This is a genomic window from Streptomyces sp. NPDC049915 (genome assembly GCF_040656475.1).
Lineage (GTDB): Bacteria > Actinomycetota > Actinomycetes > Streptomycetales > Streptomycetaceae > Streptomyces.
In genome coordinates, this window is sequence record NZ_JBFAMH010000007.1 from 1 (window position 1) to 357,878 (window position 357,878).

The window sequence follows — 357,878 nt, forward strand, 5'->3', positions numbered from 1 at the left end:
GCCACCCCGCCACCCGTACCCAGGCCCTCGGCTCCACCACCGGCTGGCAGTCCCCGACCCCGGCCACCGTCGAGGACACCACCGGCTGGCAGTGAGCGAAGCGCGGGCAACGACGCCCCGCGTGCGGCTCCCCGCTCACCGCTCACCGACAGCGGCCACATCGCCGGGTCCGCACAGTGCGTGCGCTCGCCTGCCGCGCATCCCGCGCCCCGTCCGCCGTAGTTTCCGCGCCCCACACCGCGCCATCCCTGTTCACACACGATTCACACCAGTGGGGGTTTTCCCATGTCCGAGATCGACACCGCGGCCGTCCTCAACGAATACGAGAAGAACGGCTTCGCGATCCTCCGCAATGTCCTCGACCAGGACCTCATCGCCGAAGCGCGCGAGCATGTCGAATGGCTCGGCCGCCGCTACCCGCACCTCCGGCCGGAGGAGTACCACCACCCCCTGATGCGCAACGACGCCTTCTGGGTCCGCTTGGTCACCGACGAGCGCCTGGTGGACATCGCGGAGTCGGTCCTCGGGCCCGACCTCGCGTGTTTCACCTCCCACTACGTCTGCAAGCCGCCGCGCGACGGCCGGCCCGTGCTGTGGCACCAGGACGGCGCCTACTGGAAGCTGCGGCCCATGGAGGCGCTGACCGTGTGGGCGGCCATCGACGAATCCACCACCGAGAACGGCTGCCTCCGGATCATCCCCGGCAGCCATGAACTGCCCATCCACGCCCCGTCGGTGCGCACCGACGTCGCCAACATGCTCTACTCCGAGACCCGCGAGGAGATCGTCCGCGACTGGGCGGAGAAGGCCGGCGTCGTCGACATCGAACTGCAGCCGGGCGACGTCTCGATCCACCACCCGAACATCCTGCACTGTTCCGAGGCGAACACCTCCGAGAAGCGGCGCTGCGGCCTGGACATCGGTTACATCGCCACATCCACGCTCGTCGCGAACGAGGGCCTCTACCTCGACCCGGTCCTGGTCCGCGGCAAGAGGGGCGCGGCGGGCAACCAGTACCGCAAGTGGCCGGCCTACTCGCCCGAGGAGTCGATCGCCTTCCGCGGTCACGAGGAGTGGAACGCCAGGGTCTCCGAGATCAACGAGCGAGGCGGGTTCACCGAGCCGTCCCTCGCCGAGACCCCGCTCGAGACGACACGCCGCATGGTGCAGCGCCTGGAAGAGGGCACCGTCAGCCGCTGAACCAGAACGGCCGAGGCCGTCTTCAGCGAGTACCACGCGTCTTGTGAACGAAAGGGCGGAGGTCGTCGGACCGATGCACGACCCCAAAATGCAACTCCTGCTCGCGGTGACCGCGGCTCTGTGCGTCATCATGCTGGCCGCCCGGATATTCGGACGCCTCGCCACCAGGATCGGTCAGCCGGCCGTGGTGGGTGAAATGGTCTCCGGCATCGTCCTGGGCCCCACCGTGCTCGGCGCCCTGGCGCCGGACTTCAGCGGTTATGTCTTCTCCACCACGGTCAAGCCGACGTTGTACGTGCTCGCCATGCTCGGACTGTGCCTGTACATGTTCCTGGTCGGGCTCGAGCACGAGTACCACCCGGGCAGCCGGAGGGAGAAGGCGCTGCCGGTGGTGCTCGCCACCGCGGGCATCGTGGTCCCGCTCCTCGTCGGCGCGGGCACCGCCTGGTACATCGCGGACGACTACCGGCCCTCCGGTGTCAGCCTGTCGCTGTTCATGCTCTTCGTCGGCGGAGCGCTCTCCCTGACGGCTTTCCCGATGCTCGCCCGGGCGCTCCAGGAACGAGACATGATGCACACCGCCTTCGGTGGTGTCGCGGTCCGTGCGGCGGCGATCGACGACGCGGCAGCCTGGTGCATCCTCGCGGTGGTGAGCGCGCTGTTCGTCCACGGCAGCATCCTTGCCTCCTGGGCGACCATCGTTCCTGCCGTCCTGTTCATGGGTGCCGCTTTCCTCCTGCTGCCGAGGCTGTTCCGCGCGCCCATGGAAAAGGCGGTGCGTGAGGGCCGGATAGGCGACCAACTCTTCGTGGCCCTGCTCGGGACGGTCCTCGCGGCGGGGTGGTTCAGCGACTACATCGGCATCTACTCGGTGTTCGGCGGCTTCGTCTGCGGCGTCGCCCTGCCGCGCGTCCCGGGCTTCGCGCCCCTGCTGAACCTACGGCTGATGCAGGTGGTGAGGTGCGTGTTCCTGCCGGTGTTCTTCGCCTTCTCCGGCCTCAACACCGACCTCACGGGCGCCTTGAACGGCACCTACCTCTGGACCCTCGGCGTGCTGTTCGTGGCCGGCTTCGCCTCGAAGTTCCTCTCCTCGCTGACCGTCCTGCGCTCCTTCCGATGGGGCCGGGGGGAGTCGGTCGCGATGGGCGGGCTGATGAACGCCCGGGGGCTGATGATCCTGATCTTCATCAACATCGGGCTCTCCCTCGGCCTCATCGACAAGGAGCTGTTCTCCATCCTGGTCATGATCGCCGTCCTGACTACCGCGCTGGCGATGCCGCTCTACCGGCTGCACTTCACACCGGGCCGCGAGGAGGACGCACGGCGCGCATGGACGGCGAAGCGCCTGCCGTCCGCGCCGCAGCCGGCCACGGCGTCGGCCGGTCCTGCCCCTGCGTCCGGTGTTCGCAGCCCGGCAGAGGACCTGACCGGTGCACGCAGCGCTGCTTGAGCACCGGCCGGGCCCCCGGCGCTGTCGCGACGTTCACCCCGGGCGTCCCGACAGCGCCGTGGCTGCGAAGGCACAGATCCGTTCTCCGATCAAGGAAGTCCGTCCATGAGCCGATCAGCGGACGCTCCACTCGTCCACGTCAGCATCGACCACATCGTCGAAGAGGGAAGGGACGTCAAGACCTTCGTCCTCGAGCCCGCCCCGGGCTCGGCTGCCGGGCTCCTCACCTATCGCGCCGGACAATTCCTCACCCTGAGGCTGCCCGCCCGCGCCGACCGGCCCGTCATGCGCTCGTACTCCATCTCCACCTGCCCTGTCTCCGATCCCGGTCTCGCGGTCACGGTCAAGGACAGCCCCGGCGGAGCCGGCTCCAACTGGCTGTACGAGAAGGCCGTGCCGGGCATGACGCTGGAGGCTCTGCCGCCGGCCGGCGGGTTCACCCTCGACGAGTCCGACAGCGACATCCTCCTTTTCGCCGCCGGGGTGGGCATCGCGCCGCTCTACTCACTGTGCAAATACGCTCTGGCCTCCTCCCGCCGGAAAGTCCGTCTGCACTACTCGGGCCGTCACCGTGACACCACCCCGTTCATCGCCGCACTGGAGCAGCTGGAGCACGCGTACCCGGATCGCATGCGCCTCGATCTGCGCCTGACCGGATCGGAAGGCAGGCTGGACGCCGTCGCGGTCCGGGACGTCGTCACGGAGGTGGACACGCCCACCACCTACGTCTGCGGACCGCCCGCCTACCAGACCATGGTGATCGACGCCCTGCTGTCCGCCGGACGACCACCGGCTTCCATCAGGACCGAGTCAGGCCGCCCTTCCCGTACGCGATGAACGGCGACGAGATCACGGTGGAGTCCCTGCGCGATGCGGGGCACTTGAAATGGACGGTCTCCGGCCCCGGACTCCTCGGGGCCTGTGCCGCCGAGATGGACTACGGCACAGCACCACCGGTCACCGCCGCACTGACCGAAGCGCTCCGCAAAGATCTCCTCGGCTACCTTCCCCCCGGACTCGCGAGCGGACTGAGCGAGGCGTGTGCCGACTGGCAGCGCCACGCCTACGGGTGGAACGTGGCGCCGGACGACGTACGGCTGCTGCCCGACGTCATCCGCGCCTTCCATGTGGCCGTCGAGCACTTCTCCCGGCCCGGCTCACCCGTCATCGTCCCCGTTCCGACCTTCACCCCGTTCCTCACCGTCCCCGGCCTGCTGGGCCGCAGGGTCATCCAGGTGGAGCTGGTGAGGTCGGGCAACAGATACGTCTACGACCTCGACGCCCTCGACCGGGCCTACCGCGAGGGCGGAGACCTGCTGGTGCTGTGCAACCCGCACAACCCCCTGGGCAGGGTGCTGGACACCGGGGAGTTGAGGGCCATCAGCCACGTGGTCGACCGGCACGGCGGGAGGGTCTTCTCCGATGAGGTGCACGCCCCGCTCGTGTACGCGGACCACCGTCACGTGCCGTACGCGTCGACGTCGTCCACCGCGGCGCACCACACCCTCACTGCCGTGTCCGCCTCCAAGGCATGGAACATCGCCGGCTTGAAGTGTGCCCAGATGGTGCTCACCAATGACGCCGACCGTGCGCGCTGGGAGGGACTCGGCCGACTGGCCACCGACGGTACGTCGGTCCTGGGCGTGGTGGCCGGCACGGCGGCCTACCGCGAAGGCCGGCCGTGGCTGGACGGTGTACGCGCCCGCCTGGACCGTAACCGGCACCTTCTGCGGGAGCTGCTGCACGAGCACCTGCCCGGCGTTCGCTACCTGCCGCCCGAGGGCACGTACCTGGGCTGGCTGGACTGCCGGGAGCTGGCCCTGCCCGGCCCCGACCTGGCCGGCTTCTTCGTCTCCGAGGCGGGCGTGACGACCGTGGACGGCGGCACCTGCGGTGCACCGGGCCGGGGCTTCGTACGCCTCAACTTCGCCACCACCGAACCGATCCTCGACCGGATCGTCCGGCAGATGGCCGACGCGGTGCACCGGCGCATGCCGCAGGCGCCGACGCCGGGACCGAGAGATCGCGCACCACTGACCACGTGAGGAGAACCGTGAGCGAGCAAGACCGCACAGCAGTCGGCTTCCAGGCCGGCCTGGAAGCCGACGCACAGTGGCTCAACGACCTGAAGCGACGCCGTAATCCCGGCCCGCGCTCCGTCCACCACCGGGCCGTCGATCCTTCGCTCGGGGCGGCGACCGTCGCCGTCCACGGCGGAACGTACGAGGACCCGGTCACCGGCGCTGTGGGCACCCCCGTCTTCCAGACGAGTACCTTCCTTCTCGACGAGCTGAGTTACTCGGCCTTCGAGCGAGGCGCCACCCGTGACGTACCCATCTACACGCGGTACGGCAACCCCTCGCAGTGGTCGGTGCAGGAGAAGATGGCCGCCCTCGAGGGCGCCGAGAGCGCCGTGGTCACTTCGTCCGGCATGAGCGCCATCGCCAGCACGATCTACGCGCTCACCAACAGCGGCAGCCACATCATCACGGCGTACGACGTGTATGGCGGCACCTACAACCTGATGCGTGAGGACATGCCCTCGGCGGGCCGCGAAGTGACCTTCGTCGACTCGACCGACCTGGCCGCCATCGAGGCCGCCATCCGGCCCGAGACCCAGCTCCTTTTCTTCGAGAGCCTGACCAATCCGCTGCTCAAGGCGCCCCGGCTGCGCGCGATCGCCGGGATCGCCAAGAGGCACAACGCCCTCCTCGTCGTCGACAACACCTTCCTCTCGCCCGTCAACCTCCGGCCGTTGGACCTCGGCGCGGACATCGTGGTGCACAGCGCCACGAAGTACCTCAACGGACACAGCGACGTGACGGCCGGAGTGGTGGCCGGAAGCAGGAAGTTCGTCGACCGGATCTGGGCTCAAGCGCTCCGGTTCGGCGGAACGATGGAACCGCTTGCCTGCTATCTCCTGGAACGCGGTCTGAAGACGCTCGCACTGCGCATGCAGGCGCACAACGCCAACGCCGGCGAGCTGGCCGCCTTCCTCGACGGACACGAGAAGGTCCTGGCCGTCCACCACCCGTCGCTGGAGCACTACCCCCACCAGCACCTCGGAGCCGATGTCCGCGGATACGGCGGGATGGTCGCCTTCGAGGTGGCGGGCGGGGACACCGGCGCCCTGAAGTTCTGCGCCGCCCTGGAGATCCCCTACGTGGCCACCAGCCTCGGCGGCGTCGAGTCACTGGTCAGCCTGCCCTTCAACACCTCTCACTGCTCGCTGACGACCGCGCAACGTGCGTCCATCGGGATTCGACCGGGGCTGGTCCGCTACTCGGCGGGCGTGGAGCGCGCCGAAGACCTCGTCGCGGACATCGCCCGGGCCCTCGAATCGATCTAGGACAGACATGCGCAACGGTTTCAACGTCTCCAGCTCCGGCGAATTCGTGAACGAGATCCGCGAAGACGCCCAGGAAGCACAGTTCCGCTATCACGCCACCGCACGCTTCAGGCCGGGGCGGGGGCTGCGCGCGTGGACGCGTCCGGCCCTTCTCGGGCGGGTCAAGTCCGCGCGCCGGTTCGAGCTGGATCTCGCCGACGGGTGGCAGGATCACCAGGCCGGCCCCCAGGTACAGGAACACACGCCTCTCGATCTCGCGCTCGCCGCCGTAGGGGTGTGCTCGCTCAAGACGGCCATCGCGGGCGGCACTGCCCGGGGCATCACCTTCGACACCATCGAGATGGTGATCTCCGCGGATGTGCTGCCGGGGGACGAGGTCTCCCTGTCCACCGCCCGGGTGCGCCGGCTCGCCTACGACATCAGCACGCGCTCCGACGCCGACGCCGGCCTGATCGAGGAAGTGACCCGGCAGATCCTGGACCGCAGCCCCAACCACCGCACGGTCAAGGACGACACCGAGCTGCACTTCCACAACGCTGAGCAGGAACTCACCTGGCACCTCGAGGAGGCCCCGGCCGGTGCACCCGGTGCGCGGACGGTCCGCCGCCATGTGAAGTGGATCAGTGGCACGCAGTTCGAGTCCGCGGGCCTCGACCTCGACGGGTGCCGGCTGCCCCTCCGCGTCGACGAGGCGAAGCAGTTCGCCGGTGTGGACTGGGCTCCGAATCCGCAGGAGTACGTCGTGATCGCTCTCGCCGCCGAGCTGGCAGCGCTGGCGGCGCGAAAGCAGGCGGCCGCCACCGGAAGCGCCGGGGAGTGGACGGTGAACGCACAGGGACGACTGGACCTGCGCGGACTGATGCTGATCGATCCCTCCGCCGCGGTCGGTTTCCAAACGATCAGCTGCACCGTCGAGGGACCGGCCGGCATCACGTCCGCGGAGACCGAAGAGTACTTCCGCGCCGCGGTGGAGGCTTCGGCCCTCGTCGAGCTGCTCGCGTTGCCGCACCCCGTCGAGGTACGGCTGTCCAGCGGCGAGCAGGACACCGCGGCCTGAGGCACGCCGTAGAGATACGTGACCGGGAACTCGTCGACATGCAGAGGAAGCTGAGGTGCGCGCGGTGAGTGGCGTGCTGTGCCAAGTGATCGGATGCGGCCCGGCCGCCCTGGGCCTCGCCCTCGCGGCAGACCGCAGGGGCGAGCTGCCGCGGCTCGTGTCCGAGGGGCTCGCGTTCCTCGACCGTGCACCGACGCCCGCGGCCCTGAGCGGCCTCCGCTTCCCCTTCCTGATCGACGCCAACTCCGTCGGCAAGGACTTCCTCGCAGGCGTTCGCCCTGACGGGATCTTCGCCACGGCGTTGCACGGCCGGGCGGGCGAGCTTCTGCGGGAGCGACATGACCGTCAGGTTCCGCTGGCCCTGGTCGGTGAGTTCATGAACGATCTCTCGCGGGCGGTCGAGGCCGTCCTTCCGGACGGGTTCACCTACGGGGCGGATGTCAGGGAGATCCGCCGCAACCGCGACGGCTCCTGGACGAGCGTGGACAGCGCCGGGTCCGCACTCGTCACCTCAGGGCTGGTCGTGCTCGCGACCGGCGGCTACGAGGACACCCAGCAGGTGTCCCACCGGTACGGCATACCGCCGGGCCGGCTGATCGGCTCGGCACAGCTGATGTCCGGGCGCCTCGACGAGGCCGCTCGGGTGCTCCGGGCAGGTGGCAGGATCGCCGTCCTCGGCGGCTCGCACAGCGGTTTCGCAGCCGCCGAACTCCTCCTCGACCGCTTCGGTGACGGGATACCCGAAGGTGGCCTGGTCCTCGTCCACCGCAGCATCTCGCTCGCCTACGCCGATCGGGCCGAGGCCGACTCCGTGCCACCGGCCCTTGCAGGCCGGCTGGAGACCTGTCCGGAGTCCGGCGTGATCAATCGCTTCCACGGACTGCGTTCCGGACCGCGTGAGCTGTGCCTGCGGGCGCTCCAGGGCCGCGAGCCGCGGCTCACCCTGTGCCACACCGGCTCCGACGCCGCACGAGGGGTGCTCGCCGAGGCGGGCCTGGTCGTCCACGCCCTGGGATACCGCACGCGGGCGGTGCCTGTGTTCGACCAGTGGGGCGAGCGGATACCGATGGCCGACGGAGCAGTCCAGGTCGACGACGAGTGCCGCATCGTGGATGCGGGTCACCACACCGTGCCGGGGGTGTTCGGCATCGGACTCGGGTACGCGCGCTGCGATGCCTGGGGCCGACGACGGGTCGGCATCAACACCTTCCACGGCGAGGACGGCGAGCGGATCGTGGCGGCGATGCCGGCACCGGCCGAGGTGTGAAGAGCAGCGCCCGCCCGGTTGGGTGCCGGACGGGCGCTGAGAACCGCGGGGCTCAGATCTTCCTCGCGATGACGAGGCAGTGGCTGCTGGCGCCTCGCTGCGAGGGCTGCGAGCAGGTCGTGAGGTGGTACGCCCGGTAGTCCAGGAACCGGCGCTCGTCGAGACCTTCCAAGGTCTCCGGGAAGAAGCCGCAGGCTCCGTCCGTGCCGGCGTGCTCCACGATCTCGAAGCCGGCGCCCCGCAGTTCGGCTTCGACCGCCTCCTGCGTGGAGAAGTGCGTGACGTTGAAGAACTCGTCCGGGTAGTCGACGCGCTCGTCATCAGGGTCGGTCAGCGATGCGTACTGGTCGGCCGTGAGCGGTGTGCCGTTCTTGAGCAAGTAGTTCACGGCGAAGACACGGTTGATGTAGGAGACGGCGACGATGCCGCTGTCACGCACCACTCGCCTGCATTCGAGCAGGCAGCGGCGGCGCAGTGCACGCGTCCGCAGGTGATAGAAGGGGCCGAGGCACAGCACGGAGTCGTACACACCGTCGCTGATGCCTTCGAGGCTCGTCGCGTCGGCCTGGCGGATGTCGACCGAGTCGAGGCCCTCTTCCTTCGCCAGGGCGAGCATCGCTTCGACGTTGACGCCGACGAGGTCCGTCGCGGTGACATGGTGGCCCTGCCGTGCGAAGCGGAAGGAATAGGCCCCGTGACCCGCACCGAGCTCCAGGATGGCCGATCGGGGCGCGAGGTGTCTGTCCAGCACGTGGAGGGTCGTGTCGTGTTCGAGACGGCGGACTCGCGATTTCCGCAGCCGCGGCCCTTCGCTGAAGGACTCGTAGTGCCGGGAGACGAGGGAGTGGTCGATCATGATGCCTCTTCGTTGAGCGGACCTGACGACGCCCGCCGCCGTACGGACGGCGACGGGCGGGGCGAAGAACCGGTCAGCGGATGCCGCCGTCCTTCCACGGCACCCGCAGGCCCAGCAGAAGGGCGAGATGACCGTCATAACCGAACATGCTCCCCGGCCGGCCCGCGCCGTCCGTGAGCAGCACGGGGCCGGTCTCCTGGTAGAGCTTCACGTACTCCTCCAGACCGCCCAGCGGGGTCTCACGGGTCGCCATCTCCCAGAAGGGCGTGCTCAGACGGTTGTTGAAGCGGTAGTGCAGGGCAAGGAAGTCGCGGATGTCCTCCCACTGCAACTGGACCGCCTCGTTGTAGTCCTCCGCGAGGTGGGGGTCGTCGAGGCCGCCGGCGTTGATGGCCTTGGCGAGCCGTTCCGCGTGCATGCAGATGACCTGGATGTTCGTCGCTTCCAGCGGCTCGACGAAGCCACACGCGTTGCCGATGGCCGCAACGTTCTTCACCCACGGCCGACGGACGTGACGTGCCTCGAACGGCACCACCCGCAGGCTGCTCCCGTCGATCTTCGGGTTCTTGCGCACCAGTTCGTCGGCCGCCTGGTCGGCGCTGATGTGCGCGCTGCTGTAGACGTATCCGCGGTTGATGACGTTCTCGTGGTCGATGCGCCAACACCAGCCGGCGTCCATGGTGTCCATCGTCGTGTACGGCTGGATGGGCTCGTCCTGCCTCGTCCAGCCGCCCACCACCGCCTTGTCGCAGAACAGGTGGTCGCGCATGCTGACGAACGGCTCACCGAGGCCCTTGTGGATCAGTTCGGCCCGGAAGCCCGAAGCGTCGACGAAGAAGTCCGCCGTGTACCGCTCCCCCGAATCGAGGACCAGGCCCTCGACACCGGCCTCGCCGGTCTCGACCGCCGCCACCTTGGCATCGAGGAGCTTCCCGCCGAGCTTCGTGAAGTGCTGCTCCAGGTACTCAACGAACGGCTGGTTCTCGATGTGGTAGCCGAAGTTCTTCGCAGGCGCCTTGCCCGTGACAGCGGCCGGGAGCGAGCCGCCTTCGTACTCGTCCAGGTGGTAGTAACCCCAGGACTTGTGCTGAGAGGGCAGAATCTGGTTGTCGAACTGCTCGTTGAAGGGGTAGTCGAAGTACGGCCTCCGGCCCCAGCTGAACCGCACACCGAGCTTCCAGACGGGGTTGACCTTGGCGTGGAAGTCGTCCTCCGGGATGCCGAGGACGCCATGCAGATAGCTGGGCGTGTTCGCGAAGGTGCCCTCGCCGACCATGATGTTGCCCAGAGCGGTGGAACGGATGACGGTGACGTCTGCGTCCGGACACGAACGAGTAAGGGTGATGGCGGCGATCAGACCTGCCGTGCCACCGCCGACGACGATGATTTCGCGCTTCACGCTTGAGCCCCTCCGATGGTGGGTCGTTCCCGTGACCAGCAGGTTCTCCCACCACCGGAGGCCGTGTCAGCGATCTCGGCTGGCCTGATCCGGACCTGGCATAAGGAGTCCACAGGACCGGCCCCGTCGTCGCTGCCGCCTCCGCCCCCATGCGTCGATCGCCTGCCGGGCCCGGGCCTCCTCGGCGTTCCCGCCCGCCGGTTCGTCGAGCGTCCGGATCCGCGCCAGGGCGCCGGTCTGCTTCTGCCCGGCTCGCTCCTCGGCCGGCCGCTGTCCGCGCTTCACGCGTCCGAGTCGGGTTTCGTGCGGGCCGCCGCGTACGCCTGGGCCGGTGTCATCGGCACCCGTTCAGCTCGACCGTCTCGTAGGGACTGACCTTGACGCACGTCTTGGCCTCGTCGGCCGTCTGGGCGTGGGCGTCGGCCGTGGCCGCCTTGGTGCCGGCCGGGGCCGGTGCGGGGGCGGTGCCCGGGTAGCTGGTGCCGGACGGCCAGTCGCTGCCGATCACCGGGGTCAGGCCCGCCCCGGTGCCTTCCTTCAGGTGGGAGGCGGGCAGGTTCAGCGCCTTCGCCAGCGTCTCGGCCTGCGCCTTCTGCCCCGCGCCGTAGCTGAGGGTCGTCGCCGCGGTGCGGCTCGGGGCGTTCGTGGTGCCGGCGGTGCAGCTTGGCCCACACCCACATGAGATGGCTTGTAACAGCCAAGGTGACTGCCCCCCTCAGGGGCGCGGGGCTGTATTCCTCTGCGGCTCCGCCGCGTGGGCACGACCAGCCACGGACCACCCGCACCCGCCGACGATCAGAAACCCCGCAGACGAGACCGCGCCCCGGGGTAGGAAGGACTCGCAGCCCCCGATCGAAGGAGCCCCCGTGCCCTCCCTCTTCCCCGCCCTCACCGACCACCCGGGCGAGCAGGAAGCCCTCCGCTTCGGTGACCGTCGGATGACGTACGCGCAACTCGCCACCGCGGCCGGTGCCGTCGGGGAGCGGGTGCGCGGCCGTGGCCGGATCGCCGTCTGGGCAACCCCCGCGCCGGAAACCGCCGTCGGTGTCATCGGCGTACTCCTCGCCGGTGCCGCCGCCGTCCCGCTCAACCCGAATTCGGGCGAGAAGGAGCTGCGGCACCTCCTCACCGACAGCGCGCCCGCCCTCGTACTGGCCGCCCCCGGTGACGATCTCCCGGCGGCCCTGGACGGGTACGAGCGCGTCGACGTCGACGTACGCGCCGCCGGACCCGTCCCCGACGACCGGAACACCGACGCGGGCGAGCCCGCGCTGGTCGTCTACACCTCAGGCACCACCGGCCCGCCCAAGGGCGCCGTCATCCCGCGCCGGGCGATCGCCGCGACCCTGGACGCGCTCGCCGACGCCTGGCAGTGGACCGGCGCGGACGTGCTGGTGCACGGGTTGCCGCTGTTCCATGTGCACGGGCTGGTGCTGGGCGTGCTCGGCCCGCTGCGCCGCGGCGGCTCGGTGCGCCATCTCGGCAAATTCAGCACCGAGGGTGTGGCGAGGGAGCTGGGCGCGGGCGCCACCATGCTCTTCGGCGTGCCGACCATGTACCACCGCATCGCCGAGTCACTGCCCGCCGACCCCGAGCTGGCGAAGGCGCTGGCCGGGGCGCGGCTGCTGGTGTCGGGGTCGGCCGCGCTGCCGGTGCACGACCACGAGCGGATCGCGGCGGCGACCGGGCGGCGGGTCATCGAGCGGTACGGCATGACGGAGACGCTGATGAACACCAGTGTCCGCGCCGACGGCGAGCCCCGGGCGGGGACGGTCGGCGTGCCGCTGCCGGGCGTGGAGCTGCGGCTCGTGCGGGAGGACGGCTCCCCGGTCGCCGCGTACGACGGGGAGACCATCGGTGAGATCCAGGTGCGCGGCCCGAACCTGTTCACCGGGTACCTGAACCGGCCCGACGCCACCGCCGCCGCGTTCACCGGCGACGGCTGGTTCCGCACCGGGGACATGGCGGTGCGCGAGGCGGACGGATATGTGCGGATCGTCGGACGCAAGGCCACCGACCTCATCAAGAGCGGCGGCTACAAGATCGGCGCCGGGGAGGTCGAGAACGCGCTCCTGGAGCACCCGGGCGTGCGGGAGGCGGCCGTCACCGGGGAGCCCGACGCGGACCTGGGCGAGCGGGTGGTGGCGTGGATCGTCCCGGCGGACCCCGATGCGCCGCCGTCCGCCGAGGAGCTGGCCGGCCATGTCGCAGACCGGCTCGCCCCGCACAAGCGTCCCCGCGCGGTCCGCTATCTCGACGCGCTCCCCCGCAACGACATGGGCAAGATCATGAAGCGGGCGCTGGCCCATGACTGAGCGCCCGTCCGCCCGGGCGGCCCTCGCCCTGGTCACCGACGACTTCACCGAACTGCCCGCCCCCGAGCGGCGGTCGCGACCCGACGGCCCGCTCGGCTGGCAGGGCTACGACGACGCCCGCGCCCGCGCCGCCGAGCGCACCGGCGAGCAGGAGTCCGTCGTCTGCGGCACGGGCACCGTCGAGGGCACCCGGGCGGTGCTGATCTCCTTCGAGTTCGGCTTCCTCGGCGGCTCCCTCGGCGAGCGCACCGGCGACCGGCTGGAGCAGGCGTACACCCATGCCCGCGCCCACCGGCTGCCCGTCGTGCCGCTGGTCGCCACCGGCGGCAGCCGGATGCAGGAGGGCATGCTCGCGCTCACCCAACTGCAGCGGGTGGCGCGGCAGTCGGCGCTGACCCGGGAGGCGGGTCTGGCGCAGATCGCCGTCCTGCGGGATCCGACGACCGGTGGCGGCTGGGCGACACTCGGCGCGGGCGCCGACGTGGTCCTCGCACTGCCCGGCGCCCAGGTCGGCTTCGCGGGCTCCCGGGTACGGCCGCCGGACGCCGACCCGGCCGCGTACACGGCCGAGGCGCAGGTGGCGACGGGGTCGGCGGACGCGGTGGTGGAGCCGGGGGAACTGCGGGCGGTGCTGGGGCGCTGGCTGCGGCTGCTGACGCGCCCGTCCGAGGCGCCCGCGCCGGTGCCGGCCGCGCTCGGGGCGCGCGAGCTGCCGGTCTCGGGCTGGGACGCGGTCAGGCGGGCCCGGGACCCGCGACGCCCGCGTGCCCACGCGTACCTGGACGCCTACTTCACCGAGCGCGTGGCGGTGTCCGGTGACCGCTGCGGCGGCACCGATCCCGACGGGATGCTCTGCGGCTTCGGTGAGCACGAGGGGCGGACGGTCGCGTACGCCGCCCAGACCGGCACGGCGACCCGGCCGGCCGGTTACCGCACCGCTGCCCGGCTGATCCGGCTCGCGGACCGGCTCGGCATCCCGGTGCTGACGCTGGTGGACACGCCGGGCGCGGCCAACGACGCCGAGGCCGAACGGCAGGGCGCGGGCCCGGCCATCGCGGACGTGTTCGCGGCGGTCGCGTCGGCACGGACCCCGGTGACGACGCTGGTGATCGGCGAGGGCGGCTCCGGCGGCGCGCTGGCGCTCGCGGCACCCGGCACCACGTGGGCCACCCCGGACAGCTACTTCTCCGTCATCGCGCCGGAGCTCGCCGCGGCCATCCTCAAGCGCCCGCCGCAGGAGACCGAGGCGACGGCGGGCCAACTCCGCATCCGTCCGCAGGACTTGGCGGAACTCGGCGTGATCCGAACAGGCGAGCAAATGTTCCCTGGAACAGGTGATCGTCACTCCTGAGAGCGACTGCGACGGGCGAGACCAGCGATACTTACGGTGTGCGAGCGACCGGCTGCAGAACGTAGTTGACGCACACGTCCCACACGATGCACCACCGCAAGGAGAAGCACGATCATGAACCTGCTCACCAACGTCCTCGCCTGCCTCGTCCACTTCATCGGCCGGCTGGTCTGAGGGCGCAGGCGCAGGCCCGAGGCAGCAAACAGCGGCGCCGTCTCCCCGTCCCAGGGAGGCGGCGCCGCCGTCCGTGTATCCGTACCGGGCTACTTCACACCCACCGCCCGGAGGATCTCCTGGCGCACCGAGCCGCCGCGGTCGTCACGGGCAAAGGCCCGCAGCGAGAGGGACGCGGCGCCGCGCGGCACGGTGAGCGTGCCGCGCCAGGACGCGCCGGAGCCGTCGAGGCGCACCTGACTCCAGGTCTTCCCGTCGTCGTACGACACCTCGAGCCGGCCGCCGCCGAGCGTGCCGGTACCGGGCGCGCCCTCGACGTAGGAGGCGCTGAGACCCACCGGGACGCGGCCGCCGCCCCGGACGTCGCCGGCGAGGTCGGTGTCGACGTCGTAGAAGAGGTTGATCAGGGGAAGGAAGGTCTGCCGGTCCCCGGGGGGCGCGGCCGAGCGGAAGGTCCACTCGGAGCGGCCCCGCGTGCCCCTGCCCCAGCGGTCGGCGTCGAGGGCCGTCTCGGTGACGACGGTGTACTCGTGCTCGTCGGCGGGGGCGTCCCACACGTAGGCGGCGGAGCTGCGGCCCTGGTCGACCAGCGTCCCGTCGAGGTACACGGAGGTGGTCTGGCTCATGCCGCTGTCCTCGCTCCACACGTCGCCGAAGCCGGTGTGGTCGGGCCCGGAGTCGCCCCAGCCGGGCGTGTTGAACTGCAGTTGGTTGCCGGTGCGCTGCTGCCCCCAGCCGAGCCCGGTGCCGAGCCAGGGGTGCCACACCGGCCGGAACCAGTTCAGCTCGGGCCGGGTGCCGCCCCGGTAGGCGACGAGCCCGCTGCGCTCCTCCAGCGCCCCGTCGGCGGCCGTCACCGACTCGTGCCACAGCTGACCGGGGCCGGTGGAGACGTAGTCGGTGCGCTCGGCCGGGAAGTCGGCGCGCTCCTGGAAACCGATGCCGACGGGGAACGTGCCGGTGATCGAGTACCGGAACTCACCGCCGGAGACCGGCTTCGCCGCGTGGAACCTCACCCCGACCGAGGCGAGTTGCCGCGTCTCGGGCGCGAAGGTGAGGTCCCGGTCCGGGATCGCGCCTGGGTGCCCCTCGGACAGGTCGTACACATACGGCGTGTCGCGTGTGACGGTGAGGTCGACGCGTCCCGCCTGACGCAGCCGCCGCGCGTCGGCGGTGTTCAGCGTGGCGATCGGGAAGGGCCGGTCGCCGCCGTCGTCGGCGCCCCACCAGGCGTTCAGGCGGCCGGGCGCGGCGTCCGTGACGAACAGCGCCTTGGCGTCCGCGTCCTGCGCGGCCTGCGCGAGGGCCGCCGGGTCGGTGCCGTCGGTGAGACGGACGAGGACCGCCTTGCCCGCGACGCCGGTCAGCGGGCCGTCGCCGACGTCGGCCAGCGGCAGCCGCAGCCGTCCGTCGGTGAGCGCCCCGCCGGGCTGCGCGAGGGCCTCCCCGATCCCGCGGACCTCCATGAGCGGCTTACCGAGCCGCCACACGGTCCGGTACTCGAAGGTGCCCTGTGTGACCTTCCGGGTGGGCGCCACGAACACGCTGTCGTAGGTCACCGGCACCTGGACCGCGCCGAACAGGTCGGAGCCGCCCGCGGCACGGTCGTACTCCATGAGCAGCTGCCGGGTCTCGGTGTGCCGTCCGGCCTCCGCCCGCACCTCCCGCAAGGTGCGCCCGTCGAGGGTGACCTCGCGGTCCCGGTCGAGGGTGACCTCGGGGGCGGCGAGGAAGCCGAGGCCGAGGGAGTCGGCGCCATGGCTGCCGCGTACGTCGAGGAAGGAGGTCAGGCTGTACGACCCCGGCTTCAGCCGCAGCTTCAGGGTGCCGGAGTCGCCGACCCGGGCGGGGAACGGGTCGGTGCCGGCGGTGAGTTGCTGCACGGTGAGGTCGGCGGCCGTGGGTGCCCCGTCGCGGTCCTTGACGTGCACCGTGAGCGTGTATCGCTCCTCCTCCTTGACCAGCCCGAACGCGGTGTGCGCGACGGGCGTGCCGGACGCGTCGGCGGCCACGATCTGCCCGCTGGTGGTGCCGACGGGGGCCTTGGCGCCGTCACCCGTGACGGTGGTGGAGGCGGTGCCGTGCGCGGGGACGGTCAGGGTGGTGTCGGCGAGGGTGGCGACACCGACCGGCGCGCCGGTCACGGAGAGCTTCAACTCGACCGACTGATCACCCGAGTTGGTGTAGGTGAGCGTACGGGTCACGGGCCTGTTCGCGTCGTACGGCCAGCTGTAGTAGCCGAGGTCGGCGCTGCCGGTGGCGGTGACGGTCGCGTCGATCGCACCGGGCACACTGACCCGTCCGCTGCCCAACGCATAGGCCGACGCGTCCAGTTGCCTGGACGTGGACATCAGCGCGTCCTTGAGCTGAGCGCCGGTCCAGTCCGGATGCCGCTGCGCGAGCAGCGCGGCCACGCCCGCGACGTGCGGGGTCGCCATCGACGTCCCGCTCATCGAGGTGTACGGCCCGCTGCCCGCGGTGAGCCGGGAGCGGGCGGCGAGGATGTCGACGCCGGGCGCGGAGATGTCGGGCTTGAGGGCGTTGTCGCCCAAGCGGGGCCCGGCACTGGTGAAGTACGCGGCCTCATCGGCGGATTCGACGGCGCCGACGGTGAGCGCGTCGTCGGCGGCGCCGGGCGAGCCGATGGAGGAGGGCGCGCCGGTGTTGCCGGCGGCGATCACGAACAGGGCGCCGGTCTCGCGGGTGAGCGTGTTCACGGCCTGGGCCATGGGATCGGTGCCGTCGCTCGGCTCGGTGGAGCCCAGGCTCATGGAGACGATCTTGGCGTGGACGTCCTTCGCGGCCCACTCCATGCCGGCGATGATCTGCGACTCGCTGCCCGAACCCTGGTCGCCGAGCACCTTGCCGACCGCGAGCGCGGCGTCGGGTGCGACACCCTTCTCCCGGCCGTCGGAGGCGGCGCCGCTGCCGCCGACCGTGGAGGTGACGTGGGTGCCGTGGCCGTTGCGGTCGGCGACCTCCTGCCCCTCGATGAAGCTCCTCGTCGCGGTGACCCGGCCCGCGAGGTCGGGGTGGGTGAGGTCGACGCCGGTGTCGAGGACGGCGACGGTGACGCCCTTGCCGGTCAGCCCGGCCTCCCACGCCTTCGGTGTGCCGATCTGTGCGTTGCTTTCGGCCATGTCGGCCGTGACCCGCGCGTCGAGCCACACCTTCTCCACGCCGCCCTGCCGGGTGACCGCCTGCCAGAAGGCGCGCCCCTTGGGCGCCCGGACGGCGTCGCCCCGCACGCTGGGCAGCGCCCGCACCCGTTCGGCGCCCCGTGGCAGTGCCGCGCGTACCTGCTTGCCGTAGGTGACGATCAGCGGCAGCGCGCCCGCCGTGTCGTCGGTGAGCCCCTGCCGGATCAGCGCGCCGACGTCGAACAGCCGCCGGTCGAGGGTGCCCGCCCGCAGATACGGCAGCGCCTCGTCCGGTACGACACTGATCTCGCCGTTCGCGCTCTGGGTGCGCACGGCACCGCTCGCGCCCCGGGGCCGCTGCACGGTGACCGTCCGCTTGCCGCCGCCGAGGTCGGTGACGGTCACCCGGTCGCCGGTGACGAGGGTGACGGTACGGGCGGCGTCCGCGGTACGGGCGGCGCTCGCGGCGGGTGCGATGGTGGCCGTCCCCCCGCCGGCCGCCGCGCCCGCACCCGCGGGCAGCAGGGCGATCACGAGCCCGGCCGACAGGAGACTCGCCCCGCGTCTGACTGGTCCTCTGCTCATCCACGCCTCATTTCGTCGTGTGTCCGACGAGTGTCACGGGGCTTGTGAGGACGGGGAGTTGACGGGAGGCGGCGGAAAGGCGCCCTGGCGGGTTTCCGCCAGGCACCCGGCGACCGGCGGCGGAACCGGGTACACCGCACCGGCACCGTCCGCAACAATGAGTGCAGGCAAGGTCACCACAGCACGGGGGAGTTGGCGCGCGATGGAACAACTGGTGGAGTTCACGACCACGGACGGTGCCCATGTCATGGTGGAGGGCGTCGACGACGAGGCCGGTGCGCGGCTCGTCTCCCGCGGCGGGACGGCCCGGGCCACGCGTACCTTCGAGGACTCCCTGACGGGCGTGCGCACGGCGGCCGAGTCCGCGCTGCGGGTGCTGCGCGGCGGCGCGCTCAGACCGGACGCGGTGGAGCTGGAGTTCGGCGTGAAGATGAGCGCGGAGGCGGGAGCCGTCATCGCCAAGGGCGCGGCGGAGGCCCACCTGGTGGTCAAGCTGAGCTGGTCGCCGGGCGGGGAACGGCCGGTGCCCGGGCAGGCGGACGCCCAACGGGCCGACGCTCAGCCGGAAGACGTTCACCGGCCCGACCCGCGGCGGCCTGATCCGGAGCAGATCTCGTCATGAGCGGCACCGCCTGGCATGCGCGCGTCGCGTGCGGCGCCGAGGTCGGCGCCGGGTTCCTGATCTCCGCGCGCCATGTCCTCACCTGCGCGCACGTCGTGCGGTACGCCGGCACGGACCCGGTCGGCGTGACCTTCCCCAACTGGCGCCGGCTGGGCGAGTTACCGGCCACCGTGGCCGTGCGCGGCGGCTGGCGGGGCGGCGCCGCCGACCCCGGCGACCTCGCGGTGCTGGAGCTGTCCGAGGACGTGCCCCTCGCCCCGGCCCGGTTCGCGCCGCCCGGCGCCGAGCGCGGCGGCCGGCAGCTCGTCGCCTACGGCTTCCCGCGCGGCTACGACGAGGGCATGCTCGCCTCCTACCGGGCGCTGCCCGGCCCCCGGATCTCCGACGAGTGGGTGCAGCTGGAGGCGCTGACCGGGCACGGGCAGCCGCTGGCGGCCGGGTTCAGCGGGGCCGCGGTGACGCTGGAGGACGGTTCGGTCGTCGGCATGGTCACGGCGGTCGCGGGCGGCCGGGACGTACGGGTGGGCCGGATGCTGCCCACCGAGGTCATGGCCCGCTACTGGCCGGGCCTCGGCGAGCTGGTGCCGACCGGCCACCGGCCCGAGACGCTGCGCCGGCTGTACGCGCTGGTGCGGCGGGCCGAGGCGCGGGGCGAGGCGTGCGACGCGAACCGGCTGTACGGGGACGCGGTGGGCGCGTTCGGGCCGCCGCTGCCCCCGGGCGGCTTCGCCTCGCTGTCCGCGACGGCGGCGTACGTGCAGTGGGAGGTGCCCGAGCCGGAGGCCGCGACCCGGCTGGCCGACCGGCTGGAGGAACTCCTCGACGGGGCGCTGCCCACGCAGCCGGCCGCCGTCTGGTCGCCGGTCGTGGTGGAGATCGACCACAGCGGCGAAGGGCCCGACCAGGTCACCGTCGAGGTGTCGGCGTACCGCGACGGGCGGCGGCGGCCCGTGGCGGTACGCCGGCTGCCCAGGAGCGCGGTGCGCGCCTACGTGCAGCAGAGCCTCGACGAGGCCGCCGACCAGCTCGCGCCGGACGCCGAGGAGCTGGTGACGTTCGTCCTGCCGCGCGAGTGGCTGAACGAGCCGGTGGCGCAGTGGGAGTGCAGCGCGGACGACAGTACGCCGTTGGGCTGCGCCTATCCGCTGGTGGTGACCGACCGGGCGCGGCACCGCAGCGGCCGGCTGCGTCACCAGCTGCGCAAGAAGTGGCAGAAGCTGGACGCCTCGCCGGGCGCCACCGTGCACCGCGTGGAGTGCGGCATCCGGGAGCGCCCCGGCGGGCTGCGCAAACGGCTGTGGGACCAGGACGCGCACCTGGCGGGCTTCGCCGCGCCGCCCACGGCGGCGGCCGAGCACTTCGCGGTCTCGCTCACCGTCCCGGTGCCGGTCCTGCTGTGGCGGCGCACCGGCTGCCCCGTCGCCGGGCACGACGGGCCGTGCGCGGGCACGGTGTTCCTCGACGAGCTGACGGCGTCCCTCACCGGCGTACCCCCCACCGAACTGCCCCGGTATGTGCAGAAGTTGCGGCTGACCGCGGACGCCGAGGACCCGGACGGGCACTGGGCGCGCGAGCTGCAGCTGCTGTGGGACGACCCGCGCTGCTTCCCGGAGCCCGCCGCGAGCCTGCACACCCCGGTCGCCTGAGAAACCCCTGGAGCCAAGGAACCCATGCCTTTGTGGCCCGTCTACACCGGCACCGGCCAGCCGCACGACGGCGTCGACCGGCTGCCGCCGCCCCCGCCCTGGCGCGCCTTCGACGGCGGCCCGGTGCTGCCGGTGCCGGACGAGCGCGCGGACGCCGCCGCCGTCTCCCCCGACCGCGCCCACCGCGCCGCCACCTACCAGGCCACCGGGGAGACCGTCCAGCTGGTCAACGCGGCCCTCTATCTGCGCCGCCCGCTGCTGGTCACCGGCCCGCCCGGCACCGGCAAGTCGTCGCTGGCGTACGCGGTGGCGCGGGAGCTGCGGCTGGGCCCGGTACTGCGCTGGAACATCACCAGCCGCTCGACCCTGCACGACGGCCTCTACCAGTACGACCCGCTGTCGCGGCTGTACGCGGCACGGCAGGGGCCGCAGGCCGCGGACGCCGGGATCGAGCACCATCTGCGCCTCGGCCCGCTCGGCACCGCCCTGCTGCCGTACGCGCGCCCCCGCGCCCTGCTCATCGACGAGATCGACAAGAGCGACCTGGACCTGCCCAACGACCTGCTGAACGTGCTGGAGGAGGGCCAGTACGAGATCCCCGAACTGGTGCGCTCCGCCCGGCACTCGCCCGAGGGCCGCGCCCAGGTGATGATCGACGGCACCGACGAGCGGGTGCCGGTGGAGCGGGGCCGAGTGCGCTGCCGGGCCTTTCCGTTCGTGGTGCTGACGAGCAACGGTGAGCGCGAGTTCCCGCCCGCGTTCCTGCGCCGCTGCGTCACCCTGCGGCTGCGCCAGCCCGACGACGGGCATCTCGCCGAGATCGTACGGGCGCACCTGGGTGAGCCGGACGAGCGGGCGCGGCGGCTGATCGACCGGTTCCTGTCCCGGGCGGGCGCCGGCGACCTGGCCACCGACCAGCTGCTGAACGCGATCTACCTGGCCCGTTCCGCCGATCTGGACGCCACGTCCCTGGACGAGCTGGCGGAGCGGCTGATGCCGTACCTGGGCCAGGGCGCGCAGGCCGATGTCTTCTGAGTCCTCCCCCGCCCCGCCGGCCCTGCCGGCGGCCCTGGGCCACCTGGCGGACGTGCTGGCCGAGGCGGCGGGCGGCCCCCGGCCGACCGCGCTGGAACTGGCCGAACTGCTATGGCTGGCCAGGCAGATGGAGGACGGCGGCGAGGAAGAGCCGCTGACGGAAGAACCCTCGGCGGCCGACCCCCGGCCGCTGCCCGCACCGGACGACCGGCCGCGCCCGGCGCCCGCGCCCCGGACGGAGCCCGCTCCCACCCCACCCCGCGCCCCACTGCACCTGCCCGTCGCCGGACCGGCGCCCGGCACGCCGGCCGCACCGCACGCCTCGCTGCTGGCGCCCGCGCCCCCGATGCTGCCCCGCCCGCTGGCCCTGCAGCGCGCCCTGCGCCCGCTGGGCCGCCGCGTCGACGCCCCCACCGGCCGTGAACTCGACGAGCGGGCGACCGCCGAGCGCATCGCCCGGCTGGGCGCGGACCCGCAGTGGTGGCTGCCAGTGCTGCGCCCGAGCCGCGAGCGCTGGCTGCGCCTGCACCTGGTGCACGACGCCGGGCCGACGATGCCGGTGTGGCGGCCCCTGGTGCGCGAACTGCACACCACGCTGGCCCAGTCGGGTCTGTTCCGCACCGTCACCCTGTACCGCGCGGACCCCGACGGCACGGTGCGCGTCCCGGCCACGCCCGCCGACGGCCGTACGGTGCTGCTGCTGGTCAGCGACTGCATGGGCCCGCAGTGGCGGGAGGGGCCCGCGGGCAGCCGCTGGTACGCCACCCTGCGCCGCTGGGCCGGCCGGATGCCGGTGGCGGTCGTCCAGCCGCTGCCGGAACACCTGTGGCGGGACACGGCCCTGCCCGCGGTCCCGGGCCGGCTGTCGGCCCCGCACCCGGCGGCCCCGGCGGCCGCCCTCACCTTCACACCGTACGAGCCGCCCGACCCGTACGAGGCGGACGCGTCCTTGGTGCTGCCGGTGCTGGAGCCGGGGCCGCGCTGGCTGGCGAACTGGGCCGCGCTGCTCGCCGGGCCCGGCCGCACCGGGGTCCCGGCGGCCGGGGCCGCCCTGCGCCGGCCGCTGCCCGCCGACGCGGGCGACCGCACCGACGTCTCCCGGCTGTCCGCCGAGGAGCTGGTGCTGCGCTTTCGCGAGACGGCGTCGCCGGAGGCCTTCCGGCTGGCGGGGCATCTCGCGGTCGGCCGGCCGGACCTGCCGGTGATGCGGCTGGTGCAGCGGGCCGTGGAGGCCGAGCCGCGGCCGCAGCACCTGGCCGAGGTCATCCTCAGCGGCATGCTCACCGCGCTGCCCGGCCCGGCGGGCTCCTACGCCTTCCGGCCCGGCGTACGGGAGCTGCTGCTGCGCGGCCTGCCCCGCTCGGCGCACGGCCGCACGGCCGAACTCCTGGAGCAGGTCGGTGCTCTGATCGACACGGCGGCGGGCCGGGCACCGGGCGAATTCCGCGCCTCGACCCCGGCCGCGTCGGGCCGCCCGACGGGAGTGGACGCCGAACCGTTCGCCCACGTGAGCCGGGACAGCGTACGGCGGCTGGCGGAGGGCGGCGGCGAGGGGGAGCTGTTCGCGGGGCGGTACCGGCTCCTGCGGCGGCTCGGTGTCGCGGGCGCGAGCCGGCTCGCCGAGGACACCCAGGACGGCGACGCGAGGGTGGTGGTGCGCCGGCACAGCCCGCTGATGTGGCCGGGCAGCACCTTCGCCGACGTGGCCCGGCGGCTCGCTGCGGTCCACCACCCGGGGATCGCCGCGATCCGCGACCACGGGACGGCCGGCGGATTCACCTACCTCGTCCGGGAGTACGTCGACGGGCGGCCGCTGCCGGAGCTGCTGGAGCACCGGCAGCACGGCCTCACGGCCGAGGAGCTGGTCGAGGTGGTCCCGCCGCTCGTGGAGGCGGTGAACGCCCTGCACGCGCACGGCCGTCCGCACGGCCGGCTGGACCCGGCATACGTCCTGATCACGCCGGGCGGGCCGGTGCTGACCTGCCTCGACGGCCTCGGCGTCGGCACCGGGAGCCGGGCGGAGGACCTGCGGGCGCTGGGCGGCATCGTGTCCGCGTCGTACCGGGCGGAGCAGTTGCCCCCGCCCCTGGCGGCTGAACTGGCCGAGGCCGTGACGGACCTCGTCTCCGACCGCGCCGACGCGCAGGAGCGCGGCGCCGAACGGCTGCGCCGTCTGGTGCTGCCACAGGAGCGGCTGCACTACGCGCTGCTGGGCCCGGTGCGGGTCGCACGGGCCGGACGGGAGGTCCCGGCCGGCGGGCCCTCGGCGAGCGCCGTGCTGAGCATGCTGCTCCTGGGCGGCGGCAGCGTCACCCGCGGCGAGCTGGCCGCCGGACTGGGCGGCCGCGTCGACGCCGACCGGCGGGTCAGGGAGCTGCGGGCCGCGCTGCGCCCGGAGGCCGAGATCAGCGTCGACGGTGACAGCGTCCGGCTGCGCCCCTTTCCCGCGGAGGAGGAGCTCGACGTCCTGCTCGCCCGCCGGCTCGCCGCCGAGGCCGAGGCGTCCCGGGCCGCCGGGGACACGGCGCGCTGCGATCACCTGGCGGCCGGAGCACTGGCGCTGTGGCGCGGTGCCGTCCTGGACGGCGTTCCGGGTCCGGCCGCCGCCGCCGCCCGCGCCGAACTCGACTCCCTGCACGGCAGGCTCACCGCTCTGCTGGACCCCGCGCCGCCGCGGCCGGCGGTCTCCTTCCTCACCGACGATCTCACCGGCAGCCCCGAGGCCCGCATCACCCTCGAAGCGGCCGTGCACGAGGTGCTCTCCCGCTCCCTCGCCCCACAGCGGTACGAGGTGTCCGTCCGCGACAACGGCTACCTGGTGCACACCGCCCCCGGCACCTACCTGCTCCCCGTCCTGGTCTCGGTGGTGCGCACGTTCCCCGGCGTCCTCTCCGGCCGGCCCCACCTGAGGGTGACGTTCGCGCCGGACCTCCCGCCGGGGGAACTGCCCGCCGGCCGCGGTGTCGTCGTACCGCCCGCCCTGTACGCCGAGTTCGCCGCCAGCTCCGCCGCGGCGCGCTCGCCCCGTTTCCGGCCGCTGCTCGGGGCGCGGCCCGATGCCCCGCCCCTCGCCTGGTACTGCGCCCTGTCGCCGCCCGCGGAGGAGGAGCGACGGGACCTGGTCCGCGGACCGTTCATCGCCGGCGACGTACGCGAGCTCGGCATCCCGGCCCCGGGGCGCACGGCGATCGTGCACCTGGACGCCGACGGCCCCCTCACCCTCCTCGACCCGGCCGGTACCCGCGTCGGCCGGGCCACGACGTACTACGAGGTCGACCTCACCCCCCGGCAGACCCGGCACGAGATGGCCCTGCCCAGCTCCGGCAAGGGTGTCTTCACCGCAACCGTCGAGCTGTCCTGGCGGGTCGAGGATCCCGTGGCCTTCGTGCACGCGCAGGTCGCGGACGTCACGGCACGGCTGCTGGCGCATGTGCGGCGGGAGGCGGGGCGGATCACCGCGCGGCACACGCTGCGCCGGGCCACCGGGGCGGAACGTGCCGTGAAGAACGAGCTGCGCGGCGGGCCGGTGCCGGGGCTCGCGGTGAGCTGCTCGGTGCGGCTGGCACCGGAAGGGACGAGCGCTCCGGCGCCGCTCCCGCCCGGCGCCGTCTCACCGCCGGAGGTGCTCGCGCGGGCCGAGACCGTGCTCGTCGGCTTCGACGGGCCCGTCGCGCGCCTGTTCTCGGCGGCGGCGGCCCGCGCGGCCGCGCTCGACCTGCTCGCCGTGGTCGGCGAGCACCGCGATCCCGAGGACGCGCTGACGGGGCGTCCGCTGGCCGTGGAGGCGGTGCGGGAGGCGTCGGTGCACCCGCTGGACGTGCTGCGCACCTTCGCCCGCGACCGGCTCGGGCCGCTGCTGCGGGGCCGCCTGGACGAGCTGGAACTGGCGGCGGTGCCGGACGCACCGACGACCCACCACTGCGCCGCGCTGATCCGCGCCCTGCACGGCTCCGGGCGCCGGGTCCGCGTGGTCACGGACGTGTCCGAGCGCGCCGTACACCGGTATCTGGAGCCGTACCGGCTGCCGCTGGACGGCGTCCACGGCCGCGGCGACGACCTCACCCGGCTGATGCCCGACCCGGACTGTCTGCTGCGGGCGCTGGACGGCGCTGCGGCCGTGGACGCGGTGCTGATCGGGTCCTCGCCCGCGGAACTGGCGGCGGCGCGGCGGCTGGGGCTGCCCTTCGTGGGCCTGGCCCGCACCGCGACCCTCCAGCGGCAGTTGCGGGAGGCGGGCTGCGAGATCACCGTCCGGTCGCTGGATCCGCTGCTGGAGGCGGCCCGCGCCCTGCCGCCCCGCTGACGTTCCGTCTGCTCCGGTGCGGGTGACGGGTGTCAGGGGATCACGGAAACACCCGTTCAGCGGCACCCCACCCGGCCCCCTTCAGCAAGCGGCGTCCACGTCCCACCCGCAGGATGCGAAACAGGCCCGCCACCTACGGGAGGAACCGCCAGCCATGACCGCCAGTCTGGAGCAGCTGCGCCGCTGCCACTTCGCCGTCGACCTGGGGGCGGCCCGTACCCGCGTCTACGTCAAGGGCGCGGGGCTCGTCGTCGACCAGCCGTCCGTCGCCGCCGTCAACACCCGCACCGGCGCGCTGATCGCGGTCGGCGAGTTCGCCGAGAAGATGACGGGACGCACCCCGCACTACATCCGGGTCGTGCGCCCGGTGTCGGGTGGCACGGTCGTCGACATCGAGATGGCACAGCGCATGCTGCGGCACCTGCTGGGCGACAAGATCCGCCGCCAGCTGCGCCGCAAGCCCCGGCTGCGGGCCGCCGCCTGCACCCCGCACGACGCGGACCCGCTCGCCCAGCGCGCCGCGATCGAGACGCTGGTCGGGCTCGGCGCGCGGCGCGTGGAACTGGTCGACACGCTCATCGCGGCGGCGGTCGGCTGCGGGCTGCCGGTGGAGCGTCCCGAGGCCACCATGATCATGGTGTGCGGGGCGGCGGCCACCCAGGTGGCGGTGCTCTCCCTCGGCTCCATCGTCACCGCCGCACGCATCCCGGTCGGCGGCGAGGCCGTGGACCACGCGATCGTGCAGCATCTGCGCCACGAGCACGAGCTGATGCTGCCGAGCCAGTCCGTACGGCCGCTGCAGCTCGCCCTGTCCGGCAACGGGCTCACCCCGCACGGCCCGGCGTCCACCGAGATCCACGGCCGGGACGTGGCCACCGGGCTCGCCCGCAGCGTCCGGATCGACACCGCCGCCGTACGGGACGCCATCCAGACGCCGCTGACCGCGGTGCTCGACGGCATCGGCAAGGTGCTGCGGGACTGCCCGCCCGACCTGGTGGCCGACCTCGCCGACCGCGGGATCATGATGGTCGGCGGCTCCGCCCTGCTCCCCGGCTTCGACCAGATGCTGCGTCAGGCCACCGGGATGCCGGTGCACATCGCCGACCGGCCGGACATCTGCGCCGCACAGGGCCTGGGCGCCATGCTGGAGGGCCGTATCGAACCGCTGCAGCTGGACCCGCTGGCGCCCTGAGCGGCGTGTCCCGGCAGGCGGCCGCCGGGGTCTCACCCCCCGGCGGCGTCGCCCTCTAGCCCAGATAGGCGCGGACGGTGGTGCCGTCCTGCGCGGTGTGCATCCGCACCAGGTCGCTGACCAGGTTCACCAGCAGCAGGCCGCGGCCGCCGCGCTGGTCGCGCGGGACGGGCCGGCGGCCGGCCAGCGGATCGGCGAGCAGCCCGCCGTCGCGCACCTCGCACACCACGTGCCCGCCCTCGGCCCACACCCGCAGGGTGCCGCTCCCGCCTCCGTGCACCACGCTGTTCGTGGTCAGCTCGGCTGCGACGAGAGCGAGGTCGTCCAGCCGTACGCCCTCCAGCCCGAGCCGCGCTCCCTCGCCGACCGCGTGGTGCCGGGCCGCCGAGAGGGTGGTCTTGTCGAAGGCGCACTCCGCGACGTCCGGGGCGGACGGCAGCGGCTCGTTGTAGCGGGCGACGACCTCGGCGGGTGCGTAGGCGTGGCTGAGGCGTTCGTCGGCGGCCCCGGTCGGGATCACCGTGGGGTGGGTGGCGTAGGCGTCGGCGACCATGCGCTCCGGCAGCCGGACGACGTCGTACGGGCACAGGATGGTCGCCTCGCGGCCCTGGAACGCGGCGTTGATCAGCGCCTCGTGCTGCACGCAGGCCGGGTATTCGACGGCGCTGCGCCCGGCCCAGATCGGCTCGCCGATGATCCGCACCCGGCGCCCGGCGGGCTGGGCGTCGGCGAAGGCGCGCAGCACTCCGGGGATGATCCGGCCCGGGTTGCGTCCGGCCTCGCGCATGTCCAGGAGCCGCACCCGGCGGGCGTCGTCGCCGAGCTCGGCGCGGATCAGTTCCAGGTTGTCGCCGGGGACGGCGACGGCGACGGGCTCATCGGCGTCGAGTCCGGCGCGCACGAAGGGGACGGTGCCGTCGATGTACTCCTGCGTGTCGCGGTAGAAGAGGGCGGGGTGGACGAACGGGTCGGCGGGGGCCGGAGCCTCGCTGGTACTCATGACATCGACACCTCGATCGCCGCCGTCCCGGGCCAGAACATTTCCAGCACCCTGCTCACCACGGCCGGCGGCCGGTGCAGCACGATGCGGCGGCCGTCGGGCAGCCGCTGGGCCGCGTCCGCGAGCGCACCGACCCCGGCGACATCGGCGAAGGTCACGGCGGACAGCTCCAGGTAGTACACATCATCGTCCTCGCACAGCACATCTCGCAGGGCTCGTTCCCACTCCCCGCGCGTCCCCAGGCTGATCTCGCCCGCGGCCCGCAGGCCGGTCCGTCCGGACAGCGGGGCCAGCGTCAGTGCCGGCATCGGGTCGACGGGCGCGGCCGGCACCTCGTCCAGGTCGCCCATACCCATCACCCCCCTCGACGATCTCCGTCTACCCGCCCGGCACCCGGCCATGCTGCCCGGCGCCGCCCCGTCCCGTGCGGGAGCACGTGTGTAGGAGACAGTACTCCGGGCAGGCGCCGCGGTGACGGCGAGGTACCCAGGGCCTCGCGGGCGCGCGGGAGACCGCGAGCAGTACACCGAACCGAAAGGCACAGGGGGCACGCGACGCCGTGACGACCGTCGGAGACCACTGGAACGCAGACCGTACGGCCACGACCCGGCCGCCGCTGGCCGGGCAGCTGGACACGCTGGTCGTCGAGGTCCGCGTGAGCGGGGGGCGGGCCGAGCTGCGACCACGCGGTGAGCTGGTCCACGGCTGCGCCCGGACCCTGGCGGACACACTCGGGGAGCTGCCGGACGGGGTGCGGGAGATCGAGCTGGACATGTCCGGGGTGCACTTCATGGATACGGCCGGGCTGGGCTTCCTGGACCTGCTCGACGACCACCGCCACCGGCACGGGGTCCCGGTGCGGACCGCGCACTGGCAGGGCCAGCCGCGCCGCATCCTGGAGCTGGCCGGCCTGGACACCGAGGAGCCGCTGCGCAGCGCCGCCCACGGCGGTGCGGGACCGGCCGGCCCGCCGCCGCGCACCACCTCGGCGGTGGCGCTGGAGCGGGCGGAGCGGCTGCGGATGCTCCGGGAGGAGATCGCGCAGCTGCGCCAGGCGATCGCCTCCCGGCCGGTGATCGACCAGGCGCGCGGCATGCTGATGGCCGCGCACGGCTGCACCTCCCAGGAGGCGTGGACGATCCTCCGCGAGACCTCCCAGCTGTCCAACACCAAGCTGCGCACGGTGGCCGCGATGGTCACGGCCGGGGCCGGCAGCGAGGGCACTCCCCTGCCGGACGACATCCGCTCGGCGCTGCGCACGGCCCTGTTCCACCACCGGTCCTGACACCGGTGTGGGCGGGTGACCCCCCGGGGTACCCGGACGGCGACCGACGGACCCGGGAGGAAACCATGACCACCGAACCCACCCCGTCCCAGGCCGAGGGCGAGCGGCCGGCCGTCGACGACACCTCCGACCCGACCGACGAGCCGACGAACCCGCAGACGACACCGTCCCAGGCGGAGGGCGAACGCGACGACGACACCGTGGTGACGGCGACGGACGACACCACGCGGTGACCGGCATGCGCTGAACGAAGGAAAGAGGGCCGCCCCTCACGCGGGGCGGCCCTCACTTCATTGGCTGCGCGGGTAGAAACGCTTTTGCCTCTACCGAGCCCGGTGGGGCGGGCCCCTGCCCCTGTCGTTCTCCCATCGCCGATGAGGCCCTCTGCCGGAGCCCATTCACAGCCCGTGCCGGTCAAGGATGCTCATTAGCTTCCGCCTGCGTTTCAGTTCTGTGCGCAGGCCGGCGAGATACACGGTGAACGCGTCCTCGGTCCCCAGCGCGCGATGGCAGTCACGGGCCGCCAGGAGCAACCCGGCCAGGTGCGCGTAAGCACGGTCCCCCGTCGGCTCCTTCGACCGCTCGACCAGCCGCAGGTACACGCCGAGCGCCTCGGCCGGACGTATCTCGCGCGACAGGGCGGCGAGTCGCTCCCACTGCCGGTCGTCCGCGCGGTCGTCCGCCTCGCGCCAGGCGGCGTCCAGGTCGCCGTCGTCGAGCAGCACGTCGATCAGCACGGGGCCGCCGTACCGGCCGCCGCACTCACGACGGGCGTCCTCCCTCAAGATGGCCAGCGCCGCCGCGCGCTCGACCTCCCAGCAGTCTGCCGCCCAAGCGGCGGAGCGCAGCTGCCGGTAGGCGGCGAGGGACCGCTCGACACGGAACCGGTCCCGGCGCACCGCGAACGCGTCCGCCACCCGCCCCGTCTTCGCGTACCGGACGCATACATGCTCGACCAGACGGCTGTCGATGTGCGTCTCGGCGGCACAGTCCCGCAGTCCCCGCTCTGCCCAGGCGAGTGCCTCTTCCGCGCGGCCCTCCGTTTCCAGTTCCTCGGCGATGAGCAGATGGGTGGCACCGGACGGATCGAGGTCCTGCGCATACAGGGCGACCAGTGCGTCGACGTCGCCCTCCGCCTTGACCAGGCGCTCCATCAGGTACCGCTCCGCCCAGCCGGACGGCCTGCGCCTGAGCGCATCGGCCGCCAGCTGTCGCATGCGGGCCAGTCCGCTCGGCCCCAGCACGTCGGCATAGTCGAGCGGATCCAGGTCCGTCACATCGCTGTCGTCGGCGAGCAGACGTCCTACCAGCCACTCCGCCAGCCGCTCCGGATCGGGGCGTGCGACCCCGCAGGCCTCCAGATGGACCTCCGCCACTGCGGCGGCGGCCTCCCCGACCACGCCGTCCGAGTCGTCGATCTCCCCGTACGTCTCTCCCAGCACCCGGAGCGCCTCCTCGGCCAGAGCGACCGCCTGCGCGGCCTCCCCGTCGGCGGTCAAGGCGCTCAGGGCACTCGCCGCCTCGGCGACCTGTCGTCCATACCCGGAGGCATCCGCGTACTCGATGTACCCGTACCGGGCGAACGGCCGCGGATCGATCAGCGCGATGATCCGATCCCGGACCGTACCGAGGTCAGAACGAGCAGCGGCTGCCCGCAGCTCCAAACGTCGGCGCAGTTCCCGGTCCTCGGCGACCTGCTCCCGCACCAGCACCAGGAGTTGCTCGCGTGACAGCCCTGAAAGCCACGCTTCCAAGCCGGAAGACCGTGCCGGCGCCCCGGCCCGCTGCTGCGGAATCGTTTTCGCCCGCCGCAGCACGGTCAACCCGACCGCCACACAGTGCTTGCAGAAGTTGCCCTCCTGCCCGTACGGGCAATCGCACCATCCCGAGATCCCGTCATCCCCGCCGAGGGTGAGCTCCACCTCGTAGACATCCGTACCGTGCACCACGGCGCTGACCGAGCCCTCCCCCACCTCCATCCCGCTCACCGCGTCCAGACACCCCAGCCCCTGCTCGAAGGACCGAGCCCCGGCCAGCGCCCTCAGATCGTCCTCGCCGAGTCCCACCACTTTCCGTGCCACACCGGCATTCAACCGCGGATCGGCAGCTCTTGTGTGGCCGCATGCGACGACTGAGCCCCCCATCGAGCAGCGGGACTTACGGCGCATCAGCGATGATGGGCGGCTCCGAGCGAGGGGATGGTGAACGCCGGACTCACATGATCGTCCGCACACCAGGGCCACATGGACACGACCTGGATGTGACTCCCCGGCAGCGGACGCTGCCCGGTGAATGTCGTCGGCTACCCGATCGACCCGTCGGTCCGCCCGCCCCTTGATGCGTCGGGCGCCAGCGCCGTAGCGGGCATCCCATGGACCGCGGTCTCACCCACACCGCCGCTTTCGCCTATCTCACGGGGGTGGATGTGCCTGGCGTTGGTGGGGTTGCTTCCTCAGCGCGCACCACTGAGGCACGGCGATGACAAAGAAAACCGCGTGCCACGCCACAACTCCCGTCACTCGGTGGGCAGCCAGCGGCTGAGGCAGGCGCACTTGCCAACAGCCAAACGTCCGGCCCCGTCACAACCTACGTACACGAACACCGGGGAGGTCGTCGAAGCGCGCTCGCTTGTCGTAGGTGACTACTGTGCGTGCGGTGGTCAGGGCGGTTGCCGCGATGATCAGATCGTGGGCTCCTCTGGGCTGGCCGGCCCTGCGGACGTGGGCGAGCAGTCGCGCATGAGCCCGCGCGATGTCCACGGTGTACTCCTCGGCCGGAACCGTGGCGAGGATGGCGTCGACGAATGACTGGCGGGCAAGCCGGTTGGTGTCGTCGGCCAGTTCGACGCCCTGGAGCAACTCCGCGGCCGTGATGGCGGCGATCACCGGGTCGTCATCGTCCGCGAGTACATGGTCGAGGACGACTTTCCGGCGCTCGACCGCGATCAATACGCCGGTGTCCAGGATCAGTCGTTCCACGGATCGTCCAGGGTCAGCAGATCACGGGTGGCCATCACATCGCCCGCGAAGGCGTCGTCGAGGGTGTCGACGTAGGGCAGGAGAGCATCTTTCACCGCACGGCCCGTGGCTTTGGGCGCCGGGCCGAGCACGGCCAGGCGTTTGCCCCCGCGGGTGATCACGATGGTTTCGCCGCGTTCCGCCCTGTCCAGCACGGAGGCGAAGTTCCGTGATGCTTCGGTAGCGGTCATCGTCTTCATGACCTCATGCTCTCAGAGAATCTGATACCCGACAAGGCGGAGGCCGAGCCTCCGACGACCTTCCCCTGCTTGATGTTCGACATCTCAAGCCGAACTGCGGCCGGAGAGCGGTGCCCGGCAGGCTGGGGCGAGGTGGACAGCGACGGCGCCGACGCTCAGGCCGCCCGGCTTCCTGAGGGTCCGCTCCATTTCCGCACGTCCCCGCGCGTCCCCTGGATCTTGCTTTCAGCTTCGCTGCGTAACCCCCAGCAGCCGAGCTTGTTTCTATATCGCCACGGGTCAGAGTCTTGACAAGGGTGTCCAGACACCCGCCGTGACACCTCAGGCAGTACTTGTGAGCAGCGGATTCTCTCCGTTGGGGCCGAGTAGGCGACTCAGAGGCGCTGAAAGACGTTTCCGCAGGTCAGAGCACGTTACTGGTGGGGCGGGTGGGACTCGAACCCACGGCCGACGGATTATGAGTCCGCTGCTCTAACCGGCTGAGCTACCGCCCCATAGCGGCGTGTCGCGTACATGTGTACGCGCCGTGTGCCGCAGCATAGCCGCTCATACGATCTCCTGCTTCGCAGGGGCGACCTCGCATGCCACGTCACGTCCATGAGGACCGCGACGCCGCGCGGGCGGTTCCCGTCCCGATGAAATCCGATGAACCCCAGTGAAACCAAGGGACCAATGAAAAAGGACCCCGCCGGGGTCCTCGTTCAGCATGCTCCCCCGACTGGACTCGAACCAGTAACCTGCCGGTTAACAGCCGGCTGCTCTGCCAATTGAGCTACGGAGGACCGAGCTCCCCCGACTGGACTCGAACCAGTAACCTGCCGGTTAACAGCCGGCTGCTCTGCCAATTGAGCTACGGAGGAATGCCTCGTTCGCATCGAACGGACCTCCTGGGGTATTCGCCAGGGGGCGTTCGCTCGCTGCGACACATACATTAGCGCAAGCAGGGGGGTGCTCCGCCAATCGGTACCCCCCGGCGCCGACGCCGCACCGCAGGACCGACACGAGGAAGGGTGGCCGCCATGCGCTACCGGCTCACGTTCGTCGCCGGACTCGCCCTGGGTTACGTACTGGGCACGAAGGCCGGGCGCGAACGCTACGAGCAACTGAAGAAGTCCGCCCGCCAGGTCACGCAGAACCCGGCCGTGCGCAACACCGCCGAGACGGCGGCCCAGCAGGGCCGCCAGTTCGCGGGCAAGGCGTACCACGTGGTCAGCGACAAGGTCGGCGACCGCGTGCACGTCCCCGACACGGTGGCCCAGCGGGTCAAGGCCATCCGCGAGCGCAGCGCCCACAACGGAGGCGCAAGCGACGACTGGGGCACGAGCAACACGTAAGGGGTGCATCTCGGGCACGGGACCACCGCACCCGCCCGCACCCCCGCCGATAACGCGCCCCCCGCCCGAGCCGGCGCAGCGCTACGGCACAATCGGTGGTCATGGGGATAGTCGCCGGCTTGGACAGCTCACCGGACTTCACGCGCATCGTGGTCTGCGACACGGACACCGGTGCCGTGCTGCGCCAGGGATATGCCCCGCATCCCCTGGAGGGACGCCCGAGCGACGTGGATCCGCAGGCGTGGCTGCTGTCCCTCGGTGAGGCGGCCGGCGGCGGTCTGCTGGAGGGCGTGCAGGCCATCGGCGTGTCGGCGCAGCAGAACGCGCTGATCGTGCTGGACGCGCAGGGCGCCACCGTGCGCCCTGCGCTGGCCGGCGGCGACAAGCGGGCGCAGGTCGCGGCGGCCGATCTCGTCGACGCGCTCGGCGGGCGCGAGGCGTGGGCGCAGGCGGTGGGATGCGTGCCGCAGGCCGCGCAGCCGGTGACCAAGCTGCGCTGGCTGGCCCGCAGCGAGCCCGACAACGCGCGCCGCGCGGCGATGCTGATGCAGGCCCACGACTGGCTGGTGTGGCAGTTGCTGGGCTGGCCGGTGCGCCGGACCACCGACCGCGGCGGCGCCTCCGGCACCGGCTACTGGTCGGCGGCCACCGGCGCCTACCGGCCCGACCTGGTCGAGCTGGCGCTCGGCCACCAGGCGATGCTGCCGGAGGTCATCGGCCCCTCCGAGGCGGCCGGTACCACCCCGGAGGGCCTGCTGATCTCGGCCGGGACCGGCGAGACCATGGCCGCCGCGTTCGGGCTCGGGATCGGGCTCGGGGACGCCGTCGTCTCGCTCGGCGCGTCGGGGTCCGTGATGGCCGTTCATCCCGAGGCGCTGGTCGACAGCACCGGAATGATCACCTCGCTGGCCGACGCGACCGGTATGCACCTGCCCGTCGTCACCACCCTCAACGCCGTACGTGCCCTGCGCGGTGCCGCCGAACTCCTCGGCGTGCCGGACCTGGAGGGCCTGTCCGAGCTGGCGATGAAGTCGACGCCGGGCGCGCACGGGCTGGTGATGCTGCCCTACCTGGAAGGTGAGCGGACGCCCCATCTGCCGCACACCGCGGGCACGCTCGCCGGGCTGCGGCGGGAGTCGATGAAGCCCGAGCACCTCGCGCGGGCCGCGTTCGAGGGGATGCTGTGCGGCCTCGCGGACGCGCTCGACGTGCTGCGCGGCCGGGGCGTGGAGGTGCGGCGGATCTTCCTGCTGGGCGCGGCGGCCGAGCTGCCGGCGGTGCAGGCGGCGGCTCCGGCACTGTTCGGCGTGCAGGTCGTCGTACCGCAGCCCGCGGACTACGCGGCGATCGGCGCGGCGCGGCAGGCCGCGTGGGCGCTCGGGGTGTCGCAGGGCACCCTCGATCCGCGCAACCCCCCGGCGTGGCACGGCGCGGCGGCGCAGGTGCTGGAGCCGGGCGAGGAACTGGCGGTGGGTCAGGCGGTGCGCCAGCAGTATGTGTCGGTGCGCGAGCAGACCCATCCGGGGGCGATGCGGCCGTAAGGGGTGTCCCGTCGGCCAGGGCCCGCCGGTTCGGGTTAATCGGTTGAGGTAACGCGGGTGGAGTGTTCGACGATAGGGGCCACGGGCAACCGAAACGCCCCCGTCGCCGACTCCGAGAGAACCCAGCGTGCTCATACGACTCCTGCGTACCTATCTCAGGCCCTACAAGAAACCGATCGCCCTGCTGGTGGGGCTGCAGTTCCTGCAGACCTGCGCCACCTTGTACCTGCCCACCCTGAACGCGGGCATCATCGACAACGGTGTCGTCAACGGCGACACCGGCTACATCCTCGGCCACGGCGGCCTGATGATCGGCATCTCGCTGGCCCAGGTCGTGTGCAACATCGGCGCCGTGTACTTCGGCGCGCGTACCGCCTCCTCGCTCGGCCGGGACGTGCGCGGTGCCGTCTTCGACCGGGTGCAGTCCTTCTCGGCGCGTGAGGTCGGTCACTTCGGCGCGCCCTCGCTCATCACCCGTACGACGAACGATGTGCAGCAGGTCCAGATGCTGGCCCTGATGACGTTCACCCTGATGGTGTCGGCGCCCATCATGTGTGTGGGCGGCATCGTGCTGGCGCTCGGTCTGGACGTGCCGCTGTCCGGGGTGCTGGTCGCGGTGGTCCCGGTGCTGGCGATCTGCGTCACGCTGATCGTGCGCCGGCTGCGGCCGCTGTTCCGCGCCATGCAGGTCCGGCTGGACACGGTGAACCGGGTGCTGCGCGAGCAGATCACCGGCAACCGCGTCATCCGCGCCTTCGTGCGCGACGACTACGAGCAGGGGCGCTTCCGCAAGGCCAACACCGATCTCACCGAGATGGCGCTGGGCACCGGCAACCTGCTCGCGCTGATGTTCCCGATCGTCATGACGGTGGTGAACCTGTCGTCCATCGCGGTGGTGTGGTTCGGTGCGCACCGCATCGACAGCGGTGGGATGCAGATCGGTGATCTGACGGCGTTCCTCGCCTATCTGATGCAGATCGTCATGTCCGTGATGATGGCCACCTTCATGTTCATGATGGTGCCGCGCGCGGAGGTGTGCGCGGAGCGCATCGAGGAGGTGCTGGACACCGAGTCCAGCGTCGTGCCGCCGTCCGCGCCGGTCACCGAGTTGCGCCGGCACGGGCATCTGGAGATCCGCGGCGCCGGCTTCCGCTTCCCGGGTGCCGAGGAGCCGGTGCTGAAGGCGATCGACCTGGTCGCCCGGCCAGGTGAGGTGACCGCGGTGATCGGCTCCACCGGCAGCGGCAAGTCGACGCTGCTCGGTCTGGTCCCGCGGCTGTTCGACGCCACCGACGGAGAGGTGCTCGTCGACGGCGTGGACGTCAGCGAGATCGAGCCGCAGCTGCTGGCCCGCACGGTCGGCATGGTGCCGCAGAAGCCGTACCTGTTCGCCGGCACGGTCGCCTCCAATCTGCGCTACGGCAATCCGGACGCCACCGACGAGGAGCTGTGGCACGCGCTGGAGGTGGCGCAGGCCAAGGACTTCGTCACCAAGCTGGAGGGCGGGCTCGAGGCGCCCATCGCGCAGGGCGGCACCAATGTCTCCGGCGGTCAGCGCCAGCGCCTGGCGATCGCACGGACGCTGGTGCAGCGGCCGGAGATCTACCTCTTCGACGACTCCTTCTCCGCGCTCGACTACGCCACCGACGCCGCCCTGCGCGCCGCGCTGGGCCAGGAGACCGCGGAGGCGACCGTGGTGATCGTCGCCCAGCGGGTGGCGACCATCCGCGACGCCGACCGGATCGTCGTCCTCGACGAGGGCCGGGTCGTCGGCAGCGGCACCCACCACGAACTGATGGCGGACAACGAGACCTACCGGGAGATCGTGCTCTCCCAGCTGACGGAAGCGGAGGCTGCCTGATGGCGGGGCCCATGGGGCGGATGATGGCCGGGGGCGGCCCCGACAGCCGGTCGCTGGACTTCAAGAACTCGGGCAAACGGCTCATCTCCCACTTCCGGCCGGAACGCGTCACCATCTACGCGCTGCTGGCGTGCGTGGTGGTCAGCGTCGGACTGAACGTGGTCGGCCCGAAGATCCTCGGCAAGGCCACCGACCTGGTCTTCGCCGGGATCATCGGCCGGCGCATGCCGGCCGGGGCGACCAAGGAGCAGGTCCTCGACTCCATGCGGGCGCGCGGGCAGGGCTCGGTCGCCGACATGCTGAGCGGCACCGACTTCACGCCCGGCAAGGGCATCGACTTCGGCGCGGTCGGCGACGTCCTGCTGCTCGCACTCGGCACCTTCCTCATCGCCGGTCTGCTGATGGCGGTGGCGACGCGGCTGGTCAACCGGGCCGTGAACCGGACCATGTTCCGGCTGCGCGAGGACGTGCAGACGAAGCTGTCGCGGCTTCCGCTGTCGTACTTCGACAAGCGGCAGCGCGGCGAGGTGCTGTCCCGGGCGACCAACGACATCGACAACATCGGGCAGACGCTCCAGCAGTCGATGGGCCAGCTCATCAACTCGCTGCTGACGATCATCGGCGTGCTGGCGATGATGTTCTACGTCTCCTGGATCCTGGCGCTGGTCGCGCTGGTGACCGTGCCGCTGTCGTTCGTGGTCGCCACGCGCGTCGGCAAGCGCTCGCAGCCGCACTTCGTGCAGCAGTGGCGCACCACGGGCAAGCTGAACGCGCACATCGAGGAGATGTACACCGGGCACGCCCTGGTGAAGGTGTTCGGCCGGCAGCAGGAGTCGGCGCGGCAGTTCGCCGAGCAGAACGAGGCGCTGTACGAGGCCGGGTTCAAGGCTCAGTTCAACAGCGGGATCATGCAGCCGCTGATGATGTGCGTGTCGAACCTGAACTATGTGCTGGTCGCTGTGGTCGGCGGTCTGCGGGTCGCGTCGGGCGCGCTGTCGATCGGTGACGTGCAGGCGTTCATCCAGTACTCCCGCCAGTTCTCCATGCCGCTGACGCAGGTCGCGTCGATGGCGAACCTGGTGCAGTCGGGCGTGGCCTCGGCGGAGCGCATCTTCGAGCTGCTGGACGCGGAGGAACAGCAGAGCGACCCGGTGCCGGCCGAGACCCCCGCCGAGCTGCGCGGGCGGGTGGAGCTGGAGCATGTGCAGTTCCGCTACGACCCCGACAAGCCGCTCATCGAGGACCTGTCGCTGAAGGTGGAGCCCGGCCAGACGGTCGCCATCGTCGGCCCGACCGGCGCGGGCAAGACCACGCTGGTCAACCTGCTGATGCGGTTCTACGAGGTGACCGGTGGGCGCATCACCCTCGACGGTGTCGACATCGCGCGGATGTCCCGGGACGAGCTGCGCGCCGGGATCGGCATGGTGCTGCAGGACACGTGGCTGTTCGGCGGCACGATCGCGGAGAACATCGCCTACGGCGCGGCCCGCGAGGTCACCCGCGGGGAGATCGAGGAGGCGGCGCGGGCCGCGCACGCCGACCGGTTCGTGCGCACCCTGCCCGACGGCTACGACACCGTCATCGACGACGAGGGCACGGGCGTGAGCGCCGGTGAGAAGCAGCTGATCACCATCGCGCGGGCGTTCCTGTCCGACCCGGTGATCCTGGTCCTCGACGAGGCGACCAGCTCCGTCGACACCCGCACCGAGGTGCTGATCCAGAAGGCGATGGCCAAGCTCCAGCACGGCCGGACGTCCTTCGTGATCGCGCACCGGCTCTCCACGATCCGGGACGCGGACACGATCCTCGTGATGGAGAACGGCTCGATCGTGGAGCAGGGCACGCACGGGGAACTGCTCGCGGCGGGCGGGGCGTACGCACAGCTGTACCAGGCGCAGTTCGCGCAGGCGGTGGCGGAGGTCGACTGACCGCCCGGCGGGTCGCCCGGTGCCGGGCGACCCGCCGTTCAGTCCAGATAGCCCCTCAACTGGTCGGCGAAGGCGTGGTCGCGCAGCTTGCCGAGGGTCTTGGACTCGATCTGCCGTATCCGCTCGCGGGTCACGCCGAAGAGGCGGCCGATCTCCTCCAGGGTGCGCGGGCGGCCGTCGATGAGCCCGTACCGCAGCTGGACGACCTTGCGCTCGCGCTCCCCGAGCGTCGACAGCACCGCCTCCAGGTGCTCCCTGAGCAGCAGGAACGCGGCCGACTCCACGGGGGAGGCCGCGTCGCCGTCCTCGATGAGGTCGCCGAGCGCGACGTCCTCCTCCTCACCCACCGGCGCGTGCAGCGACACCGGTTCCTGCGCGAGGCGCAGCACCTCGCCGACCCGCTCCGGCGCCAGCTCCAGCTGGGCGGCGACCTCCTCGGGGGTGGGCTCGTAGCCGCGCTCCTGCAGCATGCGGCGCTGCACCCGCACGACCCGGTTGATGAGTTCGACGACGTGGACGGGCACGCGGATGGTGCGGGCCTGGTCGGCGAGCGCCCGGGACATGGCCTGGCGGATCCACCAGGTGGCGTAGGTGGAGAACTTGTAGCCGCGCGCGTAGTCGAACTTCTCCACGGCCCGGATCAGCCCGACGTTGCCCTCCTGCACGAGATCGAGCATGGTCAGCCCGCGGCCGATGTAGCGTTTGGCGACCGACACGACGAGGCGCAGGTTGGCCTCGATGAGCCGCCGTTTGGCGAGGCGGCCCTGGACGACGAGCCGGTCCAGGTCGTGGGCCAGCCGGCTGTCCAGGTCGGGGGTGTTCGTGAGCTTCTCCTCGGCGAACAGGCCGGCCTCCACGCGCCGGGCGAGGTCGACCTCCTCGGCGGCGGTGAGCAGCGGGATGCGGCCGATCTCCCGCAGGTACTGGCGGAACAGGTCGGCGGAGGGCCCGCTGGTCTCGGCGCGGGCGGGCGCCGCCTCGACGGGCTCGGGCTCCGTCGCGGCCTCGTACCCGGCCTCCGTTTCGGCTTCCGTTTCGGCTTCGGCTGCCGCTTCCGCGAGGGCTTCGGCCGGCGGCTCGGTGGGCTCGGGCATGGCCTCGGGGTGGTGCGCGGCGGGGCTCTGCGGCGGGACGGCGGCCAGGAGGTCCGCCTCCGCGTCCGCTTCCGCGCCGTCGGTACTGTCGCTCTGGACGAGGGTCTGGGTCTGCACGGGGGCGACCTCCAGGGGTGATCGCTGCTGAGGTGAGCGGACCGCGCGGGTGTGGGACCAGTGGGACGGATCGGCCGCGCTCCGGGGACTCAGGCACCGCACCCAGTGTGGAGTACGACACATCGCGGAAACGAGGGGCGTGCGATGACTTTTTGCGTCCGGTCCGTGACGGGCTGGTGATCCCGCGGGGCAGGCCGGGTCAGAGCGCCGCGGCCCCGTGCGCCCGAAGTGCCTGGTCGTACTGCTGGAGGACCCACAGCTCGTTCTGTACGGCGGCCAGGGCGGCCGGGTCGCCGGCGGCGCCGAGGCGGGTCAGCTGGGACTGGATCTCGGTGATCCGGCGTTCCACGGCCCGGCGGCGGACGGTGACCAGGACCGTGCCGGCGTAGGTCTCGTCGACCGTGCGGCGCAGGATCGCCTCGACGGCCAGCTCGGTCACCATGGCGCGCACCCGGTCGTCGGGGGCGGCCTCGCGGACGCGGACCAGGTACTCCTGGCCGTCCGCGACGCCCTGCTCGGCGCCGCCCGCGTCCAGGACCGCCTGGCGTACGGCGGCGTACGGCGGCGCGGTGAACTCGTCGATGCCGTACGCGTCGAAGGCCGGGGAGACCAGTTCGGGGCGTTGCAGGGCGAGCTTGAGCAGTTCGCGTTCGGTGGCGTAGACGGGGTTGCGCAGGGTGAGGGCCGGGCCGGAGAACGCGGGTCCCGCGGTGGCCGCCCACTGCTGCCGGTCCGACTGCGCGGCCGGCGCGGGGCCCTTGCCGCCGCGGTCGCGGGCCCAGCGGGCCAGCTGGGCGACCCGCTTGACGACGAACTGTGTGTCGAGGATGCCGAGCATCCCGGCGAGCTGCACGGCGACCTCGTGCTGGGCGCCGCTGTTCTTGATGCGGGCGACGACCGGGGCCGCCTCGTCGAGGGCTGCGGCGCGGCCGGCCGGGGTGTCCAGGTCGTAGCGGGCGACCATCTGGCGCAGCGCGAACTCGAACAGCGGGGTGCGCGGTTCGACCAGGTCGGCGACCGCCTCGTCGCCCTTGACGATGCGCAGCTCGCACGGGTCCATGCCGTCGGGCGCGATCGCGATGTAGGTCTCGGCGGCGAACTTCTGGTCGTCCTCGAAGGCGCGCAGGGCCGCCTTCTGACCGGCCGCGTCGCCGTCGAAGGTGAAGATCACGCGGGCCGAGCCGTTGTCCATCAGCAGGCGGCGCAGGATCTTGATGTGGTCGGTGCCGAAGGCCGTGCCGCAGGTCGCGATGGCGGTGGTGACACCGGCGAGATGGCAGGCCATGACGTCGGTGTAGCCCTCGACGACGACCGCGCGGGAGGACTTCGCGATGTCCTTCTTCGCCAGGTCGATGCCGTACAGCACCTGGCTCTTGCGGTAGATCGCCGTGTCGGGCGTGTTGAGGTACTTCGGGCCGTTGTCCGCCTCGTACAGCTTGCGGGCGCCGAAGCCGACGACGTCGCCGCCGATGTCCCGGATCGGCCACATCAGGCGGCCGCGGAAGCGGTCGATGGGGCCGCGGCGGCCTTCCTGGGCGAGGCCGGAGAGCAGCAGTTCCTTGTCGCTGAAGCCCTTGCCGCGCAAGTAGCGCACGAGGTGGTCCCAGCCCTGGGGGCTGTAGCCCACGCCGAAGTGCAGGGCGGCGTTCTGGTCGAAGCCGCGCTCGGCGAGGAAGATCCGGCCGGCGTCGGCCTCGGCGCTGGTGGCGAGCTGTTCGGCGTACCATTCGGCGGCGACCTTGTGGGCCTCGACCAGGCGGATGCGTTCGCCGCGCTGGTGGGCGGGGTTGTAGCCGCCCTCCTCGTAGCGCAGGGTGATGCCGGCCTGGCCGGCGAGGCGCTCGACGGCCTCGGAGAAGGTCAGGTGGTCGACCTTCATCACGAAGGCGATGGTGTCGCCGCCCTCCTGGCAGCCGAAGCAGTGGAAGAGTCCCTTGCTCGGGCTGACCTGGAAGGACGGCGTCTTCTCGTCGTGGAAGGGGCACAGGCCCTTGAGGTTGCCGCCGCCCGCGTTGCGCAGCTGGAGGTACTCGGAGACGACGGCGTCGATCGGGACAGCGTCCCGAACCGCCTTCACGTCCTCGTCTCTGATCCGTCCTGCCACGTGGAGATTCTACGGGGCCGGAGTGACACTCCCGATGCTCAGGAGGCCAGGCCGTCGAGCGGGACGTGCGGATCGGACAGGGCCTCCAGGTCCACCGGTGTGCGGGAGCTGATCAGTCTCTGGATGGGCTCTGTGACATCCCACACGTTCACGTTCATTCCGGCCAGCACGCGCCCCTGCTTCACCCAGAACGCGATGAACTCCCGCTTCCCGGCGTCCCCGCGGATCACCACCTCGTCGTACGTCCCCGGGGGCGCCCATCCGCTGTACTCCATGCCCAGGTCGTACTGGTCGGTGAAGAAGTAGGGCACCCGGTCGTAGACGAGCTCCTTGCCGAGCATGGCGCGGGCGGCCGCGGGGCCGCCGTTCAGGGCGTTCGCCCAGTGCTCCACCCGCAGCCGGGTGCCGAACAGGGCGAGCGGGAAGGAGGCGACGTCACCGGCCGCGTGGATGTCGGGGTCGGACGTGCGCAGCCGCTCGTCCACCACGACGCCGCCGCCGTGCGCCCGGTCGGCGATCTCCAGGCCGGCCGCCTCCGCGAGGCTGGTGCGGGGCGCCGCCCCGATCGCCGCCAGCACGGCGTGCGCCGGATGCTCCTCGCCGTCGTCGGTGCGGGCGGCGAGGACCACGCCGTCCTGGCCGACGATCTCGGTGAGCCGCGCTCCGAAGTGGAAGCGGACGCCGTGCTCGCGGTGCAGTTGCGCGAAGACGTTGCCCAGTTCGGGTCCGAGGACGCCGTGCAGCGGGGTCGGTGACGGCTCGATCACCGTGACCTCGGCGCCGTACCCGCGGGCCGCCGCGGCGACCTCCAGGCCGATCCAGCCGCCGCCGGCGATCACGAGGTGGCCGTTGTCCCGGCCGAGCGTGCTCAGCACGCCCTTGAGCCGCTCGGCGTGCGCGAGGCGGCGCAGGTGGTGCACGCCGGCCAGGTCGGTGCCCGGGATGTCCAGCCGGCGCGGCTCGGCGCCGGTCGTCAGCAGCAGCTTGTCGTAGCGGACGAGGGTGCCGTCGTCCCCGAAGCGGACCGTCTTGGCGGCGCGGTCGATGGCGTCCACGGTCTGGCCGAGGTGCAGCTCGATGTCGTTCTGCGCGTACCAGGCGGGTTCGTGCACGAAGACGCTGTCGCGCTCGTCCTTGCCGAGGAGGTAGCCCTTGGACAGGGGCGGGCGCTCGTAGGGGTGGTCGCGCTCGTCGCTGATCAGTATCACGCGCCCGTTGAAGCCCTCCGCCCGGAGCGTCTCGGCCGCCTTGGCGCCGGCCAGGCCGCCTCCGACGATGACGAATGTCTGGTCCGCGTCGACCACTTGATGCCTCCTCGTAAGGGTGCCGCCACAAGGGAGCGTCCCGCACGGAGCGTGATGGGGGAAGAGGGTGTGGCCCGATCAGGCCACGGAGGGTCACATTGGGTTGCGTCCGGATGCGTGTTCAGGGCACATGCGTCTCCAGTGTCACGCCTGTCTTGTCAGCCTGGCGTGAAGGGAACGAGCCGAGGCGTCGGTGAGCGAGGCGATCTGGTCGACGATCACCCGTTTGCGTGACCGGTCGTCGCCGGCCTTGTCGAACAGGGCGCGGAACTGCGGGTCCAGGCCTTCGGGGGCGCGGGCGGTGAGTGCGGCGGCCAGTTCCAGGACGACGACGCGCTGGTCGGCGCGCAGCCGCTCCTGCTCGTCGCGCTGCATGACGTACCGGTCGGCGACCGCCTTCAGCACCGCGCACTCCAGCCGGGTCTCCCACGGGACGACCAGCTCGGCGGCGTACCGGGTGATCCGTCCGCCGCCGTACGCCTCCCGGGTGGCGGCCTCGGCGGCCAGGCAGAACCGGCCGATGAGCTGGCTGGTGGCGTCCTTCAGCCGGGCCTGCGCGACGGCCGAGCCGTCGTAGCCGTGCGGCCACCACTCCTCGTCCAGAAGCCGGTCCAGGGCGGCCGCCAGTTCCCCGGGGTCGGTGTGCGCGGGCACGTACCGGCCGATCGCGACCTGGAAGACGTCCCGCCGCTCGGGCTCGGCGTGCAGGCAGACGGGGTCGATGTGGCCGGCGTGCAGTCCGTCCTCCACGTCGTGCACCGAGTAGGCGACGTCGTCGGACCAGTCCATGACCTGCGCCTCGAAGCACGCGCGCGTGCCGGGGGCCTCCTTGCGGACCCAGTCGAAGACCGGGCGGTCGTCCTCGTACACGCCGAACTTCCCCGACGACGGGTCGGTGGGGTGGGCGCCGCGCGGCCAGGGGTACTTGGTGGCGGCGTCCAGGGCGGCGCGGGTGAGGTTGAGGCCGACGGAGCCCTCCTCGGTGAACCGCTTGGGCTCGATGCGGGTGAGGAGCCTGAGGGACTGAGCGTTGCCCTCGAAGCCGCCGCAGTCCTGCGCGAACTCGTTCAGCGCCTGTTCGCCGTTGTGGCCGAAGGGCGGGTGGCCGAGGTCGTGCGAGAGGCAGGCCGCCTCCACGAGGTCCGGGTCGCAGCCGAGGGCCGCGCCGAGCTCTCGGCCCACCTGGGCGCACTCCAGGGAGTGGGTGAGGCGGGTGCGGGGGCTGGCGTCCCAGGCGGACGCGCTGCGCTCGCCCGGCGTGACGACCTGGGTTTTGCCGGCGAGCCTGCGCAGTGCCGAGCTGTGCAGGACTCGGGCCCGGTCGCGTTGGAACGCCGTGCGGCCGGGGCGTTTTTCGGGTTCGGGAGCCCATCGTTCGGTGTCCTGCGCGTCGTACGGCATGGTTCGACAGTAAGCGGGGGGTGTGACAAACGTGCGCCTACGCGTCTGCCGAGTTCTGTTTTCGTGCGGGTGCGGGTTGTCCGTGGCCGGTCGCGCAGTTCCCCGCGCCCCTCAGGCTGCTGTGCTCACCCGCGTTGCCAGTGCCTGGTCGTATCTGCTGAGGATCAGGCGGGCCATCGCCGGGTGGGCTCCCAAGGGCTTTGTCGCCATCCACGGCGTGGCCTTCGCGCACTGGGTCGCGAAGCGGCCGGGGGCCGTGAAGCAGGAGGCGACCGCTATGCGGTGGCGGCCTCTTGCCGTGAGTGCCCGGATCGCCGTCTCCACCGTCGGGGTCGCCGCCGAGGCGTAAGCCGGGACGACAGGAACGCCCAGGCGGTCGGCGAGGAGGTGGGCCGTGCGGCGGGTGTCCGCTGCGGAGTCGGGGTCGCGGGAGCCGGCGGCGGCCAGGACCACGGCGCTCGCGCGGCGCTCGGAATCCGTCATCCGCACCGGCCAGCCGGCCTCGGTGAGGCGGGCGTACAGGGTTTCCACCAGGAGCGGGTGGGGGCCCAGTGGTGCGGCCACGCGTGCGCGTACCCGGGAGGCGGCCACCAGGTCGGGGATGTCGCGCTTGACGTGGTAGCCGCGGCTGAGCAGCAGCGGGACCAGGACCGCCTCGGTGTCGCCCAGGGCGGTGAGGGTGTCGGAGAGCAGGGGGGCGTTGAGCTCGATGTGGCCGAGGTGCACGGGCAGCGCGGGGCGCAGTTCGCGGACGCGCTCCAGGAGGGTGCGGACGGTGCTCAGGGCGCGCGGGTCGCGGCTGCCGTGGGCCACGAGGACCAGGGCGGGTGCGGCGGGACGGCGTCGGCCGTCGGGGCGGACCAGGCGGAGCCGGCCGGTCAGCTCGGTGCTGATCGCGCTCATCAGGTGCTGCGCGGTGCTGTCGAGGTGGGCTTCGTCGCGGGAAGGGTTCGACGCCGTCATGGAAGGATCCTGGCGTCGTGAGGTTGCGTCGCCGTTGCGTGACCGTGACGGCTGTCTTTTCCTGGGGCTCACCGCGGGCCCGTGCGCGGTGTGAGCGAACCGGACCGGGTGGCGGCGCGTCCTGATGCATCGGGACCGATCAGGAGGGGGCACAAGAAGCGATGCGCCGTTGGAGACTGCCACGCACGCGTACCGGACAGCGCCGGCTGGTGCAGGCGGTGATGGCCCTGTGCGTGCTGGCGCTGTCCCCCGCGACCTGGATGTACGCCGTCACCGGCGACCGGCTGCGCGGTGCGGCCGACGTGCCGCACACCGAGGTCGCCGTCGTCTTCGGCGCGGGTCTGTGGGACGGGGAGCCGTCGCCGTATCTGGCGCACCGGCTGGACGCGGCGGCCGCCCTGTACCGGGCGGGGCGCATCGAGGTCGTGCTGGTGACCGGGGACAACAGCCGCGCCGACTACGACGAGCCGGACGCCATGCGGACGTATCTGCGCAAGCACGGTGTGCCGACCGAGCGGATCGTCAGCGACTACGCGGGGTTCGACACCTGGGACTCCTGCGTGCGGGCCAGGAAGATCTTCGGGGTGGACCGGGCCGTGCTGATCAGCCAGGGCTTCCACATCCGGCGTGCGGTGGCACTGTGCGAGGCGGCGGGGGTGACGTCGTACGGCGTCGGCGTGGACGAGTGGCACGACGTGACCTGGTACTACGGCGGGACCCGGGAGGTCTTGGCGGCCGGCAAGGCGGCGCTGGACGCCCTCTTCCGGCCCGATCCGCGCTTCCTCGGCCCCAAGGAGCCCGGCGTGGCGCGGGCGCTGGCGAGCAGGCGCTGACCCTCGCCTCACCGTGCCCCGCCGGCCGCGGGGAGGTCGCCGTCCCGGCCGTGTAACACCATGCCGTGCGGACCCGTAACACGGCCGACGCAGGCTGAGGGGCATGCAGAACACCGCGACGCCCACGCACTGCCCGTACTGCGCGCTGCAGTGCGGGATGAATCTGACGCCCACCCCGCAGGGGACGGTGGAGGTGACGGAGCGCGCGGACTTCCCGGTGAACCGGGGCGCGCTGTGCGGCAAGGGACGTACCGCGCCGGCCGTGCTGGCGTCGAGCGTCCGCCTGACCTCGCCGCTGGTGCGCTCCGCCGAGGGCACGCTGGTGCCGGCGTCCTGGGAGGAGGCGCTGGACCGGATCGCCGGGGGGCTGCGCCACGCGCGCGTGCAGAGCGGTCCGGACGCGGTGGGCGTGTTCGGCGGGGGCGGCCTGACGAACGAGAAGGCGTACACCCTGGGCAAGTTCGCGCGGGTGGTGCTCGGGACGTCCCAGATCGACTACAACGGGCGTTTTTGCATGTCGTCGGCCGCGGCTGCGGGCATGAAGGCGTTCGGTCTGGACCGGGGGCTGCCGTTCCCGCTGGAGGACATCCCGAAGACCGGCTGTGTGATCCTGGTCGGCTCCAATCTCGCCGAGACCATGCCACCGGCGCTGCGCTACTTCCAGGAACTGCGGGAGAACGGCGGCACGCTGATCGTCGTCGACCCGCGGCGGACGCGGACGGCCGAGCAGGCCGACCTGCATCTGGCGCCCCGGCCGGGCACCGACCTGGCGCTGGCGCTGGGCCTGCTGCACCTGGTCGTCGCCGAGGGCCGCGTCGACGAGGCGTACGTCCGGGAGCGCACCTCGGGCTGGGAGGAGGCGCGGGCGGGGGCGATGGCGCACTGGCCGGAGTACGTGGAGCGGATCACGGGGGTGTCCGTTCCGGAGCTGCGCGAGGCGGTGCGGATGTTCTGCGAGCCCGAGGCGGCGATGGTGCTCACCGCGCGCGGCCCGGAGCAGCAGTCCAAGGGGACGGACACGGTGGGCGCGTGGATCAACCTGTGCCTGGCGACGGGGCGGGCGGGGCGGCCGCTGTCCGGGTACGGGTGTCTGACCGGGCAGGGCAACGGGCAGGGCGGGCGCGAACACGGCCAGAAAGCCGACCAGTTGCCCGGCTACCGCAAGCTGGACGATCCGGCGGCCCGGCGGCACGTGGCCGCGGTGTGGGGCGTGGATCCGGACACGCTGCCGGGGCCGGGGCGCAGCGCCTATGAGCTGCTGGACGCGCTCGGCACCGACATTCGCGCCCTGCTGCTGATGGGCTCCAACCCGGTGGTGTCGGCGCCGCGTGCCGCGCACATCGAGGAGCGGCTGCGGTCGCTGGACTTCCTCGCCGTGTGCGACGTCGTGCTGTCGGAGACGGCGGCCCTCGCGGACGTCGTGCTGCCGGTGACGCAGTGGGCCGAGGAGACCGGGACGACGACGAACCTGGAGGGCAGGGTGCTGCTGCGCCGGCAGGCGCTCACACCGCCCGAGGGGGTGCGCAGCGACCTGGAGGTGTTGCACGAACTGGCCGTGCGCTTCGGGGTGGAGAAGGGTTTCCCGGCCGACCCGGAGGAGGTCTTCGAGGAGCTGCGCAGGGCGAGCGCGGGCGGGCCCGCCGACTATGCGGGGATCACCTACCGGCGGCTGGCCGAGGGCGACGGCGTGTTCTGGCCGTGTCCGGCGCCGGGCGGGGACGGACCGGACCCTCAGGACGGTGAGGACGCCGTTCTCGACGCGCCCCTTCAGGACGACGACCCGGCCCGCGAGGCGCCCGGCCCGCATCCGGGCACGCCGCGGCTGTTCCTCGACCGGTTCGCGACGCCCGACGGCCGGGCCCGGTTCGTGCCGGTGTCGCACCGGCCGGCGGCGGAGGAGCCGGACGAGGAGTACCCGGTGCTGCTCACCACGGGCCGGGTGGTCTCGCAGTACCAGTCGGGCGCGCAGACCCGCCGGGTGGAGGAGCTGAACCGGGCGGCACCGGGGCCCTTCGTGGAGCTGCATCCGCGGCTCGCGGCCCGGCTGGGTGCGGCGGAGGGCGACCCGGTGACCGTGGTGTCGCGGCGCGGGCGGGCGGTGGCGCCGGCCCGGATCACGACGGCGATCCGCCCGGACACGGTGTTCATGCCGTTCCACTGGCCGGGCGAGGGCCGCGCCAACACGCTGACCAACCCGGCCCTGGACCCGACGTCGCGGATGCCCGAGTTCAAGGTGTGCGCGGTACGGCTGGAGGCGGCCGGGGCCGCGCAGGTCACCTCCGGGTGAGCCAGTCGCCGCTCTCGATCGGCGTCCCCCGCGCCCGCAGTCGTGCCGCGACGGCGGGCGCGGCGACGTACACCCACGCGCGGACCGGGGTGCCGTCGCTGTCCCGGACGGCCGGCCGTGCGACGCGGTCGTACAGGCTGCACGGGTCGCCCGGGACGCAGTTCTCCAACTGATCGAGCGCGAGAAGCAGTTCGCCGTAGGCCTGCGGCCGTGCCGTCACCAGTTCGCCGCTCACCGCTCCCCCGCTCTCCTCGACGGCGTAGGGGTAGCCGGGTCCGTCGTAGAGCTTCAGGCCGGACATCCGCGCCGGTTCCTCACGCGCCGTGCGACCGCGCAGGAACAGGTCGTGGTTGGGCTCGCCCGGGCGCAGGGTGCCGTAGACGAAGAACGGGAGGTGCGGCGGGGGCGGGAGGGTCACAGAAACGATTCTCTCTCCTCACACACCTCCCCGTACGCGCTATGGACATGACATGTCGGGGGCCTCTTAAATCTGGGTCAGCATCTGCGCCGCCCCCACGCGCCCCAAGGCGCCTTTCCGAGGAGACCGATGAGTCGGATACGGCAGCACGACCCGGAGTCCCGCACCCACCGCAGCTCCCGCAGATCCCGTCTCGCCGCCGCCGGCGTGGCCGCCACCACCGCGGCCCTGCTGGCCGCCGCCCTCTCCCCCACCGCGCAGGCGGCCGACCGGCCGACCCGGGCCACCGCGATCGCCCACGCCACGGACGTGCTGCGCTCCCACGCGACCGCGCTCGGCCTGACCGGCGCCGTCAAGACCACGGTCCGCGACGTGATCGTGGACAAGGACGGCACCCAGCACGTGCGGTACGACCGCACCTACCACGGACTGCCCGTACTGGGCGGGGACTTCGTGGTCCACCTCGCCCCCGACGGCAGCTACCGCGGCGCCTCGCGGGCGACGAAGTCCACCGTCTCCCTGTCGGGCGTCACCCCGAAGATCGCCGGTCCCAAGGCCGCCGACCTGGCCGCGAACGCGCTGCGCGCGGTGAACCTCGGCGAGACCCTGCGCCGGCTGACCGCCAAGCCCGAGCTGGTCGTCGACGCCCTGCACGGCGCACCGAAGCTGGCCTGGCGCACCAACGCCGTCGCGCAGGACGCCCAGGGCAACCCGGTGGCCCGCACGGTCCTCACCGACGCCACCAGCGGCACCCAGATCGACGCCTGGGACAGCCTGGAGCACGTCAGCGGCGACGGCAAGTCGCTCTACAGCGGCACGGTCGCGCTGGAGACGACCCAGTCGGGCTCGTCGTACCAGCTCAAGGACCCCACCCGCGGCAACACCTACACCGGTGACGCGGCGAACAAGACCGACCTGTGCTTCCTCAACATCTGCTTCAGCCGGGCGCCCTCGACGGTCTTCACGGACGCCGACAACCACTGGGGCACCGGCGCCACCGCCGACCGCGCCTCGGCCGCCGTCGACGCCCAGTACGGCACCGACGAGACCTGGGACTACTACAAGAACGTGCACGGCCGTAACGGCATCGGCGGCGACGGCAAGGGCTCCTACAACCGCGTCCACTACGGCAACGCCTACAACAACGCCTTCTGGGACGACAGCTGCTTCTGCATGACGTACGGCGACGGCGACGGCACCACGTTCGGCCCGCTGGTCGCCCTCGACGTCGCCGGGCACGAGATGACCCACGGCGTCACCTCCAAGACGGCCGCGCTGACCTACTCCGGCGAGTCCGGCGGGCTCAACGAGGCCACCTCCGACATCCTCGGCACGATGGTGGAGTGGTACGCGAACAACTCCTCCGACACCGGTGACTACCTCATCGGCGAGAAGATCGTGAAGTCCGGCTTCGGCAAGGCCGCCCTGCGCTTCATGGACAAGCCGTCCAAGGACGGCAACTCCGCGGACTACTGGAGCAGCACGGTCGGCAACCTCGACGTGCACTACTCCTCGGGCGTCGCCAACCACTTCGCGTACCTGCTCGCCGAGGGCAGCGGCGCGAAGACCATCAACGGCGTGAGCTACGACTCGCCGACGTACAACGGCTCGAGCGTCACCGGGATCGGGCGGGACAAGGTCGGCAAGATCTGGTACCGCGCGCTGACGGTCTACATGACGTCGTCGACGAACTACGCGGGTGCGCGCACGGCGACCCTGAACGCGGCGAAGGACCTCTACGGCGCGGGCAGCGCGGAGTACAACGCGGTGGCGGCGGCGTGGAGTGCCGTCAACGTCAACTGACCTGTGCGAGAGCCGCCGTACCGGCGAGGGGGCTGCCCTCACCGGTACGGCGTTCGCCTGTCCTCTCCGCTTCAGGAGACGGTCGTCGCGTAGGAGCGGAGCAGGTCGAAGTTCTGCACGTACGCGTCGTGCGGGGCGGCGCCCTCCAGCCGCAGCAGTGCCTCGTCGTTGTCCCGCAGGGAGGACTCGTCGAGGTTGTGCGAGCCGGTGAAGGTCCACTTGGTGTCGGGGTGGCCGGCGTAGTTGCCCTCGATGGTGAGGTACTTGGAGTGCACCAGGTAGCCGTCGGTGGTGTTCAGCTTCTTCAGCGAGAGGTTGGCGTGGCCCTTGAGGGCGGCCTCGTCGTTGCTGTTGGCGTACACGATCTGCACCGAGCAGCCCTGTCCGGCCAGGCCGACCAGCGCCTGGACGACCGCGTCACGGTGCAGGGCGAAGGCGGCCACGCGCACGATGGACTTGTGCGTGGCGGTGCCGACGGTGGTGTTGCCGGTACAGGAGACGTTGTCGAGGACGTCGGCCACGACGTCCCCGGTGGACTGCGGGAAGAAGTAGTACTTCTCGGTGCCGACCTTGGCGGTCGTGTAGTAGTTGTTCGTGCGCTTCTCCGCCGCGAGGTCGTTGAAGTAGTTCACGTACGCGGTGTACAGGTCGGTGTTGCCGACCACCGTGTAGGCGTTGTTGAAGTACTTGTCGACGTTCACCGAGGTCTGGTTGGCGGAGGCCTGGATGACCACGTCCTCGGCCACGCCCGCGTCGCCGACGCGGGAGAACGTGAAGAACTTGTTGTGGTTGATCGGGTTGGTGCCGCCCGTCGCGATGCAGGCGCCCTGGCTGCCGCACACGTGCACCCAGGAGGTCGCCGACATGCTGGTGCCCAGCTCGGCCTTCAGGCTCGCGACGGCGGTGGAGTCGGCGTACGCCGCGTCCAGCACGACGCGGATGTCGACACCGCGCTGGTGGGCGCGGATCAGGGCGTCGGCGTAGTCCTGGTCCTTCAGCGCGTACAGGCTCGCGCGGATCAGGCGGCCCGGCTGGGTGTTGTCGATCGCCTTGATGATGTGGTCCTTGACGGCGTTCTGCTCGGCCGTCGTGCCCTTGGGGTTGTTGAACACCGCTCCCGTGACGATGGGGGCGTCGGCCGCGCTCGAGACACCGGTGCTCGGCAGGAACATGGTGGTGGCCAGAAGGGCGGTCACGAGAAGGTGCTTGCGCACGCGGGGGCTCCCGAAGATCGTCTTGGATGCGGGCACCAGATGAGACCACACATCTCCACGGTTTCGCCATGCCCATGACCGAGAGGGTCCGGCCCTGTACCGGCGCCCCCGGTCGGCGGTCGTGTCGACCCCGTCGTGACACCCGGAGTGCGAGGCACCACCCGTTCACACCGGTGGGTCACGCCTATCGGGTGCACTTCTCCATGCCCCTGCCCGGCGCGTCTGACCTGCTGAAACGGCGTCGGGAACGGCTCGTTTCGGCCGGCCGGGGCACCCGTTCGCCGCACATGTGACGGGGTTTCGAGGAGCGGGCGCGGCGTGCGGGGCCTTACCTCGGAAGGGCAGGGGCAACCGACCGCTCGAAGGAGCACCGATGCGACGCACCGTCCGCGTGCTGACCGCTGCCGCGCTCGCCGCCACCGCACTGGGCGCACTCGCCGCGCCCGGGTACGCGGCGGACACCGGCGGCCTCGAGGTGTACCCGACCACCGTGGTACCCGGCGCCGACGTCACGGTGAACACCGCGGCGTGCGGCGACGGCGGCGCGGCGTCGGGTGACGCCGGCGCGGTCGGCGCCGGCCGGTTCACGCTGGCGCCGAGCACCCACGAGGGCGACGCGATCGGGCAGTTCCGGGTGCCGCCGAGCGCGCAGCCGGGGACGTACGAGATCGTCGCCACGTGCGCGGAGGGCGGCCGCGTGGTCCGGGGCGACCTGCTGGTGGCGCTGACTCCCGAGCGCGGGCAGCTGCAGCCGCACGGAAGTGTCAAGACGGGGGTCGGCGGCGCTCTGGGCCCCGACCCCGTACAGACCGCGGCAGGCGTGGCGGCTCTCGCCGTCGCCGCCGCGGGCGGTACCTGGCTCCTGCATCGCCGGGCGAGAGGCGACGGGATCTGACGGACACCCTCCGCTGTCCGTCCGCCGGTACCGCAGGTCCCCTCCCCCTCCGGGTCCGACGCCCCTCGCGGCCCGGAGGGGGGCACGGGGCGGCGGTCCCTCCGGGAGGCCGTGACCTGTCCCGCCGTAGTCCACCCGGTCGTGGTTCGGCCGGTCCGTTCCACGGCCGTCGAGCGTTCCGAGGCCGTTTCGTCGAGAGGGGTTCCCATGCGTCGGGTCGGCAACACCGCGATAGCGGCGGTCACCGCCGCCGCCCTGTGCGCCGGTGCCTGGCTGCTGCACAGCGGCACCGCCGGGCACGCCCCGCCGCAGCCGTCGGCCGCCGAGGCGTCCGCCGACCCGGGCTCCGAGGGCTCCGCCGCCCCCGCGCTGCCGCCGTCCCCGCCCGACCGGATCCGCATACCCTCGATCCGCGTGAACGCCCCGCTGATGGGCCTGTCCCTGACCCCGGCCGGCAGCCTGGACGTCCCGCCCGCCGGCCGCAAGAACCTGGCCGGCTGGTACGAGGCCGGCACCACCCCCGGCGAGCGCGGCACCGCGATCGTCGCCGGCCACGTCGACAACGCCGACGGCCCCGCCGTCTTCTACGACCTCGGCGCGCTGAAGAAGGGCGCCGCCATCGAGGTGGACCGGCGCGACGGCGGCACCGCGGTGTTCACCGTGGACGCCGTCGACGTCTACCGGGCCGAGAACTTCCCCGACGAGAAGGTCTACGGCGCCGCCCACCGCCCCGAGCTGCGCGTGATCACCTGCGGCGGCGGCTACTCCCGCACGACCGGATACCAGGGCAACGTGGTCGTCTTCGCCCACCTGAGCGGCAGCCGGCGCTGACTGCGGCGCGTGTCCGGGGTGGGATCAGCCGGCGTCCTCCAGGTAGCGCAGCACGGCCGGCACCCGGCGGTGGCCCGCCTCGGAGGGCGGCAGGTCGAGCTTGCCGAAGATGTTCGCGACATGCTTCTCCACCGCCCGCTCGGAGACGGTGAAGGCCGTGGCGATGCCGTGGTTGGTGCGGCCCTCGGCCATCAGCGCCAGCACCTCCCGCTCGCGCGGGGTGAGCGCGTCCAGCGCGCTGCGGCGCCGGCTCGCGCCGAACAGCTGCGCCACCACCTCCGGGTCGAGCGCGGTGCCGCCCGCCGCGACCCGCTCCAGCGCGCCGACGAACTCGCCGATGTCGACGACCCGTTCCTTCAGCAGATAGCCCGACGCCGGACGGGTCGCCCAGCAGCCGCGCCGCGTGCGCCGTCTCGACGTACTGCGAGAACAGCAGCACCCCGGTGCCGCGGTGCTCCTCGCGCAGCCGTACGGCGGCCCGCACCCCCTCGTCGGTCTGGGTGGGCGGCAGCCGGATGTCGACGACGGCGACGTCCGGGCCGTGCGCGGCGACCGCCGCGAGCAGCGCGTCCGCGTCGGCGACCGCGGCGGCCACCTCGACGCCGCGCAGCTGGAGCAGCTGCCCAATCCAGCCGAGCAGCGCGGCGGCAGACGGCGCTGCATCGCCGTCAGCCCGCGCACGAGCCACGGCGTCAGCAGCAGGAAGCCGATCCCGCCGACGACCGCGTGGAAGGCCCACGCCCCGGCGAAGGTGGGCCCGCCCCAGGCGCTCGCGTAGTCGTCACCGGCGCGCAGCGGCCAGAGCAGGTTCATCGGCACGAGGGAGAAGCCGTAGAAGGTGACGGCGGCGGCGAGCAGGTTGAGCGGGGGGGGACAGCAGGGCGTGCGCCAGGCCCGTGCGGGAGCCCGCGGGCAGGTCGGCGCCGAGCAGGCGGCGCAGCAGTTCCCGCTGCCGGCGTCCGGTGGGCGCGCCCAGCAGGGCGAGCGGCACACAGACCAGGCCGACGGGCAGGGCGAGCACGGCGTAGGCGGTGCGCCGCCAGGACGCGGCCGTGAACGGTTCACGGACGATGCGCCACACGTGGGCGGCGGCGGAGTCGGCGGAGTGGGAGCGGTGCGCGAGAGCCATGACGGATGCCTCCGGACGGGCTGCTGGATGCGGTGCGTCCAGCAGCCCGTCCGGAGGCGTCCCGAACGAGGGTGCTGCCACGGAAGCCGGGGGTTCGGTTTACCCCACCCCCTGCGGAAGACCGCGGGGCCGTGCGTCAGCGGGCGCGGACCTCGTAGGCCCTCACCCGGACCGTCTCGTCGTCCAGGCACTCCCCCGTCGCCAGGTCGAAACGCTGCTTGAGCAGCGGGGAGGCGACGAACGGGCGGCCCTGGTCGGTGCCGGTCAGGCCGCGGGAGAGGACCGCCGCGCCGGTGAACGGGTCGCGGTTGTCCAGGGCGTACAGCGAGCCCGAGCGGTCCTGGAAGACGGCCACCTGCCGGCCGTCGGGCAGCAGCGCCGCCACCCCGCGCCCCGGGATCAAGGCGCTCAGGTCGCACACCGTGAACCAGTCGTCGGCGAGCTGGAGCTGGACCTTCAGGTCGGTGGTCTCGAGTGCCAGGGTCATCGCTGGGCGCTTCCTTCCAGGACGTCTGCCGGGTCTGCGGTGGGCCGCATGCCGATGGACAGCAGCGGCAGGTCGGGCTTGATCTGGTCGCGTTCGGGGACGAAGGCGACCACCGGGTCGGGGGTGTCCGGGGCGTTCACGAAGGACACGAACCGGGCGAGCTTCTCGGGGTCGTTGACGGTCTCCGCCCACTCGTCGCGGTAGTTCGCGACGTGTGCCCGCATCAGCGCCTCCAGCTCGTCGCAGATGCCGAGCGAGTCGTGCACGACGACGTCCCGTACGTGATCGAGGCCGCCCGGGATCCGCTCCAGCCAGGTGCTCGTGCGCTCCAGGCGGTCGGCGGTGCGGATGTAGAACATCAGGAACCGGTCGATCAGGCGCACCAGTTCGGCGTCGGACAGGTCCTGCGCGAGCAGGTCGGCGTGGCGCGGGGTCGCACCGCCGTTGCCGCCGACGTACAGGTTCCAGCCGTTGGCCGTGGCGATGACGCCGAAGTCCTTCGACTGGGCCTCGGCGCACTCGCGCTGGCAGCCGGAGACGGCCGACTTCAGCTTGTGCGGGGAGCGCAGGCCCCGGTAGCGCAGCTCCAGGTCGATCGCCATGCGGACGGAGTCCTGCACGCCGTAGCGGCACCAGGTCGAGCCCACGCAGGACTTCACGGTGCGCAGCGCCTTGCCGTAGGCGTGCCCGGACTCGAAGCCGGCGTCCACCAGGCGGGCCCAGATCAGCGGGAGTTGCTCGACGCGGGCGCCGAACATGTCGATCCGCTGCCCGCCGGTGATCTTCGTGTAGAGCCCGAAGTCCCGGGCGATCTCACCGATCACGATGAGCTTCTCCGGGGTGATCTCACCGCCGGGGATGCGGGGTACGACGGAGTACGAGCCGTTCTTCTGGAGGTTGGCGAGGAAGTGGTCGTTGCTGTCCTGCAGCGCGGCCTGTTCGCCGTCGAGGACGTACACGCTCGCGCCGATCGCCGGGGCGAGGGAGGCGATGATCGAGCCGACGGCCGGCTTGCAGACCTCGCAGCCGTCGCCGCCCCTGGCGCCGTCACGGCCGTGGCGGTCGAGGAGCTCCTGGTACGAGGCGATGCGCAGCGCGCGGACGATCTCGTACAGCTCCTCACGGGTCTGGGAGAAGCAGCCGCACAGGCCCTTGTCGACCTCGACGCCCGACGCCTCCAGCTCCGAGGTGACCAGCTGCCCGAGCACCTTGACGCAACTTCCGCAGCCGGTACCGGCCTTGGTGCACTTCTTCACCTCCGGCACGGTGGTGCACCGGTGCTCGGTGACCGCACCACGGATGGCGCCCTTGGTGACGTTGTGGCAGGAGCAGATGATCGCGTCGTCGGGCAGCGCGGAGGGCCCGAGCTGGGCGCCCGAGTCGGCGCCGGCGGGCAGGACGAGGGACTCCGGCGCGATGGGCGGGACGGAGCCGGTCAGCGCCCGCAGGGTGCCGTACGCCTCCGCGTCGCCGACCAGGATGCCGCCCAGCAGGGTGCCGTCGCGGCCGATGACCAGCTTCTTGTACAGGCCGGCGCGGGAGTCGGAGTAGACGACGTCCAGGCAGTCCTCGCTGGTGCCGTGCGCGTCGCCGAAGGACGCCACGTCGACGCCGAGCAGCTTGAGCTTGGTGGACAGGTCGGCGCCGGTGAAGGCGGCCTCGTCGTCGGCGATGGTCGCGGCCGCGGTCTGGGCCTGCTCGTAGCCCGGCGCGACCAGCCCGTACACCCGGCCGTCCACCGCCTGCGCGCACTCGCCGATCGCGAAGACGTGCGGGTCGGTGACGGTACGGCACTGCGCGTCGACGGTGATGCCGCCGCGCTCCCCGACGGTCAGGCCGCAGTCGCGGGCGAGCTGGTCGCGGGGCCGGACACCGGCGGAGAAGATCACCATGTCGGTGGCGATCTCGCGCCCGTCGGACAGCTTCATGCCGGTGACCGCGCCGTCGTCACCGGCGAGGATCTCCTGCGTGCCCACGCCGGTGTGCACGGACAGTCCCATGTCCTCGATGGTGCGCAGCAGGGCCGCGCCACCGCCGTCGTCGACCTGCACCGGCATCAGCCGCGGCGCGAACTCCACGATGTGCGTGTCGACGCCGAGGCCCTTGAGCGCTCCGGCGGCCTCCAGGCCGAGCAGCCCGCCGCCGACGACGGCGCCCGTGGACGCCTTGCCGCCCGCGTACTCCTCGATGGCGAGCAGGTCCTCGATGGTGCGGTAGACGAAACAGCCGGTGGCGTCCTTGCCGGGGACGGGCGGGACGAAGGGGTAGGAGCCGGTGGCGAGGACCAGGGTGTCGTAGGTGAAGACCTGACCGGACTTCGCCGTGACCTTCCTGGCCGTGCGGTCGATGCTCTCGGCGGGATCCCCGATGTACAGCTCGATCCCGTGGTCCTTGATGAACTCCATGTCCGTCATGGACAGGTCCTCGGGCGTCCTGCCCGAGAAGTACGAGGTGAGGGCGACACGGTCGTAGGCGGGGCGCGGCTCCTCGCACAGCACCACCACGCGGTGGGTGGCGGTCAGCCCGCGCTCGGCGAGCGCTTCGAGGAAGCGCTGGCCGACCATCCCGTGGCCGACGAGCACGATCGTGGGGGTGTCCGTGGCGACCGTGGGGGTGGCCGGGGTGTCCGGGGTGGTGTCCGAGGACATCAGGAGCCTCCGTCATGGGTGAGCAGGTGGAGCAGCGGGCCGCCGTTCGTCGGGAGCGGCTCTGCTCCCTCCCAGGCGCGGGCGAGCGCGCCGACGGTGCCGAGTTCGCCGACGAGGACCCCGCCGACCAGGCGGTCGTCGCGGACGACGACCTTGCGATAGGTGCCGCGGGTGGCGTCGGCGAGCTGCACGACGTCGTCGCCGGGCAGCGCGACGGTCTCGCCGAACGCGGCGAGGTCGAGACCGGCGAGGGTCAGACGGGTCAGGGAACGGGTGCCGGTGTAGCGGGCGGCGCCGTTCCCGGCGATCACCTCCGCGAGGACGTCGGCCTGTTCGAGAGCGGGAGCGGCAAGACCGTAAAGGTTGCCGTCGTGCTGCGCGCAGTCCCCGAGGGCGTGGACGCGGGGATCGGACGTGCGCAGTCGGTCGTCGACGAGGACGCCCTTGTGCACGGCGATCCCGGCGTCCTTGGCGAGCCCGACGCGCGGGTGCACGCCGCAGGCGAGGACGACGAGTTCGGCGTCGAGGGCGAACCCGTCGGCCATCTCCACGGAGCGCACCGCGCCGCCGACGCAGCGCACGTCACGCACCCGGCACTCGGTGTGCACCTCGACACCGAGTCCGGTCAGATGCCGGTGGACCAGCGCCGACGCGTTCGGGTCGAGCTGGCGCTCCATGAGCCGTTCTGCCTGCTGGGCGAGCACGACCTGCGCGCCGCGGACGGCGAGCGCGCGGGCGGCGGACACGCCGAGGAGCCCGCCCCCGATGACGACGGCCTTCACACCGGGCCGTACGGCCTTGGACAGCCCGAGGCAGTCGTCCAGGGTGCGGAAGGCGTGCACGCCGTCGGGAAGTTCGTGATCCGGGGTGAACAGCCCCCGCAGCGGCGGCAGCACGGAGTTGGAGCCGGTGGCCAGCACCAGCGTGTCGTAGACGATCTCGGTGCCGTCGGCGCAGCGCACGGTGCGCTCGGCCCGGTCGATGCCGGTGACACGGGCGCGGACCAGGCCGGCGGTCGCCGGGAGGGCGATCACGTCGGGGCTGTAGCGCCCGGCCAGCACCTCGGCGAGCAGCACCCGGTTGTAGGGCCGGTGCTCCTCCTCGCCGACCAGCGTGGCGGCCACGCCCAGCTCACCGAGCCGCTGGGCGAGACGTACGCCCGCGAGCCCGGCGCCGATCACCACCACACGCGTTTTCGAGGTCATGCCATTGAGCGTGCGGCGCGGGTGTTTCCCGGTGGGTTCACCTCTGTTTCCCGCGCGGAACGCTGCCCTCAGCGGGGGTGGGGGGTGCCTGTGAGGGATCCGAGGGGCTTTTCGGGGCCGGTGTGAGGACGCGCCCCGGGACGCCCCCGCCCGCCCCCCATCACAAAACGGCCACAACGCCTTCACAAGCGAGGGTGCTGCATTAGGTTCGTCAAACGATCAACTGTCACATCGGAGAGCGACCGCATGACGAACCCGTACACCACGCCGTCCCCGACCCGCCCGCGCTGGGCGCGCAAGCGCTACGCCGTCCCGGCCCTGCTGCTGACCCTGTTCCTCGGCGTCGGCATCGGCGCGAGCGGCGAGCAGGACGGCACGACGCCGGACGCCAAACCGGTGGCGGCGAGCCCCGCCCCGACGACCACGGTGACCGCCACGGCGACGGTTACGGCGACGCCGACGCCGACGGCCTCTGCGAAACCCCAGCCGGCGGTGACGGTCACGGAGACGGTGAAGGTGACGGCGACGAAGACGGTCACGGCGGAGCCGGCGGAAGACGTGGCTTCCGGCGGGGACTCGGGATCCGGCTCGGGCGGGGGGAGCGCGTACTACGCCAACTGCAGCGAGGCCCGGGCGGCCGGCGCGGCCCCGCTGTACGCGGGCGACCCCGGCTACTCCTCGCGCCTCGACCGGGACGGCGACGGGGTCGCGTGCGAGTGACGCGGGTGCCGGGTCTCAGTCCCGCCGGATCAACTCGGGGTCGATCCGCCGCCCGATGAGGGGCAAGGATCCGAGCGCGGCGACGAGGACGGCCCCGAGGGCACACCCGATCAGCAGGGGCACCCCGTCCCCGTCCCAGAAGATGTCCCCACCCCCCGTGACGAGATAGCTCGACTCGGCGGCCTTCCCGGCCACGACAGCGAACACCAGCCCGACAGCCAACGGCACGACGACCTGCGCGACCTGGACACCCCTCAGCGTCCAGGGCCTCGCCCCGAGGAGCGCCAAGGCGGTGACCTGAGAACGCCGCTCGACGGCCCGGTCGGCGGAGGCGACGAGGTAGGCGGCTACGCCGATGACGAGGCCCAGGACCATGCCGGCGCCAAGGAGCGTCTTGACGATGATCAGCTGCTCCAGCGATTCGACGTTGATGCCGTCCGCCATGACTTCCGCGGTGGGATCGATGCCGCCGATTCCGTCGAGAACAGAGCGGACTGTGTCGGGACCGGAGCCACTGGCGAGGATCAGCGTCGCGCCTTCGGGGCGGAAGGCGGACGGCAGAAGGGACGGGGGAAGGAGAACGTCGCCACTGTTGACCGATGAGACACCTGGGGTGTCGTGGAAGCGAATCCTCTGCGCGGGCACCCTCAGCGGCATCACCCTCAGTGCCCCTTTGCCGTTCCTCAGGTGGAAGGTGAAGGTCTTTCCCGGCTTGCTGTCCTCCCAGATCGGCTGACGCGGGTTGTCCAACAGCGTCGGTCGACCGTCCACACAGCCTTCGACCGCGAAGACGATGTGGCGCAACTGACCGCACGTCGCAATCACCACGTTGATGGACGGCGGCATTTCGGCCTTCGGGTCCTCCCAGGACTGGGCCAGAACCGCATGTCCCCTGACCCCGGGCACACGCTCAAGAGCGTGCTGCTGCTCCACACCGACCTCGTCCATGGACAGCCGGTACGTCTGGATGTCCGAGACGTTCTTCGTGACTTGATCGAATTCGATCAGCACTCCTTGGACGAGGGACGCACTGAACACCAGCAGCACCAGCCCTGTGACCACACGCAGGGCGCCACCATGTTCCGTTTCGTTGCGGCGCATGGCGAGCCCCAACGAGACCGAGCTGGTCGAGCGAGCAATACATTGCGCCAGGACCCGGGACAGCAACGGCAGGCTGAGCACCAGCCCCGTCCCGACGAGTACGACGGCGAGCGGCATCAAGAGCGACGAGATCTTGGTGTCGTTGGGGGCGTGCCCGGTGGCTCCCGCCACGCAATATCCGGCGACGATACCCAGGCCGGGGATGAGCGGCAGGAGTCCCCATTTACGCGGGGGCTTCGCAACAGCGCCGCGTCGGACCCCGAGCGGATCGGCCGCTGCCCGCCGGGCACCCATCCGTCCCACACACCAGGCCAGCGCCGGACAACCCACGAGGCAGACGAACAGTGTCGTGCCGGGCAACGCCCCATCGGAAGGGAACCACTTGAATCCGGGCAGCCCGATACGGGAGACGAGTTGGTTGACGACCCAGTACACCCCCAGACCGAAAACAGCACCGGCCAGGGCCGCGACGACCGTCTCGGCCGCATTGACGCGCTGGACTCCCTTGCTGCTCATTCCAAGAAGCCGGAGAGCGGCCAGTCGGCGGGCTCGTGACGCGGCCGAGAGGCGGGCACAGACAGCGAGGAATACGCCGAGCGGAAGCAGGACGACTCCGGCCATCGCGAAACGGACAATGTTCAGTGCTGACGACTCCACCGTGGGAAACCAGGCATACGACGTGCCGAAGCCCGTCATAGGGGAGCCGGCCCTGAGATCGTCCCGTGCGACACCGACGTACGCGTAGAGCTCGTCAGGCCGGGCAAGCCCCGCAGGCGTAATGCGCGCACGCTCCTTGCCTGGGAGCAGCTGTGACAGGCCGGGCTCCTGGCGGAGCAGGTCGTGCAACCGTGGAGAGACGAAGACCTCACCCGGCGCCGGGAACGTGCGCAATCCCGGTGGCGGCGGCACAGGATCGGTCCCCGTGGCGAGAAAGACACGTGTGAATCGGTGGGAACCGTACGGATCCGTTCTCATGAGTTCCAGAGCCGTCTTGTCGCCCGAGTTGCACAGGCTCTTGCCCACGCAGTTCGGTTGGCGGGCTGCCTGCCGGGCGTCCTGCGCTTTGAGGATTCCCGGAATCGCGAGAACGAAAGCCAGGCAGCAGACCGCGACCGCACCACCCGCGACCATGAGGAGAAAACGCACTCTGTTTCCACGCCCGCTGCCCAGCAGCAGTCGGAGCCCCAGGGCCAGTTCTTTCATGAGGCTTCCCGCTCGTAGGGGGCGAGCATGCCGTCCCGCATCCGATAGTGGGTATCCGCGCGGGCCGCCACCTCCGGGTCGTGGGTCACCAGTACCACCGCGGTGCCCTGAGATTTGGCCAGTGCGAGGAACTCGTCCAGAACGGCTGTGGCGTTGGCGCTGTCAAGTGAACCCGTGGGCTCATCGGCGAACACGACAGCCGGCTGATGCACCAAAGCCCGTGCCACCGCGACGCGTTGTCCCTGGCCGCCGGACACCTGCGACGGGCGGCGCTGCTTCAGCTCAGCCAGCCCCAGCCGCGACAGTACGGCCCCCGCGGCAGCCAACGCTTCGCCCTTGCGTTGTCCGGCAAGGCGCAACGGCAGTGCCGTGTTCTCCTCCACCGTCAGTTCGGGGAGAAGCTCTCCGTACTGGAACACGAAACCGAACCGTTCGCGACGCAAAGCGCTGAGTTCCTCGTCGCCCAGTTCTCCGAGCACACGCCCTTCGAATCGGACTTCGCCGCGGGCCACCGGAAGCACCCCGGCAAGGCAGTACAGGAGCGAGGACTTGCCGGAGCCGCTCTGCCCCGTGATCGCCACGACCTCACCGGGGCGGAGCGAGATGTCCGCGTCCCGAACGGCTACCGTGGCGCCGTAATGGAGTTCGACACCCCTGGCGGAAAGCACTTCTGACGTGTTGATGATGTTCCCCTATGCCGAGCAGGGAGCCCAGACGCAGGCGTCTGGGCTCGGTAGTTCGATCGGGCCCTAGCGGGCGTCCTTGTTCTCGAAGTGCACGGTCGGGGAACAGTTGTCGGGCTGAAGGCTGCCCTTGTCGCGGCACGCACGCATGTAGGCGTGGTGGGTGTAGAGCTGGGCTCCGTCCCAGTTGGAGTTGTGCAGCGAGACCGTCTTGTTCTGCTTGCCGTTGTAGCGGATCCAGCCGTGGCCCTCGACGCGAACGAGCATGTAGACGTTGTGGCCGTCTTGCTTGTCCGCGTCCTCCAGCTTGCCCTGCCACTCAAAGGCACCATGGTTCTGGAGAGGACGATTGAAGCGGTACTCCCCGTCGATGAAGCGAACTCCCGCGCCCTTGATCAGGGGCAGCTTGTGCCACCCCGGCGTAGCCGCCGCGGTGCCGGCTCCCAGGAGAAACACACCCGCCGCCAAGACGCCGGCCATTGCCTTCTTCATTGCTTGCCTCTCAGTAAGCCGAGGGACCACGGTGGACCCCGGCGATGACTGAAGGTAATGGGTCGGTAACGTGCTGAATCCTTCACTCGTCGGACGACCACCACATCAGGTGATCCAGGACGTAGCGTCGACGACGAAGCAGAGTGCGCCGAGCCATGCACCGCCAGGGCGATGACACTTGGGGAGGCAGCCGGAGTCTCGCTTCCGACAGCGCCGCAGGGCATCCCCGGCCACTGACCGACGGTGAGTGACCAGGAGAGCGTGGACGGCGCGGTCACGGAGACCGTTCCACTGGGGTGCGCCTCGCTGAGCCGCAGTTCGTTGTACACGGTGCTGAGTTCCCGCGGCACGCACGCGAGAGGGAAGCTGAGACCCATGGGCTCCACCTTGACCGTCAGCGTGCCCTTGCCCTGGCAGCTCACCGACACCGCCAGGCCACCCGCGTGGATCCTTCCGAGGTCGATCCGACGGTTCCCCCTCGCCGCGGCCACCTGGGCCAGAGGTTCGCCGGACGGAAGCTTCGGCGCGGCAGTGACTGCTTCAGCCTCGATGTGTTCAGCCCGCTCGCCAGTCGATACGTCGGCGGCAGGCGGCGTTCCCGTGTTGCCGCTCGCGAACGGATGGCCGGCTTCGGCGGATCCCGTGCAGGCGGTCAGCCCCAGGCAGCACAGTGCGACGGCTGCCGGAACGACAGCGGCGCCGGAACGGATTCTCACAGGTAGCCCCCTGTCGAAACCGCCCCGAGTAGGCGGTCGAACACGGGCAGGCTATGTCCCCGGCAGCGCCCTCTTGGAGCGAAGAGTCAATCTCTGAGCAGCAGTTGAGGTCAGGTGTCGATCGCGCCTGGAACCCACGAGGCGGCGGGGGCGGGCACCGCCATGCGGTTCACAAGTCTCACCGTGGGCCTTGCGGCTCGCGGTCGTGGGCGCTGCGGTGGCTCACCCACTGTCGGCGCGACCACGGCCCGCACCTGCCCCCACGCCCCACACACACCCCGAAAGGGCGGCACCCCCGCACAAGGGTGCCGCCCTCTCTTCGTGGGCCGGAGCCGTCGCCGATCGGTGAGGGTCGGGTGACAAGCGGCGGCTCCGGGGCTTTCCCGGCCCTGGTGGGCCGGTTCCCGGGTTCACCCGGCCTTCGTGGGCCGGGGTCCCGGGCCTCGGCCGGCCTTTGCAGGCCGGGCGGCGTGGACCCCGCATGGTCCACGCCGCCCGCAGGGATCAGCGGTGGTCGCTGCCCTCCGACTGGGTCGCCGCGCGGCCGGCCTCCAGGCGGGCCACCGGGATGCGGAACGGGGAGCAGGAGACGTAGTCCAGGCCGACCTCGTGGAAGAAGTGGACCGACTCCGGGTCACCGCCGTGCTCGCCGCAGACGCCGAGCTTCAGGTCGGGGCGGGTCTGGCGGCCCGCTTCGGCCGCCAGCTTGACCAGGGAGCCGACGCCGTCCTTGTCGATCGTCTCGAAGGGGCTGACGCCGAAGATGCCCTTCTCCAGGTACGCGGTGAAGAAGCTCGCCTCCACGTCGTCGCGGCTGAAGCCCCACACCGTCTGGGTCAGGTCGTTCGTGCCGAAGGAGAAGAACTCCGCCGCCTCCGCGATCTGGCCCGCGGTGAGCGCGGCGCGCGGCAGCTCGATCATCGTGCCGATCGCCAGGTTCAGGTCCGTGCCCGTCGCCGCCTGGACCTCCGCGATGACCCGGTCGGCCTCCTCGCGGACGATCTCCAGCTCCTGGACCGTGCCCACGAGCGGGATCATGATCTCGGCGCGCGGGTCGCCCTTGGCGTTCTTGCGCTCCGCCGCCGCCTCGGCGATCGCGCGGACCTGCATCGTGAACAGGCCGGGGATCACGAGGCCGAGGCGTACGCCGCGCAGGCCCAGCATCGGGTTCTGCTCGTGCAGGCGGTGCACGGCCTGCAGCAGGCGCAGGTCGTTCTCGTGCGGCTCCTGGCGGGACTCGGCCAGGGCCACGCGGACCGACAGCTCCGTGATGTCGGGCAGGAACTCGTGCAGCGGCGGGTCCAGGAGGCGGACCGTGACCGGGAGACCGTCCATCGCCTCGAAGAGTTCGACGAAGTCCTTCTTCTGGAGCGGGAGGAGGGCCTTCAGCGACGCCTCGCGCTCTTCCTCCGTGTCCGCCAGGATCAGGCGCTCGACCAGCTCGCGGCGGTCGCCGAGGAACATGTGCTCGGTGCGGCACAGGCCGATGCCCTGAGCGCCGAACCTCCTCGCCCGCAGCGCGTCTTCCGCGTTGTCGGCGTTGGCGCGCACCCGCAGGCGGCGCTTGCGGTCGGCGAACGCCATGATGCGGTGCACGGCCTCGACCAGCTCGTCGGCGTCGTCGGCGCCCGCGTGCATACGGCCCTCGAAGTACTCCACCACGGGAGAGGGGACGACCGGTACCTCACCGAGGTACACCTTGCCGCTGGAGCCGTCGATGGAGATCAGGTCGCCTTCCTCGACGACGTGGCCGCCCGGCACCGTCATCCGGCGGCGCTTGGTGTCGACCTCCAGCTCCTCAGCGCCGCAGACACAGGTCTTGCCCATGCCGCGGGCGACGACGGCGGCGTGGGAGGTCTTGCCGCCGCGGCTGGTCAGGATGCCCTCGGCGGCGATCATGCCGTCCAGGTCGTCGGGGTTGGTCTCGCGGCGGACCAGGATGACCTTCTCGCCCGAGCGGGACCACTTCACCGCGGTGTAGGAGTCGAAGACGGCCTTGCCGACCGCGGCGCCGGGCGAGGCCGCGATGCCGCGGCCGACCTGCTGGACCTTGGCCTTCTCGTCGAAGCGCGGGAACATCAGCTGCGCGAGCTGGGCGCCGTTGACGCGCTGGAGGGCCTCCGCCTCGTCGATCAGGCCCTGGTCGACCAGCTGCGTGGCGATGCGGAAGGCCGCTGCCGCGGTGCGCTTGCCGACGCGGGTCTGCAGCATCCACAGCTTGCCGCGCTCGATGGTGAACTCGATGTCGCAGAGATCCTTGTAGTGGTTCTCAAGGGTCTCCATGATCTGCATCAGCTCGTCGTACGACTTCTTGTCGAGCTTCTCCAGGTCCGCGAGCGGCACCGTGTTGCGGATGCCGGCGACGACGTCCTCGCCCTGCGCGTTCTGCAGGTAGTCGCCGTAGACGCCCTGGTGGCCGGAGGCGGGGTCGCGGGTGAAGGCGACGCCGGTGCCGGAGTCGGGGCCGAGGTTGCCGAAGACCATCGAGCAGACGTTGACCGCGGTGCCCAGGTCGCCGGGGATGCGCTCCTGGCGGCGGTAGAGCTTGGCGCGGTCGCCGTTCCAGGAGTCGAAGACGGCGCGGATGGCGAGGTCCATCTGCTCGCGCGGGTCCTGCGGGAAGTCCCGGCCGGTCTCCTTCTTCACGATCTTCTTGAAGGTGGTGACCAGCTTCTTCAGGTCGGCGGCCTCCAGCTCGGTGTCGACCGCGACCTTCTTGGCCTCCTTGGCCTTCTCCAGTGCGTCCTCGAAGAGCTCGCCGTCGACGCCGAGGACGGTCTTGCCGAACATCTGGATGAGGCGCCGGTAGGAGTCCCACGCGAAGCGCTCGTCGCCGGCCTGCTCGGCGAGGCCCTTCACGGACTTGTCCGAGAGGCCGATGTTGAGGACCGTGTCCATCATGCCCGGCATGGAGAACTTCGCGCCGGAGCGTACGGAGACCAGGAGCGGGTTGTCGGCCTGACCGAGCTTCTTGCCCATCCGGCTCTCCAGCGCGTCGAGGTGTGCGCTCACCTCGTCACGCAGTGCCGCCGGCTCCTCGCCGCTGTCCAGGTAGACCTTGCATGCCTCCGTGGTGATGGTGAAACCGGGCGGGACCGGAAGGCCCAGGTTCGTCATCTCGGCGAGGTTGGCACCCTTGCCGCCGAGGAGGTCCTTGAGGTCCTTGTTGCCCTCGGTGAAGTCGTAAACGAACTTCACGCCCTCAACGCTGTTGCCCGACGCGGGTCGCTGCTGATCTTTGTTTTCCGACACGGGTCTCGACTCCTCGAGGACGCGGTGGCTGCCCTGACGTCGAGGAACATACCCAGATCGAAGGCACCTGGGTACGTCCACTTGCACGTCATGCGCCTGTAACCAGTCGTCCGCCAGCGGATCGAAAGTCAAGGCTTGGCAAGCAACCGAGGCTTTTTGTTTTCACTTCTTGAACGCATCAACACCCGTAGACCGCTCGCATCGCTCATATGAGCGGCTTTCGGCACGTCTGATTTTCTCCGATGAACGATCAAGTCGTGGCACTGAGTGCCACCCTTTGATGAAGTGCAATCGCTCTTGATTTGCTCATCTGAGCGCCACCCTTATCAGGGGTGGCGAGAATCACGCTCCCACAGGGGACGGGATTTCACCATGCGGACGAGTATCCGGACGGTCGAGCCCTCACACGCCCGGACGGGGCCGAGCCCTCACACCGCACCTCTCGCAGCACCAGGCCGTGCTGCGGTGCGCGGGGTGGTCCTGCCGGCCAGGTGACTCGATCTTGGAAGCAGCCGACGGTGCCCCCCAGCGGTCCCTGCCGTTCACCGGCTCCGTGCCGTTCACACGCCCAGCGCCCGCAACCGCTCCTCCACCCGCTCCGGCGCGTACAGGTGCTCCACCACCAGCGCACCCGCGCCCACCAGCGCCGCACGCTCCCCCAGCCGCGAGGTCACCACCTCCAGATGAGCGGTGGAGCGCGGCAGCGCCCGCTGGTACAGCAGCTCCCGTACGCCGGTGACGAACGCGGTGCCCGCCAGGTCACCCGCGATCATCAGCACGCCCGGGTTGAGCAGCGTCACCACCGTCGCCAGCACCTCGCCGACCCGGCGCCCCGCCTCCCGCGCCAGCCCCACCGCCTCCGGATGCCCGGCCGCCAGCAGCTCCCGCACATCCGAGCCGGACGCCGCCGCGACCCCCGCCTCCGCCAGCCGCCGCGCCACGGCGCCGCCGCTCGCGACGGCCGCGAGGCAGCCGTAGGAACCGCACCGGCACAGCGCCCGCTCACCGTCCGGCACCCGGATGTGCCCGATGTCGCCGGCGCCGCCGTCGACGCCCCGGTAGACGCAGCCGTCCACCACCATGCCCGCGCCGATGCCCGTGGACACCTTGACCAGCGCGAACGCCGAGCAGTCGGGGTAGGACGTGCGCTGTTCGCCGTACGCCATCAGGTTCGCGTCGTTGTCGACCAGGACCGGGACCGGTGGCAGGCCCGTGTGGTCGGTGAAGGCTCTGGCGAGGCGGCCCGTTATGTCGTAGCCGTCCCAGCCCGGCATGATCGGCGGCTGCACCACCCGGCCCGACTCGCTGTCCACCGGGCCCGGCACGGCCAGCCCGATGCCGCACACCTGTGCCGCGGGCCGTCCCGCGGCGGCCGGCAGGCCGGCGAACCAGCGGCCCAGTTCGCCGAGAACGGCCTCCGGTCCGTCCTCGATGACCAGGGTTCCGGAGCGCTCGGCGAGGATCTCGCCGGTCAGGGTCAGCAGCGCCGCCCGGGCGTGCCGCGTGTCCAGGTCGGCCGCGAGGACGAGCGCGTGCTCGTCGTCGAACTCGAGGGTGATGGAGGGGCGGCCGCCCAGCGGTGAGTCGACCGGTCCGCCGGCGCCCTCGCGCAGCCAGCCCGCCCGGAACAGCCGGTCCAGGCGCTGGCCGACGGTCGCCCGGGACAGCCCGGTCGCCTGCTGCAGCGCCCCGCGCGTGGTCGCGCGGCCGCTGCGCACCAGCTCGAGCAGGTCCCCGGCGCCGGTCTGCGGCGCGCCGCGCCCGGCCCTGCCGGGCCGTGCGGCCTCTCCGGTCCGCCCGGTCCGCCCGGCTTCTCCGGTCCGTCCGTTCATGCCCGCACCCCCTTGCGTTTCCCCATCCTGCATTACACAGTGGGTTCTGCGTGTTAAATAGACGTAACTCAAGGTGGTCCCGGCCGGTCCGCTCGGCCGCACGTCTTTCGGGGAGTCCCGAGTGGATCGCACGGCCCAGCTCAGCGTCCGCGGCACCGAGCCGATCACCGCCCGCCGCACCGGGCGGGACACCGCCCACGATCCCCCAGCCGTACCCGCCGGACTGCACGGCAGGGCCGCGGCCGTACTGAACGCCAACTGGACCGGCACCTCCACCGTGCCCTCCCGCACCCTGTATCCCCACCAGTGGTCGTGGGACTCGGCGTTCACCGCGATCGGGCTCAGGCACCTCTCCCCGTTACGGGCGCAGACGGAGCTGGAGACGCTGCTGGCCGCGCAGTGGGGTGACGGGCGTGTGCCGCACATCGTCTTCAATCCCGCCGTCCCCCTCGACGCCTACTTCCCCAGCCCCGACTTCTGGCGCTCCGCCGGCGTCGGCCGCGCCGCCGGCGCCCCGCGCACCGTACAGACCTCGGGCATCGTGCAGCCACCGGTACACGCGCTGGCCGCCTGGCTGGTGCACCGGGCCGACCCGGAGCTGTCCGGGGCGCGCGGTTTCCTCGCCGGGCTGTATCCCAAGCTGGCCGCCTGGCACCGGTATCTGCTGCACCGGCGGGACCTGGGCGGCGGCGGGCTGGTGTCCGTGGTGCACCCCTGGGAGCAGGGCATGGACAACAGCCCCTGCTGGGACGCCCCGCTCGCCCGCGTCACCCCCGCCCCGGCCCGCTCCTTCCGCCGCGCCGACCTCGACCACGGCGCGGCTCAGGACCGGCCCACGGACCTGGACTACGGCCGCTACGTAAGCCTCGCGGCCGACTACCGGGACCGCGGATACGCCGACGGGAAGGGCGACTTCGCCGTCGAGGACCCCGCCTTCAACGCCCTGCTCATCGCCTCCGAGCACGCCCTGGCGCGGATCGCGCACGAGCTGGGCGCGCCCGGCGCGGCCCGCCACGCGCGCGCCGAGCGGCTGACCGGGGTGCTCGTGGCGCGGCTGTGGGACCCGGCGCGGTCCATGTTCTTCGGCCGGGACGTCGTCGGCGGCGGCCTGATCGGCGAGCGCGGGGTGTCCGGGCTGATCCCGCTGCTGCTGCCGGCGCTGCCGCGCGAGCAGGCCGCGGCCCTGGTCACCACGCTCACCGGGCCGCACTTCGGGCTGGGCACCACCACCCGCCTGGTGCCCAGCTACGACCTGCTCGGCGAGTCCTTCGACCCGCACCGCTACTGGCGGGGCCCGGCCTGGTTCAACACCGGCTGGCTGATCGAACGCGGGCTGCGGACCCACGGTGAGCGGGAGCGGGCCGACGGGCTCGCGCGGGCGCTGCTGACCTGCGCGGACACCTCCGGTTTCGCCGAGTACGTCGACCCGTACACCGGCGAGCCGTGCGGGACGCGGGACTTCGGCTGGACGGCGGCGCTGACGCTCGACCTGTGGCACGGCCCGGCAGGGCGGTCCCTCGGCGCGGGCGTGTCCCCGGGGGCCGGCGAGACGTTCGGAAAGAGCAGCGACAGGGACTCAAGGGGAGGGGACGGGGGATGACCGATCGGCATCATCTGCTGGTGTACGGGGGGACGTTCGCCGCGGTGGACGACGGCGGCGACATCACCGGGGTGCGCGGCGGGCACGTGCCCGACGGGCTGTTCGTGCGGGACGGGCGGCATCTGAGCCGCTGGCAGCTGACCGTCGACGGCGCGGTGCCCGAGACGCTGACGCCGGTCGCGGGCGGGGACACCGCGCGCTGTGTGCTGGTGCCGCGCGGCGGCCGCGACGAGCCGCCCGCGTACACGCTGTTCCGGGAACAGGCCGTCGGGGACGGTTCGTTCGTCGAGGTGCTGCGGGTGGTCGGCAACCGGCCGGTGCCGACGACGGTACGGCTCGCCCTGACCGTCGACGCCGACTTCGCCGACCAGTTCGAGCTGCGCTCCGACCACCGCACCTACGCCAAGCTCGGCGTCGTACGCTCCCGCCGGATCCTGGACGACGGGGTGGAGTTCACCTACCGGCGCAGCGAGTGGCGCTCGTGCACGACGGTCGGCGCGGACCCGGCCCCGGACGCCGTCGAGGAGACCGGCACGGGCGCGCGGCGAATGGTGTGGACCCTGGACCTGCCGGCGCACGGCACGGCCGAACTGACCCTGCGGGTGATGGCCCGCCCGCACGGGGAGAAGCGTGCGCTGCGCGTGCCGCGCTCCCCGCGGTCGGTCGCCGAGCGGCTGCGGGCCGACGAGGAGCGGTTCCTCGAGGGCGTGGCCTTCCCCACCGGCTGGCCGGAGCTGGCCGCGGCCTGTGCGCGCGGCCTCGCCGACCTCGCCGCGCTCCAGGTGCCGGCGCGGGGACCGGACGGCGAGGAGCTGCGGGTGCCCGCGGCGGGCGCGCCCTGGTACCTGACGCTGCTCGGCCGGGACGCCCTGCTCACCTCGCTGTTCACCCTGCCCTACCGGCCCCGGCCGGCCGCCGACACGCTCCTCGCGCTCGCCGCGACCCAGGCGCGCGAGGACGGGGCCGCGCCGGTCGCCCAGCCCGGCAAGATCGTGCACGAGGTCCGCCACGGTGAGCTGGCCCACTTCGGGCAGGTGCCGTACGGGCGGTACTACGGCTCGGTCGACGCGACCCCGCTCTTCCTCGTCCTGCTCGGCGCGTACGTCGAGCAGACCGGCGACGGCGAACTGGGCCGCCGGCTCCAGCCGCACGCCCGCGCGGCCGTGGACTGGATGCTGGACCACGGGGGGCTCACCTCCCGCGGCTACCTGGTCTACCGCGCCGACCGCGGCGGCCTCGCCAACCAGAACTGGAAGGACTCCCCCGGCGCGATCTGCTCCGCCGACGGCACCCGGCCCGGCGGCCCGGTGATGGCGGCGGGCGCCCAGGGCTACGCCTACGACGCGCTGCGCCGCACGGCGTGGCTGGCGCGCACGGTGTGGCGGGACGAGGCGTACGCGGCGCTGCTGGAACAGGCCGCCACCGATCTGCGTGACCGCTTCCAGCGGGACTTCTGGATGCCGGAGCACGACTTCCCGGCGCTGGCCCTGGACGGGACGGGCCGCCGGGTCGACGCGCTGGCCTCGGACGCCGGGCATCTGCTGTGGTCGGGGCTGCTGGACAAGGAGTACGGCGAGCAGGTGGGCCGGCGCCTGCTGGAGCCGGACTTCTTCTCGGGCTGGGGCGTGCGCACGCTGGCGGCCGGGCAGCCGGCGTACCACCCGCTGTCGTACCACCGCGGTTCGGTGTGGCCGCACGACAACGCGGTCGTCGCGCTCGGGCTGGCGCGCTACGGGTTGCACGACGAGGCCCGGGTGGTCGCACGGGGGCTGGTCGACGCGGCGGCGGTGAGCGGGCACCGCCTGCCGGAGGTCATGGCGGGGTATGGGCGCGGAGCTCATGCGGAGCCGGTGCCGTATCCGCATGCATGTGTGCGGGAAGCCAGGTCTGCGGCGGCTCCTCTTGCGCTTCTTGCGGCTGTGGGCGGCGCATAGGGGGCCGGAGGGTGTCGCAGGGGTTCCGTCGTCTGCGGGGTGCGGGTCCGCTGTGGCTTGTCGCGCAGTTCCCCGCGCCCCTTGCCGGCATTGCCCTGCCCGGCCCTTCCCGGAACCGTTTGCCGGGTGTTTGCCGAGGCTCGTGAACAGGGGTCCGCGGGCCGTCGTACGGGAGGACGTCGTGGCCCACCGTTGGAAGGACCCCGGGTTGTCTCAGGACACCAGTACGCGTGAGCGGGAAGAGGGCGCCGCGGCGCCCCTCGCCGCCGAGCCCTCCGGCGCCCGCCGCTTCTTCCGCGCCCCGCACGTGCGTGCCCGGCTCGCCGGGTGGCGGGCCCGGCATCCCTCCGCCGCCCGGTGGTTGTCACTCGCCGTCACCGTGCTCGCCGCTCTTCTCGTCCAGGTGGCCCTTCAGATGCCGAACACGCAGGCCGGGCTGCGGCCCTCCGCGTTCGTGCGGCTACCGGCCGAGGCGATCATCGGGGCGGTCGTGCTGCTGTACCTGCCGCGGCGTTCGCGGATCGTCGCGGCGGCCCTCGCCGGGGCGCTGGTGGGCTGGCTGGCCGTGCTGGACATGCTGGACATCGGCTTCACGGAGTATCTGGGCCGGCCGTTCAACATGATCCTGGACTGGGGGCTGTTCGACGACGCCCGCTCCTACGTCGCGGACTCCCTCGGCTCCACGGCGGCGCTCGGTCTCACGGTGGGCGCGATCGCCCTCGTCGTGGCTGTGGTCGTCCTCGTCGCGCTGTCCGCCGTGCGCCTCGGCTCGGTGCTCGCCCGGCACCGGGTGCGCGCGGCCCGGGGTGCGCTGATCGCCGGGACGGTGTGGATCGCGTGCACGGCGTTCGGTGTGCAGCTCGCGGGCGCCCCGCTGGCCTCGCGGCACGCCGCGGCCGTCGCGAAGGCGCAGGCCCGTACCGTGCGGGACACCGTGCGCGACGAGGCCGCGTTCGGCAAGGAGGCCCGGGCCGACGCCTTCGGGAACACCCCGCCGGCCCAGCTCGTGCCGGATCTGAGGGGCAAGGACGTGATCTTCACGTTCATCGAGAGTTACGGCCGCAGCGCGATCGAGGACCCGGTCATGGCGCCGGGCGTGGACGGCACCCTCGCCGCGCGCACCCAGGCGCTCGCCAAGGCGGGCTTCCACGCCAAGAGCGGCTGGCTGACGTCGGCGACGTACGGCGGCGGCAGCTGGCTCGGCCACTCCACCTTCATGTCCGGCCTGTGGATCAGCAACCAGCAGCGCTACCGCACGGTCATGGCCAGCGATCACCTGAGTCTGACGAAGGTGTTCGCCAAGACCGGCGCGTGGGACACCGTCGGGGTGATGCCGGGCGTGGTGAAGGCCTGGCCGGAGCAGAAGTACTACGGCCTGGACAAGGTGTACAACGCCTTCCAACTGGGCTACCACGGCCCGAAGTTCAGCTGGTCGACGATGCCCGACCAGTTCGCGCTGCAGCAGTTCCAGCAGCGCGAGCACGGCCGTGAGCGCGGCAAGCCGCTGATGTCGGAGATCATCCTGACCTCCAGCCACCAGCCCTGGGCGCCGGTCCCGCACATGGTCGGCTGGGACCAGCTGGGCGACGGCAGGATCTACGGCCCGATCGAGAAGGCGGGCAAGAAGTCCGCGGACGTCATCGCCGACTCCACGGCCTCCCGCGAGGAGTACGGCAAGTCGATCCAGTACTCGGTGACCGCGCTCACCCAGTGGCTTCAGCGCTACGGCACCGACGACACCGTGCTGGTCTTCCTCGGCGACCACCAGCCGATCGCCCGGGTCAGCGGCAACCACGCCAGCCGGGACGTCCCGGTGTCGATCGTCGCCAAGGACCCGAAGGTGCTGCAGAAGATCGCCGGGTGGGGCTGGACCGACGGGCTGCGGCCCGCGCACACCGCGCCGGTGTGGAAGATGAGCGCCTTCCGCGACCGCTTCCTGACGGCGTACGGCTCCGTCCCCCACCCTTCCGGGAAGTGACCGTCCGCCGCCCCTCCGGGAAGTGACCGGCCCCCGCCTCTCCGCGAGCTGACCGGCCCCCGCCGCCCGGTGGCCGGTCAGCCGCCGGAGGTGTCCAGCTCGGCGTCCTCGGTGACGCCCGCGCAGTCGTAGGGGTCCTTCAGCCAGCCGTCGGGCAGGACCACACGGTTGTTGCCGGAGGTGCGGCCGCGCGGGCCGTCGGCGCCGGCCGGCCAGGGCTGGTCGAGGTCCAGCTCGTCGAGGCCGGAGCGCAGATCCTCGAGGGTGGAGGTGATCGCGAGGCGCTTGCGCATCTCGGAGCCGACGGCGAAGCCCTTGAGGTACCAGGCGACGTGCTTGCGGAAGTCGATCACGCCCCGCGACTCGTCGCCGAGCCACTCGCCGAGCAGGGTGGCGTGCCGGACCATGACGTCGGCGACCTCGCGCAGGGTGGGCCGTACGCGGTGTTCGTCAGTGCCTCCGGCACGGGCCGCGGTGCGCCCCTCGAAGGCGGCCACCAGGTCGGCGAACAGCCACGGCCGGCCGAGGCAGCCGCGGCCCACGACGACGCCGTCGCAGCCGGTCTCGCGGACCATGCGCAGCGCGTCCTCGGCGCACCAGATGTCGCCGTTGCCGAGGACGGGGATCTCCGGCACGTGCTCCTTGAGCCGGGCGATGGCGTCCCAGTCGGCGGTGCCGCCGTAGTGCTGGGCGGTGGTGCGGCCGTGCAGCGCGATGGCGGTGACGCCCTCCTCGACGGCGATGCGGCCGGCGTCGAGGTAGGTGAGGTGGTCGTCGTCGATGCCCTTGCGCATCTTCATCGTCACCGGCAGGTCCCCGGCGCCGCTGACGGCCTCGCGCAGGATGGCCCGCAGCAGGTTCCGCTTGTACGGCAGCGCGGAGCCGCCGCCCTTGCGGGTCACCTTCGGGACCGGGCAGCCGAAGTTCAGGTCGATGTGGTCGGCGAGGTCCTCCTCGACGATCATGCGGACGGCCTTGCCGACGGTGGCCGGGTCGACGCCGTACAGCTGGATGGAGCGGGGACGCTCGCTCTCGTCGAAGCGGATCAGCTGCATGGTCTTGTCGTTGCGCTCGACCAGCGCCCTGGTGGTGATCATCTCGCTGACGAACAGCCCCTTGCCACCACTGAACTCCCTGCACAGGGTGCGGAAGGGCGCGTTCGTGATACCCGCCATGGGAGCGAGTACCACCGGCGGTGCGACGAGGTGCGGACCGATTCGCAGCGTGGAGTTCACATCAGTCGTGGGCGTGGGCATGGCCCCATTGTCGCGTACGCCCGCCCTCACGAACCAAAGTAATTAGTTAGTCACACTAGTGATGAGGGGTATTGTGGTCCCATGCCTGAGCTGAGCCCTCGCCGCAGACTGCTCGTGCTCGCGATCTGCTGCATGAGCCTGCTGATCGTGAGCCTCGACGTCACCGCTCTGAACGTCGCCCTGCCCGCCATGCAGCGCGATCTGCACGCGTCGACCTCCGGGCTGCAATGGACGATCGACGCCTACACGCTGGTCCTGGCCTCCCTGCTGATGCTGGCCGGCTCCACCGCCGACCGCGTCGGCCGCAAGCGGGTCTTCATGGCGGGCCTGGTGGTCTTCACAGCCGGATCGGCGCTGTGCTCCCTCGCGCCCAGCCTCGACGCGCTGGTGGCGTTCCGCATGGTCCAGGCCGTCGGCGGCTCGATGCTCAACCCGGTGGCGATGTCGATCATCACCAACACCTTCACCGACCCACGCGAGCGGGCCCGGGCCATCGGCGTGTGGGGTGCGGTCGTCGGCATCTCCATGGCAGCGGGCCCGATGGTCGCCGGGGTGCTGGTAGAGACGGTCGGCTGGCGGTCGATCTTCTGGCTCAACCTGCCGGTCGGCCTCGCGGCCCTGCTGCTCACCCTGCGCTACGTCCCCGAGTCCCGCGCCCCCAAGGCCCGCCGCCCCGACCCCGTCGGCCAGCTGCTGGTCATCGCCCTGTTCGGCGCCCTGACCTACGCGATCATCGAGGCCCCGGCCGCCGGCCTCGCCTCCGTGCTGCCCTTCGCCGCGATCGCCCTCGCCGCCCTGCTCGGCCTGCTCTGGTACGAGCCGCGGCGCGACGAACCCCTCATCGACCTGCGCTTCTTCCACTCGGCACCGTTCAGCGGGGCCACCGTGATAGCGATCAGCGCGTTCGCGGCGCTCGGCGGCTTCCTGTTCCTGTCCACGCTGTACCTGCAGAACGTGCGCGGTCTGAGCGCCCTGCACGCCGGCCTGTGGATGCTGCCGATGGCCGTGCCGACGTTCCTGTGCGCCCCGCTGTCCGGGCGGCTGGTCGGCTCCCGCGGTCCTCGGCTGCCGCTGCTGATCGCGGGCGTGGCGATGACCACGAGCGCGGTGCTGTTCGCCGGGTTCGAGGCGGAGACGTCCGGCGTGACGCTGTTCCTCGGATACGTGCTCTTCGGCATCGGCTTCGGCTTCGTCAACGCGCCGATCACCAACACGGCGGTGTCGGGCATGCCGCGGGCCCAGGCCGGGGTGGCCGCCGCGGTCGCCTCGACGAGCCGGCAGCTGGGGCAGACCCTGGGCGTTGCGGTGGTCGGGGCGCTCCTTGCCTCCGGCGTGACGGGGTCGTCGTACCGGGAGGCGTTCGTCTCCGCGGCGAAGCCGGGCTGGTGGGTGCTGGTCTTTTGTGGCGCGGCGGTACTGGTGCTCGGGGTCGTGAGCAGTGGGCGTTGGGCGCGGATGACTGCGTCGCGTACGGCCGAGAGGCTTCAGTCGGACGAGGTGCGGCAGGTCGTGGGGGCCTCCGAGCGCGCCTAGCCGCGGGTGGTTTGCCGTTGCTCGCGCCCACGTGGCGGAGCCGCATGGTGTCCCGCCCCGCGCCCCGTCACGGCGTATTCGTGCAGCTTCTCCAGACGTGCCCTCGTCTCCTCGTCCGCCGGGACGTAGGTGACCATGCGGGCGCCGACCTCGGGGTTGAGCCACAGGTCCGTGTGGTCCAGCACCAGGCGGCCCACGTACTTGTTGAGGAACTCCTTGCGCTTGGTGCGGTGGGCCACGACCTCGTGGCGGTCCCAGGCCTCGCGGAAGTCGGGAGACTGGTCGCGCAGCCGCTTGAGGAGCATCTTCCAGGCCGGTTCTCCCAGGTGGCCGGCCATGGCGGCGCGGAAGCGGGCGGCCATCAGCCGCTGGGCCTCCTGAAGGTTCACGATCGAGGACTGCCAGTCCGGGTGGGTGTAGGACAGGACCAGGCAGTTGCGGTCCTCGGGCGGTACCGCGTCCAGGTCGCACATCAGCAGGCCGTAGGTGCGGTTGTAGGCGACGATGTCGTACCGGTCGTTCTGGATGGCCGCCGGGACCGGCTCCAGTTGCTCCAGCAGGGCCCGCACCGCGGGCGTCACCGAGGGGCAGCTCTGTGCCGGGCTCGGGTCGACGGCGCCGGCCAGCTGGAAGAGGTGGGCGCGTTCGGTGCCGTCGAGCCGGAGCGCGCGGGCGAGGGAGTCCAGTACCTGCACGGAGACCTGGATGTCGCGGGCCTGCTCCAGCCACGTGTACCAGGTGACGCCGACCGCGGAGAGCTGGGCGACCTCCTCGCGGCGCAGGCCGGGGGTGCGGCGCCGGCGGCCGCGGGGCAGGCCGACCTGCTCGGGAGTCAGGCGCTCACGGCGGCTACGCAGAAAGGCGGCCAGCTCGTGGCGGCGGATCTCGGTGCCGTGCGGGGCGGCGGGGCCGGGCTGCGTCTCCTGGGCCAGCATGGTCATGCTCCCAGGGTGCCGCCTCGCGGGTCCTGTTTCCAGGTAGTGCTTGTACCAGGATAAGGACACTCTGGTACCAGCCTCCGGCCCGGCGCAGGCTCGGTGGCGTGACCGAGACCATCACTTCACGCCCTGTCCGATCCGACCCTGCCACACCGCCCGCGCTGAGCGGGCCCGGGTTGTTCGCGGTGCTGCTCGCGGCGGCACTGCCGCTGATCGACTTCTTCATCGTCAACGTCGCCCTGCCCACCATCGGCCGCGATCTGCACGCCGGCGAGTCCGTGCTGGAGCTGGTCGTCGCCGGGTACGGCGTCGCCTACGCCGTCCTGCTCGTGCTCGGCGGCCGGCTCGGCGACCTGTTCGGCCGGCGGCGCCTGTTCCTCGCCGGGATGGCCGCCTTCGGGCTGACCTCGCTGGCGTGCGGGCTCGCCCCGGACGCCTGGACCCTGGTCGCCGCCCGGGTCGCCCAGGGCGCCGCGTCCGCCGCGATGCTGCCGCAGGTGCTGGCCACCATCCAGGCGGCCACGTCCGGCGCGCGCCGCGCCCGCGCGATGGGCCTGTACGGCGCGACGGCCGGCCTGTCCATGGTCGCGGGCCAGATCCTGGGCGGCCTGCTGGTCGCCGCCGACCTGTGGGGCACCGGCTGGCGCTCGGTGTTCCTGGTCAATGTGCCGGTCGTGGTCGTGGGTCTGCTGCTGGCTGCGCGTACGGTCCCCGAGACGCGCTCACAGCGTCCCGAGCCGGTCGACGGCCCCGGCACGGTCCTGCTCGCGGTCGCCCTGCTCACCCTGCTGGCTCCGCTCACCGAGGGGCGGGCGGCGGGCTGGCCGCTGTGGACGTGGCTGTCGCTGGCCGCGTTCCCCGTCGCGGCGGCCGCCTTCTTCACCGTGGAACGCCGGGCGGACCGGGCCGGCCGGACGCCGCTGGTGCCGCCGAGCCTGTTCGCGCTGGCGTCGCTGCGCCGGGGGCTGGTGCTGATCCTGCCGTTCTCGATCGGGTTCAGCGGGTTCATGTTCGTCGTGGCCGTCGCCCTCCAGCGGGGTGCGGGCCTCGGCCCGGTGGCGGCCGGGCTGGCGCTGGCCCCGCTGGCCGTGACGTTCTTCTTCACCTCCCTGGCCGGTCCGCGCCTGGTGGCCCGGTTCGGCACCCGGGTGGTCACGGCGGGCGCGGTGCTGCAGGGCGCAGGCCTGGCGCTGATCGTCCTGGCGGCCTGGCGGTCCTGGCCGCACCTGGGCGTCCTGGAACTGCTGCCGGGCGGGGCGGTCGCCGGGGTCGGCCAGGCCCTGCAACTGCCCGTGATCTACCGGGTGGTCCTCTCCGAGGTGCCGCCCGCGCGGGCCGGCGTCGGCAGCGGCGTGATGACGACGACCCAGCAGGCGTCCCTGGCGCTGGGGGTGGCCACGCTGGGCACCCTCTTCCTGTCCCTGACCCCCGGGATCGGCATGCGGGACGCCCTGATCACGGCCCTGCTGGTCCAGCTGGCCGGGGTGGCGCTGACGGGCCTGCTGAGTCTGCGGCTGCCGCGGACCGTGGGCTGAGCGATGAGTTCCGGTGCCGCGGCCGGTCGTAACCACGTCATCACGCGCCCGCACCGGAAGGCCCGAGGAATGAGCAGCACGCTGTACGACACACTGCGCCGACGGGTCGACGACGGCACCGTCCCCGGGGCGGTCGCCCTCGTCGCACGAGGCGATGACGTCGAGGTGGTCGCCGTCGGCTCGGCGGACGCCGGCGGCAGCGTCCCGATGAGCCGGGAGTCGATCTTCCGGATCGCCTCGATCACCAAGCCGGTCACCGCAGCCGCGGTGCTGATGCTGGTCGACGAGGGCCGCGTCGCACTGGACGACCCGATCCCCGAGTGGCTGCCGGAGCTGGCGGAGCCGCGCGTGATGCGCACGCCCGCGGGCCCCGTCGAGGACGTGGTCCCGGCGACGCGGCCGATCACGGTGGAGGACCTGCTCAGTTCCCGCCCCGGCTGGGGCTTCCCGTCGGACTTCTCGCTGCCCGCCGTCCAGAGCCTGTTCCAGGTGCAGAAGGACGGCCGCTCCCTGCAGAGCTGGCCCGGCCCGGACACCTGGCTCGCCCGGCTCGCCGAGGTGCCGATGCTGCGCCAGCCGGGCGAGGCATGGCTGTACGGCACGGCGTCCGACCTTCAGGGGCTGCTGATCGCCCGGGTGACGGGCCGTACGCTGCCGGAGTTCCTGGCGGAGCGGATCTTCGAGCCGCTGGGGATGAAGGACACCGCGTTCGAGGTCCCGGCGGCCAAGCGGGACCGGTTCACCTGGGCGTACAACCCTTCCGAGAGCGGCGACCTGGAGCTCGCGGACACTCCGGACGGCGAGTTCGGCAGCATTCCGCGCTTCACCTCGGGAGGCGGCGGGCTGGTCTCGACCGCCGACGACTGGCTGGCCTTCGCCCGCATGCTGCTGTCCGGGGGCGGGGACCTGCTGTCCCCCGCCTCGGTGAGCCGGATGACCGGCAACCATCTCACCGCGGAACAGCGTGAGAGCGCGGCGCTCTTCCTGGAGGGGCAGGGCTGGGGCTACGGCGGCCAGGTCGACATGGTCCCGCGCGACCCGTGGAACGTCCCCGGCCGCTACGGCTGGGTCGGCGGCACCGGCACGACGGCCCATCTGATCCCGGCGACGGACACGGTCACGATCCTGCTGACCCAGGTGGCCATGCGGAACCCGACACCGACCCCGCTGATGCGGGAGTTCTGGCGGGCGTGCGCCCGGACCGGGTCCTGACCGATCGCCGTTCTCCCGAGGAGAGTTCCGATGCGCAGCGTGACCTACTCGATGAGCGTCTCACTCGACGGCTACATCGTCGGGCCGGACGGCACCTTCGACTGGACGGTGCCCGACGAGGAGACCTTTCGTTTCTGGACCGACGAGATCCGGCAGGTCGGCGTCCACCTGCTGGGACGACGGCTGTACGAGACGATGCTGTACTGGGAGACCGCCGACCGGGATCCGTCGCTGGACGACTCCCAGCGCGAGTGGACCGCGCTCTGGAAGGCGCTCCCGAAGGTGGTGTTCTCCACCACGCTGTCGACGGTGCAGGGCGGTGCCCGCCTGGCCTCCGGCGGCCTGACCGAGGAGATCGAGCGGTTGCGGGCCGAGCCGGGGCAGGGCGAGATCGCGATCGGCGGCGCGAGACTCGCCGCCGAGGCGGCCGCGTCGGGTCTGATCGACGAGTACCGGGCCATGGTCTACCCGGTGCTGGTCGGCGGTGGCATCCCGTTCTTCCCCCAGCACGAGCGCCGGGTGGATCTCGAACTCGCCGAGACCCGCACCTTCGGCTCAAGAGTGGTCTACCTCCGCTACCTCGTGGCGCGCTAGGTGTATTGATCACGAGCGCGACGTGCCGGGAGGGCGGCGTGCCGGGCGGGCCGTCTCTAGCGGTCCGTCAGTCCCCGTATCACCAGGTCCGCCACCGCCGAGAAGTCCGTCTCGATCGCCGGGTCCGTCCACTCGGCGGCGTGGCACGGGTCGTGGAAGCGGGCGGTGGCCTGGAAGACGGCGCGGGCCGCGACGGCCGGGTCGGCCGCGGTGAAGGCGCCCGAGGCGACGCCGTCCTCGACGATCCGGGTCAGCTGGGCGGTCAGGTCGGCGATGTGCTCGCCGACCGTGGTGCCGTTCTCGTCGGTCAGCACCGTGTAGGTGGCGAACAGCTCGGGGTCGCCGCCCGCCTTCTGCCGCTTGGCCTCGAACAGGGTCGCGAGCCAGGTCCGCAGCCGCTCCTTCGGGTCGTCCCCGGCCGCGGCGATCGCGGCGAGCCGTTCCGAGGTGCGGTCCAGCCACCGCTTGGTCACGGCCTCGCGCAGCGCCGCCTTGGTGCGGAAATGCCGGTAGACGCTGCCGTGACTGACGCCGAGCGCGCGGGCCACGTCGACCACGGTCGCCTTGGCCGGTCCGTGGCGGCGCAGCACCTCCTCGGTGGCTTCGAGGATGCGCTCGGTGGTCAGGGTCTCGCTGGTCGGAGGCATGTCTAGACGGTACCTGGCACCGGGATCAGCGTTCGCTGTCGAGCATGGCCATCTGTGCGGGGGCGTACCGGTCGCCGGCCACCGCGTCCGCCGGCACGGCGGCCTCGATGGCGGCGAGGTCGGACGCGTCCAGGGTCACGTCCAGCGCGCCCACGGCCTCGCCGAGCCTGTCCCGGGTGCGGGCGCCGACCAGCGGGACGATGTCCTCACCGCGGGAGAGCACCCAGGCGATGGCGATCTGGGCGACCGTGGCGCCCTTGGCCTCGGCGATCTTGCGCAGCGACTCGACCAGCGCGAGGTTGTGCCGCAGGTTGTCGCCCTGGAAGCGGGGCGAGTGGGCGCGGAAGTCGTGCGCGGCCAGCTGCCGGTCGCCGGAGAAGTGGCCGGAGATCAGGCCGCGGGAGAGCACTCCGTACGCGGTGACGGCGATGCCCAGTTCGCGCAGCGTGGGCAGGATCTCCCGCTCGGGGCCACGGGAGATGAGCGCGTACTCGATCTGGAGGTCGGCGATCGGGGCGGTCGCGGCGGCCCGGCGGATGGTGTCGGCGCCGACCTCGCTCAGGCCGATGTGCCGGACGTACCCCTTCTCGACCAGTTCGGCGATCGCGCCGACCGTCTCCTCGATCGGCACGTCGGGGTCGAGCCGGGCGGGCCGGTAGACGTCGATGTGGTCGACGCCGAGGCGCTGGAGGGAGTACGCGGCGAAGGTCTTCACGGCGGCCGGGCGGCCGTCGAAGCCGGCCCAGTCGCCTGCCGGGTCGCGCAGGGCGCCGAACTTGACGCTGAGCAGTGCGTTCTCGCGCAGGGCGGGCGGCGCGGTGCGCAGCGCCTCGCCGATCAGCAGCTCGTTGTGGCCCATGCCGTAGAAGTCGCCGGTGTCGAGCAGGGTGACGCCGGCCTCCAGGGCGGCGTGGATGGTGGCGAGGGACTCGGCGCGGTCCGCCTCGCCGTACATGCCGGACATGCCCATGCAGCCGAGGCCGAGGGCGGAGACCTGGGGGCCGGTGGTTCCGAGGGTGCGGGTTCGCGTCGTCATGGCTCCAGCCTGACATGACAGCTGACAGATTTCAATATCTGTCAGCTGTCATTCCAATGTCGCTGACACGGCCGCCTCCCGCACCCCCCGTCAGGGCCCTGCCGGACCCCCGTCACCCCCTGTCGCGTCGGCCCGCGGTTCGACCAGGGCCCGGACGGCCGGCCGGAGCAGGGCGGCGACGCGGTCGGCCGGGGCGTCGGACAGCGGGGGCAGACCCAGGAGCTGATGGCCGATGGTGATGCCCAGCAAGGCGGTGACGACGAGCGCGGCACGCAGCTCGGCATCCTCGGCCTCGGGCAGCGCGCCGCCGATGCCGGCGACCTGCCGGCCGAGGGCGTCCCGGACGTACTCCGCCGCCGCGGGGTCGGTGAGCATAGACCGCATCATCGCCAGCGCACCCCCGGGAAGACCGCCCAGCTTGAGGCCGAGCGTGCCCAGCAGCCGGTCGACGAGCGCGTCGGAGCCGGCGTCCGCCGGTGGCGCGGGGAGCGTCTGGACGGCCTGCGTGAACAGCTCGCGCTTCGAGCCGAAGTACTGCATCACCAGGGCGGGATCGACGCCCGCCGCCGTCGCCACGGCCCGGATGGTGGTGCGGTCGAACCCCCTCTCGGCGAACAGCTCCCGCGCACGGTCGAGGATCCGTGCCTCGGTGGCTCGTCGGCGGTCGGCTCGGGACTGGGGCGAGGTCGGCACGCGTTCACTCTACAGCCGTTGACCGAACGCCCGGCCGACACCTATCGTCGTTCACTCAACGCGTGTTGAGCGAATGGAGTGGTCCCATGCAGGAACACGACCAGCACGAACCCGCCGCCCGGACACCTCGCGAGGTGCTGGCCCGCTACCGCCGGGCGATGCTCGACAAGTCCGCCGACGACCTCGCCGATCTGTATGCCGAGGACGCGGTGCACGAGTTCCCGTTCACCGCTCCCGGCTTCCCGCCGCGCTTCGAGGGCCGCGAGGCCGTGCGCGCGGGGTACCGGGCGGCCTGGGGTGCGAGCCCCGCCCGGGTGGAGGCGATCGAGGAGTTCGCCGTCCACGACACCGGCGACCCGGAGGTGATCGTCGCCGAGCAGGTCGTACGGGCGTCCCTGCCGGGCGGCCCCGCCTTCACGGTGCCCGGCCTTCTGGTCCTGCGCGTCCGCGACGGACTGCTCACCCGGGTCCGCGACTACCTGGACGCCTCGGGCGTCGCCGCAGCCGGAAGGTGAGGAGAGCGCACGAAAAAGCCCGCCCGCCGGCCCGGATGAACCGGGCGGCGGGCGGGCGCGAGGCCGAGAGGCGTCAGCAGCCGACGAGACGCTGAGCCAGGTAGCCCTCGATCTGGTCCAGGGAGACCCGCTCCTGCTTCATCGAGTCACGCTCACGGACGGTCACCGCGTTGTCGTCCAGCGTGTCGAAGTCGACCGTGACGCAGAACGGCGTACCGATCTCGTCCTGGCGGCGGTAGCGGCGGCCGATCGCACCGGCGTCGTCGAACTCGATGTTCCAGTGCTGGCGCAGCGCCTGGGCGAGGCCCTTGGCCTTCGGGGACAGCTCGGGGTTGCGGGACAGCGGCAGCACCGCGGCCTTCACCGGCGCCAGACGGTGGTCCAGGCGCAGCACGGTCCGCTTCTCCATCTTGCCCTTGGCGTTCGGCGCCTCGTCCTCGACGTAGGCGTCGAGGAGGAAGGCCAGCATGGTGCGGCCGACACCGGCCGCGGGCTCGATGACGTACGGCGTCCAGCGCTCGCCGGCCTCCTGGTCGTAGTAGGCCAGGTCCTGGCCGGAGGCCTTGGAGTGCGCGCTCAGGTCGTAGTCGGTGCGGTTCGCGACGCCCTCAAGCTCGCCCCACTCGCTGCCGCCGAACTGGAAGCGGTACTCGATGTCGGCGGTGCGCTTGGAGTAGTGGGAGAGCTTCTCCTTCGGGTGCTCGTACCAGCGCATGTTCTCCTCACGGAGACCCAGGCCGGTGTACCAGCTCCAGCGCTGCTCCATCCAGTATTCCTGCCACTGCTCGTCCTCGCCGGGCTTGACGAAGAACTCCATCTCCATCTGCTCGAACTCGCGGGTGCGGAAGATGAAGTTGCCCGGCGTGATCTCGTTGCGGAACGACTTGCCCATCTGGGCGATACCGAACGGCGGCTTGCGGCGCGACGTGGTCTGCACCTGGGCGAAGTTGGTGAAGATGCCCTGGGCGGTCTCGGGGCGCAGGTAGGCGACGGAGCCGGAGTCCTGGGTCGGGCCGAGGTGCGTCGACAGCAGACCGGAGAACTGCTTGGGCTCGGTGAACTGGCCCTTGTTGCCGCAGTTCGGGCAGTTGATGTCGGCGAGGCCGTTCTCGGGGGCGCGCCCCTTCTTCTCCTCGTAGGCCTCCTCCAGGTGGTCCGCGCGGAACCGCTTGTGGCAGGAGGTGCACTCGGTGAGCGGGTCGGTGAACGTGGCGACGTGGCCGGAGGCGACCCAGACCTCGGGGGCCAGGATCACGGACGAGTCGAGACCGACCACGTCCTCGCGCGACGTCACCATGTAGCGCCACCACTGGCGCTTGATGTTCTCCTTGAGCTCGACACCCAGCGGTCCGTAGTCCCAGGCGGCACGCTGTCCGCCGTAGATCTCACTGCACGGGAAAACGAAGCCACGGCGCTTGCTCAGGCTGACGATGGTGTCGATCTTGTCGGCGGCCACGGTGCTCTCTTCATTACGACGACGGGCGACGAAGCGAGATGCTTCCAGCGAATGCTTCAGCGTACCGGCGCGGGCTCCCCCTCAACCAAATCGGGGGCCCGGCCGGACGGGCAAAACGGGGCCGGTCCGGCGCTCTCAGCAGGCTTGTTGACAACGGTTTCCATGTTTGTTGAAAATGACTGTCATGAACGTACGACGTCGCCTCATATCCGCCGCCGCGGCCACCGCCGTCGCCGGCCTCGGGATCGGCACCCTGACCGCCTGCGGCGGTGACAGCGCGGCCGCCGGCAACACGGACAAGTTCGACGTCGTCGCGTCCTTCTACCCGATGGCCTATCTCGCCGAGCGGATCGGCGGCAGCCATGTGAACGTCACCAGCCTCACCGCGCCCGGCCAGGAGCCGCACGACCTGGAGATCAGCGCCCGGCAGCGGGGGCGGGTCGAGCAGTCCGACGCGGTGCTCTACCTCAAGGGCCTGCAGCCCGCCGTCGACGAGGCCGTCGGCCAGTCGGAGGCCCGCACGAAGATCGACGCTGCCTCCCTGACCACTCTGGAGAAGCACGGCAACGAGGTCGGCGGGCACGCCGCCGAGCACGACCACGAGCACGGCGAGGAGGGCGGCGGCCAGGACCCGCACATCTGGCTGGACCCGGTGCGCTACGCCGAGGTCGCCCGCGGTGTCGGCGCCGCCTTCGCCAAGGCCGACCCGCTCCACGCCGCGGACTACCGCAAGAACACGGCCGCGCTGGTCGGCGAACTCGACGCCCTGGACGCCGAGTTCGCCGCCGGGCTGAAGAACACCAAGACCAAGGTGTTCCTCACCACCCACGCCGCCTTCGGCTACCTCGCCGAGCGCTACGGCCTGACCGAGGAGGCCATCAACGGCCTCGACCCCGAGTCGGAGCCGAGCGCCGCCCGCGTCAGGGAGCTGGAGAAGATGGCGAAGGCGGACCATGTCTCCACCGTCTTCTACGAGACCCTCGTCAGCGACAAGACCGCCAGGACCGTCGCCCGGGACGCGGGTCTGCGCACCGACGTCCTCGACCCGATCGAGGGCATCACGAAGAAGTCCCGCGGCCAGGACTACCTCCAGGTCATGCGGGCCAACCTCAAGTCCCTGCAGACCGCTCTGGGGACCAAGTGAGAGACCGATCGGAGGGCGGCATGCCCGAGCCCGTCATATCGCTGCGCGGCGTGCGCGCCGAACTGGGCGCGCGGCCCGTGCTGCGCGGCATCGACCTGAGCGTGCACCGCGGCGAGGTCGTCGCGCTGCTCGGCGCCAACGGCTCCGGCAAGTCCACGGCCGTGCGCAGCGTCATCGGCCAGGTGCCGGTCAGCGCCGGTGAGATCGAGCTGTTCGGCACCCCGCGCCGCCGGTTCCGGCAGTGGTCCCGGGTCGGGTACGTCCCGCAGCGCACCACCGCCGCGGGCGGTGTCCCGGCGACCGTGACGGAGATCGTCTCCTCGGGCCGGCTCTCCCGCACCCGCTTCGGCGTCTTCCGCAAGGCCGACCGGGAGGCCGTACGGCACGCCCTGGAGCTGGTCGGGATGGCCGACCGGGCGGGGGACTCGGTGAACGCCCTGTCCGGCGGGCAGCACCAGCGGGTGCTGATCGCACGGGCGCTCGCCGCCGCACCCGAGCTGCTGATCATGGACGAGCCGATGGCGGGCGTCGACCTGGCCAGCCAGGAGGTGCTCGCGCACACGCTCAAGGGCCAGGTGGAGGCCGGTGCGACCGTCCTGCTGGTGCTGCACGAACTCGGGCCCCTGGAGCCCCTCATCGACCGCGCGGTGGTGCTGCGCGACGGCTGCGTGCTGCACGACGGCCCGCCGCCCAAGGCCGTCGGCCAGCACGCCCTGCCCGGCCACGACCACGTCCACCCGCACGCACCTGCGGGCACCGAACCGATCCGCACGGGACTGCTGAGCTGATGGAAATCCTCGACTACGCCTTCATGCAGCGGGCGCTGCTCGCCGCCGTCCTGGTCGGCATCACCGCGCCCGCGGTCGGCATCTACCTGGTGCAGCGCCGCCAGGCCCTGATGGGCGACGGCATCGGCCACGTGGCGATGACGGGTGTCGGCCTGGGCTTCCTGCTGTCGGCGTCCCCGGTGTGGATGGCCACGCTGACGTCCGTGCTGGGCGCGGTGCTGATGGAGCTGATCCGCTGGTACGGCAGGACCCGCGGCGACATCGCCCTCGCGATGCTCTTCTACGGCGGTATGGCCGGCGGCGTGATGTTCATCAACCTCGCCCCCACCGGTTCCAACGCGAACCTCACGTCGTACCTCTTCGGCTCCCTGTCCACGGTGTCTCAGTCGGACGTCGTCGCGATCTGCCTGCTCGCCGCGTTCGTGGTGCTGGTGACGCTGGGGCTGCGCCGGCAGCTGTTCGCCGTCAGCCAGGACGAGGAGTTCGCGCGGGTGACCGGGCTGCCGGTGCGGGCGCTGAACCTGCTCACGGCCGTCACGGCCGCCGTCACCGTCACCGTCGCGATGCGCGTGGTCGGACTGCTGCTCGTGAGCGCGCTGATGGTGGTGCCCGTCGCGGCCGCCCAGCAGCTCACCCGCAGCTTCGCGGCGACGTTCGCGATCGCCGTCGCGATCGGCGTGAGCGTGACCATCGGCGGCACCGTCACCTCGTACTACCAGGACGTGCCGCCCGGCGCGACGATCGTGCTGCTGACCATCGCGGCGTTCATCGCGCTCACCGCGGTGGCCGCCCCGCTGGCCCGGCGCCGCGCCCGGGCTCTGTCCGCCGCGCAGCCCGCAGGAGATCCGGCGGAGTGCACCATCCCGGCCGGCCGGGAAGCTCCGAACGAGATCGGCGTCTGACCGGCTCCTGTCCGGGCTGGCACAATGGCCCGGCAGGGGCAGACGCCGTCGAAGGAGGCAACCGGTGACGACCGCTGGACCGCCCGTGAAGGGCCGCGCCACCCGGCAGCGTGCCGCCGTGGCGGCGGCGCTCGACGAGGTGGACGAGTTCCGCAGCGCGCAGGAGCTCCACGACATGCTCAAGCACAAGGGCGACTCCGTCGGGCTCACCACGGTCTACCGCACCCTGCAGTCCCTCGCCGAGGCCGGCGAGGTCGACGTCCTGCGCACCTCCGACGGCGAGTCCGTCTACCGCCGCTGCTCCACCGGTGACCACCACCATCATCTGGTCTGCCGGTCCTGCGGCAAGGCCGTCGAGGTGGAGGGGCCGGCCGTCGAGAAGTGGGCGGAGGCGATCGCTTCCGAGCACGGGTTCGTGAACGTGGCGCACACGGTGGAGATCTTCGGGACCTGTGCGGAGTGCGCCGCCGGTTGAGCCGGTTCGCCTGATCGCCGTTGCGGGTTCCGTCGCAGGGCGGGTGCGGGTTCGTTGTGGCCGGTCGCGCCCACTCGGCGGAGCCGCACGTCGAAAACAGCCCCGCGCCCCTTGCGGAGCTTCAGCCCCGTCGGTTCACACGCGCCGTAGGTGTGCGTCCAGGATCTGGCGGAGGCGGTCCACGTCCTGCGGGGTCCGGGCGCCGCGTTTGGCGAGGATGTTGGCGCAGCGGCCCGCGCGGTCGGGGCTGCGGAGGATGAAGACGTGGTCGGACTCGGCGTAGCTGCCGTAGTTGGCCCAGCCGGTGCGGACGTCCGCGTGGGCACTGACCAGGCGTACGCCCGCCGCGCCGACGGTGACCCGGACCTGGCCGTGGTGCTCGTGCGCCTTGCGCAGCTGGGCGGCCGACAGACGCGGTACCCAGAGCATCAGCACGCCCCACACGATCAGCGCGATGCCGATCCCGAGGTTGTCCAAGGGCCTGATGACGAGCAGCACCACCCCGATCAGGGCGACCGTCGCCGCCAGCGCAGGGTGGTACAGCAGCCCGAACACCCCTTTTCGCTTGCGCATGAGCAGCCGGACCGCGTCCGTCATGTCCTGCTGCTCGTGGGTGTACTCCAGCTCGACCGCGTCGTCCTGAACGACGTCCCGCCCCATGTCCATGACCATGAGGCGGGATCGTACGGCAACGGCGATCAGCTCTCCTGGCGGCCCTCCATCGCCAGCAGCTCCTCGTTCGGGATGGCGCCGCCGAAGCGGCGGTCGCGGGAGGCGTACTCCAGGCAGGCCCGCCACAGGTCGCGGCGGTCGAAGTCGGGCCACAGCACGTCCTGGAAGACCATCTCGGCGTAGGCGGACTGCCACAGCAGGTAGTTGGAGGTGCGCTGCTCTCCGCTGGGCCGCAGGAACAGGTCGACGTCCGGCATGTCCGGGTAGTACATGTACTTCTGCAGGGTCTTCTCGTTGACCTTCGACGGGTCCAGGCGACCCGCCTTCACGTCCTCGGCGAGGGCCTGCGCGGCGTCGGCGATCTCGGCGCGGCCGCCGTAGTTCATGCAGAAGTACAGGGTGAGCCGGTCGTTGTCCTTGGTCTGCTCCTGGGCGATCTGGAGCTCCTTGGCGACGGACTTCCACAGCTTGGGCATCCGGCCCACCCAGCGCACCCGCACCCCGAGTTCGTCGAGGGTGTCGCGGGTCTTGCGGATGAAGTCGCGGTTGAAGTTCATCAGGAAGCGGACCTCGTCGGGCGAGCGCTTCCAGTTCTCGGTGGAGAACGCGTACAGCGAGATGCTGCCCACACCCATCTCGATGGCGCCCTGCAGGACGTCAAGGACGCGCTCGGCGCCGACCTTGTGGCCCTCGGTGCGGGGCAGCCCGCGCTCCTTGGCCCAGCGGCCGTTGCCGTCCATGACGATCGCCACGTGGCCGGGGACCAGTTCCCCGGGGAACTTCGGGGGCCGCGCGCCGGACGGGTGCGGCTCCGGCGTCCTGTACTCACGGCGCTGGCGCCCCAGGAACCCGCGTACGGCCATGTGCTTCTCGTCTCCTTCGGGTGTCTCTACTGTTCGACGTACCGCAGGGAGCGCAGGCCGCGCTCCAGATGCCAGTGCAGGTAGGCGGAGACCAGTCCGCTGCCCTCCCGGACGTACCGCGGCTCGCAGGCGTCCGCGCTCTCCCAGTCTCCCGTAAGCAGTGCGCCGAGCAGCGCCAGGGTCTGCGGGGAGGGCACCACGCAGCCGGGCACCCGGCAGTCCACGCACAGGGAACCGCCGGAGGCGACGGAGAAGAACCGGTTCGGGCCGGGCATGCCGCACTTCGCGCAGTCTCCGAAGCTCGGGGCGTAGCCGTTGACGGCGAGCGAGCGCAGCAGGAAGGCGTCGAGGACCAGGTTCGGCGCGTGCTCGCCGCGGGCGAGCGTGCGCAGCGCGCCCACCAGCAGCAGGTACTGCTGGACGGCCGGCTCGCCCTCGTGGTCGGTGAAGCGCTCGGCGGTCTCCAGCATGGCCGTCCCGGCGGTGTACCGGGCGTAGTCGGTGACGATCCCGCCGCCGTACGGCGCGATGGTCTCACTCTGCGTGCACAGCGGCAGACCCCGGCCCACCAGCTCGCTCCCGCGCGCGAAGAACTGCACGTCGACATGGGAGAAGGGCTCCAGCCGCGCCCCGAACTTCGACTTGGTCCGCCGCACCCCCCGGGCCACGGCCCGCACCCGCCCGTGTCCACGGGTGAGCAAGGTGATGATCCGGTCAGCCTCACCCAGCTTCTGGGTGCGCAGCACGATGCCGTCGTCGCGGAACAGGCTCACAGCCCACCTCCGGCGGACACCGACCGGGGGTACGGGGGTTGTCCCCCGGGCGAGCACAGCATGATCCGGTCCGCCTCACCCAGCCTCTGGGTGCGCAGCACGATGCCGTCGTCGCGGAACAGACTCATGGATCCATTGTGCCCTTACGAGCGGACCGGCAGGACCGGTCACGGGCTGTACAAGGGCGTGTACGCAGCTGCTCCCTGTGCTGCGGCACCGGGGCGAGCCCGGGGGGAAACCCCCGTACCTACAGGGCTGTTGGCCGGATGGGGCCGCGGGCCGTGATCCGCGAGGCTCGTCGGCATGACCTCGATGAAGCGCCACGGCGCGCTCGCCGCCGCCTGCGCCGCCCTGCTGTCCCTCGCCGCGCCGCTCACGGCGACCGCCGCGCCCGCCGGGCGCACGGCCCTCGCCTGGGGCCCGTGCCCCGGGGCCGCGCCCGCCTCCCGGCAGGAGTGCGCGACCCTCGCCGTCCCCCTGGACCACAGCCGCCCCGGCGGGCCGGTGATCGACCTCGCCGTCTCACGGGTGCGCAGCGAGAGGCCCGGGGCGCGGCGCGGTGTGCTGCTGATGATCCCCGGCGGGCCGGGCGGCTCCAGCCTGGACGATCCCTCCGGCAAGGGGCAGAAGCTGCCGAAGGAGGTCCGCGACGCCTACGACCTCGTCGGGTTCGCGCCGCGCGGCATGGCCCCCTCCACGGCCGTCGACTGCGGACTCGACCACGCCGACCTGGCCGTTTCCCGGCTGCGGCCCTGGCCGGCCCCGGACGGCTCCATCGAAGGGAACCTGGCCACCGCCCGCCGCATGGCCGACGCCTGCGCCCGCAACGGAGGCGAGCTGCTGCGGCACCTCGGCACCGTCGACGAGGCCCGCGACATCGACCGCATCCGGGCCGCGCTGGGCGAGCGGCGCGTCTCGGCGTGGGGTGTGTCGTACGGCACGTACGTCGGGGCCGTCTACAGCCAGTTGTTCCCGCAGCGCACCGACCGGATCGTGCTCGACAGCAACGACGACCCCGATCCCGCCCGGGTCTCGCGGGCCTGGCTGGCCGGACACGAGCAGGGTGTGGAGGACGTGTTCCCGGTGTTCGCCCAGCGGGTGTCGGCGCCCGGTCACCCCTACCGGGTCGCGGACACGCCGGACGGGGTCCGCCGGGAGTTCCTGCGGCTGGCCGCCGAGCTGGACCGCCGGCCGATCCCCTGGCCCGGCGCCAACCCCCCGGAGCTGAACGGCAACGTACTGCGCCAGACCATGCTGGACAGCCTGTACGACCCCGACCGGTTCGACGACCTCGCGCGGCTGATGACCGGCGCCCGCGAGGGCACGCTGCCGCCGGCGCCGGCCGGCCCGCCGGAGCCGGTGCTGCAGAACGTGGCCGCGGTGGGCGCCGCGACGCTGTGCAACGACGTGGCGTGGCCGACGGACCCGGCGGTCTACCGCAAGGACGTCGAGCTGAGCCGCAAGGCGTATCCGCTGACCGCGGGCATGCCGCGCAACGCGATGGTGTGCGCGGCGTGGCCCTACCCGCCGCGGCAGGCGCCGGTGCGGATCACCGGCCGGGGGCCGTCGAACATCCTGCTGGTGCAGAACGAACGGGACGTGGCCACCCCGCTCGCCGGGGCCCGAAGGCTCCGCGCGGCGCTGGGCCGGCGCGCGGTCATGGTCACCGTGAACTCCACCGGCCACGACGCCTACCTCGCCAACGGCAATCCGTGCGGCGACGACACGGTCTCCCGCTTCCTGGCCACGGGCGAGCGACCGGACGGCGACGTGTACTGCCGCTGAGTATCTTTCCGGCCCCGGGCAACCGAATCGGCGCGATCGGTGGTCTGGAGGGCGAGGAGGGTGCTTGATGAAGGCCGAACTGGAGGACCGGTTCCATGACTTCGTCTCCGCCAGGTGGTCGCACCTGGTGCGGACCGCGTATCTGCTCACCGGCGACGCACACCACGCCGAGGATCTGACGCAGACCGCACTGGCGAAGGCGTACCGGTCATGGCGGCGCGTGGCGCGCAGCGACAACCCGGAGGCATACGTCCGCCGGATGCTCGTCAGCTGCAACAGCGACCGCTTCCGCAAACGGCGGGTGGCCGAGTCGCTGACGTCGGCGCCGCCGGAGACGGCGGGGCGGGACGAGGTGGGGTCGTCCGACGAGCGGGGTGCGCTGATGACGGCGCTGGCCGAACTGCCGCCCCGGCAGCGGGCGGTGGTCGTCATGCGGTACTGGGAGGACCTGCCGGAGGCGGAGGTAGCCGAGGTGCTCGGCTGCTCGCCGGGCACGGTCAAGAGCCAGGCGTCCAAGGGACTGGCGAAGTTGCGTACGTATCCGGGGCTGATGGAGTTCGCCGGTGGGGCCGGCGGGCGAGGAGGCGGCAGGTGAGCGGGGAACGGCACGAGCGGGACGGCGCGTTCGAGGAGCGGCTGCGGCAGCTGCTGTCGCAGGACGCCTACGAGATCCGTCCGGCGCCGGCGCCGTATCCGCGGATCCGGCGACAGGGCGCGCTGGAGCGGCGGCGCCGGGTGGCGGCGGCCGGAGCGGCGCTGGTGGTGCTGACGGCGCTGCCGGTGGGGGCGTACGCGCTCGGCGGCGACGGTGAGGGGAAGGCGGACACGGCGGCGCCGCGTCCCTCGGCCACCGCCCCGGCGAGCCCGGTGCCGGCCCTGCCGCCGACGCCGTCGGGTCCGGCGAAGCCCGCCGACCCCGGCCGGCAGCTGCTGGACGGGATCACGTTCGCGCAGGCGGCGGACGGGCTGGAGCAGTGCATCGCCTATGACGACGCGAACAACACGACGCTGCCCGCTCGGGAGCGCGATCCGGGACTGGGGAAGGCCGCCGACTACCGGATCATCCTGGCCATGCGTTCCACGGGCGACTCCAACGCTCGCGGTGACGGCATGTTCGTCGTCGCGGTCAAAAAGGGGTCCCAGCCGACCCGGGTGATCTGCAACATCAGGGACGGCGAGGCGCAGGGCCTGAACGTCGGCGGCGCCGGCGCAGGCGCGGAGGATGCCGCGCCCGTCTCGGCGGACATCAACGGCGGCAAGCTGTACCAGCAGTCCTTCCTCGACAAGGGCCACTGGAAGCTTCCGTTCCGCTGGGGCTTCATCGGGACGGTGAAACCGTCGGTGGCCCGGGTGACGGTGTCGTACGGCGGTGGCACGGGCGAGGCCGTGCTGGACCACGGCTGGTTCGTGGCCTCGGGCACGCTGAACCGTCAGGTCACCACGGCCCCGCACGTCCAGGGCTACGACAACGCCGGCAAGCTCGTCTACGACTCGGACCGCGACCCGATGTACGAGAAGACGCTGCCGTAGTCCCGCCCAGTACGGTCGGGCGGGAGGGGCGAGGTCGCGGGCCGCGGTCTCGTCCGCCGCAGCGTCCCAGGGAGCCGCAGATGACCGTGCCCGCCCCGCTGACCGGTGTGATCCCGCCCGTCTGCACGCCGCTGACCCCTCAGCGGGAGGTGGACGTGGGCTCGCTGCTGCGGCTGGTCGACCATCTGGTGGCGGGCGGGGTGGACGCACTGTTCGTGCTCGGCTCGACGTCGGAGGCCGCGTATCTGACGGACCGGCAGCGGCGGCTGGTCGTGCAGAGCGTCGTGGGGCACGTGGGCGGGCAACTGCCGGTGCTGGCCGGGGCGATCGACATGACGACGGCGAGGGTGCTGGACCAGGTGGGTGCGGTGGTGGCGGCGGGCGCGGACGCGGTCGTGGTCACCGCCCCGTTCTACGCCCGCACCCACCCGGCCGAGATCGAGCGCCACTACCGGGCCGTCGCCGCGGGCAGCCCGGTCCCGGTCCTGGCGTACGACATCCCGGTGTCCGTGCCCGCCCGGCCGCCCGCCGACGTCGTCCTCAGGCTGGCCGCCGACGGGGTGCTGGCCGGGCTGAAGGACTCCAGCGGCGACCTGGCCGGCTTCCGGGAGATCGCGATCGGCGCCCGGGCCCACCCCGGGTTCAGCGTGCTCACCGGCTCCGAGCTGATCGTCGACGCCGCGCTGGCCCTGGGCGCGCACGGCGCGGTCCCGGGTCTGGCCAACGTCGACCCGCACGGCTATGTCCGCCTGGACCGGCTGTGCCGGGCCGGCGACCGGGAGCGGGCCCGGCTGGAACAGGAGCGCCTCGCCGCCCTGTTCGGGCTGGTCCGCGCCGGCGACCCGGCCCGGATGGGCGCCGGCTCCTCGGCCCTGGGCGCCTTCAAGGCGGCCCTGCATCTGCGCGGCGTGATCGCCTGCCCGCTGACGGCGGAACCTCAGATTCCGCTCTCCCCGCGGGAGGTGCGGACGGTGGAACGGCACCTGGTCGCGGCGGGGCTGCTCTGACCTCTGCCCCCGGGCGGGTCAGGACGGTGTGCGCGCCGCCTCCAGCAGGCGGGTGACGTCCTCCGTGCACAGGGTCAGCGCGGCGCCCACCGTCGCGAGCGTCTCGCGCTCGGCCGGGATGTAGGGGCCGTCGGCCAGCGCGATACGGGCACCGGTCAGCAGGATCGACTCGCGGCCGACGCGGGCCAGGTGCGGGGCGAGCGGATCGAGGGCCTCGTGCAGCTCTATGCCGAGCCCTGCGGTGCGGGACCGGTCGGGGTGGACCCGGCCGGTGTCCTCCTCGACCGCCTCGACGAGCGCGGCGAGCTGCTCCTCGCCGCAGTCGGGGAAACCCGCGGCGCGCACGGCGACCGCGGCGGTCTCCAACGCCGTACGGGAGGAGGTGCCGCCCGCGCAGAGCACGGCGACGGCGACGGTGTGGACGGCGTCGCGCAGCATCGCGGAGAACCGGGTGGTGGTGGGGTGGTCGAGGACGTCCGTGCCGAAGTGGCGGTGGCAGGCGGCGCACTCGACGACCGGTCCGGACGCGCCGCGCGGCAGGACGGGCAGACCGAGCAGGGTGAGCCGCCGCCGGCCGGTCAGGCGCTGGTAGTTGCGGTCGCCGCCGCAGCCGGGGCAGAAGAACTCGCCGTCGCCGACGGGCGTCCAGGCGATGCGGGTGCCCAGGATGCGCGTCAAAGCGCCGGCATGGCCGTTGTGTCCCCGGACTGGCAGCACGTCGCACCTCCGTAACCCCACGGCAACATCGCCGAGCGCTTGCGTGATGTTAGCCACATCCATGAGGCGGAGTCAGCACCCAGGACGAGACCTTTCCGTGACCTGTGGGCGGGTTGGCGCGAAAACGACGGGGCCCCGGCCGCCGTTCCCGGCGGTCGGGGCCCGAAAACTCCCGGTGAGGAGGGTCAGCGGGCGGCGCGGTTGACGGCGGATACGACCGCCTTCAGTGACGCACGCGTCGTGTTCGCGTCGATGCCGATCCCCCACAGGACCTTGTCACCGATCGCGCATTCGATGTAGGAGGCGGCCTGCGCGGAGGCGCCCTCGCTCATCGTGTGCTCCTGGTAGTCCAGCAGGCGTACGTCCAGGCCCAGGCCCTCCAGGGCGTTGAAGAACGCCGAGATCGGGCCGTTGCCGGAGCCGGTCAGGACGGTGTCGGCGCCGTCGACCGTCGCCTCGACCGTGAGCGTGTCCACGCCGTCGGTGTCGGTCGTCGACTGGCCGGTCCTGACCTGGATACGGCCCCAGGGGTTCTCCGGGTTGGGCAGGTACTCGTCCTGGAAGACGGCCCAGATCTCCTTCGGCGTGATCTCGCCGCCCTCGGCGTCCGTCTTCGCCTGGATGATCCTGGAGAACTCGATCTGCATCCGGCGCGGCAGGTCCAGCTTGTGGTCGTTCTTCAGGACGTAGGAGATACCGCCCTTGCCGGACTGCGAGTTGACCCGGATGACCGCCTCGTAGGAACGGCCCACGTCCTTGGGGTCGATGGGCAGGTACGGCACGGCCCACTCGATGTCGTCGACGGTGACACCCTTGGCCTCGGCGTCGGCCTCCATGGTGTCGAAGCCCTTCTTGATGGCGTCCTGGTGGGAGCCGGAGAAGGACGTGTAGACCAGGTCGCCCACGTACGGGTGGCGCGGGTGGACCTCCATCTGGTTGCAGTACTCCCACGTACGACGGATCTCGTCGATGTCGGAGAAGTCGATCTGCGGGTCGACGCCCTGGGAGAACAGGTTCATGCCCAGGGTGACCAGGTCGACGTTGCCGGTGCGCTCGCCCTGTCCGAACAGGCAGCCCTCGACGCGGTCGGCGCCGGCCATCACGGCCAGCTCGGCCGCCGCCACGGCCGTGCCGCGGTCGTTGTGCGGGTGGACGGACAGGCAGACGTACTCGCGGCGCGACAGGTTGCGGTGCATCCACTCGAAGCGGTCCGCATGCGTGGACGGCGTCGAACGCTCCACGGTGGCGGGCAGGTTGAGGATGATCTCGCGGCCCGGGCCCGGCTGGTAGACGTCCATGACCGCCTCGCAGACCTCCAGGGCGAAGTCCAGCTCGGTGTCGGTGAAGATCTCGGGGCTGTACTGGTAGCCGAACTCGGTCTCCGGGCCCAGCAGTTTCTCGGCGTACTCCATCACCAGGCGGGTGCCGTCGACGGCGATCTGCTTGATGTCGTCCTTGGAGCCGCGGAACACCACCCGGCGGAACACGGGAGCCGTCGCGTTGTACAGGTGGACGGTCGCGCGCTTGGCGCCCTTCAGCGACTCCACGGTCCGCTCGATCAGGTCCTCACGGGCCTGGGTCAGCACGGAGATCGTGACGTCGTCCGGGATCACGCCCTCTTCCTCGATGATCGAGCGCACGAAGTCGAAGTCGGTCTGGCCGGAGGCGGGGAAGCCGACCTCGATCTCCTTGTAGCCCATCTTGACCAGCTGGTCGAACATCCGGCGCTTGCGCTCGGGCGACATGGGGTCGATCAGGGACTGGTTGCCGTCGCGCAGATCGGTGGACAGCCACCGGGGCGCTGCGGTGATCCGCTTCTCGGGCCAGGTGCGGTCGGGGATGTCGACCTGCTCGTAACCGCGGTACTTGTGGATCGGCATCGGGCTGGGCTGCTGGCGGTTCGCCATGATCGCGTGGGCTCCTCGAGTGTGCGGGAAAGTCCCGGTGTCCGGAAGGACGGCCGACGACGCAACACCAAGCTCCGCGGGGAGGGAGTCGGCCTCGACTACAGGCCCTCGCCGCGGCAGCTAAGAAGAAGCAGCCCGAAACGCATGATGCTCCGCATGCTAACCCGAGCCGCCCCGGGGGTGAGGGACTGTCCCAGTATGCGGGACCGGCGTCACATACAGGACAAAAAGTGCGCCGTCCCACACACCGGCCGCGAGGGGTCACACCGCCGCGCCACGGCGTCACGCTCGGTCGTCAACCACATCCCGGTATTTCATCAATCATGGTTGCAGGTAGTGACATCACCGTCACGCAGTGCAAGGGTTCCGGACATGACCACTCACGGGGGCCATCGCCCCGTCTTCTGCACGATCGTCCCGCCGCACCTCCTCGACAAGCTCGCCCGCGCCGAGGACCCCGCCCTGGCCGGCCCGGCCCGCCGCTCGCTGGAGCACGACGCCTTCCAGCGCACCAGGCGCCGCATGACCACGGTGATCGGCGCCCCCTCCGTCGCCCCGCCCTCCGGTGCCCCCGCCGACCAGCCGTACCGCACCATCTACGACACCGCGCACAGCCAGGACCTGCCCGGCACCAAGGTGTGCGAAGAGGGCGCCGAGCCCGGACGGGACGAGACGGTCAAGCGCGCCTACGACGGCCTCGGCGCCACCTTCGACCTGTATCTGAAGGTGTACGGCCGGCACTCCATCGACGACAACGGGCTGCCGCTCGACGCCACCGTGCACTTCGGCGAGGACTACGACAACGCCTTTTGGAACGGCGAGCAGATGGTCTTCGGCGACGGCGACGGCGAGGTCTTCCTCGACTTCACCATCGCGGTCGACGTCATCGGCCACGAGCTGACCCACGGTGTCACCCAGCACACCGCGAACCTGGACTACTTCGGCCAGTCCGGCGCCCTGAACGAGTCGGTCTCCGACGTCTTCGGCTCCCTGATCAAGCAGTACGCGCTCGGCCAGACCGCCGCCGAGGCCGACTGGCTGATCGGCGCGGGCCTGCTGGCCCCGCGTGTCACGGGGGTCGCCCTGCGCTCGATGAAGGCCCCGGGCACGGCGTACGACGACGACATGCTCGGCAAGGACCCGCAGCCGGCGACGATGGACGACTATGTCCGCACCGGCCGCGACAACGGCGGCGTGCACCTCAACTCCGGCATCCCCAACCACGCCTTCTACCTGGTCGCCTCCGCCCTCGGCGGCTACGCCTGGGAGAAGGCCGGCCGGATCTGGTACGACGTGCTCACCGGCGGGGAGCTGAGGGAGGACGCCCTGTTCTCCGACTTCGCGACGCTCACCGTGAAGGCGGCCCGCGAGCGCTACGGCGCCGGGGACGAACTCCAGGCCGTGCAGAAGGCCTGGGAGCGGGTGGGGGTGCGGGCGGTGTAGTTCCGTACTAGACAGTCCCCATGCGGATTCGAGTACGGCGCACGGGCGGTTTCGCGGGCATCGAGCGGCACGCCGAGGTGGACACCGGGGGCCTCCCCGACGCGACGGAATGGCACACCCTGGCCGAACGGGCGATGGCCACCTGCCGCCCCACCCCACCGGCCGGGGTACCCGACGGCTTCGGCTACCAGATCACCGTGAACGACAAAACGGCCTACACAGCGGACCCCCACCTCACGGAGGCCCAGCGAACGCTGATCTCCCGGGTACTGAAGGAGGGGGCGTAGGGCCTGCGGAGTGCGGGGCCCTCCGGGGGTGGGCCTATAAGGTGCGGCGCCCTCTGGGGTGCGGGGGCGAAGCTGCGCCGTGGGTCCGGGGCGGAGCCCCGAGGCGTGCAGGGGCCCCCGGCCGGAGCTTGGGGCGAGGCCCCGCGGGGGTCCGGGGCGCAGCCCCGTGCCGGTTTTCCTCTTGGCCGACCGAGGCCGGTGAGCGAGTGGGAAACACCCCGGGGTACAGGGGGCGAAGCCCCGCCGGGGCCCGGGGCGCAGCCCCCCGTGGCGGCACCTCCTGGCCCACCGAGACCAGTGGGCGGGCGGGAAACACCCCCGGGATGCAGGGGCGAAGCCCCGCCAGGGCCCGGGGCGGAGCCCCGCGACTGTTCTTCCTGGCCCACCGAGACCGGTGGACGGGTAGGAAACACCCCGCGGTCCAGGGGCGCAGTCCCGCCGGGGTCCGGGGCGGAGCCCCGTGGCGGTTCCTCTTGGCCAACCGAGACGGGTGGGCGGGCGGGAAACACCCCCGGGGGTACAGGGGGCGAAGCCCCCGCCGAGCCGGGACGGGGGCGGTGCCTCCTGGCCGGCCGGGACGGGATGCCGTACGACCGGCGGAGCCGAACGTCAGAAGCCCAGCTTGCGCAGCTGCTTGGGATCCCGCTGCCAGTCCTTCGCGACCTTCACATGCAGGTCGAGGAAGACCGGCGTGCCCAGCAGCGCCTCGATCTGGCGCCGGGACTTGATCCCGACCTCCTTCAGCCGCTTGCCCTTGGGGCCGATGATGATCCCCTTCTGGCTGGGCCGCTCGATGTAGACGTTGGCGTGGATGTCCAGCAGCGGCTTGTCCGCGGGGCGGTCCTCGCGCGGGAGCATCTCCTCCACGACCACCGCGATGGAGTGCGGCAGCTCGTCGCGGACGCCCTCCAGGGCCGCCTCGCGGATCAGCTCGGCCACCATCACCTGCTCGGGCTCGTCCGTCAGGTCGCCCTCGGGGTAGAGCGCCGGGCCTTCCGGCATCAGTGGGATCAGCAGGTCGGCCAGCAGGTCCACCTGCTTCCCCGCGGTCGCCGAGACCGGGACGATCTCCGCCCACTCGATCCCCAGCTCCTGGCCCAGCTGGTCGATCGCGATCAGCTGCTCGGCGAGGGCCTTGGAGTCGACCAGATCGGTCTTGGTGACGATCGCGACCTTGGGGGACTTCTTGATCCCCGCCAGCTCCTTGGCGATGAACCGGTCACCGGGACCGATCTTCTCGTTCGCCGGCAGGCAGAAACCGATCACGTCGACCTCGGCCCACGTCGTGCGGACGACGTCGTTGAGCCGCTCGCCGAGCAGGGTGCGCGGTTTGTGCAGTCCCGGCGTGTCGACGAGGATCAGCTGGGCGTCGGGGCGGTGCACGATGCCCCGTACCGTGTGCCGCGTCGTCTGGGGCTGGTTCGCGGTGATCGCCACCTTCTGCCCCACCAGAGCGTTCGTGAGGGTGGACTTGCCGGCATTGGGGCGGCCCACGAAGCAGGCGAAGCCGGCGCGGTGGACGGTCTCGCCCGGCTGGTCGGATGACTGGGTGCGAACGCTCATGGCGTTCATTGTCCCTGATCCACGAGCCCCCGCCGCACCGTGAGGGTTCGGTAACCGTCAGGCAATGAAACGTCACGGAAACACACCCGTACACGAGCGGAAACGCACCCGGGTCACCCTCTGACGCAGCCCCCACCCCCGTTGGAGACTCCCGTGACCCTCGCCGCCGCCCACGTGAACACCGGCGACACCGCGTGGCTGCTCGCCGCGACCGCCCTCGTCCTGCTGATGACCCCGGGCCTGGCCCTGTTCTACGGCGGCATGGTCCGCGCGAAGAGCGTCCTCAACATGCTGATGATGAGCTTCGTGTCGATCGCCCTGGTCACGGTGGTCTGGCTGGCGGCCGGCTACTCGCTGGCCTTCGGCGACGACGCCTTCGGCGGGCTCATCGGCGGGCTCGGGCAGGCCGGCATGCGCGGTCTCGGCCCGGACAGCGTCCACGGCTCCGTCCCCACCGTCCTGTTCGCCACCTTCCAGCTCACCTTCGCGATCATCACGGCCGCGCTGATCAGCGGCGCGGTCGCGGACCGGGCGAAGTTCAGCGCCTGGCTGGTCTTCGTGCCCGTGTGGGCGCTGCTCGTATACGTTCCGGTCACCCACTGGGTGTGGGGCCCGGGCGGCTGGATCGGACACGAGCTCGGCGCCCTCGACTTCGCCGGCGGCCTCCCCGTGGAGATCACCTCCGGCGCCTCCGGCCTCGCCCTGTGCCTGGTCCTGGGCCCGCGCCTGGGCTTCAAGAAGGACGCGATGCGGCCGCACAACCTGCCCATGGTGATGCTCGGCGCCGGCTTGCTGTGGTTCGGCTGGTTCGGCTTCAACGCAGGCAGCGCGCTCGGCGCGAACGGCCTGGCGGCCGAGGCGTTCCTCAACACCCTCGCCGCCGGCTGCACCGGCCTGCTCGGCTGGCTCGTCGTCGAGCAGCGGCGCGACGGCCACCCGACCACGCTGGGCGCCGCCTCCGGCGCGGTCGCCGGCCTGGTCGCGATCACCCCGTCCTGCGGCACGGTCTCCCTGCTCGGCGCCCTCGTCGTGGGCCTCGCCGCCGGGGTGGTCTGCAGTTACGCGGTGAGCTGGAAGTTCAAGCTGAACTACGACGACTCCCTGGACGTCGTCGGCGTCCACCTGGTCGGCGGGATCATCGGCACACTGCTGATCGGCCTGTTCGCCGAGAAGGTGATGACCGGCGGCGCCGAGGGCCTGTTCTACGGCGGCGGACTCGCCCCGCTCGGCAAGCAGCTGGTCGCCGTGGCCGTCGTGGCGGGATACGCCTTCGCGGTGACGTACGGTCTGGGCAGGGCGCTCGACAAGGTCATGGGCTTTCGCGCGAGCGAGGAACAGGAACACACCGGCCTGGACCTTACGGTGCACGCGGAGACGGCATACGATCACGGCGTCCTGGGCCACGGCGCCCCGGTCGCCCACTCGCTCGTCTCCACCGCCCAGAAGGTCACCCCCCAGGCATGAAGCTCATCACCGCGATCGTCAAGCCGTACCGCCTCGACGAGGTCAAGACCGCGCTCCAGGAGCTCGGCATCCAGGGCCTGACGGTGAGCGAGGCCAGCGGCTACGGCCGCCAGCGCGGGCACACCGAGGTGTACCGGGGCGCCGAGTACCAGATCGACCTGGTGCCCAAGGTCCGCATCGAGGTCGTCGTCGAGGACGCGCTGGCCGAGGACGCCATCGACGCGATCGTGAAGGCCGCGCAGACCGGCAAGATCGGCGACGGCAAGGTGTGGGCGCTGCCCGTCGACACGGTCGTCCGGGTCCGCACGGGCGAGCGCGGACCGGACGCCCTGTAGGCCTGCCTCAGCCCGCGGAGACGGTCTGCCGCACCTCGCCGTCCGGCCCCGCCAGCAGCACCGGCGTCCCGGCCCCGCCGAGGTCGCGCACGGCGGCCAGGTCCTCCGCCGCCGCGGACTCCGCCTGAGTCACCACCGCCGCCGCCTCCAGCGACCTGGCACCGGACGCCACGGCCATGGCCACGGCCGTGCGCAGCGCGCTCAGCTTCAGCGAGTCCAGCGCGACGGTCCCGGCGACATACGTACGGCCGGTGTCGTCGCGGACGGCGGCACCCTCGGGCACACCGTTGCGGGCCCGGGCCGAACGGGCCAGGGTGACGATCTTGCGGTCCTCGGGGTCGAGCGCGTTGCTGTCGGTCATGCCCCGAGCATACGAACAGGCCCGCCCGTCATCCGGCCACGGGGTACATCGCCCCGCGCCGGCCCTCCGGGGAGGCCAGCCACTCCAGCTTGGCGGCGGTGTTCGCCTCGTCCAGCGGGGTGTGCAGCACGATCATCAGGTCGGGGCGGGCGGGCACCTTCAGCGCCGTCGCCTCCACGACCAGCAGCCCGACCAGCGGATGGTCCAGCTCCTTGCGGATCTGCCCGGCGTCCTCGATGTCCCGCTGCTCCCACAGAGCGGTGAAGTCCTCGCTGGCGGCGCTCACTTCGGCGAGGACCGCCTGGAAGCCCTCGTCGTCGGGGCGGGCGCTGGACGCGGCCCGGAACTGGGCGACGACCTTGCGGGCGTTCTCCTCCCAGTTCGTCACCCGGGAGCGGAAGAGCGGTTCGGTGAAGAACTCCACCAGGCAGTTCTGCTGGGCCTCGGGCCGCATGCCGAGCACCACGGCGGCGGCGTCGTTGTACAGCACGCAGTTGTAGTAGGCGTCCATGATGTGCGCCGGATACGGCATCCAGGCGTCGATCAGCCGGCGCAGCCCGTCGCACATGTCCCGCTCGGCGGAGGCGACTTCGGGCACCGGCGGGTTGAGGCCGGCCAGCAGGTACAGATGGCGCCGCTCGGTGCCGTTCATCCGCAGCACCCGCGCCACCGCGTCCAGCACCTGCGGGGAGACGGAGATGTCACGGCCCTGCTCCAGCCACTGGTACCAGGACACGCCGACCCCGGCGAGCACGGCGACCTCTTCGCGCCGCAGGCCGGGCGTACGGCGCCGGGGCCCGCCCGCGGGCAGCCCCGCCTCGGCCGGGGTCACCCGGGCGCGCCGGCTCATCAGGAACTCGCGCAGTTCGCGCCGCCGTTGGGACTTCAGTACGTTTGTGGGCACGGACAGATCCCCCTCGCGCTGTCTGGTGGTGCCACCACCACCATAAGCGGTGACTCCCCAGCGAAGTTCCGCAGGCGACAGGCTCGTTGTCATGGCGATCGACACCACCACCACTCAACCCTCCGCCCCTGTGGGCGAACCGCTCGGCACCCCACGGCTGTCGACGCGTGACAAGCTCGTCCTGTTCGTCCTGTGCGCGGCCCAGTTCATGGTCGCGCTGGACTTCTCCGTCCTGAACGTCGCCCTGCCCGTGCTGGGCGCCGACCTCGGCATGAGCCCGTCGGCGCTGCAGTGGGCGATCACGGCGTTCGCGCTGCCGTCGGGCGGCTTCCTGCTCCTGTTCGGCCGCATGGGCGACCTGTACGGCCGCCGTAAGCTGTTCCTGGCCGGTCTCGCCGTGTTCGGCGCGGCCTCGCTGCTCGCCACCCTCGCCTGGGACCCGGCGTCCTTCCTGGCCGGCCGGGCGCTGCAGGGTCTGGCAGCGGCCGCGATCGTCCCGACCGGCATGTCCCTGCTGACCACGACGTTCCCGGAGGGCCCGGCCCGCGACCGCGCCCTCGGCATCTCCGGAACGCTGCTGTCGCTCGGCTTCACCATCGGCATGGTGGCCGGCGGTGTCCTCACCGACGTCCTCGGCTGGCGCTCCACGATGGGCCTCCTCGCGGTGTTCGCGGTGCTGGTGCTGCCGCTGGCGCCGGGACTGCTGCCGGAGTCGCGCACTCCGCAGCGGCCGCGCCTGGACGTGCCGGGCGCGGTGACCGTCACCGGCGGTCTGCTGTCGCTGATCTACTCCCTGTCCACCGCCGCCGACCACGGCTTCGGCCGCGTCGACGTTCTCGTCACCCTCGCCGCCGGTGTGCTGCTGCTCGTCGCCTTCGCAGTGGTGGAGTCCCGCTCGGCGGCGCCGCTGGTGTCGCTGCCGATGCTGCGCCGGCGCACGGTGGCGTGGGGCAACCTGGGCGGTCTGGTCACTTTCTCGATGATGTCGACCGTGATCTTCGTGCTGACGCTGTACCTGCAGGAGGTACTGCACCTGTCGGCCTTCGAGACCGGTCTGGTCTTCGGCGTGCAGGGCGCGCTGTCGGTCGTCGCGGGCTCCCTCGCCGCGAAGGTCATCGGCCGGTTCGGTGCCCGCCGCACGCTGGTCGCCTCGCTCGCCGGGCAGGGTGTGCTGATCGCGGCTCTGCTGGGCCTCGGCGAGGGCGGCTGGTCGGTGTGGCTGGCGACCGCGGCGGTCTCCCTGGCCAGCATGTGCCACCTGGGCGCGATCATCTCCTACGGCCTGACGGTCACCTCGGGCGTCCCGGACGAGGAGCAGGGCCTGGCGACCGGCCTGGTCACCTCCACCCAGCAGGTCGGCATCACCGTGGGCATCCCTCTCCTCGGCGTCCTCGCCACGACCGCCGACGACCTGCTGACGGGCGCCCGCACGGTGATCGCCCTCGACGCGGCGATCGTGCTGACGGCGGCGGTGCTGGTGGCGGTGGGACTGCGCGGCCGCCGGGCGAGCGCCTGACCGCGCAGCGCAACGCGGAAGCCGGGCCGACGACGGGGCGGCCCGGCTTCCGCGCGCTTCCACGTTCCTAGGAACGGTCCAGGCGAAGTCGTTCCGCTTTCGGCAGGCCGGCGACCACCAGGTCGTAGGAGTCCTCGACGAGTTCACGGATCAGAGGATCCGGGAGGTCGCCGTCGACCGTGACCGTGTTCCAGTGGCGCTTGTTCATGTGCCAGCCGGGCACGATCAGCCCCTCGTGCTCGCGGCGCAGCCGGATCGCGTCCTCCGGGTCGCACTTGAGGTTGATCGTCAGGGGCCGCGCGTCCAGCTGGGTCAGCGCGAACATCTTGCCCAGCACCTTGAACACCGAGATCTCGGGGCGGAACGGGAAGTCCTCCTCGGCCGCGTTGAACGACAGGCAGAGGGCGCGCAGCTCCTTGGGGGTCACTCCGGCTTCTCCTCTTCGCCGTCGGGCTCGTCCGCCGGGGCGACCGGCTCGGCCAGCACCGTGACGATCTTGTTGCGCCGCCCGGCCGCGGACTCGGCCGTCAGCCGCAGCTTCCGCCCGTCGGGCAGTTCGACGACGCTGGAGGCGCCGGCGATGGGCACCCGGCCGAGGGCCTTGGCGAGCAGACCGCCGACGGTCTCCACGTCCTCGTCGTCGTAGGCCTCCAGGCCGTACAGCTCGCCGAGGTCGCCGATGTCGAGGCGGGCGGTGACCCGGAAGCGGTCGGCGCCCAGCTCCTCGACGGGCGGCAGCTCCCGGTCGTACTCGTCGGTGATCTCGCCGACGATCTCCTCGAGGATGTCCTCGATGGTGACGATGCCGGCCGTGCCGCCGTACTCGTCGATGACGACGGCGACGTGGTTGCGCTCCTTCTGCATCTCGCGCAGCAGATCGCCGGCGTTCTTGGTGTCCGGGACGAACACGGCGGGGCGCATGGCCGTGGAGACCAGCTCGCTCTCGGCGTCCCGGTTGATGTGCGTCTTGCGGGTCAGGTCCTTGAGGTAGACGATCCCGACGATGTCGTCCTCGTTCTCGCCGGTGACCGGGATGCGGGAGAACCCGGAGCGCAGGGCGAGGGTGAGGGCCTGCCGGATCGTCTTGTACCGCTCGATGGTGACCAGGTCGGTGCGCGGCACCATGACCTCGCGCACGAGCGTGTCGCCCAGCTCGAACACCGAGTGCACCATGCGCCGCTCGTCGGCCTCGATCAGCGACTCGGCCTCGGCGAGGTCGACCAGCGCGCGCAGTTCCGCCTCGGAGGCGAACGGCCCGCGGCGGAAGCCCTTGCCGGGGGTGAGCGCGTTGCCGATGAGGATCAGCAGCGACGGGATCGGGCCCATGACCCGGGCGAGCGGCAGCAGCACGTACGCCGCCGCCGTCGCGGTGTTCAGCGGGTGCTGGCGGCCGATGGTGCGCGGGGAGACCCCGACGGCGACGTACGACACGAGCACCATCACGGCGATGGCGACGAGCAGGGCCGCGGCGGTGCCCTCGAACTCCTGGAGGCAGGCGTAGGTGACCAGCGCGGCGGCGGCCATCTCGCAGGCGACGCGGACCAGCAGCGCCACATTGAGGTAGCGGGTGGGGTCGGCGGCGATCTGGGCGAGCTTGGCGCTGCCGCGGCGGCCGGACTTGGCGGCTTCCTCGGCGCGGAAGCTGGAGACGCGCGCCAGGCCCGCCTCCGCGCAGGCGGCGAGCCAGGCGACGACGACCAGGGCGATCGCGCCGAGGACGAGTTGCGGACTCATGGGCCTACGACACGGTGGGCGCCGGGGAGGGGCCGGTCAGGCCCCGCTCGGCGCGCCAGCCGTCCACGATGGCCGCCTGCAGGCCGAACATCTCCGCCTTCTCGTCCGGCTCCTCGTGGTCGTAGCCCAGCAGGTGCAGCACCCCGTGGACGGTGAGCAGCTGGAGCTCCTCGTCCATGGAGTGCCGCGTCGGCGCGTCGGCGCCCTGCTTGGCGGCGACCTCCGGGCACAGCACGATGTCGCCGAGCAGGCCCTGCGGGGGCTCGTCGTCGTCCTTGGACGGCGGCCTCAGCTCGTCCATCGGGAAGGACATGACATCGGTGGGTCCGGGCAGGTCCATCCACTGCACATGGAGCTGCTCCATGGCGTCGGCGTCCACGACGATCACCGAGAGCTCGGAGAGCGGGTGGATGCGCATCCGTGCGAGCGCGTAGCGGGCGATGTCGAGGATCGCCTGCTCGTCGACCTCGGTTCCGGACTCGTTGTTGACGTCGATCGACATGGTGCTGTGTGTGTCTACTTCCCCTTGTGCGCGGACTTGCCCCGGCCGGCCCTGGAGCCGCCGTTCTCGGTGCCGTGCGTGCTGTCGTACTTCTCGTACGCGTCGACGATACGGCCGACCAGCTTGTGCCGGACGACATCCTGCGACGACAGCCGTGAGAAGTGGACGTCCTCGACGCCCTCCAGGATGTCCTGGACCTGGCGCAGACCGGACTTCTGCCCGCCCGGCAGGTCGACCTGCGTCACATCACCCGTGATCACGATCTTGGAGTCGAAGCCGAGGCGGGTGAGGAACATCTTCATCTGCTCGGGGGAGGTGTTCTGGGCCTCGTCCAGGATGATGAAGGCGTCGTTGAGTGTGCGTCCGCGCATGTACGCCAGCGGGGCGACCTCGATCGTCCCGGCGGCCATCAGCCGCGGGATGGAGTCGGGGTCGAGCATGTCGTGCAGCGCGTCGTACAGCGGGCGCAGGTAGGGGTCGATCTTCTCGTAGAGCGTGCCCGGCAGGAAGCCCAGCCGCTCGCCGGCCTCGACGGCGGGCCGGGTGAGGATGATCCGGTTGACCTGCTTGGACTGCAGGGCCTGCACGGCCTTGGCCATGGCGAGGTACGTCTTGCCCGTACCGGCGGGGCCGATGCCGAAGACGATCGTGTGCTTGTCGATCGCGTCGACGTACCGCTTCTGGTTGAGGGTCTTGGGGCGGATGGTGCGGCCCCGCGAGGACAGGATGTTCTGCGTGAGGACCTGCGCCGGGGTCTCCGGGCCGTCGCTCGTGCCGGCGTCGCTGGCCTTGAGCATGGCGATCGAGCGTTCCACGGCGTCCTCCGTCATCGGCTGCCCGGTGCGGAGCACCAGCAACATCTCTTCCAGCACACGCGAGATGAGGGCGACGTCCACGGGGTCGCCGGCGGCGCTGATCTCATTGCCCCGGACGTGGATGTCGGCCGCCGGGAAGGCCTTCTCGATCACACGCAGCAGGGAGTCGCCTGAACCCAGAACGGTCACCATGGGGTGCTGGGCGGGGACGGTGAACTGTGCCTTCGCCTGCCCCTGCGCGGGGGTGTGAGCTGTCGGTGTCTCAGTCATGGGCCGGCGCGGCGCGCCTTGCGGTTCCTCCTCGTCACGGCCGCGCATGGCTTCGAGCGGCCTCGCGACTCCAAGGGTACGACGCGGGGCTGACATCACCGAAGAGCTTTTCGGGGGTGGGGGTGCTTCGGGGGCGGGACTGGGGCCGGTCCAGGGGCGCGGGGCCGTATGCGCCGGGCGCGGCCCACCGTCAGGCCGGGTTGCGGAAGCCGATCGTGGGGACGGCCCGGCGCAGGGGCCAGCACGCGGACCGGGCGTCGGGGACCAGGCCGTCGAGGAAGGCGTAGCGGCGCAGGGCCGTCGGGTTCTGGCCGTCGACCGAGCGGACCTCGCGCCACCAGGCGCCGATCTCGGCCCAGCCGGGCGCCGAGAGCGAGCCGCCGAACTCCTGCACCGACAGCGCGGCGGTGAGCCCCGCGAAGGCGAGCCGGTCGGCCAGCGGCCAGCCGGCGAGCGTGCCGGTGACGAAGCCCGCGACGAAGACGTCCCCGGCGCCGGTCGGGTCCAGGGCCTCCACGGCGATCGCCGGGACCTCCGCGGACTCCCCCGTGCGCCGGTCCACGGCGTACGCCCCCTCCGCGCCGAGCGTGACGACCGCGACCGGCACATGACGCGTGAGGGCGTGGGCCGCCGCCCTCGGGCAGTCCGCGCCGGTGTAGCGCATCGCCTCGTCGGCGTTCGGCAGGAAGGCCTCGCAGTGCTCCAGGTCGGCGAGGCCCGCCAGGTCCCACGCCCCGGTGTCGTCCCAGCCGACGTCGGCGAAGATGCGGGTGCCGCGGCTCGCGGCCTTGGCGATCCAGGGGGCGCGCCGGCCGGGCGTGAGGGAGGCGACGGCGGCACGGGCGTGGGGCGGATGGTCCGGGGCGGGCTCCTCCGGCGGCGGTTCGTGGCCGTGGGAGACCATCGTGCGCTCCCCCTCGTACGCCATCGACACGGTGACCGGGGAGTGCCAGCCGGGCACGGTCCGCGACGGCGTGAGGTCGATGCCCTCGCCCTGCTCCAGCGCGTCCCAGCAGTACTCGCCGTAGTGGTCGTCGCCGAAGGCCGCGGCCAGGGAGGTCCGCAGCCCGAGCCGGGCGAGCGCGGTGGCCATGTTGGCGACGCCGCCGGGGCTGGAACCCATCCCCCGCGCCCAGGACTCCGTCCCGCGGACCGGGGCGGAGTCGAGGCCGGTGAAGACGATGTCGAGGAAGACGGTGCCGGTCAGGAAGACGTCCCAGGGCGGATCGCCTGCCGTGCGCAGGGCGGCGAGCGGGTCGATCTGCGGCCGGCGGTCGCGGTCCTCTCCCATGGATCCCATCGGTCCCATGGCTCCGGTGGACGGGGTCACGGTGCGCTCCCTGACGTGGTGCGGATCTGGCCAGTTTGCACCACGGCACCGGCGAAGCGCCGCTTCCGTCGGGCAACGCACCGCGCCCGCGGCCCGAACCGGTGTCAGAGCCGGGGCGGGGCCGCCCCGCCCTCCCCCGGCCCCGACCGGCGTCAGGCCGGTGCCGCCCCCGGCCGCCCCGCCGCCCCCGGCTCTCCCGCCACCCGTGCCGCACCCGGACTCGTCCCGGGTGCCGCCGGTGTCACGGCGGGCCGCGCTTTCACGCGGCGCCGGTCGTTGCGGCCGCCGCCCCGCACGCACAGCACGCTCAGCGCGGCGAGGAAACCGACGAGGGTGAGGCCGACCAGCCCCGCCTTCGTCGAGCCCGTCGCGTCCTCGATGAGCCCGAAGGCGGTCGGCGCGACGAACCCGCCCAGGTTTCCGATGGAGTTGATCAGGGCGATGCCGGGCGCGGCGGCCCGCGCGTCGAGGTAGCTCTGCGGGATCGTCCAGAAGACGGGGGACGCCGGCTTGAAGCCCATGGCGGCCAGGCAGAGCGCGCCCAGTCCCAGCCACGGCGAGACGAACACCGCCAGCAGGGTCCCGGCGCCGCCCAGGAGCAGCAGCGCCACCAGCACCGGGCGCCGCCGCCCGAGCCGGTCCGAGATCCGCCCGCTGACGTACACCGCGGCGATCGCGCACAGCCACGGCACCGCCGTCAGCAGCCCCACCTGGAACTCGCTCAGGTCGCCGATGTCGGCCACGATCGACGGCAGCCAGAACGTCACCGCGTACAGGGCCACGTTGATCGCGAAGTAGATCCACAGGAACACCAGCATCTGCGGATCGGCGAGCAGCTTCCAGCGGGACATCTGCGCGCGGGCGCTGTCCCGTCCGTCCTGCTCGGCGTCGATGACGGCCACCAGCTCCGTCTTCTCCTGCTCGGTCAGCCAGTCGGCCGTGTCGATGCCGGAGTCGAGGAAGCGGTAGACGACCAAGCCGAGGACCACGGAGAAGACGCCCTCGATGAAGAACATCCACTGCCAGCCTGCGTGCCCCCACACGCCGTGCATCTCCAGCAGCGCCCCGGAGAGCGGGCCGACGACGACGGTCGCCGTGCCCGAGCCCATCAGGAAGATGCCGGTGGCCCGTCCGCGGTGGGAGTCGGGCAGCCAGCGGCTGAAGTAGTAGATGACGGCCGGGAAGAAGCCCGCTTCCGCGACGCCGAGCAGGAAGCGCAGGGCGTAGAACAGGGCGGCACTGTCGACGAAGGCCATCGCCGTCGCCACGACACCCCAGCTGATCATGATCCGGGTGAGCCAGACCTTGGCGCCGAAGCGCTCCATCAGCATGTTGGAGGGGATCTCGAAGATCGCGTACGCGATGAAGAAGATGCCGGCGCCGAGGCCGAAGGCGGCGGCCGACAGCCCGACGTCGGCGCGGAGCTGGTCCTGGGCGAAGCCGAGGTTGACGCGGTCCATGTAGTTCGCCACGAACATCACGAAGAACAGCGGGACCACACGGCGGAAGATCTTGCGGACGGCGGACTGTACCGCCGGCGGGTGTACCTCGGGCACTGCTGCTGACACGAGCGGCTCCGATCGTGGGCAGGGAAAGGGGAGTTACGAGCGGGGGGAGAAGGCGGCGGCGTGCGTCACCAGCGCGGGACCGACGGCGTGACCCACCCGGGGTCCACGGCCCGCATCGCGGCCGCGTCGTCGCGGTCGCGCAGCCGGCCGTCGTCGTCGAGCCAGCGCCGGTGCAGGGAGGCGAGCTTGCCGGGGTCGAGCTCGACGCCCAGGCCCGGTGCGTCCGATACGGCCACACGTCCGCCCTCGAACGTCAGCCGCTCGGTGAGGACGTCCTCCGACTGCCAGGGGTAGTGGGAGTCGCAGGCGTGGTGCAGGTCCGGCACGGTGGCCGCGACATGGGTCATGGCGGCCAGCGAGATGCCGAGGTGGGTGTTGGAGTGCATGGACACCCCGACCCCGAAGGTGCGGCACAGCGCGGCGAGCTGCTGGGTGTTGCGCAGCCCGCCCCAGTAGTGGTGGTCGGAGAGGACGACCTGGACGGCGTCGCGGGCGAACGCCTCCTTGATCTCCGCGAACGTCGTCACGCACATGTTGGTGGCGAGCGGCACGTCGGTGTGGCGGGCGACCTCGGCCATGGCCGGGGTGCCGAGCGCGGGGTCCTCCAGGTACTCCAGGACGTCCGCGAGTTCCCGGGCGACCTTCAGCGAGGTCTCCACGGACCAGGCACCGTTGGGGTCGAGGCGCAGCGGGCGGCCGGGGAAGGCGCCGGCGAGCGCGCGGATCGCCGCGACCTCCTGCTCGGGCGGGAAGACGCCGCCCTTGAGCTTGTAGGAGGTGAACCCGTACCGCTCGGTGAACAGCCGGGCCTGCGCGACGACCCCGGCCGGGTCCAGGGCCGCCCCCCAGTCGTCCTTCTCCGCGGGCACGCCCTCGGGGTGCTCGGCCCACTTGTAGAACAGGTAGGCGCTGTACTCGACGGCGTCGCGCACCTTGCCGCCGAGCAGGGCGTGCACGGGCAGCCCGAGCGCCTTGCCGAGGGCGTCGAGGCAGGCGACCTCGAAGCCGGAGACGACGGACAGCCGCAGCTTGTCGGCCGTCTGCACACCGCGCAGCCCGCCGACGTCGACCTGGCCAAAGACCCGGGAGGCGTCCACGGCGAGCTCGTCGGCCACGGTGAACAGGCCGTTCAGGTCGCTGACCTGGCGGCCGACCAGACGCTCGGCGAACGGCCGGGCCAGCTCCAGGTACTTGGTGTCGCCGTAGGTCTCGCCGACGCCCGTGATCCCGTCGGCGGTGACCACCTCCACGATCAGCCGCGGGGTGTACGGCTGGTGGACGCCCTGGGTGTTCAGCAGCGGCGGGTCGGCGACGAGGATCGGCGTGAGGCGGACGTCGGCGATGGTGAGGTTCACAGGGCGGCTCCTACGAGGTCGAGTCCGGCGGCGAGCAGGGTCCTCAGGTCGGCCAGGTCGGCGGCCGAGGGGTCGGTGAGCGGGGCGCGTACGGGCCCGACGGGGGCGCCGCGCAGCCGGGCGGCCGCCTTGACCAGGGACACGGCGTATCCGGGGACACGGTCGCGCAGTTCGACGAGGGGGACGTAGAAGCCGCGCAGCAGCTTGTCGACGGCGCCGTCGTCACCGGCGCGCAGGCCGCTGAGGAAGGCGTGCGCGATCTCGGGGGCGAAGGCGTGGACGGCGGAGGAGTAGGCGGGCACGCCGACGGTGGCGTAGGCGCGGGCCTGGATCTCGGCGGTGGCGGCGCCGTTGAAGAACAGGAAGCCCTCGGGTGCGGCGAGGGTGAGGCGCTGGAGGCGGTCGAGGTCGCTGTGGCCGTCCTTGAGGCCGATCACGCCGGGGATCCCGGCGATGCGCCGCAGGGCGGCGGCGCTGTAGGCGACCTGGCCGCGCTGGTAGGCGATCAGGGGCAGCCGGGTGCGGGCGGCGAGCTGCTCGAGGTGGGCGACGAGCCCGTCCTGCGGGACGTCGACCAGGTAGTGCGGCAGGACCAGGAGGGCGTCGGCGCCGGCTTCCTCGGCGATCCGCGCGAAGCGGGCGGCCTGGGCCCAGCCGTACCCGGTGCCGGCGACGACGGGCACGCGGCCGGCCGCTTCGGTGACGGCGGCGGTGACGACCTGCCGGTACTCGTCCTCGTCGAGGGAGAAGAACTCGCCGGTGCCGCAGGCGGGGAAGAGCGCGCCGGGTCCGGCGGCGAGCTGAGCGGCCACATGGGCCCGGCAGCCGTCCGGATCGAGGGTGCCGTCGTCATGGAAGGCGGTGAGCGGGAAGGAGAGCACGCCGCCCGCCATCCCGTCCCGCAGCCTGCGCGCCACGTCGGTGCGCCGGTCGTCGACCACTGATCTCATCTCCCCATGTAGATACTATCCACGTATGGAGACAGAGATTAAGGAGCTGAACAGACAGCGTCAATGGGTCGGCGACCGACGCTTACGATCGGCACATGGCGGAGACAGGCGGCGGCGTCCGCGAGGTGAAGTCGGCGGCGCGCACGGTGGAACTGCTGGAGCTGCTGGCCGCGCGCGGCGACCGCCCGGCCCGCCTCCAGGAACTGGCGGACGCCCTTCAGGTGCCGCGCAGTTCGATGTACGCCCTGCTGCAGACCCTGATCTCCCGCGGCTGGGTGCGCACCGACGTCACGGGCTCGCTCTACGGCATCGGCATCCACGCCCTGCTGACCGGCACCAGCTATCTGGACTCCGACCCCCGGGTGCGTCTCGTACGCCCCTACCTCGACGAGGCGTCGGACGCGCTCGGCGAGACGATCCACCTGGGCCGGCTGGACGGCCACAGCGTGGCCTACCTGGCGACCCGCGAATCACACGAATACCTGCGCACGATCAGCCGTGTCGGCCGCCGTCTCCCGGCGCACGCCGGTGCCCTGGGCAAGGCCCTGCTGGCCGAACACCCCGACGACGACCTCCCGGAAGGCCCCTACGAGGCGCTGACCCCGCACTCGCACACCACCCGCGTCTCCCTGCTCGCCGATCTGGCCGCGATCCGTGAGCGCGGCTACGCGATCGACCGCGAGGAGGGCGTGCCCGGCATCGTCGGCTTCGGCTTCGCGCTGCGCTACGACACCCCGGCACAGGACGCGGTCAGCTGCTCGGTGCCGGTGGCCCGGCTGACGGCGGGGCACGAGGAGCGGATCGTCGCGGTGATGCGGGAGATCCGGACGAAGATCGAGGCCACGGCACCCGGCACGGGCGGCGCCCCCCACTGGCGATAGCGCGCTCGTTTACCCCGTCTCAGGCACACCAAACCGCGACGTGCGCCAGATCACACCCCCCGCTCTTCTTCCCGCCCGCCGCGCTTGATACAAATTCTGCGCGCGTTCCTGTCCGTCGACGGTCGTCGCCCATCCCCCTTCTGTGCCGCTCCTTTCGCATGCCCTGGGAACGCCCGTGTCCGCCCCCCGCACCACACCCTGGCCCCTCGTCGCCCTCTTCACGGCCGGGTATCTCGCCCCCTACCTGCTGCCGACCACCGTCGGCCGCCTCGACTCCGGTCTGCCGCTGACGGCCACTCAGGCCGGCGCGGTCGGCAGCGCGCTGCTGCTCGGCTCGGCCACCGCCGGCTTCCTCCTGGCCTCCCGGGTGGAGCGGCTCGGCGCCCGCCTGGTGGCCCGCCTCGGCCTCACCCTCGCGCTGCTCGGCTACGGCGGTGCCGCGCTCACCGCCGCCGTACCGGCCGTCGTGGCGGGTGCGGTGATCGGCGGGTTCGGCTCGGGCACGATCACGGCGGTCGCCGCCACCGGGATCGCCGCCCAGAGGGACCCGCACCGCACGACCACGGTGGGGCTGCTCGGCGTCTCGGCCCTGGCCGCCGCCCTGTGCCTGACGATCCCGCATCTCGGCCCGGGCCACGCCCAGCCGCTGGCGGCGATCGCCCTCGCCGCCCTCGCCGTCTGGCCCCTGACGAGCCGTCTGCCCGCCCGCACCGCCACCTCCCCGCACACGCGGCGTGCCCCGGCCACCCGCCTCCCCCATCTGCGGGCCGGCCTGCTCCTCGCGGCGGCGATGCCGTGCTGGTCCCTCGCGCAGAACGCGCTGTGGGGGGTGAGCGGCCGCATCGGCCTCGCGCAGGCCCACCTGTCGGAGTCGGCGGTCGGCGCGGTGTTCGCCGTGGCGCTGGGCGCGGGCCTGCTGGGCGTGACGGGCGCGGGCGCGCTCGGCCCGCGCTTCGGCCGCGTCGCGCCGATCGGCGTGGGCACGGTGCTGATCGCGGCCTGCATCGCGCTGAGCGCGTCCGCGACCGGCCCGGCGTCCTTCGCGGCCGGCGAGATCGCGTGGAACACGCTCTACCCGATCGTGCTGTCGTACCTCATCGGCCTGGCCGCCTCCCTCGACCCGCAGGGCCGCTGGGCGGTCCTGGTCGGCTCGGCCTCGTCCCTCGGCACGGCGGCGGGCCCGCTCACCGGCAGTCTGCTGGCCGCCCAGGCCGGCTTCCCGGTGATGGGCACGGTCCTGGCGGCCGGCGTGCTGGTGGTCGCCGTACCGATGACGGTGGTCGCGCGGGCGGCGGGCCGGCGCCCGCTGCCGGTGGTCGAGTTCCCCGTGGAGACCCCGGCCGTGGTCGAGATCCCCGTGGCGAGCACGACACCCCTGGCCCGCGAGACGACGCCGGCCGCCTGACCGGCGTACGTCCTCAGAAGACGTACGCCTCCACCTCGGCGAGATACCGTGCCCGCCGCTCCTCGTCGTCGTCCAGGAAGGAGGCGAGGAAGGAGTTGCGGGCCAGCTCGCGCAGCCGGTCCTCGCTCAGGTGCAGGTCACGCCGTACGGCGTCGAAGTTGTCGCCGGCGTAACCGCCGAAGTAGGCGGGATCGTCGGAGTTGACCGTGCACAGCAGCCCGGCGTCGAGCATGGCGGGCAGCGGGTGCTCGGCGAGGACGTCCACGGCTCGCAGCCGCACGTTGGACAGCGGGCACAGCGTCAGCGGCACCCGCTCGCGCACCAGCCGCTCGACCAGCGCCGGATCCTCCATGCAGCGCAGCCCGTGGTCGACGCGCTCGACGCCGAGGACGTCCAGGGCCTCGGTGATGTACTCCGGCGGCCCCTCCTCCCCGGCGTGCGCGACGCGGCGCAGCCCGAGCGCGGCGGCGGCCTCGTACACCTCGCGGAACTTCACCGGCGGGTGCCCGACCTCGGCGGAGTCGAGCCCGATCCCGGTGATCCGGTCCAGGTAGGGCTTGGCAGCGTCCAGGGTCTCCATGGCCGACCCGGCGGACTCGTCGCGCAGGAAGCACATGATCAGCCGGGTGGAGACGCCGTGCCGCGCCTCGCTGTTCCCGAGCGCCCGCCACAGCCCCTCGACGACCGTGCCCATCGACACACCCCGTGCCAGGTGGGCCTGCGGATCGAAGAAGATCTCCGCATGCCGCACGCCCTGAGCGGCGGCGCGCGCGAGATAGGCGTCGGCGAGATCCTCGAAGTCCTGCTCGGTGAGCAGCACGGCCATCAGGGCGTAGTACAGGTCGAGGAAGGACTGCAGATCCTCGAACCGGTACGCCTCGCGCAGGGCGTCCTCGTCGGCGTAGGGCAGCTGGACCCCGTTGCGCCCGGCCAGCGCGAAGGCCAGCTCGGGCTCCAGGGTGCCTTCGATGTGAAGGTGCAGTTCGGCTTTGGGTAGCGGCATCAAAACATGTTACGGCGATGTCACCGACGCTTCGGAACCGGCACCCGGAGCAGATCATGGGCCACGGTCAGCTCCCCCTCGAAGCCGGCGGCCCGCGCCTGCCGCTCGAACTCCTCCGGCTCCGAGTAGCGCTGGCTGAAGTGGGTGAGCACCAGGTGCCGCACTCCGGCGTCCCGGGCCACCCGAGCCGCCTGACCGGCCGTCAGGTGCCCGTGGTCGGCGGCGAGGCGGGCGTCCTCGTCGAGGAAGGTGGACTCGATGACGAGCAGATCGCACCCCTCGGCCAGGGCGTGCACGCCGTCGCACAACCGGGTGTCCATGACGAAGGCGAACCGCTGCCCGCGGCGCACCTCGCTGACGTCCTCCAGCCGCACCCCGCCGAGCGCGCCCTCACGCTGGATGCGTCCGACGTCGGGCCCCTTGATCCCGTGCGCGGCGAGCCTGTCGGGCAGGATGCGCCGCCCGTCGGGCTCGACGACGCGGTACCCGAAGGACTCCACGGGGTGGGACAGGCGGCGCGCCTCGAGCGTGTAGCCCTCGGTCCGCGCGATCACCCCGTCCCCGGCCACCGGCGCCTCGGTGATCGGCACGGTCTCCCGGTAGGCCGTGGCGTACCGCAGCCGGTCGAAGAACCGCTGCCCGGAGCGCGGGTAGTGGGCGGTGACGTCGTGCGGGACCTGGTCGAGGTTGATCCGCTGGATCACCCCGGCCAGTCCCAGCGAGTGGTCCCCGTGGAAGTGCGTGACGCACAGCCGGTTCAGGTCGTGGGCGGCGACCCCGGCGCGCAGCATCTGGCGCTGCGTGCCCTCGCCGGGGTCGAAGAGGATGCCCTCGCCGTCCCAGCGCAGCAGATAGCCGTTGTGGTTGCGGTGCCGGGTCGGGACCTGGCTGGCGGTGCCGAGGACGACCAGTTCGCGGACGGACACGGCGGCTACCCGGGCGGCCAGTTCAGCCCGCGCCCGCCGAGGACGTGGGCGTGCGCGTGCCAGACGGTCTGCCCCGCGCCGCTGCCGGTGTTGAACACGATCCGGTAGCTGTCCAGCTTCTCCTGATCGGCCACCGCCTGCGTCTCGCGCAGCACGTCCGCGGCCAGCTCGGGCGCCTCGGCGGCGAGCGCGGCGGCGTCCCTGTGGTGGGCCTTGGGGATCACCAGGACGTGGGTGGGCGCCTGGGGGTTGATGTCACGGAAGGCGATGGTCGTCTCCGTCTCACGGACGAGCGTCGCCGGGACGCTGCCCGCGACGATCTTGCAGAACAAGCAGTCGTCCTGCGGCTCCCCTGCCATGCGTGTGCCTCCTCGCGCCGGGATGATCGCGTACGGAGGCATCGTAGCGAGTGGCTACGACAGTGCCGGCGCCGTCACTTGCCCTGCACGGGCCAGCACGTCGGATCGCCCTGGCACCAGATGGTCCGCGTGACGGTCACGGTGACCGTCGGCCGCGCCGGCCCGGGGCCGTTCCCCGGCGGCCTGACGGGTGACGGGGTGGCGTTGCAGTTGCCCAGCCCGCTCACATGGAACACCTGCTTCCCGCCGACCTTGGCGGTCAGATCCCCGCGCACACAGGCCCCGTCGACAGCCCGGGTCACCTTCCCGGTGACGGCGATGTCCCTGCCGTCCTTGGTCTGTCCCCGGCAGTCGACGGTGGCGACGGTGTCCGCGGTGGCGGAGGGCGTGGCCCCCCGGTCGCCGTAACCGGCCGTGCAGGTCAGCCAGCGCACGTCCACGTGCTGCCGCTGAAGCTCCTTGGTCGCGGTCTGGTCGGTGGTGTAGGCGACGGCGGCCGAACCGAGCCCACCGGGATCACAGGCCGCGACTCCACCGACGACCACGACGAGAAGGCCGACAGCGGAGGAAAGACGCCTCGAACCGCGCATGCTCAGCAGCGTCCCACCACCGCCCGCCGGACGGAAGACCGCATACGGCCACCGGGCGGGTCAACCGCGCAGCAGCAGCCACTCCTGCAACTCCACCAAGTTCCCCTCGGGGTCCTTCAGACGGGCGACGCGCATCCGGTCCGTCATCGGGGCCGGGCCGTGCAGCAGCACGGCCCCGCGTGCGGTGATCTCCTCGCAGTACGCGTCCAGGCCGTCCACCCGCAGCACCACCAGCGACCGGTGTCCCGCCGCCGTCTCCCCCAACTCGCCCAGCACGGACACCATCATCGCCCGGTCCTGCAAGGCGATCCCCGCGGACCCCACGGTGGGGCTGAACTTCTCGTACGGCCCCGAAGCCGCCCCCGACTGCGGCTTCAGCCCCAGCACGTCGGCGTAGAAGCGGTAACACGCGGAGAAGTCGGTGACCAGCAGCCGCACTTGAGCCAGTTCCACGAGGCAACCCCCCAGGTCAGGACCACCGCCCGGTACGGCCGAGCAGCAGCGCCGCGGCCGCCGTCCCGGCGGTCGACGTACGCAACACCGTAGGCCCCAGGACGTACGGCGTGGCACCCGCCTGACCGAACAGCGCCAACTCGTCCCCGGCCACGCCCCCTTCGGGGCCGACGACCAGCACGATCTCCCCGGATGCGGGCAGCTCGGCCGTCGCCAGCGGCTCACTGTCGACGTCGAAGTCGGAGTGCAGGACCCCGGCGAAGTCCGCCGTGGCCAAAAGTGCCGCGACCTGCTTGGTCGTCGCCGTGTCCGCGACCTCCGGGAACCGCACCCGCCGGGACTGCTTGCCCGCCTCCCGTGCGGTGTTGCGCCACTTGCCGAGCGCCTTCAGCCCCCGCTCGCCCTTCCACTGCGTGATGCACCGCGCCGCCTGCCACGGCACGATCGCGTCCACCCCGACCTCGGTCATGGTCTCCACGGCCAGCTCGCCCCGGTCGCCCTTGGGCAGGGCCTGCACCACGGTGATCCGCGGCGCCGGCGCGGGCTCCTCCTCGACCGACGGGACGTCGACGATCAGCCGGTCCTTGCCCTCCGCCCCGGTCACCGTGCACAGCGCGTACCGCCCGGCGCCGTCCGTGAGGACGACCTCCTCGCCCACCTGCAGCCGCTTGACCGAGACGGCGTGCCGCCCCTCGGGCCCGTCGAGGACGAACCGGCCCCGGTCCGTCCCGAACGACTCGACGACGAAGACGGGCGCCGTCATCGCACCTCACCCCCGTGGCTCCCGGCCGACAACGCTGTCCGCGCCGCCCGGACTTCGCCGACCAGCAGCTCCACCAGCCGCCCGGCCGGCAGGGCCCGGGCCAGCCGGTGCCCCTGTCCCGCCCAGAGCGCCATGCCCTGCGCGTCGCCCGCCTTCGCGGCGGCCTTGCGCAGCGGCGCGGTCAGATGGTGGATCTCCGGGTAGGCGGCCGGTGCGTACGGGCCGTGTTCGCGCAGGAACCGGTTGACCAGCCCGCGCGCCGGTCTGCCGGAGAACGCCCGGGTCAGCTCGGTCCGCACGAACAGCGGGTTGGTCAACGCGTCCTTGTGCACGGCGTGCGCCCCGGACTCCTCCGTCGCGAGGAACGCCGTGCCGAGCTGGGCGGCGCTCGCCCCCGCCGCGAGCGCCGCGGCGATCTGGCTGCCCCGCATCAGTCCGCCCGCGGCGACCACCGGGATCGACACGGCCTCCCGCACCTGCGCCAGCAACGCCAGCAGTCCGATCCCCGAGCCGTCGTTCTCCGGTACGTCCCGGTGCGTGCCCTGATGGCCGCCGGCCTCCACACCCTGTGCGATCACCGCGTCGGCGCCGGAGTGCTGCACGGCGACCGCCTCGTCCGCGGTCGTGGCGGTGACCATCACGAAGGTGCCGACCCGGTGGAGGGAGTCGACGACGTCACGGCTCGGCACGCCGAAGTGGAAGGAGACCACCGGCACCGGGTCGTCCCGCAGCACGGCGAGCTTCGCCTCGTAGCCGTCGTCCCGCCCGCTGTCGGGGTCGCCCAGCTCGGTCTCGTACCAGGTGGCCTCCCCGGCCAGCTGGTGCGCGTAGACGTCGACGGCACCGGATTCGGCGTACTGCGGCTGCGGCATGAAGACGTTGACCCCGAAGGAGCGGTTCGTCAGGCTCCGCAACTGCTTGATCTCCTGGTACATCCCGTCGGCGGTCTTGTACCCGGCGGCGAGGAAGCCCAGCCCGCCCGCCTCGCAGACGGCGGCGGCGAGCGGCGGGACGGAGACGCCGCCCGCCATGGGAGCCTGCACGATCGGATGGGGGAAGAGATCGGTCAGGGAGGACATGACGGCATGGTGTCACGTCCCCCGAACAAGTCCGAACCCACCCGTCCTCTTGGCATAGGCCACAGGAACGGGCCGGTGGCCGGGCGGAGAACCACCCGGCCACCGCAGTCGGTCACCGCCCGTTGAACGCGTCCTTCAACCGCGAGAACAGCCCCTGCTGCCCGGGCTGGAACTGGCCCGTGGGCCGTTCCTCGCCGCGGAGCTTGGCCAGCTCGCGCAGCAGGCGCTCCTGCTCGGGGTCGAGCTTGGTCGGCGTCTGGACCTCGACGTGCACGATCAGATCGCCGCGGCCGCCGCCCCGCAGATGCGTGACACCGCGGTCGTGCAGCGGGATCGACTGGCCGGACTGGGTGCCGGGCCGGATGTCGACCTCCTCCATGCCGTCCAGCGTCTCCAGCGGCACCTTCGTGCCGAGCGCCGCTGCCGTCATCGGGATCGTCACCGTGCAGTGCAGATCGTCGCCGCGCCGCTGGAAGGTCTGGTGCGGCAGCTCGTGGATCTCGACGTAGAGGTCACCGGCGGGACCGCCGCCGGGCCCGACCTCGCCCTCGCCGGCGAGCTGGATGCGGGTGCCGTTGTCGACACCGGCCGGGATCTTCACCGTCAGCGTCCGCCGCGAGCGCACCCGGCCGTCACCGGCGCACTCCGGGCACGGGTTCGGCACGATCGTGCCGAAGCCCTGGCACTGCGGACACGGCCGCGAGGTCATGACCTGGCCCAGGAAGGACCGGGTGACCTGCGAGACCTCACCGCGGCCGCGGCACATGTCACACGTCTGCGCGGAGGTGCCCGGCGCGGCGCCCTCACCCGAGCAGGTGGAACACACGATCGCGGTCTCGACCTGGATGTCCTTGGTCGTGCCGAAGGCCGCCTCGTCCAGCTCGACCTCGACCCGGATCATCGCGTCCTGGCCCCGGCGGGTGCGCGAGCGCGGCCCGCGCTGCGACGCCGTACCGAAGAACGCGTCCATGATGTCCGAGAAGTTCCCGAAGCCGCCCGCGCCGAAGCCGCCCGCGCCGGCGCCACCGGCCTGCGAGAGCGGGTCGCCGCCGAGGTCGTAGACCTGCTTCTTCTGCGGGTCCGACAGCACCTCGTAGGCGGCGTTGATCTCCTTGAACCGCTCCTGCGTCTTCGGATCGGGGTTGACGTCCGGGTGCAGCTCGCGAGCGAGCCGCCTGAACGCCTTCTTGATCTCATCCTGCGACGCGTCGCGGCGCACGCCGAGTACGGCGTAGTAGTCCGTGGCCACCTACGACTCCGCCAGGATCTGTCCGACGTACCGTGCCACTGCGCGTACCGCTCCCATCGTTCCCGGGTAGTCCATGCGGGTCGGTCCGACCACGCCGAGCTTGGCGACAGCCTCGCCGCCCGAACCGTAGCCGACCGACACGACGGACGTGGAGTTGAGTCCTACGTGGGCGTTCTCATGACCGATACGGACGGTCACGCCCGGATCCTTCGCCTCGCCGAGCAGCTTCAGGAGGACGACCTGCTCCTCCAGCGCCTCCAGCACCGGCCGGATCGTGAGGGGGAAGTCGTGCGAGAACCGCGTCAGATTGGCGGTGCCGCCGATCATCAGCCGTTCCTCGTTCTCCTCGACGAGCGTCTCCAGCAGCGTGGACAGCACCATCGAGACCGTGCCGCGGTCCTCCATTTCGAAGGCCTCCGGCAGATCCTCCACCAGCTTCGGCACATCCGTGAAACGGCGGCCCGCGACCCGGCTGTTCAGCCGGGCCCTGAGGTCCGCCAGCGAGGCCTCGCCGAACGGTGCCGGGCAGTCCACCATGCGCTGCTCGACCCGGCCGGTGTCGGTGATCAGCACCAGCATCACCCGCGCGGGCGCGAGCGACAGCAGTTCCACGTGCCGCACGGTCGAGCGGGTCAGCGACGGGTACTGCACGACGGCGACCTGCCGGGTGAGCTGCGCCAGCAGCCGCACCGTACGGGCCACCACGTCGTCGAGATCGACGGCGCCCTCGAGGAAGTTCTGGATCGCGCGCCGCTCCGGTCCGGTCATCGGCTTCACACCGGCCAGCTTGTCGACGAACAGCCGGTAGCCCTTGTCGGTGGGGATGCGCCCCGCGCTGGTGTGCGGCTGCGCGATGTAGCCCTCGTCCTCCAGGGCCGCCATGTCGTTGCGGACCGTCGCCGGGGAGACGCCCAGGTTGTGCCGCTCCGTCAGTGCCTTCGAGCCGACCGGCTCCTCGGTGCCGACGTAGTCCTGGACGATGGCGCGCAGCACCTGAAGCCTTCGCTCACTCAGCATCGCGCACACCTCCAGAAGTCTTCCCTCGGCATCTTCCCTGACATCTCCCTGGCACTCTGCGCGTCCGAGTGCCAGACGTCCCCGGGCCAGTGTACGGCGGTGGGGTACGCCCCCGGCAAGGCTGGTCATACTGCACGGCCGGTTGGGGCTAGCGTCGCGGGTATGACGGTGACTTGGGAAGAGCTGGGGTGGGAACGGCTGGCGGCAGGGGTCGGACGGTGCCGGCTGCCGGGCTGGGACTGCACGGCGGGGCTGGTCGTCGGCGCCGGCACGGCGCTCATGGTCGACGCCGGATCCAGCCTCGCGGAAGGGGCCCGGCTGCGCACTCAGGCCGAGCGGCTCGCCGGTCACGGTGTGACCCATCTCGCGCTCACCCATCCCCACTTCGACCACGTCTTCGGTGCGGCGGCGTTCGAGGGCGCGGAGGTCTTCGGTGCCGTCGGGATCGAGTCGGTGCTCACCCCGCGCGGCCGCGAGGAGCTGCGCGCGGACGCGGTGACCAACGGCCTGGACGCGCGGGACGCCCAGAAGGCCGCGGCGGCCCTCGCACCGGCCCGGCACCACGTCAGCGGCGAGTGGACCCTCGACCTCGGCGACGGCCGCCAGGTGCTGCTCGCCAACGTGGGTCCCGGGCACACCGCCCACGATCTCGCCGTCCTGGTCCCGGGCGAGCGGGAGGTGGTGTTCTGCGGTGACCTCGTCGAGGAGTCCGGCGAGCCGCAGGCGGGCCCCGACGCCGTACCGTCGCACTGGCCGGACGCGCTGGACCGGCTGCTGTCGCTCGGCGGCGAGGACGCGCTGTACGTGCCCGGTCACGGAGCGGTGGTGGACGCGGCGTTCGTGCGGGCGCAGCGGGACGTGCTGGTGGCCCGCTTCGGCGTGTCGCGCTGATCCGCGCCCCTGCGGGCCCGGAGTTCTCCTATCGTCATCCGAATGCGGCAGTACTCCCCCGACCTGACCCCGCCCTGGAAGAAGAAGCCCCAGGCCGCCCCCGAGGTCCCGGCCGAGCCGGGCCTGGTGGTGGAGGAGCCCGGCAGCGGCTTCTGCGGCGCGGTGATCCGCTGCGAGGCAGGCACGGTCACCCTGGAGGACCGCTTCGGCAAGCACCGGGTGTTCCCGCTCCAGCCGCGCGGTTTCCTGCTGGAGGGCCGGGTGGTGACGCTGGTCAGGCCCGCCCCGGCGGCTCCGGTGCGGCCCGGTCGTACCGCTTCCGGTTCGGTCGCCGTGCCCGGCGCCCGCGCGCGAGTGGCCCGCGCCGGCCGGATCTACGTCGAGGGACGGCACGACGCGGAGCTGGTGGAGAAGGTCTGGGGTGACGACCTGCGCATCGAAGGCGTCGTCGTGGAGTACCTGGAGGGCGTCGACGACCTGCCGGCGATCGTGGAGTCCTTCGCCCCGGATGCGGACGCGCGTCTCGGCGTCCTGGTGGACCATCTGGTGCCGGGCACGAAGGAATGGCGGATCACCGAGGCGGTGACCAGTGAGCACGCGCTGGTGGTGGGCCACCCCTACGTGGACATCTGGCAGGCGGTGAAGCCGTCGGCGCTGGGCATCCAGGCGTGGCCGGTGATCCCGCGCGGCCAGGACTGGAAGACCGGCGTGTGCCGGGCCCTGGGCTGGCCGGAGAACACGGGCGCGGCCTGGCAGGCGATCCTCGGCCGGGTGCGGTCGTACAAGGACCTGGAGCCGGAGCTGCTCGGCAAAGTGGAGCAGCTGATCGATTTCGTCAGCGAACCCGGTTAGGTCAGTCCGCCAGACTCGTGCAGGTCAGTCCACCAGGTCCCGCACCACCGCGTCCGCCAGCAGGCGCCCGCGCAGGGTCAGCACCGCGTGGCCCTCGGCGTACGGCTGTGCCTGGAGCAGTCCGTCGGACAGGGCGCGGTCGGCGGCCCGGCGGCCGTCGGTCTTCAGCAGGTCCAGCGGTACGCCCTCGCGCAGTCGCAGCTCCAGCAGGATGCGCTCGACGCGCAGGTCCTCCTCGCTCAGGATCTCGCGCCCGGCGCCCGGGGAGCGGCCCGCGGCCAGCGCCGCCGCGTAGGCGCCCGGGTGCTTGACGTTCCACCAGCGCACCCCGCCGACGTGGCTGTGGGCGCCCGGGCCCGCGCCCCACCAGTCGGCGCCGCGCCAGTACAGCTCGTTGTGCAGGCAGCGGCCCGCCTCGGAGGTGGCCCAGTTGGACACCTCGTACCAGTCGAAGCCCGCCGCGGAGAGGGTCTCCTCGGCGATGAGGTAGCGGTCGGCGTGCACGTCGTCGTCGGTCATCGGGACCTCGCCGCGCCGGATGCGCCGGGCGAGCTGCGTGCCCTCCTCGACGATGAGCGCGTACGCGCTGACGTGGTCGGGACCGGCGCCGATCGCGGCGTCCAGCGAGGCCCGCCAGTCGTCGTCGGACTCCCCGGGCGTGCCGTAGATCAGGTCGAGGTTGACGTGCTCGAAGCCCGCCGCGCGCGCCTCGGCCACGCACGCCTCCGGGCGGCCGGGGGTGTGGGTGCGGTCGAGGATCTTCAGCACGTGCTGCCGGGCGCTCTGCATGCCGAAGGAGATCCGGTTGAAGCCGCCCTCACGGAGGGTGGCGAGATAGGCCGGGTCGACGGACTCGGGGTTCGCCTCCGTCGTGATCTCCGCGTCCGGCGCGAGGCCGAACTCGTCACGGATCGCCGCCAGCATCCGCACCAGGTCGCCGGCGGCCAGCAGGGTGGGCGTACCGCCGCCGACGAACACCGTGCGCACGGGGCGCGGGTCGTCGCCGAGCACCTTGCGGGCGAGGCGGATCTCGTCGGTGAGGGTGTCGGCGTAGTTGTCGCGGGAGGCCAGCACTCCGCCCGTGCCGCGCAGCTCGGTCGCCGTGTAGGTGTTGAAGTCGCAGTAGCCGCAGCGGGTCGCGCAGTAGGGCACATGCAGATAGAACCCGAGGGGCCGCTCGGCGGCGCCGGCGAGCGCGGACGCGGGCAGCGCGCCGTCGTCGGGGACGGGCTCGCCGTCGGGGAGTGCGGAAGGCATGTCTCCCATTGTCCAGGACGGCGGAAGGTTACTCCGCCTGGAGGACCAGCAGTGCCAGGTCGTCCTCCGGCGGCTGCCCGCCGAACTCGTGCACCAGCCGGCTGATCCGCTCGGCGACGAGGTCCGCGTCGAGGCCGGTGCAGCCGGCGAGCGCGCGGGCCAGCCCGTCGCCGTCGTCGAACTGGTCGGGGCCGTTGCGCCGCTCGGTCACCCCGTCGGTGACGCACAGCAGGGTGTCGCCGGGCCGCAGCTCGATCGTCTCGCTGGTGTACGTCTCGTCCTCGACGACGCCGAGCAGGGTCTGCGGGCGCGCGGCGGTACGGACGTCGCCGCCGGGGCCGAGGACCAGCGGCAGCGGGTGCCCCGCGGAGGCCAGGGTGCAGCGGACGCCGCCCTCGTACGGCAGCAGCTCGCCGTAGAGCAGGGACAGGAAACGGGTCTGCGGGCCGTCCCCGGGGGCGACGGGACCGGCGAAGGCGCGGGCGGCGGCGTCGGCGGCCTCGGTGGCGTCGTCGAGGAGGAGCTGGTTGAGGCGGTCGAGGACGTCGGCGACGCCGTAGCCCTCGCGGGCCAGCAGCCGCAGCCAGGGCCGGGCCAGTCCGATCACGACGGCGGCCTCGGGGCCCTTGCCCTGGACGTCGCCGACGGCGAAGCACCAGCGGCCGTGCCCGGCCGGGAAGACGTCGTAGAAGTCGCCGCTGGGGCCGCCCTTGTCGCAGGGCTCGTAGACGAGCGCGGTGCGCACTCCGGGGATCTCGGCGACGGCGCCGGGCAGCAGGCCGCGCTGGAGGACGGCGCTGATGGTGGCCTGCCGGGCGTACTGGCGGGCGGCGCCGATGGCGAGCGCGACACGGCGGCTGAGGTCCTCGACGAGTCCGGTGACCTCGTCGGGGAAGCGCAGCAGTCCGGTGCGGCCGATGACGAGGGTGCCGAGCGGGCGGCCGCCGGCGACGAGACGGTAGGCGAGGGCGGCGCCGTGCGGGCCGAGCGCGGCCCCCGGCCAGGGGTAGGGCAGCGGACCGGGGGAGGCGGGGCCGGGCGGGCGGGGCGGTTCCTTCTCCAGGGCCTGGCACAGCTCCTCGACGAGGTGCTCGCTGCTGTGCCACACCCGGGCCGGCCGTACGCCGGGTCCGCCGCCGTCGGCCCAGCCGCGCCCGGTGACCTCGTCCTCCAGCCACACCGCGCACCAGTCGGCGAGGCGGGGCACGACGAGCTGGCCGGTGAGGGAGGCGACGAGGTCCTCGTCGAGCTGTCCGGCGAGCAGGTCGGAGGCCTCGGCGAGGAAGGACAGGGCGCCGCGGCCGAGCCAGTCCCGGTCGCTGTCGGCGCCGCGCGGGTCGGGGGCGAGGACCCCGGCGAGCCGGAGGGCGTCGCCGAGGGCGTGGTCGCCGGAGTCGCCGCGGTGCGGGCGGTCGTCGGGGTGGGCGCGGTCCTCGGACTCCGGGGTGAGCCGGGCCCACACCGTCTTGGCGGTACGGCGGTAGGTGACGCCCCAGGACTCGGCGAGCGCGGCGACCAGGTGCAGTCCGCGCCCGTACTCCGGCTCCGGTGTCCCGTCGTCGGCCGCGGTGTCGCGCGGGGCGCGGGCGGGGTGCCGGTCGGTCACCTCGACGACGACGGCACCGGCCGGCTCCAGCCGGCAGTGCAGTTCGACGTCGGTGCCCGCGTGCACGACGGCGTTGGTGACGAGCTCGCTGACGAGGAGGGCGGCGTCCTGCGCGAGCCGCTCGGTGAGCCGGTCGGCGCCGGGCAGGGCGAGGCCGGTCCACTCGGCCAGCGCCGCGCGGACCATGCCGCGGGCGGTGCCGGGCGCGAGTTCGCTGCCGGGCAGGAGGGCGTGCGCCCGCGCGCGGCTGTCGGTGTGCGCGGGCGCGGCACCGGTCAGGACCTCGGTCTCGCGCTGCGTCGGTACGACCCCCATCGACAACTCCCCGAACGGTCCGGCTGGATATCTGTCGGTCGATGGCGACAGGGTGACAGACCGGACCGGCGCATAAGCGTGGAGTTACCGAACTGGGTCGCGATGCGTGTGAACCAGGGCGCGCGCATGCCCGGATCCGGACAGAAAGAGTCCGGATCCGGGCATCCCGCGTTCACAAGGCGTCCGCCGCTGGACTATGCCAAACATGTCCCCGGCGTCACCGGTCTACGCCTCGCGCGTCCCGGCGTACATCTCGTCCAGCAGGTGCTTGTACTCGCGTTCCACGACCGGCCGCTTCAGCTTCAGGCTCGGGGTGATCTCGCCGTGCTCGACGTCGAGGTCGCGGGGCAGGAGGCGGAACTTCTTGATGGTCTGCCAGCGCTGGAGGCCCTCGTTGAGCTGCTTGACGTAGCCGTCGATCAGCTCGACGGTCTGCGGCGCGGCGACCACCTCGGCGTACGCCTTGCCCGGAAGGCCGTTGTCCTTCGCCCAGTCGAGGATGGCCGGCTCGTCGAGGGCGATGAGGGCGGTGCAGAAGTTCCGGTCGGCGCCGTGGACGAGGATGTTGGAGACGTAGGGGCAGATCGCCTTGAACTGGCCCTCGGCCTCGGCCGGCGCGATGTACTTGCCGCCGGATGTCTTGATCAGGTCCTTCTTGCGGTCGGTGATGCGCAGATAGCCGTCGGGCGACAGCTCGCCGATGTCGCCGGTGTGGAACCAGCCGTCGCTCTCCAGCACCTCGGCGGTCTTGTCGGGCAGCTTGTGGTAGCCCTGCATGATGCCGGGGCCGCGCAGCAGGATCTCGCCGTCGTCGGCGATCCGGACCTCGGTGCCGGGCAGCGGCTTGCCGACGGTGCCGGTGCGGTAGGCCTCGCCGGGGTTGACGAAGGAGGCCGCGGAGGACTCGGTGAGGCCGTAGCCCTCCAGGATGTGGATGCCGGCGCCGGCGAAGAAGTAGCCGATCTCGGGGGCGAGCGCGGCGGAGCCGGAGACACAGGCGCGCAGCCGGCCGCCGAACGCCTCACGGATCTTGCTGTAGACGAGCGTGTCGGCGACCTTGTGCCTGGCGCCGAGGCCGAAGGGCACGGTGCGGTTGCCGGTGCGCCGGAAATTGTCCTGGGAGACCTTGGCGTACTCGCGGGCGACCTCGGAGGCCCACTGGAAGATCTTGTACTTGGCGGCGCCGCCGGCCTTCGCCTTGGCGGCGACCCCGTTGTAGACCTTCTCGAAGATGCGCGGTACGGCGGCCATGTACGTCGGCTGCACGACCGGCAGATTGTCGATGATCTTGTCCACGCGGCCGTCGACGGCGGTGACGTGGCCGACCTCGATCTGGCCGGAGGTGAGCACCTTGCCGAAGACGTGCGCCAAGGGCAGCCACAGGTACTGCACGTCGTCCGCTCCGACCAGCCCGGTCGCGGCGATCGCCTTGGCCATGTACGACCAGTTGTCGTGCGGCAGGCGCACGCCCTTGGGGCGGCCGGTGGTGCCGGAGGTGTAGATGAGGGTGGCGAGCTGGTCGCGGGTGATCTTGCCGACCCGCTCCTTGACCAGCTCGGGCTCCTGCGCGAGACGGGCGGCGCCGCGCTGCTCCAGTTCGGCGAGGGTGAGCACCCAGTCACCGCTCTCGACGCCGGCCGGGTCGATCACCACGACATGGGTGAGGTCGGGCAGCTCGGCACGCCGCTCGACCGCCTTGGCGAGCTGGGCGGCGTTCTCCGCGATGAGGATCTTGCTCTCGGAGTCGGAGAGGATGAACGCCGACTCCTCGGCGTTGGTCTGCGGGTAGATCGTGGTGGTGGCCGCACCCGCGCACATGATGCCGAGGTCGGCGAGGATCCACTCCAGGCGCGTGGAGGAGGCGAGCGCGACGCGCTGCTCCGGCTGGACACCCAGCTCGATCAGCCCGGCCGCGATCGCGTGGACCCGCTCGGCCGCCTGTGACCAGCTGAGGGACTTCCAGGCGTCCGGGCCCTCACCGGAGGCGGCGGGTACCGGATAGCGGTAGGCCTCGGCGTCCGGCGTGGCCGCCACGCGCTCCAGGAAGAGGCCCGCCACGGACGGCGGACGGTTCTCGATCAGGGTAGTTGCGTCGCTCACGACATCCTCCGGGGCCCGCGACAGTGCGGCTGGCGCGACAGTGCGGCTGGTTCCTACCCACGAGACGTTGTTTAACTCGCGAGTAACTATCGGGCAGGGACAGAGTAGAGCCCGACCGCCGCCTGCGTAAGAGCTGACGCCCGGTCGTTTCCCCAGGGGATGGCCCAGGAGAACCCCCAGGGGCCCGGCGCACTTTCGTACGACGGACCCCTGTGTGACCGAATTTGCCGGGGTGGCGAGGCGCTACCGCCGGTTACTTCTTGCCCTTGGCCGATGCCCCGCTGTCATCGCTGGACAGGACGGCGATGAAGGCCTCCTGCGGAACCTCCACAGAACCGACCATCTTCATCCGCTTCTTGCCTTCCTTCTGCTTCTCCAGCAGCTTCCGCTTACGGGAGATGTCACCGCCGTAGCACTTGGCGAGGACGTCCTTGCGGATGGCGCGGATGGTCTCGCGGGCGATCACCCTCGAGCCGATGGCGGCCTGCACCGGCACCTCGAAGGCCTGCCGCGGGATCAGCTCCTTGAGCTTGGCGACGAGCCGCACACCGTACGCGTACGCCTGGTCCCTGTGGGTGATCGCCGAGAAGGCGTCCACCTTGTCGCCGTGCAGCAGGATGTCGACCTTGACCAGGGAGCTGGTCTGCTCGCCGGTGGGCTCGTAGTCGAGGGAGGCGTAGCCGCGGGTCTTGGACTTCAGCTGGTCGAAGAAGTCGAAGACGATCTCGGCGAGCGGCAGCGTGTAGCGGATCTCGACGCGGTCCTCGGAGAGGTAGTCCATGCCGAGCAGGGTGCCGCGCCGGGTCTGGCACAGCTCCATGATCGAGCCGATGAACTCGGTGGGCGCGAGGATGGTGGCCCGCACGACCGGCTCGTACACCTCGCTGATCTTGCCCTCGGGGAACTCGCTCGGGTTGGTGACCGTGTACTCGCTGCCGTCCTCCATGACCACGCGGTAGACCACGTTGGGGGCGGTGGCGATCAGGTCGAGGCCGAACTCGCGCTCCAGGCGCTCGCGGATCACGTCCAGGTGCAGCAGGCCGAGGAAGCCGACGCGGAAGCCGAAGCCGAGCGCGGCGGAGGTCTCCGGCTCGTAGACCAGGGCGGCGTCGTTGAGCTGCAGCTTGTCCAGCGCCTCGCGCAGCTCGGGGTAGTCCGAGCCGTCCAGCGGATACAGACCCGAGAAGACCATCGGCTTGGGGTCCTTGTAACCGCCGAGCGCCTCGGTGGCACCCTTGGACTGGCTCGTGACGGTGTCACCGACCTTGGACTGGCGGACGTCCTTCACACCGGTGATCAGGTAGCCGACCTCGCCGACGCCGAGGCCGTCGGCCGGGAGCATCTCGGGCGAGTTGGTGCCGATCTCCAGCAGCTCGTGGGTGGCGCCCGTCGACATCATCTTGATGCGCTCGCGCTTGCTGAGCTGCCCGTCGATGACACGGACGTACGTCACGACACCGCGGTAGGAGTCGTAGACCGAGTCGAAGATCATGGCGCGCGCGGGGGCGTCCTTGACGCCGACCGGGGCGGGGATCTCGGCGACGACCTTGTCCAGCAGCGTCTCCACACCGAGACCGGTCTTGGCGGAGACCTTCAGCACATCGCCCGGCTCGCAGCCGACGAGGTTCGCGAGCTCCTCGGCGAACTTCTCGGGCTGCGCGGCCGGCAGATCGATCTTGTTCAGCACCGGGATGATCGTGAGGTCGTTCTCCATCGCCAGGTAGAGGTTGGCGAGGGTCTGCGCCTCGATGCCCTGGGCGGCGTCGACGAGGAGGATGGTCCCCTCGCAGGCGGCGAGCGACCGCGAGACCTCGTAGGTGAAGTCGACGTGCCCCGGGGTGTCGATCATGTTGAGGATGTGCGTGTTGCTCTTGTCGTGGGTGGGGGCCCACGGCAGCCGCACCGCCTGGGACTTGATCGTGATGCCGCGCTCGCGCTCGATGTCCATCCGGTCGAGGTACTGAGCACGCATCTGCCGCTGCTCGACGACGCCGGTCAGCTGGAGCATCCGGTCGGCGAGCGTGGACTTGCCGTGGTCGATGTGCGCGATGATGCAGAAATTGCGGATCAGAGCCGGGTCGGTACGGCTCGGCTCGGGCACATGGGAAGGGGTCGCGGGCACGCAGGGTCCTGTCTCTTGAGGCGCCTTATGCCTCGGGTCGGATCGATACGTAGCTTCCATGGTCCCACGGGTGCGGCGCGGTGACCGGTTTGGGCCACTCGAAGGGCCGCTGGTAGTGTAGGTGGCTGTGTCTCTTGCCCTCTCAGCGCGAGGCACATCCCAAGAAATCACCTGGCACGGGACCCGGGGTTCTGTTGTGGAATCCTCCTGGCCCCGCGCCTGAACCTGAAAAGGCTCATTCGTGGCGAACATCAAGTCCCAGATCAAGCGGATCAAGACCAACGAGAAGGCCCGGCTGCGCAACAAGGCCGTCAAGTCCTCCCTGAAGACCGCGATCCGCAAGGCCCGCGAGGCCGCTGCCGCGGGTGACGTCGAGAAGGCCACCGAGCTGCAGCGCGCCGCGGCGCGTGCGCTGGACAAGGCCGTCTCGAAGGGCGTCATCCACAAGAACCAGGCCGCCAACAAGAAGTCGGCGCTGGCTTCCAAGGTCACGTCCCTCCAGGGCTGAGCACCTCTTTTGATCTGACGGGTCCCCGGTAGGGGCCCACTTCGCCGGAGGGGCTCAGAGCGGGCCCTCTCTCATCCGCTCCCGTCCGGCACCCCGAGCCTGTTCGCGGCCTGCGTTCGCCACGCGGGAACGGGCTCATCCGCTTCATCCGACGGCCCCGCCGCCACGCCCTTCCCCAGGGCGGGCGACGGGGCCGTTCGGCATGCGCGCCTCACGTCCAGAACTCGTTGCCCTTGTCGATGTCCGCGACGCACTCGTCGAGATCCGTCATCTTGTCTCCGACGATGCGGAAGACGATGCCTCCGCCGTCCTCGAGGTGCTTGTCCCCCCGGTCCGCGGTGACGCGGTGCACCGACACGGCGTGCCCGCGGCCGTCGACGAACACGTCCTGCAGCTCGACCCGGAAGGATCCGCCCGTCTCCTCGTACAGGCGCCGGTAGTACCCGTCGAGGATCGAGTCGACCCCCTTGTGGTCCCCCGAGAGGGGATGGGAGCCGGGCACGTGGTGCGTACAGTCCCCGGTCATCATGCCGCGCAGGGTGTCCATGTCCCCGCTCTGGAACGCCTCGTAGCCCCTGCGGACCAACGCCGCGTGCGGGTGTTCAGCCATGGCGATCGCCACCTTTCCGTCGTAGGCGATGTGGCTGATACGGCCGATTCTCCTCCGCCGAACGGAGGTGCGCGCCTTTGGGCGCTGGGTCTTACGGGGAGCCCGGCCCCGGGCGCGGTTGCGCGTGGCCTAGCGGCGGCCGACCCGAGGGGCAGTCGGGCGGCCGGGGGGAGCAGTTGGGCGCGTGGTCCCTGGGAGGTGGCCTGCGCGGCTCTTCGTGCCGTCCGCCCAGGAGGAAGAAGCCTGCGTGGCTATCGGAGCCCCCGCCGGGGGGAGCGTGCGTGGCTGACGAAGCCCTCCGACGGAGGGGCGGCCCCGCGCGGCTAGCCGCGGCCTCGGGAGCGGGCCGCTCTGGCGATGGTCACCACGGCCTTCTCCAGGGCGTACTCGGGGTCGTCGCCGCCGCCCTTGACGCCCGCGTCCGCCTCGGCCACCGCGCGCAGCGCCACGGCCACCCCGTCCGGAGTCCAGCCCCGCATCTGCTGGCGCACCCGGTCGATCTTCCACGGCGGCATGCCCAGCTCACGGGCCAGGTCGGCGGGGCGTCCGCCGCGCGCGGAGGACAGCTTGCCGATCGCCCGCACCCCCTGCGCCAGCGCACTGGTGATCATCACCGGCGCGACACCCGTGGCCAGCGACCACCGCAGCGCCTCCAGCGCCTCGGCCGCCCGTCCCTCGACGGCCCGGTCGGCGACGGTGAAGCTGGAGGCCTCGGCCCGGCCGGTGTAGTACCGGCCGACGACGGCCTCGTCGATCGTCCCCTCCACGTCGGCCACCAGCTGCGAGACGGCGGACGCCAGCTCCCGCAGGTCGCTGCCGATCGCGTCGACGAGCGCCTGGCACGCCTCGGGCGTGGCCGAGCGCCCCACGGCCCGGAACTCCTGCCGCACGAAGGCCAGCCGGTCGGCCGGCTTCGTCATCTTCGGGCAGGCGACCTCCCGCGCCCCCACCTTGCGCGCGGCGTCCAGCAGCCCCTTGCCCTTGGCACCGCCGGCGTGCAGCAGCACCAGCGTGATCTCCTCGGCGGGCGCCGACAGATACGCCTTGACGTCCTTGACGGTGTCGGCCGACAGATCCTGCGCGTTGCGTACGACCACGACCTTGCGCTCGGCGAAGAGCGAGGGGGAGGTCAGCTCGGCGAGCGTGCCCGGCTGCACCTGGTCCGGGCTCAGGTCCCGCACGTCCGTGTCGGCGTCGGAGGCCTTGGCGGCGGCCACCACCTCCTGCACGGCACGGTCGAGCAGGAGGTCCTCCTGGCCCACGGCGAGCGTCACGGGGGCGAGAGGGTCGTCATTCGCAGTCTTCCTGGCCATCGCGACAAGCATGGCACGGCGCACTGACAACGCGGGTCACGGCCGTTCCATGACGGCGGCGGCGATCAGCCGGCCGCCTGACGGCTCACGGCTCCTCCCGCCACCCGTCCCACTCCCCCGCGAACGCGTCCAGCTCCCCGGGGTCGAGCCGCTCGTGCTCGTCGCGCAGCACCACCAGCCACTGCGCGTCCTCCGCGTCGTCCTCCCCCGCCAGCGCGTCCCGGACGAGCCGCGGCTCCTCGTCGATCCCGAACCGCTCCCCGAGCGCCTCCGCCGCCTCCTGGGCCGCGTCACGGTCGGGCAGCACCAGCACATGTCTCACATCACTCACGTGCCCATTTTCCGGCAGCCGGGCGGAAGCCGGACGGCGGGGCCGCGGCGACGGACCCCCATACAGATGGGACACCCTCGGGATGCACCCGGACGGTTTCTTCGGGATGCACCCGGACGGTTTCCTCGGGATGCACCCCCGACGGTTTCCTCCGGATTCAGCGATCACCCTTCCCCTCCCGCACCACCGGCACGACGCCCAACTCGATCCCGAACAGCTCCCGATACGCCCCCAGCACCTCGGCATCCCCCTTCAGTTCCCGCTCCCGCCGCGCTCCGTCGGCCGCCGTCGTGGTCAGCCGCCGCCCGCTGAGCGTCACGCGCCCGCCGTCGTCGGTGAGCCGGGAGCACACCAGCGACTGCACGAAGTGCGACCGCGGGGAGGTGCTGTGCCACCAGGCCCCGGTCACGAAGTCACCGAGCACCCGGGGCCGCGCCTCCAGCCGGTACTGCGGGCGGCCGTCCCGCAGCACGTCCAGGTCGGCCGACCCGCCCGGCCCCTCGGCGCCTCCACGCACCCCGGCCGCGTCGGGCCCCGCCTCCGCGATCCGGAACACCCCGCCGGGATCCGGCTGCTCGCCCCGCTCGCCGAACCGCAGCGGAAGGTGACTGTGCGCCCCGAACCCGACGTCGGCCAGCCAGTCGCCGCCGTCCGCCGTGCGCACCCGCAGCGCCAGATGGTCGTAGGGGATGCCGGTCCGCTCGCCGTCCCCGTACACCCGCGCCGCGAGCAGCGTCACCTCGAACCCGAGCGCCGCCAGCAACGCCCCGAAAGCACCGTTGAGTTCGTAACAGAAGCCTCCCCTCTTCGCCCCCACGACCTTGTCCACCAGCCGCTTCTCCTCCAGCACGATCTCCTCCCCGAGGTGGATCGAGAGGTTCTCGAAGGGCACGGTGCGCAGATGCCGCAGGTGCAGTTCCCTCAGGGCGTCGTCGGTGGGCCGGGCCGGGCGCCGGGCGCCCAGTCGGCGGAGATAGGCATCGGCCGGTGCGGAGTCCATGCCCTCAGTCTGGCGCCACCCGCAGGCCTCCGTCCGCCCCCGAGCCACCCGGACCCGCGGACCCGAGCACGGCCAGCGACCCGTCCCGGTCGGTCCGCAGCACCGTCGCTCCCCGCGCCCGCAGCGCGTGGACGGTCACGGGAGCGGGATGCCCGTACGGGTTGTCCGCACCCACGGACACCAGCGCCAGCCGCGGAGCGGCCATCCGTATCAGCCCCGGAACCTGGTACGCGGAGCCGTGGTGGGCCACCTTCAGCACGTCCACATCCCGCAGCGACGCGGCGGCCGGCGACCGTGCCAGCGCCTGCTGCGCGGGCGGTTCGAGATCGCCCAGCATCAGCACCCGCAGTCCCGCCGTCCGCACGAGCAGGGTGACGCTGGCGTCGTTCGGACCGTCCACCGCCGGTGCCGGAGCGGGCCGCGGCCACAACACCTGCCAGGACAGCCCGCCGACCCGTCGCTCCTCCCCCGCCGCGGCCCGGGTGAGGGGAATGTGCCGCGCGGACGCCTCCCTCCTGACGAACCGCACCTGGTCCGCGGGCTGTTCCAGAGCGGTCGTCTCGATCGCCCCCACCGCCCGGCCACGCAGCACTCCGGGCAGCCCGGCGACATGGTCGGCGTGGAAGTGCGTGAGTACGACGAGCGGAATCCGGGTGATGCCCAGGGTGCGCAGGCACCGGTCCACACGGCGCGGCTCGGGTCCGGCGTCCACGACCACCGCACGGCCCTCGCCCGCCGCGAACACCGTCGCGTCGCCCTGCCCCACATCGCACATCACCAGCCGCCAGCCCGGTGGCGGCCAGCCCGTGACGAGCCGGGTCAGCGGCGCCGGCTGCACCACGAACAGCAGGAGGAGCACCCCGCACGCCCCGCACAGCCAGGGGTGACGCAGCAGCCTCCGCCCGGCGAGCACCGCGAGCACGATGACCAGCGCGAGCAGCAGCGCCCCCGTCCAGTTGCCCGGCCAGTCCACGCCCCCGCCGGGCAGGGCCGCTCCCGTCCGCGCCACACCGGCGATCCACTCGGCCGGCCAACTCGCGCACCACGCAAGCGCCTTGGCCAGCGGCATCGCGATCGGGGCGGTCGCCAACGCGGCGAAACCCAAGACCGTCGCCGGTGCGACCGCGACCTCCGCGAGCAGGTTGCAGACCACCCCGACCAGGCTCACCCGCGCGGACAGCACCGCCACGACCGGCGCGCACAGCGCCTGGGCGGCACCCGCGGTCGCCAGTGCCTCGGCCACCCGCGGCGGCACCCGGCGCCGCCGCAGCGCGGCACTCCACCGGGGCGCGATGGTGAGCAAGGCACCGGTGGCCAGCACGGAGAGCAGGAAGCCGTAACTGCGGGCGAGCCACGGGTCGTACAGGACGAGCAGCAGTACCGCCGTCGCCAGCGCCGGGATCAGCGTTCTGCGGCGTCCGGTCGCCAGCGCGAGCAGCCCGACGGATCCACAGGCCGCCGCCCGCAGCACGCTCGGGTCGGGCCGGCACACCACCACGAAGGCGAGAGTCACTCCCGCGCCCAGCAGGGCCGTCGCCCGCAGGGGAAGTCCGAGGCGGGGCGCAAGGCCCCGGCGTTCGGCCCGCTGGGCCAGGCCGGGTGGGCCGAGGAGCAGCGCGAGGAGGATGGTGAAGTTCGCACCGGACACGGCCAGGGTGTGGGTGAGGTCGGTCTCCTTGAACGCCTCGTCCAGGTCCGGCGTGATCCGTGAGGTGTCCCCCACGACCAGCCCGGGGAGCAGGGCCCGCGCGTCGGCCGGCAGGCCGTCGGTCGCCTTGCGCAGCCCGGTCCGCAACCGCCCCGCCAGCCGCTGCGGCCCCGACGGCTCCCCGACCACCCGCGGTTTCCCGGGGTCCCGCACCCGCAGCACGGCCGCGACCCGGTCCCCGCCGAGGAGGGACGGAGCGAGCCGGCCGCTCACCCGGAGCGTGGTGCTCGGCAGCAGTTCCAGCCACGGGGAGTTGGCGGGGCGGGGCCCGCCCCTGCTCCCCGCGTCCACGATCAGCAGTACGGGCGCCCGAGTCCCCACCCGCCGCCCGCCGCTCTTCTCCACCGCCCGCACCTCCGCCTCGATCACCACGGAGGGCGAGGTGACATGGTCGCCCCGCACCCGGGGCCGGGTGAGGCGCGCGTCGGAGGTGATCTCCACGTCGGCGGTCACCGCCGCGTACTGCCGGGCCAGCACCGGCACCGGTCCTCTGCGCAGATCCGCGCCGTGCAGCCCGGCGGAGGCCGCGGCGGCCGCGGCGCACAGGAGGACGGCGGCGAGGGGCACACCGATCCCCGCGCGCCCCTTGGGCCACGGCACCGGCCCCCGCTGCCGTGGGACGCTCGGCGCACCGCCCCCGCCTCGCCCGACCGCCAGCAGGGCGACGCCGATGGCCAGGCAGGCGGCCGTCACGCCCACGACCACCCACGGCGGTGCGTCCAGCGTCACGGCTGCCGTCGCCCATGCCGCCAGCGCCGACGGCACCAGCCGGAGGTCCACCGGCCCCTCCTGCCGGGGATGGGCGTCCCCGAGCCGGTTCCCGGACGCGGCGTGCACCGGGTTACGGAGGGTCTCGGCGGGACCTTCGTCAGCCGTCCGGCGCTCCCCGGCGGCACCTTTCTCAGCCGTCCGCCGCTCCTCGGCGGGACTCTCCTCCACCGCCCTGCGCATCTCGGCGGACCCTTCCTCCGCCGCCCTGCGCTGCCCCTCGTGCCGAACACGCGGCCCGGCGCTCATGGCCGCACCAGTTCCCGCAGGTCGGCGAAGCGGCGGTCGCCGATGCCGTTGACCTCGCGCAGTTCGTCCACCGACCGGAAACCGCCGTGCCGGGTGCGGTAGTCGATGATGTGCTGCGCCAGGACGGGACCCACCCCCGGCAGGGCGTCGAGCTGGTCCACCGTGGCGGTGGTGAGCGAGACGGGCGCCGCGGGGGCACCCCCGGCCATGGCTCCCGCCGAGCCACCACCCCCACCGGCCCCGCTGCCCGCGCTGCCCCCGCCACTCGCGCCGGTCCCGGCGGCGGGCGGGGGCCCGCCGACGACCACCTGTTCCCCGTCGATCAGGAAGCGGGCGCGGTTGAGGCCCTGGGTGTCGGTCCCGGGTCGCACCCCGCCGGCCGCGCGGAGCGCGTCGACGACCCGGGAACCGGCCGGCAGGCGGTGGATGCCGGGTTTGCGGACCTTGCCGCTGACATCGACCACGATCTCGGGCCCGGCGGTCACGGCGGGACGGGGCGGGTCCGCGCGGACGTCTGTCGTGGCCGGCTCCACGGCCTGGGGGGCCGCCGCACGCACCACTTCGGGCGCCCTCACGGTCTCGGTGCGGCCCGTCCAGAAGTGCTGCGCCGCGAGGACGGCCGCCACGAGGAGCAGCACGCCGAGCGCGAGCACACTGCGGCGTTCCAGACCGCACCGGGTCTGCACCCACACCGGCATCCGCTCGCGCAGCGCCGGCCCGACCCCCGTCCACCGACGAGCACCCCGCTGCTCCGGCGCCGGCGGCTCGGCCCGGACCGGGTCCGCGTCCGCGTCCGGCGCCCTCGCCACACCGGGCGTGGGTGGCGCCGCGCCCGACTCCGGCCCGGCGCCGGTGTGTTGGGCGAAGAGGATCTGTGCACGCCGGCGCAGTTCGTCCGCCGACACGTGCCGCTTGTGGTGGCGGACGCGGCCGGCCGGGCGCCGTTCACGCAGGCGGCCGTCGGAGGCCGGGCCCCGGCCGGGACCGCTGGTCGCATGAGCTGGACGTGTGCGTTCTCGAAGTGCCATGCGACGAGCATCGGCCAGACCGCCGATCCGCGATGATCTTGCTCGAATTCCGTGGACAGCCGCCGAGTTGTGGATATCCGGGCCACTCACACGGGTGAGAGTCACGGCGGCAAGACGGGTGATCCACCGCGGCAAGACGGGTAATTCGCCGCGGCAAAACGGGTGGTTCACCGCGGCGAGACCACGACCCCCAGCAGGCCCGGCCCCGTGTGCGCGCCGATGACCGCGCCGACTTCGCTCACATGAAGGTCGGCCAGCCCGGGCACCCGCGCCCGCAGCCGCTCCGCGAGCGCCGACGCCCGGTCGGCGGCGGCGAGATGGTGGACGGCGACATCGACCGGCGCGCCGCCCGCCCGCTCGGCGACGATCTCCTCCAGACGCGCGATCGCCTTGGACGCCGTGCGCACCTTCTCCAGCGGCTCGATCCGGCCGCCTTCCAGTTGCAGCAGCGGCTTCACCGCGAGCGCGGAGCCCAGCAGGGCCTGCGCGGTCCCGATCCGCCCGCCCCGGCGCAGGTAGTCGAGGGTGTCGACGTAGAAGTAGGCGGCCGTGCCCGCGGCCCGCTTCTCAGCGGCCGTGACGGCCTCGTCCACGGTGCCGCCGCTCTCCGCCGTCTCGGCGGCGGTGACCGCGCAGAAACCGAGTGCCATCGCGACCATGCCGGTGTCCACGACCCGCACCGGCACGGGGGCCTCACGCGCGGCGCAGACGGCCGCGTCGTAGGTGCCGGACAGTTCGCCGGACAGGTGCAGGGAGACGATGCCGGTGGCGCCCGACGCGGCGACCTTGCGGTAGGTCTCGGCGAACAGCTGGGGGCTGGGGCGCGAGGTGGTGACGGACCGTCGCTTCTGCAGGGCCTGGACGAGCGAGCGGGTCGAGATCTCGGTGCCCTCGTCGAGGGCCCGGCCGCCGAGCACCACCGTCAGCGGCACCGAGGTGATGCCGTGCCGCTCCCTCATCCGGGGCGGCAGGTAGGCCGTGGAATCGGTGACGATCGCGACATGGCGGGACATGAGCTGGAGGTTACCTGCCGTGGCGCGCGGGCGGCAGTCCGGGCCCTTGCACCTGGGAATGCCTTGACCGAATCAGGTCGTGCTCTCCGGGCGCGGCCTCTTCTGCCAGGGGTAGGACGGGCGCGCGGCCGGCGGGGTGATGGCGGGCCGCGCCGGCTCCTCGGAGGTGCGGGCCTCGGGGGTCTCGGGCCAGGTCTGCCGGTGATCCGTGCCGGCGGCGGGGGTCTCGGGCCAGGAGGCAGGCGGCGGGGTCGTCGGCTCGGTCGTCGTCCAGTGCCGCAGGGCGCCCGTCTCCACGTCGATCTGGGCGGTGAGCGCGTCGAGGTCGTCGTCGGCGAGGTGGCCGGCGCGGTCGCGGACCGCCCAGCGCAGGGAGTCCGCGGAGTGCACGATGCGCTCGGTGCGCTCGCGCAGCCGGGGCAGCCGCTCGGCGAGGGTGGCCCGGTCCGGCTCGGACTCCAGGCGCCTGAGGTCGTCGTCCAGCTCGCGCCCGTGCACGCTGAGCCGTTCGAACAGGCCCAGGGACTCCTTCAGCGACTCGTCCTCGGCCACGCCTGCGTGCAGCGCGTCCTGCGTGGCGCGCATCGAGGTGCGCAGCTTCAGCCTGAGCTCGGCGATCTCACCGGCGGGGCCCGGCCGGCCGAAGGACTTGGCCCGCAGGGTGTGGTCCTCGACCGTGCGGCGGGCCTGGGTGATCGTGCGGTCCACGCCCCGCTTGGCGGCACCGATCGCCTTCGTGGCGGCGTAGGCGCCGAGGGCCACGAAGAGCACGAAAAGCAGGGCGAAGACTGCGATCACTGCTTCCACGACGCTCCTCCTCCAGCCCGCTGCGGCACGCTGCGCGCCACTCCTCCACGGTAAACGCACCGGGCAGGCCCGGAGTTCCGGAAGAACCCCGAACCTGCCCGCAGACAACCCCGCCGAACCCTTAGGGGTCCAGTCCGGGTGCGTCACGCCGGGACGATGTTCACCAGCTTCGGCGCGCGCACGATCACCTTGCGGATGCCGGCGCCGTCCAGCGCCGCGACGACCTTCTCGTCGGCCAGCGCCACCTTCTCCAGCTCCTCCTCGGAGATGGCCGGCGGCACCTCCAGGCGGGCCTTGACCTTGCCCTTGATCTGGACGACGCAGGTCACGGTCTCGTCCACGACGTACGCCGGGTCGGCGACCGGGAAGTCCCGGTGGACGACGGAGCCGGTGTGGCCCAGCCGGCGCCACAGCTCCTCGGCGATGTGCGGGGCCAGCGGCGCGATCAGCAGCACCAGCGCCTCGGCGACGCTCCGCGGCACCGGCCGGCCCGCCTTGGTCAGGTGGTTGTTCAGCTCGGTGACCTTGGCGATGGCGGTGTTGAACCGCATCCCCTCGAAGTCCTGGCGCACGCCGTCGATCGCCTTGTGCAGGGCGCGCAGCGTCTCCTCGTCGGGCTCGGCGTCGACGACGGTGACCTCACCGGTGGTCTCGTCGACGATGTTGCGCCACAGCCGCTGCAGCAGACGGAACTGGCCGACCACCGCGCGCGTGTCCCACGGCCGCGAGACGTCCAGCGGGCCCATCGCCATCTCGTACAGGCGCAGCGTGTCCGCGCCGTACTCGGCGCAGATCTCGTCCGGCGTCACCGCGTTCTTCAGGGACTTGCCCATCTTGCCCAGCAGGCGGCTGACCTTCTCGCCCTGGTAGTAGTAGGCGCCGTCGCGCTCCTCCACCTCGGCGGCGGGCACCGCGATGCCACGGCTGTCGCGGTAGACGTAGGCCTGGATCATGCCCTGGTTGAACAGCTTGTGGAACGGCTCGCGCGACGAGACGTGACCCAGGTCGTACAGCACCTTCGACCAGAAGCGCGCGTACAGCAGGTGCAGCACCGCGTGCTCGGCGCCGCCGACGTACAGGTCGACACCGCCGTGCGGCTTTCCCTCGCGCGGGCCCATCCAGTACTGCTCGATCTCCGGGTCGACCAGCCGCTCGCTGTTGTGCGGGTCCAGGTAGCGCAGCTCGTACCAGCAGGAACCGGCCCAGTTGGGCATGGTGTTGGTCTCGCGGCGGTACTTCTTCGGCCCGTCGCCCAGGTCCAGGGTGACGTTGACCCAGTCCTCGTTGCGCGACAGCGGCGTCTCGGGCTGGGTGTCGGCGTCGTCCGGGTCGAAGGTGCGCGGGCTGTAGTCCTCGACCTCGGGCAGCTCCAGCGGCAGCATCGACTCGGGCAGCGCGTGCGCGATGCCGTCCTCGTCGTAGACGATCGGGAAGGGCTCGCCCCAGTAGCGCTGTCGGCTGAACAGCCAGTCGCGCAGGCGGAAGTTGACGGTGCCCTCGCCGATGCCGCGGGACTGCAGCCACTCGGTGATGCGCGCCTTGGCCTCGGCGACGCCCAGGCCGTCCAGCGTCACGCCCTCACCGGCGGAGTTGACGATCTTCGCGTCGTACGACACGAAGGCGTCGTCCCACGCGGCGGTGTCCTCGCCCCGGCCGTCCGTCGGCGCGACGACGCAGCGGATCGGCAGCTCGAAGGCGCGCGCGAAGGCGAAGTCACGGCTGTCGTGTGCCGGGACGGCCATGATGGCGCCGGTGCCGTAGCCCATCAGGACGTAGTCGGCGATGAAGACGGGGACCTGCTCGCCGTTGACCGGGTTGGTGGCGTAGGCGCCGATGAAGACGCCGGTCTTGTCCTTGGCCTCGGCCTGCCGCTCGACGTCGGACTTGGCGGCGGCCTGCGCGCGGTAGGCGGCGACGGCCTCGGCGGGCGTGGCGTGACCGCCCGTCCACACGTCGTGGGTGCCCTCGGGCCAGGCGTCCGGGGTGAACTTCTCCACCAGCGGGTGCTCGGGCGCCAGCACCATGTAGGTGGCGCCGAACAGGGTGTCGGGGCGGGTGGTGAAGACGGTGATCTTCTCGCCGTCGATGGGGAACTCGACGCGGGCGCCCTCGGAGCGGCCGATCCAGTTGCGCTGCTGCAGCTTGATCGCCTCGGGCCAGTCCAGCGCGTCCAGGTCCTCCAGCAGCCGGTCGGCGTAGGCGGTGATGCGCATGTTCCACTGGCGCAGCTTGGCCTTGAAGACGGGGAAGTTGCCGCGCTCGGAGCGGCCCTCGGCGGTGACCTCCTCGTTGGCCAGGACAGTGCCCAGGCCGGGGCACCAGTTCACCGGCGCGTCGGAGGCGTAGGCCAGCCGGAACTCGCCCAGGACGTCGGCCTTCTCGGCGGCGCTCAGTTCGCTCCACGCGCGCGTGTGGCCCGGGACGGGGCGCTCACCGGACTCGAACTGCGCGACCAGCTCGGAGATCGGGCGGGCCTTCTTCGCCTCCTGGTCGTACCAGGAGTTGAAGATCTGCAGGAAGATCCACTGGGTCCACTTGTAGTAGTCCGGGTCGATCGTGGCGAACGACCGGCGCTTGTCGTGGCCCAGACCCAGCCGGCGCAGCTGGGCCTTCATGTTCTCCATGTTGGCCTCGGTGGACACGCGCGGGTGCGTGCCGGTCTGCACGGCGTACTGCTCGGCGGGCAGGCCGAAGGCGTCGAAGCCCAGGGTGTGCAGGACGTTGTGGCCGGTCATCCGCTGGAAGCGGGCGAAGACGTCGGTGGCGATGTAGCCGAGCGGGTGGCCGACGTGCAGACCCGCACCGGAGGGGTACGGGAACATGTCCATGATGAACTTCTCGGGCCGGGCGGCGGTCTGCGCGTCTCCCGCCAGGTCGCCCTTGGGGTTGGCCGCGGCGTAGGTGCCGTCCGCGTCCCAGAAGTCCTGCCAGCGTGCCTCGATCTCGGCGGCCATCGCGGCCGTGTAGCGGTGCGGCGCGGCCGCCTCCGAAGAGGCGGCGGGGTTCGTCTCGCTCATGATCCTCAAAGCTCCATCGATCGTCTCTGCCAGCGGCTTCCTCATCCGGAAACGAAAAATCCCCTCACACAGGAGGGGACGCCGCGCCGATTCCGACCCCGTTCTCACCGGCGGTCGGGACTGATCAGCGCGGCTCGCTAAGCAGAAGGCGTACGGCACGCATGGCGCCAGGGTACCGCACCCCTTGAGCAAGCTGCGACGCGCTTCCGTACGACTGGGAGAACAACGACACACACGGATCGAAGGCCAAGGATTACCCGGCGTAACAGCAACTAAGGGACATCACCACAAGCTCATTGTCATTTGATAACAGCGCAATAACTCAAACCTCGTACTCGCCGGTATGGCGCCACCTAGAGTGCGGCAACGGGACCGCTTTCCCGAACTGCTCGGAGTTGCCCCCATGAACCGTCGTCGTAGTACCCCCTCGCTCCCCCGGCCGGGCCGCTCGGCCTACGGGGTCGCGTCGGCCGTCGTCCTGCTCCTCATACCCGTGTTCGTGCTGGTGGGAGGTGACCGGGTCCGCGACTTCCTCAACTTCGGCGCGGGCGTGCTCTCGCTCGTCTCGCTCAGCTGCTCGGTGATCTGGGGCCTGGTCGCCCAGGACCGGATCCTCCTCAACACCCGCCAGCGGATCGTCGGACAGGCCGTGCACCGCACCACCGCGGTCGCCTCGATCGCGTTCCTGCTGCTGCACATCACGACCAAGCTCGCCCTGGACCACACGGTGCTGATCGCCGCGGTGATCCCGTTCTCGCTGGGCGTCACCGGCAGCGCCGGACTGATCGGGCTCGGCTCCGCGGCCGGGCTGCTGATGATCTTCGTGGGCGTCACCGGGGCGCTGCGCAGCAGGTTCGCCTCGCCCGCGCCCGTCGCGGCGCGCTGGCGGGCCATGCACATGCTGGCCTACCCGGCCTGGTGCGCCGCCCTGGTCCACGGCCTCTACGCGGGTCGATCCGCCAAGCCGCTCTTCGTCTTCCTGTACGGCCTGGCCCTGGTCGCCGTCATCGCCGCCCTGGCGCTGCGTGCGGCGCCGCGCCCGGTCAAGCGCCGCTTCGCCGACACGGTCGCCTCCCTCCTGGGCACGGAAGAACGCGCCGGCCGCGAGGAACCGGAGGCGGGCCGGGCCCGGGTGACAGAACAGGAAGGCGGTGCGCCGGCGGCGCCGGACGCCTCCGCGCTGTCCGGTTACGGCATCCCCCGGCAGCGCACCGGCACACCGGCCGCGGCGGCCTACGACGCCCCGAAGCCGGAGCCGGCCGGCGGCTTCGCGGCGGCCTACCGTGCCGTCTCCGCACGCGCGCGTGCGGCGCAGCCGTTCACCGCCGACCAGCCCTACGCGACCGGTCAGAGCCTGGCCGCGGACCAGCCCTACGCGACCGGCCAGCCCTTCGCCGCAGATCAGGCGTACACGACCGGTCAGACCCCCGCCGCCGACCACGCCTTCGCCACCGACCAGACCTTCGCAACCGGGGCGTCCTACGCCGGCGACCGGACCGCGCGGACGGACGGCCCCCGGTACGCGCGCGTGGATACGCCGCTGGACATGCAGCCCACCCAGGCGATGCCCCGCACGGACGGCGGCGGCGGCCCCGCCGGCGGCTGGCCGATCCCGTCCCCGCCGCCGGTCGGCGAGGCGCCCCCCTCGGCGTACGACCCGCTGAGCGACACCGGCTACACCGTCCCGGCCTACGGTGGCGCGGACAGTTCCGGCCACGGGGGACGTGACCTGTACGACACCGGTGAGACGAACCCCCTGTCCGGCGCGTACCAGTCGAACGACACGTACACCAGCGGTCCCGCCACGGAAACCCTGCCCGGCGCCTCCTTCGACGCTCCGGGTTCCGGCGAGCCCTGGAACACGCCTTCCGGAGGCTACAGGTGAACGAGGCCCTACCCGACGTCCCCGAGGTCCGCGTGGTCGGACTTCCGCAACTCACGTCGGGTTTCGACCTTGTCGAGCGACTCGATCTGCCGATGCACCTGAAGGTGCACGGGCCGCTCGAACCGATGGGCGGCGAGCAGCTCGCCCAGCTCGCCGAGCGCATCAACCTCAGGGGCCGCGGCGGCGCGGGCTTCCCCTTCCACAAGAAGCTGCGCTCGGTCGCCGAGTCGGCGATCCGCCGCGGGGTGCGGCCGGTCGTCGTCGTCAACGGCAGCGAGGACGAACCGGCCTGCCGCAAGGACACGGTCCTCATCAACCGGGCCCCGCACCTCATCCTGGACGGCGCTCTGCTGTGCGCCGAGGCCCTCGGTGCCCGCACGCTCGTGGTGGGGGTCACCCGGGAGTCCACGCAGCGCTCCATGGAGGCCGCGCTCGCCGAACGCGGCCTGAGCAACGGCCGTAGATCCGCGCTCCGCGCGCGCGTGCAGCGCAACCCGGTGCGCATGGTCACCGGCGCGGCCGCCTCCCTGATCCGCTCGGTCGACGGCGGCCCGGCGATCCCGCCCGGCCGCAAGATCAGCGCCTCGCAGAGCGGCGTGGGCGGCGCACCGACCCTGCTGTCCAACGCCGAGACGTTCGCGCAGATCGCGATCGCCGCCCGCATCGGCTCGGAGCGCTACGGCAACACCGGCCTGTACGACGAGCCGGGCACCGTCATGCTGACGGTGTCCGGCGCGGTCGCGCGCCCCATGGTGATCGAGGTCCCCACAGGCGTGCCGCTGCGCTACGTGCTGCAGCTGGCGGGCGCGCCGCCGGTGCCGCAGGGCGTGCTGACCGGTGGCTACCACGGCAAGTGGATCGACGCGGCGACCGTGAACGAGGCGATCGTCTCGCGCAACTCGCTGGACGCGGTGGGCGGTTCGCTGGGTGCCGGGGCGATCCTGCCGATCAGTCAGGAGACCTGCCCGCTGGGCGAGTCGCTGCGGGTGGCGCAGTGGCTGGCCGAGGAGAGCGCCGGCCAGTGCGGCCCTTGCTACCTCGGCCTGCCGGCCGCCGCGCGCGGTCTCGCGGACATCCTGAACGGGGGCGGTCCGGCCGCCCTCGAGGCGGTGAAGCAGGTCGCCAAGAACGTCAAGCGGCGCGGGGCGTGTTCGCACCCGGACGGCTCGGCGATGTTCCTGGAGTCGACCATCAAGGCGTTCACCGACGACCTCGCCGCGCATGTCCTCGGCAACGGCTGCGGGCGGCCCGTACAGGGCGTGCTGCCGCTCTTCGAGGGGGGCAGGGGGCCGACGGGCCTGCCGGGCGGCGCGGCCGCCGAGGACACCGGGCCGAGCCGGCAGAAGATCTACGTCGACTGGACGCTGTGCCGGGGCCACGGCCTGTGCGCGGACATCCTGCCGGAGGTGTTCGAGCTCGGCGCCGACGGCTTCCCGACGGTCGCGCAGGCGTCGGTGCCGCGCTACGCGGAGGCGAAGGCGCTGCGCGCGGTACGCCGTTGCCCGGCGCTGGCGCTGCGCATCGAGGAGGACACGCGCGCGGAGCCCGCCCGCGCCAACCTGCCGGTGCTCTCACAGGGCCGGGGCCGGAGGGCGCTCGGCCGCTGACGCGAGGAGAGGCGTGCCCCTCGGGGCCGCCTCTCCTGATGCCGGTGTGACGCACCGAACACGTCGAGGGCGGGCCATCCTCTCGGATGACCCGCCCTCGATTGCTGTGGAGCTAAGGAGAATTGAACTCCTGACCTCCTGCATGCCATGCAGGCGCTCTACCAACTGAGCTATAGCCCCTTGTTCCGCTTCGCCGCCCGGTTTCCCTCTCGGTTCCCCCGGCGACGACGTAAACATTACAGGGCCTGCGGGTGCACCACCAAATCCATTCCCCCGGCACCCCACTTAGGGGCAAATGTCCGCTTCACTAGGCCGTGACGAAGGAGTAGAACCGCTTGAGCGTGCAGTGCTCCTCGAGCAGCCGGCCGTAGATCGGCTCGCCCTCAAGCTCCCGGTACGTCTCGATGGGGTCGCCTTTTATGATCAGCGCCCGCGCGCATTCCTCGCACCAGTACTGGTAGTCCGGGTTGACCGGCTCCATGTCACGGACGATCGGCGTACCGCTGCCGCACCAGTCGCACTTCCGCCTGTGGGCACCCATGGGTCAGCTCCAGCTGTGGCCGCAGGCCGTACACACGTACGAGACTCCGCCGTTGTCGCCGAGGACTTGGGCCACATGCGCGGAACCGCAGGAAGGGCAGCTGAGCCGGGCCACCGTGCCCCGGGCACCGCCGGCGTCGAAGAGGTCACCGACCTCTTCGAGGATGCTCGCAGGCATCACTACTCCCTCCCGTCGGGCCGCGCCCCCTTCCGGCCGTTTGATTCTGCCACGACCGGGCCAATACGGTCAGCGACGCCGTCGTACCGGTCCGGACAGGGCACCCACCAGGGCCGACGCGGCGAGCGCGCGCATGCGTGTGAGAAGCGCGTCCGCAGAGCTATACGCCCCCGGGCGCCGAGTGACTCAAGCGGAGGAGAGGAAGCGGGCCCCGACCCTGCCGGGTGGAGCCCGGACATGAAAAATCCCGCCCCTGAGGGACGGGATCATCATCTACCGATCGTTGACATCTCCAAGGAGTGTCGATCAGTGGAGCTAAGGAGAATTGAACTCCTGACCTCCTGCATGCCATGCAGGCGCTCTACCAACTGAGCTATAGCCCCGGGCTTTGTTCTTCCCGCTCGGGCGGGGCGAACAAGAAGAACTTTAGCCTGCGACCTGCCGGAAAGTGAAATCCGGGTCCCGGGCGCCGCCGGCGGGGCGCCCGATCCGGCGGTCAGTCGTCGTCGCCGAGGACGGGTTCCGGCAGGGTGCCGGCGTTGTGCTCCAGCAGCCGCCAGCCGCGGGCGCCCTCGCCGAGCACCGACCAGCAGCAGTTGGACAGCCCACCCAGGCTCTCCCAGTGCTGGGCCTCCAGGCCGAGCAGGCGGCCGATGGTGGTGCGGATGGTGCCGCCGTGGCTGACGACGACGAGCGTGCCGTCCTCGGGCAGCTTCTCGGTGTACCGGAGCACGACCGGGGCGGCGCGGTCGGCGACCTCGGTCTCCAGCTCGCCGCCGCCGCGGCGGACCGGCTCACCGCGCTTCCACGCGGTGTACTCGTCCCCGTGGCGGGCGACGATCTCGTCGTGGGTCAGGCCCTGCCACACCCCGGCGTAGGTCTCGCGCAGGCCCTCGTCGTGGGTGACCTCAAGGCCGGTGAGCGCGGCCAGCTCGGCGGCGGTGCGCGCGGCCCGCTCGAGGTCGGAGGAGACGATCGCGTCGGGCCGCAGCGAGGCCAGCAGCCGGGCGGCGCGGCGGGCCTGGGACACACCGGTCTCGGTGAGGGGGACGTCCGTGGAGCCCTGGAAGCGGCGCTCCACGTTCCAGGACGTCTGGCCGTGCCGCCACAGGATGACGCGGCGGCCCCGGCGCGGCTCGCCGCCGCCCCGGGAACCGGTGCCGGTGCCGGTGCCGGTAGCGGGTGCGGTCATCGCCAGTCACCGTCCGGTTCGACGGCCTCCTCGGCTGCCTGCTGCTTGGCGTGCTCCTCGGCCTTGCCGCGGGTGGCCCGGGCGTCCTCGGGCAGGTCGAGCTCGGGGCAGTCCTTCCACAGCCGCTCCAGCGCGTAGAAGACACGCTCCTCGCTGTGCTGTACATGGACGACGATGTCGACGTAGTCGAGCAGGACCCAGCGGGCCTCGCGGTCGCCCTCGCGGCGCACGGGCTTGGCGCCGAGTTCCTTCTGCAGGCGCTCCTCGATCTCGTCGACGATCGCCTTGACCTGGCGGTCGTTGGGTGCGGAGGCCAGCAGGAAGGCGTCCGTGATGGACAGGACGTCGCTCACGTCGTAGGCGATGACGTCGTGGGCGAGCTTGTCCGCGGCCGCCTGGGCGGCGGTGTTGATCAGTTGGACAGAGCGGTCGGTTGCGGTCACTACAGAGCTTTCCCTCGGCGGTCGGTTTGCCTTCAAGGGTCTCATGACCGCCGACGGCGCCCCGGGTGATTAAAGGATCACCCGGGGCGGGGCCCCGCACGGCTACGAGGCGGAGGGCTTGTAGTCGCGGCCGACGATCACGGTGACGTCCGCGTTGCCCGACGCCGTGCCCTTGGTCACGGAGCCGGCGGGCAGGCCGAGGGTCTTGGCGACCTCGGCGGCGTCGTCCTTGTGCGCGGGGTCGGCGTACACGACCTGCGAGGTCTCGCGGGTCGAGGCGGTGCCGCCCTCGAGGAAGGTGAAGCCGCCGTTGAGGAGGACCACGCGGACCTTGCCGGTGTTGTCCTTCTCACCGCTGGCGTTCTGCACGGAGACCCGGACCGCTGAACCCTGCTCGGGGCTCTTGGCGGTGCCGCCGAGGATGTCCTTGACCACGCTGTTCGCCGCCTGGGCGCTCAGGGTGCCGTCGCCCTGCACCGGCAGCAGCGCCGTGTTGTAGTCGCCGCCCTTGGCCAGGTCGGCGAGCTTGGCCAGGAAGGTGCCGAGGTCCTTGTCGGTCAGGGAGGGGTCGAGGATCTGCTGGAGCGTCTGCACGGTGACCGTGGCGGCCTGCGGGTCGGACGACAGCTTGCGCAGCACGCCCTGCATGACCTGGCCGAACCGCTGCAGCTGGGCGTTGGGCGCCTCGCCCGCGGCCCGGTAGGTGGCGTAGGCGACGGCCATCTTGCCGCTGAGGGTCTGGGCGGTGCCCTTGTGGACGAGGGGCGGGCCGCCCTTCTTCTTGGCGTCGGGGTCGGGGACGTCGGTGTCGGTGTCGACCTCGACGGCGCCGACGACGTCGACCAGGTTCTGCAGGTAGGGGGTGTCCAGGCGCCAGGTGCCCTCGATGTCGGTGCCGAGGACGGTGTCGAGGGCGTCGCGGGTGCCGGAGGAGCCGTCGGCGTCGACGGACTTGGCGAGGGTGGTGGCGGTGCCGTCGTCGTCGGTCAGGGCGAGGTTGTTGGGCAGCAGGACGGTGGTGCCCTGCCGGGTGGTGCTGTTGTCGACGAGCAGCGCCGTGGCGGTGCCGCCCTTCTTGGTGTCGTGCAGGTGGACGACGATCACGTCGCGTTTCTGCGCGGCCACGGCGGTGGCGGAGCCGCCGGACTTCGTGTCCGAGGAGGACAGGCCCGGCAGCTTCCCGGCGTACCAGAGCCAGCCGACGCCACCGGCGGCGACGAGGGCGAGGACGACGACCACGGCGATGAGGCGGCTGCGGGCGCGGCGGCGGGCCTCCTCGCGGCGCTCGGTGCGGTTCTCGGTGAACTTCAGCCAGTCGATGACGTCCTCGGAGTCGCCGTCCGGCTCCTCGACGAAGGCGAACTGCTCGGTGCGGTAGTCCCGCTCCTGCCGCTGCCAGGCGCCGGTGTCGTCGTCGGCGGGCCCGGCCTGATGCGGGATGTGGGCGGTCTGCTCGGCGACCCGGGGCTGCTGCCCGCTGGTCGCCGCCTGCCCGTAGGGGTCGTAAGCCGAAGGGTCGTACGCCGGGCTGTGCGCACCCGTGCCGTACGTGCCGTAAGGGTCGGCGGCCGGCTGGTTGCCGGTGTCCTGCGCGGGGGCGGCGTACTGCTGGTGACCGTAGGGGTCCTGGGCGGGCGCCTGGGGCTGGTGTCCGGTCGGGTACGCGTCGTAGCCGTACCCTTGCGCGGCGTACGGGTCGTAGGGCGCCTGCGCGCTCGGCTGCTGCGCCTGGACCTGCTGGTAGACCGGCCGGCCGTACTCGTCGTAGCCGACGATTTCGTACTGGTCGCCGCCGTGGCTGCCGTGCCCCGCGTCGTATCGGTCGTTCACCGGTGCCCCTCTCGGTTCACTCGCCGCGGTACAGCTCGCGCTTGTCGATGTAGCGCACGACTCCGTCGGGCACCAGATACCAGATGGGGTCTCCCTTGGCGACCCTCGCCCGGCAGTCGGTGGAGGAGATGGCGAGCGCGGGGACCTCGACGAGGGAGACGCCGCCCTCGGGCAGCCCCGGGTCGTCCAGGTGGTGGCCGGGGCGGGTGACGCCGACGAAGTGGGCGAGGGAGAACAGTTCCTCGATGTTGCGCCAGGTGAGGATCGCGGAGAGGGCGTCGGCGCCGGTGATGAAGAACAGGTCCGTGTCGGGGTTGAGGGCCCGCAGGTCGCGCAGGGTGTCGACGGTGTAGGTCGGCCCGCCGCGGTCGATGTCGATGCGGCTGACGGAGAACTGCGGGTTCTCGGCGGTCGCGATGACCGTCATCAGGTAGCGGTCCTCGGCCGGGGAGACCGTGCGGTGGCTCTTCTGCCACGGCTCACCGGTCGGGACGAAGACGACCTCGTCGAGGTGGAACTGCGCGGCGACCTCGCTGGCGGCCACCAGGTGGCCGTGGTGGATCGGGTCGAAGGTGCCGCCCATGACGCCGAGACGGCGCTTGCCCGCGCCGGCCGGGCCGTGGCCCGGGGCGTTCGGGGGCGCGAGGCGCGGCCCCTCGTCGTGCGTGCCGTGCGGGCCGCCGGCCGTGTCGTGCGCCGGACCGGTAGGCATGTCCTGCTCTCCCATGCGTGCAGACCCTACCGGCCCGGCCTGAGGGCTCCGTTGCGGCCGCCGGTTCCCCGGGCGGCCCGGGGCGGCCGGGGCCGTCTCGCGGTGGGCCTTGGTCAGCGGTCGCGGTTGAACCGGGTGGTGATCCACAGCAGGAGCAGCAGGATCCCGAGGGCGCAGCCACCGGTGATCGCGGGGTTGAGGCTGTTGTGGTTGCCGCCGTGCTCTTCGCCCTCGGCGGCAAGGGTGACCAAGTGGGCGGCGGCGAGATGGATGCTCATCTTCGGCAGGACCTATCGCGTGTGGGCGGGATAAAGACGTCGGCTCATCGTAAGCGGGCGCCTTCCCGGCGATCACGCCGACTCCGCCGTTGGGGAACCTTCGCAGGTCCTCAGTCGTCCTTCCGCTTGTAGCCCCGCAGCAGGAACCATCCCGTCAGCGCACACCCCACGATCATCACTATCAGTACGACCCGGAGCAGATTCCCCGGCCCTTGCTGCTGGGCGGCGCTCGCGGCCTCGGTGAGCCACGCGGCTCGGGGGGTGTGCTCCATGGCGCGGAACTCCTTCGCTGTAGTGCCCGTCCACGGTAACTCCGCCTAGGCTGGGCTCTGCTTCGGGGGCGCACAGGGCCGCAGGGCGGCCACACAGACGCACATGGGGGATCACATGTCCGACGACGGCCACGAGCAGACCGGGCACGGGGGCGTGCCCAGCAGGCAGCGCAGGCGGTTCCCGGGGATCTCCTCGCGGGCGTACGAGCATCCGGCCGACCGTTCCGCCCTGGTCGCGCTGCGCAAGCTGAGCGGCTTCGACACGGTGTTCAAGGCGCTCAGCGCGCTGCTGCCCGAGCGGAGCCTGAGGCTGCTGTTCCTGTCCGACTCGGTGCGGGTGTCGGAGCAGCAGTTCGCGCACCTCAACGTCATGCTGCTGGACGCCTGCTACATCCTGGACCTGGAGAAGGTCCCGCCGATGTACGTGAACCAGGACCCGCAGCCGAACGCGATGTGCATCGGCCTGGACGAGCCGGTCATCGTGGTGACCACCGGTCTCGTCGAGCTGCTCGACGAGGAGGAGATGCGGGCGGTCGTCGGCCACGAGGTGGGGCACGCCCTGTCCGGGCACGCCGTGTACCGCACGATCCTGCTGTTCCTGACCAGTCTGGCGGTCCGGGTCGCCTGGATCCCGCTGGGCAACCTCGCGATCATGGCGATCGTGACGGCGCTGCGCGAGTGGTTCCGCAAGTCGGAGCTGTCCGCGGACCGGGCGGGCCTGCTGGTCGGGCAGGACGTACAGGCCTCGATGCGCGGCCTGATGAAGATCGCCGGCGGCAACCATCTGCACGAGATGAACGTGGACGCGTTCCTGCAGCAGGCCGAGGAGTACGAGTCCTCGGGCGATCTGCGCGACTCGGTGCTGAAGATCCTGAACGTGCTGCCGCGCTCGCACCCGTTCACCACCGTGCGGGCGGCCGAGCTGAAGAAGTGGTCGCAGTCCCGGGACTTCCAGCGGCTCATGGACGGCCACTACCCGCGGCGCAGCGAGGACAAGGACACCTCGGTGTCGGACTCGTTCCGGGAGTCGGCGTCGCACTACGCCAACCATGTGAAGACATCCAAGGACCCGCTGATGAAGCTGGTCAGCGACCTCGCGGACGGTGCGGGTGACCTGGGCAGCCGGATGCGGCGCGGCTTCGGCGGGTTCGCCGGCCCGCCGCCGTCCGAGGGCGGCTCACCGAAGGACACCCCGCCGCGCGAGGAGGACTGACGGCGCCGGGCGGCCCCTCGCGCCCAGCCTCCGGTTCACGGCCTCCGGCTCACACCTTCGGCTGGGCGCTCGTGGCCAGGGTGCCGCACAGGGCCGTCGCGCTGCCGGTGGCGTAGGGGTCGGTGCCGGCCGGGCCGCCGGATTTCGCGGTCCGTCCGGCGAGCAGCGGGTGCAGGTGGTCGGTGGCGTCGTCGGCGCAGGACAGCGGGCCCGCCTGGACGTAGGAGGCGATCAGCTGGGCCTGGTGCAGCCGCAGGTCGTCCCGGTTGAAGCGGAACTGCAGCTCCCGGCGGACGGTGAACAGGGATGCCGTGGCGTGCTCACCGGAGCCGGTCGGGCGCAGGGCGTAGACGAAGGTGTGGTCGGCGGTGACCTCGAGGGTCGCGGCGTCGGTCTCGGCGGCCGCGAGGGTGCCCTGGACGCGGATCTTGTCGTCGGCCAGCTGGGCCTGGGAAGGGTCGAAGCGGACCATCCAGCCGGTGGGCGCGTGCCGTCCGTCGGCGGAGGGCCGGCGGAAGCTCTGGTCGAACTGGTCGAGCTGGTCCTGGTCGAGCAGGACGCGCACGGGCCGCACCTGCTGCCCGGTGAGCACCTCGGGGTAGAGCGAGGAGCGCACGATGTAGTCCTTGGCGGTGGTGAGGGCGGTCACCACCTGGCTGTCGGAGAAGTGCGCGGTGCTCTGGGAGGCCGGCAGCGGGATGCCCTCGGCCCCGATCCGGTACTGCGCGGCGGGGCTGTGCGCGTACAGATACTCGGCGTCGGCGACGCCGGGCACCTTGCCCTGCGGGGCGAGCGGGATGACGGTCATCCGCGCCGGGTCGGCGGGTCGGCGGGCCACCTCGGAGCTGTAGGGGTGCCGTACACCCATGTACACGGCGGTGCCGAAGGCGACCGCGATGAGCAGGACCAGGATCAGCGCCTGCCGGGACAGCCCCCGGTTGAGGGGCGGGCGGCGGCGCACGGCGGGGGTGTGCTCGGCCATGCGCTCCTCGGCGGAGTACTCCTGGAGGCGGGCAGCGCGGACGAACGACTCGTCGAACACGACGGATCGGTATTCGTCCTCTCCACCACCGGGGGCGCCTTGGGGTGTCCCCTCAGGTGGCTCTCCGGGCCCGGCCATATATTCAGAGTATGTCTCCGGGAGGTCCGGTAAACGCCCTGGTACACCACAACTTCTGATAGCGACTCACCTGCCGGGGACGGCCGCTGCGGGCCTGTTCGGCCCGCCGGTCAGGGTGTACGCGGATGGGCCGGGACGGCGGGACGGGAGTAGTCCGCGGAGGCCGAGGGAGCCTCTGGAGGGCTCTGTTCCAGGCCGGTGGTCGCGGGCGGCGGGGCCTGCTCCCGGTTGCCGCCGGAGCCGCCGCGGTAGACCGCGGCGAAGGCCAGCGCGACCATGCCGATGCCCATCACCAGGGCGAGCATCCAGGCGACGGGCCGATGCCAGCGGACCTGTTTGGCGTACGCCCAGGGGGCGCGGTGGCGGCTGTCGAAGAGGTAGGGGTCGTCGAGGTCGTCGAGGTCGCCTTCATGGCCGTAAGCGCCGCGCTCTCCCCGGCCGTAGTCGTCGTAGCTCTCGCCCGGGTGGTGGGCGCGGCGGGCCGCCTCGGCCTCGGAGGCCTCGGCGCGGGCCTGGGCGGCGGCCAGGAGACGTTCGACGGCGGTCGGCTCGTGGACCGCGGCCGCCCGTACGAAGGCCTCGTCGAACACCACGGAGGCGAACTCTTCGTCCGACACCCCGCGGTCCTGGTCGTCGTCGGGCTCCCAGCCGTCAGAAAACGGCGAACCCCCCACGTCCTCCGGCACGGATCCAGAGTAGACCTGGGGGGTCAATTTGGGCAGACGGTAGGGAAATTCATCCAAGGGACGGGACGGCTTCAGGCCATCTCCTGAAAGGGCGGCGGGCATACGTCATTCGCATATGCCCGCCGTCGAAGAGTGAGACCCTCAGCGCCGCACGTGCCCGTCGCCGGTGACGATGTACTTGGTGCTGGTCAGCTCCGGCAGACCCATCGGGCCGCGCGCGTGCAGCTTCTGCGTGGAGATGCCGATCTCGGCGCCGAAGCCGAACTGGCCGCCGTCGGTGAACCGGGTGGAGGCGTTCACGGCGACCGTGGTGGAGTCCACCAACTGGGTGAAACGGCGGGCCGCCTGCTGGGAGGTGGTCACGATGGCCTCGGTGTGGCCGGACGTCCACAGCCGGATGTGCTCGACGGCGCTGTCGAGGGAGTCCACGACGGCCGCGGCGATGTCGTACGACAGGTACTCGGTCTCCCAGTCCTCGGCGGTGGCCGGCACCACGGCGGCCCGGGACTCCTTGGCGTACGCCTGCACCCGCTCGTCGGCGTGCACGGTCACCCCGGCGTCGGCGAGGGCGTCCAGGGCGCGGGGCAGGAACTCGGCGGCGATGTCCTGGTGGACCAGCAGCGTCTCGGCGGCGTTGCAGACGCCGACCCGGTGCGTCTTGGAGTTGATCAGGATCTCCACGGCCATGTCGAGGTCGGCCTGAGCGTCGACGTAGACGTGGCAGTTGCCGGTGCCGGTCTCGATCACCGGGACGGTGGACTCCTGCACCACGGTGTTGATCAGCGAGGCGCCGCCGCGCGGGATGAGCACGTCGACCAGGCCGCGGGCGCGCATCAGCTCGCGCACGCTGTCCCGGCTCTCCCCCGGCACCAGCTGGACGGCGTCGGCGGGCAGCCCGGCCCCGCCGACGGCGTCGCGCAGTACGCGCACCAGGGCGGTGTTCGACTGGTAGGCCGAGGAGGAGCCGCGCAGCAGGACGGCGTTGCCGGACTTCAGGCACAGGGCGGCGGCGTCCACGGTGACGTTCGGGCGGCCCTCGTAGATGATTCCGACGACGCCGAGGGGGACGCGGACCTGACGCAGATCGATGCCGTTGGGCAGCGTGGAGCCGCGCACGACCTCGCCGACCGGGTCGGGCAGCGCGGCCACGTCGCGCACGTCGGCGGCAATGGCGCGCACCCGCTCGGGGGTGAGCGTCAGCCGGTCGATCATGCCCTCGCTCGTGCCGCTCTCGCGGGCCTTGGCCACGTCCAGGGCGTTGGCCTCGACGATCTCGCTCGTGCGGACCTCCAGCGCGTCCGCGATGGCGAGCAGCGCGTCGTCCTTCTCGGCCCGCGGCAGCGGCGCGAGGGTGGCGGCGGCGGCCTTGGCGCGGTAGGCGGCCTGGGTGACCGGGGACATCGAGTCGTACGGCGAGAGCGTGGTCATGAGGGAAGCGTAGTGCGGCCGGCCGGAGCTCTCATCGCCTGTTCCACACCCCGAGACGGCATCAAACGCCCTCAGACATCATCAAAAGGGATGAACACCCACACGTGAGGCGGGCGGCGGGCCGTAGCCCTCGGCGACGCGCTGGTGGTAGGTCTCGCGGTCGATGACCTCCAGGCCGACGATCTCCCAGGCCGGCAGCCCGGCGGTGCGGCGGTGCTCACCCCACAGCCGCAGGGCGACGGCGGCCGCGTCGTGCAGATCGCGGGCCTCCTCCCAGTACCGGATCTCGGCGTGGTCGGGGGCGTATCTGCTGGTCAGCAGGAAGGGGTGGTCGTGGGCGAGCTGTTCGAGGGCGCGGCGCAGCTCCGGCAGCGGGGCCGGGTCGCCGGACACGCTGAGGGTGACGTGCCACAGCCGGGGCAGGTCCTGCGGTTCCGTCTCCTGCCGGTCGCCGGCCGCGACGGACGTCAGGGCGCGCTCCTCACCGGCCGCCCGGGGTCCGCGGCCGCCCGCGGCACCGCCGCCCGTGCCGCCACGGGATGCCGCCGCCCCGGGGCGCACTCGTCTCACGACGGCCACGACGGCCTCCTTCGCCCAGTGTTCGTGCGGATGTGTCCCTGAGACAGGAATGGTGTGCCTCGGACAAAGTCCAGCAGGCCGCACGGCTCCGCGGGGTGGTTTTACGGAACGTCGTCCGCGGAAGCGGACGTTTCGACCCCGCATCCGGGCACGTTCGACCCCGTTCAGGGGTGCAGCAGGACCAGATCGTCCCTGTGTACGACCTCGCGTTCGTAGGCCGGGCCCAGCTCGCGGGCCAGTTCGCGGGTGGAGCGGCCGATCAGCCGGGGGATCTCCCTGGCGTCGAAGTTGACCAGGCCGCGGGCGACGGCGTTGCCCTGCCGGTCGCGCAGCTCGACCGGGTCGCCGGCGCTGAAGTCGCCCTCGACCGCTGCGATGCCGGCCGGCAGCAGCGACGTGCGCCGGTCCACGACCGCGCGCACCGCGCCGTCGTCCAGCAGCAGGGCGCCCTGCGGGGTGGAGGCGTGCTGCAGCCACAGCAGCCGGTCGGCGGAGCGGCGGCCGGTGGGGTTGAAGTAGGTGCCGGTGTCGCCGCCGGCGAGGGCCTCCGCTGCGTGAACGGCGCTGGTCAGCACGACCGGGATGCCGGCGGCGGCCGCGATCCGGGCGGCCTCGACCTTGGTGACCATGCCGCCGGTGCCGACGCCGGCCTTGCCCGCGCTGCCGATCTCGACGTGCGCGAGGTCCTGCGGGCCCTTCACCTCGGCTATCCGGGACGTGCCGGGCTTGCTGGGGTCGCCGTCGTAGACACCGTCGACGTCGGACAGCAGGACCAGCAGGTCGGCGTGGACGAGGTGGGCGACGAGGGCGGCGAGGCGGTCGTTGTCGCCGAAGCGGATCTCGTCCGTGGCGACGGTGTCGTTCTCGTTGACGATCGGGAAGGCGCCCATCGCCAGCAGCTTGTCCAGGGTGCGCGAGGCGTTGCGGTGGTGGGTGCGGCGACTCATGTCGTCGCTGGTCAGCAGCACCTGGCCGACGCGGACGCCGTAACGGGCGAAGGAGGCGGTGTAGCGGGCGACGAGCAGGCCCTGGCCGACGCTGGCGGCGGCCTGCTGGCGGGCGAGGTCCTTGGGGCGGCGGCGCAGGCCCAGCGGGGCGAGGCCGGCGGCGATGGCGCCGGAGGAGACCAGGACGATCTCCTTCTCACCACCACTGCGGTGCTTGGCCAGCACGTCCACGAGGGCGTCGACGCGGTCGGCGTCCAGGCCTCCGGTGGCCGTGGTCAGCGAGGAGGAACCCACCTTGACGACGATCCTGCGGGCGTCCCCCACGTCCTGCCTTGCCACTGCCACCTGCGCCGTCCTCACTCGGTCCCTCGCACCGCGCGCCAGATGGCGCGGTCTGCCGGGAAGGAAAATCTACGCGAGCGGGCCGGATCGCCGCGCGCCCGTTTCGCACCGTGGACCTGCCGGTGGCGTGGCGGTGAGCGCGGTGGGTCTGCCGGACGGGTGTCTCCGGGGGCCGGGGGCTCGTGGCCGCCGCGGGGGTCACGGCCCGGCGCTGCGACCGCCCGGCTCAGGTGTGGCCGCCGTTCGGTGCGCGGCCCGGCGCTGCGGGGTGCCCGGCGCCGGTGTGGCCGCCGTGGGGTGCGTGGCCCGGCGTTTCCCTGCGCCCGCGCTGGTGTGGCCGCCGCGGGGGTCGCGGCCCGGCGCTGCGGCTGCCCGGCGCCGATGTGGCCGCCGTGAGGGTCGCGGCCCGGCGTTTCCTCGCGCCCGGCACCGGCGTAGCCGCCGTGGGGTGCGCGTCCCCGCGCCGGTGAAGCCGCCGCAGGTTGCGCAGCCACGCGCTGCGGGGTGCCTCCCCGCCGCGTCTACCCGCGTGACGCGCGCCGTGCCTCCCACGCCGACGCGATCATCGCGTGGACGTCGTGGCGGGCCTTCCAGCCGAGGTCCGTCGCGAGACGGTCGGCGGAGGCGACCACCTTCGCCGGGTCGCCGGGGCGGCGGTCGGTGACCTCGGGGGCGATCTCGTGGCCGGTGATCTCGGCGATGAGGCGGATCATCTCCCGTACCGAGACGCCCTCGCCCCGGCCGATGTTGTAGACGAGATCGCCGGCCCCCCGGGCCGAGGCGAGCCGGCGCGCGACGGCGAGATGGGCGTCGGCGATGTCGGCGACGTGGATGTAGTCACGCACGCACGTGCCGTCGGCCGTCGGATAGTCGTCGCCGAAGATCAGCGGGGGCAGCCCGGCGTCGAGCCGCTCGAAGACCATCGGGACGAGATTGAACACACCGGTGTCGGCGAGCGCCGGCTCGGCGGTGCCCGCGACGTTGAAGTAGCGCAGACAGGCGGTGGCCATGCCGTGGGCGCGGCCGGTGGCGCGGACCATCCACTCGCCGGCGGTCTTGGTCTCGCCGTACGGGCTGAGCGGCGCGAGCGGGGTGTCCTCGGTGACGACCTCGGTGGGGGGCGTGCCGTACACGGAGGCGGAGGAGGAGAACAGGAAGCTGCTCACCCCCGCCGACACCGCGGCGTCCAGCAGGACCTGAAGACCCGTCACGTTCTCGCGGTAGTAGAGGAGGGGCTTCTCGACGCTCTCGCCGACGGCCTTCTTCGCGGCGAGATGGACGATCCCCTCGACCGCGTGCTCACGCAGCACACGGTCGAGGAAGGGCCGGTCGAGGACGGTGCCGCGCTCCAGCGGGACCTGCCCCGGCAGCCGGCGCGGATCACCGCCGGAGAGGTCGTCCGCGACGACCACCGGCTCACCCGCCTCGGCCATGCTCTTCACGACATGCGAACCGATGTAGCCGGCACCGCCGGTGATCAGCCAGGTCATCCGCGCAGCCTAACAGTCCGGTGTATGCACTCTGTAAGGGTTCAGTCGCGCTGCGCGAGCGACGCACGGAACGCGAGGCACTCCTCGTACACCGGCAGGATGCCCGCCTCGCGCGCCTGCTGAAGCGTCGGGCCCTGGGCGTCCTTCGCGGACAGCTCGGGCTCACCGCCGACCGGCCACTCGACACCGATCGCCGGGTCGAGCGGGTGGACGGTCCGTTCGCGCTGCGGGGCGTAGCCCTCGGAGCACAGGTAGGTGACGGTCGCGTCGTCGGTCAGCGCGCAGAAGCCGTGGCCGAGACCCTCGGAGAGGTAGACGGCCTTGCGGTCCTTCTCGTCGAGGCGTACCGCCTCCCACTGCCCGAAGGTGGGCGAGCCGACCCGCACGTCGACGATCACGTCGAGCACGGCGCCGCGCACGCAGGTGACGTACTTGGCCTGGCCGGGCGGCACATCGGCGAAGTGGATGCCGCGCACCACACCGGCGGCGGACACGGAGAGGTTGCCCTGCTTCAGGTCGAGCGGGTGGCCGACGGCCTCGGCCATGGGCTCGGCCTTGTACCACTCCAGGAACAGGCCGCGGGCGTCACCGTGCTGCTGCGGGACGAACTCCCACGCGCCTTCGATGCCAAGGGGGTTGACCTTCATGAAACAGCCGTTTCCTCTCTCAGGCCCGCTCGGACTCGTGAGCCAGCAGATCCAGCAGGTAGTCGCCGTAGCCGCTCTTGGTCAGCGGCTCGGCGAGCTCACGCAGCCGGGCGTCGTCGATGAACCCGGCGCGCCAGGCGGCCTCCTCGAGGCAGCCGATCTTCATGCCCTGCCGCTCCTCGACCACGCGCACGTACTCGGAGGCCTGGACGAGGGACTGGAAGGTGCCGGTGTCCAGCCAGACCGTGCCGCGGTCGAGCACCGACACCTGCAGCTCGCCGCGCTCCAGGTAGTAGCCGTTGACGTCGGTGATCTCCAGCTCGCCGCGGGCGCTGGGCTTGAGGCCCTTGGCGATCTCGACGACCCGGCTGTCGTAGAAGTACAGACCGGGCACCGCGTAGCGGGACTTGGGGTTCTGCGGCTTCTCCTCGATGGAGCGGGCGCGGCCGTCCTCGTCGAAGTCGACGACGCCGTAGGCGGTCGGGTCGGAGACGGCGTGCGCGAAGACGACACCGCCCTCGGGCTCGCGGTACTTGGCGAGCTGCCGGCCGAGGCCGACGCCGTGGAAGATGTTGTCGCCGAGGATCAGCGCGACGGGCTCGTCGCCGATGAAGTCCTCGCCGATGACGAAGGCCTCGGCGATGCCGTTGGGGTGCTCCTGCGTGGCGAACTCGATGTTCAGGCCCCAGTCGGAGCCGTCGCCGAGCAGCCGCTCGAACTGGGGCCGCTCGTCGGGGCCGGTGATGACGAGGATGTCCCGCAGACCGGCCATGACCAGGGTGGACAGCGGGTAGTAGATCATCGGCTTGTCGAAGACCGGCATCAGCTGCTTCGACACCGCACGGGTGATCGGCCACAGACGGGAGCCGGTACCACCGGCGAGCACAATTCCACGCATGGGCACGCAGCCTACGGCAGGCGGATGACCGCCCCGGACATCCACTGGGTGAGACGGAGGTGAGAACCGCCACGGAAACGGCGGCCGAACCGGGACCCAACCGGCACCGAACGGGGGGCTGCGCCGCTGCGCCTAGGATAGTGGGCCTTATGAAGATTCTCGTCACCGGCGGCGCCGGCTTCATCGGTTCACAGTTCGTGCGCGCCCTGCTTCTCGGAGAGCTGCCCTCCGGTGAGGGTGCCCAGGTCACCGTGCTGGACAACCTGACCTATTCCGGGAACGAGGCGAACCTCGCCCCGGTGGCCGACAAGCCCGGCTACACGTTCGTGCGCGGCGACATCCGCGACGACGCAGTCGTCGACGACGCGATGCGCGGCCAGGACGCGGTGGTGCACTTCGCCGCCGAGTCGCACGTGGACCGCTCGATCATGGACTCCTCGCCGTTCGTCACCACGAACGTGCTGGGCACCCAGGTGCTGCTGGACGCCGCGAAGCGCCACGGCGTGGGCCGGTTCGTGCACGTCTCCACGGACGAGGTGTACGGCTCGATCGCCGAGGGCTCGTGGACCGAGGACTGGCCGCTGGCGCCGAACTCCCCGTACTCGGCCTCGAAGGCCGGCTCGGACCTGCTGGCGCTGTCGTACCACCGTACGCACGGCATGGACGTGGTGGTGACCCGCTGCTCCAACAACTACGGGCCGTACCACTTCCCCGAGAAGATGATCCCGCTGTTCACCACGAACCTGCTGGACGGCAAGAAGGTCCCGCTGTACGGCGAGGGCCTGAACGTGCGCGACTGGCTGTACGTGTCCGACCACTGCCGGGGCATCGAGATGGTGCTGCGCGGCGGCCGCGCCGGTGAGGTCTACCACATCGGCGGCGGCACCGAGGTGACCAACAAGGAGCTGACCGGCCTGCTGCTGGACGCCTGCGGCGCCGGCTGGGACATGGTCGAGCACGTCGAGGACCGCAAGGGCCACGACCTGCGCTACTCCCTGTCGATCGCCAAGATCCAGGAGGAGCTCGGCTACAAGCCGCAGGTCACCTTCGAGCAGGGCCTGGCCGACACCGTCCAGTGGTACCGCGACAACCGCGCCTGGTGGGAGCCGCTCAAGGCGAAGGCGGCGCTTCCGGCATGACGCGTGTACTGATCACCGGCGCGGCCGGCATGCTCGGCCGTGACCTGGCCGAGGTCCTCGGCGGGCGCGGGCTGTACGTGAACGCGGTGACCCGCCACGGGCTGGACATCACCGACGCCGCCGCGGTGCGCGCGGCGCTCGCCGGGCACGACGTCGTGGTGAACGCCGCCGCGTGGACCGACGTGGACGGCGCCGAGGCCGAGGAGGCCGCGGCCACCCGGATCAACGGCGAGGGCCCGCGGGTGCTCGCCGAGGCGTGCGCCGAGAGCGGCGCCGTACTGATCCACGTCTCCACCGACTACGTCTTCCCGGGCGACGCCGACGAGCCGTACCGGCACGACGCCCCGACCGCACCCGTCAACGCCTACGGCCGCAGCAAGCTGGCCGGCGAGCAGGCGGTGACCGAGCTGCTGCCCGAGCGCGGCTATGTGGTGCGCACGGCGTGGCTGTACGGCGCGCACGGGCGCAACTTCGTCGCGACGATGCTGAACCTGGCCGCGCAGCGGGACACCGTGGACGTGGTCGACGATCAGCGCGGCCAGCCCACCTGGACCGTCGCGCTCGCCCGGCAGATCGCGGACCTGGCCGAGGCGGCCCTGGCCGGGCGGGCCCCGGCGGGCGTCTACCACGGCACCGCGTCCGGTACCGGGACCTGGTTCGACCTGGCCCGGGCCGCGTACGAGCTGACCGGCCTGGACCCTGAGCGGGTGCGCCCGACGACGTCGGAGAGGTTCGTCCGGCCGGCCCGCCGCCCCTCCTACAGCGTGCTGGCCCACGAGCGGTGGGCCGAGGCGGGCGTGGCGGTGCAGCCGCACTGGCGCGAGCAGCTGGCCGAGGCGCTGAAGGTGATCGCCTCCGAGGAGCGGACGCGCGCGTGAGCCTCCTCGACCGCATCACCACGGCGCTGCCGCAGGGCACCGCGTTCGTCGGCGCCGGCACCGCGGTGCTCGGGGTGGCCAGTTACGTCCATCTCGCGGCGGCGGGCCACGCGCTCGCCGTCGACGACATGGCGAGCTTCTCGGTGCTGTGGACGGTGGTGTTCTCCATCGGCCTCGGGCTGTTCTTCCCGGTCGAGCAGGAGATCACCCGGATCGTCGCCGCCCGGGTGGTGCACGGCGACGGGGTGCTGCCGGTGCTGCGGCGCGGCGCGGCGCTCTCCGCGAGCCTGCTGGCGCTGGTGCTGGTGCCGCTCGTGGCGTTCGCCGGGTGGATCGCCGATCTGTTCTTCCACGGCGACACCAGCCTCGTGTACTCGCTCGCCGGTGCCTTCGCGGCGCTGGCCGTGGCGTATGTGACGCGTGGCATCCTCGCCGGTCTCGGCCGGTTCCAGGCGTACGGCATGCAGCTGGGCCTGGACGGCGTGCTGCGGATCGTGCTGTCGGCCGCGCTGGCGGTGTCCGGCGTGACCTCGCCGTTCGCGTTCGCGGCCGTGCTGACGGTGGCCCCGCTGCTGGCCGTACTGGCGACGATCAAGCCGGTGTTCCAGGGAGCGCGGCCGGGGTCGCAGGCACACTGGCGGGAGCTGATCGAGCACCTCGGGCTGCTGGTCGGCTCGACGCTGCTCGCACAGCTGCTCGTCAACATCGCGGTGATCAGCACCAAGTTGATCTCGACGAACGACGACGCGCTGGTCGCGGCGCTGCTGTCGGCGCTGGTGCTGGCCCGGGTGCCGCTGTTCGTCTTCGGCGCCTTCCAGGTGTCGCTGCTGGCGGGGCTGTCGTCGGCGGCGGCCGAGGGGGACACACAGGGTTACCGTCGGCTGCTGCTGCGGGCCGCGTCGGTCACGGCCGGGCTGGGCCTCGCCGGCGGGCTGGGCGCGGTGGCGCTCGGACCTGCGATCCTGCCGACGGTGTTCGGCGCCCCGGATGTGCTGAGCGCCACGGACTTCGCCTGGCTGTCGGCCGGTACGACCCTGTACATGCTGGCCATGGTGCTGGGTCAGGCGCTGCTCACCAGTAACGGTGCGCGACTTCAGCTGTTGTCCTGGGTGGTGGGCACGTTGGTGCTGATCGCAATCACGCTGAGCCCGCTGGACCTGCGCACGAGGGTCGAAGTGGCGTACACAGCAGGGTCACTGACGGTGGCCACCTGTATGTCACTCGCCATTCGCGCTCGTGTAAGCTACCGCCCGGTGCGCTCATAGGGTGACCGCCATTTCATCACTCTTCGTAACCGTCCCTCCGCGTGCAGTCGGGGTCCGGTCGGGTGGGTCCCTCAGCAGCCGCTCCCCCTGGTACACACCCCTGGAAGAGTAGACAGGCCCTTTCCATGAGTCGTCCGATACACCGGAGTGCGGTATGCAGTTGTGGATGCTGACTTCGGTCACCGGAGTCGTCCTCGTCGCGTGCATCGTCGAGCTCCTGCGCCGTCGCAAGCTCAAGGAGAAGTACGCCTTCCTCTGGGTGATCACCGGCCTTGTGATCATCCCGCTCGGGTTCTTCCCGCGAGGTGTGGACGCGGTGTCCGAGGTCCTCGGAGTCCGTTCCGGCGTCAGCCTGGTGCTGTTCATGGGCGTCGCCTTCCTCTTCGTCGTCTCGCTCCAGCTGAGCTGGGAAGTGGGACATCTGGAGGAGGAGGGCCGCACCCTCTCCGAAGAGGTGGCGCTGCTCCGCATCGACGTCCAGGACCTGCGGGCCCGGCTCGCCGAGCTGGAGACCCCCGCCGCATCTGCAGAACAGGGGGAGGGTAAGTGATCGACGGCAAGCGTGTGCTGATCATCATGCCGGCGTGGAACGAGGCGGCCGGCGTCGCCGACGTCATCAAGGAGGTCCACACCACCCTTCCGGGTGCGGACGTCCTCGTGGTGGACGACGGCTCCGCCGACGAGACCGCCGCGGTCGCCCGCGCCGCCGGCGCGACGGTGATGAAGCTGCCGTACAACCTCGGGGTGGGCGGCGCGATGCGCGCCGGATACAAGTACGCCCACGACCGTGACTACGACATCGCCATCCAGGTCGACGCCGACGGCCAGCACGACCCGCGCAACGTGCCGGAGCTGCTCGCCCGGCTGGAGAGCGGCGCCGACCTCGTCATGGGCGCCCGGTTCGCCGGCACCGGCGAGTACGAGGCCCGCGGCCCGCGCCGGTGGGCGATGCTGGTGCTGGCGTTCTGGCTGTCGCGCATGGCGCGCACCCGGCTCACCGACGTCACCTCCGGCTTCCGCGCCTGCGGCCGCGACCTCATCGACGTGTTCGCCCGCTGGTACCCCGTGGAGTACCTGGGCGACACCGTGGAGTCCACGATCGCCGTGATCCGGGCCGGGTACCGCGTCGAGCAGGTCCCCGTCGCGATGCGCCCGCGCACGACCGGCACCCCCAGCCAGTCGCCCCTGAAGGCCACCCTGTATCTCGGCCGCATCGGCATGATCCTGCTGCTCGCGTTCAGCCGCCGCTCGGTGCTGCGGCCCGCCAGGAACGGGAAGTGACGCGCGTGCAGACCCTCGACATCATGCTGCCGCACTACGGCGACACCGCCCTGATGCAGGCAGCCGTGCAGAGCGTGCTGGACCAGACCGACAAGGACTGGCGGCTCACCGTCGTCGACGACGGCCGTGAGCCGGGCGTGCCGGAGTGGTTCGCCTCCCTCGGCGACGAGCGGGTGCGCTATCTGCGCAACGAGAAGAACCTCGGCATCACCCGCAACTTCCGCAAGTGCGTGGAGCTGGTGGAGTCGACGCACTTCACCATGCTCGGCAGTGACGACCTGCTGCTCCCGACCTACGTCGAGACGCTGCGGGCCGCAATCGAGGCCGTGCCGGACGCGGCGATCTACCAGCCCGGCGTCGAGGTCATCGACGAGCACGGCGACCCCTCGACCTCGCTCGGCGACGAGGTCAAGCGGCGCCTGTACGCGCCGAAACACAACGGCCGGCGCCTGGTGCTGTCCGGTGAGCCGCTGGCCGCCAACCTGCTCGGCGGGAACTGGCTGTACTTCCCGTCGATCTGCTGGCGCGCCGACGCGGTCAAGGCGATCAACTTCCGCGAGGACCTCTCCGTCATCCAGGACCTGGCCCTGATCATCGAGCTGATCCAGCGCGGCGAGAAGCTGGTCGTGGAGCCGGCCCCCGTCTTCCGCTACCGGCGCCACTCCGGCAGCCTGTCCTCGGCGGAGGCCCTCACCGGCGCCCGTTTCGGGGAGGCCGTACGGTTCTTCAACGAGGTGGCCGACGACCTGGACCGCCACGGCTGGCCCAAGGCCGCCCGGTCCGCGCGGCGGCACCTGTCGATGCGGCTGCACGCCCTGACCCTGCTGCCCGGTGCCCTGCGCCACCGCCAGTCCGACGCCACGCGCCGTCTGCTCAGGTACGCCCTGACCCGATCCGAGTGACAGCCCGCAGGGGCGGGCCGGTTGCGTCCCCCACCCCCGCCCCTCGGAACCGCGCCCCGCTTCCCCCCTCCGAAAGCGCAAAGCCGACATGATTCCCACGCAAGCCCAAGAGAGCGCCACACCCCGGTTCAGCATCATCGTTCCGGCGTACGGGGTCGAGGCGTATCTGCGCGACTGTCTCGACTCGGTGCTCGGCCAGTCCTTCACGGACTTCGAGGTCATCGCGGTCAACGACGCCTCACCCGACGCGTGCGGCGAGATCATGGACGAGTACGCGGGGCTCGACCCGCGTGTGGTGGCGGTGCAGCTCGAGCAGAACGTGGGGCTCGGCCGGGCGCGCAACGTGGGCATGGCCCGTGCCCGGGGCGCCTACCTGATCTTCCTGGACAGCGACGACACGCTGCTGCCGGGTTCCCTGCAGGCCATCGCGCGCCGCCTGGAGGAGACCGGCGATCCCGAGCTGCTGGTCTTCGACTACGAGCGCACCTACTGGGACGGCCGCGTCTCCGCGAACGCCAAGCGGTCGCTGCTCACCGACGGCCCGCGCGGCGCATTCCGGCTGGACGACCACCCCGACCTCCTGCTGCTGCTGCAGGTCGCCTGGAACAAGGCCTACCGCCGCGACTTCGTGGAGCGCTGGGGCTTCGAGTACCCCGCGGGCTACTACGAGGACACCCCGTGGACCTATCCGGTGATGGTGGCCGCCGAGACCATCGCCCTGCTGGACCGGGTCTGCGTGCACTACCGCCAGCGGCGCCAGGGCTCCATCCTGTCCTCCTCCAGCCGTAAGCACTTCGACGTCTTCGACCAGTACGACCTGGTGTTCGCCTTCCTCGACCAGCACCCGCAGTTCGACCACTGGCGCGGCCCGCTGTACGAGCGCATGACCTTCCACCTGGGCGTCATCGAGCGGATGCCGGGCCGGCTGCCCGCCGACGCGCGTGCCGAGTTCCGGGCCCGCCGGCTCCAGGCCGAGCAGGCCCGCCGCCCGGCCGGCCACCAGGCGCCCAAGGCGACGGGATCCTCCCGGTCGGGCGTGCGCCGCGTCGCCGAGCGACTCCCGGTCCGGCTGCGCCCCGTCGCGCGCCGCGCCTACCGGGCCGCGCGCCGGCTGAAGAAGCCGGTGCGCTCGGTGGTGCTGCGGGCGTACTACCGGGGCCAGCGGATGCTGCCGGTGCGCAAGGACACCGCGGTCTTCGCCGCGTACTGGAACGCCGACTACGCCTGCAACCCGGCGGCCATCCACCAAAAGCTGCTGGAGCTGGCCCCGCATGTGAAGACGACCTGGGTGCTCAAGCCGGACGCGCGCAACAAGCCGCCGGCCGGCACCACCGTGGTGCGTCCGGGCTCGTGGGGCTTCTGGAAGGCGATGGCCCGCAGCAAATACTTGGTCAACAACGTCAATTTTCCGACCCTGGTGGTCAAGCGCCCGGGTCAGGTCTTCGTGCAGACCCACCACGGCACGCCGCTCAAGCGGATGGGCGTCGACCTCGTCGAGTACCCGATCGGGCAGGCCGACCTCGACATGGAGACGCTGATCGAGCGGATAGACCGCTGGGACTACAGCATCTCCGCCAACAGCTTCACCACCGCGATCTGGAACCGGGCCTACCCGGCCGAGTACACCTCCCTCGACTACGGCTATCCGCGCAACGACGTGCTGGTCAACGCCACCGACGAGGACCGGGCGCGGGCCCGCGAGAAGCTCGGTCTCGCCCCGGACAAGAAGGTCGTGCTGTACGCGCCGACCCACCGCGACTACCAGGCGGTGCCCCGGCCGCTGCTCGACCTGGAGCACTTCGCCGAGCGGCTCGGTGACGGCTTCACGGTGCTCTCGCGCGTCCACTACTTCAACCTCGGCACGGGCCCGGGCTCCACGGACGGCTCCCCGGTCGTCGACGTGAGCGGGCACCCGTCGGTGGAGGAGCTGTACCTCGCGGCGGATTGTCTGCTGACGGACTACTCGTCGTTGATGTTCGACTACGCGCTGCTGGACCGGCCGATCGTCGTCTTTGCCAACGATTGGGACGTGTACCGGGCCACTCGGGGCACCTACTTCGACATTCACGTAGAGTCGCCCGGCCACGTGGTGGCAACCGAAGGGGACCTCCTGGACGTCTTCCTCTCGGGGCGCTGGTGCGACGACACCTCCGCCAAGGCGCGCACGGAGTTCCGCAGGCGGTTCTGCGAGTTCGACGACGGCCGGGCGGCGGAGCGTGTGGTACGCAGGGTCTTCCTGAACCAGGAGGATGTGCCGCCGGTGACACTTCCGGCGGAGCGTCCGAGCCGTCTCACGCGGGGCTAGAGCTACCGTGTCCGGCGGGTCCGGTCACCACCGGACACATACGTAACCTGAGAAAGGCGCAGTACCGCAGATGCCTCCCCGTCTGTCACTAGTCGTTCCCGTGTACAACGTGGAACTCTTCCTCGACGAGTGCCTGCAGTCGATCGCGGACCAGACGTTCACCGACTGGGAGGCAATCGTCGTCGACGACGGCTCCACGGACGGCAGCCTCGCGATCGCCGAGAGATGGGCGGCCAAGGACGACCGGATCCGCGTCGTCCCCCAGGAGAACCAGGGACTCGGCCCCGCCCGCAACACCGGTGTGGCCCACCTCACCGAGGGCACCGAGTTCCTCGCGTTCGTGGACAGCGACGACATCGTGCTGCCCGACGCCTACGAGCGCTGCATCGCCAGCCTGGAGGCGTCCGGCTCGGACTTCGTCAGCGGCAATGTCAACCTGCTCAAGGCCGGCGAGATCCTCATCTCCCCGCTGCACGAGAAGCGGCTGCGCACCGACCGCACGCGGACCCACATCAGCCGCGACAAGAACCTCGTCTACGACCGCACGGCCTGGAACAAGGTCTTCCGCCGCTCGTTCTGGGACAAGCACGCCTTCGAGTTCCCCGGGATCCTCTACGAGGACGCCCCGGTCACGCTGCCCGCGCACTTCCTGGCCTCCGCCGTCGACGTGCTCGGCGAGCCGATCTACCTGTGGCGCCAGCGCACCGGCGGCGCCCCGTCGATCACCCAGCGCCGCACCGAGCCGGTCAACGTCCGCGACCGCATCCGCTCCTGCGACCGGGTCAGCCGCTTCCTCGCCTCCCAGCCCGGCGAGGAGTACGTCGCCCACAAGCACTGGTACGACGAGATCTTCATCACCGACGAGCTGCCGCTGTTCATGGGCGTGCTCGACGAGGCCGGCGACGAGTTCCGCGAACTGTTCATGAGCGGCGCCGCCGACTTCCTCGGCCGCGTCGACGAGTCGGTCATGCCCCGCCTGCCGGTCGCGCTGCGGCTGAAGTGCCATCTGATCCTCGAGGGCCGCCTGACGGAGCTGATGGAGCTGCTCGCCTACGAGCGGGAGACCGGGCGGGCCGTCCCCGTGGTCCGCCAGGGGCTGCGCCACGTCGCCGACTACCCGGTCCTCGACCAGGGCAAGCGGCCCGTGCCGCGCTCGGTGCTGCGCGTCGACAACGACTTCTCCGCCCGCGCCCGCGCCGAGGCGCTGATCTGGCGCGACGGCCGGCTGCGCCTCGAGGGCCACGCCTACATCCGCAACCTGGCCGCCGAGCGGCCGCAGCGCACCGCCCTGCGCGTGCTGATGCTGCGCGAGGTCGGCAGCCGCCGCACCGTCCTGGTGCGGCCGAACCAGGCGCGCGCGCTGCGCGCCACGCAGACCTCCGGCCAGTCGCTGCACAACTACGACTGGTCCGGCTTCACCGCCGAACTGAACCCGGCCAAGCTCAAGGCGCGCGGCGGCTGGCGCGACGGCGTGTGGCGGCTCACCGTCACCACCGTCCAGCAGGGCATCGTGCGCCGGACCCGGCTGAAGGCCGGCGAGACCGGCAGCGCGCAGAGCCCGTCGCCGTTCTGGGTCGACAAGGACGTCCGGGTCGTGCCGTACGTCGCCGACGAGCACCTGTACGTGCGGGTGGAGCGGGTGCGGGCCCGGCTGACCGGGCACCGGGCAGTCGACGGTGTGCTGGAGCTGACCGGCACGCTCGGCCACGACGCCGCCACCGGCGACGCGCCGCTCACCCTGCGCCTGACCCACGGGTCCACCGAGGCCGAGCTCGACCTGCCGGTGGAGCGAGGCAGCGGCGGCACGTTCTCGGTGCGGGTGCCGCTGGCCGACCTGGACGTCGAGGGCCGTGACAGCCACAACCTGCACGTCTCCGACAAGTGGACGGCCGAGCTGGGCGTCGGCGCCAAGCGCCGCTTCCCCGTCGCCGTGGACGCCGCCGAGGGAGACCTCGGCCGGCAGATCTCCGTGGACGGCGGGCCCACCGCCGCCTGGGGCGGCCGTGTCATCGCCGTCACCAGCGACGGCTCCGGCCGCCTGGTGCTGCGCACCCAGCCCGTGCAGCCCATGACCGGCGAGCTGTCGGTCAGCGCGGAGGGCCGCATCGCCCTCACCGCCGCCCTGCCCGCGCAGGTCGAGGAGCCGGTCGAGATCGTCGTACGGCACAGCCGGCACGCCGAGGAGCACACCTACCCGGCGACCGTCGCCGACGGTGTGCTGAGCGCCGAGTTCCTGCCGGTGCCGGACAGCATCGCCAAGGTGCCGCTGCGTCAGGGCCGCTGGTACCTGTTCGCCCGCACCGCCGACTCCCGCGTGGAGGTGCCGGTGCGTGCCGTGCCGTCCGCGCTGGATGCCCTGCCGGTCGACTTCAGCGTGCGTGGCCGGGACTACACGCTCACCCACCGCTTCTTCGACCGGCTGCTCATCGAGGCCGCCTCCGACCTCGGTCCCGCCGAGGTCGGCTGGTACCGCCAGCGCGAGCTGCGCACCAAGGTGTACGCGCAGGCCCGTACCGCGCCGCTGAAGGACACCGTCCTGTACGCCTCGTTCTCCGGCCGCCAGTTCTCCGACTCGCCGCGTGCCGTCTACGAGCAGCTGGTGCGCCAGGGCGCCGAGCTGGAGCACGTGTGGGTGGTGGAGGACCTGCGCGCGGAGATCCCCGAGGGCGTGAAGGTCATCCGCCGCTGGAGCCGCGAGTGGTACGAGGCGCTCGGCCGCAGCCGGTACATCGTCACCAACACGCACCTGCCGCACTGGATCCGCCGCCGCGAGGGCCAGGTCATCGTGCAGACGTGGCACGGCACGCCGCTCAAGCGGATCGGCCACGACATCGACAGCGTCCAGTTCGCCGACCGCAAGTACCTGCAGAAGGTCGCCGAGGAGACGCCGAGCTGGTCCTTCCTGGTCTCCCCCAACCGCTTCTCCACGCCGATCATGCGGCGGGCGTTCCAGTTCGAGGGCGAGATCCTGGAGTCCGGCTACCCGCGCAACGACGTGCTGCTCTCCGAGGAGACTCAGGAGCTGGCCAAGAGCGTGCGCGAGCGGATCGGCCTGCCGGCCGGCAAGAAGGTCGTGCTGTACGCGCCGACCTGGCGCGACGACCAGTTCTACCGGGCCGGCAACTACAAGTTCGACATGCGGCTGGACGTGAAGAAGGCCGCCGAGCGCCTCGGCGACGACCACGTCCTGCTCGTGCGCAAGCACTCGAACATCGTCGACGCCGTGCCCGGCGCCGGTGACGGCTTCGTCTTCGACGTCTCCAGCTACCCGGACATCGCCGAGCTGTTCCTGATCACCGACGTGCTGGTCACGGACTACTCGTCGCTCATGTTCGACTTCGCGAACACGGGCCGCCCGATGCTGTTCTTCACGTACGACCTGGAGTACTACCGCGACCAGCTGCGGGGCTTCTACTTCGACTTCGAGGACAAGGCCCCCGGTCCGCTGCTGCAGACCTCGGACGAACTGATCGACGCGCTCGCCGACATCGACCGGATCAGCGCCTCCTACACGGAGACCTACCGGGAGTTCAAGGACGTCTTCTGCGACCTCGACGATGGCCAGGCCGGCGAACGAGTGATCAACCGGATGCTGGAACTCGCGCACCCCGACCCATCGTCCACCGAGCCCGCGGAGCGTTGAGCGTGCCCACGATCCCCAGAGCCGTCAGGCAGCGCCTGGAACGCATCCCGGCCCGGCGCCGGATGCCCCTGGCCGTCTACGCCGTCACCCAGGTCATCTTCCTGCTGTGGTGGGCGGCCTTCTACCCCGGCGGGATGAGCTACGACTCGATCTCCTACGTCTGGCACGTCACCACCGGCCACTGGATGTCCAACCACTCGGTGGCCTACGACGGACTGGTCTGGCTCTCCCTGCAGATCACCGGTGACCTGGCCCTGCTGACGTTCGTGCAGGGTGTCGCCATGGCCGCGGCGCTGGCCTATGTGGCGATGACGCTGCGCCAGTTCGGCGTGCCGGGCAAGTGGAGCGCGACGGCCGCGATCGCGGTGGCGGCGCTGCCGTCGATCGGCTCGTTCACCATCTTCGTGTGGAAGGACGTGCCGTTCGTCATCGGCGCGGTCGTGGCCTTCGGCGCGGCCGGACGGCTCGTGGTGCGCCGGATGCGCGGCAGGCAGGCGGTGCGCGACAAGGCGTTCCGCAACGACGTCGCGATGCTGTTCATCGGCTTCCTGGCGATGGGCCTGTTCCGCAACAACGGTCTGCTCGTCGCCGTTCTCGCCGCGCCGGTGCTGCTGTTCGTCCTGCCGAAGATGCGCAGGGCGATGCTGGTCGCGACGGTGATCCCGGCGGTGATCGCGGGCGTGCTGCAGGTGGTGATCTACCCCGCGCTGGGCGTGATCACCCCGACCAAGGACCAGGTGTACGCGATGAACTACGCGGACATCGCGGTCGTCTACGGCAAGGCGCCGTGGACCTTCACCTCGTCGGACAAGGCCCTGATGGCCAAGGTGGCGCCGCTGTCCCACTGGGGCGGCCGGGCGGCCAACTGCTACAACGCCGACTGGGCGATGCAGAAGCCGATGAACCGCAAGAAGGCCGCCGAGTACAACGACCAGCTGATGGACCTGTGGATGCGGGTCCTGCAGCGCACCCCGGACCAGATGATCGGGGCGCGGCTGTGCCGCTCGCACATCGCCTGGTCGCCGTTCCCGGGCCCCGCCGACAAGATGGGCCAGACGCTGATCAGCCCGCCGTCGGTGCCGAAGAACCTGTTCGGCTGGGCCGACTGGAACCAGGACATCAAGCACAGCGAGTACCGGCCGGTCCTGAAGATCCGTCCGCTCAGCGACACGCTGCACAAGCTGGCGTTCTTCTCGTGGAAGGCCAGCAAGACGCCGCAGCTGCAGTGGCTGCTGTGGCGGGGCGCGACCTGGTGCTACGTGGCGTTCGCGATCTTCCTGTCGTTCGCGCGCCGGCAGCGCTCCTGGGCGCCGCTGGCCATGATGTCGATCCCGCTGGCGCTCCAGCTGACGGTGGTGGCGGCCAACCCGGCGCCGCTCGCCCGGTACATGTTCGCGCCGCTGTTCCTCGGCATCCTGACGCTGCCGCTGCTCGCCGCGAAGCCGCGGTTCGGCCGGCAGGGCGGGGAGAGCCCGGGGTCTTCGGGGCCGTCCGAGGAGGCGGAGGAGCCGTCGCCGGCGGACCGGGATCCTGAGCCGGTGGCCTGACGTTTCGCATGGGGCCCGCTCGTATCTCCCTTCCGGGAGGTGCGGGCGGGCCCTTCGCCATGTGTACAACCGATCACCCGGGCCGTGGATCTCAGTCTCGTACCCCACTGTCGACGGAAGGACGAGCATGCCGGCTCATCGCAGGGCCCTGGGCGTGGGAGCCGCGGCCGCGCTGCTGCTGGGCGGCGCAGGCCCCGCGGCGGCACGGCCGGCCGCCGACCGGCCCGCTTACGAGGTCGAGGTGGCGCCGGACTACCTCACCGCAGACGTGGGCGGGACCGTGACGATACGTCCCCAGATCTACGCGAGCCGGCCGGACGGCTCCCAGGAGCACCTGGCGGAGGGAGAGCCGGTCGGCCGGCGTATGACGCTGGAGTACGCCCTGCCCGGCAACACCACGCCGGTCGGGGTCGGCAAGGGCTGCCGGAAGCTGGTGACCGGATGGGCTCGGCATGTCACCTGCACGTCGGTGCGTCCGTTGACCGTGCGAATCGACAGGGCGCTCGTCGCCGAGGAGACCACCGTGACCGTCCGCCGGGCGGGATGGGCGGCGGACTCCGGCGGTGACCGCCTCCTTCTCACGGCTCCGGTCCCACAGGAGGAGGGCGAGAGCCGGGGCAGCCGGGAGGGGCGGCAGAAGGCCGGGGCCGTCCTCCTCGGCGTGGCCGGCGGTTTCGCGCTGCTCGCGCTGTTCCTGGGCCGTACCCGCACGCGCCGGGCCGTGTGGGTGTCGTGCGCCGTGGTGGGCCTGTTGTGCGCCGGGCCGGGTGTCTGGAGCATGACGCGGGAACCGCTGATCGGCGCGAAGAGCTATGTCCGCTATCGGTCCGGACCGCCGGTGCTGAAGATCCCCGACACGCTCTGGGACGACGGCTGGATCCGGAGCGAGAGCCGGCCGGACGGCGTCCCCCGCATCACCACGGCACCGGACCGGGGCCATGAGGACGTAACGGAGGTGTCCGGCTTCTTCGCGCCGTACGTCGACGAGCCGACGGGGACCCCCGGCCAGTGGCTCACCGTCGACGGCGCCTACGGCCGGATCGAGGACCCCCGGCGGGCCCGCGACCACATGCTGCGGACGGCCGCCGGGGCACCCGGCGCGACGGTGGCGGAGAAGCCCCGGCTGTTCCTCCTGAAGAGCGAGGAAGGCATCGCCAAGGGTCCCGTGCTGTTCAAGTGCCAGGTGATCGTCGTCCGGGAACAGCATGTCCACCAGTGCGCCTGGGCCGACAGGGGCGTTCGCGCCCTGCTGTCCACGTCCGGTGGTCCCGCGTTCAGCGACTCCGGCGACCCGCTGCTGGGGACGGCCCACGACGCCCTGAGCGTGCGGGAGTACGTACAGCTGGGCGGCGGCTTCTGACCGCCGCCCGGCTCGCGGCCTAGAACGGGTCGAAGTCGTCGAACTCCCGGTCGGCCTCGTCCCGTTCGGCCTGGCGGTCGCGGCGGCGCTGCGCCGCGGGTCGCGGGGCGTCGAAGCGGTGGTCCTCGCCACGCCGGCCGAGCATCTCGGCGCCCGCCATGGCGGTCGGCTCCCAGTCGAAGACGACCGCGTTGTCCTCGGGGCCGATGGCGACGCCGTCGCCGGTACGGGCGCCCGCCTTCATCAACTCCTCTTCGACACCGAGGCGGTTGAGGCGGTCCGCGAGGTAGCCGACGGCCTCGTCGTTGTTGAAGTCGGTCTGCCGCACCCAGCGTTCGGGCTTCTCGCCGCGCACCCGGAACAGCGGCTCGCCGCCGGCGTCCTCACGGGTCACGGTGAACCCGGCGTCGTCGACCGCCTTGGGCCGGATGACGATACGGGTCGCCTCTTCCTTGGGCTTGGCGGCCCGCGCCTTGCCCACCAGGTCGGCCAGCGCGAACGACAGCTCCTTCAACCCCATGTGGGCGACCGCGGACACCTCGAAGACGCGGTAGCCGCGCGCCTCGAGGTCCGGGCGGACCATCTCGGCGAGGTCCTTGCCGTCGGGCACGTCGATCTTGTTCAGGACGACGATGCGCGGACGGTTGTCGAGACCGCCGTACTGGCGCAGCTCCTCCTCGATGATGTCGAGGTCGGAGACGGGGTCGCGGTCGGACTCCAGGGTCGCGGTGTCCAGCACGTGCACGAGCACGCTGCACCGCTCCACGTGGCGCAGGAACTCCAGGCCCAGGCCCTTGCCCTGGCTGGCGCCGGGGATGAGGCCCGGCACGTCGGCGATGGTGTAGACGGTCGAGCCGGCGGTGACGACACCGAGGTTCGGCACGAGCGTGGTGAACGGGTAGTCCGCGATCTTCGGCTTGGCCGCGGACAGCACCGAGATCAGCGACGACTTGCCCGCGCTCGGGTAGCCGACCAGCGCCACGTCGGCGACGGTCTTCAGCTCCAGCACGATGTCGCTCAGGTCGCCGGGCTCGCCCAGCAGCGCGAAGCCGGGCGCCTTGCGGCGGGCGGAGGCCAGCGCCGCGTTGCCGAGGCCGCCGCGGCCGCCCTGGGCGGCGACGAAGGAGGTGCCGTGGCCGACGAGGTCGGCCAGGACGTTGCCGGCCTTGTCCAGCACGACGGTGCCGTCCGGGACCGGCAGGATCAGGTCCTGGCCGTCCTTGCCGGAGCGGTTGCCGCCCTCACCGGGCTTGCCGTTGGTGGCCTTGCGGTGCGGGGAGTGGTGGTATTCCAGCAGCGTGGTCACGGACTGGTCGACGGTGAGGATGACGTCGCCGCCGCGCCCGCCGTTGCCGCCGTCCGGGCCGCCGAGCGGCTTGAACTTCTCACGGTGAACGGAGGCACAGCCGTGACCTCCGCTACCCGCGGCGACATGCAGTTCGACGCGGTCCACGAAGGTGGTCATGGTGGGGTGCCTCCAGAAACGTACGAGAGATTCTCTTGGTACGAGATGTCTTCGGTGTAACACGCGAAAGGCGGACCCGCCTTCCCGACCGGGAAGTGAGGTCCGCCTCGCGAAAGCTTCCGATCAGCGCGACTCAGGCGACCGGAACGATGTTCACGACCTTGCGGCCACGGAAGGTGCCGAACTGCACCGAGCCGGCCTGCAGCGCGAACAGCGTGTCGTCGCCGCCACGGCCGACGCCCGCACCCGGGTGGAAGTGGGTGCCGCGCTGGCGGACCAGGATCTCACCCGCGCTGACGACCTGACCGCCGAAGCGCTTCACGCCGAGCCGCTGGGCATTGGAGTCGCGACCGTTCCGAGTGGACGATGCGCCCTTCTTGTGTGCCATTTCTCCTCAGTCCCTTACTTCGCGGCCGTGGGGATCGACGTGACCTTGATCGCCGTGTACTGCTGGCGGTGGCCCTGACGACGGCGGTAGCCGGTCTTGTTCTTGTAGCGCAGAATGTCGATCTTCTGGCCCTTGTGGTGGTCCACGACCTCGGCCTGGACCTTGATGCCGGCCAGCACCCACGGGTCGCTGGTCACGGCGTCGCCGTCGACAACGAGCAGGGTCGAGAGCTCGACCGTGTCGCCAACCTTGGCAGTGGAAATCTTGTCAACCTCAACGATGTCGCCGACAGCAACCTTGTGCTGGCGACCACCGCTGCGCACGATGGCGTACACGCGGATCTCACTCTCTCGCTCGGGGAACGGCACCCCCGCAGGCCAGCCACCCGGCAGACGCGGACGACCTCTCCCGGCCAGCCGTGTGCCCGGGAGGAAGAGGTTTACGGGGATGTGGCATGCACATTGGACACGCCGACGGTCTAGGTTACGGGGCCCGGCCCGGAAGGGTCAAACCGGGCCCCGTGTGACCTGATCGGTCAGGACTCGTCCGCGGAGGCCGAGACGGACGGGGCCGTCTGCTGCGCCGCCGAGGTCTTCTTGGCGGCCGTCTTCTTGGCCGCCGCCTTCTTGGTCGTCGCCTTCTTGGCCGCCGTCTTCTTCGCGGCCGCCTTCTTGGCCGTCGTCTTCGTGGTGGCGGCCTTCTTCGCCGTGGCCTTCTTGGCCGCCTTGCGGGCGGTCTTCTTGGCCGGTGCGGCCTCGGACTCCTCCGCGACCTCGGTCGCTTCCGTCGCCTCGGCCGGGGCCTGAGCCGCGCTCTCCGCGGCCGGCACGACCACGACGGCCGCCTCCACCGGTGCGGTCGGCGCGGTGGCCTTGCGCACGGCCCGGCGCCGCGGACGGGCCGGAGCGGCGGGCTCGGCGGGAGCCTCGGCGGCCTCGGCAGCCGGGGCCTGCACCTCGGCGGGAGCCTCGGCCTGCGGGGCCGCGGCGGGCGCGGTCTCCGGGACCGTCACCACGGCCGCCTCCGCCCCGGCGGGCGAACCGGCCGGCGCGGACACCCGGCGGGTGGCCCGGCGGCGGGTACGGCCCTGGGGCGCGGCCGGCTCGGCGGCGGGGGCCTCGGTCGCCGCGACGACGGCGTCCTCGACGGCCACGGGCTCGGCCAGCGCCTCGGCGGCCGGCTCCGGCTGCACGGGGCGCTCGGCCTCCTCCTCGGCGGTCACCGTCTGCGCGGTGGGCGCCTGGGCCTCGGCCTGCGCGGCCTTGCGCCGCCTGCCCTTGGGCTGCTCCGGCTTCGTGGCCTCGGCCTCGGGGGCCTCCGCCTTCGCCGGCTCGGCCTTGGGGGCGCCCGCCGGGGCGGATGCCCGCCGGCTCGCCCGGCGCCGGCCGCGGCCACCGCGGGACGCGGCCGCCTCGGCCTCGGCGATGCTGCTGTACAGCTCCTCGTCGGGGGCGAAGACCGGCTCGGGCAGCGCGAGCGGCTCGGCGGCCTCGGCGGCCACCTCGGCCTCGCTCTCGGCCTCCTCCTCGGCGGTCGGCGCGGTCAGCACCGCCGCCTCGGCGACGGCCTCGTGCTCGTGCTCGTGCGGCTGCTCGGCCGCACCGGCCCGCGCCCGCTTCTTGCGCTTGCCGCCACCGCCGGTGGAGCCCGGCTGGTCGAGGTGGACGATGACACCGCGGCCGTTGCAGTGCACGCAGGTCTCGGAGAAGGACTCCAGCAGACCCTGGCCGACCCGCTTGCGGGTCATCTGCACCAGGCCCAGCGAGGTCACCTCGGCCACCTGGTGCTTGGTGCGGTCGCGGCCCAGGCACTCCAGCAGGCGGCGCAGCACCAGGTCCCGGTTCTGCTCCAGCACCATGTCGATGAAGTCGATGACGATGATGCCGCCGAGGTCGCGCAGCCGCAGCTGGCGCACGATCTCCTCGGCCGCCTCCAGGTTGTTCCTGGTGACCGTCTCCTCGAGGTTGCCGCCCTGACCGGTGAACTTGCCGGTGTTGACGTCGACGACGACCATCGCCTCGGTCCGGTCGATGACCAGCGAACCGCCACTGGGCAGCCAGACCTTGCGGTCCAGGGCCTTGGCGAGCTGCTCGTCGATCCGGTAGGTGGCGAAGACGTCGACCTCGCTGGTCCACCGCTGCAGCCTGTCGGCGAGGTCCGGGGCGACGTGCGCGACGTACCCGTGGATGGTCTGCCACGCCTCGTCGCCGCTGACGATGACCTTGGAGAAGTCCTCGTTGAAGATGTCGCGCACGACCCGGACGGTCATGTCCGGCTCGCCGTACAGCAGCGTCGGAGCGTTGCCGCCGTTCTTGGACTTCTTCTGGATCTCCTCCCACTGCGCCTGCAGCCGCTCGACGTCCCGGCGCAGCTCGTCCTCGCTCGCGCCCTCGGCGGCGGTGCGCACGATGACGCCCGCGTCCTCGGGGACGATCTTCTTGAGGATGGTCTTCAGCCGGGCCCGCTCGGTGTCGGGCAGCTTGCGGCTGATGCCGGTCATCGAGCCCTCGGGCACGTACACGAGGTAGCGGCCGGGCAGGGAGACCTGGCTGGTCAGTCGGGCGCCCTTGTGGCCGATCGGGTCCTTGGTGACCTGGACCAGGACCGACTGGCCGGACTTGAGCGCGGACTCGATACGGCGCGGCCCGTTGGCCATGCCGAGCGCCTCGAAGTTGACCTCGCCGGCGTACAGCACGGCGTTGCGGCCCTTGCCGATGTCGATGAAGGCGGCCTCCATCGACGGCAGGACGTTCTGCACCTTGCCGAGGTAGACGTTGCCGACGTAGGAGACCGCCTGCTCCTTGTTGACGTAGTGCTCGACGAGCACGTCGTCCTCCAGGACGCCGATCTGCGTGCGGTCGCCGTGCTGGCGGACGACCATGACGCGCTCGACGGCCTCGCGGCGGGCCAGGAACTCCGCCTCGGTGATGATCGGCACGCGGCGGCGGCCCTGCTCGCGGCCCTCGCGGCGGCGCTGCTTCTTGGCCTCCAGACGCGTGGAGCCCTTGATGGACTGCACCTCGTCGGACGGCTCGCTCTTCTCACGCGCCGGGCGCGGCTCGCGCACCTTGACGACGGTGCGCTCCGGGTCGTCGGTGGACGGCTCGTTGTCCCCCGAGGCGTCACCGGCGCGACGGCGGCGGCGACGGCGGCGACGGCTGCCCGCGGTGGACCCGCCGGCCTGGTCGTCGGCGTCGTCCTCGGCCGACGTGGCGTCCCCGCCGTCCGCGCCTTCCTCGTCGTCTTCCTCGACCTGCTCGGCGGTGTCCTCGGCGTCCTGCGCGGCCTGCTCGGCGGCGAGTTCCTCGCTGTCGCCCTCGGCGTCACCGGACTCACCGCGGCGACGGCGGCGGCCGCCACGACGGCGGCGGCGACGGGAACCCGTCTCCTCGTTCTCCTCGCCCTCGGCGGCGTCCTCGGCCTGGTCGTCGTCGTCCTCCGTCTCCTCGACGGTGGCGACGGGGCTCTCGGCCTCGGCGGCGCTGTCGGCGAACCGCTCCGGCTCCTCGGCCGCGCCCCGGCGCCGGCGGCGGCGCCGCGAACCGGCCTGCTCCTCCACCGGCTCCTCGGCCTCCACGGCCTGGGCGGGGCGGTCCTCTGCGGGGTGGTCCTCGGCGGCAGCCTCGGCGGCGGCGCGCTCCGGGGTCTGGAACTTCGGCTCGGTGAACACGGGCGCCTGGAAGACGGCGACCGCGGGGCGCGCGGGCCGGCGCGGCGACTCGGACTCGTCGTCGTCGGCGGCGGCGGCAGCGGCAGCGGCAGCGGCAGCGGCGGACTGTGCGGGCGCGGCGAAGCCGGTCGCCGCACGCCGCTCCGCGCGGCGGCGGCCACGGCGCGGGGCGCCGTCCTCGGCCTGCTCGGAGGTCTTCCCGGCGGGGGCCTGCTCAGCGGCCGCCGCCTGCGCCTCGGCGGTGGGCTCGCCCACGCCGGCCACGGCGGCGGTCTCGGTGTCGACACCGGCGGCGACGGGGGTCTCGGCGGTCACGGGCGTCCCGGCGGGCGCGGAGGCACGGCGGGCGACCCGGCGGCGGCCACGGCCCTTGGGCGCGGGCTCCTCGTCGGAGGCCTCTACGGCAGGGGTCTGGGCGGCGACGGTCTCGGCGGCCGCTTCGGTGACCTCGGCCTCGGCAGCCTCAGCGGCGCCGGCGGCCACGACGGTCTCAGGGGCCTCGGAGGACGCGGCGGCACCGGTAGGTGCGGTGACGCGGCGGGTCACTCGGCGCCGCGTGCGGCGGGCGGGAGCGGCCTCTTCCTCGACGGCCTGGGCGGCGGGCGCCTCGGCGGTCTCGGCGGACTCGCTCTCGCCGCTGTCGGCGGCGGCAGCGGGCGTCCCGGCGGGCACGACGGTCTCCGCGGCCTCCGCGGCCTCGGCGGCCTCGGCGGAGGCCGGGGATCCGGCGGGCGCGGAGGCGCGGCGCGTGGCGCGACGGCGGCCACGGCCCGTGGGCGCGGGCTCCTCGTCGGAGGCCTCTACAGCAGGGGTCTGGGCGACGACGGTCTCGGCGCCCGCTTCGGTGGCCTTGGCCTCGGCAGCCTCACCGGCACCGGAAGCCACGACCGTCTCAGTGCCCTCGGCGGATGCGGGAGCACCGGCGGGCGCGGAAGCCCGGCGGGTCGCACGGCGCCGCGCACGGCGGGCCGGCGCGGCCTCTTCCTCGTCGGCCTGGGCGGCCGGCGCGGCGGCGACGGCGGCCTCCTCCTCGGTCTCGGTGTTCACCGCGGCGGCGATGGCCTCGGCCGCCTCGTCGTCCGCTTCGGCGGTCGCGGCGGCCGGTATGGCCGGCTCGACCGTCTCGGCAGGAGCGTCGGAGGTGGTGTGGGCCGGCGGACCGGCCGGGCGGGAAGCGGCACGGCGCCGACGACGCGGCGGCAGTGTGTCGCTGGGAGTGTTCTGATCTTCGGAACCCTGGGTGGGTTCGGTCGGCTCGAGCATGCGGGCGTATCTCCCGTCAGGCTCCCGGGCGCCGCGCCTGGTCCGGGGGCCGATCACGAAGATCGGCCACCGTTGACGTCCGCGGCTCGCGCTGTGCGCGGTGCCGCCGTCCGGGGCGCGGGCGCCACACGGGAGCTTTCTGTGTCCTGTCTCGCCGGTTCCGTACACCTTGTCGCGTACGGCCTGGCGAAAGTCTTCTGGTCGGGTGCGCTGCCCGACCCAGGTGGCTCCCGAGTACGAGGGCGGCGCTTACGACGTCCGTCCCTACGCGGAACCTTCCGGCACCGGCGCCGTCGCGGCGGCAGCCGGAGCGGCCGTTTCGAGGGCCACCGCTGCCTCGCGGTCGGGCGCGAGCGGGTCGGTCACCGTGCCGGTCTCTTCATCGAACAGCCCCTGCGCCAGCCTGGTCACCGCTGCGGGGACCGGCGGCGCCAGGTCGGCCACGGCGCGGAGACCGGACAGGACGTCGTCGGGTCGTACGGCAGGCGTCACGTGCCGAACAACCAGCCGCAGTATCGCACAGGGCTGGTCGCTGGGCCTATCAGCCGGCGAACTGTGCGTTTGAGTTGTCTCCAGGCTCACGACGGCCGGACGGGCGTCGAAGGTGCGCATGCCGTTCTTGGTCAGGCGCTGAACCTCCACCGCCTCGGCCGTGTTGAAGGCCTGCACCGCGCGCCGCGCGTCGGCCGGGTCGACGCCGTCCAGTCGCAGCTCCCAGACGGAAGCCGTGAGCCGGTCGGCGAGCCCGGACGTGTGCGCCTCGACCGCCTCGATCACGTCGAGCCCGGTGGGCAGCGACTCGTCGAGGAGGACGCGCAGCTGCTCCGGGTCCCGCCGCGCGGTGAGCGCGATCTCCAGGTACTCCGCCTCGCTGCCCGTGCCGGTGGGTGCGGCATTGGCGTACGACACCTTCGGGTGCGGCGTGAACCCCGCCGAGTACGCCATGGGTACGTCGGCGCGGCGCAGCGCGCGCTCGAAGGCGCGCTGGAAGTCGCGGTGGCTGGTGAACCTCAGGCGGCCGCGCTTGGTGTAGCGCAGTCGGATGCGCTGCACCGCGGGTGCGGGCGGCGGGCCTTCGGGCTGTCGCTTGCCCAGTGTCCTAGTCCTTTGTGAGAGCGGTCGTACTCCTATCAAGAGTACGTGTGTCGTGGCCGTCAGGTTCCCGCCGGGCCACCGCCTCACTCTCCCCGGGGTCGCCGAACAGCATCCGCCGGAAGTCCGCCCGCGCCTGCCGCGCCGACTCCCGCGCCGAGGCGAGCGCCTCCCGTACGGCCCGCCCGACCCCGCGTGCGGCCTTGGCGGCGGGCCTGAGGACGGCGTCGCGCACAAGGTGCCCGACCGGGGTGAGCACACCGCGGTAGACCCACCGCAGCGGCTCGACGACGATCCAGCGCAGGACGGTGCCGAGGAACCGCCCCACGGCGAGGGAGATCCGCCCGGCGACCCGCCAGGCGTGCCCGAGCGCCGCCCCCACCTCCCGGGCGACGACGGCGAGGAAGCGTCCGACGGGCACCAGCACCCATCGCCACAGGGCGAGCGCGGGCAGCACGAACAGCACCCGGGCGATCCGGTACAGGACGAGACCGATGCCGGTGACGGCCATGCTGAGCACCCGCACCACACCCCGGACGCACCAGGCGACGGCCCGGCCCACCGGTGCGAGCACCCAGGTCCACAGCCATACGGCCGGCACCACGACCAGGTGGCGCACGAGCCAGGCGACCACCGCGTACACCCCGGCGCCCAGCGCCCCGAGGACCATGGCGATGCCGCGCACCACCCACACCAGGCCGTGTCCGAGCGGCGTCAGCACGCGCGCGTACAGCAACGCGAGGCCCGCGCCGATACCCAGCACCAGCCAGGCGATCCCGGCGCCGATCCCCCGCGCAGCCCACGCCAGCGCGTGCCCGACGGGGGTCAGCACCCACCGGTACAGCCACACCGCCGGCACGACGAGCAGGACCCGGCCGAGCAGGCCGAGCGCCGTGCCGAGGGGGACGAGGAGGTACCGCCACAGCGCCACGAGCGGCCATACGAACAAGGCCCGTCCCAGCCACAGCAGTGCCCGCCCGACGGGCCGCAGCACCGTGTCCCGCAGCACCCGCCCGGCGACCACCCCCGCGTCCCACAGCATCCGCACCGGCACGACGAGGACCAGCACGACGATCCGCACGGGCAGGCGAACGGCGACGACGAGGCAGCCTTCCGACTGCCGGGGCCGGGGCGGAGGCTTCTGCGGTTCCATGTCTGACAGGACGCGGCGGCCGTCGCCGCGGATTCACCGTAGGGATTGCGATGCCGTCACGGCTGCCGGCGGTCCCCTCCGGCCGGCCGTTCCTCCCCGCTGCGGGAGCGGGCCCCGCGGCCCCGGGCGACGAGGCACGCCGCCACCGCCACGGCGGCACCGATGTACAGCAGCCCCTGGTAGTCCAGGGCGTGCACGACGGGCCCGCCGAGGGCGCCGGCCAGGGAAAGGCCCACGAACAGGGCGCTGTTGTTCCACGACAGCACGGCGGTCGCCCGCTCGGGGAACAGATCGACCAGATGGCGCTGCTGGGCGGGGAAGAAGGCGTAGGCGGCCAGGGCGAACAGGCCGAGCCCGCAGGCGAGCGTCCAGGTGACCGGGAACAGCAGGGCCACGACGGCTTCCAGCACCGCCGTCAGCGCCAGCGCCGACCGGGTGATCCGTACCGCGTCGCCCCGGTCCGCCAGCCGGCCGCCCAGCTGCCCGCCGGCGACGGCGCCGATGCCGTAGACGACCAGCAGCCAGGTGACGGCGGTGGCCCTGCCGTCGGCGTGCAGCGCGATGGCCAGGAACGTGTACAGGGTGTACACGGCGAAGGCCCACAGCGTCGTGACCGCGACGGCGGACAGCGCGACGCCCGCACCGGACCACCCGGCCGGCGGGGGCGCCCCGGTCGCGGGGACGGGTGCCGGGGCGGGCCGGGCGCGCCAGACGACGGCGTGCGGGAAGGCCAGCAGGAGCGTGCCCGCGGCGAGGATGACGAAGGTGACCTGCCAGCCCACGTACCGCCCCAGCAAGGAGCCGGCCGGCGCGCCGACCCACAGCGCGGTCAGCAGGCCCGATCCCACCACGGCCAGCACCTGCGCCCGGGCCTGTGGCCGCGCACGGGTGCTGACCAGGGCGTACACGGTGGGCCCGGTCGCGGCGGCCGCGATGCCGGCGACCACCCGGGCGACGAGCAGCAGACCGAAGCCGGGCGCCAGCGCGGTGCCGACGTTGGCCGCGGAGAACACCACCAGCGCCACCACCAGGACCGTGGCGCGGTCCCGGCGGTCGGAGATCCAGCCGGCGAAGGGCGAGGCCACCACGTACGCGACCGAGAAGGCCGTGACCAGCAGACCGGTGCTCTCCGCCGAGATGTCGAACGACGTGGCGATACGCGGCAGCAGCGGGGCCACCACGAAGAGATCGGTTCCGACCAGGAACTGCGTCATCCAGGCAAGGACGACCGGCCCGGCGGACAGGCCGGCAACCGCCGTGTCCACCACCGGCTCGCCGCGGGGCGGGTGCATGATCCGACGCTAGATCCGGTGCCGGGGACCGGCCAGCGGGGGCGGGAGACGGGGACAGCGACGAGCCCCCTGCCACGGGAGATGCCCGTGGCAGGGGGCTCGACACAGCTCGGCAGGCCGTCGGTCAGTGGGTGTGTCCGCTCTCCGCGGGCGCCGGAGCGGCGTTCTTGACCGTCAGCGGCAGCAACTTCTTGCCGGTCGGGCCGATCTGGATCTGGGTGTCCATGGCGGGGCACACGCCGCAGTCGAAGCACGGGGTCCAGCGGCAGTCCTCGACCTCCGTCTCGTCGAGGGCGTCCTGCCAGTCCTCCCACAGCCAGTCCTTGTCGAGGCCGGAGTCGAGGTGGTCCCAGGGCAGGACCTCCTCGTAGGTCCGCTCGCGGGTGGTGTACCAGTCGACGTCGACGCCGAAGGGGGCCAGCGCCTTGTCCGCGCAGGCCATCCAGCGGTCGTAGGAGAAGTGCTCGCGCCAGCCGTCGAAGCGGCCGCCGTCCTCGTAGACCGCGCGGATGACGGCGCCGATACGGCGGTCGCCGCGGGAGAGCAGGCCCTCGACGATGCCGGGCTTGCCGTCGTGGTAGCGGAAGCCGATCGAGCGGCCGTACTTCTTGTCGCCGCGGATCTTGTCGCGCAGCTTCTCCAGGCGGGCGTCGGTCTCCTCGGCGGAGAGCTGCGGCGCCCACTGGAAGGGGGTGTGGGGCTTGGGGACGAAGCCGCCGATGGACACGGTGCAGCGGATGTCGTTGGAGCGCGACACCTCGCGGCCCTTGGCGATGACGCGCGTCGCCATGTCGGCGATCTGCAGGACGTCCTCGTCGGTCTCCGTGGGCAGGCCGCACATGAAGTACAGCTTCACCTGACGCCAGCCGTTGCCGTAGGCGGTGGCGACCGTGCGGATCAGGTCCTCCTCCGAAACCATCTTGTTGATGACCTTGCGCATGCGCTCGGAGCCGCCCTCGGGGGCGAAGGTCAGACCGGAGCGGCGGCCGTTGCGGGTCAGCTCGTTCGCCAGGTCGACGTTGAAGGCGTCGACCCGGGTGGACGGCAGCGACAGACCGATCTTGTCGTCCTCGTAGCGATCCGCGAGGCCCTTGGCGATGTCGCCGATCTCGCTGTGGTCGGCGGAGGACAGGGACAGCAGACCGACCTCTTCGAAGCCGGTCGCCTTCAGGCCCTTCTCGACCATGTCGCCGATGCCGGTGATGGAACGCTCGCGCACCGGGCGGGTGATCATGCCGGCCTGGCAGAAGCGGCAGCCGCGGGTGCAGCCGCGGAAGATCTCCACCGACATCCGCTCGTGGACCGTCTCGGCCAGCGGCACCAGCGGCTGCTTCGGATACGGCCACTCGTCCAGGTCCATGACGGTGTGCTTGGAGACCCGCCACGGCACGCCGGAGCGGTTCGGCACGACACGGGCGATCCGGCCGTCCGGCAGGTACTCGACGTCGTAGAACTGCGGGATGTACACCCCGCCCGTCTTCGCCAGGCGCAGCAGCAGTTCCTCACGGCCGCCGGGGCGGCCCTGCGCCTTCCACTCCTTGACGATCCGCGTGATGTCGAGGACGGCCTGCTCGCCGTCGCCGATGACGGCCGCGTCGATGAAATCGGCGATCGGCTCCGGGTTGAACGCGGCGTGTCCGCCGGCCACGACGACCGGGTCGTCCAGGCCGCGGTCCTTCGCCTCCAGCGGGATGCCGGCGAGGTCCAGCGCGGTGAGCATGTTGGTGTAGCCCAGCTCCGTGGAGAAGCTGAGGCCGAACACGTCGAACGCCTTCACCGGGCGGTGGCTGTCCACCGTGAACTGCGGGACGCCGCGCTCACGCATCAGCGCCTCCAGGTCCGGCCACACGCTGTAGGTGCGCTCTGCGAGGACGCCTTCCTGCTCGTTGAGGACCTCGTAGAGGATCATGACGCCCTGGTTGGGCAGGCCGACCTCGTACGCGTCCGGGTACATCAAGGCCCAGCGGACGTCGCAGCTGTCCCAGGGCTTGACGGTGGAGTTCAGTTCGCCGCCCACGTACTGGATCGGCTTCTGCACATGCGGGAGCAGGGCTTCGAGCTGCGGGAACACCGACTCGACGGACATCGGGGGAACCTTTGTGAGCTGACAGGGGTGACCATTCAGCGTAACCCGGTCGGCGGCCCTCCCCGAACGCTCACAGGCGCGCCCCCGCTTCGGCCTCCTTCCACAGGCGGGGAAGCTCCCTCTCCGCGGCCGCGGCGCGTGCCTCCTCCCGGCCGTGGAGCAGCCCGTAGGTGAAGGCGCTCTCTCCCGCCGCGTGGGCCACCGCGGACAGTTCGCGCAGGGTGTGGCGGGCCATGACGCTGTCCTGATGGTCGCCGAGCAGGCTGGTGAGGGACTTCATCGACTTGGCCAGCGAGCGGGCGGGGCGGCCCAGGGCGGGCGTTGCGGCCTCGGCGGCGTACCGGGTGCGCTTGGCCTTCTTGCGGGCCTCGTGCAGGGCGACGTCGCGGTCGTGGCCCGGGGGCGTCTCGAGCGCCCGCGCGACCAGGCGGGAGACCTTGGCGAGGTCCTTGTGCACGGCGGCGGCGAGCACCGCGTCCGGTTTCTTCGCGGCCTTCTTGCGCAGCGGGGGGTCGGCGAGCACGGCGTCGAGGCTGTCGAGCAGGGCGAGCGCGCGGGCGGAGTCCAGTACGGCGACCAGGTGGCCGCGGGTGTGGCCGTGCCGGGCGCTCGCCCACGCGGTGAGCCGCTCGCGGACGGGGCCGTGGACCAGGGCGGGCGGGACGTCGTCGAGGGCGGCCGTCAGGCGGGCGGCCAGGACCTCCTGGTCGCGGTCGGCGCCCAGCTCGCCGGCCAGCCACTTCAGCTCGGCGGCGACCGGGTCGGTGACGGCGCGGTCCAGGACGCTGCCGAAGACGCGGAAGGTGCTGCGCATGCGGCGGGTCGCCACCCGCATCTGGTGGACGGAGTCCGGGAGGTCCCGGCGCACAGCCGGGTCGCCCGCCACGATGGCGTCGCGCTGGGCGCGCAGGTAGGCGAGGAGGTGGTCGCCCGCGGTCACGGGCTTGGCGGAGGCGGCCGTCCGGGTCCGGGTGCCGCCGGTCTCCTCCAGTGCTCGGGCCAGCTTGGAGGGAGACGCCGACGGCCGGACGCCCGCCTTGCGCAGGTGCTTGTCGGCCTTGGCGAGGAAGGCGGGGTCTGCGCCGTCGGCCAGTTCGACCTCGATCTCGGTCCACCGGGCGGTTCCGCCCGCCCGGTTGAGCCGTTCGGCGCGCACCTCGTCCACGCTCGCCTCGGCCAGCAGTGTGCCGTCGGCGTCGAGGAGGTGACACACGTCCCGGGAGCTGCGCAGTCGCACCACGGGCACCAGCTCGGCGTGCCGGATGCGGGAGCGGACCAGCGCGGCGATCTCGCCGGGCACGGTGTCGGACAGCGGCGCACGGACCTCGTCGCGCACCCCCGGCTCGACGGGGAGCTTGAGGTGCCAGCCGGCGTCCGAACCGCCGGTGCGGCGGCGCAGGGTGACGGCGGACGCGGCGAGACGTTCGTCGGCGGTGTCGTAGTACGTGGCGTCCAGCTCGGCCACGCCCTGGTCGAGGACCGACGCGACCCCGGCGACGCCGGTCAGGTCCGGCAGCCCGCTGTCGTCGGATTCGTACTTACGCTCGATCTCGCGTTTCGTCTCCGCCATGACCTGAATCTAGTCGCAGTCGGGGCAGGAGGGCAGGGCGCCTTTGCCCGCGTCCCGCGTCGACGGCCGGCTCGCGCCCGGTGCGGGCGACCGTCTCACGCCCGGCCGCCGAAGAAGACCTGCACCTCCCGGATGAGCCCGTCCCGCACGGTGATCGCCTCCGTGTTGCGGTACCGCTCGCCGGTGGCCAGCTCGTACTCGTAGAGCACGAAGACGAGTTCCTCGTCGGCGGGGGTCACCCACAGGAGCCGGTGCCGGCGGAAGCGATCGGCGGTCGGGAAGCACCGCTCGAAGAAGGCCGCCTTGTCGATGTGGTCGTCCTGCGGGCTGGTGAAGGTGAAGTCGTCGGCGTAGAGCGCGACGGCCGCGTCCCGGTCCTGGGCCCGGTAGAGCCGGAACGCCGCCTCGACGACCTCGGTCGCTGTGCCGCTCATCGCATCTCCGCCCTCATGCCGACAGCGGTCGTTGGACCTTGATCGACTGCAGTAGCCCCACGGCCAGCCAGACCGCGAACATCGACGAGCCGCCGTAGGAGACGAACGGCAGGGGCAGGCCGGTGACCGGCATGATGCCGAGGGTCATGCCGATGTTCTCGAACGCCTGGAAGGCGAACCAGGCGACGATCCCGGCAGCGACGATCGTGCTGTACAGCTCCGTGGTCTCGCGGGCGATGCGGCAGGCCCGCCACAGCACCACGCCGAGCAGGACGATGATGAGCCCGGCGCCGACGAAGCCCAGTTCCTCACCGGCGACGGTGAACACGAAGTCGGTCTGCTGCTCCGGCACGAACTGCCCGGTGGTCTGCGAGCCGTGGAAGAGGCCGGCGCCCATCAGACCGCCGGAACCGATCGCGATGCGGGCCTGGTTGGTGTTGTAGCCGACGCCCGCAGGGTCCAGGTCGGGGTTCGCGAACGCCGCGAAGCGGTTGATCTGGTACTCGTCCAGGATGTGCAGCTGCCAGATGGCGATGCAGCCGATCGCCCCGGCGATGAGCAGGCCGAAGACCCAGCGGTTGGAGGCGCCGGAGGCGAGCAGCACCCCGAGGATGATGGCCACCATCGCCAGCATCGAACCGAGGTCGGGCATCAGCAGCAGGATCAGGCAAGGTACCGCCGCCAGCCCCAGGGCCTGGGCCACGGTCCGGTGGTCGGGGTAGAGCTTGTCGCCCGCGTCCACCCGCGCGGCCAGCAGCATCGCCATGCCCAGGATGATCGTGACCTTGAGGAATTCGGCGGGCTGGATCGAGAAGCCGCCGATGACGAGCCAGTTGCGCTGGCCGTTGATCGTCGCGCCGAGCGGGGTGAGGACCACCAGGGCCAGCAGCACGGACAGGCCGTACAGGACCGGCACGACGTTGCGCAGGGCGCGGTGGCCGAGCCAGAGCGTGCCGATCATCAGGGCGAGCCCGATGCCCAGGTTCATCAGGTGCCGCAGGAGGAAGAAGTACGGGTCGCCCTGGTTCAGCTCGGTGCGGTTGCGGGTCGCCGAGTACACCAGCAGCGAGCCCATCAGGGACAGCGCCAGGGCGGCGAGCAGGATCGGCCAGTCGAGCCTTCGGGTGAGCGAGTCGCGGGCGAAGATCCTGGTCCAGCCGGCCCGCTCGGGGCCGTACCCGGACACGGAGAAGCTGTTCACGCCGGTCATCGGGGCATCCTCCGGCTTCCCCGCCTGCGCGGCCGTCTGCGGGTGTTGCGGTTGCCGCCGGTGGCCGGTGAGGCCGTGGCGGCGGGCTGCTGGTCGTCGCCGTTGGTCGGGTTGTTCTTCTGGGCGTTCTCGGCGTCCTTGGCCGGGTCGCCGCTGACCTTCGGGGCGGTGATCGTGCCGTCCGTGCGGACCTTGGGCAGGCCCTTCTGCGGCTCGGGCAGCAGCGCCTTCTTCTGGTCGACGGAGCCGTCGCCCTGGACGCCGTAGAGCGCGCTGTAGATGTTGCGCACGGCCTCACCGGAGGCGCCCGAACCCGTACCGGCCTGGGCGATCGTCATGATCACCGTGTAGTCCTTGGAGTAGGTGGCCAGCCAGGACGTGGTCTGCTTGCCGTAGACCTCCGCGGTACCGGTCTTGCCGCGCAGCGGGATCTTGTCCTGCGGCCAGCCGCCGAACTTCCAGGCGGCCGTACCGCGGGTGATGACGCCCGCGAAGGCGTCGTCCATGCCCTTGATGGTGGCCTGGCTGACCGGCAGGCGGCCGCGCACCGTCGGCTTGATCGCCCGCACGCTCTTGCCGTCCGGGCTGATGATCGCCTTGCCGATGGTGGGCTGGTACATGGTGCCGCCGTTGGCGACGGCGCCGTAGATCACGGCCTCCTGGATCGGCGTGACGAGTGTGTCGCCCTGGCCGATGGAGTAGTTGATCTCGTCGCCCTCGCGCATCTTGTTGCCTTCGAGGCAGTTCTCGTACGAGATCCTCTGGACGTAGTCGCCGTCCTTCTTGCCGGTCCGGCACCAGGCGTCCTTGTTGGCCTTCCAGTAGTCCAGCTTCCACTGGCGGTCCGGGACGCGGCCGGTGACCTCGTTGGGAAGGTCGACGCCGGTCTCCTTGCCGAGGCCGAACTGGTGGGCGGTCTTGAAGAACCAGTCCTTCGGCTGCCCCTTCTTGGGGTTGATGCCGCCGTCCTTCTTCCACTCCCGGTCCGCCAGGCCGTAGAAGACGGTGTCGCAGGAGACCTCCAGGGCACGGCCGAGGGAGATGGGGCCGAAGCTCTCACCCTCGAAGTTCTTGAAGACCTGGCCGCCCACCGAGTACGCGCTGGTGCAGGGATAGCCGCCGTCCCACTCGTAACCGGCCTGCACGGCGGCGGCGGTGGAGACCACCTTGAACGTGGAGCCGGGCGCCGCCTGACCCTGTATGGCGCGGTTCAGCAGCGGATAGTCGGAGTTCTTGCCGGTGAGGGCCTTGTAGTCCTTGCCGGAGATGCCGCCCACCCACACATTGGGGTCGTAGGTCGGCGCGGAGGCCATGGCGACGATCCGGCCGGTCTTGGCCTCCATCACCACCACGGCACCGGAGTCGGCCTTGTAGTTCTCACCGGTGATCTTGTCGAACTGCTGGCGGGCGGTCTTCATCGCCTTGTCCAGCTCGTACTCGGCGACGCGCTGGACCCGGGAGTCGATGCTGGTGACGAGGTTGGCGCCGGGCTCGGCGTTGTCGGACTCGGCCTTGCCGATGACCCGGCCGAGGTTGTCCACCTCGTAGCGGGTGACGCCGGCCTTGCCGCGCAGCGCCTTGTCGTACTGGCGCTCCAGGCCGGAGCGGCCGACCTGGTCGGAGCGCAGGAAGGGCGAGTCGGTGTCCTTGGCCTTCTGGATCTCCTCGTCGGTGACCGGGGAGAGGTAGCCGAGGACCTGGGCGGTGTTGGCCTTGCCGGGGGCCGGGTAGCGGCGCATGGCCTCGGGCTCGGCGCTGATGCCGGGGAAGTCCTCGGCGCGCTCGCGGATCTGCAGCGCCTGCTTGGGGGTGGCCTCGTCGGTGATGGGGATCGGCTGGTACGGCGAGCCGTTCCAGCACGGCTGGGGCGTCTTGGCGTCGCACAGCCGGACCTTCAGCATGACCTCCTTGGGGTCCATGCCGAGGACACCGGCGAGCTTGGTGAGCACCGCCTTGCCGTCGTCCTTCTGCTTCAGCAGGTCCGTACGGGACGCGGAGACGACCAGCCGGGTCTCGTTGTCGGCGAGGGGCACCCCGCGCGCGTCCAGGATCGAGCCGCGCACGGCGGGCTCGACGACCTGCTGGACGTGGTTGCCGGACGCCTCCTTCTGGTACTCCGCGCCCTCGCGGATCTGCAGGTACCACAGGCGGCCGCCGAGCGTGCCGAGGAGGGAGAGGACGAGGATCTGGATGACGACGAGCCGGATCTGGACGCGGGGCGTCCGGCCGGTCTCCGGGATGTTGGTCACTGCGGCTGTCTCCCCCTCTCAGGACGCCTGCGGCGGGGCGCATACGGGCGGTTGCTGGGTGCGTACGACTGGTGAACGATCGGCCCTGGAACGCCGGTTCCGCAGACGTTCACCCGTACCGGTGAACTTGAACTCCGCGCCGTTCACAGCCGCTTGACCCCCTTGATGCGTCCCGCGCGGGCCACCCGGGCCCGCGCCGCCTTCGCCCGCAGCCCGCCCCGCTGACCGCCGATCTTCAGTCCGGTGCCGCCCGCGACCCAGCCGGAGGAGATGTCGGTGGCCTTCATGGCGGAGCCGGTCTCGGCGAGCGGGTCGTTGTCCGCGCGGCGGGCCAGCGCCATCACGCCGGGGACGACGAACGGCGCCAGCAGCAGGTCGTACAGGGCCGCCGTGAACAGCAGGCTCGGCAGGCCGACATGGCGGGCGGCGGTGTCGCCGACGAGGGCGCCCACGCCTGCGTACAGCAGGGTCGAGCCGATCGCGGCCGCGACCACCGTGACCATCGGGCCGGTCGCCGACTTCAGGCGGCCGCTCTCGGGTTTCATCAGCCCGGCGGCGTAGCCGGTCACGCACAGCACCAACGCGTAGCGGCCGGCCGCGTGGTCGGCGGGCGGGGCGAGGTCGGCGAGGAGGCCGGCGCCGAAGCCGATGAGGGCGCCGCCGACATGGCCGTAGACCAGGGCGAGGCCGAGGACGGTCAGCAGCAGCAGGTCGGGGACGGCGCCCGGCAGGTGCAGCCGGGCGAGGACGCTCACCTGGACGACCAGGGCGACGACGATCAGCGCCGTGGAGAGCAGGATCCGGTTGACGCGCATGGAATGTCAGCTCCTACTGCAGCTCTTGCTGGCCGTCTTGGGTCTGTCCGCCGTCCGACGGTGGTCCGGTCTGGACGTCGGTGGCCGGCTGCTCACTCAGCTGCGGCTGCGGCTGCTGCCCGTTCTGCTGCTGCCCGTTCTGCTGCTGTCCGTTCTGCTGCTGCCCGTCGCCCGGCGCGGTCGCGCCCGGGGTGACCGTGACGGTGACCGTCGGCGTGGGGACCGGCTTCGGCTTGGCCGGCAGCACGGTGTCGCGCGGGTCCTTCTTCGGCGCCTCGACGACCACGCCGACGATGTCGAGCTTGGTGAAGCCGACGAACGGCGTCACGTACAGCGTCCGGGTCAGGCCGCCGCCGGAGGGGTCGACGCGGGAGACGACGCCGACCGGCACGCCGGGCACGAACGGCTTGTCGGCCTGCGAGCCGAAGGTGACCAGCCGGTCGCCCTTCTTCACCTCGGCCTTGCCGTTCAGCAGCTCCACGCGCAGCGGCCGGTCGCCCTGGCCGGAGGCGAAGCCCAGCTCGTCGCTGCCCTCCATCCGGGTGCCGACGGTGAAGTCGGGGTCGTTGGCGAGCAGCACGGTGGAGGTGTTCGGGCCGACCGTGGTGACCCGGCCGACCAGGCCCTCGCCGTTGAGCACGGTCATGTCCCGCCGGATGCCGTCGTTGGCGCCGACGTCGATGGTGATGGTCCAGGAGAAGCCCTGCGCCGCCCCGATGGCGATGACCTCGGCGCCCTTGATGCCGTACTGCCCGGCGCCGGCGACCTTCAGCATCTTGTCCAGCTGTCCCAGCCGGCTGCGGTTGCGGTCGTCGCTGCCCAGCTTGGCCTTGAGGGCCGCGTTCTCCTTCTCCAGCGCGGCGAGCCGGTCGTGCCGCTCCCCGGAGTCGCGGACCGCCTCGACGGCGTTGCCGACCGGGTTCACCGCCGACGCCACGCCGTTCTCGATCGGACCGAAGGCCGCGGCCGCGGCCTGCCGGGCACCGTCGACCGGGGAGTCCTCCCCGCCGCGGATGTCCACCGTGATCAGTGCGAACGCGATGGCGATCAGCAGCACCAGGAGAAGCCGGCTCTCTCGTGTGTCCCTCACGTGCGGCGGCCGTGCCCTTCCTCATCGGAATGTGTGCAGGGGTCGGAAGCGGGTGTTCAGCTGTGTGGAGGCGTAGGGCGGAGCCTATGCCTCCATATCAACGATCCGCCGTACGAGAGGAGATCATCTCGTACGGCGGAATCGAAGCGTTACGTCATCGGCGCGGCGCGGCGTCCAGGACCTGCTGGAGCGCCTCGAACTCCTCGACGCACTTGCCGGAGCCCAGCGCCACGCTGTCCAGCGGGTCCTCGGCGATGTGGATCGGCATGCCGGTCTCCCGGCGCAGCCGCTCGTCCAGGCCGCGCAGCAGGGCGCCGCCACCGGTCAGCACGATGCCGCGGTCCATGATGTCGCCGCTCAGCTCCGGCGGGCACTTGTCCAGGGTCGTCTTGACCGCGTCGACGATCGCGTTGACGGGCTCCTCGATCGCCTTGCGTACTTCGGCGGCGGAGATGACGACGGTCTTGGGCAGCCCGGAGACGAGGTCCCGGCCGCGGATTTCGGTGTGCTCGTCGGTGTCGAGGTCGTACGCCGAACCGATCGTGATCTTGATCTGCTCGGCCGTCCGCTCACCCAGCAGAAGGCTGTACTCCTTCTTCACGTGCTGGATGATCGCGTTGTCCAGCTCGTCGCCCGCGACGCGGATGGACTGTGCGGTGACGATGCCTCCGAGCGAGATGACCGCGACCTCCGTGGTGCCGCCGCCGATGTCCACCACCATGTTGCCCGTGGCCTCGTGGACCGGCAGGCCGGAGCCGATGGCCGCGGCCATGGGCTCCTCGATGATGTGCACCTGGCGGGCGCCGGCCTGGGTCGACGCCTCGATGACCGCGCGGCGCTCGACGCCGGTGATGCCCGAGGGCACACAGACGACGACCCGCGGCCGAGCCAGATACCGCCGCTTGTGGATCTTCAGAATGAAGTAGCGGAGCATCCGCTCGGTGATCTCGAAGTCGGCGATCACGCCGTCCTTGAGCGGACGGACGGCAACGATGTTGCCGGGCGTGCGCCCGATCATCTTCTTCGCTTCGGCGCCGACCGCGAGGATGCCACCGGTGTTGGTGTTGATCGCGACGACGGACGGCTCGTTGAGTACGATCCCACGACCCCTGACGTACACCAGCGTGTTGGCGGTCCCGAGGTCGACAGCCATGTCACGGCCGATGAACGACATTGAGTTCCCCATGAGGATTCGTCTGGCCTTCCCACGAGCTTGTGAGGGCTTTTCAGGTAGGCGAGGTGGGTGCTGTGACGTGAAGGCTTCCATCGTAAACGCGCCTGCACGAACACGGCGTGAGGGTCTTCGCCATTGTCATCAGAAGCGACGGCGCCGCGCTTGGTGAGACGTGCCATCGGGGGCATCCGTTCCCCCGATCGGCGCGGCATATGCCAAAGGACGGCCGAAATCGTCCGGCCGCCCCAGGTCGGCTACGAGGAGTGAACTGACGGCGTGTCAGAAAAATCCCCGGAACATTCTCGCGGGCGTCTCAGGCACGGCCCGGGAAGAAGATCTTCACCTCGCGCTCGGCGGACTCCTCGGAGTCGGACGCGTGGATCAGGTTCTCCCGCACGATCACACCGAAGTCACCCCGGATGGAGCCCGGCGCGGCCGCGATCGGGTCGGTCGGACCCGCCAGCTGCCGCACGCCCTCGATCACCCGCTCACCCTCGACGATCATCGCCACGACCGGACCGGACGCCATGAACTGAACCAGCGGCTCGTAGAACGGCTTGCCCTTGTGCTCGCCGTAGTGCTGCTCCAGCGTCTCGCTGTCCAGCGTGCGCAGCTCCAGCGCGGTGATCTGCCAGCCGGCCTTGCGCTCGATACGGCTGATGATCTCGCCGGTCAGGCCGCGACGGACGGCGTCGGGCTTGAGGAGGACGAGGGTGCGCTGGGTCACGGGGGGACTCCTTCTTCCTGCCAGGTGTGCGGTGGGACGAGATTACAGGGCGTGTCGTGGCGCCCGTCACGCAGCGTCAGCTGTGGACGAACCGCCCTGCGCTCCCTGCGCCGCAAATCTCGCCTTCGCCTCGTCCACCTTGCGCCCGAAGTGCACCGACGCCCACCACAGCGCCGCGAACACCGCGCCCATGAAGAACATCAGCGGCACCACGAAACCGGCCGCGACCAGCGCGATCTGCAGCGCCCACCCGAGGGCGACGCCCCCGGGCCGGGTCACCATGCCGCACAGCAGCACGCAGAGCAGCATCGCGATGCCGCACACCGTCCACACCGTGCCCGTGGTGAGGTCCGGGCCCTTCATCGCGACCAGACCGGCGAACCCGATGATGAAGAACTCACCGATCAGCGTCGAGGAACACAGCGTCCGCATGACTCACGCACTCTTCCCGAGAAGCAGCCGGGCCTCGCCGACCGTGATGACGGAACCGGTCACGAGCACGCCACCGCCCGCGAACTCGCCCTCCTCCTCGGCGAGCGTGATCGCGGCCTCCAGCGCGTCCGGCAGCCGCGGCTCGACCTGCACCCGCTCCTCGCCGAACACCTCCACCGCGATTCCCGCCAGCTCGTCGGCGTCCATCGCCCGGTGGCTGGAGTTCTGCGTGACCACGACCTCCGCGAAGACCGGCTCGAACGCCTCCAGCAGCCCGCGCACGTTCTTGTCGCCGCTCGCGCCGACGACCCCGATCAGCCGGCTGAACTGGAACGCCTCCCCGATCGCCTCCGCCGTCACCCGCGCGCCCGCCGGGTTGTGCGCGGCGTCCAGCACCACGGTCGGCGAGCGGCGTACGACCTCCATGCGGCCCGGCGAGGCCACGGCCGCGAACGCCTTGCGCACCGTGTCGGCGTCCAGCTGCTCCTGACGCTGCGCGCCCACGCCGAAGAACGCCTCCACGGCGGCCAGCGCCACCGCGGCGTTGTGCGCCTGGTGCGCGCCGTGCAGCGGGAGGTAGATGTCGGTGTACTCGCCGCCCAGGCCGCGCAGCGTCATCAGCTGCCCGCCGACGGCCACCTGCCGGGCGACGACGCCGAACTCCAGGCCCTCGCGGGCCACGGTCGCGTCGACCTCCACGGACTTCTTGAGCAGCACCTGCGCCGCGTCCACCGGCTGCTGCGCCAGGATCACGGTCGCGCCCTGCTTGATGATCCCGGACTTCTCACCCGCGATCGCGCCCGGCGTCTCGCCAAGCCGGTCGGTGTGGTCCAGGTCGATCGGGGTGACGACGGCGACGTCACCGTCGATCACGTTCGTCGCGTCCCAGGAGCCGCCCATGCCGACCTCGACGACCGCCACGTCCACGGGCGCGTCGGCGAAGGCGGCGTACGCCATGCCGGTGAGCACCTCGAAGAAGGACAACCGGTACTCCTGCTGCCCGTCCACCATCTCGATGTACGGCTTGATGTCCTCGTACGTCTCGACGAACCGCTCGGCGGAGATCGGTGCGCCGTCCAGGCTGATGCGCTCGGTGATCGACTGCACGTGCGGGCTGGTGTAGCGGCCGGTGCGCAGCTCGAAGGCGCCGAGCAGGGCCTCGATCATCCGGGCGGTGGAGGTCTTGCCGTTGGTCCCCGTGATGTGGATCGAGGGGTACGAGCGCTGGGGCTCGCCCAGGACGTCCATCAGGGCGGAGATGCGGGCGACCGACGGCTCCAGCTTGGTCTCGCCCCAGCGGGTGGCCAGCTCGGCCTCGACCTCGCGCAGCGCCTTGTCGACCTCGGGGTCCTCGGGGCGGGCCGGGACGCCGGCCTCCGGCGGGCCTCCCTGGGTGCGCAGGGTACGGCTGCCGGCCTCGATGACGGCGAGATCCGGGTCGCGGGTCGTTTCGGCTTCGATGATCTCGTCGAAGCCGTCGAGGGGGTCGGGCTGGTCGTTGCCGGGGATTTCGCTCACGGGGTCAGTTTACGGAGCGGTGGTGACAAAGCGTGCGGTGGCTTGGTGCACCTGTCCAGGGGGGCGGCTGGTCTTGCGTGCGGGTGCGGGCGCGTCGTGGTTGATCGCGCCCACGCGGCGGAGCCGCACATCGATACAGCCCCGCGCCCCTTGGGGTCGGCGAAGGCCCCGGTGCTGTTCAGCACCGGGGCCTTCGTCGCCGTAGAGGCTGCTACGCCTGCGGCAGGCGGTCCAGCTGGGCGGCGATGCGGGCGATGTCCTCCTCCGCCTTGGCCAGGCGGGTGCGGATCTTGTCCACCACGTTGTCCGGGGCCTTCGCCAGGAACGCCTCGTTGCCGAGCTTGGCCGTGGCCTGGGCCTTCTCCTTCTCCGCGGCGGCGAGGTCCTTCGCCAGGCGCTTGCGCTCGGCCGACACGTCGATCGTGCCGGAGAGGTCGAGGGCGACCTCGGCGCCCGCGACCGGCAGGGTGGCCGTGGCCGCGAAGGAGTCGCCCTCCGGCTGCAGACGCAGCAGCTGGCGGATGGCGGGCTCGTGCGGCGCGAGGGCCGTACCGTCCAGGGTCAGGCGGGCCGGGACGCGCTGGCCGGGCTGCAGGCCCTGGTCGGCGCGGAAGCGGCGGACCTCGGTGATGACCTGCTGGAGGGTCTCGATCTCCCGCTCGGCGTCGGCGTCGCGGAAGCCGCCCGGTGCGTCAGCACCAGGAACGAACACAGCCTTGGGCCACTCGGCGATGACCACGGACTCACCGCCGGTCAGCGTGGTCCACAGGGTCTCCGTGACGAACGGGACCACCGGGTGCAGGAGCCTGAGGGTGACGTCGAGGACCTCGCCCAGGACGCGCTTGCTGACCTCGGCCGCCTCACCGCCCGCCTGGAACGTCGTCTTGGACAGCTCGACGTACCAGTCGAAGACCTCGTCCCACGCGAAGTGGAAGAGGGCGTCGGACAGCTTCGCGAACTGGTAGTCGTCGTAGTAGGCGTCCACCTCGGCGACGACCGAGTTCAGGCGGGAGAGGATCCAGCGGTCGGTCGGCGACATCTTCGACGCGTCCGGCAGCGGGCCGTCCACCGTCGCGCCGTTCATCAGCGCGAAGCGGGTCGCGTTCCAGATCTTGTTGGCGAAGTTGCGCGAGCCCTGGACCCAGTCCTCACCGATCGGCACGTCGACGCCGGGGTTGGCGCCGCGCGCGAGGGTGAAGCGCAGGGCGTCGGAGCCGTACTTGTCCATCCAGTCCAGCGGGTTGACCGCGTTGCCGAAGGACTTCGACATCTTCTTGCCGAACTGGTCGCGGACCATGCCGTGCAGGGCGATGGTGTGGAACGGCGGGGTGCCGTCCATCGCGTACAGGCCGAACATCATCATCCGGGCGACCCAGAAGAAGAGGATGTCGTAGCCGGTGACCAGGACGGAGTTCGGGTAGAACTTCGCGAGCGACTCGGTCTGCTCGGGCCAGCCGAGCGTGGAGAACGGCCACAGGCCGGAGGAGAACCAGGTGTCGAGGACATCGGTCTCCTGGTGCCAGCCCTCACCGGACGGCGGCTGCTCGTCGGGGCCGACGCAGACGACCTCGCCGTCGGGGCCGTACCAGACCGGGATGCGGTGGCCCCACCACAGCTGGCGGGAGATGCACCAGTCGTGGAGGTTGTCGACCCAGTCGAAGTACCGCTTCTCCATCTCCTGCGGGTGGATCGTGACCTTGCCCTCGCGGACCGCGTCACCGGCGGCCTTGGCGAGCGGGCCGACCTTGACCCACCACTGCATGGACAGACGCGGCTCGATGGTGGTCTTGCAGCGCGAGCAGTGGCCGACGGAGTGGACGTAGGGGCGCTTCTCGGCGACGATCCGGCCGTCGGCGCGCAGCGCGGCGACGATCGCGGAGCGGGCCTCGAGGCGGTCCAGGCCCTGGAAGGGGCCGTGGGCGGTGATCACGGCGTGCTCGTCCATGATCGCGATCGCCGGGAGGTCGTGACGCTGGCCGATCTCGAAGTCGTTCGGGTCGTGCGCCGGGGTGACCTTGACGGCGCCGGTGCCGAACTCCGGGTCGACGTGCTCGTCGGCGACGACCGGGATGGAGCGGCCGGTGAGCGGCAGCTTGACCAGTGTGCCGACCAGGTGCTTGTAGCGCTCGTCGTCGGGGTGGACGGCGACGGCGGTGTCGCCGAGCATCGTCTCGGCGCGGGTGGTGGCGACCACGAGGGAGTTCTCGCCCTCGCCGTAGCGGATGGAGACCAGCTCGCCGTCGTCGTCCTGGTACTCGACCTCGATGTCGGAGATCGCGGTCAGGCAGCGCGGGCACCAGTTGATGATGCGCTCGGCGCGGTAGATCAGCTCGTCGTCGTAGAGCTTCTTGAAGATCGTCTGGACGGCCTGGGAGAGACCCTCGTCCATGGTGAAGCGCTCGCGGGACCAGGCGACGCCGTCACCGAGGCGGCGCATCTGGCCGCTGATCTGGCCGCCGGACTCGCCCTTCCACTGCCAGACGCGCTCGGCGAAGGCCTCACGGCCCAGGTCGTGGCGCGACTTGCCCTCCTTGGCGAGCTCGCGCTCGACGACGTTCTGGGTGGCGATGCCGGCGTGGTCCATGCCGGGCTGCCACAGCGTCTCGTAGCCCTGCATCCGCTTGCGGCGGGTGAGGGCGTCGATGAGCGTGTGCTCGAAGGCGTGGCCCAGGTGCAGGCTGCCGGTGACGTTCGGCGGCGGGATGACGATCGTGTACGGCGGCTTGTCGCTCGCCGCGTCCGCCTCGAAGTAACCGCGCTCTACCCAGCGCTCGTACAGCGGCCCCTCTACATCGGCCGGCGCGTACTGGGTCGGCAGTTCGGTGGTGGGCGCTGGTGGCTGCTGCTGAGCGTTGTCGGTCACGGCGCTCAGTTTAGAGGCGTCACGGCCCTGTCCCGAAACGCGATTCTTCTGTAACGGTCCGTACCCCGGTGGGCTGCCGTGCAGGGGGCTCGGCCAGGATGTCGGATACGCATAAGCATCTGGAGGGGAACCCCGTCATGAGCTACAACCAGCCGGGCCCGTACGGCGGGCAGCCGCAGCAGCCCGGGCCGTACGGTCAGCCGGGTCCCTACGGCCAGAGCGGCCCCTACGGCCAGCAGCCGCAGGCTCCCCAGCCCGGCTACGGCTACCCCCAGCAGCCGCCGGCCCCGCAGCCGGGCTACGGCTACCCGCAGCAGGGCGTGCCGCCCCAGCCGGCCCCGTACGGCCAGCCCAACCCCTACGGTCAGCAGGCGCCTTACGGCCAGCAGCCGTACGGCACCATGCCGCAGCCCCCGGCGGCCGGCGGCGGCAAGAAGAAGACGGGCCTGATCATCGGCGCGGTGGCGGTCGTCGCGGCACTCGCGGTCGGCGGCTACTTCGTCCTCGCGGGCGGCGGAGGCGGCGGCCTGACCGACGACGGCCCGCACAAGCTGGTCACACCGGACACGGTGCTCGGCAACTACAAGCGCATGGGTGAGAACCAGGAGCCCGAGGACGCCTCGTCGAGCGACGCCAAGGACCTGGCGAAGAGCGGTGTCACCGACGCCAAGGCCGTCCACGCGCTGTTCTCGACGATCGACATCTCGAACCCCGACATCCTCAAGGACCCGACCGCCATCGCCACGTCCAAGGCCGTGACGTTCGTCGGCCTCTACGGCAAGGTCAAGGATCCGGAGACGGCGATCGACACTGCCTTCTCCGGCATGAAGAACGACCCCGACAGCAAGCTGACCTTCGTCGGTGGCACCGAGTCCGTGAAACCGGACGGGCTCGACGGTGCCGTCATGAAGTGCCAGAAAGCGCAAGGCAAGAACGGCGCCACGGGCTCCACCGACACCCAGTACATCTGCATGTGGGCCGACTACAGCACGATCGGTATGGCCGTGCCCGCCGCCGGCGGCAAGGGCGTCGACCTCGGCACTTCGGCCAAGGTGACTGCCGACCTGCGCAAGGATGTCCGCGTAAAGGCCTGAGTGAGCGCGGTTGCCGCTGGGGGCAGCTTCGTATGGCTGCCCCCTTGATCGAGCTTCGGCCTGAATTGGCCGCAATATGGCGCAACTTGCATTGAACGGTACATAGTTCACTTTATAGCCTGAACACGCCAATTGATCAGGAAGGTGTGTTCTATGCGCAAACTGCACTCCCTGCTCATCGCAGGTTCCGTTGCAGGTCTCGCAGTACCCCTCGCGGCAAGCCCGGCCGCGGCGGCCGAGGCAGCCAGCAGCTGCTACGTGCAAGCAGGAAGCATCGGCACCAATCCGAACGCCGGCCGAGCCGTCGGCAGCTGGAACTGGAGTTCCGGTAACTCGTTGACCAGCGTGCACCTGGAAGCCTCGGATCTGAGAGCCGACGGCTACACGCCTGCGGTCCGCCTCGTCACCAAGCAGCGTGACGGCGACGTCCACTACTGGGCCCTGCACAAGGCCACGGGAGGGGCGGGAACCACCCTGTCCTGGAACACGTCGGCAACGGACACCCAGGGCATCGCCTCCGCATGGGTCCAGGGAGAGCTCCTCAGCGGGAACTCTCTGGTCGGGCTCTGCTACGGGGACACGAAGGTGAATCCCGACTGAGGTCATCCGGAAGCGCCTGCAGACGCGGAGGGGGCCGACGATCTCTCGTCGGCCCCCTCCGCATCTGTATGCCTGTGCGCTCCTGCTACGCCGACTTCTGCTCGCCCGGGCCGCGGCCGCGGGCGTCCCTCGGGATGAGGGTCGGGTTGACGTTGGAGCGGACGACGTCGGCGGTGATGACGACGCGGGCCACGTCCTTGCGGGACGGTACCTCGTACATCACCGACATCAGGACCTCTTCCATGATGGCGCGCAGGCCGCGGGCGCCGGTCTGGCGGAGGATGGCCTGGTCGGCGATGGCCTCCAGGGCCTCGCGCTCGAAGTCCAGCTCCACGCCGTCGAGTTCGAAGAGGCGCTCGTACTGCTTCACCAGCGCGTTGCGCGGCTCGACCAGGATCTTCAGCAGCGCTTCGCGGTCGAGGTTGTGGACCGAGGTGATCACCGGCAGCCGGCCGATGAACTCCGGGATCATGCCGAACTTGACCAGGTCCTCCGGCATGACGTCCTCGAACTGGTCCTTGGACTCCAGCTCCCGCTTGGAGCGGATCGTCGCGCCGAAGCCGATGCCCTTGGCGCCGGCCCGGGACTCGATGATCTTCTCCAGGCCCGAGAAGGCGCCGCCCACGATGAACAGGACGTTCGTCGTGTCGATCTGGATGAACTCCTGGTGCGGGTGCTTGCGGCCGCCCTGCGGCGGCACCGAGGCCGTGGTGCCTTCGAGGATCTTGAGCAGGGCCTGCTGCACGCCCTCACCCGAGACGTCCCGCGTGATCGACGGGTTTTCGCTCTTCCGCGCAACCTTGTCGATCTCGTCGATGTAGATGATCCCGGTCTCGGCCTTCTTGACGTCGTAGTCCGCCGCCTGGATCAGCTTCAGCAGGATGTTCTCGACGTCCTCGCCGACATACCCCGCCTCCGTCAGCGCGGTCGCGTCGGCGATCGCGAACGGGACGTTCAGCATGCGGGCCAGGGTCTGCGCCAGCAGCGTCTTGCCCGAGCCCGTGGGGCCCAGCAGCAGGATGTTGGACTTGGCCAGCTCGATCGCGTCCTCGCGGCTGCTGCCGCCGCCGTTCTCGCCGGCCTGGACCCGCTTGTAGTGGTTGTACACCGCGACGGAGAGGGCCTTCTTCGCCGCCTCCTGGCCGACCACGTACCCCTCGAGGAACTCGTAGATCTCGCGGGGCTTGGGGAGCTCCTCCCAGCGCACCTCGCTGGTCTCCGCGAGCTCCTCCTCGATGATCTCGTTGCAGAGATCGATGCACTCGTCGCAGATGTAAACACCGGGGCCTGCGATGAGCTTCTTGACCTGCTTCTGGCTCTTGCCGCAGAACGAGCACTTGAGCAGATCGCCGCCGTCACCGATGCGTGCCACGGTGTGCTTCCCCTTCGCCTGGGAGTCGCCTGAACGTCACCGTCCAGTGGCTCCTGGTGCTGCCTTATGTCCGACGGTACCTTGCCCGGCCCCCCGTTCGGGCCCCCCTTGGCACGGTTCACTTCCACGGAAACCGTGCGCGTGCCGTGCCAAGGGGCGGCAGACGATACAGGTCCGGTGACCCGTGCGGGTCAGCGGACCGCCGCGTTGTTCATCTTCCGGGTGGAGATGATCTGGTCGATCAGGCCGTACGACAGCGCGTCCTCGGCCGTGAGGATCTTGTCGCGCTCGATGTCCTCGCGGATCTTCTCGATCGGCGTGGTGGAGTGCTTGGCCAGCATCTCCTCCAGCTGCGAACGCATCCGCAGGATCTCGTTCGCGGCGATCTCCAGGTCGGAGACCTGGCCGCGGCCGGTCTCGCTGTAGGGCTGGTGGATCAGCACGCGCGCGTTCGGCAGCGCCATGCGCTTGCCCGGCGTACCGGCGGCCAGCAGGATGGCCGCGGCGGAGGCCGCCTGGCCCATGCAGACCGTCTGGATGTCGGGCTTCACGAACTGCATCGTGTCGTAGATCGCGGTGAGCGCCGTGAAGGAGCCGCCGGGGCTGTTGATGTAGACCGAGATGTCCCGGTCGGGGTCCATCGACTCCAGGCACAGCAGCTGCGCCATGACGTCGTTGGCGGAGGCGTCGTCGATCTGGACGCCCAGGAAGATCACGCGCTCCTCGAAGAGCTTCGCGTACGGGTCGTACTCGCGGATGCCCTGGGAGGTGCGCTCGACGAAGCGCGGGATGACATAACGGGACTCGGCCGTGGGGCCGGTGTACTCGGCGCGCGCACGGTCGTGGATGCCGCTGCCGGGGAAGTCGTTCACGGTGTCTCCTGAAAAGGGCTGGGGCGGTGGCTGAGGCGGACGTGGGGGCCGGTGGGCCCTGGGGGGCCACCCGGCGCCGTACGGGCGTTGTGCGGGCCCGTGGGGCCCGTTACGCCGCCCCGGTACCGCCGCCGCCCGGCATGCCGGCGGCCGTGGGGATCACGTCGTCGATGAGGCCGTACTCCTTGGCCTCGTAGGCGTCGAACCAGCGGTCACGGTCCGAGTCACGGGTGATCTGCTCGACCGACTGGCCGGTGTGCAGCGAGGTGAGCTCGGCCATCCGCTTCTTGGTGTGCAGCAGCCGCTCGGCGTGGATCTTGATGTCCGAGGCGGAGCCGGCCAGGCCCGCCGAGGGCTGGTGGATCAGGATCTCGGCGTTCGGCAGCGCGAAGCGCTTGCCGGGCGTACCGGCGCTGAGCAGGAACTGGCCCATCGAGGCCGCGAGGCCCATGGCGATGGTCACCACGTCGTTCTTGATGAACTGCATGGTGTCGTAGATCGCCATGCCGGCCGTGATCGAACCGCCGGGGCTGTTGATGTACAGGTAGATGTCCTTGTCCGGGTCGGCGGCAAGGAGCAGCAGCTGTGCGGTGATCTTGTTCGCGATGTCGTCGTCGACCGGCTGGCCGAGGAAGATGATCCGCTCGTTGAGCAGCCGGTTGTAGACCTGGTCGCCGAGGCCACCACCGATGGAAGGCTCGCCGGCGGCTGAGGGCATCAGATTCGTCACGTATCCACCTGCTCGTCTTACGACGGCGCCGGGCCGTCTCACGTTTCCCTGCGGGGCTTGGAGCCGTTCGGGGACTCCACTGCCCTCGTATTCATGGACCCTAACGCGCGGGTCCCTTCGGGGAATCCCGGGAATGGGGGTGTTCGCCGGGGGCGTAGCGCTCCGCTGATCACCGGGTCCGGATTCGTGGTGGCCGGCTGGGGTCGTCGCCGGGCCGCGGGTGGTGTGCGGCCGGCCGCGCGGCTCCCCGCGCGCCTTGGCGTGGCCACCGTGCCCGGGATGCGGAACGGGCCCCTGGGAAAGTCCCCAGGGGCCCGTTCTACGTGCGTCAGAGGTGGCGCGGGGCTGATCAGCCCTCGGTCTTCTCCTCGGCGGCGGACTCGGCGGCGGACTCGGTGGTCTCGGCCTCCGTGGCCTCGTCCTCCTCGTCGTCCAGGTCGATGACCTCGCCGTTGGTGTCCTTCACCGTGGCGGCCTCGACGACCAGGGCCAGGGCCTTGCCGCGGGCGACCTCGCCGACCAGCAGCGGAACCTGGCCGCCCTCGACGACGGCCTGGGCGAACTGGTCGGGCGACATGCCGGAGGAGGCGGCGCGGCGCATGAGGTGCTCGGTGAGCTCCTCCTGGTTGACGTTGAGCTTCTCCCGCTTGACGAGCTCGTCCAGCACGAACTGGGTCTTGATGCCCTTGACCGCGGCCTCGCGGGTCTCGGTCTCGAACTCCTCGGCGGTCTTGCCCTGGATCTCCAGGTACTTGTCGAGGTTCAGGCCCATCTGGCCGAGCTGGTGGTGCTCGAGGTTGTGCTTACGGGTGTTGACCTCGTCCTCGAGGAGCTTCTCGGGGACCGGCACCTCGACGAGCTCCAGCAGCTTGTCCAGGACGCGCTCCTGGGCCTGCGTGGCCTGGTCGAACTGCTTCATGTCGGCGAGGCGCTTGCGGCTGTCCGCCTTCAGCTCCTCCAGGGTGTCGAACTCGGAGGCGAGCTGCGCGAAGTCGTCGTCCAGCTCGGGCAGTTCGCGCTTGGCGACCTGGGTGACCTTGACGGTGACCTCGGCCTCCTTGCCGGCCGCGGAGCCGCCCTTCAGCTCGGAGGTGAAGGTGGCCTCCTCGCCCGCGGACAGGCCCTTGACGGCGTCGTCGATGCCGTCGAGCAGCTCGCCGGAGCCGATGGTGTAGGACACGCCGTTCGCGACGCCGTCCTCGAGGACCTCGCCCTCGACCTTGGCCTCCAGGTCGACGGTCACGACGTCGCCGTCCTCGGCGGCGCGCTCCACCGGGGTGGTGGAGGCGAAGCGCTCACGCAGCTGCTCCACGGACTTCTCGACGTCCTCGTCGGTCACCTCGACGGCGTCGACCTCGACCTCGATGGACGAGAAGTCCTCGGGGAGCTCCAGGGCGGGACGGATGTCGACCTCGGCGGTGAAGTTCAGCGTCTCGCCGTCCTTCAGCTCCGTGATGTCGACCTCCGGCTGGCCCAGCACGGAGAGCTCGGCCTCGTTGACCGCCTCCGTGTAGAACTTGGGAAGCGCGTCGTTGACGGCTTCCTCCAGCACGGCGCCGCGACCGAACCGCTGGTCGATGACCCGGGCCGGGATCTTGCCCTTACGGAAGCCCTTCACCGTGACCTGCTGGTTGATCTTCTTGTACGCCGCGTCGAGGCTGTCCTTGAGCTCCTCGAAGGGCACCTCGACAGTGAGCCGAACCCGAGTCGGGTTCAGGGTCTCCACGGCGCTCTTCACGGTTCGGTCTCCTTGTGGCTGACTTCTCGGTTTCTGCCGGGGCCAGAACGGCTCCGGCGGATTTCGCCGCCCGGAGGACTGCAGTGTGAGACACACGGGCGACCAGCTTGCATAGTAACCGCAGCCGCTGAACGGCCCAAAAGGCGATCACCCGCGTCGTCCCCCGGGTGATCGGCAGATTCCCGGGCGGCCGATCGGAACGGATGATCGTCCCGGGGTCCTGCTGGTGGTCGGGGTGGCGGGATTTGAACCCACGGCCTTCCGCTCCCAAAGCGGACGCGCTACCAAGCTGCGCCACACCCCGTCTGGTGCGACACGTAGGGTACATGCCCGCAGGCGGTACGGCCGCCGCAATGAGGGGGGCGTGCGCGGGCGCCGGGAGCGCGGCGCCGCGCCGGGAGGCCGCACGCGCCGCGGGGGGTGTGCGACGAGGGGGGCCGACCCGCTACGATGCCTTGCAGTGCCGCGGCCCGACCGGTCTGCGGCGCGCGTGTGCGGGCGTAGCTCAATGGTAGAGCCCCAGTCTTCCAAACTGGCTACGCGGGTTCGATTCCCGTCGCCCGCTCTTGTTACGACGCAGGCCCAGGTGAGGCGGGGTTTTCCGCTCCCTGGGCCTGCGTCGTCCGCGCAGGTCAGTCCGCGTAGCCGTGCTGGGCGAGGATCTCGTCGATGCGGGTGCGCTGACCCTCCTGCCAGGCGTCGAGGGACTGGGCGGCCTCCTCGGCCGGCCGGGCCCGGGCGGCCCGTAGCACCTCCTCCCGGCGCGCGCCGGGGACGACCACGACGCCCTCCTCGTCGGCGACCACGATGTCACCGGGGTGCACCTCGACACCGCCGCAGCGCACCGGCACGTTCAGCGGCTCGACGGCCTACTTGGTGCCGGGGATGGGGATGACGCCGCGGGCGAAGACGGGGAAGCCCAGCTGCCGCGCCTCGGCGACGTCGCGGATGACGCCGTCGAGGACGAAGCCGGCGATGCCCCGGCGCCGGGCGACCGCGCAGACGTTGCCGCCGGCCGGGGCGTGGTCGACGTCGCCGGACTCGACGACGACGACCGAGCCGGGCGCGGCGCGGTGGATCGCGGCGTGCAGCATGAGGTTGTCGCCGGGTCGGCACCGCACGGTGAACGCCGGACCGGCCAGGCGCGGCATCGGGTCCCACAGGGGCCGTACGCCGATGTCCATGACCTGTTCCCGTCCGACGAGGCCGGCGAGGGTGGTCGGGGGGATGTCCGGGAAGCCGGTGGCGGTGTCGGTCATCCGGTCAGGCTGCCCAGGAAGTATCTCGACGCCAAGACGGTTTCCCGGGCTTGCGCACCGGCCCCTCAGAAGCTGATCGAGTTGATCGTTTCCGCTATCGAGTTCAGGAAGCGGTTGATCGAGGGGGCCATCCCGGTGGAGGCCAGGAAGAACCCGAAGAGGATGGCGACGATGGCGGGCCCGGCCTTGATCGAGCCTCCGCGGATCAGCACCACCAGGATCACCGCCAACAGCAGCACCACAGACAGTGAAATGGCCACAACAGATCACACCCTCGGTCGGTCCGCTCTCCCGGCCCGGGGGTGCTACCCCGTAGACCCCCGTCGGGAACCATCGTGCCACCAACCGCACGGTCCGGTGCGGTGCGTGACACACCGTCGGCCGGACCGGCGAGTGGGCGAACAGCCGTGCGCAGCCTGCCCATATGGGGCAGTTTGAGAGTAATTATCCAGGACATTTCTGGCTGTTGGTGTGACGCTGCAAGCCGGTTAGGGTGCCTCGAATGGTCAAGCAGCGCGACGCCTTCTTCGACAACGCCAAATACCTGGCCATCGTGCTCGTCGCGATCGGGCACACCTGGGCGCAGATGATGGACGACAGCCGCGCGGTGGAGAGCGCGTACCGGGTCGTGTACACGTTCCACATGCCGGCGTTCGTCGTCATCTCCGGCTACTTCTCGCGGAGTTTCGATCTGCGCCCGGACCGGCTGCGCCGGCTGGTCACCGGTGTCCTCGTGCCGTATGTCGTCTTCGAGACCGCGTACGAGCTGTTCAAGGACGTCGCGGACCGCCCGGACCCCGAGATCAGCCTGCTGGACCCCAGCTATCTGATGTGGTTCCTCGCCGCCCTGTTCATCTGGCGGCTCACCACGCCCCTGTGGAAGGTGCTGCGCAGTCCGCTGCCGGCGGCCGTCGCCGTCGCCATGCTGGCGAGCGTCAGCCCCAGCATAGGCACGGACTTCGACCTCCAGCGCGTTCTGCAGTTCCTGCCGTACTTCGTGCTCGGCCTGTGTCTGAGGCCCGAGCACTTCCTCGCGGTGCGCCGCCGCTCGGTGCGGATCGCGGCGGTGCCGGTCGGCGCGGCGGCGTTCGCCGTCGCCTGGTGGTCGGTGCCGCGGATGAACGGCGGCTGGTTCTACCGCCAGTCGGCCGCGCAGGACCTCGGGGCCCCCTGGTGGTGCGGGCCGGTGATGACGCTGGCGTCGATCGGCTGCGCGCTGGTGCTGACGGCCTGCTTCTTCGCCTGGGTGCCGGGCCGCCGGCTGTGGTGCACGGCCCTCGGCGCGGGCACCATCACCGGCTATCTGCTGCACGGCTTCCTGGTGAAGTTCGCCGAGTACCGCGGCTGGTTCGACGCGCCCTGGGTGCACAGCCCGCTCGGCGCGGTCGCGGTGACCGTCCTCGCGGCCGCCGCCGTCACCCTGCTGTGCACCCCGCCGGTGCGGCGGGCCCTGCGGTGCGTGACCGAGCCGAGGATGGCGTGGGCGTTCCGGCCGGACCCCGCCGCCGAGGCCCGGGCGCGCGAGCAGGCGCAGGCAGCGCGCGAGCCGGTGCACGCCCAGGCCGGCCACGGCAGCCCGAACGCAGTGAACGTCCAGGCCGGGTCCGGCAGTCCGGGCAGCGTGAACGCCTAGGCCGGCTTCTGCAGTCCGAGCAGGGCGCGCATGCGGGCGTACTTCTCCCTCAGGCGGGTGCGGGTCGCCGGGTCCAGGACGGCGAGGCGGGCCGGGTCGGCGTTGTGCGCCAGGTCCGCCTCCTTCACCAGCAGCGCGCCGTCGGTGGCGAGGATGCGCCCGGCGTACTCCTGCGGGGACTCCCCCGGCCGTTTGGTCAGGGCGCGCACGATGTCCTTCGTACGGTCGCTCAGCGCGGCGCCGGCCAGCCACCGTGCGGAGAGCGCGTCGTCCTCGACGGCGTCGTGCAGCCAGGCCGCCGCGATCTGCTCCGGGTCACCGCCACGCGCCCGCACGCCCTCGGCGACGGCGTGCAGGTGCTCGGCGTAGGGCCGGCCCGCCTTGTCTCGCTGACCGGCGTGGGCGGCGCGGGCGAGGGCTTCGACTTCCGGCAGGGTCAGCAACGAATCCTCCGGTGCGGTGGGTGACGTCAGGGCGCAGCGGGCATCGACGACGCCGTCGGGCCCTCGCGGCAGATCAGCAGCAGGGCCCGGTCGTCGTTGACGTCCTTGGCGACCGCCTCGATCAGATGCCAGGCGGCGCCCTGGAAGCCGGCGGCGACATAGCGGTCGGCCTCGCCGGTGAGCCGGTCGATGCCCTCGACGATGTCCCGGTCGGAGGTCTCCACCAGGCCGTCGGTGAACAGCATCAGCACGTCGCCGGGGCGCAGCGAGCCCTTCACCGGGTCGAACTGGGCGCCGTCGTACACGCCCAGCAGCGGGCCCTCGGCGGCCTTCTCCTCCCAGCGGCCGCTGCCCGCGCTGAGCTGGAGGCCCGGCGGGTGGCCCGCGGAGTACAGCTCGTAGTCGCCGGAGTCCAGGTCGAGGACGAGGTGGATGGAGGTGGCGAAGCCCTCGTCCCAGTCCTGGCGCAGCAGATAGCCGTTGGCGGCCGGGAGGAAGGCGTGCGGGGGCAGGGAGCCCAGCAGCCCGCCGAACGCGCCCGACAGCAGCAGGGCGCGCGAGCCGGCGTCCATGCCCTTGCCGGAGACGTCGGTGAGGACGACTTCCAGGGTGCGGCCGCCGTTGGTGCGTGCCGCGACCACGAAGTCACCGGAGAAGGACTGGCCGCCGGCCGGGCGCAGCGCCATCTCCTGGTGCCAGCCGCGCGGCAGGGAGGGCAGTTTGCTCTGCACCCGGATGCGTTCGCGCAGGTCGAACAGCATGGTGCCGCCGCGCCGCCAGGGCACGCCGACCCGGCTGCGGAACTGGGCGATCAGCAGCCCGACGAACCCGCACGCGGCGACCACCAGCACCACACCGGGGGTGACCCGGCTCGGGCCCTCGGTGTACGGGCCGAGCCACACGGACTCCACGATCAGGGCGGTGGCCGCGGCCGCGTACAGGCCGAGCAGGCTCGCCGGGCGCAGCAGCAGGCCGCCCACGACGATCGGCAGGACCAGCGCGGCCGGGGAGAACCAGACGGAGTTGGCGAGGGTGAGTGCGGCGATGAGCGGGATGGTGAGGAAGAGGCCGGCCAGCGCGACCCAGTCCGAGCCGTCCCCGCGGAAGTAGTCGACGGCGGCCCGGCGCACGCCGACACGGACCCGGTGCCACTGCATCTTCCACCGGGCCGTGAACGTCTCGGCCGCCGTGCGCCGCTGTCGTCGTACTGCCATTGGTTGGGGACCCTATCCATCGGGCCGGGCGCTTGGCACGGGAGGTCCCGCTTGTCCCCCGTCCGAGGCCCCTTTTCTCAGGGGGTTCTCAGTGAACGGCACACGGGCGGCGCGTGTGACGCAGAGGGAGAAATTCCCTCGCTGGTCCTGCTGTGGCCCTGATAGGCATGATTCATGGTGACTGTGGCGAGCGAGACGACGGGCCCCGCGAGCGAGCTGCGGGTGCTGCGCCCTGACGAGTGGGAGCAGTGGTACGACACCCTGCTGCGCGCCTTCGGCGGGGTGCCGGAGCCGGACGAGGAGCGGGCGCTGTGGCACGAGCTCACCGAGTACGACCGCTTCCTCGGCGCCTGGGACGGGGACGCGGTGGTGGGGACGGCGGGGGCGTTCTCCTTCCGGCTGACCGTGCCGGGCGGTACCGCGGTGCCCGCGGCCGGCGTCACGGCGGTCGGCGTGGCCGCCACGCACCGGCGGCGCGGGGTATTGACGTCGATGATGCGGCGGCAGCTGGACGACGTACGGCAGTGGGGGGAGCCGCTGGCGGTGCTCACCGCGTCCGAGCCCGGGATCTACGGCCGGTTCGGGTACGGCGCCGCGAGCTACCAGCTGGCCGCCGATATCGACACCGCTCGGGTGTCGCTGTCCGTGCCGGACGGCACGGACGACGTGCGGCTGCGGTACGCCGAGCCGGGTGACGTGGTGCGCGAGTGCGAGGCGGTGTACGCCCGGCTGGTGCCCGAACGGCCCGGGATGCTGGCGCGGCACCGGCCGGCCTGGGAGCGGGTCGGACTGCTGGACCCGGAGAGCGGGCGGGACGGGGCGTCACCGCTGCAGTGCGTGCTCGCCGAACGCGGCGGTGAGGTCGTGGGGTTCGCACGCTACCGGGTCAAGCTGGGCTGGGGGCCGAGCGGGCACGACGGCACGGTGATCCTGAAGGAGCTGTACGGACTGGATCCGGCGGCGCAGGCCGCGCTGTGGCGGTTCCTGTACGACATCGACCTGACGTCGACGCTGGTGGTGCGGGGGCGGCCGGTGGACGAGGCGTGGCTGTACCAGGTGTCGGACATCCGGCGCTGTCTGCTGAGCAAGCGGGACCAGTACTACGTGCGGCTGGTGGACGTCGGGGCGGCGCTGGCCGCTCGGACCTATCAGGCGCCGGTCGACGTCGTGCTGGAGGTGTCGGACGGCTTCTGCCCCTGGAACGCGGGGCGTTGGCGGCTGAGCGGGGACGCCAAGGGCGCGTCCTGCGAGCGGACCACGGACCCGGCCGACCTCGCCCTGTCGGTGCGGGAGCTGGGAGCGGCGTACCTCGGGGGCGTGCCGCTCACGGCGCTGGCGGCGGCCGGCCGGGTGCGGGAGCTGCGGGGCGGGGCGCTGACGGAGGCGTCGGTGGCGTTCGGGTCGGCGGTGGCGCCGTGGCTGCCGCACGGGTTCTAGGACAGCACACCCAGGGCGCCTCAGGGCTTTTGGCAGGTGGGGCACCAGAAGAGGTTGCGGGCGGCGAGGTCGGCGGTGCGGATCTGCGTGCCGCAGAGGTGGCAGGGCTGCGGCGCGCGGCGGTAGACGTAGACCTCTCCGCCGTGGTCGTCCACGCGGGGCGGGCGGCCCATCGCCTCCGGGGTGTGCTCGGGGCGGACCGTGTCGATGCGGTTGTGGCGGACGCCCTCGCGCATCAGCGCGACGAGGTCGGCCCAGATCGCCTGCCACTGGGCGGGGGTGATGTCCCGGCCCGGACGGTACGGGTCGATGCCGTGCCGGAACAGGACCTCGGCGCGGTAGACGTTGCCGACGCCCGCGATGACCTTCTGGTCCATGAGCAGCGCGGCGACGGTGGTGCGGCTGCGGGAGATCTTCCGGTACGCAGCGTCCGGGTCGGCGTCGTCGCGCAGCGGGTCGGGGCCGAGGCGGGCGTGTATGGCCTGTTTCTCGGTGTCCGTGATCAGGGCGCAGGTGGTGGGGCCGCGCAGGTCGACGTACGCGGTGTCGTTCGTCAGGCGCAGGCGGACGGTGTCGGTGGGCGGGGGCGCGGGGGCGTCACCGAAGGTCACCTTGCCGAAGAGGCCGAGGTGGATGTGCACGTGGTCGCTGTCGCGGAAGCGCAGGAAGAGGTGCTTGCCGTGGGCCTCGGTGGCGGTGAGGACGGAGCCGGTGAGGAGGTCGGCGGCGTCGGAGAACTTGCCCTGGGGGCTGGTGACGCGGGGCGCCGTGCCCAGGAAGCGGGCGGCGTAGTCCTGCGCCAGCCGGTGGATCGTGTGCCCCTCTGGCACGGCTGCCGTCTCCTCTCGTGACCGTCCCGGGGCTCCGCCCAGGACCCCGTGGGTCCGGGGCGGGGCCCCTCGGCCCGGCTACTGCTGCGGGTGGTGGGCCGGGATCGGCGGCAGGTCGCCCGTCGTCTCGTAGGACGACAGCATGCCGATGCGGCGGATGTGGCGCTCGTCGCCGGAGAACGGGGTGTTCAGGAAGATCTCGACGAACTTCGTCGCCTCTTCCTGCGTGTGCATGCGGGCGCCGACCGCGACGACGTTGGCGTCGTTGTGCTGACGGCCGAGCGCCGCCGTCTCCTCGCTCCAGGCGAGGGCCGCACGCACGCCCTCGACCTTGTTCGCGGCGATCTGCTCGCCGTTGCCGGAGCCGCCGATCACGATGCCGAGGGAGCCGGTGTCCGCCGCGGTGCGCTCGGCGGCGCGCAGGCAGAAGGGCGGGTAGTCGTCCTGGGCGTCGTAGATGTGCGGGCCGCAGTCGACGGGGTCGTGACCCGCCGCCTTCAGCCATTCGACGAGGTGGTTCTTGAGTTCGAAGCCGGCATGGTCCGAGCCGAGATACACGCGCATGGGACGAGTGTGACATGCGCGGGCGCGGGCAGCAGGGCGGGGTGGAGGCCCGGGAGGGGGTGCACCGAGCGTAGGGACGAGACTACAGAACCTCAGGAAAACCTCAAGTAACAATCCGGATTCAAAGGTTCCCGAATTCCGTCACCTCGGATTCACTGGTCCGACTCGTACACCGCTCCGTACGGGAGATGGATCACAACAAGATCACGCGGCGCAAAGGAATTCCGTCCCAATGACCTCGCAGCCGTCCATGACGCAGGCCGGACACGGCCAGAAAAGCCCCGGTGCCCCCGGCGATCCCGGATCGGGGCTCCAGGCAGGACTCAAGAACCGTCATCTTTCGATGATCGCCATCGGCGGTGTCATCGGCGCCGGGCTCTTCGTGGGCTCCAGCACCGGTATCGCCACCGCCGGACCCGGCATCCTCCTCTCCTACGCGCTCGTCGGCACGCTCGTGGTGCTGGTGATGCGCATGCTGGGTGAGATGTCGGCCGCCAATCCGACCTCCGGGTCGTTCTCGGCCCACGCCGACCGCGCGCTCGGCCCCTGGGCCGGGTTCTCCATCGGCTGGCTCTACTGGTTCTTCTGGGTCGTGGTGCTCGCGGTCGAGGCGACCGCCGGTGCCAAGATCCTCGAAGGCTGGATCCCGGCCGTGCCCCAGTGGGGCTGGGCCCTGATCGTGATGGTGGTGCTCACCGCCACCAACCTCGTCTCCGTCGGCTCCTACGGCGAGTTCGAGTTCTGGTTCGCCGGCATCAAGGTCGTCGCGATCGGCGCGTTCATCGTGATCGGCGGACTCGCCGTCTTCGGTGTGCTGCCCGGCGCGCACAGCGACCAGGCGGGCCTGTCCAACCTGACCGCGCACGGCGGCTTCCTGCCCAACGGGCCCGGCGCGATCCTCACCGGTGTGCTGCTCGTCGTCTTCTCCTTCATGGGCAGCGAGATCGCCACCCTCGCGGCCGGTGAGTCGGAGGACCCGCAGCGGGCCGTCACCAAGTCGACGAACAGCATCATCTGGCGCATCGGCGTCTTCTACCTCGGGTCGATCCTCGTCGTCGTCTGTCTGCTGCCCTGGGACAGCAAGGCGATCGCCGAGAAGGGCTCGTACGTCGCCGCGCTGGACTCGCTCGGCATCGCGCACGCCGGTCAGATCATGAACTTCATCGTGCTGACCTCGGTGCTGTCCTGTCTCAACTCCGGCCTGTACACCGCCTCCCGCATGGCCTTCTCGCTCGGTCGGCGCGGCGACGCCCCGAAGGGCTTCGCCCGGACCACCCCGCGGGGCGTGCCGCAGACGGCGATCCTGGTGTCGGTGGCGTTCGGCTTCGTCGCGGTGTTCTTCAACTACAAGTTCCCGGACACCGTCTTCCTCTTCCTGCTGAACTCCTCCGGTGCGGTCGCGCTGTTCGTGTGGCTCGCCATCTGCTTCTCGCAGCTGCGCATGCGGAAGATCATCCAGGCGGAGGCGCCGGAGAAGCTCGTCGTGAAGATGTGGCTGTACCCGTATCTGACCTGGGCGTCGGCCGCGCTGATCGTCTTCGTGCTGGGCTACATGCTCACCGACACCGAGCACGACGGTCGCGAGACCGTGCTGCTGTCGCTGGGCGTCGCGGCGGTAGTCCTCGTCATCGCCTTCGTCAAGCAGAAGGTGGCGGGCGACCGGCGGGCCGCCGTGGCCGCGCAGGCCACGTCCGGGGCGGCCGAGCCGGTCTCCTCCGACACGCGCGGATAATCTGACGGCAGCTGTCAGGTTATGCGGCCAGCATCGGCCGTATGGACTTCACGGACCTCGGCGCCGATCCGGCGCAGCTGCCCTTCCTCGGGCCCGGCGACCCCGCCTATGACGCGGAGGTCGCCGGGTTCCAGACCGGATTCACCCAACGGCCGGACCTGATCGTCGCCGCCTCGAGCGCCGACGACGTGGTCGCGGCCGTTCGGCATGCCGCCGCCCGGGATCTTCCCGTGCGGGCGCAGGCCACCGGACACGGGCTGCCCGGCGCCGTGGAGGGCGGGGTGCTCGTCACCACCTCGCGCATGGACCGGGTGGAGGTCGACACGGCGGCCCGCAGCGTGCGGGTGCAGGCGGGGGTGCGGTGGGGGCAGGTCGTGGCGGCCGCCGCCCCGTACGGGCTGGCGCCGCTCAACGGCTCGGCACCGTCCGTCGGTGTCGTCGGGTACGTCCTGGGCGGCGGACTGGGCATCCTGGCCCGGCAGTTCGGATACGCCGCCGACCACGTGCGCTCCCTCGACGTCGTCACCGGCGACGGCGCCCTGCGCCATGTCACGCCCGGGGACGAGCTGTACTGGGGTCTGCTCGGCGGCGGGCACGGCCTGGGCGTCGTCACCGGGCTGGAGATCGGCCTCGTGCCCGTGCGCACCCTGTACGGCGGCGCGCTCGCCTTCGACGGGCGCCAGGTGGACCCGGCGGCGGCACTGCGCGCGTACGAGGCGTGGACGCGGACCGTGCCGCCCACGCTGACCTCGTCCTTCGCCGCCGTACCGTATCCGGATCTGCCCGCGCTGCCGCCGCGGTTGCGGGGGCGGTACGTGGTGTCGGTGCGGGTGGCCTACACCGGGGAGGACGGCGAACGGCTCGTCGCGCCGCTGCGGGAGATCGGGCCGGCGCTGTCCGACTCGCTGCGCGTGATGCCGTACGCCGACAGTCACACCATCCACAGCGACCCGGATTTTCCGCACGCCTACTACGGGGACAGCGCGGTGCTGCGCGAGCTGGACGTCGCCGCGGCCGCGGAGGTGCTGGCGCGTACCGGTCCGGACGCCGGAGGACCCATGTGTGTCGTGCAGATCAACCAGCTCGGCGGCGCGCTCGCCACGCCCGCGCCGAACGCCGTCCCGTGGCGCGAAGGGCGCTTCCTGGTACGGCTGTTGTCCGTCGGCGAGCGTCAGGCCGCCCGCGCGGTGCTCGACCCGGCCTTCGCTCTGCTCGCACCGCACACCCTCGGCCGCTCGGCGAGCTTCGCCTTCGGCGCCGGCGACCGCACACAGGGCCTGCACGACGCCGGGACGACGAAGAGGCTCGCCGAGCTGCGGTCGACGTACGACCCGGCGAGCCTCTTGCGCAACTGATCGGCGCGGCGGTCAGTCCCGGTTGGCGAACTTCCAGGCCGTGGGCAGGACGCCCATCGCCAGGGCCGCCTTCAGGGCGTCGCCGAGCAGGAACGGAGTGAGACCCGCCGCGATCGCCTGGGACAGGGACAGGTGGGCGGCCAGGGCCAGGTAGGGCACGCCGACGGCGTAGATGACCGCCTCGCCCAGCAGCATCGTGCCGGCCGTGCGCCACACGCCCCGGTCGGCACCGCGGCGGGCCAGCGCGCCGACCACGGTGGAGGCGAGCAGCATGCCGAGGACGTACCCGAAGGACGGCATGCTCGCACCCGACGCGCCCTGGGCGAACCACGGAACGCCCGCCATGCCGGCCAGCGCGTACAGCGCGAGCGCGAGGAAGCCGCGGCCGGCGCCGAGGGAGGTGCCGACGAGCAGGGCGGCGAAGGTCTGGCCGGTGACCGGGACCGGGGAGCCGGGCACCGGGAGGGAGATCTGGGCCGCGAGGCCGGTGAGCGCGGCGCCGCCGAGCACGAGGGCCGCGTCGCGGACGCGGGAGGCCGGCAGCAGGTCGGCGAGGACCTGCCCGGGACGGGCGGGAGTGGCGGCAGCGGTGCTCATGTGGACTCCGCGGAGGTCGGGGCGGCGTGGGACACCGTGACGCTATCCCAGCGCGCTCGAGCCGATCACCATCAGCGCTCGACAAAGGCCGGGACGGCCTCTTGGTGGGCTTCGGACAACACGCGGTGACGCCATGGCTGCTGACGTGACACCGGTCACGCAGGCCGTGACGTCTTCCTCACCCAGACCCGGCCGGGCGGTCCTGTGGGATCCCGCCAAACGCCTTCGGGTGCCCTGGCCCGATCGCGCGGTCAGGGCCTACCCTTCCAGCCATGGTTGCCCAGGCCCGGTACTTCTCGTCGCGTCGCCATGTCGACCTGCGGCGCGTGGGCGCGGCCATGTGTCACCGCGCGGTGTGAGGCGGCGGGAGCGGCGGCTCCGGCGCGCCTCCTGACGAGGACACCCGACGGCCCCCTCCCCCGAGGAAGCGCATCGCCATGCCCCGTACCGCGGCACCTCCCTCCGCCCTGTCCACCTCCCCGGTTCCCCGGGTCGCCGACCGCGACCGGCGCCGCACGAGCGCCAGCGTCGTCCTGCGGTCCGTGCTGGAGCACGGGCCGGTCGCGCGCAGCACCATCGCCCGGCTGACCGGGCTGTCCCCCGCGTCGGTGACGGACCACTGCGCCCGGCTGGCCGGGGCGGGCCTGGTCCGGGAGGCGGCCGTGCCCCGGCGCTCCGGCGGGGTCGGGCGCCCTCATCTGCCGGTCGACCTGGACACCGGGCACGTGGTGGCAGGGGTGCACATCGCCGTGCCGTACACGACGGTGGCGCTGCTGGATCTGCGCGGGCGGGTGGTGGTGCGGCGGGAGCTGAAGCACGAGGGGACCGATCCGCGCCGGGTGCTGGCGCGGGCCGCCGAGGGGCTCGCGGCGCTGTGCGCGGCCGTGCCGGGGCGGCGTCCGCTGGGGGTGGGGGTGGCGGTCGGCGGCTGGGTGGACCGGGAGACGGGCACCGTCGTCGAGCACGAGCTGCTGGGCTGGCGGGAGGTCGCGGTGCGGGAGCTGCTCGGCGCCCGGACGGGCCTGCCGGTCCATGTGGACTCCCACGCCCGGGCGTTGGTGAACGGCGAGCGGCTGTTCGGGCGGGCCCGGGGCGCCGGCAGCGTGCTGCATCTGTTCGTGGGCAACGTGGTCGACGCGGCGTTCGCCTCCCACGACGAGGTGCTGCACGGTCCGCGCTCGGCGGCCGGGGCGATCGCGCATCTGCCGGTGCCGGGCGGCGGCGAGCCGTGCGGATGCGGCCGTACCGGCTGCCTGCAGGCCGAGTTGAGCGAGCGGACGCTGTGCCGGCGGGCGCGGGCGGCCGGGGTGACCGGCTCGACGAACCCGATGCATGTGGTGGCCGCGGCGGCGGGCGGGGACGCGGTGGCCCGGCGGCTGCTGGTGGAGCGGGCGCGGGCCACCGGGCGGGCGGCCGCGCTGCTGCTGGACGTGCTGAACCCGGAGACGGTGGTGGTGACCGAGGTGGGTGTCGTCCACTTCGAGGACTGCCTCGCCGCGCTGCGGGAGGCGGCCGGCAAGGAACGTACGACGCAGATCCTCCCGACGAGTTTCCCGGCGGATTCCGTGCTGGCGGTGGCGGGCGGATCGGTGGTGCTGGACGCGTTGTTCCGGGACCCTTTGGGTGCCTGGCCTGAGGTTATTTAATTCAGAAACTCCGAATGTTGACAGGGCTCACTCATGGCCGGGAACATCCTGGTCATGAGCCCTCTCACCAGCTGTCGCACCGTCTGTTGCTGACATATTGCCGCGCATGAAGCGCGTGTTTCCCGCTGTGTGAGTTTTCCTTCCCGGGGCCTACTTCCCCGGCCTTCTTCCGGGGCCCGCCGTCCGGTTTCCCGGATTTCTCTTTCCGTCTTTTCGTTCTGGGAGTCCTCCCGTGCACCGTCGTGCCTTTCTCACCTCCGTGCTGGGCGCGTCCGCCGCCGTGACCGGCCTCAGCGGCTGCGCGAACGGCCGAGCCGCCGCCGACACCGCGGGGGCCGCCACCCGGCCACTCGCCCACCGGGTCCCGGCCGGGACCAGCCTGAAGATCGCCTCCTATCTGGGCCAGCAGCAGCTGCAGTTCAAGCTGGCGAAGCTGCCGGCGCTGCCGTTCACCGTCTCCGGCTGGCTGAACATCGGTGCGGGCCCCGATGTCATCAACGCCTTCCGCGCCAAGTCCCTCGACCTCGCCAACAACGCGGGCATCCCGCCGATCCAGGCCCACTACCAGGGGTTCGCCGCGAAGATCGTGGCGATCGACGTCACCCGCAAGCCGAACTACCTCTTCGCCACCAAGCCCGGCAGCGACATCCGCACGGTGGCGGACTTCAAGGGCAGACAGCTCGCCTTCTCCCAGGGCCAGGCCCAGGGCGTTGTCCTGCTGCGGGCGCTGAAGAAGGCGGGCCTGTCCTACGACGACGTGAAGCTGGTGCCGCTGACCAGCAACCAGTTCCTGACCGCGCTGCAGTCCGGGCAGGTCGACATCGCCCCGCTCGGCATCAGCCAGGCGCCCGCCTATCTCAAGCAGTACGCGGCCAAGGGCGCCCGCACCATCGCCACCGACGTCGTCGACCTGCTCAACCTGCTGTGGGCGCCGCAGTCCGTGCTGAACGACCCGGCCAAGGCCGCCGCGATCGCCGCCTACATCCCGCACTGGGCCAAGGGCCAGGTCTGGGCGTACGAGCACCCGGACGTCTGGAACGAGGAGTTCTACGTCCGGACGCAGAACCTGAGCCTGGAGCAGGCGAGGTCCATCACCGCGCTCGCCAACAAGCCGTTGTTCCCGCCGAGCTGGGGCGAGGCGATCCGGTGGGAGCAGGAGACCGCCGACCTGCTCGCCGAGGGCGGCTTCGTGAAGAGGTTCGACGTCTCCTCCCTCTTCGACCATCGCTTCGAGCCGATCGCCGCCCAGGCCGTACCCGAGGAGTACCGCACATGACCACCCTCACGACGAGCGCCGTCGCCGCGCCGGAGGCCGGGGCGCTCCCCCAGGTCCGCAGGCGCCGCCGCCTCTCGCCCGGCCGCCGGCTGCCCGCCGCCCGGCTCATCGGCCCGCTGACCGTGCTCGTGCTGTGGACGGCCGCCTCGGCCGCCGGAGCCCTCGACCCCGGCGCGATCCCCGCACCCTGGACGGTGCTGCGCACCGCCGGGCGTCTGTGGACCGACGGCACCCTGCCCACGGACGTCCTGACCTCCCTGAAGCGGGCCGGCTCCGGCTTCGCGATCGGCCTGACGGCCGGGGTGCTGCTCGCGCTCGCCGCCGGGCTCAGCCGGGCCGGGGAGGCGCTGATCGACGGGACGGTGCAGCTCAACCGGGCGATCCCGACCCTCGGCCTGATCCCGCTGTTCATCCTCTGGCTGGGCATCGGCGAGACCTTCAAGGTCGCCATCATCGCGATCGTCGTCTACGTCCCGATCTATCTGAACACCCACGCCGCGCTGTCCGGCATCGACAGCCGCTTCGTCGAACTCGCCGAGGTGCAGGGCCTGTCACGGATCGCCTTCGTCCGCCAGGTGGTGATCCCCGGCGCGCTGCCGGGCTTCTTCGTGGGCCTGCGGCTCGGCGTCACCGGTTCCTGGCTGGGTCTGGTGGTGCTGGAGCAGATCAACGCCACGTCCGGCCTCGGCTATCTGATGTTCCAGGCGCAGAACTACGGCCAGAGCGACGTCATCCTGGTCGGCCTGCTCATCTACGGCGTCTTCGGCCTGGTCTCCGACAGCGTGGTCCGGCTCGTCGAACGGAGGGTGCTGTCATGGCGCCGCACACTGAGCAACTGACCCGGCCGGCCGTGCGGCTGCGCGGCCTGAGCCGGTCCTTCGCGGGCCGTACGGTCCTCGACGGCATCGATCTCGATCTGCCCGCCGGGCAGTTCACGGCCCTGCTCGGACACAGCGGCTCGGGCAAGTCGACGCTGCTGCGGGCGATCGCGGGCCTGGACCACGGGGTGACCGGCGGCGGGCAGCTGACCGCCCCGGAGCGGGTGTCGGTCGTCTTCCAGGACTCCCGGCTGCTGCCCTGGCGGCGGGTGCTGGAGAACGTCCTGCTCGGCCTGGACGGCAAGGAGGCGACGGCACGCGCCCGGGCCGCGCTGGCCGAGGTGGGACTGACCCACCGCGAGCGGGCCTGGCCGGGCGAGCTGTCCGGCGGCGAGGCGCAGCGCGCCGCGCTCGCCCGCTCCCTGGTCCGCGAGCCCGAACTGCTGCTGGCCGACGAGCCGTTCGGGGCGCTGGACGCGCTGACCCGGATCAGGATGCACGCGCTGCTGCGCGACCTGTGGCAGCGCCACCGCCCGTCCGTGCTGCTGGTCACCCATGACGTGGACGAGGCGATCGTGCTCGCCGACCGGGTCCTCGTCCTCGACCAGGGCCGCATCGGCCTCGACCTGACCATCGACCAGCCCCATCCGCGCTCCTACCGCGAGCCGGTCCTGGGCGAGTACCGCGAGCGGCTGCTGGCCGCGCTGGGCGTCACGGAGGACCACGCGTGACCCGACCGGCCCGCCCGGCTCCCCGGGGCACCCGTCGCCGGCCCGGCCAGGCGGCGCGCACCCGGCGTCCCGCGCCGCCGGCCGCCTCGGGCGCCGCCGAGGCGCTCGTGGCCGCCGACGGGGCCTTCGCCCCCGGCCGGACCTTCGCCTCCGACCGCGGCCGCACCGGTCCCGGCACCGCGACCGACCACCCCCATTCCCGCCCGCACTCCCCCTGCGCGCCGCTGCCGGCCGCGCCGGGCGTCACGGAGGATCACCAGTGACAGGCAGAGAACTCCACCTCAACGCGTTCTTGATGAACACCGGGCACCACGAGGCCTCGTGGCGGCTGCCCGAGAGCGACCCGTACGCGCACGTCGACGTCCGGCACTACGTGCGGCTCGCCCGGGCCGCCGAGCGCGGCACCTTCGACTCGCTCTTCCTCGCCGACGGCCCCCAGCTGTGGAGCAATCTGGCCCAGCGCCCGGCCGGCGCCCTGGAGCCGCTCACCCTGCTGACCGCGCTGGCGACCGCGACCGAGCACATCGGCCTGATCGCCACCGCGTCCACGTCCTACAACTCGCCCTACAACCTGGCCCGCAAGCTGGCCTCCCTGGACATCGTCAGCGGCGGCCGGGCCGGCTGGAACATCGTCACCACGGCGGGCGCCGAGGCCGCCCGCAACTTCGGCCTGGACGCCGAACCCGCGCACGCGGAGCGGTACGCCCGCGCCGCCGAGTTCCTGGACGTGGCGCTGAAGCTGTGGGACAGCTGGGAGGACGACGCGGTCGTCGCCGACAAGGCGGCCGGGGTGTGGGGCGACGACGGCAAGATCCATCCGCCCCGCCACCAGGGGACGTACTTCAGCGTGGCGGGAGCCCTGAACGTGCCGCGCACCCCGCAGGGCTACCCGCTGCTGGTGCAGGCGGGCTCCAGCGAGGACGGCAAGGCCTTCGCCGCCCGGTACGCGGAAGCGGTGTTCACCGCCCAGCAGACCCTCGCCGACGCGCAGTCCTTCTACGCCGACCTCAAGTCCCGCACCGCGCGGGCGGGACGGGATCCCGAGCAGCTGAAGGTGCTGCCCGGCATCGTCCCCGTCCTCGGCTCGACCGAGGCCGAGGCGCGGGCGGCGGAGCGGCTGCTGGAGGACCACATCGTGCACGACCACGGGGTGGCCCGCCTGGAGAGCCTGCTGCATCTGGCGCCCGGCACGCTGGAGCTGGACGCCCCGCTGCCCGCGGACCTGCCGCCGGAGGCGGCTATCGAGGGAGCGAAGAGCCGCTACACGCTCGTGGTGGAGCTGGCCCGGCGCGAGTCCCTGACCGTCCGGCAGCTGATCGGCCGGCTCGGCGGCGGGCGCGGGCACTTCACCGTCGCCGGTACGCCCGAGCAGATCGCCGATGTGATCGAGACGTGGTTCACGCGGGGCGCCGCCGACGGCTTCAACGTCATGCCGCCCGTCCTGCCCTCCGGCCTGCACGCCTTCGTCGACCACGTGGTGCCCCTCCTGCGCGCCCGCGGCCTGTTCCGCACGGAGTACGGCCCGCGCCGCACTCTGCGGGAGCGCTACAGCCTGCCCCGCCCCGCCAACCAGTACCTGACCCCCGCGCCCGCCCTCGCCTGAAAGGACCCCGTCATGTCCCTGCAGATCACCAAGGTCACCGCCCGTATCGGCGCCCGTGTCACCGGCGTCGACCTCACCGTGCCGCTCGCCCCGGAGGAGGTCGCCGCGCTCCGGGAGGCGCTCAACGTCCACAAGGCGCTCGTGTTCGACGCGGGCGGCCTGGACGACGCGGGCCAGCAGGCCTTCCTCCGCCACTTCGGCGACCTGACCACCGCCCACCCGACGGTCGGCGCCGTCGAGGACGCCCCGAACGTGCTGCCCGTGGACAGCGAGCGGGGCCGGGCCAACCACTGGCACACGGACGTCACCTTCGTGCTGAACCCGCCGCAGATCACCAGCCTGCGCTCGCTCACCGTCCCGCCGTACGGCGGGGAGACGCTGATCGCCAACGCGGCCGCCGCCTACCGCGACCTGCCCGAGCCGCTGCGCCGCCTCGCCGACGGCCTGTGGGCCGAGCACACCAACGACTACGACTACGCCGTACCGCGGGAGGAGCTCGACGAGGAGAAGGCCGCCCAGCGGGCCCAGTTCACCTCGATCGCGTACCGGACCGCGCACCCGGTGGTCCGCGTGCATCGGCTGACCGGCGAGCGCGGGCTGTTCATCGGCGGCTTCGCGCAGCGGATCGTGGGCCTGTCGGCCGGCGAGTCGCGCAAGGTGCTGGAACTGCTCCAGGCCTATGTCACGCGCCCGGAGAACGTCCTGCGCCACCGGTGGACGGAGGGGGAGCTGGTGCTGTTCGACAACCGGATCACCCAGCACTACGCCATCGACAACTACGACGGGCTGCCGCGCCGGCTGCACCGGGTGACCGTCGCCGGGGACGTGCCGGTCGGCACCGAGGGCAAGGAGAGCTGGTCGATCGAGGGCGATGCCGCGCACTACACCCCCGTGGCGGCGTAACCGGAGGATCACCCTGCGCACTGACGGTGTCCGGATACTGGGCGGTCCCTTCGCGTGAGCGGACGGGCCGCCCAGACTGGCGGGGTTTTTGCCCGCCCCTTGCCTCGTGGAGAGCCGCGCCCCATGCCCAGCCGCACGACCACGGACACCCCGCCGCAGCAACAGGACGGACCCTCCCTCTCCCACGGCCTCAAGCAGCGCCATCTGTCGATGATCGCCCTCGGTGGCGTGATCGGCGCCGGGCTGTTCGTCGGCTCCGGCGCGGGCATCGCCGCCGCCGGTCCGTCGATCGTGATCGCGTACACGGTCTCCGGCCTGCTGGTGATGCTGGTGATGCGGATGCTCGGCGAGATGTCCGCCGCCTACCCCTCGTCCGGCTCCTTCTCGGCGCACGCCGAGCGGGCGATCGGCCCCTGGGCCGGCTTCACGGCCGGCTGGTCGTTCTGGGTGCTGCTGTGCACGGCGGTCGGCCTGGAGGGCATGGGCGCCGCGAACATCGCCCAGGGCTGGTTCCCCGGCACCCCGCAGTGGATGTGGGTCGCCCTGTTCATGGTGGTGTTCTGCGGGGCGAACCTGCTCGCCGTGAGCAACTTCGGCGAGTTCGAGTTCTGGTTCGCCACGCTGAAGGTCGTCGCCATCGGCCTCTTCCTGATCCTCGGCGTGCTGGCCATCGCTGGTGTCCTGCCGAACACGGACGCGCCCGGCACCTCCAACCTGACCGACTTCATGCCCCACGGCAGCGAGGGCCTGCTGGTCGGCCTGCTCGCCTCGGTGTTCGCCTACGGCGGCCTGGAGACGGTCACCATCGCGGCGGCCGAGTCCCAGGACCCGGTCCGGGGTGTCGCGTCCGCCGTCCGCACGGCGATGTGGCGCATCGCCCTGTTCTACATCGGCTCGATGGCCATCGCCGTCACCCTGGTCCCGTGGGACTCCAAGGAGGTCGTCGACAAGGGCCCGTACGTCGCCACGCTCGACCACCTGGGCATCCCCGGCGCGGGCCAGGTGATGAACGTCGTGGTCTTCGTGGCCCTGCTGTCCGCGATGAACGCCAACATCTACGGCTCCTCGCGCATCGCCTACTCGCTGGTCCAGCGCGGTCAGGGCCCCAAGGCGCTGGCCCGGCTGTCCGGCGGGGTCCCCCGGGTCGCGGTCCTCACCTCGTGCGTCATCGGCTTCGTCTGCGTGCTGCTCAACTACTGGCGCCCGGACGACATCTTCAAGTGGCTGCTGAACATGATCGGCGCGGTCATCCTGGTCGTCTGGATCTTCATCGCGGTCTCCCAGCTGATGCTGCGCCGCCGGATCGAGCGCGAGGCTCCGGAGAAGCTGGTCGTGCGCATGTGGGCCTTCCCGTGGCTGACCTGGATCGCGCTGGCCGGCATGGCCGCGATCTTCGTGCTGATGGCCCGTGACCCGGCCAACCGCGTGCAGCTGTACTCGACCGGCGCGATGACCCTGGTCCTGGCCGCCCTCGGATACGCCTGGCAGAGGGCGCGGGCCGCCCGCGGCTGACGGCACGCCCGGGCCCGATCGCTCCCCGCCCGCAGACAGCCCCCGTGTGATCCGCACGGGGGCTTTTTGCTGTTAACTTGTTGTTGCGACTTACTTGCAATAAGAGCTCGGAGGGGACCTGAGCATGCCCGTCTACACGCTGCCCGACCTGCCGTACGACTACTCCGCACTCGCCCCCGTGATCAGCCCGGAGATCATCGAGCTGCACCACGACAAGCACCACGCCGCCTATGTGAAGGGCGCCAACGACACGCTGGAGCAGCTGGCCGAGGCGCGCGACAAGGAGACCTGGGGCTCGGTCAACGGCCTGGAGAAGAACCTGGCCTTCCACCTGTCCGGGCACATCCTGCACTCGATCTACTGGCAGAACATGACCGGCCCGAAGGAGGGCGGCGGCGAGCCGCTGGCCGCCGACGCAGTGGGCGAACTGGCGGAGGCGATCACGGAGTCCTTCGGATCCTTCGCCGGCTTCAAGGCGCAGCTGTCCAAGGCCGCCGCGACCACCCAGGGCTCCGGCTGGGGCGTACTGGCGTACGAGCCGCTCAGCGGCCGGCTGATCGTCGAGCAGGTCTACGACCACCAGGGCAACGTCGGCCAGGGCGCGACGCCGATCCTGGTCTTCGACGCCTGGGAGCACGCCTTCTACCTGCAGTACCGCAACCAGAAGGCGGACTTCGTCGAGGCGATGTGGCAGGTGGTCAACTGGCAGGACGTGGCCCGCCGGTACGCCGCCGCCAAGGCCCGCACGGACGTGCTGCTGCTCGCGCCGTGACGTGAGCCCGCAAGCTCCTGCCTCGTGATCGTCTTCTCACCCTTCACCTGGCAGGCGGAAGAAGGGAGGCCCTTGCGAGGACGGGACTCGCAAGGGCCTCCTTCATGCCCGCCGCAGGGCCGTGCGCCGCGCCCGCCCCGGTGGGTCGTATGCGCATGGTGCTGCGGATGTGGCGGGAACAGGGCACATTGGGAGACTGCGGCGGACGCGTCCGCCTGTCTTGAGGAGACGCTCATGGCGAACGTGCGATGCCCCAGCCCCACCTGCAAGGACCGGATCCAGCACTTCCGCGACCTGCGCGGGCAGGAGGTCGCGGCGGCCGGGCCGGCGCTGGCCGCGAAGCTGGACGGGGAGATGTTCGTCGCCCGGGCCTTCCACCGCTGCACGGCCGCGGGCTGCCGGCGAGTGCAGGCCAAGACGCGATGGTGGGTGGGCGGCTATCTGCCGGAGGAGTTCCAGCACCCGTCCGGCAGCGGCCCGGCCGGAACTACAGGTTGCTGAAGTCCGGGCCCTTCGTACGGGTGCGCTTGATCTCGTAGAAGCCGGGCACCGAGGCCACGGCGAGGGTGCCGTCCCACAGCTTGACGGCCTCCTCGCCCTTCGGGGCGGGGGTGACGACCGGGCCGAAGAAGGCGATCTGCTCGCCGTCGGCGCCCGGCACGGCGATCACGGGGGTGCCGACCTCCTGGCCGACCTTGTCGATGCCCTCCTTGTGGGAGGCGCGCAGCTCGGCGTCGAACTCGAAGTCCTCCTGCTCGGCGTACTCGATCAGGTCGGCCGGCAGCCCGGCGTCGGCCAGGGCGCCGGCGATCGCCTCGAGGGTCGCGCCCTCGCCCTTGTTGTGGAAGCGGGTGCCGAGCGCGGTGTAGAGCGGGCCGAGGACCTGCTGCCCGTGCTTCTGCCAGGCGGCGGTCACCACGCGCACCGGCTGCCACGCCTTGGTGGCGAGCATGTCGCGGTACTCCTCGGGCAGCTCGTCCAGCTTGTCCTCGTTGAGGACGGCGAGGCTCATCACATGCCAGCGGACCTCGATGTCCCGGAGCTTCTCCACCTCCAGCACCCAGCGCGAGGTCATCCACGCCCAGGGGCACAGCGGATCGAACCAGAAGTCGACAGGGGTCTTCTGCGACATGTCTCTCCTCAAGCGGACGTCTTTCCCCGGACAACGCCGTCGCGCGCCCCGGCCATTCCCGGCGGCGACGCGTCAGGTGCGCATGGCAGGATCGGTCCTGTCCTGCCGTAGTCACGACACACGAGGGAGTGCCGCCCGTGCCCGGTGAGAATCTGTCCCGCGACGAGGCCCGGGAGCGGGCCGCGCTGCTGTCCGTCGACGGGTACGAGGTGTCCCTCGACGTCCGCTCGGCGGTCGGTGAGCAGACCGGGGAGGGTGCGCGCACCTTCCGCTCGGTCACCACGATCCGCTTCCGCTGCAGCGAGCCCGGCGCCTCCAGCTTCGCCGACCTGATCGCGCCGAGCGTGACGGCTCTCTCCCTCAACGGCCGCGACCTCGACCCGAGCGAGGTCTTCGACGGCTCCCGCATCCTGCTGGAGGACCTGGCGGAGGAGAACGAACTGGTCGTGGACGCGCAGTGCGCCTACTCCCGCACGGGTGAGGGCCTGCACCGCTTCGTCGACCCCGAGGACGGCGAGGTCTACCTCTACACGCAGTACGAACCGGCCGACTCCCGCCGCGTCTTCGCGGGCTTCGAGCAGCCCGACCTCAAGGCGCCGTTCCGCTTCGAGGTGCGGGCGCCCGAGGGGTGGACGGTGTGGAGCAACGGCGCCGGTGAGCGGACCGAAGGCGTGTGGCGGTTCGCGGAGACCAGGCCGATCTCGACGTACATCACCTGCGTCGTGGCCGGCCCGTACCACTACGTCACCGACTCCTACGAGCGCACCCTCGCCGACGGCAGCACGCTGCGCATCCCGCTGGGTGCGCTGTGCCGCAAGGGGCTGGCGAAGCACTTCGACGCCGACGACGTGTTCCTGGTGACCAAGCAGGGCCTGGACTTCTTCCACGAGCACTTCGACTACCCGTACCCGTTCGGCAAGTACGACCAGGCGTTCGTGCCGGAGTACAACCTCGGCGCGATGGAGAACCCGGGGCTGGTGACCTTCCGCGAGGAGTACATCTTCCGCGGCAAGGTGACGCAGGCGTCGTACGAGGCGCGGGCCAACGTCATCCTGCACGAGATGGCGCACATGTGGTTCGGCGACCTGGTCACCATGGTGTGGTGGGACGACCTGTGGCTGAAAGAGTCCTTCGCGGACTTCATGGGCACCTTCGCGAACGTGGGCGCGACCCGCTTCGAGAACGCCTGGATCACCTTCGCCAACCGCCGCAAGGCATGGGCCTACCGCGCGGACCAGCTGCCCTCCACGCACCCGATCACCGCGGACATCCGCGACCTGCAGGACGCCAAGCTCAACTTCGACGGCATCACCTACGCCAAGGGCGCCTCGGTGCTCAAGCAGCTGGTGGCGTACGTCGGCCAGGACGCGTTCCTGGAGGGCGCGCGGCGCTACTTCAAGCGGCACGCGTACGGCAACACGCGCCTCGGCGACCTGCTGTCGGTACTGGAGGAGACCTCGGGCCGGGACATGACCGCGTGGGCACGCTCCTGGCTGCAGACCGCCGGCGTGAACGCGCTGACCCCGCAGGTCCTGCTGGACGCCGAGGGGCGCGTCCAAGAGCTCGCGGTACTCCAGGAGGCCGCCGAGTCACACCCCGAGCTGCGGCCGCACCGGGTCGCGGTGGGCCTGTACCGACGCCAGGGCGACGCCCTCGTCCGCTACGCCCGCGCCGAGACGGACGTCGAGGGCGCGCGCACGATCGTCGCGGAGCTGGCCGGGGCGGAGGCGCCGGAGCTGGTACTGGTCAACGACGACGACCTGACCTACTGCAAGATCCGCTTCGACACCACCTCGCTGGAGACCCTCAAGGGCCACCTCGGCGCGATCACCGACCCCCTCGCGCGCGCCCTGTGCTGGTCGGCGCTGTGGAACATGACCCGGGACGCACTGCTGCCGGCACGGGAGTTCACGGACCTGGTGCTGCGGTTCGCGGGCAGCGAGTCGGAGATCGGCGTGCTGCAGATGCTGCACGCCTGGACCGGCTCGGCGCTGGTGCACTACGCGGCGCCCGCCTGGCGCGAGACCGGGGCCGCGCTGCTCGCCGACGGCGCCCTGCGCGAGCTGCGCGCGGCCGGGCCGGGCAGCGAGCACCAGCTGGCGTGGGCGCGGTTCTTCGCGACGGTCGCCTCCCGGGACGCCGATCTCCAGCTGCTGAAGGCGCTGCTGGACGGCACCGAGAAGATCGACGGGCTGGAGGTGGACCAGGAGCTGCGCTGGGCGTTCCTCGAGCCGCTGGCCGCGCACGGGGTGGCCGACGAGGACGTGCTGGCCGCCGAACTGGCCCGGGACGACACCGCCTCCGGCAAGCGGCACCAGGTGCGCTGCCTCGCCTCCCGGCCATCGGCCGCGGTCAAGGCGCAGACCTGGGCGCAGGTCGTGGAGTCGGACGCGCTGTCCAACGCGCTGACCGAGGCGACCATCGCGGGCTTCGGCCGGCCGTCGCACCGGGAGCTGCTCGCGCCGTACGCGGACAAGTACTTCGCGGCGATCGAGCGGGTGTGGGCCGAGCGGTCGATCCAGATCGGGATGCACGTGGTGTCGGGCCTGTTCCCGATGCTCCAGGACTCCGAGCAGACCCTGCACGCGGCCGACGCGTGGCTGACCGCGCACGAGCAGGCCGCGCCGGCGCTGCGCCGCCTGGTCCAGGAGGCCCGCGACGACCTGGCCCGGTCCCTGCGCGCCCAGACCTGCGACGCGGCCGCCGCGAGCTGAGAGGGCCCCCGCTCCGCCGTCGAAGGCGCGCCACGGCGTTGGTGCAGTCGCCGACGACGGGAAGGGGACGGGGTGGGGGGTGTCCGCCCGCAGCGGCCGGCACCGGCACACGGTGAGGCCGTCGGAAACGGGCGGCCGGACCGAGGACGGACACCCCCCACCCCGGCCCCGACCCACAACGAACCGCAGGCGCTACCGCAACCGGCCACCGGACAGCAACGGGCCGCCGCAGGCATCAAAGGGGCGCGGGGCTGTATTCGACATGCGGCTCCGCCGCGTGGGCGCGAGCAACCACAACGAACCCCGCAGACAAGCGACAACCCACCCAACCTTTGGCCGACGCCCAGCGCCCCGTAGCCGTTACGGAATTCAGGCAATCGGAACCGTAACCCCTGACCCCCAACCGATCGGACCAGGGGTTTTCCGCCCCTACTCGGCATCCGAACACCCGTCCTTTAGTGCAGGGTTGTCCGGATTTGCCGACGGGTGTGTAACAGCGGTTAAGGGATGGATCAGGCGCGGGAATCTCGGGGACATGAACCACAACACCCCGCTCCCCCCGGCCACCCCCCGCCCCCTGCGTCACCTGCGCCACCTGCCCGACACCCACCGCCGGGTGCTGACGGTCGCCCAGCTGCGCGCCCACGGCGTGACCACCGCCGACATGACCGAGCAGTGCCGCTCCGGCGGTTCCTGGCAGCAACTGCTGCCCGGCGTGATCCTGCTGCACCCCGGCCCGCCGACCGCCGACGAGCGGCTGCACGCGGTGCTGACGTACGCGGCCCGGGAGTCGGGGCCGGCCACCTCCGGCGTGCCGGTGCAGCCCGGCGCGGGGGACGCGCACCGCCCGCCGGCCTACCGGGAGGCGATGATCACCGGTCTCGCGGCCCTCACCCTGCACGGCTTCGCCATCACTCCCCCGCTGCTGTCCCTGGACAAGATCGACGTGCTGGTCCCGCGGCTGCGCCGGCTGCGCTCCACCGGCTGCGCCCGGATCGTGCGCACCGCCGTCCTGCCCGACCCGGAGCAGGTCACCGGGGTCCCGGTCGCCCCGGTGCCGCGCGCCCTGGCCGACGCGGTGGCCGGGCTGTCGGACGCGGGCGTGGTGCGCCGGCTGCTCACCGAGGCGGTGCGCGCCGGGCACTGCGATCCGGCCCCCCTCGTGCGCGAGCTACAGGACGCGCGGCTGCTGACCCGCCCGCACGTGGTGGACGCCATCGACCTGCTGCTGGCCGAGGGCCGCGCGATCGCCGAGGACCGCCTCTACACGATGGTCCGCGACCACGCCCTGCCCGACCCGGTGTGGAACGTCGACCTCCGGCTGCCGGGCGGCCCGCACCTCGGCGGTGTCGACGCCTACTGGCCCGAGCAGGCGGTGGCGGTGGAGCTGGACACCCGGGCGCCCCGGCAGGACGACGACGCGCTGTGGTCGGAGTACGCCCGCAAGCGCGAGACGCTGGAGCGGCTCGGCATCACGGTCGTCCATGTGACGCCGAAGAAGCTGCGGGAGTCGGCGGAGCAGCAGGCGACGGTGATCCGTACGGCGCTGATGGCGTCCGCGGACCGTGATCCGGCCGCCTATGTGGTGGTGCTGCCACGGTAGTTGGGAACCCGGACAGTGCGTCAGGAGGGGACGGGAGGGGCCGCCGGCGGGGAGTCGGCGGCCCCTCTCGCTGGGTGGCGTCAGCCGCAGAACTCGGCCTCGACCACCGCGTCGGTGTCGCCGGTCCAGTCGCCGTTGAGGTTGAGCGCCAGCGAGTGGCGGCCGTCGGCGGTGGTGACGGCCACCGAGGAGGAACCGTGGATGCCGCCGTCGTGACCCCAGACGTGGACGCCGCAACTCAGCTTGCGGTCGATCAGGCCGAGGCCGTAGCCCGCGTCGGGGATGTCCCCCGCCTTCACCGTCGTCTTCATCTCCTTCAGCTGCTGCGGCGGGAGCAGGGCGCCGCCGAGCAGGGCCCGGTAGAAGCGGTTCAGGTCGGCGGAGTCGGAGACCATCTCGCCCGAGCCGTAGGCCAGTGACGGGTTCAGCTCGGTGACGTCGTAGGTCGGGCCGGTGGTCTCCCGGGCGAGCTTGCCGTAGGCGCGGCTGCTGGGCTGCGGCAGGGCGGGGCGGGTGCCGGGCACCGAGGTGCCGGTCAGGTGCAGGGGGGCGATGACGCGGCGGCGGATCTCCTCGCCGTAGGGGCGGCCGGTGACCTTCTCGACGATCTGCGCGGCCAGCAGGTAGTTGGTGTTGGAGTAGTTCCAGGACGTGCCCGGCGCGAAGTTCGGCCGGTGGGCCAGGGCGATCGCGAGGAGCTGCCCTGGGGTCATGCGGTCGAAGCGGTGCGCGTAGAAGCCGTCCTTGGTGAAGTACGTCCGGATGACGGTGTCGTCCGCGGTGTAGTTGAAGACGCCGCTGGTGTGGTTGAGCAGCATCCGCACGGTGATCTTCGAACCGTCGTAGCCGTTCGTGTCGAGCACGCCCGGCAGCCACTTCTCCACGCTGTCGTCGAGCGACAGCCGGCCCTCCGCCTCCAACTGCAGCAGCACGGTGGCGACGAACGTCTTGGTGATGCTGCCGACGCGGTAGCGGTCGGCCGTCGAGCGCGGCGCGCCGGTGCGCAGATCGCCGACGCCCGCCGTGTCCTTCCAGGTGTGCCGTCCGTCCTGGGCCGTGACGGTGACGCCCGGGACGCCTGCCGCCACCTGGGCCCGGACGGCCGCGCGGGTGGCGTCGTGCCGGTGGTCGCCGCCGGTGGTCGCCGCCATCGCGGGCGCGGCGAGCGCCAGGGACAGCAGGGCGGCGGCGGTACCCGCCAGCGCGGAACGTGCTCTCATGTCTTCCCCCTTCGTGGTGGCCGGGTCACCCCCGTGATGACCCGGTCGGGGGGAGGGACCGGCCGCCGCGCCCCCGGGTTGAGCGGCCCTGGGACGGTTGACCGTTTTTCAGCCGTTGTCGTCGGCGGGCACGAACACCCTCCCCGTGGCGGGCCGTTCGCGCCACAGCCGCAGACCGACCGCGACCATCCGGGCCCGGGGCAGGCCGGGCACCGCGTCGAGGTCGTGCCAGGCGGCCATGTCGGTGGAACCGTTCGCCTCGAACCGCAGCTCGCCACCGGTCACCCGGGCCTCGTAGACCAGGCGCAGCCCGTGGTGGTCGACGGGGCGGCGCAGGCCGCGGCGGGGAAAGAGGCGGTGGGAGGAGTGCACGCCGAGCAGGGCGCTCACCTCGACGTCGTAACCGGTCTCCTCGGCGAGTTCGCGCACCACGGCGTCCGCCGGGTCCTCGCCGTGCTCCACCCCGCCGCCGGGCAGCACCCACTCGGGGCTGCCGTCCAGGCCGGGTGAACGGGCCAGCAGCAGCTGTCCGTCCCGCACGCACACGGCGTACGCCGCCACCCTCGATTTCCGCCGCACGTCTGCCCCTCCATAGCGGGTTTTCCCCATACATCCATTTCGATTCGGTCAACTCTCCCCAAACAATCGGACCTTGCGTAAAGCTGTCCGCTCATCCGGGATCGCTCTCCGGACGCTCCCCGACCTGGACCGATCGGTCCCGGTCGGTCCTCGCACGCTCCTTTACCGACAAGGGATGCCGATGACCCTCATCCCCCAGCGCGACCCCATACCGGGCGCCAGACGCCTGGCGCGCATCGCCGTGGCCGCCGGTGTGGTGGCCGCCCTCTGCGCCGCCGGGCCGATACCCCTGGCGCTCGCCGCGGACGGCGCCGCCACCAGCGTCCCCACCGCCGACCCGGGCGTGAAGCCCGCGCACGACAAGCTCGGCGCCGACGACGCCGACCGGCTCGCCGAGGCCAAGGCCGACGGCGACAAGACGGTCACGATGATGATCGCGACCGCGCCGGGCCAGACCGAGCAGGTCGCCGAGAAGCTGGACGACCAGGGCGGTCTCGTCGGCCGTACCTACGACAAGCTGGGCTACGTCCGCGCCACCGTCCCGACCGGCAAGGCGGACGCGGCCATCGCCGCCGCCGCGAAGCTGTCGTCGGTGCACGCGATCGACCTGAAGCAGGAGATCCCGCTCGACGACCCGGCGCCCAACGCACAGGCCGCCAAGTCCTCCGCGGGCACGGCGAAGTACCCGGGACCCGGCAAGGACACTCCCGCCGAGAACCCGTACAACCCGTCCTTCGAGACCGGTGCCGTCGACTTCGTCGAGGACCACCCGAAGGCGGACGGCCGCGGCGTCACCATCGGCATCCTCGACTCCGGCGTGGACCTCGGCCACCCGGCGCTGCAGAAGACCACCACCGGTGAGCGCAAGATCGTCGACTGGGTCACCGCGACCGACCCGGTCGTGGACGGCGACGCCACCTGGCGGCGGATGAGCACCAAGGTCGACGGCCCCACCTTCACGGCGGCCGGCCAGACCTGGACCGCGCCCGCCGGGAACTACGGCTTCAACCTGTTCAGCGAGGCCGCCACCACCGGCGGCGACGCCAAGGGCGACGCCAACCGCGACGGCGACACCACCGACACGTGGGGTCTGCTGTACGACGCGGCGGCCGGCACGGTCCGCGTCGACCTGAACAACAACCACGACTTCACCGACGACACCCCGATGAAGCCGTACAAGGACGGCTTCCAGGTCGGGTACTTCGGCACCGACGACCCGGCGACGGACGTCGTCGAGCGGCAGCCGTTCGTCGTCGAGGTCCGCAAGGACGTCGTCTACAACTCCTCCGGCGCCAAGGCCGACTACGTCAACATCGGCGTCATCGAGTCCGAGCACGGCACCCACGTGGCCGGCATCACCGCCGCCAACGGCCTGTTCGGCGGGAAGATGAACGGCGCCGCCCCCGGCGCCAAGATCGTCTCCTCGCGCGCCTGCACCTGGAGCGGCGGCTGCACCAACGTCGCGCTCACCGAGGGCATGATCGACCTCGTCACCAACCGCGGCGTCGACATCGTCAACATGTCGATCGGCGGTCTGCCCGCGCTCAACGACGGCAACAACGCGCGCGCCGAGCTGTACACCCGCCTCATCGACACCTACGGCGTGCAGCTGGTGATCTCCGCGGGCAACTCCGGCCCCGGCGCGAACACGATCGGCGACCCCGGTCTGGCCGACAAGGTCATCTCGGTCGGCGCGTCCATCTCCAAGGAGACCTGGGCCGCCAACTACGGCTCGGTCGTGGAGAAGAAGTACGCGATGATGCCGTTCTCCTCGCGCGGCCCGCGTGAGGACGGCGGGTTCACGCCGACGCTGACCGCGCCCGGCGCCGCCATCAACTCCACCCAGACCTGGCTGCCGGGCTCCCCGGTCGCCGAGGCGGGCTACCCGCTGCCGGCCGGCTACTCCATGCTGCAGGGCACCTCGATGGCCTCCCCGCAGGCCACGGGTGCGAGCGCGCTGCTGCTGAGCGCGGCGAAGCAGAAGGGCATCGACCTCACCCCGGCGACCCTGCGCACGGCGCTCACCTCGACCGCCGACCACATCCAGGGCACGCAGGCGTACGAGGAGGGCGCGGGCCTGATCAACATCGTGGACGCCTGGGACGCCATCAAGGACGGCGCCACCGCCCACGACTACACGGTCAAGGCCCCGGTCGACACCGCGCTCGACTCCGCCCTGAAGACCCCGGGCTTCGGAACCGGCCTGTACGACCGCGAGGGCGGTCTGAAGGCCAGCCAGAAGAAGACGTACGACATCACCATCACCCGTACGTCCGGCCCGGACAAGGCACTCCGGCACGAGCTGCACTTCGAGAACAACGCCGGCGGGACCTTCCGCATCGTCGGCGACGACGAGGTGAAGCTGCCGCTGAACCAGCCGGTGACCGTGCGGGTGCAGGCCGCCCCGAAGTCGGCCGGCATCAAGAGCGCGATCCTCGAGGTCGACGACCCGAGGACGGAGGGCGTCGACCAGCAGATCCTGTCGACGGTCGTCGTCTCCACGCCGGTCGCCTACACCGTCACCAAGTCCTCCTCGGTGCAGCGCAACAGCACCCAGTCGTACTTCGTGACCGTGCCCGAGGGCGCCAAGTCGCTGGAGGTGGCGATCGGCGGACTGAAGGACAAGAGCCAGACCCGCTTCATCGCCATCCACCCCTACGGCACGCCGGTGGACAACACCTCCACGCCGTACTGCTACAACAACTACCTCGACGGCAACGGCTGCAAGCCGGACGTGCGTTCCTACGCCGACCCGCAGCCGGGCGTGTGGGAGATCGAGGTCGAAGCGCGCCGCACCTCGCCGCTGCTGGACAACCCCTACACCCTGGACGTCGCCGTCCTCGGCGCCGCGTTCGACCCGGAGACGGTGACGGTCGCCGAGGCCAAGGTCGGCACGCCGGTCGCCGCGTCCTGGACGGTGACCAACAAGTTCGCCGCGCTGGAGGGCAAGCTGGTCGGCGGTCCGCTCGGCTCCGCCAAGAGCGCCCGCCCCTCGATCAAGCAGGGCGAGACGCAGACCTCCACGGTCGTGGTCCCCGAGGGCGCCAAGTCCCTGGACGTCGCCATCGGCTCGGTCTCCGACGCGTCGGCCGACCTGGACCTGACGGTCAAGGACGCCTCCGGCAAGGTCGTCGGCCAGTCCGCCGACGGCGACTCGGAGGAGGCGGTCTCCCTCGCCTCGCCGGCCGCCGGTACCTACACGATCGAGGTCGCGGGCTACTCGGTGCCGGCCGGCACCACCGCCTACGACTACCGTGACGTGTTCTTCGCCGCCTCCCTCGGCACCGTCTCGGTGGACGGGGCGGCGCCGGTGAAGCTCGGCACGGGCCAGAGCGCGTCGGTGACCGCCACGGTCACCGCCGCGTCGGCCGCGCCGGAGGGCCGCGAGTTCTTCGGCCAGGTCCAGCTGGTCGACGCGCGCGGCACGGCCGCGGGCACCGGCAGCGTGAAGATCGAGAAGGTCACGTCGTAGTCGTTCGTACGACGGTGGGGCGGGCGTCCGGCAACGGGCGCCCGCCCTTCGTCGTACCGTCCGCGGTGGCGTCACGGGCAGGCCGTGGCGGTGGCCGCGGGCAGTCCTCCGCCGAGCCAGTCCCGCTCCTGGACCAGTTCCTGCGGGTCGACGACCCAGGTGTCGGGCACGTCGGCGTTGCGCGGGATGCCGACGAGCGCGTGCCGGCCCTTGACGGGCCGTGGGTCGAGGAACTCCTCCCAGGTGAAGGTGATGTCGGCGGGCGCCTTGGCGGGCTTGTAGGAGCGGGTGACGTGCAGCGTGACCCGCTGCTGCCCGGCCCTGGGGCCCGGCCGTACGGCGGTGACCGTGCCCTCGACGACCAGCCGGGCGCAGGCCAGGTAGGCGGCGGCACTCTGCCCGGCCGCCCCCGCATCGGCGTCCGCCTTGGACGAGGCTCCGTCCGCGGTGGCGTTCCCGCCGGGCGAGTGGGTGACCAGCCAGCCCGTGCCCAGAGCTCCCGTGACGACGACGGCCGTGACCAGCGTGCCGAGGGAGAGAGCGCGCACACGGGACCGCCGGCGCGAACGCCCGGGACCACCGGGGCCCGAGTGAGCGGCGGGGCCGGTGGGACCTGCGGCGCGTGGCGCGGGCTCGGGGGCCGGGGCCGGGGGCGGGGGTGGGAGCGGGGCCGGCACGGCGTCGGCCAGTGTGTCGCCGAGCAGCGTCAGCTGGTCGCGCAGCAGGGTCACGTCGGCCTCGGCGGCGCGGTACGCGGCCAGGCGGGCGGGATCGGCTCGGGCCTCCTCGGGCAGCGGTTCGCCGGTGAGCACCGCCATCAGGGGGTCCGGGCCGTCGTGTCCGGCCGGCATGTGTTCGGCGGGCATCTCACACCACCTCGTCCTCGTGCAGACGCTCTCGCAGCGCCCGTACCGCCGTGTGCAGGCGGCTCTTGACGGTGCCCTCCGGGATGCCGAGCTGTTCGGCGATGGTGCGCACCGGCAGGTCGCCGTAGAAGCGCAGGACGAGGATCTGCCGTTGGGCGGCGGGCAGCTCGTCCAGGCCCCGGGCGACGGCGAGGGAGAGCACACGGGACTCCTCGCCGCTCGCGGCGGGCTCCCGCAGCGCGGCCAGGCGTTCGCCGAGGCGTTCCTGGCGGCGGCGGGCGCGGTGCCAGTCCATGGCCAGGTTCGAGGCGACGACCGCCGCCCACGCGGAGACGTCCCGCGGGCTCTCCTCGCCCTTGGCGGCGCGTTCCAGCAGCCGCAGGCGTACCTGCTGTACCCCGTCCGGCAGGTCCGCCTGCGGCACTCCCCCGAGCGCGAGCACCGCCCGCACCCGGCGTTCCTGAGCCGCGTCCAGCGGGTCGTCCTCGGCGTACGTCCCCCGGCCGCGCCGGGCCCTTCTGCGCAGCACCAGCCACCCCCTCACCCTGTCGCTCCTACGACGCCGCGGCGGTACGGAACGTTCGGCCCGCCCGCCGGGGCGTCGGCGAGGCGTACGTCACACTCCGTGTGGGCGAGGGCGCGATGGGCAGGGGAGCTTGCGGTGCGGGAAGCCCGCGGAATGAATTTCTCCAGCTCAGCCGGGGTGGACGCCGAATGTCCGGAACCGCTTGCGGGCCCGGGGCGTCCCATTCCGCGGGCACACCGCGCAAAGAATTGGACAGGCGGACCGGGGTCGGCCGCATGATGGAAAGGCCTCGGCCACATGAGCCTCGGCCAAGTGTGAGAGACAGGGAGTCGCCGTGAGGGTCGGAATCGTCGGAGCCACCGGACAGGTCGGCACGGTCATGCGCAGGATCCTCAAGGAGCGGAACTTCCCGACGGACGAGCTCCGCCTGTTCGCCTCGGCCCGCTCGGCCGGGTCGGTCGTCGACGGCATCACGGTCGAGGACGCCTCCACCGCCGACTACTCCGGCCTGGACATCGTGCTGTTCTCGGCGGGCGGCGCCACCTCCAAGGCGCTGGCCGAGAAGGTCGCCTCCCAGGGCGCCGTCGTGATCGACAACTCCTCCGCCTGGCGCAAGGACCCCGAGGTCCCGCTGGTCGTGTCCGAGGTGAATCCGCACGCGATCGCGAACCGCCCCAAGGGCATCATCGCCAACCCGAACTGCACCACCATGGCCGCCATGCCGGTGCTGCGTCCGCTGCACGCGGAAGCCGGTCTCGAGGCGCTGGTCGTCGCCACCTACCAGGCGGTGTCCGGCTCCGGCCTCGCGGGCGTGGCCGAGCTGCACGGCCAGGCGCAGAAGGTGATCGCCGACGCCGACCAGCTCACCCACGACGGCGAGGCCGTCGACTTCCCCGAGCCGGGTGTCTACAAGCGCCCCATCGCCTTCAACGTGCTGCCCTTCGCCGGCAACCTCGTCGACGACGGTCTGAACGAGACGGACGAGGAGCAGAAGCTGCGCAACGAGTCCCGCAAGATCCTGGAGATCCCCGGGCTGAAGGTCTCCGGCACCTGCGTGCGCGTCCCCGTCTTCTCCGGCCACTCCCTGCAGGTCAACGCCCGCTTCGCCCGGCCGATCAGCCCGCAGCGCGCGGTCGAGTTGCTCAAGGACGCCCCCGGCGTGGAGCTGTCCGACATCCCCACCCCGCTGCAGGCGGCCGGCAAGGACCCCTCCTACGTGGGCCGCATCCGCCAGGACGAGACCGTCGACAACGGCCTCGCCCTGTTCATCTCCAACGACAACCTGCGCAAGGGCGCCGCGCTGAACGCGGTCCAGATCGCGGAGCTGGTGGCCGAGGAGCTGCGCGGCCAGGCGTAAAGCTAGGGCCTGCGGACCTCGTAGAAGAAGCAGCCGTACTCGACGGCCCGGACGTGGACCAGTGCCACGGACGGGTCGTCGAACACTTTCTCGAGGTCCTGCTCGCCGAAGCCCTCCTCGACCAGCTCTCCGCCCATGATGTGCCCCTCGGCCGAGTAGCGGCGCACGACACGGTGGGCGTTCGTGAACGCCAGGCCGTCGCCCCGCGGGCCCGCGCACTCCTCGGCGTGGATGAACACCGGGCCCTGCTCGTCGTACGGTCCCGGCTTTGCGCCGGTCTCGGACGCCCAGCGGCGCAGGGGCGCGTACGAGACCAGGGCGATCCGCTCCCCCGGCTCGCTGTGGCGCAGGCAGCAGCGCAGCGGGGCCCCGCCCTCGTCGTCGGTGATCGCGGACGGGGCGCGGCCCGCGTCGTCGGTGGTGCGCAGGTCCTTCAGGACCTCGGGTGCGATGGGTCGTGCGGTGTACGTGGTCATGTCCTCAGCCTCGCGCACGCGGGCACGCGGCACCGGCGGAATTCGGACCTCGTGCCACCCGCGCCGGATCAGCGCCGAAGCCGGAGCTGACGTGGAAGGATGGCGCAACCGACACATCACGAGGAGATGACCGCGTGCCTGGCACAAACCTGACTCGCGAAGAGGCGCAGCAGCGGGCAGAGCTGCTCACCGTTGACTCGTACGAGATCGATCTCGACCTCTCCGGCGCGCAGGAGGGCGGCACCTACCGGTCCGTGACCACGGTGCGCTTCGACGTCGCAGCGAGCGGCGCCACGTCCTTCATCGACCTGGTGGCGCCCACCGTCCACGAGGTGACCCTCAATGGGGACGCGCTGGACCCGGCGGAGCTCTTCGAGGACTCCCGGATCGCGCTGCCCGGGCTGCTCGAGGGCCGCAACATCCTGCGCGTCGTCGCCGACTGCGCCTACACCAACACCGGCGAGGGCCTGCACCGGTTCGTCGACCCGGTCGACCAGCAGGCCTATCTGTACACGCAGTTCGAGGTGCCGGACGCGCGGCGCGTGTTCGCGTCCTTCGAGCAGCCGGACCTGAAGGCGACCTTCCAGTTCACCGTGAAGGCGCCCGAGGGCTGGACCGTCGTGTCGAACTCGCCGACGCCGGAGCCCAAGGACAACGTCTGGGCCTTCGAGCCGACCCCGCGTATCTCCAGCTACATCACCGCGCTGATCGTCGGCCCGTACCACGCGGTGCACAGCGTGTACGAGCAGGACGGGCAGTCCGTACCGCTCGGCATCTACTGCCGGCCCTCGCTCGCCGAGTACCTCGACGCGGACGCGATCTTCGACGTCACCCGGCAGGGCTTCGACTGGTTCCAGGAGAAGTTCGACTACGCCTACCCGTTCGCCAAGTACGACCAGCTCTTCGTGCCCGAGTTCAACGCGGGCGCGATGGAGAACGCCGGTGCGGTCACCATCCGCGACCAGTACGTCTTCCGGTCCAAGGTGACCGACGCGGCGTACGAGGTGCGTGCGGAGACGATCCTGCACGAGCTGGCCCACATGTGGTTCGGCGACCTGGTCACCATGGAGTGGTGGAACGACCTGTGGCTGAACGAGTCGTTCGCCACGTACACGTCGATCGCCTGCCAGGCGGCCGCGCCGGGCTCGCGGTGGCCGCACTCGTGGACCACGTTCGCCAACTCCATGAAGACCTGGGCCTACCGGCAGGACCAGCTGCCGTCCACCCACCCGATCATGGCGGACATCCGCGACCTGGACGACGTGCTCGTCAACTTCGACGGCATCACCTACGCCAAGGGCGCGTCGGTGCTGAAGCAGCTCGTCGCGTACGTCGGTGAGGACGAGTTCTTCCGGGGCGTGCAGGCGTACTTCAAGCGGCACGCGTTCGGCAACACGCGGCTGTCGGACCTGCTGGGCGCGCTGGAGGAGACCTCCGGGCGGGACCTGAAGACCTGGTCGCAGAAGTGGCTGCAGACGGCCGGCATCAATGTGCTGCGGCCCGAGATCGAGACGGACGGCGAGGGTGCCGTCACGTCGTTCGCCATCCGGCAGGAGGCGCCCGCGCTGCCCGCCGGCGCCAAGGGCGAGCCCGTGCTGCGGCCGCACCGGATCGCCGTCGGGTTCTACGACCTCGACGAGGCGGGCAAGCTGGTGCGGGTGGAGCGCGTCGAGCTGGACGTCGACGGGGAGCTGACCGCCGTACCGCAGCTGGTCGGCAAGCGGCGTCCGGCGGTCGTGCTGCTGAACGACGACGACCTGTCGTACGCGAAGGTCCGGCTGGACGAGCAGTCGCTGGCGTTCGTCACCGAGCACCTCGGGGACTTCACGGAGTCCCTGCCGCGTGCGCTGTGCTGGGCGTCCGCGTGGGACATGACGCGGGACGCGGAGCTGGCGACCCGGGACTATCTGGAGCTGGTGCTGTCCGGCATCGGCAAGGAGTCCGACATCGGTGTGGTGCAGTCGCTGCACCGTCAGGTGAAGCTCGCGATCGACCTGTACGCCGACCCGGCCGCGCGGGACGCGCTGCTGAGCCGCTGGACCGACGCCACGCTGGCCCACCTGCGGTCCGCCGCGCCGGGCAGCGACCACCAGCTGGCCTGGGCGCGGGCGTTCGCGGCGACGGCCCGTACGCCGGAGCAGCTGGACCTGCTGGAGGCGCTGCTGGACGGCTCGCAGTCGGTCGAGGGGCTCGTCGTGGACACCGAGCTGCGGTGGGCGTTCGTGGAGCGGCTCGCCGCGGTGGGGCGCTTCGACGAGGCGGAGATCGCGGGCGAGTACGAGCGGGACAGGACCGCGGCCGGTGAGCGGCACGCGGCGACCGCGCGGGCGGCGCGGCCCACCCCGGAGGCGAAGGCGGAGGCCTGGGCGTCGGTCGTGGAGTCCGACAAGCTGCCGAACGCCGTGCAGGAGGCGGTGATCGCGGGATTCGTGCAGACGGATCAGCGGGAGCTTCTCGCGCCGTACACCGAGAAGTACTTCGCCGCGGTCAAGGGCGTGTGGGAGTCGCGGTCGCACGAGATGGCGCAGCAGATCGCGGTGGGGCTGTATCCGTCGGTGCAGGTGTCGCAGGAGACGCTGCGGGTCACGGACGAGTGGCTGTCTTCCGCGTCGCCGAACGCGGCTCTGCGGCGGTTGGTGTCGGAGTCGCGGTCGGGGGTTGAGCGGGCGCTGCGGGCTCGGGGGGCGGACGCGGGTCGCTGACGCCTTGCGCTGACGCGGTCTGAGCGGTTGGGGGCCGTCGTTTGGCTGCGGGTGTGTGGGGGCTGGTCGCGCAGTTCCCCGCGCCCCTTTTGTGCCAGCGGCGGCCCCTTGCTGTCCGGTGGGGGGCTGGTGCTCGCCTGCTGTGCGTTGTGGGTCGGGGCCGGGGTGGGTCACTGGGACCCCACCTCGAGCCCCCGAAGTGGCCGGTGCGGGAGGCCACTCGGGCGGGGAAAACGCAACTTCGACATGGCCCGCGGAGATCGCTACCTTCACCTGGTCTTCGGCGATCGCCCACGGTCGCACGGGAGTTCCTTCAGGCTGAGCCACTCAGTTGGTCACGCCCCACGAAGCCTCGCCCCCAGGCGTAATGCCACCGAACCGGGTCCGCACCAGGCACCCTCGACCAGGGAGAGACGCATGCCCCATCTTGCGCTCTACACATTCGGCGTCCTGAAGTCACCTCTCGCCGATCCCGCACCTCTCACGCGCGAGTTCTACGACATCGGTGAGGTCGTCTACCGGGAGATCAGTCAGCAACCCGGGTATCTCGCGCGTGCTGAAGCGGCAGACGGTGACCAGGGCGTGCTCTTCGAGGCGGACTGGGGTGCATGGGGAGAGTTCGCCGTACCGGGTTGGTACGGCAAGGGCCGTACGGCGGAAACCACCGCCCTGGCCGCGACCCTCTCGCTCTGGACCGACCTGCGCCCCGCCTTCGACGCCGTCTACACCGGTCTGCACCGTGAGGCGCTGAACAGGCGTTACGACTGGTTCGAGAGGACAGGGCACCCGAATTACGTGATCTGGTGGGTCCCCGACGGCGTGATACCCACCTGGCAGGACGGGGTTTCCAGGCTGGAACACCTCCACGACCACGTCTCCGCGCCGCACGCCTTCACCTTCCACCACTCGTTCACCCCGGACGGAACTCCGACCGGGATCAAAGGCATCGGGCCGAAGAGCGAGCAGGTTCGCTGACAAACACCCCGCCGGCGCCGGGGCCGCTACCCGTTGGACGCCTCGCGTAGGGCCTGGAGCAATCGGGCCACCGCCGGCGCTTCCGTTGTTCCTCGGCGGGTCGCTGCCAGGACGTGGCGGACCGGGCTGTCCTCGGAGAGGCGGCGCATGGCCACGCCCGTTCGCGGGACCGCCGCCATGCGGGGGACCAGGGCCACCCCCATGCCCGCCTCCACCATCGCCAGGATCGCCGTCCAGCCGGACGCCGCGTGGCCCTGGGCGGGGCTGAAGCCGGCCGCCTCGCAGGCGGCCCGGGTGATGTCCGACCAGGGGCCGCTGCCGCCGAAGATCCACGGCTCGGCCGCCAGGTCGGCCAGGCGGAGCGTCGGGGAGGAAGCCAGCGGGTGGTCCCGGGGCAGGGCCACGTCGAGGGGGTCGGCCAGCAGCGGCACCAGGTGGAATCGGGTGTCATGCGCGGTGGGCGCGTGGGCCGCAAGGGAGAGGGCGAGGTCGACGTCGCCGGCCGCGAGGAGGTCGTACGCCTCCGCCGCCTCCGCCTCGCGCACGCGGACGGTCACCCCCGGCGCCGACGTCTTCAGGCTGCGGACGGCCGGTACGACCAGCGCCGGTACGGCCGTGGAGAACGCGCCCACTCTCACCTCACCGGCCTCACCCTGGACGTAGGCCGTCAGTTCGCTCTCGGCGCGCCGGAGTTGTTCGAAGACGGCTTCCGTGTGCTGCAGTACCAGCCGGGCCGCCGCCGTCAGCCGCACCCGGCGCCCGTGGGCCTCCAGCAGGGGCACGCCGAGCTGCCGGGCGAGGTTGGTGAGCTGCTGGGAGACGGCCGACGGGGTCATCCGCAGGGCCTCGGCGGTCGCGGTGACCGTGCCCTCCTCCCGCAGGGTGCGCAGGATCTGCAGTTTCCGGATGTCCCAGTCGACCATGGACGGCAACCTATCCGGCCGGGTGAGGGGGGCCGCGGTCAGCGGCGGGACGCGGCGCCCAGCATGACGCCGCCGAGGATCAGTGCCATGCACAGCACCTGCCAGGGGCCGATCGCCTCGCCGAGCAGCGCCCAGGACAGCAGGGCCACGCACACCGGCTGAAGGTAGTAGACGACTCCGGCGCGGCTCGGGCCGACCAGCGAGACCGCCTTGTTCCAGGCGAAGAAGGCGACGGCGGAGGACGCCACGCCGACGTAGAGGAGCGGCAGGACGGTGCCGGAGGTCAGGGGGAAGCCGCCCTGCACGGCCACGCTCGCCGCCTGTGCGGGGAGCAGCATCACCGTGCCGAGGAGGAAGGTGGTGAACAGGAACGTGGCACCGTCGATGCCGGCGGGGCGGCGGCGCAGCAGGGCGCTGTAGGAGCCGAAGCAGCAGGCGGCGACGATCATCCACAGGTCGCCGCTGGAGAAGCGGGCCGTGCCGCCGCGGCCGACGAGCAGCAGGACGCCCGCGCAGGCCAGGAGCAGTCCGGCGATGCGGCGCCCTCCGAGCCGTACGCCGCCCGCCCGTTCGTAGACCGCCATCAGGACCGGTGATGCGGCCATGATCATGCCCATGTTGGCGGCCGGGGTGGTCACGCCCGCCTGGTTGACGAGGGTGTTGTAGACGGTGATGCCGAGGAGCGAGGAGAGCAGGATGCAGCCGAGGTGACGGCGGATCAGGTGCCGTTGCCGCCAGGCGTCGCGGGCGCCGAAGGGGGCCACCGCCGCGAGAGCGATCACCCAGCGCCAGAACGCGTGCTGCACGGGCGGCACGGTCTCGCCCAGGGCGCGTGAGGCGACGAAGCTGCCGGACCAGATGAGGGTGGCGACGACGGCGAGGGCGATCCCCAGGGTGGCGGCCCTGGGGATCGTGGTGGTGGTGCGGGGTGAGTCGGTGCGGGTGACGGCGACGGTCACGAAGCTCCTTCCTGGGGTGGTGCCTCTACCGTCGCAGGGTGGCGCTTGTCAGGTCCATCGAAAGTTTCTGAGCGTTTTGTTCAGGTGAGCTGAATGGTTGGGGAGCGCGGTGTCCCAGCTGGCCCGCGAGGGTCGCGGTGAACGCCAGCGCCATGCCCGCCAGTTGCAGGGGCGTGAGGCTCTGGCCGAGCGCGGCCCATCCGACGATCGCCGCGGTCAGCGGGGAGAGCGGGCCGAGGAAGGTGACCTGGGTGGCGCTGAGGCGGCCGATGCCGCGGAACCACAGCCAGTAGCCGACGGCCGTGTTGGCGAGCGCCAGGTAGAGGTAGCCGCCGACCGCCGGGGCGTCCAGGTCGGGCGGTGCGCCCTCGACGAGGAAGGCGAGCGGGGCGATCAGCAGTCCGCCGGCCGTCAGCTGCCAGCCGGTCAGCGCCAGCGGCCCGACGCCTTCGGGGCGGCCCCACTTCTTCGTCAGGACGGTGCCGGCCGACATCGACGCGGTGGAGGCGAGCGCGGCGAGCACGCCGACGGTGTCGAGCGCGCCGGCCGCCTTCAGGACGACCAGGCTCACCCCGAACGCGGCGGCGGCCCCCGTGGCGACGGACCGGACCGTGGGCCGCTGCCCGAGCAGCAGCGCGGACAGGCCGACCACGAACAGCGGGCCGATCGAGCCGACGACTGCGGCCATTCCGCCGGGCAGCCGGTAGGCGGACAGGAACAGCAGCGGGAAGAAGGCGCCGATGTTCAGCGCGCCGAGCACGGCCGCCTTGCCCCACCAGGTGCCGCGCGGCAGCACCCGGGTGAGGGCGAGCAGCAGCAGACCGGCGGGCAGGGCCCGCATCAGGCCGGTGAACAGTGGACGGTCGGGCGGCAGGAACTCGCTGGTGACGGCGTAGGTGGTGCCCCAGGACACCGGGGCGAGAGCGGTGAGCAGGACGGTGGTGGCGCGGGACATGGCTGTGTCTCCCGGGGGTTACGCCGCGGCCGGCGCGGTGGCGGTGGCGGTGCCGTGGGCGACGGTTGCGGGGCGGGGCCGTACGGCCTCGGCGGGCAGGTGGCGCTCCACACGGATCAGCAGGGCGGCGGCGACGGCCGAGGTGGCGATCAGGACCACCCAGGGCAGCCGGCCGTCCGCCGCGAACAGGGTGGTGAACAAGGAGGGCGCGACGGCCTTCGCCAGCGACCAGGAGATCTGGTAGGCGGCCATGTAGCGGCCGCGCGCCTCCTCGGGCGCCGCCGACACGGCGAGCACCTCGGCGGCGCGACTGTGGATCAGCTCGCCGAGCGTGTAGACGACGATCACGGCGGTGAGGGCGGTGCCCAGCACCGGGCCGGAGGCGGGCCGCAGGGTGCCGAGCACGATCTGCGCGGCGAACGCGGCCGAGAACAGGGTGCCGCCGAGGGCCGCGGCCCGGGTGCGCCGGGCACCGGCCCGCCGTACGCGGCTGCCGACGTACACGCCGGCCAGCGCGCACAGCACGGTGTTGACCGTGAACGCGGAGCCGGTGAGCGCGGCGGGCGCGTGCAGCCACTCCAGCAGGAACAGCGGGAAGAGGATGGACAGGGCCGAGTAGCTGAGCGCGTTGAGGAAGTTGGCGCCGGTCACGACGAGGAACGGCCGGTCGGCGAGGACCATCCGGTACCCGGCGCGACGCCGGGTGGTGGCGGACCGTAGCGGCTTCAGCGGGCGCAGCAGCAGCGCGGCCAGCGCGAAGGACAGGGCGTTGCCCCAGGCGGTGTAGGTGTAGCCGGTGGGACCCGCGAAGGCGATGACCAGCGAGGCGAGGAGCGCGCCGGCGCCGTTGCCGCCGTTCTGCAGGGCGCGGGTGGCCGCCTGCAGCCGGTCGCGGTCCGCGCCGCGGGCCACCTCGCCGACCAGGGCCTGCTGTGCGGCGGGGAAGGCACGGTCGGCCGCCGCGGTGACCAGGGCGACGGCGGCGAACGCGGGCAGGGCGTGGGCGAAGGGGTACAGCGCGAACCCGGCGACCCGCACGCCGTACAGCACGTACTGCACGCGCTTGGCGCCGTACCGGTCGACGGCCGCCCCGGCGAGCGGGAGCGATCCGAGGCCGATGAGCCCGGTGACGGTGAGGACGGCGCCGACGACGGTGAAGGACAGTCCGGTCACGCTGTGGAAGAACACCAGCGTGAAGGGCACGTACAGACCGGTACCGACACCGTTGACGGCGGCGGCGACGGGCAGGGCCCACTGGCCCGGTTGACGATCCGGCTTCTTCACGGCGGTATCCCCCTCATGGCTTGCTCGGCAGAAAATAGCTTAGCCGTAAGCTACTTATAGTCAAGCTACTTAGAGCGGAGCTACTTTCTTGCAACCCATCGGTGTGATGCGGATACTTCGGCCCATGACTGCGAAGCCTCAGCCGGGCTCCCCGCCGCCGGCCCCCCGGGACCCGGTCGACACGATCATCGAGCAGTGGGCCGCCGTGCGGCCCGACCTCGACACCCGCGCGATGGAGGTCTTCGGGCGCATCTACCGGCTCGCACGGACCATGGGCGACCGCATGGAGAAGGCGTACACCCGGTTCGGGATCTCCCGCGGCGAGTTCGACGTGCTGGCCACGCTGCGCCGCGCGGGCGAGCCGTACACCCTCTCACCGCGCCAGCTCTCGGCGACGCTGATGCTCACCACCGGCGGCATGACCGGCCGCCTCGACAAGCTGGAGCGCGCCGGCCTGCTGCGCCGCTCCCCCGACCCGCACGACCGCCGCGGGCTCCAGGTGACACTGACCGACGAGGGCCTGCGCCTGATCGACGAAGCCGTCGGCGCGGGCCTCGCCGTCCAGACGGAGGCCGTGTCGGCGGCCCTCGACGAGGAACAGGCCGGCCACCTGGCCGACCTGTTGCGGGAGTTGCTGGCGGGGACGCAGCGGTCGGGGAGCTGACCGGCGCGCTCAGCCCACGTGGGCCGCGAGCGCGGCTTCGGTCGCCGTCGGGGACGGCTCGTCCGAGGCCCAGGCCGCATAGCCGTCGGGGCGGACCAGGAGGGCGGTGCGCCGGGCGCTCGCCCACCGGGTGACCGTCAGACGGTCCTTGCGGGGGGCGCCGGGGTCATGGGCGTCCGGGGTGATCAGGACGAAACGGCCGTCGCGCAGGGCCTCGTTCAGGCGGCCGCCGCCGGCGAGGGCGACATCGGGTACGCGCGTGCCGGTCAGGGGGTGGGCGCCGCGCGGCGCGGGGTAGCGGTAGCCGATGCCGGTGATCTGGCCGACGGCGCGGCGGCGGGCGGGCGCGGTGTGGTCGAGCAGGACGGTCAGCGCGGCGCGCAGGGCGAGGGTCCAGGGGCGCTTGGCCATCGCCAGACGGACGATGCCGCCGCTGCTGCGCAGCACGGACCTGCCGACCGGGTGGCGTTCGCTCTGGTAGGTGTCCAGCAGGGCGTCCGGGGCGTGGCCGTGCAGCACCTGGGCGAGCTTCCAGCCGAGGTTGGCCGCGTCCTGCAGTCCGGTGTTCATGCCCTGGCCACCGGCCGGGGTGTGCACGTGCGCGGCGTCCCCGGCGAGGAAGACCCGGCCCACGCGGTAGGCGGGCGCCTGGCGTTCGTCGCTGTGGAAGCGGGACATCCAGCGTGCGCCGTGCATCCCGTAGTCCCGGCCGAGGGCGAGCCGGGTGATCTCCTTGACCTCCGCCAGGTCGAGGGGCGCGTCGTCGGGGACGTTGCGGCCCCGGTGCCAGCCGATGACCCGGTGGTAGCCGTCGCCGAACGGCGCGAGGAAGGCGAACGCGTCGCCGACGGCGTTGACCGTCAGCACGTTCGCCGGCTCCTCGGCCAGTCGTACGTCCGCCAGCACGACCGAGCGGATCGCACTGCGGCCGGGGAAGGGCAGGCCGAGGGCCGCGCGTACGGCACTGCGCATACCGTCGGCGCCGACGACGTACGCCGCCCGGAGTTCCTCGGTGGCACCGGTAGCGGTGCGGACCTCGGCCGTCACCCCGTCCGCGTCCTGGGTGAGGCCGGTCAGCTCCGTCTCGTACCGGAAGTCCACGCCCGCCGCCACGGCCCGCTCCTGAAGGGCCTTCTCCACCTCGTACTGCGGGATGACCAGCAGGTGGTTGAAGCGGGAGGGGAGGCCGGCGAGGTCGACGGTGAGGCGGCCGAAGAGGCGGAGACGGTCCAGGGGGCGGCCGACGGCTTCCAGGCCGTCGGCGAGTCCACGGGCGTCGAGCTGCTCCAGGGTGCGGGCGTGCAGGACGAAGGCGCGGGAGAGGTTGCTGATCTTGCGCGGGCGCTTCTCGACGAGGGTGACGGGGACTCCGGCGGCGGCCAGGTCACCGGCCAGGAGCAGGCCGGTGGGGCCGGAGCCGACGACGACGATCTTTCCCGTGGTGCCGTTCATGGGGGCCTCCTGGGCGCCTACGCTCACTCACCAACGCTTGTTGGCCAACACCTGTTGACCAACGCTCGTTGACCAACGTAGGGGCGGGTTACGGCGCTGTCAACGCTTGTTGGCCAACGAGTGTTGGCCTACGCTCGTGACATGCAAGCAAGCACCTCCGGCACGCCCCGCCCCGGCACCCCGCGCTCCGACGCCACCCGGGCCGCCATCCTCGCCGCCGCCCGCGAGCGGTTCGCCGCCGACGGATACGAGCGGGCCACCATCCGGGCCATCGCCAAGGACGCCCGCATCGATCCGTCGATGGTGATGCGCTACTTCGGCAGCAAGGACGGCCTGTTCGCGGCGGCCGTGGCGATCGATCTGCGGCTGCCCGACGTGTCCCGGCTGCCGCGCGGTGAGGTCGGGCAGGCGCTGGTGCGCCACTTCCTCGGCCTGTGGGAGGAGAACGAGGAGCTGACCGCCATGCTGCGGGTGGGCGTCACCAACCCCGCGGGCGCCGAGCGGATGCAGGGCATCTTCCGCAACCAGTTCCTCCCCGTCGCCCGCCGGATCTGCCCCGATCCCGAGCAGACCCCGGCCCGTGCGGCGCTGGTCGCCACCCAGATGCTCGGCCTCGCGCTCACCCGCTTCGTCCTGCGGCTGGAGCCGGCCGTGGCGCTGGCCCGCGAGGAGGTCGTGGCCTGGCTGGCGCCGACCGTGCAGCGGTACCTGACCGCGCCGCACCCGTGACCCGCTGCGACCCGTGTGATGCCAGCAAGGGGCACGTTGACCCGTATGCCCGGGTCTGTGGCGTATACATAGGCGTAGGCATAGGCGGGGAAACCGTCGATCTCGGCGTCCTTCGTACCGGGGACGTCTGCCGTCGCGCCCGCTGGGTAGGGCTGCGGTAACCCGTTCCGACGCCGCACCCGGCGCACGCGACAAGGAGACCCCTGTGGCCGCATCGGCACACCTTCTGCTCTCGGCCCTGTCCAAACCCGGGCCGGAGGCGGCACTGCCCCGCCAGGCTCCGCCCCCGGACATCGAGTACGACACCGCTCTGGCCTGCGTCTTCAGCGCCGAGAGCGCCTGCGTCGAGGCCCCGCTGACCAGCGAACCTCCCCTGCCCGACGCCGAGCCCCTGACCAGTGAGCCGCCCCTGTCCGACGCGGCGCCGCTCACCAGCGAGTCCGACGCGTCCCTGGACCCCGGCACCACGAGGCCGTAGATGACCGCACCCGCGCCGCACGCCCCAGCCCCGGACCCCGACCTGGCGCGCCTCGCCGAACTGCATGGCGTGGCGCCCTCCTACCAGCCCGCCCCGGACCGCACGGTGGCCGCGTCGCCGGCCGCGCTCGTCCGCGTGCTCGGCGCCCTCGGGGTGGACGCGAGCAGTCCCGCGGCCGTGGCCGCCGCGCTCGCCGCGCGGGAGCGGGAGCTGGCCGAACAGCTGCTGCCGCCGACACTGGTGAGCTGGGACGGCGCTGTCCCCGAGACCCTGGCCGCATTGCCGCCGGGCACTCAGGTCGAGCTGTTCACCGAGCAGGGCGAGACGCGTCCCGACCTGCACGTGCTGCCGCACGGTGTGCACCGGCTGACCGCCACCGCGCCCGACGGCCGCCGGGCGAGCGCGCACCTCGTCGTGGCGCCGCCCCGGCTGCCCACGCCCACCGCCCGCTCGTACGGACTGCTGGTGCAGCTGTACTCGCTGCTGTCCCGGCACTCATGGGGCATGGGCGACCTCGGTGACCTCGGCGAACTGGCGGCCTGGGCCGGGCGGGCGCTGGGCGCCGGGTTCGTGCAGGTCAACCCGTTGCATGCGGCCGTACCGGGCTCGCCGACCGACCCCTCGCCGTACCGGCCGTCGTCCCGCCGCTTCCCCGACCCGGTGCATCTGCGGGTGGAGGACGTCCCGGAGTACGCCTACGCCGACGACCACGGCGCCCTGCACGGTCTGCTCCAGCGGGCGGCGGGGCTGCGCGAGGCGGTGCTGTACAAGGGCGCGCTGATCGACCGGGACGCGGTGTGGGACCTGAAGCGCGCCGCCCTGGAGACGGTGCGGCAGGTGCCGCTCGGTCCGGGCCGGCGGGCCGCCTACGCCGACTTCCTCGCCGAGCAGGGGCAGGCCCTGGAGGACCACGCGACGTGGTGCGCGCTGGCGGAGGTGCACGGCTCGGACTGGAGCCACTGGCCCGAGGGGCTGCGCGATCCCCGGTCGGCCGAGACGGCACACGCGCGTGCGGAGCTGAGGGACCGGGTGGACTTCCACAGCCATCTCGCCTGGCTGACCGACGCCCAGCTGCGGGCCGCGCAGCGGGCGGCGCGGGACGCCGGGATGGACGTGGGCGTGGTGCACGACCTGGCGGTCGGGGTGCATCCGCAGGGCGCGGACGCGTGGGCGCAGCAGGAGTTCTTCGCCGCGGGGATGTCGGTGGGGGCGCCGCCGGACGCGTTCAACGCGCGCGGGCAGGACTGGGGGCTGCCGCCGTGGCGGCCGGACCGGCTGGCCGCGTCGGGGTACGCGCCCTACCGGGATCTGCTGCGGTCGCTGTTCCGGTACGCGGGAGCGCTGCGCATCGACCATGTGATGGGGCTGTTCCGGCTGTGGTGGGTGCCGCAGGGCGAGGCGCCGACGGAAGGCGCGTACGTCCGCTACGACGCCGAGGCGATGCTGGCGGTGCTGGTGCTGGAGGCGTCCCGGGCCGGCGCGGTGGTGGTCGGCGAGGACCTCGGCACGGTGGAGCCCGGGGTGCGCGAGGCGCTGCGTGAGCGCGGGGTGCTGGGCACGTCGGTGCTGTGGTTCGAGCGGGACTGGACGGGCGACGGGCGTCCGCTGCCGCCGGAGCGCTGGCGCGCGGACTGTCTGGCGACCGCGACGACGCACGATCTGCCGCCGACCGCGGCCCGGCTCACCGGTGAGCACGTGGACCTGCGGGAGCGGCTGGGGCTGCTGACGCGTCCGCTGGAGGTGGAGCGGGAGGAGGCGGCGGCGGACACCGGTGAGTGGCTGGCGCTGCTGGCCCGGCTGGGGATGCTGCGCGGGGCGGGCGGTACCGACGTGTCGTCGGAGGAGGCGGAGATCCAGGCGGTGCACCGGTTCCTGCGGCGCACGCCGGCCCGGCTGGTCGGGGTGTGGCTGCCGGACGGCGTCGGGGACCGGCGCCCGCAGAACCTGCCGGGCACCTGGGACCAGTACCCCAACTGGCGGCTGCCGATCGCGGACGCGACGGGCCGGCCGGTGACACTGGAGGAACTGGCCGCCTCACCGCGGCTGCACGCGCTGATCGAGGCGGTGCGGGCCGAGCCGTGAGCCCCGTACGGCACCCCGGGCGCGCGGCCCTCGGAGGCGTTCGCTACTTTGGCACCGTGGACAAGAAGAACGCCCTGCGCGCCGGCGCCCTGGCCGCCGGTACGACGCTGATGATGCTGCTCATGTCGTCTCCCGCGCTCGCGCTGACGCGCGACGACGGTGACGACCCCGGCAAGGGCCTCAGTGTCGGTGAGACGCTGGGCCTGTACGTGTTCACCCCGCTGGTGATCTTCGCGGTGATCACGGGCCTGGTGATGGTCCTGGACCGCTCCAAGATCCGCGTGTCGAAGCCGAAGGCGCGCGTCTGACGAACGCCCCGTGAAGACCCGGCCGCACTCACGCGGCCGGGTTTTCGCGTGGCGTTTTTTTCGCTCCACTATTCACTCAGTACATATAGCGAGTACATACTGATCTCCATGAGCACCCGCCACGTCCTGCTGGGGCTGCTCGCTTCCGGGCCGGGCCATGGCTACGACCTCAAGCGACGCCACGACGAGCGCTTTCCGCAGGCCCGCCCCCTCGCCTACGGGCAGGTCTACACGACCCTGCAACGCCTCGTCCGCGACGGTCTCGCGGCCGTGGAGGGCACCGACTCCGACGGCGGCCCCGAGCGCACGACGTACCGGGCGACCCCGGACGGCGAGGCCGAGCTGGCCCGCTGGGCGGCCGAGGTCGCGCCGCCGGCGCCGTTCGTCGCGAACGAGATCTTCGCCAAGGTGGTCGTGGCGATCCTGTCCGGCGGCGACCCGGCGGCCTATCTGCGGGCGCAGCGCGCCGCGCACATGGCCCGGATGCGGGAGCTGACGGCCGTGAAGACCGCGCCGGGCGCCGACCTGGCGAGCGTGCTCTCGGCGGACTACGCCCTCAACCACCTCGACGCCGACCTCCGCTGGATGACCACCACCGCGGACCGGCTCACCCATCTGACCGCGGAGGTCGACACGGCATGAACACCAAGGGGGAGGACACGGCGGCGCTCCTAGTGGCCCGTGACCTGGTCAAGTCGTACGGCAGGACACCGGCCCTGCGTGGCGCCGGTCTCGAGCTGCACGCCGGGGAGATCCTCGCGGTGACCGGGGCGAGTGGCAGCGGCAAGTCCACGCTGCTGCACTGCCTGGCCGGGATCGTCCGGCCCGACGCGGGGTCGGTGGTCTACGACGGCGACCATCTGGAGCGGCAGCGGGAGCGTCGGCTCGGTGAGCTGCGGCGGACGGAGTTCGGGGTGGTGTTCCAGTTCGGGCAGCTGATCCCGGAGCTGACGGTGCTGGACAACGTGGCGCTGCCCCTGCTGCTGGGGGGCCTCGCGCGGACGGCGGCCCGGGAGCGAGCGGGCGCGTGGCTGGAGGGGTTCGGGGTGTGCGCACAGGGCGAGCTGCGCCCCGGTGAGCTGAGTGGCGGTCAGGCGCAGCGGGCGGCGCTGGCGCGGGCGCTGGTGACGGGACCGCGGATCGTGTTCGCGGACGAGCCGACGGGGGCGCTGGACTCGCTGGCGAGTGAGCAGGTGATGACGGCACTGGTGCACACCGCACGGGAGACGGGCGCGGCGGTGCTGCTGATCACGCACGACGCGCAGACGGCGGCCTACGCGGACCGTGAGGTCCGGCTGAGCGACGGCGCCGTCTCGGGGCTGGGGGTGAGCGCGTGGGCGACCACGGGGGTACGGCGGGGCTGGGCACGGATCCGCGGCGGGATCCCGGGGGCGCGCCCGGGTTCGGGAGCGATTTGCGGCTGGCCTGGGCGCTGACGCGGGGGTCGGACCGGCGGGAGTGGTGGCGGGTGGGCCTGACCGCGTTGGGGGCGGTGCCGGCGACGGCGTTCGCGCTGGCGGCGGCCGTCCTCGGCGGACTGCGCGGCGGGCATGACGTGCCCATGGGCGGGGGCCTGCTGAACCAGCCGGGCACCCGCTCGGGGGTGATCGTCGCTCTGCTCCTGCTGCTGGTGCCGGTGCTGGGTTTCCTCGGACAGTGCGCCCGGATCGGCGCCGTGCACCGCGACCGGCGGCTGGCGGGGCTGCGGCTGGCCGGGGCGACTGCGGGGCAGGTGCGCCGGATCGCGGCGCTGGAGACGGGTCTGGCCTGTCTGCTGGGCTCGGTGCTCGTGACGGCCGTCGCCGTGCCGGTGCTGGCGGCGGGCTGGACGGACGCGCCCGCCCGGGCCTGGGCCGCGGTCGCCGTGGTGGCGGTCGGGGTGCCGGTGCTGGGAGCGGGGGCGGGAGCCCTGGCGCTGCGCCGGGTGGTGGCCTCGCCGCTGGGCTGGGTGCGGCGGGTGCGGCAGCGCACGGGGCGCGGTCCGGCCCTGGCGTTCCTGGCGGGGCCGGCGCTGGTGGCGCTGATGGCCGTCGCGGCCGTGACGGGCACGGGCGGCACATCGCCGTGGCGGGCGTACGCCGAGGGGCCGCTGCTGGTGTCCGGGCTGCTTCTCGCGGTGGGTGCGGGAGCGGTGTGGCTGAGCGGTGCCACGGCCCGGCTGACGGGGCGGCTGCTCGCCCCGCGTGCGCGGTCGGCGGCGGCGCTGATCGCGGCGGAGCGGCTGCGGGACGACCCGTGGGCGGCGGCGCGGACCCATGCCGCGGTGCTGCTGGTGACGGTGGCCGGCACCGGCTTCGTCGGCGTGCGGCAGGCGCTGCTGGCCGTGCTGCGCCGGATGAGCCGGGAGGGCAGCCTCGGATCGGACATCGGGTACTACACCGGCGGCCTGAACCTCACCGCCGCCGCGCTCGCCGTCGCCCTGGTGATCACCCTGTCCGGCCTGGCCGTCGGCACCGCCGAGTCGGTGGCCACCCGGCGCCGGGGCCTGGCCGCGCAGACGGCGGCCGGTGTGCCGCGAGCGGTGCTCGGACGCGCGCTGTTGCTGGAGACGGCGCTGCCGCTCGCTCCGGCGGTGCTCCTGGCGGGCGCGGGCGGCATGACGGTCGGCACCTGGTACGCCGCGCTCACCACCGGCCCGGGTGCCCCGACGGTGCCGTACGCGGCGCTGCTGGTGCCGGTGGCCGTCTACGCCGTATGCCTGCTGGCGGCGGCCACGGCTCTACCGCTGCTGCGACGCATGGCCGACCCGGCTCAGTTGCGCTACGTGTGACGGCCGGGCAGCGCGCGGCCGGCCGGTACGCGTGATCGCGGGGGCAGGGCACGGCCCGGCGGCGCGCTGGGTCGCCGCCGTGCGGATGGGCCGCCCGAGCGGCCGTCCCGGGGGCGCAGGGGACTCCCGGGGCGGCCCGGCCCGGACGCCGGCCCCCCCGGCGGCGTTCGACCCCGCCGGAGGGGTCGGCACCGCCAGGACGGTCGGTGCCGCCGGGTGGCGGCTTGCGGCCGGTGGACGGGCGAGGCCCGGATCGGGGTCAGGCGGAGATGCCGTCGATCCGGGCCAGGGCGTCGTCCGCGCCGAACGGCTGCAGGTAGGGCAGCCAGCGTGGATCCCTGTGGCCCGTGCCGATGATGCGCCAGGCCAGCCCGGTCGGCGGCGCCGGTTTGTGGCGCAGCCGCCAGCCCAGTTCGATCAGGTGGCGGTCGGCCTTGACGTGGTTGCAGCGGCGGCAGGAGGCCACCACGTTGTCCCAGACGTGCTTGCCACCGCGCGAGCGCGGGATGACGTGGTCGACGCTGGTTGCGACGCCACCGCAGTACATGCACCGGCCCCCGTCCCGGGCGAACAGCGCCCGGCGGGTCAGAGGAACGGGCCCCCGGTAGGGAACCCGCACGAATCGCTTGAGCCGGACCACGCTGGGTGCGGGGACGGTGACGGTTGCGCTGTGCAGAAAGGCGCCGGACTCCTCGAGGCAGACTGCCTTGTTCTCGAGGACGAGGACGAGCGCGCGGCGGAGCGGTACGACGCCGAGCGGCTCGTACGACGCGTTGAGGACCAGGACATGCGGCACGGATGCCTCCTTGTACGCCGGCGGCGCGTGGCTCGCGCCGGGACGATCCGTAGTCAGTCTCCCCTCATGCCTGGTGGCGGCGCCACCATGTCCCGGTAACGGGCTGGGAGTGTTTTCGACCACATCTGGTTCATCCCCCGGGCCGCGACCGGTTCAAGCCCAGGTGAGCACGGTCTCTCCTTGCCGCATCCGGCAGATGCACCCACCATGCCCCGTTAGTGTGGTGCTCCTGCCCTCCGGTGACCTTTCCGTGACCTTGACGACCGGGACCACCGTCCCGTGCCCGGGGGCAGACCGCTGCACCTGGAGGTATCCGCCGTGTCCTTGCCCGCCGTCCTACTGGCCGCCGGTCCCTCGCCGTCGCCGTCCGGTTCCCAGACGCCGCCGGTGACCGTACCCACGCTCCAGGACGCGCAGGAGAGCGCGACGAACGCGGCGAGCTGGATCGAGCAGAACTGGTCGACGTGGCTCGCGATCGGCCTGCGCGTGCTGCTGATCCTGGTGATCGCGACGGTGCTGCGGGTGGCGGTGCGGCGGGCGATCACCAAGCTCATCGACCGGATGACCCGTACGGTCCAGGCGGTGGACGGCACCGCGCTCGGCGGCCTGCTGGTGAACGCCGAGCGCCGCCGCCAGCGCTCGCAGGCGATCGGCTCGGTGCTGAGGTCGGTGGCGTCGTTCCTGATCCTCGGCACCGCCGCGCTGATGGTGCTGGCCACTTTCGACATCAACCTCGCCCCGCTGCTGGCCTCCGCCGGTGTCGCGGGCGTGGCGATCGGTTTCGGCGCGCGCAACCTGGTCACGGACTTCCTGTCCGGCGTGTTCATGATCCTTGAGGACCAGTACGGGGTCGGCGACACGATCGACGCGGGTGTCGCGTCGGGCGAGGTGATCGAGGTCGGCCTGCGCGTGACGAAGCTGCGCGGCGACAGCGGCGAGATCTGGTACGTCCGCAACGGCGAGGTCAAGCGCATCGGCAATCTCTCGCAGGGCTGGGCGACGGCCGGGGTGGACGTCACCGTCAAGACGTCGGAGGACCTGGACCGGGTGAAGGCCACCCTCGACGAGGTCGCCGAGACGATGGGCAAGGAAGAGCCCTGGAACGAGTTGCTGTGGAGCCCGATCCAGGTGCTCGGCCTGGACAGCGTGCTGATCGACTCCATGGTCGTCCGGGTCTCCGCCCGGACCATGCCGGGCAAGTCCCTCGCGGTGGAGCGGGAGCTGCGCTGGCGTATCAAGCGCGCCTTCGACGCCGCCGACATCCGCATCGTCGGCGGTGCGACGGCTCCCGCGGAGGATGCGGTTCCGGACCCGTCGGCCTCGGTCGCCGCCCCGTCCGCGTTCGCCAACTCCACCTCCACGCAGGCCCAGGCGACCACGCCGCTCGTCCCGCCGCCGAGCGCTTCGAAGTAACCGCCCACGGCTCGTCGCCGACGCCGCGCAATGCGTCGCCGACGCCCCGCTCGGCTCTTCCCCGACGCCCCACTCGGCCCTTCCCCGGCGCGCCCGCGGCTCTTCCCCGACGCCCCCGCAGGTAACGACTCCGTTGCCGCGGGGGTGTCGTGTCTTGACGGCCGCTTCACGGCGGGCTTACGTTCCTGACCGGCGATAGGAAACTTTCCTAACAGTGTCGGAGCCGGGTGGACAGCCCTCCCCGCGCACTGGAAGGCTGTCCCGCTGGAAAGGCAGGTGCGCACCCCATGGCAGGAACCGCCGGTACGCCGGGCACCCCGCGCGTGCTGCGCGCCATGAACGACCGTGCCGCCCTGGACCTGCTCCTGGAGCACGGCCCGCTCTCGCGTACCCGCATCGGCAAGCTCACCGGCCTGTCGAAGCCGACCGCCTCCCAGTTGCTGGCGCGTCTCGAGGCGGCCGGGCTGGTGCTGGCCACCGGCAGGGCCGAGGGCCGCCCCGGCCCCAACGCCCAGCTGTACGAGGTCAACCCCAGCGCCGCCCACGCCGCCGGCCTCGACGTCACCCCGGGCCGCATCCGGGCCGCCGTCGCCGACATCACCGGGCGCACCGTCGGCCGCTACGAGCTGGCCACGCCCGGCCGGCGCCCCGCGCAGCCCGTCACCCAGCAGGTCACCGACGCCCTCGACGGTGCCGTCAAGGCCGCCGGGCTGGCCCGCTCCGACGTCCACCGGCTCGTCATCGGCACCCCCGGCGCCTTCGACCCGGGCACCGGCCGGCTGCGCTACGCCTCGCACCTGCCCGGCTGGCACTCCCCCACCCTGCTCGACGAACTCGCGGCCGCGCTGCCGATGCCGGTGGAGTACGAGAACGACGTCAACCTCGTCGCGCTCGCCGAGCAGCGTCTGGGCGCCGCCCGCGGGCGCGAGGACTTCGTGCTGCTGTGGAACCAGGAGGGCCTGGGCGCCGCACTGGTCCTCGGCGGCCGGCTGCACCGCGGCTTCACCGGCGGCGCGGGAGAGGTGGGTTTCCTTCCGGTCCCCGGCACCCCGCTGGTGCGCGGGGTGAGGAAAGCCAACAGTGGTGGCTACCAGGAACTGGCCGGCTCGCAGGCCGTCCCCCAGCTCGCCCGCGAACTCGGCATGAGCGACGTCCCGTCCGGGCCGCACGAGGAGGCCGCGGCGGCGCTGGTGGCCCGGGCCGCCGCCGAGGAGACCGTGCTGGGCCGGCTGCTGCTGCAGACGTACGCCACCCGGCTGGCCACCGGTCTCGCCTCGCTGGTCTCCGTGCTCGACCCCGAGCTGGTCGTGCTCTCCGGCGCCTCGCTCACCAGCGGCGGCGAGGTGCTGCGCGCCCTGATCGAGGACGAGCTGCAGGAGCTGGCCGCCTCCCGGCCCCGGCTCGTGGTCGGTGAGGTCACCGACCAGCCCGTCCTGCGCGGCGCACTGGAGCGCGCGCTGACCGTCACCCGCGACGAGGTCTTCGACACCTCGCGCTAGCCCCTCGGAGCACCTCCTCCTTCCCGACCCCGCCCCCTCAGAGCACCTCCTCCTTTCCCGACCCCGCCCCCTGGGAGGCCTCGCCATGCCCGAAGTCATACCGTCACTCGCCCGAAAGACGGCTTTCGCCCTGACCGCGTCGCTGGCCCTGCTGGCCACCGCCTGCACCGGCCAGTCCGGCGCCGGCGTAAGCGACGACCCGTCGAAGGACACGACGATCACCTTCTGGCACGCCTGGAGCGCGCCGAACGAGGTCAAGGCCGTCAAGGAGCTGGTCGCCGGCTTCGAGAAGGCGCACCCGAACATCCACGTCGACGTCGTCGGCAACATGACCGACGACAAGATCAACCAGGCGCTGCGCGCGGGCGGCACCAAGGCGCCCGACGTGATCTCCTCCTTCACCACGAACAACGTGGGCAAGTTCTGCTCCTCCGGCGCGCTGGTCGATCTGAACCCCTTCTTCAGGAAGGCGAAGATCGACCCGCAGCAGACCTTCCCGAGGGCGATGAACGAGTACACGCAGTTCGAGGGCAACCGCTGCGCGGTCCCGCTGCTCGGCGACGCCTACGGCCTGTACTACAACAAGACGGCGTTCGCGAAGGCAGGCATCACCTCCCCGCCGAAGACCTGGTCGCAGTTCGAGGCCGACGCCAAGAAGCTGACCGTCCCTCAGGGCGACTCCTTCCGGCAGCTCGGCTTCATGCCGGACTACCACGGCTGGGAGTCGACCACCGAGCACTACCTCGGCCAGTTCTCCCCGACGTACTTCGACCGGGACGGCAAGTCGAACATCGCCGGGGACCCGGCGTTCGAGAAGGGCTTCACACTGCAGAAGCGGCTCGTCGACGCACTCGGCGGCTTTCAGAAGCTGGAGCGCTACCGGGCGAAGCTGGGCGACGAGTGGGGCCCCAAGCACCCCTTCCACACCGGCCAGGTCGCCATGCAGCTCGACGGCGAGTGGCGGCTCGGCATGGCCCTGGACGCCAGGCCCGGCTTCGACATCGGCGTGGCCCCGCTCCCGGTCCCCGACGACCAGGCCGACCAGTACGGCAAGGGCTACATCACCGGCACCATCGCCGGCATCGCCGCCACCAGCACGAAGCAGAACGCCGCGTGGGAACTGGTGAAGTACATGACCACCGACACCGACGCGGTGGCGGGCTTCTCCAACGCGATCCACAACGTTCCCTCCGCCCTGGCCGCCCTGAAGTCGCCGAAGCTCCACTACGACCCGCGCTTCAAAACGTTCCTGGACATCGCCGCGAACCCGCACTCCACGAGCACGCCCGCATCCGTCAACGGCGGGCAGTACCTGGTGACGATCCAGCAGCTCGGCTACGACTACGAGAGCGGCAAGGTCACCGATATCAAGGCCGGTCTGAAGCAGGCGGCCGCGCAGATCGACACGGACATCGCGCAGGCGAAGTAGCGATGAGCGCGATCACCCTGGCGTCCAAGCGCCGCCGCGCGGCGCTGCGCAACCTCGCCTTCCTGTCGCCCTGGCTGATCGGGTTCGCGGTCTTCTTCGCCTACCCGCTCCTGTCCACGGTCTACTTCTCGTTCATGCACTACGACGGCTTCCGGCCGCCGACGTGGAGCGGGACGAAGAACTGGTCCTACGTCTTCGCGCACTACCCGCTGTTCTGGCCCGCCCTGCGCAACACGCTGTGGCTGGTGCTCGTCATGGTGACCCTGCGGGTGGTCTTCGGACTGGGCGTCGGGCTGCTCATCACGAAGATCAAGACCGGTACGGGCGTCTTCCGCACGCTCTTCTACCTGCCCTACCTGGCCCCGCCCGTGGCCGCCACCATGGCCTTCGCGTTCCTGCTCAACCCCGGCACCGGGCCGGTGAACTCGATCCTGGAGAAGGTGGGCGTGCCGGCGCCCGGCTGGTTCAACGACCCCTCCTGGTCCAAGCCGGCGCTCACCCTGCTCGCGCTGTGGGGCATCGGCGACCTGATGGTGATCTTCATGGCGGCGCTGCTCGACGTGCCCACCGAGCAGTACGAGGCGGCGGAGCTGGACGGGGCGTCGGCCTGGCAGCGGTTCCGGTTCGTCACGCTGCCGAACATCTCCCCCATCGTGATGTTCGCCGTGGTCACCGGCGTGATCCAGACGATGCAGTACTACACACAGCCGCTGATCGCCGGGAAGGTCGCCTCCGGTGTGATCCAGGGCGCGGGCACCCAGTTCGAGCCCGGCTACCCGGACAAGTCCACGCTCACCCTCCCGCAACTCGTCTACAACCTCGGCTTCCAGCGCTTCGACTACGGCTCCGCCTGTGTCGTCGCCCTGGTGCTGTTCGCCCTGTCGATGGTGTTCACCGCGTTCCTGATGCGGCGCCGCGGCGGTCTGATCCAGGCAGGTGACTGACCCATGACCCAGGTTCTGGACCAGCCGGTGCAGGTCACCGTGCGACCCGCGGCCGAGCGCACCGCCCGCCGCCGGGCCCTGCTGGAGTGGATCGCGGTGCACTCCCTCGGTGTCGCCGCCGCGCTGTTCTTCGTCCTGCCGTTCGTGTTCGTGTTCCTCACCTCCCTGATGAGCGACAGCCAGGCCCTCAGCCGGGACCTCGTCCCGCACACCTGGGAATGGGGCAACTACCGGAAGGTCTTCGACACCCCCGGTTTCCTCACCTGGTGGAAGAACACCCTGCTCTACGCGGGACTGGGAACCATCCTTACGGTCGTCTCCTCGATCCCCGTGGCGTACGCGCTCGCCAAGTTCCGCTTCCGCGGCCGCAATCTGGCGCTGATGCTGGTGATCTCGATGATGATGCTGCCGCCGCAGGTCGTCGTCATCCCGATGTACCTGTTCTGGGCCAAGCAGCTGGACCTGTCCGGCTCACTGTGGCCGCTGATCGTCCCCATGGCGTTCGGCGACGCGTTCTCCATCTTCCTGCTGCGGCAGTTCCTGACGACCATCCCGAACGAGTACCTGGACGCGGCGAGGGTCGACGGCTGCGGCGACCTGAGAACCCTGCTGCGGGTCGTCCTGCCGATGGCGAAGCCCGGCATCGCCGCCGTCGCCCTGTTCCAGTTCTTCTACGCCTGGAACGACTACTTCGGCCCGCAGATCTACGCCTCCGAGAACCCCGGCGCCTGGACGCTGAGTTACGGCCTGGAGTCCTTCAAGGGCGCGCACCACACCGACTGGAACCTCACCATGGCCGCCACCGTGCTGGTCATGGCCCCCGTGATCCTCGTGTTCTTCTTCGCGCAGAAGGCGTTCGTCGAGGGCGTCACGCTCACCGGAGTGAAGGGTTAACCGCATATGAAACTCACCGTGGTAGGGGGCGGCTCGACCTACACCCCCGAACTCGTCGACGGCTTCGCACGCCTGCGGGACACCCTCCCCGTCGAGGAACTGGTCCTCGTCGACCCGGCCGCAGAGCGGCTCGATCTGGTGGGCGGCCTGGCCCGCCGCATCCTCGCCAAGCAGGGCCACCCGGGCCGCGTCGTCATCACCGCCGACCTCCACGCCGCTGTGGACGGCGCGGACGCGGTGCTGCTGCAGCTGCGGGTGGGCGGGCAGGCGGCCCGCGAGCAGGACGAGACATGGCCGCTGGAGTGCGGCTGCGTCGGCCAGGAGACCACCGGCGCGGGCGGCCTCGCCAAGGCGCTGCGCACCGTGCCCGTGGTCCTCGACATCGCCGAGCGGGTCCGCCGCGCCAGCCCGCACGCCTGGATCATCGACTTCACCAACCCGGTCGGCATCGTCACCCGCGCCCTGCTCCAGGCCGGCCACAAGGCGGTCGGGCTGTGCAACGTGGCGATCGGGCTGCAGCGCAAGTTCGCCGCCCACCTCGGCGTCTCCCCCGCCGAGGTGTACCTGGACCACGTCGGCCTGAACCACCTCACCTGGGAGACCGGGGTGCGCCTGGGCGGCCCCGAGGGCGAGGAGGTGCTGCCCCGCCTGCTCGCCGAGCACGGCGACGCCATCGCCGCCGACCTGCGCCTGCCCCGCCCGCTGCTGGACCGCCTCGGTGTCGTCCCGTCGTACTATCTGCGCTACTACTACGCCCACGACGAGGTCGTCGGCGAACTGCGCACCAAGCCGTCGCGGGCGGCCGAGGTCGCCGCGATGGAGAAACAACTGCTCGAGATGTACGGCGATCCGGCGCTGGACGAGAAGCCGGAGCTGCTGGCCAAGCGGGGCGGGGCCTACTACTCGGAGGCCGCCGTCGACCTCGCGGCGGCGCTGCTGGGCGGCGCGGGCAGCCCCTACCAGGTGGTGAACACCCTGAACAACGGCACGCTGCCCTTCCTGCCCGACGACGCGGTGGTCGAGGTGCAGGCCGCGGTCGGCGCCAAGGGCGCCGCGCCGCTGCCCGTGCCGCGCCTGGACCCCCTGTACGCGGGCCTGATCGCGAACGTCACCGCGTACGAGGACCTGGCCCTGCAGGCGGCCCTGAAGGGCGGCCGCGACCGCGTCTTCCGCGCGCTGCTCGCCCACCCGCTGATCGGCCAGTACGCCTACGCCGACACCCTCACCGACCGGCTGATCGCGCACAACCGGGAGCACCTTCCGTGGGCCTGACGGGGAGCGTCCTCGCCATCGACGCCGGCAACAGCAAGACCGACGTGGCGGTCGTGGCCGCGGACGGCACCGTCCTCGCCACGGCCCGCGGCGGCGAGTTCCGGCCACCCACGGTCGGCGTTCGGGCGGCGGTGGACACGCTCGCGCGGGCGGTCGCGGAGGCGTACGCGCGTGCCGGGGTGACCGCCGTCGGGCATGTCTCCGCCTGTCTGGCCAACGCCGATCTGCCGGTGGAGGAGGAGCAGTTGGCGGCGGCCCTGCACGCGCGTGCGTGGGGCTCGTCCGTCGAGGTGCGCAACGACACCTTCGCGATCCTGCGGGCCGGCGTCGCCGAGCCGCGTGGGGTGGCCGTGGTGTGCGGCGCCGGGATCAACTGCGTCGGCATGCGCCCCGGCGGCCGTACCGCTCGCTTCCCGGCGATCGGCCGCATCTCCGGGGACTGGGGCGGCGGCTGGTTCCTGGCCGAGGAGGCGCTGTGGCACGCGGCGCGCGCGGAGGACGGGCGCGGCGGCCCCACCGAGCTGGCCCGCACCCTGCCCGCGCACTTCGGCCTGGACTCCATGTACGCGCTGATCGAGGCCCTGCACCTGGGACACGTGGAGCACGCCCGCCGGCACGAGCTGACGCCGGTGCTGTTCGCCACCGCGGCCGCCGGCGACCCGGTGGCCCGCCGGATCGTCGACCGGCTCGCCGAGGAGATCACCACCATGGCGGTGGTCGCGCTGACCCGCCTGGACCTGCTGTCGGAGGAGACCCCGGTGCTGCTCGGCGGCGGGGTCCTCGCCGCCGGCCACGCCCAGCTCGACGACGCGGTACGGCAGCTGCTGGCCGAACGCGCGCCCAAGGCCGTACCGCGGGTGGTTCGGGAGCGGCCCGTGCTGGGGGCGGCGCTGCTGGGCATGGACCGGCTGGGAGCGGCGGCCGCGGCGCAGGAACGGCTGCGGGCACACTTCGCGCATGACGCGAGCTGAGCGGTACGGCGACGTACGCGATGGGGTGACCGTCCGTCACCCGTGAGTGACGTCGGGGGAACCGATCCGGTTCCCCCGACGTATTCATGGGCAGGGCAGTTTCAGGACGGGCAGGCACGGGACATCCGGCGCCGGGCCGCGCACCACGCTGCGATCGGATCAAGATCGGGTGACGGCCGGTGCGGATACGGGCCCCGGCAGCGATACTTGCGGCGACGGATGACCATGGGGGAGGTCAGCAGTGACACACCCGCAGCGAAGCAGTGCGGCGCCACCGCCGGGCCCCGGCACGCCCACGATGCCGGCGATCCCCCCGCAGCCCGCCGTCCGTCCCCCCGCGCCCGCGGCGACCACGGGCCCCGTCTCCCCCGCACCGGGCCGCCCCGCGCGCCGTACGGCGTTCGCGGAGGGCGTGGAGCGGCTGCGCACCGCCGCCGTCACGGAACCGGGCCGGCTGCGCACCATCGGAGCCGTCCTCGCGCTGCTCGTCGTCGCGTTCGGCGCGGTCACCGCCTGGCAGGTCACCGAGCGGGCGGCCGCCGCCGACGACGTCCTGCACAAGAGCCGGCCGCTGAGCGCCGCCGCGGCCGACATCTACCGCTCGCTCGCCGACGCCAACACCGCTGCCTCCAGCGGCTTCCTGGCCGGCGGCCAGGAGACCAAGGCATCCCGCGACCGCTACGAGCGGGACATCCGCACGGCGGCCACCGGCCTGGTCACCGCCGCCGGCAGTTCCGACCCCGGCTCCCCGGCCGCCGCCACCATCACGAAGCTCAACCGGCTGCTGCCCGAGTACAAGGGCCTGGTGGAGCGCGCCCGCACCTACAACCGGCAGGGCTTCCCGGTCGGCGGCGCCTACCTGAGGTACGCCAACGAGAAGATGCAGCAGCAGATGCTCCCGGCGGCCGAGGACCTGTACACCAAGGAGAACGAGCGCCTGAGCGCCGACTACGCGGACGCCACGCCCTACCCTTGGGCGGCGATCGGGCTCGGAGTGCTGGCGCTGGCCGCGCTGGGCTGGGCCCAGCACCGGCACTACCGGCGCACCCACCGCGTCCTCAACCAGGGCCTGGTCGCCGCCACCACGGCGGCCGCGGTGGTGCTGTTGTGGCTGGTCGTCGGCCACAGCGTCGCCCGCGCTGACCTGAACGACTCCCGCGAGAGGGGCGTGCGCTCGCTCAACGTCCTGCAGGACGCCCGTATCGCCTCCCTGAAGGCCCGCAGCAACGAGAACCTCACCCTGGTGGCGCGCGGCGCGGAGACGACCAAGGACGGCAAGGACCGATACGACGCCTCCTTCCGGACGGACATGGCCGCCCTGGACAAGAGCCTGGCCGCGGCCCGCCGGCTCGCCGACGACACCGCCGGCGCGAAGCCGGTCACCGCGGCCGTCGGCAACATGGCGGAGTGGAACCGGCGCCATGACGCGGCCCGCGGCCAGGACGAGTCCGGCGAGTACGAGAAGGCGCTGAACGGCGTGATCGGCGCCAAGGGCGCCACCGGTGAGTGCTTCGACAGCGTCGACGCCAACCTGGCCGCGGCGCTGGCGCACGAGGAGACGGAGTTCCGGCAGGCGGCCGGCGACGGCCTGGACGCGATGGCCGGCCTGGCGTGGGGCGCCGCCGCCCTCGCCGTGCTGGGCGCGGCCGGCGCGGTCCTCGGCATCGGCCGCAGGCTGTCGGAGTACCGATGAGGGACGCACGGGTGGAAGGGGGCGTGACGATGAGGCTGCGACACCTGCGGGCCGAACTCAGGGGCTGGGGCGGGGTCGGCGCGATGGCGGTCGTGTGCGCCCTGGCGCTGGCGTGCGCGCTGCTGCTGCCCCTGACCCAGCGCGGCGGCGGGAGCGCTCCGGCGAGGGACGACGCCTCCGGGGTCGCCGTCGGCACCCAGGCGCGCGCCGGGACGTGCGCGGCCCCCGAGAAGCAGACGCCGGCGCCCTCGGCGGCCGACGGGCCCACCATCGCCCGGATCAAGGCCAAGGGGAAGCTGGTCGTCGGCGTCGACCAGAACAGCTACCGCTGGGGCTACCGCGACCCGAACAAGAAGGGCGCGCAGCTGGAGGGCTTCGACATCGACCTGGTGCACGCCATCGCCCGGGACCTGCTCGGCGACCCCGACGCGGTGCAGTTCAAGGCCATCCCGACCAACCAGCGCATCCAGGCGATCCAGAGCGGCGTCGTCGACATGGTCGTCCGCACGATGACGATCACCTGCAAGCGCCTGCAGGACGTCGCCTTCTCCGCCCCGTACTTCCGCACCGGCCAGCAGGTCCTCGCGCCCAAGGACTCGCCGATCACGGGCTACGACGACACGCTCGCCGGCAAGAAGATCTGCACGGCGGCCGGTTCGACGGCGTACACGACGCTCGCGGACGACCGGAAGGCGGGCCGGCTGCCCGCCTCCGCGGACATCTCCACCACCGTCCCGAACCAGCTGGACTGCCTGGTCCGCCTGCAGCTCGGCGAGGTCGACGCGGTGGTCACCGACGGCGCGCTCGCCGCGAGCCAGGCCGCCCAGGACCCGACGGTCGAACTGAAGGGAAGTGCCTTCACCACCGAGTACTACGGCGTGGCGATGAAGAAGGACGCGGACGATCTGGTACGCCGGGTCAATCGCATCCTGGTCGCCTACAGCGCGAGCGGCTGGCAGACGTCGTACGGCACCTGGCTGTCGGCGACACTGGGGAGCGACGCGGCGACGTCCAGACCGCCCGCGCCGCAGTACCTGCGCACGAGCTGAGCGAAGCGCGGACACGAGCACCGCAACGACCCACACAGCAGCGAGAGGTGATCGATGGGCGTCACGGACCCCGCCGGGCCGGTGATGGACCGGGACGAGGTGGACCGTGCGCTGGCGCGGCTCGGCCAGGAGCACGAGGCGATCGAGACGTCGCTGCTGGCCCTGCAGGACCACGCGGGCCGCAGGCTGCTGGAGGGCGCCGAACTGACCGGCGTCACCCGTGAGCGCTGGATCGCCACGGAGGCGTCGATCATGCTGCTGTGGACGTACTTCGACGCCTACACGGCCGCGCTGCGCACCGCCCGCGAGATCCGCTCGCGGCGCCGCTGGTCCAGCCGCGAGGACCTGGTGGAGCTGACCGAGCTGCTGCGCGGCGACTGTGTGACCGTCGCCGACGCCCCCGCCGGGCAGGGTGGTTCGGGCAAACTGAGCGAGCGGTACTCGCTGGCGGAGCTGGTCGACCGGATGAACGAGCTGTACGCCGCCGGCCTGGACATGGTCGTCGCCGCCGACGCGGTGTGGTCGGCGCTGCCGGCCCGTATCGATTTACTCGCCGCCGAACTCCAGCGCACCCGGCAGCTCGCCCACTCCGTCGGAGTGCGCCCCGGCGAGCATCCGGCCGGTGACGACCTGGAGCGCATCACGCGCACGCTGACGAAGCTGCGCGAGGAGGTGGTCAGTGACCCGCTGGCGTACTGGCTGCCCGCGCAGGGCAGTTCGGCGCCCGGCGGCGGCCGCCCGGACACCGCGGTCTACGACCGTGAGGCGCGGGCCCTGGACGAGGTGCGCCGGGAGATCGAGGCCGTGCTCACCGTCCGGCAGGACGCCGAGAAGCGGCTGGTGCGGCTGCGGGACGTGCTCTCCCGCGCCGACCGCACCCTCGCCGAGGCCCGCACCGCGCGCGGTGAGGTGCTGGCGAAGATCGCGGCGACCGAGGTGCCGGTGGTCAGCGGCCCGCCGACCGCGCTGCACGAGCAACTGGCCGCGGCCGCCGAGTACCGCCGGCAGGCCCAGTGGCACCGGCTGTCGCCGCTGCTGGAGTCGCTGGAGCAGCGGGCGGAGGACGAACTGCTGCGGGCTCGCGAGTCGTTGACCGCGGTCACCGCGCCGCTCGCGGTCCGCGCCGAGCTGCGCGGCCGCCTGGACGCCTACAAGGCGAAGGTGGCCCGGCACGGGCTGGCGGAGGACCCGCTGCTGATCGAGCGGTACGAGAAGGCGCGCCGCATGCTGTGGAGCGCGCCGTGCGATCTGCGCGTCGCCGGACAGGCCGTGCTGCGCTACCAGCAGGCGGCCGCCGAGGCGCTCGCCGCGCCGCGGGTGCCGGAGCAGCAGAGCCGGTCGGAGGACGTCAGGGGGGAGCCGTCATGAGCCGTGCGGGACAGAGCTGTCAGCGGCCGGGCTGCGACGGGGCGTACGAGGACGTCGGCGGCGGCGAACTGTACTGCGACACCTGCGGGCTCGCGCCGGTCGTCTCCCCGACCGGCATGGTCGGCTCGGTGCCGACCGGCCTCACCGCGGGCGGCCGGGGCTCCAAGGGCTCCTCCAGCACGAGCGCGCGCAGCTCCCGTACGTCCTCGCAGTCGTCGAAGTCGCGGCGCTCGGTGTCCGGGCGGCTGTCGCGCTCGCTGTCGGGGAAGTCGACGGGCCGCTCGGTGTCGGTGCGCAGCTCGGGCTCGGGCGCGGCCTCCTCGGGCCGTTCCCGGCTCGGCGCGGGCCTGGTGCAGGTGCCGCCGATCCCGCGGCCCGACCCGCGCGCCATGGTGCTGGACGACGCGGAGGTGCCCGAGCGCAAGCGGTTCTGCTCCCGCTCGGACTGCGGGGCGCCGGTCGGCCGCGCGCGCGGGGACCGGCCGGGCCGCACCGAGGGGTTCTGCACCAAGTGCGGGCACCCGTACTCGTTCGTGCCGAAGCTGAAGGCCGGGGACGTGGTGCGCGGCCAGTACGAGGTCGTGGGCTGCCTGGCGCACGGCGGCCTCGGCTGGATCTACCTCGCCGTGGACCGGGCCGTCGCGGACCGGTGGGTGGTGCTCAAGGGCCTGCTGGACACCGGTGACCAGGACGCGATGGCCGCCGCGATCTCCGAGCGGCGCTTCCTCGCGGAGATCGAGCACGCCAACATCGTGCGGATCTACAACTTCGTCGAGCACCTCGACCAGCGCACCGGCTCCCTCGACGGTTACATCGTCATGGAGTACGTCGGCGGCAAGTCCCTCAAGGAGATCGCCAACGCCCGCCGCACGCCCGACGGCCACCGCGACCCGCTGCCCGTGGAACAGGCCTGCGCGTACGGCATCGAGGCGCTGGAGGCCCTCGGCCATCTGCACAGCCGCAACCTGCTGTACTGCGACTTCAAGGTCGACAACGCCATCCAGACCGAGGACGAGCTGAAGCTGATCGACATGGGCGCCGTGCGCCGCATGGACGACGACGAGTCCGCGATCTACGGCACGGTCGGCTACCAGGCGCCCGAGGTCGCCGACGTCGGCCCGTCGGTGGCGAGCGACCTGTACACGGTCGGCCGGACGCTGGCCGTCCTCACCTTCGACTTCCAGGGCTACACCACCGTCTACGCCGACTCGCTGCCCGACCCCGACACCATCGAGGTCTTCCGCCGGTACGAGTCCTTCTACCGCCTGCTGGTGCGCGCCACCGACCCGGACCCGGCCCGCCGGTTCGCCTCCGCGCAGGAGATGGCCGAGCAGCTCACCGGGGTGCTGCGCGAGGTGGTGTCGCTGCAGTCGGGGCGGGCGCGGCCGGCGCTGTCGACGCTGTTCGGACCGGAAGTGAAGGTCACGGACACGGAGTTGTTCCCGCGGCTGGAGGGCGAGGTGTCCCGGCTGGGGGCGCGGGCGGTGCGCGGGCGGCGGGGTGCGGGAGGCGCAGCGGCGGCGGGTGCTGCCGGAACGAACGGTGCCGGTGCCTCCGGTGTTTCCGGGATCCCCGCGTCGCTGGTGCGGCCGGTGGACATCCGTGCGGCCGCGCTCGCCCTGCCCGTGCCGCACGTCGACTCCGGGGACCCCAACGCCGGTTTCCTGATGGGCCTGATGACCTCCGCGCCCGCCGAGCTGCTCAACGCGCTCGCCGCCGCGCCGGCGCCGTCGGTGGAGACCCGGCTGCGGCAGGCGCGCGCCTGGCTGGAGCACGGCGACTTCGACGCGGCGCGCATGGCGCTGGCCAAGCTGGACGACGAACGTCCGGACGACTGGCGGGTGGTCTGGTACCGGGGCGTGGCCGCGCTGGTGACGGGCGACCACGAGGACGCCGCGCTCGCCTTCGACGCGGTCTACGACGCCTTCCCCGGCGAGATCGCGCCCAAGCTGGCGCTCGGCCTGTGCGCGGAGGTGCTGGGCCAGCTGGACAACGCCGCCGAGTACTACCGGCTGGTGTGGGCGAGCGACCCGAGCCATGTCAGCGCCGCGTTCGGCCTGGCCCGGGTGCGCCTCGCCTCGGGTGACCGCGCGGGTGCCGTCCACACACTGGAGTCGGTGCCGGAGGCGTCCATCCACTACACGGCCGCCCGCGTGGCGGCGGTGCGGGCCCGGCTGCGCCGGCGCACGGCGGACGGTGCGTTCCTGGACGACCTGACGGCCGCCGCCGCACAGGTCGAGGCGCTTCAGGCGTACGGTCTGGACCAGGGGCGGCGCGAGCAGTTGGCCACGGAAGTGCTCGGGTGCGCCCTGGACTGGATACTCTCCGGGGGCCAGGGCGGCACGCCGGCCGCCCGGCGAGTGCTGCTCGGCAGCGAACTGGACGAACGCGGGCTGCGCTTCGGACTCGAGCGCTCGTACCGCACGCTGGCCCGGCTCGCGCCCGGCGGCGAGGAAAGGATCGACCTGGTGGAACGTGCCAACCGTTACCGCCCCCGGACGTGGGTGTAGTTGATGTCGCAGATGCCCCAGCAGGCAGCCCTGTCGAACTGCCCGAGCTGTGCGGAGCCGCTCGAGTCGGGTGACCGTTTCTGCGGCGCGTGCGGATACGACCTGTCCGCCGTGCCGGCACCGCCGCGGGACCATCCGCCGGTCGCGAGGAACGGCTCGGCGTCACAGCCGGACCCGGGCACGGCAGCGCAGCCCGGCCCCGGCACGGCGGGCCCGTGGCCGCAGGCGGCCGAGCCGGGCGGCTCGCACACCCCGCCCTCGGTGCATCTGCCGACGGATCTGCCGGGCACCGACTCGGGCGGCGGCGCACTCCCGGGCCCGGCACCGCAGATGCCGCCCACGGCCGCGCCCGCTCCCCCGGTGGTGCCCCCGCAGGCCCCGTCCGCGGCCGCCGCGGGCCCCGCCGTACCGCCGCAGGCACCGGCCGCCGTACCCCCGCAGGCTCCCGCCGCTCCCGCCGCCGGCGTCCGCTTCGACCGGCCGGACGAGCCCGACGAGTACGCGTTGCAGGCGCCCGACCCGCGCGCGGCAGCGGAGGCCGCCGCGGCCGCGCCGGAGACCTCGGTGTGCGTGGCGTGCCGGGCGGGCCGGGTGGACAGCGACGGCTACTGCGAGAACTGCGGGCACGCCCAGCCCCGCGAACGCGACCACATGGAGCAGGAGTCCGGTCCGGTGGCCGCCGTCAGCGACCGCGGGCTGCGCCACCACCGCAACGAGGACGCGTTCGCCCTCGCCACCACCGCGCTGCCCGACGGCTCCCCGGTGTCCGTGGCGATCGTCTGCGACGGCGTGTCCTCCGCGACCCGCCCCGACGACGCCTCCCTGGCCGCGTCCCGCGCGGCCGGCGACGCGCTGCTGACCGCCCTGCCGCGCGGCACGCACCCGCAGCAGGCGATGCACGACGCGATCGTCGCCGCCTCGCAGGCCGTCAACGCCCTGGCCGACGAGCCGGAGACGGCCCGCGAGCACGCCCCGCACCAGAACGCACCGGCGTGCACCCTGGTCGGCGCGGTGGTGACGAACGGCCTGCTGGTCGTCGGCTGGGTCGGCGACAGCCGCGTCTACTGGGTGCCGGCCGACCGCAGCGCACCCCCGGCCCGGCTTACCGAGGACGACTCCTGGGCCGCGCAGATGGTCGCCGCCGGGCTGATGAGCGAGGCGGAGGCGTACGCCGACGAGCGCGCCCACGCGATCACCGGCTGGCTCGGCGCGGACGCCTACGAACTGGAACCGCACACCGCCAGCTACAAGCCGGACCGGCCCGGCGTGGTCGTCGTCTGCACCGACGGGCTGTGGAACTACGCGGAGGGGGCGGAGGAGATGGCCGAGGTGGTTCCCCTGGACGCCGCCGTGCGTCCGCTGCACAGCGCGCGGGTCCTGGTCGGCCACGCCCTGGACGGCGGGGGCCACGACAACGTAACAGTGGCGGTCGTGCCGTTCCCCGGGCCGCCGCAGGGGGCAGGATCGGCCTGAGGCCCGCGCGCGGGACCACCCCGGGCCGGCCTCGCACGGGGAAGCCAGCGGGCCGGAGGGGACCGGTCCGCGCCGGGTCCACACCCATGCGTGTGGTTGAGGGGGAAGCGAACAGGCATGGCCAATTTCTCGAAATCCACGGTGCCGCAGTTCTCGGTGGACGTGTACCAGAACGAGTACCTGCCGGAGGGCGGCCGCGAGGTCAACGCCATCGTCACGGTCACGGCGACCGGCGGCGGCACGATCGGCAGCGCGGTGAGCGCGCCGCACCTGTTCGCCGCCGGGCAGGGTCCGTCCGCGGCGGTGGCGATCATGGTGGACTGCTCCGGGTCGATGGACTACCCGCCGACGAAGATGCGCAACGCCCGGGACGCGACGGCCGCCGCGATCGACACCCTGCGCGACGGGGTCCACTTCGCGGTGGTCGGCGGCACGCACGTCGCCACCGAGGTCTACCCGGGCGGCGGGCGGCTCGCGGTCGCCGACGCCACCACCCGCGAGCAGGCAAAGCAGGCGCTGCGCCGGCTGAGCGCCGGCGGCGGCACGGCGATCGGCACCTGGCTGCGGCTCGCCGAGACGCTGCTGTCCTCGGCGGACGTCGCCATCCGGCACGGCATCCTGCTCACCGACGGCCGCAACGAGCACGAGTCGCCCGCCGACCTGAAGGCCGCCCTCGAGCACTGCGCGGGACGGTTCACCTGTGACGCGCGGGGCGTGGGCACCGACTGGGAAGTGAAAGAAGTCACAGGGATCGCCTCGGCGCTGCTCGGCACGGCCGACATCGTCGCCGATCCCGCGGCCCTGGCCGCCGACTTCACGCAGATGATGGAGACGGCGATGGGCAAGGAGGTCGCCGACGTCGCCCTGCGGGTGTGGACGCCGGTGGGCACGACCATCAAGTTCGTCAAGCAAGTCGCGCCGACGGTCGAGGAGTTGACCGGTCGCCGCAGCGAGGCGGGGCCGCGCGCCGGGGACTATCCGACGGGCTCCTGGGGTGACGAGTCCCGCGACTACCACCTGTGCGTCGAGGTCCCGGTCGCGCACGTCGGCCAGGAGATGCTGGCCGCCCGCGTCTCGCTGGTCGTGCCACAAGGGGACGGCGGTGCGCAGAACCTGGGCGCGCAGGGTCTGGTGCGGGCCGTGTGGACCGACGACATGGTCGTCTCCACCTCCCTCAACCCGCAGGTCGCCCACTACACCGGGCAGGCCGAACTGGCACAGGTCATCCAACAGGGGATGGATCTGCGCAAAGCAGGTGATATGGATGGAGCAACGGCCAAACTGGGCCGGGCCGTTCAGCTCGCGAGTGCCTCCGGGAACGCGGATACTGCGAAACTGCTCGCGAAGGTGGTGGACGTGGTCGACGCGGCGAGCGGTACTGTGCGACTGAAGGCGAAGGTCACGGAGGCCGACGAGATGACGCTCGAAACCCGGTCGACAAAGACTGTTCGTGTAAAGAAGTGACGCGCTGAAGACCACTGAAGCCCACCGACGACCACTGAAGAAGTGACCTAGCAGGAACGAAGGGACGCACCGACATGCCGACCTGCCCGAACGGACACCAGTCGGGTTCCGACGACTGGTGCGAGGTCTGCGGTCACCGCATGGCCGGTGCCGTACCTCCGCCGCCTCCCCCGCCGCCTCCCGGCGGTGGCTACGGCTTCCCGCCGCCCCCGCCGGGCGCGCAGCCCGGTGGCCAGCCGGGCGGACGTCATCTGTCCGCCGTGCCGGAGCCCGAGCCGGAGCTGTGCCCGCAGTGCCGTACACCGCGCGAGGGCGGGGCGCCGTTCTGCGAGGAGTGCCGGTGGAACTTCCTGACCAACACGGCGACCACGTACACCCCGGCCGCGCCGCCGCGCCCCTCGGCACCGGGCCCCTCGGCGCCGGGCGCGCTGCGCTTCCCGCAGGGTCCCGGGCCGTCCTTCGGCGGCAGTGACTCCTTCGACTACCAGAGCTCCCGTCCCTCCCAGGTGAACCGGCCCGCCGAGCCGATCCCGCCGAGCCCGTTCGGCGGCGAGCCGTCGGGTCCGGGCGGGGGCGGTGCCTCCGGCGGTCCGGGCGGTCCGTTCGGCGGCGGTGGGCCTTCGGGCCCGGGTGGTTCCGGGGGTCCGTTCGGCGCCGTTGGGCCCGGTGGGCCTTCGCGTCCGGGTGGCCCGGGCGGTCCGTTCGGCGCGGGTGGTCCCGGTGACCAGGGTGGTCCCGGAGGTCACGGTGCCCCTTCGGGTCCCGGTGGCCAGGGCGGGCCCGGTGCTCCCGGTGGCCCCGGCGGTCCCTTCGGCACGGGTGGCCCCGGTGCTCCGGCAGGTCCCGGCGGCCCGGTCACACACGGCGGTCCCGGTGGCCCGAACGGCCCCGGCGGTCCGGGTGCGCCCGGCGGTCCGAACGGCCCCGGCGCCCCCTTCCCCTTCGGCAGCGACCCGTCGCGTCCGGTGCCCCCGCCCCCCGGCCCCACGCCGCCCGCCGGTCCCGGCACGGCACCGGGTGGCCCCGGCGGTCCGGGTGCTCCGGCAGGTCCCGGCGGCCCGCAGGGCTTCCAGCCCCCCGCGTTCCCGCAGGGCCGGGGCCCCTCGGCGCCGCCGGCTCCCCCCGCCCCGTCCGGGCCGTCGTTCGGCGGCGGTGGCGGTGGCGACGACTGGGTGATCTCCCCGCCGTCGGGCCCCGCCACCGGCCCCGGCGGCCCCGCCCCGTCCGGCCCGAACGGCCCGAACGGTCCCGGCGGCCACGGCGGTTACGGCTACCCGCAGGCCGGCGCCACCCAGGCACCCCCCGCGCAGACGGGCCCGAACGGCCCGGGCGGTGGCCGGCCCGGCGGCTACGGCTACCCACAGCCCGGCGCCACCCAGACACCCCCCGCGCCCTCGGGTCCGAACGGCCCGGGCGGTGCGCAGCCCGGCGGCTACGGCTACCCACAGCCCGGCGCCACCCAGGCACCCCCGGCCCCCGGGTTCCCGCAGCAGCCGCAGGGCCCGGCCACCTGGACGGCGACCATCGGTCCGGACCGCGAGTACTTCATGGCGATGATGCAGCGTTCCGGCCCGGAGGCCGCGGGGCTCAACCTGCCCGCGTACTCGCCGGAGCAGCAGCGCACCCTCACCGGCAACCAGGTCAGCATCGGCCGTCGCCGCCATTCCACCGGCGAGACGCCCGACATCGACCTGTCCGTGCCGCCGGAGGACCCGGGCGTCTCGCATCAGCACGCGGTGCTGGTGCAGCAGCCCGACGGCGGCTGGGCCGTCGTCGACCAGAACTCGACGAACGGTACGACGGTCAACGGCTCGGACGAGCCGATCCAGCCGTTCGTGCCGGTCCCGCTCCGGGACGGCGACCGGGTGCACGTGGGCGCCTGGACGACGATCACGGTCCGCCGGGGCTAGGCCCGCTCGTTTGGATCATCCCGGCGTCGCGGGGTCTGGCAAGCACTCCCCCGAGCTCTTCGAGCAGGGGGGACCCCCAGCCGCGTTGTCGTCGGTTGCCAACTCCCCCAAGCTCTTCGAGCAGGGGGGACCCCCACCGCGTTGGCGCCCTCCTCCGCCTTGCAGCTGCACGCACCAGACCCCGCTCGGGTCGGCCGAAAGGCACCGCACCTCACAGCCGGCCTGATCCAAACGACAGGGCCTAACCCGGCTCCGGGAGGGGCCACACGTACGGCCCCTCCGGATCGTCCAGCCACGCCCACTCGCGTTCGCCGCGGACCGTGAGGCCGTAGCGCTCGCGGGTCGGCATGCCCTCGCGCTCCCACAGGGCGTAGGCCTCCTCCGCCTCGAGGGTGCCGCGGGTGAGGGCGAGCAGGAAGCGGAACAGGTCGCTCTCGCGGGCCCGGCGCGGCAGTCCCGTCGGCCGCGGCGGCAGGGCGGCGGGCCGGGCCGTACCGCGCAGGGGCACGAAATAGGCGGGCGTCGCCAGGAACCGGCCCTCGGCGTGCCCGGCGCCGTGCACGTCCAGCGCGGCCACCCCGGTGGCGAACGGCGTCACGATCCGGCCGCCGGGGCGGCACTGGGCGAGCCAGGCGCGCGGGATCACCGGCAGCCCGCAGGTGGCGATGATCCGGTCGTACGGCGCGTGCCCGGGCACCCCGCGCGCGCCGTCGCCGGTGACGACGAGCGGGTGGTACCCGGCGGCGTCGAGGTGCCGGCGCGCGGACTCGGTGATGTCCGGGTCGAGGTCGATCGTGACGACGTTCTCCTCGCCCAGCCGGTACGACAGCAGCGCCGCGTTGTAGCCGCTGCCGGCGCCGATCTCCAGCACCCGGTCGCCGTCCGCCGGGCGCAGCGCCACCAGCATCGTCGCCATGAGGGACGGCTGGCTGCTGGAGGAGAGCAGTTCCCCGTCGCGCAGGCGGGTGGCGAGGGGGGTGTCGTCGTAGGCGCCGCGCAGCCAGCGTTCCCGGGCGTGGGGGTCGGGGTGCTCGCCCCAGCGGCGCTCGTAGCCCCCGGGCACGCCGACGTAGTAGGACGGCACGAAGAGGTGGCGCGGCACCGCCGCGAACGCCTCCCGCCAGCCGCGGTCCCCGGCGAAGGCCCCGCTCGCCGCGATCTCCCGCACGAGTGCGCCCCGCGCCACGTCGGCGACCTCCTGCGACCCCCGCGCACGGGCATGGACAGCCATACCTCCACTGTCCTGCGTGCCACGCCCCCGGGCGAGCGCCGCGGCCGGGTCCGCGGGGGCCGGTCCTACGTCTTCCGGCCTCGGTCCGCGCGTCTGAGAGCATGGGAGGCGTGACAGAGATTCGGCGCGGCACGCTTCAGGAGCAGACGTTCTACGAGCAGGTCGGCGGGGAGGAGACCTTCCGCCGGCTGGTGCACCGTTTCTACCAGGGGGTGGCGGAGGACCCGCTGCTGCGGCCGATGTACCCGGAGGAGGACCTCGGTCCGGCCGAGGAGCGGCTGGCGCTGTTCCTCATGCAGTACTGGGGCGGCCCCACCACGTACAGCGAGAACCGCGGGCACCCGCGGCTGCGGATGCGGCACGTCCCGTTCACCGTGGACAAGGCGGCGCACGACGCGTGGCTGAAGCACATGCGGGTCGCCGTCGAGGAGCTCGCCCTGTCCGAGGAGCACGAGCGCACGCTGTGGAACTACCTCACGTACGCCGCCGCCTCGATGATCAACACCCCCGGCTGAGCCGAGCCGTCGAGCGATCGCACCCCGAGTCCATCCCGGCCCTCCGGGCCCGATGAACTCCGCATTCCGGTCGTAGTACGCCGGATTCCGGTCACAATCCGGTCAAGCTGCGTCCACAACCGCTTACCCGTGCCCACCCCCTCTGACAACATCGCCGACAGGTCTGGACAAGACGAACGGCGGGGGGCCGGGGGTGGCGGGGTTCGGGGGGCTTGCGGGTTTCGTGCTGCTGCGCGCCCGGGCGCACCGACTCCTCCTCGCGGCCACGCTGCTCACCGTCCTGCTCACCACCTCCGTCCTGGCCGGCCTGACCGCCTACGCCGGCGCGATCGGCGACGCCGCCCTGCGCCACGCCCTGGCCCGGCCCGTCGACGCCGCCGACGCCGCCCTGGTCGTCAAGGCCGACGTACCCGCCGACCGCCGTGGCGCCGCCGACACCGCTGTACGCCAGGCAGCGCGCACCGCGTTCGACGGGCTGCCGGTGACCGTGCGGACGCTGGTGCGGTCCGGCCCGTACGCGCTGCCCCGCTCCGTGCAGCCGCCGGCCGAACGCTCAGGCGACCCCGATCTGACGCACTTCGCGGCCCTGGACCCCTCCCAGGTGCGGCTCAGCGAGGGCCGTACGCCCCGCGCGGGCACCGGGGACGTCGAGGCCGCGCTGCCGCAGGCGGCCGCGCGGCGCCTGGGCCTGAAGCCCGGCGCCCGGCTCACCCTCACCGACCGCTTCGGCGGCAAGGCGGTGACCGTGCGGATCACCGGGGTGTACCGGCCAGCCGACGCCGCCGCGCCGTACTGGCGGCTGGACGACGTCGGCGGGCGCGGCGTGAAGAAGACCGGCTTCACCACATACGGCCCCCTGCTCGCCGACCCGCGCGTGCTGACCGGCGCGACCGTGAGCGCGGGTCCGTCGGCGTGGGTGGTGAGCGCCGACTTCTCCACGCTGACGACCACCCGTATCGACGCGCTGCGTTCCTCGGCGGCTCGCGCCGGTGCCGCCGTGCGCTCCGCCCCGGCCCTCGCCGGGTCGACGACCGCGGTCACCTCCCTGCCCGGCGTGCTGGACGGCATCGAGCGCTCGCTGCTGGTCTCCCGCTCCACGCTGCTGATCGTCGCCCTCCTGCTCGCCCTGCTCGCGGCCTGCGCGCTGCTGCTGGTGGCCCGGCTGCTGAGCGCCGAACGCGCGGCCGAGACCCGGCTGCTGCTGGCCCGCGGCGCCTCCCGCGCCCGCCTGGCGGGCCTGGCCGCGCTGGAGGCGCTGCTGCCGGCCGTGCCGGCGGCGCTGTGCGCGCCGCTGCTCGCCGGGCCGCTGACCCGGCTGCTGGCCGGGCAGGGGCCGCTGGCGCGGATCGGACTGCGGCTGGACGTGCCCGCCGCCGGCCGGCCGCAGGTGTGGCTGGTGGCCGCGGGCGTCGCCCTCGGCTGCGCGCTCGCCGTCACCGTGCCCGCGCTGTCCGCGAGCGGTGGGCGCGCGGGCCGGGCGCGGGCGCTGCCCGGTGCGCTGCGGGCCGGCGCCGATCTGGGGCTGCTGGCGATCGCGGGGCTCGCGTACTGGCAGCTCGCCACCCGCGCCGCCGTCAGCGGTGACCGCACCGGCGCCCTCGGCATCGACCCGCTGCTGGTCGCCGCGCCCGCGCTGGCCCTGCTCGCCGGGACCGTGCTCACCCTGCGGCTGCTGCCGCCGGTGGCCCGGCTCGCCGAGCGCCGCGCGACCGGCGGACGGGGGCTCGCGACCGCGCTGGCCGGCTGGCAGTTCAGCCGCCGCCCCATGCGCGGCGCCGGGCCGATGCTGCTGCTGGTGCTCGCCGTCGCGCTGGGCATGCTGGCCATCGGGCAGGGCGCCTCCTGGAACCGCTCGCAGCAGGACCAGGCCGACTTCCGGGCGGGTGCGCCGGTACGCGTGACGGCCGCCGGGGACGCCGGTCCCGCCCGCACCGAACAGCTCGCAGCACTGCACGACGTCACCTCGGCCGCCCCCGCCGTACGCACCGCGCTGCCGCTGTCGGACAACCGCACCGCGACCGTCCTCGCCCTGGACACCGCGCACGCCGCCGACACCCTGCTGCTCCGCCACGACCTGGCGGACCGGCCCGTACGACCGCTGTCCGCCGGCCTCGCCCCGGCACATCCGTCGGCGGGCGTGGCCGTTCCCGCCGGCACCGCCCGGCTGCGGCTGACCGCGACCCTGCACGGCTCCGACCCCGAAGGGGGCGCCGACGTGACGCTCACCCTTCAGGACCGCTGGGGCGTGCCGTACCAGCTGCCGTCCGGGCGGCTGCCCGCCGACGGCCGCCCGCACCCGCTCAGCCCGGACCTCGGCGGCGCCCGCGGCCCGCTCGCCCTGACCGGCGTGCAGCTCGTCATCGCCCAGCCCGCCGGCCGCGCCGAACAGCACCGGCTGACGCTGGACGCGCTGACCGCCACGGCCGCCGACGGCACCGGCCGGCGGCTGCCCCTGCCCACCGCGTGGACCGCCGTCTCCCGCGCCGACGGCACCGTCGCAGGACCCGACGACAGCTCCATCCCGTCCCGGCCGCGCCTGACGTCCACCGCGCCGCCCGCCTTCGCCTACTCCACCGGTCACCTGCCGGCCGGCGACCGCTGGCTGTCCGCCGCGGTCACGGTCCGGCTGCGGGTCGCGCAGCCGCCCGCGCCCGAGGTCACGGGCGTGGCCACCGACCGCTTCCTCGCCGCCACCGGCGCGCGGACCGGGCAGCGGGTGGACGCCGTCTTCGGCGGTCAGAGCGTGCCGGTGCGGATCGTGCGCACGGTACGGGAGCTGCCGACGACCGGTGACGCCGAGGGCGGCGGCGCCCTCCTGGTGGACCTGCGCACCGTCGACCAGGTGCTGCAGACCCGCTACGGCGCGAGCGTCACGCCGACCGAGTGGTGGCTGGCCACGAAGGCCCCGGCCGAGGTGGCCGCCGCCGTCCGCGCCTGGCCCGACATCGATCCCTCGCAGGTCGTGGTGCGCGCGGAGATCGCCGAGGAGCTGCGGGACGACCCGTTCGGCGCCGGGCCCGAGGCCGCGTTCGCCGCGGCGGCCGCGGTCGCCGCCGCGCTGGCCGCGGTCGGTTTCGCGGTCAGCGCGGCCGGGGCGCTCAGGGAACGCGACGCGGAGTTCGCGGTGCTGCGTGCGCTGGGCACCCCGCGCCGCCGCCTGGCCCGCATGATCGCCGCCGAGCACGGGGTGCTGGTGGTGCTGGCGCTGGCCGTCGGCGCGGCGCTCGGCGCGGTGCTGACCCGCGCGGTGATCCCGCTGATCCTGCTCACCGCCCGGGCCACCCGCCCGCTGCCCGAGGTCCTCGTCCAGCTGCCGGCCGGGCAGGTCGCCGTCCTGCTCGCGGCCGTCGCCGTCGTCCCGCTGGCCGTCTCCCTGCTCCTGTCGCTGCGCCGCGCGGACCCCGCGTCGGCGCTGCGGGAACAGGGAGGTGAGTGAGATGCCGGCGCTGCGTTCGACGCCCCGCGTGCCCGCCGTACCCGCGCCCTGGATCCGCACCCGGCTGCGGGCCGCACCGGCGGCCGCCTGCGCGCTGGCGCTGCTGGTGGCGCTGACGGCCGCTCTGGCCGCCGCGTTCCCGCGCGCCGTCGACCGTTACGAGGACGCCGGTCTCGCCCACGCCGTCGAACGGGCCACCCCCGGCCGCACCACCCTGTGGGTGGCCGCCCCGGCGCCCGACGGCGCGTCCTCCGTGCAGGAACTCGAACAGTCCCTGCGTCGGGACGCGTTGGGCGCCCGGAACCGCAAGATCCTGGCCGCGGTCCGCGCGCCCCTGTCCGTCGACCCCGCCCAGTCGACGTACGGGGTGCGCACGTTCGAGGAACTGGAGGCGCCGGACGCCTGGCTGCCGCGCCCCTACGGACTGCCCGCGCGCGTGTTCCTCGCCACCCAGGCCCGCCTCGGCGAGCACAGCCGGCTGCACGCCGGCCGGCTGCCCCGCGCCACCGGCCGGGTGACCGCCACGACCGCCGCGGTCGAGGGCGCCGTCACCACGGAAACGGCGAAGGCCCTGCACGTGCAGGTGGGCCGCGTCCTGCACGTCCCGGCCGCCGGACGCCCCGCGCTCACCGTCCGCATCACCGGAATCGTCGCGCCGCGTACCCCCGACGGCGCCTACTGGTCGGCCGACAGCCTGTTGCGCAGCCCCACCCTCAAGCCCGTGCCCGGCGGCGGCACGGACCCGCTGCGCTACTGGCTCGGCACCGTCCTGCTCCCTCCCGACGCGGCCCCCGCCCTGCTCGGCACCCGTGGCTCCCCGCAGCGCTACTGGCGGTTCGCGCCCGACGCCGCCGCCCTGCACGGCCGGGACATCGCCGCGCTGAAGTCCTCGGTCGCCTCCCTGGAGTCCGGGCCCGCCCTGCGCGAGGTGCGCTCAGCGGTCGACCCGAACGCCGACGCCGACACCGACCTCGACACCGTCCTCACCACCTACGACGGCCTGCGCTCCGGTGTCTCCCCGCTCGTCGCGGTCGCCGCGTTCGGCACCGGCACGGTCGCCGCCGTCATCCTGGCCATGGCCGGGGGCCTCGCCGCCGACCGCCGCCGTAGCGAACTGGCCCTGCTACGCGCCCGCGGCGCCTCGCTGCGCGGGATGGCGGGACGCCTGCTCGCCGAGACGGCGGTCGTGGCGCTGCCGGCCGGAGCGCTCGGTCTGCTCGCCGCCGTCCGCGCCGTGCCCGGCGGCCGCCTGCTGCCCGCTCTGGCCGCCGCTCTCGCCGTCACGCTCGTCGCCTGCGCCGCGCTGCCGGCGCGCGCGGCGGCAGCGCACCGCGTGGTCCGCGTCCACTCCGGCCGCCAGGACGTGACGGCCCGGCGCCCCTCCCGGCGGCGTACCGTCGCCGAACTCACCGTGCTGGCGGGCGCGGCCGCCGCCGTGGAGACCCTGCGCCGGCAGGGCGGCGACGGCGGGCAGCTGGTGTCCGTGGCGCCCGTGCTGGTCGCGGTGATCGCGGCGCTGGTCCTGGTGCGGCTGTATCCGTGGCCGTTGCGCGGGCTGGCCCGACCCGCCGGGCGGCTGCGCGGGGTGGTCGGCCCGCTGTCCCTGGCCCGCGCCGGCCGCTCCTCCGCCTCCGCCGTGCTGCCCCTGCTGGCGCTGCTCACCGCGCTGACCACGGCCGCGTTCGGCGGCTCGGTGCTGGCCGGGGTGCGCGAGACCCGCGACCACGCGGCCCTGCTCGCCGTCGGTGCCGACGCCCGCGTGGAGGCGCAGACCACGACCGTGCTTCCGGCCGGCCTGGCCGACCGGGTCCGCCGTGTGCCAGGGGTCCGCTCGCTGGCCGAGGTCAGCATCTCCTACCAGGCGACGCCCGCCGACAGCCCGGCCTCGGTACCGGTCGCGGGCGTGGGCCCGGCCGACTACGCCGCGCTCACCGCCCGCACCGGCCTCGGCGCCCTCCCCGCGAGCGCCCTGCGCGCCCCCGCGGCTTCCGGTGCCGTCCTGCCCGCCCTCGCCTCCCCCGCCGTCGCCCGCACCTACGGCACCCGGCCCTTCCCGGTGCGCCTGGACGACGGCAGCACCGTCACCGTGCGCATCGCGCTGGTCCGGGAGCGCACCCCGGCCGTGCCCGGCGACCGCTTCCTCGTCGTGGACCGGGGCGCGCTCACCCCCGAGGCCGCCCGCCCGGCGGCGCTGCTGCTCACCGGCGACCACATCGACGGCGCGGCCCTGCGCCGGACGGCCGGCGGTACGGCGGGCGTACAGCTGCGCTCGGAGGTGCGCGCCGGGTACGTCGACTCACCGCTGCAGTCCGGCGCGGAAGACGTCTATACGGCGGCGGTCCTGGCCGGCGCCGGATACGCCGTGCTCGCCCTGCTGCTGTCCCTGCTGCGCGCCGCGCCCGAGCGCACGGCGCTGCTCGCCCGGCTGCGCACGATGGGCCTTACCCGGGCCCAGGCCCGCCGTCTGCTGATCCTGGAGTCCGTGCCGCAGGCCGTCCTCGCCACGGCGGGCGGCGCCCTGACCGCCTGGGCGGCCGTCCGCCTGCTCGCCCCCGGCATCGACCTCACAGCGATCGCGCTGGCCGCGAACCCGTCCGCGGGGCCGCCCGCAGCCCTGCACACCGACGCCCTGTCCCTGGTGATCCCGGCGCTGGCGGTACTGGCGGTGGCGGTCGGCGTCGCGGCGGCCCAGGCATGGTGGACGGGCCGCCGGGGGGCGGTACGGGAGTTGAGGGTGGGGGACGCTCGATGAGGAGCCGTGCGGTGCACCGGGGCCACGCCGAGGAGAGGGTCGTGAGCCGAGGCCGTGCTCAGGACCGGATGGCGAACCGGGGCCGCGCCGAGGAGCGTTCCGTGAACCGGGGCCGCGCCGAGGAACCGTGTCGTGCACCGACGCCGCCGTACGCCGAAGAACGCCCTGCGCGTCAGGCCCTGATGACGAACGTCCCGCGCCGGAGGTCACGATGACAACCAACCCCACCCTCGCCGACCTGGCGACCAAGGCGGCGGCCGCCCGCGACACCCCCGCCTACGGCCACGACGCCCTGATCACCTGCGACCGCCTGGTGCGGATCTTCACGGCCGACGGCGTGGAGGTGCAGGCCCTTCAGGGCCTCGATCTCCTGGTCGGCAAGGGCGAGCTGATGGCCCTCGTCGGCGCGTCCGGAAGCGGCAAGTCCACCCTCATGAACATCCTCGCCGGCCTGGACACCCCCACCGCCGGCGCTGCCCGCGTCGCCGGCCACGACCTGCTGGCCATGACCGCCAAGGACCGCCTGGCCTACCGCCGCGAGGTCGTGGGCTTCGTCTGGCAGCAGACGTCCCGCAACCTGCTGCCGTACCTCACGGCGGCGCAGAACGTCGCCCTCCCCCTCCAGCTGAGCGGCAACCGCACGTATGCCCGCCGCCGCGCCCGCGCCCAACGCGCCGCGGAGCTGCTGGAGCTGCTCGGTGTCACCGACTGCCGCGACCGGCACCCGCACCAGATGTCCGGCGGGCAGCAGCAGCGCGTCGCCATCGCCGTGGCTCTGGCCGGCGACCCGGCGGTCCTGCTCGCCGACGAGCCCACCGGTGAGCTGGACTCGCACACCGGGGAGCAGATCTTCGCCGCGTTCCGCACGGCGAACGAGCACCTGGGCACGACCATCGTGATCGTCACCCACGACCAGGCGGTCGCGAGCGAGGTCCGCCGCACGGTCGCCATCCGGGACGGCCGTACGTCCACGGAGGTGCTGCGCCGCAGCGAGGTCGACGCGACGACCGGCCACGAGACGGTGGTGGCGCGCGAGTACGCCATGCTGGACCGCGCCGGCCGCCTTCAGCTGCCCGCGGAGTACACGCGCACGCTGGGCATGCGCGACCGGGTGGCGCTGGAACTGGAGAGCGACCACATCAGCGTGTGGCCGGACCGGGAGGAAAGCTGAACGAGAGCCTCAGCGCACGCTGACGCCGAGCGCGCCCAGCGCCCCGAGCCCCGCCGTGCGCACGGCGACCGAACCGTAGGGCGTCCGCAGCCGCAGCCACGCGCCCGACGAGAAGAGCGTCGGCTCCTCCGCGCTCTCACCGGGCCGCAGAAAGCCCAGTGCCTGCGCGGCGTGCACGACGCGCACCGGCAGCCGGGTCTCCCCCACGGTCCGGGACCAGATGTCCCGCCCGATGAGGTTGAGTTCGGCCCGCGTGCGCCGGTCGGCGGCCAGCTCCTCGGTGCGGGTGCGGAACTCGGCGACGACCGCGCCGACCAAGCCGCGCAACTCGCTCGCGGACGGCAGCCCCGGCTCGCGCCGCCAGCCGCCGCGCGGGGGCAGAACGCCCGCCCACGGCGGACCGGTCACCGCGGCCGGGACGACGGCCGTGGCCCCCGCCTCGTCGACGGACTCCAGCAGCTCACCGGCGGAGACGGTGACGTCCAGGGTGACGTCGAGCCCGTTCTCGTACGGCTTGGCCAGCCGTACGGCGCGGATGGCGAGCACCTCGAACGACGGCGGCCGCCCGAACACGGCCAGCGCGGTGCCCGCCGCCTGCAGGCGCACCGCGGCCGACCGGTCGTAGTGCAGCAGCCGGGAGAGGAAGGCGGCGAGGTCCGCCGCCTCCGTCTCGTCGGCGAGGTGCAGCACGGTCATACGGCGCCGGCCCCCCGCTCGGACGCGTCGTCCATGTACTCCTTGAGGAACGCGCGCTCCTCCTCGGTGATCCGGCGCGGCCGCTGCGCCTCGAAGTCGAACGGCACGATGACCGTCGACGCGCGGACGTAGACCAGGTCGTCGTCCTTCACCTCGTAGGTGAGGGTGAAGGACGCGGCCCGGATCTCGGTGACCCACAGCTCGATGTCCACGGGGTGGTGCCGGTGGACGAGCTGGCGCTTGTAGTCGATCTCGTGCCGCGCCACCACGGACCCCTGCTGGAAGTCCTTGTCCGGGCGGAACAGGAAGTCGATACGGGCCTCCTCCAGGTAGCGGAGGAACACCACGTTGTTGACGTGGCCGTACGCGTCCATGTCCGCCCAGCGCAGCGGGCAGCGGTAGAGATGCCGCAAGATCAGCCCCGGGTCAGCTTCTTGTAGGTGGCGCGGTGCGGACGCGCGGCGTCGGCACCGAGTCGCTCGATCTTGTTCTTCTCGTACGACTCGAAGTTGCCCTCGAACCAGAACCACTTGGAGTCACCCTCGTAGGCGAGGATGTGCGTGGCGACGCGGTCCAGGAACCACCGGTCGTGGGAGACGACGACGGCGCAGCCGGGGAACTCGAGCAGCGCGTTCTCCAGGCTGGACAGGGTCTCGACGTCCAGGTCGTTGGTGGGCTCGTCGAGGAGCAGCAGGTTGCCGCCCTGCTTGAGGGTGAGCGCGAGGTTCAGGCGGTTGCGCTCACCGCCGGAGAGCACACCGGCCGGCTTCTGCTGGTCCGGGCCCTTGAAGCCGAACGCGGACACGTACGCCCGGCTCGGCATCTCGACCTGGCCGACGTTGATGTAGTCCAGGCCGTCGGAGACGACCTCCCACAGGGTCTTCTTCGGGTCGATGTTCTCGCGGCTCTGGTCGACGTAGGAGATCTGGACGGTCTCGCCGACCTTGATGGTGCCGGAGTCAGGCTCCTCCAGGCCCTGGATCATCTTGAACAGCGTGGTCTTGCCGGCGCCGTTCGGGCCGATCACGCCGACGATGCCGTTGCGCGGCAGCGTGAACGACAGGTTGTCGACGAGGACCTTCTCACCGAAGGCCTTGTTGAGCTGGTCGACCTCGACGACGACGTTGCCCAGGCGGGGGCCCGGCGGGATCTGGATCTCCTCGAAGTCCAGCTTCCGCATCTTCTCCGCCTCGGCGGCCATCTCCTCGTACCGCGCGAGACGGGCCTTGGACTTGGCCTGGCGTCCCTTGGCGTTGGAGCGGACCCACTCGAGCTCTTCCTTGAGGCGCTTGGCGCGCTTGGCGTCCTTCTGCCCCTCGACCTTGAGACGGGTCTGCTTGGTCTCCAGGTACTTCGAGTAGTTGCCCTCGTAGCCGTGCAGGCGGCCGCGGTCGACCTCGCAGATCCAGCCGGCGACGTTGTCCAGGAAGTACCGGTCGTGGGTGACGGCCACGACGGTGCCGGGGTACTTGGCGAGGTGCTGCTCCAGCCAGTTCACCGACTCGGCGTCGAGGTGGTTGGTGGGCTCGTCGAGCAGCAGCAGGTCGGGCTGCTGCAGCAGCAGCTTGCACAGCGCGACGCGGCGGCGCTCACCACCGGAGAGGTTGGTCACGGGCCAGTCGCCGGGCGGGCAGCCCAGGGCGTCCATGGCCTGCTCGAGCTGGGCGTCCAGGTCCCAGGCCTCGGCGTGGTCCAGCTCCTCCTGGAGCTTGCCCATCTCCTCCAGGAGCGCGTCCGAGTAGTCGGTCGCCATCAGCTCGGCGATCTCGTTGAACCGGTCGAGCTTGCCCTTGATCTCGGCGACACCCTCCTGGACGTTCTCCATGACGGTCTTGTCTTCCGTCAGCGGGGGCTCCTGCAGCAGGATGCCGACGGTGAAGCCGGGCGCGAGGAAGGCGTCGCCGTTCGACGGCTGTTCCAGCCCCGCCATGATCTTCAGGATCGTGGACTTACCGGCACCGTTCGGGCCGACAACACCGATCTTTGCGCCAGGCAGGAAGTTCAGGGAGACGTCGTCAAGGATCACCTTGTCGCCGTGCGCCTTGCGCGCCTTGCGCATGGTGTAGATGTACTCAGCCAAGAGAAACCGTCCGGCAGCTTGAATCTGGCAGTGGGCAGATACACCCCATCTTGCCTGACCGCCACCCTTGGGGGGAAACGCGTTGGGTCGGCGGGCTGTGACCTGGGGTTTCCTTGAGGCCGCCCTCGGCTCGCCTGTCACTGTCGGTCGCCCTTGGTCGACCTCGGGCGCCCTCGCACGGCCCAGGGACGGCCCAGAGATGACCACCGCAGAGACTCGTCCCACGGCAGACACCATCGATGCGGGATGCCTGAACCTCGGCCGCCGACAGTCAGCCACGACGGCGGGTGCGCCGACCGACCAGGCGTGCGTATGCCTCGCTGCACCTCCACCGGCCTCAGCCACGGTGTAGTGCCGTCGACGGGAGCAAGCCCCGCCGGCCCGACGTGAAGCGCCAAGCAAAGCCCTCAGATGGGAAGCTCGGGTGCTCCCGTACCGGATGCCTTGCTGATCTGCGGTGGAAGCCACGGCCCCCGCTGGCCGGCGCTGCTGTGTCCATCATTCCCCGTGGGTACCCGCACGATCTGGCACGGGCGCTTACGCGTCACCACACCGTGGCCCGCCTCTTGGAAGATGAGGGCACGCCCTGGCGGGGCGCTTTTGATCAACCAGTGCCGCCACCGTCCAGGCGGTCGGGTGCCGCTGCCGTCCGCGGCTGTTGCCGTCAGCGCTGCCGTCAGTTGGAATGCTGTTGGCGCCACAACCGAGCTCATGCTTGGCCGGCGATACCTAGCCGCGGGCAGAGAGTGGAGCCGTTCGCCTTGCACCGCATGGCCCCTTGGAGATAACACGCTCGCCCTAACCGAAGCCCTGCCACAGCCCTGCCACAGCCCTGCGAGCGGGATGGTGGCGTCACCTCTTCGAAGCGACGCGCCCACAAAGACACTACGGGAATTCAACTCGTAGACTTAGAATTTTCCGGCAGGACTCGAATGGCTCGAAATTGAAAGCCGTCCTGCTCCCCGCTTTCCCATTCGAGGGTTACCTTCTGCCCGCCTTCGAGCGACCGGAAGCCAGGCATTTCAATTACGGAGAAGTGAGTCCAGCAGCCACCTGGAGTTTCCTTGGAATCAAGGATTCCCCAGCCTTCTTCTTCGTGCCACACTCGCACGATTGCCTCTGTCATCCTCAGATCGTAGCAGTATCAGAGAGGGTGGAATCTTGAGGCTAGATCAAGGTCACAATGAAGGGGAAGTCGAGGTCAATGGTCCGGGTCCCCCGGGCGATGGGGAACGTCTCGTGAATCTTCAGATCCCAGTTGCAGCGCGTGGCGCCACTGCCCAGCGAAGCCGACGCATGGACAAAATATCGCGGACTGACCGCCGGATGATTGTCGTGCGCGACGCTCCTACCGTTGCAGTAGAGGTTGGCCGTTTCGTTCATGGGGCCGGTGGCCGGGGCGGCCGTTGCGATGCTCAGTTGCCAACCCACATGAAGTGGGATCCCTTTTTGTTTCGGAGAACTTCGCTTGCCGCAAAGCTAGACGATCACAAGCCTGCCAGGTTTCCGATCACAAGTAAATCGTTCATAAAGTCACAATGAGTAATGTGGTACGAGCTCACGGTTTGAAAGCTTTATATGTCAGCGGTTAGGGGTTCAACTCGATCGATAGGTGCGGTTAATGCTTGAGCGACACACCGCGTGATCGACTGGAATGAGTCAGCCTGCCCTCTTGTTGGCTGATATGTGATCATAAAGAATGAGTGTTTCCCACTGAAAGGGCTTGTCGCGTCCGGCTGGACCTCAAGGAAAGGTCGGCGGAGCGGCTTTGGGCTGGAGCCGCTTTGGGGCGAGTGATCATGGCCCCGTAAGCTTCTGGCGCGTCGGGCAGTATGTGGACCTGCTCGAACTGATTACGAAGACGCTCATTGGGATCCTTGCCAGCTTCACCCTCCTGATCCCATACTTCTGGCTCCTTTGGGATCAGAATCGACAGGAGTTGTGGGACAAGATGGCCACTACCCTGGCCGTGAACGACCCGGGAGATCGACTTCATCCACAGCCTTCGAATCAGTAGCGCTGGAACACCACACGTCCGATCTAAGAATGTCGACGTCCTAAGAGTTGTCCCGCACTCGCCGTCGCAGGAGCGGTCCGCGGATGCTCGCCGCCCGGGCGCTAGGTATCGGCCCGTAGACGTGCGGAAACTCCTCGCCGCCCGGCTCCGGGCCTCGTACCTCAACGTCACGCCGAGCCGTTCCGGGTCGATGACCAGGACCACGAGGTCATCCGGGTCCTCGTACGAGCCGTACGGGAAGGCCGCCGCGCGCGGGAGCTGGGCGCGGGTGGAGCAGTGGATGAAGCCCTCCTCCTGGAGAGTGCGGCCACGCGTCGACATCTCGTACGTGCCGGTCTCACTGGCCGCGTCCCAGAGGGAGCGTTACGTGATGTGCGCCAGCTCGCACATGAGCGACACGTCAAGTGATGTCGCCTAGGCGGGCCGCCCGGGCCCGGAGGTAGCGCTGTTCGGGGAGGCTCAGGGTCTTGGCGGCGGCTGACTCGTAGGCGGCTCGGGCGGCCTCGGGGTCGCCGGCGCGTTCCAGGAGATGGGCGCGGACCGAGTCCAGGCGGTGGCCTGTGGTCAACTCCGATGCAAGCGCATCCAGTTCGGCCAGACCAGCCTTCGCTCCATGGACCATGGCGACGGCCACGGCACGGTTGAGGCGTTCGACAGGGCTGGGGACAAGGTGGACGAGGACGTCGTAGAGGCCGAGGATCTCGGGCCAGTCGGTGCTGTCGGGCGAGTCCGCCTCGTCGTGGACGGCGGCGATCGCGGCCCTCAGTTGGTAGGGGCCGGGGCGGCGTTGGGACAGAGCCCAGGTCACCAGGGCCACGCCCTCCTCGATCGCCGCCTTGTCCCACAGCCCGCGGTCCTGCTCGTCGAGGGGGATCAGTTCGCCGCCCGCCCCGGTCCGCGCGGCGCGGCGGGCGTCGGTGAGGAGCATCAGGGCGAGCAGGCCGGTGACCTCACAGTCGCCGGGCAGCAGGCGGTGCACCTTACGGGCCAGCCGGATGGCCTCGCCCGCGAGTTCGGCCCGCCGGAGGGAGGCTCCGGAGGTGGCCGTGTAGCCCTCGTTGAAGATCAGGTAGAGCGTGTGGAGGACGGCGGGCAGCCGCTCCTCCCAGTGATCGGGGCGGCCGAAACGCGTGCCCTTCACCCGCTGCTTGGCCCGGCTGATCCGCTGGGCCATCGTCGCCTCCGGCACCAGATACGCGCGGGCGATCTCGGCCGTCGTCAGACCGCCGACGGCCCGCAGCGTCAGCGCGATCTGGGCGGGCGGGGGCAGATCCGGGTGGCAGCAGAGGAAGAGCAGGGTCAGCGTGTCGTCCTCGGAGGGCGCACGATCGGGCCCGGGCGGCGGCGCGGTGAAGGCGTCGCGCGGTGTGAGCGCCGCCGCCTTCTCCTCACGCAGCCGCCGCGCCTGATCACTGCGCAGCGCGTCCGTGAGCCGCCGCGAGGCGACCCTGATCAGCCAGCCCCGCGGATTGTCCGGAACCCCCGACTCGGGCCACTGCCCGGCCGCTGCCAGCAGCGCCTCCTGTACGGCGTCCTCGGCGGCGTCGAAGTGCCCGTACCGGCGTACGAGCGCGCCCAGGACCTGCGGCGCGTGCAGGCGCAGCAGGTCCTCGACCTCGCTCGTACGTCTCAAACGTCTCCCCTGCTCACACTTCGCCGAGCGGCCGGATGACGACGGGGTACGTGTTCGCGCCCTCGGGAACGGGGCACTGGGTGACCCGCGCGGCGATCTCCGTGACCCGCTCCAGGCTCTCGCACTCCAGGAGCCAGTAACCGGCGATCACTTCCTTGGTCTCGCCGTACGGCCCGTCGGTGATCACGGGCTTGCCGTCCGCGCCGGCGCTGACGAGGCGGGTCCTGGCAGGCTCGGCCAGCCCCTGGGCATCGATGAACTCGCCTGTCTCGGCGAGGTCGTTGTTGATCGCCCCCATGTGCTGGAACATCGCCTGCATGTCCTTGTCGCTCCAGGCCGGGAGACCGGCGGCGGGCTTGCCCGCCTGGGCCTCGTAGTCCGCCTGCGTGCCCTGCACCATCACCAGGTACTTCATGAGTCCGCTCCTTCGGCTCGGGCCGCCCGTGGTGGGCGGCTCTCACAGGGGACGTCGGAGCCGGCCCGCGCTTCTCTACACGCTCGCGGAAGTTTTTTCAGGCTCACGGGAAGAGCGTCAGAAGTCCCGCTGCTTGGCCCTGCCGACCGCCGGTCCGCTCTCCGTCGTGAGGACGGGCTCCGACTCGGTTTCTTCCGCCTCGTACCCCTGGCACTCGGGGTTCTTGCACGGGCCGGGACGCCACAGGGGCACGAACACGCCCAGGGTCTTGTGCCGGCGCACGACCTGCTCGACGAGGTGGCCGCAAACGGGACAGACATACTCACCACTGGCCATGTCCTCAGGATATTGCGTATAGCCCGTGCCGACAGGTGAGCGAGGTGCCCGCGTCAGCTCGGCGCCGTTCTTCGATGCGGCGTACGACGCTCACCGGATGAGCGAGCAAGCCACGCAGTGCGCGACTGCGTCTCAAGCGACCCGAAGATCACTTACGGGACAACTCTCAGGTCGGTACCCCAGTGCTCTCACTCCGCCTCGACGAAGCCCAGCGTGCGGTTCATGGCGATGGCCGTGGTGTTCTTCGGGTGATGGACGGTGCGGACCCGCGTGACGCCGCAGCGTCGGGCGAAGTCCATGCCGAACGTCTTCATGGCGATCGAGATGCCGCGGCCCCGGTAGCCGGCTCGGACGCCGGTCATCTCGTTGAAGACGAAGTCGTAGTGGCGGGATGTCGCCGCCATGCCGACCCAGGTGTCGCCGTCCAGTGCGATCACCACGCCCCGCGGGTCGTACTCCGGGACGGCTAGGCGCTGTTCCACGTACTCGTCGTAGCTGTAGAACGCGCCCCGCCCCGGGATGTCGGCCGAGCACTCCCTGTTCAGCTCGTACAGTGCCCGTCGGTGTTCCGGGGTGTCCCACAGCTCGGCGAGCGTGGTGAGGCGGATGCCCTGGGCCGCGCACCGGTCGAGGTACGGCTCGAAGCGGCCGGCGTCGAACGCGGTGACGTCCAGTTCCAGCCTCACCCAGTGATCAGCCACGCTCGGCTTCCCGGCGTCGGAGCAGCACCAGGACCCCGCCGCCGATCACCACCAGACCGATGGCCGAGCCCGCGATCAGCGGGGTGAGGGCGCTGCCGCCGGTGTCGGCGAGGTTGGTGGGCACGGTGGCACCGGTGGAACCGCCGACCGTGGCAGGGCTCGGCTCCGCGACGGTCTGCGTCGTCAGAGCCGGGGCGTTGCCCCGGGTTCTGCAGTCCAGCACGCCGGTGAAGCGCTGCCTGAGGCCTGCGGGACCGGTGATGGTGACGTCGTAGGGCTGGTCCTCCTGCAGCGGCATCGTCACCGTGCGCGGAGCCCCGGCCGGGACGGTGTACGTGGCGCCCGTCAGCTGGAAGGTGAACGGCTGGTCGCCACGGTTCACGGCGGTGATGTCCACCCCGCCCTTGACGCAGTCCTCCTTCGCCGACAGCGCCGGTATCGGCCCCTGCACGGCCCAGGTGGCGCTCGCGCTCGCCGAGACGGTGGACTCGCTGGACCCGGCGAGGATCTGCGTCTGGCTGCGGCTGTCGGAGGTGAAGGCCCTGCCCACCGGCACGGTGGTGGAGGCCTGCACGGTCAGCTGGGCAGTGCCGGCCTCGGCGTCCTTGGGTACCGCGAAGAAGAGCTTCGCGCCGTCGGGCGCGGCGGTCATCGGCTTGCCGTCCTTGCCGACGATCCGCACCCCGCTCAGCGCCGCGTCGGCCGGGGGTGAAACGACCGCACCGGTGGCGTCGGTGTGCACGGTCACCGGGCCGAGCAACTCACCCGGGTGGCCGGAGACCGCCGGCGGGTCCAGGGTCAGCGAGGCCGCCGGTTCGGGCAGGTCGCGGGCGCTCTTGAAGAGGTGGTCGGCGAGCTGCTCGGCCTGCGGGTCCACCGCGTCGACCCGCGCGCCGTCGGAGTAGCGCCAGATGGCCACCTGGGTGCCGGCCGCCGCGTCCTGCTCGGTCAGACCGCCGTGGATGCCGGCCTTCTCGGCCAGCGCCGCCAGGTCGTTCACCTGCGGGTAGGAGTGCTGCAGGATCCAGCGGATGCGGCCCGCGTTCTTGTTCGCGCCGAGGGAGGTGCCCTTCCACGGCGTCTCGTGGTACTTGGCGTCCCGCTGGGTGGGGTTGTACAGGTCGACGCAGTACGTCTGCAGGGTGCCGCCGCCGTCGACGGACATCTCGAACAGGCCCGCCGACATCTGCTGGTCGGTGCCGCCGTCGTGGACGACCGCGGCACCGAAGGTCTTCAGGCCGCCCATGGTCGCGCTCGCCCCGGCCGGGCTCTGCGGGGTCTCGGCGGCCGAGGCCGGTGCGGCCCCGGTCAGCGCGCCCGCCGTAAAGAGCCCGGACACCAGTGCGGCGGCGGCGAGCCGGCTCGTTCCTCGCCCGCGCACGGACCGCGCCGTGAGCGCGGCGAACGAACAAAACACAGCAATTCCCCTTCGCGCAGGACCCGTTGATGTGGGGGGTATGCGGTCCCACCAGCAGAATCGGGAGCCCCGAGAGCTCTCCCGCATCCTAGGGAGGCTGCCGCACCGGCTTTCGCCGTCATCTTGTCGGACCGGTGATCCGACTCGTAATCGTTATCGCGGACATCGCCCGCGAGCTGGGCTTATCGACAAATCCACCGGATGCTTCGGCATGCATGTGCCGATAAGCCGCAGTCATACCGCCTCGGGCGCTTCCCGACATCAGGAACCTGACGTCACGTCACCGCAGCCGCCACGGCCTGCCGTTGAGGCTGCTCCTGGCTCGGCGTCTCCCACTCGGGCTCGGCGCGGTCCGGCGGGGCGGCGGCCCCTTCCGGTCGGCTCGCCCGCTTGAACGCCGTGGTGCCCCGCGCCAGATCGTGGCCGATCGCCACCGCGTCGACGTCGGCGGATGTCCAGCTGGGCTGGCCTTCCCTCACCTCCGTACGGACCTTCAGCCGGCCCTGCACGATGACCGGATCGCCCACGTTCAGCGACGCCGCCACGTTCACGGCGAGCTGCCGGTTGGCCCACACCGTGAAGAAGTTGGTGTGCCCGTCGATCCAGGTGTTCTTCTCCCGGTCCAGATAGCGCGCGGTCACCGCCAGCCGGAAGCGCGCCGACGCCCCCGACGCCACTTCCCGGAACACCGGCTGCGTCGCCACGTTGCCGACCGCGCAGATCATCGTCTCGTTCATCTCGGTAACCCCTCCCGGATACGCCGACGGGCCCGTCCCGACGGCGGCGTCTGGCCACGGCGGCCGGGTCAACCCCTCTGCCGCCGCGCACGGCAACCGCGATCGTCGCCGTGCCCTGTGCGGCCACCGCGTCCGTTGCGATCGCCGCACAGCCAGACTGCCTCCGTCGGGCCGGGCCCGCTGAGCGCTGTGGATCACCCCCGTGCTGTGGAAAACTCCGCCACCCGCACGGGTGAACCGCCTTCCGGCAGCACCTCACCCACCCCCTTCACCGGCTCACCGAACCAGCCCCCCCAACGGCCCACCGAACCGGTTCCCCCGCTCACCGAACCAGTCCCCACCGCTCACCGAACCAGTCCCCACCACGGCAACCCGCATCACGGCCTCACCGCCCCGCTCACACGCCCACCCCCGAGACCCGGGCGTACTGCTCCCGCACCTCCCGGTACCGCAGCAGCTCCGCGGCGAGCGGATCGAGCACCCGGGCCCGTCCGCACGCGCCGGCCGCCTCTCTGAGCCGCCGTTCCGCCTCCAGCCCGTAGCGCCGGGCCGGACCGCGCGCCGCCATACGGCATCCCCACTCGATGAAGGGACCGCCGACGATCCCGCACACCATCAGCAGCACCGGCACGCCCAGGTTCGGCGCCATCACCCCGACGATCTGCCCCACCAACCACAGCCCGCCCAGGACCTGAAGCAGCGTCATAGACGCCTGCGCCAGCACCGCCACCGGCCACCAGCCGGGACGCGGCGGCCGCCCCGGGGGCAGCCCGGCCCGCGTCACCAGCTCGTCCAGCGCCTCCGGCAACCCCTGCGCGCCGCGCACCGCAGCCTCCCGCACCGCCTGCGCCCAGGGCGCCGGCAGGCCGGCCGAGGCCCGGTCGGCCACGGTGCGCACCGCGTGCTCGACACGCTGCCGCGCGGTGGCCTCCTCGTCGGGCTGGGAGCGCAGCGGCAGCCGGCCCGTCGGAGGTTCGCGACGGTCCTGGTACCAGCGCCACAGCCGCAGCCACGGCGTCCCGCAGGCCCGGTTGGCATTGCGCAGCCAGGCCCGCTCGGCCGCCTCGCCGGCCGCCGTGGCGCCCACCGCGTCCGCGAGCCGCGCGGAGAACTCCTCGCGTGCCTCCTCGGTCAGCCCGGGCTGCCGTCGCGTGGCGTACACCGGCCGCAGCCCGGCCGCGGCCGTATCGAGATCGGCGGCGATACGGCGGGCCGCGGCCCCCCGCTCGGCCACGAACTGCGCGAGCGCTTCCCGCAGATCGCCGACGCCGTCACCGGTGAGCGCGGACAACGCCAGCACGTTCGCGCCGGGTTCGCCGAACTCGCCGAGCGCGATGCCGTCCTCGTCGAGCAGCCGCCGTAGATCGTCCAGCACCAGGTCGGTGGCCTCGCCGGGCAGCCGGTCGATCTGGTTGAGGACGACGAACATCACCTCCGCGTGCCCCGCCATGGGCCGCAGATAGCGCTCGTGCAGCATCGCGTCGGCGTACTTCTCCGGGTCGACGACCCAGATGACGGCGTCGACCAGCTTCAGGATGCGGTCCACCTGCTCGCGGTGCTGCACCGCAGCCGAGTCGTGGTCGGGCAGGTCGACCAGGATGAGCCCGCGCAGCTGCTGCTCGGAGTCGGCGTTCTGCAGCGGGCGGCGGCGCAGCCGGGGCGGGATGCCGAGCCGTTCGATCAGGCCGACGGCGCCGTCGCTCCAACTGCACGCGATGGGTGCGGCGGTGGTGGGCCGCCGTACACCGGTCTCCGAGATGGGCACTCCGGCGAGCGCGTTGAACAACTGCGACTTGCCGCTTCCCGTCGCACCCGCGAGCGCTACGACGGTGTGCTGCCCGGACAGCCGGCGCCGCGCCGACGCCTCGTCCAGGACACGGCCGGCCTCGGCGAGGGTGCGGCTGTCCAGACGGGCGCGGGAGAGCCCGATGAGTTCGCGCAGCGCGTCCAGCCGGGAGCGCAACGGCCCGTCGTACGCCAGGGGCGCGACGCTCAGCGGCCCGGGGGCCCGTGGCTCCAACGGCGCCGCCGCCGACTCGGCGGCGTTGGCCTCGGTGACCCGCCGGGCGATGAGCCCGTCGTCCCAGACCCCGGCGGCGTCGTCATCGGCAGCGGCAGCGGCAGCGGCGCCGGCCTGGCTGTGGTCGTCGGGGGCGGACTCGGCGTTCGCACGGTCGTCGTAGGCGGAATCGGCCTTCGCACGGTCGTCGGCGGGGCGCTCGGGTTGTGTACGGTCGCCGGGCGTGTGGTCGGGTTTTGTACGGTCGCCGGGTGTGCTGTCGGGCTCCGTACGCCCCCCGGGCACGCGCGCGTAGCCGCCGGCGGCACCGGAGGAGGCTTGACCGGCCTCGTGGCCGGTGTCGGACGAGGGGGCGTCCCCCAGGTCCCCCCGCGTCATCGCAGCACCAGCGGCCTCCCGCTCAGCTTTCTCCGACGAGGCGACACCCGGCCCTTCCCCCACCTGCTCGTCCCCTGTGGGGTCCGACATCGCATCCATGACGGCTGCCCCGTCCTCCCCCCGGCGTTCGTCGTCGTCCACGGCGCTCTCCACTGAGTGATCCGGGTGCTCCGGTTGATTCAGCTGGTCCACATCATCGATGTGATCAACCCGATCAACGTGATCGGCATGATTGCTGTCATCGAGGCGATCGATGCGATCCATGCCATCCATGTGATCCATGCGATGCGGATGACCGAGGTGATCGGTGTGCTCGGTTTGGTCCTGGTCAGTGACGGCTGTCACCGGTCACCTCTCCTTCTGCAGCAGGGACAGCGCGGCGATGAGTTCGGCCTGCGGCTCGGCGTGGACGTCGAGTACGTACAAAGGCGCCCGCCGGCGTTCGCGTTCGGCGTGCAGCACCCGGTCCACGTGTTCGGTGAGCAGCCGCCCGCCCCGGTCGCGCAGCCGCAGCGCGCCGTGGGCACCGATCCGTTCGGCCAGGCCCTCGCCCGCCGAACGCGCCCGGCGGCCACCGAGCAGAGCGGTGGCGACGAGCGCGGCGAGCGCCTCCGGATCGGGCGTGGAGCCGCGTTCCAGCTCGCGCGCCTCCTCCTCGGCGTACTCCTCCAGTTCGCGCCGCCAGCGCCGTACCGCCAGTCCGATGCGGTGCTCGGCGCTCTCCAGACCGGCGTCGCGTTCGGCGAGGCCGGGTGCGTCCGCGCCCGGTTCCCGGCGCCAGGCCTCGTCGATGCGCTCGTCCGCGGCGGTCACGGCGCACAGCAGCAGCGTGGCGAGGCTCTCCACGAGCGCGTCGAGCAGTTCACCGGCGGTGCAGTCGAGCGGGAAGGCCCGCCAGCGTTTGAGCGCGTCACCGGCGAGGACGGCACCGGCCTGGAGCCGGCTCCGTACGCGCGCGTGCTCGCTGTCGTAGGCCCCGTCGACGGCGGCGGTCAGCCGCAGGGCGGCGGCGTACTGCTGGGCGGCGGCGCTGGCCAGCTCGGGCATCCGGGACTTGAGGGAGTCGAGGACGCCGTGGACGGTACGGGCCATGGCGTGCCTTCGGGCGCCGGGGTCCTGCGTCTGGTGCACCAGCCAGGTGCGCAGCGACGCGACGGCGCTGGCCGGGAGCAGCCCCGCACCCCAGGCGGACTCGGGGAGTTCCGGCACGGTGAAGCGGGGCACCTCGCCGAGGCCGGCCTTGGTCAAAAGGGCGCCGTACTGCCGGGAGACCTCGGAGACGACCTGATGGGGCACCCGGTCGAGAACGGTCACCAGGGTGGCGTCGTACTCCTTGGCGGTGCGCAGCAGATGCCAGGGCACGGCGTCGGCGTAGCGGGCTGCGGTGGTCACCATGATCCAGATGTCGGCGGCGCACATCAGCTCGGCGGCCAGGACACGGTTGTCGGCCACGAGGGAGTCGACGTCGGGGGCGTCGAGGAGGGCGAGGCCGGGCGGCAGGGTGTCGGCGGTCTCGATGCGCAGCGCGCGCGTGGGGCTGTTCCCGGTCATGAGAAGTTCGTCGTCGCCGGGATCGTGAGGGGGCACCCACACCCGGGTGAGGGCGGGCAGGATCCTTGGCCCGCTGAACCAGTGATGGTCCTCCGGGTGACAGACCAGCACCGGTGTCCGGGTCGTCGGCCGCAGTACGCCCGCCTCACTGACGCGTCTGCCCACCAGGGAGTTGACGAGCGTCGACTTGCCCGCGCCGGTGGATCCGCCCACGACGGCCAGCAGCGGGGCGTCGGGCTGCCGCAGGCGGGGCACCAGGTAGTCGTCGAGCTGCGCGAGCAGTTCGTCGCGGTTGGCACGCGCGCGTGGGGCTCCCGCCAGAGGCAGCGGAAAGCGTGCGGCGGCGACACGGTCGCGCAGGGCGGAGAGTGCGTCGAGCAGCTGAGGCCGTACGTCCAAGGTCACCACATGCGAAGAATGCCCAATTTTGAGGGAATTCTGAAGCATATAGGCATGTCTGCGCGCCGATAGAACACAAGGGACGGAAGGGATGACCGGGACATGAGCACAGCGCAGGCATAACGAGTGCACAACACCCGGCCCGCCAGACGCCAAAAGCGCTGCACGATTCGCACCTGCCTGCGATTATCGGGACCGCTTCACCGAACCTCCACACCGAGCCACGGAGGCGAAGCGACAGGGTCAAGGAACCGGGAGCCCTATCCTTGTCCCCGGCACGTCAGGGTGCGGCCCGCCCGCCCCCACGACCGAGGCCACACCAGGCCCCCGTAGCTCAGTGGATAGAGCAGGCGCCTTCTAAGCGCTTGGCCGCAGGTTCGAGTCCTGCCGGGGGCGCATGTCTCCGCCCTCCCTCTGGGGAGGGCTTTTTGCTGGTCAGGGTGGGTGCGGGGCGGCACGGCGAAGCCCCGGGCGACCTCTCGATGATCAAGGGCCGGGTCCGGGGCTGTCCGGCTGTCACCGGGTTTCGCGGGTGGCTGGGTCGAATACGTGTCGAGGTGTTCGGCAGGCGATCAGCCGGCGCCAGGCAGCTCCGCAGGTCGCCCGCGGCTTCGAGCCGCCGCTTGAGGTCCGGAAGCTGCCCGTCGACGCATCGGGCGTACGTGGCGAGGAGCACAGGCACGCTGTTCCCGGCCCACTCAGCGACCTGGGCGGGCGGGATGCCGTCGTTGAGCCACTTCGTCAGCCGCGTGTTGCGGTTGTCGTACACGCGGCGCCCGGTGGGCGACTCGTCAGACATGCGGGGGCATTACGGCCTTACGTGCGCTGCGCCACGCCCGACGGATGACGGACCCGGCGAGGATGCCACCGGACTCACCCTGGAAGAGCAGATCACCCGGCTGGAGCTGTTCGTCCTCGATGTGCTGCCGCAGGTCGTCGGCGTCGGGCTCGGGCAGGGTCATGTCCTCGACGCGCATGGCCGCCGCTTCCTCGGGCGGGGGACTGCAGAAGGCGTGGAGCCGCTTTACCGCTCCGCGGCCGGCGCCGTATCCAATCGAAGGTGGCCGCCGCCTGCTCGGGATTCAGCAGGGACCCCTTGGCGACGGCGTTCGTGGTCTTCGTGACGGCCGTCGACTCCCTGCCCTTAGCAGGAGTTGACCCGCAGGATGCGCCGCCGGATCGCGTACTTCAACGTCCGCGCCGCTGCACTCGGTATCCGTAGCCGGGGTGGTGGTGCGCGAAGAGGTTCGACTTCTGGCGATTCGCCGCGCCGACAACGGCACCTGGGAGTTCCCCGGCGGCGTGCTCGAACTCGACGAGACCCCGGATGCGCAATGGCCGGTCCCTCCGCCGGTGCCTGTGCCGGTGTCCATGGCCGGCGGCGAGGGGAGCGACGCCGCCGGACGGCTGCGCATACCACCGGACGCCTCGGGTTCGTCTCATCCGTACCGGTAGATCCGGCTCAGGTCCTCCAGCTGGTCCGGGGTCTCCTTCCACGGGGGGAGCTGCTCGTGGCGGGCCACGACCCGCCGGTGCTGCTTGTCGGCGGCACCGGGCGGGTCGGCGGGCAGGTAGCGGTGAGCGCGGTGGGCGCGCTGCCAGCGGTCCCACAGCAGGTCCACGAAGGCGTGATGCAGCCAGAACACCGGGTCGTTGACGGACGCGCTGCCGACCATGGCGCCGCCCACCCAGCGATGCACCCGGTTGTGGTTGCGCCAGGAGGCACTGCCGCTGCCGGATCCCCAGCCTTCCAGCTTGTTGCGGAAGCCCTTGGTGACGGTCGAGTCCCAGGGCCACACGTCGTAGACGGGGTCGTCCAGCGCACCCTTGACGTCGCCACTGGTGGGCAGCTCGATGGGGGCGGCGGGACGGCCCAGGTCCCTGGTGAGGAAGTTGGCGTTGGTGGTGTTCTCCTTGATGGTCCAGTGGCCCGCCGAGTAGGCGAAGGGCCCGGTCATCACCTGGTGGTCGGGCTTCCGTCCGGTGCCGCCGAGCAGGTCCGCCGTCCAGGGCACGGCGGTCTTCGAACGGTTCCGGGTCCAGTCCCAGTACGGCACGGTCACCGACGAGTCCACGCGGCGCAGCGCCCGCTCCAGCTCCAGCAGGAACCGGCGGTGCCAGGGCAGGAAGGACGGCGCCATGTGGGCGGTACGCAGGCCGTTCCCGCCATCAGGCGCATAGAACTCGATGTGCATGCGCACGAACTCGTCGTACTCACCGCGGCGTTTGAGCTCCAGCAGCGCGTTCACGAATCGCCGCCGCTCGCTCGCGGTGAGCGTGCTGACGTTCTTACGCACGTACGGCATGGTGTCCTCCCATGTGTGCATGTCCCCCGGCCGGTTCCCCGCCGGGCGAGGCGTGGACCGGGTCGCTCAGCTTCAAGCGGGGACCCAGCTCGTCCACGGCCGCGCGGGTGGCCTCCAGTGGCGTCCGGTACGACGTGTAGTGGTCGACCATGCTCAGCCATGTGCCATCGGCCCGCCGCATCAGGTGCAACGGGCGGCCGTCGACGGTGATCTGCCAGTCGCCCTCGGCCGTTTCGCCGCCCGCGACCGGTACCGGGGCGCCCTGGATGCGGCGGCCTCGGTAAGTCTCCTCGAAGGAGTTGCGGTCGGGGTGCTGGGCCGGCAGCGCCGAACGCGAGGCGGCGACGAGCGGTACCGGTGCCACGGCGGCGGTACTGACCAGCAGCCACCGCGCCACTTCTCTGCGCGACAGTCCGCCCGCACCCACTGTGATCCGCCGCTCCGCGCTCACCGTCATCCCGTCGGCACCGACAACCATCGCGCACTCCTCGTCCGGGTCCCGTCATGTCCGTACCGTTAACCGAGGAACGGCGCGCCGGGTCACTGCCCGCAAGGGCCTTGGCCGCTGACGCGCGGTACGCGGGCGCCGGCGTGCGCTCACGCCCGGCCCGGCCCCGGCCCCGCCGCAACGCCCGGCCCCGCCACAGCGGCCCGCCCCGGCCCCGCCACACGCTTGAGGGGCTCCGTGCGCGGGCGCACCGCGGGCCGGTCCCGCAGGTGCGGTACCGGCCCGGGGGAAGGAGCCGTCAGTGGCGAACGGGGAGACCGCCGAGCAGGCCACCGCGCTCGGAGACGGAGGTCGCGGCGCCCTTGAGGGCGCCGAGCACGGAGTCCTTCTTCTCGGTGTCGAGGACGACCGAGTGACCCTTGACCGGCAGCACGTTCTGAACCGAGTGACCGTTGACCGGCAGCACGTTCTGAGTGGTGACGGGACCGCCGGTGAGCTTGTGGAGCGTGCCGTTGAGGTTCGACGGCGCCAGGTCGGCGCCGCCGACGGCGAACGCGGGCGCGGCGGCACCGGCGAGGGCCAGGGAACCGGCGACGACGGCGGCAGCCTTGAGGGACTTCATCTTGTTCCTTTCTTCGGTGACTCACGTCACCCAGGTGATGTCCGACGCCGTGCCTAACGAGGGTCGGGCAGGTCGGAAACCCTCGTCCGCACAAGACATATGAGATCCCCGAGGCGTCACCCTGTCGGCAGTGACGGCAGGGGCAGGGTGGACAGGGAGGACGTGGGCCGGAGGCCACCGAGGATCGTGCCGATCGGGCCGCCGAGGTCGTTCACCGGATCGGTGGCCGAGGGGAGCATCTGGCCGAAGTCGGTGGTGACGGCGCTGACCAGGTTGTCGATCCCTGAATCACCGTGGAGAGCAGGTCGCCGACGAGTCGCCGACCGCGGGCTGCTTGCCGTCGTCACCGGCCGCCGTGAGGGCCGGGGGCGCGGAGAGGGGAGAGCTGGACGCCACGACGGGTCGGCGAGCGCGCCGGGCGTGGCGGGTGCTGCCGGTGCGGCGGGGTCACCGGACCGCGCGGGGACCGCGGGCCGCGTGGGCGTGGCCGCCGTGTCGGGCGCGGGCGCTGCCGTCGGCGTCGACAGTGCGGCTGGGTGCTCCGCGGCCTCGGCGACGGCCTTCCTCGCCGCGTCGCCGAGCCGCGTGGCCCGGTCGGCGGGCAGCGTGCCCTTCTTCAGTGCCTGCCCGAGCAGGCGACAGGGCTGAGGGTCCTCGGCGCCGCCAACCCGCCCCCTCCGGCCTGGGCGAGCGGCTTCTCGCTCCGGGGGTGGCACCCCGCGACCGCTCGGCGGCCCGGGGTGACCCGTCTGGGTGCGCAAAGCCGCCCGCTCCGCGGAGCGGTGGGAGTGGCCCGGGACGTCCACGGTGCACACGGCAGGCGCCCGAAGAAGCGGGCACGACAGGACCATTTCCACATTTTCGACACACTTATTATGTTTCGCCGAAATAGTCCGACATACCATTAGAGTTGCGGATCTCTCCCGCATATGCGAAAGGCTCCGCCCGTCATGCGCAAGTACCTGGGTCCCCTGCTGCGTACGACGGCGAGCGCCGTCGCCCTCGCCGCCCTCCCGGCCACGGCAGCCGCCAGGCCGGTCGCGCCGCCCTCCCACGAGGCCCCGCGCCTGTTCTTCGAACGGCGCCACCACGCGGTTCAGCACGGCGGGTTCGTCCGCGCGGCCAACGCCACCATCAGCTGCCGCGTCCCCAAATCGGCCGCCTGCCGGGCGGTCCGCGAGGGGCGGACCGCGGTGAACAGCGACTTCGACATGTTCTACGTCGACGTCGACAAGGACCCCAACACCTACAACTCCTCCCGCGCCGAGGTCCGTATCCCCGCCGGTGGCCGGGTGACCTACGCGCGGCTGTACTGGGGCGGCAACCTGCGCGTCGGCGAGCAGAAACCGCCGAAGGACAACGGGCGCGTGCTGATCGCCGAGCCCGGCGGCAAGTACAAGGAACTCCTCGCCGACACGGTCGTGGGGCACCGGGTGGCGCAGGGCGCCGACGCCTACCAGGCCTCGGCCGACGTCACCAAGCTGGTCCGCAACAGCGGTTCCGGCCTGTACACCGTGGCCCAGGTCAACACCGCCATGGGGCGGTCGGCCGCCGGGGCGTGGGGTGGCTGGACGTTGGTGGTGGCGTACGAGAACCGGGCGGAGCCGCTGCGGGACCTGTCCCTCTGGGACGGCTTCGATTCGCTCCGCTACCCCATGGTCATCCGGCTGCGCGGCACGCGCGTGCCGGCCGGGGCGGGCGGACGAGTCGGCCTGGTGGCCTACGACGGCGACCGGGGCATCGCGGGCGACTCGCTCACCGTCTCGACCGGGGGCAAACGCAAGCCCGTCGCACTGGGCGACGCGGCCGATCCCGCGCACGACGTACTGAACTCCACGATCAGCGAACCGGGTAAGGCACCGGCCCGGCGGGTTCCGGCCTTCGCCAACACGCTCGGCTACGACTCGGATGTGTTCGATTTCCGCTCGGCCCTGCGCCGCGATGGTGACCAGCTGGGCTTCCGGCTCGTTTCCCACCGGGACGCGGCATGGGCCGGTGCGCTCTTCGTCGCAGTGGACGCCCGGCGTTGAGGCGCGTTCCCGACCGCAGTCCCGAGCGCCCCCCGTGAGCGAGGTATCCCGCGCATGCACCAGCCAGCACCCGACTTCCGGCCGCGGGTCCTGCACCTTGTGCAGCCCGCCGACGGCGGTGTCGCCCGGGTCGTACGGGACCTGGTCGCGGCCCAGCTGGCGGCGGGTCTGCAGGTCACGGCGGCCTGCCCCGGCGGCGAACTGGCCGCGGAGCTGCGCCGTCTGGGCGCCGACGTGCGGGACTGGCAGGCCGGCCGGGGCCCGGGTCCTGGGCTGCCGGGCGAGGTACGGCGGCTCGTACGCCTGATCGGCGAGGTACGGCCGGAACTGGTGCACGCCCACAGCGCCAAGGCGGGCCTGGCCGGCCGGCTCGCCGTCCGCGGTCGCGTTCCCACCGTTTTCCAGCCGCACGCCTGGTCGTTCGAAGCGGTCGGGGGGCTGACCGCCGCACTCGCGGTGCGCTGGGAGCGGTGGGGGGCGCGCTGGGCCGAACGGGTGGTGTGCGTCAGCGAGGCGGAGCGCATGACCGGCCTGCGCGCCGGGGTACGCGCCCACTACGCCGTCATCCGGAACGGCATCGACGTAGACCGTTTCACACCGGCTCCGTCCACCGGCTCGTCCCCGGTCGCCGCCCACGCGGCGCGAATCGCCGACGGTGGGAACACCCCACCAGGGCCATCCGCGCGCGGCCACGAGAGCCGCACAGGTCACGCAGACGAAGGCGCCGGAGGTGAACAGGCGCCGGCTCCTGTGGTGGTCTGCGTCGGCCGGCTGTGCCGGCAGAAGGGGCAGGACGTACTGCTGCGAGCCTGGCACGACGTACTGGACGCAGTGCCGGACGCGCAGCTCGTGCTCGTCGGTGACGGGCCCGACCGGGATGCCTTGCGCCGACGCGCCCATCCATCGGTGCGGTTCACCGGTGCGGTTGCCGATCCCGTGCCCTTTTACCGGGCCGCCGACCTGGTGGTGCTGCCCTCACGCTGGGAGGGCATGGCGCTCGCCCCGCTGGAGGCCCTGGCATGCGGTCGGCCCGTCGTCCTCACCGATGTCGACGGCGCCCGCGAGAGCCTGCCGGCCGCCCTGGCCGCGCACTGCCTGGTCCCGCCGGAGGACCCCGCGGTGCTGGCCGGCACGATCGCCGGACTGCTGTCCGACCCGCCGCTGCGCGCGGCGCTCGGCGACCTGGGCCGCCGGCACGCCCTGTCCACGCACGACGTGCGGCACACCGCCGAACAGGTCGCGGCCCTTTACCGCGAAGTCCTCGGCGCCCGACCGCCCGTGCCCTGCGAGTCCTGGGAGTCCAGCCAGTCGTGACTGCGGAAAACACCATCCCCTCCCCCGGCACGCCGCCATGGGAGAGCGGATTCTCGCCCGTCTCGGTCCTGCCACCCCGCACCGGCAGCGGCTTCCGGTTCCCGCTGCGGCGCCCGCCCGCGCGGCCGGCCTCGCCGCTGCCGCTGCTCGCGGCGGACCTGCTCGCCGCGCTGGCGGGCGCGGTCGCGCTCGTCCCAGCCGCCCGCAGCCCGCTGCCGGCGGCCCTGCTGGTGTCCGGCGCGCTGCTGGTGTCCGGCGCGCTGCTGCTGCGACCGCACTCCGCGCGACCGGTGCCGGGAGTGCTCGACGAACTGCCCGCGGTGTGCGGGTGGATCGCGGTGACCTGGCTGGGTCTGGCCACCCTGCTGGCCGCCCACGACCGCGAGCGCGCCCTCGCCGCCCCCGCTCTGCTCCTCGGCTGGACGTTGCACGCGGCGGCGGCCTGCGCGTGCCGGGGCGCGGTGCACTGGCGGCGCCGGCTCGCGCTGCGGCGGTGCCCGCGCGCGGCCCTGGTGATCGGGCCCGCCGCGACCGCGCAGCGGGTGGCCGCGGCGCTGCTGCGTCACCCGGGCTGCGGGGTGCGGCCGGTGGGCGTCGTCGCCGACGACCCCGACGTCAGTACGGGCCTGCCCGTGCTCACCATCGACGAGGAGGTGCAGCGGGCGCTCATCCAGAACGGGGTGCGGGTCGTGCTCAGCGTCGGCCCGGCCGTGCGCACCGAGAAGGGACCGCTGCTGTGGGCGCTCGCGGAGTCCGGCTGCACGGTGTGGGAGGTGGACGCCGACTGCCCCGCGTACGAGATGCCCGACCAGCTCGCCGGGTTCGCCGTCAGGCGGCTGAACCTGGGCCCGCGCAGGCGCACGAACGCCGGCAAGCGGCTGCTGGACGTGACAGTGTCCGGGACGATGCTGGTGCTGGTCAGCCCGGTGCTGTTGGTGTGCGCGGTCGTGCTCCGGCTCACCGACGGGCCCGGTGTGGTCTTCCGGCAGGAGCGCATCGGCAAGGACGGCCGCCCCTTCACTCTGCTGAAGTTCCGTACCCACCGCCCGGTCGACGAGCACGAGTCGGCCACCCGCTGGAGTGTCGCCGGCGAGCGGCAGATGGGCCGCTTCTGCCGCTTCCTGCGCAAGACCTCGCTGGACGAGCTGCTGCAGCTGTGGAACGTCTTCCGGGGTGACATGAGCCTGGTCGGCCCACGCCCCGAACGGCCTTACTTCGTCACCCAGTTCAGCCAGGCCTACCCTGGCTACGCGGCACGGCACCGCATGCAGACCGGCATCACAGGGCTCGCCCAGATCAACGGGCTGCGCGGGGACACCTCCATCGAGGACCGGGCCCGCTTCGACAACGCCTACATCGACAACTGGTCGCTGTGGCAGGACGTCTGCATCCTGTTGCGCACCGCCGTCGCGCTCGTACGCCCGACGGGGAGCTGACCGATGTCCCTCGCCCCGCCGCTCCGCCGCCCCGCGCGGTTCTCCCCGGTGCTGCCCGTGGTGGCCGTGGTCGCACTGCTCGCACTGCCGGTCCACCCCGGCGGCGAGGGCGGCGCCGGCCCCGCCGACGCGCTGTCCGCGCTGGTCGTGGGCCACTGCGCCGTACGCCTGCTGCGGACACGGCGCCGCCCGCTGTCCCGCACCGCCGCGGTGGTGCTCGGCCTGCCGGTGGCCGGTCTCGCGCTCGCCGCGATGAACGCGGTCTCGCCGGGCGCCGGCATCACGGGCCTCGGCCGCTATCTGCAGATCTTCGTCCTGGTCCCCGCCGCGGTCCTGCTGCTGATCGCAGACCGGCGCGACTTCCGGCTGCTGGCCTGGTCGCTCATGGGCCTGGCGCTGTGGCAGGGAGCGGTGGGCGTGCATCAGTACCTCACCCGTACCGGCGCCTCCTACCAGGGCGAGGACATCCGCGCGGTCGGCACCTTCGGGCCGACGGACGTGATGGGCATGGCAACGGTGGTGTCCCTCGGGCTGGTGTGCGCCGTGGGCCTCGCCCTCGGCCGCTCCTCGTTCAGGGTGCGCGCGGCGGCTGCGGGGTGTGCCCTCGCCCTTCTCCTGCCCCTCGCCCTGTCTTTCAGCCGCGGCGCCTGGATCGCCACCGCTCTCACGCTCACCGCCCAGCTGGTGCTGGCCGGGCCGCGCCGGGCACTCATGGTCGGTGCGGCCACGGTGGCCGCCGGTGTGGTCCTGGTGGGCGGGTTCGGGCTGGGTACGGCGATGCTGCAGGAGCGGATCGGCAGCATCACCCAGGTCACCGAGGCACCCGACCAGTCGGTCACCGACCGGTACACGATGTGGGCGGCGGCCGCCGGCATGTGGCAGGCACGCCCGCTGACCGGGGTGGGGCTGAAGGGCTTCCCCGAGTACCGCGACGGACACGCCTCACTGGCGCTGTCGTCCGGCGGCGACACCGAGGGCGCGGGCGCCGCCTACCGCCGCCAGCCGCTGCTCTCTCCGCACAACATGTACCTGCTGGCGCTCGGTGAGCAGGGCCTGATCGGGTTGCTCGGCCTCGCCGGCGGCTGGCTGGCCCTGCTGGTGTGCGGCCTGCGCGGGCTGCGACAGGTCCGCGCCGTCGGCGGGCCGGGCCTGGATTGCGCGCTGGTCGGCTGCGGGCTGCTGATCTGGCAGCTCGTGGACTTCCTCTACGCCGACATCGGCGGCCGGTCCACCGTGCTGACGGCGCTGTGTCTCGGTCTGGTCGCCTGGTGGTCACTGCTCGGGGCCCCCGGGGCCGCCACCGCCGAGAGCGCCACCGTACCGACCGCGCGGGGAACGGAGCCGGGGAAGGCCACGCTGCGATGACGGTGACGACGCCCCCCGACCGGCAGCTCCTGACCGACCTGCCGCTACGGTGCACGGCCCGCCCGGCACCGTGCGGCCCGGTGCACCGGACGGCTCCGGGCCGGCTCCCTCGGCCGGTCCGTGGTGACGTGAGCCTGCCCGGACCGGGAGCGGTCCGCAGGCCGGCGCGGGGACCGGCAGTGAGCCGGATGCGGGGCCGGAGGCCGGTGCGATGACGAGTCCCAGGGCCGGCGAGGTACCGGGCCCGGAAGCCGGTACGGCGCAGGGCCCCGCAGTGAGTCCGGCGCCGGGCGGGGAGGCATGCCTCGGCGGGGTCGTCCTGCCAGAGGTGCGGTCGGCCGTACGGGCAGCTGCGGCCGGGTCACGCGCCTCGGCCGGGCCTCCCGCTTCGGCCGTACCTCCCGCTTCGGCCGGGGTGAACACCTCACCGGCACAGCCCACTTCAGCGAAGCCCGGCACCACACCGGCACCCACCACGTCAGCCGATTCCACCGCGGCGGCACGCATCACCGCGGTCAGCCCCGGCACCTGGCCCTCGACGCTCACCCCGGCCTCACTCCCCGCCCCGGGCGAGAGCGCCGCAGCGGTGTCCCGCGTCACCGAGCAGCAGCACGCCACTGCTCGGTTCCTCGCCAGGACCACGTTGGTCACCGCTTCCCTCGCCGTCGCGGCGGCGCTGCTGGGGCTGGTGCGTGACCAGTCGCTGGCGCGGTTGTTCGGGGCCGGCCGGGACACCGACGCCTTTCTCGTCGCCTGGACGGTGCCCGAGTTCGCGGCCACGCTGCTCATCGAGGACGGGCTGGCCTTCGCGTTGGTCCCGGCGTTCAGCAGGGCGTTGGCCCGCCGCGCCCAGGGCGCCCCCGGAGACCCGGTCCGCTCGCTGGTCGCCGGGACGCTGCCGAGGCTCACGCTGGCGTTCGCGGCGGTCGGCACACTGCTCGCGCTGGCCGCCCCGGAGTTCGTCGCGGTCCTCGCGCCGGGTCTGCCCGACCCGGCCCTCGCCGTGGACTGCACCCGGCTCACCGCGACCTGCGTGCTGAGCTTCGGCCTCACCGGGTACTGCAGTGCGGCCCTGCGGGCCCACCGCCGGTTCCTGGCCCCAGCGGCGATCTACATCGCGTACAACGTCGGCATCATCACGGCGATGTACGTCCTCGGCGGCCGCTGGGGCGTGCGGTCGGCCGCGTTCGGTGTCGCGGCCGGCGGCTGCCTGATGGTGCTCGTCCAACTGCCTTCACTGCTCCGGCACGTGCGGGACCGCCGCACGCCGGTCGCCGCCCCGAGGGCCGTTGCCGAGGAGCAGGCGATGGACGTGGCACTGATGGCCACCGTGCTGCTGTTCGCGCTGTGCCGGCAGTCGCAGGTGCTGATCGAGCGGTTCCTCGCCTCGGGACTGCCCGCTGGAGCGATCTCGCACCTGAACTACGCGCAGAAGGTGGCGCAGATCCCGATGACGCTGTCGATGATGCTGTGCACCGTCACCTTCCCGATGGTGGCGCGGGCGCTGGCCGACGGCGACACCGAGCGGGCCCGGGACCGAGTGGAGCGGGACATGGCCCTGGCAGCCTATGTGGTGCTGTTCGGCGCCGCGGCGGTCGTCGCCTGCGCCCCGCAGTTGATCGCCCTGCTGTTCCAGCGGGGTGCGTTCACCGCCGAGGACACCTCGGCGACCGCCGACGTGATGCGGGTCTACGCGCTCGGCCTGCTCGCCCAGACGCTGACGGGCGTCCTGATCCGCTCCTACTTCTCCGCAGGACGCGCCACCTGGTACCCGGTCGGAGCGATGGCCGTCGGCATCCTGGTGACCTCCTGCCTCGGCGCCTGGACGGTCGGAACCCGTCACGTGACCGGTATCGCCGCCGCCAACGCCATCGGCATCACCGTCACCGCCGTCCTGCTGCTGGCCGGGACGGGGCGCCGCAGCGTGCCCATCCGGACCCGGCATGTGCTGCGCAGGCTGAGCCGGCCGCTGGGGGCGGCGGTGGTCGCCGCGCCGGCCGGCGCCTTCACGGCGGGCCTGCCCGCGACACCGCTCGTCCAGCTGGGCGCCGGGGGCGCCACCGTGACCGTCGTCTTCCTTCTGCTCGTCTCCTCCCTGCGCGTCCAGGGCTTCACGCCCGCACTCCGTCCCATCCGCACTCTCGCCCGAAGGCTCGCCCATGTCCTCTTGCGTTGAGTCCCATACCCGCACGGGGTCCCCGGCCGGCCCCGGATCCGGCCGGGTCCCGTGGATCGCCATGTACCACTCGGTCGGCGACTGCTCCCACGATCCCTACCGCGTCACGGTCAGCCCGGCCCGGCTGGACCGGCAGCTGCGCTGGCTGCGCGGACGGGGACTCAAGGGCGTGTCGGTGGCCGAGCTGCTCGCCGCGCGGGCACGCGGGGCGGGGCGCTACCTGGTCGGTCTCACCTTCGACGACGGGTACGCCGACTTCGTGGACAACGCCCTGCCGGTACTGGCCCGTTGGCAGTGCACGGCGACCCTGTTCGTACTGCCCGGCCGGCTCGGCGGCGTCAACGCCTGGGATCCGCTGGGCCCGCGCAAGCCGCTGCTGACCGCCGACGGCGTCCGGTGCGCCGCCGAGGCGGGCGTGGAGATCGGCTCCCACGGTCTCACCCACATCGACCTGACCCGGGCCGACGACATCACTCTCAAGGCCGAGACCGCCGACAGCCGTGCCCTGCTGGAGGAGCTGACCGGCAGACCGGTGACCGGCTTCTGCTATCCGTACGGCAGAGCCGACCAGCGGGCGGTGAACGCCGTCCGGGAGGCCGGGTACGGCTATGCCTGCGCCGTCGACCCGGGCAGTCTCAACGGGCCGCACGCCCTGCCGCGCGTGCACATCGGGCAGAACGACGTGTCCGTACGGCTGCATCTGAAGTACCGGCTGCACCGGCTGCGCCGCCGTCCCGTCGAGGGGCTGCGATGAAGGCACTGCACGTCATTACGGGCCTCGGCGTCGGCGGCGCCGAGCAGCAACTGCGGCTCATGCTGCGGCACTTGCCGGTCCGGTGCGAGGTGGTGACGCTGACCGGCCCCGGCCCGGTCGCCGACGGGCTGCGGGCGGACGGAGTGCCGGTGGCGCACCTCGGCATGGCCGGCAACCGCGACCTGTCCGTGCTGCCCCGGCTGGCCCGGATCATCCGGCGCGGCCGCTACGACCTCGTCCACACCCACCTGTACCGGGCCTGCCTGTACGGACGGATCGCCGCCCGGATGGCCGGGGTCCGCGCGGTCGTCGCGACCGAGCACTCCCTCGGAGACACGCAGATGGAAGGCCGGCCGCTGACCGCGGGTGTGCGGGGGTTGTACCTGCTCGGCGAGCGACTGGGCCGGTCCACGGTGGCCGTCTCCGCCACGGTCGCCGACCGGCTCGTCCGCTGGGGCGTGGCCGCGCCGCGTATCGCGGTCGTACCCAACGGCATCGACCTGGCGCGGCTCCGCTTCGACCCGGTGGCCCGACTGCGCACCCGTGCCGGCCTGGGACTGCCCGACGACGCGTTCGTCATCGGCGGCATCGGCCGGCTCGCCCCCGCAAAGCGCTTCGACGTCCTGATCCACGCCCTCGCCCGGCTCCCCGGCGACTGCCGGCTGCTGCTGGTCGGCGGGGGCGCCGAGGAGTGCGCCCTGCGTCGCACCGCGCGCGAGGCAGGGGTCGCCGACCGGGTGCTGTTCACCGGCGAGCGGCCGTACGTCCCGGACGGCTCGCCCGGCCCCGACCTGCCCGCGCTGGCCGCGGCGATGGACGTGCTCGCCGCACCGTCCCCCGAGGAGGCGTTCGGCCTGGCGGTCGTGGAGGCGCTCGCGGCGGGGCTGCCGGTCCGGTACGCCTCCTGCCCCGCCCTGGAGGACCTGCCGCCCGAGGCCGCCCCGGGCGCGCTGCGCGTCCCGTGCTACGCCGGTGCCTTCGCCCGCGCGCTCGCCGAGGTCCGCAAGGCGGGCCCCGGCCCTCGCACCGCCTGCGCGGCGGCCCGGCACTACGACATCACCTCCAGCGCCGCCCGGCTCATGGACGTCTACACCGCGGCGCTGGGCTCCCAAGTCCCGACCCGACAGAGAGTCAGTCCGTCATGACCGAGAACCACCCCCGGCAGCACCGCATCTCCCGCCTCTTCCGGGCCCGGCCGCTCCCGGCCTGGTCGCTGATGGCGACCGGCATCCTCACGGGCGGGCTGCTCGGCGGCGCGTACGGCGTGCTGAAGGCCCCGACGTACACGGCGACCAGTTACGTCATCGCCGTACCGACCGAGAAGTCCGACACCGGCTCCACCCTGGGCTTCGCGCAGGCCTACGGCCGGATCGCCACCCAGCTCGCGGTGCTCGGCGACGCGCAGGTGCCGGCGGGGGTGTCGGTGCGCACTCTGCGCGACCACGTGCGCACCGCGACCTCGCCGGATGCACCGATGATCGCCATCTCGGCCAGCTCCGGCCGACCGGGGCAGGCCGTCGGCATGGCCAACGCGGTCGCCCGCGCGCTCACCCGGCAGGCCGACCGCACCAAGGCCGACACGCACGTCCAACTGCTGCAGTTCTCCCAGGCGGTGAAGCCGACCACGCCGACCTCACCCCCTGCGGAGGTGACCGGCCTGGTCGGGGCGAGCGCGGGCGGGCTGCTCGGCGGCCTGGCCCTGCTGGTGCGGCCCAAGCGCCGGAGCGAGGACGGGCCCGTGCACGCGCCGTCGGTGCCCGGCCCGGCCGCCGCCGCCGACGCGCACGGCCACCTGTGACGGCGACGTACACGGCGCACCCGGCGTGCACCGCCGAACTCGTCACCGACGAGGAGGCCTTCGCCGCTCTGGGCGCGGCCTGGGAGCAGCTGTACAGGCGGTGCGCCGCCGCGACCCCGTTCCAGAGCCATGCCTGGCTCCACTCCTGGTGGCTGTCGTACGGCCGACCCGGGCGGCTCCGGCTGCTGCTGGTCCACGCCGGTGGCGAACTGGTGGCCGCCGCACCGCTGATGCTGGCCCGTCGGCCGCTGCCCACGCTGGTCCCGCTCGGCGGGACGATCTCCGACTACGCGGACGTGCTGCTGGACGACGCCGACGACGGGCGCGCGGCCGGCGCGCTCACCTGTCTGCTGGCGGATCTGGCACGCGGGACGTTGATCGACTTCCGCGAGGTGCGGCCGGGCGCTGCGATCGAGCGGGTCTACGACCGCTGGCGCGGGCCGCGCCGCACGGTCCGTGACTCGCTGTGCCTGGAGCTGCCCGCCGCGCCCATGGACGGGCTGGTGGCCCGCTTGCCGTCGCACAAGGCCCAGCGGGTGCGGGCCAAGCTGCGCAAGCTGGACGCGATGGGCGTGCGGCGGCGGGTGGTCGGGCCGGAGGAGGTGGACGCGGCGCTGGGCACGCTGCTGGAGCTGCACCGGCTGCAATGGCAGGGGCGAAGGGTGACGTCCGAGCACCTGCGTCCGCGGTTCCGCGAGCACTTGGTGCGCGCAGTGGGTCCGATGGTGCGCTCGGGGAACGCCGTGGTCACCGAGTTCCGGATCGACGGCGAGGTGATGGCCGTCGATCTGACGCTGCTCTCGCACGCCCTGGCCGGCTGCTATCTGTACGGCGCCCATCCGCGGCTGCGTGAGCGCAAGGCGGACGTGGCGGTGATGCTGCTGGAAGCCTGCGCCGAGAACGCCCTGCCCGCCGGCACCGGCGGGCAGGGCACGCTGAGCCTGCTGCGCGGCGACGAGCCGTACAAGCACCGCTGGCGTCCCGAGCGGGTCGCCAATCAGCGGCTGCTGCTGGCCAGGCGGCGCACCGCCCCGCTGTTGACAGCCGCGCTGTGCGACGCGGCCACCCGGCGGCGCGGCCAGGAGGTGCTGGACCGATGGAGGGAGCGCCGCCGGGGCTAGCCGGTGCGCGACTACCAGGGGAGGCGGACGCAGATCTTTCTGCCGAGCCAGTATTCGACCCAGTCGCCCAGGTTCAGCGGCGAGCACTTGACCTGATGCTTCACGGGGGGCGTGGCCACCGGCTCGTCCGTCGGGGGCGTGACGGGGGTGGGGTCCGTGGGCACCGGGGACGGCTGGTCACCAAGCCCGTACAGGGCCGCCCGGTAGACCTCCGACGACCTGGGGTTGTCCGTGCACTGCCACACGCCGTGCGGGCAGTAGTCGGTCACCGTGTTGTACAGCGGTTTGTGCTCGGCGATCCAGGCGAGCATGCGCCGCATGTAATCGGCGTTGTCACCGTTGCGGAACAGGCCCCATTCCGGATAGGAAATGGGCTTACCGCGGGATTTCGCGAAAGCCACCTGCTGCTCAAGACCGTAAGGTTCCTTCACCTGTTCGTCGAAGGACATACCCGTCGGCTGGTCATAGGAATCCATTCCGATGATGTCGACCGTGTCGTCCCCCGGATAGCACTCGGTCCAGGGAACGGCGTCCCGGCCACGGCTCGGCGTGAAGTCGAACCGGAATTTCTGGCCGGGCACCGACCGCATGATCCTGACAATTCTGTTCCAGTACGTCTTCCATGCCTTCGGGTCCGGACCGCAGCGATGGGTGTAGGTGGTGCCGTTCATCTCCCAGCCGAGCACGATCACCGTGTCCGGCGCCTGCAGCTTCATCAGCCGCTGGGCCAGGACCAGGAAGTGCCGGTCGAACGCGCCGACCGCGGCCAGCCGCAGCAGCGGGCGCACCTGGGCGTCCGTCAGGTGATCCTCGTTGTGTTCCTGCATGGGCACGTTGAGGACCAGGACGCGGTCGGCCTTCTCGCGCCGCCACTGCGCCCATGGCTCCAGAAAACCGGGCGGGCCCTCGATGTCCCGCCAACTGTTGCCGGGCAGGTAGGTGTGGGCGACCTTCAACTCGGTCCCGCCGAGCCACTGGCTCATCTCTGCCATGCGAGCCACCCCACGGGGGCCGGAGTCGAGAAAGGCGCCGAAGGGCGGGATGCCGGCCCCGGTGGCCGACGCGGTGGCCCCAGGCGCGGGCGTCGACGCAATGGGTGCGGGCAGGACGGACGGCATGCCGGCCGGTGTGGTTGGTGGGAGACCCGTGACCGGCGTCGCCGGTGCGGCCGGGGTGGTCGTGGCCGGAGCGGTCGGCGCGGGGGTGGGAGGGTCGGCGATCCGCCCCACCCCTGCCGCGATTCCGGGACCGGCCGCCAGGGCGATCGACGCGACGACCGTCGCCGCGACCACGGTCAACCGCCCGCAGCGGACCCGTCGCTGCTGTGGAGCCATGACTGCACCTTTCTCCGCCGGACTTCTTTCTCGCCCGCACACTTCCTCTTACGGACACACAGTCATGTCGCTATGAATTCCGCCAGTGCGGTTAGGCTTTCAGGCGGGCCGGGACCGCCGCTCGGGTGAAGAACTCCCCGCGACCGACCCCGAGGAGAAAACTCCGTGTCGCTGCTGGACTTCCGGGTTCCCGCCGTGTTATTGCGGATCGACCGAAACCCTTTTCACCATGGAACGCTGGGGGCCGTGCGCTCGCTTGGCAGAGCGGGAGTCGAGGTGCATCTGGTGGCCGATTCCGCGGAAAGTCCGGTATCCCGCTCGCGTTTCGTGCGTCACCTGCATTCGCCGCCGCCGCCCGGGTCCGGTCCCCGCGACATCGCCGACACACTGCGCAAGGTGGCCGAGCACATCGCGCGCCCCGCCGTCCTGGTTCCGCTGGACGACGCCTGCGCGATCGCCGTCGGCCGCATGCGCGGCGAACTCGCGTCCTCCTACCTGCTGCCCGCCATGCCGGGCGTGCTGCCCGAACACGTGGCCGACAAGGCCGACCTGGCCGCTGTGTGCGCCTCCGTGGGCATCCCGCATCCGCAGACACTGATCCCGGACAGCCCGGCGCAGGCCGCCGCAGCCGCCCGGCGGCTGGGCCTGCCGATGGTGGCGAAGTGGAGCCGGCCCTGGCTGCTGCCGCCCGGCAGCGGACTGCGCAGCACGGTGTTGGTGGGCTCCGCCGGGGAGGCCAGGGAGCTGTACCTGCGCACCGGCCAAGCCGGCAGCGCGCTGCTGCTGCAGAGGTATCTTCTGCCGGGCCCCGACCGCGACTGGTTCTTTCACGGGTACACCGATCAGTGCGGCACCATGCGGGCGAGCGGCTCCGGCCGCAAGCGACGGGCCTGGCCACGCGCTGCCGGGCTGACGGCGGTCGGTTGCTGGACGCCCAACGCCCAGGTGCGGGCGCTCGCCGAGCGACTCACCGGTGAACTCGGCTACCGGGGCGTGTTCGACCTCGACTTCCGGCACTGCGGCGCTACGGGCCGCTACCACCTGCTCGACTTCAACCCACGCCCCGGAGCCCAGTTCCGGCTCTTCTCCGACACCGCCGGGCTGGACGTCGTACGCGCTCTGCACCTGGACGTGACACGCCGTCCACTGCCGCAGGGGGCACCGCAGGCGGGGCGGGAGTTCGTGGTGGAGAACTACGCCCCGCTCGATGCGGTGCGGCCGGCCCCGCAGGGTCGCGAACTGGCCTGGTACGCCCCGGACGACCCGGTACCCGGCCGGGCGATGTGGGCCCTGTGGTGCCGCCATGTGTCCCGCCGGCTGCGGAAGCGGCTGCGCGCCGCCGCGACCGCTCCCGCACCACCGCCCGCGGTGCGCCTGACGGCCGACCCCTCCCTGAACGATGACGAGAAAGCGAGCAGCCGTTGATGTACGACCTTCTGGTGGTGGGCGCCGGCCCGTACGGTCTGTCGATCGCGTCGCATGCCGCGGCCGCCGGACTGAACCTGCGCATTCTCGGGCGTCCCATGGCAGCCTGGCGGGACAACATGCCGCGCGGCATGTTCCTGAAGTCGGAGCCCTGGGCCTCCAACCTCGCAGACCCCGAAAGGCGCTGGCGTCTGGACGCCTACTGCGCGACGCAGGGGGGGACGGCACGCCATGCCGAGCCGATCCCGGTGGCGATGTTCGCCGCGTACGGCCTGTGGTTCGCGTCCAACGCCGTGCCCTCGGTGGACGAACGGACAGTGAGCCAGCTGACGGCTCGTCAGGACGGGTTCGAGGTGGTCACCGAGGACGGGGAGGTGCTGCGTGCCCGGACCGTGGCGCTGGCGGTCGGTCTCATGCCGTTCGTGGAGATGCCGTCCGCGCTGCGCGGACTGGATCCCGCGCTCGTCTCGCACAGCAGCCACCACAGTGACCTCGGCCGCTTCCGCGGCAAGGACGTCACGGTGGTCGGCGGCGGCCAGGCAGCCTTGGAGACCGCGGCGCTCCTCGCCGAACAGGGTACGCGGGTACGGGTATTGGCCCGCGCCGAACAGCTGCGCTGGAACGACGTGCCGCCGCCGTTGCGACGTCCCTGGCGGGAGTCGGCGCGCGCCCCGCACAGCGGTCTGGGCTGCGGCTGGCGCAACTGGTTCTACGCCGAGTGTCCGGACCTGTTCCACCGTCTCCCGGCAGCGACCCGAGCGCGCATCGCGGCCACCGCGCTCGGCCCTGCGGGCGCCTGGTGGCTGCGGAACCGGGTCGAAACCACCGTCGAGGTACTGCTCGACCGCGAAGTCGCCTCGGCCCGAGCGGTTCCGGGCGGGCTGCGGCTCGAAACGGTAAGCCGGTGCGGGGGGTCTGTGTCCCTGGAGACGGAACACGTGATCGCCGCCACGGGGTTCCGGGCAGCCGTGGATCGCCTGGGTCTGCTCGACGCCGAACTCCGCGGGAGCCTGGCGACGACGCCGGAGGGCTTCCCGGTGGTCGGGCGCTCCTTCGAGTCCTCGCACCCCGGGCTGTTCCTGGCGGGCCTGCTGACAGCCTCCGCCTTCGGTCCGGCCATGCGCTTCGTCCACGGCGCGACCTATACGGCGACAACGCTGGTGCAAGGGGTGCGCCGCCGGCTGGGCACCCGCGCACCCGCCGGAACGATTCCGGTACCGGCGGCCGGGGAACGCATCGACGTCTCCTCGGTGGCGCGCCCCTGACGGAGGCTCCGGGTGCCGGGCGTGGTCCGGCACCCGGAGCGGCGCACTACCGACGGGCTCCGGTCCGGCCTCGCCGGTACAGGATGACGCCACCGGTCATCAGCAGCGCGGCCGCGCCCGAGGCCATGAACGTCAGGTCCCCGGCACCCGTGTTGGGCAGGGAGGGTGGCTGCGCGGGCGTCGACGCCGGCGGGGTGGTCGGCGGCACCGTCGCAGGCGGGGTCTTCACAGGCGGAGTGCCGGCGGGCGGTGACGCGGGCGGCGTGGTGGGAGGGGTCGGGGAGGGGGTGTCTCCGTAACCCTCGTCGTCACCGTGCACGTTGACGCCACTCGCGGCGTTGCCGTGACCGTGCCCCTGACCGAGGAGACCGCCGTCCAGCCCGCCACCGTGCCCCTGACCGAGGAGACCGCCGTCCAGCCCGCCACCGTGACCGTGACCGAGGAGACCGCCGTCCAGCCCGCCGCCGTGACCGTGACCGAGGAGACCGCCGTCCAGCCCGCCGCCGCGGCTGGGCACCGGGACGCTGCCGGCCGTGCTGCTGTCGTCTGCGGCCACCGGGACGTCATCAGCCGTGTCGTCGTCGCCGTAACCGGCAGCGCCGGAGTGACCGGTGCGGTTGCTGGCGACGCCCTGCCGACGGCTGTCACTGTGGTCGGCGCCGTGCGCCGCGGGGGCACTCGTGCTGGTGTTGCAGGATTTCTCCGTGGACACGTCCGGCGCGACGCTCCACTGAAGGGACTCGGCACAGTTGGCCTCGGCGTCGGCCACCAGTACATCGGGGAGGGCATGGCCGTAAGCGCCCCCGAGGGGTCCCACCGGGGCCGCCTCGGTGTGCGAACTCGCGAACGCCGGGATGGCGTACAGCGACAGGATGCTCGTCGCGGCGCTGGCCACGACCATTCCCCTGCTCAGGTTCTGTCGCATTCTGGTCGTCTTTCTGATCGAGGAATGGGGAAAGTCGGCCCGGACTTCAGGTCGGGCCTGACATGCCGCCGCTGACTGGGTCCTGGAGGGAGGCGGGTACGGCGGCGACTCACAAGATCCTGCTGCTGAAGAATGCTCAGCGCCTGCCCTTCTTCCTGCCCTTGCGCTGGGAAGCGGCCTCATGTCTGCCGTAGTTGCGTCGCCATTTGATCTGGCGACTGGTCCAGTAATGTGATCCGGTGAAATGCCAGTACCGACAGTCCGAACATCGGTAAATACGGTCGGGAATTCTCTCCAGCAGTGGCTGCTTGACCAGCCAGGCCCGCGCCTCGACCTCAGTGTGAAACGAGGCTTTTCCCGTTTCCGGACAACGCGGCAGGATGATCACCTCAACCACATTCCCTCCGAGGCATGACGCGGGCAGCTCCTCTTCAGCCTGAGGACGGGACCGATAGTGCAGCACCGGAGAATTCCCGCTCAAGCAGCCGACACCCTTTCAGGTGAGCGCCGGAAGGATTTCATCCACATGGCCCAAGAAGCGCAGCTGATGTGAATTACATACCGAGACGATTCATACGGGGAAAGGATTGATGACGAACGCGGGTGAGCGCGCCCGGTCATCCCCGAGAAACAACTCAGCGACCATCACGGTGATGGTCGCTCACATTCATGACAGAAAAAGTGGTCGCCCTTGGGCGCCGGGCGCGGCGCCGGCCCGACGCCCAAGGGGCAGGCCCGCACCGCAGGACCCACCCCCTGGGCCAGTCACCCGATCACTGATCGGGGCCGACCTGAGTGCAGAAATTGCCGATGTTCGTGTTCGTGACGCTCTCACCGAGGACGGTGAGCGGTGCGTTGACCGTCACCAGCGAAGCCGTGAACTCCTGGTCGCAGTCCAGAGACTGCGCGTTCCCGACGGCGGGGCGGGGCGCCTGACCATCACAGGCCACCGCCTGGGCGGCACCGGCCGCCGTCAGACCGATACCACTGATGACGCTGGTCGCCAGCATGACCTTCTTCAGCCTGCGCATCCGTACCTCCATGTGTTGACTCGTGGCGACGACTGACGCGCCGCCGCCTGACATAGCAAGAAAAGAGAGGGACACCGGGCTCCTACCGCCGGGACATCCCGCCTTCTGTAATGAATCGGACCTCATCCGCGTCCCGAGCTGACGGGCCGGTCGGTGCGCCGGCGGAAGGACGAGGAGCGGGTCCTGCACCCGACAGGGCGGGACCCGCTCGGTCCGGCGTTCTGAAGTCAGCCCTCGATGGATCCGATGACCGTGCAGAAGTTGCCGATGTTCTGATGGTTGTCGTCACCAACGATGGGACCATTGGTGAAGAGGGTGCCGCCGTCGAAGGACTGGTCGCAGTCCACCGCCTGCAGGTTGTTGATGTGCGGGCCGTCGTAGTCGCTGCCCCCGTGGGCGCTGGCGACTCCGCCGCCGACGAGGCCAATGCCGCCGACCATGAGGGCTACGGCCGCGGCCTTCTTGAGCTTCTGCATCGTCTCTCCGATGTCCTTACGCACACGGCCCTCCTTACGGATCGTGTGCAACTGGTCACCGACGATAACACGGGCCCCCACTTAATTCGCCATTCCAGATACACCCGAAAGAGTGGCACTAATGGTGCCATTTGGTCGTGATATCCAGTCGAACAAAGGCACCCGGCATCGGACGCCACCACGGCCGAGTGCGACCCGAGGAACGGCGAATGCGACACCCCCGAAGACCCACAACAAAGTGCCCCCGACAGGTAACGGCACAAGGAGTTCACATTCCTCGCGCGTACCATCGGAGGCACTTTCCGCTCTCAGCCCGGAATTCGACACCGTCCCGAGGAGCGGGACCCGCTGGGCCCGGCGTTCTGAAATCAGTCCTCGATGGATCCGATGACCGTGCAGAAGTTGCCGATGTTCTCAGTGTTGTCGCCAGTGGACACGTCGGGCGTGTTGACGAAGCCGGCGCCGGCGTCGAAGGACTGCTCGCACTTGACGACCTGCAGGTTGTCGACCGAGTACGGACCGTCGTCGGCGCTGGCGACCCCGCCACCGACCAGGCCCATGCCGCCGACCATGACCGCTACCGCGGCGACCTTCTTGAGCTTCTGCATCATCTCTCCAGTTTCCTCACGCACTCGACCGTCCTTACCGACCGTGTGCGGCTCGTCACAGACGATAACACGGATCTCACGTAAGCCCCTATTCCCGACACGTCCGACCAGGTGATTACAAACCGCTTATTCACCTATTTATGACAATCGCAGAATGTCAATCCGTCTGATCCCCTTTTCACCCTTCGAACAAGCATGATCGCCCGGTCGGCCCCTGTCGGAGCCGGCCGGGCGATCATGAAGGCCGATCGAGCGGTGTCACTTCGCGCAAACGACTGTCGCCGCCGCCCGTCCATGCGTTGCGGATCCACGGACGGGCGGCGGCGACCACACGCATCAGACGGGTGTGGGCGAGTGCATCACCAGAGGATGCGGACCATTGCCCTATCGCCGCAGAACCCCCTGCAATCAGCCGTCGACGGAACCGATCACCGTGCAGAAGTTGCCGATGTTCTCGGTGTTGTCGCCAGTCGTCACGGCGGGGATGTTGGCGAAGGCGGTGCCGCCGTCGAAGTCCTGGTCGCAGTCGACGACCTGCAGGTTGTGGACGTACGGAAGCGAGCCGTCGTAGTCCTGGCCGCCGTGGGCGCTGGCGACACCGCCACCGACCAGGCCCATGCCGCCGACCATGACCGCTACCGCCGCGACCTTCTTGAGCTTCTGCATCGTCTCTCCGATTTCCTCACGCACACGACCCTCCTTACGGACCGTGTCCGACTCGTCACAGACGATAACAGTCACTGAGCTTGCCGCTGATTTCCGACACACCCGACCGAGCGCCACCGATCGAGTGATGCACGGGTTGCCCCGTCAGGGGGTGCAGAGCGTGGTGCTCGCGCCGCTCGCCTGCACCGTCGCGCAGACCCGCGGAACTCGGGGCACGGTGACGCTGACGGCCTGGCTCACCTTGGCCTGGACCGTTTCCCGCGCGCTCAGCAATTCGGTGCCGCCCGCAGTGATGGTCACGTCGACCGTCTGCGCCTCGGCGCAGTAGAGGCTGACGGTGACCGTGCTGGTCACCGTGGTGTCGAATTTCTGGATGCCGACGGCGCAGGGGAGGTCCTGCCGTGCCGCAGCCTGCGCGGGCACGACAGCGACGAGCGGCGCGGAAGCCAGCAGCGCGATGACCATCGAACGAAGCATGCGGTGCGACAAGGGTCCTCCCAGGGCCACTGGGGCAACCGGCCATGGGCGATCACCCTGGCTCACGGCGCCCGATTGTGTCTTGTGTACCTTTTCTGAGAGATGTGATCATGGGGGCGCGCACCATGCCATGGGCTGCCCGGCCGATCACTCGAAAGGGCGGCGCATCCTCCGCCCACCGGCCCAGTAGACCCCGTCCTTGCCCGCGAGCCCGCGGGAGACGAGGGCCCAAGAGAACCAGCACGTACGTCAGGGAGAGCGCGGTGCCCTGTGCCCTGGACAGTCCTGGTCGACAGCCGGAAAGCCGAGGCTGACCACGGAGTCCGTCCGGCCCTGCGTCAGCAGGGTGGGTGCCTTGATGCCGTCGCTGACGGCGGACGGTGAGCGTTCTTCCAGGAGCCGCCGGCGGCGTCCGGGGTGCCGGACTCGTCGACGCGGTGGTCGTGTCCGGCGGGCCGGCGCATGTCGTCCTTGCTGCCGTCGAAGCCGTGCCCCAGCAGGACGGTGGGGTGGCGTGCCGGTGGCGCCGCCGCTGAAGTAGGAGGTGCGCGCGTCCCGGCCGTCGCCTGCGAGCACCGCACGGCGGCCATCAGCCGGCGCGGGCCCCTTCAGCAGCCCTCGCAGCGGGGCTCGCCCTGTCCCTTCGGCGGCCGGTGAAGATCCATGCACCAACGGCACGGGGCTCGGGGGGTGCCGGCCCGGCCCGGCGTACTTGGCCCGTGGCACGCCGGGTCGGCGGCATCAGGCCGCCGGCGACTACGTCCCTGCTGCGTATTCCATGCGGGCGAGGGGGACGGCGGATCGCCGGCCGTGTGGCGACGTGGGGATTCGCAGGACCGTCAGGCCTGCGCCGCCTCCGGGGCGCGGTCGTCCTCCGGGATCGACACCAGCCAGCGGGTCTCGCGGCGCGGGCGGAGGTAGAGGGCCCAGTAGAGGGTGGCGACGGCCGCGATGCCGCCGGTCCACAGCAGGTAGCTCGCCTCCTGCTGGGTGAGGATGTACGCGAGAACCGCTATCAGCAGGACCGGCATCGCGGGCCACAGCGGCATCCGCCAGGCGGCCGTGTGCTGGTGGGAGCCGCGGCGGGAGAGCAGGGCGGCGATGGCAACCAGCAGGTACATGCCGGTCACGGACACGCCGGTCACACCGTAGAGGGTGTCGAGGTTGACGAAGCACAGGATCGCGCCGGGGACGCCGACCGCGAGCGTGGCCACCCAGGGGGAGCCGAAGCGGCCGAGCTTGGAGAAGGCGTTGTTGACCGGCTCGGGCCAGGCCTTGTCGCGGGCGGAGGCGAAGAGCACGCGGGAGTTCTGGATGACCATGACGATGCCCGCGTTGATGATCGCGAGGGCCACGCAGAGGCTGACGAAAGTGCCCACGGCGGAGTTGGACCAGGCGGTGACCATCGAGCCGATGTCGCCGCCGGTGAGCTCCTCGAGGTCGCCGGCGCCCATGGTGATGGCGACGACCGGGACCAGGATGACCACCGTGGAGATGGCGAGGGTGGCCAGGACCGTGCGGGCGACGTTGCGGCGCGGGTTCTCCAGCTCCTCGGAGAGGTAGATGGCGGTGGAGAAGCCCTGGGTGACGAAGAGGGCGATGGCGAGGCCGGAGACGACCAGCATGGCGGTCACGGTGTCGGTGTGGCCGCCGGTGCCGGCCACCTGCATGGACAGCAGGCTGCCGGCCCCGCGGTGGCCGTGGGTGAAGCCGAGCAGCGCCACCACACCGGCGGCGATGACCTCCAGGACCAGGAAGATGCCGGTGATCCAGGCGTTGGCGCGCAGGTCGAGCAGACCGGCCAGAGTGGCGAGCAGCATCACGCCGGCGCCGGTCAGGGACGGGTCGAGGTGCACGATCGGGGCGAGGTAGTCCGCCGTGCCCATCGCGATCACCGGCGGCACGATCATCACGACCAGCAGTGACAGCACGAAGACCAGCCAGCCCGCCAACCGCCCGGCCAGCGTGGACACGATGGCGTACTCGCCGCCCGCGCTGGGGATGAGGGTGCCCAGCTCGGAGTAACAGAACGCCACGGCGATACAGAGGAGGGAGCCGATGGCGATCGTCAGGGCTGTGGCGGTACCGAGCGAGCCGAACAGGTCGGGGACCACCACGAAGAGCGTGGACGCGGGGGTGACGCAGGACAGTGTCAGCAGCGTGCCGCCGACCACTCCGATCGAGCGCTTGAGCTTTTGGGGTGCCTCTGAGGCGGCCTCCAGGACGGCGTTCTCGACTGAGCGGAGCGTGTCGGTCATGCGGCGGTTCCGATCGACTCGTGTGACTGCGGTGGGGTCGGGAGCGCTATCGCCTCCGGCGGATCGTCGTACGTCTCTGTCATCCGCTCCCGGCGCTGAATGGAACCCCGACGAAAACCGTCACGTCAATGGCCGATTACCTTCGGATTCCGCACTTGCGGAAGGGTGACCTTGACATCACTTTCCTAGGCCGCGACGTCCTATTGGCGGTACCAACAAGACCGTTCGCCATGTGACCTTGCTTTCCAAGGTCATCTAGCGCTAACCCCTTCGTCACCCGTTTCGTCCGGGGTAAACGGGAACCGCAGCCAAGGTGTCAAAAAAATGTCAGCACGTCCGGTATCCGGACGGCCGCGGAGGCCCCTGGACGCCGGTCGGTGTTGTCAGAGGGGGCCGATAGAGTCGGCGACACAGTTGAATCACAGCTACGGGTGGGGACTCATGAAGCTGAAGCACACGGCCGTCTGGGTGGGGTTCACAGCGGCGGCGCTGCTGACCGTGTCCGCGTGCGGTGCGCAGACGACGAAGAAGGCGGCCGATGTCGCCGAGACCGCGCAGAGCCGGATCATGGCGGCGCTGAGCCGGGCGACGGACCAGACGCAGAACCTCGGCTCGGCCGAAGTGCGCATGAGCACCGACCTCGGCAACGGCCGCGCGCCGGTCACCGCGGAGGGCACCTACTCCTGGGGCAAGGGTTTCGCCTTCGACGTCGAGATGGACACCAAGGCCGCCCAGATGCAGCAGGTGCACGCGGCCCCGAAGACCCGCATGATCTTCCTGGGCGGCGCCTACTACTACGACATCGACCCGCAGCCCTCCGGCCCGCTCAAGGGCAAGGAGTGGATGAAGGTCGACGCGTCGGCGCTCTTCGGCGACAAAGGCGCCCAGGCGTTGAACGGCAGCAGCGGCGCCGGCAGCCCCTCGGCTTCCATGAGGGGCCTGAAGTACGCGAACGACGTGGACGACCTGGGCACCGAGACCGTCGACGGGCAGCGGGCGCACCACTACAAGGCCGTCATCGACCGGGCGCACATGGGCCGGTTCAAGGAGGCCTACGGTGACGACGACAGCCTCTTCGGCTCCATGACCGGCGGCGTCGACTCGATCACCATGGACGTCTGGGTCAACGGCAAGGACCTGCCGGTGCGCATGAAGCAGCAGCTCGGCAGAGCGACGGTCACCATGGACTTCGAGAAGTTCGGCGCCACGGCGACCGTCACGGCGCCGCCCGCCGCGCAGACCGGGGACCTCACCGACGCGATCAAGGCGCGGCAACAGCAGCAGGGCTGACCACACGCCGGTGCCCCGCCCTCCCCTCGGAGGCGCGGGGCACCGGTGTCACGCGGACGCGTCAGTGGTTGCGCGGGAAGCCCAGGTCCACGCCCGCCGGGGCGTCGGCCGGGTCGGGCCAGCGGGTGGTGACGACCTTGCCGCGGGTGTAGAAGTGCGTGCCGTCGTTGCCGTAGATGTGGTGGTCCCCGAAGAGGGAGTCCTTCCAGCCGCCGAAGGAGTGGTAGCCCACGGGCACGGGGATCGGGACGTTCACGCCGACCATGCCGGCCTCGATCTCCAGCTGGAAGCGGCGCGCGGCGCCGCCGTCCCGGGTGAAGATCGCGGTGCCGTTGCCGAACGGCGAGGCGTTGATGAGGGCCACGCCCTCCTCGTAGGTGTCCGCGCGCAGCACGCACAGCACCGGACCGAAGATCTCGTCCTGGTACGCCTTGGCGCCGGCCGGCACCTTGTCCAGCAGGGACAGACCGATCCAGTGGCCGTCCTCGAAGCCCTCGACGGTGTAACCGGTGCCGTCCAGGACGACCTCGCAGCCCTCGGCGGCGGCGCCCTCGACGTAGGAGGCGACCTTGTCCCGGTGGGCCTTGGTGATCAGCGGGCCCATCTCGGACGCCGGGTCGTTGCCCGGACCGATCTTGATCTTCTCGGCACGCTCACGGATCTTCTCCACCAGCGTGTCGCCGATCGCGCCCACGGCGACGACCGCGGAGATCGCCATGCAGCGCTCACCGGCGGAGCCGTAGGCGGCGGAGACGGCCGCGTCGGCGGCGGCGTCGAGGTCGGCGTCGGGCAGGACCAGCATGTGGTTCTTGGCGCCGCCGAGGGCCTGCACCCGCTTGCCGTTGGCGGAGGCCGTGGTGTGGATGTAGCGGGCGATCGGGGTGGAGCCGACGAAGGACACCGCCTTGACGTCCGGGTGCTCCAGCAGCCGGTCCACGGCCACCTTGTCGCCGTGCACGACGTTGAACACGCCGTCCGGCAGCCCGGCCTCCGCGAACAGCTCGGCGATGCGCATCGACGCCGACGGGTCCTTCTCGCTCGGCTTGAGCACGAAGGTGTTGCCGCACGCGATGGCCATCGGGAACATCCACATCGGCACCATCGCCGGGAAGTTGAACGGCGTGATGCCCGCGACCACGCCCAGCGGCTGGCGGATCGAGGAGACGTCGACCCGGCTGGCGACCTGGGTGGACAGCTCCCCCTTGAGCTGGACGTTGATCCCGCACGCCAGGTCGACGATCTCCAGGCCGCGGGCCACCTCACCGAGCGCGTCGGAGTGCACCTTGCCGTGCTCGGCGGTGATCAGCGCGGCGATCTCGTCGCGGTGCGCGTCCAGCAGCGCCCGGAAGCGGAACATGATCGTCGTGCGCTGGGCCAGCGACGACTGGCCCCAGGTGAGAAAGGCGTCCTGGGCCGCCGCGACGGCCGCGTCCACCTCCTCCACCGACGCGAAGGCGACCTTGGTGGTGACCTCGCCGGTCGCCGGGTCGGTGACCGGACCGTAGGCGCCCGACGTGCCCTCGGCGGTCTTGCCGCCGATCCAGTGGTTGACGATCTTCGTCATGCCCAGTTACTCCTTCGCAGATGGCGGCGTCGGGTCGAGACGTTGCCGTGGGTAGTGCTCGTGTGCCGGGACCGCCGACGGGTGGGTCGCGCTCGCGGCACGTATACATCCCAGCAGGCCGGGGCGGGCAGCGCGCCCGACACTCTGTCTGCCGTTTGGGCGTCGGCATAGACACCGGGGCGGAAGCGGACGGACGGGACGAGAGAGGGAGGGGAAGGGAGAGGGTGGGGAAGGGAACGGTCGGCGGGGACCTCCGGCGCGGGGCCGTAGCGGGCGGGGAGTCGTCGCTCGCACTTCGCTCCTGCCAGGGCGAAGCGGCCTCCCGCGCCGGAGGCGTTCGGTGGGATTCCCTCACCCGCGGTACCGGGCGCTGACTGCACCGTACAAGCAGCGTGGGGCGCGAGGTAGGGGATCGTGTTCACGGTGTCCGTCCCGGTCGCCCGGGCAGCAGGGCGACGGCCGCGTCGACGGCGGCGGCCACGTCGCCGTCCGGCGGGTAGAGCAGGGAACGGCCGACCATCAGGCCGCGCACGGTGGGCAGCCGCAGCGCGCCGCGCCACTTCTCGAACGCGGCGGCCCGGTCGTCGTCGCCGTCGCCGACGTCACCGCCGAGCAGCACGGCGGGCAGCGTGGAGGCGGCCATCACCGCGGGCATGTCGTCGGGGTCGTCGGTGACGGGGACCTTCAGCCAGGTGTAGGCCGAACTGCCGCCGAGACCCGAGGCGATCGCGATCGACCGGATCACGGCCTCGGCCGACAGGTCGTTGCGCAGCCGGCCGTCGGCGCCGCGGCGGCTGATGAACGGCTCGACGAAGACCGGCAGCCGGCGCGCGGCCATCGCGTCGACGGCACGGGCGGCGGCCTCCAGCGTGGCGAGCGAGCCCGGGTCGTCGTAGTCGATCCGCAGCAGCAGCTTGCCCGCGTCGAAGCCGAGCCGCTCGAGGTCCTCGGGCCGGTGGCCGGTGAAGCGGTCGTCCAGCTCGAAGCGGGCGCCGGCCAGTCCCCCGCGGTTCATCGAGCCCATGGCGACCTTGCCGTCCAGGGCGCCGAGCAGCAGCAGGTCCTCCAGGATGTCGGCGGTGGCGAGGACGCCGTCGACGCCGGGGCGGGCGAGCGCGACGCACAGCCGGCGCAGCAGGTCGGCCCGGTCGGCCATCGCCAGGTGCCGGCCGCCGACGCCGAGGGCGCCGCGGGCCGGGTGGTCGGCGGCGACGATCATCAGCCGCCCTGCCTCGGCGAGCAGCGGCCGGCGCGCACGGCGGGCGGCGGCCTCGGCGATCGCCTCGGGGTGATGGCTGCGGATGCGGACGAGTTCGGCGACATCGACCTCGACGGTGGGTCCGCCGTGGCCCGGGTGCCCGGATCCGCCGCCGTCCTCGTACGGCAGGTGGTGGTCGGCCCCGCCGACCCTGCCCGCTCTCACCGGACCGCCCCCGCGTCCAGGGCGGCCTTCACCTCGGCGGACGTCGGCATCGCGGAGGAGCACTCCAGGCGGGAGGCGACGATGGCGCCGGCGGCGTTGGCGTGGCGCATGGTGGTCTCCAGGTCCCAGCCGGCGAGCAGCCCGTGGCACAGGGAGCCGCCGAAGGCATCGCCGGCGCCCAGGCCGTTCAGCACGTTCAGCGGCAGCGGTGGGACCTCGGCGGTGTCCCCGTCGCGGTGGACGGCGAGGACGCCCTTGGGTCCCTGTTTGACGACGGCCAGCTCGACCCCGTCGGCCAGCAGCGCGCGGGCGGCGGCGTGGGGATCGCGGTGGCCCGTGGCGACCTCCACCTCGTCGAGGTTGCCGACGGCGACGGTGGCGTGGCGCAGGGCCTCGGCGTAGAAGGGACGGGCGGCGTCCGGGTCGGCCCAGAACATCGGGCGCCAGTCCAGGTCGAAGACCGTGTGGCCGGACTTGGCGCGGTGGGCGAGGGCGCTCAGGGTCGCGGTGCGGCTGGGCTCCTCGCTGAGCCCGGTGCCTGTGACCCAGAAGACGCGTGCCGCGCGGATCGCGTCCAGGTCGAGCTGGTGGGGGTCGATCTCCAGGTCCGGGGCCTTGGGCCGGCGGTAGAAGTACAGCGGGAAGTCGTCCGGCGGGAACACCTCGCAGAAGGTGACGGGGGTGGGCAGTCCCGGTACGGGTGTCACCCAGCGGTCGTCGACGCCGAAGCCGCGCAGCGCCTCGTGCAGGTAGGTGCCGAACGGGTCGTCGCCGGTGCGGGTGATGACGGCCGTACGGCGGCCGAGGCGGGCGGCGGCGACGGCGACGTTGGTGGCGGAGCCGCCGAGGAATTTCCCGAAGGTGGTCACCTCGGACAGCGGGACCCCGGTCTGCAACGGGTACAGGTCCACGCCGATCCGCCCCATGGTGATCAGGTCGTACGCCATCGGCTTCCCTTCGTCACCCGGGAGGTCCCGGCGCGCTGCCGCTTCTCCCGGCCGTCCCGGCTCTCCCCGGTTTTCTAGTCCCGTACGCGAATCCCTGTCAATGTTTTGTCCGGACATTCGGACGAGATTCTGTCAGCGCAGGCGTGCCCGGCGAGCGCCCGACCCCCCTCTCCCCGTTCACCTTCCGTGCGCGGCCGGGTCGTAGCACCATGAGTTCCCTCCGGCGGGGCATGGGCGGGGCGCGGATGGCGGACGTGGTGCCGGCGCGGGCCCGCGGCGTACTCCCCGTACCGCGCCTGGCGCAGGAGGCCGGCTGGAGCGTGCGGCAGCTGGAGAACCGGTTCCGCCAGCAGAGAGGGCTGAGCCCGAAGGCCGCCGCGCGGGTGCTGCGGCTGGAGCGCACCCGGCGGCTGCCGACGGCCGGGCGCAGCCAGGCGGAGACGGCGACCGCCTGGGGCTTCTACGACCAGGCGCATCCCAGCTGCGAGTTCAAGGCGATGACCGGCTGTACGCCGGGCCGGTTCGCGGCGGCGCGACGGCTCACGCCGGGCGGGTCCGGGGTGGCCGACCGGGTCAGCGGCGAGGCGACGAGCCTGCTGCCGGCGGCGGGCGGTGTCACGACGGCCCGTTCGGGTGGTGCGGATTTCTCCAAGACCCGCACGCGGCACTGACGGCAGGCTGTGCGGCGAGCCGGTCGCGTATCCGCGGGGGGACGGCGGGGAAGCCGGCGGGCCGGGCCTGTCGCAGCGGGCCCGGCCCGCCTCTCCGCATGGGTACGGAGAGGGGACGGGCCGGGCGTGTCAGCCTTGGCGGCGGCCCCGGTTGCGCGGGCGGGAGGCCACCCAGGCCCGGACGGTGTCGGCGTACCAGTAGGGCTTGCCGCTCTCCACCTGGTCGGGCGGCGGCAGCAGTCCGTGCTTGCGGTAGGAACGGACGGTGTCCGGCTGCACATTGATGTGCGCCGCGATCTCCTTGTACGACCAGAGCCTGCGGTCGGTCATGTCGTGCACCTCCCTGCGCGCGCCACAGCGGCGGCCGTCGGGCGGCCGTCGAGGGAGCCGGGCGCTGCGCCGGCGATCACCAAGCGTCTGCTCGGTGAACGACGCGGACGGCGGGTGGGCAGGGGCTGTCGAACGCGTGTGACGCAACGCCCGCGTATGCGCGACATATGCGACAGGACCGGGACGTTCGTGACACGAGTGCAACAAACGCGTACACCGGCGCCGGCGCGCGACGCGTTGCGCTCGCGCCGCCGGGCGGCGAGGTCGGTCACCGTCAGGGCTCGATGACCGTCACGCCCGCGCCCGCCGACGTACCCATCGCCGCCAGCGCGGCCGGGGCGTCCGCGAGCGGGATGGTGGAGGTGACCAGCAGGTCGGGGCGCAGGGCGCCGGCGCGGACCAGTTCCAGCATCGCCGGGTAGGTGTGCGCGGCCATGCCGTGGCTGCCGAGCAGTTCCAGCTCCAGGGCGATGGCGCGGGCCATGGGCACGGGCGTGGTGCCGTCGGCGGAGGGAAGCAGTCCGACCTGGATGTGACGGCCGCGGCGGCGCAGGGAGTTCACGGAGGCCGCGCAGGTGACGGGTGCGCCGAGCGCGTCCAGGGAAAGGTGGGCGCCGCCGCCGGTGAGGTCCCGTACGGCGGCGGCCGTGTCCGTGACGCGACCCGCGTCCACGCACTCCACCGCGCCGAAGCCGCGCGCCAGTTCCAGGGCCCGGGGCGAGACGTCGACCGCGACCACCCGGGCGCCCGATGCGGCGGCGATCATCACCGCGGACAGGCCCACGCCCCCGCAGCCGTGCACCGCGACCCACTCCCCCGCCGCGACCCGGCCCTGCTGCACCACCGCGCGGAACGCCGTGGCGAACCGGCAGCCGAGCGAGGCGGCCGTCGCGAAGGTCATCTCCTCGGGCACGGCGACGAGGTTCACGTCCGCGTGGTCGAGGGCCACGTACTCGGCGAACGACCCCCAGTGGGTGAAGCCGGGCTGGGCCTGCCGCTCGCACACCTGCTGGTCGCCTGCCGCGCAGGCGGCGCAGCTGCCGCAGGCGCAGACGAAGGGCACGGTGACCCGGTCGCCGGGCCGCCAGCGGGTCACTCGGGCGCCCACGGCCTCCACCACCCCGGCCAGTTCGTGCCCGGGGACGTGCGGGAGGCTGATGTCGGGGTCGTGGCCCTGCCAGCCGTGCCAGTCGCTGCGGCACAGCCCGGTGGCCGCCACCCGCACGACGACGCCGTGTCCGGCGGGCGCCGGGTCCGGCACCTGCCGCACCTCGGCCCGCTCGCCGAACCGCTCGAACACCACAGCGCGCATACGTCCCTCCCTCACCCTCCGGCCGTCTTCCACCGCACGCTACCCGGCGGCTGCCGACGCGCCGAGGGGCGGCCCGGCGATGGCGTGATACCCCCTAGGGGTATAATCTGAGAGTGTGGCGGCCCGCGCGGCCCCCACCGACCCCACATGCTTCGATGAGGAGTAACGACATGACCGCCCACACCGACACCCCTGGTTCCCTCACCACCGTCTACAAGGTGAGCGGCATGAGCTGCGGACATTGCGAGGGCTCCGTCTCCGCCGAGATCTCCGGGATCCCCGGCGTCACCTCCGTGCAGGCCGTCGCCGCCGCCGGCGAGGTCACCGTCGTCTCCGCCGCCCCGCTGGACGAGGAGGCCGTGCGCGCCGCCGTCGACGAAGCCGGCTACGAGCTGGTCGGCAAGGCCTGAGCCGCGCCGCCGCGCACCTGCGGCCGCGCACCCTCGCGCAACCGTCCCGACCCGGGCCGTACCGACCAGCTGATACTGGATCCGTACGGCCCCGGTCCGTTCCCAGGAGTACGCGCATGACCAGCACCGCACCGGCACCCATGACCGCCTCCGCCGAGACCTCCCAAGTCGAGCTGCTCATCGGCGGGATGACCTGTGCGTCCTGCGCCGCGCGCGTGGAGAAGAAGCTCAACCGGATGGACGGCGTCACCGCCACGGTGAACTTCGCGACGGAGAAGGCGAAGGTGGTCTACCCCGCCGGCCTGGAGGTCGCCGACCTGATCGCCACGGTGGAGAAGACGGGATACACCGCCGAGGAACCGGCGCCGCCGCCCGAGGAGCCGCAGGACACCGCGGTCCAGCCGGACCCCGAACTGGCCGCGTTGCGTCAGCGGCTGATCGTCTCCGCCGTGCTCGCCGCGCCGGTCGTCCTGCTGTCGATGGTGCCGTCCCTGCAGTTCGACAACTGGCAGTGGCTGTCGCTGACCCTCGCCGCACCCGTCGTCGTCTGGGGCGCGTGGCCCTTCCACAAGGCCACGTGGACCAATCTGCGGCACGGCGCGGCCACCATGGACACCCTCGTCTCCGTCGGTACGGCCGCTGCGTTCGGCTGGTCACTGTGGGCGCTGTTCCTCGGTGACGCCGGCATGCCCGGGATGCGGCACGGCTTCGACTTCACGCCCGCGCGCGGCGATGCCTCCTCCACGCTGTATCTGGAGGTCGCCGCGGGCGTCACCGCGTTCATCCTGCTCGGCCGGTACCTGGAGGCCCGCTCCAAGCGCCGCGCCGGTGCCGCGCTGCGGGCGCTGATGGAGCTGGGCGCGAAGGACGTGGCCGTGCTGCGCGCCGGCCGCGAGGTGCGCATACCGGTGTCCCGGCTCGCCGTCGGCGACCGGTTCGTGGTCCGGCCGGGCGAGAAGATCGCCACCGACGGCACGGTCGTCGAGGGCGTCTCCGCCGTCGACGCGTCGATGCTGACCGGTGAGTCGGTCCCGGTCGACGTGGGCACCGGGGACGCGGTGACGGGGGCGACGGTCAACGCCGGGGGCCGGCTGGTCGTCGAGGCAACCCGGGTCGGTGCGGACACGCAGCTCGCCCGCATGGCCAAGCTGGTCGAGGACGCCCAGAGCGGCAAGGCCCAGGTGCAGCGGCTCGCCGACCGCATCTCCGGGAGCTTCGTTCCCGTCGTCCTGCTGATCGCGGCCGCCACCTGCGGCGGCTGGCTGGGCGCGACCGGCGACGCGAGCGCCGCGTTCACGGCCGCCGTCGCCGTACTGATCATCGCCTGCCCGTGCGCGCTGGGCCTGGCCACGCCGACCGCGCTGATGGTGGGCACCGGGCGCGGCGCGCAGCTCGGCATCCTCATCAAGGGACCCGAGGTGCTGGAGTCCACCCGCCGCGTCGACACCGTCGTCCTGGACAAGACGGGCACGGTCACCACCGGCCGCATGACCCTTCAGGAGGTGTACGTCGCCGACGGCGCCGACGAGAAGGAGGTGCTGCGGCTCGCGGGCGCTCTGGAGCACGCCTCAGAGCACCCGATCGCCCGCGCGATCGCGGCCGGCGCGGAGGAGCGGGCCGGTGCGCTGCCCGGCGTGGAGGACTTCACGAACGTGCCCGGCCGGGGCGTACGCGGGCGTGTGGACGGGCGCGAGGTGTCCGTGGGGCGCCTCTTCGACGCGCTGCCGCCGGAGCTGGCCCGAGTGCGGGAGGAAGCCGAACAGGGCGGTCGTACGGCGGTCGTCGTCGGCTGGGACGGCGAAGCGCGCGGGGTGCTCGCGGTGGCGGACGCCGTGAAGGAGACCAGCGCGGAAGCCGTCGCGCGGCTGCGCGGGCTCGGCCTGACGCCGGTGCTGCTGACCGGGGACAACCGGACGGTCGCCGAGGCGGTGGCGCGCAGCGTCGGCATCGACGCCGGGCACGTGTACGCCGAGGTGCTGCCCGAGGACAAGGTGGACGTCGTACGGCGGCTGCAGGGCGAGGGGCGGACGGTCGCCATGGTCGGCGACGGCGTCAACGACGCGGCGGCGCTCGCCACGGCCGATCTGGGGCTCGCGATGGGCACGGGCACGGACGCGGCGATCGAGGCGAGCGATCTGATGCTGGTGCGCGGGGATCTGCGGGTGGCCGCGGACGCGATCCGGCTGTCCCGGCGGACGCTGTCCACGATCAAGGGCAACCTGGTGTGGGCCTTCGGCTACAACGTGGCCGCGCTGCCGCTGGCCGCGGCGGGGCTGCTGAACCCGATGATCGCGGGGGCGGCGATGGCGTTCTCGTCGGTGTTCGTGGTGACGAACAGCCTGCGGCTGCGGGCGTTCCGGTGAACTGTGTGTGATGTGTTCGTCACAGCTCAAGAACCGAACTCCTCTGGAGTCCGGCGCGGACCTCACATAAGCTCTTCACAAGCCTCGCGCATCTTCCTTACGCGGGGGTCCCGATCGTCATATCGGGGCTCTTGCGCAACTAAAGGACATATGCAAGAGACACAGATCACAGTGATGTGAAGGTAACCATCGAAGGGGTTCGAAGGTCTAAGTTGGCGATGTCGGGAAGCGTCTTGGGGGGCGCCGACCGACATCTGGAGTCGTCTTGGGGGACTTCTCCAGAGCTGCGTTGCCGGGACGCGTACACCGGGAAGCTTTGAGCGGCCCTCCCAGCGTGCGCCGTCCCGGCACACATCACTGGCGTACGGCGGGCTCGCTCGCCGTGCTCATCACAGCGATTCAGGCGCTGTTTTCTCACAAGCGCCCGGCCGGATCCCGTGGGGGGAATCCGCACCGGGACACGGGAAGGCGCCCTGGTCGTCAGCCCGTGGGGGGACTGACGCACCGGGGCGCCTTCCGCTTACCTCCGCCGTGTACCTACGGGTGTGCCCCGCACCCGCGTCAGCGGATACGGGGCACACCACGAGCGTTCGTCACGGCTCTGTGCGGACCGCGAGGTACGGCTCAGCGCTCCTCGACGGGAACGAAGTCACGCTCGACGACGCCCGTGTAGATCTGGCGCGGGCGGCCGATGCGGGAACCGGGCTCCTTGATCATCTCGTGCCACTGGGCGATCCAGCCCGGGAGGCGGCCGAGGGCGAAGAGGACCGTGAACATCTCGGTCGGGAAGCCCATGGCCCGGTAGATCAGGCCGGTGTAGAAGTCGACGTTCGGGTAGAGCTTGCGCTCGGTGAAGTAGTCGTCGGAGAGCGCGTGCTCCTCGAGCTTGAGCGCGATGTCCAGCAGCTCGTCGCTCTTGCCGAGCGCGGAGAGCACGTCGTGCGCGGCGGCCTTGATGATCTTGGCGCGCGGGTCGAAGTTCTTGTAGACCCGGTGGCCGAAGCCCATCAGGCGGACGCCGTCCTCCTTGTTCTTCACCTTGCGGATGAAGGTGTCGACGTCGCCGCCGGAGTCGCGGATGCCCTCGAGCATCTCCAGCACGGACTGGTTGGCGCCACCGTGCAGCGGGCCCCACAGGGCGTTGATGCCGGCGGAGATCGAGGCGAACATGTTCGCCTGCGACGAGCCCACCAGGCGGACCGTGGAGGTCGAACAGTTCTGCTCGTGGTCCGCGTGCAGGATCAGCAGCTTGTCCAGCGCGGAGACGACGACCGGGTCCAGGTCGTACTCCTGGGCCGGGACCGAGAAGGTCATGCGCAGGAAGTTCTCGACGTACCCGAGGTCGTTGCGCGGGTAGACGAAGGGGTGACCGATCGACTTCTTGTACGCGTAGGCGGCGATCGTCGGCAGCTTCGCGAGCAGGCGGATGGTGGAGAGGTCGCGCTGCTTCTCGTCGAACGGGTTGTGGCTGTCCTGGTAGAACGTGGACAGCGCGGAGACGACCGACGACAGCATGGCCATCGGGTGGGCGTCGCGGGGGAAGCCCTTGTAGAAGTTCTTGACGTCCTCGTGCAGCAGGGTGTGCCGCGTGATCTCGTCCTTGAACGCGGTGAGCTGGTCGACGGTCGGCAGCTCGCCGTTGATCAGCAGGTAGGCGACCTCCAGGAAGGTGGAGCGCTCGGCCAGCTGCTCGATGGGGTAACCGCGGTACCGGAGGATGCCGGCCTCACCGTCGAGGTAGGTGATGGCCGATTTATAGGCGGCGGTGTTGCCGTACCCGCTGTCCAGGGTCACCAGACCGGTCTGGGCGCGCAGCTTCCCGATGTCGAAGCCCTTGTCGCCGACGGTGCTGTCGACCACCGGGTAGGTGTACTCGTTGCCGTCGTACCGCAGTACTACAGAGTTGTCGCTCACGTCTTCCCTCACCGACGTTGTGCCTCATCTTCGAGGTTGCCCTGACTGTCTCTACCATCCCCCATTTGGCTCAGGAGAGTGCACTCGGGGTCGACCATTGGGCTTATCGGCGGCACTCAGTGCCGCCAACTTGCACATCCTGCCCCCTTCCCTGCCCATCTGGAAGTGCTCTGTGACCTTCACGACTCATTTGATCGATCATTTTTTCCGAGGGCCCCCGTGAGCCGGAAGTCCAGGGCCGTGCACCGCCGCCCCGCCGACACCGTCCGCACCGCCTGACCGATCGCCTTGCGTGAACCGACGAGCACGACCAGCTTCTTGGCCCGGGTCACCGCGGTGTACAGCAGGTTCCGCTGCAGCATCATCCAGGCGCCGGTGGTGACCGGGATCACCACGGCGGGATACTCGCTGCCCTGCGAGCGGTGGATGGTCACCGCGTAGGCGTGCGCCAGCTCGTCCAGTTCGTCGAAGTCGTACGACACCTCCTCGTCCTCGTCGGTCAGCACCGTCAGGCGCTGGTCGACCGGGTCGAGCGAGGTGACCACGCCCACGGTGCCGTTGAAGACACCGTTCTCCCCCTTGTCGTAATTGTTGCGGATCTGGGTGACCTTGTCGCCGACACGGAACACCCGCCCGCCGAAGCGCTTCTCCGGCAGATCGGGCCGGCCGGGCGTGATGGCCTGCTGAAGCAGCCCGTTGAGCGCGCCGGCGCCCGCGGGCCCCCGGTGCATCGGCGCCAGCACCTGCACGTCCCGTCGCGGGTCGAGGCCGAACTTGGCCGGAATCCGCCGGGCCGCCACATCGACGGTGAGCCGCCCGGTCTCCTCGGTGTCGTCCTCGACGAAGAGGAAGAAGTCCTTCAGACCGTCGGTGAGCGGGTGCTGTCCCGCGTTGATGCGGTGCGCGTTGGTGACGACACCGGACTGCTGCGCCTGGCGGAAGACCCGGGTGAGACGGACGGCGGGCACGGGGCTGCCGTCGGCGAGCAGATCCCGCAGCACCTCCCCCGCGCCGACGCTCGGCAACTGGTCGACGTCCCCCACGAAGAGGAGATGAGCGCCGGGCGGCACGGCCTTGACCAGCTTGTTGGCGAGGAGCAGGTCGAGCATGGAGGCCTCGTCGACGACCACGAGGTCGGCGTCCAGGGGGCGGTCCCGGTCGTAGGCGGCGTCCCCGCCGGGCTTCAGCTCCAGCAGCCGGTGCACCGTGGAGGCCTCGGCGCCGGTCAGCTCGGCCAGCCGCTTGGCGGCCCGCCCGGTGGGCGCGGCGAGCAGCACCTTGGCCCGCTTGGCGCGGGCCAGCTCCACGATCGAGCGGACCGTGAAGGACTTGCCGCAGCCGGGGCCGCCGGTGAGGACGGCGACCTTCTCGGTCAGCGCCAGTCTGACGGCGGCCTCCTGCTCGGGCGCGAGCTCGGCACCGGTGCGGGTTTTCAGCCAGCCCAGCGCCTTGTCCCACTCGACGGTGCGGAAGGCGGGCATCCGGTCCTCGTCGGTGCGCAGGAGCCGCAGCAGCTGGGAGGAGAGGGAGAGTTCGGCGCGGTGGAAGGGGACAAGGTAGACGGCGGTGACGGGCTCGTCGGTGTCCACCCCCGGCACCTTCTCCCGGACGACCCCTGGCTCCTCGCCGTCCTCTCCCGGCCCGGCCAGCTCGGCCAGGCACTCGATGACGAGCCCGGTGTCGACGCCGAGCAGCTTGACGGCGTCGGAGATGAGCTTCTCCTCCGGCAGATAGCAGTGCCCCTGGTCGGCGGACTGCGACAGGGCGTACTGCAGACCGGCCTTGACGCGCTCGGGGCTGTCGTGCGGGATGCCCACGGACTGGGCGATCTTGTCGGCGGTGAGGAAGCCGATGCCCCAGACGTCGGCGGCGAGCCGGTAGGGCTGCTCCTTGACCACCTGGATCGACGCGTCCCCGTACTTCTTGTAGATGCGCACGGCGATGGAGGTGGAGACCTCGACGGTCTGGAGGAAGAGCATGACCTCCTTGATCGCCTTCTGCTCGTCCCAGGCCTCGGCGATCTTCTTGGTCCGCTTGGGCCCGAGTCCGGGCACCTCGACGAGCCGCTTGGGCTCCTCCTCGATGATCCGGAGGGTGTCCGTCCCGAAATGCTGCGTGATGCGGTCGGCGAAGACGGGTCCGATGCCCTTGACCAGCCCGGACCCCAGATAACGCCGGATGCCCTGGACGGTCGCCGGCAGGACGGTCGTGTAGTTCTCGACGTGGAACTGCTTGCCGTACTGCGGATGCGAGCCCCAGCGGCCCTCCATCCGCAGGGACTCCCCCACCTGGGCACCGAGCAGCGCGCCGACGACCGTGAGCAGATCGCCGGCGCCTCTTCCGGTGTCCACCCGGGCCACGGTGTAACCGTTGTCCTCGTTGGCGTACGTGATGCGCTCGAGCACGCCTTCGAGCGTGGCGAGCCGCCGCGCCTCCGTGCCGCCGTGCGGGGTCCCCTCCTGCTGAGCCATGATCCGACGTTACCGGCGGGGTGTGACAGCGCGCCCCTCAGAGCGGCTTGATGCGGGCCTTGAGGAGGCAGAACTCGTTGCCCTCGGGGTCGGCGAGGACGTGCCAGGACTCTTCGCCGGTCTGGCCGACATCGGCGGGGCGCGCCCCGAGCTTCAGGAGGCGTTCGAGTTCGGCGTCCTGATCGCGGTCGGTGGCGTTGACGTCGATGTGCAGCCGGGACTTCCCCGGCTCCGGCTCGTCCCTGCGGCTGAGGAAGAGCGTCGGCTGCGCGCCGCCGAATCCCTCGCGGGGCCCGATCTCGACGCTGCCGTCCTCTTCGCGGCCCAGCACCACGAAGTCCAGGACCTCACACCAGAACCGCGCCAGCACCTCGGGTTCGCGGCAACCGAGCACGAGCTCACCGATACGACATGCCATGGACGAGACCTTCTTTCAGCGGCGGGACACGCGTGAAGGTACCGGGCGGGGTGGGGCCGTGCGAGGTCTTTTCCGGGGGTCAGGAGGACTGCTTCAGGGCTTGCACGAATGTGGTGAAGGCGGGGGTTCGGAAGGCGAGGGTGGCTCGGGCGGGGTCCTTGGAGTCTCGGACGGCTGTGTGGGTGGGGGTGATGGCGATTTCCACGCACTCGTTGCCGTCGCCCGGGCCCGAGTACGACGACTTACGCCAATTGTCCATCGGGTGCCTCACAGCTCCTTGGCCAGTCCGTGAATGAACTCCCGGGACTGTCCCGGGTCCAGTGACGCGGTCTCCACTGTACGGAAGCTCGTTCGATAGGTGTTGAGCTGAGCCTCCGAATCGATGAACGCGGTGCCGTGCAGCGCGTCACGCACCACCGTGTCCAGTTTGGGCACGGAGCCGCCGACGTAGGTCATCGTGCTCGAAGCGCTGGCGAAGCCGTCCAGGTCGAAGGGGATGACGCGCACGGTGATGTGGTCGGCCTCGGAGAGCTCCAGAAGTCGGCCGAGCTGAGCCCGTGAGGTGGCACGGTCACCGACTCTGATACGAAGGGCCGCCTCATGGATCACTGCTTCGTACGGGATGGTGAACCGCTGCCGGGCCTTCCGGTGCTGGATGCGCAACTCGATCTCCTCGCTGGTCAGTTCCGGCAGCCTGGAGGAGAAGACAGCGCGTGAGTAGTCCTCCGTCTGCAGAAGACCCGGTACGTAAAGGACGGCCACGTGACGCAGAAAGCGGGCATGGTGCTCCAGCTCGGACAGGTCCAGGAAGGACGTGGGCAACAGGCCCCGGTATTCCTCCCACCAACCACGAGTGCGGTCCGTGGCCATCGCCACCAGGGCGTCGACGAACTCCTCGTCCGTGCAGGCGTAGTGAGACGCGAGGCGGCGCAGGCGCTGCTCGCTCACACCCTTGACTCCGGATTCGATTTGGCTGATCTGCACTCGGTTCACTCCGAGCAGCGCAGCCGCCTCGATGGCGGTGAGCCCTGCCGCCTCGCGGAGCCTGCGCAGCTCGGTCCCCAGGCGCAGTTCGCGTGCGGTTGGTTCACGCCTCGGGCCCATCCATTGCTCCTCGGTTCAACGTGTCGGCCGACGCCGCTCGTTGGGGTTCAGATTACGTGACCGGCTTGCCTCAAGTTACATGTAACCCCTACCGTCGGTGACGTAGCGCACACGCAGCGGAAGTGCACCGCTCCGTCCTGCCATGACGGCCGCGGCGATGCCACCGCGTGCGAAATCCCCTCTCACCCAACGGAGTTGACGCCGCATGCCCGAAAACGAGACCTGGGACTACACCCTCTACATCCCCAACGACGTCAGAGCCGTGACCGTATGCCGCCGCACCCTGCGCCTGATCCTGACCCTGCACGGACTCATCGGTCTCGTCGACACCGCGGAGCTGCTCGCGGCCGAGCTGGTGTCGAACGCCGTCCGGCACACCAAGGGGCCGGCCGCGCTCAGGGTGCGCCGTACGCGGGAGGGGATGGTCTGGATCGGGGCGTGGGACACGGACCCCGCGCCACCCGAGCCGCCACGGCCGTGGGATCAGCTCGCGGAGTCGGAGGAGGGCCGGGGTCTGGGGTTGATCGTCGCCTGCGCCGACGTGTGGGGCTGGCAGCCGTCGGCCCGGTTCGGGGACCGGGGCAAGTACGTCTGGTGCCAGCTGGGGGCCGCGTGATGGTGGGCTCGTCGCACGAAGCGCTGCACCGGATCTTGCCCTGCGGACCATCGACCCGGACAGTGCCGCGGTCTTCGTTCAGTTCGTCGACTCATGCCTGAGCGACCCCCAGGCGAAGCAGATGTGGAGGGACCTGATGACGGCGATCCAGTACTTCTGGCGACACCCGCTGGCGGAGCAGGTACGCGAGGAGGGGCGGATTCAGGACCGGCAGGAGATGACCCTCCGCATCCTCGAATGGCGGGGCATCGAGGTGCCCGACTCCGTCCGTGAGCGCGTGAGCGCCTGCACCGATCTCGATCAGCTCGAGGCCTGGGCCCAGCGTGCCGTGCACGCCGCGGACGCTGCCGAGTTGTTCGCGGGAGAGTGAGCCGAGGGGGGCGCCTGCCGGGGCGGGCGCCGCACCGCTCACAGCAGCGTCGTCAGCCGCGACGCGTTGCGGGCGCCCTCGCGGCGTACGCCCACCGGGATCAGGGCCGCGCGGGTCGGTACGCGGACTCCGCCGGTGAAGGCCACCCTCGTGCCCGCGCCCTCCGGGGTCGCCGCCACTCCGATCAGCAGGAAGCGGCTCTGCAGCCAGCACCAGCCCGGGCGTTGCACTCCGCGCAGCCGGGCCCGCAGGCCGAACCTGCTGTGGGCCAGCGCCTCGACACGCTCGCCCCGCCGGTGGACGACGCGCAGCCGTTCCATGTCGGTCACCACCTGTCCGAAGCCGCCCTCCAGGTCACCGAGCAGGGACCAGACCCGCTCGAAGGGCGCGTCGACGTACACCTCGGTCACGTGCGCGCCGCGCACGCCGGCGGCCAGGGCGTTCAGGCGGCGCACGGGGTCGACGTCGGTGGTGGGCCAGAACTCGTTCATGACGTCCACGCCTTCCGGAAGGTGTCGCGCGCCCGGTGGAGCCGCGATTTGACGGTGCCCGTGCGCACGCCGAGCAGAGCGGCGGCGGTGCGCTCGTCCAGGCCCTCCACGTCACGCAGCATCAGCACCGCGCGATGTTCGGGGGAGAGCCGCTCCAGTACGTCCCTGATGTCGGCGGACAGTTGCGGGTCGCCCCGGGCCGGGAGCGTGCTCAGGTCGGCCGGTACGGTCCGGGCGGCGCGTTGCGCGGTGCGGACCGCCTCGCGCACCGCGATGGCACGCACCCAGCCGTGCAGGGCGGCCGGATCCTTCAGGGTGCGCAGTGACCTGAAGACCGCCACCAGGGCTTCCTGCGCCGCGTCCGCCTTCTGGTCCAGCGCGATGGGCGCGCAGATCCGCCCCACGTAGGGGGCCAGGAGGTCCAGGAGTTCCGCCATGGCGAGGGTGTCGCCGCGCTGGGCCGCGCGCACCAGCCGGGCCGTACGGTCACCGGGTCGCTCAACGGGCACGGACCTCATCCTTCCACCGCGCCACGCGCAGCGCGGCCACGGCCAGCACGGCGCAGAGGGGGGTGTAGAGCGCGAGGTTGAGCCAGTAGAAGGCCGTGCCGGTGTCCTTGGCGAACAGCCAGTAGATCCCGGCGAGGGCGCGCAGCGAGAGACCCGCCGTCACGGCCAGGGTGGCGAGCCGCAGGACCGGGTGGCGGGGTCGGAGGGAGTGGGCGAACACGCAGGCGGCGCCGGTCAGGAGGACCGCCACGAGAGGCAGCAGGATCGGCGGCGTGAAGGGCACGTCCGTGCCGAGGACCGCCTCGGACAGGCTGCTGTCGTCGGCCGCCGGCCAGGTGGCGCCGGTCGTCCAGTACAGGTGGAGCAGGGCGTCCGCGGTGAGCACCGCGGTGACGAGCAGGGCGGCGCGGGCCGGTGCGGCGGTGCCGGGGTGGTGCGGCATGGGGTCCTCCTGGGGCGGCTTCGGTAATCCGTCGCCCACCAGAGGAGCCGCTCACGCGAAACGTTCCCTCGGCCACCGGACTTGTTACACGGAGCACGTCACCCACACGGCCGGGAGCAGCCCGGATCCCCTCGCCGCGGGTGCGGGGCTGGCACGCTGTACGGGTTCACGGCGCACCGGCCGGCCCGGCCGGCGGATCGCCGGGGGCGAGATGACAGTGCCGGTGAAGGTCGTCGTGCGCGGCGGCGGGGCCGGCTTCGGTGGCTGACGGTGGGGAGTCAAGTGATGTACGACTACGACCTGTTGGTCGTGGGTTCGGCCAACGCCGATCTGGTGGTCGGCGTGGAGCGGCGCCCGGCGGCCGGGGAGACCGTCCTCGGCTCCGACCTGGTCGTCCACCCGGGCGGCAAGGGCGCCAACCAGGCGGTCGCGGCGGCCCGGCTCGGGGCGCGTACGGCGCTGCTGGCGCGGGTCGGTGACGACGCGTACGGCCGGCTGCTGCTGGACTCGCAGCGGGCGGCCGGGGTGGACACCGTGGGGGTGCTGGTCGGCGGGGCGCCGACGGGCGTCGCGCTGATCACGGTCGATCCGTCCGGGGACAACAGCATCGTGGTGTCCCCGGGTGCCAACGGCCGGCTCACCCCGGCGGACGTCCGGGCCGCGGGCAGCCTGTTCCAGGCGTCCACGGTGGTGTCGGCGCAGCTGGAGATCCCGCTGGAGTCGGTCGTGGAGGCCGTCCGGTCGCTGGCGGAGGGCAGCCGGTTCGTGCTGAACCCGTCGCCGCCGCGGCCGCTGCCACGGGAGGTGCTGGACGCCTGCGATCCGCTGATCGTCAACGAGCACGAGGCGAAGGTGATCCTCGGGGACGCCGCGGTCGGGGACACGCCCGAGGACTGGGCGCGCATCCTGCTGGCGAAGGGCCCACGCTCGGTGTTGATCACTCTGGGCGGAGAGGGCGCGCTGGTCGCCTCCGCGGAGGGCGTGACCCGGGTGCCGTCGGTGAACGTGGACGCGGTGGACACCACCGGCGCCGGGGACGCGTTCACGGCGGCGCTGGCCTGGAAGCTGGGCACGGGCGCGTCCCTGGCCGAGGCGGCGGCGTACGCGGCGCGGGTCGGGGCGGTGGCCGTGACCCGGCGGGGCGCGCAGGAGTCGTATCCGACGGCGGACGAGGTGGCCGCGCTGTGAGGCACGGCCGCCCCATGCCGGCCTGAGAGTCTTCGAGGGGCCCGGTCCGTCGACCGGGCCCCTCGGCTTTCCCTCCGTCGAAGCCCCTTGAATCCCCCCCGGGTTCCCTCCCCCAGAAGCTCCGACGCCCAGTACGACCGGCCAGGTGCGGAAACGGTTGTACCGCTTCCGCGATTATCTTTTCCCGCCCCGTCATTCGGTCACGTGCGCGAGGAACCGTTCCGCGGTCTCGGCCAGCACCTCCCGTCCGTCCCGCGCCCACAACTCCTCGTTGAACAGCTCGACCTCGATGGGGCCGGTGTACCCGGCCGCCTCCACGTACGCCGTCCACTCGTGCATGTCGACCGCGCCGTCGCCGATCTGGCCGCGGCCGTTGAGGACGCCCGCGGGGAGCGGGGTGGTCCAGTCGGCGAGCTGGAAGGTGTGGATACGGCCGCTCGCGCCGGCCCGGGCGATCTGCGCGGGCGCCCGGTCGTCCCACCAGATGTGGTACGTGTCCACGGTCACGCCCACCTGGTGCGCGGGGAAGCGTTCGGCGAGGTCCAGGGCCTGGGCGAGGGTGGAGACCACACAGCGGTCCGAGGCGAACATGGGGTGCAGCGGTTCGATCGCCAGCTTCACCCCGTGCCGCTCGGCGTAGGGGCCCAGCTCGGCGAGCGCGTCGGCGATGCGTTCGCGGGCGCCGCGCAGATCCTTGGAGCCGGCCGGGAGGCCGCCGGAGACCAGGACCAGGACGTCCGTGCCGAGGGTGGCCGCCTCCTCGACCGCGCGCCGGTTGTCGTCGAGAGCCCGGGCGCGCTCCGCCGGATCGGTCGCCGTCAGGAAGCCGCCGCGGCACAGGGTCGTGACGCTCAGGCCCGCGTCGCGGACCAGCTTGGCGGTCGCCTCCAGGCCGTACGCCTGGACCGGTTCCCGCCACAGGCCCACCTTGCCGATGCCGAAGTGACCGCACGCGGCGGCCAGTTCCGGCAGGGACAGCTGCTTGACCGTCATCTGGTTGAGGGAGAAGCGGGACAGGTCGCCGGTCACTGGTTCACTCCGTACAGGCTCAGCAGGGTCTTCATCCGCTCCTCGGCCAGCTTGGGGTCGGGGAACAGGCCGAGGGTGTCGGCGAGTTCGTAGGCGCGGGCGAAGTGCGGCAGGGAGCGGGCCGACTGCAGGCCGCCGACCATCGTGAAGTGCGTCTGGTGGCCGGCCAGCCAGGCGAGGAAGACCACGCCGGTCTTGTAGTAGCGGGTCGGCGTCTGGAAGAGGTGGCGGGAGAGTTGCACCGTCGGGTCGAGCAGGGCGCGGAAGCCGGCCGTGTCACCGGTGTCCAGGACGCGGACCGCCTCGGCCGCCAGCGGGCCCAGCGGGTCGAAGATGCCGAGCAGCGCGTGGCTGAAGCCCTGCTCGTCACCCGCGATCAGCTCCGGGTAGTTGAAGTCGTCGCCGGTGTAGCAGCGCACGCCGTGCGGCAGGCGGCGGCGCAGGTCGATCTCGCGCCGGGCGTCCAGCAGCGACACCTTGATGCCGTCGACCTTGTCCGGGTGGGCGGCGATGACGTCCAGGAACACATCGGTCGCCGCGTCCAGGTCCGCCGGTCCCCAGTAGCCCTCCAGCGCCGGGTCGAACATGGGGCCGAGCCAGTGCAGGATCACCGGTTCGGCGGACTGGCGCAGCAGGTGGCCGTAGACCTCGAGGTAGTCCTCGGGGCTCTTCGCGGTCGCGGCGAGAGCGCGGGAGGCCATGAGGATGGCCTGCGCGCCCGCCTCCTCGACGACGGCGAGCTGCTCCTCGTAGGCGGCGCGGATCTCGGCGAGCGAACCGCCGGTGATCTGGTCGGTGCCCACCCCGCAGGCGATACGGCCGCCCACGGCACGCGCCTCGGCGGCGGAGCGGCGGATCAGTTCGGCCGCGCCCGCCCAGTGCAGGCCCATACCGCGCTGGGCGGTGTCCATGGCCTCGGCGACACCGAGCCCGTGGGACCACAGGTGGCGGCGGAAGGCGAGGGTGGCGTCCCAGTCGACGGCGGCCGGGGAGTCGGGGCCGACGTCGGCGAACGGGTCGGCGACGACGTGCGCCGCCGAGAAGACCGTGCGGGAGGTGAAGGGGGTGGCGGGGGTGAGCGCGAGCGGCTCGGTGCGCGGCTCGTACACCCGCAGGCCGCCCCGGGCGTCGGGAAGGCGGATGGTCACAGCGCGATCTCCGGAACCTCGATACGGCGGCCCTCGGCCGAGGACTTCAGGCCCAGCTCGGCGAGCTGCACGCCGCGGGCGCCGGCGAGCAGGTCCCAGTGGTAGTCGGCACCGGCGTGGACATGCTTGAGGAACAGCTCCCACTGGGCCTTGAAACCGTTGTCGAACTCCTGGTTGTCCGGGACCTCCTGCCACTGGTCGCGGAAGTCCTCGGTGGCGGGGATGTCCGGGTTCCACACCGGCTTGGGGGTGGCGGAGCGGTGCTGGGCGCGGCAGTTGCGCAGGCCCGCGACGGCGGAGCCCTCGGTGCCGTCGACCTGGAACTCCACCAGTTCGTCGCGGTTGACGCGGACCGCCCAGGAGGAGTTGATCTGAGCGATCGCGCCGTCCTCGAGTTCGAAGATGCCGTAGGCGGCGTCGTCGGCGGTGGCGTCGTAGGGCTTGCCGTTCTCGTCCCAGCGCTGCGGGATGTGGGTGGCGGTGAGGGCCTGGACGGAGGTCACGCGGCCGAACAGCTCGTGCAGGACGTACTCCCAGTGCGGGAACATGTCGACGACGATGCCGCCGCCGTCCTCGGCACGGTAGTTCCACGACGGGCGCTGGGCCTCCTGCCAGTCGCCCTCGAAGACCCAGTAGCCGAACTCGCCGCGCACGGAGAGGATCCGGCCGAAGAAGCCGCCGTCGATCAGCCGCTTCAGCTTCAGCAGGCCCGGCAGGAAGATCTTGTCCTGGACGACGCCGTGCTTGATGCCCCTCTCCCGGGCGAGGCGGGCCAGTTCCAGGGCGCCGTCCAGGCCGGTCGCGGTGGGCTTCTCGGTGTAGATGTGCTTGCCGGCCGCGATGGCCTTCCTGATGGCCTCCTCGCGGGCGGAGGTGACCTGGGCGTCGAAATAGATGTCGATCGTGTCGTCCGCCAGTACGGCGTCCAGGTCCGTCGCCCAGTGGTCCAGGCCGTGCTTTTCCGCAAGCGCCTTCAGCGCGTGTTCGCGGCGGCCGAGCAGGATCGGCTCGGGCCACAGCACGGTGCCGTCGCCGAGGTCGAGCCCGCCCTGGTCGCGGATGGCCAGGATCGAGCGGACCAGGTGCTGGCGGTAACCCATGCGCCCGGTCACGCCGTTCATGGCGATGCGCACCGTCTTGCGTGTCACGTCAGTCCCTTCGTGGGCGCGGGCGCGCCCGGTAGATCGGCCGGATCGGGCCCCGCGGCCGGATCGGCCCGTGAGCCGTGTGGCAAAGATGTACAGCAAGCGCTTTCTATCGTGAAAAGCTAGCCTCTCGGCAGTGGTCTGTACAAGGCTGCGGACCGGGCGAGTTGTTCGAGGGGGCGAACACCCGCACCGGGTGGCCTTAAGGTCTGCTCGGAACCGTGGCCGTGGGCCCGGGTGTGTACGAGGGCGTACGACGAGATGCGCGACCGGAGGACGAGATGACGGTGACCCTGGCGGACGTGGCGGCCCGCGCGCAGGTCTCCCCCGCGACGGTGTCGCGCGTACTGAACGGCAACTACCCGGTGGCGGCCTCCACCCGGGAGCGGGTGCTCAAGGCCGTGGACGAGCTGGACTACGTCCTGAACGGACCGGCCAGCTCACTGGCCGCGGCCACCTCCGACCTGGTCGGCATCCTGGTGAACGACATCGCCGACCCCTTCTTCGGGATCATGGCGAGCGCCATACAGGGCGAGATCGGCGGGCCGGGCGGGCGCGCGGGCGGCGAGAGACTCGCGGTCGTGTGCAACACGGGCGGCTCGCCGGAGCGCGAGCTGACCTACCTCACGCTGCTGCAACGGCAGCGAGCGGCGGCCGTGGTGCTGACCGGTGGGGCCATCGAGGACGCGGCGCACCAGGCGGCCATGACGACGAAGCTGCGCAAGCTGGGCGAGGCCGGCACGAAGGTGGTGCTGTGCGGGCGGCCGCCGGCGCCGGACGCCGGGGTGATCGCGCTGACCTTCGACAACCGCGGCGGCGCACGCCGGCTCACCGAGCACCTCATCGGCCTCGGCCACCGGCGGCTCGGCTACATCGCCGGACCCGAGGAGCGCACCACCACCCGGCACCGACTGGAGGGGCACCGCGAGGCTCTGGCCGCGGCCGGCGTCGAGGAGCAGCCCGGCTGGACCGTGTACGGGCGCTACGACCGTCAGTCCGGCTACGAGGCCACGCTGGAGCTGCTGCGGCGGGACCCGTCGCTGACGGCTGTCGTGGCCGCGAACGACTCCGTCGCGCTCGGTGCGTGTGCCGCGCTGCGGGAGTCGGGGCGGCGTATCCCCGAGGACGTGTCCGTCGCCGGCTTCGACGACCTGCCGTTCAGCATCGACGCGGTGCCGTCGCTGACGACCGTGCGGTTGCCTCTGGCGGAGGCGGGGGCGCGTGCGGGGCGCATCGCGATGGGACGCGAGGAGGCTCCGCCTGGGGGGATCGCCACGGTGCGGGGGGAGCTGATGGTGCGGGGGTCTACCGGGGGGCCTCGGGTGGGGTGACAGTGCCTGCGGCGCCGGGTCGGGTGTGGTGTGCGGGGTGCCTGCGGCGGGCTGTGCGGTTTCGTTGCGGCTGGTCGCTTCTGCCTGCGGCGGGCTGTGCGGTTTCGTTGTGGCTGGTCGCTTCTGCCTGCGGCGGGCTGTGCCGTTTCGTTGCGGCTGGTCGCTGCTGCCTGCGGCGGCCCGTGCGGGTTTCGTTGTGGCTGGTCGCGCCGTTCCCCGCGCCCCTTTTTGTGCCTGCGGCGGCCGTGCTGTCCGGTGGCCGGTTGCTGTTGCGCCTGCGGTTCGTTGTGGGTCGGGGCCGGGGTGGGGGGTGTCCGTCCTCGGTCCGGCCGCCCGTTTCCGACGAGGGGCGCCCTGTGCCGGTGCCGGCCGCTGCGGGCGGACAC

Annotated in this window: 301 protein-coding genes, 8 tRNA genes and 7 pseudogenes; 135 read left to right on the top strand and 181 right to left on the bottom strand. The window is 72.0% G+C overall.

Going from position 1 to position 357,878, the window contains the following annotated elements; all coding sequences use genetic code 11:
• The first annotated feature begins 285 nt into the window (after window positions 1-285).
• From AB0J12_RS14355 to AB0J12_RS14385, 7 genes are all read left to right on the top strand, one after another.
• Window positions 286-1,200, top strand: a complete 915-nt coding sequence (locus tag AB0J12_RS14355; RefSeq protein WP_363264594.1) for a phytanoyl-CoA dioxygenase family protein — start codon at window positions 286-288, stop codon at window positions 1,198-1,200.
• Window positions 1,201-1,273: 73 nt separating this feature from the next.
• Window positions 1,274-2,650 carry a cation:proton antiporter gene (locus tag AB0J12_RS14360; RefSeq protein ID WP_363264595.1) on the top strand — a complete coding sequence of 459 codons (1,377 nt, stop codon included), beginning with the start codon at window positions 1,274-1,276 and terminating at the stop codon, window positions 2,648-2,650.
• A 105-nt stretch (window positions 2,651-2,755) separates the two neighbouring features.
• Window positions 2,756-3,487 carry an FAD-binding oxidoreductase gene (locus AB0J12_RS14365; protein WP_363264596.1) on the top strand — a complete coding sequence of 244 codons (732 nt, stop codon included), beginning with the start codon at window positions 2,756-2,758 and terminating at the stop codon, window positions 3,485-3,487.
• Window positions 3,484-4,695 carry an aminotransferase class I/II-fold pyridoxal phosphate-dependent enzyme gene (locus AB0J12_RS14370; protein ID WP_363264597.1) on the top strand — a complete coding sequence of 404 codons (1,212 nt, stop codon included), beginning with the start codon at window positions 3,484-3,486 and terminating at the stop codon, window positions 4,693-4,695. The genes AB0J12_RS14365 and AB0J12_RS14370 overlap by 4 nt, the downstream gene beginning before the upstream one ends.
• An 8-nt stretch (window positions 4,696-4,703) precedes the next feature.
• The gene (locus AB0J12_RS14375) at window positions 4,704-5,999 is read left to right on the top strand and encodes an aminotransferase class I/II-fold pyridoxal phosphate-dependent enzyme (RefSeq protein ID WP_363264598.1); all 1,296 of its coding nucleotides are present in this window, start codon (window positions 4,704-4,706) and stop codon (window positions 5,997-5,999) included.
• A 7-nt stretch (window positions 6,000-6,006) separates the two neighbouring features.
• On the top strand, window positions 6,007-7,056 hold the full coding sequence (locus AB0J12_RS14380) for a hypothetical protein (protein ID WP_363264599.1): 1,050 nt from the start codon (window positions 6,007-6,009) through the stop codon (window positions 7,054-7,056).
• 55 nt (window positions 7,057-7,111) lie between these two features.
• Window positions 7,112-8,323, top strand: a complete 1,212-nt coding sequence (locus AB0J12_RS14385; protein WP_363264600.1) for a hypothetical protein — start codon at window positions 7,112-7,114, stop codon at window positions 8,321-8,323.
• A gap of 52 nt (window positions 8,324-8,375) precedes the next feature.
• On the opposite strand, the gene AB0J12_RS14390 is transcribed toward AB0J12_RS14385, so the two are convergent.
• From AB0J12_RS14390 to AB0J12_RS14400, 3 genes are all read right to left on the bottom strand, one after another.
• Window positions 8,376-9,179, bottom strand: coding sequence for a class I SAM-dependent methyltransferase (locus AB0J12_RS14390; protein ID WP_363264601.1), 804 nt, complete (start codon window positions 9,177-9,179; stop codon window positions 8,376-8,378).
• 73 nt (window positions 9,180-9,252) lie between these two features.
• Complete coding sequence (locus AB0J12_RS14395) at window positions 9,253-10,578, bottom strand: tryptophan 7-halogenase (RefSeq protein WP_363264602.1); 1,326 nt, start codon at window positions 10,576-10,578, stop codon at window positions 9,253-9,255.
• Between the two features lie 334 nt (window positions 10,579-10,912).
• A complete protein-coding gene (locus AB0J12_RS14400; protein WP_363264603.1) occupies window positions 10,913-11,086 on the bottom strand; it encodes a hypothetical protein in 174 nt (57 codons plus the stop codon).
• A 358-nt stretch (window positions 11,087-11,444) separates the two neighbouring features.
• Between AB0J12_RS14400 and AB0J12_RS14405 the strand changes: the two genes are divergently transcribed.
• Both AB0J12_RS14405 and AB0J12_RS14410 read left to right on the top strand, forming a co-directional pair.
• A complete protein-coding gene (locus tag AB0J12_RS14405; RefSeq protein ID WP_363264604.1) occupies window positions 11,445-12,893 on the top strand; it encodes an acyl-CoA synthetase in 1,449 nt (482 codons plus the stop codon).
• On the top strand, window positions 12,886-14,244 hold the full coding sequence (locus AB0J12_RS14410; protein ID WP_363264605.1) for a carboxyl transferase domain-containing protein: 1,359 nt from the start codon (window positions 12,886-12,888) through the stop codon (window positions 14,242-14,244). The genes AB0J12_RS14405 and AB0J12_RS14410 overlap by 8 nt, the downstream gene beginning before the upstream one ends.
• Before the next feature lie 263 nt (window positions 14,245-14,507).
• Here the strand turns inward: AB0J12_RS14410 and AB0J12_RS14415 are convergent, their stop codons facing one another.
• Window positions 14,508-18,143: a S8 family serine peptidase gene (locus AB0J12_RS14415; RefSeq protein WP_363264606.1), complete on the bottom strand. Its 3,636-nt coding sequence runs from the start codon at window positions 18,141-18,143 to the stop codon at window positions 14,508-14,510.
• Between the two features lie 157 nt (window positions 18,144-18,300).
• Here AB0J12_RS14415 and AB0J12_RS14420 point away from each other — a divergent pair, with 157 nt between their 5' ends.
• The 5 genes from AB0J12_RS14420 to AB0J12_RS14440 all read left to right on the top strand — a co-directional run bounded on the left by AB0J12_RS14420 (window position 18,301) and on the right by AB0J12_RS14440 (window position 26,941).
• A complete protein-coding gene (locus AB0J12_RS14420; RefSeq protein ID WP_363264607.1) occupies window positions 18,301-18,765 on the top strand; it encodes a CU044_2847 family protein in 465 nt (154 codons plus the stop codon).
• On the top strand, window positions 18,762-20,411 hold the full coding sequence (locus AB0J12_RS14425; RefSeq protein ID WP_363264608.1) for a trypsin-like peptidase domain-containing protein: 1,650 nt from the start codon (window positions 18,762-18,764) through the stop codon (window positions 20,409-20,411). The genes AB0J12_RS14420 and AB0J12_RS14425 overlap by 4 nt, the downstream gene beginning before the upstream one ends.
• 24 nt (window positions 20,412-20,435) lie before the next feature.
• The gene (locus AB0J12_RS14430) at window positions 20,436-21,446 is read left to right on the top strand and encodes a MoxR family ATPase (protein WP_363264609.1); all 1,011 of its coding nucleotides are present in this window, start codon (window positions 20,436-20,438) and stop codon (window positions 21,444-21,446) included.
• Window positions 21,436-25,749, top strand: a complete 4,314-nt coding sequence (locus AB0J12_RS14435) for an SAV_2336 N-terminal domain-related protein (RefSeq protein WP_363264610.1) — start codon at window positions 21,436-21,438, stop codon at window positions 25,747-25,749. The genes AB0J12_RS14430 and AB0J12_RS14435 overlap by 11 nt, the downstream gene beginning before the upstream one ends.
• A 154-nt stretch (window positions 25,750-25,903) precedes the next feature.
• Complete coding sequence (locus tag AB0J12_RS14440; protein WP_363264611.1) at window positions 25,904-26,941, top strand: rod shape-determining protein; 1,038 nt, start codon at window positions 25,904-25,906, stop codon at window positions 26,939-26,941.
• A gap of 55 nt (window positions 26,942-26,996) precedes the next feature.
• Here AB0J12_RS14440 and AB0J12_RS14445 read toward each other — a convergent pair whose 3' ends face one another.
• The gene (locus AB0J12_RS14445) at window positions 26,997-27,941 is read right to left on the bottom strand and encodes an anti-sigma factor RsbA family regulatory protein (protein ID WP_363264612.1); all 945 of its coding nucleotides are present in this window, start codon (window positions 27,939-27,941) and stop codon (window positions 26,997-26,999) included.
• Window positions 27,938-28,291 carry an STAS domain-containing protein gene (locus AB0J12_RS14450; protein ID WP_363264613.1) on the bottom strand — a complete coding sequence of 118 codons (354 nt, stop codon included), beginning with the start codon at window positions 28,289-28,291 and terminating at the stop codon, window positions 27,938-27,940. Before AB0J12_RS14450 ends, AB0J12_RS14445 begins: the two co-directional genes overlap by 4 nt.
• A gap of 287 nt (window positions 28,292-28,578) precedes the next feature.
• On the opposite strand from AB0J12_RS14450, the gene AB0J12_RS14455 reads away from it, so the two are divergent.
• Both AB0J12_RS14455 and AB0J12_RS14460 read left to right on the top strand, forming a co-directional pair.
• The gene (locus AB0J12_RS14455; RefSeq protein ID WP_363264871.1) at window positions 28,579-29,226 is read left to right on the top strand and encodes an ANTAR domain-containing protein; all 648 of its coding nucleotides are present in this window, start codon (window positions 28,579-28,581) and stop codon (window positions 29,224-29,226) included.
• 65 nt (window positions 29,227-29,291) lie between these two features.
• Complete coding sequence (locus tag AB0J12_RS14460; RefSeq protein ID WP_363264614.1) at window positions 29,292-29,459, top strand: hypothetical protein; 168 nt, start codon at window positions 29,292-29,294, stop codon at window positions 29,457-29,459.
• A gap of 165 nt (window positions 29,460-29,624) precedes the next feature.
• Here AB0J12_RS14460 and AB0J12_RS14465 read toward each other — a convergent pair whose 3' ends face one another.
• The 6 genes from AB0J12_RS14465 to AB0J12_RS14490 form a co-directional block, all read right to left on the bottom strand.
• Window positions 29,625-31,307 carry an SWIM zinc finger family protein gene (locus AB0J12_RS14465; RefSeq protein ID WP_363264615.1) on the bottom strand — a complete coding sequence of 561 codons (1,683 nt, stop codon included), beginning with the start codon at window positions 31,305-31,307 and terminating at the stop codon, window positions 29,625-29,627.
• Window positions 31,308-31,805: 498 nt separating this feature from the next.
• Complete coding sequence (locus tag AB0J12_RS14470; protein WP_363264616.1) at window positions 31,806-32,204, bottom strand: PIN domain-containing protein; 399 nt, start codon at window positions 32,202-32,204, stop codon at window positions 31,806-31,808.
• Window positions 32,192-32,443 carry a type II toxin-antitoxin system Phd/YefM family antitoxin gene (locus AB0J12_RS14475; protein WP_363264617.1) on the bottom strand — a complete coding sequence of 84 codons (252 nt, stop codon included), beginning with the start codon at window positions 32,441-32,443 and terminating at the stop codon, window positions 32,192-32,194. The genes AB0J12_RS14470 and AB0J12_RS14475 overlap by 13 nt, the downstream gene beginning before the upstream one ends.
• Window positions 32,444-32,860: 417 nt before the next feature.
• A tRNA-Ile gene (locus tag AB0J12_RS14480) sits at window positions 32,861-32,937 on the bottom strand.
• A gap of 215 nt (window positions 32,938-33,152) precedes the next feature.
• Window positions 33,153-33,225: transfer RNA gene (locus tag AB0J12_RS14485), tRNA-Asn, on the bottom strand.
• A gap of 5 nt (window positions 33,226-33,230) precedes the next feature.
• A tRNA-Asn gene (locus AB0J12_RS14490) sits at window positions 33,231-33,303 on the bottom strand.
• Window positions 33,304-33,462: 159 nt separating this feature from the next.
• On the opposite strand from AB0J12_RS14490, the gene AB0J12_RS14495 reads away from it, so the two are divergent.
• The 4 genes from AB0J12_RS14495 (at window position 33,463) to AB0J12_RS14510 (ending at window position 39,107) form a co-directional block, all read left to right on the top strand.
• Window positions 33,463-33,777, top strand: coding sequence for a YtxH domain-containing protein (locus AB0J12_RS14495; protein ID WP_363264618.1), 315 nt, complete (start codon window positions 33,463-33,465; stop codon window positions 33,775-33,777).
• 101 nt (window positions 33,778-33,878) lie between these two features.
• A complete protein-coding gene (locus tag AB0J12_RS14500; protein WP_363264619.1) occupies window positions 33,879-35,318 on the top strand; it encodes an FGGY family carbohydrate kinase in 1,440 nt (479 codons plus the stop codon).
• A 127-nt stretch (window positions 35,319-35,445) separates the two neighbouring features.
• Window positions 35,446-37,179, top strand: a complete 1,734-nt coding sequence (locus tag AB0J12_RS14505) for an ABC transporter ATP-binding protein (protein ID WP_363264620.1) — start codon at window positions 35,446-35,448, stop codon at window positions 37,177-37,179.
• Window positions 37,179-39,107 carry an ABC transporter ATP-binding protein gene (locus AB0J12_RS14510; protein ID WP_363264621.1) on the top strand — a complete coding sequence of 643 codons (1,929 nt, stop codon included), beginning with the start codon at window positions 37,179-37,181 and terminating at the stop codon, window positions 39,105-39,107. Before AB0J12_RS14505 ends, AB0J12_RS14510 begins: the two co-directional genes overlap by 1 nt.
• 38 nt (window positions 39,108-39,145) lie before the next feature.
• On the opposite strand, the pseudogene AB0J12_RS14515 reads toward AB0J12_RS14510, so the two are convergent.
• From AB0J12_RS14515 to AB0J12_RS14535, 5 genes and pseudogenes are all read right to left on the bottom strand, one after another.
• A pseudogene (locus AB0J12_RS14515) lies at window positions 39,146-40,379 on the bottom strand (RNA polymerase sigma factor).
• A 138-nt stretch (window positions 40,380-40,517) separates the two neighbouring features.
• Window positions 40,518-42,422, bottom strand: coding sequence for a DNA primase (dnaG, locus tag AB0J12_RS14520; RefSeq protein WP_363264622.1), 1,905 nt, complete (start codon window positions 42,420-42,422; stop codon window positions 40,518-40,520).
• 38 nt (window positions 42,423-42,460) lie between these two features.
• Window positions 42,461-43,726: an FAD-dependent oxidoreductase gene (locus tag AB0J12_RS14525; protein ID WP_363264623.1), complete on the bottom strand. Its 1,266-nt coding sequence runs from the start codon at window positions 43,724-43,726 to the stop codon at window positions 42,461-42,463.
• A gap of 144 nt (window positions 43,727-43,870) precedes the next feature.
• Window positions 43,871-45,127 carry a deoxyguanosinetriphosphate triphosphohydrolase gene (locus tag AB0J12_RS14530; RefSeq protein WP_363264624.1) on the bottom strand — a complete coding sequence of 419 codons (1,257 nt, stop codon included), beginning with the start codon at window positions 45,125-45,127 and terminating at the stop codon, window positions 43,871-43,873.
• A gap of 111 nt (window positions 45,128-45,238) precedes the next feature.
• The gene (locus tag AB0J12_RS14535; protein ID WP_363264625.1) at window positions 45,239-46,090 is read right to left on the bottom strand and encodes a sirohydrochlorin chelatase; all 852 of its coding nucleotides are present in this window, start codon (window positions 46,088-46,090) and stop codon (window positions 45,239-45,241) included.
• 161 nt (window positions 46,091-46,251) lie between these two features.
• Between AB0J12_RS14535 and AB0J12_RS14540 the strand changes: the two genes are divergently transcribed.
• Window positions 46,252-46,923 (top strand): ElyC/SanA/YdcF family protein, encoded by a 672-nt coding sequence (locus tag AB0J12_RS14540; RefSeq protein WP_363264626.1) that lies wholly within the window; start codon window positions 46,252-46,254, stop codon window positions 46,921-46,923.
• A gap of 103 nt (window positions 46,924-47,026) precedes the next feature.
• Window positions 47,027-49,210: a molybdopterin oxidoreductase family protein gene (locus AB0J12_RS14545; RefSeq protein WP_363264627.1), complete on the top strand. Its 2,184-nt coding sequence runs from the start codon at window positions 47,027-47,029 to the stop codon at window positions 49,208-49,210.
• Here the strand turns inward: AB0J12_RS14545 and AB0J12_RS14550 are convergent.
• Window positions 49,197-49,628: a gamma-glutamylcyclotransferase family protein gene (locus AB0J12_RS14550; RefSeq protein ID WP_363264628.1), complete on the bottom strand. Its 432-nt coding sequence runs from the start codon at window positions 49,626-49,628 to the stop codon at window positions 49,197-49,199. The two genes, AB0J12_RS14545 and AB0J12_RS14550, sit on opposite strands and share 14 nt — an antisense overlap.
• 129 nt (window positions 49,629-49,757) lie before the next feature.
• Here AB0J12_RS14550 and AB0J12_RS14555 point away from each other — a divergent pair, with 129 nt between their 5' ends.
• Complete coding sequence (locus AB0J12_RS14555; RefSeq protein ID WP_363264629.1) at window positions 49,758-51,431, top strand: M4 family metallopeptidase; 1,674 nt, start codon at window positions 49,758-49,760, stop codon at window positions 51,429-51,431.
• Between the two features lie 71 nt (window positions 51,432-51,502).
• Here the strand turns inward: AB0J12_RS14555 and AB0J12_RS14560 are convergent, their stop codons facing one another.
• Window positions 51,503-52,645, bottom strand: a complete 1,143-nt coding sequence (locus tag AB0J12_RS14560) for a phospholipase D-like domain-containing protein (protein ID WP_363264630.1) — start codon at window positions 52,643-52,645, stop codon at window positions 51,503-51,505.
• 373 nt (window positions 52,646-53,018) lie between these two features.
• Between AB0J12_RS14560 and AB0J12_RS14565 the strand changes: the two genes are divergently transcribed.
• Together AB0J12_RS14565 and AB0J12_RS14570 are read left to right on the top strand one after the other, a co-directional pair.
• The gene (locus AB0J12_RS14565) at window positions 53,019-53,540 is read left to right on the top strand and encodes a hypothetical protein (protein WP_363264631.1); all 522 of its coding nucleotides are present in this window, start codon (window positions 53,019-53,021) and stop codon (window positions 53,538-53,540) included.
• A 207-nt stretch (window positions 53,541-53,747) separates the two neighbouring features.
• Window positions 53,748-54,371: a class F sortase gene (locus AB0J12_RS14570; protein WP_363264632.1), complete on the top strand. Its 624-nt coding sequence runs from the start codon at window positions 53,748-53,750 to the stop codon at window positions 54,369-54,371.
• 24 nt (window positions 54,372-54,395) lie between these two features.
• Here the strand turns inward: AB0J12_RS14570 and AB0J12_RS14575 are convergent.
• The 5 genes and pseudogenes from AB0J12_RS14575 to AB0J12_RS14595 all read right to left on the bottom strand — a co-directional run bounded on the left by AB0J12_RS14575 (window position 54,396) and on the right by AB0J12_RS14595 (window position 59,840).
• A pseudogene (locus AB0J12_RS14575) lies at window positions 54,396-54,999 on the bottom strand (response regulator transcription factor).
• A gap of 153 nt (window positions 55,000-55,152) precedes the next feature.
• Window positions 55,153-55,500, bottom strand: coding sequence for a hypothetical protein (locus AB0J12_RS14580; protein ID WP_363264633.1), 348 nt, complete (start codon window positions 55,498-55,500; stop codon window positions 55,153-55,155).
• Window positions 55,501-55,636: 136 nt separating this feature from the next.
• A complete protein-coding gene (gene nirD / locus AB0J12_RS14585; RefSeq protein WP_363264634.1) occupies window positions 55,637-55,987 on the bottom strand; it encodes a nitrite reductase small subunit NirD in 351 nt (116 codons plus the stop codon).
• The gene (gene nirB, locus AB0J12_RS14590) at window positions 55,984-58,635 is read right to left on the bottom strand and encodes a nitrite reductase large subunit NirB (protein ID WP_363264635.1); all 2,652 of its coding nucleotides are present in this window, start codon (window positions 58,633-58,635) and stop codon (window positions 55,984-55,986) included. The genes nirD and nirB overlap by 4 nt, the downstream gene beginning before the upstream one ends.
• A complete protein-coding gene (locus AB0J12_RS14595) occupies window positions 58,635-59,840 on the bottom strand; it encodes an FAD-dependent oxidoreductase (protein ID WP_363264636.1) in 1,206 nt (401 codons plus the stop codon). The genes nirB and AB0J12_RS14595 overlap by 1 nt, the downstream gene beginning before the upstream one ends.
• Before the next feature lie 246 nt (window positions 59,841-60,086).
• Here AB0J12_RS14595 and AB0J12_RS14600 point away from each other — a divergent pair, with 246 nt between their 5' ends.
• Window positions 60,087-60,560 (top strand): excalibur calcium-binding domain-containing protein, encoded by a 474-nt coding sequence (locus tag AB0J12_RS14600; RefSeq protein WP_363264637.1) that lies wholly within the window; start codon window positions 60,087-60,089, stop codon window positions 60,558-60,560.
• A 15-nt stretch (window positions 60,561-60,575) separates the two neighbouring features.
• On the opposite strand, the gene AB0J12_RS14605 is transcribed toward AB0J12_RS14600, so the two are convergent.
• The 5 genes from AB0J12_RS14605 to AB0J12_RS14625 form a co-directional block, all read right to left on the bottom strand.
• Complete coding sequence (locus AB0J12_RS14605) at window positions 60,576-62,864, bottom strand: FtsX-like permease family protein (RefSeq protein WP_363264638.1); 2,289 nt, start codon at window positions 62,862-62,864, stop codon at window positions 60,576-60,578.
• On the bottom strand, window positions 62,861-63,532 hold the full coding sequence (locus AB0J12_RS14610) for an ABC transporter ATP-binding protein (protein WP_363264639.1): 672 nt from the start codon (window positions 63,530-63,532) through the stop codon (window positions 62,861-62,863). Before AB0J12_RS14610 ends, AB0J12_RS14605 begins: the two co-directional genes overlap by 4 nt.
• Before the next feature lie 81 nt (window positions 63,533-63,613).
• Window positions 63,614-64,027, bottom strand: a complete 414-nt coding sequence (locus AB0J12_RS14615) for a hypothetical protein (protein WP_363264640.1) — start codon at window positions 64,025-64,027, stop codon at window positions 63,614-63,616.
• Between the two features lie 1,232 nt (window positions 64,028-65,259).
• Window positions 65,260-67,953 (bottom strand): pyruvate, phosphate dikinase, encoded by a 2,694-nt coding sequence (gene ppdK, locus AB0J12_RS14620; RefSeq protein ID WP_363264641.1) that lies wholly within the window; start codon window positions 67,951-67,953, stop codon window positions 65,260-65,262.
• Window positions 67,954-68,567: 614 nt separating this feature from the next.
• Complete coding sequence (locus AB0J12_RS14625; RefSeq protein ID WP_363264642.1) at window positions 68,568-69,839, bottom strand: ROK family protein; 1,272 nt, start codon at window positions 69,837-69,839, stop codon at window positions 68,568-68,570.
• Window positions 69,840-69,960: 121 nt separating this feature from the next.
• Here AB0J12_RS14625 and AB0J12_RS14630 point away from each other — a divergent pair, with 121 nt between their 5' ends.
• The 3 genes from AB0J12_RS14630 (at window position 69,961) to AB0J12_RS14640 (ending at window position 75,351) form a co-directional block, all read left to right on the top strand.
• Complete coding sequence (locus tag AB0J12_RS14630; RefSeq protein ID WP_363264643.1) at window positions 69,961-71,439, top strand: hypothetical protein; 1,479 nt, start codon at window positions 69,961-69,963, stop codon at window positions 71,437-71,439.
• On the top strand, window positions 71,436-73,373 hold the full coding sequence (locus tag AB0J12_RS14635) for a glycogen debranching N-terminal domain-containing protein (protein ID WP_363264644.1): 1,938 nt from the start codon (window positions 71,436-71,438) through the stop codon (window positions 73,371-73,373). The genes AB0J12_RS14630 and AB0J12_RS14635 overlap by 4 nt, the downstream gene beginning before the upstream one ends.
• 415 nt (window positions 73,374-73,788) lie before the next feature.
• Window positions 73,789-75,351 carry a CDP-alcohol phosphatidyltransferase gene (locus tag AB0J12_RS14640; protein WP_363264872.1) on the top strand — a complete coding sequence of 521 codons (1,563 nt, stop codon included), beginning with the start codon at window positions 73,789-73,791 and terminating at the stop codon, window positions 75,349-75,351.
• Between the two features lie 77 nt (window positions 75,352-75,428).
• Here the strand turns inward: AB0J12_RS14640 and dusB are convergent, their stop codons facing one another.
• The gene (gene dusB, locus AB0J12_RS14645) at window positions 75,429-76,607 is read right to left on the bottom strand and encodes a tRNA dihydrouridine synthase DusB (RefSeq protein WP_363264645.1); all 1,179 of its coding nucleotides are present in this window, start codon (window positions 76,605-76,607) and stop codon (window positions 75,429-75,431) included.
• Between the two features lie 81 nt (window positions 76,608-76,688).
• Between dusB and AB0J12_RS14650 the strand changes: the two genes are divergently transcribed.
• A complete protein-coding gene (locus AB0J12_RS14650) occupies window positions 76,689-78,140 on the top strand; it encodes an MFS transporter (protein WP_363264646.1) in 1,452 nt (483 codons plus the stop codon).
• Here the strand turns inward: AB0J12_RS14650 and AB0J12_RS14655 are convergent.
• Window positions 78,137-79,081, bottom strand: coding sequence for a helix-turn-helix transcriptional regulator (locus AB0J12_RS14655; protein WP_363264647.1), 945 nt, complete (start codon window positions 79,079-79,081; stop codon window positions 78,137-78,139). The genes AB0J12_RS14650 and AB0J12_RS14655 overlap by 4 nt on opposite strands.
• A gap of 101 nt (window positions 79,082-79,182) precedes the next feature.
• Between AB0J12_RS14655 and AB0J12_RS14660 the strand changes: the two genes are divergently transcribed.
• The 3 genes from AB0J12_RS14660 to AB0J12_RS14670 all read left to right on the top strand — a co-directional run bounded on the left by AB0J12_RS14660 (window position 79,183) and on the right by AB0J12_RS14670 (window position 82,419).
• Entirely contained in the window at window positions 79,183-80,613 is a 1,431-nt protein-coding gene (locus tag AB0J12_RS14660; protein WP_363264648.1) for an MFS transporter, read from the top strand.
• A 69-nt stretch (window positions 80,614-80,682) separates the two neighbouring features.
• Complete coding sequence (locus AB0J12_RS14665; RefSeq protein WP_363264649.1) at window positions 80,683-81,825, top strand: serine hydrolase domain-containing protein; 1,143 nt, start codon at window positions 80,683-80,685, stop codon at window positions 81,823-81,825.
• A 30-nt stretch (window positions 81,826-81,855) separates the two neighbouring features.
• Window positions 81,856-82,419, top strand: coding sequence for a dihydrofolate reductase family protein (locus AB0J12_RS14670; protein WP_363264650.1), 564 nt, complete (start codon window positions 81,856-81,858; stop codon window positions 82,417-82,419).
• Between the two features lie 56 nt (window positions 82,420-82,475).
• Here the strand turns inward: AB0J12_RS14670 and AB0J12_RS14675 are convergent, their stop codons facing one another.
• The 3 genes from AB0J12_RS14675 to AB0J12_RS14685 all read right to left on the bottom strand — a co-directional run bounded on the left by AB0J12_RS14675 (window position 82,476) and on the right by AB0J12_RS14685 (window position 84,795).
• Window positions 82,476-83,066 (bottom strand): TetR family transcriptional regulator, encoded by a 591-nt coding sequence (locus AB0J12_RS14675; RefSeq protein WP_363264651.1) that lies wholly within the window; start codon window positions 83,064-83,066, stop codon window positions 82,476-82,478.
• Window positions 83,067-83,091: 25 nt separating this feature from the next.
• Entirely contained in the window at window positions 83,092-84,102 is a 1,011-nt protein-coding gene (locus tag AB0J12_RS14680; RefSeq protein WP_363264652.1) for an aldo/keto reductase, read from the bottom strand.
• Between the two features lie 90 nt (window positions 84,103-84,192).
• Window positions 84,193-84,795 carry a TetR family transcriptional regulator gene (locus AB0J12_RS14685; protein WP_363264653.1) on the bottom strand — a complete coding sequence of 201 codons (603 nt, stop codon included), beginning with the start codon at window positions 84,793-84,795 and terminating at the stop codon, window positions 84,193-84,195.
• Window positions 84,796-84,881: 86 nt separating this feature from the next.
• Between AB0J12_RS14685 and AB0J12_RS14690 the strand changes: the two genes are divergently transcribed.
• Window positions 84,882-85,310: a nuclear transport factor 2 family protein gene (locus AB0J12_RS14690; RefSeq protein WP_363264654.1), complete on the top strand. Its 429-nt coding sequence runs from the start codon at window positions 84,882-84,884 to the stop codon at window positions 85,308-85,310.
• 73 nt (window positions 85,311-85,383) lie between these two features.
• On the opposite strand, the gene AB0J12_RS14695 is transcribed toward AB0J12_RS14690, so the two are convergent.
• Window positions 85,384-86,766 (bottom strand): glycine--tRNA ligase, encoded by a 1,383-nt coding sequence (locus tag AB0J12_RS14695; protein WP_363264655.1) that lies wholly within the window; start codon window positions 86,764-86,766, stop codon window positions 85,384-85,386.
• Between the two features lie 184 nt (window positions 86,767-86,950).
• Between AB0J12_RS14695 and AB0J12_RS14700 the strand changes: the two genes are divergently transcribed.
• The 4 genes from AB0J12_RS14700 to AB0J12_RS14715 all read left to right on the top strand — a co-directional run bounded on the left by AB0J12_RS14700 (window position 86,951) and on the right by AB0J12_RS14715 (window position 90,075).
• On the top strand, window positions 86,951-87,910 hold the full coding sequence (locus AB0J12_RS14700; protein ID WP_363264656.1) for a metal ABC transporter substrate-binding protein: 960 nt from the start codon (window positions 86,951-86,953) through the stop codon (window positions 87,908-87,910).
• 20 nt (window positions 87,911-87,930) lie between these two features.
• Window positions 87,931-88,698, top strand: a complete 768-nt coding sequence (locus AB0J12_RS14705; protein ID WP_363264657.1) for a metal ABC transporter ATP-binding protein — start codon at window positions 87,931-87,933, stop codon at window positions 88,696-88,698.
• The gene (locus AB0J12_RS14710; RefSeq protein WP_363264658.1) at window positions 88,698-89,600 is read left to right on the top strand and encodes a metal ABC transporter permease; all 903 of its coding nucleotides are present in this window, start codon (window positions 88,698-88,700) and stop codon (window positions 89,598-89,600) included. The genes AB0J12_RS14705 and AB0J12_RS14710 overlap by 1 nt, the downstream gene beginning before the upstream one ends.
• Window positions 89,601-89,664: 64 nt before the next feature.
• On the top strand, window positions 89,665-90,075 hold the full coding sequence (locus AB0J12_RS14715) for a transcriptional repressor (RefSeq protein ID WP_363264659.1): 411 nt from the start codon (window positions 89,665-89,667) through the stop codon (window positions 90,073-90,075).
• Between the two features lie 135 nt (window positions 90,076-90,210).
• On the opposite strand, the gene AB0J12_RS14720 is transcribed toward AB0J12_RS14715, so the two are convergent.
• Genes AB0J12_RS14720 through AB0J12_RS14735 form a run of 4 tightly spaced genes read right to left on the bottom strand, consistent with a single transcriptional unit; the run spans window position 90,211 to window position 92,511 of the window.
• Window positions 90,211-90,747 (bottom strand): hypothetical protein, encoded by a 537-nt coding sequence (locus AB0J12_RS14720; protein WP_363264660.1) that lies wholly within the window; start codon window positions 90,745-90,747, stop codon window positions 90,211-90,213.
• 26 nt (window positions 90,748-90,773) lie between these two features.
• On the bottom strand, window positions 90,774-91,610 hold the full coding sequence (locus AB0J12_RS14725) for an isoprenyl transferase (RefSeq protein ID WP_363264661.1): 837 nt from the start codon (window positions 91,608-91,610) through the stop codon (window positions 90,774-90,776).
• Between the two features lie 26 nt (window positions 91,611-91,636).
• Window positions 91,637-92,383 (bottom strand): DNA repair protein RecO, encoded by a 747-nt coding sequence (gene recO / locus AB0J12_RS14730; RefSeq protein WP_363264662.1) that lies wholly within the window; start codon window positions 92,381-92,383, stop codon window positions 91,637-91,639.
• Window positions 92,380-92,511, bottom strand: coding sequence for a hypothetical protein (locus AB0J12_RS14735; RefSeq protein WP_363264663.1), 132 nt, complete (start codon window positions 92,509-92,511; stop codon window positions 92,380-92,382). Before AB0J12_RS14735 ends, recO begins: the two co-directional genes overlap by 4 nt.
• Window positions 92,512-92,686: 175 nt before the next feature.
• On the opposite strand from AB0J12_RS14735, the gene AB0J12_RS14740 reads away from it, so the two are divergent.
• The 4 genes from AB0J12_RS14740 (at window position 92,687) to AB0J12_RS14755 (ending at window position 96,705) form a co-directional block, all read left to right on the top strand.
• Window positions 92,687-94,168: an alpha/beta hydrolase gene (locus tag AB0J12_RS14740; protein ID WP_363264664.1), complete on the top strand. Its 1,482-nt coding sequence runs from the start codon at window positions 92,687-92,689 to the stop codon at window positions 94,166-94,168.
• A gap of 67 nt (window positions 94,169-94,235) precedes the next feature.
• On the top strand, window positions 94,236-94,763 hold the full coding sequence (locus AB0J12_RS14745) for a SigE family RNA polymerase sigma factor (protein WP_363264665.1): 528 nt from the start codon (window positions 94,236-94,238) through the stop codon (window positions 94,761-94,763).
• Entirely contained in the window at window positions 94,760-95,698 is a 939-nt protein-coding gene (locus AB0J12_RS14750) for a hypothetical protein (RefSeq protein WP_363264666.1), read from the top strand. The genes AB0J12_RS14745 and AB0J12_RS14750 overlap by 4 nt, the downstream gene beginning before the upstream one ends.
• Window positions 95,699-95,778: 80 nt before the next feature.
• Window positions 95,779-96,705 (top strand): dihydrodipicolinate synthase family protein, encoded by a 927-nt coding sequence (locus AB0J12_RS14755; RefSeq protein WP_363264667.1) that lies wholly within the window; start codon window positions 95,779-95,781, stop codon window positions 96,703-96,705.
• A gap of 18 nt (window positions 96,706-96,723) precedes the next feature.
• On the opposite strand, the gene AB0J12_RS14760 is transcribed toward AB0J12_RS14755, so the two are convergent.
• Complete coding sequence (locus AB0J12_RS14760; protein ID WP_363264668.1) at window positions 96,724-97,422, bottom strand: TerB family tellurite resistance protein; 699 nt, start codon at window positions 97,420-97,422, stop codon at window positions 96,724-96,726.
• Window positions 97,423-97,607: 185 nt separating this feature from the next.
• The gene (gene leuA, locus AB0J12_RS14765; protein ID WP_363264669.1) at window positions 97,608-99,329 is read right to left on the bottom strand and encodes a 2-isopropylmalate synthase; all 1,722 of its coding nucleotides are present in this window, start codon (window positions 99,327-99,329) and stop codon (window positions 97,608-97,610) included.
• 372 nt (window positions 99,330-99,701) lie between these two features.
• Here leuA and AB0J12_RS14770 point away from each other — a divergent pair, with 372 nt between their 5' ends.
• A complete protein-coding gene (locus AB0J12_RS14770) occupies window positions 99,702-100,772 on the top strand; it encodes a M4 family metallopeptidase (protein WP_363264670.1) in 1,071 nt (356 codons plus the stop codon).
• Between the two features lie 20 nt (window positions 100,773-100,792).
• Window positions 100,793-101,059, top strand: coding sequence for a protealysin inhibitor emfourin (locus AB0J12_RS14775; protein ID WP_363264671.1), 267 nt, complete (start codon window positions 100,793-100,795; stop codon window positions 101,057-101,059).
• Between the two features lie 609 nt (window positions 101,060-101,668).
• Here the strand turns inward: AB0J12_RS14775 and era are convergent.
• Window positions 101,669-102,622, bottom strand: a complete 954-nt coding sequence (gene era, locus AB0J12_RS14780) for a GTPase Era (RefSeq protein ID WP_363264672.1) — start codon at window positions 102,620-102,622, stop codon at window positions 101,669-101,671.
• Between the two features lie 153 nt (window positions 102,623-102,775).
• Here era and AB0J12_RS14785 point away from each other — a divergent pair, with 153 nt between their 5' ends.
• Together AB0J12_RS14785 and AB0J12_RS14790 are read left to right on the top strand one after the other, a co-directional pair.
• A complete protein-coding gene (locus tag AB0J12_RS14785) occupies window positions 102,776-104,086 on the top strand; it encodes an ammonium transporter (RefSeq protein WP_363264673.1) in 1,311 nt (436 codons plus the stop codon).
• Window positions 104,083-104,421 carry a P-II family nitrogen regulator gene (locus AB0J12_RS14790; protein ID WP_363264674.1) on the top strand — a complete coding sequence of 113 codons (339 nt, stop codon included), beginning with the start codon at window positions 104,083-104,085 and terminating at the stop codon, window positions 104,419-104,421. Before AB0J12_RS14785 ends, AB0J12_RS14790 begins: the two co-directional genes overlap by 4 nt.
• Window positions 104,422-104,428: 7 nt before the next feature.
• On the opposite strand, the gene AB0J12_RS14795 is transcribed toward AB0J12_RS14790, so the two are convergent.
• Both AB0J12_RS14795 and AB0J12_RS14800 read right to left on the bottom strand, forming a co-directional pair.
• A complete protein-coding gene (locus AB0J12_RS14795; protein WP_363264675.1) occupies window positions 104,429-104,782 on the bottom strand; it encodes a cytidine deaminase in 354 nt (117 codons plus the stop codon).
• Between the two features lie 28 nt (window positions 104,783-104,810).
• Window positions 104,811-105,632: a helix-turn-helix transcriptional regulator gene (locus AB0J12_RS14800; RefSeq protein ID WP_363264873.1), complete on the bottom strand. Its 822-nt coding sequence runs from the start codon at window positions 105,630-105,632 to the stop codon at window positions 104,811-104,813.
• Between the two features lie 145 nt (window positions 105,633-105,777).
• Here AB0J12_RS14800 and AB0J12_RS14805 point away from each other — a divergent pair, with 145 nt between their 5' ends.
• Window positions 105,778-107,202, top strand: coding sequence for an MFS transporter (locus AB0J12_RS14805; RefSeq protein WP_363264676.1), 1,425 nt, complete (start codon window positions 105,778-105,780; stop codon window positions 107,200-107,202).
• Window positions 107,203-107,269: 67 nt separating this feature from the next.
• Here the strand turns inward: AB0J12_RS14805 and AB0J12_RS14810 are convergent, their stop codons facing one another.
• The 8 genes from AB0J12_RS14810 to AB0J12_RS14845 all read right to left on the bottom strand — a co-directional run bounded on the left by AB0J12_RS14810 (window position 107,270) and on the right by AB0J12_RS14845 (window position 115,726).
• Complete coding sequence (locus AB0J12_RS14810) at window positions 107,270-107,629, bottom strand: MmcQ/YjbR family DNA-binding protein (protein ID WP_363264677.1); 360 nt, start codon at window positions 107,627-107,629, stop codon at window positions 107,270-107,272.
• Window positions 107,626-108,936, bottom strand: coding sequence for a hemolysin family protein (locus AB0J12_RS14815; protein WP_363264678.1), 1,311 nt, complete (start codon window positions 108,934-108,936; stop codon window positions 107,626-107,628). Before AB0J12_RS14815 ends, AB0J12_RS14810 begins: the two co-directional genes overlap by 4 nt.
• Before the next feature lie 4 nt (window positions 108,937-108,940).
• Window positions 108,941-109,438, bottom strand: coding sequence for an rRNA maturation RNase YbeY (gene ybeY, locus AB0J12_RS14820; RefSeq protein ID WP_363264679.1), 498 nt, complete (start codon window positions 109,436-109,438; stop codon window positions 108,941-108,943).
• Between the two features lie 14 nt (window positions 109,439-109,452).
• Complete coding sequence (locus tag AB0J12_RS14825; protein ID WP_363264680.1) at window positions 109,453-110,523, bottom strand: PhoH family protein; 1,071 nt, start codon at window positions 110,521-110,523, stop codon at window positions 109,453-109,455.
• 190 nt (window positions 110,524-110,713) lie between these two features.
• Entirely contained in the window at window positions 110,714-111,832 is a 1,119-nt protein-coding gene (locus AB0J12_RS14830; protein ID WP_363264874.1) for a PfkB family carbohydrate kinase, read from the bottom strand.
• A 173-nt stretch (window positions 111,833-112,005) separates the two neighbouring features.
• Window positions 112,006-113,421 carry an MFS transporter gene (locus AB0J12_RS14835; protein ID WP_363264681.1) on the bottom strand — a complete coding sequence of 472 codons (1,416 nt, stop codon included), beginning with the start codon at window positions 113,419-113,421 and terminating at the stop codon, window positions 112,006-112,008.
• 65 nt (window positions 113,422-113,486) lie between these two features.
• The gene (locus tag AB0J12_RS14840) at window positions 113,487-114,776 is read right to left on the bottom strand and encodes a glucarate dehydratase family protein (protein ID WP_363264682.1); all 1,290 of its coding nucleotides are present in this window, start codon (window positions 114,774-114,776) and stop codon (window positions 113,487-113,489) included.
• On the bottom strand, window positions 114,773-115,726 hold the full coding sequence (locus AB0J12_RS14845; RefSeq protein WP_363264683.1) for a 5-dehydro-4-deoxyglucarate dehydratase: 954 nt from the start codon (window positions 115,724-115,726) through the stop codon (window positions 114,773-114,775). The genes AB0J12_RS14840 and AB0J12_RS14845 overlap by 4 nt, the downstream gene beginning before the upstream one ends.
• Before the next feature lie 95 nt (window positions 115,727-115,821).
• Between AB0J12_RS14845 and AB0J12_RS14850 the strand changes: the two genes are divergently transcribed.
• Together AB0J12_RS14850 and AB0J12_RS14855 are read left to right on the top strand one after the other, a co-directional pair.
• The gene (locus AB0J12_RS14850) at window positions 115,822-116,607 is read left to right on the top strand and encodes an IclR family transcriptional regulator (protein WP_363264684.1); all 786 of its coding nucleotides are present in this window, start codon (window positions 115,822-115,824) and stop codon (window positions 116,605-116,607) included.
• 175 nt (window positions 116,608-116,782) lie between these two features.
• Window positions 116,783-118,012 carry an MFS transporter gene (locus AB0J12_RS14855; protein WP_363264685.1) on the top strand — a complete coding sequence of 410 codons (1,230 nt, stop codon included), beginning with the start codon at window positions 116,783-116,785 and terminating at the stop codon, window positions 118,010-118,012.
• Between the two features lie 13 nt (window positions 118,013-118,025).
• Here the strand turns inward: AB0J12_RS14855 and AB0J12_RS14860 are convergent, their stop codons facing one another.
• From AB0J12_RS14860 to hrcA, 9 genes are all read right to left on the bottom strand, one after another.
• Window positions 118,026-119,015, bottom strand: coding sequence for an adenosine deaminase (locus AB0J12_RS14860; RefSeq protein ID WP_363264686.1), 990 nt, complete (start codon window positions 119,013-119,015; stop codon window positions 118,026-118,028).
• 20 nt (window positions 119,016-119,035) lie between these two features.
• On the bottom strand, window positions 119,036-119,941 hold the full coding sequence (locus AB0J12_RS14865) for a ribonuclease Z (RefSeq protein WP_363264687.1): 906 nt from the start codon (window positions 119,939-119,941) through the stop codon (window positions 119,036-119,038).
• Between the two features lie 5 nt (window positions 119,942-119,946).
• Entirely contained in the window at window positions 119,947-120,300 is a 354-nt protein-coding gene (locus AB0J12_RS14870) for a histidine triad nucleotide-binding protein (protein WP_363264688.1), read from the bottom strand.
• A 74-nt stretch (window positions 120,301-120,374) separates the two neighbouring features.
• Window positions 120,375-120,890 carry a hypothetical protein gene (locus AB0J12_RS14875; protein WP_363264689.1) on the bottom strand — a complete coding sequence of 172 codons (516 nt, stop codon included), beginning with the start codon at window positions 120,888-120,890 and terminating at the stop codon, window positions 120,375-120,377.
• Window positions 120,891-120,950: 60 nt separating this feature from the next.
• A complete protein-coding gene (locus tag AB0J12_RS14880) occupies window positions 120,951-121,343 on the bottom strand; it encodes a VOC family protein (RefSeq protein ID WP_363264690.1) in 393 nt (130 codons plus the stop codon).
• Window positions 121,344-121,359: 16 nt separating this feature from the next.
• On the bottom strand, window positions 121,360-122,106 hold the full coding sequence (locus tag AB0J12_RS14885) for a 16S rRNA (uracil(1498)-N(3))-methyltransferase (RefSeq protein ID WP_363264691.1): 747 nt from the start codon (window positions 122,104-122,106) through the stop codon (window positions 121,360-121,362).
• Entirely contained in the window at window positions 122,103-123,185 is a 1,083-nt protein-coding gene (locus tag AB0J12_RS14890) for a nitronate monooxygenase (RefSeq protein ID WP_363264692.1), read from the bottom strand. The genes AB0J12_RS14885 and AB0J12_RS14890 overlap by 4 nt, the downstream gene beginning before the upstream one ends.
• 112 nt (window positions 123,186-123,297) lie before the next feature.
• A complete protein-coding gene (gene dnaJ / locus AB0J12_RS14895) occupies window positions 123,298-124,434 on the bottom strand; it encodes a molecular chaperone DnaJ (RefSeq protein ID WP_363264693.1) in 1,137 nt (378 codons plus the stop codon).
• The gene (gene hrcA, locus AB0J12_RS14900) at window positions 124,435-125,451 is read right to left on the bottom strand and encodes a heat-inducible transcriptional repressor HrcA (protein ID WP_363264694.1); all 1,017 of its coding nucleotides are present in this window, start codon (window positions 125,449-125,451) and stop codon (window positions 124,435-124,437) included.
• A gap of 162 nt (window positions 125,452-125,613) precedes the next feature.
• Here hrcA and AB0J12_RS14905 point away from each other — a divergent pair, with 162 nt between their 5' ends.
• Window positions 125,614-126,342, top strand: coding sequence for an MBL fold metallo-hydrolase (locus tag AB0J12_RS14905; RefSeq protein WP_363264695.1), 729 nt, complete (start codon window positions 125,614-125,616; stop codon window positions 126,340-126,342).
• A 42-nt stretch (window positions 126,343-126,384) separates the two neighbouring features.
• Window positions 126,385-127,194: a DUF3097 domain-containing protein gene (locus tag AB0J12_RS14910; RefSeq protein ID WP_363264696.1), complete on the top strand. Its 810-nt coding sequence runs from the start codon at window positions 126,385-126,387 to the stop codon at window positions 127,192-127,194.
• Window positions 127,195-127,218: 24 nt separating this feature from the next.
• Here the strand turns inward: AB0J12_RS14910 and hemW are convergent, their stop codons facing one another.
• The 4 genes from hemW to lepA all read right to left on the bottom strand — a co-directional run bounded on the left by hemW (window position 127,219) and on the right by lepA (window position 134,594).
• Window positions 127,219-128,451 (bottom strand): radical SAM family heme chaperone HemW, encoded by a 1,233-nt coding sequence (hemW, locus tag AB0J12_RS14915; protein ID WP_363264697.1) that lies wholly within the window; start codon window positions 128,449-128,451, stop codon window positions 127,219-127,221.
• Window positions 128,452-128,479: 28 nt separating this feature from the next.
• A complete protein-coding gene (locus AB0J12_RS14920) occupies window positions 128,480-130,372 on the bottom strand; it encodes a SpoIIE family protein phosphatase (protein ID WP_363264698.1) in 1,893 nt (630 codons plus the stop codon).
• Window positions 130,373-130,597: 225 nt separating this feature from the next.
• Window positions 130,598-132,472, bottom strand: coding sequence for an AMP-dependent synthetase/ligase (locus tag AB0J12_RS14925; RefSeq protein ID WP_363264699.1), 1,875 nt, complete (start codon window positions 132,470-132,472; stop codon window positions 130,598-130,600).
• A 253-nt stretch (window positions 132,473-132,725) separates the two neighbouring features.
• Entirely contained in the window at window positions 132,726-134,594 is a 1,869-nt protein-coding gene (lepA, locus tag AB0J12_RS14930) for a translation elongation factor 4 (protein WP_363264700.1), read from the bottom strand.
• Between the two features lie 241 nt (window positions 134,595-134,835).
• On the opposite strand from lepA, the gene rpsT reads away from it, so the two are divergent.
• Window positions 134,836-135,102 carry a 30S ribosomal protein S20 gene (gene rpsT / locus AB0J12_RS14935; protein WP_225100940.1) on the top strand — a complete coding sequence of 89 codons (267 nt, stop codon included), beginning with the start codon at window positions 134,836-134,838 and terminating at the stop codon, window positions 135,100-135,102.
• 211 nt (window positions 135,103-135,313) lie between these two features.
• On the opposite strand, the gene AB0J12_RS14940 is transcribed toward rpsT, so the two are convergent.
• The 9 genes from AB0J12_RS14940 to leuS all read right to left on the bottom strand — a co-directional run bounded on the left by AB0J12_RS14940 (window position 135,314) and on the right by leuS (window position 146,946).
• Window positions 135,314-135,712 (bottom strand): nuclear transport factor 2 family protein, encoded by a 399-nt coding sequence (locus tag AB0J12_RS14940; RefSeq protein ID WP_363264701.1) that lies wholly within the window; start codon window positions 135,710-135,712, stop codon window positions 135,314-135,316.
• A 323-nt stretch (window positions 135,713-136,035) separates the two neighbouring features.
• A complete protein-coding gene (holA, locus tag AB0J12_RS14945) occupies window positions 136,036-137,025 on the bottom strand; it encodes a DNA polymerase III subunit delta (protein WP_363264702.1) in 990 nt (329 codons plus the stop codon).
• Window positions 137,026-137,110: 85 nt separating this feature from the next.
• Window positions 137,111-137,356, bottom strand: a complete 246-nt coding sequence (locus AB0J12_RS14950; protein ID WP_363264703.1) for a hypothetical protein — start codon at window positions 137,354-137,356, stop codon at window positions 137,111-137,113.
• Between the two features lie 157 nt (window positions 137,357-137,513).
• Window positions 137,514-138,356: an arylamine N-acetyltransferase gene (locus AB0J12_RS14955; protein WP_363264704.1), complete on the bottom strand. Its 843-nt coding sequence runs from the start codon at window positions 138,354-138,356 to the stop codon at window positions 137,514-137,516.
• A gap of 4 nt (window positions 138,357-138,360) precedes the next feature.
• On the bottom strand, window positions 138,361-140,901 hold the full coding sequence (locus tag AB0J12_RS14960) for a ComEC/Rec2 family competence protein (protein WP_363264875.1): 2,541 nt from the start codon (window positions 140,899-140,901) through the stop codon (window positions 138,361-138,363).
• 176 nt (window positions 140,902-141,077) lie between these two features.
• A complete protein-coding gene (locus tag AB0J12_RS14965) occupies window positions 141,078-142,109 on the bottom strand; it encodes a ComEA family DNA-binding protein (RefSeq protein ID WP_363264705.1) in 1,032 nt (343 codons plus the stop codon).
• A 167-nt stretch (window positions 142,110-142,276) separates the two neighbouring features.
• Window positions 142,277-143,122, bottom strand: a complete 846-nt coding sequence (locus AB0J12_RS14970; RefSeq protein WP_363264706.1) for a DegV family protein — start codon at window positions 143,120-143,122, stop codon at window positions 142,277-142,279.
• Window positions 143,123-143,194: 72 nt separating this feature from the next.
• Window positions 143,195-143,929 carry a hypothetical protein gene (locus AB0J12_RS14975; RefSeq protein ID WP_363264707.1) on the bottom strand — a complete coding sequence of 245 codons (735 nt, stop codon included), beginning with the start codon at window positions 143,927-143,929 and terminating at the stop codon, window positions 143,195-143,197.
• Between the two features lie 143 nt (window positions 143,930-144,072).
• On the bottom strand, window positions 144,073-146,946 hold the full coding sequence (leuS, locus tag AB0J12_RS14980; RefSeq protein ID WP_363264708.1) for a leucine--tRNA ligase: 2,874 nt from the start codon (window positions 146,944-146,946) through the stop codon (window positions 144,073-144,075).
• 403 nt (window positions 146,947-147,349) lie between these two features.
• On the opposite strand from leuS, the gene AB0J12_RS14985 reads away from it, so the two are divergent.
• A complete protein-coding gene (locus AB0J12_RS14985; protein ID WP_363264709.1) occupies window positions 147,350-148,831 on the top strand; it encodes a cytochrome b/b6 domain-containing protein in 1,482 nt (493 codons plus the stop codon).
• Window positions 148,828-150,438 carry an NADH-ubiquinone oxidoreductase-F iron-sulfur binding region domain-containing protein gene (locus AB0J12_RS14990; protein ID WP_363264710.1) on the top strand — a complete coding sequence of 537 codons (1,611 nt, stop codon included), beginning with the start codon at window positions 148,828-148,830 and terminating at the stop codon, window positions 150,436-150,438. The genes AB0J12_RS14985 and AB0J12_RS14990 overlap by 4 nt, the downstream gene beginning before the upstream one ends.
• A gap of 107 nt (window positions 150,439-150,545) precedes the next feature.
• Here the strand turns inward: AB0J12_RS14990 and AB0J12_RS14995 are convergent.
• The 10 genes from AB0J12_RS14995 to AB0J12_RS15040 all read right to left on the bottom strand — a co-directional run bounded on the left by AB0J12_RS14995 (window position 150,546) and on the right by AB0J12_RS15040 (window position 155,883).
• Window positions 150,546-150,618: transfer RNA gene (locus AB0J12_RS14995), tRNA-Ala, on the bottom strand.
• A 127-nt stretch (window positions 150,619-150,745) separates the two neighbouring features.
• Entirely contained in the window at window positions 150,746-150,979 is a 234-nt protein-coding gene (locus AB0J12_RS15000) for a hypothetical protein (protein ID WP_003976229.1), read from the bottom strand.
• Window positions 150,980-150,982: 3 nt separating this feature from the next.
• Window positions 150,983-151,156: a hypothetical protein gene (locus AB0J12_RS15005; RefSeq protein ID WP_363264711.1), complete on the bottom strand. Its 174-nt coding sequence runs from the start codon at window positions 151,154-151,156 to the stop codon at window positions 150,983-150,985.
• A 310-nt stretch (window positions 151,157-151,466) separates the two neighbouring features.
• Window positions 151,467-151,539 (bottom strand) — tRNA-Ala (locus AB0J12_RS15010).
• Between the two features lie 113 nt (window positions 151,540-151,652).
• On the bottom strand, window positions 151,653-152,348 hold the full coding sequence (locus AB0J12_RS15015) for a histidine phosphatase family protein (protein ID WP_363264712.1): 696 nt from the start codon (window positions 152,346-152,348) through the stop codon (window positions 151,653-151,655).
• A complete protein-coding gene (gene rsfS / locus AB0J12_RS15020) occupies window positions 152,345-152,791 on the bottom strand; it encodes a ribosome silencing factor (RefSeq protein ID WP_361638445.1) in 447 nt (148 codons plus the stop codon). Before rsfS ends, AB0J12_RS15015 begins: the two co-directional genes overlap by 4 nt.
• Window positions 152,792-152,893: 102 nt before the next feature.
• The gene (locus AB0J12_RS15025; RefSeq protein WP_363264713.1) at window positions 152,894-154,621 is read right to left on the bottom strand and encodes an LCP family protein; all 1,728 of its coding nucleotides are present in this window, start codon (window positions 154,619-154,621) and stop codon (window positions 152,894-152,896) included.
• A 16-nt stretch (window positions 154,622-154,637) separates the two neighbouring features.
• The gene (gene nadD / locus AB0J12_RS15030; RefSeq protein WP_363264714.1) at window positions 154,638-155,348 is read right to left on the bottom strand and encodes a nicotinate-nucleotide adenylyltransferase; all 711 of its coding nucleotides are present in this window, start codon (window positions 155,346-155,348) and stop codon (window positions 154,638-154,640) included.
• Window positions 155,349-155,446: 98 nt separating this feature from the next.
• Window positions 155,447-155,611 carry a hypothetical protein gene (locus AB0J12_RS15035; RefSeq protein ID WP_361638440.1) on the bottom strand — a complete coding sequence of 55 codons (165 nt, stop codon included), beginning with the start codon at window positions 155,609-155,611 and terminating at the stop codon, window positions 155,447-155,449.
• A gap of 110 nt (window positions 155,612-155,721) precedes the next feature.
• Window positions 155,722-155,883: a hypothetical protein gene (locus AB0J12_RS15040; protein WP_363264715.1), complete on the bottom strand. Its 162-nt coding sequence runs from the start codon at window positions 155,881-155,883 to the stop codon at window positions 155,722-155,724.
• A 115-nt stretch (window positions 155,884-155,998) separates the two neighbouring features.
• On the opposite strand from AB0J12_RS15040, the gene AB0J12_RS15045 reads away from it, so the two are divergent.
• Complete coding sequence (locus AB0J12_RS15045) at window positions 155,999-157,096, top strand: M48 family metallopeptidase (protein ID WP_363264876.1); 1,098 nt, start codon at window positions 155,999-156,001, stop codon at window positions 157,094-157,096.
• Between the two features lie 49 nt (window positions 157,097-157,145).
• Here AB0J12_RS15045 and AB0J12_RS15050 read toward each other — a convergent pair whose 3' ends face one another.
• The 8 genes from AB0J12_RS15050 to rfbA form a co-directional block, all read right to left on the bottom strand.
• Window positions 157,146-158,216: a hypothetical protein gene (locus tag AB0J12_RS15050; RefSeq protein WP_363264716.1), complete on the bottom strand. Its 1,071-nt coding sequence runs from the start codon at window positions 158,214-158,216 to the stop codon at window positions 157,146-157,148.
• Between the two features lie 110 nt (window positions 158,217-158,326).
• Window positions 158,327-158,902 carry a hypothetical protein gene (locus tag AB0J12_RS15055; RefSeq protein ID WP_363264717.1) on the bottom strand — a complete coding sequence of 192 codons (576 nt, stop codon included), beginning with the start codon at window positions 158,900-158,902 and terminating at the stop codon, window positions 158,327-158,329.
• Window positions 158,903-159,043: 141 nt separating this feature from the next.
• A complete protein-coding gene (locus AB0J12_RS15060; protein ID WP_363264718.1) occupies window positions 159,044-160,330 on the bottom strand; it encodes a glutamate-5-semialdehyde dehydrogenase in 1,287 nt (428 codons plus the stop codon).
• Between the two features lie 81 nt (window positions 160,331-160,411).
• Window positions 160,412-160,900: a hypothetical protein gene (locus AB0J12_RS15065; RefSeq protein ID WP_363264877.1), complete on the bottom strand. Its 489-nt coding sequence runs from the start codon at window positions 160,898-160,900 to the stop codon at window positions 160,412-160,414.
• Window positions 160,901-161,073: 173 nt separating this feature from the next.
• Window positions 161,074-162,180 carry a glutamate 5-kinase gene (proB, locus tag AB0J12_RS15070; protein ID WP_363264878.1) on the bottom strand — a complete coding sequence of 369 codons (1,107 nt, stop codon included), beginning with the start codon at window positions 162,178-162,180 and terminating at the stop codon, window positions 161,074-161,076.
• 539 nt (window positions 162,181-162,719) lie between these two features.
• Window positions 162,720-163,688, bottom strand: a complete 969-nt coding sequence (gene galE, locus AB0J12_RS15075; protein WP_363264719.1) for a UDP-glucose 4-epimerase GalE — start codon at window positions 163,686-163,688, stop codon at window positions 162,720-162,722.
• Window positions 163,689-163,729: 41 nt separating this feature from the next.
• Complete coding sequence (gene rfbC / locus AB0J12_RS15080) at window positions 163,730-164,335, bottom strand: dTDP-4-dehydrorhamnose 3,5-epimerase (RefSeq protein WP_363264720.1); 606 nt, start codon at window positions 164,333-164,335, stop codon at window positions 163,730-163,732.
• A gap of 19 nt (window positions 164,336-164,354) precedes the next feature.
• Window positions 164,355-165,233: a glucose-1-phosphate thymidylyltransferase RfbA gene (gene rfbA / locus AB0J12_RS15085; protein WP_363264721.1), complete on the bottom strand. Its 879-nt coding sequence runs from the start codon at window positions 165,231-165,233 to the stop codon at window positions 164,355-164,357.
• A gap of 149 nt (window positions 165,234-165,382) precedes the next feature.
• Between rfbA and rfbB the strand changes: the two genes are divergently transcribed.
• From rfbB to AB0J12_RS15135, 10 genes are all read left to right on the top strand, one after another.
• Window positions 165,383-166,372, top strand: a complete 990-nt coding sequence (rfbB, locus tag AB0J12_RS15090) for a dTDP-glucose 4,6-dehydratase (RefSeq protein ID WP_363264722.1) — start codon at window positions 165,383-165,385, stop codon at window positions 166,370-166,372.
• Window positions 166,369-167,250, top strand: a complete 882-nt coding sequence (rfbD, locus tag AB0J12_RS15095; RefSeq protein WP_363264723.1) for a dTDP-4-dehydrorhamnose reductase — start codon at window positions 166,369-166,371, stop codon at window positions 167,248-167,250. Before rfbB ends, rfbD begins: the two co-directional genes overlap by 4 nt.
• Window positions 167,247-168,515 (top strand): hypothetical protein, encoded by a 1,269-nt coding sequence (locus AB0J12_RS15100; protein ID WP_363264724.1) that lies wholly within the window; start codon window positions 167,247-167,249, stop codon window positions 168,513-168,515. The genes rfbD and AB0J12_RS15100 overlap by 4 nt, the downstream gene beginning before the upstream one ends.
• A 166-nt stretch (window positions 168,516-168,681) precedes the next feature.
• Window positions 168,682-169,065 (top strand): DUF2304 domain-containing protein, encoded by a 384-nt coding sequence (locus tag AB0J12_RS15105; protein WP_363264725.1) that lies wholly within the window; start codon window positions 168,682-168,684, stop codon window positions 169,063-169,065.
• Window positions 169,062-169,796 carry a glycosyltransferase family 2 protein gene (locus AB0J12_RS15110; protein WP_363264726.1) on the top strand — a complete coding sequence of 245 codons (735 nt, stop codon included), beginning with the start codon at window positions 169,062-169,064 and terminating at the stop codon, window positions 169,794-169,796. Before AB0J12_RS15105 ends, AB0J12_RS15110 begins: the two co-directional genes overlap by 4 nt.
• Entirely contained in the window at window positions 169,793-170,698 is a 906-nt protein-coding gene (locus AB0J12_RS15115; protein WP_363264727.1) for a glycosyltransferase, read from the top strand. Before AB0J12_RS15110 ends, AB0J12_RS15115 begins: the two co-directional genes overlap by 4 nt.
• Before the next feature lie 88 nt (window positions 170,699-170,786).
• On the top strand, window positions 170,787-173,003 hold the full coding sequence (locus AB0J12_RS15120; RefSeq protein WP_363264728.1) for a bifunctional glycosyltransferase family 2 protein/CDP-glycerol:glycerophosphate glycerophosphotransferase: 2,217 nt from the start codon (window positions 170,787-170,789) through the stop codon (window positions 173,001-173,003).
• Between the two features lie 70 nt (window positions 173,004-173,073).
• On the top strand, window positions 173,074-176,646 hold the full coding sequence (locus tag AB0J12_RS15125; RefSeq protein ID WP_363264729.1) for a CDP-glycerol glycerophosphotransferase family protein: 3,573 nt from the start codon (window positions 173,074-173,076) through the stop codon (window positions 176,644-176,646).
• A 2-nt stretch (window positions 176,647-176,648) separates the two neighbouring features.
• The gene (locus AB0J12_RS15130; protein ID WP_363264730.1) at window positions 176,649-178,193 is read left to right on the top strand and encodes a DUF6020 family protein; all 1,545 of its coding nucleotides are present in this window, start codon (window positions 176,649-176,651) and stop codon (window positions 178,191-178,193) included.
• Between the two features lie 127 nt (window positions 178,194-178,320).
• The gene (locus tag AB0J12_RS15135) at window positions 178,321-179,553 is read left to right on the top strand and encodes a hypothetical protein (protein WP_363264731.1); all 1,233 of its coding nucleotides are present in this window, start codon (window positions 178,321-178,323) and stop codon (window positions 179,551-179,553) included.
• Between the two features lie 19 nt (window positions 179,554-179,572).
• Here the strand turns inward: AB0J12_RS15135 and obgE are convergent, their stop codons facing one another.
• The 19 genes from obgE to AB0J12_RS15230 form a co-directional block, all read right to left on the bottom strand.
• Complete coding sequence (obgE, locus tag AB0J12_RS15140) at window positions 179,573-181,018, bottom strand: GTPase ObgE (RefSeq protein WP_363264732.1); 1,446 nt, start codon at window positions 181,016-181,018, stop codon at window positions 179,573-179,575.
• 133 nt (window positions 181,019-181,151) lie between these two features.
• Window positions 181,152-181,406 (bottom strand): 50S ribosomal protein L27, encoded by a 255-nt coding sequence (gene rpmA / locus AB0J12_RS15145; protein WP_103784733.1) that lies wholly within the window; start codon window positions 181,404-181,406, stop codon window positions 181,152-181,154.
• 14 nt (window positions 181,407-181,420) lie between these two features.
• The gene (rplU, locus tag AB0J12_RS15150; protein WP_009188585.1) at window positions 181,421-181,741 is read right to left on the bottom strand and encodes a 50S ribosomal protein L21; all 321 of its coding nucleotides are present in this window, start codon (window positions 181,739-181,741) and stop codon (window positions 181,421-181,423) included.
• A 200-nt stretch (window positions 181,742-181,941) separates the two neighbouring features.
• On the bottom strand, window positions 181,942-186,339 hold the full coding sequence (locus tag AB0J12_RS15155) for an Rne/Rng family ribonuclease (protein WP_363264733.1): 4,398 nt from the start codon (window positions 186,337-186,339) through the stop codon (window positions 181,942-181,944).
• A 264-nt stretch (window positions 186,340-186,603) separates the two neighbouring features.
• On the bottom strand, window positions 186,604-187,392 hold the full coding sequence (locus AB0J12_RS15160; protein ID WP_363264734.1) for a TIGR03936 family radical SAM-associated protein: 789 nt from the start codon (window positions 187,390-187,392) through the stop codon (window positions 186,604-186,606).
• 46 nt (window positions 187,393-187,438) lie between these two features.
• Window positions 187,439-188,584, bottom strand: a complete 1,146-nt coding sequence (locus AB0J12_RS15165) for a hypothetical protein (RefSeq protein ID WP_363264735.1) — start codon at window positions 188,582-188,584, stop codon at window positions 187,439-187,441.
• Between the two features lie 56 nt (window positions 188,585-188,640).
• A complete protein-coding gene (locus tag AB0J12_RS15170; RefSeq protein ID WP_363264736.1) occupies window positions 188,641-189,876 on the bottom strand; it encodes an MFS transporter in 1,236 nt (411 codons plus the stop codon).
• A 124-nt stretch (window positions 189,877-190,000) separates the two neighbouring features.
• On the bottom strand, window positions 190,001-191,962 hold the full coding sequence (locus tag AB0J12_RS15175) for a TIGR03960 family B12-binding radical SAM protein (RefSeq protein ID WP_363264737.1): 1,962 nt from the start codon (window positions 191,960-191,962) through the stop codon (window positions 190,001-190,003).
• Between the two features lie 70 nt (window positions 191,963-192,032).
• On the bottom strand, window positions 192,033-193,532 hold the full coding sequence (locus tag AB0J12_RS15180) for a CYTH and CHAD domain-containing protein (protein WP_363264738.1): 1,500 nt from the start codon (window positions 193,530-193,532) through the stop codon (window positions 192,033-192,035).
• 95 nt (window positions 193,533-193,627) lie between these two features.
• The gene (locus AB0J12_RS15185) at window positions 193,628-193,966 is read right to left on the bottom strand and encodes a nuclear transport factor 2 family protein (RefSeq protein ID WP_363264739.1); all 339 of its coding nucleotides are present in this window, start codon (window positions 193,964-193,966) and stop codon (window positions 193,628-193,630) included.
• Window positions 193,967-193,979: 13 nt separating this feature from the next.
• Entirely contained in the window at window positions 193,980-195,176 is a 1,197-nt protein-coding gene (gene rodA / locus AB0J12_RS15190) for a rod shape-determining protein RodA (RefSeq protein ID WP_363264740.1), read from the bottom strand.
• Complete coding sequence (gene mrdA / locus AB0J12_RS15195) at window positions 195,173-197,425, bottom strand: penicillin-binding protein 2 (RefSeq protein WP_363264741.1); 2,253 nt, start codon at window positions 197,423-197,425, stop codon at window positions 195,173-195,175. Before mrdA ends, rodA begins: the two co-directional genes overlap by 4 nt.
• Before the next feature lie 143 nt (window positions 197,426-197,568).
• The gene (gene mreD / locus AB0J12_RS15200) at window positions 197,569-198,240 is read right to left on the bottom strand and encodes a rod shape-determining protein MreD (RefSeq protein WP_363264742.1); all 672 of its coding nucleotides are present in this window, start codon (window positions 198,238-198,240) and stop codon (window positions 197,569-197,571) included.
• A gap of 13 nt (window positions 198,241-198,253) precedes the next feature.
• Complete coding sequence (gene mreC / locus AB0J12_RS15205; protein ID WP_363264743.1) at window positions 198,254-199,330, bottom strand: rod shape-determining protein MreC; 1,077 nt, start codon at window positions 199,328-199,330, stop codon at window positions 198,254-198,256.
• Window positions 199,331-199,484: 154 nt separating this feature from the next.
• Complete coding sequence (locus AB0J12_RS15210) at window positions 199,485-200,504, bottom strand: rod shape-determining protein (RefSeq protein ID WP_103782377.1); 1,020 nt, start codon at window positions 200,502-200,504, stop codon at window positions 199,485-199,487.
• A 313-nt stretch (window positions 200,505-200,817) separates the two neighbouring features.
• Window positions 200,818-201,231: a nucleoside-diphosphate kinase gene (ndk, locus tag AB0J12_RS15215; protein WP_363264744.1), complete on the bottom strand. Its 414-nt coding sequence runs from the start codon at window positions 201,229-201,231 to the stop codon at window positions 200,818-200,820.
• 66 nt (window positions 201,232-201,297) lie between these two features.
• On the bottom strand, window positions 201,298-201,663 hold the full coding sequence (locus AB0J12_RS15220; protein WP_363264745.1) for a DUF4233 domain-containing protein: 366 nt from the start codon (window positions 201,661-201,663) through the stop codon (window positions 201,298-201,300).
• A gap of 3 nt (window positions 201,664-201,666) precedes the next feature.
• Window positions 201,667-203,181, bottom strand: coding sequence for a folylpolyglutamate synthase/dihydrofolate synthase family protein (locus AB0J12_RS15225; protein ID WP_363264746.1), 1,515 nt, complete (start codon window positions 203,179-203,181; stop codon window positions 201,667-201,669).
• A 211-nt stretch (window positions 203,182-203,392) separates the two neighbouring features.
• A complete protein-coding gene (locus AB0J12_RS15230; RefSeq protein ID WP_363264747.1) occupies window positions 203,393-206,044 on the bottom strand; it encodes a valine--tRNA ligase in 2,652 nt (883 codons plus the stop codon).
• Between the two features lie 137 nt (window positions 206,045-206,181).
• Between AB0J12_RS15230 and AB0J12_RS15235 the strand changes: the two genes are divergently transcribed.
• On the top strand, window positions 206,182-207,138 hold the full coding sequence (locus AB0J12_RS15235) for a hypothetical protein (RefSeq protein WP_363264748.1): 957 nt from the start codon (window positions 206,182-206,184) through the stop codon (window positions 207,136-207,138).
• A gap of 153 nt (window positions 207,139-207,291) precedes the next feature.
• Entirely contained in the window at window positions 207,292-207,738 is a 447-nt protein-coding gene (locus AB0J12_RS15240; RefSeq protein WP_363264749.1) for a hypothetical protein, read from the top strand.
• 85 nt (window positions 207,739-207,823) lie between these two features.
• On the opposite strand, the gene clpX is transcribed toward AB0J12_RS15240, so the two are convergent.
• The 5 genes from clpX to AB0J12_RS15265 all read right to left on the bottom strand — a co-directional run bounded on the left by clpX (window position 207,824) and on the right by AB0J12_RS15265 (window position 212,754).
• Window positions 207,824-209,110, bottom strand: a complete 1,287-nt coding sequence (gene clpX, locus AB0J12_RS15245; protein WP_363264750.1) for an ATP-dependent Clp protease ATP-binding subunit ClpX — start codon at window positions 209,108-209,110, stop codon at window positions 207,824-207,826.
• A gap of 191 nt (window positions 209,111-209,301) precedes the next feature.
• Entirely contained in the window at window positions 209,302-209,982 is a 681-nt protein-coding gene (locus AB0J12_RS15250; RefSeq protein WP_363264751.1) for an ATP-dependent Clp protease proteolytic subunit, read from the bottom strand.
• A 109-nt stretch (window positions 209,983-210,091) separates the two neighbouring features.
• On the bottom strand, window positions 210,092-210,700 hold the full coding sequence (locus tag AB0J12_RS15255; protein ID WP_361623415.1) for an ATP-dependent Clp protease proteolytic subunit: 609 nt from the start codon (window positions 210,698-210,700) through the stop codon (window positions 210,092-210,094).
• Window positions 210,701-211,061: 361 nt separating this feature from the next.
• Window positions 211,062-212,450, bottom strand: coding sequence for a trigger factor (tig, locus tag AB0J12_RS15260; RefSeq protein ID WP_363264752.1), 1,389 nt, complete (start codon window positions 212,448-212,450; stop codon window positions 211,062-211,064).
• Between the two features lie 227 nt (window positions 212,451-212,677).
• Window positions 212,678-212,754, bottom strand: a tRNA-Pro gene (locus AB0J12_RS15265).
• A 190-nt stretch (window positions 212,755-212,944) separates the two neighbouring features.
• Between AB0J12_RS15265 and AB0J12_RS15270 the strand changes: the two genes are divergently transcribed.
• Window positions 212,945-213,015 (top strand) — tRNA-Gly (locus AB0J12_RS15270).
• Between the two features lie 67 nt (window positions 213,016-213,082).
• On the opposite strand, the pseudogene AB0J12_RS15275 reads toward AB0J12_RS15270, so the two are convergent.
• Together AB0J12_RS15275 and AB0J12_RS15280 are read right to left on the bottom strand one after the other, a co-directional pair.
• A pseudogene (locus AB0J12_RS15275) lies at window positions 213,083-213,709 on the bottom strand (RraA family protein).
• A 65-nt stretch (window positions 213,710-213,774) separates the two neighbouring features.
• Window positions 213,775-213,969, bottom strand: a complete 195-nt coding sequence (locus AB0J12_RS15280) for a hypothetical protein (RefSeq protein ID WP_363264753.1) — start codon at window positions 213,967-213,969, stop codon at window positions 213,775-213,777.
• A gap of 242 nt (window positions 213,970-214,211) precedes the next feature.
• Between AB0J12_RS15280 and AB0J12_RS15285 the strand changes: the two genes are divergently transcribed.
• The gene (locus AB0J12_RS15285) at window positions 214,212-215,342 is read left to right on the top strand and encodes an acyltransferase family protein (protein WP_363264754.1); all 1,131 of its coding nucleotides are present in this window, start codon (window positions 214,212-214,214) and stop codon (window positions 215,340-215,342) included.
• Here the strand turns inward: AB0J12_RS15285 and AB0J12_RS15290 are convergent.
• Together AB0J12_RS15290 and AB0J12_RS15295 are read right to left on the bottom strand one after the other, a co-directional pair.
• Entirely contained in the window at window positions 215,339-215,785 is a 447-nt protein-coding gene (locus tag AB0J12_RS15290) for an HD domain-containing protein (protein ID WP_363264755.1), read from the bottom strand. The genes AB0J12_RS15285 and AB0J12_RS15290 overlap by 4 nt on opposite strands.
• 26 nt (window positions 215,786-215,811) lie before the next feature.
• A complete protein-coding gene (locus tag AB0J12_RS15295) occupies window positions 215,812-216,999 on the bottom strand; it encodes a PP2C family protein-serine/threonine phosphatase (RefSeq protein WP_363264756.1) in 1,188 nt (395 codons plus the stop codon).
• A 174-nt stretch (window positions 217,000-217,173) separates the two neighbouring features.
• Between AB0J12_RS15295 and AB0J12_RS15300 the strand changes: the two genes are divergently transcribed.
• Window positions 217,174-218,436 (top strand): GNAT family N-acetyltransferase, encoded by a 1,263-nt coding sequence (locus AB0J12_RS15300; protein ID WP_363264757.1) that lies wholly within the window; start codon window positions 217,174-217,176, stop codon window positions 218,434-218,436.
• Window positions 218,437-218,456: 20 nt separating this feature from the next.
• On the opposite strand, the gene AB0J12_RS15305 is transcribed toward AB0J12_RS15300, so the two are convergent.
• Window positions 218,457-219,266: a DNA-formamidopyrimidine glycosylase family protein gene (locus tag AB0J12_RS15305; RefSeq protein ID WP_363264758.1), complete on the bottom strand. Its 810-nt coding sequence runs from the start codon at window positions 219,264-219,266 to the stop codon at window positions 218,457-218,459.
• 78 nt (window positions 219,267-219,344) lie between these two features.
• Entirely contained in the window at window positions 219,345-219,830 is a 486-nt protein-coding gene (locus AB0J12_RS15310; RefSeq protein ID WP_363264759.1) for a ribose-5-phosphate isomerase, read from the bottom strand.
• Between the two features lie 232 nt (window positions 219,831-220,062).
• Between AB0J12_RS15310 and AB0J12_RS15315 the strand changes: the two genes are divergently transcribed.
• Both AB0J12_RS15315 and AB0J12_RS15320 read left to right on the top strand, forming a co-directional pair.
• A complete protein-coding gene (locus AB0J12_RS15315; RefSeq protein WP_363264760.1) occupies window positions 220,063-221,562 on the top strand; it encodes an amino acid permease in 1,500 nt (499 codons plus the stop codon).
• 41 nt (window positions 221,563-221,603) lie between these two features.
• The gene (locus AB0J12_RS15320; RefSeq protein WP_363264761.1) at window positions 221,604-222,917 is read left to right on the top strand and encodes an FAD-binding protein; all 1,314 of its coding nucleotides are present in this window, start codon (window positions 221,604-221,606) and stop codon (window positions 222,915-222,917) included.
• 12 nt (window positions 222,918-222,929) lie between these two features.
• Here AB0J12_RS15320 and AB0J12_RS15325 read toward each other — a convergent pair whose 3' ends face one another.
• Window positions 222,930-223,514, bottom strand: coding sequence for a biotin transporter BioY (locus AB0J12_RS15325; protein ID WP_363264762.1), 585 nt, complete (start codon window positions 223,512-223,514; stop codon window positions 222,930-222,932).
• Between the two features lie 437 nt (window positions 223,515-223,951).
• Between AB0J12_RS15325 and AB0J12_RS15330 the strand changes: the two genes are divergently transcribed.
• From AB0J12_RS15330 to AB0J12_RS15375, 10 genes are all read left to right on the top strand, one after another.
• Window positions 223,952-225,160: an ROK family transcriptional regulator gene (locus AB0J12_RS15330; protein WP_363264763.1), complete on the top strand. Its 1,209-nt coding sequence runs from the start codon at window positions 223,952-223,954 to the stop codon at window positions 225,158-225,160.
• A gap of 232 nt (window positions 225,161-225,392) precedes the next feature.
• Window positions 225,393-226,436 carry an ABC transporter substrate-binding protein gene (locus AB0J12_RS15335; protein ID WP_363264764.1) on the top strand — a complete coding sequence of 348 codons (1,044 nt, stop codon included), beginning with the start codon at window positions 225,393-225,395 and terminating at the stop codon, window positions 226,434-226,436.
• Window positions 226,433-227,275: an ABC transporter permease gene (locus AB0J12_RS15340; RefSeq protein WP_363264765.1), complete on the top strand. Its 843-nt coding sequence runs from the start codon at window positions 226,433-226,435 to the stop codon at window positions 227,273-227,275. The genes AB0J12_RS15335 and AB0J12_RS15340 overlap by 4 nt, the downstream gene beginning before the upstream one ends.
• The gene (locus tag AB0J12_RS15345; RefSeq protein WP_363264766.1) at window positions 227,251-227,985 is read left to right on the top strand and encodes an ABC transporter ATP-binding protein; all 735 of its coding nucleotides are present in this window, start codon (window positions 227,251-227,253) and stop codon (window positions 227,983-227,985) included. Before AB0J12_RS15340 ends, AB0J12_RS15345 begins: the two co-directional genes overlap by 25 nt.
• Window positions 227,982-228,248 (top strand): hypothetical protein, encoded by a 267-nt coding sequence (locus AB0J12_RS15350; protein WP_363264767.1) that lies wholly within the window; start codon window positions 227,982-227,984, stop codon window positions 228,246-228,248. The genes AB0J12_RS15345 and AB0J12_RS15350 overlap by 4 nt, the downstream gene beginning before the upstream one ends.
• On the top strand, window positions 228,245-229,588 hold the full coding sequence (locus tag AB0J12_RS15355; protein WP_363264768.1) for an LLM class flavin-dependent oxidoreductase: 1,344 nt from the start codon (window positions 228,245-228,247) through the stop codon (window positions 229,586-229,588). The genes AB0J12_RS15350 and AB0J12_RS15355 overlap by 4 nt, the downstream gene beginning before the upstream one ends.
• 12 nt (window positions 229,589-229,600) lie before the next feature.
• A complete protein-coding gene (locus tag AB0J12_RS15360) occupies window positions 229,601-230,491 on the top strand; it encodes a TauD/TfdA family dioxygenase (protein WP_363264769.1) in 891 nt (296 codons plus the stop codon).
• A gap of 123 nt (window positions 230,492-230,614) precedes the next feature.
• Entirely contained in the window at window positions 230,615-232,003 is a 1,389-nt protein-coding gene (locus AB0J12_RS15365; protein WP_363264770.1) for an amino acid permease, read from the top strand.
• A 124-nt stretch (window positions 232,004-232,127) separates the two neighbouring features.
• Window positions 232,128-232,775, top strand: a complete 648-nt coding sequence (locus AB0J12_RS15370; RefSeq protein ID WP_363264771.1) for a superoxide dismutase — start codon at window positions 232,128-232,130, stop codon at window positions 232,773-232,775.
• Window positions 232,776-233,009: 234 nt separating this feature from the next.
• On the top strand, window positions 233,010-233,276 hold the full coding sequence (locus AB0J12_RS15375) for a hypothetical protein (RefSeq protein WP_363264772.1): 267 nt from the start codon (window positions 233,010-233,012) through the stop codon (window positions 233,274-233,276).
• Here the strand turns inward: AB0J12_RS15375 and AB0J12_RS15380 are convergent.
• Entirely contained in the window at window positions 233,263-233,907 is a 645-nt protein-coding gene (locus AB0J12_RS15380) for a DsbA family protein (protein ID WP_363264773.1), read from the bottom strand. The two genes, AB0J12_RS15375 and AB0J12_RS15380, sit on opposite strands and share 14 nt — an antisense overlap.
• 137 nt (window positions 233,908-234,044) lie before the next feature.
• On the opposite strand from AB0J12_RS15380, the gene pepN (AB0J12_RS15385) reads away from it, so the two are divergent.
• Together pepN (AB0J12_RS15385) and AB0J12_RS15390 are read left to right on the top strand one after the other, a co-directional pair.
• Complete coding sequence (pepN, locus tag AB0J12_RS15385) at window positions 234,045-236,621, top strand: aminopeptidase N (protein WP_363264774.1); 2,577 nt, start codon at window positions 234,045-234,047, stop codon at window positions 236,619-236,621.
• A 535-nt stretch (window positions 236,622-237,156) separates the two neighbouring features.
• Window positions 237,157-238,224 carry a hypothetical protein gene (locus AB0J12_RS15390; protein ID WP_363264775.1) on the top strand — a complete coding sequence of 356 codons (1,068 nt, stop codon included), beginning with the start codon at window positions 237,157-237,159 and terminating at the stop codon, window positions 238,222-238,224.
• Between the two features lie 80 nt (window positions 238,225-238,304).
• Here AB0J12_RS15390 and AB0J12_RS15395 read toward each other — a convergent pair whose 3' ends face one another.
• On the bottom strand, window positions 238,305-239,444 hold the full coding sequence (locus tag AB0J12_RS15395) for a serine hydrolase domain-containing protein (RefSeq protein ID WP_363264776.1): 1,140 nt from the start codon (window positions 239,442-239,444) through the stop codon (window positions 238,305-238,307).
• Window positions 239,445-239,552: 108 nt separating this feature from the next.
• Window positions 239,553-240,005: an NUDIX hydrolase gene (locus AB0J12_RS15400; RefSeq protein WP_363264879.1), complete on the bottom strand. Its 453-nt coding sequence runs from the start codon at window positions 240,003-240,005 to the stop codon at window positions 239,553-239,555.
• A 199-nt stretch (window positions 240,006-240,204) separates the two neighbouring features.
• Between AB0J12_RS15400 and AB0J12_RS15405 the strand changes: the two genes are divergently transcribed.
• A complete protein-coding gene (locus AB0J12_RS15405; protein WP_363264777.1) occupies window positions 240,205-243,495 on the top strand; it encodes a S8 family serine peptidase in 3,291 nt (1,096 codons plus the stop codon).
• A gap of 71 nt (window positions 243,496-243,566) precedes the next feature.
• Here AB0J12_RS15405 and AB0J12_RS15410 read toward each other — a convergent pair whose 3' ends face one another.
• Both AB0J12_RS15410 and AB0J12_RS15415 read right to left on the bottom strand, forming a co-directional pair.
• On the bottom strand, window positions 243,567-244,361 hold the full coding sequence (locus AB0J12_RS15410) for a hypothetical protein (RefSeq protein WP_363264778.1): 795 nt from the start codon (window positions 244,359-244,361) through the stop codon (window positions 243,567-243,569).
• A 1-nt stretch (window position 244,362) separates the two neighbouring features.
• The gene (locus tag AB0J12_RS15415) at window positions 244,363-244,890 is read right to left on the bottom strand and encodes a sigma-70 family RNA polymerase sigma factor (RefSeq protein WP_363264880.1); all 528 of its coding nucleotides are present in this window, start codon (window positions 244,888-244,890) and stop codon (window positions 244,363-244,365) included.
• Window positions 244,891-245,221: 331 nt separating this feature from the next.
• Here AB0J12_RS15415 and AB0J12_RS15420 point away from each other — a divergent pair, with 331 nt between their 5' ends.
• Window positions 245,222-246,244, top strand: coding sequence for an aspartate-semialdehyde dehydrogenase (locus AB0J12_RS15420; protein WP_363264779.1), 1,023 nt, complete (start codon window positions 245,222-245,224; stop codon window positions 246,242-246,244).
• 2 nt (window positions 246,245-246,246) lie between these two features.
• On the opposite strand, the gene AB0J12_RS15425 is transcribed toward AB0J12_RS15420, so the two are convergent.
• Window positions 246,247-246,720, bottom strand: a complete 474-nt coding sequence (locus AB0J12_RS15425) for a DUF1203 domain-containing protein (protein WP_363264780.1) — start codon at window positions 246,718-246,720, stop codon at window positions 246,247-246,249.
• A gap of 134 nt (window positions 246,721-246,854) precedes the next feature.
• On the opposite strand from AB0J12_RS15425, the gene pepN (AB0J12_RS15430) reads away from it, so the two are divergent.
• Both pepN (AB0J12_RS15430) and AB0J12_RS15435 read left to right on the top strand, forming a co-directional pair.
• Window positions 246,855-249,422 carry an aminopeptidase N gene (pepN, locus tag AB0J12_RS15430; protein ID WP_363264781.1) on the top strand — a complete coding sequence of 856 codons (2,568 nt, stop codon included), beginning with the start codon at window positions 246,855-246,857 and terminating at the stop codon, window positions 249,420-249,422.
• Between the two features lie 417 nt (window positions 249,423-249,839).
• Window positions 249,840-250,397, top strand: a complete 558-nt coding sequence (locus AB0J12_RS15435; RefSeq protein WP_363264782.1) for a DUF3291 domain-containing protein — start codon at window positions 249,840-249,842, stop codon at window positions 250,395-250,397.
• Between the two features lie 26 nt (window positions 250,398-250,423).
• On the opposite strand, the gene AB0J12_RS15440 is transcribed toward AB0J12_RS15435, so the two are convergent.
• The 4 genes from AB0J12_RS15440 to AB0J12_RS15455 all read right to left on the bottom strand — a co-directional run bounded on the left by AB0J12_RS15440 (window position 250,424) and on the right by AB0J12_RS15455 (window position 254,518).
• Entirely contained in the window at window positions 250,424-251,320 is an 897-nt protein-coding gene (locus AB0J12_RS15440; RefSeq protein ID WP_363264783.1) for a LysR family transcriptional regulator, read from the bottom strand.
• Between the two features lie 38 nt (window positions 251,321-251,358).
• A complete protein-coding gene (locus tag AB0J12_RS15445; RefSeq protein WP_363264881.1) occupies window positions 251,359-252,231 on the bottom strand; it encodes a DMT family transporter in 873 nt (290 codons plus the stop codon).
• Between the two features lie 73 nt (window positions 252,232-252,304).
• Window positions 252,305-253,234 (bottom strand): EamA family transporter, encoded by a 930-nt coding sequence (locus AB0J12_RS15450; RefSeq protein ID WP_363264784.1) that lies wholly within the window; start codon window positions 253,232-253,234, stop codon window positions 252,305-252,307.
• Window positions 253,235-253,252: 18 nt separating this feature from the next.
• Window positions 253,253-254,518, bottom strand: coding sequence for an MFS transporter (locus tag AB0J12_RS15455; RefSeq protein ID WP_363264785.1), 1,266 nt, complete (start codon window positions 254,516-254,518; stop codon window positions 253,253-253,255).
• A 124-nt stretch (window positions 254,519-254,642) separates the two neighbouring features.
• On the opposite strand from AB0J12_RS15455, the gene AB0J12_RS15460 reads away from it, so the two are divergent.
• On the top strand, window positions 254,643-255,182 hold the full coding sequence (locus AB0J12_RS15460; protein ID WP_363264786.1) for a MarR family transcriptional regulator: 540 nt from the start codon (window positions 254,643-254,645) through the stop codon (window positions 255,180-255,182).
• Window positions 255,183-255,191: 9 nt separating this feature from the next.
• Here the strand turns inward: AB0J12_RS15460 and AB0J12_RS15465 are convergent, their stop codons facing one another.
• Window positions 255,192-256,634, bottom strand: coding sequence for an FAD-dependent monooxygenase (locus tag AB0J12_RS15465; protein WP_363264787.1), 1,443 nt, complete (start codon window positions 256,632-256,634; stop codon window positions 255,192-255,194).
• 141 nt (window positions 256,635-256,775) lie between these two features.
• On the opposite strand from AB0J12_RS15465, the gene AB0J12_RS15470 reads away from it, so the two are divergent.
• From AB0J12_RS15470 to AB0J12_RS15500, 7 genes are all read left to right on the top strand, one after another.
• A complete protein-coding gene (locus tag AB0J12_RS15470) occupies window positions 256,776-257,363 on the top strand; it encodes a TetR family transcriptional regulator (protein ID WP_363264788.1) in 588 nt (195 codons plus the stop codon).
• Between the two features lie 205 nt (window positions 257,364-257,568).
• Window positions 257,569-257,841 (top strand): hypothetical protein, encoded by a 273-nt coding sequence (locus AB0J12_RS15475; protein ID WP_363264789.1) that lies wholly within the window; start codon window positions 257,569-257,571, stop codon window positions 257,839-257,841.
• A complete protein-coding gene (gene malQ / locus AB0J12_RS15480; RefSeq protein WP_363264790.1) occupies window positions 257,842-259,923 on the top strand; it encodes a 4-alpha-glucanotransferase in 2,082 nt (693 codons plus the stop codon). It abuts the gene before it with no gap.
• Between the two features lie 56 nt (window positions 259,924-259,979).
• A complete protein-coding gene (locus AB0J12_RS15485) occupies window positions 259,980-260,231 on the top strand; it encodes a hypothetical protein (RefSeq protein WP_363264791.1) in 252 nt (83 codons plus the stop codon).
• Window positions 260,232-260,339: 108 nt separating this feature from the next.
• Complete coding sequence (locus AB0J12_RS15490) at window positions 260,340-260,873, top strand: PadR family transcriptional regulator (protein ID WP_363264792.1); 534 nt, start codon at window positions 260,340-260,342, stop codon at window positions 260,871-260,873.
• Window positions 260,870-261,667: an ATP-binding cassette domain-containing protein gene (locus tag AB0J12_RS15495; protein ID WP_363264793.1), complete on the top strand. Its 798-nt coding sequence runs from the start codon at window positions 260,870-260,872 to the stop codon at window positions 261,665-261,667. The genes AB0J12_RS15490 and AB0J12_RS15495 overlap by 4 nt, the downstream gene beginning before the upstream one ends.
• Entirely contained in the window at window positions 261,646-263,001 is a 1,356-nt protein-coding gene (locus tag AB0J12_RS15500) for an ABC transporter permease (protein WP_363264794.1), read from the top strand. Before AB0J12_RS15495 ends, AB0J12_RS15500 begins: the two co-directional genes overlap by 22 nt.
• A 259-nt stretch (window positions 263,002-263,260) precedes the next feature.
• On the opposite strand, the gene AB0J12_RS15505 is transcribed toward AB0J12_RS15500, so the two are convergent.
• Window positions 263,261-263,797: an HNH endonuclease gene (locus AB0J12_RS15505; protein ID WP_363264795.1), complete on the bottom strand. Its 537-nt coding sequence runs from the start codon at window positions 263,795-263,797 to the stop codon at window positions 263,261-263,263.
• A gap of 318 nt (window positions 263,798-264,115) precedes the next feature.
• Here AB0J12_RS15505 and AB0J12_RS15510 point away from each other — a divergent pair, with 318 nt between their 5' ends.
• From AB0J12_RS15510 to AB0J12_RS15575, 14 genes are all read left to right on the top strand, one after another.
• A complete protein-coding gene (locus AB0J12_RS15510) occupies window positions 264,116-265,210 on the top strand; it encodes a mechanosensitive ion channel family protein (protein WP_363264796.1) in 1,095 nt (364 codons plus the stop codon).
• Window positions 265,211-265,497: 287 nt separating this feature from the next.
• On the top strand, window positions 265,498-266,709 hold the full coding sequence (locus AB0J12_RS15515; RefSeq protein WP_363264797.1) for an ROK family transcriptional regulator: 1,212 nt from the start codon (window positions 265,498-265,500) through the stop codon (window positions 266,707-266,709).
• An 85-nt stretch (window positions 266,710-266,794) separates the two neighbouring features.
• On the top strand, window positions 266,795-268,138 hold the full coding sequence (locus tag AB0J12_RS15520; protein WP_363264798.1) for an ABC transporter substrate-binding protein: 1,344 nt from the start codon (window positions 266,795-266,797) through the stop codon (window positions 268,136-268,138).
• Window positions 268,139-268,140: 2 nt separating this feature from the next.
• Window positions 268,141-269,082, top strand: coding sequence for a sugar ABC transporter permease (locus AB0J12_RS15525; RefSeq protein WP_363264799.1), 942 nt, complete (start codon window positions 268,141-268,143; stop codon window positions 269,080-269,082).
• A 3-nt stretch (window positions 269,083-269,085) separates the two neighbouring features.
• Entirely contained in the window at window positions 269,086-269,976 is an 891-nt protein-coding gene (locus AB0J12_RS15530; protein ID WP_363264800.1) for a carbohydrate ABC transporter permease, read from the top strand.
• Between the two features lie 6 nt (window positions 269,977-269,982).
• Window positions 269,983-271,248, top strand: coding sequence for a 6-phospho-beta-glucosidase (locus tag AB0J12_RS15535; protein WP_363264801.1), 1,266 nt, complete (start codon window positions 269,983-269,985; stop codon window positions 271,246-271,248).
• Window positions 271,239-272,219, top strand: a complete 981-nt coding sequence (locus AB0J12_RS15540; protein ID WP_363264802.1) for a BadF/BadG/BcrA/BcrD ATPase family protein — start codon at window positions 271,239-271,241, stop codon at window positions 272,217-272,219. The genes AB0J12_RS15535 and AB0J12_RS15540 overlap by 10 nt, the downstream gene beginning before the upstream one ends.
• Window positions 272,220-272,517: 298 nt before the next feature.
• On the top strand, window positions 272,518-273,912 hold the full coding sequence (locus AB0J12_RS15545; protein ID WP_363264803.1) for a hypothetical protein: 1,395 nt from the start codon (window positions 272,518-272,520) through the stop codon (window positions 273,910-273,912).
• A gap of 29 nt (window positions 273,913-273,941) precedes the next feature.
• Window positions 273,942-274,961 (top strand): glutamate ABC transporter substrate-binding protein, encoded by a 1,020-nt coding sequence (locus AB0J12_RS15550; protein WP_363264804.1) that lies wholly within the window; start codon window positions 273,942-273,944, stop codon window positions 274,959-274,961.
• A 54-nt stretch (window positions 274,962-275,015) separates the two neighbouring features.
• A complete protein-coding gene (locus AB0J12_RS15555) occupies window positions 275,016-276,329 on the top strand; it encodes a hypothetical protein (RefSeq protein WP_363264805.1) in 1,314 nt (437 codons plus the stop codon).
• Complete coding sequence (locus AB0J12_RS15560; protein ID WP_363264806.1) at window positions 276,326-278,839, top strand: tetratricopeptide repeat protein; 2,514 nt, start codon at window positions 276,326-276,328, stop codon at window positions 278,837-278,839. The genes AB0J12_RS15555 and AB0J12_RS15560 overlap by 4 nt, the downstream gene beginning before the upstream one ends.
• Before the next feature lie 3 nt (window positions 278,840-278,842).
• Complete coding sequence (locus AB0J12_RS15565; protein WP_363264807.1) at window positions 278,843-280,312, top strand: PP2C family serine/threonine-protein phosphatase; 1,470 nt, start codon at window positions 278,843-278,845, stop codon at window positions 280,310-280,312.
• 117 nt (window positions 280,313-280,429) lie between these two features.
• On the top strand, window positions 280,430-281,776 hold the full coding sequence (locus AB0J12_RS15570; protein WP_363264808.1) for a VWA domain-containing protein: 1,347 nt from the start codon (window positions 280,430-280,432) through the stop codon (window positions 281,774-281,776).
• A gap of 74 nt (window positions 281,777-281,850) precedes the next feature.
• On the top strand, window positions 281,851-283,686 hold the full coding sequence (locus AB0J12_RS15575) for an FHA domain-containing protein (RefSeq protein ID WP_363264809.1): 1,836 nt from the start codon (window positions 281,851-281,853) through the stop codon (window positions 283,684-283,686).
• 241 nt (window positions 283,687-283,927) lie between these two features.
• On the opposite strand, the gene AB0J12_RS15580 is transcribed toward AB0J12_RS15575, so the two are convergent.
• Window positions 283,928-284,917 (bottom strand): methyltransferase domain-containing protein, encoded by a 990-nt coding sequence (locus AB0J12_RS15580; protein WP_363264810.1) that lies wholly within the window; start codon window positions 284,915-284,917, stop codon window positions 283,928-283,930.
• 101 nt (window positions 284,918-285,018) lie between these two features.
• On the opposite strand from AB0J12_RS15580, the gene AB0J12_RS15585 reads away from it, so the two are divergent.
• The 4 genes from AB0J12_RS15585 to AB0J12_RS15600 all read left to right on the top strand — a co-directional run bounded on the left by AB0J12_RS15585 (window position 285,019) and on the right by AB0J12_RS15600 (window position 292,791).
• Window positions 285,019-285,432, top strand: a complete 414-nt coding sequence (locus tag AB0J12_RS15585; RefSeq protein WP_363264811.1) for a globin — start codon at window positions 285,019-285,021, stop codon at window positions 285,430-285,432.
• Between the two features lie 193 nt (window positions 285,433-285,625).
• The gene (locus AB0J12_RS15590; RefSeq protein ID WP_363264812.1) at window positions 285,626-288,868 is read left to right on the top strand and encodes an FtsX-like permease family protein; all 3,243 of its coding nucleotides are present in this window, start codon (window positions 285,626-285,628) and stop codon (window positions 288,866-288,868) included.
• Window position 288,869: 1 nt separating this feature from the next.
• Window positions 288,870-291,620 carry an FtsX-like permease family protein gene (locus AB0J12_RS15595; protein WP_363264882.1) on the top strand — a complete coding sequence of 917 codons (2,751 nt, stop codon included), beginning with the start codon at window positions 288,870-288,872 and terminating at the stop codon, window positions 291,618-291,620.
• A gap of 211 nt (window positions 291,621-291,831) precedes the next feature.
• Entirely contained in the window at window positions 291,832-292,791 is a 960-nt protein-coding gene (locus AB0J12_RS15600) for an ABC transporter ATP-binding protein (protein ID WP_363264813.1), read from the top strand.
• A gap of 9 nt (window positions 292,792-292,800) precedes the next feature.
• Here the strand turns inward: AB0J12_RS15600 and AB0J12_RS15605 are convergent, their stop codons facing one another.
• The 14 genes and pseudogenes from AB0J12_RS15605 to AB0J12_RS15670 form a co-directional block, all read right to left on the bottom strand.
• On the bottom strand, window positions 292,801-293,487 hold the full coding sequence (locus tag AB0J12_RS15605; RefSeq protein ID WP_363264814.1) for a hypothetical protein: 687 nt from the start codon (window positions 293,485-293,487) through the stop codon (window positions 292,801-292,803).
• The gene (locus AB0J12_RS15610) at window positions 293,484-293,900 is read right to left on the bottom strand and encodes a thioesterase family protein (RefSeq protein ID WP_363264815.1); all 417 of its coding nucleotides are present in this window, start codon (window positions 293,898-293,900) and stop codon (window positions 293,484-293,486) included. The genes AB0J12_RS15605 and AB0J12_RS15610 overlap by 4 nt, the downstream gene beginning before the upstream one ends.
• Before the next feature lie 2 nt (window positions 293,901-293,902).
• Window positions 293,903-295,567 carry an energy-dependent translational throttle protein EttA gene (ettA, locus tag AB0J12_RS15615; protein WP_363264816.1) on the bottom strand — a complete coding sequence of 555 codons (1,665 nt, stop codon included), beginning with the start codon at window positions 295,565-295,567 and terminating at the stop codon, window positions 293,903-293,905.
• An 895-nt stretch (window positions 295,568-296,462) separates the two neighbouring features.
• Window positions 296,463-296,693: a cold shock domain-containing protein gene (locus tag AB0J12_RS15620; RefSeq protein WP_363264817.1), complete on the bottom strand. Its 231-nt coding sequence runs from the start codon at window positions 296,691-296,693 to the stop codon at window positions 296,463-296,465.
• Window positions 296,694-296,734: 41 nt separating this feature from the next.
• Entirely contained in the window at window positions 296,735-296,998 is a 264-nt protein-coding gene (locus AB0J12_RS15625) for a hypothetical protein (protein ID WP_363264818.1), read from the bottom strand.
• A gap of 626 nt (window positions 296,999-297,624) precedes the next feature.
• Window positions 297,625-297,974 (bottom strand): annotated as a pseudogene (locus AB0J12_RS15630) (DUF952 domain-containing protein).
• Between the two features lie 10 nt (window positions 297,975-297,984).
• Window positions 297,985-299,217 carry a sigma-70 family RNA polymerase sigma factor gene (locus tag AB0J12_RS15635; protein ID WP_363264819.1) on the bottom strand — a complete coding sequence of 411 codons (1,233 nt, stop codon included), beginning with the start codon at window positions 299,215-299,217 and terminating at the stop codon, window positions 297,985-297,987.
• 13 nt (window positions 299,218-299,230) lie between these two features.
• Complete coding sequence (locus tag AB0J12_RS15640) at window positions 299,231-299,632, bottom strand: YciI family protein (protein WP_225630957.1); 402 nt, start codon at window positions 299,630-299,632, stop codon at window positions 299,231-299,233.
• Between the two features lie 117 nt (window positions 299,633-299,749).
• On the bottom strand, window positions 299,750-299,968 hold the full coding sequence (locus tag AB0J12_RS15645; RefSeq protein WP_363264820.1) for a hypothetical protein: 219 nt from the start codon (window positions 299,966-299,968) through the stop codon (window positions 299,750-299,752).
• A 188-nt stretch (window positions 299,969-300,156) separates the two neighbouring features.
• Window positions 300,157-300,669, bottom strand: a complete 513-nt coding sequence (locus AB0J12_RS15650; protein ID WP_363264821.1) for a GNAT family N-acetyltransferase — start codon at window positions 300,667-300,669, stop codon at window positions 300,157-300,159.
• Entirely contained in the window at window positions 300,662-302,050 is a 1,389-nt protein-coding gene (locus AB0J12_RS15655) for a TQXA domain-containing protein (protein WP_363264822.1), read from the bottom strand. Before AB0J12_RS15655 ends, AB0J12_RS15650 begins: the two co-directional genes overlap by 8 nt.
• A 311-nt stretch (window positions 302,051-302,361) precedes the next feature.
• Window positions 302,362-302,823 carry a single-stranded DNA-binding protein gene (locus AB0J12_RS15660; RefSeq protein WP_363264823.1) on the bottom strand — a complete coding sequence of 154 codons (462 nt, stop codon included), beginning with the start codon at window positions 302,821-302,823 and terminating at the stop codon, window positions 302,362-302,364.
• A gap of 397 nt (window positions 302,824-303,220) precedes the next feature.
• Complete coding sequence (locus tag AB0J12_RS15665) at window positions 303,221-305,566, bottom strand: YfjP family GTPase (RefSeq protein WP_363264824.1); 2,346 nt, start codon at window positions 305,564-305,566, stop codon at window positions 303,221-303,223.
• A 3-nt stretch (window positions 305,567-305,569) separates the two neighbouring features.
• Entirely contained in the window at window positions 305,570-307,180 is a 1,611-nt protein-coding gene (locus AB0J12_RS15670) for an ATP-binding protein (protein ID WP_363264825.1), read from the bottom strand.
• A gap of 314 nt (window positions 307,181-307,494) precedes the next feature.
• On the opposite strand from AB0J12_RS15670, the gene AB0J12_RS15675 reads away from it, so the two are divergent.
• Window positions 307,495-307,567 (top strand) — tRNA-Arg (locus AB0J12_RS15675).
• A 395-nt stretch (window positions 307,568-307,962) separates the two neighbouring features.
• Here the strand turns inward: AB0J12_RS15675 and AB0J12_RS15680 are convergent.
• Window positions 307,963-308,148, bottom strand: a complete 186-nt coding sequence (locus AB0J12_RS15680; protein WP_363264826.1) for a hypothetical protein — start codon at window positions 308,146-308,148, stop codon at window positions 307,963-307,965.
• A 226-nt stretch (window positions 308,149-308,374) separates the two neighbouring features.
• On the opposite strand from AB0J12_RS15680, the pseudogene AB0J12_RS15685 reads away from it, so the two are divergent.
• Window positions 308,375-308,503, top strand: a pseudogene (locus AB0J12_RS15685) (NUDIX domain-containing protein); the annotation flags it as partial.
• Between the two features lie 107 nt (window positions 308,504-308,610).
• On the opposite strand, the gene AB0J12_RS15690 reads toward AB0J12_RS15685, so the two are convergent.
• From AB0J12_RS15690 to AB0J12_RS15700, 3 genes are all read right to left on the bottom strand, one after another.
• Complete coding sequence (locus AB0J12_RS15690; protein WP_363264827.1) at window positions 308,611-309,477, bottom strand: tyrosinase family protein; 867 nt, start codon at window positions 309,475-309,477, stop codon at window positions 308,611-308,613.
• On the bottom strand, window positions 309,461-309,955 hold the full coding sequence (locus tag AB0J12_RS15695) for a tyrosinase cofactor (RefSeq protein ID WP_363264828.1): 495 nt from the start codon (window positions 309,953-309,955) through the stop codon (window positions 309,461-309,463). Before AB0J12_RS15695 ends, AB0J12_RS15690 begins: the two co-directional genes overlap by 17 nt.
• A gap of 268 nt (window positions 309,956-310,223) precedes the next feature.
• Window positions 310,224-310,547 (bottom strand): hypothetical protein, encoded by a 324-nt coding sequence (locus AB0J12_RS15700; RefSeq protein ID WP_363264829.1) that lies wholly within the window; start codon window positions 310,545-310,547, stop codon window positions 310,224-310,226.
• A 950-nt stretch (window positions 310,548-311,497) separates the two neighbouring features.
• On the opposite strand from AB0J12_RS15700, the gene AB0J12_RS15705 reads away from it, so the two are divergent.
• From AB0J12_RS15705 to AB0J12_RS15745, 9 genes are all read left to right on the top strand, one after another.
• Entirely contained in the window at window positions 311,498-312,577 is a 1,080-nt protein-coding gene (locus AB0J12_RS15705; RefSeq protein ID WP_363264830.1) for a DUF3344 domain-containing protein, read from the top strand.
• Window positions 312,578-312,631: 54 nt separating this feature from the next.
• Window positions 312,632-313,891 (top strand): glycosyltransferase, encoded by a 1,260-nt coding sequence (locus AB0J12_RS15710; protein ID WP_363264831.1) that lies wholly within the window; start codon window positions 312,632-312,634, stop codon window positions 313,889-313,891.
• Window positions 313,888-315,327, top strand: a complete 1,440-nt coding sequence (locus AB0J12_RS15715) for an exopolysaccharide biosynthesis polyprenyl glycosylphosphotransferase (protein WP_363264832.1) — start codon at window positions 313,888-313,890, stop codon at window positions 315,325-315,327. The genes AB0J12_RS15710 and AB0J12_RS15715 overlap by 4 nt, the downstream gene beginning before the upstream one ends.
• A 3-nt stretch (window positions 315,328-315,330) precedes the next feature.
• Complete coding sequence (locus AB0J12_RS15720; RefSeq protein ID WP_363264833.1) at window positions 315,331-316,692, top strand: O-antigen ligase family protein; 1,362 nt, start codon at window positions 315,331-315,333, stop codon at window positions 316,690-316,692.
• Window positions 316,693-317,107: 415 nt separating this feature from the next.
• On the top strand, window positions 317,108-318,868 hold the full coding sequence (locus AB0J12_RS15725) for a lipid II flippase MurJ (RefSeq protein WP_363264834.1): 1,761 nt from the start codon (window positions 317,108-317,110) through the stop codon (window positions 318,866-318,868).
• A gap of 61 nt (window positions 318,869-318,929) precedes the next feature.
• A complete protein-coding gene (locus tag AB0J12_RS15730; RefSeq protein ID WP_363264835.1) occupies window positions 318,930-319,622 on the top strand; it encodes a polysaccharide deacetylase family protein in 693 nt (230 codons plus the stop codon).
• Window positions 319,619-320,767, top strand: a complete 1,149-nt coding sequence (locus AB0J12_RS15735) for a glycosyltransferase (RefSeq protein WP_363264836.1) — start codon at window positions 319,619-319,621, stop codon at window positions 320,765-320,767. Before AB0J12_RS15730 ends, AB0J12_RS15735 begins: the two co-directional genes overlap by 4 nt.
• A complete protein-coding gene (locus tag AB0J12_RS15740) occupies window positions 320,764-321,420 on the top strand; it encodes a lipopolysaccharide biosynthesis protein (RefSeq protein ID WP_363264837.1) in 657 nt (218 codons plus the stop codon). Before AB0J12_RS15735 ends, AB0J12_RS15740 begins: the two co-directional genes overlap by 4 nt.
• Complete coding sequence (locus AB0J12_RS15745; RefSeq protein ID WP_363264838.1) at window positions 321,417-322,541, top strand: GNAT family N-acetyltransferase; 1,125 nt, start codon at window positions 321,417-321,419, stop codon at window positions 322,539-322,541. The genes AB0J12_RS15740 and AB0J12_RS15745 overlap by 4 nt, the downstream gene beginning before the upstream one ends.
• Window positions 322,542-322,552: 11 nt before the next feature.
• Here the strand turns inward: AB0J12_RS15745 and AB0J12_RS15750 are convergent, their stop codons facing one another.
• The gene (locus tag AB0J12_RS15750; protein ID WP_363264839.1) at window positions 322,553-323,875 is read right to left on the bottom strand and encodes a glycosyl hydrolase; all 1,323 of its coding nucleotides are present in this window, start codon (window positions 323,873-323,875) and stop codon (window positions 322,553-322,555) included.
• Between the two features lie 165 nt (window positions 323,876-324,040).
• On the opposite strand from AB0J12_RS15750, the gene AB0J12_RS15755 reads away from it, so the two are divergent.
• The gene (locus AB0J12_RS15755) at window positions 324,041-325,300 is read left to right on the top strand and encodes an ATP-grasp domain-containing protein (RefSeq protein WP_363264840.1); all 1,260 of its coding nucleotides are present in this window, start codon (window positions 324,041-324,043) and stop codon (window positions 325,298-325,300) included.
• A complete protein-coding gene (locus AB0J12_RS15760; protein ID WP_363264841.1) occupies window positions 325,300-326,565 on the top strand; it encodes an NAD(P)-binding domain-containing protein in 1,266 nt (421 codons plus the stop codon). Before AB0J12_RS15755 ends, AB0J12_RS15760 begins: the two co-directional genes overlap by 1 nt.
• Window positions 326,566-326,611: 46 nt before the next feature.
• On the opposite strand, the gene AB0J12_RS15765 is transcribed toward AB0J12_RS15760, so the two are convergent.
• From AB0J12_RS15765 to AB0J12_RS15805, 9 genes are all read right to left on the bottom strand, one after another.
• Complete coding sequence (locus AB0J12_RS15765) at window positions 326,612-327,490, bottom strand: LPXTG cell wall anchor domain-containing protein (protein ID WP_363264842.1); 879 nt, start codon at window positions 327,488-327,490, stop codon at window positions 326,612-326,614.
• 136 nt (window positions 327,491-327,626) lie between these two features.
• Window positions 327,627-327,887 (bottom strand): hypothetical protein, encoded by a 261-nt coding sequence (locus AB0J12_RS15770; protein ID WP_363264843.1) that lies wholly within the window; start codon window positions 327,885-327,887, stop codon window positions 327,627-327,629.
• A gap of 376 nt (window positions 327,888-328,263) precedes the next feature.
• Entirely contained in the window at window positions 328,264-328,521 is a 258-nt protein-coding gene (locus tag AB0J12_RS15775; RefSeq protein ID WP_363264844.1) for a hypothetical protein, read from the bottom strand.
• Window positions 328,522-328,748: 227 nt separating this feature from the next.
• The gene (locus tag AB0J12_RS15780) at window positions 328,749-329,021 is read right to left on the bottom strand and encodes a hypothetical protein (protein ID WP_363264845.1); all 273 of its coding nucleotides are present in this window, start codon (window positions 329,019-329,021) and stop codon (window positions 328,749-328,751) included.
• 344 nt (window positions 329,022-329,365) lie between these two features.
• Window positions 329,366-329,629: a hypothetical protein gene (locus AB0J12_RS15785; RefSeq protein ID WP_363264846.1), complete on the bottom strand. Its 264-nt coding sequence runs from the start codon at window positions 329,627-329,629 to the stop codon at window positions 329,366-329,368.
• A gap of 384 nt (window positions 329,630-330,013) precedes the next feature.
• Complete coding sequence (locus tag AB0J12_RS15790) at window positions 330,014-330,295, bottom strand: hypothetical protein (protein ID WP_363264847.1); 282 nt, start codon at window positions 330,293-330,295, stop codon at window positions 330,014-330,016.
• Window positions 330,296-330,415: 120 nt separating this feature from the next.
• Window positions 330,416-330,736 (bottom strand): hypothetical protein, encoded by a 321-nt coding sequence (locus AB0J12_RS15795; protein WP_363264848.1) that lies wholly within the window; start codon window positions 330,734-330,736, stop codon window positions 330,416-330,418.
• Window positions 330,737-331,086: 350 nt separating this feature from the next.
• A complete protein-coding gene (locus tag AB0J12_RS15800; protein ID WP_363264885.1) occupies window positions 331,087-331,338 on the bottom strand; it encodes a hypothetical protein in 252 nt (83 codons plus the stop codon).
• Window positions 331,339-331,587: 249 nt separating this feature from the next.
• On the bottom strand, window positions 331,588-333,006 hold the full coding sequence (locus AB0J12_RS15805; protein WP_363264849.1) for an APC family permease: 1,419 nt from the start codon (window positions 333,004-333,006) through the stop codon (window positions 331,588-331,590).
• A gap of 441 nt (window positions 333,007-333,447) precedes the next feature.
• Here AB0J12_RS15805 and AB0J12_RS15810 point away from each other — a divergent pair, with 441 nt between their 5' ends.
• Window positions 333,448-334,296 carry a hypothetical protein gene (locus tag AB0J12_RS15810; protein WP_363264850.1) on the top strand — a complete coding sequence of 283 codons (849 nt, stop codon included), beginning with the start codon at window positions 333,448-333,450 and terminating at the stop codon, window positions 334,294-334,296.
• 61 nt (window positions 334,297-334,357) lie between these two features.
• Here AB0J12_RS15810 and mmsA read toward each other — a convergent pair whose 3' ends face one another.
• From mmsA to iolC, 4 genes and pseudogenes are all read right to left on the bottom strand, one after another.
• Window positions 334,358-335,860 (bottom strand): CoA-acylating methylmalonate-semialdehyde dehydrogenase, encoded by a 1,503-nt coding sequence (mmsA, locus tag AB0J12_RS15815; protein ID WP_363264851.1) that lies wholly within the window; start codon window positions 335,858-335,860, stop codon window positions 334,358-334,360.
• A 239-nt stretch (window positions 335,861-336,099) separates the two neighbouring features.
• Window positions 336,100-336,195, bottom strand: a pseudogene (locus AB0J12_RS15820) (5-deoxy-glucuronate isomerase); the annotation flags it as partial.
• 83 nt (window positions 336,196-336,278) lie between these two features.
• Window positions 336,279-337,247 (bottom strand): deoxyribose-phosphate aldolase, encoded by a 969-nt coding sequence (locus AB0J12_RS15825; protein WP_363264883.1) that lies wholly within the window; start codon window positions 337,245-337,247, stop codon window positions 336,279-336,281.
• A 32-nt stretch (window positions 337,248-337,279) separates the two neighbouring features.
• A complete protein-coding gene (iolC, locus tag AB0J12_RS15830) occupies window positions 337,280-338,230 on the bottom strand; it encodes a 5-dehydro-2-deoxygluconokinase (RefSeq protein WP_363264852.1) in 951 nt (316 codons plus the stop codon).
• Window positions 338,231-338,439: 209 nt separating this feature from the next.
• On the opposite strand from iolC, the gene AB0J12_RS15835 reads away from it, so the two are divergent.
• Window positions 338,440-338,901 (top strand): helix-turn-helix domain-containing protein, encoded by a 462-nt coding sequence (locus AB0J12_RS15835; RefSeq protein WP_363264853.1) that lies wholly within the window; start codon window positions 338,440-338,442, stop codon window positions 338,899-338,901.
• Window positions 338,902-339,030: 129 nt separating this feature from the next.
• Here AB0J12_RS15835 and AB0J12_RS15840 read toward each other — a convergent pair whose 3' ends face one another.
• Together AB0J12_RS15840 and AB0J12_RS15845 are read right to left on the bottom strand one after the other, a co-directional pair.
• The gene (locus AB0J12_RS15840; RefSeq protein ID WP_363264854.1) at window positions 339,031-339,231 is read right to left on the bottom strand and encodes a MerR family transcriptional regulator; all 201 of its coding nucleotides are present in this window, start codon (window positions 339,229-339,231) and stop codon (window positions 339,031-339,033) included.
• A gap of 274 nt (window positions 339,232-339,505) precedes the next feature.
• On the bottom strand, window positions 339,506-340,543 hold the full coding sequence (locus tag AB0J12_RS15845; protein WP_363264855.1) for a zinc-dependent alcohol dehydrogenase family protein: 1,038 nt from the start codon (window positions 340,541-340,543) through the stop codon (window positions 339,506-339,508).
• Between the two features lie 170 nt (window positions 340,544-340,713).
• Between AB0J12_RS15845 and AB0J12_RS15850 the strand changes: the two genes are divergently transcribed.
• Window positions 340,714-340,953, top strand: coding sequence for a heavy-metal-associated domain-containing protein (locus AB0J12_RS15850; RefSeq protein ID WP_363264856.1), 240 nt, complete (start codon window positions 340,714-340,716; stop codon window positions 340,951-340,953).
• A gap of 116 nt (window positions 340,954-341,069) precedes the next feature.
• A complete protein-coding gene (locus tag AB0J12_RS15855; protein WP_363264857.1) occupies window positions 341,070-343,316 on the top strand; it encodes a heavy metal translocating P-type ATPase in 2,247 nt (748 codons plus the stop codon).
• A 624-nt stretch (window positions 343,317-343,940) separates the two neighbouring features.
• On the opposite strand, the gene AB0J12_RS15860 is transcribed toward AB0J12_RS15855, so the two are convergent.
• The 5 genes from AB0J12_RS15860 to AB0J12_RS15880 form a co-directional block, all read right to left on the bottom strand.
• On the bottom strand, window positions 343,941-345,230 hold the full coding sequence (locus tag AB0J12_RS15860; RefSeq protein WP_363264858.1) for a citrate synthase: 1,290 nt from the start codon (window positions 345,228-345,230) through the stop codon (window positions 343,941-343,943).
• Window positions 345,231-345,409: 179 nt separating this feature from the next.
• The gene (locus AB0J12_RS15865; protein ID WP_363264859.1) at window positions 345,410-347,701 is read right to left on the bottom strand and encodes an ATP-dependent RecD-like DNA helicase; all 2,292 of its coding nucleotides are present in this window, start codon (window positions 347,699-347,701) and stop codon (window positions 345,410-345,412) included.
• 37 nt (window positions 347,702-347,738) lie between these two features.
• Window positions 347,739-348,119, bottom strand: coding sequence for a VOC family protein (locus tag AB0J12_RS15870; RefSeq protein ID WP_363264860.1), 381 nt, complete (start codon window positions 348,117-348,119; stop codon window positions 347,739-347,741).
• A 79-nt stretch (window positions 348,120-348,198) separates the two neighbouring features.
• Window positions 348,199-348,378 carry a DUF397 domain-containing protein gene (locus AB0J12_RS15875; RefSeq protein ID WP_363264861.1) on the bottom strand — a complete coding sequence of 60 codons (180 nt, stop codon included), beginning with the start codon at window positions 348,376-348,378 and terminating at the stop codon, window positions 348,199-348,201.
• Between the two features lie 8 nt (window positions 348,379-348,386).
• Window positions 348,387-349,223 carry a helix-turn-helix transcriptional regulator gene (locus AB0J12_RS15880; RefSeq protein WP_363264862.1) on the bottom strand — a complete coding sequence of 279 codons (837 nt, stop codon included), beginning with the start codon at window positions 349,221-349,223 and terminating at the stop codon, window positions 348,387-348,389.
• A 205-nt stretch (window positions 349,224-349,428) separates the two neighbouring features.
• On the opposite strand from AB0J12_RS15880, the gene AB0J12_RS15885 reads away from it, so the two are divergent.
• Window positions 349,429-349,839 (top strand): ATP-binding protein, encoded by a 411-nt coding sequence (locus AB0J12_RS15885; protein WP_363264863.1) that lies wholly within the window; start codon window positions 349,429-349,431, stop codon window positions 349,837-349,839.
• A 37-nt stretch (window positions 349,840-349,876) separates the two neighbouring features.
• Window positions 349,877-350,209: pseudogene (locus AB0J12_RS15890) on the top strand (hypothetical protein); the annotation flags it as partial.
• Between the two features lie 38 nt (window positions 350,210-350,247).
• Here AB0J12_RS15890 and AB0J12_RS15895 read toward each other — a convergent pair.
• Genes AB0J12_RS15895 through AB0J12_RS15905 form a run of 3 tightly spaced genes read right to left on the bottom strand, consistent with a single transcriptional unit; the run spans window position 350,248 to window position 351,651 of the window.
• Window positions 350,248-350,700 carry a hypothetical protein gene (locus AB0J12_RS15895; RefSeq protein ID WP_363264864.1) on the bottom strand — a complete coding sequence of 151 codons (453 nt, stop codon included), beginning with the start codon at window positions 350,698-350,700 and terminating at the stop codon, window positions 350,248-350,250.
• Window positions 350,697-351,209 carry an RNA polymerase sigma factor gene (locus AB0J12_RS15900; protein ID WP_363264865.1) on the bottom strand — a complete coding sequence of 171 codons (513 nt, stop codon included), beginning with the start codon at window positions 351,207-351,209 and terminating at the stop codon, window positions 350,697-350,699. Before AB0J12_RS15900 ends, AB0J12_RS15895 begins: the two co-directional genes overlap by 4 nt.
• A complete protein-coding gene (locus AB0J12_RS15905) occupies window positions 351,199-351,651 on the bottom strand; it encodes a DUF3995 domain-containing protein (protein WP_363264866.1) in 453 nt (150 codons plus the stop codon). The genes AB0J12_RS15900 and AB0J12_RS15905 overlap by 11 nt, the downstream gene beginning before the upstream one ends.
• 285 nt (window positions 351,652-351,936) lie before the next feature.
• Here AB0J12_RS15905 and AB0J12_RS15910 point away from each other — a divergent pair, with 285 nt between their 5' ends.
• Window positions 351,937-352,839 (top strand): ribokinase, encoded by a 903-nt coding sequence (locus tag AB0J12_RS15910; protein ID WP_363264867.1) that lies wholly within the window; start codon window positions 351,937-351,939, stop codon window positions 352,837-352,839.
• Between the two features lie 192 nt (window positions 352,840-353,031).
• Here the strand turns inward: AB0J12_RS15910 and AB0J12_RS15915 are convergent, their stop codons facing one another.
• From AB0J12_RS15915 to AB0J12_RS15925, 3 genes are read right to left on the bottom strand one after another with little or no spacing between them, the layout of a single operon-like run.
• Complete coding sequence (locus AB0J12_RS15915; protein WP_363264884.1) at window positions 353,032-353,832, bottom strand: sugar phosphate isomerase/epimerase family protein; 801 nt, start codon at window positions 353,830-353,832, stop codon at window positions 353,032-353,034.
• A 32-nt stretch (window positions 353,833-353,864) separates the two neighbouring features.
• Window positions 353,865-355,016, bottom strand: coding sequence for a dihydrodipicolinate synthase family protein (locus AB0J12_RS15920; RefSeq protein ID WP_363264868.1), 1,152 nt, complete (start codon window positions 355,014-355,016; stop codon window positions 353,865-353,867).
• A complete protein-coding gene (locus AB0J12_RS15925) occupies window positions 355,013-356,164 on the bottom strand; it encodes a Gfo/Idh/MocA family oxidoreductase (RefSeq protein WP_363264869.1) in 1,152 nt (383 codons plus the stop codon). The genes AB0J12_RS15920 and AB0J12_RS15925 overlap by 4 nt, the downstream gene beginning before the upstream one ends.
• A gap of 278 nt (window positions 356,165-356,442) precedes the next feature.
• Here AB0J12_RS15925 and AB0J12_RS15930 point away from each other — a divergent pair, with 278 nt between their 5' ends.
• Window positions 356,443-357,492: a LacI family DNA-binding transcriptional regulator gene (locus AB0J12_RS15930; protein ID WP_363264870.1), complete on the top strand. Its 1,050-nt coding sequence runs from the start codon at window positions 356,443-356,445 to the stop codon at window positions 357,490-357,492.
• Window positions 357,493-357,878: the final 386 nt, after the last annotated feature.

Coding starts and splice junctions, on each gene's coding strand:
- AB0J12_RS14355 (WP_363264594.1), top strand. CDS start 286: ATGTCCGAGATCGACACCGCGGCCGTCCTCAACGAATACGAGAAGAAC.
- AB0J12_RS14360 (WP_363264595.1), top strand. CDS start 1,274: ATGCACGACCCCAAAATGCAACTCCTGCTCGCGGTGACCGCGGCTCTG.
- AB0J12_RS14365 (WP_363264596.1), top strand. CDS start 2,756: ATGAGCCGATCAGCGGACGCTCCACTCGTCCACGTCAGCATCGACCAC.
- AB0J12_RS14370 (WP_363264597.1), top strand. CDS start 3,484: ATGAACGGCGACGAGATCACGGTGGAGTCCCTGCGCGATGCGGGGCAC.
- AB0J12_RS14380 (WP_363264599.1), top strand. CDS start 6,007: ATGCGCAACGGTTTCAACGTCTCCAGCTCCGGCGAATTCGTGAACGAG.
- AB0J12_RS14390 (WP_363264601.1), bottom strand. CDS start 9,179: ATGATCGACCACTCCCTCGTCTCCCGGCACTACGAGTCCTTCAGCGAA.
- AB0J12_RS14410 (WP_363264605.1), top strand. CDS start 12,886: ATGACTGAGCGCCCGTCCGCCCGGGCGGCCCTCGCCCTGGTCACCGAC.
- AB0J12_RS14415 (WP_363264606.1), bottom strand. CDS start 18,143: ATGAGCAGAGGACCAGTCAGACGCGGGGCGAGTCTCCTGTCGGCCGGG.
- AB0J12_RS14420 (WP_363264607.1), top strand. CDS start 18,301: ATGAGTGCAGGCAAGGTCACCACAGCACGGGGGAGTTGGCGCGCGATG.
- AB0J12_RS14425 (WP_363264608.1), top strand. CDS start 18,762: ATGAGCGGCACCGCCTGGCATGCGCGCGTCGCGTGCGGCGCCGAGGTC.
- AB0J12_RS14430 (WP_363264609.1), top strand. CDS start 20,436: ATGCCTTTGTGGCCCGTCTACACCGGCACCGGCCAGCCGCACGACGGC.
- AB0J12_RS14435 (WP_363264610.1), top strand. CDS start 21,436: ATGTCTTCTGAGTCCTCCCCCGCCCCGCCGGCCCTGCCGGCGGCCCTG.
- AB0J12_RS14440 (WP_363264611.1), top strand. CDS start 25,904: ATGACCGCCAGTCTGGAGCAGCTGCGCCGCTGCCACTTCGCCGTCGAC.
- AB0J12_RS14445 (WP_363264612.1), bottom strand. CDS start 27,941: ATGAGTACCAGCGAGGCTCCGGCCCCCGCCGACCCGTTCGTCCACCCC.
- AB0J12_RS14450 (WP_363264613.1), bottom strand. CDS start 28,291: ATGGGCGACCTGGACGAGGTGCCGGCCGCGCCCGTCGACCCGATGCCG.
- AB0J12_RS14460 (WP_363264614.1), top strand. CDS start 29,292: ATGACCACCGAACCCACCCCGTCCCAGGCCGAGGGCGAGCGGCCGGCC.
- AB0J12_RS14475 (WP_363264617.1), bottom strand. CDS start 32,443: ATGAAGACGATGACCGCTACCGAAGCATCACGGAACTTCGCCTCCGTG.
- AB0J12_RS14495 (WP_363264618.1), top strand. CDS start 33,463: ATGCGCTACCGGCTCACGTTCGTCGCCGGACTCGCCCTGGGTTACGTA.
- AB0J12_RS14500 (WP_363264619.1), top strand. CDS start 33,879: ATGGGGATAGTCGCCGGCTTGGACAGCTCACCGGACTTCACGCGCATC.
- AB0J12_RS14510 (WP_363264621.1), top strand. CDS start 37,179: ATGGCGGGGCCCATGGGGCGGATGATGGCCGGGGGCGGCCCCGACAGC.
- AB0J12_RS14530 (WP_363264624.1), bottom strand. CDS start 45,127: ATGCCGTACGACGCGCAGGACACCGAACGATGGGCTCCCGAACCCGAA.
- AB0J12_RS14535 (WP_363264625.1), bottom strand. CDS start 46,090: ATGACGGCGTCGAACCCTTCCCGCGACGAAGCCCACCTCGACAGCACC.
- AB0J12_RS14540 (WP_363264626.1), top strand. CDS start 46,252: ATGCGCCGTTGGAGACTGCCACGCACGCGTACCGGACAGCGCCGGCTG.
- AB0J12_RS14545 (WP_363264627.1), top strand. CDS start 47,027: ATGCAGAACACCGCGACGCCCACGCACTGCCCGTACTGCGCGCTGCAG.
- AB0J12_RS14555 (WP_363264629.1), top strand. CDS start 49,758: ATGAGTCGGATACGGCAGCACGACCCGGAGTCCCGCACCCACCGCAGC.
- AB0J12_RS14565 (WP_363264631.1), top strand. CDS start 53,019: ATGCGACGCACCGTCCGCGTGCTGACCGCTGCCGCGCTCGCCGCCACC.
- AB0J12_RS14570 (WP_363264632.1), top strand. CDS start 53,748: ATGCGTCGGGTCGGCAACACCGCGATAGCGGCGGTCACCGCCGCCGCC.
- AB0J12_RS14580 (WP_363264633.1), bottom strand. CDS start 55,500: ATGGCTCTCGCGCACCGCTCCCACTCCGCCGACTCCGCCGCCGCCCAC.
- nirD (WP_363264634.1), bottom strand. CDS start 55,987: ATGACCCTGGCACTCGAGACCACCGACCTGAAGGTCCAGCTCCAGCTC.
- nirB (WP_363264635.1), bottom strand. CDS start 58,635: ATGTCCTCGGACACCACCCCGGACACCCCGGCCACCCCCACGGTCGCC.
- AB0J12_RS14595 (WP_363264636.1), bottom strand. CDS start 59,840: ATGACCTCGAAAACGCGTGTGGTGGTGATCGGCGCCGGGCTCGCGGGC.
- AB0J12_RS14600 (WP_363264637.1), top strand. CDS start 60,087: ATGACGAACCCGTACACCACGCCGTCCCCGACCCGCCCGCGCTGGGCG.
- AB0J12_RS14605 (WP_363264638.1), bottom strand. CDS start 62,864: ATGAAAGAACTGGCCCTGGGGCTCCGACTGCTGCTGGGCAGCGGGCGT.
- AB0J12_RS14615 (WP_363264640.1), bottom strand. CDS start 64,027: ATGGCCGGCGTCTTGGCGGCGGGTGTGTTTCTCCTGGGAGCCGGCACC.
- AB0J12_RS14625 (WP_363264642.1), bottom strand. CDS start 69,839: ATGAACGGACGGACCGGAGAAGCCGGGCGGACCGGGCGGACCGGAGAG.
- AB0J12_RS14635 (WP_363264644.1), top strand. CDS start 71,436: ATGACCGATCGGCATCATCTGCTGGTGTACGGGGGGACGTTCGCCGCG.
- AB0J12_RS14640 (WP_363264872.1), top strand. CDS start 73,789: ATGCCGAACACGCAGGCCGGGCTGCGGCCCTCCGCGTTCGTGCGGCTA.
- dusB (WP_363264645.1), bottom strand. CDS start 76,607: ATGCCCACGCCCACGACTGATGTGAACTCCACGCTGCGAATCGGTCCG.
- AB0J12_RS14650 (WP_363264646.1), top strand. CDS start 76,689: ATGCCTGAGCTGAGCCCTCGCCGCAGACTGCTCGTGCTCGCGATCTGC.
- AB0J12_RS14655 (WP_363264647.1), bottom strand. CDS start 79,081: ATGACCATGCTGGCCCAGGAGACGCAGCCCGGCCCCGCCGCCCCGCAC.
- AB0J12_RS14665 (WP_363264649.1), top strand. CDS start 80,683: ATGAGCAGCACGCTGTACGACACACTGCGCCGACGGGTCGACGACGGC.
- AB0J12_RS14670 (WP_363264650.1), top strand. CDS start 81,856: ATGCGCAGCGTGACCTACTCGATGAGCGTCTCACTCGACGGCTACATC.
- AB0J12_RS14675 (WP_363264651.1), bottom strand. CDS start 83,066: ATGCCTCCGACCAGCGAGACCCTGACCACCGAGCGCATCCTCGAAGCC.
- AB0J12_RS14680 (WP_363264652.1), bottom strand. CDS start 84,102: ATGACGACGCGAACCCGCACCCTCGGAACCACCGGCCCCCAGGTCTCC.
- AB0J12_RS14690 (WP_363264654.1), top strand. CDS start 84,882: ATGCAGGAACACGACCAGCACGAACCCGCCGCCCGGACACCTCGCGAG.
- AB0J12_RS14700 (WP_363264656.1), top strand. CDS start 86,951: ATGAACGTACGACGTCGCCTCATATCCGCCGCCGCGGCCACCGCCGTC.
- AB0J12_RS14705 (WP_363264657.1), top strand. CDS start 87,931: ATGCCCGAGCCCGTCATATCGCTGCGCGGCGTGCGCGCCGAACTGGGC.
- AB0J12_RS14710 (WP_363264658.1), top strand. CDS start 88,698: ATGGAAATCCTCGACTACGCCTTCATGCAGCGGGCGCTGCTCGCCGCC.
- AB0J12_RS14720 (WP_363264660.1), bottom strand. CDS start 90,747: ATGGTCATGGACATGGGGCGGGACGTCGTTCAGGACGACGCGGTCGAG.
- AB0J12_RS14725 (WP_363264661.1), bottom strand. CDS start 91,610: ATGGCCGTACGCGGGTTCCTGGGGCGCCAGCGCCGTGAGTACAGGACG.
- AB0J12_RS14735 (WP_363264663.1), bottom strand. CDS start 92,511: ATGAGTCTGTTCCGCGACGACGGCATCGTGCTGCGCACCCAGAGGCTG.
- AB0J12_RS14740 (WP_363264664.1), top strand. CDS start 92,687: ATGACCTCGATGAAGCGCCACGGCGCGCTCGCCGCCGCCTGCGCCGCC.
- AB0J12_RS14745 (WP_363264665.1), top strand. CDS start 94,236: ATGAAGGCCGAACTGGAGGACCGGTTCCATGACTTCGTCTCCGCCAGG.
- AB0J12_RS14755 (WP_363264667.1), top strand. CDS start 95,779: ATGACCGTGCCCGCCCCGCTGACCGGTGTGATCCCGCCCGTCTGCACG.
- leuA (WP_363264669.1), bottom strand. CDS start 99,329: ATGGCGAACCGCCAGCAGCCCAGCCCGATGCCGATCCACAAGTACCGC.
- AB0J12_RS14770 (WP_363264670.1), top strand. CDS start 99,702: ATGACCACTCACGGGGGCCATCGCCCCGTCTTCTGCACGATCGTCCCG.
- AB0J12_RS14775 (WP_363264671.1), top strand. CDS start 100,793: ATGCGGATTCGAGTACGGCGCACGGGCGGTTTCGCGGGCATCGAGCGG.
- era (WP_363264672.1), bottom strand. CDS start 102,622: ATGAGCGTTCGCACCCAGTCATCCGACCAGCCGGGCGAGACCGTCCAC.
- AB0J12_RS14790 (WP_363264674.1), top strand. CDS start 104,083: ATGAAGCTCATCACCGCGATCGTCAAGCCGTACCGCCTCGACGAGGTC.
- AB0J12_RS14795 (WP_363264675.1), bottom strand. CDS start 104,782: ATGACCGACAGCAACGCGCTCGACCCCGAGGACCGCAAGATCGTCACC.
- AB0J12_RS14800 (WP_363264873.1), bottom strand. CDS start 105,632: ATGAGCCGGCGCGCCCGGGTGACCCCGGCCGAGGCGGGGCTGCCCGCG.
- AB0J12_RS14805 (WP_363264676.1), top strand. CDS start 105,778: ATGGCGATCGACACCACCACCACTCAACCCTCCGCCCCTGTGGGCGAA.
- AB0J12_RS14815 (WP_363264678.1), bottom strand. CDS start 108,936: ATGAGTCCGCAACTCGTCCTCGGCGCGATCGCCCTGGTCGTCGTCGCC.
- ybeY (WP_363264679.1), bottom strand. CDS start 109,438: ATGTCGATCGACGTCAACAACGAGTCCGGAACCGAGGTCGACGAGCAG.
- AB0J12_RS14825 (WP_363264680.1), bottom strand. CDS start 110,523: ATGACTGAGACACCGACAGCTCACACCCCCGCGCAGGGGCAGGCGAAG.
- AB0J12_RS14830 (WP_363264874.1), bottom strand. CDS start 111,832: ATGGGACCGATGGGATCCATGGGAGAGGACCGCGACCGCCGGCCGCAG.
- AB0J12_RS14845 (WP_363264683.1), bottom strand. CDS start 115,726: ATGAGATCAGTGGTCGACGACCGGCGCACCGACGTGGCGCGCAGGCTG.
- AB0J12_RS14850 (WP_363264684.1), top strand. CDS start 115,822: ATGGCGGAGACAGGCGGCGGCGTCCGCGAGGTGAAGTCGGCGGCGCGC.
- AB0J12_RS14860 (WP_363264686.1), bottom strand. CDS start 119,015: ATGCCGCTACCCAAAGCCGAACTGCACCTTCACATCGAAGGCACCCTG.
- AB0J12_RS14870 (WP_363264688.1), bottom strand. CDS start 120,300: ATGGCAGGGGAGCCGCAGGACGACTGCTTGTTCTGCAAGATCGTCGCG.
- AB0J12_RS14875 (WP_363264689.1), bottom strand. CDS start 120,890: ATGCGCGGTTCGAGGCGTCTTTCCTCCGCTGTCGGCCTTCTCGTCGTG.
- AB0J12_RS14885 (WP_363264691.1), bottom strand. CDS start 122,106: ATGACGGCGCCCGTCTTCGTCGTCGAGTCGTTCGGGACGGACCGGGGC.
- AB0J12_RS14890 (WP_363264692.1), bottom strand. CDS start 123,185: ATGTCCTCCCTGACCGATCTCTTCCCCCATCCGATCGTGCAGGCTCCC.
- hrcA (WP_363264694.1), bottom strand. CDS start 125,451: ATGCTGAGTGAGCGAAGGCTTCAGGTGCTGCGCGCCATCGTCCAGGAC.
- AB0J12_RS14905 (WP_363264695.1), top strand. CDS start 125,614: ATGACGGTGACTTGGGAAGAGCTGGGGTGGGAACGGCTGGCGGCAGGG.
- AB0J12_RS14910 (WP_363264696.1), top strand. CDS start 126,385: ATGCGGCAGTACTCCCCCGACCTGACCCCGCCCTGGAAGAAGAAGCCC.
- hemW (WP_363264697.1), bottom strand. CDS start 128,451: ATGCCTTCCGCACTCCCCGACGGCGAGCCCGTCCCCGACGACGGCGCG.
- AB0J12_RS14920 (WP_363264698.1), bottom strand. CDS start 130,372: ATGGGGGTCGTACCGACGCAGCGCGAGACCGAGGTCCTGACCGGTGCC.
- AB0J12_RS14940 (WP_363264701.1), bottom strand. CDS start 135,712: ATGGCTGAACACCCGCACGCGGCGTTGGTCCGCAGGGGCTACGAGGCG.
- holA (WP_363264702.1), bottom strand. CDS start 137,025: ATGGCCAGGAAGACTGCGAATGACGACCCTCTCGCCCCCGTGACGCTC.
- AB0J12_RS14955 (WP_363264704.1), bottom strand. CDS start 138,356: ATGGACTCCGCACCGGCCGATGCCTATCTCCGCCGACTGGGCGCCCGG.
- AB0J12_RS14965 (WP_363264705.1), bottom strand. CDS start 142,109: ATGGCACTTCGAGAACGCACACGTCCAGCTCATGCGACCAGCGGTCCC.
- AB0J12_RS14970 (WP_363264706.1), bottom strand. CDS start 143,122: ATGTCCCGCCATGTCGCGATCGTCACCGATTCCACGGCCTACCTGCCG.
- leuS (WP_363264708.1), bottom strand. CDS start 146,946: ATGAGCGAGACGAACCCCGCCGCCTCTTCGGAGGCGGCCGCGCCGCAC.
- AB0J12_RS14985 (WP_363264709.1), top strand. CDS start 147,350: ATGAACCGTCGTCGTAGTACCCCCTCGCTCCCCCGGCCGGGCCGCTCG.
- AB0J12_RS15000 (WP_003976229.1), bottom strand. CDS start 150,979: ATGGGTGCCCACAGGCGGAAGTGCGACTGGTGCGGCAGCGGTACGCCG.
- AB0J12_RS15005 (WP_363264711.1), bottom strand. CDS start 151,156: ATGCCTGCGAGCATCCTCGAAGAGGTCGGTGACCTCTTCGACGCCGGC.
- AB0J12_RS15015 (WP_363264712.1), bottom strand. CDS start 152,348: ATGACCGCACCCGCTACCGGCACCGGCACCGGCACCGGTTCCCGGGGC.
- nadD (WP_363264714.1), bottom strand. CDS start 155,348: ATGGGAGAGCAGGACATGCCTACCGGTCCGGCGCACGACACGGCCGGC.
- AB0J12_RS15035 (WP_361638440.1), bottom strand. CDS start 155,611: ATGAGCATCCATCTCGCCGCCGCCCACTTGGTCACCCTTGCCGCCGAG.
- AB0J12_RS15040 (WP_363264715.1), bottom strand. CDS start 155,883: ATGGAGCACACCCCCCGAGCCGCGTGGCTCACCGAGGCCGCGAGCGCC.
- AB0J12_RS15045 (WP_363264876.1), top strand. CDS start 155,999: ATGTCCGACGACGGCCACGAGCAGACCGGGCACGGGGGCGTGCCCAGC.
- AB0J12_RS15050 (WP_363264716.1), bottom strand. CDS start 158,216: ATGGCCGGGCCCGGAGAGCCACCTGAGGGGACACCCCAAGGCGCCCCC.
- AB0J12_RS15060 (WP_363264718.1), bottom strand. CDS start 160,330: ATGACCACGCTCTCGCCGTACGACTCGATGTCCCCGGTCACCCAGGCC.
- galE (WP_363264719.1), bottom strand. CDS start 163,688: ATGACCTGGCTGATCACCGGCGGTGCCGGCTACATCGGTTCGCATGTC.
- rfbC (WP_363264720.1), bottom strand. CDS start 164,335: ATGAAGGTCAACCCCCTTGGCATCGAAGGCGCGTGGGAGTTCGTCCCG.
- rfbA (WP_363264721.1), bottom strand. CDS start 165,233: ATGCGTGGAATTGTGCTCGCCGGTGGTACCGGCTCCCGTCTGTGGCCG.
- rfbB (WP_363264722.1), top strand. CDS start 165,383: ATGAAGATTCTCGTCACCGGCGGCGCCGGCTTCATCGGTTCACAGTTC.
- rfbD (WP_363264723.1), top strand. CDS start 166,369: ATGACGCGTGTACTGATCACCGGCGCGGCCGGCATGCTCGGCCGTGAC.
- AB0J12_RS15105 (WP_363264725.1), top strand. CDS start 168,682: ATGCTGACTTCGGTCACCGGAGTCGTCCTCGTCGCGTGCATCGTCGAG.
- AB0J12_RS15120 (WP_363264728.1), top strand. CDS start 170,787: ATGATTCCCACGCAAGCCCAAGAGAGCGCCACACCCCGGTTCAGCATC.
- AB0J12_RS15125 (WP_363264729.1), top strand. CDS start 173,074: ATGCCTCCCCGTCTGTCACTAGTCGTTCCCGTGTACAACGTGGAACTC.
- AB0J12_RS15135 (WP_363264731.1), top strand. CDS start 178,321: ATGCCGGCTCATCGCAGGGCCCTGGGCGTGGGAGCCGCGGCCGCGCTG.
- obgE (WP_363264732.1), bottom strand. CDS start 181,018: ATGACCACCTTCGTGGACCGCGTCGAACTGCATGTCGCCGCGGGTAGC.
- rpmA (WP_103784733.1), bottom strand. CDS start 181,406: ATGGCACACAAGAAGGGCGCATCGTCCACTCGGAACGGTCGCGACTCC.
- AB0J12_RS15155 (WP_363264733.1), bottom strand. CDS start 186,339: ATGCTCGAGCCGACCGAACCCACCCAGGGTTCCGAAGATCAGAACACT.
- AB0J12_RS15165 (WP_363264735.1), bottom strand. CDS start 188,584: ATGGAACCGCAGAAGCCTCCGCCCCGGCCCCGGCAGTCGGAAGGCTGC.
- AB0J12_RS15170 (WP_363264736.1), bottom strand. CDS start 189,876: ATGCACCCGCCCCGCGGCGAGCCGGTGGTGGACACGGCGGTTGCCGGC.
- AB0J12_RS15175 (WP_363264737.1), bottom strand. CDS start 191,962: ATGTCCGTCGAGTCGGTGTTCCCGCAGCTCGAAGCCCTGCTCCCGCAT.
- AB0J12_RS15180 (WP_363264738.1), bottom strand. CDS start 193,532: ATGGCGGAGACGAAACGCGAGATCGAGCGTAAGTACGAATCCGACGAC.
- AB0J12_RS15185 (WP_363264739.1), bottom strand. CDS start 193,966: ATGAGCGGCACAGCGACCGAGGTCGTCGAGGCGGCGTTCCGGCTCTAC.
- rodA (WP_363264740.1), bottom strand. CDS start 195,176: ATGACCGGCGTGAACAGCTTCTCCGTGTCCGGGTACGGCCCCGAGCGG.
- mreD (WP_363264742.1), bottom strand. CDS start 198,240: ATGCGCGTCAACCGGATCCTGCTCTCCACGGCGCTGATCGTCGTCGCC.
- AB0J12_RS15210 (WP_103782377.1), bottom strand. CDS start 200,504: ATGTCGTTCATCGGCCGTGACATGGCTGTCGACCTCGGGACCGCCAAC.
- AB0J12_RS15220 (WP_363264745.1), bottom strand. CDS start 201,663: ATGCGGACGCTGTGTTCCTCGACGCTGATCGGTGAGTTCTTCATCATC.
- AB0J12_RS15235 (WP_363264748.1), top strand. CDS start 206,182: ATGAGCTACAACCAGCCGGGCCCGTACGGCGGGCAGCCGCAGCAGCCC.
- AB0J12_RS15240 (WP_363264749.1), top strand. CDS start 207,292: ATGCGCAAACTGCACTCCCTGCTCATCGCAGGTTCCGTTGCAGGTCTC.
- AB0J12_RS15255 (WP_361623415.1), bottom strand. CDS start 210,700: ATGCCCTCAGCCGCCGGCGAGCCTTCCATCGGTGGTGGCCTCGGCGAC.
- AB0J12_RS15285 (WP_363264754.1), top strand. CDS start 214,212: ATGGTCAAGCAGCGCGACGCCTTCTTCGACAACGCCAAATACCTGGCC.
- AB0J12_RS15295 (WP_363264756.1), bottom strand. CDS start 216,999: ATGGCAGTACGACGACAGCGGCGCACGGCGGCCGAGACGTTCACGGCC.
- AB0J12_RS15300 (WP_363264757.1), top strand. CDS start 217,174: ATGGTGACTGTGGCGAGCGAGACGACGGGCCCCGCGAGCGAGCTGCGG.
- AB0J12_RS15310 (WP_363264759.1), bottom strand. CDS start 219,830: ATGCGCGTGTATCTCGGCTCGGACCATGCCGGCTTCGAACTCAAGAAC.
- AB0J12_RS15315 (WP_363264760.1), top strand. CDS start 220,063: ATGACCTCGCAGCCGTCCATGACGCAGGCCGGACACGGCCAGAAAAGC.
- AB0J12_RS15320 (WP_363264761.1), top strand. CDS start 221,604: ATGGACTTCACGGACCTCGGCGCCGATCCGGCGCAGCTGCCCTTCCTC.
- AB0J12_RS15325 (WP_363264762.1), bottom strand. CDS start 223,514: ATGAGCACCGCTGCCGCCACTCCCGCCCGTCCCGGGCAGGTCCTCGCC.
- AB0J12_RS15330 (WP_363264763.1), top strand. CDS start 223,952: ATGCCCCGTACCGCGGCACCTCCCTCCGCCCTGTCCACCTCCCCGGTT.
- AB0J12_RS15340 (WP_363264765.1), top strand. CDS start 226,433: ATGACCACCCTCACGACGAGCGCCGTCGCCGCGCCGGAGGCCGGGGCG.
- AB0J12_RS15345 (WP_363264766.1), top strand. CDS start 227,251: ATGGCGCCGCACACTGAGCAACTGACCCGGCCGGCCGTGCGGCTGCGC.
- AB0J12_RS15360 (WP_363264769.1), top strand. CDS start 229,601: ATGTCCCTGCAGATCACCAAGGTCACCGCCCGTATCGGCGCCCGTGTC.
- AB0J12_RS15365 (WP_363264770.1), top strand. CDS start 230,615: ATGCCCAGCCGCACGACCACGGACACCCCGCCGCAGCAACAGGACGGA.
- AB0J12_RS15370 (WP_363264771.1), top strand. CDS start 232,128: ATGCCCGTCTACACGCTGCCCGACCTGCCGTACGACTACTCCGCACTC.
- AB0J12_RS15375 (WP_363264772.1), top strand. CDS start 233,010: ATGGCGAACGTGCGATGCCCCAGCCCCACCTGCAAGGACCGGATCCAG.
- AB0J12_RS15380 (WP_363264773.1), bottom strand. CDS start 233,907: ATGTCGCAGAAGACCCCTGTCGACTTCTGGTTCGATCCGCTGTGCCCC.
- AB0J12_RS15390 (WP_363264775.1), top strand. CDS start 237,157: ATGAACCACAACACCCCGCTCCCCCCGGCCACCCCCCGCCCCCTGCGT.
- AB0J12_RS15395 (WP_363264776.1), bottom strand. CDS start 239,444: ATGAGAGCACGTTCCGCGCTGGCGGGTACCGCCGCCGCCCTGCTGTCC.
- AB0J12_RS15405 (WP_363264777.1), top strand. CDS start 240,205: ATGACCCTCATCCCCCAGCGCGACCCCATACCGGGCGCCAGACGCCTG.
- AB0J12_RS15410 (WP_363264778.1), bottom strand. CDS start 244,361: ATGCCCGCCGAACACATGCCGGCCGGACACGACGGCCCGGACCCCCTG.
- AB0J12_RS15425 (WP_363264780.1), bottom strand. CDS start 246,720: ATGACCACGTACACCGCACGACCCATCGCACCCGAGGTCCTGAAGGAC.
- AB0J12_RS15435 (WP_363264782.1), top strand. CDS start 249,840: ATGCCCCATCTTGCGCTCTACACATTCGGCGTCCTGAAGTCACCTCTC.
- AB0J12_RS15440 (WP_363264783.1), bottom strand. CDS start 251,320: ATGGTCGACTGGGACATCCGGAAACTGCAGATCCTGCGCACCCTGCGG.
- AB0J12_RS15450 (WP_363264784.1), bottom strand. CDS start 253,234: ATGTCCCGCGCCACCACCGTCCTGCTCACCGCTCTCGCCCCGGTGTCC.
- AB0J12_RS15460 (WP_363264786.1), top strand. CDS start 254,643: ATGACTGCGAAGCCTCAGCCGGGCTCCCCGCCGCCGGCCCCCCGGGAC.
- AB0J12_RS15465 (WP_363264787.1), bottom strand. CDS start 256,634: ATGAACGGCACCACGGGAAAGATCGTCGTCGTCGGCTCCGGCCCCACC.
- AB0J12_RS15470 (WP_363264788.1), top strand. CDS start 256,776: ATGCAAGCAAGCACCTCCGGCACGCCCCGCCCCGGCACCCCGCGCTCC.
- malQ (WP_363264790.1), top strand. CDS start 257,842: ATGACCGCACCCGCGCCGCACGCCCCAGCCCCGGACCCCGACCTGGCG.
- AB0J12_RS15490 (WP_363264792.1), top strand. CDS start 260,340: ATGAGCACCCGCCACGTCCTGCTGGGGCTGCTCGCTTCCGGGCCGGGC.
- AB0J12_RS15495 (WP_363264793.1), top strand. CDS start 260,870: ATGAACACCAAGGGGGAGGACACGGCGGCGCTCCTAGTGGCCCGTGAC.
- AB0J12_RS15515 (WP_363264797.1), top strand. CDS start 265,498: ATGGCAGGAACCGCCGGTACGCCGGGCACCCCGCGCGTGCTGCGCGCC.
- AB0J12_RS15520 (WP_363264798.1), top strand. CDS start 266,795: ATGCCCGAAGTCATACCGTCACTCGCCCGAAAGACGGCTTTCGCCCTG.
- AB0J12_RS15525 (WP_363264799.1), top strand. CDS start 268,141: ATGAGCGCGATCACCCTGGCGTCCAAGCGCCGCCGCGCGGCGCTGCGC.
- AB0J12_RS15530 (WP_363264800.1), top strand. CDS start 269,086: ATGACCCAGGTTCTGGACCAGCCGGTGCAGGTCACCGTGCGACCCGCG.
- AB0J12_RS15535 (WP_363264801.1), top strand. CDS start 269,983: ATGAAACTCACCGTGGTAGGGGGCGGCTCGACCTACACCCCCGAACTC.
- AB0J12_RS15545 (WP_363264803.1), top strand. CDS start 272,518: ATGCCGGCGATCCCCCCGCAGCCCGCCGTCCGTCCCCCCGCGCCCGCG.
- AB0J12_RS15550 (WP_363264804.1), top strand. CDS start 273,942: ATGAGGCTGCGACACCTGCGGGCCGAACTCAGGGGCTGGGGCGGGGTC.
- AB0J12_RS15555 (WP_363264805.1), top strand. CDS start 275,016: ATGGGCGTCACGGACCCCGCCGGGCCGGTGATGGACCGGGACGAGGTG.
- AB0J12_RS15560 (WP_363264806.1), top strand. CDS start 276,326: ATGAGCCGTGCGGGACAGAGCTGTCAGCGGCCGGGCTGCGACGGGGCG.
- AB0J12_RS15565 (WP_363264807.1), top strand. CDS start 278,843: ATGTCGCAGATGCCCCAGCAGGCAGCCCTGTCGAACTGCCCGAGCTGT.
- AB0J12_RS15570 (WP_363264808.1), top strand. CDS start 280,430: ATGGCCAATTTCTCGAAATCCACGGTGCCGCAGTTCTCGGTGGACGTG.
- AB0J12_RS15575 (WP_363264809.1), top strand. CDS start 281,851: ATGCCGACCTGCCCGAACGGACACCAGTCGGGTTCCGACGACTGGTGC.
- AB0J12_RS15580 (WP_363264810.1), bottom strand. CDS start 284,917: ATGGCTGTCCATGCCCGTGCGCGGGGGTCGCAGGAGGTCGCCGACGTG.
- AB0J12_RS15585 (WP_363264811.1), top strand. CDS start 285,019: ATGGGAGGCGTGACAGAGATTCGGCGCGGCACGCTTCAGGAGCAGACG.
- AB0J12_RS15595 (WP_363264882.1), top strand. CDS start 288,870: ATGCCGGCGCTGCGTTCGACGCCCCGCGTGCCCGCCGTACCCGCGCCC.
- AB0J12_RS15600 (WP_363264813.1), top strand. CDS start 291,832: ATGACAACCAACCCCACCCTCGCCGACCTGGCGACCAAGGCGGCGGCC.
- AB0J12_RS15605 (WP_363264814.1), bottom strand. CDS start 293,487: ATGACCGTGCTGCACCTCGCCGACGAGACGGAGGCGGCGGACCTCGCC.
- AB0J12_RS15620 (WP_363264817.1), bottom strand. CDS start 296,693: ATGACAGAGGCAATCGTGCGAGTGTGGCACGAAGAAGAAGGCTGGGGA.
- AB0J12_RS15640 (WP_225630957.1), bottom strand. CDS start 299,632: ATGAAGTACCTGGTGATGGTGCAGGGCACGCAGGCGGACTACGAGGCC.
- AB0J12_RS15645 (WP_363264820.1), bottom strand. CDS start 299,968: ATGGCCAGTGGTGAGTATGTCTGTCCCGTTTGCGGCCACCTCGTCGAG.
- AB0J12_RS15660 (WP_363264823.1), bottom strand. CDS start 302,823: ATGAACGAGACGATGATCTGCGCGGTCGGCAACGTGGCGACGCAGCCG.
- AB0J12_RS15680 (WP_363264826.1), bottom strand. CDS start 308,148: ATGCGCGTCGAGGACATGACCCTGCCCGAGCCCGACGCCGACGACCTG.
- AB0J12_RS15690 (WP_363264827.1), bottom strand. CDS start 309,477: ATGCCGTACGTGCGTAAGAACGTCAGCACGCTCACCGCGAGCGAGCGG.
- AB0J12_RS15695 (WP_363264828.1), bottom strand. CDS start 309,955: ATGGTTGTCGGTGCCGACGGGATGACGGTGAGCGCGGAGCGGCGGATC.
- AB0J12_RS15700 (WP_363264829.1), bottom strand. CDS start 310,547: ATGAAGTCCCTCAAGGCTGCCGCCGTCGTCGCCGGTTCCCTGGCCCTC.
- AB0J12_RS15705 (WP_363264830.1), top strand. CDS start 311,498: ATGCGCAAGTACCTGGGTCCCCTGCTGCGTACGACGGCGAGCGCCGTC.
- AB0J12_RS15710 (WP_363264831.1), top strand. CDS start 312,632: ATGCACCAGCCAGCACCCGACTTCCGGCCGCGGGTCCTGCACCTTGTG.
- AB0J12_RS15720 (WP_363264833.1), top strand. CDS start 315,331: ATGTCCCTCGCCCCGCCGCTCCGCCGCCCCGCGCGGTTCTCCCCGGTG.
- AB0J12_RS15730 (WP_363264835.1), top strand. CDS start 318,930: ATGTACCACTCGGTCGGCGACTGCTCCCACGATCCCTACCGCGTCACG.
- AB0J12_RS15735 (WP_363264836.1), top strand. CDS start 319,619: ATGAAGGCACTGCACGTCATTACGGGCCTCGGCGTCGGCGGCGCCGAG.
- AB0J12_RS15740 (WP_363264837.1), top strand. CDS start 320,764: ATGACCGAGAACCACCCCCGGCAGCACCGCATCTCCCGCCTCTTCCGG.
- AB0J12_RS15750 (WP_363264839.1), bottom strand. CDS start 323,875: ATGGCTCCACAGCAGCGACGGGTCCGCTGCGGGCGGTTGACCGTGGTC.
- AB0J12_RS15760 (WP_363264841.1), top strand. CDS start 325,300: ATGTACGACCTTCTGGTGGTGGGCGCCGGCCCGTACGGTCTGTCGATC.
- AB0J12_RS15765 (WP_363264842.1), bottom strand. CDS start 327,490: ATGCGACAGAACCTGAGCAGGGGAATGGTCGTGGCCAGCGCCGCGACG.
- AB0J12_RS15775 (WP_363264844.1), bottom strand. CDS start 328,521: ATGCGCAGGCTGAAGAAGGTCATGCTGGCGACCAGCGTCATCAGTGGT.
- AB0J12_RS15795 (WP_363264848.1), bottom strand. CDS start 330,736: ATGGTCATCGCGCTGCTGGCTTCCGCGCCGCTCGTCGCTGTCGTGCCC.
- AB0J12_RS15800 (WP_363264885.1), bottom strand. CDS start 331,338: ATGGCCGCCGTGCGGTGCTCGCAGGCGACGGCCGGGACGCGCGCACCT.
- AB0J12_RS15805 (WP_363264849.1), bottom strand. CDS start 333,006: ATGACCGACACGCTCCGCTCAGTCGAGAACGCCGTCCTGGAGGCCGCC.
- AB0J12_RS15810 (WP_363264850.1), top strand. CDS start 333,448: ATGAAGCTGAAGCACACGGCCGTCTGGGTGGGGTTCACAGCGGCGGCG.
- mmsA (WP_363264851.1), bottom strand. CDS start 335,860: ATGACGAAGATCGTCAACCACTGGATCGGCGGCAAGACCGCCGAGGGC.
- iolC (WP_363264852.1), bottom strand. CDS start 338,230: ATGGCGTACGACCTGATCACCATGGGGCGGATCGGCGTGGACCTGTAC.
- AB0J12_RS15835 (WP_363264853.1), top strand. CDS start 338,440: ATGAGTTCCCTCCGGCGGGGCATGGGCGGGGCGCGGATGGCGGACGTG.
- AB0J12_RS15840 (WP_363264854.1), bottom strand. CDS start 339,231: ATGACCGACCGCAGGCTCTGGTCGTACAAGGAGATCGCGGCGCACATC.
- AB0J12_RS15845 (WP_363264855.1), bottom strand. CDS start 340,543: ATGCGCGCTGTGGTGTTCGAGCGGTTCGGCGAGCGGGCCGAGGTGCGG.
- AB0J12_RS15850 (WP_363264856.1), top strand. CDS start 340,714: ATGACCGCCCACACCGACACCCCTGGTTCCCTCACCACCGTCTACAAG.
- AB0J12_RS15855 (WP_363264857.1), top strand. CDS start 341,070: ATGACCAGCACCGCACCGGCACCCATGACCGCCTCCGCCGAGACCTCC.
- AB0J12_RS15865 (WP_363264859.1), bottom strand. CDS start 347,701: ATGGCTCAGCAGGAGGGGACCCCGCACGGCGGCACGGAGGCGCGGCGG.
- AB0J12_RS15870 (WP_363264860.1), bottom strand. CDS start 348,119: ATGGCATGTCGTATCGGTGAGCTCGTGCTCGGTTGCCGCGAACCCGAG.
- AB0J12_RS15875 (WP_363264861.1), bottom strand. CDS start 348,378: ATGGACAATTGGCGTAAGTCGTCGTACTCGGGCCCGGGCGACGGCAAC.
- AB0J12_RS15880 (WP_363264862.1), bottom strand. CDS start 349,223: ATGGGCCCGAGGCGTGAACCAACCGCACGCGAACTGCGCCTGGGGACC.
- AB0J12_RS15885 (WP_363264863.1), top strand. CDS start 349,429: ATGCCCGAAAACGAGACCTGGGACTACACCCTCTACATCCCCAACGAC.
- AB0J12_RS15895 (WP_363264864.1), bottom strand. CDS start 350,700: ATGAACGAGTTCTGGCCCACCACCGACGTCGACCCCGTGCGCCGCCTG.
- AB0J12_RS15905 (WP_363264866.1), bottom strand. CDS start 351,651: ATGCCGCACCACCCCGGCACCGCCGCACCGGCCCGCGCCGCCCTGCTC.
- AB0J12_RS15910 (WP_363264867.1), top strand. CDS start 351,937: ATGTACGACTACGACCTGTTGGTCGTGGGTTCGGCCAACGCCGATCTG.
- AB0J12_RS15915 (WP_363264884.1), bottom strand. CDS start 353,832: ATGACGGTCAAGCAGCTGTCCCTGCCGGAACTGGCCGCCGCGTGCGGT.
- AB0J12_RS15930 (WP_363264870.1), top strand. CDS start 356,443: ATGACGGTGACCCTGGCGGACGTGGCGGCCCGCGCGCAGGTCTCCCCC.